Source organism: Salipiger abyssi (assembly GCF_001975705.1).
GTDB lineage: Bacteria > Pseudomonadota > Alphaproteobacteria > Rhodobacterales > Rhodobacteraceae > Salipiger > Salipiger abyssi.
The window spans coordinates 2,230,666-2,680,959 of sequence record NZ_CP015093.1; the positions used below are offsets into that span (position 1 = coordinate 2,230,666).

The 450,294-nt window shown below is 66.1% G+C and carries 423 protein-coding genes, 3 tRNA genes, 4 pseudogenes and 1 riboswitch (1 of these 431 only partly in view); of the genes and pseudogenes, 230 read left to right on the plus strand and 200 right to left on the minus strand.

Translation table 11 applies throughout. The features are described 5' to 3' along the window. Positions 1-1,266, minus strand: partial view of a sigma-54-dependent Fis family transcriptional regulator gene (locus Ga0080574_RS14400; RefSeq protein WP_076700620.1) — the 5' portion only. It extends 765 nt beyond the left edge of the window; the window shows 1,266 of its 2,031 coding nt (coding positions 1-1,266); the start codon lies at positions 1,264-1,266; its stop codon lies beyond the left edge, outside the window. 73 nt (positions 1,267-1,339) lie between these two features. Next, complete coding sequence (locus tag Ga0080574_RS14405; RefSeq protein WP_076705995.1) at positions 1,340-1,759, minus strand: hypothetical protein; 420 nt, start codon at positions 1,757-1,759, stop codon at positions 1,340-1,342. 306 nt (positions 1,760-2,065) lie between these two features. Here Ga0080574_RS14405 and Ga0080574_RS14410 point away from each other — a divergent pair, with 306 nt between their 5' ends. After that, positions 2,066-2,998, plus strand: a complete 933-nt coding sequence (locus Ga0080574_RS14410; protein WP_076700625.1) for a LysR substrate-binding domain-containing protein — start codon at positions 2,066-2,068, stop codon at positions 2,996-2,998. A gap of 62 nt (positions 2,999-3,060) precedes the next feature. After that, positions 3,061-3,354 (plus strand): ribbon-helix-helix domain-containing protein, encoded by a 294-nt coding sequence (locus tag Ga0080574_RS14415; protein WP_076700630.1) that lies wholly within the window; start codon positions 3,061-3,063, stop codon positions 3,352-3,354. Positions 3,355-3,361: 7 nt separating this feature from the next. Here the strand turns inward: Ga0080574_RS14415 and Ga0080574_RS14420 are convergent, their stop codons facing one another. Further along, a complete protein-coding gene (locus tag Ga0080574_RS14420) occupies positions 3,362-4,834 on the minus strand; it encodes an ABC transporter substrate-binding protein (RefSeq protein ID WP_198039729.1) in 1,473 nt (490 codons plus the stop codon). Positions 4,835-4,981: 147 nt separating this feature from the next. Between Ga0080574_RS14420 and panB the strand changes: the two genes are divergently transcribed. The 3 genes from panB (at position 4,982) to Ga0080574_RS14435 (ending at position 7,196) form a co-directional block, all read left to right on the plus strand. Continuing rightward, a complete protein-coding gene (gene panB / locus Ga0080574_RS14425; protein WP_076700637.1) occupies positions 4,982-5,815 on the plus strand; it encodes a 3-methyl-2-oxobutanoate hydroxymethyltransferase in 834 nt (277 codons plus the stop codon). Next, complete coding sequence (panC, locus tag Ga0080574_RS14430) at positions 5,812-6,654, plus strand: pantoate--beta-alanine ligase (RefSeq protein WP_076700640.1); 843 nt, start codon at positions 5,812-5,814, stop codon at positions 6,652-6,654. Before panB ends, panC begins: the two co-directional genes overlap by 4 nt. A gap of 71 nt (positions 6,655-6,725) precedes the next feature. Then, positions 6,726-7,196 (plus strand): c-type cytochrome, encoded by a 471-nt coding sequence (locus Ga0080574_RS14435; protein WP_076700644.1) that lies wholly within the window; start codon positions 6,726-6,728, stop codon positions 7,194-7,196. Positions 7,197-7,209: 13 nt separating this feature from the next. On the opposite strand, the gene Ga0080574_RS14440 is transcribed toward Ga0080574_RS14435, so the two are convergent. Continuing rightward, positions 7,210-8,160 carry a DUF2125 domain-containing protein gene (locus tag Ga0080574_RS14440; protein WP_076700649.1) on the minus strand — a complete coding sequence of 317 codons (951 nt, stop codon included), beginning with the start codon at positions 8,158-8,160 and terminating at the stop codon, positions 7,210-7,212. 68 nt (positions 8,161-8,228) lie between these two features. On the opposite strand from Ga0080574_RS14440, the gene Ga0080574_RS14445 reads away from it, so the two are divergent. The 4 genes from Ga0080574_RS14445 to serB all read left to right on the plus strand — a co-directional run bounded on the left by Ga0080574_RS14445 (position 8,229) and on the right by serB (position 12,984). Beyond that, positions 8,229-8,771: a gamma-glutamylcyclotransferase gene (locus Ga0080574_RS14445; RefSeq protein ID WP_076700654.1), complete on the plus strand. Its 543-nt coding sequence runs from the start codon at positions 8,229-8,231 to the stop codon at positions 8,769-8,771. 53 nt (positions 8,772-8,824) lie between these two features. Continuing rightward, positions 8,825-10,042, plus strand: a complete 1,218-nt coding sequence (locus Ga0080574_RS14450) for a biopolymer transporter ExbB (RefSeq protein WP_076700657.1) — start codon at positions 8,825-8,827, stop codon at positions 10,040-10,042. Positions 10,043-10,045: 3 nt separating this feature from the next. Next, positions 10,046-11,908, plus strand: coding sequence for a peptidoglycan -binding protein (locus tag Ga0080574_RS14455; RefSeq protein ID WP_076700661.1), 1,863 nt, complete (start codon positions 10,046-10,048; stop codon positions 11,906-11,908). Between the two features lie 212 nt (positions 11,909-12,120). After that, the gene (serB, locus tag Ga0080574_RS14460; protein WP_076700665.1) at positions 12,121-12,984 is read left to right on the plus strand and encodes a phosphoserine phosphatase SerB; all 864 of its coding nucleotides are present in this window, start codon (positions 12,121-12,123) and stop codon (positions 12,982-12,984) included. A gap of 65 nt (positions 12,985-13,049) precedes the next feature. On the opposite strand, the gene Ga0080574_RS14465 is transcribed toward serB, so the two are convergent. Further along, on the minus strand, positions 13,050-14,039 hold the full coding sequence (locus Ga0080574_RS14465) for an asparaginase (protein ID WP_076700669.1): 990 nt from the start codon (positions 14,037-14,039) through the stop codon (positions 13,050-13,052). 170 nt (positions 14,040-14,209) lie between these two features. Between Ga0080574_RS14465 and Ga0080574_RS14470 the strand changes: the two genes are divergently transcribed. Continuing rightward, positions 14,210-14,740, plus strand: a complete 531-nt coding sequence (locus tag Ga0080574_RS14470; RefSeq protein ID WP_076700673.1) for an invasion associated locus B family protein — start codon at positions 14,210-14,212, stop codon at positions 14,738-14,740. Between the two features lie 57 nt (positions 14,741-14,797). Here the strand turns inward: Ga0080574_RS14470 and arfB are convergent, their stop codons facing one another. The 6 genes from arfB to Ga0080574_RS14500 all read right to left on the minus strand — a co-directional run bounded on the left by arfB (position 14,798) and on the right by Ga0080574_RS14500 (position 20,010). Continuing rightward, a complete protein-coding gene (gene arfB, locus Ga0080574_RS14475) occupies positions 14,798-15,217 on the minus strand; it encodes an alternative ribosome rescue aminoacyl-tRNA hydrolase ArfB (protein WP_076700676.1) in 420 nt (139 codons plus the stop codon). Between the two features lie 270 nt (positions 15,218-15,487). Beyond that, positions 15,488-16,129 carry a queuosine precursor transporter gene (locus Ga0080574_RS14480; protein WP_076700681.1) on the minus strand — a complete coding sequence of 214 codons (642 nt, stop codon included), beginning with the start codon at positions 16,127-16,129 and terminating at the stop codon, positions 15,488-15,490. Between the two features lie 64 nt (positions 16,130-16,193). Beyond that, complete coding sequence (locus Ga0080574_RS14485) at positions 16,194-17,105, minus strand: esterase-like activity of phytase family protein (protein WP_076700685.1); 912 nt, start codon at positions 17,103-17,105, stop codon at positions 16,194-16,196. After that, a complete protein-coding gene (gene mepA, locus Ga0080574_RS14490) occupies positions 17,078-18,001 on the minus strand; it encodes a penicillin-insensitive murein endopeptidase (protein ID WP_076700689.1) in 924 nt (307 codons plus the stop codon). The genes Ga0080574_RS14485 and mepA overlap by 28 nt, the downstream gene beginning before the upstream one ends. Further along, entirely contained in the window at positions 17,998-19,368 is a 1,371-nt protein-coding gene (locus Ga0080574_RS14495; protein ID WP_076700693.1) for an MFS transporter, read from the minus strand. The genes mepA and Ga0080574_RS14495 overlap by 4 nt, the downstream gene beginning before the upstream one ends. A 105-nt stretch (positions 19,369-19,473) precedes the next feature. Then, positions 19,474-20,010: an acyl-CoA thioesterase gene (locus tag Ga0080574_RS14500; protein ID WP_076700697.1), complete on the minus strand. Its 537-nt coding sequence runs from the start codon at positions 20,008-20,010 to the stop codon at positions 19,474-19,476. 129 nt (positions 20,011-20,139) lie between these two features. Here Ga0080574_RS14500 and Ga0080574_RS14505 point away from each other — a divergent pair, with 129 nt between their 5' ends. The 3 genes from Ga0080574_RS14505 (at position 20,140) to yaaA (ending at position 23,401) form a co-directional block, all read left to right on the plus strand. Continuing rightward, a complete protein-coding gene (locus Ga0080574_RS14505; RefSeq protein WP_076700701.1) occupies positions 20,140-20,424 on the plus strand; it encodes a YggT family protein in 285 nt (94 codons plus the stop codon). A gap of 91 nt (positions 20,425-20,515) precedes the next feature. Next, the gene (gene recQ / locus Ga0080574_RS14510) at positions 20,516-22,570 is read left to right on the plus strand and encodes a DNA helicase RecQ (RefSeq protein WP_076700706.1); all 2,055 of its coding nucleotides are present in this window, start codon (positions 20,516-20,518) and stop codon (positions 22,568-22,570) included. A 60-nt stretch (positions 22,571-22,630) separates the two neighbouring features. Beyond that, positions 22,631-23,401: a peroxide stress protein YaaA gene (yaaA, locus tag Ga0080574_RS14515; RefSeq protein WP_076700710.1), complete on the plus strand. Its 771-nt coding sequence runs from the start codon at positions 22,631-22,633 to the stop codon at positions 23,399-23,401. Here yaaA and Ga0080574_RS14520 read toward each other — a convergent pair. Further along, positions 23,335-25,950, minus strand: coding sequence for a hybrid sensor histidine kinase/response regulator (locus Ga0080574_RS14520; RefSeq protein WP_076700715.1), 2,616 nt, complete (start codon positions 25,948-25,950; stop codon positions 23,335-23,337). The genes yaaA and Ga0080574_RS14520 overlap by 67 nt on opposite strands. A gap of 136 nt (positions 25,951-26,086) precedes the next feature. Here Ga0080574_RS14520 and Ga0080574_RS14525 point away from each other — a divergent pair, with 136 nt between their 5' ends. The 3 genes from Ga0080574_RS14525 to pbpC are packed head-to-tail and all read left to right on the plus strand — an operon-like array spanning position 26,087 to position 34,072. Further along, a complete protein-coding gene (locus tag Ga0080574_RS14525; RefSeq protein WP_076700720.1) occupies positions 26,087-31,510 on the plus strand; it encodes an alpha-2-macroglobulin family protein in 5,424 nt (1,807 codons plus the stop codon). Then, complete coding sequence (locus tag Ga0080574_RS14530; RefSeq protein WP_076700724.1) at positions 31,507-32,058, plus strand: putative glycolipid-binding domain-containing protein; 552 nt, start codon at positions 31,507-31,509, stop codon at positions 32,056-32,058. Before Ga0080574_RS14525 ends, Ga0080574_RS14530 begins: the two co-directional genes overlap by 4 nt. After that, on the plus strand, positions 32,051-34,072 hold the full coding sequence (gene pbpC, locus Ga0080574_RS14535; RefSeq protein WP_076700729.1) for a penicillin-binding protein 1C: 2,022 nt from the start codon (positions 32,051-32,053) through the stop codon (positions 34,070-34,072). The genes Ga0080574_RS14530 and pbpC overlap by 8 nt, the downstream gene beginning before the upstream one ends. A 58-nt stretch (positions 34,073-34,130) precedes the next feature. On the opposite strand, the gene Ga0080574_RS14540 is transcribed toward pbpC, so the two are convergent. Both Ga0080574_RS14540 and Ga0080574_RS14545 read right to left on the minus strand, forming a co-directional pair. Next, positions 34,131-35,309 carry an acetyl-CoA C-acyltransferase family protein gene (locus Ga0080574_RS14540; protein ID WP_076700733.1) on the minus strand — a complete coding sequence of 393 codons (1,179 nt, stop codon included), beginning with the start codon at positions 35,307-35,309 and terminating at the stop codon, positions 34,131-34,133. Positions 35,310-35,403: 94 nt separating this feature from the next. Continuing rightward, a complete protein-coding gene (locus Ga0080574_RS14545) occupies positions 35,404-36,747 on the minus strand; it encodes a mechanosensitive ion channel family protein (protein ID WP_076700738.1) in 1,344 nt (447 codons plus the stop codon). Between the two features lie 277 nt (positions 36,748-37,024). Here Ga0080574_RS14545 and leuC point away from each other — a divergent pair, with 277 nt between their 5' ends. Together leuC and leuD are read left to right on the plus strand one after the other, a co-directional pair. Continuing rightward, positions 37,025-38,449 (plus strand): 3-isopropylmalate dehydratase large subunit, encoded by a 1,425-nt coding sequence (gene leuC / locus Ga0080574_RS14550; RefSeq protein ID WP_076700742.1) that lies wholly within the window; start codon positions 37,025-37,027, stop codon positions 38,447-38,449. A gap of 10 nt (positions 38,450-38,459) precedes the next feature. Further along, complete coding sequence (gene leuD, locus Ga0080574_RS14555) at positions 38,460-39,065, plus strand: 3-isopropylmalate dehydratase small subunit (protein WP_076700747.1); 606 nt, start codon at positions 38,460-38,462, stop codon at positions 39,063-39,065. Between the two features lie 254 nt (positions 39,066-39,319). Here leuD and Ga0080574_RS14560 read toward each other — a convergent pair. Together Ga0080574_RS14560 and Ga0080574_RS14565 are read right to left on the minus strand one after the other, a co-directional pair. Then, positions 39,320-39,981: pseudogene (locus Ga0080574_RS14560) on the minus strand (3-oxoacid CoA-transferase subunit B). 26 nt (positions 39,982-40,007) lie between these two features. Beyond that, complete coding sequence (locus Ga0080574_RS14565) at positions 40,008-40,661, minus strand: CoA transferase subunit A (protein WP_076700752.1); 654 nt, start codon at positions 40,659-40,661, stop codon at positions 40,008-40,010. Between the two features lie 380 nt (positions 40,662-41,041). Here Ga0080574_RS14565 and Ga0080574_RS14570 point away from each other — a divergent pair, with 380 nt between their 5' ends. From Ga0080574_RS14570 to leuB, 3 genes and pseudogenes are all read left to right on the plus strand, one after another. Beyond that, positions 41,042-41,860, plus strand: coding sequence for a hypothetical protein (locus Ga0080574_RS14570; protein WP_198039849.1), 819 nt, complete (start codon positions 41,042-41,044; stop codon positions 41,858-41,860). A gap of 23 nt (positions 41,861-41,883) precedes the next feature. Next, positions 41,884-42,804, plus strand: a complete 921-nt coding sequence (locus Ga0080574_RS14575) for an endonuclease/exonuclease/phosphatase family protein (RefSeq protein WP_076705997.1) — start codon at positions 41,884-41,886, stop codon at positions 42,802-42,804. Positions 42,805-42,942: 138 nt separating this feature from the next. Next, positions 42,943-44,045: pseudogene (gene leuB / locus Ga0080574_RS14580) on the plus strand (3-isopropylmalate dehydrogenase). An 88-nt stretch (positions 44,046-44,133) separates the two neighbouring features. Here leuB and Ga0080574_RS14585 read toward each other — a convergent pair. Then, positions 44,134-45,744, minus strand: coding sequence for a Na/Pi cotransporter family protein (locus tag Ga0080574_RS14585; RefSeq protein WP_076700762.1), 1,611 nt, complete (start codon positions 45,742-45,744; stop codon positions 44,134-44,136). A gap of 137 nt (positions 45,745-45,881) precedes the next feature. Here Ga0080574_RS14585 and Ga0080574_RS14590 point away from each other — a divergent pair, with 137 nt between their 5' ends. The 3 genes from Ga0080574_RS14590 (at position 45,882) to Ga0080574_RS14605 (ending at position 48,480) form a co-directional block, all read left to right on the plus strand. Next, the gene (locus Ga0080574_RS14590; RefSeq protein ID WP_076705999.1) at positions 45,882-46,847 is read left to right on the plus strand and encodes a DMT family transporter; all 966 of its coding nucleotides are present in this window, start codon (positions 45,882-45,884) and stop codon (positions 46,845-46,847) included. A 45-nt stretch (positions 46,848-46,892) separates the two neighbouring features. Continuing rightward, positions 46,893-46,969: transfer RNA gene (locus Ga0080574_RS14595), tRNA-Pro, on the plus strand. Positions 46,970-47,371: 402 nt separating this feature from the next. Then, positions 47,372-48,480 (plus strand): IS3 family transposase gene (locus Ga0080574_RS14605; protein ID WP_156876303.1). Its coding sequence is split into 2 segments (ribosomal slippage): positions 47,372-47,621 and positions 47,621-48,480, totalling 1,110 coding nucleotides; the frame shifts between segments, so codons are not numbered across the junction. Positions 48,481-48,627: 147 nt separating this feature from the next. On the opposite strand, the gene Ga0080574_RS25945 is transcribed toward Ga0080574_RS14605, so the two are convergent. The 7 genes from Ga0080574_RS25945 to Ga0080574_RS14630 form a co-directional block, all read right to left on the minus strand. Beyond that, positions 48,628-49,182: a hypothetical protein gene (locus Ga0080574_RS25945; RefSeq protein WP_156876373.1), complete on the minus strand. Its 555-nt coding sequence runs from the start codon at positions 49,180-49,182 to the stop codon at positions 48,628-48,630. A gap of 185 nt (positions 49,183-49,367) precedes the next feature. Then, positions 49,368-49,811: a hypothetical protein gene (locus Ga0080574_RS25950; protein ID WP_156876374.1), complete on the minus strand. Its 444-nt coding sequence runs from the start codon at positions 49,809-49,811 to the stop codon at positions 49,368-49,370. A gap of 158 nt (positions 49,812-49,969) precedes the next feature. Next, positions 49,970-51,856: a bifunctional sugar phosphate isomerase/epimerase/4-hydroxyphenylpyruvate dioxygenase family protein gene (locus tag Ga0080574_RS14610; RefSeq protein WP_076700767.1), complete on the minus strand. Its 1,887-nt coding sequence runs from the start codon at positions 51,854-51,856 to the stop codon at positions 49,970-49,972. Positions 51,857-51,866: 10 nt separating this feature from the next. After that, on the minus strand, positions 51,867-53,141 hold the full coding sequence (locus tag Ga0080574_RS14615; RefSeq protein WP_076700772.1) for a TRAP transporter large permease: 1,275 nt from the start codon (positions 53,139-53,141) through the stop codon (positions 51,867-51,869). A 3-nt stretch (positions 53,142-53,144) separates the two neighbouring features. Next, positions 53,145-53,672 (minus strand): TRAP transporter small permease, encoded by a 528-nt coding sequence (locus Ga0080574_RS14620; protein ID WP_083716859.1) that lies wholly within the window; start codon positions 53,670-53,672, stop codon positions 53,145-53,147. A 67-nt stretch (positions 53,673-53,739) separates the two neighbouring features. After that, a complete protein-coding gene (locus Ga0080574_RS14625) occupies positions 53,740-54,750 on the minus strand; it encodes a DctP family TRAP transporter solute-binding subunit (RefSeq protein ID WP_076700781.1) in 1,011 nt (336 codons plus the stop codon). A gap of 32 nt (positions 54,751-54,782) precedes the next feature. Beyond that, a complete protein-coding gene (locus Ga0080574_RS14630; protein ID WP_237219259.1) occupies positions 54,783-55,679 on the minus strand; it encodes a shikimate dehydrogenase in 897 nt (298 codons plus the stop codon). A 137-nt stretch (positions 55,680-55,816) separates the two neighbouring features. On the opposite strand from Ga0080574_RS14630, the gene Ga0080574_RS14635 reads away from it, so the two are divergent. Next, entirely contained in the window at positions 55,817-56,479 is a 663-nt protein-coding gene (locus tag Ga0080574_RS14635; RefSeq protein WP_198039730.1) for a TetR/AcrR family transcriptional regulator, read from the plus strand. A 91-nt stretch (positions 56,480-56,570) separates the two neighbouring features. Here Ga0080574_RS14635 and Ga0080574_RS14640 read toward each other — a convergent pair whose 3' ends face one another. The 3 genes from Ga0080574_RS14640 to Ga0080574_RS14650 form a co-directional block, all read right to left on the minus strand. Further along, positions 56,571-58,109: a tripartite tricarboxylate transporter permease gene (locus Ga0080574_RS14640; protein ID WP_076700795.1), complete on the minus strand. Its 1,539-nt coding sequence runs from the start codon at positions 58,107-58,109 to the stop codon at positions 56,571-56,573. A 10-nt stretch (positions 58,110-58,119) separates the two neighbouring features. Continuing rightward, on the minus strand, positions 58,120-58,551 hold the full coding sequence (locus Ga0080574_RS14645) for a tripartite tricarboxylate transporter TctB family protein (protein WP_076700800.1): 432 nt from the start codon (positions 58,549-58,551) through the stop codon (positions 58,120-58,122). Between the two features lie 101 nt (positions 58,552-58,652). Further along, positions 58,653-59,630 carry a Bug family tripartite tricarboxylate transporter substrate binding protein gene (locus tag Ga0080574_RS14650; RefSeq protein ID WP_076700804.1) on the minus strand — a complete coding sequence of 326 codons (978 nt, stop codon included), beginning with the start codon at positions 59,628-59,630 and terminating at the stop codon, positions 58,653-58,655. Positions 59,631-59,799: 169 nt separating this feature from the next. Here Ga0080574_RS14650 and Ga0080574_RS14655 point away from each other — a divergent pair, with 169 nt between their 5' ends. From Ga0080574_RS14655 to Ga0080574_RS14665, 3 genes are read left to right on the plus strand one after another with little or no spacing between them, the layout of a single operon-like run. Beyond that, positions 59,800-60,471, plus strand: coding sequence for a response regulator transcription factor (locus Ga0080574_RS14655; protein ID WP_076700808.1), 672 nt, complete (start codon positions 59,800-59,802; stop codon positions 60,469-60,471). Next, positions 60,464-61,855: a sensor histidine kinase gene (locus Ga0080574_RS14660; RefSeq protein WP_076700813.1), complete on the plus strand. Its 1,392-nt coding sequence runs from the start codon at positions 60,464-60,466 to the stop codon at positions 61,853-61,855. Before Ga0080574_RS14655 ends, Ga0080574_RS14660 begins: the two co-directional genes overlap by 8 nt. Further along, on the plus strand, positions 61,855-62,895 hold the full coding sequence (locus Ga0080574_RS14665) for an ABC transporter substrate-binding protein (RefSeq protein WP_076700817.1): 1,041 nt from the start codon (positions 61,855-61,857) through the stop codon (positions 62,893-62,895). Before Ga0080574_RS14660 ends, Ga0080574_RS14665 begins: the two co-directional genes overlap by 1 nt. 12 nt (positions 62,896-62,907) lie before the next feature. On the opposite strand, the gene Ga0080574_RS14670 is transcribed toward Ga0080574_RS14665, so the two are convergent. Together Ga0080574_RS14670 and Ga0080574_RS14675 are read right to left on the minus strand one after the other, a co-directional pair. Then, positions 62,908-63,411, minus strand: a complete 504-nt coding sequence (locus Ga0080574_RS14670) for a cell wall hydrolase (protein ID WP_076700822.1) — start codon at positions 63,409-63,411, stop codon at positions 62,908-62,910. Positions 63,412-63,554: 143 nt separating this feature from the next. After that, complete coding sequence (locus tag Ga0080574_RS14675) at positions 63,555-64,124, minus strand: TetR/AcrR family transcriptional regulator (protein ID WP_076700827.1); 570 nt, start codon at positions 64,122-64,124, stop codon at positions 63,555-63,557. Positions 64,125-64,224: 100 nt separating this feature from the next. Here Ga0080574_RS14675 and Ga0080574_RS14680 point away from each other — a divergent pair, with 100 nt between their 5' ends. Further along, positions 64,225-65,421: an acetyl-CoA C-acyltransferase gene (locus Ga0080574_RS14680; protein ID WP_076700832.1), complete on the plus strand. Its 1,197-nt coding sequence runs from the start codon at positions 64,225-64,227 to the stop codon at positions 65,419-65,421. 30 nt (positions 65,422-65,451) lie between these two features. Here Ga0080574_RS14680 and Ga0080574_RS14685 read toward each other — a convergent pair whose 3' ends face one another. From Ga0080574_RS14685 to Ga0080574_RS14710, 6 genes are all read right to left on the minus strand, one after another. Next, positions 65,452-68,574 (minus strand): efflux RND transporter permease subunit, encoded by a 3,123-nt coding sequence (locus Ga0080574_RS14685; RefSeq protein ID WP_076700836.1) that lies wholly within the window; start codon positions 68,572-68,574, stop codon positions 65,452-65,454. Continuing rightward, complete coding sequence (locus tag Ga0080574_RS14690; protein ID WP_156876375.1) at positions 68,571-69,911, minus strand: efflux RND transporter periplasmic adaptor subunit; 1,341 nt, start codon at positions 69,909-69,911, stop codon at positions 68,571-68,573. Before Ga0080574_RS14690 ends, Ga0080574_RS14685 begins: the two co-directional genes overlap by 4 nt. Before the next feature lie 107 nt (positions 69,912-70,018). Continuing rightward, positions 70,019-70,774 carry a monofunctional biosynthetic peptidoglycan transglycosylase gene (gene mtgA / locus Ga0080574_RS14695; RefSeq protein WP_076700846.1) on the minus strand — a complete coding sequence of 252 codons (756 nt, stop codon included), beginning with the start codon at positions 70,772-70,774 and terminating at the stop codon, positions 70,019-70,021. Between the two features lie 322 nt (positions 70,775-71,096). Further along, positions 71,097-75,638: a glutamate synthase large subunit gene (gltB, locus tag Ga0080574_RS14700; protein WP_076700851.1), complete on the minus strand. Its 4,542-nt coding sequence runs from the start codon at positions 75,636-75,638 to the stop codon at positions 71,097-71,099. 83 nt (positions 75,639-75,721) lie between these two features. Then, positions 75,722-76,159, minus strand: coding sequence for a GFA family protein (locus tag Ga0080574_RS14705; protein ID WP_076700856.1), 438 nt, complete (start codon positions 76,157-76,159; stop codon positions 75,722-75,724). A gap of 114 nt (positions 76,160-76,273) precedes the next feature. Continuing rightward, a complete protein-coding gene (locus tag Ga0080574_RS14710; protein ID WP_076700861.1) occupies positions 76,274-77,710 on the minus strand; it encodes an NAD(P)-dependent oxidoreductase in 1,437 nt (478 codons plus the stop codon). Positions 77,711-77,936: 226 nt separating this feature from the next. On the opposite strand from Ga0080574_RS14710, the gene Ga0080574_RS14715 reads away from it, so the two are divergent. Continuing rightward, positions 77,937-78,740 (plus strand): undecaprenyl-diphosphate phosphatase, encoded by an 804-nt coding sequence (locus Ga0080574_RS14715; protein WP_076700866.1) that lies wholly within the window; start codon positions 77,937-77,939, stop codon positions 78,738-78,740. A gap of 259 nt (positions 78,741-78,999) precedes the next feature. Here the strand turns inward: Ga0080574_RS14715 and rlmH are convergent, their stop codons facing one another. The 4 genes from rlmH to Ga0080574_RS14735 form a co-directional block, all read right to left on the minus strand. Continuing rightward, positions 79,000-79,470 (minus strand): 23S rRNA (pseudouridine(1915)-N(3))-methyltransferase RlmH, encoded by a 471-nt coding sequence (gene rlmH, locus Ga0080574_RS14720; protein WP_076700871.1) that lies wholly within the window; start codon positions 79,468-79,470, stop codon positions 79,000-79,002. Positions 79,471-79,480: 10 nt separating this feature from the next. After that, the gene (gene rsfS, locus Ga0080574_RS14725) at positions 79,481-79,852 is read right to left on the minus strand and encodes a ribosome silencing factor (protein WP_076700875.1); all 372 of its coding nucleotides are present in this window, start codon (positions 79,850-79,852) and stop codon (positions 79,481-79,483) included. 261 nt (positions 79,853-80,113) lie between these two features. Then, positions 80,114-82,450 (minus strand): aldehyde dehydrogenase family protein, encoded by a 2,337-nt coding sequence (locus Ga0080574_RS14730; RefSeq protein ID WP_076700880.1) that lies wholly within the window; start codon positions 82,448-82,450, stop codon positions 80,114-80,116. A 136-nt stretch (positions 82,451-82,586) separates the two neighbouring features. Beyond that, complete coding sequence (locus Ga0080574_RS14735) at positions 82,587-84,758, minus strand: transglycosylase domain-containing protein (protein WP_083716862.1); 2,172 nt, start codon at positions 84,756-84,758, stop codon at positions 82,587-82,589. A gap of 256 nt (positions 84,759-85,014) precedes the next feature. Between Ga0080574_RS14735 and Ga0080574_RS14740 the strand changes: the two genes are divergently transcribed. Next, positions 85,015-85,353: a P-II family nitrogen regulator gene (locus Ga0080574_RS14740; protein WP_076706002.1), complete on the plus strand. Its 339-nt coding sequence runs from the start codon at positions 85,015-85,017 to the stop codon at positions 85,351-85,353. Between the two features lie 38 nt (positions 85,354-85,391). Continuing rightward, a complete protein-coding gene (locus tag Ga0080574_RS14745) occupies positions 85,392-86,732 on the plus strand; it encodes an ammonium transporter AmtB (RefSeq protein WP_076700885.1) in 1,341 nt (446 codons plus the stop codon). 154 nt (positions 86,733-86,886) lie between these two features. Here the strand turns inward: Ga0080574_RS14745 and Ga0080574_RS14750 are convergent, their stop codons facing one another. From Ga0080574_RS14750 to recO, 5 genes are all read right to left on the minus strand, one after another. Continuing rightward, a complete protein-coding gene (locus Ga0080574_RS14750) occupies positions 86,887-87,657 on the minus strand; it encodes an FCD domain-containing protein (RefSeq protein WP_076700889.1) in 771 nt (256 codons plus the stop codon). Positions 87,658-87,764: 107 nt separating this feature from the next. After that, complete coding sequence (locus Ga0080574_RS14755; RefSeq protein WP_076700894.1) at positions 87,765-88,223, minus strand: molybdenum cofactor biosynthesis protein MoaE; 459 nt, start codon at positions 88,221-88,223, stop codon at positions 87,765-87,767. 3 nt (positions 88,224-88,226) lie between these two features. Next, entirely contained in the window at positions 88,227-88,475 is a 249-nt protein-coding gene (gene moaD / locus Ga0080574_RS14760; protein WP_076700899.1) for a molybdopterin converting factor subunit 1, read from the minus strand. Continuing rightward, positions 88,472-89,137 (minus strand): CDP-diacylglycerol--glycerol-3-phosphate 3-phosphatidyltransferase, encoded by a 666-nt coding sequence (gene pgsA, locus Ga0080574_RS14765; RefSeq protein WP_076700902.1) that lies wholly within the window; start codon positions 89,135-89,137, stop codon positions 88,472-88,474. Before pgsA ends, moaD begins: the two co-directional genes overlap by 4 nt. Positions 89,138-89,193: 56 nt before the next feature. Continuing rightward, positions 89,194-89,922, minus strand: a complete 729-nt coding sequence (gene recO, locus Ga0080574_RS14770; RefSeq protein WP_076706003.1) for a DNA repair protein RecO — start codon at positions 89,920-89,922, stop codon at positions 89,194-89,196. A gap of 55 nt (positions 89,923-89,977) precedes the next feature. Between recO and Ga0080574_RS14775 the strand changes: the two genes are divergently transcribed. From Ga0080574_RS14775 to folD, 4 genes are all read left to right on the plus strand, one after another. Beyond that, the gene (locus Ga0080574_RS14775) at positions 89,978-90,574 is read left to right on the plus strand and encodes a Pr6Pr family membrane protein (RefSeq protein ID WP_076700907.1); all 597 of its coding nucleotides are present in this window, start codon (positions 89,978-89,980) and stop codon (positions 90,572-90,574) included. Positions 90,575-90,683: 109 nt separating this feature from the next. Next, positions 90,684-92,360 carry a formate--tetrahydrofolate ligase gene (locus Ga0080574_RS14780; RefSeq protein ID WP_076700911.1) on the plus strand — a complete coding sequence of 559 codons (1,677 nt, stop codon included), beginning with the start codon at positions 90,684-90,686 and terminating at the stop codon, positions 92,358-92,360. 129 nt (positions 92,361-92,489) lie between these two features. Then, on the plus strand, positions 92,490-92,786 hold the full coding sequence (locus tag Ga0080574_RS14785; RefSeq protein WP_076700916.1) for a chorismate mutase: 297 nt from the start codon (positions 92,490-92,492) through the stop codon (positions 92,784-92,786). Between the two features lie 11 nt (positions 92,787-92,797). Continuing rightward, positions 92,798-93,700 (plus strand): bifunctional methylenetetrahydrofolate dehydrogenase/methenyltetrahydrofolate cyclohydrolase FolD, encoded by a 903-nt coding sequence (gene folD, locus Ga0080574_RS14790; protein ID WP_076700921.1) that lies wholly within the window; start codon positions 92,798-92,800, stop codon positions 93,698-93,700. A gap of 52 nt (positions 93,701-93,752) precedes the next feature. Here folD and Ga0080574_RS14795 read toward each other — a convergent pair whose 3' ends face one another. The 3 genes from Ga0080574_RS14795 to Ga0080574_RS14805 all read right to left on the minus strand — a co-directional run bounded on the left by Ga0080574_RS14795 (position 93,753) and on the right by Ga0080574_RS14805 (position 97,379). After that, entirely contained in the window at positions 93,753-94,160 is a 408-nt protein-coding gene (locus tag Ga0080574_RS14795) for a PaaI family thioesterase (RefSeq protein WP_076700925.1), read from the minus strand. A gap of 39 nt (positions 94,161-94,199) precedes the next feature. Continuing rightward, a complete protein-coding gene (gene pdeM, locus Ga0080574_RS14800) occupies positions 94,200-94,865 on the minus strand; it encodes a ligase-associated DNA damage response endonuclease PdeM (protein ID WP_076700929.1) in 666 nt (221 codons plus the stop codon). Positions 94,866-94,955: 90 nt separating this feature from the next. Beyond that, a complete protein-coding gene (locus Ga0080574_RS14805) occupies positions 94,956-97,379 on the minus strand; it encodes a ligase-associated DNA damage response DEXH box helicase (RefSeq protein WP_076706004.1) in 2,424 nt (807 codons plus the stop codon). Between the two features lie 151 nt (positions 97,380-97,530). On the opposite strand from Ga0080574_RS14805, the gene Ga0080574_RS14810 reads away from it, so the two are divergent. Continuing rightward, positions 97,531-97,962: a CBS domain-containing protein gene (locus tag Ga0080574_RS14810; protein WP_076700933.1), complete on the plus strand. Its 432-nt coding sequence runs from the start codon at positions 97,531-97,533 to the stop codon at positions 97,960-97,962. Positions 97,963-97,968: 6 nt separating this feature from the next. Here Ga0080574_RS14810 and Ga0080574_RS14815 read toward each other — a convergent pair whose 3' ends face one another. The 3 genes from Ga0080574_RS14815 to Ga0080574_RS14825 form a co-directional block, all read right to left on the minus strand. Further along, positions 97,969-98,862, minus strand: coding sequence for an SHOCT domain-containing protein (locus tag Ga0080574_RS14815; RefSeq protein WP_076700938.1), 894 nt, complete (start codon positions 98,860-98,862; stop codon positions 97,969-97,971). Between the two features lie 125 nt (positions 98,863-98,987). Then, positions 98,988-99,839, minus strand: coding sequence for a DUF6920 family protein (locus Ga0080574_RS14820; protein ID WP_076700943.1), 852 nt, complete (start codon positions 99,837-99,839; stop codon positions 98,988-98,990). A gap of 21 nt (positions 99,840-99,860) precedes the next feature. Beyond that, entirely contained in the window at positions 99,861-100,487 is a 627-nt protein-coding gene (locus Ga0080574_RS14825; protein WP_076700948.1) for a TetR/AcrR family transcriptional regulator, read from the minus strand. A 521-nt stretch (positions 100,488-101,008) separates the two neighbouring features. Between Ga0080574_RS14825 and Ga0080574_RS14830 the strand changes: the two genes are divergently transcribed. The 4 genes from Ga0080574_RS14830 to Ga0080574_RS14845 all read left to right on the plus strand — a co-directional run bounded on the left by Ga0080574_RS14830 (position 101,009) and on the right by Ga0080574_RS14845 (position 105,254). After that, complete coding sequence (locus Ga0080574_RS14830) at positions 101,009-102,478, plus strand: DegQ family serine endoprotease (protein ID WP_076700953.1); 1,470 nt, start codon at positions 101,009-101,011, stop codon at positions 102,476-102,478. Positions 102,479-102,679: 201 nt separating this feature from the next. After that, positions 102,680-103,540, plus strand: a complete 861-nt coding sequence (gene yghU, locus Ga0080574_RS14835; protein WP_076700958.1) for a glutathione-dependent disulfide-bond oxidoreductase — start codon at positions 102,680-102,682, stop codon at positions 103,538-103,540. An 86-nt stretch (positions 103,541-103,626) separates the two neighbouring features. Then, entirely contained in the window at positions 103,627-104,121 is a 495-nt protein-coding gene (purE, locus tag Ga0080574_RS14840) for a 5-(carboxyamino)imidazole ribonucleotide mutase (protein WP_076700963.1), read from the plus strand. Positions 104,122-104,183: 62 nt separating this feature from the next. Then, positions 104,184-105,254 (plus strand): 5-(carboxyamino)imidazole ribonucleotide synthase, encoded by a 1,071-nt coding sequence (locus tag Ga0080574_RS14845; protein ID WP_076700968.1) that lies wholly within the window; start codon positions 104,184-104,186, stop codon positions 105,252-105,254. Between the two features lie 13 nt (positions 105,255-105,267). Here Ga0080574_RS14845 and Ga0080574_RS14850 read toward each other — a convergent pair whose 3' ends face one another. Further along, on the minus strand, positions 105,268-106,407 hold the full coding sequence (locus tag Ga0080574_RS14850) for an alpha-D-ribose 1-methylphosphonate 5-triphosphate diphosphatase (RefSeq protein ID WP_076700972.1): 1,140 nt from the start codon (positions 106,405-106,407) through the stop codon (positions 105,268-105,270). 164 nt (positions 106,408-106,571) lie between these two features. Here Ga0080574_RS14850 and Ga0080574_RS14855 point away from each other — a divergent pair, with 164 nt between their 5' ends. The 6 genes and pseudogenes from Ga0080574_RS14855 to Ga0080574_RS14880 all read left to right on the plus strand — a co-directional run bounded on the left by Ga0080574_RS14855 (position 106,572) and on the right by Ga0080574_RS14880 (position 113,316). Further along, positions 106,572-107,516, plus strand: a complete 945-nt coding sequence (locus tag Ga0080574_RS14855) for an ABC transporter permease (protein WP_076700977.1) — start codon at positions 106,572-106,574, stop codon at positions 107,514-107,516. Then, a complete protein-coding gene (locus Ga0080574_RS14860) occupies positions 107,513-108,328 on the plus strand; it encodes an ABC transporter permease (RefSeq protein ID WP_076700981.1) in 816 nt (271 codons plus the stop codon). The genes Ga0080574_RS14855 and Ga0080574_RS14860 overlap by 4 nt, the downstream gene beginning before the upstream one ends. After that, complete coding sequence (locus Ga0080574_RS14865; RefSeq protein WP_083716863.1) at positions 108,325-110,010, plus strand: ABC transporter ATP-binding protein; 1,686 nt, start codon at positions 108,325-108,327, stop codon at positions 110,008-110,010. The genes Ga0080574_RS14860 and Ga0080574_RS14865 overlap by 4 nt, the downstream gene beginning before the upstream one ends. After that, positions 109,985-111,430: an aldehyde dehydrogenase family protein gene (locus tag Ga0080574_RS14870; protein ID WP_076700985.1), complete on the plus strand. Its 1,446-nt coding sequence runs from the start codon at positions 109,985-109,987 to the stop codon at positions 111,428-111,430. The genes Ga0080574_RS14865 and Ga0080574_RS14870 overlap by 26 nt, the downstream gene beginning before the upstream one ends. Before the next feature lie 25 nt (positions 111,431-111,455). Continuing rightward, a pseudogene (locus Ga0080574_RS14875) lies at positions 111,456-112,195 on the plus strand (glucose 1-dehydrogenase). A gap of 117 nt (positions 112,196-112,312) precedes the next feature. After that, positions 112,313-113,316, plus strand: a pseudogene (locus Ga0080574_RS14880) (P1 family peptidase). A gap of 45 nt (positions 113,317-113,361) precedes the next feature. On the opposite strand, the gene Ga0080574_RS14885 reads toward Ga0080574_RS14880, so the two are convergent. Next, positions 113,362-114,153 (minus strand): SseB family protein, encoded by a 792-nt coding sequence (locus Ga0080574_RS14885; RefSeq protein WP_076700989.1) that lies wholly within the window; start codon positions 114,151-114,153, stop codon positions 113,362-113,364. Then, complete coding sequence (locus tag Ga0080574_RS14890) at positions 114,150-114,746, minus strand: uracil-DNA glycosylase family protein (RefSeq protein ID WP_076700993.1); 597 nt, start codon at positions 114,744-114,746, stop codon at positions 114,150-114,152. Before Ga0080574_RS14890 ends, Ga0080574_RS14885 begins: the two co-directional genes overlap by 4 nt. Positions 114,747-114,852: 106 nt before the next feature. Here Ga0080574_RS14890 and Ga0080574_RS14895 point away from each other — a divergent pair, with 106 nt between their 5' ends. From Ga0080574_RS14895 to Ga0080574_RS14910, 4 genes are all read left to right on the plus strand, one after another. Further along, positions 114,853-115,203, plus strand: coding sequence for an ArsR/SmtB family transcription factor (locus Ga0080574_RS14895; RefSeq protein ID WP_076700997.1), 351 nt, complete (start codon positions 114,853-114,855; stop codon positions 115,201-115,203). Then, positions 115,196-116,218 (plus strand): permease, encoded by a 1,023-nt coding sequence (locus Ga0080574_RS14900; RefSeq protein ID WP_076701000.1) that lies wholly within the window; start codon positions 115,196-115,198, stop codon positions 116,216-116,218. The genes Ga0080574_RS14895 and Ga0080574_RS14900 overlap by 8 nt, the downstream gene beginning before the upstream one ends. Positions 116,219-116,387: 169 nt before the next feature. After that, positions 116,388-117,047: an ABC transporter ATP-binding protein gene (locus Ga0080574_RS14905; protein ID WP_076701005.1), complete on the plus strand. Its 660-nt coding sequence runs from the start codon at positions 116,388-116,390 to the stop codon at positions 117,045-117,047. Next, positions 117,025-118,680 (plus strand): KpsE/RkpR family capsule polysaccharide export protein, encoded by a 1,656-nt coding sequence (locus Ga0080574_RS14910; RefSeq protein ID WP_076701010.1) that lies wholly within the window; start codon positions 117,025-117,027, stop codon positions 118,678-118,680. The genes Ga0080574_RS14905 and Ga0080574_RS14910 overlap by 23 nt, the downstream gene beginning before the upstream one ends. Before the next feature lie 73 nt (positions 118,681-118,753). Here Ga0080574_RS14910 and Ga0080574_RS14915 read toward each other — a convergent pair whose 3' ends face one another. The 6 genes from Ga0080574_RS14915 to Ga0080574_RS14940 form a co-directional block, all read right to left on the minus strand. Continuing rightward, entirely contained in the window at positions 118,754-119,320 is a 567-nt protein-coding gene (locus Ga0080574_RS14915; protein WP_076701014.1) for an NADPH-dependent FMN reductase, read from the minus strand. A 210-nt stretch (positions 119,321-119,530) separates the two neighbouring features. Beyond that, on the minus strand, positions 119,531-120,457 hold the full coding sequence (locus tag Ga0080574_RS14920; RefSeq protein ID WP_076701019.1) for an electron transfer flavoprotein subunit alpha/FixB family protein: 927 nt from the start codon (positions 120,455-120,457) through the stop codon (positions 119,531-119,533). Further along, complete coding sequence (locus tag Ga0080574_RS14925) at positions 120,457-121,215, minus strand: electron transfer flavoprotein subunit beta/FixA family protein (RefSeq protein ID WP_076701022.1); 759 nt, start codon at positions 121,213-121,215, stop codon at positions 120,457-120,459. The genes Ga0080574_RS14920 and Ga0080574_RS14925 overlap by 1 nt, the downstream gene beginning before the upstream one ends. 190 nt (positions 121,216-121,405) lie before the next feature. After that, positions 121,406-122,536, minus strand: a complete 1,131-nt coding sequence (locus Ga0080574_RS14930; RefSeq protein WP_076701026.1) for a M48 family metallopeptidase — start codon at positions 122,534-122,536, stop codon at positions 121,406-121,408. 3 nt (positions 122,537-122,539) lie between these two features. Beyond that, the gene (locus tag Ga0080574_RS14935) at positions 122,540-123,763 is read right to left on the minus strand and encodes a DUF898 family protein (RefSeq protein WP_076701030.1); all 1,224 of its coding nucleotides are present in this window, start codon (positions 123,761-123,763) and stop codon (positions 122,540-122,542) included. Positions 123,764-123,828: 65 nt separating this feature from the next. Then, positions 123,829-126,252, minus strand: coding sequence for a DNA topoisomerase IV subunit A (locus Ga0080574_RS14940; protein ID WP_076701033.1), 2,424 nt, complete (start codon positions 126,250-126,252; stop codon positions 123,829-123,831). A 192-nt stretch (positions 126,253-126,444) separates the two neighbouring features. On the opposite strand from Ga0080574_RS14940, the gene Ga0080574_RS14945 reads away from it, so the two are divergent. The 4 genes from Ga0080574_RS14945 to Ga0080574_RS14960 all read left to right on the plus strand — a co-directional run bounded on the left by Ga0080574_RS14945 (position 126,445) and on the right by Ga0080574_RS14960 (position 128,734). Next, complete coding sequence (locus tag Ga0080574_RS14945) at positions 126,445-126,999, plus strand: SH3 domain-containing protein (protein WP_076701039.1); 555 nt, start codon at positions 126,445-126,447, stop codon at positions 126,997-126,999. Between the two features lie 63 nt (positions 127,000-127,062). Beyond that, positions 127,063-127,896, plus strand: coding sequence for an SDR family NAD(P)-dependent oxidoreductase (locus tag Ga0080574_RS14950; protein WP_076701043.1), 834 nt, complete (start codon positions 127,063-127,065; stop codon positions 127,894-127,896). Between the two features lie 59 nt (positions 127,897-127,955). Next, the gene (locus tag Ga0080574_RS14955) at positions 127,956-128,159 is read left to right on the plus strand and encodes a twin transmembrane helix small protein (protein ID WP_076701047.1); all 204 of its coding nucleotides are present in this window, start codon (positions 127,956-127,958) and stop codon (positions 128,157-128,159) included. Positions 128,160-128,161: 2 nt separating this feature from the next. Further along, positions 128,162-128,734, plus strand: coding sequence for a cob(I)yrinic acid a,c-diamide adenosyltransferase (locus tag Ga0080574_RS14960; RefSeq protein WP_076701051.1), 573 nt, complete (start codon positions 128,162-128,164; stop codon positions 128,732-128,734). Positions 128,735-128,974: 240 nt separating this feature from the next. Here the strand turns inward: Ga0080574_RS14960 and acpS are convergent, their stop codons facing one another. Next, complete coding sequence (gene acpS / locus Ga0080574_RS14965) at positions 128,975-129,385, minus strand: holo-ACP synthase (RefSeq protein ID WP_076701056.1); 411 nt, start codon at positions 129,383-129,385, stop codon at positions 128,975-128,977. A gap of 19 nt (positions 129,386-129,404) precedes the next feature. Beyond that, entirely contained in the window at positions 129,405-130,157 is a 753-nt protein-coding gene (locus Ga0080574_RS14970; protein ID WP_076701059.1) for a pyridoxine 5'-phosphate synthase, read from the minus strand. A 195-nt stretch (positions 130,158-130,352) separates the two neighbouring features. Here Ga0080574_RS14970 and Ga0080574_RS14975 point away from each other — a divergent pair, with 195 nt between their 5' ends. Beyond that, entirely contained in the window at positions 130,353-131,510 is a 1,158-nt protein-coding gene (locus Ga0080574_RS14975; protein ID WP_076701062.1) for a muconate/chloromuconate family cycloisomerase, read from the plus strand. 562 nt (positions 131,511-132,072) lie between these two features. Here Ga0080574_RS14975 and Ga0080574_RS14980 read toward each other — a convergent pair. Together Ga0080574_RS14980 and Ga0080574_RS14985 are read right to left on the minus strand one after the other, a co-directional pair. Then, positions 132,073-132,963, minus strand: coding sequence for a LysR family transcriptional regulator (locus tag Ga0080574_RS14980; protein ID WP_076701067.1), 891 nt, complete (start codon positions 132,961-132,963; stop codon positions 132,073-132,075). A gap of 95 nt (positions 132,964-133,058) precedes the next feature. Next, entirely contained in the window at positions 133,059-133,934 is an 876-nt protein-coding gene (locus Ga0080574_RS14985) for a dioxygenase family protein (RefSeq protein ID WP_156876459.1), read from the minus strand. Positions 133,935-134,129: 195 nt separating this feature from the next. Here Ga0080574_RS14985 and Ga0080574_RS14990 point away from each other — a divergent pair, with 195 nt between their 5' ends. From Ga0080574_RS14990 to Ga0080574_RS15050, 13 genes are all read left to right on the plus strand, one after another. Then, the gene (locus tag Ga0080574_RS14990) at positions 134,130-134,501 is read left to right on the plus strand and encodes a hypothetical protein (RefSeq protein WP_076706006.1); all 372 of its coding nucleotides are present in this window, start codon (positions 134,130-134,132) and stop codon (positions 134,499-134,501) included. Beyond that, positions 134,498-135,334 (plus strand): alpha/beta fold hydrolase, encoded by an 837-nt coding sequence (locus Ga0080574_RS14995; protein WP_076701076.1) that lies wholly within the window; start codon positions 134,498-134,500, stop codon positions 135,332-135,334. Before Ga0080574_RS14990 ends, Ga0080574_RS14995 begins: the two co-directional genes overlap by 4 nt. Further along, positions 135,331-136,167 (plus strand): 3-oxoadipate:acetyl-CoA acetyltransferase, encoded by an 837-nt coding sequence (locus tag Ga0080574_RS15000; protein WP_076701080.1) that lies wholly within the window; start codon positions 135,331-135,333, stop codon positions 136,165-136,167. The genes Ga0080574_RS14995 and Ga0080574_RS15000 overlap by 4 nt, the downstream gene beginning before the upstream one ends. Positions 136,168-136,268: 101 nt before the next feature. Then, positions 136,269-137,921 carry a thiol reductant ABC exporter subunit CydD gene (gene cydD, locus Ga0080574_RS15005; protein WP_076701084.1) on the plus strand — a complete coding sequence of 551 codons (1,653 nt, stop codon included), beginning with the start codon at positions 136,269-136,271 and terminating at the stop codon, positions 137,919-137,921. Then, complete coding sequence (locus tag Ga0080574_RS15010; RefSeq protein WP_076701087.1) at positions 137,918-139,588, plus strand: amino acid ABC transporter ATP-binding/permease protein; 1,671 nt, start codon at positions 137,918-137,920, stop codon at positions 139,586-139,588. Before cydD ends, Ga0080574_RS15010 begins: the two co-directional genes overlap by 4 nt. Before the next feature lie 183 nt (positions 139,589-139,771). Next, positions 139,772-141,412 (plus strand): cytochrome ubiquinol oxidase subunit I, encoded by a 1,641-nt coding sequence (locus Ga0080574_RS15015; RefSeq protein ID WP_076701090.1) that lies wholly within the window; start codon positions 139,772-139,774, stop codon positions 141,410-141,412. A gap of 5 nt (positions 141,413-141,417) precedes the next feature. After that, a complete protein-coding gene (gene cydB / locus Ga0080574_RS15020) occupies positions 141,418-142,581 on the plus strand; it encodes a cytochrome d ubiquinol oxidase subunit II (RefSeq protein ID WP_076701095.1) in 1,164 nt (387 codons plus the stop codon). Between the two features lie 15 nt (positions 142,582-142,596). Next, a complete protein-coding gene (gene cydX / locus Ga0080574_RS15025) occupies positions 142,597-142,734 on the plus strand; it encodes a cytochrome bd-I oxidase subunit CydX (RefSeq protein ID WP_076701099.1) in 138 nt (45 codons plus the stop codon). Between the two features lie 194 nt (positions 142,735-142,928). After that, positions 142,929-144,248 (plus strand): NAD(P)/FAD-dependent oxidoreductase, encoded by a 1,320-nt coding sequence (locus tag Ga0080574_RS15030; RefSeq protein ID WP_076701103.1) that lies wholly within the window; start codon positions 142,929-142,931, stop codon positions 144,246-144,248. A gap of 12 nt (positions 144,249-144,260) precedes the next feature. Next, positions 144,261-144,614 carry a DUF5368 domain-containing protein gene (locus Ga0080574_RS15035; RefSeq protein ID WP_076701107.1) on the plus strand — a complete coding sequence of 118 codons (354 nt, stop codon included), beginning with the start codon at positions 144,261-144,263 and terminating at the stop codon, positions 144,612-144,614. A gap of 3 nt (positions 144,615-144,617) precedes the next feature. Further along, positions 144,618-145,619 carry an SLAC1 anion channel family protein gene (locus tag Ga0080574_RS15040; protein WP_076701111.1) on the plus strand — a complete coding sequence of 334 codons (1,002 nt, stop codon included), beginning with the start codon at positions 144,618-144,620 and terminating at the stop codon, positions 145,617-145,619. A 29-nt stretch (positions 145,620-145,648) separates the two neighbouring features. Further along, entirely contained in the window at positions 145,649-146,089 is a 441-nt protein-coding gene (locus tag Ga0080574_RS15045) for a DsrE family protein (RefSeq protein WP_076701115.1), read from the plus strand. 209 nt (positions 146,090-146,298) lie between these two features. Next, complete coding sequence (locus Ga0080574_RS15050) at positions 146,299-146,757, plus strand: NUDIX hydrolase (protein ID WP_076701119.1); 459 nt, start codon at positions 146,299-146,301, stop codon at positions 146,755-146,757. A 44-nt stretch (positions 146,758-146,801) separates the two neighbouring features. On the opposite strand, the gene Ga0080574_RS15055 is transcribed toward Ga0080574_RS15050, so the two are convergent. Then, positions 146,802-148,043 carry a cytochrome-c peroxidase gene (locus tag Ga0080574_RS15055; protein WP_076701124.1) on the minus strand — a complete coding sequence of 414 codons (1,242 nt, stop codon included), beginning with the start codon at positions 148,041-148,043 and terminating at the stop codon, positions 146,802-146,804. Positions 148,044-148,085: 42 nt separating this feature from the next. On the opposite strand from Ga0080574_RS15055, the gene Ga0080574_RS15060 reads away from it, so the two are divergent. Continuing rightward, complete coding sequence (locus tag Ga0080574_RS15060; protein ID WP_076706007.1) at positions 148,086-148,562, plus strand: tetratricopeptide repeat protein; 477 nt, start codon at positions 148,086-148,088, stop codon at positions 148,560-148,562. Positions 148,563-148,612: 50 nt separating this feature from the next. On the opposite strand, the gene Ga0080574_RS15065 is transcribed toward Ga0080574_RS15060, so the two are convergent. Beyond that, positions 148,613-149,119 (minus strand): flavin reductase family protein, encoded by a 507-nt coding sequence (locus Ga0080574_RS15065; RefSeq protein ID WP_076701128.1) that lies wholly within the window; start codon positions 149,117-149,119, stop codon positions 148,613-148,615. 409 nt (positions 149,120-149,528) lie between these two features. On the opposite strand from Ga0080574_RS15065, the gene Ga0080574_RS15070 reads away from it, so the two are divergent. The 5 genes from Ga0080574_RS15070 (at position 149,529) to Ga0080574_RS15090 (ending at position 159,395) form a co-directional block, all read left to right on the plus strand. Further along, positions 149,529-153,560, plus strand: a complete 4,032-nt coding sequence (locus Ga0080574_RS15070) for an Ig-like domain-containing protein (protein ID WP_083716864.1) — start codon at positions 149,529-149,531, stop codon at positions 153,558-153,560. 129 nt (positions 153,561-153,689) lie between these two features. Then, positions 153,690-154,985 (plus strand): TolC family protein, encoded by a 1,296-nt coding sequence (locus Ga0080574_RS15075; RefSeq protein WP_076701132.1) that lies wholly within the window; start codon positions 153,690-153,692, stop codon positions 154,983-154,985. Positions 154,986-155,032: 47 nt separating this feature from the next. After that, positions 155,033-157,189 (plus strand): ATP-binding cassette domain-containing protein, encoded by a 2,157-nt coding sequence (locus Ga0080574_RS15080; protein ID WP_380658788.1) that lies wholly within the window; start codon positions 155,033-155,035, stop codon positions 157,187-157,189. Between the two features lie 4 nt (positions 157,190-157,193). Next, positions 157,194-158,375, plus strand: a complete 1,182-nt coding sequence (locus Ga0080574_RS15085) for an HlyD family type I secretion periplasmic adaptor subunit (protein WP_076701136.1) — start codon at positions 157,194-157,196, stop codon at positions 158,373-158,375. Positions 158,376-158,426: 51 nt separating this feature from the next. Continuing rightward, positions 158,427-159,395, plus strand: coding sequence for a DMT family transporter (locus Ga0080574_RS15090; RefSeq protein ID WP_076706010.1), 969 nt, complete (start codon positions 158,427-158,429; stop codon positions 159,393-159,395). On the opposite strand, the gene Ga0080574_RS15095 is transcribed toward Ga0080574_RS15090, so the two are convergent. After that, positions 159,286-160,095, minus strand: a complete 810-nt coding sequence (locus Ga0080574_RS15095; protein ID WP_076701140.1) for an ABC transporter permease — start codon at positions 160,093-160,095, stop codon at positions 159,286-159,288. The two genes, Ga0080574_RS15090 and Ga0080574_RS15095, sit on opposite strands and share 110 nt — an antisense overlap. Positions 160,096-160,215: 120 nt before the next feature. On the opposite strand from Ga0080574_RS15095, the gene Ga0080574_RS15100 reads away from it, so the two are divergent. The 4 genes from Ga0080574_RS15100 to rimO all read left to right on the plus strand — a co-directional run bounded on the left by Ga0080574_RS15100 (position 160,216) and on the right by rimO (position 164,251). Further along, complete coding sequence (locus Ga0080574_RS15100) at positions 160,216-160,806, plus strand: GcrA family cell cycle regulator (RefSeq protein ID WP_076701144.1); 591 nt, start codon at positions 160,216-160,218, stop codon at positions 160,804-160,806. A gap of 154 nt (positions 160,807-160,960) precedes the next feature. After that, positions 160,961-161,566 (plus strand): GNAT family N-acetyltransferase, encoded by a 606-nt coding sequence (locus tag Ga0080574_RS15105; RefSeq protein WP_076701149.1) that lies wholly within the window; start codon positions 160,961-160,963, stop codon positions 161,564-161,566. A 75-nt stretch (positions 161,567-161,641) separates the two neighbouring features. After that, positions 161,642-162,811, plus strand: a complete 1,170-nt coding sequence (locus tag Ga0080574_RS15110) for a diaminopropionate ammonia-lyase (protein WP_076701153.1) — start codon at positions 161,642-161,644, stop codon at positions 162,809-162,811. A gap of 69 nt (positions 162,812-162,880) precedes the next feature. Beyond that, a complete protein-coding gene (gene rimO / locus Ga0080574_RS15115) occupies positions 162,881-164,251 on the plus strand; it encodes a 30S ribosomal protein S12 methylthiotransferase RimO (RefSeq protein ID WP_076706011.1) in 1,371 nt (456 codons plus the stop codon). A 410-nt stretch (positions 164,252-164,661) separates the two neighbouring features. Here the strand turns inward: rimO and Ga0080574_RS15120 are convergent, their stop codons facing one another. Then, a complete protein-coding gene (locus tag Ga0080574_RS15120; RefSeq protein ID WP_076701158.1) occupies positions 164,662-165,486 on the minus strand; it encodes an autoinducer binding domain-containing protein in 825 nt (274 codons plus the stop codon). 395 nt (positions 165,487-165,881) lie between these two features. Between Ga0080574_RS15120 and Ga0080574_RS15125 the strand changes: the two genes are divergently transcribed. After that, a complete protein-coding gene (locus Ga0080574_RS15125) occupies positions 165,882-166,472 on the plus strand; it encodes a thymidine kinase (RefSeq protein ID WP_076701162.1) in 591 nt (196 codons plus the stop codon). Positions 166,473-166,477: 5 nt separating this feature from the next. On the opposite strand, the gene Ga0080574_RS15130 is transcribed toward Ga0080574_RS15125, so the two are convergent. From Ga0080574_RS15130 to dapF, 5 genes are all read right to left on the minus strand, one after another. Further along, entirely contained in the window at positions 166,478-167,170 is a 693-nt protein-coding gene (locus Ga0080574_RS15130) for a CDP-alcohol phosphatidyltransferase family protein (RefSeq protein ID WP_076701167.1), read from the minus strand. Positions 167,171-167,302: 132 nt separating this feature from the next. Continuing rightward, on the minus strand, positions 167,303-167,923 hold the full coding sequence (locus tag Ga0080574_RS15135) for an FMN-binding negative transcriptional regulator (RefSeq protein ID WP_076701171.1): 621 nt from the start codon (positions 167,921-167,923) through the stop codon (positions 167,303-167,305). Between the two features lie 31 nt (positions 167,924-167,954). Next, complete coding sequence (locus Ga0080574_RS15140; RefSeq protein ID WP_076701175.1) at positions 167,955-168,482, minus strand: chloramphenicol phosphotransferase CPT family protein; 528 nt, start codon at positions 168,480-168,482, stop codon at positions 167,955-167,957. Then, positions 168,479-169,732 (minus strand): tRNA (N(6)-L-threonylcarbamoyladenosine(37)-C(2))-methylthiotransferase MtaB, encoded by a 1,254-nt coding sequence (mtaB, locus tag Ga0080574_RS15145; RefSeq protein ID WP_076701178.1) that lies wholly within the window; start codon positions 169,730-169,732, stop codon positions 168,479-168,481. Before mtaB ends, Ga0080574_RS15140 begins: the two co-directional genes overlap by 4 nt. Further along, positions 169,729-170,559 (minus strand): diaminopimelate epimerase, encoded by an 831-nt coding sequence (gene dapF / locus Ga0080574_RS15150; RefSeq protein WP_076701182.1) that lies wholly within the window; start codon positions 170,557-170,559, stop codon positions 169,729-169,731. The genes mtaB and dapF overlap by 4 nt, the downstream gene beginning before the upstream one ends. Positions 170,560-170,677: 118 nt before the next feature. Between dapF and Ga0080574_RS15155 the strand changes: the two genes are divergently transcribed. Beyond that, positions 170,678-170,753, plus strand: a tRNA-Lys gene (locus tag Ga0080574_RS15155). 419 nt (positions 170,754-171,172) lie between these two features. Continuing rightward, positions 171,173-171,757 carry a nucleoside 2-deoxyribosyltransferase gene (locus Ga0080574_RS15160; protein WP_076701186.1) on the plus strand — a complete coding sequence of 195 codons (585 nt, stop codon included), beginning with the start codon at positions 171,173-171,175 and terminating at the stop codon, positions 171,755-171,757. A 34-nt stretch (positions 171,758-171,791) separates the two neighbouring features. Here the strand turns inward: Ga0080574_RS15160 and Ga0080574_RS15165 are convergent, their stop codons facing one another. Then, entirely contained in the window at positions 171,792-172,136 is a 345-nt protein-coding gene (locus Ga0080574_RS15165) for an antibiotic biosynthesis monooxygenase family protein (RefSeq protein ID WP_076701190.1), read from the minus strand. Then, complete coding sequence (locus Ga0080574_RS15170) at positions 172,133-172,462, minus strand: NIPSNAP family protein (RefSeq protein ID WP_076701194.1); 330 nt, start codon at positions 172,460-172,462, stop codon at positions 172,133-172,135. The genes Ga0080574_RS15165 and Ga0080574_RS15170 overlap by 4 nt, the downstream gene beginning before the upstream one ends. A gap of 73 nt (positions 172,463-172,535) precedes the next feature. Here Ga0080574_RS15170 and Ga0080574_RS15175 point away from each other — a divergent pair, with 73 nt between their 5' ends. Next, the gene (locus Ga0080574_RS15175; protein ID WP_076701199.1) at positions 172,536-173,219 is read left to right on the plus strand and encodes an ArsR/SmtB family transcription factor; all 684 of its coding nucleotides are present in this window, start codon (positions 172,536-172,538) and stop codon (positions 173,217-173,219) included. 8 nt (positions 173,220-173,227) lie between these two features. Here Ga0080574_RS15175 and Ga0080574_RS15180 read toward each other — a convergent pair whose 3' ends face one another. The 11 genes from Ga0080574_RS15180 to Ga0080574_RS15230 all read right to left on the minus strand — a co-directional run bounded on the left by Ga0080574_RS15180 (position 173,228) and on the right by Ga0080574_RS15230 (position 185,535). Then, entirely contained in the window at positions 173,228-173,635 is a 408-nt protein-coding gene (locus Ga0080574_RS15180) for a MarR family winged helix-turn-helix transcriptional regulator (protein WP_076701203.1), read from the minus strand. Next, a complete protein-coding gene (locus tag Ga0080574_RS15185) occupies positions 173,625-174,050 on the minus strand; it encodes an SRPBCC family protein (protein ID WP_076701206.1) in 426 nt (141 codons plus the stop codon). Before Ga0080574_RS15185 ends, Ga0080574_RS15180 begins: the two co-directional genes overlap by 11 nt. A gap of 98 nt (positions 174,051-174,148) precedes the next feature. After that, positions 174,149-175,381, minus strand: coding sequence for an efflux RND transporter periplasmic adaptor subunit (locus Ga0080574_RS15190; protein WP_076701211.1), 1,233 nt, complete (start codon positions 175,379-175,381; stop codon positions 174,149-174,151). A 4-nt stretch (positions 175,382-175,385) separates the two neighbouring features. Next, positions 175,386-177,746: an ABC transporter permease gene (locus Ga0080574_RS15195; protein WP_237219260.1), complete on the minus strand. Its 2,361-nt coding sequence runs from the start codon at positions 177,744-177,746 to the stop codon at positions 175,386-175,388. After that, positions 177,743-178,450 (minus strand): ABC transporter ATP-binding protein, encoded by a 708-nt coding sequence (locus tag Ga0080574_RS15200; protein ID WP_076701220.1) that lies wholly within the window; start codon positions 178,448-178,450, stop codon positions 177,743-177,745. Before Ga0080574_RS15200 ends, Ga0080574_RS15195 begins: the two co-directional genes overlap by 4 nt. Positions 178,451-178,509: 59 nt before the next feature. Next, positions 178,510-178,734, minus strand: coding sequence for a formate dehydrogenase subunit delta (locus Ga0080574_RS15205; RefSeq protein ID WP_076701224.1), 225 nt, complete (start codon positions 178,732-178,734; stop codon positions 178,510-178,512). Next, positions 178,724-179,545 (minus strand): formate dehydrogenase accessory sulfurtransferase FdhD, encoded by an 822-nt coding sequence (gene fdhD / locus Ga0080574_RS15210; protein ID WP_076701228.1) that lies wholly within the window; start codon positions 179,543-179,545, stop codon positions 178,724-178,726. The genes Ga0080574_RS15205 and fdhD overlap by 11 nt, the downstream gene beginning before the upstream one ends. 3 nt (positions 179,546-179,548) lie before the next feature. Next, on the minus strand, positions 179,549-182,470 hold the full coding sequence (fdhF, locus tag Ga0080574_RS15215) for a formate dehydrogenase subunit alpha (RefSeq protein WP_076701233.1): 2,922 nt from the start codon (positions 182,468-182,470) through the stop codon (positions 179,549-179,551). A gap of 97 nt (positions 182,471-182,567) precedes the next feature. Next, complete coding sequence (locus Ga0080574_RS15220; RefSeq protein ID WP_076701237.1) at positions 182,568-184,088, minus strand: formate dehydrogenase beta subunit; 1,521 nt, start codon at positions 184,086-184,088, stop codon at positions 182,568-182,570. Then, positions 184,085-184,552, minus strand: coding sequence for a formate dehydrogenase subunit gamma (locus Ga0080574_RS15225; RefSeq protein WP_076701240.1), 468 nt, complete (start codon positions 184,550-184,552; stop codon positions 184,085-184,087). Before Ga0080574_RS15225 ends, Ga0080574_RS15220 begins: the two co-directional genes overlap by 4 nt. 92 nt (positions 184,553-184,644) lie before the next feature. Continuing rightward, a complete protein-coding gene (locus Ga0080574_RS15230) occupies positions 184,645-185,535 on the minus strand; it encodes a LysR family transcriptional regulator (protein ID WP_076701243.1) in 891 nt (296 codons plus the stop codon). A gap of 245 nt (positions 185,536-185,780) precedes the next feature. Here Ga0080574_RS15230 and Ga0080574_RS15235 point away from each other — a divergent pair, with 245 nt between their 5' ends. Genes Ga0080574_RS15235 through Ga0080574_RS15260 form a run of 6 tightly spaced genes read left to right on the plus strand, consistent with a single transcriptional unit; the run spans position 185,781 to position 191,756 of the window. Further along, on the plus strand, positions 185,781-188,663 hold the full coding sequence (locus tag Ga0080574_RS15235; RefSeq protein WP_076701246.1) for a monovalent cation/H+ antiporter subunit A: 2,883 nt from the start codon (positions 185,781-185,783) through the stop codon (positions 188,661-188,663). 1 nt (position 188,664) lies between these two features. Then, on the plus strand, positions 188,665-189,018 hold the full coding sequence (locus tag Ga0080574_RS15240) for a Na+/H+ antiporter subunit C (protein WP_076701249.1): 354 nt from the start codon (positions 188,665-188,667) through the stop codon (positions 189,016-189,018). Continuing rightward, entirely contained in the window at positions 189,015-190,595 is a 1,581-nt protein-coding gene (locus Ga0080574_RS15245; RefSeq protein ID WP_076701252.1) for a monovalent cation/H+ antiporter subunit D, read from the plus strand. The genes Ga0080574_RS15240 and Ga0080574_RS15245 overlap by 4 nt, the downstream gene beginning before the upstream one ends. Positions 190,596-190,598: 3 nt before the next feature. Continuing rightward, entirely contained in the window at positions 190,599-191,090 is a 492-nt protein-coding gene (locus Ga0080574_RS15250) for a Na+/H+ antiporter subunit E (protein ID WP_076701255.1), read from the plus strand. Next, a complete protein-coding gene (locus Ga0080574_RS15255) occupies positions 191,087-191,356 on the plus strand; it encodes a K+/H+ antiporter subunit F (RefSeq protein WP_076701260.1) in 270 nt (89 codons plus the stop codon). Before Ga0080574_RS15250 ends, Ga0080574_RS15255 begins: the two co-directional genes overlap by 4 nt. Before the next feature lie 10 nt (positions 191,357-191,366). Further along, complete coding sequence (locus Ga0080574_RS15260; protein WP_083716867.1) at positions 191,367-191,756, plus strand: Na+/H+ antiporter subunit G; 390 nt, start codon at positions 191,367-191,369, stop codon at positions 191,754-191,756. An 11-nt stretch (positions 191,757-191,767) separates the two neighbouring features. On the opposite strand, the gene Ga0080574_RS15265 is transcribed toward Ga0080574_RS15260, so the two are convergent. From Ga0080574_RS15265 to rpmH, 11 genes are all read right to left on the minus strand, one after another. Further along, positions 191,768-192,268: a SixA phosphatase family protein gene (locus Ga0080574_RS15265; RefSeq protein ID WP_076701263.1), complete on the minus strand. Its 501-nt coding sequence runs from the start codon at positions 192,266-192,268 to the stop codon at positions 191,768-191,770. Next, complete coding sequence (locus tag Ga0080574_RS15270; protein ID WP_076701267.1) at positions 192,265-192,948, minus strand: ferredoxin; 684 nt, start codon at positions 192,946-192,948, stop codon at positions 192,265-192,267. Before Ga0080574_RS15270 ends, Ga0080574_RS15265 begins: the two co-directional genes overlap by 4 nt. Then, positions 192,945-193,838, minus strand: coding sequence for an acetylglutamate kinase (gene argB, locus Ga0080574_RS15275; protein ID WP_076701272.1), 894 nt, complete (start codon positions 193,836-193,838; stop codon positions 192,945-192,947). Before argB ends, Ga0080574_RS15270 begins: the two co-directional genes overlap by 4 nt. A 139-nt stretch (positions 193,839-193,977) precedes the next feature. Further along, positions 193,978-194,631 carry a ribosome biogenesis GTP-binding protein YihA/YsxC gene (yihA, locus tag Ga0080574_RS15280; protein ID WP_076701277.1) on the minus strand — a complete coding sequence of 218 codons (654 nt, stop codon included), beginning with the start codon at positions 194,629-194,631 and terminating at the stop codon, positions 193,978-193,980. Then, the gene (locus tag Ga0080574_RS15285; protein ID WP_076701281.1) at positions 194,628-195,371 is read right to left on the minus strand and encodes an MOSC domain-containing protein; all 744 of its coding nucleotides are present in this window, start codon (positions 195,369-195,371) and stop codon (positions 194,628-194,630) included. Before Ga0080574_RS15285 ends, yihA begins: the two co-directional genes overlap by 4 nt. Then, the gene (gene yidC, locus Ga0080574_RS15290; RefSeq protein ID WP_076701284.1) at positions 195,368-197,200 is read right to left on the minus strand and encodes a membrane protein insertase YidC; all 1,833 of its coding nucleotides are present in this window, start codon (positions 197,198-197,200) and stop codon (positions 195,368-195,370) included. The genes Ga0080574_RS15285 and yidC overlap by 4 nt, the downstream gene beginning before the upstream one ends. 117 nt (positions 197,201-197,317) lie before the next feature. After that, positions 197,318-198,856 carry a putative bifunctional diguanylate cyclase/phosphodiesterase gene (locus Ga0080574_RS15295; RefSeq protein ID WP_076701287.1) on the minus strand — a complete coding sequence of 513 codons (1,539 nt, stop codon included), beginning with the start codon at positions 198,854-198,856 and terminating at the stop codon, positions 197,318-197,320. Between the two features lie 63 nt (positions 198,857-198,919). After that, on the minus strand, positions 198,920-199,795 hold the full coding sequence (gene ttcA / locus Ga0080574_RS15300) for a tRNA 2-thiocytidine(32) synthetase TtcA (RefSeq protein ID WP_076701292.1): 876 nt from the start codon (positions 199,793-199,795) through the stop codon (positions 198,920-198,922). 48 nt (positions 199,796-199,843) lie between these two features. Then, complete coding sequence (gene yidD, locus Ga0080574_RS15305; RefSeq protein WP_076701296.1) at positions 199,844-200,101, minus strand: membrane protein insertion efficiency factor YidD; 258 nt, start codon at positions 200,099-200,101, stop codon at positions 199,844-199,846. After that, positions 200,098-200,517: a ribonuclease P protein component gene (gene rnpA, locus Ga0080574_RS15310; protein WP_076701300.1), complete on the minus strand. Its 420-nt coding sequence runs from the start codon at positions 200,515-200,517 to the stop codon at positions 200,098-200,100. The genes yidD and rnpA overlap by 4 nt, the downstream gene beginning before the upstream one ends. Before the next feature lie 16 nt (positions 200,518-200,533). Beyond that, the gene (gene rpmH, locus Ga0080574_RS15315) at positions 200,534-200,668 is read right to left on the minus strand and encodes a 50S ribosomal protein L34 (protein ID WP_076623372.1); all 135 of its coding nucleotides are present in this window, start codon (positions 200,666-200,668) and stop codon (positions 200,534-200,536) included. 257 nt (positions 200,669-200,925) lie between these two features. On the opposite strand from rpmH, the gene Ga0080574_RS15320 reads away from it, so the two are divergent. The 4 genes from Ga0080574_RS15320 to Ga0080574_RS15335 all read left to right on the plus strand — a co-directional run bounded on the left by Ga0080574_RS15320 (position 200,926) and on the right by Ga0080574_RS15335 (position 204,644). Next, positions 200,926-201,681 (plus strand): TVP38/TMEM64 family protein, encoded by a 756-nt coding sequence (locus Ga0080574_RS15320; RefSeq protein WP_076701305.1) that lies wholly within the window; start codon positions 200,926-200,928, stop codon positions 201,679-201,681. A gap of 4 nt (positions 201,682-201,685) precedes the next feature. Further along, positions 201,686-203,104: a dihydrolipoyl dehydrogenase family protein gene (locus tag Ga0080574_RS15325; RefSeq protein ID WP_076701309.1), complete on the plus strand. Its 1,419-nt coding sequence runs from the start codon at positions 201,686-201,688 to the stop codon at positions 203,102-203,104. A gap of 17 nt (positions 203,105-203,121) precedes the next feature. Next, positions 203,122-204,504: a sensor histidine kinase gene (locus Ga0080574_RS15330; RefSeq protein WP_076701313.1), complete on the plus strand. Its 1,383-nt coding sequence runs from the start codon at positions 203,122-203,124 to the stop codon at positions 204,502-204,504. A gap of 63 nt (positions 204,505-204,567) precedes the next feature. Next, positions 204,568-204,644 (plus strand) — tRNA-Arg (locus Ga0080574_RS15335). Positions 204,645-204,871: 227 nt separating this feature from the next. On the opposite strand, the gene Ga0080574_RS15340 is transcribed toward Ga0080574_RS15335, so the two are convergent. From Ga0080574_RS15340 to Ga0080574_RS15350, 3 genes are all read right to left on the minus strand, one after another. Next, a complete protein-coding gene (locus Ga0080574_RS15340) occupies positions 204,872-207,265 on the minus strand; it encodes a calcium-binding protein (RefSeq protein ID WP_076701318.1) in 2,394 nt (797 codons plus the stop codon). Positions 207,266-207,605: 340 nt separating this feature from the next. After that, a complete protein-coding gene (locus tag Ga0080574_RS15345) occupies positions 207,606-208,952 on the minus strand; it encodes an ATP-binding protein (protein WP_076701321.1) in 1,347 nt (448 codons plus the stop codon). Beyond that, the gene (locus Ga0080574_RS15350) at positions 208,949-209,614 is read right to left on the minus strand and encodes a response regulator (protein WP_076701325.1); all 666 of its coding nucleotides are present in this window, start codon (positions 209,612-209,614) and stop codon (positions 208,949-208,951) included. The genes Ga0080574_RS15345 and Ga0080574_RS15350 overlap by 4 nt, the downstream gene beginning before the upstream one ends. A gap of 111 nt (positions 209,615-209,725) precedes the next feature. Between Ga0080574_RS15350 and Ga0080574_RS15355 the strand changes: the two genes are divergently transcribed. From Ga0080574_RS15355 to Ga0080574_RS15365, 3 genes are all read left to right on the plus strand, one after another. Beyond that, a complete protein-coding gene (locus Ga0080574_RS15355) occupies positions 209,726-210,433 on the plus strand; it encodes a L,D-transpeptidase (RefSeq protein ID WP_237219262.1) in 708 nt (235 codons plus the stop codon). Continuing rightward, positions 210,430-211,038, plus strand: coding sequence for a DsbA family protein (locus Ga0080574_RS15360; protein WP_076701333.1), 609 nt, complete (start codon positions 210,430-210,432; stop codon positions 211,036-211,038). The genes Ga0080574_RS15355 and Ga0080574_RS15360 overlap by 4 nt, the downstream gene beginning before the upstream one ends. A gap of 91 nt (positions 211,039-211,129) precedes the next feature. Beyond that, entirely contained in the window at positions 211,130-211,684 is a 555-nt protein-coding gene (locus Ga0080574_RS15365; protein WP_076701338.1) for a L,D-transpeptidase, read from the plus strand. 19 nt (positions 211,685-211,703) lie between these two features. On the opposite strand, the gene Ga0080574_RS15370 is transcribed toward Ga0080574_RS15365, so the two are convergent. Beyond that, complete coding sequence (locus Ga0080574_RS15370) at positions 211,704-212,579, minus strand: glycosyltransferase family 2 protein (RefSeq protein WP_076701342.1); 876 nt, start codon at positions 212,577-212,579, stop codon at positions 211,704-211,706. 125 nt (positions 212,580-212,704) lie between these two features. Between Ga0080574_RS15370 and Ga0080574_RS15375 the strand changes: the two genes are divergently transcribed. Continuing rightward, positions 212,705-213,451: a hypothetical protein gene (locus tag Ga0080574_RS15375; protein ID WP_076701347.1), complete on the plus strand. Its 747-nt coding sequence runs from the start codon at positions 212,705-212,707 to the stop codon at positions 213,449-213,451. Between the two features lie 323 nt (positions 213,452-213,774). Here Ga0080574_RS15375 and Ga0080574_RS15380 read toward each other — a convergent pair whose 3' ends face one another. Both Ga0080574_RS15380 and Ga0080574_RS15385 read right to left on the minus strand, forming a co-directional pair. After that, complete coding sequence (locus Ga0080574_RS15380) at positions 213,775-215,076, minus strand: DUF3422 family protein (protein WP_076701352.1); 1,302 nt, start codon at positions 215,074-215,076, stop codon at positions 213,775-213,777. A gap of 130 nt (positions 215,077-215,206) precedes the next feature. Next, on the minus strand, positions 215,207-215,614 hold the full coding sequence (locus Ga0080574_RS15385; protein ID WP_076701357.1) for a DUF6314 family protein: 408 nt from the start codon (positions 215,612-215,614) through the stop codon (positions 215,207-215,209). A 138-nt stretch (positions 215,615-215,752) separates the two neighbouring features. Between Ga0080574_RS15385 and purB the strand changes: the two genes are divergently transcribed. The 3 genes from purB to Ga0080574_RS15400 all read left to right on the plus strand — a co-directional run bounded on the left by purB (position 215,753) and on the right by Ga0080574_RS15400 (position 218,596). After that, on the plus strand, positions 215,753-217,060 hold the full coding sequence (gene purB / locus Ga0080574_RS15390) for an adenylosuccinate lyase (protein WP_076701361.1): 1,308 nt from the start codon (positions 215,753-215,755) through the stop codon (positions 217,058-217,060). Positions 217,061-217,242: 182 nt separating this feature from the next. After that, a complete protein-coding gene (locus Ga0080574_RS15395; protein ID WP_076701364.1) occupies positions 217,243-217,395 on the plus strand; it encodes an adenylosuccinate lyase in 153 nt (50 codons plus the stop codon). A gap of 148 nt (positions 217,396-217,543) precedes the next feature. Then, positions 217,544-218,596: a flagellar motor switch protein FliG gene (locus Ga0080574_RS15400; protein ID WP_076701369.1), complete on the plus strand. Its 1,053-nt coding sequence runs from the start codon at positions 217,544-217,546 to the stop codon at positions 218,594-218,596. A gap of 9 nt (positions 218,597-218,605) precedes the next feature. On the opposite strand, the gene arsJ is transcribed toward Ga0080574_RS15400, so the two are convergent. The 5 genes from arsJ to Ga0080574_RS15425 form a co-directional block, all read right to left on the minus strand. Then, a complete protein-coding gene (gene arsJ, locus Ga0080574_RS15405) occupies positions 218,606-219,874 on the minus strand; it encodes an organoarsenical effux MFS transporter ArsJ (protein WP_076701372.1) in 1,269 nt (422 codons plus the stop codon). A gap of 64 nt (positions 219,875-219,938) precedes the next feature. Continuing rightward, positions 219,939-220,937: an ArsJ-associated glyceraldehyde-3-phosphate dehydrogenase gene (locus Ga0080574_RS15410; protein ID WP_076701376.1), complete on the minus strand. Its 999-nt coding sequence runs from the start codon at positions 220,935-220,937 to the stop codon at positions 219,939-219,941. Continuing rightward, positions 220,934-221,782 carry an arsenate reductase/protein-tyrosine-phosphatase family protein gene (locus Ga0080574_RS15415; RefSeq protein ID WP_076701381.1) on the minus strand — a complete coding sequence of 283 codons (849 nt, stop codon included), beginning with the start codon at positions 221,780-221,782 and terminating at the stop codon, positions 220,934-220,936. The genes Ga0080574_RS15410 and Ga0080574_RS15415 overlap by 4 nt, the downstream gene beginning before the upstream one ends. A 106-nt stretch (positions 221,783-221,888) precedes the next feature. Further along, positions 221,889-223,280, minus strand: a complete 1,392-nt coding sequence (locus Ga0080574_RS15420) for a bifunctional enoyl-CoA hydratase/phosphate acetyltransferase (protein WP_076706013.1) — start codon at positions 223,278-223,280, stop codon at positions 221,889-221,891. Between the two features lie 175 nt (positions 223,281-223,455). Then, entirely contained in the window at positions 223,456-224,283 is an 828-nt protein-coding gene (locus Ga0080574_RS15425) for a DUF6473 family protein (protein WP_076701385.1), read from the minus strand. Between the two features lie 157 nt (positions 224,284-224,440). On the opposite strand from Ga0080574_RS15425, the gene Ga0080574_RS15430 reads away from it, so the two are divergent. Beyond that, positions 224,441-225,316: a 3-hydroxybutyryl-CoA dehydrogenase gene (locus tag Ga0080574_RS15430; RefSeq protein WP_076701390.1), complete on the plus strand. Its 876-nt coding sequence runs from the start codon at positions 224,441-224,443 to the stop codon at positions 225,314-225,316. 73 nt (positions 225,317-225,389) lie between these two features. On the opposite strand, the gene Ga0080574_RS15435 is transcribed toward Ga0080574_RS15430, so the two are convergent. From Ga0080574_RS15435 to Ga0080574_RS15460, 7 genes are read right to left on the minus strand one after another with little or no spacing between them, the layout of a single operon-like run. Next, positions 225,390-226,271 (minus strand): lysophospholipid acyltransferase family protein, encoded by an 882-nt coding sequence (locus Ga0080574_RS15435; RefSeq protein WP_076701395.1) that lies wholly within the window; start codon positions 226,269-226,271, stop codon positions 225,390-225,392. A 48-nt stretch (positions 226,272-226,319) separates the two neighbouring features. After that, on the minus strand, positions 226,320-226,598 hold the full coding sequence (locus tag Ga0080574_RS15440) for an HPr family phosphocarrier protein (RefSeq protein WP_076701400.1): 279 nt from the start codon (positions 226,596-226,598) through the stop codon (positions 226,320-226,322). 43 nt (positions 226,599-226,641) lie between these two features. Next, positions 226,642-227,040 carry a PTS sugar transporter subunit IIA gene (locus Ga0080574_RS15445; protein WP_076701404.1) on the minus strand — a complete coding sequence of 133 codons (399 nt, stop codon included), beginning with the start codon at positions 227,038-227,040 and terminating at the stop codon, positions 226,642-226,644. Continuing rightward, positions 227,037-227,963 carry an RNase adapter RapZ gene (gene rapZ / locus Ga0080574_RS15450; protein WP_237219264.1) on the minus strand — a complete coding sequence of 309 codons (927 nt, stop codon included), beginning with the start codon at positions 227,961-227,963 and terminating at the stop codon, positions 227,037-227,039. The genes Ga0080574_RS15445 and rapZ overlap by 4 nt, the downstream gene beginning before the upstream one ends. Positions 227,964-227,969: 6 nt before the next feature. Further along, positions 227,970-228,398, minus strand: a complete 429-nt coding sequence (locus Ga0080574_RS26510; RefSeq protein ID WP_237219265.1) for an HPr kinase/phosphorylase — start codon at positions 228,396-228,398, stop codon at positions 227,970-227,972. Positions 228,399-228,402: 4 nt separating this feature from the next. Next, on the minus strand, positions 228,403-230,130 hold the full coding sequence (locus tag Ga0080574_RS15455) for a sensor histidine kinase (protein ID WP_156876376.1): 1,728 nt from the start codon (positions 230,128-230,130) through the stop codon (positions 228,403-228,405). A gap of 3 nt (positions 230,131-230,133) precedes the next feature. Continuing rightward, complete coding sequence (locus tag Ga0080574_RS15460) at positions 230,134-230,835, minus strand: response regulator transcription factor (protein ID WP_076701407.1); 702 nt, start codon at positions 230,833-230,835, stop codon at positions 230,134-230,136. Between the two features lie 357 nt (positions 230,836-231,192). Between Ga0080574_RS15460 and Ga0080574_RS15465 the strand changes: the two genes are divergently transcribed. From Ga0080574_RS15465 to Ga0080574_RS15490, 6 genes are all read left to right on the plus strand, one after another. Beyond that, the gene (locus Ga0080574_RS15465) at positions 231,193-232,791 is read left to right on the plus strand and encodes a phosphoenolpyruvate carboxykinase (protein ID WP_076701411.1); all 1,599 of its coding nucleotides are present in this window, start codon (positions 231,193-231,195) and stop codon (positions 232,789-232,791) included. 148 nt (positions 232,792-232,939) lie between these two features. Further along, complete coding sequence (locus Ga0080574_RS15470; RefSeq protein WP_076701416.1) at positions 232,940-233,488, plus strand: DUF3859 domain-containing protein; 549 nt, start codon at positions 232,940-232,942, stop codon at positions 233,486-233,488. Positions 233,489-233,738: 250 nt separating this feature from the next. Beyond that, positions 233,739-234,239, plus strand: a complete 501-nt coding sequence (locus tag Ga0080574_RS15475) for a type III secretion system chaperone family protein (RefSeq protein ID WP_076701420.1) — start codon at positions 233,739-233,741, stop codon at positions 234,237-234,239. 165 nt (positions 234,240-234,404) lie between these two features. After that, positions 234,405-235,220 carry a pyrroline-5-carboxylate reductase gene (gene proC / locus Ga0080574_RS15480; RefSeq protein ID WP_076701424.1) on the plus strand — a complete coding sequence of 272 codons (816 nt, stop codon included), beginning with the start codon at positions 234,405-234,407 and terminating at the stop codon, positions 235,218-235,220. After that, positions 235,213-235,551 carry a tRNA-binding protein gene (locus Ga0080574_RS15485; RefSeq protein WP_076701428.1) on the plus strand — a complete coding sequence of 113 codons (339 nt, stop codon included), beginning with the start codon at positions 235,213-235,215 and terminating at the stop codon, positions 235,549-235,551. The genes proC and Ga0080574_RS15485 overlap by 8 nt, the downstream gene beginning before the upstream one ends. Next, positions 235,548-236,501: a 2-hydroxyacid dehydrogenase gene (locus Ga0080574_RS15490; protein WP_076701433.1), complete on the plus strand. Its 954-nt coding sequence runs from the start codon at positions 235,548-235,550 to the stop codon at positions 236,499-236,501. Before Ga0080574_RS15485 ends, Ga0080574_RS15490 begins: the two co-directional genes overlap by 4 nt. Before the next feature lie 87 nt (positions 236,502-236,588). On the opposite strand, the gene dtd is transcribed toward Ga0080574_RS15490, so the two are convergent. Both dtd and Ga0080574_RS15500 read right to left on the minus strand, forming a co-directional pair. Beyond that, entirely contained in the window at positions 236,589-237,032 is a 444-nt protein-coding gene (dtd, locus tag Ga0080574_RS15495; protein WP_076701437.1) for a D-aminoacyl-tRNA deacylase, read from the minus strand. Continuing rightward, entirely contained in the window at positions 237,029-237,928 is a 900-nt protein-coding gene (locus Ga0080574_RS15500; protein ID WP_076701441.1) for a carbohydrate kinase family protein, read from the minus strand. Before Ga0080574_RS15500 ends, dtd begins: the two co-directional genes overlap by 4 nt. Before the next feature lie 134 nt (positions 237,929-238,062). Between Ga0080574_RS15500 and Ga0080574_RS15505 the strand changes: the two genes are divergently transcribed. Beyond that, positions 238,063-238,476 carry an Hsp20/alpha crystallin family protein gene (locus tag Ga0080574_RS15505; RefSeq protein WP_076701445.1) on the plus strand — a complete coding sequence of 138 codons (414 nt, stop codon included), beginning with the start codon at positions 238,063-238,065 and terminating at the stop codon, positions 238,474-238,476. 92 nt (positions 238,477-238,568) lie between these two features. Here Ga0080574_RS15505 and Ga0080574_RS15510 read toward each other — a convergent pair whose 3' ends face one another. Further along, complete coding sequence (locus tag Ga0080574_RS15510; RefSeq protein WP_076701450.1) at positions 238,569-239,654, minus strand: TFIIB-type zinc finger domain-containing protein; 1,086 nt, start codon at positions 239,652-239,654, stop codon at positions 238,569-238,571. Between the two features lie 129 nt (positions 239,655-239,783). Here Ga0080574_RS15510 and Ga0080574_RS15515 point away from each other — a divergent pair, with 129 nt between their 5' ends. Further along, the gene (locus tag Ga0080574_RS15515; RefSeq protein ID WP_237219266.1) at positions 239,784-240,386 is read left to right on the plus strand and encodes a hypothetical protein; all 603 of its coding nucleotides are present in this window, start codon (positions 239,784-239,786) and stop codon (positions 240,384-240,386) included. Then, positions 240,373-240,660 (plus strand): cupin domain-containing protein, encoded by a 288-nt coding sequence (locus Ga0080574_RS15520; RefSeq protein WP_076701455.1) that lies wholly within the window; start codon positions 240,373-240,375, stop codon positions 240,658-240,660. Before Ga0080574_RS15515 ends, Ga0080574_RS15520 begins: the two co-directional genes overlap by 14 nt. Before the next feature lie 33 nt (positions 240,661-240,693). On the opposite strand, the gene Ga0080574_RS15525 is transcribed toward Ga0080574_RS15520, so the two are convergent. The 7 genes from Ga0080574_RS15525 to Ga0080574_RS15555 all read right to left on the minus strand — a co-directional run bounded on the left by Ga0080574_RS15525 (position 240,694) and on the right by Ga0080574_RS15555 (position 247,146). Beyond that, positions 240,694-241,827 carry an SPFH domain-containing protein gene (locus Ga0080574_RS15525; RefSeq protein WP_076701460.1) on the minus strand — a complete coding sequence of 378 codons (1,134 nt, stop codon included), beginning with the start codon at positions 241,825-241,827 and terminating at the stop codon, positions 240,694-240,696. Positions 241,828-241,845: 18 nt separating this feature from the next. Continuing rightward, the gene (locus Ga0080574_RS15530; RefSeq protein ID WP_076701464.1) at positions 241,846-242,826 is read right to left on the minus strand and encodes a DUF2927 domain-containing protein; all 981 of its coding nucleotides are present in this window, start codon (positions 242,824-242,826) and stop codon (positions 241,846-241,848) included. A 3-nt stretch (positions 242,827-242,829) separates the two neighbouring features. Further along, entirely contained in the window at positions 242,830-244,032 is a 1,203-nt protein-coding gene (locus tag Ga0080574_RS15535; RefSeq protein WP_076701468.1) for a toxic anion resistance protein, read from the minus strand. Between the two features lie 37 nt (positions 244,033-244,069). Further along, positions 244,070-244,960 carry a 5-bromo-4-chloroindolyl phosphate hydrolysis family protein gene (locus tag Ga0080574_RS15540; protein ID WP_076701472.1) on the minus strand — a complete coding sequence of 297 codons (891 nt, stop codon included), beginning with the start codon at positions 244,958-244,960 and terminating at the stop codon, positions 244,070-244,072. Positions 244,961-245,134: 174 nt separating this feature from the next. Next, entirely contained in the window at positions 245,135-245,983 is an 849-nt protein-coding gene (locus tag Ga0080574_RS15545; protein ID WP_076701476.1) for a hypothetical protein, read from the minus strand. 24 nt (positions 245,984-246,007) lie between these two features. Further along, positions 246,008-246,208: a hypothetical protein gene (locus Ga0080574_RS15550; RefSeq protein ID WP_076701481.1), complete on the minus strand. Its 201-nt coding sequence runs from the start codon at positions 246,206-246,208 to the stop codon at positions 246,008-246,010. A 113-nt stretch (positions 246,209-246,321) separates the two neighbouring features. Beyond that, on the minus strand, positions 246,322-247,146 hold the full coding sequence (locus Ga0080574_RS15555; RefSeq protein WP_076701485.1) for a pseudouridine synthase: 825 nt from the start codon (positions 247,144-247,146) through the stop codon (positions 246,322-246,324). Positions 247,147-247,224: 78 nt separating this feature from the next. On the opposite strand from Ga0080574_RS15555, the gene Ga0080574_RS15560 reads away from it, so the two are divergent. The 11 genes from Ga0080574_RS15560 to Ga0080574_RS15605 all read left to right on the plus strand — a co-directional run bounded on the left by Ga0080574_RS15560 (position 247,225) and on the right by Ga0080574_RS15605 (position 257,317). Beyond that, positions 247,225-247,686, plus strand: a complete 462-nt coding sequence (locus Ga0080574_RS15560; protein WP_076701489.1) for a nucleoside deaminase — start codon at positions 247,225-247,227, stop codon at positions 247,684-247,686. Next, complete coding sequence (locus Ga0080574_RS15565) at positions 247,680-248,219, plus strand: pseudouridine synthase (RefSeq protein ID WP_076701493.1); 540 nt, start codon at positions 247,680-247,682, stop codon at positions 248,217-248,219. The genes Ga0080574_RS15560 and Ga0080574_RS15565 overlap by 7 nt, the downstream gene beginning before the upstream one ends. 80 nt (positions 248,220-248,299) lie before the next feature. Further along, positions 248,300-249,202 (plus strand): DMT family transporter, encoded by a 903-nt coding sequence (locus Ga0080574_RS15570; protein WP_076701497.1) that lies wholly within the window; start codon positions 248,300-248,302, stop codon positions 249,200-249,202. A 142-nt stretch (positions 249,203-249,344) separates the two neighbouring features. Beyond that, complete coding sequence (locus Ga0080574_RS15575; protein ID WP_076701502.1) at positions 249,345-250,583, plus strand: Hint domain-containing protein; 1,239 nt, start codon at positions 249,345-249,347, stop codon at positions 250,581-250,583. Between the two features lie 92 nt (positions 250,584-250,675). Further along, entirely contained in the window at positions 250,676-251,464 is a 789-nt protein-coding gene (locus tag Ga0080574_RS15580; protein WP_076701507.1) for an exodeoxyribonuclease III, read from the plus strand. Positions 251,465-251,675: 211 nt separating this feature from the next. Continuing rightward, on the plus strand, positions 251,676-253,115 hold the full coding sequence (locus tag Ga0080574_RS25955; RefSeq protein WP_198039731.1) for an ankyrin repeat domain-containing protein: 1,440 nt from the start codon (positions 251,676-251,678) through the stop codon (positions 253,113-253,115). Positions 253,116-253,301: 186 nt separating this feature from the next. Continuing rightward, a complete protein-coding gene (gene cls, locus Ga0080574_RS15585; protein ID WP_076701512.1) occupies positions 253,302-254,723 on the plus strand; it encodes a cardiolipin synthase in 1,422 nt (473 codons plus the stop codon). 14 nt (positions 254,724-254,737) lie between these two features. After that, on the plus strand, positions 254,738-255,409 hold the full coding sequence (locus Ga0080574_RS15590) for an endonuclease/exonuclease/phosphatase family protein (RefSeq protein WP_076701516.1): 672 nt from the start codon (positions 254,738-254,740) through the stop codon (positions 255,407-255,409). Between the two features lie 119 nt (positions 255,410-255,528). Next, a complete protein-coding gene (gene trxA / locus Ga0080574_RS15595; protein WP_076701520.1) occupies positions 255,529-256,446 on the plus strand; it encodes a thioredoxin in 918 nt (305 codons plus the stop codon). 26 nt (positions 256,447-256,472) lie between these two features. Further along, positions 256,473-257,117: an LON peptidase substrate-binding domain-containing protein gene (locus Ga0080574_RS15600; RefSeq protein WP_076701525.1), complete on the plus strand. Its 645-nt coding sequence runs from the start codon at positions 256,473-256,475 to the stop codon at positions 257,115-257,117. After that, positions 257,114-257,317, plus strand: coding sequence for a Trm112 family protein (locus Ga0080574_RS15605; protein WP_076701529.1), 204 nt, complete (start codon positions 257,114-257,116; stop codon positions 257,315-257,317). Before Ga0080574_RS15600 ends, Ga0080574_RS15605 begins: the two co-directional genes overlap by 4 nt. Before the next feature lie 277 nt (positions 257,318-257,594). On the opposite strand, the gene Ga0080574_RS15610 is transcribed toward Ga0080574_RS15605, so the two are convergent. Further along, complete coding sequence (locus Ga0080574_RS15610) at positions 257,595-258,560, minus strand: threonine ammonia-lyase (RefSeq protein ID WP_076701534.1); 966 nt, start codon at positions 258,558-258,560, stop codon at positions 257,595-257,597. Between the two features lie 102 nt (positions 258,561-258,662). Here Ga0080574_RS15610 and Ga0080574_RS15615 point away from each other — a divergent pair, with 102 nt between their 5' ends. The 3 genes from Ga0080574_RS15615 to rpsO all read left to right on the plus strand — a co-directional run bounded on the left by Ga0080574_RS15615 (position 258,663) and on the right by rpsO (position 260,721). Next, positions 258,663-259,196 carry a DUF1643 domain-containing protein gene (locus tag Ga0080574_RS15615; RefSeq protein ID WP_076701538.1) on the plus strand — a complete coding sequence of 178 codons (534 nt, stop codon included), beginning with the start codon at positions 258,663-258,665 and terminating at the stop codon, positions 259,194-259,196. Positions 259,197-259,273: 77 nt separating this feature from the next. After that, positions 259,274-260,266 (plus strand): calcium-binding protein, encoded by a 993-nt coding sequence (locus Ga0080574_RS15620; RefSeq protein WP_076701542.1) that lies wholly within the window; start codon positions 259,274-259,276, stop codon positions 260,264-260,266. A gap of 185 nt (positions 260,267-260,451) precedes the next feature. Continuing rightward, the gene (rpsO, locus tag Ga0080574_RS15625; protein ID WP_076701546.1) at positions 260,452-260,721 is read left to right on the plus strand and encodes a 30S ribosomal protein S15; all 270 of its coding nucleotides are present in this window, start codon (positions 260,452-260,454) and stop codon (positions 260,719-260,721) included. 82 nt (positions 260,722-260,803) lie between these two features. On the opposite strand, the gene Ga0080574_RS15630 is transcribed toward rpsO, so the two are convergent. Continuing rightward, complete coding sequence (locus Ga0080574_RS15630) at positions 260,804-261,298, minus strand: DUF3280 domain-containing protein (RefSeq protein ID WP_076701549.1); 495 nt, start codon at positions 261,296-261,298, stop codon at positions 260,804-260,806. Between the two features lie 216 nt (positions 261,299-261,514). Here Ga0080574_RS15630 and Ga0080574_RS25960 point away from each other — a divergent pair, with 216 nt between their 5' ends. After that, positions 261,515-261,772 carry a DUF6525 family protein gene (locus Ga0080574_RS25960; protein WP_335743510.1) on the plus strand — a complete coding sequence of 86 codons (258 nt, stop codon included), beginning with the start codon at positions 261,515-261,517 and terminating at the stop codon, positions 261,770-261,772. 191 nt (positions 261,773-261,963) lie between these two features. After that, entirely contained in the window at positions 261,964-264,117 is a 2,154-nt protein-coding gene (pnp, locus tag Ga0080574_RS15640; protein WP_076701554.1) for a polyribonucleotide nucleotidyltransferase, read from the plus strand. A 50-nt stretch (positions 264,118-264,167) separates the two neighbouring features. On the opposite strand, the gene Ga0080574_RS15645 is transcribed toward pnp, so the two are convergent. Both Ga0080574_RS15645 and Ga0080574_RS15650 read right to left on the minus strand, forming a co-directional pair. Continuing rightward, entirely contained in the window at positions 264,168-264,992 is an 825-nt protein-coding gene (locus Ga0080574_RS15645) for a DUF2711 family protein (RefSeq protein WP_076701558.1), read from the minus strand. Positions 264,993-265,433: 441 nt separating this feature from the next. After that, positions 265,434-266,120, minus strand: a complete 687-nt coding sequence (locus Ga0080574_RS15650) for a response regulator transcription factor (RefSeq protein WP_076701562.1) — start codon at positions 266,118-266,120, stop codon at positions 265,434-265,436. Positions 266,121-266,275: 155 nt separating this feature from the next. Between Ga0080574_RS15650 and ribA the strand changes: the two genes are divergently transcribed. Beyond that, positions 266,276-267,370 (plus strand): GTP cyclohydrolase II, encoded by a 1,095-nt coding sequence (gene ribA / locus Ga0080574_RS15655; protein WP_076701566.1) that lies wholly within the window; start codon positions 266,276-266,278, stop codon positions 267,368-267,370. Between the two features lies 1 nt (position 267,371). After that, entirely contained in the window at positions 267,372-267,869 is a 498-nt protein-coding gene (locus tag Ga0080574_RS15660) for a L,D-transpeptidase family protein (protein ID WP_076701569.1), read from the plus strand. Between the two features lie 125 nt (positions 267,870-267,994). On the opposite strand, the gene Ga0080574_RS15665 is transcribed toward Ga0080574_RS15660, so the two are convergent. From Ga0080574_RS15665 to Ga0080574_RS15675, 3 genes are read right to left on the minus strand one after another with little or no spacing between them, the layout of a single operon-like run. Then, positions 267,995-268,636: a GntR family transcriptional regulator gene (locus Ga0080574_RS15665; protein ID WP_083716870.1), complete on the minus strand. Its 642-nt coding sequence runs from the start codon at positions 268,634-268,636 to the stop codon at positions 267,995-267,997. Then, positions 268,633-269,787, minus strand: a complete 1,155-nt coding sequence (gene argE / locus Ga0080574_RS15670; RefSeq protein WP_076701576.1) for an acetylornithine deacetylase — start codon at positions 269,785-269,787, stop codon at positions 268,633-268,635. Before argE ends, Ga0080574_RS15665 begins: the two co-directional genes overlap by 4 nt. 11 nt (positions 269,788-269,798) lie before the next feature. After that, on the minus strand, positions 269,799-270,995 hold the full coding sequence (locus Ga0080574_RS15675) for a M24 family metallopeptidase (protein ID WP_076701581.1): 1,197 nt from the start codon (positions 270,993-270,995) through the stop codon (positions 269,799-269,801). Between the two features lie 418 nt (positions 270,996-271,413). On the opposite strand from Ga0080574_RS15675, the gene Ga0080574_RS15680 reads away from it, so the two are divergent. The 5 genes from Ga0080574_RS15680 to Ga0080574_RS15700 all read left to right on the plus strand — a co-directional run bounded on the left by Ga0080574_RS15680 (position 271,414) and on the right by Ga0080574_RS15700 (position 278,048). Continuing rightward, entirely contained in the window at positions 271,414-272,517 is a 1,104-nt protein-coding gene (locus Ga0080574_RS15680; protein ID WP_076701585.1) for an ABC transporter ATP-binding protein, read from the plus strand. A gap of 122 nt (positions 272,518-272,639) precedes the next feature. Beyond that, positions 272,640-273,746: an extracellular solute-binding protein gene (locus tag Ga0080574_RS15685; protein ID WP_076701590.1), complete on the plus strand. Its 1,107-nt coding sequence runs from the start codon at positions 272,640-272,642 to the stop codon at positions 273,744-273,746. A gap of 111 nt (positions 273,747-273,857) precedes the next feature. Beyond that, positions 273,858-275,495 (plus strand): ABC transporter permease, encoded by a 1,638-nt coding sequence (locus Ga0080574_RS15690; protein WP_076701594.1) that lies wholly within the window; start codon positions 273,858-273,860, stop codon positions 275,493-275,495. Between the two features lie 4 nt (positions 275,496-275,499). Further along, positions 275,500-276,690: an ABC transporter permease gene (locus Ga0080574_RS15695; protein WP_076701599.1), complete on the plus strand. Its 1,191-nt coding sequence runs from the start codon at positions 275,500-275,502 to the stop codon at positions 276,688-276,690. 107 nt (positions 276,691-276,797) lie between these two features. Next, complete coding sequence (locus tag Ga0080574_RS15700; protein ID WP_076701603.1) at positions 276,798-278,048, plus strand: PAS domain-containing protein; 1,251 nt, start codon at positions 276,798-276,800, stop codon at positions 278,046-278,048. 6 nt (positions 278,049-278,054) lie between these two features. Here the strand turns inward: Ga0080574_RS15700 and Ga0080574_RS15705 are convergent, their stop codons facing one another. Then, on the minus strand, positions 278,055-278,540 hold the full coding sequence (locus Ga0080574_RS15705; RefSeq protein WP_198039732.1) for a lytic transglycosylase domain-containing protein: 486 nt from the start codon (positions 278,538-278,540) through the stop codon (positions 278,055-278,057). Between the two features lie 137 nt (positions 278,541-278,677). Between Ga0080574_RS15705 and Ga0080574_RS15710 the strand changes: the two genes are divergently transcribed. Then, positions 278,678-279,538, plus strand: a complete 861-nt coding sequence (locus Ga0080574_RS15710; protein ID WP_076701608.1) for an SDR family oxidoreductase — start codon at positions 278,678-278,680, stop codon at positions 279,536-279,538. On the opposite strand, the gene Ga0080574_RS15715 is transcribed toward Ga0080574_RS15710, so the two are convergent. Further along, complete coding sequence (locus tag Ga0080574_RS15715; RefSeq protein ID WP_076701613.1) at positions 279,535-280,032, minus strand: MarR family winged helix-turn-helix transcriptional regulator; 498 nt, start codon at positions 280,030-280,032, stop codon at positions 279,535-279,537. The genes Ga0080574_RS15710 and Ga0080574_RS15715 overlap by 4 nt on opposite strands. A 161-nt stretch (positions 280,033-280,193) precedes the next feature. Here Ga0080574_RS15715 and Ga0080574_RS15720 point away from each other — a divergent pair, with 161 nt between their 5' ends. From Ga0080574_RS15720 to Ga0080574_RS15755, 8 genes are all read left to right on the plus strand, one after another. Next, on the plus strand, positions 280,194-281,273 hold the full coding sequence (locus tag Ga0080574_RS15720) for a cupin domain-containing protein (RefSeq protein ID WP_198039733.1): 1,080 nt from the start codon (positions 280,194-280,196) through the stop codon (positions 281,271-281,273). Positions 281,274-281,275: 2 nt separating this feature from the next. Continuing rightward, the gene (locus tag Ga0080574_RS15725; protein WP_076701621.1) at positions 281,276-281,839 is read left to right on the plus strand and encodes a maleylpyruvate isomerase N-terminal domain-containing protein; all 564 of its coding nucleotides are present in this window, start codon (positions 281,276-281,278) and stop codon (positions 281,837-281,839) included. Between the two features lie 36 nt (positions 281,840-281,875). After that, a complete protein-coding gene (locus Ga0080574_RS15730; protein WP_076701625.1) occupies positions 281,876-282,571 on the plus strand; it encodes a fumarylacetoacetate hydrolase family protein in 696 nt (231 codons plus the stop codon). After that, the gene (gene maiA, locus Ga0080574_RS15735) at positions 282,568-283,215 is read left to right on the plus strand and encodes a maleylacetoacetate isomerase (protein WP_076701629.1); all 648 of its coding nucleotides are present in this window, start codon (positions 282,568-282,570) and stop codon (positions 283,213-283,215) included. Before Ga0080574_RS15730 ends, maiA begins: the two co-directional genes overlap by 4 nt. 45 nt (positions 283,216-283,260) lie before the next feature. Then, positions 283,261-284,250 (plus strand): TRAP transporter substrate-binding protein, encoded by a 990-nt coding sequence (locus tag Ga0080574_RS15740; RefSeq protein WP_076701633.1) that lies wholly within the window; start codon positions 283,261-283,263, stop codon positions 284,248-284,250. Next, positions 284,247-284,741, plus strand: coding sequence for a TRAP transporter small permease (locus tag Ga0080574_RS15745; protein WP_076701637.1), 495 nt, complete (start codon positions 284,247-284,249; stop codon positions 284,739-284,741). Before Ga0080574_RS15740 ends, Ga0080574_RS15745 begins: the two co-directional genes overlap by 4 nt. Continuing rightward, the gene (locus Ga0080574_RS15750) at positions 284,738-286,000 is read left to right on the plus strand and encodes a TRAP transporter large permease (protein WP_076701641.1); all 1,263 of its coding nucleotides are present in this window, start codon (positions 284,738-284,740) and stop codon (positions 285,998-286,000) included. The genes Ga0080574_RS15745 and Ga0080574_RS15750 overlap by 4 nt, the downstream gene beginning before the upstream one ends. 75 nt (positions 286,001-286,075) lie before the next feature. After that, positions 286,076-287,287, plus strand: a complete 1,212-nt coding sequence (locus Ga0080574_RS15755) for a 3-hydroxybenzoate 6-monooxygenase (protein WP_076701645.1) — start codon at positions 286,076-286,078, stop codon at positions 287,285-287,287. Positions 287,288-287,599: 312 nt separating this feature from the next. Here Ga0080574_RS15755 and dxs read toward each other — a convergent pair whose 3' ends face one another. The 6 genes from dxs to Ga0080574_RS15785 all read right to left on the minus strand — a co-directional run bounded on the left by dxs (position 287,600) and on the right by Ga0080574_RS15785 (position 292,917). Then, complete coding sequence (gene dxs / locus Ga0080574_RS15760) at positions 287,600-289,525, minus strand: 1-deoxy-D-xylulose-5-phosphate synthase (RefSeq protein WP_076701650.1); 1,926 nt, start codon at positions 289,523-289,525, stop codon at positions 287,600-287,602. Between the two features lie 15 nt (positions 289,526-289,540). Then, complete coding sequence (locus tag Ga0080574_RS15765) at positions 289,541-290,410, minus strand: polyprenyl synthetase family protein (RefSeq protein WP_076701654.1); 870 nt, start codon at positions 290,408-290,410, stop codon at positions 289,541-289,543. Between the two features lie 6 nt (positions 290,411-290,416). Then, positions 290,417-290,659, minus strand: coding sequence for an exodeoxyribonuclease VII small subunit (locus Ga0080574_RS15770; RefSeq protein ID WP_076701659.1), 243 nt, complete (start codon positions 290,657-290,659; stop codon positions 290,417-290,419). Next, the gene (locus Ga0080574_RS15775) at positions 290,656-291,582 is read right to left on the minus strand and encodes a histone deacetylase family protein (RefSeq protein WP_076701663.1); all 927 of its coding nucleotides are present in this window, start codon (positions 291,580-291,582) and stop codon (positions 290,656-290,658) included. The genes Ga0080574_RS15770 and Ga0080574_RS15775 overlap by 4 nt, the downstream gene beginning before the upstream one ends. 124 nt (positions 291,583-291,706) lie before the next feature. Next, positions 291,707-292,408 (minus strand): response regulator, encoded by a 702-nt coding sequence (locus Ga0080574_RS15780; RefSeq protein WP_076701667.1) that lies wholly within the window; start codon positions 292,406-292,408, stop codon positions 291,707-291,709. Further along, on the minus strand, positions 292,405-292,917 hold the full coding sequence (locus Ga0080574_RS15785) for a MarR family winged helix-turn-helix transcriptional regulator (protein ID WP_076701671.1): 513 nt from the start codon (positions 292,915-292,917) through the stop codon (positions 292,405-292,407). Before Ga0080574_RS15785 ends, Ga0080574_RS15780 begins: the two co-directional genes overlap by 4 nt. Before the next feature lie 161 nt (positions 292,918-293,078). Between Ga0080574_RS15785 and Ga0080574_RS15790 the strand changes: the two genes are divergently transcribed. The 3 genes from Ga0080574_RS15790 (at position 293,079) to Ga0080574_RS15800 (ending at position 296,016) form a co-directional block, all read left to right on the plus strand. After that, complete coding sequence (locus tag Ga0080574_RS15790; RefSeq protein ID WP_076701675.1) at positions 293,079-293,948, plus strand: branched-chain amino acid aminotransferase; 870 nt, start codon at positions 293,079-293,081, stop codon at positions 293,946-293,948. 154 nt (positions 293,949-294,102) lie between these two features. Next, complete coding sequence (locus Ga0080574_RS15795) at positions 294,103-295,587, plus strand: AMP nucleosidase (protein ID WP_076701679.1); 1,485 nt, start codon at positions 294,103-294,105, stop codon at positions 295,585-295,587. A gap of 141 nt (positions 295,588-295,728) precedes the next feature. Next, on the plus strand, positions 295,729-296,016 hold the full coding sequence (locus Ga0080574_RS15800) for an HU family DNA-binding protein (protein WP_076701683.1): 288 nt from the start codon (positions 295,729-295,731) through the stop codon (positions 296,014-296,016). Between the two features lie 74 nt (positions 296,017-296,090). On the opposite strand, the gene Ga0080574_RS15805 is transcribed toward Ga0080574_RS15800, so the two are convergent. The 4 genes from Ga0080574_RS15805 to Ga0080574_RS15820 all read right to left on the minus strand — a co-directional run bounded on the left by Ga0080574_RS15805 (position 296,091) and on the right by Ga0080574_RS15820 (position 300,300). Next, positions 296,091-296,903: a transglutaminase-like domain-containing protein gene (locus tag Ga0080574_RS15805; protein ID WP_076701687.1), complete on the minus strand. Its 813-nt coding sequence runs from the start codon at positions 296,901-296,903 to the stop codon at positions 296,091-296,093. A 222-nt stretch (positions 296,904-297,125) separates the two neighbouring features. After that, on the minus strand, positions 297,126-297,827 hold the full coding sequence (locus Ga0080574_RS15810) for a GNAT family N-acetyltransferase (RefSeq protein ID WP_076701691.1): 702 nt from the start codon (positions 297,825-297,827) through the stop codon (positions 297,126-297,128). Between the two features lie 3 nt (positions 297,828-297,830). Continuing rightward, the gene (locus Ga0080574_RS15815) at positions 297,831-299,216 is read right to left on the minus strand and encodes an aminotransferase family protein (protein WP_076701695.1); all 1,386 of its coding nucleotides are present in this window, start codon (positions 299,214-299,216) and stop codon (positions 297,831-297,833) included. 181 nt (positions 299,217-299,397) lie between these two features. Further along, positions 299,398-300,300: a zinc-ribbon domain-containing protein gene (locus Ga0080574_RS15820; protein ID WP_076701699.1), complete on the minus strand. Its 903-nt coding sequence runs from the start codon at positions 300,298-300,300 to the stop codon at positions 299,398-299,400. A 157-nt stretch (positions 300,301-300,457) separates the two neighbouring features. Between Ga0080574_RS15820 and Ga0080574_RS15825 the strand changes: the two genes are divergently transcribed. The 5 genes from Ga0080574_RS15825 (at position 300,458) to Ga0080574_RS15845 (ending at position 304,161) form a co-directional block, all read left to right on the plus strand. Beyond that, the gene (locus Ga0080574_RS15825) at positions 300,458-301,135 is read left to right on the plus strand and encodes a cell division ATP-binding protein FtsE (protein WP_076701703.1); all 678 of its coding nucleotides are present in this window, start codon (positions 300,458-300,460) and stop codon (positions 301,133-301,135) included. Further along, positions 301,132-302,037, plus strand: a complete 906-nt coding sequence (locus Ga0080574_RS15830; RefSeq protein WP_076701706.1) for a cell division protein FtsX — start codon at positions 301,132-301,134, stop codon at positions 302,035-302,037. Before Ga0080574_RS15825 ends, Ga0080574_RS15830 begins: the two co-directional genes overlap by 4 nt. Continuing rightward, on the plus strand, positions 302,037-302,771 hold the full coding sequence (locus Ga0080574_RS15835) for a lysophospholipid acyltransferase family protein (protein WP_076701710.1): 735 nt from the start codon (positions 302,037-302,039) through the stop codon (positions 302,769-302,771). The genes Ga0080574_RS15830 and Ga0080574_RS15835 overlap by 1 nt, the downstream gene beginning before the upstream one ends. Next, entirely contained in the window at positions 302,758-303,360 is a 603-nt protein-coding gene (locus Ga0080574_RS15840) for a pyridoxamine 5'-phosphate oxidase family protein (protein WP_076701714.1), read from the plus strand. Before Ga0080574_RS15835 ends, Ga0080574_RS15840 begins: the two co-directional genes overlap by 14 nt. Before the next feature lie 84 nt (positions 303,361-303,444). Further along, on the plus strand, positions 303,445-304,161 hold the full coding sequence (locus Ga0080574_RS15845) for an intradiol ring-cleavage dioxygenase (RefSeq protein WP_076701717.1): 717 nt from the start codon (positions 303,445-303,447) through the stop codon (positions 304,159-304,161). 171 nt (positions 304,162-304,332) lie between these two features. Here the strand turns inward: Ga0080574_RS15845 and lpdA are convergent, their stop codons facing one another. The 10 genes from lpdA to sucC all read right to left on the minus strand — a co-directional run bounded on the left by lpdA (position 304,333) and on the right by sucC (position 316,223). Next, entirely contained in the window at positions 304,333-305,721 is a 1,389-nt protein-coding gene (lpdA, locus tag Ga0080574_RS15850; protein WP_076701722.1) for a dihydrolipoyl dehydrogenase, read from the minus strand. A gap of 91 nt (positions 305,722-305,812) precedes the next feature. Next, positions 305,813-306,202 (minus strand): MAPEG family protein, encoded by a 390-nt coding sequence (locus tag Ga0080574_RS15855; protein ID WP_076701727.1) that lies wholly within the window; start codon positions 306,200-306,202, stop codon positions 305,813-305,815. Then, positions 306,199-307,287: a glycosyltransferase family 2 protein gene (locus Ga0080574_RS15860; protein WP_076701731.1), complete on the minus strand. Its 1,089-nt coding sequence runs from the start codon at positions 307,285-307,287 to the stop codon at positions 306,199-306,201. The genes Ga0080574_RS15855 and Ga0080574_RS15860 overlap by 4 nt, the downstream gene beginning before the upstream one ends. A gap of 192 nt (positions 307,288-307,479) precedes the next feature. Next, the gene (gene odhB, locus Ga0080574_RS15865; protein ID WP_076701736.1) at positions 307,480-309,000 is read right to left on the minus strand and encodes a 2-oxoglutarate dehydrogenase complex dihydrolipoyllysine-residue succinyltransferase; all 1,521 of its coding nucleotides are present in this window, start codon (positions 308,998-309,000) and stop codon (positions 307,480-307,482) included. A gap of 4 nt (positions 309,001-309,004) precedes the next feature. After that, complete coding sequence (locus Ga0080574_RS15870) at positions 309,005-311,977, minus strand: 2-oxoglutarate dehydrogenase E1 component (protein WP_076701741.1); 2,973 nt, start codon at positions 311,975-311,977, stop codon at positions 309,005-309,007. Then, positions 311,974-312,606 carry a hypothetical protein gene (locus Ga0080574_RS15875; protein ID WP_380658748.1) on the minus strand — a complete coding sequence of 211 codons (633 nt, stop codon included), beginning with the start codon at positions 312,604-312,606 and terminating at the stop codon, positions 311,974-311,976. Before Ga0080574_RS15875 ends, Ga0080574_RS15870 begins: the two co-directional genes overlap by 4 nt. Positions 312,607-312,808: 202 nt before the next feature. Continuing rightward, positions 312,809-313,480: a sulfotransferase family 2 domain-containing protein gene (locus tag Ga0080574_RS15880; RefSeq protein WP_076701748.1), complete on the minus strand. Its 672-nt coding sequence runs from the start codon at positions 313,478-313,480 to the stop codon at positions 312,809-312,811. Positions 313,481-313,561: 81 nt separating this feature from the next. Beyond that, complete coding sequence (gene sucD, locus Ga0080574_RS15885; protein ID WP_076701750.1) at positions 313,562-314,449, minus strand: succinate--CoA ligase subunit alpha; 888 nt, start codon at positions 314,447-314,449, stop codon at positions 313,562-313,564. A 142-nt stretch (positions 314,450-314,591) separates the two neighbouring features. Further along, on the minus strand, positions 314,592-314,942 hold the full coding sequence (locus Ga0080574_RS15890; RefSeq protein WP_076701753.1) for a hypothetical protein: 351 nt from the start codon (positions 314,940-314,942) through the stop codon (positions 314,592-314,594). Between the two features lie 87 nt (positions 314,943-315,029). Then, positions 315,030-316,223 carry an ADP-forming succinate--CoA ligase subunit beta gene (gene sucC / locus Ga0080574_RS15895; RefSeq protein ID WP_076701756.1) on the minus strand — a complete coding sequence of 398 codons (1,194 nt, stop codon included), beginning with the start codon at positions 316,221-316,223 and terminating at the stop codon, positions 315,030-315,032. 274 nt (positions 316,224-316,497) lie between these two features. Here sucC and Ga0080574_RS15900 point away from each other — a divergent pair, with 274 nt between their 5' ends. Further along, entirely contained in the window at positions 316,498-317,538 is a 1,041-nt protein-coding gene (locus Ga0080574_RS15900; protein WP_076701758.1) for a glycosyltransferase family 2 protein, read from the plus strand. A 16-nt stretch (positions 317,539-317,554) separates the two neighbouring features. Here the strand turns inward: Ga0080574_RS15900 and mdh are convergent, their stop codons facing one another. Both mdh and Ga0080574_RS15910 read right to left on the minus strand, forming a co-directional pair. After that, positions 317,555-318,517 (minus strand): malate dehydrogenase, encoded by a 963-nt coding sequence (gene mdh / locus Ga0080574_RS15905; RefSeq protein WP_076701760.1) that lies wholly within the window; start codon positions 318,515-318,517, stop codon positions 317,555-317,557. Positions 318,518-318,793: 276 nt separating this feature from the next. Next, on the minus strand, positions 318,794-319,099 hold the full coding sequence (locus Ga0080574_RS15910; RefSeq protein ID WP_076701765.1) for a hypothetical protein: 306 nt from the start codon (positions 319,097-319,099) through the stop codon (positions 318,794-318,796). A gap of 282 nt (positions 319,100-319,381) precedes the next feature. Here Ga0080574_RS15910 and Ga0080574_RS15915 point away from each other — a divergent pair, with 282 nt between their 5' ends. The 24 genes from Ga0080574_RS15915 (at position 319,382) to Ga0080574_RS16030 (ending at position 340,843) form a co-directional block, all read left to right on the plus strand. Then, complete coding sequence (locus Ga0080574_RS15915; RefSeq protein WP_076701769.1) at positions 319,382-320,233, plus strand: HpcH/HpaI aldolase/citrate lyase family protein; 852 nt, start codon at positions 319,382-319,384, stop codon at positions 320,231-320,233. A 42-nt stretch (positions 320,234-320,275) separates the two neighbouring features. Then, positions 320,276-320,821, plus strand: coding sequence for an NnrU family protein (locus Ga0080574_RS15920; protein ID WP_076701773.1), 546 nt, complete (start codon positions 320,276-320,278; stop codon positions 320,819-320,821). 4 nt (positions 320,822-320,825) lie between these two features. Continuing rightward, positions 320,826-321,029, plus strand: a complete 204-nt coding sequence (locus Ga0080574_RS15925; protein ID WP_076701777.1) for a DUF1737 domain-containing protein — start codon at positions 320,826-320,828, stop codon at positions 321,027-321,029. Next, positions 321,029-322,060 (plus strand): MaoC family dehydratase, encoded by a 1,032-nt coding sequence (locus tag Ga0080574_RS15930; protein WP_076701782.1) that lies wholly within the window; start codon positions 321,029-321,031, stop codon positions 322,058-322,060. The genes Ga0080574_RS15925 and Ga0080574_RS15930 overlap by 1 nt, the downstream gene beginning before the upstream one ends. 99 nt (positions 322,061-322,159) lie before the next feature. Further along, the gene (locus Ga0080574_RS15935; protein WP_076701786.1) at positions 322,160-322,363 is read left to right on the plus strand and encodes a hypothetical protein; all 204 of its coding nucleotides are present in this window, start codon (positions 322,160-322,162) and stop codon (positions 322,361-322,363) included. 232 nt (positions 322,364-322,595) lie between these two features. Further along, the gene (gene sdhC / locus Ga0080574_RS15940) at positions 322,596-322,991 is read left to right on the plus strand and encodes a succinate dehydrogenase, cytochrome b556 subunit (protein WP_076701791.1); all 396 of its coding nucleotides are present in this window, start codon (positions 322,596-322,598) and stop codon (positions 322,989-322,991) included. Between the two features lie 14 nt (positions 322,992-323,005). After that, positions 323,006-323,377 (plus strand): succinate dehydrogenase, hydrophobic membrane anchor protein, encoded by a 372-nt coding sequence (gene sdhD, locus Ga0080574_RS15945; RefSeq protein ID WP_076701795.1) that lies wholly within the window; start codon positions 323,006-323,008, stop codon positions 323,375-323,377. Positions 323,378-323,396: 19 nt separating this feature from the next. Further along, on the plus strand, positions 323,397-325,202 hold the full coding sequence (gene sdhA / locus Ga0080574_RS15950; protein ID WP_076701799.1) for a succinate dehydrogenase flavoprotein subunit: 1,806 nt from the start codon (positions 323,397-323,399) through the stop codon (positions 325,200-325,202). A gap of 77 nt (positions 325,203-325,279) precedes the next feature. Continuing rightward, entirely contained in the window at positions 325,280-325,648 is a 369-nt protein-coding gene (locus Ga0080574_RS15955; protein ID WP_156876379.1) for a hypothetical protein, read from the plus strand. Next, on the plus strand, positions 325,633-325,998 hold the full coding sequence (locus tag Ga0080574_RS15960) for a hypothetical protein (RefSeq protein ID WP_237219267.1): 366 nt from the start codon (positions 325,633-325,635) through the stop codon (positions 325,996-325,998). The genes Ga0080574_RS15955 and Ga0080574_RS15960 overlap by 16 nt, the downstream gene beginning before the upstream one ends. Before the next feature lie 11 nt (positions 325,999-326,009). Next, a complete protein-coding gene (locus Ga0080574_RS15965; protein ID WP_076701808.1) occupies positions 326,010-326,330 on the plus strand; it encodes a hypothetical protein in 321 nt (106 codons plus the stop codon). Next, the gene (locus Ga0080574_RS15970; protein ID WP_076701811.1) at positions 326,327-327,166 is read left to right on the plus strand and encodes a hypothetical protein; all 840 of its coding nucleotides are present in this window, start codon (positions 326,327-326,329) and stop codon (positions 327,164-327,166) included. The genes Ga0080574_RS15965 and Ga0080574_RS15970 overlap by 4 nt, the downstream gene beginning before the upstream one ends. A gap of 89 nt (positions 327,167-327,255) precedes the next feature. Further along, the gene (locus tag Ga0080574_RS15975; RefSeq protein WP_076701816.1) at positions 327,256-328,035 is read left to right on the plus strand and encodes a succinate dehydrogenase iron-sulfur subunit; all 780 of its coding nucleotides are present in this window, start codon (positions 327,256-327,258) and stop codon (positions 328,033-328,035) included. A gap of 199 nt (positions 328,036-328,234) precedes the next feature. Next, positions 328,235-330,208, plus strand: coding sequence for a calcium-binding protein (locus Ga0080574_RS15980; RefSeq protein ID WP_076701820.1), 1,974 nt, complete (start codon positions 328,235-328,237; stop codon positions 330,206-330,208). 38 nt (positions 330,209-330,246) lie between these two features. Next, on the plus strand, positions 330,247-330,516 hold the full coding sequence (locus Ga0080574_RS15985; protein WP_156876380.1) for a hypothetical protein: 270 nt from the start codon (positions 330,247-330,249) through the stop codon (positions 330,514-330,516). 72 nt (positions 330,517-330,588) lie between these two features. Further along, a complete protein-coding gene (locus tag Ga0080574_RS15990) occupies positions 330,589-330,789 on the plus strand; it encodes a hypothetical protein (RefSeq protein ID WP_076701827.1) in 201 nt (66 codons plus the stop codon). Positions 330,790-331,004: 215 nt separating this feature from the next. After that, complete coding sequence (locus Ga0080574_RS15995; protein WP_076701832.1) at positions 331,005-332,213, plus strand: type III PLP-dependent enzyme; 1,209 nt, start codon at positions 331,005-331,007, stop codon at positions 332,211-332,213. A 424-nt stretch (positions 332,214-332,637) separates the two neighbouring features. Continuing rightward, complete coding sequence (locus Ga0080574_RS16000; protein ID WP_076701835.1) at positions 332,638-333,774, plus strand: ABC transporter substrate-binding protein; 1,137 nt, start codon at positions 332,638-332,640, stop codon at positions 333,772-333,774. A 48-nt stretch (positions 333,775-333,822) separates the two neighbouring features. Further along, complete coding sequence (locus Ga0080574_RS16005) at positions 333,823-334,743, plus strand: branched-chain amino acid ABC transporter permease (protein WP_076701839.1); 921 nt, start codon at positions 333,823-333,825, stop codon at positions 334,741-334,743. Continuing rightward, entirely contained in the window at positions 334,740-335,720 is a 981-nt protein-coding gene (locus Ga0080574_RS16010; protein ID WP_076701843.1) for a branched-chain amino acid ABC transporter permease, read from the plus strand. The genes Ga0080574_RS16005 and Ga0080574_RS16010 overlap by 4 nt, the downstream gene beginning before the upstream one ends. Continuing rightward, complete coding sequence (locus Ga0080574_RS16015; protein WP_076701846.1) at positions 335,713-336,462, plus strand: ABC transporter ATP-binding protein; 750 nt, start codon at positions 335,713-335,715, stop codon at positions 336,460-336,462. Before Ga0080574_RS16010 ends, Ga0080574_RS16015 begins: the two co-directional genes overlap by 8 nt. Continuing rightward, entirely contained in the window at positions 336,459-337,145 is a 687-nt protein-coding gene (locus tag Ga0080574_RS16020; protein ID WP_076701851.1) for an ABC transporter ATP-binding protein, read from the plus strand. The genes Ga0080574_RS16015 and Ga0080574_RS16020 overlap by 4 nt, the downstream gene beginning before the upstream one ends. A 307-nt stretch (positions 337,146-337,452) precedes the next feature. Then, entirely contained in the window at positions 337,453-339,933 is a 2,481-nt protein-coding gene (locus Ga0080574_RS16025; RefSeq protein ID WP_076701854.1) for a PIG-L family deacetylase, read from the plus strand. Between the two features lie 64 nt (positions 339,934-339,997). Then, entirely contained in the window at positions 339,998-340,843 is an 846-nt protein-coding gene (locus tag Ga0080574_RS16030; protein ID WP_076701859.1) for an urea carboxylase-associated family protein, read from the plus strand. Between the two features lie 37 nt (positions 340,844-340,880). Here Ga0080574_RS16030 and deoD read toward each other — a convergent pair whose 3' ends face one another. The 3 genes from deoD to Ga0080574_RS16045 all read right to left on the minus strand — a co-directional run bounded on the left by deoD (position 340,881) and on the right by Ga0080574_RS16045 (position 344,033). Further along, positions 340,881-341,594: a purine-nucleoside phosphorylase gene (deoD, locus tag Ga0080574_RS16035; RefSeq protein WP_076701862.1), complete on the minus strand. Its 714-nt coding sequence runs from the start codon at positions 341,592-341,594 to the stop codon at positions 340,881-340,883. Beyond that, on the minus strand, positions 341,594-341,905 hold the full coding sequence (locus Ga0080574_RS16040) for an H-NS histone family protein (protein ID WP_076701867.1): 312 nt from the start codon (positions 341,903-341,905) through the stop codon (positions 341,594-341,596). Before Ga0080574_RS16040 ends, deoD begins: the two co-directional genes overlap by 1 nt. Before the next feature lie 163 nt (positions 341,906-342,068). Further along, positions 342,069-344,033, minus strand: a complete 1,965-nt coding sequence (locus Ga0080574_RS16045; RefSeq protein WP_076706019.1) for an ethylmalonyl-CoA mutase — start codon at positions 344,031-344,033, stop codon at positions 342,069-342,071. 425 nt (positions 344,034-344,458) lie between these two features. On the opposite strand from Ga0080574_RS16045, the gene ccrA reads away from it, so the two are divergent. The 6 genes from ccrA (at position 344,459) to Ga0080574_RS16075 (ending at position 349,620) form a co-directional block, all read left to right on the plus strand. Continuing rightward, positions 344,459-345,745 carry a crotonyl-CoA carboxylase/reductase gene (gene ccrA, locus Ga0080574_RS16050; RefSeq protein ID WP_076701870.1) on the plus strand — a complete coding sequence of 429 codons (1,287 nt, stop codon included), beginning with the start codon at positions 344,459-344,461 and terminating at the stop codon, positions 345,743-345,745. Positions 345,746-345,956: 211 nt separating this feature from the next. Beyond that, positions 345,957-346,157, plus strand: coding sequence for a hypothetical protein (locus Ga0080574_RS16055; RefSeq protein ID WP_236016710.1), 201 nt, complete (start codon positions 345,957-345,959; stop codon positions 346,155-346,157). Beyond that, entirely contained in the window at positions 346,099-346,833 is a 735-nt protein-coding gene (locus tag Ga0080574_RS16060) for a helix-turn-helix transcriptional regulator (RefSeq protein WP_198039734.1), read from the plus strand. Before Ga0080574_RS16055 ends, Ga0080574_RS16060 begins: the two co-directional genes overlap by 59 nt. Before the next feature lie 130 nt (positions 346,834-346,963). After that, entirely contained in the window at positions 346,964-347,602 is a 639-nt protein-coding gene (locus Ga0080574_RS16065; protein WP_076701878.1) for an acyl-homoserine-lactone synthase, read from the plus strand. 96 nt (positions 347,603-347,698) lie between these two features. After that, a complete protein-coding gene (locus Ga0080574_RS16070) occupies positions 347,699-349,234 on the plus strand; it encodes an ATP-dependent DNA helicase (protein WP_076701882.1) in 1,536 nt (511 codons plus the stop codon). Next, positions 349,231-349,620 carry a PaaI family thioesterase gene (locus tag Ga0080574_RS16075; protein WP_076701886.1) on the plus strand — a complete coding sequence of 130 codons (390 nt, stop codon included), beginning with the start codon at positions 349,231-349,233 and terminating at the stop codon, positions 349,618-349,620. The genes Ga0080574_RS16070 and Ga0080574_RS16075 overlap by 4 nt, the downstream gene beginning before the upstream one ends. A 25-nt stretch (positions 349,621-349,645) precedes the next feature. Here the strand turns inward: Ga0080574_RS16075 and Ga0080574_RS16080 are convergent, their stop codons facing one another. Together Ga0080574_RS16080 and mscL are read right to left on the minus strand one after the other, a co-directional pair. After that, positions 349,646-350,533 carry a cation diffusion facilitator family transporter gene (locus Ga0080574_RS16080; RefSeq protein WP_076706021.1) on the minus strand — a complete coding sequence of 296 codons (888 nt, stop codon included), beginning with the start codon at positions 350,531-350,533 and terminating at the stop codon, positions 349,646-349,648. A gap of 108 nt (positions 350,534-350,641) precedes the next feature. Continuing rightward, positions 350,642-351,064 carry a large conductance mechanosensitive channel protein MscL gene (gene mscL, locus Ga0080574_RS16085; RefSeq protein ID WP_076701889.1) on the minus strand — a complete coding sequence of 141 codons (423 nt, stop codon included), beginning with the start codon at positions 351,062-351,064 and terminating at the stop codon, positions 350,642-350,644. A gap of 155 nt (positions 351,065-351,219) precedes the next feature. Here mscL and Ga0080574_RS16090 point away from each other — a divergent pair, with 155 nt between their 5' ends. Next, positions 351,220-351,918: a glutathione S-transferase family protein gene (locus tag Ga0080574_RS16090; protein WP_076701893.1), complete on the plus strand. Its 699-nt coding sequence runs from the start codon at positions 351,220-351,222 to the stop codon at positions 351,916-351,918. 155 nt (positions 351,919-352,073) lie between these two features. On the opposite strand, the gene Ga0080574_RS16095 is transcribed toward Ga0080574_RS16090, so the two are convergent. Beyond that, a complete protein-coding gene (locus tag Ga0080574_RS16095) occupies positions 352,074-352,523 on the minus strand; it encodes a YtoQ family protein (protein WP_076701896.1) in 450 nt (149 codons plus the stop codon). A 150-nt stretch (positions 352,524-352,673) separates the two neighbouring features. Between Ga0080574_RS16095 and Ga0080574_RS16100 the strand changes: the two genes are divergently transcribed. The 7 genes from Ga0080574_RS16100 to Ga0080574_RS16130 all read left to right on the plus strand — a co-directional run bounded on the left by Ga0080574_RS16100 (position 352,674) and on the right by Ga0080574_RS16130 (position 359,959). Further along, positions 352,674-353,312 carry an alpha/beta hydrolase family protein gene (locus Ga0080574_RS16100; RefSeq protein ID WP_076701899.1) on the plus strand — a complete coding sequence of 213 codons (639 nt, stop codon included), beginning with the start codon at positions 352,674-352,676 and terminating at the stop codon, positions 353,310-353,312. Positions 353,313-353,442: 130 nt separating this feature from the next. Continuing rightward, a complete protein-coding gene (locus tag Ga0080574_RS16105) occupies positions 353,443-354,489 on the plus strand; it encodes a rod shape-determining protein (protein ID WP_076701903.1) in 1,047 nt (348 codons plus the stop codon). A 45-nt stretch (positions 354,490-354,534) separates the two neighbouring features. Next, on the plus strand, positions 354,535-355,443 hold the full coding sequence (mreC, locus tag Ga0080574_RS16110; RefSeq protein ID WP_076701906.1) for a rod shape-determining protein MreC: 909 nt from the start codon (positions 354,535-354,537) through the stop codon (positions 355,441-355,443). Then, positions 355,436-355,975: a rod shape-determining protein MreD gene (locus tag Ga0080574_RS16115; RefSeq protein ID WP_076701910.1), complete on the plus strand. Its 540-nt coding sequence runs from the start codon at positions 355,436-355,438 to the stop codon at positions 355,973-355,975. The genes mreC and Ga0080574_RS16115 overlap by 8 nt, the downstream gene beginning before the upstream one ends. Beyond that, the gene (gene mrdA / locus Ga0080574_RS16120) at positions 355,972-357,891 is read left to right on the plus strand and encodes a penicillin-binding protein 2 (protein WP_076701914.1); all 1,920 of its coding nucleotides are present in this window, start codon (positions 355,972-355,974) and stop codon (positions 357,889-357,891) included. Before Ga0080574_RS16115 ends, mrdA begins: the two co-directional genes overlap by 4 nt. Beyond that, positions 357,888-359,027 carry a rod shape-determining protein RodA gene (gene rodA / locus Ga0080574_RS16125; RefSeq protein WP_076701919.1) on the plus strand — a complete coding sequence of 380 codons (1,140 nt, stop codon included), beginning with the start codon at positions 357,888-357,890 and terminating at the stop codon, positions 359,025-359,027. The genes mrdA and rodA overlap by 4 nt, the downstream gene beginning before the upstream one ends. Beyond that, on the plus strand, positions 359,027-359,959 hold the full coding sequence (locus tag Ga0080574_RS16130; protein ID WP_076701923.1) for a 2-hydroxyacid dehydrogenase: 933 nt from the start codon (positions 359,027-359,029) through the stop codon (positions 359,957-359,959). Before rodA ends, Ga0080574_RS16130 begins: the two co-directional genes overlap by 1 nt. Positions 359,960-360,198: 239 nt before the next feature. Here Ga0080574_RS16130 and ald read toward each other — a convergent pair whose 3' ends face one another. Continuing rightward, positions 360,199-361,317: an alanine dehydrogenase gene (gene ald, locus Ga0080574_RS16135; RefSeq protein ID WP_076701926.1), complete on the minus strand. Its 1,119-nt coding sequence runs from the start codon at positions 361,315-361,317 to the stop codon at positions 360,199-360,201. Positions 361,318-361,452: 135 nt separating this feature from the next. Here ald and Ga0080574_RS16140 point away from each other — a divergent pair, with 135 nt between their 5' ends. Beyond that, on the plus strand, positions 361,453-361,911 hold the full coding sequence (locus Ga0080574_RS16140) for an Lrp/AsnC family transcriptional regulator (RefSeq protein ID WP_076701929.1): 459 nt from the start codon (positions 361,453-361,455) through the stop codon (positions 361,909-361,911). Between the two features lie 83 nt (positions 361,912-361,994). Continuing rightward, entirely contained in the window at positions 361,995-363,575 is a 1,581-nt protein-coding gene (locus tag Ga0080574_RS16145) for a GMC family oxidoreductase (RefSeq protein WP_076701933.1), read from the plus strand. Positions 363,576-363,765: 190 nt separating this feature from the next. Here the strand turns inward: Ga0080574_RS16145 and ccoS are convergent, their stop codons facing one another. The 5 genes from ccoS to Ga0080574_RS16170 all read right to left on the minus strand — a co-directional run bounded on the left by ccoS (position 363,766) and on the right by Ga0080574_RS16170 (position 368,988). Continuing rightward, a complete protein-coding gene (gene ccoS / locus Ga0080574_RS16150; RefSeq protein WP_076701937.1) occupies positions 363,766-363,927 on the minus strand; it encodes a cbb3-type cytochrome oxidase assembly protein CcoS in 162 nt (53 codons plus the stop codon). 4 nt (positions 363,928-363,931) lie between these two features. Beyond that, complete coding sequence (locus Ga0080574_RS16155; RefSeq protein ID WP_076701940.1) at positions 363,932-366,118, minus strand: heavy metal translocating P-type ATPase; 2,187 nt, start codon at positions 366,116-366,118, stop codon at positions 363,932-363,934. 4 nt (positions 366,119-366,122) lie between these two features. Then, positions 366,123-366,584: a FixH family protein gene (locus Ga0080574_RS16160; protein WP_076701945.1), complete on the minus strand. Its 462-nt coding sequence runs from the start codon at positions 366,582-366,584 to the stop codon at positions 366,123-366,125. After that, positions 366,584-368,017 carry a cytochrome c oxidase accessory protein CcoG gene (gene ccoG, locus Ga0080574_RS16165; protein ID WP_076701949.1) on the minus strand — a complete coding sequence of 478 codons (1,434 nt, stop codon included), beginning with the start codon at positions 368,015-368,017 and terminating at the stop codon, positions 366,584-366,586. Before ccoG ends, Ga0080574_RS16160 begins: the two co-directional genes overlap by 1 nt. A gap of 83 nt (positions 368,018-368,100) precedes the next feature. Further along, a complete protein-coding gene (locus Ga0080574_RS16170; RefSeq protein WP_076701953.1) occupies positions 368,101-368,988 on the minus strand; it encodes a LysR substrate-binding domain-containing protein in 888 nt (295 codons plus the stop codon). Between the two features lie 98 nt (positions 368,989-369,086). Between Ga0080574_RS16170 and Ga0080574_RS26740 the strand changes: the two genes are divergently transcribed. Beyond that, positions 369,087-369,221, plus strand: a complete 135-nt coding sequence (locus tag Ga0080574_RS26740) for a hypothetical protein (RefSeq protein WP_257787896.1) — start codon at positions 369,087-369,089, stop codon at positions 369,219-369,221. A gap of 218 nt (positions 369,222-369,439) precedes the next feature. Here the strand turns inward: Ga0080574_RS26740 and ccoP are convergent, their stop codons facing one another. From ccoP to ccoN, 4 genes are read right to left on the minus strand one after another with little or no spacing between them, the layout of a single operon-like run. Further along, on the minus strand, positions 369,440-370,327 hold the full coding sequence (ccoP, locus tag Ga0080574_RS16175) for a cytochrome-c oxidase, cbb3-type subunit III (RefSeq protein ID WP_076701958.1): 888 nt from the start codon (positions 370,325-370,327) through the stop codon (positions 369,440-369,442). Between the two features lie 11 nt (positions 370,328-370,338). Next, positions 370,339-370,515: a cbb3-type cytochrome c oxidase subunit 3 gene (locus Ga0080574_RS16180; protein ID WP_076701963.1), complete on the minus strand. Its 177-nt coding sequence runs from the start codon at positions 370,513-370,515 to the stop codon at positions 370,339-370,341. A 10-nt stretch (positions 370,516-370,525) separates the two neighbouring features. Then, positions 370,526-371,254, minus strand: coding sequence for a cytochrome-c oxidase, cbb3-type subunit II (ccoO, locus tag Ga0080574_RS16185; protein ID WP_076701967.1), 729 nt, complete (start codon positions 371,252-371,254; stop codon positions 370,526-370,528). Positions 371,255-371,268: 14 nt separating this feature from the next. Further along, positions 371,269-372,882: a cytochrome-c oxidase, cbb3-type subunit I gene (gene ccoN, locus Ga0080574_RS16190; RefSeq protein ID WP_076701971.1), complete on the minus strand. Its 1,614-nt coding sequence runs from the start codon at positions 372,880-372,882 to the stop codon at positions 371,269-371,271. 202 nt (positions 372,883-373,084) lie between these two features. Here ccoN and Ga0080574_RS16195 point away from each other — a divergent pair, with 202 nt between their 5' ends. Together Ga0080574_RS16195 and Ga0080574_RS16200 are read left to right on the plus strand one after the other, a co-directional pair. Further along, positions 373,085-373,924, plus strand: a complete 840-nt coding sequence (locus tag Ga0080574_RS16195) for a universal stress protein (RefSeq protein WP_076701975.1) — start codon at positions 373,085-373,087, stop codon at positions 373,922-373,924. A 116-nt stretch (positions 373,925-374,040) separates the two neighbouring features. Continuing rightward, positions 374,041-375,117: an acyltransferase family protein gene (locus Ga0080574_RS16200; protein WP_083716871.1), complete on the plus strand. Its 1,077-nt coding sequence runs from the start codon at positions 374,041-374,043 to the stop codon at positions 375,115-375,117. 27 nt (positions 375,118-375,144) lie between these two features. Here Ga0080574_RS16200 and fnrL read toward each other — a convergent pair whose 3' ends face one another. Beyond that, the gene (fnrL, locus tag Ga0080574_RS16205; protein ID WP_076701984.1) at positions 375,145-375,891 is read right to left on the minus strand and encodes a transcriptional regulator FnrL; all 747 of its coding nucleotides are present in this window, start codon (positions 375,889-375,891) and stop codon (positions 375,145-375,147) included. Between the two features lie 107 nt (positions 375,892-375,998). Between fnrL and hemN the strand changes: the two genes are divergently transcribed. Further along, entirely contained in the window at positions 375,999-377,354 is a 1,356-nt protein-coding gene (gene hemN, locus Ga0080574_RS16210) for an oxygen-independent coproporphyrinogen III oxidase (RefSeq protein WP_076701988.1), read from the plus strand. Here hemN and Ga0080574_RS16215 read toward each other — a convergent pair. Further along, positions 377,343-377,837 carry a MarR family winged helix-turn-helix transcriptional regulator gene (locus Ga0080574_RS16215; protein WP_076701993.1) on the minus strand — a complete coding sequence of 165 codons (495 nt, stop codon included), beginning with the start codon at positions 377,835-377,837 and terminating at the stop codon, positions 377,343-377,345. The two genes, hemN and Ga0080574_RS16215, sit on opposite strands and share 12 nt — an antisense overlap. A gap of 96 nt (positions 377,838-377,933) precedes the next feature. Here Ga0080574_RS16215 and Ga0080574_RS16220 point away from each other — a divergent pair, with 96 nt between their 5' ends. Then, positions 377,934-378,821 carry an EamA family transporter gene (locus tag Ga0080574_RS16220; protein ID WP_076701997.1) on the plus strand — a complete coding sequence of 296 codons (888 nt, stop codon included), beginning with the start codon at positions 377,934-377,936 and terminating at the stop codon, positions 378,819-378,821. On the opposite strand, the gene Ga0080574_RS16225 is transcribed toward Ga0080574_RS16220, so the two are convergent. The 5 genes from Ga0080574_RS16225 to Ga0080574_RS16245 form a co-directional block, all read right to left on the minus strand. Next, a complete protein-coding gene (locus Ga0080574_RS16225) occupies positions 378,818-380,410 on the minus strand; it encodes an ABC transporter ATP-binding protein (RefSeq protein ID WP_076702001.1) in 1,593 nt (530 codons plus the stop codon). The genes Ga0080574_RS16220 and Ga0080574_RS16225 overlap by 4 nt on opposite strands. Continuing rightward, a complete protein-coding gene (locus Ga0080574_RS16230) occupies positions 380,407-381,546 on the minus strand; it encodes an ABC transporter permease (RefSeq protein ID WP_076706022.1) in 1,140 nt (379 codons plus the stop codon). Before Ga0080574_RS16230 ends, Ga0080574_RS16225 begins: the two co-directional genes overlap by 4 nt. A 55-nt stretch (positions 381,547-381,601) precedes the next feature. Further along, positions 381,602-382,687 (minus strand): microcin C ABC transporter permease YejB, encoded by a 1,086-nt coding sequence (locus tag Ga0080574_RS16235; protein WP_076702005.1) that lies wholly within the window; start codon positions 382,685-382,687, stop codon positions 381,602-381,604. Positions 382,688-382,691: 4 nt separating this feature from the next. Continuing rightward, positions 382,692-384,626: an extracellular solute-binding protein gene (locus tag Ga0080574_RS16240; protein WP_076702008.1), complete on the minus strand. Its 1,935-nt coding sequence runs from the start codon at positions 384,624-384,626 to the stop codon at positions 382,692-382,694. Positions 384,627-384,842: 216 nt separating this feature from the next. Then, entirely contained in the window at positions 384,843-385,358 is a 516-nt protein-coding gene (locus tag Ga0080574_RS16245) for a c-type cytochrome (protein WP_076702011.1), read from the minus strand. 128 nt (positions 385,359-385,486) lie between these two features. On the opposite strand from Ga0080574_RS16245, the gene Ga0080574_RS16250 reads away from it, so the two are divergent. Beyond that, positions 385,487-386,320 carry a prephenate dehydratase gene (locus tag Ga0080574_RS16250; protein ID WP_076702014.1) on the plus strand — a complete coding sequence of 278 codons (834 nt, stop codon included), beginning with the start codon at positions 385,487-385,489 and terminating at the stop codon, positions 386,318-386,320. A 21-nt stretch (positions 386,321-386,341) separates the two neighbouring features. Continuing rightward, positions 386,342-386,836, plus strand: a complete 495-nt coding sequence (locus tag Ga0080574_RS16255; RefSeq protein ID WP_083716872.1) for a hypothetical protein — start codon at positions 386,342-386,344, stop codon at positions 386,834-386,836. A 52-nt stretch (positions 386,837-386,888) separates the two neighbouring features. On the opposite strand, the gene Ga0080574_RS16260 is transcribed toward Ga0080574_RS16255, so the two are convergent. Genes Ga0080574_RS16260 through Ga0080574_RS16270 form a run of 3 tightly spaced genes read right to left on the minus strand, consistent with a single transcriptional unit; the run spans position 386,889 to position 389,483 of the window. After that, entirely contained in the window at positions 386,889-387,614 is a 726-nt protein-coding gene (locus Ga0080574_RS16260; protein WP_076702020.1) for a TadE/TadG family type IV pilus assembly protein, read from the minus strand. A 10-nt stretch (positions 387,615-387,624) separates the two neighbouring features. Further along, on the minus strand, positions 387,625-388,161 hold the full coding sequence (locus tag Ga0080574_RS16265) for a TadE/TadG family type IV pilus assembly protein (RefSeq protein ID WP_076702024.1): 537 nt from the start codon (positions 388,159-388,161) through the stop codon (positions 387,625-387,627). After that, positions 388,158-389,483, minus strand: a complete 1,326-nt coding sequence (locus Ga0080574_RS16270; RefSeq protein ID WP_237219268.1) for a TadE/TadG family type IV pilus assembly protein — start codon at positions 389,481-389,483, stop codon at positions 388,158-388,160. Before Ga0080574_RS16270 ends, Ga0080574_RS16265 begins: the two co-directional genes overlap by 4 nt. A gap of 446 nt (positions 389,484-389,929) precedes the next feature. Here Ga0080574_RS16270 and Ga0080574_RS16275 point away from each other — a divergent pair, with 446 nt between their 5' ends. The 9 genes from Ga0080574_RS16275 to ribD all read left to right on the plus strand — a co-directional run bounded on the left by Ga0080574_RS16275 (position 389,930) and on the right by ribD (position 398,950). Then, positions 389,930-391,366 (plus strand): Glu/Leu/Phe/Val family dehydrogenase, encoded by a 1,437-nt coding sequence (locus Ga0080574_RS16275; protein ID WP_076702032.1) that lies wholly within the window; start codon positions 389,930-389,932, stop codon positions 391,364-391,366. Positions 391,367-391,450: 84 nt separating this feature from the next. Next, a complete protein-coding gene (locus Ga0080574_RS16280) occupies positions 391,451-391,732 on the plus strand; it encodes a hypothetical protein (protein WP_076702036.1) in 282 nt (93 codons plus the stop codon). 168 nt (positions 391,733-391,900) lie between these two features. Then, entirely contained in the window at positions 391,901-393,847 is a 1,947-nt protein-coding gene (dnaG, locus tag Ga0080574_RS16285) for a DNA primase (protein ID WP_076706023.1), read from the plus strand. Between the two features lie 142 nt (positions 393,848-393,989). After that, entirely contained in the window at positions 393,990-395,981 is a 1,992-nt protein-coding gene (rpoD, locus tag Ga0080574_RS16290) for an RNA polymerase sigma factor RpoD (protein ID WP_076702040.1), read from the plus strand. 19 nt (positions 395,982-396,000) lie between these two features. After that, positions 396,001-396,285 carry an HlyU family transcriptional regulator gene (locus tag Ga0080574_RS16295; protein ID WP_076702044.1) on the plus strand — a complete coding sequence of 95 codons (285 nt, stop codon included), beginning with the start codon at positions 396,001-396,003 and terminating at the stop codon, positions 396,283-396,285. A gap of 181 nt (positions 396,286-396,466) precedes the next feature. After that, positions 396,467-396,718, plus strand: coding sequence for a hypothetical protein (locus tag Ga0080574_RS16300; protein WP_076702047.1), 252 nt, complete (start codon positions 396,467-396,469; stop codon positions 396,716-396,718). A 65-nt stretch (positions 396,719-396,783) separates the two neighbouring features. After that, complete coding sequence (locus Ga0080574_RS16305; RefSeq protein ID WP_076702052.1) at positions 396,784-397,191, plus strand: secondary thiamine-phosphate synthase enzyme YjbQ; 408 nt, start codon at positions 396,784-396,786, stop codon at positions 397,189-397,191. A 200-nt stretch (positions 397,192-397,391) separates the two neighbouring features. Further along, positions 397,392-397,862, plus strand: a complete 471-nt coding sequence (gene nrdR / locus Ga0080574_RS16310; RefSeq protein WP_076702055.1) for a transcriptional regulator NrdR — start codon at positions 397,392-397,394, stop codon at positions 397,860-397,862. After that, on the plus strand, positions 397,859-398,950 hold the full coding sequence (gene ribD / locus Ga0080574_RS16315) for a bifunctional diaminohydroxyphosphoribosylaminopyrimidine deaminase/5-amino-6-(5-phosphoribosylamino)uracil reductase RibD (RefSeq protein WP_380658778.1): 1,092 nt from the start codon (positions 397,859-397,861) through the stop codon (positions 398,948-398,950). Before nrdR ends, ribD begins: the two co-directional genes overlap by 4 nt. Before the next feature lie 36 nt (positions 398,951-398,986). Here ribD and Ga0080574_RS16320 read toward each other — a convergent pair whose 3' ends face one another. Both Ga0080574_RS16320 and Ga0080574_RS16325 read right to left on the minus strand, forming a co-directional pair. Next, a complete protein-coding gene (locus Ga0080574_RS16320) occupies positions 398,987-399,214 on the minus strand; it encodes a DUF1150 family protein (RefSeq protein WP_076702061.1) in 228 nt (75 codons plus the stop codon). A gap of 3 nt (positions 399,215-399,217) precedes the next feature. Beyond that, positions 399,218-399,628: an Hsp20 family protein gene (locus Ga0080574_RS16325; RefSeq protein ID WP_076702065.1), complete on the minus strand. Its 411-nt coding sequence runs from the start codon at positions 399,626-399,628 to the stop codon at positions 399,218-399,220. A 158-nt stretch (positions 399,629-399,786) separates the two neighbouring features. Between Ga0080574_RS16325 and Ga0080574_RS16330 the strand changes: the two genes are divergently transcribed. Together Ga0080574_RS16330 and Ga0080574_RS16335 are read left to right on the plus strand one after the other, a co-directional pair. Continuing rightward, positions 399,787-400,011, plus strand: coding sequence for a YdcH family protein (locus Ga0080574_RS16330; RefSeq protein ID WP_076702070.1), 225 nt, complete (start codon positions 399,787-399,789; stop codon positions 400,009-400,011). 91 nt (positions 400,012-400,102) lie between these two features. Beyond that, on the plus strand, positions 400,103-400,699 hold the full coding sequence (locus Ga0080574_RS16335; RefSeq protein WP_076702074.1) for a LysE family translocator: 597 nt from the start codon (positions 400,103-400,105) through the stop codon (positions 400,697-400,699). Positions 400,700-400,735: 36 nt separating this feature from the next. On the opposite strand, the gene Ga0080574_RS16340 is transcribed toward Ga0080574_RS16335, so the two are convergent. The 4 genes from Ga0080574_RS16340 to hisS form a co-directional block, all read right to left on the minus strand. Beyond that, complete coding sequence (locus Ga0080574_RS16340) at positions 400,736-401,665, minus strand: L-lactate dehydrogenase (RefSeq protein ID WP_076702078.1); 930 nt, start codon at positions 401,663-401,665, stop codon at positions 400,736-400,738. A 340-nt stretch (positions 401,666-402,005) separates the two neighbouring features. Continuing rightward, positions 402,006-402,698, minus strand: coding sequence for an ATP phosphoribosyltransferase (gene hisG, locus Ga0080574_RS16345; protein ID WP_076702082.1), 693 nt, complete (start codon positions 402,696-402,698; stop codon positions 402,006-402,008). Then, positions 402,695-403,783, minus strand: a complete 1,089-nt coding sequence (locus Ga0080574_RS16350) for an ATP phosphoribosyltransferase regulatory subunit (protein WP_076702086.1) — start codon at positions 403,781-403,783, stop codon at positions 402,695-402,697. The genes hisG and Ga0080574_RS16350 overlap by 4 nt, the downstream gene beginning before the upstream one ends. Next, the gene (hisS, locus tag Ga0080574_RS16355) at positions 403,774-405,393 is read right to left on the minus strand and encodes a histidine--tRNA ligase (RefSeq protein WP_076702091.1); all 1,620 of its coding nucleotides are present in this window, start codon (positions 405,391-405,393) and stop codon (positions 403,774-403,776) included. Before hisS ends, Ga0080574_RS16350 begins: the two co-directional genes overlap by 10 nt. Before the next feature lie 183 nt (positions 405,394-405,576). Here hisS and Ga0080574_RS16360 point away from each other — a divergent pair, with 183 nt between their 5' ends. Beyond that, positions 405,577-405,783, plus strand: coding sequence for a SlyX family protein (locus Ga0080574_RS16360; protein WP_076702094.1), 207 nt, complete (start codon positions 405,577-405,579; stop codon positions 405,781-405,783). A 45-nt stretch (positions 405,784-405,828) separates the two neighbouring features. On the opposite strand, the gene dnaE is transcribed toward Ga0080574_RS16360, so the two are convergent. Continuing rightward, positions 405,829-409,389, minus strand: a complete 3,561-nt coding sequence (dnaE, locus tag Ga0080574_RS16365) for a DNA polymerase III subunit alpha (RefSeq protein ID WP_076702099.1) — start codon at positions 409,387-409,389, stop codon at positions 405,829-405,831. Positions 409,390-409,576: 187 nt separating this feature from the next. Between dnaE and Ga0080574_RS16370 the strand changes: the two genes are divergently transcribed. From Ga0080574_RS16370 to Ga0080574_RS16410, 9 genes are all read left to right on the plus strand, one after another. Further along, positions 409,577-410,590 carry an alpha/beta hydrolase gene (locus Ga0080574_RS16370; RefSeq protein ID WP_156876381.1) on the plus strand — a complete coding sequence of 338 codons (1,014 nt, stop codon included), beginning with the start codon at positions 409,577-409,579 and terminating at the stop codon, positions 410,588-410,590. A 190-nt stretch (positions 410,591-410,780) separates the two neighbouring features. Continuing rightward, positions 410,781-412,163 (plus strand): xanthine dehydrogenase small subunit, encoded by a 1,383-nt coding sequence (xdhA, locus tag Ga0080574_RS16375; protein ID WP_076702108.1) that lies wholly within the window; start codon positions 410,781-410,783, stop codon positions 412,161-412,163. Next, positions 412,160-414,577 carry a xanthine dehydrogenase molybdopterin binding subunit gene (xdhB, locus tag Ga0080574_RS16380; protein ID WP_076702112.1) on the plus strand — a complete coding sequence of 806 codons (2,418 nt, stop codon included), beginning with the start codon at positions 412,160-412,162 and terminating at the stop codon, positions 414,575-414,577. Before xdhA ends, xdhB begins: the two co-directional genes overlap by 4 nt. Next, positions 414,567-415,505, plus strand: coding sequence for a xanthine dehydrogenase accessory protein XdhC (xdhC, locus tag Ga0080574_RS16385; RefSeq protein ID WP_076702116.1), 939 nt, complete (start codon positions 414,567-414,569; stop codon positions 415,503-415,505). The genes xdhB and xdhC overlap by 11 nt, the downstream gene beginning before the upstream one ends. Continuing rightward, positions 415,472-416,995, plus strand: a complete 1,524-nt coding sequence (locus Ga0080574_RS16390) for an ABC transporter ATP-binding protein (protein ID WP_076702120.1) — start codon at positions 415,472-415,474, stop codon at positions 416,993-416,995. Before xdhC ends, Ga0080574_RS16390 begins: the two co-directional genes overlap by 34 nt. An 87-nt stretch (positions 416,996-417,082) precedes the next feature. Further along, positions 417,083-418,168, plus strand: coding sequence for an ABC transporter permease (locus Ga0080574_RS16395; RefSeq protein WP_076702125.1), 1,086 nt, complete (start codon positions 417,083-417,085; stop codon positions 418,166-418,168). Continuing rightward, the gene (locus Ga0080574_RS16400) at positions 418,168-419,076 is read left to right on the plus strand and encodes an ABC transporter permease (protein WP_076702129.1); all 909 of its coding nucleotides are present in this window, start codon (positions 418,168-418,170) and stop codon (positions 419,074-419,076) included. Before Ga0080574_RS16395 ends, Ga0080574_RS16400 begins: the two co-directional genes overlap by 1 nt. Positions 419,077-419,146: 70 nt before the next feature. Further along, positions 419,147-420,217, plus strand: a complete 1,071-nt coding sequence (locus Ga0080574_RS16405) for a BMP family ABC transporter substrate-binding protein (protein ID WP_076702132.1) — start codon at positions 419,147-419,149, stop codon at positions 420,215-420,217. Between the two features lie 117 nt (positions 420,218-420,334). Next, positions 420,335-420,826: a YdcF family protein gene (locus tag Ga0080574_RS16410; RefSeq protein WP_156876382.1), complete on the plus strand. Its 492-nt coding sequence runs from the start codon at positions 420,335-420,337 to the stop codon at positions 420,824-420,826. 2 nt (positions 420,827-420,828) lie between these two features. On the opposite strand, the gene Ga0080574_RS16415 is transcribed toward Ga0080574_RS16410, so the two are convergent. After that, positions 420,829-421,260: a DUF1489 family protein gene (locus Ga0080574_RS16415; protein ID WP_076702140.1), complete on the minus strand. Its 432-nt coding sequence runs from the start codon at positions 421,258-421,260 to the stop codon at positions 420,829-420,831. Positions 421,261-421,375: 115 nt separating this feature from the next. Here Ga0080574_RS16415 and Ga0080574_RS16420 point away from each other — a divergent pair, with 115 nt between their 5' ends. Then, a complete protein-coding gene (locus Ga0080574_RS16420; protein ID WP_076702143.1) occupies positions 421,376-423,661 on the plus strand; it encodes an adenosylcobalamin-dependent ribonucleoside-diphosphate reductase in 2,286 nt (761 codons plus the stop codon). A 431-nt stretch (positions 423,662-424,092) separates the two neighbouring features. Here the strand turns inward: Ga0080574_RS16420 and Ga0080574_RS16425 are convergent. Next, positions 424,093-425,201 (minus strand): IS3 family transposase gene (locus tag Ga0080574_RS16425; RefSeq protein WP_156876303.1). Its coding sequence is split into 2 segments (ribosomal slippage): positions 424,093-424,952 and positions 424,952-425,201, totalling 1,110 coding nucleotides; the frame shifts between segments, so codons are not numbered across the junction. 434 nt (positions 425,202-425,635) lie between these two features. After that, positions 425,636-428,569: a UvrD-helicase domain-containing protein gene (locus tag Ga0080574_RS16435; RefSeq protein ID WP_237219271.1), complete on the minus strand. Its 2,934-nt coding sequence runs from the start codon at positions 428,567-428,569 to the stop codon at positions 425,636-425,638. 842 nt (positions 428,570-429,411) lie between these two features. Here Ga0080574_RS16435 and Ga0080574_RS16440 point away from each other — a divergent pair. From Ga0080574_RS16440 to Ga0080574_RS16450, 3 genes are read left to right on the plus strand one after another with little or no spacing between them, the layout of a single operon-like run. Then, a complete protein-coding gene (locus Ga0080574_RS16440; RefSeq protein ID WP_076702148.1) occupies positions 429,412-430,152 on the plus strand; it encodes a hypothetical protein in 741 nt (246 codons plus the stop codon). Further along, positions 430,149-432,392 carry a TnsB C-terminal domain-containing protein gene (locus tag Ga0080574_RS16445; RefSeq protein WP_156876383.1) on the plus strand — a complete coding sequence of 748 codons (2,244 nt, stop codon included), beginning with the start codon at positions 430,149-430,151 and terminating at the stop codon, positions 432,390-432,392. Before Ga0080574_RS16440 ends, Ga0080574_RS16445 begins: the two co-directional genes overlap by 4 nt. Beyond that, positions 432,389-433,378: an ATP-binding protein gene (locus tag Ga0080574_RS16450; protein ID WP_076702155.1), complete on the plus strand. Its 990-nt coding sequence runs from the start codon at positions 432,389-432,391 to the stop codon at positions 433,376-433,378. Before Ga0080574_RS16445 ends, Ga0080574_RS16450 begins: the two co-directional genes overlap by 4 nt. A gap of 568 nt (positions 433,379-433,946) precedes the next feature. Here the strand turns inward: Ga0080574_RS16450 and Ga0080574_RS16455 are convergent. The 6 genes from Ga0080574_RS16455 to Ga0080574_RS16480 all read right to left on the minus strand — a co-directional run bounded on the left by Ga0080574_RS16455 (position 433,947) and on the right by Ga0080574_RS16480 (position 438,760). Further along, entirely contained in the window at positions 433,947-434,543 is a 597-nt protein-coding gene (locus tag Ga0080574_RS16455) for a SagB/ThcOx family dehydrogenase (RefSeq protein WP_076702159.1), read from the minus strand. Continuing rightward, a complete protein-coding gene (locus Ga0080574_RS16460; RefSeq protein WP_076702162.1) occupies positions 434,540-435,013 on the minus strand; it encodes an SRPBCC family protein in 474 nt (157 codons plus the stop codon). Before Ga0080574_RS16460 ends, Ga0080574_RS16455 begins: the two co-directional genes overlap by 4 nt. Before the next feature lie 3 nt (positions 435,014-435,016). After that, the gene (locus Ga0080574_RS16465) at positions 435,017-435,964 is read right to left on the minus strand and encodes a dihydroorotate dehydrogenase (protein ID WP_076702166.1); all 948 of its coding nucleotides are present in this window, start codon (positions 435,962-435,964) and stop codon (positions 435,017-435,019) included. Continuing rightward, positions 435,957-436,751, minus strand: coding sequence for a dihydroorotate dehydrogenase electron transfer subunit (locus tag Ga0080574_RS16470; protein WP_076702169.1), 795 nt, complete (start codon positions 436,749-436,751; stop codon positions 435,957-435,959). Before Ga0080574_RS16470 ends, Ga0080574_RS16465 begins: the two co-directional genes overlap by 8 nt. Positions 436,752-436,882: 131 nt before the next feature. Beyond that, on the minus strand, positions 436,883-437,530 hold the full coding sequence (locus tag Ga0080574_RS16475; RefSeq protein WP_076702173.1) for a GntR family transcriptional regulator: 648 nt from the start codon (positions 437,528-437,530) through the stop codon (positions 436,883-436,885). Between the two features lie 33 nt (positions 437,531-437,563). Further along, entirely contained in the window at positions 437,564-438,760 is a 1,197-nt protein-coding gene (locus tag Ga0080574_RS16480) for a M20 family metallopeptidase (protein WP_076702176.1), read from the minus strand. A 268-nt stretch (positions 438,761-439,028) separates the two neighbouring features. Between Ga0080574_RS16480 and Ga0080574_RS16485 the strand changes: the two genes are divergently transcribed. From Ga0080574_RS16485 to Ga0080574_RS16515, 7 genes are read left to right on the plus strand one after another with little or no spacing between them, the layout of a single operon-like run. Further along, complete coding sequence (locus Ga0080574_RS16485; protein WP_198039735.1) at positions 439,029-439,943, plus strand: TRAP transporter substrate-binding protein; 915 nt, start codon at positions 439,029-439,031, stop codon at positions 439,941-439,943. 34 nt (positions 439,944-439,977) lie between these two features. After that, positions 439,978-440,472 (plus strand): TRAP transporter small permease, encoded by a 495-nt coding sequence (locus Ga0080574_RS16490; RefSeq protein WP_076702183.1) that lies wholly within the window; start codon positions 439,978-439,980, stop codon positions 440,470-440,472. An 18-nt stretch (positions 440,473-440,490) separates the two neighbouring features. Next, on the plus strand, positions 440,491-441,774 hold the full coding sequence (locus Ga0080574_RS16495; protein WP_076702186.1) for a TRAP transporter large permease: 1,284 nt from the start codon (positions 440,491-440,493) through the stop codon (positions 441,772-441,774). A 7-nt stretch (positions 441,775-441,781) separates the two neighbouring features. Beyond that, a complete protein-coding gene (locus tag Ga0080574_RS16500; protein ID WP_076702190.1) occupies positions 441,782-442,648 on the plus strand; it encodes an FAD binding domain-containing protein in 867 nt (288 codons plus the stop codon). Further along, positions 442,645-443,142 (plus strand): (2Fe-2S)-binding protein, encoded by a 498-nt coding sequence (locus tag Ga0080574_RS16505; protein WP_198039736.1) that lies wholly within the window; start codon positions 442,645-442,647, stop codon positions 443,140-443,142. The genes Ga0080574_RS16500 and Ga0080574_RS16505 overlap by 4 nt, the downstream gene beginning before the upstream one ends. Beyond that, positions 443,139-445,535 (plus strand): xanthine dehydrogenase family protein molybdopterin-binding subunit, encoded by a 2,397-nt coding sequence (locus Ga0080574_RS16510; RefSeq protein WP_076702194.1) that lies wholly within the window; start codon positions 443,139-443,141, stop codon positions 445,533-445,535. The genes Ga0080574_RS16505 and Ga0080574_RS16510 overlap by 4 nt, the downstream gene beginning before the upstream one ends. Further along, on the plus strand, positions 445,532-446,521 hold the full coding sequence (locus Ga0080574_RS16515) for an asparaginase (RefSeq protein ID WP_076702197.1): 990 nt from the start codon (positions 445,532-445,534) through the stop codon (positions 446,519-446,521). Before Ga0080574_RS16510 ends, Ga0080574_RS16515 begins: the two co-directional genes overlap by 4 nt. Before the next feature lie 322 nt (positions 446,522-446,843). Here Ga0080574_RS16515 and bluB read toward each other — a convergent pair whose 3' ends face one another. The 3 genes from bluB to Ga0080574_RS16530 all read right to left on the minus strand — a co-directional run bounded on the left by bluB (position 446,844) and on the right by Ga0080574_RS16530 (position 450,244). Beyond that, on the minus strand, positions 446,844-447,536 hold the full coding sequence (gene bluB / locus Ga0080574_RS16520) for a 5,6-dimethylbenzimidazole synthase (RefSeq protein ID WP_076702201.1): 693 nt from the start codon (positions 447,534-447,536) through the stop codon (positions 446,844-446,846). A gap of 41 nt (positions 447,537-447,577) precedes the next feature. Then, positions 447,578-447,754: riboswitch (cobalamin riboswitch) on the minus strand. Between the two features lie 397 nt (positions 447,755-448,151). Continuing rightward, the gene (locus tag Ga0080574_RS16525; RefSeq protein ID WP_076706026.1) at positions 448,152-449,666 is read right to left on the minus strand and encodes a tripartite tricarboxylate transporter permease; all 1,515 of its coding nucleotides are present in this window, start codon (positions 449,664-449,666) and stop codon (positions 448,152-448,154) included. After that, entirely contained in the window at positions 449,666-450,244 is a 579-nt protein-coding gene (locus tag Ga0080574_RS16530) for a tripartite tricarboxylate transporter TctB family protein (protein WP_076702205.1), read from the minus strand. Before Ga0080574_RS16530 ends, Ga0080574_RS16525 begins: the two co-directional genes overlap by 1 nt. Positions 450,245-450,294 lie beyond the last annotated feature (50 nt).

A 450,294-nucleotide genomic window follows, 5' to 3' on the forward strand; every position in this document is an offset into this window, starting at 1 on the left:
GATCGCGGCGCAGTTCACCGTCACATAGGCGGCATCCTTGCGTGTCAGGCGGCTGTGGACCAGCCGCGCGAAAAGCTCCTTGCCGGTGCCGGTCTCGCCCTGGATCAGCACCGTGACCCCGGCGGTGGCGGCGCGTTCGGCAAGCTCGATGGATTCCAGCATCTTCGGCGCGTTGCCGATAATGACGATCTCGTCCTCCTGCACGTTCGGCCTGGGGGTGATGCGCACCGTTTCCTCCTGCCGGACGCGCGGGCTGGGGCTGGGGCTGGGCTTGAGGAACAGCGCCGCGCCGCGCAGCCGACCCTCGTACTCCAGCCGCTCGATCCCGTCCGCTTCGATTTCCGGCGGCAGCGCGGCGGCGATATCGCCGTCGCTCATGCCCGCACTTAGCGTCAGAAGCTGCTTGCCCACCGCCAGCTCCGGGCGGGGCAGGTGCAGCCGCGCGTCGAGCCCGCGCCGGTAGAGAATGCGCCCGACCTTGTCGAGCAGCAGCACGCCGTTGCCCGGTCGGCTGACATCGGAATTCAGAAACGCCTCGAGCAGCACCGTGCGCTCCTCGCGCTGCTGCTCGGCGAGCGCGATCTCGATCTCGCGCGCGGCGGCGACCACCAGCGCGATATTGTGCCGGCGAAAGATGGCGGGCGGGCCGGAGAGATCCACCACCCCGATCACCGACCGGTCGAACGGATCGAAGATCGGCACGCCGGCGCAGGTCCAGCTCTGCACGCCCTGGCAGAAGTGCTCGGCGGCGTGCACATAGGTCGGCTTGCCGGTCTTGAGCGCGGTGCCGATGCCGTTGGTGCCGATGGCGTCCTCGTTCCAGATCCCGCCGATTTCGAGATGGATCTCCTGCCCCTCGTCGAGCACCGAGTGATCGCCGATGGCGTCGATGATCACCCCGTCCTTGTCGGTCAGGATCAGGATCGCATTGGCCTCGGCCAGATGCGGGGCGAGCCGGGAAAACGCGGCGCGGGCGGCGCGGCGCAGGCAGGCGTTGCGCCGGCGCAGCCTGTGCAGATCGTCCTCGGCCTCGATCTTGCGCGAGTGCTGTTTCTTGGCATCGACGCCGAGATTCAGGCTGCGCTGCCAGGACTGCGCGATCTCGCTGCGCACCGGCGAGGCCTCGGGATCGGCCAGCGCCTGACCGCTGACGATGTCTTCCCAGGCCTGCCGGGTCTGATCCTCGCGATACTCCGCGATGGCGGGATCGGGGGACGATGAGCCCCCGGGTTTATGCTGGCGTTGGAAATAGCTTGTGCGGCCCATACGTAGCTCGGAATCCAAACCTTGCTCTGTCACGGATGTCATGGCGCCCGGGCCGGGCGGCCCGGAGGCCGTCTCAGCTCAGGCCGAGATGCTGCGCGATGCCGGCGGCAAGCTGTTTTTCGCCGAAATCGCGCGTGATCTGGGTGCCGTCGAGCTCGGCAAGCGCGCCGGAAACCTCCTCGGGCAGCGGCGAGAAGAAGCCGTTTTCGGCGGTGGCGAGCACGAAACGGGGGGCGGGAAAGCTGCCGCGAATCTCCCCCAGAAGGTGCAACTGCCGGCCGCTGCGCTTGTCCGCCAGAACCACCCGGTTGTTGAGGCTGACCTTCACATAGGGTTCCGGGTCGGAGGCATCGCGCGCGCCGCCCAGGTCATGGATGATCAAGCCCTTGGGCTGCGGCGGTTTTTGCGCCTTTTGCTGCTGCATGGCGGTGTAGCCGCCGCCGCTGATCTGATCGGCGAGCTTTCGGATGACCTGCGCATTTTCAGCGATCATGCGCTTTGCGCGCACATCCTCTGAGCGCGGTCCGTCACGCTTCGAAAAAATGTCCAATTGTCTTCCTCCCTGCCTAAAAGATTACCAGACGACAAACCTTTTGCCTATGTCATTTTGCGTGTCAGCCGGGTTGCCGGAGGCGCTGCGGGCCTTGCTGCACTGCAAAATCGGATGTTTTGCAGAGCGCCGGAGCGGCGCGGCGACGCCCCGGGCGAGGGGGCGTGCGAGGGTATTGGGCGGGCCCTCTGGCAAAGCCGATCCATGCGGCCTATTTCGTGACTCACACCGCTCTGATAAGTTTCTCAAATGGCAAACCTCACCCTGAAACAGCTTCGCTATTTCGACGCACTGGCGCTGCACAAGCATTTCGGTCGTGCCGCCTCGGCCTGCTCGATCACCCAGCCGGCGCTCTCGCTCCAGATCAAGGAGCTGGAGGCCGAGCTGGGCGTGACGCTCTTCGAGCGCGGCCCGCGCCAGGTGCGGCTGACCCATGTTGGCGAGGAATTCGCCCCCCGCGCCCGCGAGATCCTGCGCGCGCTCGACGAGCTGGGCGATCTCGCCCGCGCCTCCAAGGACCATTTCGTCGGGCGGCTGCGCATCGGTGTCATTCCCACCATCGCCCCCTACCTGCTGCCCTCGCTGATCCGGCGCCTGAGCGAGCTTTATCCCGGGCTCGACATCCATATGCGCGAGACCCTGACCAGCCGGCTGATCGCGGAGCTGTCCGAGGGCCGGCTGGATGCGGCCATCGTCGCGCTGCCGGTCTCGGAACCCTCGCTGACCGAGGTGGCGCTCTTCAACGAGGATTTCGTGCTGATCCGCCCCAGCGAGGATGCCGGCAGCCCGGTTCCCTCGCGCGAGAAGCTGCGCGAGATGCGTCTGCTGCTGCTGGAGGAGGGGCACTGCTTCCGCGATCAGGCGCTTTCGTTCTGCAAGGTGCAGTCGGCGCTCCCGCGCGAGATGCTGGACGGCAGTTCGCTGTCGACGCTGGTGCAGATGGTGGCGGCGGGGATCGGGGTGACGCTGATCCCGGAAATGGCGGTTCCGGTCGAGACCCGCGCCACCGCCGTTTCCGTCTCGCGCTTTGTCGGCGCGCAGCCGGCGCGCACCGTGGGCATGGTCTGGCGCAACAGCTCGCCATTGGCCGAGCGGCTGACCGAGATCGCCGGGGTGGTGCGCGAATGCGGGCTCATGATGGCCGCCGAGGCCGGGCGCCTGCCGGACCCGGCGCCCGGCTGATGGACAGGCGGCGGCTTTGTTCCTAAGCTGAGCGCCCGGTGGTGGAGAAGAGGGGCAGGCCCATGTGTCAGGTCTTTACGGGGCAGGATCCGCAGCGCTACGCCTCGGAGACGCGGCGGCTGCGACTGAACGGTCAGAGCACCAGCATCCGGCTGGAAAACGCCTTTTGGGCCATCCTCGACGAGATCGCCGCGCGCGAGGGCGTCAGCACGCCCGCCTTCCTGTCGACCCTGCATGCGGAGGTGCTGGAGCAGCGCGGCGAGCCGGAAAACTTCACCTCGCTGCTGCGCTGCGCCTGTCTTGCCTTTGTCGAGACGGCGCCCGACCGGGCGCAGCGCCTCATGGTCGCGCAGTAGCGCGGGGCTATTCGCTCCAGCGCACCGCGCTCAGATCGGTGGCCTGGGTCGGCTGGTTCTGCCACAGCCCTTCGAGTCGCGCATCCGCCACGGTGGGGTAGGCGAGCTGGAAGAGATAGCCGTTGACGTAATCCTCGGCGATCACGGTCTGCGCCTGTTTCAGCATCTCCGACCGCGCCGCCGGATCCGAGGTCGCCGAGAACGTGGCCATCAGCTCCTGAAGCTCCGGGTTGTCATACTGGAAATAGTAGTCGGGCCGGGCATAGATGCCGATGTCGAGCGGCTCGGTATGGCTGACGATGGTCAGGCCGAAATCCTTGCCGCGAAACACTTCTTCCAGCCACTGCGCCCATTCCAGATTGGTGATCTGCGTCTCGATGCCGATCTCGCGCAGCTGCGCCGCCACGATCTCGCCGCCGCGCCGCGCATAGGAGGGCGGCGGCAGTTTCAGCGTGGTGGTGAAGCCGTCGGGATAGCCGGCATCGGCGAGCAGCGTCCTGGCTTTTTCGGGATCGTAATCCGAGAGCCCGGTCAGATCGACGTAATCGGGATTGTGCGGCGCGAAATGCGTGCCGATGGGCGTGCCCTGGCCGAACATGGCACCGTCGATGATCGCCTGCCGGTCGATGGCATGGGCGATGGCCTCGCGCACGGGCTTCTCCGCCAGTGGGCCGTTCTTGTTGTTCATGGCGAGGATGGTCTCGCCCTCGGTCGAGCCGACCAGCACCTGAAAGCGCGGATCGGCCTCGAACATCGGCAGGTTCTCGGGCGCGGGGAAACCGGCGAAGGCGTCGATATCCTGCGCCATCATCGCCGCGAAGGCCGCCGTCGGGTCGGAGATGAAGCGGAAGGTGACATGTTCGAGCGCCGGCGCCTCGCCCCAGTACCCGGCATTGCGGCTGAGCTCGATCCGGTCGCCGCTCACCCAACGATCAAAGGCGAAGGGGCCGGTGCCCACGGGCTGCTGCGCGATGCCCTCGATGCTTTCGGGCGCCACGATCACCGCGTCGCCCCAGGCCATGTTGAAGAGGAAATTGCCGTCGGGCTCGGCGAGCTGCACCTCTACGGTCAGCGGATCGGGCGCGGTCACCTCGGAAATACCGGCGAACAGGGCCTTTTGCGCGTTCAGGCTGTCCTCGGCGCGGGCACGGTCGAGGCTGAACTTCACATCCTCCGCGTCCATCGCGCTGCCGTCGTGGAAGGTCACGCCCTCATGCAGATGAAAGGTGTAGACGGTGCCGTCCTCCGAGATCTCCCAGCTTTCCGCCAGCCCGGGCACGATGGCGCCGGTCTCGGTGAATTTCGTCAGCCCCTCGAAGACGTTGGAATAAAGCACGCTATCGATGGCGCCGGCGGCGGCGGAGGTCGGATCGAGATGCGGCGGTTCGAGCTGGAGGGCGATGGTCAGGTCGCTCTGCTGGGCGAGCGCCGCCTGTGCGGAAAGGATCAGCGCGGCGAGCGCGGGGGCGAGACGGGGCATGGGGCTCTCCATTCCGGGGGCGGGCAATTGGCCCGTGGATTGCGGAAGTGTGCCCAATTTCCCGGGCGGTTCAAGCCGATACGGGCTGGATTTGCAGGGGTTCGGCTGCTAGACCGCCCCAGCCTTGGTGCCCAGGAGGAGGATCCCATGAGCGCAACCGCGCGCAAGACCGCGCCGCTGCCGGACGACATTCGCGCCCGCAAGGGCGGCGAGCCGCTGGTCAGCCTGACCGCCTACACCACCCCCATGGCGCAGCTGATGGATGCGCATTGCGATTTCGTGCTGGTCGGCGATTCCGTTGGCATGGTGCTGCACGGGCTGGAATCGACGCTCGGCGTCACCATGGAAATGATGATCCTGCACGGGCAGGCGGTGAAGCGCGGGCTGAGCCGGGCGATGATGGTGGTCGACATGCCCTTTGCTTCCTACGAGGAGAGCCCGGCGCAGGCCTATCGCAACGCCGCCCGGCTGATGGCCGAGACCGGCGCCGGCGCGGTGAAGCTCGAAGGCGGTGTCGCCATGGCCGAGACGATTGCCTTTCTGGTGGCACGCGGCGTGCCGGTGATGGCGCATATCGGGCTGACACCGCAGTCGATCAACACGCTGGGCGGCTACAAGGTGCAGGGACGGGGCGTTGCCGCCGACCGTCTGCTCGCCGATGCGGAGGCTGTGGCCGCGGCCGGCGCCTTTGCGGTGGTGCTGGAGAAGGTGCCCGAGACGCTGGCCGACCGGGTGACCGGGGCGATCCCGATCCCCACCATCGGCATCGGCGCCTCGGCGGGTTGTGACGGCCAGATCCTCGTGGTCGACGACATGCTGGGGCTCTTCACCGCGTTCAAGCCGAAATTCGTCAAACGCTACGCGACGCTGGGAGAACAGGCCGAGGCGGCAATTGCCGATTACTCGACAGAGGTCCGCGAACGGCGCTTTCCCGCGCCCGAGCATGTCTTTGCCGATACCCTGCCGGAGTCGAAGAAATGACCGATATCCTGCGCCGGAAAGCGGCGCTGCGCGAACGTGTGTCGGGCTGGAAGCGCGCGGGCGAGGTGGTGGGCGTGGTGCCCACAATGGGCGCGCTGCATGCCGGGCATCTGAGTCTTGTCGAGGCCGCCAAAGCCGCCTGCGACCGGGTGATCGTGACGATCTTTGTCAATCCGCGCCAGTTCAATAACGCCTCGGATCTGGAGAACTATCCCCGCACCGAAGAGCAGGACGCGGAAAAGCTCGCGCCCTTCGGCGTCGACGTGATCTATGTGCCCGATCCCGACCAGATCTATCCCGAGGGCTTTGCCACCACGGTCTCTGTCGCGGGGCTGACCGAGGGGCTTTGCGGCGCCCACCGTCCCGGGCATTTCGACGGCGTGACCACGGTTGTGTCAAAGCTCTTCCTCCAGACCGGGGCCGACCGGGCCTATTTCGGCGAGAAGGATTATCAGCAATTGCAGGTGGTTACCCGCATGGCCACCGATCTCGACATTCCCGTCGAGGTGATCGGCTGCCCCACTGTGCGCGAGGCGGACGGGCTGGCGCTCAGCTCGCGCAACCTGCTGCTGCCGCCCGAGGCACGCGCGGCGGCGCCGGCGCTGAACCGCGCGATGCGGGGCATGGCCGACAAGCTCATGGCCGGCGCCGAGATCGCCACGCTGCGACCGCTCGCCAAGGCCGAGATCGTCGCGGCGGGGTTCGACGAGGTCGAATATCTGGAACTGCGCGCGGCGGAGGGGCTGGCGCCTCTGCCCAAGGCCGAGCGCCCGGCGCGGCTGCTGGCGGCGGCATGGATCGGCGGCGTGCGCCTCATCGACAATATCCCGGTGGGTTAGGCTCCTGACGCGAGCGTGAATTGATCGCGGCACGCCGCGCGCGAATACCGTGCGGGGCAGAGAGGATGGCGATGAACAGGATCGGTGTGGCGCTCGGCACGGTTGCGCTGCTTGTGGGCGGCGGATGGGCTCTTGCGCAGATGACGGCGGCGCCCGACCCGGGGCTTTTGCCCTATGAGGATGCGGCGCGGGTCGAAAACGGCGCGCGGCTCTATGCCGAGAATTGCGCCTCCTGCCACGGCGCGCAGCTCCAAGGTGAGCCGGACTGGAAAGAGCGCGACGCCGACGGCTACCTGCCCGCGCCGCCGCACGATCCGACTGGCCATACCTGGCATCACCCCGATGCGCAGCTTCTGGAAATCGTCACCCATGGCACCGAAGCGCTGGTCGGCGGGAGCTACAAATCCAACATGATCGGCTATGGCGATATCCTGAGCGAGGCCGAGATCCTCGACACACTCGCCTACATCAAGAGCACATGGCCCGAAGAGGTCGTGACCCTGCATAACGAGATCAACGCCCGCACCGCTGTCTACGAGTGATCCGCCGGCCCGCTCAGCGCAGCTTCGGCGCCGGGCCCAGCGGCAGGAAGCCCAGCCAGGTCTTGCCCTCGCGAAACTCGAAGGTCAGGTCGATCCGGTCGTCGCGCCCCGAAAGCCCGGACAGGAGGTCCGCCGCGCCCTCGATCAGCGTCAGGATCTCCGGCGGCACCCGCCCGGCGGCGCGCTCTGCCGCGATGGCCTCGTCCATGTTCTCGACCCGAAGCGACAGCTCGCCGTCCAGCCGCCCGCTGCGGTCCACATCCGCGGCGCCGGCGGCAGAGAGGCGCAGCGCGTCCTTGCCGAGCTCGGCGCGGGCGATCTCGATCCGGGTCGGGCGCGCCTCGGTATAGTCTTCCAGCCGCAGCGGCGCCTCCAGCGTCACCGTACTGTCGAGCCGCAGCCCGTCTTCGCTGCCGCCGGGCAGCGCCGCGCCGCCGGTGGCGATGCCCTCGGCATTCACTGCGATGCGATAGCGGCTGTCGGTCTCCTCCAGCCGCGAGATGGCGGCGGTGAGGCCGGAGAGCGCCAGCGGCGCCTCGCCCGAGACGTTCAGCACCTCGGCCTCGGCATTGGCGCGCAGCAGCTCGCCCCCGTCGCGCACGAGGCTCGCCCGGAGCCCCTGCGCGGTGATCTCATAGGCATTGCCGTCGTGATTTACCCGCTGGCTCTCGGGGAAGGCGACGATCACGTGATCGCGGGAATAGACCACCTGCAAGACTTGCAGAAACGGCGCCTCCCAGACGGTGTTGCTGTCGGGATCGGCCAGCAGCAAGCCGGTGAAACTGGTGTCGAGCCGGTTGGGGAAACCCTGGATCGACAGATCCTCGTAAGAGGCTTCCCAGCCCTCGGCGCGCCGGTCCTCGAACCAGGCCTCGATGGCCTGCCGCTGCGCCCAGGCCGACCAGCCCCAGTAGGCCGACCAGGCCAGTGCCGCAGCGATCACCAGAAGTGTCAGACGCTTCACCGGTAAGCCCCCCTTTAACGGTCTCTCCGGATGGTGTTTACAGCCCGGCAAAGGAAAGGACCAGAACCATGGCGCTATGGGTCTTCGGCTACGGCTCGCTCTTGTGGAATCCCGGCTTCGAGGTGGCGGAGCAGGCGCATGCCAGCCTGCCCGATTATCACCGCAGCTTCTGCATGCGCTCGATCCACCACCGCGGCAGCGAAGAGGTGCCGGGCCTCGTGCTGGCGCTCGACGAACAGCCCGGCGCGCTGTGCGAGGGGCTGGCGCTGCGCGCCGCCGAGGGCACCGAAGAGGAGACGCTGGCCTATCTGCGCGAGCGCGAGCTGGTCTCGGCGGCCTATCTGGAAAAGGTCTTGCCTGTCGATCTGCGCGACGGCCGGCGGATCGAGGCGGTGACCTATGTGATCGACGCCGATCACGTCCAGTATTGCGGCGGGCTGCCGCTGGAGGAGCAGGCGGGGATCATCGCCACCGCCGTGGGCGGGCGCGGTCCGAACACCGAATATCTCTACAATACCGCCACACATCTCGACGAATTGGGCATACCCGATGCGGAACTGCACTGGTTGCGGGATCGTGTGCGGCAACTTGTGGATAACCGCTTGGCTTGAAACACTTGCCGCAATAGGGTCGGGGCAACGCGAATAACCCGTCAGGGTCCATGATGGACAAGCCCGACCTCGAGGCAGAGCCGCATTTCAGTCAGCCCTTCCGCCAGATCGCCCTGATGCTGGTGGTGCTCGGCCTGTGCGGCGCGGGCGGGTTCCTCGCCCTGCCGAGGGTGCTGCCGGTGTTTCAGGCAAACCCCTATCTCAACGGCTTCATCCTCTTTGTCTTCGTGCTGGGCGTGCTGGCCTGTTTCTGGCAGGTGGCGCAGCTCATCCAGTCGGTGCGCTGGATCGAGCAGTTCACCTCCGACCGCGATGCCGGCGCCCGGCCGCCGCGGCTGCTGGCGCCTCTGGCCACCATGCTGCGCCGCCGCGACCGGCGCATGCAGATCACCACCACCTCGACCCGCTCGATCCTCGATTCCGTCGCCACAAGGATCGACGAGGCGCGCGAGATCACCCGCTATCTGGTCTCGCTGCTGATCTTTCTCGGCCTGCTCGGCACGTTCTACGGGCTGGCCACCACCGTGCCCGCGCTGGTCGACACGATCCGCAGCCTCGCCCCCGCCGAGGGCGAGAGCAATATGGAAACCTTTTCACGGCTGATGAGCGGGCTCGAAAGCCAGCTTGGCGGCATGGGTGTGGCCTTTGCCTCCTCGCTGCTGGGGCTCACCGGCTCGCTGATCGTCGGGCTGCTGGAGCTTTTCGCCGGCCACGGCCAGAACCGCTTTTACCGCGAGCTCGAGGAATGGCTCAGCTCGATCACCAAGCTGAGCTTTTCCGGCGATGGCGAGAGCGGCGGCGAAACCGGGCTGGTGGCGCAGGTGCTCGACCAGATGACCGACCAGATGGAGCGGCTGACGCTTATGTTCGCCCGCGCGCAGGAGGGCCAGAACGAGGTCGACGCGCGACTGGGCCAGCTTGCGGATTCGGTCGAGCGCATGACCGAACGGCTGGAGGCCACGGCGCCCTCGGCCAACTCGCTGGCACGCATCGCCGAAGGGCAGGAGCGGCTGGCCGAGGTGCTGGCCGAGCGCGAGACCGCCGAGGGGCTCGATGCCGAAAGCCGCATGCGGCTGCGCTCGATCGACGTGCAGATGCTGCGGCTGCTGGAAGAGGTCTCCGCCGGGCGGCAGGAGAGCATGGCCGAGCTGCGCACCGACCTGACCGCGCTGAACCGCACGCTGGGCAAGATCGCCAGCCAGCCGCAGCCGCAATCGGTGACCATCCGCCCGATGCGCCCGACCGGCGCCGGCGGCAAGGGCGAGACCTGATCCATGGCGCTGTCGCGGCGCACGGGGGCACGGTTCCAGGCCAATATCTGGCCCGGCTTCGTCGATGCGATGACCGGGCTGCTGCTGGTTCTGATGTTCGTTCTGACCATCTTCATGGTGATCCAGTCGGTGCTGCGCGACACGATCACCGGGCAGGAAAGCGAGCTGGGGCGGCTCTCCTCCGAGGTGGCGGAACTGGCGGAAAAGCTGGGCCTTCAGGAACGCACCAACACGCGGCTGACCAATCGGCTGGGCGAGCTGGAAACCACGCTCAGCGATGCCGAGACGCGGCTTCTGGAACAGCAAAGCATCATCGCCTCGCTCACCGCGACGCGCGACCGGCAGGCCGATGAACTGTCGGCGGCAGAGGCGCGCATCGCCTCTTTCGAGGATCAGGTCGCGGCGCTGCTGTCCGAGCGTGACGCGGCGCTGGGCGAGGTGGCGGAGCTGACCGCCACGCAGGAAGAGCTGGAAGCGGCGCGCGAGGCGCTGGTCTCGGAACGCGACGCGCTGAACCTGGCGCTGGCCTCGGCGCGGCAGGAGGTGGATGCGCAGGCAGAGGCCGCCCGCCTCGCCGCCGCCCGGCGCGAGGCGCTGGAGGCGCTGGTTGCCGATCTGCGCGCAGAGGCTGCCGAGCAGGACAGCGCCATGGGCGGGCTCTCGGCACAGGTGGACGAGCTGCAACAGGCGCTGAGCGAGGAAGAGGCGCAGCGGCTGGCCGAGGCCGAGGCGGCGGCGGCCCTGCGCAAGCGTCTGGAAAACGCCGATGCCGAGCTGACGGCGATGAGCATGGCGCTGGAAGAGCAGCGCCAGAAGGCCGAGGAGACACTGACCCTGCTCGCCGCCGCGCGCGCGGCGGAGGAGGATCTCGACGCCCGGCTGGCCGCCGCGCTGCTGCGCCAGGACGAGACCGAGCAGGCGCTGGCGGCTGCGCGTGAAGAGGCGGGCGACGCCGAGGGCTTGCAGGCGCGGCTCGCGGCAGCGCTGGAGGCGCAGGGCGTGGCGGAAAGCTCCGTCGAGGATCTGCGTGAACGGCTGGCCGCCGCCGTCGCGGCACGCGCCGCCGCAGAAGCCGAGGCGGAGGCCAGCCTCTCGGAGGCCGAGCAGCGCGCGGCGCTTCTGGCGCAGGCGCGTGCCGAGCTTGACGACACAGAACAGCGCGCCGGGGCGGCGGAACGCGAGACGGAGCTGCTCAACCAGCAGGTCGCTGCGCTGCGCAACCAGCTTGGCGACTTGCAGGCGCTGCTCGACGATGCCCGCGAGCGCGATGCCGAGGCGCAGGTGCAGCTGCAAAATCTCGGCTCCGAGCTGAACGCGGCACTGGCCCGCGTCGCCGCCGAGGAACGCCGCCGGCGCCAGCTCGAAGAGGCGGAGCGCAAGCGGCTGGAGGAACAGGCCAAGGATCTTGAGCGCTACCGCTCGGAATTCTTCGGACGGCTGCGCGACGTGATCGGAGCGCAGGAGGGCATCCGGATCGAGGGCGACCGCTTCGTCTTCTCCTCCGAGGTGCTTTTCGCGCAGGGCGAGGCGGAGCTGTCCACGGCGGGCGAGCGCGAGATCGCCAAGATCGCCGGCATCCTGCGCCGGGTGATGGACGATATCCCCGAGGGCATCGACTGGGTGCTGCGGGTCGACGGCCATACCGACAATATCCCGCTGCGTCCCGGCGCGGCCTTTGCCGATAACTGGGAGCTGAGCCAGGCGCGGGCGCTCTCGGTGGTGCGCTATCTGGTGAATTTCCTCGGCATCCCGCCCGAGCGGCTCTCGGCCAACGGCTTCGGCCAGTACCAGCCGATCAACCCCGCCGACACGCCCGAGGCGCGGGCGCAGAACCGCCGGATCGAGCTGAAACTCACCGAGCGCTGATCCGGCAGGAGGGCCACCCTACGACGCTTCGCAGGGCAGGATGCGGACAACAAGCCGCCCCTCGGACGATCCGGCTGTTTCCATTGGCCCGAAATATCCCGGGGTGCGCGAGGGGCTGGCCCCTCGCTCCCGCCCTCGCCAGGCCGCGCAGGGCTGGCCAAAGCCGCGTCCCCGTGCCAGAAGCGCCTCGCATCGGATCCGGAGGCCCTGCCATGTATATCGTTTCGCTCATCGCCCGCCCGGGCGCGCTCGACCCGGCGCTGGTCTCGGCGCTGCGCAACGCCTTGGGCGGCGGCGAGGCGGTCTGGCTGGCACGCGGCGAGGCGGCGGAATTTCCGCTGGAGACGCTGCCCGCCAATCTCGAGGAACTGCGCGGCGCCATCGCCGATCAGGCCGACCTGAACCTGCTGCCCGCCGAAGGGCGCCGCAAGAAGATGCTGCTGGCGGATATGGATTCGACCATGATCCAGCAGGAATGCATCGACGAGCTGGCCGAAGAGGCCGGCGTCGGCGCGCATGTGAAAGAGATCACCGCGCGGGCGATGAATGGCGAGCTGGATTTCGAGGGCGCGCTGACCGAGCGCGTGGCGCTGCTGAAGGATCTGCCGGAAAGCGTCATCGAAAAGGTGCTGGACGCCCGCATCACGCTGATGCCCGGCGGCAAGGTGCTGGTGGCGACGATGAAGGCGCAGGGCGCCTATACCGCGCTGGTCTCGGGCGGGTTCACCGCCTTTACCGCGCGTGTGGCGGCGCTGGTGGGCTTTGACGAGAACCGCGCCAATACGCTGCTGACCGAGGGCGGCAGGCTTTCCGGCGATGTGGCCCGTCCGATCCTCGGGCGCGAGGCCAAGATACAGGCGCTGGAAGAGATCACCGCGCGGCTGGGTCTTTCCGAGGCGGATGTGCTGGCGGTGGGCGACGGCGCCAACGATCTGGGCATGCTGGGCCGCGCGGGGTTTGGCGTGGCGCTGCACGCCAAACCCTCGGTGCAGGCGCAATGCGATCTGCGGGTGAACCACGGCGATCTGACCGCGCTGCTTTACCTCCAGGGCTATGCGCAGGGCGATTTCGCGTAGGGTGGGCAATTCTGCCCACCGCTCCCAGAGGTTAGCGCAGACCCTTGGTGGGCAGATTGCCCATCCTACAGCACCGCGCGGATCTCGCCGGTAATCAGGCCGCGCTTGTTGCGGATCTCGGGGTTCAGAAAACGCTTCACATCCGGATGTGCGGCATCCAGCACGCCCAGCTTGACCAGGATCGCGGCAAAGGCCGCCTCCGACGCGCGGGTGGCGCCATCGGCGATCTTCAGCGCCACGCCCAGCCCGCGCTGTGGCAGGATGGCGATGAAATAGCCCTCCGCCCCGGTCTTGATCGCCACCGGCTCCCTAGCTGCCCGCATCAGCAGAGTGCAGGCGCGGCCCTCGCCCGCGACCAGCTCCGGATAGGCCATCATCGCCTCCACCAGCCGCGCGGCGGCGCGGCTGAGCGTGTCGTCGCGTTTCGCCGCCCCGGCATACCAGGCCATGGCACGCGCCATGGCGTGCATGGTGGTGGCGAAATTCGGCGCCGAACAGCCGTCGATGCCGAAGCCGGGGCTGTCGCGGTCGGTCACCGTTTCGAACGCCTCTTTGACCGCCTTTTGCACCGGGTGGTCGGGATCCACATAGTCAGGCCCCGCGCCCAGATGCCGGGTCAGGGTCATAAAGCCCGCATGCTTGCCCGAACAGTTGTTGTGCACCTGACAGGGGCTCTGCCCGTCGCGGATCATCGCAAAGCGCAGTTCCTTGTCGCGCGACGGCTCCGGCCCGCAGCGCAGATCGTCGTCGGTGAGCCCGAGATCGGCGAGCCAGGCAGTCACCGCCTCGACATGGACCGGCGCGCCCTGATGCGAGGCGCAGGCCAGCGCGAGCTGCGGCACGGTCAGCCCCTGCGCCTCTGCCGCGCCGGAGGCGACCAGCGGCAGGGCCTGAATCATCTTTGCCGAGCTGCGCGGCAGGATCAGCGCATCCGGGTCGCCCCAGGCCTGCACGATCTGGCCGCGGCCGTCGCAGATGACCGCGTGACCGGCATGCAGGCTTTCCGCCAGCGGTCCGCGGTGGATTTCAACCATAAGTTCAGCGGCAGCAGCCATGGGGTGACCTCACAACTAAGCGATATCTTGCCAACGGGGGGTTTATGACTTCGTGTTTTTCAGGCTATTCTCTCGCCGTCGAGTAGAAAATGGTTGCGCCGTTGAAAGAGCCGGAACAGGTAAGGCGCTGACCGCACGCATTGAGGTAAGGACAGCTGGAGGCTGCACGTATGAAGTCATTTCTCGGTGGAGTTCTGAGCGGCGCCTTTCTGGCACTGGCGGCGACATCCGCGCTGGCCCAGGAAGAGAGCCAGAACCGGGTCAACGCGATCACCGACTGGTCCGTGTTCGAAGGCAACGACCCGCGCGAATGCTGGGCCGTGACCACCTACAAGGAAAGCGTCAACACCAAGGACGGGCGCGTCGTCTCGGTGCGGCGCGGTGACATCCTGCTGATGGTGTTCTACCGCCCCGGCGCGGATGTGACGGGGCAGGTGGCCTTTACCGGCGGCTACCCCTTTGCCAGCGGATCGACGGTGAACGTCAATATCGGCGGGTCGGAATTCGAGCTTTATACCGAGGGTGAATGGGCCTGGCCGGCGACCCCGCAGGAAGATGCCAAGATCATCACTGCGATGAAGCGCGGCGCCGACGCGGTGCTGACCGCGCGGTCCTCGCGCGGGACGCAGACCCAGGACACGTTCTCGCTGCTGGGCTTCACCGCCGCGGTCGAGGATGCGGAGAAACGCTGCTCCAACTGACGGCGCCTCTCGCGGCCTCCTGTCCGGCCGCGAGCGCCTTGGGGCTCTTGCTCCCGTTCAGTCCGGATCGACCTTGCCGCGCAGCGCCTTGACCTCGCCGCGCGCCTTCTTGCCTTCCAGCCGCCGCCGTTTCGAGCCCAGCGTCGGCTTGGTCGGGATGCGGCGCCGGGGTTTTTCCAGCGCCTTGCGAATCAGCTCGGCCAGCCGCTCGCGGGCGATTTCGCGATTGCGGGCCTGGCTGCGGGTCTCGTCGACCTGAAGCACCACCGCGCCCTCCTTGGTCCAGCGCCGCCCCGCAAGCTTGCGCAGCCGCGTCTTTGCCGGCGCGGGCAGGTTTGGAGAGCGCTCCGCCTCGAAGCGCAGCTCCACGGCGGAGGAGACCTTGTTCACGTTCTGCCCGCCCGGCCCGGAGGCGCGGATGAACTGTTCGGTGATTTCCCAGTCTTCGATCTGGATGCGGTCGGTGATCTGCAACATGGCTGCGTTATAGGGGGTTGTGCGTAAAACAGAAATGGGCCGCCCTGCCTGTCGGGCGACCCATTCGAGACGTCAAGGAGGCGTGCCGGTTAGGCAATGCCAATTCGGGTTTCCTTTACGCCAGGGGCTGCCCTAGCGTTCTGCCCTCCGAACTGTTCCGACACCTCTCTCCAATGTTTCTCTCGACACTGGATCACCTCCTTTCAGCTGTTGAAAAACGCAACTCCAGCGTGCCACGGAAGCCCGCTTTCGCAAAACGTTTTTTGCAGCTCAGGCGAAAGACCGTGCAGAAACTGCCTTCGAAACGATCAAACGGAAGGGGATCAGCGCGATGATGGCGAGCGTCAGCTTCACCAGCCAGTCGGCCACGCCCAGCGACACCCAGAGCGGCACCAGCGGGCCGGCCCCGAGCAGCGGCAGCACCTCGCCGGCCCAGCTCACATCGTTGGAGGGCTCGATAAAGCTCAGCGCGCCGGAGAAGGCGACGGTGAAAAAGATCGCGGTGTCGAGCGAGCTGCCCACCAGCGTCGAGGCCAGCGGTGCGCGCCACCAGGCGCCGTCGCGCAAGCGGTCGAAGATCGCCACGTCCATCAGCTGCGCCGTAAGGAAGGCGAGGCCGGAGCCGAGCGCGATGCGCAGGGTGACCGCCGGATAGGTGTAGCCGTCGCCTTGCAGCATGATCTGCGTGCCGATCAGCGAGCAGATGACGCCGACGACGAAGCCGGCAAAGACCACCTTGCGCGCGGCCTGCGCGCCGTAGAGGCGGTTCATCACATCGGTGACGAGGAAGGCGAGGGGATAGGTGAAGGCGCCCCAGGTCAGCCACTGGCCGAACAGGAACTGCACCAGGATATTTGAGGCCAGCACGATGCCGGCCATGGCAAGAATGCCGGGAAGATGTTTGCGCGTCATGGATCTCGACCCGTTTTGACAAGGTTGCGGGGACTTGGTCCGCCCGGACGGCGGACGGGTCCCCTTAAGGTCTGTCAGACTTTGACGCAAGCGATTCCGGTACCGTGTATTCGACGAACTGGGTGCGCTGGAGGGCGTTGAAATTGTCGTCCGCGATCATCGTGAGCCGGATATGGCCCCGCGGATCCTGCCAGACCGCCAGCCCTTCGAGGTTGTCATGGCGCAGCAGCGGGCTTTCGAACAGCGTGACCTCGCCGCTGAGCGCCGTCTCGGACATGTCGAAGCGGCGTACTCGGCTGCGGAAGCCGAAGCCGGTGAATTCGCGTTCGAGCAGGTAGAACCGCCCGTCCGGCCCGATATCGGCACCGACGGCGAGAAAGCCGCCGCGGCGCGGGATGTCGAAGGGCTGGGTCCAGATGCCGTTGTCATAGCGCCAGACCGGGAAGGGGCGGGTCAGCGCGCCGGAGCGTTCGGGCAGGGTGTAAAGCCGGCCCGCCGCGTCGATGGCGAGCGCTTCCAGCCCGGAATTGCTTTGCAGCGACTTGAAGGCGTCGGGGCGCGGAAGGCGCGCGGCCTTGTCGAGCGTGACATAGGCCCAGACCCTGCCGATCCCCTCGAAAGACACGAAACGTCGCCCGTCGGCGCGGATCGCCAGCCCCTCGGAATCGCCGCGCTGCTGGCGCTGTGTCTTGCCGTCGGTATCGAGAAGCGGCGTTATTGGGCCGGCCTCGATGCCGGTAATCTCGCCGTCGCGGCGCAGGAAACGCCCGGAAACGATGGCGGCGCGGTCGCTGATCGCGGTGAAGCGCGTGCCGTCCTCCGAAACCTCAAGCCCCGAGAACCCGCCAAAGGCGGGATCGTCCGATCTCCAGGTGAAACTGCCGGAAAACTTCGCCTCGCCGCCGCTGGCGGCGGCGGCAAGCGCGAGACATCCGGCCAGGGCGGCGCCTAGCGCGCCGCGAGCACGGAGGCGCATTGGGCCGGGAGGTCTCCCATGGTGAGTTCGCGCTTGGGCTTGGGTTTCGGCGCGTTCGGATCGGGCGGCGGCGGGTTCAGGATGTTGTTCACCCAGGCCTGCGCGTCGGCGCAGCCGTCACCGGCGGGGGGCGGGGTCTGGTTCACGCAGCCGCGCGCGCCCTTCGGGCAGGCGAGGCGCACATGGAAGTGATAATGATGCCCCCACCAGGGCCGGATCTTGCGCAGCCAGGCGCGGTCGCCGGTTTCGTCGTTGCACATCTGCACCTTCGCGCCTGGGAAGACAAAGATTCGGGCGACGCGCGGATCCTGCGCGGCGGCCTTGAGGATCTCGTGATGGGCGCGGGTCCAGTTGTTGTTGGTAAAGGCACCCGAGCTGCGCCGCATCGAAATCGACGAGATGTTCTCGCGCGTGTCGCGGCTCAGATGCAGGTCGTCGGCGGGGCGCATCCAGATATCGGCATCCAGTCCGATCTGGTGGCTGGCATGGCCCGAAGTCATCGGCCCGCCGCGCGGCTGGCTGATATCGCCCACATAGAGCCCGTTCCAGCCCGGCTGGGCGGCGGCCTTGCGCGACAGATCCTGTACGAAATCGATCAGCTCCGGGTGGCCCCAGTTGCGGTTGCGCGACAGCCGCATCGCCTGCCAGGTCGGCCCGGTTTCCGGCAGTTGCACGGCGCCGGCGAGGCAGCCCTTGGCATAGCTGCCATAAGAGGCCGCCTTTTGCGGCGAGCCGCGATTCTCGGCGCCAAAGAGTGTCTTAGCGTTCTTGGTCGAGAGCACCCCGGTGACGCGCGGCAGCTCTGCCTGCTGTTTCGGGGCGGGGGCGGGTCTCTCGCCGCCGCATCCGGTGAGAACCGTTGCGGCCAGGGCGAGGGCGGTCAGGGTGCGGATCATGCTGCTCTGTCTCCGTCTGGTTGTACCCAGCGTAGCAGAATCAGCCCCATCAGGAAAAGCAGGATCACCGGCAGAAAGCCCAGTTGGTTGCTTTGCGTCCAGAGCGTGAAAAAAGTGATCAGCGCGGGTGCGAGGAAGGCGGTGGCCTTGCCGGTCAGCGCGAAGAGGCCGAACGCCTCTGCCGCGCGGGCGCGGTCGGCGTGGCGCACCATCATCGAGCGCGAGGCGGAATAAAGCGCGCCGCCCGCGCCGCCGATGATCGCGCCGCAGATATAGAAGACGATATCGGGCAGGGCCGAGCCTTCGGGCAGGGAGATCCAGAGGATGTGGTCGCGCGACATGCCGATGATGATCACCCCCACCGCGATCAGCAGCCAGACGCAGATGGTGATCACCGGTTTCGGTCCCAGCCGCTGATCGGCGAGCCCGCCCGCCCAGGAGAGCAACGCCGCCGCGATGGCCGCGATAATGCCGAACACGCCGATCTGGGTGATCTCCCAGCCCAGCACCAGCCGCGCATAGATGCCGCCATAGGCATAGAGCGCGGCCAGCGAGTCGCGATAGAACATCGAGGCCAGCAGGAAGCTGCGATAGGACGGCCGCTCGGCCATGTCGCGCAGGCTGGCGCGTAGCCCGCGCAGGATCTGGCCGCCGCCCGGGCGCTCCTGCGGCAGCGCGCCGGGGTCGCGGTTCCACAGGAAGAACGGCACCATGAAAAGCGCGAACCAGAGCGCGATGAACGGGCCGACAAAGCGCGTGCCCTCGCGCGTCTCGGGGTCGAGGCCGAAGGCCGGGGCCAGCCCGATCAGCGTGGTGCCGTTCTCGGTCTCGGCAAAGAACAGCAGCATCACGAAGAGCGCCACCACGCCGCCCCAATAGCCGAAGGCTGAGGCGCTGCCGCTGATGCGGCCCACCTCATCGGGTGTGCCGAGGCTGGGCAGGGTGGCGTTGTTGAGATTGAAGGCGGATTCGCTGGCGGTGAAGCCGACCCAGAAGGCGATGAGCGCCATCATCAGTCCGGTGCCGTCGGGCAGCAGCCCCCAGAGCGTCGCCGCGCAGATCACAGCCAGCGCGGTAAAGCCCCAGAACCAGGGCATCTTGCGCCCCGAGGCATCGGCCCAGGCGCCGAGCAACGGCGCGGAAAAGGCGATGAACAGTCCGGAGACCGTCTGCGCCGAGGACCACAGCCCCTGCGCCTGCGCCTTGGCGGCGTCCTCGCCCATGCCGGTGCCAAGGTAATACTCGGCGGCGACGGCGGCGAAATAGGGGCTGAAGATGAAGGTCAGGCCCAGCGTCGCGTAGGGTTGCTGCGCCCAGTCGAAGAACATCCATCCCCAGATGCGACGGCGCGAAGACTGCCTGGCCATTATATCCCCTCGTGTTCCGGCGCGATAGAACAGAGGGGGGCTAGGGCTGGCAAGCCGAAATGCGTGTCGCAGGGCGACCCTGCGGCGCCCTTGCCTGCCTTTGCGTCAGCCGCGCTCCGGCGGCCAGGGGCGTTCGTCCTCGGCGCGCAGCCAGTGCTGCACCCAGATCGGAAGCTCCGGCGCGGGGGAGGCTATGCCCATGGCCACCGACACCCGGTCGGTGCCGACGATGCCGTTGCGGTCGGTGACGGCGGCGCGATAGACCGCATGGGTGGCGCAGTCTCCGTCCGCTTTCCACAGGCTCTGCTCGATATAGAGAAACCGCCGGTCCCAGCCGATCAGTCGCGAGTGCATCTCGACCCGCTCGAAGGTCTGGATGCGCCGGCGATAGCGCACCACCACGCCGGCCATGGTCAGCCGCCAGCGCTCGCGCCTCAGTGCTCCGATCAGCCCCGTGCGCATCGCCAGCGGGAACCGCCCGAGATCGAGCAGGGTCAGCGTGCGGCCGTTGTTGAGCTCGTTCCACATATCCAGATCCCAGGGCCAGCACATGTGGTGCGACACATGCACGCCGTCATGGGCAAGCGCCGGCTGCTTGCGGGTGAGCCAGATTTCCTTGGCCATGCGGATGAACGGGAACATGGGCGCCTCCTTTTGCGGCCAAGAAGCGCATGCGGCGCCGCAGCGTCAACCAAGACCTCGCGGCACTCTTGCCCTCGGCGCCCGGGATGCTTACCTGTGAGCGCGGTCAGACAAAGGAAACCGATACCGATGATGGCAGTTTACGGCCCGCTGAAGCTGGTCCTCGATGTGATCTTCTTCATTATGATTGTGCATATCATCATGAGCTGGCTCATCAATTTCAACGTGCTGAACCTGCGTCAGCCCATCGTCGGCCAGATCTGGACCGGGCTCAATCGCCTGCTGGAGCCGATCTATCAGCCGATCCGCCGCATCCTGCCCGACACGCATCCGCTGGATCTGGCGCCGCTGGTGGTGTTCATCATCGTGATCTCGCTGCGCGACTATATTCTGCCGACGCTGCTCTTCGGGTGATATTTCCGGGCCAGGCGGCCTTGTTCACCAATTCTTAGTATGAGACTGTGCGGAATAGAGCAGATTTAGCGATAATTCCGCAGGTACTCTCATGCCCCGCGATACTGTGCCCGGTGAGGCGCTGCTGAAAGAAGTCTTCGGCTTCGACGCCTTCCGTCCCGGTCAGGGCGAGATCGTCGATGCCGTGGCGCGGGGCGACAATGTGCTGGCCATCATGCCCACTGGCGGCGGCAAGTCGCTGTGCTACCAGCTTCCCGCGCTGATGCGGGGCGGGGTCACCGTGGTGATCTCGCCGCTGATTGCGCTGATGCGCGACCAGGTGCGTGCGCTGCGCGAGGCCGGGGTGGCCGCCGGGGCGCTGACCTCGGGCAATACCCAGGAAGAGACCGATGCGGTCTGGGACATGCTGTCGGAGGGCACGCTCAAGCTGCTCTATCTGGCGCCGGAGCGGCTGGCCTCGGGCGGCGCGCAGCGGATGCTGGCACAGGCGGGGGTGAGCCTCATCGCCGTGGACGAGGCGCATTGCGTCAGCCAGTGGGGTCATGACTTCCGCCCGGATTACCTGCGCATCGGCGAGCTGCGCCGCGCCCTGGGCGTGCCGCTGGCCGCCTTTACCGCCACCGCCGATCAGGAGACGCAGGGCGAGATCGTCCAGCGGCTGTTTGACGGGGAGGCGCCGCAGACCTTCCTGCGCGGTTTCGACCGGCCCAATATCCATCTCGCCTTCAAGCCCAAGGACAGCCCGCGCACGCAGATCCTGCGCTTTGCCGCCGCGCGCAAGGGCCGCTCGGGCATCGTCTATTGCGGCACCCGCGCCAAGACCGAGGGCATCGCCCAGGCGCTGCGTGAGGACGGGCACAGCGCCTGTTTCTACCACGGCGGCATGGAGGCGGAGGCCCGCCGCGCCGTCGAGGAGCGTTTCGCCAAGGAGGACGGGCTGATCGTGGTGGCGACGGTTGCCTTCGGCATGGGGGTCGACAAGCCCGATATCCGCTGGGTCGCTCATGCGGATCTGCCGAAAAGCATCGAGGCCTATTATCAGGAGATCGGCCGTGCCGGGCGCGACGGTGCCCCGGCCGAGACCATGACGCTCTACGGCGCCGACGATATCCGCCTGCGCCGCGCCCAGATCGACGAGGGCATGGCGCCGCCGGAACGCCGGTCGGCGGATCACGCAAGGCTCAACGCGCTTCTGGGGCTGGCCGAGGCGCTGGGCTGCCGGCGCCAGCAGCTCCTGCGCTATTTCGGCGAGGCCTCCGAGCCCTGCGGCAATTGCGATCTCTGCGACAAGCCGCCGGAGGTGTTCGACGGCACCGAGGCGGTGCGCAAGGCGCTGTCGGCGGCGCTGCGGACGGGCGAGAATTTCGGCGCGGGTCATCTCATCGACATTCTGATCGGCAACGAGACCGACAAGGTGCGCCAGCGCCGGCACGATCAGTTGCCCACATTCGGTGTGGGCCGCGATCTCAAAAAGGGCCAGTGGCAGGCGGTGTTCCGGCAGATGATGGGGCGCGATCTCGTGCGTCCCGATCCCGAACGCCACGGCGCGCTGGTGATGACCGACGACGCCCTGCCGATCCTGCGCGGTGAGCAGACCATCCAGCTCCGCCGCGATGTGATCGACCGCGCTGCCGAGCGCCGCCCGCAGGTCAAGACGCTGGTCAATGAAGAGGACGCGCCGCTGCTTTCGGCGCTCAAGGCCAAGCGCCGCGCGCTGGCCGAGGCGGCCTCGCTGCCCGCCTACATGATCTTCCCCGACCGCACCCTGATCGAGATGGCCGAGGGCCGGCCCGCCACGCTCGACGACATGGCGCGGATCAACGGGGTGGGGGCCAAGAAGCTCGAACGCTATGGTGCCGAGTTCCTCTCGGTGATCACCGGCGCGGAGGAGGAGATGCACCCGACCCGGCGCAAGCTGGCGGGGCGCGAGGCGGGCTCGACCTATGATGCGCTGATGACGGTGCAGGCGGATCTGGCGCGCGGTGCGGACGGGACGGAGAAACCGCTCTCCTGTTCCGCCTCGCTGCTGGCCAAGGTGGCGCAGATGCGGCCCGGCCAGCCCGACGAGATGGCGCGGCTGCTGGGCGAGCGGCGTTTCGACCGGTTCGGCGCCGCGTTTCTGGACGTTCTGAGCGAGGCGGGCTAGATCGGGCGATAGGCATTCCAAAGGCGGAATGTCATCCGGTGCAACCAAGGGGGATATGCGATGCTGGTGGTGGTGTCTCCGGCCAAGCGGCTGGACTGGTCGGAACGCGATGTCGAGATGACAGAGCCGCGCTTTGCAGACGAGGCGGTCAAGCTCGCCAAGACGGCGCGCAATCTGACGCTGGGCGAGCTGAAATCGCTGATGAAGCTGTCCGACGATCTGGCAAAGCTCAACCGCGACCGGTTCCGCGATTTCTCCGAGACGCCCGAGGCCGAGACCCTGCGCCCCGCCGCGCTGGGCTTTGCCGGCGACACCTATCAGGGGCTTGAGGCCGCCTCGCTCGATGCCGAGGAGATGGCCTGGGCGCAGGATCACCTGCGCATCCTGTCGGGGCTCTACGGTGTGCTGCGGCCGCTCGACGGCATCCAGCAATACCGGCTGGAAATGGGCTCGCGGCTGAAGACCCGGCGCGGCGGCTCGCTCTACGATTACTGGGGCGACAAGATCGCCAAGGCGCTGAACGAAGAGGCCGAGGCCGCCGGCACCGATGTGCTGGTGAATTGCGCCAGCCAGGAATATTTCGGCGCGGTGGACGAAAAGGCGCTGAAGCTGCGGGTGATCACTCCGCAATTCATGGAAGACAAGAACGGCACGCCGAAGATCGTCAGCTTCTATGCCAAGCGCGCCCGCGGCGCGATGGCGCGCTTCATCGTGCAGCGCCGGCTGACCAACCCCGATGCGCTGCGCGATTTCGACACCGGCGGTTATGCCTGGTCGGAGGCGCTCTCCACCCCCGACAAGCCGGTGTTTGTCCGCGCCGCCGACGCCTGATCGGCCAGAGCGCCCCATTTCTCCACCAGCCGCGCCAGCTCTGCCTTGCGCAGCGGTTTGCTGAGGTAATCGTCGAGCCCCGCCGCGAGGATCGCCTCGCGGTCGCTTTCCATGGCATGCGCGGTCACCGCGATGATCGGGACGCGGGCACCCTCGGGTTCCAGCGCGCGGATCTCGCGCGTGGCCTCCTTGCCGTCCATCCGGGGCATGGAGATATCCATGAAGATCAGATCCGGGCGCCGCTTGCGATAGGCCTGCACCACCTCGAAGCCGTTCGCAGCGATGCGCAGGCTGAGCGGCGTGGCGAGCCGTGCCGCCATCTTGCGAAAGACCAGCTGATTGGTGCGGTTGTCCTCGGCCAGCAGCACATCGAGCGTGCGCCCCGGCGGCGCATCCGCAGGCGCGGTGTCGGGCGGCGGTTGCGGCGCGATGTCGGACGGCGGGGGCGGCCCCTGCACCGGGGCGGCCCCGGCCTCCGGCATGGTCACGGTTTCCAGCGCGGCAAAGAGGTTGCGGCGCGGGGCCGGTTTCGGCAGGACCATATGCACATGGCGCAGGGTTTCGCGGCCACCGGGTGGCTGCGGCTCGGCGGAGAGGAGGATCACCGGCTGGCCCGCGCGCAGCCGTGTCAGCGCCCGGGCCAGATCGCCGCCCGTCATGTCGGGCAGCTCCTGCTCGGCGATCACCAGATCCGGCGGCGCGGCCATGCGGTCGAGCGCCTCGTTGCCGGTCTTGCAGTGATCGACCGCGAGGCCCAGCCGTTCGAGCTGCTGCGTCAGGATCGCGCGGTTCAGCGCGTGATCGTCCACCAGCAGCACGCGCTTCAGCCCCTCGGGCAGCGCCACCGCCTCGGGCTGTACCGGATCTTCGGCCCGGAGCGCGACGCGGAAGCCGAAGCACGAGCCCTGGCCCGGCTCTGAGTCCAGCCAGACCTCGCCGCCCATCAGCCCGACCAGCCGGCGGGTGATGGCGAGCCCCAGCCCGGTGCCCTCGAACTGGCGGTTGCGGTCATCCTCGGCCTGGTTGAACTCGCCGAAGACATGGTCGCGCTTGTCCTCGGGGATACCGACGCCGGTGTCCTCGACGGTGACATGCACGGCGGCGATGCCGTCGTCGCCGGTGGAGCCGGTCACCCGGACGAGCACATGCCCCTCGACGGTGAATTTCACCGCGTTGCCCACCAGATTGGTGAGGATCTGCCGCATGCGCCCTGGGTCGCCGACAAAATGGGTGGGCAGGAAGAGGTCGTAATCGACCAGCAGGTCGAGCCCCTTTTCGCGCGCCGCCGGCTGCAACAGCAGCATCACCTCATGCACCGCGCGTTCGAGATCGAAGGGTTCGGGCTTCAGCTCCAGCTTTTCCGCCTCGATCTTGGAATAGTCGAGAATGTCGTTGATGATCACCAGCAGCGCCTCGCCCGAGCTGCGGATCGTGTCGACATAAAGCTTCTGCTCTTCGCTGAGCTCGGACTCGCGCAGCAGATCCGCCATGCCGACCACCCCGTTCATCGGTGTGCGGATCTCGTGGCTCATATTGGCGAGGAAGGAGGATTTGGCGCGGTTCGCCGCCTCGGCGCGCTGCATCGCCTCCTGCAATTCGTGCTGGGTCTGCTTGATGTCGGAAATGTCGATGCGCAGCCCGACCCGGCCGCCATCCGAGAGCGGGCGTTCGTAAATGCGCAGCCAGCGCCCGTCGGCGAGCTGCTGCTCCAGTTCCTGCACCGCATCGCGATGCGCCGCAAGCCGCTCTTCGATCCACTCCTCCTCGCGCCCCACGGCCTCTGCATATTGGCCATGATCGAGCCCGTAGCGCAGGATATCCTCAAAACTGGCGCCGGGCTGGATGGCCGGGGCGCTCTTGTCGTAGATCCGGCGATAGGGGTCGTTGCACATCAGCAGCCGGTCCTCGGGGTCGTAGATCACGAACCCGTCGGGCAGCTCCTCGATGGCGGACCACATGCGCATCAGCTCGGTGATGTCGACGCCGAGCGAGACGATTCCGCCATCCGGCATGTGTCGTTCCTGGATCTTGATGAACTGCCCGGACCAGAGCCGGATCGTCTCCGACGGGATCGGATCCTGATCCCAGCGCGCGAGCATGCGGTCGCGCCAGGCGCGGCTGTGCTCGCCCTGAAGGTCGACGATCCCCTCCTCCACCATCATTTCCAGCACATGGCGATAGCTGGCGCCGGGGCCGATCGTGTCGAGCCCCTCGAACGGGGCGAGATAGGCGGGGTTGGCAAGCTCCATCATGCGGTCGGCGCTGAACATGGCAAAGCCGTCGCGCATGGTCTGGAGCGCCTTCCAAAGCTGACCCTCGACCAGCTCGATCTTTTCATGCGCCTGGCCGAGCTGCGATTTCACCAGCCGGTTCTCGGTGCGCACCTCGGTCATCTGCGCGCGGGTCTCGTGAATCTCGTGGCTGAGCGCGCGGGCGTGCTTGTCGAGCTTGCGATTGGCGGCAAAGAGCTCCGCCTGCTTGAGTTCAAGCAGGCGTTCCGCCGCCAGCCGCGCGCGGCGCTCCTCGGCCAGCCGTGCCGTGAGACTCATGCCCTCGTCGCCTCCTTGATCGGCGGCAGAATGGGCTGCGCTTGGTGAAGATCGCCTTAAGGCCGCACCGGGGAATCGTTGCCTTCCGGGATCACGGGGGGCACGATAAGATCGTTGTTCAGGAGGAGTTTGCAGGATGCGCCGTTTTCTGATGGCTCTGCTGGCCGGGCTTTGCACCGCCGGCGCCAGCCTCGCCCAGGATGCGATGCCAGAGCGCCGGCTCGTGGTCAGCCGCGACATGGATTTCTACGGCTCCGACCTCCAGGCGCTCTATGACAGCTCGCTTGAGGCCTGCCAAAATCTCTGCCTCAACGACCGGGATTGTGGTGCCTTCACCTACAACACCGCTGCAAGCGTCTGTTTTCCGAAATCGGGCATCACCGAGCGGCGACCCTTCGACGGCGCGGTTTCGGCACAGGTGGTTGCCGCCGATCCCGGGGTGGTCGCGCAGGCGCAGGCGCGGCGGGCCGATCTGGCGTTTCTGGGCGAGGGTGATCTCGACGAGGCCCACGCCGAGGCGGCGGCGCTGGGGATGCGCCATGCAGGCGGCAAGTGGTCGGTGCAGGCGCTGCTGGATGCGGCGCGCGATGCCGAGGCGCAGGGCAACCTCTCCGCCGCGCTGAACTGGACCGGCGCGGCGCTGGCGCAGAGCGATGCCGCCGACCTCTGGCTCGATTACGGGCGGCTGGCGCTGGCCCAGGCCACGGCGCGCAACAGCAACAACCGCTCGGCGCTCACCCGCCGCGCCGCGCTGGCGGCGATCAATGGCTATCTGCGCGCAGGCCCGGCGCCGCAGCGCGCCACGGCGATGCTGCAACTTTCCGAAGCGCTGGAAGAGGCCGGGCGCGGCAGGCTGATGATCCCGGCACTGCGGCTGGCACAAAGCTTTGGTCCGCGCGACGATATCGACCGGGCGCTCGACCGGGCCATCGCGCAATACGGCTTCCGCATCGTCGAGCATACGGTCGAGGCCGACAGCGCCGCGCCACGTATCTGTGCCGAGTTCTCCGAGCCGCTGATCCGCGCCGGGCAGGACTACACGCAATATGTCCGGCTGCCCGATCCGAAACTCGCGGTCACTTCGGATGATCGCCGCGTCTGCGTCACCGGGGTGGCGCATGGCGAGCGCTATGCGCTGACCTTCCGCGCCGGGCTGCCCTCGGCGGAGGGCGAGGCGCTGCTGCGCGATGTGCCGATCAGCGCCTATGTGCGCGACCGCTCGCCGAGCGTCAGCTTTCCGGGCCGCGCCTATGTACTGCCGAAAAGCGCCGATGCCGGGCTGCCGGTCGAGACGGTGAACCTCTCGGAGCTGGACCTGACGCTGCGCCGGGTCTCCGACCGCAACCTGATCCGCGCCATTCAGGACAGCTATTTCGGACGGCCCCTGTCGCGCTGGCAGGAGCAGCGCTTTGCCGAGGAGCTGGCCGAGGAAATCTGGACCGGCAAAGGCGAGGTGGAGAACCGGCTGAACGCCGATATCACCACGCGGCTGCCGATGGGCGAGGTGGTGGGCGATCTGCCGGCGGGGATCTATGCGCTGAGCGCCTCGGTGCCCGGTGCCGAGCGCGACGACACCTCCGGTGCGACGCAGTGGTTCGTGCTCTCCGATATCGGGCTGACCACGCTGGCCGGCAGCGACGGGCTGACGGTCTTTGCCCGCGCGCTTTCCGATGCCGCGCCGCTGGAGGGGCTGGAGGTCACGCTGCTGTCGCGCGCCAACCGCCCGCTGGGCACGGTCATCACCGACTCGCAGGGCGTGGCGCAGTTCCCCGCCGGGCTCACGCGCGGCACCGGTGGCGCCGCGCCGGCGCTGGTCACCGCCGCGCGCGGCGAAGAGGATATCGCCTTTCTCTCGCTCACCGATCCGGCCTTCGACCTTTCCGACCGGGGCGTCGAGGGGCGCGAGCCGGGCGGGCCGCTCGATGCCTTCCTGACCACCGACCGGGGCGCCTATCGCGCCGGTGAGACGATCCACGCCACCGCGCTGCTGCGCGACCGGCAGGTACAGGCGGTGGGCGATGTGCCGCTGACTGCCGTGCTGACCCGCCCGGACGGGGTGGAACATACGCGGCGTGTGTCCGCGGATGGGGTCGATGGCGGCCATGTTTTCACCCTGCCGCTGGCGCCCTCGGTGCCGCGCGGCACCTGGCGGCTGGCGCTTTTCGCCGATCCGGAGGCGCCGGCGCTGGTCAGCCAGACGTTGCTGGTCGAGGATTTCGTGCCCGAGCGCATCGACGTCGAGCTTGCGCTGCCCGACGCCCCGATCCGCCGCGATGCCCCGCCGATGCTGGATGTCGAGGCGCGCTATCTCTTCGGTGCGCCGGGCGCAGATCTGCCCATCGAGGGCGAGCTGACGCTGTCGCCGAAAACCACGCTCGACGCGCTGCCGGGCTATCGCTTCGGACGCCATGACGAGGGCGCCAACCCGCAGACCCGCAGCTTCCCGGCCGATCTGCGCACCGACGCGCAGGGCCTTGCGCAGCTCGCCCTGCCATTGCCAGACGCCGCGACCGGCCAGCCGCAGGAGGCGCGCTTGACCCTGCGCGTTGCCGAGGGCTCGGGCCGCCCGGTGGAGCGCACGATCACGCGGCCCATGGCGCCCGCCGGGCCGATGATCGGCATCCGCCCGGAATTTGACGGCATGCTGCCGGAGGGGGGCGAGGCAAGCTTTCTGCTGCAAGCGGTGGGGCCGGATCTGACGCCGGTGCCGATGGAGGTGGAATGGCGGATCAACCGTGTGACCACGCGCTACCAGTGGTATCAGCTCTACGGCAACTGGAACTGGGAGCCGGTGACCACGCGGACCACCGTGACCAGCGGCAGCGCCACGCTGGGCGCAGAGCCGCTGCGCGTGGCCGCCGGTCTCGACTGGGGTGAATACGAGCTGGTGGTGGAGCGTACGGGCGGCGGTTATGTCGGCTCTTCGGTCGGGTTCAGCGCCGGCTGGTATGCTGCCGCCGGGGCGCTCGACACGCCCGACACGCTGGAGCTGTCGCTCGACAAGCCGGCCTATGCGCCGGGCGATACCGCGCATCTGCGCATCGTGCCGCGCTATGCGGGCAAGGCGCTGGTGACGGTGCTGGCCGACCGGGTGATCGCCATGCGGGCGGTCGAGGTCGCCGAGGGCGAGAGCGTGATCGACCTGCCGGTGACAGAGGAATGGGGCGCCGGCGCCTATGTCACGGCGCAGGTGGTCCGGCCCATGGATGTGGCCGCCGGGCAGAACCCGGCGCGCAGCCTCGGGCTCGCGCATGCGGGCATCGACCCGGGGGCGCGGCAGCTCGATGTGAGCTTTGACGCGCCGGAGGAAAGCGCCCCGCGCGGGCCGCTGACCGCCGCCGTCACGGTGGAGGGCGTGGCCGAGGGCGAGACCGCCCATGTCACCGTGGCCGCCGTCGATCTGGGCATTCTTAACCTGACCGGCTTCGACAGCCCCGACCCCTCGGCGCATTATTTCGGCCAGCGCCGGCTGGGGGTGGAGATCCGCGATATCTATGGCCGGCTCATCGACGGTATGAACGGCGCCATGGGCACGATCCGCTCCGGCGGCGATGCGGGGGCCTCGCTGCGGATGCAATCGCCGCCGCCGACAGAGGAGCTGGTGGCGCTGTTCTCCGGCCCGGTGACGGTGGGCCCGGACGGGCGTGCCGAGGTCAGTTTCGACATGCCCGATTTCAATGGCACCGTGCGGCTCATGGCGGTGGCCTGGAGCGACACGGCGGTGGGGCAGGCGGAGCAAGACGTTCTGGTGCGCGACCCGGTGGTGATGACCGCCTCGCTGCCGCGCTTTCTGGCGCCCGGCGACAGTACGCGGATGCTGCTGGAGATCACCCATGCAACCAGCGCCACCGGCGAGATGGGGCTGGAGATCGGTGCGACAGGGCTGACGCTGGATGCCGGCGCCGTGCCGGCCTCGGTGACGCTGGGCGAGGGCGAGACGCAGCGGCTGAGCGTGCCGATAACCGCCGGCAATCCCGGCGATCATGCGTTGACGCTGGCACTGACCACGCCCGACGGCAAGCGCCTCACCAAGAGGCTGACACTGGGCATCCGGGCCAACGATCCCTCCGTAGGGCGCACGCGGCGTATCCTGCTCGATCCGGGCCAGAGCTTTACCCTCGATGGCGGCGCCCTGACCGGTCTGCGCCGCGACGGTGCCGAGGTGATCGTCTCCGCCGGCCCGCTGGCGCGGTTCGATGCGCCGGGGCTGCTCGCCTCGCTCGACCGTTACCCCTACGGTTGCACAGAACAGGTGACCTCGCAGGCGCTGCCGCTGCTCTATATGAGCGCGGTGACCGAGCCGCTGGGGCTCGGCGGCAAGGCGCAGATCGACAGGCGCGTCAGTCAGGCGATCACCAAGCTGCTGACCCGGCAGGCGGCGAACGGGGCGTTCGGGCTCTGGCAGGCGGGCTCGGGGGATTTCTGGCTCGATGCCTATGTCAGCGACTTTCTCACCCGTGCCCGGGCCGAGGGGCAGGAGGTGCCGGAGACCGCGCTGAACGCCGCGCTCGACAATCTCCGCAACCGCATCGCCTATGCGCCGGATTTCGAAGAGGGCGGCGAGGATATCGCCTATGCGCTGATGGTGCTGGCGCGCGAGGGGCAGGCGGCCATCGGCGATCTGCGCTACTACGCCGATCAGCGCGCCGATGCCTTCGCCACGCCGCTGGCGCAGGCGCAGCTCGGGGCTGCGCTGGCCAGCTATGGCGACCAGACGCGCGCCGACCGGATGTTTGCCAAGGCCGCCGCGCGGTTCGCCGGGCAGGGCAATGAGGGCCAGCTCTGGCGCGCCGATTACGGCTCGGCTCTGCGCGACGCGGCGGGGGTGCTGTCGCTGGCGGCGACGGCGCGCAGCGCGGCGGTGGATCGCGAGGCGCTGGTCACCCGCATCGCCGCCACGCAACGCTCGATGTCGACGCAGGAACAGGCCTGGGCACTGCTCGCGGCGCATGCGCTGGTGGACGATCCCACCGCCGCCGGCATCGCGGTGGACGGCACGCCGGTCTCCGGCCCCTTCCTGCGGCGCATCGTGGGCGAGGCGCTCGAACCGATGCAGATCGCCAATACCGGCAGCGGCCCGACCCCGCTCACGCTCACCGCACTGGGTGTGCCCGAGGGCGGCACCGAGGCGGGCGGCTATGGCTATTCCCTATCTCGGGAATATTTCTCTATGGATGGCGCGCCGCTCTCCGGCCCGGTGCAGCAGGGCGACCGGCTGGTGGCGGTGCTGACGATCCGCCCGGCAGAGGACACCAATGCCCGGCTGATGATCGACGATCCGCTGCCCGCCGGGTTCGAGATCGACAATCCCAACCTGATCCGGGCGGGCGATATCCGGGGTCTCGACTGGCTGGAGCCCGCCGAAACGCAGCATGCGGAGTTCCGCAGCGACCGGTTCCTCGCGGCGGTCGACCAGAACGGCAACGCGCCGATCCGGCTGGCCTATATCGTGCGCGCGGTCTCGCCCGGCAGCTTCCACCACCCGGCGGCGCTGGTCGAGGATATGTACCGGCCGGAATACCGCGCCACCACCGCCTCTGGCAGCATGGAGATCGAATGACCGAAACGATTGCGACGATCCGCTGGCGCGCGCTTGACCGCGACGGCGAAGACAAGTGCCGGCTGGCGCATCTCGACGGCGGCTACATGCTGGTGGGCCACGCCCGGTTCCGCGACGGCGCCGGCTGGGCGGCGCTGGACTACGTGGTGCGCATCGGGGCTGACTGGCGCACGCTCAGCGCCGATGTAACCGGCACCCATGGCGGCGGCGATCTGGCGCTGCGGCTGATCAACGACGACGGCGACTGGACGCTGAACGGCGATCCGCAGCCGGATCTCGTGGGCTGCGAGGACGTGGATTTCGCCTTTACCCCCGCCACCAACCTGATGCCGCTGCGCCGGCTGCCGGATGTCGGGCGGCTCACCACCCGGTCCGCCTGGCTGCGCCTGCCGGGGCCGGCGCTGTCGCCGCTCGATCAGAGCTATATTCGCGAGCGCGGCAATCTCGTCGCCTACAGCGCCGAGCAGACCGGCTTTGCGACGCAGCTCGCGGTGGATGCGACCGGCTTCGTGACCACATATCCGGGGCTGTGGGAGGCGGATGTCTAGGCTTCTTGCCCTTGTGCTGCTGCTCTGGTCCGTGGCGCTCGCGCGGGACGCCACAGATAACTGGATCGCGCGCACCGAGATCCCGGTGCTGATCCATGCCACCGCGTCCGAGGTGCGCGACCGCGACGGCCATTTGCTGCGCGCCTACACGGTGGAGGACGGGCTCTGGCGCATGGCGCTGTCGCTGGATCAGGTCGATCCGCTGTTTCTCGACATGCTGGTTGCCTATGAGGACAAGCGGTTCTTTGACCATGCCGGCGTCGATACCATCGCCACGGCGCGCGCTGCCTGGCAGGGGCTGCGCGCCGGGCGGATCGTGTCGGGCGCCTCGACCCTGACCATGCAGGTGGCGCGGCTGCTGGAGGACGGCAGCACCGGCGCGTGGCGCGGCAAGCTGCGGCAGGTCCGGCTGGCGCTGGCGCTGGAGCGGCGGCTGTCGAAAGCGCAGATCCTTCAGCTTTATCTGGAGCTTGCGTCCTATGGCGGCAATGTCGAAGGGCTGCGCGCCGCGTCTCTGGCCTGGCTCGGCAAGGAGCCGGCGCGGCTCATCCCCGCCGAGGCGGCGCTGCTTGTGGCATTGCCGCAGGCGCCGGAATCGCGACGCCCGGACCGGCATCCGGAGGCCGCGCGGGCGGCGCGCGACCGGGTGCTGGCGCGCATGGCGGGCGCCGGGGTGATCGACGCCGAGACCGCGCGCGTCTCGCTGCGCGACCCGGCGCCGCAGGGCCGCCGCGCCTTTCCGCTGCTCGCGCCGCATCTGGCCGACAGGGCGGTGGCGCAGGGGCCGGGGCGGCACGATCTGACGCTCGACCGGGGGCTGCAACGCCGTCTGGAGGCGCTGGCACGCACCTATATGGCCGGGCGCGACGGGCGGCTCTCCATGGCGCTGATCGTCGCCGATCACCAGAGCGGTGAGGTGTTGGCCAGCATCGGCTCGCCCGACTATTCCGCCGGTGAGGGGCAGGGCTTTGTCGACATGACGCAAGCTTTGCGCTCGCCGGGCTCGACGCTGAAGCCGCTGGTCTACGGGCTGGCCTTCGACCGCGGGCTGGCGCATCCCGAGACGCTGATCTCAGATACGCCGGTGCAGTTCGGCAGCTATGCGCCGCAGAATTTCGACGGGCGCTTCCGGGGTGAGCTGCGGGTGTCGCGAGCGCTGCAACTCTCGCTCAACATCCCCGTGGTGCGGCTGACCGAGGCGATGGGGTCGGCGCATCTGATGGCGGCGCTGGAGACGGCGGGTCTGCATCCGGAACTGCCCAAAGGCGGCGCGCCCGGGCTGGCGGTGAGCCTCGGCGGCGTGGGGCTGTCGCTCTGGGACATGGTGACGCTTTACGCGGGGCTGGCCAATGGCGGCGAGGTGCGGGCGCTGCGCTGGCGGGCGGAGGAGAGCGAGGCCGAGGGCGCGCGGCTGATGAGCCCGCGCGCCGCCTGGCAGGTGGGGCATATCCTCGCTGGGCTGGCGCCGCCGCCGCAGGCTGGCCCGCGTGGCCGCGTGGCCTACAAGACCGGCACCTCCTACGGGCATCGCGACGCCTGGGCGCTGGGGTTTGACGGGCGCTATGTGGCAGGGGTCTGGATCGGGCGGCCCGATGGCACACCGGTGCCGGGGGCGTTCGGCGGCGATCTCGCGGCGCCGCTGCTCTTCGAGGCGCTGGGGCGTGCCCGGGCCGAGCCGGTGCCGTTGCCCGCGCCGCCGCCGGACACGCTGCTGGTGGGCAATGCCGCGCTGCCGCCGCATCTGCAACGCTTCGGCGATGTCGGGGCGAAGCGGCCCGGGCTGCGCCTGACCTTTCCGCCCGAGGGCGCGAGGCTCGCCGCCGATCCGCGCGGCGTGCCGGTGAAGCTGCGCGGTGGGGTGCCGCCTTATACGCTGCTCGCCGATGGTGAGGTGGTCGCCACCCGTCTGCGCGGCGAGGCACTGCTGGCGCCGGTCTCGGGGCCGGGCTTCACGACGCTGTCGGTGATCGACGCGGCCGGGCAGGCGGGGCGGGTGTCGATCGAGTTGCGATAGGGTCAGGCGCGGCGCGCCGGGGCGCCGCTCGCCGCCCTGCCCGGATCCGCGATGTGCCTCACATCCGTTCAATCGCCAGCGCAATGCCCTGGCCGCCGCCGATGCACATGGTGATCAGCGCCTTCGTTCCGCCGGTCCGCTCCAGTTCGTACATCGCCTTGACGGTCAGGATCGCGCCGGTCGCGCCCACCGGGTGGCCGAGCGCGATGGCGCCGCCATTGGGGTTCACCTTGGCCGGGTCGAGCCCCAGTCCGGCATTCACCGCCAGCGCCTGCGCCGCAAAGGCCTCGTTCGACTCGATCACGTCGAAATCCGCAACCGAGAGCCCGGTGCGTTCCATCAAGGTCTTCACCGCCGGGATCGGGCCGATGCCCATCACCTCGGGGCGCACCCCGGAATGGGCATAGCCGAGAATGCGGGCGCGGGGTGTGAGCCCGGCGGTCTCCGCCGCCTCGGCGCGCGCCAGCACCAGCGCGGCGCCGCCGTCATTGATGCCGCTGGCATTGCCCGCCGTCACGGTGCCGTCCTTCTGGAAGGCCGGGCGCAGCCCCGCCAGCGCCTCGGGCGTGGTGGCCTTGGGGTGCTCGTCGGTATCGAAAGCCACCGTCTCGCGCCGGGCCTTGACCTCGACCGGCACGATCTGCTCCCTGAAATAGCCCTCGGCGATGGCCCTGGCCGCGCGCGTCTGGCTCTCGGCGGCGAAGGCATCCTGCGCCTCGCGGGAGATGCCGTGCTCTTTCGCAACATTCTCGGCGGTCACCCCCATATGGCCGGTGCCGAAGGGGCAGTTCAGCGTGCCGATCATCATGTCGATGGTACGGATATCGCCCATCTTCTTGCCCCAGCGCTGATCGGGCACGATGAAGGGCGAGCGCGACATGCAGTCGGCGCCGCCGGCCAGCGCGAAATCCGCATCCCCGAGCATCAGCGACTGCGCCGCCGAGACAATGGCCTGCGCGCCCGAGCCGCAGAGCCGGTTGACGTTCATCGCCGGCACCGTATCGGGTGCGCCCGCCTGCATCGCCGCCACGCGGCTGAGATACATGTCGCGCGGCTCGGTGTTGATGATATGGCCAAAGACCACATGGCCGATCTGCCCGCCCTCGACGCCGGCCCGCTCCAGCGCGGCCTTGGCCGCGACGGTGGCCAGCTCGATGGGCGGCGTGCCGGCGAGCGCCCCGCCGAACGTGCCGATGGCGGTGCGCGCGCCGCTCAGAATGACGATCTCGTCGGGCATTGCTATCTCTCCCTTGCCGTATCTCGCGGCACTATGCGGAGCCGTCCGGCTCTTGTCAGCCGCAACGTCCCGTCACATCCGCGCCGGCCTGCGCTCAGTCGAGCGCGCGGGAGGGCGCCTCGTTCAGCATCCGCACCTCGCGCTGGGGGAAGGGAATGCTGATGCCATGCTCCTGGAACGCGTCCCAGAGCGCGAGATAGACATTGCCGCGGATATTGGTGAGCCCGCCGGTGGGATCGCGGATCCAGAAGCGCAGGATGTAATCCACCGAACTGTCGCCGAAACCGACGATATGGCAGACCGGGGGCTTTTCGCTCAGCACACGGGTCACGCTCTGGGCGGCCTCGATGGCAATGCGCCGCACCTTGTGCGGATCGTCGCCATAGGCGGTGCCGAAATAGATGTCGAGCCGGACGAAATCGTTGGAATGCGACCAGTTCACCACCTGGCCGGTGATCAGGTCTTCGTTGGGGATCAGGTATTCCTTGCCGTCCCGCGTGGTGATCGAGACATAGCGCGCCCCCAGCGCGTTGATCCAGCCAAACGTGTCGCCCAGCGAGATCACGTCGCCCGGCTTGATCGACTTGTCGAGCAGGATGATGACGCCGCTCACCAGGTTCGACACGACTTTCTGGAGGCCGAAGCCGAGCCCGACACCGATGGCGCCGGACAGCACCGCGAGCCCGGTCAGGTCGACCCCCACCAGCTTGAGCGCCATGAAGAAGGCCGCGCCGTAGAGCACCACCTGGAGAAACTTGACCGCCAGCACCTGCATCGAAGGGCTGATATTCTCGTTCCGCCGGATGCTGGCGGCGCTGGCGCCGGCAAGGAAGCGCGCCATGGCGATCAGCGCGATCAGCAGCACCACCGCCTGCAAGGACAGCCAGAGCGACAGCCGCGCGCCGCCGAGGTCGATGGCAACGCTGTCGAGCAGCGCCTGCACCTCGTCGCCGAGCCCGAGGATCGAGATCGTGACCCAGGCCCAGGCACCGTAACGCAGCAATGTGCGCAGCGCCGGATTGCGGATCAGCCGGGTGGCCAGCGCGATGCCCAGCCAGGCGCTCGCGAGCTGCGCGACGATGGTCAGCAGATAGGAGCGCGACGGCCAGGTGACCTGTTGCATCACCCCGATCACATGCCAGATCAGGATGACGAAAAAGATCATCCTGAGCCGCCGTTGCAGCACGATCAGGATGCGCATGCGCCAGGTCGGCCAGCCCTCGCGGCGGCGCATCCAGTCACGCATCATGGGCGCCAGGTAATGCGCCAGCACCTGCGCGATCAGGAACACGATCAGCGCGATGCCGATCTGGTAGAAATTCCATGGCCTGAGGAAGCTGGTCAGAAAGCCTTCGGCCTGCGCGAGCAGCGCCAGGGCGGTGGCCTGAAGCGACTCGAACGGCGCCTGTCCGGAGCCCGTTGCCTCGTTGGGGTTCATTGCTCGCTGCCCTTGCTCATCTTAGACAGAGTTGCATCGGCGCGGGCGCGGGACAAGAGCCTTGCGCCGCCGGCCTCTTGATCGGAGCGGGCAGAATCTGTATCTCGCTCGCATGACTCCGGTTTTCGACCTCGGCGACCGCGCGCGACTGCGTGAACGGTTCTACGGCGCCACCTTCTCGGTGCTCGCCCGGCTATAAGCCTGTCCAAGCCCGCCCCGGCGCGGGACAGATGACCTGCGCCCAGCCCCAAGCCAATACCATTCCGGAGAGGAACCCATGTCCGGCAAGACACTCTACGACAAGATCTGGGACGCCCATGTCGTCCAGCAGGACGATGACGGCACCTGCCTTCTCTATATCGACCGGCACCTCGTGCATGAGGTGACCAGCCCGCAGGCCTTCGAGGGCCTGCGCATGGCGGGCCGCAAGGTGCGCGCGCCGCAGCGCACCATCGCCGTGCCCGACCACAACGTCTCGACCACGCCCGGCCGCAACGAGGGCGTCGAGAAGAACGAGGAAAGCCGCATCCAGCTCGCGGCGCTCGACAAGAACGCCAAGGATTTCGAACTGGTCTATTACCCGGTCGACGATATCCGTCAGGGCATCGTGCACATCATCGGCCCGGAACAGGGCTGGACCCTGCCCGGCATGACCGTGGTCTGCGGCGACAGCCACACCGCGACCCATGGTGCCTTCGGTGCGCTGGCGCATGGGATCGGCACCTCCGAGGTCGAGCATGTGCTCGCCACGCAGACGCTGATCCAGTCGAAATCCAAGAACATGAAGGTCGAGATCACCGGCAAGCTGGCACCGGGCGTGACCGGCAAGGACGTGACCCTCGCGGTCATCGCCCATACCGGCACCGGCGGCGGCACCGGCCATGTCATCGAGTATTGCGGCGAGGCGATCCGCTCGCTGTCGATGGAAGGCCGGATGACCGTCTGCAACATGGCCATCGAGGGCGGCGCCCGCGCCGGCCTGATCGCGCCGGACGAGACCACCTTCGAATACGTCAAGGGCCGCCCGCATTCGCCCAAGGGGGCGCAGTTCGAGGCCGCGCTCGCCTGGTGGAAGACGCTCTATTCCGACGATGACGCGCATTGGGACAAGGTTGTCACCATCCGCGGCGAGGACATCGCGCCGCTGGTCACCTGGGGCACCTCGCCCGAGGATGTGCTGCCGATCACCGGCACCGTGCCCGCGCCCGAGGATTTCACCGGCGGCAAGGTCGAGGCGGTCAAGCGCTCGCTGCAATATATGGGTCTCGAGGCCGGCACGCCGCTTACCGAGATCGAGATCGACACGGTGTTCATCGGCTCCTGCACCAACGGGCGGATCGAGGATCTGCGCGCCGCGGCCGAAGTGCTGAAGGGCCGCAAGATCAAGGAGGGCATCCGCGCCATGGTGGTGCCGGGCTCCGGCCTCGTGCGCGCCCAGGCGGAGGAAGAGGGGATCGCGCAGATCTTCATAGACGCCGGGTTCGAATGGCGCATGGCGGGCTGCTCCATGTGCCTGGCCATGAACCCCGACCAGCTCGCCCCGGGCGAGCGCTGCGCGGCCACCTCGAACCGCAATTTCGAGGGCCGGCAGGGCAAGGGCGGTCGCACGCATCTGGTCTCGCCGGCGATGGCGGCGGCGGCGGCGGTCACCGGCCACCTGACCGACGTGCGCGAACTGATGCAAGAGCCGGTCTCGGCCTGAGGAGAACCCAATGGAAAAGTTCGAAAAGCTGACCGGGATCGCGGCGCCCATGCCGCTGGTGAATATCGACACCGACATGATCATCCCCAAGCAGTTCCTGAAGACGATCAAACGTTCGGGTCTCGGGGTGCACGCCTTTGACGAGATGCGCTATCTCGACGACGGCTCGGAAAATCCCGATTTCGTGCTGAACAAGCCGCAATACCGCGAGGCGCAGGTGCTGGTCGCCGGCGACAATTTCGGCTGCGGCTCATCGCGTGAGCACGCGCCCTGGGCGCTGGCGGATTTCGGCATCAAGGTGGTCATCTCGACCTCCTTCGCCGACATCTTCTACAACAACTGCTTCAAGAACGGCATGCTGCCCATCGTCATGCCGCAGGAGGCGGTGGACGTGCTGATGAAGGACGCCGAAAAGGGCTCCAATGCGCGGATGACGGTAGATCTGGAAAACCAGGTGGTGACCACCTCGGATGGCGAGGCATTCGCTTTCGAGATCGACCCGTTCCGCAAGCATTGCCTGCTCGAAGGGCTCGACGATGTCGGTCTGACCATGGAAAAGGTCGGCGCCATCGACAGCTACGAGAGTGCCGTGGGGCAGAGCCGCCCCTGGGTGTGATGCCAGACGACACGCGCCGCCGGGGGATCTCCCGGCGATGCGTAACGGAAAGGCGGGGACTGCGGTCTCCGCCTTTTCTCTTTTCTGGGGTGTTGCGCCGGCTTTGCCGTCCGGCCTGCCTCCGGCGGGGATGTTTTGAGCCAATGGAAACCTCATGTGCTTCCATTGGCCCGAAATATCCCGGGGGAGTCGCGGCTTGCCGCGACGGGGGCAGCGCCCCCGCCCGGTCGGATCGCGCAGGCGATCCGATCCGCTCAGACGGTTTGCGACAGATCCATCTCGGGGATGTCGCCGGAGATCACCAGCTTTGCCTCGGTGGCGGCGACCACCTCCTCGACGCTGACGCCGGGCCGGTTTCCAGCAGGTGCAGCCCGTCGTCGCGCGGCTCCAGCACTGCGAGCTCGGTGACGATCAGGCTCACCCGACGTTGCGATGTCACCGGCAGGTCGCAGGTCTGCACGATCTTCGACTGGCCCTTGGCGGTGTGGATCATCGCCACGATGACCTTTTTCGCGCCGGTCACCAGATCCATCGCGCCGCCCATGCCGGGCACGAACTTGCCGGGGATCATCCAGTTCGCCAGATGGCCCTGCGCGTCCACCTGCAAGCCGCCCAGAACCGTCAGGTCGAGATGGCCACCGCGGATCAGCCCGAAGGAAAACGCCGAATCGATGGTCGAGGCGCCGGGTACGGCGGAGACGAAGCTGCCGCCGGCATCGGTGAGGTGGCGGTCGGTCATGCCCTCGGGCGGGCGGTGGCCCATGCCGACGGCGCCGTTTTCCGCCTGGAAGAACACCCCCATGCTCTCATCGAGATGGTCCGAGACCAGCGTCGGGATGCCGATGCCGAGATTGACCAGCGTCTTGGGGCGGATCTCCATCGCGACGCGGCGGGCGATGACCTCCTTGGGGTCCATCTTGGTAAAGTCGATCAGATCTTTCATCACGCGGCCCTCTTGATCACATGGTCCACAAGCACGCCCGGGGTCTTGACCGAATCCGGCGGGATCACCCCCACCGGTACGATTTCCTCGGGCTCGGCGATCACCACATCGGCGGCGAGCGCCATGATCGGATTGAAGTTCGTCGCGGTCAGCATGTAGGTCAGGTTGCCCACGTAATCGCAGCTGCGCGCCGCGATCAGCGCGAAATCCGCGCGCAGCGGGGTTTCCAGCAGATAGGTCTTGCCCTCGACCTCGATCGTCTGCTTGCCCTCGGCGATCAGCGTGCCGAGTCCGGTGGGGGTGAGTACGCCGCCGAGCCCCATGCCGCCGGCGCGGATGCGCTCGACCAGCGTGCCCTGCGGCACCAGCTCGACCTCGAGCTCGCCGGCGCGCATCTTTTCCTGCACATCCGGGTTCACGCCGATATGGCTGCCGATGAACTTCTTCACGCAGCCTGCCTTGACCAGCGGCCCGACGCCGCAATGCGGGCGGGCGGCGTCGTTCACGATCATGGTCAGGTCTTTCTTGCCGGCATCGGCCAGCGCGCGGACGATGCCGTCCGGCGTGCCGACGCCCATGAAGCCCGACAGCATCACGCGGGCCCCGTCGGGGATCATCTCCACGACATCCTCGAGCGAAATCGCCAAATGCATCTGCCTGTCCCTCCTGTTCACACCTGTGCGTTCGCGTCAGGTTCAACGCCTGTTTGCCGCTGGCGGCTTTGCGGCAGGTCAACCCTCGGCGCAATTTGTGGAAAGCGGGTAAAGAGACCTCACTTTTCAATATTTTGTGTTCATTTCCGTCGCATACGCAATGCCGCCGGTGCAATGATGCAAAAACGCACCGATTTCTTCACGAAAGCGCCCGAATCCCGATGTCTTTGTTATCTGAACCTTGCCGTGTCATCGGAAAGTGGGCAGAAATTGGGCAAGAATGAGGCATACCGCCGTAAAGGCGGGGTCAGGTTGAAACGGTGGCGCGGCAATGTACCGGGCCCGGCCGGACCGAGAGGGCAGGTTCAGTGATCAAGCGGATGGTGAAAGCCGGCACGCGCGCCGTATTGATGGCATTGCTCATTGCAGTGCCCGCGCTGTTTCTGCCCGGCACCTCTGCCGACACCACCCAGATGATCGCCCTGCTGGCGCTGGTCGCCGCGCTGCTGACCTTTGTCGAATATATCGGCGATTACCCCTCGATCATCGAGTTTCGCGATGCGCCGCCCTTCAACCGGCTGCGCTTTGTGGCGCTGTTCTCGACCGTGCTGGTGCTGACCCTGATCTGCCGCGGCGATCTGCATCCGACCCCGCTCAGCACCGTGCTCGAGCAGATCGGGGTGACGGTGGGCAGCCTGCTGGACTTTCCCTATTCGCCGGTGCGCCTGATGGTGCTGGTGGCGCAAGAAGACATGAGCGCGCATCAGCTCGACCTGATCCGCAGTCATGCCGGCCTGTCCTATCTGATCTCGCTCATCACCATGGCGGCGTTCTTTCTCATGGTGCGGCTGCTGCACTGGCCGATCCGCCACGGTGCCTTCAATTTCTGGGTCAACCTGCCGCTCTTCGATCCGACGGCAGGCGGCGACGTGCTGCACAGGCTCAAGCGTGACGGTCACGTTAACATTGCGTTAGGGTTTCTTCTGCCATTCCTGATCCCGGCGGTGATGAAGCTGGCCTCGGCGGTGATCGACCCGATTTCGCTGACCGAGCCGCAAAACCTGATCTGGACGATGAGTGCATGGGCGTTTCTTCCGGCGAGTCTGATCATGCGCGGCATGGCGCTGATGCGCATTGCCGAGCTGATCGAGGAAAAGCGCCGCCGCGCCTATGCGCAGGCGGATTTGCAGGTGGTCTGAGGCTCCTATTTTTGCTGGTCTTGATGGGGCTCCCCGCCGGGGCGGAGCCCTTGCGGCTGGCCACCTGGCATGCCGATCTGTCGCGCAAGGGGCCGGGGCTGCTGCTGCGCGATCTCCTGAGGGGCGAGGCCGATGCGGTGGTGGCCGAGATCGCTGCCGCCGATGCCGATATCCTGCTGCTCACCGATATCGACTACGACCACGGCGGGGCGGCGCTGAGCGCGCTGGCCGAGAGGCTGGCGCAGGCCGGGGCGGATTACCCGCATCGGTTCCAGCAGCGGCCCAATACCGGCATGGGCACGGGGCTGGATCTGGATGGCGACGGGCGGCTCGGCGGGCCGCGCGATGCGCAGGGTTACGGGCTCTTCAGCGGGCAGGGCGGCATGGCGCTGCTGTCGCGCCACCCGGTGCGGCTGCGGCGCGATTTCAGCGCGCTGCTCTGGCGTGACCTGCCGGGGAACCTGCGGGCCCCGGAGGATCCGGCGCCGGAGATCCAGCGGCTGTCCTCGTCGGGGCATTGGGTGCTGGAGATCGACACGGGATCGGGTCGGCTCACGCTGCTGGCCTGGCACGCCACCCCGCCGGTCTTTGACGGGCCGGAGGATCGCAACGGTCGTCGCAACGCCGATGAGCTGACGTTCTGGCGGCACTATCTCGACGGCGGGTTCGGGGCGCCGCCGGTGCAGCCCGTGTTGATCGGCAATGCCAATTTAGACCCGGAGCGCGGCGATGGCCGCCACGAGGCGATGCGCGCCATGCTGGGGGATGCACGGTTGCAGGATCCGCTGCCGGGTGAGGCCACGGTGGTGTGGGAGCAGACCGGTCCGATGCGGGTGAGCTATATCCTGCCCGCGGCGGAGCTGCGGGTGGCCGGGGCGAAGGTCAGGCCACCCATCGCTGGCCAGCGCCACCGGCTTGTGCATGTAACGCTGGATCTGCCCTGAGGCCGCCCCCGCGTGGTCCATGGCCATGCATCTGGCAGGTCCGGGATCTCCCCGAAGAGCGGTGTGCCCCCTGTTTTCTTGACCATTCCGAGCCCAGAGGCTACCGCATGCGGGAACTTCCGAGGAGAGGATATTCCCATGAGCAACCCTTCGCTTCTGATCCTGCCGGGCGACGGCATCGGCCCCGAGGTGATGGCCGAGGTGCGCCGGATCATCGACTGGTACGGTGACAAGCGCGGTATCGTGTTCGACGTGAGCGAGGACCTCGTTGGCGGCGCGGCCTATGACGCGCATGGCACGCCGCTGACCGACGAGACCATGGAAAAGGCGCAATCGGTCGATGCCGTGCTGCTGGGCGCCGTGGGCGGTCCGAAATACGACGTGCTGGATTTCTCGGTGAAGCCCGAGCGCGGCCTGCTGCGCCTGCGCAAGGAGATGGATCTCTACGCCAACCTGCGCCCGGCGCAGTGTTTCGACGCGCTGGCGGATTTCTCCTCGCTGAAAAAGGACGTGGTCGCCGGGCTCGACATCATGATCGTGCGCGAGCTGACAAGCGGCATCTATTTCGGCGAGCCGCGCGGCATCATCGAAGAGGGCAATGAGCGCGTCGGCATCAACACCCAGCGCTACACCGAGTCGGAGATCGACCGGGTGGCCCGCTCGGCCTTCGAGCTCGCCATGAAGCGCGGCAAGAAGCTGTGTTCGATGGAGAAGGCCAATGTCATGGAATCGGGCATTCTGTGGCGCGAGGTCGTGACCGAGGTGGGCAAGGACTACCCCGAGGTCGAGCTGAGCCACATGTATGCCGATGCCGGCGCCATGCAGCTCTGCCGGTGGCCCAAGCAGTTCGACGTGATCGTGACCGACAACCTCTTCGGCGACCTGCTGTCCGATGCCGCCGCGATGCTGACCGGCTCGCTGGGCATGCTGCCCTCGGCCTCGCTGGGGCGCCGATGGAGAACGGTCGTCCCAAGGCGATGTACGAGCCGGTGCACGGCTCGGCGCCCGATATCGCTGGGCAGAGCAAGGCCAACCCCATCGCCTGCGTGCTGAGCTTTGCCATGGCGCTGCGCTACAGCTTCGACATGGGCGCCGAGGCGGACCGTCTGGAAGATGCGGTCTCCAAGGTGCTGGCCGATGGCGTGCGCACGGCGGATCTGCTGGGCGAGGAAGGCGTGTCGCCGGTCTCGACCTCGGGCATGGGCGACGCAATCCTCGCGGCGCTGGACGCCAGCCTTTGACATAGGCGCGGTGGGGTGGGCAGAGTGCCCACCCTAAAGCCCCTGTCCGGCATCCGTAGGGTGGGCAATCTGCCCACCGCACCGGCTCTCACACCTCTCCTGCCGCGACCTGTGCCATCCGGTCCGACACCGGCACGTCCGGCGTATCGCTCGCGGCCAGCTCGCCGTAATGCACGCAGCGCGCGGCGTTATGCGCCGCCCGTTCCAGCCAGCGCATCGCGTCGGTGAGTTCGAACACGTCGCGCACCCCCACCAGCCCCGCATGTTCGCGCAGCAGGGCCGAGCGCCGCAGTCTTTGCGTGCGCCCGGCGATCAGCCGTTCCAGCCGCGCCAGCGATGCTCCGGTCAATCCGCCCCCGGTCTGTGCTCCGCGCCGCATGGCGGCGCCAAAGGCGAGAGCGGGGCGGCGCAGGCCGATATCCGTGGTCAGGCCGTGCATGTCCTCGTCTTGCGTCAGCCGCTGCGCGAGCCGGTTCAGGTGGTCGTATTGGTGCAGCAGCGCCGAATAGCGGTTCATCATATGCACCCCGTCCGCGGGGATCTGGATGCGCGCCAGATAGAGATGCAGCGCGTCCAGAGCCGAGTCGAGCCGCCGCGTGGTATCCGCCGGTATCCGCCCGCCGCCGGGCTTCAGGCTGCGCCCCAACGCGCCGAACATCTCGCGCATGATACGGCCAGCGCAGCCACGCGCCGCGTCCATCGCCGCGCTTGGATCGTCTAGCAGCCTGCGGTTCAGCGCTTCGGTGAGCGTGGCGGCGCGTCCGGGCACCAGCCGCTCGATGAGCCGCGCAAACGGTGCGGTGACCGGCAGCATGATGATCACCCCTGCGACATTGAAGATCGTGTGAAATGCCACAAGAGCGGTGGGATCCTGCGGGCCGAGCAGTCCCGCGAGCAGTGGCACGATCAGGCCCAGCAGGGCAAAGGCCACGGCGCCGGTCACGACGTTATAGGCCATATGGGCGATGGCGGTGCGGCGCATGTCGAGCGAGCCGCCCACCGTGGCGAGGATCGCGGTGAAGGTGGTGCCCACATCCATGCCGATGATCAGCGCCGCGCCCTGGCCGAGCGTGATCGCGCCGGAACTCAGCAGCACCAGCGTCGCCGCGACACCGGCGCTGGAGGACTGGATCACCACCGTCACGCCAGCACCCAGCACCAGCAGCAGCGCTCGCCCGGCCCAGCTGTCCGGCGGCAGGATATCGGGCGAGAGCCAGGCTTCGAACCCGGCAGCGCCCTCCTGCATCATGTCGAGACCGATAAAGACCAGGCTGAACCCGGCCAGCAGCCGCCCGATCCGCGCCGCGGTGCCATGCGAGAGCGTCGCTGCCAGCGCCCCGGCCAGCAGGCCGGGCAGGGCGATGGTGCCCAGCTTCAGCTTGAGCCCCAGCAGCGCGACGATCCAGCCGGTCATGGTGGTTCCGATATTGGCGCCGTAGATCACGCCGACCGCCTGGGGAAAGCTCATCAGCCCGGCGCCAACAAAGCCGATAACGGTGACCATGGTCGCGCTCGACGACTGGATCACCGCGGTGGTGGCGGCGCCCGACAGCGCGCCGGTCAGCGGTGAGGTGGTGAAGCGCGACAGAAACGCGCGCATCTGCCGGCTCGCCAGTTCGCGCAGCGCACCGGTCATCGACTGCATCCCGAAGAGGAACAGCCCGATGCCGCCCAGGATTGTCAGAATGTCCAGTTGCATGCCCGGCCTCCCGCAGAAGCCATGGCACCTGCACAAATCCACCGCAAGCCATCGCGCCGCTATCCATGGGCTCTTGTTGCGGGCGACAGGCGGTGCAAGGGTTCCGTCGGGTTTGACAATCAATGGCCGTGGACAGGATGGGACAGAATGCCAAAGGCGCGCTCTTCGCGCTGCTTTCCTTCGCGGTGTTTTCCGGCCATGACGTAGTGGTGAAGCTGCTGGGCGCGCATTACAGCCCGTTCCAGATCGTGTTTTTCTCGGTGCTGTTCAGCTTCCCGCTGGTCAGCCTCATGCTGATCCGCGACACCACGCCGGGCCATCTGCGCCCGGTCCATCCCTGGTGGACGGCGCTGCGCACCGTGGCGGCGGTGGTGACCGGGCTTTGTGCCTTCTACGCCTTCTCGAAGCTGCCGCTGGCGCAGACCTACGCGATCATCTTTGCCCAGCCGCTGCTGATCACGGTGCTGGCGATTCCGATTCTCGGTGAACGGGTGCGTCTGCGCCGCTGGATCGCGGTTCTAGTGGGGCTCGCGGGCGTGCTGGTTGTGCTGCGCCCGGGCAGCACCGATCTGACGCTGGGCCATGCGGCGGCGCTGGTGGCGGCAAGCTGCGGGGCGCTCTCCTCCATCGTGGTGCGCAAGATCGGGCAGGAGGAGCGCTCCGTCGTGCTGCTGCTCTATCCGATGCTGACCAATTTCATCCTGATGGCCTGCGCGCTGCCCTTCGTCTACCAGCCGATGCCGCTGCCGCATCTGGGCGGCGCCGGGGTGATGGCGCTGCTCGCGCTCACCGGCTCGCTTGTGCTGATCCTCGCCTATCGCGCCGGTGAGGCGGTGGTGGTGGCGCCGATGCAATATTCCCAGCTGCTCTGGGCAACGCTCTACGGTGCGCTGATCTTCGACGAATGGCCCGACCGGATGACGCTGGCCGGGGCGGTTTTGATCATCGGCTCGGGTGTCTACATCGTGCTCCGCGAGGGCCGGGGACGGGTCTCCGAGAACACCCCGGTGCTGCGCACGCGCACCCGGTTCGAGACCGGAACCTCGCTGCGCATCGGGCCGCTGCTGCGCACCATGCGAAAGCGCGAAAAGAGTGTCGAATGAGCGCTTGCCAAACCGCCGCGCCTGAGCTATTCCGCCCGCCACGGTCGGAGTGTAGCTCAGCCTGGTAGAGCACTGTCTTCGGGAGGCAGGGGCCGGAGGTTCGAATCCTCTCACTCCGACCAGTTTCACTATATCGATAGTCGGGACATTTGTCCTTTCGCGTCACGATGTGCCCTTTGGGTGCCGTTTCGCCCTGACTCGGTTTGCCCGCGGCTAGAGGGCAAACACCTTATCTGCACCCGCCGCGCGGGGGCGCCGCTTCATGAAAACATTGAGCCTAGCTAAGCTCTTGGATGGCTGATGAGGCTAAGATCCGACCAAGCGAACCTAGGGGTTTCTGCATTCTCGTGGAATTTTCTGCCCTGAGCTGACCTTCAGCACCAGATCAGGGTGCTGTATCGCAGCCACTCTACGTCGCTATGCGCTGCGGTTGCATGCCTCGGCGGGGGGCGAAGGTCCTGACCTGCTCCCCTGAAAAGTCCGCGTTTTGAAGTTAGCCTGTTCTCCAAACGAGGAGACAGACAATGCGGAAAAGCCGTTTCAGCGAAGAGCAGATCATTGGCATTTTAAAGGAGCACCAGGCCGGGATAGGTGCCAAGGAGCTGTGCCGGAAGCATGGCATCAGTGACGGCACGTTCTACAAGTGGCGCTCGAAGTATGGCGGCATGGAGGTGTCGGAGGCCAAACGGCTGAAGGCGCTGGAGGCTGAGAATGCGAAGCTCAAGAAGATGCTCGCGGAGCAGATGCTGGATGTGGCCACGCTCAAGGAGATGCTGGGAAAAAACTTCTGAAGCCCGGTGCAAGGCGACGAGCCGTGGACTGGGCCATGACAGAGAAGAACTACAACCAGCGGCGGGCCTGTGCCCTGGCCGGGATCGACCCGCGTGTGTATCGACGTGGATCAATTAGACCTGTAGACGCCGAGCTGCGGGAGAGGCTGAAGGCGATTTCCAGCGAACGGCGTCGCTTCGGCTATCGAAGGCTGCACCTGCTTCTTGGTCGCGAAGGCTGGAAGGTGAACTGGAAGAAGCTTTACCGGATCTACCGGGAAGAGGGCCTGACAGTGCGCAAGCGCGGCGGTCGCAAGCGCGCGATCGGAACGAGGGCCCCGATGGCGATCCCACAAGGGCCGAACCAGCGATGGTCCCTGGACTTCGTCTCGGACAGCCTCTCAGACGGGCGCCGGTTCCGGGTGCTGTGCGTCATCGACGACTTCAGCCGGGAATGCCTGGCGACGGTCGTGGACACTTCGCTGTCGGGGCAACGTGTCGGCCGTGAGCTCGACAGCATCGCCCGGGTGCGCGGCTATCCATGTATGGTGGTCAGTGACAACGGAACGGAGCTGACATCGAATGCCATCCTGAAATGGCAGGAGGACCGCAAGGTCGAGTGGCATTACATCGCGCCAGGAAAGCCCATGCAGAACGGCTTCGTCGAGAGCTTTAATGGCCGCCTGCGCGACGAGTGCCTGAACGAGCACCTGTTCGCCAACCTGCGCCACGCCCGGGAGCTTATCTCGGCCTGGCGCGAAGACTACAACCACCATCGCCCCCACACGAGCCTCGACGGGCTCACACCGTGGGAGTATCACCAACGGTCAGTAGAGGACCAAACCCTGAACAGAGCGAACTAAAAAACGCGGACTCTATGGGGAGCAGGTCAGTCCGCACTGCGGACAATGCGGTCATTGGTCGTAAAACCGAACCGGTGAAAAAGTTGAAGATGGCTTTGGGCAGGCAAAATGGGCCTCAGCAAGGACTGATAGCAAATTGCTCCAGCTTCATCGCACGTGCTTTGCCACTACCGGTGTGAGAGCATCCATGAACATATAGCTTCTGCCGAGCAGAGCTATTTTCCCTATATCGTCGAAAACGTTTTTCCCAAGATGTGTGATAAGCACTTCGTCAGTGGTCAGACCTCTTTGGTGGTTTTGCTCGATTGTCGACCAGTTCTGCTGCGCAAAATCCGCTGGAATTATATTGAACGCGGGATGATTGTAGCTAACAACGACATTTCCGTCGCGCATCTGTTGTGGACTCATGTCCGGATGAAACCCAATGATTTGAGATAGAACGCTACTCCCGGCGGCAGCAGCAGCGTCTTGCGGTAGACCATCAGGAACAATGCAGCATGTCGAGTTTTCGAAAACGACGAAGTCGTACTGTGCGTTCGTGTATTCGCGAAAGCGATCGGCGACTTCTTCAAGATCGGGGGTAAATCCAGGCTGCCACGAAGGGATCGGGGTTAACCGGTCGCCCGTCTGCGCGTTTGCTTTTGCGCTTAGAATTCCTGCTGACACCAGCCCTGAGAGAAATGCTCTTCGCCCAATTGCCATTTTCTGCTTTCAGAGTATCGTGGAGTGACAAGCCAAAGTTCACAATGGCGCGATGCGCCCAGTCATACAACCCTCGCGCTGCATCTGATTGTGCGATCACATTTGGCTTGGAGCGGAACTGCGGCGTTGGCGCGTGGCGCGCCGGTCTCCGGGGGCGCGGGCCGCTCCCGGCACATGCCGGACCTTCACAAGACCGGCTGGCGCTGAGGTGCTGCAGCCCGAACGCGACCGTTGGCGATGTCACGCAGCATCGCTCTACGCGTGCCGGTCTGAAACACGGGGCGTTGTGCGAAATAGCTGATAAGATTATTGTTAATCCATATTGCGAGCCTGATGCCAGCAATGACCAGCAGTGGAGTTGCGCGCACATGCCTCATATTGAGAGTCATCGAAAATGTCGCGAAGCCGCCGTATTTGGCTTCATCCTTGCCACGATCATCGTAGGCAATGGCGTTTACCTGGGCATCAAAAGTCATGGCTCTATGAGCCAGGTGAACTGGTGGGGCGTGGTGGCGATTTGGATCTCTTCTTGTGCTGCATTTTCTTGGTTGAAATATCGCTTCTTGCCTTGGTCTCGTGACCGATAGGGGGGTGAGGCTCAGGACCCATTGATTTGGTGCATCTGCCATGATGCGGGCTCCCCGCCAGCGCCGCAGCGCGGGTGGAATCGTTCACCTGTGGGAGATCGTGCGCAAGGACGCGGGGGCGACACGCAACCTGACGAAGGAGCAGGGAGCCGCGTCTCGCCACCGGCCGTCGCGGCTGTTGGGGTCGCCAACCGCTCTGTCTACGCCTTCGGTACGCTCTTGTGGCGTTCCAGCCGTTTCTGCGCGGCGATGCGGAACGGCGCGTTGGGGCCGCCAAAGCCGGTATAGCCGGGGCCGCGCTGGACGATCTCGAAGAACATGCCGCCGGCTAAGACGCGGGAATAGAGCTGGAAGAACTCCGCGCCGTTCTCCTGATCGTAGAGCACATTCGCCGCTTGCAGCCGGGCGAGGAAATCCGCGCTCAGATCGAAGCGCGCGGCGAGGTCGTCATAGTAGTTCTGCGGGATCGGCAGCGGCTCGAAGCCCTGCCGGCCAAGCGCTTCGGCGGTGGCGAAGATGTCCTCGGTGGTCAGCGCGATATGCTGCACCGAGGCGCCGAAATTCTCCGCCAGGAAGCGGCCGGCAAGGGTGCGGTGGGTCTCGGCGCCGTTGAGGGTGATGCGCAGCGCGCCGTCGGGGGCCTCGACCACCTGGCTGCGCACCAGCCCGTCCGGGTCGATCACATCGACCATGGGCGATTTTTCCATCTCGAAGAGCGCGGTGTAGAACAGCGTCCAGCTCAGCATGTCCTCATAGGACATGGTCTGTGCCAGATGATCGACGCGCATCAGCCCGGCTTCCGCGCCGTCCTGATCGACGGGGGTGAATTCCAGTTCCCAGACCTGGTCCAGCCCGCTTTCCGCGTCGATGAAATGCAGCACCGAACCGCCGAGCCCCCGGATCGCCGGGATATCCAGCTCTCCCGGCGCCACCGGCTGGCCGAAGGGCGCCGAGCCAAGGGCCGTTGCGCGCGCCACGGTGTCCTGCGCCGAGGTCACGCTCAGCCCGATATCGCAGATGCAGGTGCCGCGCGCGTTCCAGGCATGCGCGGCGTGGCCCTCGGTCTCGGCGTTGACGACGATGCGGATGTCGTTCTGCTGCCAGAGGTCGATGGCCTTGTTGCGGTGCCGCCCGGTGCGGCGGAAACCCAGCGTGGCGAGGAAGGCCGAAAGCCGGTCGACCTCGTCGCCCTGCGCGGCGAACTCGATGAAGGAAACACCCTGCGCCTTCACGCGGGCGGGGATCTCGGGCAGATCCACCGGCGTGTCGGGCTCGGCCCGGCGCACATCGTCCATTAGAGAGATTAGCGCGCGATAGCCGTCCTCGGCCACGCCGCGCGGGTTGTTGCCACGGAACTGGTCGTTGAAGATCTCGAGGCTGATCGGCCCGGCATAGCCGGTGGCCATGACCGCTTGCATAAAGCTGCGGATGTCCAGATCGCCCTCGCCGGGCATATTGCGGAAATGCCGCGACCAGTAGAGCAGATCCATGTCGATGGCCGGCGCATCGGCGAGCTGGACGAAGAAGATCTTGTCGCCCGGAATCGCGCGGATCGACTCGCTGTCGAGCCCGCGCCCCAGCGTGTGGAAACTGTCGAGGATCAGCCCGATATTCGGATGATCGGCGCGGCGCACGATCTCCCAGGCGTCGCGGTGATCGTTGACATGCCGGCCCCATGCCAGCGCCTCGTAGCCCACATAGATCCCGCGCTCCTGCGCGATGGCCCCCAGCTCGGCGAGATCGCCCGCGGCGCGGTCGATGCCGCCAAGGCTGCGCGGATGCACCGAGGAGCAGACCAGGATGCGGTCGGCTCCGAGCTCCTGCATCACGTCGAACTTGCGGCGGGCGCGGTCGAAGGCCTTGCTGCGCAGCGGCTCAGGCAGGCATTCGAAATCGCGGAAGGGCTGGAACAGGGTGATCTCCAGCCCGTGGTCGCGGATCATCCGGCCCACCTCGCGCGGGCCGCCGTCATGGGCGATGAAATCCTGCTCGAAGATCTCGATCCCGTCGTAACCCGCGCCGGCGATGGCTTCGAGCTTTTCCGGAAGCGAGCCGGAAATGGACACGGTGGCGATGGAGGTCTTCATGGCAGGTCTCCTAGTATCCCAGAACGCGCGGCAGCCAGATCACCGTTTCCGGCACGAAGGTCAGGATCACCAGCACCAGCACCTCGACGAAGAAGAACGGCATGATCGACCGGATGAGCCGCGCCATGCCCACATTCGCCACGCCTTCGGCGACGAAGAGGCAGAGGCCCAGCGGCGGGGTGATCAGCCCGATCATCAGGTTGAAGATCACAAGGATGCCGAAATGCACCGGGTCCACGCCCATCGACACGGCGATGGGATGCATGATCGGCACCAGCACCAGCATCGCCGCGATGCCTTCGAGGAACAGGCCCACCAGCAGGAACAGCACGATGACGGCGAGCAGGAAGGTGGTCTGGCTGTCGACATTGGCAAGCACCCAGTCGGTCAGCATGTTGGGCACGCGGTTATAGGTCAGCAGCCAGTTGGCGGCGGAGACGGCGGCGATGATGATCAGGATCACCGCGCTGTCCTTCATCGCGCTGGCAAAGATCCGGGGCAGGGCGCGGAGCGCAATGTTGCGATAGACGAAAACCCCGAGGATCAGCGCATAGGCCACGGCGAAGCTTGCCGCTTCGGTGGGGGTGACGACGCCGAGCAGGATCGAGCCCACCACAAAGACCGGCATCAGTAGCGGCAGGATACCGGCGAGCAGCGCCTGACCGGCGCTCTGGCCGGTGTCGTGCTCGGCGGCGGCGTCGTGATCGACCTTGACCGTCAGCATGACATAGGCCGAGAGGAACAGCGCCAGCAGAATGCCGGGGATCACGCCGGCCATGAACAGCGCCGGCACCGAGACGCCGGAGACGATCAGCGCATAGATGATCACCGGGATCGAGGGCGGAATGATCGGCCCGATCACCGAAGAGGCGGCGGTGAGGGCGGCGGCAAAGCTGCGGTCATAGCCCTTCTTCTCCATCTCGGGGATGAAGACCCGCCCGATGGCCGAGGTGTCGGCCACAGCCGAGCCCGAGAGCCCGGCAAAGATCACCGAGGCCCAGATATTGACCAGCGCCAGCCCGGCGCGCATGCGGCCCACGATGACGCTGGCAAAGCCGATGATGCGGCTGGTGATGCCGGATTCGTTCATCACCTCACCGGCCAGCACAAACAGCGGAATGGCCAGCAGCGGGAAGGAGTTGAGCCCCTTGAACATCTCGGTCGGCACGATCCGCAGGGTATAGGGCAGATCGCCCAGCCCCATGAAGACCAGCAGCGCCGCGACGATGGAGATGGCGATGGGTACGCCGGCCAGAAGTCCGACGATGAGAATGGCATAGACCATGGCTTACACCTCCGCCGGCGTCGTCAGACGCTCGACCAGTTTCAGGGCGGCGGCGACCGCCAGCAGCGCGCCACCGAAGGCGATGGCATATTGATAGGGGCCGACCCGTCCGAGCCAGACCAGCGCCTCGATCCCAGTGCTGGAGGCAAGCGCGTCGGCGGCGGATTTCAGGCCAGAGGCGGTGACATCGCCCCGGCGCATGGCAAAGACATGGCCCGCATAGGCCAGCGCCGCGCCGGTGATCACGGTGGCCACATCGGAAAACAAAAACAGGATCCGGCGCACCCGTGCAGACAGCGTGTCGACCAGCACGGTAAAGCGGATGTGGCTGTCGGTCAGATAGGCGAGTGCGAGGCCAAACATCACGCCGTAGATCGTCAGGTAGATCGGCAGCTCCTCTCCCCAGGTGACCGAACGGCCCACCGTGTAGCGGCGCAGCGAGTTGAAGAAGATCACGACGAAGACCAGCGCCATCGACGCTCCGGCTCCGAAGCCGCATACCCAACGTGCGAGCTTGATCAGTCTGTCCACGGGAGAGTTCCTTCAAAAGGTCCGGACCGGCGCGATCCGCCGGCCCGGGCAAAAGTTGGATCAGGGATTATTCCGAGGCCGCGGCCACGGCGTCCTGAAGCCGGTCGATCCACTCGGCATCGTCGCCCAGCTCTTCACGCAGGTAGGAGACCACGGCGGGCTGTGCCGCATCGGCAAAGGCCTGAAGCTCTTCTGCCGTCGGGCTGTAGACCTGCATGCCCTCGTCCTGCACCTTGGTCACGCCCTCGGCGGTGTTCCACTGCTGGATGGAGCGGCCCATATTGCCGGCCACGATGGCGGCTTTCTGGATCACTTCCTGCTGCGCCGGCTCAAGCCCCTGGAAGAACTCGTCCGAGATCAGGAGGAAGTCGGCGGCATACACATGGCCGTCAAGCGTCATGTATTGCTGAAGCTTGTGCAGCCCGTTGTTGTAGATCACGCCGACCGGGTTTTCCTGACCGTCCACGACGCCGGTGGAAAGCGCGTTGGGCAGCTCGGTCCAGGCGATGGGGGTGGGCTCGCCACCGAGCGCGCCGACCATCTCGATATAGAGCGGGATCGGCTGCACGCGGAACTTCAGCCCTTCCATATCGGCGGGGGTGCGGATCTCGCGCTCGGAATTGGTGAAGTTGCGGAAGCCGGTTTCACCGTATGCCAGCGTGCGCAGCCCGGTCTGTTCGAGGCAGTGCTCGGCCAGCGCGTCGCCGAACTCGCCGTCCAGAACTTCCCAGGCGAGCGGTGCCGAGGAGAAGGTGTAGGGGATGTCCAGCACCGAGGCCGCCGGGCAGATCTTGGACATGGCGCCGGAGACCAGCACCACCTGGGTCAGCCCGTCCTGCGCCTGGCTCACCAGCTCGTCCTCGTTGCCGAGCGCGCCGGCGGGGAACAGCTCGACCGTCAGGTCGCTTTCGCCTTCGACGATGTTCTTGAAGATCTGCGCCGCGGCGCCTTTCTTGGAGCCGGTCCAGTCATCCGGGTCCACATGGGCGACGCGCAGCGTCTGTGCGTTTGCGGCGGCGGCGAAGAGCCCCGCGCAGAGCGCCGCCGTGGCGGCAAGGGTCTTGGTTTGGAAACGCATGAAAAGTCCTCCCTCTTGCGTTCTAGCGTGTCTCAGGTTCCCGCCGGCTGGGCCGGGCGGGTATCGAAGGCGTCGAATGTCGCCCTCATGCGGTCGGGACAGGCGGGCCGCCCCGTGAAAAGCTCGAAGGCGCGCACCGCCTGGAATACCGCCATGCCGGTGCCCGGAAGCACCCGGCAGCCCTTGGCGCGCGCGGTCCTGAGCAGCTCGGTTTCGAGCGGGAAATAGACGATATCGGCGACCCACATGGCCGGGTCGATGAAAGAAGCCGGCACCGCCATGCCGGGCAGCTTGGCCATGCCCATGGGGGTGGCGTTGACGATGCCGTCGGGCCGGTCGGCGCCGCTCAGCGCTTCGGTCGAGGGGACGGCCCCCGCCACGGTGCCGGGGCGGTTGGTCATCACCTGCTCGGCGAGCTGCGCGGCGCGGGCCGCGTCGGTGTCGAGGATCGACAGCCGCCGCACGCCGCAATCGGCGAGCGCATGGGCGACGGCAACACCCGCGCCGCCGGCGCCGGCGAGCAGCACATGCTCCACAGCCTCGCCGGCCAGGCCGCGCCGGAAGCTTTCTGCAAACCCCCAGAGATCGGTATTGTGGCCGACCCGGCGCCCGTCGCGCAGCACCACGGTGTTCACGGCACCAACCGCGCGGGCATTGTCGGAAAGCTCGTCGAGCAGCCCGATGACCTCGATCTTGTAGGGGTAGGTGACGTTGAGCCCGTCGAAACCGCAGGCCTCGGCGCTTTCCAGCATCGTCTTCAGCGTGATTTCGCGGCGGGCGGGTTCGTCCATGTCGAGGATGCGATAGACTGCCCCCAGCCCCTGCGCCGCGGCTTCCTCCATATGCATGCGCGGGGTGCGCGACAGCGCGATCCCGCGGCCGATGAGACCGGCCAGCATGGGGCGTTCCGTGGCGACGGGCTGATCCAAGAGCTTCTCCTCCATAGGCGCTTCGATTCGTCGCAATAATGAACCAACCGGTTAATTCGGTCAATCCAATTGAACCCACGGGTTAAAATGTTACCATGGCCGGGCGGCGTGCGTGCCGGTCGGAGGGGAGAGCACTGTTGGACAAACCTGCCAAGCTCAGGAGCTGGAAGCAAAATCCCGAGGCGGTGCGGGCGGATATCCTGCGCGTGGCGCGCGCGGAGTTCGCCCGGACCGGCCTGTCGCGGACGCGGATCGACGACATCGCCGCCAAGACCAAAACCTCCAAGCGGATGGTCTTTTACTATTTCGGCGACAAGGAATCGCTCTATCAGGCGGTGCTGGAGGAGGCCTATGCGGAAGTACGCGCCGGCGAGGCGGAGCTCGATCTCGAAGATCTCGCGCCGGATCACGCGCTGCGCAAGCTGGTGGAATTCACCTTCGACCACCACCGCCGGAACCCGGATTTCATCCGCCTGGTCATGGTCGAGAACATTCATGACGGCAGCCATATGCGCAATATCGAGCGGCTGGCGGAGCAGAACGTCGCGGCGATCCGCGTGCTGGAGCGGATCTGCGAGGCGGGCCGGTCGAGCGGCCTGTTCCGCGAGGATATCTCGCCGCTGGCGCTGCACTGGCGGATCAGCGCGATGAGCTTTTTCAACGTCTCCAACCGCGCGACCTTTACGCTCAATTTCGGTGACAGCCTGTTCGACGAGGAGGGGCAGGCGCTGCTGCGCGAGGAGGCGGCGCGCAGCATCGTGCTCTCGGCGCTCAGGAACCCCGGCGGTGCGAGCGTCTGACGGCTCGGCTGTTTGGCGAACGGATCCAGGGGCCCGATGTGACAAAGCCCGCCGGTGTCGGCGGGCTTTGCGATTTCTCTCAGGTGCGAGGTCAGTCGCTGATGGCGCCTTCGCTGTCGCGGCGGGCATGCATCCGGGCCTTGACCCGGGCGCCGATGATCAGCGGCAGCACAAAGCCGATGATCGCGATGGCCCAGAGCGCGATGGAGAGCGGGCTGTCGACCAGCGTCCACCAGTTGCCGTTGTCGATGGTGACCGCGCGGCGCAGGTTGTTCTCCATCGCGTTGCCCAGCAGCGTGCCCAGGATGATCGGCACCAGCGGCACGTCCAGCTTGCGCAGCCCCCAGCCCATCATCCCGAAGCCGATCATCACCAGCAGGTCGAAGGTCGAGCCCGAGATGCCGTAGATGCCGACAAAGCTCACCATCGCCACGATGGGCATCAGGATGCGCGAGGGCACCATGAGCACTCGGGTGAACAGGCCGACCATCGGGATGTTCATCGCAAGCAGCATGATATTGGCGATGAACAGCGCCGCGATCAGCCCCCAAACCACGTCCGGGTTCTGGGTGAAGAGCAGCGGCCCCGGCGTGATGTTGAGCGCCAGCAGCACCGCCAGAAGCACCGCCGTCGTGCCCGATCCCGGCACGCCGAGCGCCAGCATCGGCACAAGCGCCCCGCCGGCGGCGGCGTTGTTGCCGGCCTCGGGCGCCGCGACGCCGCGGGGATCGCCGGTGCCAAAGGTGTTCTCGCGGTCCACCAGACGCTTTTCCATCGAGTAGGAGATGAAGGAGCCGAGCGAGGCGCCCGCACCGGGCAGGACGCCGGCGACAAACCCCAGCAGCGACGTGCGCAGCATCGTCGGCGTGCATTGCTTCAGCATGGAAAGCGGCGGGTAGAGCTTGCCGATGGAGATCTTCTTGCCTTCCGCATCGGAGCCGCCATGGCGGTTTTCGAGAAAGATGAACACTTCGGAAAGGGCAAAGAGCCCAACGATGGCGACGAGGAAATCGAGCCCGTCATAGAGATGCACTTCGCCGAAGGTGAAGCGCGGCACACCGGTCTGGGTATCGACGCCGATGGTGGCGAGGCCGAGGCCGAGCGCCGCCGCGAAGGCCGATTTCGCCTGATTTGTCGAGGACACGCCGCCCAGCGTCATGAAGGCCAGCGCGAAGAGGGCGAAATACTCCGCAGGACCGAAGAGCAGCGCGATCTTCACCAGCTGCGGCGCCAGCAGGATCAGCCCCCAGGTCGCGATGAAGGCGCCGATGAAGGAGGCCACTCCGGAGAGCGACAGCGCCTCTCCCGCCATGCCCTTCCTGGCCATCGGGTGGCCGTCGAGGCAGGTCATCATCGCCGGTTCGTCGCCGGGAATGTTGAGCAGGATCGACGAGATCCGCCCGCCATACATGGCGCCGTAATAGACCGAGGTCAGCAGGATCAGCGAGGGCGTCGCGCCCAGCCCCATGGTGAAGGCCAGCGGGATCAGAATCGCCACGCCGTTCGACGGGCCGAGGCCGGGCAGCGCGCCCATGATCGTGCCCAGAAAGCAGCCCAGCAGCGCCAGCAGCAGGTTCTGCCAGGTGATGGCGATGGCAAAGCCGTCGCCGAGATTTGCAAGAATATCCATGACGGCCTCCTCAGAACCCGAACGGGCCGCGAGCCAGCGACAACCCGAGCGCGAGATGGAAGATAACGTAGATGCCCACCGAGGTGCCGACGCCCACGGCGACCGCTTCGAGCGGCGCCGAGCCGAGCCGCCAGGCGAGATAGGCGGCGGCAAAGGCGGTGGCGATGACAAAGCCGGCGACGGGCAGCATCTCGGCATAGAGGATCATCACGACGACTGCGGCGCCGATCTCGGCCAGGCGGCCAAGTGCGGGCCAGGCGGGTTCGGCATCCGGGCGCAGCGCGATGACCGCGCTCGACAGGCCGAGGATGCCGGCAATGATCAGGGGGAAGGCCTTGGGACCGACGGCATCCGAGAGGAAGCTCTCCTCGATCGCAAAGGCTGCAACGACGTAGCCGAGGGCGAGCAGCATGCCGACGACACCGAAGATACGATCGCTCATGGCGGATCTCCTCTTGTCTGGGTGTCAGGTTGTCAGGGGGTCGGGAAAGACCGGGTGCCGCACGGCTGCGCGGCACCCGGCAAGTGTTCCGTGAGTGCGGATTACTTGATGATGCCGATTTCTTTGGAGATCGACTGAATGCGGGCGACGGAATCCTCGACAAAGCCCTGGAACGCGTCACCCTGAAGGTCGAGCGGGGCCAGACCGTTGGCAGCCATCACCTCTTTCCAGGCATCCGATGCGTAGAGCTCTCCGATCTTGGAGACCCAGGCGTCATAGGCCTCGTCCGACATGCCGCCCGGGGCATAGAAGCCGCGCCAGTTGGCGCCGATGGCGTCGATGCCCTGTTCGCGGGCGGTGGGGAACTCGGCGAATTCGCCGCCCAGGCGCTCGGGGGCGAGGATCGCGATGACCCGGATATCGCCGGAGTCGACAAAGCCCTTGGCTTCGGAAATGTCGCCGGTGAAGCCCTGGACGGAGCCCGCCAGAAGCTGTGTCACCGCCTCGCCGCCGCCGTCGAAGGCGATGTATTTCACCTTGCGCACGTCCTCGACGCCATAGGCGTCCGCCGCGATCAGCACCTTGAGGTGATCCCAGCCGCCCACGGCCGAACCGCCGGCAATCGAAACCGAGGTCGGGTCGGCCTTGATCTGGTCGAGCAGCTCCGGCAGCGTCTCGATCTCGCTGTCGGCGGCGACGGCGATCACGCCGTAGTCGGCGCCGACCGAGGCGAGCCAGCGCACCTGATCCATGGTGTTGCCGGGATAGGCGCCCTGAGCGAGACGGGTGGCCGTGGCCGAGGATGCGGCGACGATCAGGTCGTCATCGTCACTGCGCTTGTTGACCACTTCGGCAAAGGCCACGCCGCCACCGCCACCGGCGAGGTTCACGACCTGCATGGTCTGGTCGATCAGGCCCTGATCCTGAAGCGACTTGCCGACCTGGCGGCAGGTGAAATCCCAGCCGCCGCCCGGGTTGGCCGGTGCGATGCATTCGGGGTTCTCCTGCGCCGAGGCCGCAATGGCGGACAGCGACAGGGCGACGGCGGCAATCGCGCCGCGGGTTGCGGTAAGTTTCATGTGTTCCTCCTCAGGGTTCTGCACGGCGCACTCCCACGCGCCGGAAGACATCCCCGCAGGGCCGGACCTTGCGATCCCTTTCCTGCGGGTTGCGGATGTGTAACCGTTGTTCCTGTCACGAAGCTGTCACCGCGACAGGTTGGCGGGTGTCAGGAGGGGAACGGCCGCGATGCGCATCTTGATGGTCGAGGATGCCGAGGATCTGGCGGAGGGGGTGATCGCCCATCTCGCCCGCTCGGGCGTCGTCTGCGATCTTGCCCCCAGCATCGAGGACGCCCGCGATTGCCGCGCGGTACAGCGCTATGACGCGGTCCTTCTCGATATCAACCTGCCCGACGGTTCCGGCCTGTCGCTGCTTCGCGAGATGCGTGGCACCGGCGACCGCACGCCGGTTCTCATGCTGACGGCGCTGTCCTCGGTCGATGACCGCGTCGTCGCGCTCGACCAGGGCGCCGACGATTATCTCGGCAAACCCTTCGATCAGCGCGAGCTGGAGGCGCGGCTGCGCGCGCTGGTGCGGCGCGAGACCGACCGCAAACAGGAACGGATCACGCTGGGCGCGCTGACCTATGCGCCCAAGGATCGCAGCGCCAGCCTGAACGGGCGGCAGCTCGATCTCACCCGGCGCGAGGCGGCGCTCCTGGACATGCTGATCCGCCACCGGGGGCAATACCTGTCGAAGACGCGGCTTTACGATTCGCTCTACGGTTTTGAGGACGCCGATGTCGGCGTGAACGCGATCGAGCTTTATATCGCGCGGCTGCGCAAGAAATTCGCCGGCACCGATGTGAGCATCGCCACCCAGCGCGGCGTGGGCTACCGGATCGGGCAGGATGAGTGACGCGGGCGCCGGGCGCAGCCTCGTCTCGCGCGTGCTGGCCACAGTGTTGGCGATCCTGGTTCTGGGCGGTGTTCTGGTCGCCGGCTCGATCTGGTGGAACGGTCGTCAGGCGGCACGGCAATCCTATGACCGGCTGTTGCTCGGCGCGGCGAGCGACATCGCGGAGTCGATCCGGATACAGGAAGGCAGGCCGCTGGTGGATCTTCCGGTCTCGGCCTTCGAGCTTCTGGCGCAGGCGCCGGACGACCGGATCTATTATTCGGTGCTCGGTCCCGACGGGCGCTTCGTTACCGGTCTCGACCCCGAGCAGCGGGTCGCGCCGCCGGCGCGCGGCGGCGGCGCGATCCGTTTCTTCGATGCGCCGCTGGACGGGGAGCCGGCGCGTTTCGTTCAGCTCACCCGGCGCTTTGTCGAGCGCGACTTTTCCGGCCCCGTCGATATCGTCGTCGGCCAGACGCTGCGCGCGCGCCGGGCGATGACGCGGGAGCTGATGCTGGATGCTCTGCTGCCCATGGCGGTCGCCGGGGTCTTTCTCATGGTGATCGCGTCTCTGGTGATCCGCTCGGCGCTGCGCCCGCTGGAGGCGCTGGTCGAAGATCTCTCCGGCCGCGATCCCTACGATCTGACGCCGATGCCCGCCGACCGTCTTCCGCGCGAGTTGCAGGTGATGCTGGGGGCGATGAATCGATTCATGGGCCGGCTCGAAGGTCAGGTCGAGGCCATGCGCACCCTGATTTCGGACACTGCCCACCAGCTGCGCACGCCGGTTGCGGCGATCCGGGTGCATGCGGACACGGCTGCGTCCGAGACCGATGCCGCCACCCGCCGCCGCGCGCTGGACCGGCTGCTGACGCGCACACGCTCGCTCGGAACCCTGCTCGATCAGCTGCTCAGCCGGGCTCTGGTGGTGCATCGAACCGACAGCGTGCCCCGCGCGCCGGTCGATCTGCGTGAGATCGCGCTCGAGATCATGGAGCGCGATGACCACGCGGTTCTGAGCCCGGAGGCCGAGCTGCGGCTGGAGATCGGCGAGGATCCGGTGATGGTGCGGGCCGATGCCTTTTCACTGGGCGAGGCCGGTCGCAACCTTCTGGGAAATGCGCTCCGGCATGGCCGTCCGCCGGTCTCCATCGGTGCGACGCGACGCGGCGCCGAGGCGGTGCTTTGGGTCTGCGACAGCGGGCCGGGGCCGGATGATAGTGTGATTGCGCTTCTGGGCGAGCGCTTCAACCGCAGCACCGCCTCGCGCGAGCAAAGCACCGGGATCGGCCTGTCGATCGTCACAGCCGTCGCCACGGCCTTTGACGGGCGGGTCGAGATGACGCGGGACGAGCACGGCTTTTGCGCCAGTCTCGTCCTGCCCGCCGAGGAGGAGACGCCGTGATGCGCCCGTTTGCCCGGCTGCTGGTCTGCCTGCTAATGCTGTCGCCGCTGCCCGCCGCCGCACAGGAAGCGACCGCGCGGTTCGGCACGGGCGACATCCCCTTTCTGCTGCGCTCGACCACCGATATCGAGATCATCCGCCCGGTGATCGGGCGGTTCGCCGCGCTCAATCCCGAACTGGCGATCACCTACGAGCAATGGGGCTCGAACGCGCTGTTCGAGCTGAGCCGCGCCGATTGCCGGGCGGGCGCCTCCGGGGCCGATGCCATCCTCTCCTCGGCGGTCCAGCAGATGGTGTGGCTGGTCAATGCTGCCTGCGCGCATGCCTACCGCTCGGCGACCACGCAGGCGCTGCCGCCGACGCGGCGCTGGCGCGACGAGCTTTGGGGCGTGACGACCGAACCCGCTGTGATCGCCTACAACAAGAGCCTGCTGCCCGGCGACGAGGTGCCCCGCAGCCGTTTCGCCCTGCTCGATGCGCTGCGCGCCCGGCCCGAATTCTTCCGCAACAGGATCGCGACCTATGACATCGCCGCGTCGGGTCTGGGCTATCTTTTTGCCCATAGCGACAGTCTGGAGGCCACGACCTTCGGCGCCCTGCTTGAGGGCTTTGCCCGGGTCGATGCGGTGGCGACCTGCTGCTCCGCCGAGATCATCGCGGGCGTGGCGGAGGGGCGTTATCTGATCGCCTATAACGTCCTTGGCTCGTATGTGCTGAACGCCGATGCGGCGAATGTGGGGGTGATCCTGCCCGAGGACTACACGCTGGTCCTGTCGCGCGGATACATGATCCCCAAGACAGCCTCGCGCAAAGCCGCCGCCGCGCGGCTGCTCGATTTCATGCTGACGCCCGAGGCGCAGACGCTGCTGATGCGGGCGGGGCTGGTCTCGCGGATGGAGCCCGCGGAAACCGGCCTCGCCGCCAGTGCCCGCAGATATATCCCGCTCTCACCGGCGCTGCTCGTCGCCCGCGACCCCAATCGCCGGGAATTGTTGCTTCAGTTCTGGTCGGACACGTTCCGGCGCGCCGAAACGCCGTAAGCGGGCGGAGCGCTACCGCCCGGTCAGCCCTTCGACGGGCGGCAACGGAAACGGTTGCGTAACGGCCTCGGGCCGGCGTTTTTCATAAAACGCATTGCCGCCGGTCGAGAGTACGTAATGCATGTTGTTATAGGATGCGCGATAGGCGCTGCTGTGAAAGAACTGCGCGTCGGCGATCATCGGATGCCGCTCGCCATGCATGACCGAGAGCGCCGCCTCCCGCACCAGCGCGGTCGAGGGGCCTGTCATCTCGCGGGTCATGACGCCGGGGGCGAACTGGTTCTTTTGCGAGACGACGCCGCAGACCGTATCCGGAAAATCGTCGGACGCGACGCGGTTCATCACGACGTTGCCCACCGCGATCAGCCCGTCGCGGCTGGAGCGGTGCGATTCGAAATACATCGCGCGCTCCATGCATTCGAGCTCGTCGGGATGGTGGCGCATGCGCGCGCCGCAGGCGGCCAGCAGCACGAGCAGCGGCAGGGCGAGGGCGGCGGGGCGGTTCATCAGGGTCATGTCGCAATCTCCTTCCGCGAGGGGCAGCGCCTTGGCACTTGTGGGAAACCCTGCCGGCCTTGGCGCTGCGTTTAGTCTAGCACTAGGCTGCGGCAAGATCTTCCCGCCACGGCGGGGCGGGGAAAAACTATTGGCGAGACCGGTCAGGGTGTGTCCTCTGCATTGGCATTGGTGGTCAGGATATCTTGCGCCAGCGCCGGGTCCGAGACCGCCCGGGCGAGCACCAGCGCCCCGACAAGCCGGCTGAGCAGCCGGATCGCCGCAGCCTCGCTCGCGGGTGTGCCGGTCTCTGCCGCCGCTTCGGCGATCTGGCTCAGTGTCTTGCGCAGCCCGGCGTCGAAGGCCTCGCGCACCGGCACCTCGTGGCGCGGTGCCTCGGCGCCGAGCGTGGCGTAGGTGCAGCCAAGCCCGCGATGGCTCAGATGCGGCTTGGACAGGTACCAGCGCGCCACAGCCGCGAGCGGATCGCCCTCGGCCTCCTGCAACACGGTCTCCCAGGCCTCGGCGTTGCGGGCGAGCGCGTCCTCTGTGGCCTCGGCCAGCAGCGCTTCCTTGCTGGCGAACTGTTTGTAGAACGCGCCATTGGTCAGCCCCGCCGCCTGCATCAGCGCGGCGATGCCGACCCCGTCATAGCCATGCTCGCGGAACATCTCGCCGGCGGTGCGCACCACCCGTGTCCGGTTCTGCGCCGCGTCCTGCCGGCTCATCCGCATTGGGGCCTCCTCTGATATCCGGCTTGAATTATAACCGTAATCTTATTGTTGACAAGTTGGATTATGATCATAATTTAAATGAAGTTCAGGGAGATTCAGCATGTCAGACAGACCCAACGATCCGGTGGCCATCGTCGCCGCCAGGCGCACTCCGCTGGGCGCTTTCATGGGCGCCTTTGCACAGGTGCCGGCGACCGAGCTTGGTGCCGTGGCGATCCGCGCGGCGCTTGGCGATGCAGCGCTCGACGGGGCGGATCTGTCGGAAATCCTGATGGGTTGCGTGCTGCCTGCCGGGCTCGGGCAAGCGCCGGCGCGGCAGGCGGCGCGGGCGGCGGGGTTGCCGGACGCCACCGGCGCGACCACGATCAACAAGGTCTGCGGCTCGGGGATGAAGGCGACGATGCTGGGCCATGATCTCATCCACGCGGGCAGCGCCGGCATCGTGGTGACCGGCGGTATGGAGGCGATGTCGGGCGCGCCCTTCCTGATCCCCGAGATGCGCGGCGGGCGTAAAGCGGGCGGCACCGAGCTGCTCGACCATATGATGACGGACGGGCTGGAGGATGCCTATGAGCGCGGCCGCCCGATGGGCACCTTCGGCGAGGCCACGGCGGAATGTTACGGCTTTACCCGCGGCGATCAGGACGCCTATGCCATCGAGACGCTGGAGCGCGCCCGCGCCGCCGTCTCCGGCGGTGCCTTCGCGGCGGAATGCGCTCCGGTGGAGGTGCGTGGCCGCAAGGGAACGGTGACGGTGGCGCAGGACGAACGGCCCGGGCGCATCGACCCGGCGAAGATCCCGGGGCTGCGCGCGGCCTTTGGCGATCTGGGCACGATCACCGCCGCCAGCTCTTCGGCCAATGCCGATGGTGCGGCGGCGCTGGTTCTGGCCTCGGCCCGGGAGGCGGAGGCGCGCGGGCTGCCGGTGTTGGGACGGATCCTCGGCCACAGCACCCATTCGCAGGAGCCCGCCTGGTTCACCACGGCGCCGATCCCGGCGATCCAAAAGCTTTTGGCGCAGGTCGGGTGGACAGCCGAGGAGGTGGATCTTTTCGAGATTAACGAGGCCTTTGCGGTGGTGGCCATGGCGGCGGCACGGGAGATCGGCATTCCGCGCGAAAAGCTCAACGTCAATGGCGGCGCCTGCGCCCTCGGCCATCCGATCGGAGCGACGGGCGCGCGGATCATCGTGACGCTGATCCACGCATTGCGCGCCCGCAGCCTGCGGCGCGGGGTGGCCTGCCTCTGCATCGGCGGCGGCGAAGCAACGGCCATCGCCCTGGAGGTTACGCCGTAGGGTGGGTTTGCAACCCACCCACCCCATCGGTCACGCAGGCGCGCCCTCCACCTCGCCTTCCGTCGCCGCAAGACGCGGGCGCAGCCCGAAATCCTGAAGCACCGCAATCACCGCGGGTGTCACGAACAGCGCCAGAAAGGTCGCGGCACTGAGGCCGAAGGCGAGGCTCGCCACGATGGGGCGCAGGAACTGCGCCTGCGTGCTCGGCTCGAAGAGCAGTGGGCCGAGCCCCACCACCGTGGTCAGCGAGGTTAGAAAGATCGCGCGGAACCGGTCGCGGACCGCCTCGCGCCCGGCCTCCAGCACATCCATGCCGCGCGCGGTCCTGTCGTCGATGAAGTTCACCAGAAGGATCGAGTCGTTCACCACCACCCCGGCAAGCGTCGCGAGCCCCACAAGGCTTGGCAGCGAGATCTGAAGCCCCAGCGCCATATGTCCCCACATCACGCCCACGAGGCTGAGCGGGATTGCCGCCAGCACCGCCAGTGTGCGGACAAAGCTTTGCAGGTAGAAGGCCAGCAACAGGAACACACCGCCCGCACCAAGCGCCATATTGCGCGCCAGCGAGCTGCCGGTGGTCGCGGTATCCTCCGCCTCGCCGAGAATGCGGACGGAGATCTCAGGCCGGGTTTCGGCAAGCTTTGGCAGATAGGAGGCGCGCAGGGCCTGCATCAGCTCGCGGGCATTGGCCACGGCGGGATTGATCGTGCCCTGAACGCGCACGCTGCGCTGCCCGTCGACCCGGTTGATCGTGGCATAGCCGCGCGATTGCGTCACCGTCGCCACCGCCGAGAGCGGCACCAGCGCGCCGGAGCTGCTGCGCACCCGCAGATCGGTGATATCCGACAGCGCGATCCGGTCGCCGGCGTCAAAGCGCGCGACCACATCGACCTCGCCCAGCCCGTCGGCGAAGCTGAGCGCGCTGTCGCCGCGGAACGCGGCGCGCAGCTCGCCGGCGAGGGCCTGCGGCGCGACCCCAAGCGCGTTTGCGGCGGCGGTATCGAGCCGGACGAGATATTCCGGCTTGCCGGGCATCAGGTCGAAGGTCACATCCCGCACCCCGTCGAAATCGCGGAAAAACCGGCGCATCTCGCGCGCGGTGACGGCCAGCGCTTCCAGATCCGGACCCTGTACCAGCAGGTCGATGGGTTTGCCCCCGGCGCCGCGCTCCTTGTCGGTGATGCGGAACGCCGCCATGTCGGGCAGCCGCCCGCTGAGCATCTTCCAGCGGTCGAGAATCTCGGTCACATCGGTGCTGCGCGTGCCGGCGGGCAGCAGCTTGGCGCTGATCGTGGCCATATGCGGGCCGGTCCCCGGCGCGTCGGGGTTGCTGCCATAGGTGACGGTATAGCTCTGAACCAGCGACTGGCCCCCGGGCTGCGCGGGCGTCAGTTCGGCATTCATGATGTCCAGCGCCGAGACCACCTTGGCCACGCGCTTTTCGGTCAGCGACAGCGGCGCGCCCTCGGCCAGCAGCAGCCGCGCCTCGACCGTGTCGCTCTCGAGCTGGGGAAAGCTCTGGTATTTGATGAAGCCGCCGGAATAGGGGGCGAGCGAGATCAGCACGAGAAACACCGCGAGGCCCAGCGTCGCATAGCGAAAGCGCAGGGCCAGCCCGGCAAGCGGCACGATCACCGCGTCGCGGAACCGGGCAAAGCCGTCATTCACCGCGCGGCTGATGCGACCGGGCTCTGTCCTCCGCCCCAGCGAATGGCGCATATGCGCGGGCAGGATGAGGAAGGCTTCGATCAGGCTGACGGCGAGCACCAGCAGCAGCACGATGGGGATATATTTCAGCACCGCGCCGATATTGCCGGTCATGAAGCTCAGCGGCCCCACGATCATCGCCGTGGTCACGAAGGAGGCGAAGACCCCCGGCCCGACCTGCCGCACGCCGTTCACAGCCGCATTGTGGGGCGCTTCCCCGGCCTCGCGCCGGCGCACGATGTTTTCGGAAATCACGATGGCGTCGTCCATCAGCAGCCCCACCGCGATCAGCAGCGCCACCATGGTCATCATATTGATCGTGTAGCCCAGAAGCTGCATCGCAAAGATCGCGCCTAGGAACGAGACCGGCAGTCCCATCGCCACCCAGAAGGACAGGCGGAAGCCGAAGAACAGCCACATCACCGCCAGCACCAGCAGCAGGCCCTGCGTGCCGTTCTCGGCGATGATGCGCAGGCGGTCGCGGATATTGCTGGTGGAATCCTGCGAGATCGCCAGCGCGATATTGCCCGGCGCCTCGGCGCGTGCCTGCGCGATCTGCCGGTCGAGCGCCGCCTTGACGCGCAGTGCATCCTGCGTGGCGGTCTTGTTCACCGCGACGATGGCGGCGCGGTGGGCACCGTAATAGGCCGCCTGTGCCGGATCGGCAAAGCCCGCGCGGATCGTCGCCACATCGCCCAGCAGCAGCGTGCCGCCACCCGCGCTGCCCGCGACGGGGATGCGGGCCAGCTCGGCGGGGCTGCGTTTCTCTCCCAGAAAACGGATCGCGGCGTCGCCATCGGGCCCTTGCAGCGTGCCCGCCGGCAGATCGAGGCTGTGCTGCGACAGGACAGAGGCGATCTGCGCGATGTTCAGCCCGTGGCGGCGCAGCGCCACCGCGTCGAAGGTGACGGCGATCTCGCGATCGGAAAACCCGTTCACCTCCACATCCGAGATCTCGGGATCGGCGCGCAGCCGATCGGCAAGCGCGGAGGCATAGGCAAAGAGCACCTGCGGATCGTCCGGCCCGGTGACGGCGACGGAGGCCACCGAGGCCACGCGCTCGACCACCGTGCTCACCGGATCCTCGGCCTTGTCGGGAAAGCCGGTCACGCCGTCGATGGCGGCCTTCAGATCGTTGTGAAACCGCGTCATGTCGGCGCCTTCGACGATCTCGGCGGTGAAGATCGCGGTGTTTTCGCGCGCCAGACAGCTCAGCCGGTCGAGGTTCTCGACGCGGCGCAGCGGGGTCTCTGCCATGACGCAGATGCCGCGCTCGACCTCGGCGGGGGTGGCGCCGGGATAAGCAATACGGATCTCCACCTCAGAGGGCGCGACCAGCGGAAAGGTATCGCGTTGCAGCTTGGGCAGCGCCGCGAGGCCGAGCGCCAGCAGCGCGATCATCAGGATATTCGCCGCCGTGGGGTGGAGCGCGAAGAGCCGGATCATTTGCCGGCCTCGCCGGATTTGTTCCTGCCTTGACCGCTTCCAGCGCCGCCGCCTGCGGGCGCGCTCTGCCCCAGCGCCTCGGCGGCAAGGGCGGTCATGCGGGCGCTGTCTTCAATCGGCTTCACCTGCATGCCGGGCACCGCGACGGTCGGCGACGTGATCACCAGCCGGTCGCCGGGTTCCAGCCCGCTGTCGATCACCGCGAGATCGCCCATGGTGAAGGCGACGCTCACGGGGCGTTTCTGAAGCGTGTCGTCGGCGCCCACGACCAGCGCCGTGCCGTCCCAGACCGCATCCGCCGGTGCCACGAGCCGTTCGGTCTGCGGGCCGATCAGCAGCACCTCGACAAACATGTTGCGCCGCAGCGGCGGACGTTCCCCGGCGGCGGCCTGGCCGAGCGGATCCTCGACACGGACCACCACCGTGGCGCTTTGTGTGCCGCTGTCGATGGCGTCGCCGACCCGCACGACCCGCGCCTTCCAGGTGACATCGTGGCCGGGCGCGGTGAGGCGTACGCGGGCTTTCAGATCCGCGACCTCTGCGCCGCCGCCGGCCAGCCGCAGCAACGGGCCGATATGACCCAGCGGGAACCGCGCCGGCACTTCCGCCGCCGCGACGCCCTCGGCGGCGAGCAGGGTCTGGCCCGCGCCGACATATTGCCCCTCCGTGGCGGTCACTTCGGTAATGCGCAGATCGTAGGGCGCGCGGATCTCGGTGAAATCGAGCGCCCGCGCCACCGTGGCCTTTTGCGACAGCACAACCTCGCGTTCGGCGGTGGCCAGCCTGCGCTCGTTTTCGAGCCCGGTGACCTGCGCGCGGGCGGACAGCTCCTGCCGGCGGGCGGCATCGAGCCCGGCGCGCGCGGCGACCCCCTGTTCGGCCAGCCGCTCCTGCCGCGCCAGCTCTGCCCGGGCGAGCTCCAGATCGGCGCGCGCGATGTCGAGGCTGGCGGCGAGCGTGTCGTCCTTCACATCGGCCGCGGCGATCTGCGCATCCATCTGCGCCAGCGACAGGCGCAGATCCGAATCGTCGATCCGGAACAGTACCGTATCCGCCGCGACCAGCGCGCCCGCGGCGAGGCCGGCGTCGCTCTCGACGATATCGCCCGCGACCCGTGCCACCGCGTGCCATTCGCGCGCCGGGCTGACGGTTCCATAGCCCGACAGCCGTGGCAGCACCGGCACAGGTTGCATGGTCAGCACCCGGACGGGCAGGGAAGGGCGCTTGACGGCGGCTTCGGCGGGGGGCTGTTTCAGCGTTTCCGCATAGACGAAGGCCGCGACGCCAAGAGCGGCAGGAATGCCAAAGGCCAGCGCGCGGCCAATCAGGGAATCCAAGCCCGCCATCGTGTCGTGTCTCCAGGTCATATTTCGAGTGTTGAATGGGTGCAGAGAACAGCCTTCGCCGGAAAATGGCAATCGTCTTGTTGCCGCCCGGGCGTGGGCTATTCGAAGCAGTCGGCGCGCCCGTCGCGCTCGATGGTGGCGGCGCCGTCCCGGATCTGTGCGGCGCGGCGCTGGACATAGCCCGAGGGGCGCGAGGCCGAGCGGTCCTTGGGGTCGGGCAGGATCGCGGCGAGCCGCGCCGCCTGGATCGCGCTCAGCGCCTCTGGGCCGATGCCGAAATAGTGCCGCGAGGCGGCCTCGACGCCGAACACGCCCTCGTCGAACTCGGCGATATTGAGATAGATCTCGAGGATGCGTCGTTTCGACCAGAGCGCCTCCACCACCGGGGTGATCAGCGCCTCCAGCGCCTTGCGCGGCCAGCTGCGGCCCTGCCAGAGATAGGTGTTCTTCACGACCTGCTGGCTGATGGTGGAGGCGCCGCGATTGCCGCCCTCGGCAATGGCGGCGCGGATCGCCCGCATGTCAAAGCCCCAATGGGTGCAGAAATTGGCATCCTCCGCCGCCACGACCGAACGCAGCATCACCGGCGCGATGCGCTCGGCATCGACCCAGCGTTGATCGACCGAGGCGCCGAGCCGCCGGCCCTCGGACCACATCGTGTAGGTGGTGGGCGGGTTGATCAGCTTGTAGAGCAGTACCGCCAGCAGCAGCAGCGCCACCGCCACCATGGCCAGCCGGAAAGCCTGCCGCAGCAGCCAGCGCCCCGGACGGACCCGCCGGCGCGGCTTTGCGACAGCCTCACGCAGCTTGTCGGGTTTTGCCTGCTTCTTCGGTTTTTTCGCTGCTCGCGCCATGGGGTCAGAAATACACGGGCTGGCGGGTGGGGGGAAGCGTGCAACGCGCACAAGGCCCGGGGCATCTATGCGCTCCGGGCCCTGGCCGCCCCAGTGGCAGGGGACGATATCTGACACTCGTCATCATACGCCACGGGTCACATTTGAAACTAACACTCCGAACAATTCCTTTATGGCCACTGAATTGGGTGTCGTTGGGTAAACAATGTGGCGCAATCCGGAAAAATCACGCTGTCGGGCGGTTTTTCCGTTCAGTTGAGGCCAAACGCAAGACGCCCGGGGAAATCCCCGGGCGTCTGCGACATCTCATGAAAGCCGGTGCTTATTCCGCCGGCACGGCGAGGCTGTCCTCGATGCCCAGCGGGTGGGGGATCTTGTTCAGCATCTCCTTGGGGCAGACCTGGAGGAAGTTGACCTTCTCCAGATCCCAGTGCTGGAGGATGTCCTCGGCCTTGCGGCTCTTGGTCTCGACCAAGTGGCGCTCGATCAGGCCTTTCAGCTCCGCTTCCCAGTGCTCGCTGTTCACCGGGCAGGTGACGAGGCTTTCCATGTTCATCATGTCCGCCGCTTCGCCCTTGGGATCGTAGAGATAGGCCATGCCGCCGGTCATGCCGGCGCCGAAGTTGGCACCGATAGGCCCGAGGATCACCGCCACGCCGCCGGTCATGTATTCGCAACCGTTGGAGCCGCAGCCCTCGACCACCACCTTGGCGCCGGAGTTGCGCACCGCGAAACGCTCGCCCGCGCGGCCGGCGGCAAACAGGTAACCGTCGGTTGCGCCGTAAAGCACGGTGTTGCCGATGATCGTGTTCACCTCGGCCTTGAGCGGCGACATCATCGGCGGACGCACCACCACGGTGCCGCCGGAGAGACCCTTGCCGACATAGTCGTTGGCATCGCCCGAGACCTCGATCTTGAGGCCCGGCGCCGCGAAGGCCCCCAGCGACTGCCCGGCGGAGCCGGTCAGCTTCACATGCAGGTGGTCGGGTTGCAGTGCGTTGCGCATGCCGAACTTGCTGACGATATGCGACGAGGTTCGCGTGCCCACCGTGCGGTGCGTGTTCTGCACCGCGTAGGAAAGCTGCATCTTCTCGCCATCCTCAAGGAAGCGGTGGCCGTCGCGGACGATCTCGGCATCGAGCGTGTCGGGCACGACGTTGCGGCCCTTGTTGCGGTCGTAGACGATGTCGTCGGCGCCATCGACACGGATCAGCAGCGGGTTGAGGTCGAGATCGTCGAGATGCTCGGCCCCGCGGCTGACCTGACGCAGCAGGTCGGCCCGCCCGATCACGTCGTTCAGGCTGCGCGCGCCGATGGAGGCGAGGATCTCGCGCACCTCGGTGGCGTAGAAGGTGATCAGGTTCACCACCTTGTCCGCGCTGCCGGTGAACTTGTCGCGCAGCTCCGGATCCTGGGTGCAGACGCCCACCGGGCAGGTGTTCGACTGGCACTGACGCACCATGATGCAGCCCATCGCGATCAGCGCGGCGGTGCCGATGCCGTATTCCTCGGCGCCCAGCATCGCCGCCATGACGATGTCGCGGCCCGTACGCAGACCGCCATCGGTGCGCAGCGTCACCCGGTCGCGCAGCTTGTTCATCGCCAGCACCTGATGCGCCTCGGTCAGGCCCATCTCCCAGGGCAAGCCGGCATATTTGATCGAGGTCGCCGGAGACGCCCCGGTGCCGCCATTGTGGCCCGAGATCAGGATGACGTCGGCCTTGGCCTTGGCCACGCCCGCCGCGATGGTGCCGACGCCCGAGGAGGCCACCAGCTTCACCGTCACCTTGCAGCGCGGGTTGATCTGCTTGAGGTCGTAGATCAGCTGCGCCAGATCCTCGATCGAGTAGATATCGTGGTGCGGCGGCGGCGAGATCAGCGTCACGCCCTTGGTCGAATGCCGCAGCCGCGCGATCAGATCGGTCACCTTCATGCCGGGCAGCTGGCCGCCCTCGCCGGGCTTGGCGCCCTGGGCGACCTTGATCTCAAGCTCTTCGCAGTGGTTGAGGTATTCGGCGGTCACACCGAAACGCCCCGAGGCCACCTGCTTGATCTTGGCCGACGGGTTGTCGCCATTGGGCTCGGGCACGAAATGCGCCGGATCCTCGCCGCCCTCGCCGCTGTCGGACTTGGCGCCGATGCGGTTCATCGCGACGTTCAGCGTCTTGTGCGCCTCGGGGCTCAGTGCCCCAAGCGACATGCCCGGCGTGACAAAGCGTTTGCGGATCGAGGTGATGCTCTCCACCTCCTCGATCGGGATCGCCTTGCCCACCGGCTTGATGTCGAGCAGGTCGCGCAGATGGATCGGCGGGTTGGCCCGCATCGCCTTGGAATAGGTCTTCCACAGCTCATAGGAGGCCTTGTTGCAGGCCGCCTGCATGAGGTGCATGGTCTGCGCGCCCCAGGCATGGGTCTCGCCGGATTTGCGCGACTTGTAGAAGCCACCGATGGGCAGCACGTCGCGCCCGCCGGCAAAGCCCAGCTTGTGGATCTCTTCCGCCTTCTGCTGGATGCCGTGCACGCCGATGCCCGAGATCCGGCTCAGCATGCCGGGGAAATACTCGGCGCACATGGCGCGCGACAGGCCCACGGCCTCGAAGTTGAGACCGCCGCGATAGGAGGAGATCACCGAGATGCCCATCTTGGCCATGATCTTCAGCAGACCCTGGTCGATGGCCTCGCGGTAACGCGCCATGTTCTCGGTCAGCGTGCCGTCGAGCAGGCCGCGCTCAATGCGGTCGGCGATGCTGTCCTCGGCGAGATAGGGGTTCACGATGGTTGCGCCGCAGCCCACCAGCACCGCGAAGTAATGCGGGTCGATGCATTCCGCCGAGCGGATGCCCAGCGAGCAGAACGTCCGCAGCCCCTTCTTGGTCAGCCAGCTATGCACGGCGCTGGTGGCGAGGATCATCGGCATCGCCACCTTGTCGTCGGACTGGTGCTGATCGGTCAGCACGATATGCCCGCCGCCCGAGCGCACCGCGTCCTCCGCCTCGGCGCGGATTCGGCTCAGCGCCTCGCGCAGCGCGCCCTCGCCCTGTCCGGCGGGGAAGGTACAGTCGATCTCCACCAGCCGCGCGTTGAAATGCTGCGTCAGCTCGGCGAACTGGGCATTGGCCACGAAGGGGCTTTCCAGCACCAGGATCTCGGTCTGCGAGCTGCTCTCGTCCAGCACGTTCTTGAGGTTGCCGAACCGCGTCTTGAGCGACATCACGCGGAATTCGCGCAAGCTGTCGATCGGCGGGTTGGTCACCTGGGAGAAGTTCTGCCGGAAGAAATGGCTCAGCGGGCGGTACTTTTTCGACAGCACCGCGGAGGGCGTGTCGTCGCCCATCGAGGCCAGCGATTCCTTGCCGTCCTCGGCCATCGGCGCCAGGATCTGCTCCAGCTCTTCCATCGTGTAGCCGGCCGCGATCTGGCGCTTGCGCAGATCGGCCCCGTCAAAGAGCGGCTTTTCGGTGATGCCCGAGAGCGCCGCGTCGAGATCGGTGATCTTGCCGACCCATTCGCCGAAGGGCTGGCTGCCGGCGAGGCGGTTCTTGATCTCGGTGTCGTGGTAGAGTTTGCCCTCTTCCATATCCACGGCGATGAGCTGGCCCGGGCCGAGCGCGCCTTTTTCGCGCACCGTGCCCTCGTCGACCGGCACCATGCCCGCCTCGGAGCCGGCGATCAGCAGCCCGTCGCCGGTCACCACATAGCGCATCGGGCGCAGACCGTTGCGGTCGAGCCCGCCGCAGACCCAGCGGCCATCGGTCATCGCCAGGGCGGCAGGGCCATCCCAGGGCTCCATCACCGAGTTCACATAGGAATACATGTCGCGCCAGGCCTGCGGCAGCTCCACCGCCTGCTTCGACCAGCTCTCGGGGATCAGCATGGTCTTGGCCATCGGCGCGTTGCGCCCGGCGCGCACCAGCACCTCGAACACCGCATCCAGCGCGGCGGAATCCGACGCGCCATTGGCGATGATCGGTTTGATGTCCTCGGCCATGTCGCCGAAGGTGGAGGAGGCCATGCGGATCTCGTGGCTCTTCATCCAGTTGGTGTTGCCCTTGATCGTGTTGATCTCGCCGTTATGCGCCAGCATGCGGAAGGGCTGCGCCAGCCACCATTGCGGGAAGGTGTTGGTGGAATAGCGCTGGTGATAGATCGCAAAGGCGCTCTCGAACCGCTCGTCCTGAAGATCGGGATAGAATTCGCTGACCTGCTCGGCCAGCATCATTCCCTTGTAGATGATCGAGCGGCAGCTCAGCGACGCGATATAGAGCTCGTTGATGCCGGCGGCCTGCGCCGCTTTCTCGATGCGGCGGCGGATGACGTAAAGCTCGCGCTCAAAGGTCTCTTCGTCCACACCCTTGGCGTTCGAGATCAGGATCTGCTCGATCTCGGGGCGCGTCGCGTTGGCCTTTTCGCCGAGGCATTCGACGCTTACCGGAACGTGGCGCCAGCCATAGATATAGTGCCCCATGCGCAGCACTTCTGTCTCGACGATGGTCCGGCAGGTCTCCTGCGCGCCGAAATTGGTGCGCGGCAGAAAGACCTGGCCCACGGCCATCAGCTCGTCCTTGCGCGGCGCGTGGCCGGTGCGGTCGATCTGGTCGTAGAAGAAGGCCACGGGGATCTGCACATGGATGCCCGCGCCGTCGCCGGTCTTGCCGTCGGCATCCACCGCGCCGCGGTGCCAGATCGCCTTGAGCGCGGTGATCCCCGCCTCGACCACCTTGCGCGACGGCTTGCCGTCGATGGAGACCACAAGGCCGACGCCGCAGGAGGAATGCTCATGCTCCTCGCGGAACATGCCGTTCTCTTCCATCCATGTGCGTTTGGCCTCTTCGGCGGCGGCCCAGGCTTGATCGTAAGTGGTCATGGCATTGCACCTCCATGCAGGGCCGCATCGCGCGGCCGGTTGTCCGGGTCCGGCGCCAGGCGCCGGGAAAATCTCTCGCTGGGTCAGGCGCCGTCCGCCTGCACCCCGTATATCGTGACCGTCTCGGCACGGGTCATGCGCTCGTGATTGCCGCTCAGCGCCCAGCAGTCGGGTTTCTGGTCGACAAAGATCTCGCGCTGCATCTCCAGCCCGTCGGCGTTGTCGAGCGTGCCAATGGTCACCTCGTAATCGCCGGCGCCGTCCACGCCCTTGTCATACCGATACCAGAGCACCGAGCCGCAAGTGCCGCAGAACTCGCGGCTGGCCCAGTCCGAGGAGCGGAAGGCGCGGATATGCTCGGCCCCCTTCAGCACCATGTCGCCCTGCGGCACGGTCACCGCAAAAAGCGCCGAGCCGGCCCAGCGCTGGCACTGCTCGCAATGGCACACGCCAAAGCTGCCCAGCGATTTCGCGGTATAGCGCACCGCGCCGCACAAACATCCGCCCGTTCGTTCCGTCATGGCATCCCGCTTTCCGGAAGGCGCGGCGCTCGCCACGCGCCTGCGCTTTCATCTTTCTTCAAATACTCACCGCACCCTGTCCGCCGCAGAGGCGGCCTTGGGCAGGGGCGCTGTTCATTCGGCGGCAATCGCCGCCTGCCGGTCGAAGTCCTGGAGCACATGCTCGGCGCAGTCGCGCCCGTCGCGGATCGCCCAGACGACCAGAGATGCGCCGCGCACGATATCGCCCACCGCATAGACGCCGGGCAGGGCGGTGCGACCGGAGGTGAACTCGGCCTTCACGGTGCCCCAGCGGGTCACTTCCAGCTCGGGTGCGCCCCAGAGCGTCGGCAGCTCCTCGGGCTCGAAGCCAAGCGCCTTGATCACCAGATCGGCGGGTTCTTCGTAATCGCTGCCCTCGATGATCTCGGGCGACTGGCGGCCGGAGGCGTCGGGCAGGCCGAGGCGCATCTTTTGCGCGAGAACGGCGCTGACCGGCTCGCCCTTGAAGCCTTGCGGCGCGGTGAGCCATTCAAAGACCACACCTTCTTCCTCGGCGTTCTGCACCTCGCGCTGCGAGCCCGGCATATTGGCGCGGTCGCGGCGGTAGAGACATTTCACGCTGGTCGCGCCCTGGCGGATCGCGGTGCGCACGCAGTCCATGGCGGTGTCGCCGCCGCCGATCACCACGACCTTCTTGCCGTTCGCGTTCAGCTCGCCGCTTTCAAATTCGGGAACCTTGTCGCCAAAATTCGCGGCGCGGTTCGAGGCGGTGAGATAGTCGATGGCCTTGACGATGCCCGCCGCACCCGCGCCGGGGCCGCGCAGGTCGCGCGACTTGTAGACGCCGGTGGCGATGATCACCGCATCGTGCTGCTCGCGGATGTCCTCAAAGGGCATGTCGGCGCCGACATTGCAGTTGAAGACAAAGCGCACGCCGCCATCCTCGAGCTGCTTGATGCGGCGCATGACCACATCCTTCTCCAGCTTGAAGCCGGGGATGCCATAGGTCAGCAGCCCGCCGCCACGGTCGTAGCGGTCATAGACCGTCACCTGCACACCGGCGCGGCGCAGCATGTCCGCCGCCGCCAGCCCGCCGGGGCCGGCGCCGATGACGCCGACGCTCTCGCTGCGCTCGGCCGTGGGCGCGGCGGGGGTGACCCAGCCCTTCTCCCAGGCGGTATCGGTGATGTATTTCTCGACCGAGCCGATGGTCACGGTGCCGTGGCCGGAGGATTCGATCACGCAATTGCCCTCGCAGAGACGGTCCTGCGGGCAGATGCGGCCGCAGATCTCGGGGAAGGTATTGGTCGACTGGCTGATGTCATAGGCCTCTTGCAGGCGGCCCATGGCGGTCAGGCGCAGCCAGTCGGGGATGTTGTTGTGCAGCGGGCAGTGGCTCTGGCAATAGGGCACGCCGCATTGCGAGCAGCGGCTGGCCTGTTCCTTGGCCTTCGCGTCGGCGAATTCCGCATAGATTTCATCAAAGTCCTTGTTGCGGATCGTCGCGCCCCGCTTTTCGGGCATGTCGCGTTCGATCTTCACGAATTTGAGCATCGGCTGCTTTGCCATGTTCCTGGGTCTCCGAACAAGTCCTTGGGTCGCGTCTCCATACTGAAAGAGAAAACGAAATAAAAGTCAGAAAGTGTGACCTATATTCGCTTTCTTTTGATGTCCCGGCTGGTAGTGCGCGATGCTTTTGTGAAAATTAAGTAACGAAGCGGACCTTTTTGTTTCTTTCCCCCTGAAAAATAGGGCGTTATAGAGATCGTATGAGCCTAGCCGGAGGTTTGCGCCCATGCCAATGCTGCAACTGATCCTGCTGGCTTTGATCCAGGGGATCACCGAATTTCTGCCCATTTCTTCCTCAGGTCACCTGATATTGCTGCCGAATCTCTCCGGCATGGCGGATCAGGGGCAAGCCATCGACGTGGCGGTGCATGTGGGCACGCTGGCGGCGGTGGTGCTTTATTTCCGTGCCGATGTGAAAGTCGCGGCACTCGGCACGTTCGATCTGCTGCGCGGGCGCCGCGACACGCCCGGCGCGCGGCTGGCCTTGGGGCTGGCCATCGCGACGGTGCCGGTGGTGCTTTGCGGGCTCGCGCTGAAACTCACCGGTCTCGACGAGGCGCTGCGCTCTGTCGCGGTGATCGGCTGGACGATGCTGGGCTTCGGCATCGTGCTCTACTGGGCCGACCAGACAGGCGCGACCGACAAGGTCGAGGCGGATTGGGGCGTATGGGACGCGCTGAAGATGGGGCTCTGGCAGGCGGTGGCGCTGATCCCGGGCACCTCGCGCTCGGGCATCACCATCACCGGGGCGCGGTTCATGGGATACAACCGGCACGACGCCGCCAAGATCTCCATGCTGATGTCGATCCCGACCATTCTTGCCTCTGGCGTGCTGCTCGGGGCGGAGGTGATCTCCGAGGCGGATGCGCAGGTCGCCCGCGACGGGGCCATCGGCGCGGTTTTCGCCTTTGTCGCGGCGCTGCTGGCGCTGACGCTGATGATGCGGCTGCTGCGTTCGGTCAGCTTCACGCCTTATGTGATCTATCGCGTGATCCTTGGCGCCGGGCTGCTCTGGTACGCCTATTCCTGATCTGCCGGGCGGGTGCGGAGGAAAAGAGTTGGCCCCGGAGTGTTTTGGGACCTCCGGGGCCAAAAACGCGCCGACCGGTGCGACCGAAATAGGCCGCGGGGACAGGGTGGCAGGCACGTTAGCGCGTGTCGGTCTGGCAGCACGACGCCGCGTTGGAATCCTGCTAAATCAAGGATCTGTGACTTGGCAACCAGAGCGGGTTGACGATAGCGGAAACTCGCCGCCAACGAGGGCGGGGCGGGCGGAAACCTGCCGAGCGTCAGGCGCGGTGATAGGGGCTTCCGGCGAGGATCGAGGCGGCGCGATAGAGCTGCTCGGTCAGCATCACCCGCACCAGCATATGCGGCCAGACCATCTGCCCGAAAGACAGCGCCATATCCGCCTCGGCGCGCAGATCCGGGGCGATCCCGTCGGCCCCGCCGATGACAAAGGCCAGATCCTGCGTGCCGTCGTCGCGCCAGCGCCCGAGCCTCTGCGCAAAATCGGGCGAGGGCATCTGCCGCCCGCGCTCGTCCATCACGCAGAGCCGCGCACCGGAGGGCAGGGCGCGGCGCAGCAGGTCGGCCTCTGCCGCCATGCCACCGCCCTTGCGGTCATCGACCTCGGTCACGCGCGCGGGGCCCAGCCCCAGCGCCCGCCCCGTCCGGTCGAAGCGTTTGAGATAATCGTCGACAAGATCGCGTTCGGGGCCCGCCCGAAGGCGTCCCACGACGCAAAGATGCACCCGCACGCGACCGCTGTCAGTTCGCGGTCTGCGCGGTCTTGCCCATCGGCAACCACATCTTTTCGAGCTGGTAGAACTCGCGCACTTCCGGGCGGAAGACATGGACGATCACATCGCCCGTGTCGATCAGCACCCAGTCGCCGGTGTCCTGGCCTTCGGATTTCGAAAGCACACCCAGCTGGTGTTTCAGATCCTCGACGAGCTTTTCGGCGATCGCCACCACCTGGCGCGACGAGCGGCCCGAGCAGATCACCATCTGATCGCAGACGGAGGTCTTGCCGCGCAGGTCGATCTGCACGACATCTTCGGCCTTGTTGTCATCGAGGCTTTTGAGGACAGCGGCGAGGATCATCTCGCTGGTGACCTCGGACTGGGGCAGGCCGTTCATCGCCGCCCCCGGCTCTGCGGCACCGGCCGCATTCGCAGTAAGTGACAGGACATCGTCCTCCTTCTAGACAAGCGCCGAATGCCACCCCGGCGCCGGGCGTGCTCAAAAGATAACATCGGAAGTGTGAAATCTCAATGATTGCACATGTTCCGGAATGCGCCACGCAGCCGGATTGCGGGGCTTTCGCCCGAATCCCCAGCAGAGTCAAAGCTTTCCTGCGCGGTGGTGACGGGTGAAAAATATCTCCCGCGTCGGCGCCGGTCAGGCGCCCCAGGGAATCCACACGGTTTTGACCTCGGTCGCGGCGTCGAGAAAGGCACGCCCCTCGCCCCCGGCGCCCATCCAGTCGCGCGCCAGCCCGTTGTTCACCCAGCTGCGTTTCAGGTTGCCCGCGGCGCCCCGTTCGATCACGGCGGAAAGGTCGGTGCCGGAGAAGCTCCAGACCGCATCCACATCCATATGGCTTGCCAGCGTCGGCGCCAGCTCGGCATGGCTGCCGGTGAGGATATTGACCACGCCGCCGGGTACGTCCGAAGTGTCGAGCACCTGATAAAAATCGGTGGCGGCGAGCGGGAAGGGCTCGGAGGCGGCCAGCACCACGCGGTTGCCCATCGCAATGGCCGGCGCCATCAGCGAGACGAGGCCGAGCAGCGGCAGCTCGTCGGGGCAGAATGCCCCGATCACGCCGCAGGGCGCGCGCATCGCCAGAGCCGCGCCGCGCATTGGCACCGGCGCCACGCGCCCGTCGAGTTTGTCGGCCCAGGCGGCATAGGTGAAGAGCCGGTCGACCGCGGCCGCGACCTCCTTGGCGCCGGAGCGCCCGCCGGTCATCCGGTCGATCGTGGCGGCGAATTCCTCCGCCCGTGCCGAAAGGTTTTCGCCGATGTAATAGATCACCTGCGCGCGGTTATGCGCCGTGGCCCCGGCCCAGCCGTCCGCGCCGCGCGCGGCCTCGACCGCGTTGCGGATGTCCTTGCGGCTGGCGATGGGCGCCTGACCGATGAGCTTGCCGCGCTTGTCATAGATAGTGCGGGCATAGCCGCCATCGGGGCGGGCCTGCTTGCCGCCGATATAGAGCTTGGCGGTGCGGTCCACCGGCTGCGGCTCGGTCTCGTCGCCGGCAAAGGCGGCAACGGGTTTCAGCGGCTTCGGCTTCGCGGCGGCGCGGGTGTAGGCGCTCAGCCCCTCCCAGCCGCCCTCGCGGCCGAAACCGCTTTCGCGCAGCCCGCCAAACGGGGCGGCCGCGTCGAACATATTGCTGCCGTTGATCCAGATCACCCCGGCGGCAAGCTTGGGCGCGATGTCGAGCGCCACATTGATATTCTCCGACCAGACGCTGGCGGCGAGACCGTAGCGGGTGTTGTTGGCCATCTGCTCCGCCTCGGCGGGGGTGCGGAAGCTGGCGCTCACCAGAACCGGGCCAAAGATCTCGTCCTGCATCAGCGCCGAGGCCGGCGACAGGCCGGAGATCAGCGTCGGCGGGTAGAAACAGCCCTCGGGGCAGGCGCCGGCGCGATAGGTCTCGCCCTCGTCGTTCGCCTCGACCATGGCGGTAATGCGGGCCTTCTGCACCGGATCGACGATGGCGCCCACGTCGATGCATTTGTCGAGCGGATCGCCGACGCGCAGCTTGTCCATGCGGGCGCGCAGCTTGTCGTGAAAGCGCCCGGCAATGCCCTCCTGCACCAGCAGGCGGGAGCCCGCGCAACAGACCTGACCGCCATTGAGCCAGATCGCATCCACCAGCCCCTCGACCGCGCTGTCGAGATCGGCATCCTCGAAGACGATATAGGGCGATTTGCCGCCCAGCTCGAGCGTCAGCGCCTTGCCGCTGCCCGCCGTCGCCTCGCGGATCCTGCGGCCCACCTCGGTCGAGCCGGTAAAGGCGATCTTGTCGACATCCGAGGCGACCAGCATCTCGCCCACGGCGCCGTCGCCGGTGACGATATTGACCACACCCTTGGGCAGCCCGGCCTGACGGCAGATATCGGCGAAAAGCAGAGCGGTGAGCGAGGTCCATTCGGCGGGTTTCAGCACCACCGTGTTGCCCATGGCCAGCGCCGGGGCGATCTTCCATGCCAGCATCAGCAGCGGGAAATTCCACGGCACGATCTGGCCGCAGACGCCCAGCGGCTCGCGATCCGGCAACTCGCTCTCCATGAGCTGGGCAAAGCCCGCATGGTGATAGAAATGCCGCGCGGCAAGCGGCAGGTCGATGTCGCGGCTCTCGCGGATGGGTTTGCCGTTGTCGAGCGTCTCCAGCACCGCGAAGAGGCGGGCGTGTTTCTGCAAGAGCCGCGCCAGCGCGTAGAGATAGCGCGCCCGGCCCTTGCCTCCGAGTCGCGCCCATTTGCCCTGCGCTGCGCGGGCGGCGGCAACGGCGGCGTCGACATCGTCCTGCGTCGCCTGTGTGAGCGTCGCCAGCACCTCGCCGGTGGCGGGGTTGCGGCTCTCGAACCCGTCGCCGGGGGCGGTGAAGGCGCCGTCGATGAAATGGCCGAAGCGATCGCCCTGATCGACCAGCCAGGCCAGCGCCTCGGCGGCGCTTTCGGGGGCGGGGCCGTACTCCATGGTCTCGAAGATCTCTTTCACACTCATGGGACGTGCACTCCTCCGGGCAGGGTTTGCGGCATCTTAGAAGCCGCCCCGGCGCCCCGCAACAGCGGCATGTGGGCCCCCTCTGGTCATGCCGTCACGGAAGGTAGCGTGGGCACTCCTGCCCACCGCACCGGCCTCAGTTCCGCGGGCCGAGAAGGTCGCGCAGCACCTGCTGGATGATATTGTCGCGCTGCTGGCGCTCGCGGTCGGGCTCCTGCTGCGGCTGCTCCTGCACCACCTGCGGCTCGGGGCGCGCGGGCGCCATGGCGGGCAGCGGCGAGATCGGCATGCCCTCCTGCACGCGGATCATCGTCTCGCGCCAGATATCGGCGGGCAGCCCGCCGCCGGTCACGCCCCTGAGCGGCGAGTTGTCGTCATTGCCCATCCAGACGCCGGTGACGTAATCGGCGGTGAAGCCGATGAACCAGCCGTCGCGGCTGTCCTGGCTGGTGCCGGTCTTGCCCGCCGCCGGCCGCCCGTCGGGCAGCTGCGCGCGGCGTCCGGTCCCTTCGGAGATCACCTTTTCCAGCATCCAGGTCAGCTGGCCTGCGGCCTCGGGCTGAATCACCCGCTCGCGGATGCCGCCGCCGGTGCCCATGAGCGGCGTGTCGTCGCCCTTGAGCCGCAGCTCCTTGAGACCGTAGGGCGTCACGGCCGAACCGCCGTTGAGAAAGCCCGCATAGGCGCCCGTCATCTCCAGCAGCGAGGCCTCGGAGGTGCCGAGCGCCATGGCGGGGGTGTCGTTCAGCTCGGACTCGATGCCGAACTCATAGGCCACCTTGTGCACCAGATCGCGGCCCACGCTTTCCGAGATTTTGATCGCCGGAATGTTCAGCGAGTTCTTCAGCGCGTCGGTCAGCGTGACCCGGCCCTTGAAGTTGTTCGAGTAGTTCTTGGGGCACCACTGGCCGGAGCCGGGGATGTTCATGCAGAAGGGCTCGTCCACCACCGTGTCATAGGGGGAATAGCCCAGCTCCAGCGCGGTGGCGTAGATGAAGGGCTTGAAGGACGAGCCTGTCTGGCGCTTGGCCTGGGTGGCGCGGTTGAACACGCCCGACACGCCGGTCTTCTTGCCGCCGACCATGGCGCGCACGGCGCCGTCCGCCGACATCACCACGATGGCGGCCTGCACGACAGAGCCCGGCTTGGTCACCTTCTCGGAATAGACCTTGTTCATCGCGGCCTCGGCGGCGCGCTGAAGCTTGGGGTCGAGCGTGGTCTGGATGACGACATCCTCGGTGGTGCCGCTGGTAAAGAATTCGGGCCCGGTCGACATCACCCAGTCGGCGAAATAGCCGCCCAGCCGGCGCTCGGCCTCTTCGGACAGCGTCGCCGGGTTGGCCTGCGCGGTCTTTTCCTGCTCGGAGGTCAGATAGCCCTGCTCGCGCATCAGCCGCAGCACCGTGGCGGCGCGGGCCTGCGAGCGTTCGACGTCGTTGGTCGGCGCCAGCGAGGAGGGCGCGGTCAGCAGCCCGGCCAGCATGGCCGCCTGCTGCGGGTTCAGCTCGCCCGCGTGCTTGCTGAAATAGCGCTGAGAGGCGGCCTCTGCGCCATAGGCGCCGCCGCCCATATAGGCGCGGTTGAGGTAGATCGAGAGGATCTGGTCCTTGGTGTATTTCGCCTCCATCGCCATGGCGTAGAGCGCTTCCTTGCCCTTGCGTGCGAGCGAGGACTGGCGGCAGTCGGCGACATAGGCGGCCTCGCTTTCCCAGGCGTCGGGGTCGAACTCGGTGCCGAGGCAGAGCAGCTTTGCGGTCTGCTGGGTGATGGTCGAGCCGCCATGGCCCGAGAGCGGACCGCGCCCTTCGGAAAGGTTGATGCGGATGGCGCTGGCGACGCCGCGCGGCGAGACGCCGAAATGCCGGTAGAAGCGCTTGTCCTCGGTGGCGACCACCGCGTTCTTGAGATGCGGGCTGACGCTGTCGGCGGTCACCGCGCCGCCGAACTGGTCGCCGCGCCAGGCGAAAATCTGGCCGTTGCGGTCGATGAGTGTGACCGAGCCGCGCGCACGGCCGTCGAGCAGCGCCTCGAAAGAGGGCAGCGTGGTGTAGAAATAGCCGACACCCAGCGCGACGAGCAGCGCAACCACCGCCGTGACCCGCCAGACCACGCGCCAGATCAGGCCAAAGATCCAGCGGAACACGCCCAGGACAAAGGCCGCAACCGGGTTGCGACGCGGCGCGGCCTTGCGGCGCGGCGCGGCTTTCGCTGCCTTTTTCGGCTTTGTTTTCTTGGGCTTTTGGGCGGTTTTGTTCGGATAACGGCGCTCCGCAACCAACCGGCCCTTGCCCCGGCCTGAATCACTCATTTGGCTCTGCCCGCGTTTTCGTCTTTTGCGACAGAGTAACGGCTTTGGCCCGGGTTGTAGACCGGGAAACGGTCACATTCATGACTTTTTAGTGTGATTAATAATTAGACATATGTTCGAATTTAGATCAATTTTCGCGCATTAATGGGGTGTCGCCCGGCTGTTACAAGGGCCGTTTCTTCCAATGGAATGGCTCGGGCGGCTTCCTGCCCATGCAAAACGCAGGCAGCGGTCTGCCAAACCGAAAGGGACCAAGGTGAAACTGATCATTGCGACGATCAAGCCGTTCAAGCTGGAGGAGGTGCGCGAGGCGCTCACTGGAATCGGCGTGCGCGGCATGATGGTGACGGAAATCAAGGGTTTCGGATCACAGTCTGGACACACGGAAATCTATCGCGGCGCCGAATACGCGGTGAATTTCGTGCCGAAGATCAAACTGGAGATCGTGGTGGCCTCGTCCATGGCCGACCAGGTGGTCGAGACGATCACCAAGACCGCGCAGACCGGCAAGATCGGTGACGGCAAGATCTTTGTGCTGGACGTGCAGCAGGCCGTGCGGGTGCGCACCGGCGAAACCGACGCGGACGCGATCTGATCGCATTCAGACGCAAGTTTACAAGGGACAAACGGATCATGAAACTTCTCAAGACTCTCGCCCCGGCTGCCGCGCTGATTGCGCTGCCGACCCTGGGCCTGGCCCAGGATGACGGCCCCGCGCCGGGCGTGAACGCGTCGACCGATACGGTCTTCATCTTCAACTCGCTGCTGTTCCTGATCGGCGGCTTCCTGGTGATGTGGATGGCCGCGGGCTTTGCGATGCTCGAAGCCGGTCTCGTCCGCTCCAAGAACGTTGCCATGCAGTGCATGAAAAACGTCGTGCTGTTCTCGCTCGCGGCGATCTTCTACTACCTGATCGGCTACAACCTGATGTACCCGCTGGGCACCTGGTCGGTCGACGGTGTCATCTCCGGCGTCTGGGGCCCCGGCGTTCTCGAAGCGGTTGGCGTGACCGCCGATGCCGCCGACGATTACGGCTATGCCTCGACCGGGTCCGACTTCTTCTTCCAGCTGATGTTCTGCGCCACCACCGCCTCGATCGTCTCGGGCACCCTGGCCGAGCGTATCAAGCTGTGGCCGTTCCTGGTGTTCGTCGTCATCCTGACCTCGATCATCTACCCGCTGCAAGCCTCCTGGAAATGGGGCGGCGGTTTCCTCGACGAAGCTGGCTTCCTCGATTTCGCTGGTTCGACCGTCGTGCACTCGGTGGGTGGCTGGGCCGCTCTGACCGGCGCCATCATCCTCGGACCGCGTCTCGGACGCTATGTCGACGGCCGCGTGGTTCCCTTCCCGGGCTCCAACCTGACCCTCGCTACCCTCGGGACGTTCATCCTTTGGCTGGGCTGGTTCGGCTTCAACGGCGGCTCGCAGCTTGCCATGGGCACCGTGGGTGACGTCGCCGACGTGTCGCGGATCTTTGCCAACACCAACACCGCAGCCGCGGGTGGTTCGGTCGCCGCTCTGATCATGACCCAGATCATGTACAAGAAGCCCGACCTCACCATGGTGCTGAACGGCGCGCTGGCCGGCCTCGTGTCGATCACCGCGGAACCGCTGACCCCGACCCTGGGCGCGGCCACCATCATCGGCGCGATCGGCGGCATCATCGTGGTCTTCGCGGTCCCGATGCTCGACAAGCTGAAGATCGACGACGTTGTCGGCGCCATCCCGGTCCACCTGGTCTGCGGCATCTGGGGCACCATCGCCGTGGCCTTCACCAACTCCGACGCCTCCTTCGCGACGCAGCTCTACGGCATCGTTGTGGTCGGCATCTTCACCATCATCGCCTCGGGCGTGGTGTGGTTCGTCCTCAAGCTGGTCATGGGCGGTATCCGTGTCAGCGAAGAGGAAGAGATCACCGGTCTCGACATGGGCGAGCTGGGCATGGAGGCCTATCCGGAATTCTCCAAAGGCTGATCTCCTCCTTCCTGTCAGCCTTTTGTGACCAACTGCCCGGGCGTTCGCGCCCGGGTTTTTTTGTGCGGTAAGCCGCGGATGCAGGAAGACGCGCGCGGGGCGCGGCCTCGGTCTTTGCGATCCGGAAACGGTGGGCGACGAGCGCCGGGAGGGCTCAGCCCCGGTGCTTCACCCGCTCATAGCGCTGTTTGGCGATGTCTTCGTCATGCTCGGCCTTGCGGTCGGCGGCCAGCGCCCGCTCGACATAGCTCAGATGCGCCTCTACGGCGGCGCGGGCGGCGGCGGCATCGCGGGCCTGAAGCGCCAGATTGATCGCGCGGTGCTGGTCGAGCAGCGCCTCGCGCGTGGTGCGCTGGCGGAACATCACCGAGCGGTTGTAGAACACCCCCTCGCGCAGAAGCTGATACATCGAGCGCATCATGTGCAGCATGATCACATTATGGCTGGCCTCGATGATCGCCAGGTGAAACTCCGCATCGAGCCGCGCCTCGTCCGCCGGGTTGCGCTTGCCATGCGCCGCTTCCATCTGCGCGAAGAGCGTATCTATCACCCTGAGGTCGGTATCCGTGCCATGCAGGGCGGCGCGTTCGGCAGCCATGCCCTCCATGTCGCGGCGAAAGCTGAGATAGTCGAAGACTGCCTCGTCATGGCGGGCAAAAAGCTGCACCAGCGTATCTGAAAAGGCAGAACCCAGCGCCTCGGTGACAAAGATCCCCGCGCCGGCGCGCGAGGTGAGCAACCCGCGTGCCTGAAGATCGGCCACCGCCTCGCGCAGCGAGGGGCGCGAGACGCCGAGCCGCTCGGCCAGCTCGCGCTCTGCCGGCAGCCGCTCGCCCGGGCGCAGGATGCCGCGCAGGATCAGCTCCTCGATCTGGCGCACCACGGCCGAGGCGAGTTTCTCCGATTGCACGGGACGGAAGGGCATGAGGCGCCTCTAGCTCTGCGAAATTGGTCAGATCATATGACCGCACGGGAGGCGGGACAAGTAGGGTGGGCAATCCTGCCCACCGCTCGCCCAGCTTCCCGCGACGCCTACCACCGCCGCAGCGCCGCCTCGTCCTCGTCCTTGGCCGCGACCCAGGACTGCGCCCCGCCGGCGCTTTCCTTCTTCCAGAAGGGGGCGCGGGACTTCAGGTAATCCATCAGGTATTCCGCCGCCTCGAACGCATCCTTGCGGTGTGGCGAGGCGGTCGCCACCATCATGATGCGCTCGCCCGGCGCCAGTTTGCCATGGCGGTGGATCACCAGCACCTCGCCCAGAGACCAGCGCGCCTGCGCCTCTGCGGCGATCTTGGCCAGCGCCTTTTCGGTCATGCCGGGGTAATGCTCGATCTCCATGCCGTCGAGCCCGCCGCTGACGTCGCGCACCACGCCGGTGAAGGTCACCACCGCGCCCATGTCGTTGCGGCCAGCGGCGAATGCGTCGGCTTCGGCGCCGAAATCGAACGGCGCCTCCTGCACCACGATGCGAATGCCGGCCTCCTCGCTCATGGCTCAGCCCCCGGTCATCGGCGGAAAGAACGCCACTTCGCGGGCACCGGCCAGCGGTGCGTCGAAATCGGTCAGCTCCTGGTCGACCGCGACGCGCAGCGCCGAGAGGTCGGAAAACGCCATGGCGTAGCGCTCTTCGCGGGCGCGCAGCTCGTCGACCAGCGCCGCGACGGTCTCGGCCCCGGTGTCGAGCCTTTCCTTCGGCAGCCCGATCCGCTCGCGGACCCAGGCGAAATACAGAACGTCGATCATCGCTCCTCCCGGAGATGCGGCAGGGCCTTCACGAAATAGTCCCAGCCGGTGATCAGGGTCAGCGTCGCCGCCACCCAGAGCAGCGTCAGCCCGATATGCCCGGCCCAGGTCATGCCCTGCTCCTTCCAGATCAGGCCATGAATATCCGCAGCCTCGCGGTTCAGGATCGCGCTCACCCGCTGCGGGTCGAGGTCGATGACGCTGACCGCAAGATAATGCTCGAAGACGCCCTGTGCAAACAGCACCGCGATGGCGACCATCTGAAAGGTGGTCTTCCACTTTGCCAGCTTGGTGACCTTCAGCGTGCCCGCCACGTCGCCGAGATACTCGCGCAGCCCGCTGACAAAGACCTCGCGGAAAAGGATGAAGGTCGCCGGCAGCACCAGCCAGGGCGACATCGAGGAATAGCCCACGATCACCATCAGCGCGATCACCACCATCGCCTTGTCGGCGATCGGATCGAGCATCGCGCCGAGCTTCGATTCCAGCGACCAGGCGCGCGCGATATAGCCGTCGAACCAGTCGGTCACGGCGGCGCCGATGAACAGCAGCAGCGCGAACCAGTCGGCGAGCGGCCGGGAGAAATACAGGAACATCACCGCCACGCCGGGAGCGGCAAGCAGGCGGAGCGCGGTGAGTGTGTTTGGAAGGGTCCAGCGCATGGGGGGATTGGTAACGCTCTTTTCCGGGGGAGGGAAGAGAGCCTGAACGCGACGGCTTAACGCGCCTGCCGTTCCAGCCGCTCGACAAACAGCGCGCGGGCGGCGGGCAGGGGGCGGTCGCGCAGCTCATGCGCAAGCTTGTGTTCGAGGAAATAGCCGGTGGTGGAGAGCGCCGTGACGATCTCGGCATCCGGCGCGTTGCCCTCGCCGCGCAGCACCGGCGGCAGCGGCAGCAGCCGCGCCGCCCAGTCGCCCGCGCCGATGGCCGAAACCGCCCGCCCGCTGCGCGGCGAGACGTAATCCAGCGGCTCGTTGATCCCGGTGACCGCGCAGGCGGAGAGATCGAGCCCGAATCCCATCTCCTCCAGCAGCGCCATTTCCCAGCGCAGATAGGCCAGTGGCCAGAGTTCGCGCTCGCCCAGTAGGTCGAGGAGCTGCTCGGAACGGGCATAGAGCGCCGGATGCGCCTCGCGCTCGGGCAGGCAGAAGGCCAGCAGCGCCACCACCGCGTTGAGCCCGGCGAGCGACAGCCGGTCGCTCATCGCGGTTGCCGCGCGCGAGCGCTGCGGCTCGACCGTATAGGCGCCCATGTGATCTTCGAGCCGCGCCCGCCAGGTCACGTCGAGCTGCGCGCCCGGTTGCAGCGAGGGCGCGACCTTGCGCGAGGCGCCGCCGCGCAGCACGCCCATATGCCGCCCGTGCCCGGCGGTGAAAACCTCCAGGATGGCCGAGCTTTCGCCATGCCTGCGAGCGGAAAGAAGAATGCCGGTGTCGCGCCAGTCCATGCGCGGACTATCGGACGGCTTGCCGCCGACGGCAAGCTGCGACAGGGTATCGCCGATGACCACCCGGACCCGCCTCTTCGCCCTTGTGATCGCGCTGCTGACCCTGGCGGCGCTGGCGGTGCAATTCACGGCCACCGCGCAGGCCAATCCACACTACACCCCGCCCGAGACGCTGTGGCGGCTGCTGCGCTATTTCACCATCCTCACCAATGCGCTGGTCGCCGGCACCTTCCTGTGGATGGCGGCGCGGGGCCGGATGGCCGGCGCCGCATGGCTCGGCGGTCTGGCGCTGTGGATCGGCATTGTGGGCGTGGTCTATCACCTGCTGCTGGCCAAACCGCTCACCGGGCTCGACGCACTGGCCGATCTCGGGTTGCACATGGTGACACCGGTGCTGACCGTGCTGTTCTGGATCTTTGCGGCTCCCAAGCACGGGCTGCGCCTCGGCACTGCGCTGGCCTGGATGCTTTGGCCGCTGGCCTATGTCGGTTACGCGCTGCTGCGCGGCCAGATCGAAGGCATCTACCCCTATTTCTTTGTCGATCCGACTGCGGTCGGCTGGCCCGGCGTGCTGCGCTGGTCGGGTCTGCTTTGTGCGGGGTTCGTCTCGGCAGGTGCTGTGCAGGTCGGGATTGCGCGGCTGCTGCGTTAGGGGGCGTGTCTGCCGCGCGGCGGAAAAAGGCCCGATTTGCATCTGTTGTCTCGCGCAAGCTTGCGGCATGGTCTCGGCGGAACGAACGGACTGAAGCAGGAGGTGCCCCGTGGCTGTCAAACCGGATATCGAGATCGCCCGCGAAGCCAGCAAACGGCCCATTCAGGAGATCGGCGCCAAGCTGGATATCGGCCCGGACCACCTGCTGCCCTATGGTCACGACAAGGCGAAGGTCGACCAGCGCTTTATCTCCGGCCTCTCCGACCGCCCGAATGGCCGGCTGATCCTGGTGACCGCGATCAACCCGACCCCGGCGGGCGAAGGCAAGACGACCACCACGGTCGGGCTCGGCGACGGGCTGTCGCGCATCGGCAAGAAGGCGGCGATCTGCATCCGCGAGGCCTCGCTCGGCCCGAATTTCGGCATGAAGGGCGGGGCCGCGGGTGGCGGCCATGCGCAGATCGTGCCGATGGAAGAGATGAACCTGCATTTCACCGGCGATTTCCACGCCATCACCAGCGCCCACAACCTGCTGGCGGCGATGATCGACAACCATATCTACTGGGGCAACGAGCAGGAGATCGACCTGCGCCGCGTGGTCTGGCGCCGGGTGCTCGACATGAACGACCGCGCCCTGCGCGATACCGTGACCTCGCTGGGCGGGGTCAGCAACGGCTTCCCGCGCGAGACCGGTTTCGACATCACCGTCGCCTCCGAGGTCATGGCGATCCTCTGCCTGGCCGAGGATCTGGCCGATCTGGAGCGCCGGCTGGGCGACATGATCGTCGCCTACAGGCGGGATCACTCGCCGGTCTTTGCCCGCGACATCGGCGCCGACGGGGCGATGACGGTGCTGCTCAAGGACGCGATGATGCCCAACCTCGTGCAGACGCTGGAGCATACGCCGGCCTTTGTGCATGGCGGGCCCTTCGCCAATATCGCCCATGGCTGCAACTCGGTCATCGCCACCAAGACGGCGCTGAAACTGGCCGATTACGTGGTGACCGAGGCAGGCTTCGGCGCCGATCTGGGGGCGGAGAAGTTCTTTGACATCAAGTGCCGCAAGGCCGGGCTTTCGCCCGATTGCGTGGTGCTGGTGGCAACGGTGCGGGCGCTCAAGATGAACGGCGGTGTCGGCAAGGACGATCTCGGCGCCGAGAATGTTGAGGCGGTCACCAGGGGCTGCGCCAATCTCGGGCGCCATATCCACAACCTCAAGGGCTTTGGCGTGCCGGTGGTGGTGGCGATCAACCATTTCACCGGCGATACCGAGGCCGAGATCGCGGCGGTGCAGGACTATGTGGCGGGGCAGGGCGCCGAGGCGCATCTCTGCACCCACTGGGCCAAGGGCTCGGCGGGCACCGAGGCGCTGGCCACCCGCGTCGCCGAGATCGCCGATGGCGGTGCCGCGCAGTTCGCGCCGCTCTATCCCGACGAGATGCCGCTCTGGCAGAAGATCGAGACCGTCGCCGAGCGGATCTATCACGCCCATGAGGCGACCGCCGACACCCGCATCCGCGAGCAGCTACACCAGTGGGAGGCGCAGGGCTATGGTCACCTGCCGGTCTGCATGGCCAAGACGCAATATTCCTTTTCCACCGATCCCAATCTGCGCGGCGCGCCCGAGGGCCATGTGGTGCCGGTGCGCGAGGTCCGGCTCTCGGCCGGGGCGGGATTCGTCGTGGCGATCTGCGGCGAGATCATGACCATGCCGGGCCTGCCCCGGCATCCCGCCGCCGAAAAGATCCGCCTCAATGCGGCGGGCGATATCGAGGGTCTGTTCTGATCGGTGCCACCGAAACGCTCATCGGAACGCATTTCCACGCTGCAAGGTCGCAAACGGCGCTCTCGGGGCGTTGAACATTGATACACCGGCGGGCATGAGAGCCTGAGCGGTCAGGTAAGGAGACACAGAATGCGCAACCCTGCGGATCTGGGTGACATGGCGGCGCTGCGCGCCGAAATCGACGCGACCGACAAGGCTCTGAGTGCGCTTCTGGGGCACCGCGCGCGGCTGATCTCGCGGGCGGCAGAGCTCAAGGCGGAGAACGGCTGGCCGGCGCGCATCGCCGACCGGGTGGACGAGGTGATCGCCAATGCGATGGCCCATGCCGAGGCCGAAGGCTACGACCCGGCGCTGGCGGAATCGCTCTGGCGGGAGCTGGTGGAATGGTCGATCCGGCGCGAAGAGACCGCGCTCGGGCGGGAATGAAGGAGAGGTCCATGACGGCCACGATCATCGACGGCAAGGCCTTCGCGGCCAATGTGCGGGAAAAGGTGGCGTCCCATGTGGCGCGGCTGAAGGAAGAGAACGGCATCACGCCGGGTCTTGCGGTGGTGCTGGTGGGCGAGGACCCCGCGAGCCAGGTCTATGTCCGCAACAAGGGCAAGCAGACCGTGGAATGCGGCATGCAGAGCTTTGAGCACAAGCTGCCGGCCGACACCCCCGAGGCCGACCTACTGGCGCTTGTCGCGCAGCTCAATGCCGATCCTGCGGTGCATGGCATCCTGGTGCAGCTGCCGCTGCCCGATCACATGAACGCGGATGCGGTGATCAATGCCATCGACCCGGCCAAGGATGTGGACGGGTTCCACATCTCCAATGTGGGCCTGCTGGGGACGGGGCAGAAGAGCATGGTGCCCTGCACTCCGCTCGGCTGTCTGATGATGCTGCGCGATGTGCATGGCTCGCTTTCCGGCATGAACGCGGTGGTGATCGGGCGCAGCAACATCGTCGGCAAGCCGATGGCGCAGCTCCTGCTGGGCGAAAGCTGCACGGTGACCATCGCGCATTCGCGGACGAAGGATCTCGCCGATGTGGTGCGCCGCGCCGATATCGTGGTGGCGGCGGTGGGCCGTCCGCAGATGGTGCCGGGCGACTGGATCAAGCCGGGCGCCACGGTGATCGACGTGGGCATCAACCGCATCGACGCGCCCGAGAAGGGCGAAGGCAAGACCCGTCTGGTGGGCGATTGCGACTACGACAGCTGCGCCGAGGTGGCCGGCGCGATCACCCCGGTGCCGGGTGGGGTGGGGCCGATGACCATCGCCTGCCTGCTGGCCAATACGGTCACCGCCTGCTGCCGCGCCAACGGTCTCGCCGAGCCCGAAGGTCTCACCGCCTGAGCACAGCGGTGGGCAGGATTGCCCACCCTACCGCCCCTTGTTGGCACAGGCATTATACGGGAACGGTGGTGCCGGTGAGCAGGGCGGCATGGGTCTCCCTGCCGTCCTTCACCGCGTAGACATCGGCGCTGACGATCACCAGCCGCCGCCCCGGCTTGATCACCCGCCCGCGGGCGATCAGCGTCTCTCCCACGGCGGGCGCCAGCAGGTGTACCTTCATCTCCGAGGTCACGACCTCCTTGTCCTCCGGCATCACCGAGAGCGCCGCATATCCCGCCGCGCTGTCGCCGATGGCAAAGGCCAGCGCCGCATGGGCATAGCCCAGCTGCTGTTGCAGATCGGGGCGGATCGCCGCCTCGATGCTGACGGCGCCGGGCGCGACCGAGACCAGCCGCGCGCCCAGCGTCATCATCATGTTCTGACGGGCGAAACTGGCCCTTATCCGTGTGTCGAGATCCATGACACGCACTCGATCACGGGCGCGTGGCGCTGGCAAGCCTCAGCCGCGCGGCATCGGGATCGCAACCGGCTGCGGCCCGGTCAGGATCGCCCGCGCCTCCGGCGCCATCAGCGCCCTCAGCGCCGCGTGATCGCTGCGCAGCCCGCCGGTATAGGCGCCATAGGCGGGCAGGATCAGCCGCGCGTGATCGACCAGGAAACAGGGCCGTGACAGGCTGCGCCCGCGCAGCCGCAGCCGCGCCTTGGGATGGTAATGCCCCGAGACCTCGCCCTCTGCCCCCGGCACCGCGATATGGCGGAACACCAGCGCTCCGAGCACCATCTCGGCGCGATGCGTGCCGCCCAGATCCACCGGGCCGGGATCGTGATTGCCCTCGATCCAGACCCAGTCGCGCCCCGCCATCAGCCGCGCGATCCACAGCCGCTCCTCCTCGGGCAGCGCCTCGGCGATGCCCTCCGCGTCGAAACTGTCGCCGAGGCAGATCACCCGGCGCGCGCCCGTCGCCACCAGATCCGCCTCCAGCCGCAGCAGCGTCTCGCGCGTCTCATAGGGCGGCAGCGCCGCGCCGCCCACCGCCGAAAGCCGCGCCGATTTGCCGAAATGCAGATCCGACACCACCAGCAACGCCTGCTCTGGCCAGTAAAGCCCGCCAGACCCCAGCGCCACCAGCTCTGCCCGCCGAAATCCGAATGCCAGCCCCGTCATCTGCTCCGACCCGGCTCTTTCATCTTTCCGATAAATACTCACGTCGCTCCACCCGCCAAAGGGCACAGCGCCGGGCAAATATCACACCGCTCAGCCATGCCCCGCCCCGATCTGCGCCAGCCCCGATTCGTCCAGAAGCGCCGTGATCTCCTCCTGTATCAGCCGCTCATCCGCCGAGCCCGCGATGGGCACCCGCCCGGGCTCCAGGAACAGCGGCGCCGAGAGCGGCGAGACGCGCTCCAGCCGGACGAGGTCGATCCGCTCGCCCACCCGCTGGCACATCTCGCGGATGCGGGCGAAATCCACCAGCCCGCGCATCGCCTCTTCGCGGGTGATCCGCAAGAGCAGATGGCGTGGGTCGTATTTCACCAGCGTGTCGTAAAGGATATCCGACGACATGGTGGCCTGCCGACCGCTCTTGCGCTGCCCGGCGGTGTTGCGCTCGATCAGCCCGGCGATGGTGGCCGAGGCGCGGAAGGTGCGCTTCATCACCGCGTTGCCCGCCAGCCAGGTCTCCAGCCCCGCCTCCAGCCGCTCCAGATCGAAGAGCGGCGCCGGGTCGGTCACCGCGTCGAGCCCCCAGATCAGCACGGCGTAATCGGAGGAGACAAAGCCCATCGGCGCCAGCCCCTCCTCCTCCATGCGCTTGGTCAGCAAGAGCCCCAGCGTCTGCATCGCGTTGCGCCCGGCAAAACCGTAGACCACGAGCTGCTCGCGCCCGTCATGCGGAAAGCTTTCGATCAGCAGCCGCCCGGGCTCGGGCAGGCGCGAGACCTCGCGCTGGAGCCGCAGCCAATCGGCGGTATGCGGCGGCAGCTCCGGCCAGGTCTGCTGCTGGAACATCTCGACGATGCGCGCGGAAAGCTGGGTGGAGGTGGAGAATTTGGAGCCCATGAAGGTAGCGATCTTTGGCTTGCGGGCGGCGTCGCGGGTGACCTCGACCACCAGCTCACGCAGCCCCTCATAGCGCACGATCTGCCCGCCGATCAGGAAGGTGTCGCCTCTGGTGAGCGAGGCGGCAAAACCCTCCTCGATCTCGCCCAGCGGGGCGCCGCCGCGGCCGCGCCATTTCACCTTGAGCGTATCGGTGTCCTGGATCGTGCCGAGATTCTGCCGGATGCGCGTCGCCGAGCGCGGGTCGCGCAGCTGCCAGAGCCCGTCCGGGCGCTGCAAGAGGCGTTGCCAGCGGTCATAGGCGCGCAGCGCATAACCCCCGGTGGCGCAGAAATCGAGACAGGCGTCGAACTCCTCCCGCGTCAGATCGGCATAGGCGCCCGCCGTGATCATCTCGGCATAAAGCGCGTCCGCCTCGAACGGCCCGGCGCAGGCGGCAATGAGAATATGCTGGCAGAGCACGTCGCGCGGCCCGCGCCCGCGCGTTTCGCCATCGAGATCGCGGTCGCGCACCGCCTCCAATGCGGCACGGCATTCCACCACCTCAAAGCGGTTGGCGGGCACCAGCAGCGCCTTTGACGGTGCGTTGTAGCGGTGATTGGCCCGCCCGATCCGCTGCACCAGCCGCTTGACGTTTTTCGGCGCGCCGATCTGGATCACCAGATCCACGTCGCCCCAGTTGATGCCCAGATCCAGCGAGCCGGTGCAGACGATCGCACGCAGATCGCCGCGCACCATCGCCGCCTCGACCTTTTCGCGCTGGCCGCGATCCAGCGAGCCGTGATGGATGCCGATGGGCAGCGCGTCCTCGTTGGCGAGCCAGAGCTTGTGGAAAAAGATCTCGGCCTGGGCGCGGGTGTTGTGAAAGATGAGCGTGGTTCTGTGGCGCTTGACCTCTTCCAGCACGGCGGGAATGGCATAGGCCGCGCCGCCGCCGGACCAGGGCGGCGCCTCTTCGGTGACCAGCATGGAGATATCGGGCTCCGGCCCCGGATCGGCCTGAAGGATCTCGCAAGGATCGGGGTGGCGCGCCAGCAGCGTGGCGATGGCCTGCGGATCCTCGACCGTGGCCGAAAGCCCCACCCGTCGCAGCCCGGGGCACATGGATTGCAGCCGCGCCAGCGCCAGCATGAGCTGGTCGCCGCGCTTGCTTTCGGCCAGCGCGTGGATCTCGTCGACCACCACCCGTTGCAGCCCGGCAAACATGCGCGGCGCGTCTTCGTAGGAGGTGAGCAGCGCCAGCGATTCCGGCGTGGTCAGCAGGATCTGCGGCGGGTCGGCACGCTGGCGCTTCTTGCGGCTCGACGGCGTGTCGCCGGTGCGGTCCTCGACCCGGATCGGCAGCCCGGCCTCCTCGATGGGGATCAGCAGGTTGCGCCGGATATCGGCGGCCAGCGCCTTCAGCGGCGAGATATAGAGTGTGTGCAGCCCGTCGCGCGGCGCCTCCGCGAGCTCCGTCAGCGTCGGCAGGAACCCCGCCAGCGTCTTGCCGCCGCCGGTGGGCGCGATGAGCAGCAGGCAGGGGGCATCGGCGCGGTCCAGCATGTCGCGCTGATGCGGGTGGATCTGCCAGCCGCGCCGGTCGAACCAGCCCTGAAGGGAAGCGGGAAGCTCTGTCATGCCCCGATAGATAGGACGGCGGGAACAAAAGCGAAACATGCTTCTTTGCTATCTCGCCTGGTGAAGTCGGGAATCCCGGACTGCCGCGATCCGGGCGCGCGGCTATGATGAAGCTCTGACATTTCAGACCTCATTTTTCTAGGAGACCATTATGACCATCACGTCGATAGAGCAGTTTTTGCAGGGGCGGCAACTGTCCGCCATTGGCCCCGAAGACAGCGTCGAGGCCGCGTGCAGCCTCATGGCGCGGCGCAATATCGGCGCGCTCGCCGTTCTGCGCGACGGCAGGCTTGTCGGTATCGTCAGCGAACGGGATGTGCTGCGCCGCTGCGTGTCGGCCCGGCGCCCGGTGTCCGAGACGCGGGTGGAAGAGATCATGACGACCGATCCCGTCACCGTGCGGCGTCGCGACAGTCTGGCCGAGGCGCAGACGCGCATGAGTGAGGGCGGCTTTCGTCACCTGCCCGTGGTCACCGCCGAGGGTGTGCCCGTGGGCATGGTTTCGATGCGTGATATCCCGACGGAGTACCGGCTGATGGTGGAGCGCTTCCGCGACAGCCGCCGCAGCGTGCTGGTGGGCTGACGCAGCTCAGAGGCGGGAAAGCAGTTCCTGCTTTTTCGCCTCGAATTCCGCATCGGTGAGAATGCCGCCCTCGCGAAGATCGGCGAGTTTGCGGATCAGCGCGATGATCGCGTCGGAATCCGTTTCCGTCGTCTTTGCCTGCGGCGCTGCGGGCTCCGGCTCCTTTGCATGGGGCTCTGCGGCGGGCGGTTCGGGCGCGGCCACGGGCTGCGGCTCCGGATCGGCTGGGGCGGGGGCAGGTGCCGCCGGCGCGGCCTGCTGCGGCGCGGGCGTTTCGGGTGCGGGCTCTGCCGCACCCAGATCGACCTTCGGCAGATCGGCGAGCCGGACCAGCCCGTACTGGCTGACGAAGGTCAGGGACTGATCGCCGCTTTGCTGCTGCGACACGCCAGAGATCCGGTGATCGCCGGTGTCGAAGATCTCCATCCGACCGGCGATGTCTATGGCCAGCCGGTGGGTTTCGGGAAAGAAGGCGTAGCGCAGATTGTTCTGCGCGCCGGTGGAGGAGGGCATGCCCAGCTCTGCGGGCCAGGCGGAGGCCCCGGCGCCGCCGGGCAGGAACAGGCTGCTGTCGCCGCCGCTCGATTGCGACTGGCTCTGCATCCCCGTGGCCGCAGGCCTGTGGATCAGCGGCGGGTGGTTGGCCAGCACGCCCGCGAGTTCCGAGCACAACGCATCGACTCGTGCCTTCAGCGCATTGTCGAACATATTGCCGACCATGGTCATGCCGCCCTGCGACCACTGCCCCATGCCGCCGAGATCCGGGTGATCGAACTGCGCCTGCGTGCCGTTCCCGGCGACCAGCGCAAAGAGCAGGGTCTCCACCGCGCCGGTCGACACGCCGTGGCGCGCGGCGATCTCGGAAACGAGCTTGGTGCCTTCGGGGGTGAGGCCGGGCATGGGACTGGTCCAATCGACAAGGGATATATGCCGGGCTTACCATCTATGCGCCCAGGCGACCATAGCGTTCTGCGGCGCGGTCGATGAGAGAGGCTATGCCTCGCGGTCCCGTCGCGCCCGGCGCCTTATTCGAAAGCGATCTCGGTCACCTCGCCCTGCCAGAACGGAAAGGTTTCGCCGCCCGCCGCGCGCGCGGTGATGAAACCGTGCGGGATCATCATCCCCTGAACCTCCCGATAGTCGCCGCGCCAGGAATATTCGCCGGACCCGTGATAGGGCGTGTTCAGATCCCCGTCCTCTTCGGCCAGGAAGCTCTCCAGGCTGCCATCCTCGCGGAATTGCGCGACCATCGAGGCTTCGAGCCCGAAACCCGATACCGTGGCGCGGGCGTGGTGCGCGTCGACGGGTTCCCAGCTGACCGGGCCGCCGGGCAGCAGCGCCATGGGGAAGAGCGGGCTTTCCAGCAGCCAGCGACGCAGCGAGATACGGTTCAGCACCTCGCTTTCGCGCTCGTCCACCACGGTGAGGGTGGAGGCGATCTTTGCCCGCATCACCATCTTGCCTTCGGCGAAGTAATCATAGGGCCGGGCCCAGAGCACTTTCATCATCGGCGTGGTGGCATCGAACATCAGCGCGGGTGTCGCCACGGCGATGTTCTGCGAGGCGCGGGTCGGCTCGAACGCCTCCATCAGCGGGCGCCGGAAGTCGCCGCGCTCGGCCATATGAACGAAGCTGTGGGGCGAGGACAGTTCGGGCACGGCAAAGCGCAGATAGCGCTGAACCGGCGCCGGCAGGTCGGCGAAGGCGTCGGCCTTGACCGCAACGGGGCCGTAATCTTTGGCGATCTGGCGGACCGAGGCGACACGACCGGCGATCTCGCGCTCGGTGAGCAGGGTCGAGATGCCGATCCAGATGGCGAGGCCGAGCACGGGCAGGGCGATGAGGGCGGCGGCAATGGTCAGGGGACGGCGGGTCATGACGGTGTCTTTCGGTTGATCTCAGGAAAGTGGGCGCCGGGTGGCGCTGATAAAGCCCATAAGCATGTCGACGGTCGCCATGGCGGCGGCGCGGGCGCCGGCCTGGTCGGCGACCGGCGCGCGGTCCTGCAAGACCAGCGAGGCCGCGCCATGGACCGCCGACCAGAGTGTGAAGGCCGTCTGCGCATCGTCTTCGGCGGGCAGATAGCCCTCGGCCTGACAGCCGCGTACGGCGGCGCGCAGGGCGGCGAGGCACGCGGCGCCGGCATCGGTGGCGAATGGGCTTTCGTCTGTGACGACAAGAGGCGGAGGGGAGAACATCAGCCGGTAGAGACCGGACCGTTCGAAGGCAAAGCGCAGATAGGCATGGCCGCCCTCGCGCAGCCGGGCAAAGGCATCGCCGTCATGATGCGCGGCGAGGGCGAGCTTTTCCTCGAGCATCATGCGGAATCCGGCGTCGTGGACGGCGCGCAGCAGTGCGTCCTTGTTGGCGAAATGGGTGTAGAGCGCGGGCGCCCGGCATCCGACCGCCGTCGCCACCTCGGAAAGCGTGATCGCCGTTGCCGCCTTTTCGTCGAGCAGACGGATGGTTTCCGCGATGGCGCGGGTGCGAATGTCTATCTGCTGGGTCTTGCGGGGACGGGCCATGGGGATACTCTGAATTAATTTAATGACATTAAATTAATAAAATTAAATTAAATAGTCAAGCGCTGTTCTTGTGCCGCCGTGACGCTTTCCGGTCCGGACGGCGGTGCGCTCTCGGCGTGGAGGCGTATCCGTAATGACTTGATGTGAATGGTATTCTTCCGAAGATGCGCCCGGGCAGGCCATTCGGACGGAGCGCAAAACCCATGGTCGGGGTCGGCACGACCGCGTTGCATTGCCCGCCTGATCCCTGTTTTTCCACACATGATTCTCGCTATCAGCGCTGTTTCGGGACGCCGATTGCGGGGCTGTTTTCTGATCGGAGCAGCGACCCGGTCCAACGCGATCCGACAGCCCGAAGGGCCGCTCTCGGAGCTTCACCGGCGTTTCACATGGGCTTGATCCTTTGCAACCTTTTCTTTGGTGGCGCCCGGCGCGTCCTATGTTAGCCTTATTACAGAGGAGGCTGAGGAAGCTGCACGCGCCCTCACGCGCGGCCCTCCGCCGCAAAGAAGGAGACCCAGGTGAAACCCCAAGCACTTGCTGTGACACGCGACAACGCCACGCCGCTCCGGTTGTTCTGGCTTGCGACGCTGTCGATGTTCCTGATCGTATCCCAGGCGCTGATGGCGCAGGCCCGCGGCGTGCCCGAGAGCTTTGCCGATCTGGCCGAGCGCATCAGCCCCTCGGTGGTGAACATCACCACCTCGACCATGGTGGCCGGGCGCACCGGACCGCAGGGCATCGTGCCCGAAGGCTCGCCCTTCGAGGATTTCTTCCGCGAATTCCAGGATCGCAACGGCCCGCAGGGCGACCGTCCTCGCCGCTCCTCGGCGCTGGGCTCGGGCTTCGTGATTTCCGAAGACGGCTATATCGTCACCAACAACCACGTCATCGACGGCGCCGACGAGATCGAGATCGAGTTCTTCGAGGGCTTCACCCTGCCCGCGACACTGGTCGGCACCGACCGCAACACCGATATCGCCCTGCTCAAGGTCGAAGCGGAAGAGCCGCTGAAATTCGTCAATTTCGGCAATAGCGACGAGGCCCGCGTCGGCGACTGGGTGATGGCGATGGGCAACCCGCTGGGCCAGGGCTTTTCGGTCTCGGCCGGCATCGTTTCCGCCCGCAACCGGGCGCTCTCGGGCACCTATGACGATTACATCCAGACCGATGCCGCCATCAACCGTGGCAACTCGGGCGGGCCGCTCTTCAACATGAACGGCGATGTGATCGGCGTGAACACCGCGATCCTGTCGCCCAATGGCGGTTCCATCGGCATCGGCTTCTCCATGGCCTCCAACGTGGTGACCAAGGTGGTCGACCAGCTCAAGCAATATGGCGAGACCCGCCGCGGCTGGCTGGGCGTGCGCATTCAGGACGTGACCGACGATGTCGCCGAAGCGCTGGGCCTCGCCTCGGCTAAGGGCGCGCTGGTCTCCGACGTGCCCGAGGGCCCGGCGATGGAAGCCGGCATGGAAGCGGGCGACGTGATCGTGAGCTTCGACGGGCGCGAGATCGAGGACACCCGCCAGCTCGTCCGCATCGTCGGCAACACCGAAGTTGGCAAGGCCGTCCGCGTTGTGGTGAACCGCAACGGCAAGACCGAGACGCTGCTGGTGACGCTGGGCCGCCGCGAAGAGGCGGAGCGCACCTATCCCGCTTCGCAGGAGGTGACCCCGGAAGAGCCCTCGCAAATGGAGCTGCTCGGCCTCACGCTGAGCCCGCTGACGCAGGAGCTGCGCGACGAGATGGACCTGCCGGTGAGCGCCAAGGGCCTTGCCGTGACGGCGGTGGACGAGACCTCGGAGGCCTTCGAGAAGGGGCTGCGTGCCGGTGACGTGATCACCGAGGCGGGCCAGGTCCAGGTTCTGACGGTCGCGGATCTGGAAGGCCAGATCGAAGAGGCCGAGGCCGCCGGGCGCAAGTCGCTGCTCTTGCTGGTGCGCCGGGGCGGCGATCCGCGCTTCGTGGCGCTGTCGCTGGAGCCGTAAGCGGCCCGACACACCGGATGAAAAGGGGGCGGGCCTGCGGGGCCGCCCTTTTTCTTTGCGCTTGGGGGCAGGCCATGGACCTCCGGTCTGTCTGTGCGCCTGGCAACAGCCGATTTGCGCAAATCGGCATATCGCGGTGTCTGGCAATCCGGGAATCCGGAGTTAGGTTCATCGGGCGAACAGAAATAGGGAAACGCAGCCATGAGCGAAGATTACACCCCGCCCCGGGTCTGGACCTGGGAGCAGGAGAGCGGCGGCCAGTTCGCCTCGATCAACCGGCCCATCGCGGGGCCCACCCATGACAAGGAGCTGCCGGTCGGCAAGCATCCGTTCCAGCTCTACAGCCTCGCCACGCCCAACGGGCAGAAGGTGACCATCCTCTTCGAAGAGCTGCTGGCGGCGGGCTATACCGGGGCGGAATACGACGCCTGGCTGATCCGTATCGGCGATGGCGATCAGTTCGGTTCGGGCTTTGTCGGGATCAACCCGAACTCCAAGATCCCGGCGCTGCTGGACCGCTCGGGCACGGCGCCGGTGCGGGTGTTCGAATCCGGCGCCATCCTGCTGCATCTGGCGGAGAAGTTCGGCGCCTTCCTCGGCAAACCCGAAGACCGGCCGGAGATGCTCTCCTGGCTGTTCTGGCAGATGGGCAGCGCGCCCTATGTCGGTGGCGGCTTCGGGCATTTCTACGCCTATGCGCCCTACAAGATGCAATATCCCATCGACCGCTTCACGATGGAGACCAAGCGCCAGCTCGACGTGCTCGACCGCAATCTGGCCGAGCGCCGCTATATGACCGGCGACGATTACACCATCGCCGATATCGCCATCTGGTGCTGGTACGGCAATATGGCGCTGGGCCGTTCCTACGAGGCGGGCGAGTTCCTCGATGTGGAAAGCTACAAGAACCTCCAGCGCTGGGCGAAAGAGATCGACGCGCGCCCCGCGGTGGCCCGGGGCCGCATGGTGAACCGGGTGGTCGGAGAGCCTTCCGAGCAACTGCACGAGCGTCACGACGCCTCGGATTTCGACACCAACACCCAGGACAAGCTGGCAGGCTGAGCGCCGCCTGCCCTGGCCGCCCCTGCCGATGGACAAGGGGCGGCCAGCCGCTATAGTGCGTGTTTCGTGACAAGCGGGGGCATGCGATGGCGGAAGAGACGGTCAAGGTCGGCATCATCATGGGCAGCCAGTCGGACTGGCCCACCATGGAAGAAGCGGCGAACATTCTGGACGAGCTGGGCGTGGCCTATGAGGTCAGGATCGTCTCGGCGCACCGCACGCCCGACCGGCTCTGGAGCTATGGCAAGGAGGCTGCCGGGCGCGGTCTTCAGGTGATCATCGCCGGCGCCGGCGGGGCCGCGCATCTGCCGGGCATGATGGCTTCGAAAACCCGCGTGCCGGTGATCGGCGTGCCGGTGCAGACCCGGGCGCTTTCCGGCGTCGACAGCCTCTATTCCATCGTGCAGATGCCGCGCGGCTTTCCCGTCGGCACCATGGCCATAGGCGGGGCCGGGGCGGCCAATGCCGGGCTGATGGCGGCGGGCATCCTCGCGCTTCAGGATTCCGCGCTCGCCGACCGGCTCGATGCCTGGCGCGCGGCGCTCTCCGACTCCATCCCCGACGAGCCGCAGCGCGACTGAGCGCTTGCGGCGGGCGCCGTTTCGCGACAGAACCGCCGCAGATACGTGACCGGAGGCAGATCATGACCGACCAACTCCCTCAGGGCGCCACCATCGGCATTCTCGGCGGTGGCCAGCTCGGCCGCATGCTGTCGGTCGCGGCCAGCCGTCTGGGCCTGCGCTGCCATGTCTACGAGCCGGGCATGGCGCCGCCCGCCGGTCATGTGGCGGATCGGGTCACCACCGCCTCCTATGACGACAAGGCCGCGCTCGAGGCCTTTGCCGCCTCGGTCGATGTGATCACCTACGAGTTCGAGAACATCCCCACGGACGCGCTCGACACGCTTCAGGCGCTCTGCCCGATCCGCCCGGGGCGCGAGGCGCTGCGGGTCAGCCAGGACCGGCTGACGGAAAAGACCTTTCTCACCGATCTCGGCCTCACCACCGCGCCTTTCGCCGATATCACCGACGCGAAAAGCCTGACCCAGGCGCTGGAGATCATCGGCACCCCGGCGATCCTCAAGACCCGCCGTTTCGGCTATGACGGCAAGGGGCAGGTGCGCATCCAGAGCTCCGACGAGGCGGCTGCCGCGCTGGCGGAGATGCGCGGTGCGCCGGCGATCCTCGAAGGCTTTGTGACCTTCACGCACGAGGTCTCGGTCATCGCCGCGCGTAGCGCCGACGGCGCCGTCGCCTGCTACGATCCCGGCGAGAATATCCACCGCGAGGGCATCCTGCGCACCACCACCGTGCCCGCGCGGCTCAGCACGGCGCAGCGCACCGATGCGGTGCTGCTGGCGGCCAAGATCCTGAATGCGCTGAACTATGTGGGCGTCATGGGGGTGGAGCTCTTCGTGACGCCGCAGGGCCTGCTGGTGAACGAGATCGCGCCGCGTGTGCACAATTCCGGCCACTGGACGCAGAACGGCTGCACCATCGACCAGTTCGAGCAGCATATCCGCGCCGTCGCCAACTGGCCGCTGGGCGATGGCAGCCGCTATGCCGATGTGCAGATGGAGAACCTGATCGGCGACGATCTCGACAAGCTGCCCGAGCTTGCGGGCGAGGCGGATACGGCAATCCATCTCTACGGCAAGGAGGCGGTGAAGCCGGGCCGCAAGATGGGCCATGTGAACCGGATCGTGCGCGGCTGAGGCGTCGCGCGCTCTAGATCAGCCGTTCGGCGATCCCGCCCGACAGCCAGGCCATCTCTCCGCCCGCCATGGTCATCACGATCCGCCGGGTCTCGCGCTCCATCACCACCAGATCGGCGCGCAGCCCGGGCTCCAGCCGCCCCCGGTCCTCCAGCCCCAGCAGCCGCGCCGGCCCCTCCGACACCAGCCGCCAGGCCGCGACCTCGTCGAGCAGGCCCAGCTCGACGCAGCGCCAGGCGGCGCGGGCCGGGGCAGGGTAGTGGTAATCCGAGGCCAGCGCGTCGCAGAGCCCCGCCGCGATCAGCTCGGACGCGGCGATATTGCCGGCATGGCTCGCCCCCCGCACCACGTTGGGCGCGCCCAGCACCACCGAATCGCCGCCCTCTCTCGCTGCCCGTGCCGCCTCCAGCGTCTCCGGAAACTCCGACACATGGGCGCCCCGCCCGCGCCAGAGCGCGCGGGTGTCCGCATTGCGGTCGTCATGGCTGCCCATGCGCACGCCCCGCGCCGCCAGCCGTGCGCAGAGCGCATCCAGCGCTTCGGGCACCTCGTCGCTGCGCGCATGCAGCGCCTGCATCAGCGCCAGATGCGCCTCGGGCGAGCGCCCGGATTTCAGCGCCTGCCCGGTCAGGCGCGGCGGCTTGCGCCCCTCGGCGAGCCGGACATGCGGCAGGTGGTCGTTGAACACCACATAGCCGATCCCCCAGCGCGCCATCGCCGCCTCCGCCGCGTCGAAACTGTCGAGGAAATGCGTCTCCAGCCGCAATTGCAGCCGCAGGTCGATCGGTACCGTGGGCGCCACCTCGGCGACCGAGGCAAAGACCTCCTCGGCAAATTCCGGCCCGCGCATGCCGCCTTCCCAGGACCAGAACTGCGCCAGCATCGCCGTGGTGATGCCATTGGCCGCAAGCTCCGCCGCGCAGGCCGCCACCCCGGACGCCCTCTCCCGCAGCGCCCCGCGGCGCGGTGCCATGTGCCGCTCGAACCCGTCGCCATGGGCGTCGACGATGCCGGGCAGAATGTCATAGCCCGTCAGATCCACCCGCCGCACGCCCAACTCATCGACAATCTTGCCGCCCGCGATGGCGAGCGGCGCCGCGTCCCAGCCACCGGGCCGCAGCACGCGGGCGTTTTCGAAACACAAAGCGATCATGTGGGGGCTCTTGCAGACAGGGAGGGGGCGGCGATCGGGTGCATGGAGAGCGGGATACGGGCTTCGGCGATCCGGCGAAAGCCGCAAAACGCCGTCCCACCGCCGTGGTGCCTGCGCCGGCGATCCCGCTGGACCCGCGCCGCGCTGCCGCATAGGCTCGCCCCATGCTCTCTTATGCGCTGAAACGACTGGCCATTCTCGCTGTCAGCCTCGCGGTTGCCTCGCTGGTCATCTTTCTGGTGGTCGAGGTCGCGCCGGGCGATCCGGCGAGCTATATGCTAGGCATCAATGCGCGCCCCGATACGGTGGCGGCGCTGCGCACGGAGCTCGGGCTCGACCTGCCGAAATGGGAGCGTTACCTGGCGTGGATCGGCGGCATGCTCCAGGGCGATTTCGGCACCTCCTATACCTATCGCGCGCCGGTGGCGCAGATGGTGACGGAACGGCTCTGGGTGTCGCTGCCGCTGGCGCTCTACGCGCTGACGCTCGCGACGCTGATCGCCTTCCCGGCGGGGATCTATGCCGCCGCACGGCGCGGGCGGGCGGGCGATATCGGCGTGATGGGGGCGACGCAGCTCGGCATCGCGGTGCCGAATTTCTGGTTCGCCATGCTGCTGGTGCTGCTCTTTGCGCTGAAACTGCGCTGGTTCAGCGCCGGCGGCTTTCCCGGCTGGGAGGCGCCGCTGGCCGCGCTCAAGGCGCTGACCCTGCCGGCGGTGGCACTGGCGCTGCCGCAGGCGGCGATCCTGGCGCGGGTCATGCGCTCCTCGCTGATCGATATCCTGCACGAGGATTTCATCCGCACCGCGCGGGCCAAGGGGCTGTCGCGCCGCCAGGCGCTCTGGCGCCACGGGGTGCGCAACGCGCTGATCCCGGTGCTGACGATCCTCGGTCTGCAATTCTCCTTCCTGCTCGCCGGCGCGATCATCATCGAACAGGTGTTCTTTCTGCCGGGGCTCGGGCGGCTGATCTTTCAGGCCATCACCCAGCGCGACCTGATCGTGGTGGAATCGGTGGTGATGCTGCTGGTCTTTGCGGTGATCTCGGTGAATTTCCTCACAGATCTCGCCTATGCCGCCGCCGACCCCCGGCTGAGGGCGGCGCGATGAGCCGCAACCTGATCCTCGGCACGCTGCTCACCGCGCTCTTCGCGGGCGCGGCGCTGCTCTCCTTCCTCTGGACCCCTTACGACACCGGCGCGCTGGTGATCGCCGAGCGGCTGCAACCGCCCTCGGCGGCGCATTGGCTGGGCACCGATCATTTCGGTCGCGATATCCTGTCGATGATCATGGTCGGCGCGCGCACCTCCATCGCCGTGGCGCTGGTGGCGGTGGGCATCGGCATGGGGGCAGGGGTGCCGCTGGGCCTGGCGGCGGCGGCGCGCAGGGGCGGCTGGCTCGACGAGGTCATCATGCGCGGCAACGACCTGATCTTCGCTTTCCCGAGCCTTGTCATCGCGATCCTGATCACCGCGATCTTCGGCCCCGGCGCCACCAACGCGATCATCGCCATCGGCATTTTCAACATCCCCGTCTTCGCCCGTCTGGCGCGCGGTGCGGCGCTGCCGCTCTGGAAGCGCGAATTCGTCATGGCGGCGCGGGTGGCGGGCAAATCCGCGCCGCGCATCAGCGCCGAGCATATCCTGCCGAATATCGCCAACCTGCTGATCGTGCAGGGCACCATCCAGTTCTCGCTGGGCATCCTCGCCGAGGCGGGGCTCTCCTATGTGGGTCTCGGCGCGCAGCCGCCGCTGCCCTCCTGGGGGCGGATGCTGGCCGATGCGCAGACCATGGTGGCGCTGGCGCCGCATGTGGCGATCCTGCCGGGGCTCGCCATCGTGCTCATGGTGCTGGGGCTGAACCTTCTGGGCGACGGGCTGCGCGACCGGCTTGATCCCCGCCTGCGGGTGGTGCGCGCATGAGTGTTTCCATTGGCTCCAAATATCCCGGGGAGTCGCGGCAGGGCCGCGACGGGGCAGCGCCCCACCTGCTCGAAATCGACCGCCTGTCGCTGCATATCCATGGCAGGCAGATCCTCAACGATATCTCGCTGGAGATCGCGCCGGGCGAGATCGTCGCGCTGACCGGCGAGAGCGGCTCGGGCAAGTCGATGACCGCGCTCGCCACCATCGGGCTCCTGCCGCCTGCCGCCGAGACCCGGGGCGCGCTGCGGCTGGCCGGGGCCGATCTGCTGGGCCTATCCGAAGCGCGGCTTTGCGCGCTGCGCGGGCGCGAGATCGGCATGATCTTTCAGGAGCCGATGACCGCGCTCAACCCGGTGATGCGGATCGGCGATCAGGTGGCCGAGACCATCCTTGTGCACAAGGCAATGCCACGCGCCGCCGCCCGTGCCCGCGCGGCGGAGGTGCTGGCGCGGGTCGGGTTGCTGGCAGAGCGGGTGCCGCCCTCGCGCTTTCCGCATGAGCTCTCGGGCGGGCAGCGTCAGCGGGTGGTGATCGCCATGGCCATCGCCTTGCGCCCGCGCCTGCTGATCGCCGACGAGCCGACCACGGCGCTCGATGTGACGACGCAGGCGCAGATTCTCGATCTGCTGCGCGATCTGGTGCGCGAGGAGGGCATGGGGCTGATGATGATCACCCATGATCTCGCGGTGGTCTCGGAAATGGCCGACCGGATCGCGGTGATGAAAGCGGGACGGATTGTGGAACAGGGAGAGACGCGGGCGCTGTTCCGGGAGATGCGTCACCCCTATACCCGCCAGCTTTTTGAGGCCTCGCGGCACCGGGCCGATCTGCCCGGAGCGCGGGCGGAGGCGCCGCTGTTGCGCGTGGATGAGGTCACGCGCCGCTATCCCGGGCGGCGGGCGCTCTTCGCCCCGGCACCGGGGCTCATCGCGGTGAACGGCGTCAGTTTCGAGATCCGGCGCGGCGAGCGCGTCGGGCTTGTGGGCGAGTCGGGCTGCGGGAAATCCACGCTGGCCCGCGCGATCCTCGGGCTGGAACCGGTGCAGGCGGGGGAGATCACGCTCGACGGCATGCCGGTCTATTCGCGGGGTCGCCCGGACCCGGCGGTGCGCCGCCGCGTGCAGGTGGTGTTTCAGGATCCCTATGGCTCCTTCAATCCGCGCCACAAGGTGGGCCGGCTGATCGCCGAGCCGTTTCACCTGCTGCCCGATCCGCCAAAGGGCGCCGCCCGCGAACACGCCATCGCCGAGGCGCTCACCGCCGTCGGGCTGCAACCCGAGCACGCGGAGAGCTATATCCACGCCTTTTCCGGCGGCCAGCGCCAGCGCATCGCCATCGCGCGGGCGCTGATCATCCGGCCCGAGCTGGTGATCTTCGACGAGGCGGTCTCGGCGCTGGATGTGCGGGTGCGGGCGCAGATCCTCGATCTGATCGCCGGCCTCTCGCGGCAATACGGGCTGACCTATCTCTTCATCTCGCACGATCTGAGCGTGGTGCGCGGCATCACCGACCGGGTGCTTGTCATGCGCGCGGGCGAGATTGTCGAGCAGGGGCCGACCGAGGCGGTGTTTGACAGACCCGGGCATTTCTATACCAAATCCCTATTGGCCGCGGCGCCGAGCCTGCCGCAGCCACCGGGAGGAGGAGAGAGCGATGCTGGACAGCCTGAGGCGCGATAGCGCCCGGATGCTGATCGGCGGGGTATGGCGCGACAGCGCCGAGACGCTGCCGCTGAGCGACCCGTCGACGGGAGAGGAGATCGGACGCATCGCGCGCGCCACGGCGGCGGATGTCGATGACGCTGTGGCCGCGGCGCGGGCGGCGCTGGAGGGCGATTGGGGACGGATGAGCGCGCTGGAGCGCGGGCGCCTCCTGACGCGGCTTTCCGGTCTGGTGCTGGAGCATGCCGAGGCGCTGGCGGAACTCGAAGCGATGGATGTGGGCAAGCCGCTGAGCCAGGCCCGCGCCGATGCGCTGGCGCTGGCGCGCTATTGCGAGTTCTATGGCGGGGCGGCGGACAAGGTGCATGGCACGACGATCCCCTATCTCGACGGCTACACCGTTTACACGCTGCGCGAGCCGCATGGGGTGACCGGCCATATCGTGCCCTGGAACTATCCGATGCAGATCATCGGGCGCTCGGTCGGCGCGGCGCTGACCATGGGCAATGCCTGCGTGCTGAAACCCGCCGAAGACGCCTGCCTCACGGCGCTGGCCTTTGCCGAGCTGGCGCAGGAGGCGGGCCTGCCCGCCGGTGCGCTGAACGTGGTGCCGGGGCTCGGTGCCGAGGCCGGCGCGGCGCTGGCGGGGCACAGGGGCATCGACCATGTGAGCTTTACCGGCTCGGTCGGCACCGGCGCGGCGGTGCAGCAGGCGGCGGGCGCCAATGTGGTGCCGGTAACGCTGGAGCTGGGGGGCAAGTCGCCGCAACTGGTGTTCGCCGATGCCGATCTCGACGAGGCGCTGCCGTTTCTGGTCAATGCCGGCTTGCAGAATGCCGGGCAGACCTGCTCTGCCTCCTCGCGCATTCTGGTTCAGCGCGCGTTGCTGGACGAGGTCTGCGCGCGCATGGCCGAGGCCTATGCGGCCAAGCGGGTCGGCCCGGCGATGGCGGATCCCGATGTCGGCCCGCTGATCAGCGCGGCGCAGAAGGCGCGGGTCGAGGAGTTTCTGGCGACCGGCGCCGACCTGCCGCTGCTGGCGCGGGCAGCGCTGGCGGAGGATCTGCCGGAGGGCGGGCATTACGTGCAGCCCTGCCTCTTCGGTCCGGTGCCGCCGGAGCATGTGCTGGCGCAGGACGAGGTGTTCGGCCCGGTGCAGGTGATCGTGCCCTTCGAGACCGAGGAGGAGGCCCTGCGCATCGCCAACGGCACCGATTACGGGCTGGTGGCCAGCGTCTGGACCCGTGACGGCGCGCGGCAGATGCGGCTGGCGAAGAAACTGCGCGCGGGGCAGGTATTTCTCAACAATTACGGCGCCGGAGGCGGGGTGGAGCTGCCCTTTGGCGGCGTCGGGAAATCCGGCCACGGGCGCGAGAAGGGGTTCGAGGCGCTCTACGGGTTTTCGGTGCTGAAGACGGTGGCGGCGCGGCACGGTTAGGCAGGGATCGAGGGAGGAGAACGACATGAGATTGCAGGGAAAATGCGCCATCGTGACCGGCGGCGGATCGGGTTTCGGCGAGGGCATCGCCATGCGCTTTGCCGCCGAGGGCGCGCGGGTCATGGTGGCCGATATCAATGCAGAAGCCGCCGCGCGCGTGGCGGAGGCTTGCGGCGGCATCGCGCAGCCGGTGGATGTTTCGGACGGCGACAGCGTGACGGCCATGGCCGGCCACGCGCTGGAGGCGCTGGGGCAGGTGGATATTCTGGTCAACAATGCCGGGGTGACGCATCTGCCGGCACCGATGGAGGAGATCGGCGAGGCGGATTTCGACCGGGTCATCGCGGTGAACTGCAAATCGGTCTATCTGACGGCGCGTGCGCTGGTTGGGCACATGAAGGCGCGGGGGCCGGCGCGATCCTCAATGTGGCCTCCACCGCCGGTGTCTCGCCGCGCCCGCGGCTCAGCTGGTACAACGCCTCGAAGGGCTGGATGAACACCGCGACCAGGGCCATGGCGGTGGAGCTGGCGCCTGCCGGCGTGCGGGTGAATGCGATCAACCCGGTGGCGGGTGAGACGCCGCTGCTGGCGAGCTTCTTGGGCGAGGACACGCCGGAGATGCGGGCGAAATTCCTCTCGACCATTCCGCTGGGCCGGTTCTCGACGCCGCAGGACATGGCCAATGCGGCGCTCTATCTCTGTTCCGACGAGGCGTCGATGGTGACGGGCGTCTGCATGGAGGTGGATGGCGGGCGCTGTATCTGAAGGCACCGCCTGTGGCACGGTCGCAAAGGGGCGTATTTGCAAAGAGAAGACGCGCAGAGGCTTGCGCGGGGGCGGCGCGCGTCGGACAAAAGGGGGAGAGCCGACAGGAGGAATGTCATGCGCCCCGGACCCCGCAACCTGATCACCGATGTGCCCGGCCTGAAGGTCGGCAATGCCGAGGATGTGGCGCTGAAATCCGGGGTGAGCGTGGTGACGGCGGAGGCGCCGTTCACGGCGTCTGTGGCGGTGATGGGCGGTGCGCCCGGCACACGCGAGACCGACCTTCTGGCGCCGGACAAGACCGCGCCGGGGGTGGATGCGCTGGTGCTCTCGGGCGGAAGCGCCTTTGGCCTCGCCGCGGCGCAGGGCGTGATGGATGCGCTGCACGAGGCCGGGCGCGGGTTCGAGGTGCTCTCGGCACGGGTGCCGATCGTGCCTGCGGCGATCATCTTCGACCTGCTCAACGGCGGTGAAAAGGACTGGGGGGTGAACCCCTATCCGGCGCTGGGCCGCACGGCGCTGGCGGCTGCGGGCGGGGCTTTGCGCTGGGCGCGTCGGGGGCGGGCTGCGGCGCGCAGACGGCGATGCACAAGGGCGGGCTCGGCTCGGCTAGCCTGATGCTGGAGGATGGCATCACCGTGGGCGCACTGGTGGCGGTGAACCCGATGGGGAGTGTCACCACGCCCTCGGGGCGGCATTTCTGGGCGGCGCCCTTCGAGATCGGCGATGAGTTCGGCGGGATGGGGGCGGATCCGGCGGGGTTTGCCGCGCTGCCGGAGAGCCGCAAGCTTTCGGCCATGGCAGGGATCGGCAACACCACGATTGCGGTGGTGGCGACCGACGCGGCGCTGGACAAAGCGCAATGCCACCGCATGGCGGTGGCGGCGCATGACGGCATCGGGCGGGCCATCGTGCCGGCGCATTCGCCGATGGACGGCGATCTGGTCTTTGCCGCCGCGACGGGGACGCAGGATCTGGTGGCGCCGTCGGTACAGCTCTCGGCCATCGGCCATGCGGCGAGCGTCTGCCTGGCGCGGGCGATCGCGCGGGCGGTGTGGGAGGCGAGGCCCGCGCCGGGCGATACGCTGCCGACGCTGCGCGAGGAGCTGGGGCGTCTGTGATGTCTTGTGGTTTGGAAACCCAGCTTCCTAAGAGGGCGTTGCGTCCTAGCGCAGGATCGGCGGGCTGTCCGGGTCGGAGCCGGGGGCGATGCGTTCCACCCGCTCGGGTTCGGCGATCTCGGGCAGATCGAAGCGCAGCCCGACCCGGGTGAGCGAGGCGGCCAGCGGATCGCTGTCGCGGATGAAGAGCACGTCGAGCGCACCGGCCTCGATGCCGGAAAAGACCAGCGCCTCGTTCACCGCGCGAGCCAGCGCGCCCTCGGCGCCGGGCACGGTGCCGGCAAAGGCCAGCAGGTGGCTGCGCACCCCGTCGGAATAGGCGACGCCGGCCAGCCAGGCGCAGCGGGCAAAGCCGGCGGCGGTGGCAAGCTTGGTGTCGAGCGCGGTGACCAGAACCTCCGGCAGGCCGGCGGGCGGCAGGACCTCTTCGATCTGCGCCTCGGCCTCCTGCGGGCCATGACCCAGCGTCTCGGCCAGCCAGTCCACCGCCTGCTCGGGGAGCAGGATCGCCGAGGGCGCGACCTCGAGATTGACCGCCAGACCGATGCCCTGACCGGCCAGCATGTTGACCGCCGCACGACCGGACAGCGCCGCATAGGGCGCGGGCCCGCCGACGAATTGCGACAGCCGGTCCTCGCGGTCGAAGACCAGCACGAAGCTGGCATCGGCCAGCTCGAAGATCTCGGGCTCCACCTGATCGCCCTCGGCCTCCTTGGTCAGCAGCACAAAGAGCTCGGAATCGGCGAGCCTCTCGTAAAAGCGCAGCCGGGCGGCATCGTCCTCGGGGGCGGCCTCCATGGCGGCATGGGCGATATCGAATGGGGTGTTTTCGGTCATTCCAGGGCCTCGCGGACGCGGGTGCGCAGGACGGGCAGCAGCTCGTCCCCGAACCACGGGTTGCGTTTCAGCCATGCCGTATTGCGCCAGGACGGATGGGGCAAGGGAATTGCACCCGGAAGGCTGTCGCGCCAGTTCCGCACCGTCTCGGTGACACCGGTCCTGACGCCCATGTGATAGCGCTGCGCATAGCCGCCGACATAGATCCGCAGCCGCACCTCGCCAAGCGCCGCAAAGAGCGCATCGTGCCAGGTGTCGCGGCAGATCGGCGGCGGCGGCAGGTCGGCGCCCTTGGCATCGTAGCCGGGAAAGCAGAAGGCCATGGGCACGATGGCAACGCGGCTCTTGTCCCAGAACGTGGCCTCGTCGATCCCCAGCCATTCGCGCAGGCGCTTGCCCGACGGGTCGTCGAAAGGCCGGCCGCTCTCATGCACGCGCAGCCCGGGCGCCTGCCCGGCGATCAGCAGCCGCGCGCCGGGAGCGAACCAGACCACCGGGCGCGGCGCGTGGCGGGTTTTGGTCGCGGCGAAGCGGTCGGCGCAGAGCGTGCAGGCGGCGAGCTTTTGCGAGAGATCGGCAATCGGGGCGGTCATAGCCAAGAGCTAAGCGTGACGGAGGCGGGATGCCAGAGGCGGGATCATTTCGAAAATCATCGAAATAAAACTTGCCAGAGGCATTCATTTCGATAATGCTAGAAATATGAAACATGAGTCTCCCCCTGCCCCGCTCCCCGACATGGCGCTTGAACTCGCCGCGTCGAAATTCGCCGCCCTCGGTTCCGAGCAGCGGCTCAGCGTGCTCAAGGCGCTGGTGCGCTCCGGCCCCGAGGGGCTGAGCATCGGCGCGCTTGGCACGCGCACCGGCGTCACCGGCTCCACGCTCACCCACCATCTGCGCATTCTCACCCAGGCCGGTCTGGTGCAGCAGAGCCGGCAGGGCCGCAGCACCATCTGCGCTGCCGCGGCCTATGACGAGGTGCGGGCGCTGTCGGAATTCCTTCTCACCCAATGCTGCGCCGATTGCGCCGCGCCGGAGCACGATCATGGCTGACACCACAACCCTCACCCGGCGCCTGCCGAAGATCGACAAGGCCTGGGCGGCGAGCGCCCTCATCCTGCTGGCGGTCGCACTGGCCGAGCGCGCACAGTTCTGGCCAACGGTGGCTTTCACGGCAGAGGCGCTCTGGGGCACGGCGCCCTTCATCCTCTTCGCGGTGCTGGCGGTAGCCTATGTCAAGGCGGCGGGGGCCGAAACGCTGCTGTCGCGCGCCTTCGAGGGGCGCGAGACGCGGATGATCGTCTTTGCCGCGCTCCTGGGCGGGCTCTCGCCCTTCTGTTCCTGTCAGGTGATCCCGTTCATCGCCGCGCTACTCGCGGTGGGGGCGCCGCTGAGCGCGGTCATGGCCTTCTGGCTCGCCTCGCCGCTGATGGATCCGGCGATGTTCCTGATCACCTCGGGCACGCTGGGCTGGGATTTTGCTGTGGGCAAGACCGTGGCGGCCGTGGGAATCGGTCTGCTCGGCGGCGTCGGCACCATGGCGCTCAAGAACAGCCCGGTCTTTGCCGATCCGCTGCGCGAGAAACCCCAGATCGGCGGTTGCTGCGGCGTGAAGAAACCCTTTCAGGGCAAGCCGGTCTGGCGCTTCTGGCAGGAGCGCGCGCGGCGCGAGACCTTCCGCGACGAGGCGCTCACCAATCTGGTCTTTTTGCTGAAATGGCTGCTGCTGGCCTATCTGCTCGAAGCGGTGATGCTGCGCCATCTGCCCGCCGACGCGATTGCCGGTCTGCTGGGTGGCGAAGGGCTTTGGCCGATCCTGCTGGGGGCTTTCGTTGGCGCGCCGGCCTATCTCAACGGCTATGCGGCAGTGCCGCTGGTGGACGCGCTGCTGCAACAGGGCATGGCACCGGGCGCCGCGATGAGCTTTGTCGTCGCCGGCGGGGTGAGCTGCATTCCCGCCGCCGTCGCGGTCTGGGCGCTGGTCAGGCCCCGGGTCTTTGCCGCCTATATCGGCTATGCGGTCACTGGCGCGGTGATCGCCGGGCTCGCCTGGGGCGCGCTGGCCTGATCCCGTCGCGCCCCGCATAGCTGCCTGGCACAGAGCAATCGTCCGCCCGATGTGACGGACGATTGTTCTTTGTTTCCAATTTGGGCCATAATGTCACCAAATTCCTCACCTAAGACATGTTTAAGGCGCTTCTGCTATGAGCGGAGCGAACCAGAGCCGGGGCAGGGTGATGTTAGAGTTCGACATGGTCAGCAAGTCCTTCTGGACGGGCACACAGCGCAAGGTGATCCTTGACCGTGTCTCGTTTCAGGTGGAGCTTGGTCAGTCGCTGGGCATTCTCGCGCCGAACGGCACCGGCAAGACGACGCTGATCCGCATGATGGCCGGGCTGGAAAAGCCCGACGAGGGCGAGATCCGGCGCGGCTGCCGGGTGTCCTTTCCGCTGGGCTTCATGGGCGGCGTCGTGTCGAAGATCTCGGCGCGCGAAAACGCCCGCTTCATCGCCCGCATGTACGGCATCGACCCGGACTATGTGGAAAGCTTCTGCCGCTGGCTCTGCGGGCTTGGCGAATATTTCGACCAGCCCATCGGCACCTATTCCAGCGGCATGCGGTCGCGGTTCACCTTTTCCCTGATGCTGGCACTGGATTTCGACATCTATCTGATCGACGAGGGGATGCCGAATTCTACCGATGCCGAATTCAACAAGAAGGCCGGTGATATTCTCGCCGAACGGCTGCGCACCACGACGATCATTATCGTCTCGCACCAGCCGCCGATCCTCGAGAAATTCGCGCGCAAGGCGGCTGTCCTGATGGATGGCAAGTTGCATATGTTCGAAACCTTGGAAGAAGCGAAACAGCTCTATGACTACGAAACCCAAGGCTAAAAAGTTCCGAGTCCGCCGCAGCGCCGCGATGGAGGCCCCCTCTGCCGAGGAGACCGCGTCGCAACCCGCCGCCGAGGCACCTTCGGGGCCGAAGCCCGAGGCGGCACCGCGCGCCGGCGAGGTGAGCTCTGCCGCGCAGGTTTCCGGCGAAACCGATATGGATGCGATCCGGCGCGAGGGGCTGACCGGGCGCCAGCTGCGCATGGCGCGGCGGGTGGCGCAAAAGCACGGGCTTGCACCGACCTCCGATTTCGACGCGGTGCGCCTGCTGCGCGCCCGCGGTATCGACCCGTTCCAGCGCACCAATATGCTCGAACTCGTGGTGCCCGATTCCGGCGGCGCCGGCGGCGGTGCGAAACCGCCCGCGAACGGCCCGGCGGCACAACCGCCCGCGCCGCGCCCCGATCCCAAGGTTCAGCTGCCGCAGACTGTGCCCGCCGGCGGCAAGCCGCAGCTGCCCTCGACGCAGATGGCCAACCCGGCAGAGCGCCGCGCCGCCGAGATCATGAAGATCCAGAGGGAGCTGGCCTCGCGGCGCCGCAAGAAGCTGATGCTGCTGCTGACGCGGCTGGCCTTCTTCGTCTTCCTGCCGACGATCATCGCGGGCTATTACTTCTATGTCGTCGCGACGCCGATGTATTCCACCAAGTCGGAATTCCTGATTCTCAAGGCCGAGAGCACCGCCGGCGGCATGGGCAGCCTGTTCTCCGGCACGCAATTCGCCACGAACCAGGACGCCATCGCGGTGCAGAGCTATCTCCTGTCCAAGGACGCGATGCTGCGGCTCGACGAGGACGAGGGCTTCAAGGCGCATTACGAGCAGGCATGGATCGACCCGATCCAGCGGCTCGACGACGGCGCCTCCAACGAAGAGGCCTACAAACTCTACAAGCGCAATATCGAGATCGGCTACGACCCGACCGAGGGCGTCGTGAAGATGGAGATCATGGCCGCCGATCCGGAGACCGCCGCGCGCTTCAGTAAGGCGCTGATCGGCTATGCCGAGGACCGCGTCGACAACCTGTCGCTGCGCAAGCGCTCGAACGCGGTGACCGATGCCGAGGACGGGCTGGAAGAGGCCGAACAGGCCCGCTACGACGCGCAGGAACGGCTTGTCCGGCTGCAACAGGAAGGCGCGGTGATCGACCCCGAAGGCCGGATCGCGGCGCTGCGCGGGCAGATCAACAATGTCGAGATCCAGCTTCAGGAAAAGCGGCTCGGGCTTCAGGCGCTGCTCGACAATGCCCGGCCCAACCAGGCCAAGGTCGATGGCGCCCAAGGCGATGTGCGGCGGCTGGAAAACCTTCTGACAGAGCTGAATTCCGAGATGACCACCGCCACCACGGGAGAGAATTCGCTGGCCGAGATCGCGGTGCAGATCAAGCTGGCCGAGGCCGATCTCGCCACCCGCGACCTGATGCTGCAAACCGCGCTGGAGCGGCTCGAACAGGCGCGGCGCGATGCCGACAGCCAGGCCCGCTACCTGACCACCTCGGTGGTGCCGGTCGCGTCCGAGGATCCGAGCTATCCGCGCAAGTTCGAGAACACGATCCTGTCCTTCCTGATCTTCTCGGGGATCTACCTGATGGTCTCGCTCACCGCCTCGATCCTGCGCGAACAGGTCTCGAGCTGAGCCCAGTACGGCGCGCATGAAAAAACGCCCGGCCAGAGCGGCCGGGCGTTTCGCGTTTCGGATAGCGCTCGGCTCAGCCGCGCGCGGGTTGCAGCGCCTCGGCCCAGTCGGTCAGCTCGGCCAGCATGCCTTTCATGCCGTCGATCACCGGCTGTTCCGGGCGCAGCACGCCGTCTTCGCCGATGAAGTTGAAGACGAAGGGCAGCGGCACCGATTGCGGCAGCGGCATCATGTTGAGGTTGGAAATCAGCATGCGGATTTCCTGCATGGCGCGCATCCCGCCCGAGACACCGCCCCAGCTGACTACGGCGGCCGGCTTGCGGTTCCATTCCAGCGACAGGCATTGCAGTGCGTTGACCAGCGCGGCGGAGGGGAAATAATCGTATTCCGGCGTCAGGAAGATGAAGGCATCCGCATCCGCGGCGACGGCGGCCCAGCGTTTGGTGTGATCGTGCTCATAGGCCTGCGCGCGCGGGTGGTTCGGCTCGTCGAGCAGCGGCAGGTCGATTTCCTTGAGATCGACCAGCTCGACCTCGAAATCGCTGTATTCCTTTGCCACGTCCTCGGCCCATTTGCCGACGATGGGGCCGATGCGGCCCGGACGGGTGCTGCCGATGATGATTTTCAGTTTCAGTGCCATGGGGCGTGTCCTTCGAATGGGAATGAATATGCTGGTCGCATAGCTATGCAAATGCTGCGCCGCGGCAACAGCCGCGTTCGCACAGACGTCGTGCAGCGTTGCACGTCCGTCCGGCAAAATGCACAAGGCCCGCCGTCTGGCGGGCCTTGTCTGTGAGGTCTCCCTCCGCTGCCGCGACTCTGGGCGCCGGCGCGGAGGTCATGCCCGGTTTCAGAGCTTTTCGGTCAGCTCCGGCACCGCCTGGAACAGGTCGGCCACGAGGCCGTAATCGGCGACCTGGAAGATCGGTGCCTCTTCGTCCTTGTTGATCGCGACGATGACCTTGCTGTCCTTCATCCCCGCAAGGTGCTGAATCGCCCCGGAAATCCCGCACGCGATATACAGATCCGGCGCCACAACCTTGCCCGTCTGGCCGACCTGCCAGTCGTTCGGCGCAAAGCCCGAATCCACCGCCGCCCGCGACGCGCCCACGGCGGCGCCCAGCTTGTCCGCCAGCGCCTCGATGATCGCGAAATCCTCTTCCGAGCCCACGCCGCGCCCGCCGGAAACCACGATCCCCGCCGAGGTCAGCTCGGGCCGGTCGCTCTCGGCCAGCTTGTCCTCGATCCATTCCGAAAGCCCCGGGTTTGCGCCCGCCGCAACGTCCTCGATGGGGGCAGACCCGCCGGTCGCCGCCGCGTCGAAGGTCGAGGTCCGGAAGGTGATAACCTTTTTTTCATCCTTCGATTTTACCGTCTGCATGGCATTGCCCGCATAGACCGGCCGTTCGAACGTATCCACATCAACCACAGAGGTGACATCCGTCAGAACCATCACATCGAGAAGCGCCGCAACACGCGGCAGGATGTTCTTGGCATCGGTCGTCGCCGGCGCCACGATATGGCTGTAATCGCCCGCAAGCGACACGACCAGCGCCGCAACCGGCTCTGCCAGGCGGTGGCCGTAAAGCGCATCCTCCGCCACCAGAACCTTGGCCACACCCTCAATGGTCGCGGCCTCTGCCGCCGCGTCCTTCGCCTGCGCGCCCACCGCCAGAACGGTGACCTCGCCAAGCGCCGTAGCCGCGCTCACCGCCTTTGCGGTGGCGTCCATCGCCAGCGCGCCGTCATTGATCTCTGCCAGAAGAAGAACCGCCATCACACCGCCCCCGCGTCTTTCAGTTTCGCAATCAGCTCATCGACCGAGCCGACCATCTCGCCCGCCTTGCGCGCCGCAGGCTCCGCCGTGCCGACGATCTCAAGCCGCGGGGCGACGTCGACGCCGTAATCGCCGGGCGTCTTCTCCTCGAGCGGCTTTTTCTTCGCCTTCATGATGTTGGGCAGCGAGGCATAGCGCGGCTCGTTGAGCCGCAGGTCGGTGGTGACGATGGCGGGCAGGCCGACCTTGATGGTCTGCAAGCCGCCATCGACCTCGCGCGCCACCACGGCGCTGTCGCCGTCGATCTCCAGCGTGTTGGCATTGGTGGCCTGCGCCAGACCCGCCAGCGCCGCCAGCATCTGGCCGGTGGCATTCAGATCGTTGTCGATCGCCTGCTTGCCGCAGATCACCAGCCCTGGCTGCTCTTCCTCGACGATCTTCGCCAGGATCTTGGCCACCGCCAGCGGCTCGATATCCTCGTGCACATCCTCGGCGGCGACCACCAGGATCGCCCGGTCCGCGCCCATGGCGAGCCCGGTGCGCAGCGTCTCCTGCGCCTGTTTCACCCCGATGGACACGACGATCACCTCATCGGCCTTGCCGGCCTCCTTCAGCCGGATCGCCTCTTCCACCGCGATCTCGTCGAACGGGTTCATCGACATCTTCACATTCGCCAGATCGACACCCGATCCGTCCGCTTTCACACGGACCTTCACGTTGTAGTCGATCACGCGTTTCACAGGCACCAGGACCTTCATGCGGTTCTCTCCCTTGTGTGTGTCGCGCCTCGGCACGACTCCTGAAATTTGCTCTCCCACGGGGTGATATCGAACTGGACGCAAGGGAAACAGGCCTAAAACGACCTCCTGGCGCCAAATGGACGCGGCGTTCCTTGTGCAAATGTCCAATTGCCGCGCCGCAAAGACAGCCGGCAAACGCCCGCCCGTCTCAGTCGCGCCCGTCGCAGATTGCTTTCAGCGCCTGCCACTCGGCGGCGTCGAGCACCGGGCGGTCGGGCAGCCCCTCGGGGGTGGCGGCCCGCGCGGCGGCGATGCGCGCGGAGAGCTGCGGATGCGAGGCGAAATGCGCCATCGGTCCCTCGCGGTCGCCGAATTCCGAGCGGAAGGTTTCGAACATATCGCCGAGGGCAGAGGGCGGCAGGCCGGCGGCGAGCAGCGCCTCATGGGCATAGGCATCCGCCTCGGCCTCGGCGCTCTGGCTGTAGCTTGCGTTGATCAGTCGCTCGGCCAGAAACACCATCGCCGCCCCGCCGGTGAAATCGCCGAAGACAAGCCCCAAGAGCCCCACCGAACCCGCCGTGCGCAGCGCGTGGCGGGTGGGGTCGCGATGCACCACATGGCCGATCTCATGCGCCAGCACGGCGGCGACCATGTCCGGCCCGTCGGCCTTGTCGAGCAGCCCGCGCACCACCACGACCTGTCCGCCGGGCGCGGCGAAAGCGTTCATCATCCGGTGGTCGATCACGCTGACCTCGAGCGGATAGTCGAGATCCTGCCCCTCGGTCAGCCGCGCGACCATCCGGTCGAGCGCGGCCTGCCCGTCGGGCGCGTCGCAATCCAGCGCACCGACCTCGGTGGCGCCGAGAAACCGCTCCATCTGCGCCTTGACGCTGCGCCCGAAGGCGATCTCCTTCTCCAGCGGTAGGAGGCCGGCCAGCGTGTCGGCCAGCGCCGGCAGGATGACGAAGAGCATCAGCGCCACCGCCGCCAGCGCGCCGCCGAGCCGCAGCGCGATGCGCCGCCCGGTGCCGGTGCGCAGATCCTTGCGGTTGAGGCGCGGACGGGTGCGGCGCAGCCAGGCGACCATCTCGGGGTCTTCGACCACCAGCCGCGCCGGGTCGCGCAGCGATTCGTCCTCGGTCTCGCGGTGCCGTGCCAGCACGATCTGGCGGTCATCGGCATGATCGCCGAGCGCGCGCAGGTCGGGCAGCGGCCAGACCAGCGGTTCGGGCAGCGCCTCGCCGGTGATCACCAGCGCCTGAAGGTCGCGCGACAGCTCCACATGCACCGCGTGCCGTGCCGCCGAGCGCCCGTCATAGAGATGCGCGTCGCCCTTCATGGCTCAGATCGCCCCGCCGATATCGAGCGCATCGGCAAAGCCCTCGGCATCGGCGCCCTGATCGGCGGCGCGCTGGTGGATCTCGGCGAGCGCGGGAAGGTTGATGACGGTGATCGTCTGCACATAGTGCTTGAGGATCGGCTGGGTGATCGCCGCCAGCGCCCCGGCCTGCGCGGCGGTCAGCGTCAGCAGGTAGCCGGCGACGGTGATGATCACCGGCGGGATCATGCCCGGCTGGAACTGGCCGTTCATGGCTTCGAAATCGATGCCCGAAAGCGTCATGGCGACAATGCCACCAAAGATCCCGGTGGCGACCGAGAGGCAGATCCCCAGCACGATGGTGCCGAGGATATAGGTCAGGATGACCGTCTTGGTGCTGGGATGGGCGTGAAAGGCCACCTTGCCACTCAGCATCTTGTTCTGCGCCAGATAGGCAAAGCTCTGCACCCGGTAGGAGATCACGCCGATGGCGAACCAGACCACGCCCACCGGAATCGCGAGGGCGCTGAGCACCCCGAGCAGCGGGCCCGACTGCGCAGCGAGCGCGGCGGCCAGCACGCCGAGCGCGATCAGCGCGAGCCCGACAAAGATATGCTTCATCTTGCCGTATAGCGCCGTCCAGCGGCCCTGCTGGTCGAAACGCGCGTCGCCGAACCAGGTGCGGTCGGTCATGTATTTTTCCAGCCGGAAGGTCATCAGCGGCGTCAGAAGCCCCAGCGAGGCCAGTGTCAGCAGCCAGTAGCCGATAGCGCGAAAGGCGTAGCCCCAGGCATCCTTGTCCATGCCGAAGCGGATGCCGCGCCAGCGGGTGCGGGCGAGCTTGTAGCGGCGGGCGCGGTAGATGGCGAAGAAAATGAAAGGCATCAGCGCCAGCGCGGAGACAGAGAATCCGGCGGTCTGCGCCAGCGCCTGTTGGGGCGTCTGCGGCGCGGCAAAGATCGTCAGGCCGAAATAGAACAGCACGATCTGGATGAGCCCGAGATAGACCGCGAGGAACACCACCGCCATCAGGAAGCCGAGGAATTTCTCAAGCCCCGTGCCGGTATATTCGAAGCGCGAGCCGTCGAGCCGCGAGGAGGACCAGATATAGCGGCGAATGCGGGTCTTGGCCCAGAACCGGTAGATGCCGAGCGTTAACAGCGTCAGCAGCCCGGTGCGCAGCGCCAGCCAGAACAGCGCCTTGCCGTCGCCGGTATAGTCTCCATGGGCATAATTGCCGTCACTCATGGCTCAAATCGCCTTGTCGAAACCTGTTGCGGGCGCAGCCTAACAGAGCCTGCGCCCGGGCGATATCAGGTAAAGCTGTTATCCCGCGGGAAGCCGCGCGGCGCCATCCGGCCCGAGCTGGCGCGCTTGCCGATCCACTCGTCCAGCACGGTTTCGGTGCGGGTGCGGCCTGCCGGGTCGTGCCAGGAAAGCCCGTCGGCCAGCGTGAAGGTGGTGGCGTCGGAAAGGCCGCCATCCTTGTATTTCTGCAACCGCACGCCCTTGCCCCGGCCCATCTCGGGCAGCTCGTCGGCCATGAAGACCAGCACCTTGCGGTTCTCGCCGACCACGGCCACCGCATCGCCTTTGACCGGTTTGCAGATCTTGGCCTTCACCCCGTCCTTGACGTTGAGCACCTGTTTGCCGGAGCGGGTCTGCGCCAGAACGTCGTTTTCCGGCACAACAAAGCCGTCGCCCGCCGAGGATGCCAGCAGCAGCCGCCGGTCGGGCACATGGATGAAGAGATCGACGATCTCCACATCGTTGGGCAGGTCGACCATGATGCGCAGCGGTTCGCCCATGCCGCGCCCGCCGGGCAGGTTGGCGGCAGAGACCGTGTAGAACCGCCCGTTGCTGCCGAAGACCAGCAGCCGGTCGGTGGTCTCGGCGTGGAAGATGAAGCGCGGGCCGTCGCCATCCTTGAACTTCAGCTCACGATCCAGCGCGATATGTCCGGTCATGGCGCGGATCCAGCCCATCTGGGAGCAGACCACGGTGATCGGCTCGCGCTCGATCATCGCCTCGAGCGGCACCTCTTCGGCCTCGCCGGCCTCGGCAAAGGAGGTCAGCCGGGCGCCGCGGTCGAGATCCTTGGCGAATTTCTTGCGCACCTCGCGCAGCTCTTCGGAGATGCGCTTCCATTGCAGGTCGTCGCTGTCGAGCAGGTCTTCGAGCCCGGCGCGCTCTTCCATCAGCTTGTCGCGCTCGTTGACCAGTTCCAGCTCTTCAAGGCGGCGCAAGCTGCGCAGGCGCATATTGAGGATTGCCTCGGCCTGCACGTCCGAGAGCCCCTCGGAACGGCCGATGAAGCGGTGCGGGATCTGCGCCGGGCCGCCCTCGTCGGCCAGTACGCCGCGCGCCACCGCCTCGGGATCGGGTTGCAGCTCCAGCGACTTGACGTCGATGCCGGTCAGCGGCGAGCGGTAATCGCTTTCATCCGTGGCGCGCGCAATGGTGGCCTGGTGCGGTTTCGACCAGTCCTCGTACATCAGCGCGGCCTTGGGGTCGTCGTCGTAGCGGATGATGTCGATCACACGGTCGAGATTCAGGAAGGCGACGATCAGGCCTTCGAGCACCTCCAGCCGGTTGTCGATCTTGGCCATGCGGTGGCGCGCCCGCCGGATCAGCACATCGCGGCGGAAATCGAGGAAGGCGCGCAGCACCTCTTTCAGCGAACAGACCTTGGGGGTCACCCCGTCGATCAGCACGTTCATGTTGAGCGAGAAGCGGATTTCCAGATCGCTGTTCTTGAACAGCAGGTTCATCAGCAGATCGGGGTCGATATTCTTGGATTTCGGCTCCAGCACCATGCGAATGTCGTCGGCGCTCTCGTCGCGGATATCGGCGAGGATCGGCACTTTCTTGGTCTGGATCAGCTCGGCCAGACGCTCGACCAGCTTGGATTTCTGTACCTGATAGGGGATCTCGGTCACCACGACCTGCCACTGGCCGCGGCCCAGATCCTCGACCTCCCATTTCGCCCGCAGCCTGATGGAGCCGCGTCCGGTGCGATAGGCCTCGGCGATATTGTCGCGCGGCTCGACGATCACCCCGCCGGTGGGGAAATCGGGGCCGGGCACATAGTTCAGCAGCGTCTCATCGCGGGCGTCGGGGGTCTTGATCAGATGCAGGCAGGCGTCGATCAGCTCGCCGATATTATGCGGCGGGATATTGGTCGCCATGCCCACCGCGATGCCGCTGGAACCGTTCGCCAGCAGGTTGGGATAGGAGGCGGGCAGCACCGAGGGCTCTTCCAGCCGGCCATCGTAGTTCGGGCGATAATCGACGGCGTTCTCGTCGAGCCCGTCGAGCAGCGCCTCGGCCATGATGGTCATGCGCGCCTCGGTGTAGCGCGAGGCCGCCGGGTTGTCGCCGTCGATATTGCCGAAGTTGCCCTGACCGTCGACCAGCGGGTAGCGGATGGTGAAATCCTGCGCCAGCCGCGCCATGGCGTCATAGATCGCCGCGTCCCCGTGCGGGTGGAAGTCCCCCATGGTGTCGCCGGAGATTTTTGCTGATTTCAGGAAGCCGCCGCTGGAACTAAGTCGCAGCCTGCGCATTGCATATAGGATACGTCGATGCACGGGCTTCAGGCCGTCCCGCGCGTCCGGAAGGGCGCGGTTCATGATCGTCGACAGCGCATAGGTCAGGTAGCGCTCGCCAATGGCTCGGCGCAGCGGCTCGGCCACATCACGGGGGTTCATATTGGGGTCATCGACGATATCGCTCATAGATGCTGTGATATCTTCGCAGCCGCCGCCGGTAAAGCGATCCCGGCATGCGCGAGAGAAATTTTCCGCTTTTCGCTTCGGCAAGATCGGAGAATCGGATAGAGCTTACTCTACGCCACGTTGTCTTCCCGTGGCTGGACGATTGATTTTAGAGACAGTGTTACTGCGTGCGGTCGGGGGGCCGGGTTTGTCATGACGCGATTCATTCTTTTGACGTTCGGATTTCTCGGCTGGGCCTGGTATGAAATGTCCGGAGGGGCCGCCTATCAGGCTGGTACGTCCGCCAATGCGGAAGCGGTTGCCGAAGCGGTGCAGGTGCCCGAAGTCGCGCGGGCCGAGACTGGCGCCGCCGATCTGACGTCTGTCTTGCAGGCCCGGGCCGTCCCTGCCGAGATCCCGACACCGAAGCTCGACGTGACGCTCGCCGCCGCCGCTGCGGAAACGCCGGCGAAGATCGCGCCCGCGCCCGCCCCGGCGGTGACCGTCGCTGCCGTCGACGTCCGGAGCGACGCCGCTCCCGCCGCCCCCGAGCTCCAGATCCTCCCGGATCTGCGCGAGGTCACCGGCAATCGCGTCAATATGCGCAACGGGCCGGGCACCGGGTATTCCGTGGTCTCACAGCTTCGGCGCGGTGAGACGGTCGAGGTGATTTCCGATCCCGGTCAGGGCTGGGTCCGGCTCAAGGTGGTCGAGACCGAGCGTGTCGGCTGGATGTCCGACGATTTCCTGCGCATCGTTCTGAACTGAGCGCCGCTTGCGCTGCCCCGGGCTTTGGCCTAGGCCGCCAGCGACGGGCAGGGAAGGGCGCGCATGACCGGAAAATCCGTTCTTATCACCGGTTGTTCCTCGGGGATCGGCTATGACGCCGCGCACGGGCTTCGCGCACGCGGCTGGCGTGTCTTTGCCGCCTGCCGCCAGGAGGCCGACTGCGAGAGGCTGCGCGGTGAGGGGTTTGAGAGCCCGCAGCTCGACTATGCCGACGAGGACAGCATGCGCCGCGCGCTGGACCAGGTGCTGGAGGCCACCGGCGGCACACTGGATGCGCTCTACAACAATGGCGCCTTTGCGGTGCCCGGCGCGCTGGAGGATCTGCCCACAGGTGCGCTGCGCGAGATCTACGAGGCCAATCTCTTCGGCTGGCACACGCTGACACGGGCGGTGATCCCGGTGATGCGGGCGCAGGGGCATGGGCGCATCGTCAACTGCTCTTCGGTGCTGGGCCTGGTGCCGATGCCCTGGCGCGGCGCCTATGTCTCGACGAAATTCGCTCTCGAGGGCCTCACCGACGTGCTGCGGATCGAGATGCGCGACACGCCGATCAAGGTCATTCTTGTGGAGCCCGGTCCGATCACCTCGCGCATCCGCGCGAATTCGGTGCCGCATTTCGAAAAATGGGTGGACTGGCAGGCCTCGCCGCGACGGACGCAATACGAGGGCTCGCTGCTCAAGCGGCTTTATGCGGCGCCGTCGAAAGATACGTTCGAGTTGCCGCCCTCGGCGGTGACGCGCAAGCTGATCCATGCGCTCGAACATCGCAACCCGCGCCCGCGCTACTACGTGACCTTTCCCACCCATCTGATGGGCCGGCTGCGGCGTCTGCTGCCGACCCGGGCGCTGGATGCGCTGATCGACCGCGCCAGATAACCGGTTCGCTTTTTCGCGCCGAGCCGCTATGTCACGGACAAAGCCCGGAGGGAGACCCGATGCGAGACGATCCTTTGTTCATGGTGATGGCCGCGGCGATGCTGGTCGTGGTGGCGATCCTGCTTTTCGGCATCGGCAGCTTTGCCAAGGGCGGCGAGTTCAACAAGAAATACGCGAACAAGGCGATGCGCTGGCGCATCATCGCGCAATTCGTCGCGGTGGTGCTGATCGTGCTGTTCGTTCTGATCCGCAGAGGAGGCTGAGCATGGTCGTTCTGAACAAGATCTATACCCGCACCGGCGACAAGGGCGAGACCGCGCTGGTCAATGGCACCCGCGTGCCGAAATTCGCGCCCCGGGTCGAGGCCTATGGCACGGTGGACGAGCTGAACTCGGTGCTGGGGGTGACCCGGCTGCATGCCGAGGGCGATCTGGACGCGGCGCTGGCGCGGATCCAGAACGACCTCTTCGATCTCGGCGCCGATCTGGGCCGGCCCGAGATGGAGAAGGATGCCGAGGCGGGCTATCCGGTGCTTCGCATCGTCGCTGCGCAGGTCGACCGGCTGGAGGCGGAGATCGACGCGATGAACGCCAAGCTGGAGCCGCTGCGCAGCTTCGTGCTGCCGGGCGGATCGGCGGCGGCGGCGCATCTGCACCAGTGCCGCACCGTGGCGCGCCGCGCCGAGCGCCGCGCGGTGGAGCTGGCCTCGGTCGAAGAGACCAACGAGCACGCGGTGAAATATCTCAACCGTCTGAGCGACTGGTTCTTCGTCGCCTCGCGGATCTGCAACGACGACGGCAAGGCCGATGTTTTGTGGGTTCCGGGTGCGAACCGCTGAAAGCGGCGGGGCGTCCAGCGGACGGCCCGGCCCCCGGAAGCGCCGCGAGGCGCCGGCCCGAGAGGGCGGGGGCGAACCGCTGAAAGCGGCGGGGCGTCCAGTGGACGGCCCGGCCCCGAAACCTGGGCTCCGGCTTTTCCTTGCGAAAGATGTCCGGGGCGCGGAACAAGGCGAAGCCGCCGCGCCATTCCAAGGGCTGACGGTGGCGCAGCTTGCCCCTGTCTGATGTGGTGAGGACGCTCAGCCCGCCCCAGCCACCGGTCGCGCCTCGATCACCACGAAGGCCTGCGCCCAGGGGTGATCGTCGGTCAGCGTCACATGGATGATCGCCTCGTGTCCCTCCGGGGTCATCGCGTCGAGCCGCTCTTTCGCCCAGCCGGTCACATGCATCACCGGCTGGCCGCTGCGCAGGTTGGTGACCGCCATGTCCTTCCAGGCGATGCCCATGCGCAGCCCGGTTCCCAGCGCCTTGGAGCAGGCCTCCTTCGCGGCCCACCGCTTGGCATAGGTGCCGGCCACATCGGCGCGGCGCTCGGCCTTGCGCTGCTCGGTCTCGGTGAAAACCCGATTGCGGAACCGGTCTCCGAACCGGTCGAGCGTGCGCTCGATCCGCTCGATATTCGCCAGATCTGTGCCGATGCCGAGGATCATGCCGCCGGGGCGCGCCGCGTCACGCCCGTGCCTCGTCCATCAGGCGGCGCATCTCGGCGATGGCGGGACCGAGGCCCAGAAAGATCGCCTCGCCAATGAGGAAATGGCCGATATTCAGCTCCATCACCTCGGGGAAGGCCGCCACCGGTTTCACCGTCTCGTAGGTCAGCCCGTGGCCCGCATGCACCTCCAGTCCCAGCGAATGGGCAAAGGCGGTCATCTCGCGCAGGCGCTCCAGCTCAGCATCGCGCTCGGCGAGATTGCCCTCGGCGTGGAAATCGCAATAGGCGCCGGTATGCAGCTCGACCACCTGCGCGCCGATCCGGGCAGAGGCTTCGACCTGCCGTTTGTCGGCGCCGATGAACAGCGACACCCGGCAGCCCGCCGCGCGCAGCGGCTCGACGAAATGTCCCAGCCGGTTCTCGTCCTGCGCCACGTCGAGTCCGCCCTCGGTGGTGCGCTCCTCGCGCTTTTCCGGCACGATGCAGACCGCATGCGGCTTGTGGCGCAGGGCGATGGCTTGCATCTCGTCGGTGGCAGCCATCTCCAGGTTCAGCGGCAGGGTCAGCCCGGCCATCAGCCCGTCGATATCGGCATCCGAGATATGGCGGCGGTCTTCGCGCAGATGCGCGGTGATGCCGTCGGCGCCGGCCTCCTGCGCCAGTTGCGCCGCGCGCAGCGGATCGGGATAGGCGCTGCCGCGCGCATTCCGCACGGTGGCGACGTGGTCGATATTGACGCCCAGCCGCAGGCGTCCGGCAAAATCACTCATTGCATCCTCGTGAGGCATCGCGTTTGGCGCGGAGACTAGACCGCAAAACCGGGCTAGGAAACCGCTTTTCACGGTCAGCCCGCGCTGCGGCCGGCTGCAAGGAACGGTATCATACCAGACCCGGGCGGTATTAGACTTGGCCGCGCAAAGCCCTGAAAATCGTTGCAACACGTCCTCCACGCAAAAGGCACCGCAATGACCAAGATCGACCGGATCGAGACCACGCTCATCGACCTCCCGACCATTCGCGGGCATGTGCTGTCGATGACCACGATGATGGTGCAATCCATCGTTCTGGTGCGGGTCCGCTTCTCCGACGGGTCGGTGGGGCTGGGCGAGGGCACCTCCATCGGCGGCATGAGCTATGGTGCCGAGAGCCCGGAAAGCATCAAGCTGGCCATCGACACCTATATCGCGCCGGTTCTGGAGGGGCTCGACGGCGACCAGATCAATGCGGCCATCGACGCGATGCAGCGTGCGGTCAAGGGCAACCCGATTGCCCGCTGCGCGGTCGAGACGGCGCTCTGGGACGGGCTGGCCAGGCGGCTGGGCGTTTCGGTGGCGCAGCTCTTCGGCGGGCCGGTGCGCCGGGCGATGCCGGTGGCCTGGACGCTGGCCTCGGGCAAATCCGAGACCGATATCGAAGAGGCGCAGGCGATGCTGGAAAGCCGCCGGCACAACATCTTCAAGCTGAAGATCGGCAAGCGCGCGGTGAGGGACGACATCGCCCATGTGGCGGCGATCTGCGACGCGGTGGGCGACCGCTCGTCGATCCGGGTGGATGTCAATCAGGCCTGGTCGCTGAGCGAGGCGCGCTGGGGGCTGAAGGGCTTGCAGGAGATCGGCGTGGATCTGGTCGAGCAGCCCATCGGCGCGCGTTATCGCAAGCAGCTTAAAGCGCTGACCGATGGGTACGAGATCGCGGTGATGGCCGACGAGGCCCTTCAGGGCCCCGAGGACGCGATGGCCTATGCCGCCGGGCGCTCGTCGGATGTCTTTGCGGTGAAGATCGCGCAGTCCGGCGGGCTGAAACGCGGCTCCGAGGTGGCCTCCATCGCGCAGGCGGCGGGGATCGGGCTCTACGCCGGCACGATGCTGGAGGCCGGCGTGGGCACGGCGGCGGCGTTGCAGCTTTTCTCGACCTTCCCCGAGCTCGACTGGGGCACCGAGCTCTTCGGTCCGCTGCTGATGAAGCAGGACATCCTGGCCGAGCCCATCCGCTATGAGGATTTCTCGGTGCATCTGCCGGAGGGCCCGGGGCTGGGTGCGGAGCTGGACGAGGACCGCATCGCCCAGTTCCGCCGCGACCGCAGCGCGCAGGTGGCTGGGGTGGCGGTGCCCGGCGGGGTGTGAGGCCTACTGTTTAATTGGTTGGAGTGTTCAGCTTGAAAATCGTGTGTCAGGTCTTGTTGAAATGGCGGCCTCGAGTCCCAAGCTGAAGTTGACATTTTTCTCGATCGTGCAACTCATGATCCATGGAAATCCAGGCGATCTTCGAAAAGAGCTTTTCTGGTCCTCCGGGAGATGCGGTGTGGATTGTAGAAAGCGCCTCCAACCGAAATTGGTTCGCGTCGGCGAAGCGCAATCTTGCTCCGAACAGCGCAATTTTTTCATTGGAGCGGTATCGTTCGGTCGATCGTGCGCTTTGTCACGTAGTTTGGGGCATCAAAGACCATTTCCCCAGGTGGCAAAGCATACACGTCCTCGGTCTGCCGCCCGCGCTTTTGATTCCCGCTGAGATGGAGCAAGAAGGTCGCTGGGTTCGGCGACCCGACGGGCTTGTTTTACATCGCGAATAACAATCTGTTCCGTCCCGCTTTGCTGAATTTCAGTCTGACGATGCCTCTCGAGTCCTACCCGGGGAATTTCTATCGAGATGCTAGCGCCGTATGCGGCACCCATCCGGATCTCGCTCTCAAAACGCCTTTCGCGCCACGCTCTGTGCGATTTGCACGAAGGTCTTCACATGCGGGCCCTGTTCGTCGAGCCGGTAGTTGAGCGACAGGGAGGTCTCGCCGATCTGCGGGGCGATCTCGCGGAAGCGCACGCCGTTGCGGGCGCCGGAGGCGACCGAGGCCGGCACGATGCAGACGCCTTCGCCGATGGCCACCAGGCTGAGCGCGGTGAGCAGATCCATGGTGAAGAGCTTCTTGCCCACCTCCAGCCCGTGCGCGGCGCAGCTCTCCAGCACCAGATCGGCATAGGAGGGGCGGGGGAATTCCGGGTAGAGGATGAAGCTCTGCCCGCGCAGCTCGTCGATGGTGACGCGGCCCTGCTTTTCGGTCTCCATCGTGTCCGGCATGGCGGCGACCAGCGGCTCGACGCCCAGGTGGATCGTGCGGAACTCGGCATCCTTCAGCGCCGGGCGGGCAAAGGCCACGTCGATTTCGCGGCTGACGAGGCGGCGCTGGAGCTGGGCATTGTTCATCGGCGTCAGCGTCAGGTTCACATCGGGCCGGTTGGCGCGGAAGGATTTGACGATATTGGGCAGGATGCCGAAGGTCGAGGAGCCCACGAAACCGATGCGCAGCCGGCCCTCGGCGCCTTCGCCGAGCCGGCGCACCTCGAGCTGCATGTCCTCGAAATCGCGCACCAGCCCCCGGCCGCGTTCCAGCAGACGCTCGCCGGCCTGGGTCAGGCTCACCGCGCGGCGTCCCCGGTTGAAGAGCACCGCGCCCAGCTCGTCCTCGATCTGCTTGATCTGGCGCGACAGCGGTGGCTGCGCCATGCCCAGCCGTTCGGCGGCGCGGCCGAAATGCAGCTCTTCGGCCACGGCGATGAAATAGGTCAGTTGCTTGAGATTCATGATCGGCGCTCCCCGCCGCCATTCTCGCGTGCGGGCGGCAAAAGAAAAACCCCCGCCGAAGCGGGGGTTTCGCGCCGAATGTCGCAGGGATACGCTTATTCGGCGGCGATCCGGTCCTCGGCGGCGGCGCGCTTGAGGACGAAATCGAATTGCACATGCAGCTCGGTGTCGAGCTCGGGACCGGCCTTTTTGAACTCGGCCACGAGGCTGTCCTTCACCGCAAAGACGCTGTCGTCGTCGAGCCAGGCGGAGGAGCTGTCATAGACCTGGCTGATGAGCGGGCGATAGCCGTCCTTGGACAGGATGAAATGCATGTGGCCGGGGCGGTTGGGGTGGTGACCCATGTAGCGCAGCAGCTCGCCGGCGGTTTCGTTGTCGGGGATCGGATAGGGCACCGGGCGCACCGCGCGGAAGGCGTAGTGGCCGTTCTCGTCGGTCTCGAACCGGCCGCGCAGGTTGTAGTCGGGCTGATCGGGGTCGTGGTTTTCGTAGAGCCCGTTGGGCGCGTCCTCCCAGACATCCATGATCACGCCAGCCAGCGGCTTGCCATCGGCATCGCGGACATGGCCTTCGAAATAGGCGGTCTCCTGATCGTCGAAATTCTTCAGCACGGTCGAGGCGCCCTTGGGCAGAACCGGCGGGTTCTCGCGGTAGAACGGCCCCAGCACGGTGGATTCGCTCTCGCTGCCGCTGACCGGGTTCGACAGCATGTCGACCAGCACCTCGACGCCGAGGATGTCGCCCAGCAGGATGAACTCCTGACGCTTGTCGTCGCAGATCTGCCCGGCGCGGGCGAGGTAGTCACAGGCGGCGAGGAACTCGTGGTGCTGGAGCTTCACGTCCTTGCAGAAGGCGTGCAGGTGCTTGATCAGCGCGGTCATTATCTCGCGCTGACGGGCGTCGATCTCGCCGTTCCGGCCCAGCGACGCGGTGACCACGTCGGTGACGTTTTCCAGGGTGATTGCCATGATGATCTCCTCCCGAGATGACATATTCAAATCATGGCGGACAGTCGCGCTTTGCGGGGCGCAATCCAATATCCGCGAAGGTATTGCGCAATACTCTTCTGCATCCGCCCGCTTGGGTATCGGCTGATACTCGTGCCGTCATTGCTGTGACCAAGCGGCGCGCGCATGGTCCGCGCGACGCAAGGCATGGGAGGCGAAATGCTGCAAGAGATCCAAGCGATGCCCGCCGGGCTGGCGGCGCGCCCGCATCTGCTGCGCCTGGGGCGGCTGGTGTCGGAGACGGTGCTGCTCAAGGTCGGCGATATCGAGCACTATCTGGTCTTCGACAAGGGCGCGCTGGCCGAGATCGTGCCGGGCCCGTCGAAGAAGATCCCCTACCGCGTGGCGCTGGTCACCGACCGCGAGGCGCTGGAGAAATTCTGGCAGCCGATCCCCGAGCCGGGCTTTCACGATATCTTCGGGCTGGTGAAGATCGGCCGCGCCGAGATTCTCGGCGACATCCTGTTTCTGGTGAAGAACCTGCGCTTCTTCAAAGAGCTTCTGGCATTGCCGCGGGAGGGCCGGGCATGAGCATCGAACCGATCATTGGCCGCTATCTGACCGTCGAGGTCGCAGGCCGCGCGCAACGCATCTATTTCGAGGAGGCCGGGCAGGGCCGCCCGGTGCTCTGCCTGCACACGGCGGGCGCCCATACCGGTCAGTGGCGGCATCTGATGAACGATGCCGAGGTGACCGGCGCCAACCGCCTGATCGCCTTCGACATGCCCTGGCACAGCAAATCGCTGCCGCCCGAGGGCTTCCAGACCGAGGAATACCTGCTCACCACAGACGCCTATATCGAGACCATCCTGGCGGTGATGGATGGGCTGGGGCTGGAAAAGCCGGTGCTGGCGGGCTGTTCGATGGGCGGGCGCATCGCGCTTCAGCTCGCGGCGCTGCATCCCGAGCGCTTTGCCGGCTTCATCGCCATCGAGGCCAGCGACTTCCAGCCCGCCTGGTACGATATCGACTGGTTCCACCGTCCCGACGCCCATGGCGGCGAGATGGGCGCGGCGCTGGTCTCGGCCAATATCTCGCCCTACGCACCGGAGGCGGAGCGCTGGAATACGCTGTGGATGTTCATGCAGTCGGGGCCGGGCGTGTTCCGGGGCGATTTGAGCTTTTACACCAGGGATGACAGCCTGATCCCGCGTCTGGGGCAGATCGACACTGCCAAAACGCCCGTGCATATCATCGCCGGCGCCTACGATCTCACCTGCACGCCCGAGGATGCAAAACGCACGGCGGATGCGATCCCCGGTGCGACGCTTGCGATCATGGACGAGCTGGGTCATTTTCCGATGAGCGAGCATCCGCAGGGCTTCCGCCCGTATTTCCTGGATGCGCTATCGAGGATGTCATGAGCGAAACCCCCTGTATCATCTGCGTGGCGATCACCGGATCGCTGCCCACCAAGGCGGACAACCCCGCCGTGCCGATCACCGTCGAGGAGCAGGTCGCATCGACCCGCGAGGCCTTTGAGGCGGGGGCGACCGTCGCCCATTGCCATGTGCGCGACGACGAGGGCAAGCCGACCTCGGATCCCGAGCGGTTCGCGCAGCTGAAAGCAGGGATCGAGGCGGCATGCCCCGGCATGATCGTGCAGCTTTCCACCGGCGGGCGCTCCGGCGCCGGGCAGGCGCGCGGCGGCATGCTGCCGCTCGCCCCCGACATGGCCTCGCTCTCGGTGGGCTCGAACAACTTTCCGACGCGGGTCTACGAGAACCCGCCGGATCTGGTCGAATGGCTGGCCTCCGAGATGAAAACCTATGGGGTGAAGCCCGAGATCGAGGCGTTCGATCTCTCGCATATCTATCAGGCCAAGGCGATGGCCGAGCGGGGCGCGCTCGAAGGCACGCCCTATGTGCAGTTCGTCATGGGCGTGAAGAACGCCATGCCCGCCGACAAGCGGGTGTTCGACATCTATGTCGAGACGGTGAAGCTGCTTTTCGGCGCCGACGCGCCCTGGTGCGCGGCGGGGATCGGGCGGCATCAGATCGAGGTCAACGAGTGGGCGGCGGCGGCCGGCGGCCATCTGCGCACCGGGCTCGAGGACAATATCCGGCTCGACCGCGACACGCTGGCCCCTTCCAACGCGGCGCTGGTGACGCGGGCGGCGGAGGTGGCGAAACGCCATGGCCGCCCCATCGCGACGCCGGAACAGGCGCGGCGCATGCTGGGGCTCCGCGCCGCCTGATCGCGGCCCCGAAGGGCGGCGCTGTGACGCGGGCAGGCCGTTTGCCTCGGCCCCATGCCGGGTCTAAGACAGGCCGATAGCGGAACTTTTCGGGGCATCTCTTGGCCAAACGCACGTCACCGGACCGGCTGTTGCCGAAACAGGCTCAGGGCACGTTGCGCCGCGCCGCGCTGCTCTCGGCGCTGGCCGCCGCGCTCTGGCCCTTGCAGGCGCTGGCGCTGGCCTGGGGCATTGGCGGCTGGGTGACAGAGGCCGCGCCGCAGGCGAGTCTAGCCGCCGCCGGGGCTTTTGCGGTCATCGGGATTGTCCGCGCGGTCGCCGACCGTATCGCCGCGCGGCTGGCCTTTCACGCCGCCGATGGCGTCATCCACGATTTGCGGCAGGCGCTGCTGACCCGCGAGGCGCGGCGTCCGGGGGCGGCGGCCTCCTCCGCCGCGCTGGCGGCGATGCTGACCGAAAAACTGGCCATTCTCGGGCCGTGGATCACCCGTTACCGCCCGGCCATGGCACGCACCAAACTGGTGCCGCTGCTGATCCTGGCGCTGGCCTTTTACGTGTCCTGGGCGGTCGGGGTGATTTTTCTCGTCGCCGGGCCGCTGATCCCGGTCTTCATGGCGCTGGTGGGCATGGCCGCGAAAGAGGCAAGCGCCCGCCAGATGGTCGAGATCGGCGATATGAACACGCTGCTGATCGACCGCATCGCCGCGCTGCCCGATATCCTGCTGCTGAACGCGGGCGATGCGTCGCGCGCCGCCTTCGAGGCGCGCGCCGAGGGGCTGCGCGAGCGCACCATGGCGGTGCTGCGGGTGGCGTTCCTGTCGTCGACGGTGCTGGAGCTGTTTTCGGCCATCGGCGTGGCGCTGGTGGCGGTCTATGTCGGCTTTTCGCTGCTGGGCGAGGTGAATTTCGGCACCTGGGGCACCGGCCTGACGCTGGCAGAGGGGGTGTTTCTGCTGCTGCTGGCGCCGGAGTATTTCCAGCCTTTGCGCGACCTCGCTGCCGCCTGGCACGATAAGGCCGCCGCCGAGGCGGTGGCCGACGAGCTGGATGCGCTGGAAGCGGACGAGACGACGCCGGTGCTGGGGCAGGGCGCCCGCGCCGAGCCGCTGGCCGGACCGGCTTCCGTCGCGCTGAGCAGTGTCGCGGTGCGGCGCGGAGACCAGTTGCTCGCGCTGCCGGATCTCGACGTGGCGCCGGGCGAGAGCGTCGCGCTCTCCGGCCCCAGCGGCACCGGCAAATCCACCGCGCTCGATCTGATCGCCGGGCTGCTGACGCCGGAAGAGGGTCAGGTGACGGTGGCCGGTCAGGCGCTGGCTTGCGAGATCGCCGATGCCTGGCGCGCGCGTGTCGCCTATGTGCCGCAGAGCGTGCATGTGCCCGACATGACCCTGCGCCGCTTTCTCGATCCGCATGACCTTAGCGCCGACATGGACGCGGCGCTGCGCAAGGCCCGTGCCGAGGGCATCGTCGCGGCGCTGCCAGAGGGGCTGGAGACCGTTCTGGGCGAGACCGGCGCCGGCGTTTCGGGCGGCGAGGCGCGGCGGCTGCTGCTGGCCCGCGCTTTCCTGACCGGGGCCGACGTGATCCTTGCCGACGAGCCGACCGCCGATCTCGACGCCGCCAATGGCGGGGCGATCATCGACGCGCTGGCGGCGCTCGCTGCCGAGGGTCGCACGGTGATCGTGGCCACCCACGACCCTGCGCTCTCTGGTGCGATGGGGCGGGTTGTGACGGTCGGGGAGGGCGCGGCATGAGGCGGCTCTGGCAGGTTCTGCGGCTGCTCTGGAAGGCCGAGCCCTGGGCGATGTGGCGCGGCGCGGCGCTGGCCGTGGCGGTGCTGATCATGGGCGCGGCGCTGCTCGGGCTCTCGGGTTGGTTCATCACCGCCACCGGCATCGCCGGGCTCGCGGGGATCGGCATCGCCTTCGATGTGTTTCGCCCCTCCGCCGGCGTGCGCTTTCTGGCGCTGGGCCGGGCGGCGGCGCGCTATGGCGAGCGGCTGCTGACCCACGATGCCACGCTGCGGGCGCTGGCGCGGCTGCGGGTGACGCTGCTGGCGCGGCTGGAGCGCTTCTCCATGCCCGAGCTGCGGCGGCTGCGCGGGGCGGCGGCGCTGACCCGGATCACGGCGGATGTGGATGCGCTCGACGGCGTGGTGCTGCGGCTGGCGCTGCCGGTGGCGGCGGCGCTGATCACCCATGGCGCGGCCTTCGTGGCGCTCTGGGCGCTGACCTCGCATGCGGTCGCGGCCTCTGTTGCGCTGGGCTATCTGCTGGGCGGCGGCGTGGTGCTCTGGCGGGTGGGGCGCGCGACGCTGGCGCCCTCCAGCCAGGCCGAAGAGGCGATGCAGACCCTGCGCCAGCGCGCCATCGGGATGTTCCGGGGCCGGCGCGAAGCGATCCTTCAGGGCGCGCTGCCGCGCTGGCGGGGGGCGCTGGACGACACCGAGGCCGAGGCGCGCGGCGCCATGGACCGGCTCGATGCCATCGACACCGGCGCCGGCATGATCCTCGCGGTGATCGTCGCGCTGGTGACGGCGGCGGCCTTTGCGCTCGCGGGCTGGCTGGTGGCCGATAGCGGGCTCGACCCGGCGCGGGCGGCGATCGGGGTCTTTGTCTCCATCGCGCTGGCCGAGACGCTCTTGCCGCTGCGCCGGGGCATGGCCGAGATCGGCCGCATGCGCGACGCCGCCGAGCGGGTCATGGCCGACCCCGCGCCGCACCGCCTGCCGAAACGCAGCGGCCCGGCAGAGCCGGCGCAGCCCGGCGCGGCGCTGGAGGTGCGGCACCTGTCGCTCGCCCGCCCGGGCTGGTCGCGGCTGTTGCTGCACGATCTGTCCTTTGGCGTGATGCCCGGGGAGATGCTGGCGATCCGCGGCGAAAGCGGTGCGGGCAAGAGCACGCTCTTCGACGTGCTGGCGGGGCTGGAGACCGCCACGGCGGGCGAGGCCTTGCTCCTCGGCAAACCGCTGCCCGACTGGGAGACGCCGGCGCTGCGCGATGCGCTCACGCTGGTGCCGCAGCGCGCGGCGCTGCTCTCGGGCAGCATTCTGGAAAACCTCGCGCTCGCCGACCCGGATCTGACCGAGGACAAGGCGCTTGCGGTGCTGCGCGCCGTGGCGCTCGACGAGGCGGTTTCCGCGCGTGGCGGGCTGGGGTCACAACTCGGTGAGGGCGGTGCCGGATTGTCGGGCGGGCAGGCCCGCAGGCTGGTCCTGGCGCGGGCACTGCTGCGCCGCCCGGCGGTGCTGTTGCTGGATGAGCCGACCGAGGGGCTCGACGGTCCGACGGCCCGCCAAGTGCTTACAGGCGTTCGGGAATTTCTGCCGGAAGCGGGGATCGTCACGGCCTCTCACCGGGCGGCTGAACTGGACGCGGCAGACCGGGTGCTGACCCTCGAAAGCTACATTCCGAAAAACTGATATTTTTGATCCAGATCAAATCATGACCCTTTGAGTCGGGTGTAGCAAACCCTCAAATTTGACTCTGTGAAATAGGTTTATTGCGCAGGGACAAACATGAATCTGTGGTGCATGTTTAATTCGTAATCCTGAGACAGTGATCTGCGAAGCTGACAGGGGCCACCTAAACCGAGGAGACGAAAAATGGAGCTCGATATCGTCGAGCTGTCGCGCCTGCAATTTGCGATGACGGCGATGTATCACTTCCTGTTCGTGCCGCTGACACTGGGTCTGTCGATCCTCGTGGCGATCATGGAGACGGTCTATGTGATGACCAACCGTCCCATCTGGCGGCAGATGACGAAATTCTGGGGCACGCTGTTCGGCATCAACTTTGTGCTGGGTGTCGCGACAGGGATCACCATGGAATTCCAGTTCGGCATGAACTGGAGCTATTACAGCCACTATGTCGGGGATATCTTCGGCGCGCCGCTGGCGATCGAGGGTCTGATGGCATTCTTCCTGGAGGCGACCTTTGTGGGCCTGTTCTTCTTCGGCTGGGATAAGCTGTCGAAAGTGGCGCATATGATCGTGACCTGGCTGGTCGCCATCGGTTCGAACTTCTCGGCGCTGTGGATTCTGATCGCCAATGGCTGGATGCAGAACCCGGTCGGCGCGCAATTCAATCCCGACACCATGCGGATGGAGATGACCTCCTTCTTCGAGGTGCTCTTCAACGAGGTGGCGCAGGCGAAATTCGTGCACACGGTCTCCGCCGGTTATGTCACCGCGGCGGTCTTTGTGCTGGGGGTTTCGGCCTGGTACATGCTCAAGGGCCGGCATGTGGAGCTGGCGCGCCGCTCCATCGCGATCGCGTCGAGCTTTGGCCTTGCTGCCGCGCTGTCGGTCGTGGTGCTGGGCGACGAGTCCGGCTATTCCGCCTCGCACACCCAGAAGATGAAGCTCGCCGCCATCGAGGCGATGTGGGAAACCCATGACGCGCCGGCGCCCTTCACCCTGGTCGGCTTCCCCGACAAGGAGGCGCGCGAGACGCACTACGCGCTTGAGATCCCCTGGGTGATGGGGCTGATCGGCACCCGCTCGCTGACCCAGGAAATCCCGGGCATCGAGCAGCTGGTGAGCGAGGCCGAGGACAAGGTGCGTTCGGGCATCGTCGCCTATGACGCGCTGATGACCATTCGCGAGCAGCGCGACGCCACCCCGCCAGAGGTGCGCGAGACCTTCGAGGCGCATTCGGCGGATCTGGGCTTTGCCTTCCTGCTGAAACGCTATGTCGACGACCCGCGCGAGGCCACCGATGCGCAGATCGTGCAGGCCTCCGAAGACACCATCCCGGGCGTTGCGCCGCTGTTCTGGGCGTTCCGGATCATGGTCGGGCTGGGCTTCGGCTTCATCGCGGTGATGCTCTATTTCTTCGTGATGTCGAATTTCCGCACCATGCAGTTCCCGCGCTGGGCGCTGCGCACGGCGGTGTTCATCATCCCGGCGCCCTGGATCGCGGCGGAGCTTGGCTGGTTCGTGGCCGAGTTCGGACGCCAGCCCTGGACGGTGGACGGCGTGCTGCCGACGGCGCTTTCGGTCAGCCATCTCAGCATCGGCGATCTGCTGGTGACGCTGGCGGGCTTCGTGATCTTCTACACGGTGCTGTTCGTCATCGAGATGAGCCTGATGGTCAAATACATCCGCAAGGGCCCGTACATGGATGTCGAGGAAACCGACCAGTGGCTGGAGCGCCACGAGCACCGGCTGCGCACCCATGATGGCAAAGGGCCCTTTGCCGATCCTTCTGATCCGAGCACCTCTGGTGCGACACCGGCGGAGTAAGTCACATGATCCTGCATGAATTTCTGAGTTTCGAGTTTCTGCGCGTGGTCTGGTGGGTCCTGCTGGGCGTGCTGCTGATCGGCTTCGCGCTCACCGACGGGTTCGACATGGGCGTCGGCGCGCTGCTGCCCTTCGTCGGCAAGACCGATGTGGAGCGGCGCGTGGTGATCAACACCATCGGCCCGGTCTGGGAAGGCAACCAGGTGTGGTTCATCCTGGGCGGCGGCGCGATCTTTGCCGCCTGGCCACCGCTCTACGCGGTGAGCTTCTCGGGCTTTTACCTGGCGATGTTCGCCGTGCTCGCGGCGCTGATCCTGCGGCCCGTCGGGTTCAAGTACCGCTCCAAGCGCGACAGCCAGCGCTGGCGCAACAACTGGGACTGGGCGCTGTTTGTCGGCGGCGCGGCCCCGGCGCTGCTCTTTGGTGTGGCGGTGGGCAATGTGCTGCTGGGCGTGCCGTTCCATCTGACCGAAGATCTGATGCCGATGTATGACGGCACCTTCTACGGCAAGTTCCTTGGCCTGCTGCGGCCTTTCGCGATCCTCTCGGGCGTGGTGTCGCTGTCGATGCTTCTGATGCATGGCGCCGCCTGGCTGACGCTGAAGACCGAAGGCATGGTGCAGATCCGTGCCCGCAATATCGGCACGGTTGCCGGCATCGTCGCCGCCGCGACCTACGCGCTGGCGGGTGTCTGGCTGGCCTTCGGTGTGGACGGCTTTGCCATGGTCGGCGAGGTGGTCACCGACGGACCGTCGAACCCGCTTTACAACGAAGTCTCGCGCGGGGGATCGTGGCTGGCCGCCTATGGCGAGCGGCCCTGGATCGCCATCGCGCCGCTGATGGGTTTTGCCGGCATTGCCATGGCGGTGCGCGGGCTGCGCGAGGGCCATGAGGTCTCGACCCTGCTGTGGTCGAAACTGGCCATCACCGGCATCATCGCCAGCGTCGGCCTGACCATGTTCCCCTTCGTGCTGCCCTCGACCGTCGATCCCACCAGCTCGCTGTCCGTGTGGGATGCCACCTCCTCGCATCTGACTCTGTTCGTGATGCTGGTGGCGGCGGTGATCTTCATGCCGCTGATCATGCTCTACACGGCCTGGGTCTACAAAGTGCTCTGGGGCAAGGTCACCGAAGAGGAAGTGACCGGCAGCTCTGACAGCGTCTACTGAGAAAGGAGACAGAACATGTGGTATTTTGCCTGGCTTCTCGGCCTGCCGCTGGCCGCGCTCTTCGCGGTTCTGAACGCGATGTGGCTGGAACTGCGGGTCGATGCCTGCCTCGCCGACGAGGGCGAGTGCCCGGTCGGCAAGCACAAGCGCTGAGGCGCCGAATTCCGCTGTCACTTCGTCCCTGACAGCGGGAGCAGGGGCGGGGCGGACCACGCGTGCGGTCCGCCCCGGCTCCGGTAAGAAAACTCCAGCAAGAAAAACAAGCAAACGACACTCGACATTTGATCTGAGTCATCGTGACGCCAAAACAGATATTCTAAAAACACGATATGTCGAGGAGGGTAACAATGACCGACATGAGAAATTTCAGTCCGAGCCGCCGTGGCTTTCTCGGGCTGGCTGCCGGTGCAGGGGTGCTGGCTGCCGCGGGTGCGGGACGGGAGGCGCAGGCGCAGGTTGCCACCAGCGCCCATATCGTCATTCTGGGGGCCGGTGCCGCCGGCACCGCGCTCGCCAACCGGCTGGTGCGCCGCCTTGACGGTGCCCGCATCACCATCGTGGATGGCCGCCGGGAGCACTGGTATCAGCCGGGCTTTTCGCTGATTGCCGCCGGGCTCAAGGCGCCGGGCTATTCCGTGAGCCAGACCACCGACTGGCTGCCGTCCGGCGTGGAGCTGAAACAGGATTTCGCCGCCAATATCGACCCCGAGGCCAAGACCGTCGCGCTACAGGGCGGTGAGGTGCTGAACTACGACTACCTCGTGGTCGCCACCGGCCTGACGCTGGACCATGCCGCCATCGAGGGCTTCGATCTCGATCTGGTGGGCAAGGACGGCATCGGCGCGCTTTATGCGGGGCCGGACTACGCCGCGAAAACCTGGCAGGCGGCGCAGGCCTATACCGAGACCGGCGGCGTGGGGCTTTTCACCCGACCGATCACCGAGATGAAATGCGCCGGCGCGCCGCTCAAGCACACCTTCCTGATCGACGACATCGCCCGCAAGGCCGGTGGCCGCTCGAAGATGGATGTGCACTACATGGCGCAGAACGACACGCTCTTCGGCGTGCCGATCGTGTCGGAAAAGGTGCGGATGCTGTTCGGTCAGCGCCAGATCACACCGGAATATTCGCATGTGCTGAAGGCGATGGATCCCGGCGCCAAGCGCGCCACCTTCGCCACGCCGCAGGGCGATGTGGAGATGGATTACGACTATATCCACGTTATCCCGCCGCAGCGCGCGCCGCAGGTCATCCGCGACAGCGGGCTGAGCTGGGCCGACAAATGGGTCGGTGAGGGCTGGATGGAGGTCGACATGGCCAATCTCCGTCACCTCCGCTACCCGGAGGTCTTTGCGGTGGGCGACATCGCCGGTGTGCCCAAGGGCAAGACCGCCGCCTCGGTCAAATGGCAGGTGCCGGTGGTCGAGGATCACCTCGTGGCGCAGATCGCGGGCACGACCGCCGACAGCGCCTATGACGGCTATACCTCCTGCCCGCTGATCACCCGCGTGGGCCGCGCCATGCTGGTCGAGTTCGACTATCACAACAACCTCGTGCCCAGCTTCCCCGGCGTGATCGCGCCGCTTGAGGAGCTGTGGGTCAGCTGGCTGATGAAGGAGATCGCGCTCAAAGCGACCTACAACGCCATGCTGCGCGGCCGGGCCTGAGGAGGAGAGATCATGCAAGAGCTTACTTTCGGCACCCTTATCGCCGTCTTCGAGGAAATCTTCGGTCAGGCCCTGTTCTGGGCCATGGTCGTGGTCGCGGGGCTGATCACGCTGGCCTATCTCTACGTGCTGATCCGCGACCGCGCGGTGAGCTGGCGCAAGTTCCTCTGGGCGCAGCTTTCCATGCCCGTGGGCGCGGTGCTGGCCGTCTGGTTCGTGCTGTTCGAGACCCGGTCGAGCCTCGCCGATATCGGCGGGCCCATCGACGTGATCCTGCTGCTGGCCATCGCGGTTGCCGGGGCCATCGGCCTCGCGATCCTGGTCTACACGCTCGAATCCCTGTTCCTGCGCAAATCCGAGGACTGAGCCATGTCCGACGTCACCCCCCAGGCCTCCGCCGCTCCGGTTGCCGACGCGCCGCATGGCCGGCTCGCGCATTTCCCGGTCACCTTCTTTGCGTCGGTGATGGGGCTTGCGGGGCTGGCGCTGGCGCTGCACCGGGCTGAACTCAGCTTTGGCTGGCCGCAATGGCTCGGTCAGGTCGCGCTCTGGGCGGCCATCGCCGATTTCCTGGTGGTCTCCGTATTCTTCGCGCTCAAGGCGCTGCGGGTGCCAAAGGCCTTCGCGGCGGAGTGGAACCATCCGGTGAGGATCGCCTTCTTTCCGGCGATCACGATCTCGGTGCTGCTCATCGCCACCGCCCTGCGCCCGGTCGCCGGGGACGCGGCGCGGGTGGTCTGGCTGGCCGGGATGCTGGGGCAGGGGGCGCTGACCCTCGCGGTGCTGTCGGGCTGGATCGGGCACCGCCCGTTCCAGCACATCCATATCTCGCCCGCCTGGTTCATCCCGGCGGTGGGCAATATCGTCGTGCCGGTGGCCGGCGTCGCTCTGGGCTTTACCGAGATCTCCTGGCTGTTCTTCTCCGCCGGGCTGGTTTTCTGGGTCGTGCTGCTGACGCTGGTGATGAACCGGCTGATCTTTCACGATCCGCTGCCGGGCCGGCTGCTGCCGACGCTGGTGATCCTCATCGCGCCGCCCGCCGTCGCCTTTCTGAGCTGGCTGCAACTCAATGGCGGCGTACTCGACGGGTTTGCCCGGGTGCTCTTCTACACGTCGCTGGTGTTTCTGGGCCTCGTTGCGACCCAGGCGCCGAAAATCCTCAAGCTGCCCTTCGCCATGTCCTGGTGGGCGCTGAGCTTTCCGGTCGCCGCGCTGACGATTTCGACCCTGCGCTATGCCGAGCTGGCACAGCTGCCGGCGCTGACCGCGCTGGGCGCGGTGTTCCTGGCGCTGCTGGTGGGGATCGTGGGCTATCTGATCGCGCGCACCGGCCTCGCCATCCTGCGCGGCGAAATCTGCCAACCCGAGTAATCTTCCGGACAGACAGAAAGGACGATCCGATGACCCGTTTCCTCACTGCCGCCCTCGTGGCCGCCACCTGCCTCGCGGCCCCGGCGGCCCGCGCCGACAGCGCTGAAAAGCTGGTGACCGTGCTGACCTCGCCCGAGCCGCAGACCCAGCTCATGGCCATGGTGCTGGCCTTTCAGGCCGCCAAGCAGGGCGCCGTGCCGCATATCCTGCTCTGCGGTCCCGCCGCCGATATCGCGCTGAAAGAGGCGCCCGAAAGCGCCACCGCGCCGCAGCCGCCCAAGGGCATGAGCCCGCAGGGGCTGATGCAGACGATCATGGCCGAGCCCGGCGCCCGGGTCGAGGTCTGCGCGATCTACCTGCCCGGCAAGGGCGCGGAAGCCACCGCGCTGCTCGACGGGGTGGGTGTGGCGCAGCCGCCGGCCATGGCTGCGGCGATCATCGGCGACGACACCCAGGTCGTCAGCTACTGAGCGATTCACGTCCGGCTGCCCCAAACAGCCGGACGGGGACGGGCCCGGACGATCCCTCCTGTCCGGGCCCATTTTTCATTTTCCGCCCCATGGCCCCAAACGCGCACGGGTTTTTCGGCGCGCGAGAACGCTTTTTTAACCAAATTGTCATAGAGGATTTACGGTCCATCTATATCAAAGAACGATAATTCCGAGCGGTGCGTATTTTCATGGCCACGATTGGCGAACAGATCGCCGCCCTGCCCATGCATTGGGACAAGAAGGGCAATCTCCAGGTCTTGATGGTGACCTCGCGCGATACCGGGCGCTGGGTGATGCCCAAGGGCTGGGAGATGGACGGCAAGAAACCCTGGCACGCCGCCGAGATCGAGGCGCTGGAGGAGGCCGGGGCCAAGGGCTATGTCAGCCGCGAAGAACTCGGCACCTATCGCTATGACAAGCTGCTCGACAACGGCACCGCGCTGCCCTGTCTGGTGCGGGTCTACCCGATGATCGTCGACAAGCTCCTGCGCAACTGGAAGGAACGGCACCAGCGCAAGCGGAAATGGTTCTCGCCCAAGGCGGCGGCCAAGCGCGTGCACGAGCCCGAACTGACCGAGCTTTTGCTGATGCTGGCCAAGAAACCCAAGAAACAGCCGGTGATCCAAGAGATGCTGCGCGCCTGCTGAGGCGCCGGGGCGGTGGGCAGGATTGCCCACCCTACGTTGTGGGCTCAGTCTACGGGCAGCCCGCTCGGCACGCGGTCGGGCCGCCCGAGCGGGCGGTCTGCCGCGCTGGCCCCGGTAAGGGCTTTGAGAAAGGCCTCGATCTCGCCCACCTCGGTATCGCTCAGAGGCACTCGCCGCACCTCCACCGTTTCGAGCTGCCGGGCGGTCTCCAGCCGGTCTTCGAGCAGGACGAAATCGTAATCCTCCAGCGACGCGACGCGGGGAAGATGCGCAAGCTGCGGCTGCCAGCGCCGCCGCGCGTCCACCGGATCGGCCATGTGACGGATCATGCCGCGCAGGGTCGGGTAAGCGCCGTTATGGCCATAGGGCGCGGTGAGCGCCACGTTGCGCAGCGGCGGGGTGCGGAAACGATAGGCGTCTTGCGGCTCGTCGGTCACGCTCATGCGCCCGACATCGCGGGGAATCGGATCGTGTTTGCGGATGCGCCCCGGGCCGAACCCGGGCAGCCCCATGGCGTGAAAGGACTGATCGCTGAACAGCGGCCCGGAATGGCATGCGGCGCAGCCCGCCGCGCCGAAAAACAGCTTTCGTCCGCGTTCGGCATCCTCCGGTAGCGGCGTGCCATCGCGGAGATAGGCGTCGTAGGGGCTGTCATAGCTCTGCCACTCGGTGCCGATGAACGCCGCCAGGGCGTTGGCGATCTGCACCACGGTGATCTCATCGGGCCGGTCGATTTCGGGAAACGCCGCGACGATCCGCTCCGCATACTCCGGGATCGCCGCCACCCGCGCGGCGAGAAGCGGCCAGCCCTGCCAGACCGCGCCGGCCACCGCATCGGCCACCGGGTTCTCGCCGGCATTCCCCGCCATTTCGAACTCGGCGGTCATCGGGAACAGCGCCTGCGCGGCCAGCGGCGAGCTCAGCCCCTCGGGCAGATGTTGGCCTGCCGGTGTGGAAAAACCGCTGGGAAAGCGCGCGTCGCGCTCGACCCGTCCGTCATGGAACAGCACCGACACTTCGCGATGCCCGAGATTCCACAGCCCCGGCGCGTTGCGCGGAATGCGTTTGGCGATGTCTCCGGGGCGGCGCTCCGGTCCGAGCCCGCTGCCGCCTTCGCCGATGCCGAGGCTCAGCCGGTCGGTGCCATCGAGGTCGTGATGGTGGCAGGTGGCGCAGGAGATGTTGCGGTTGCCACTCAGGATCTTGTCGTAAAACAGCAGCTGACCGATGCGGGCTTGCGCCGGATCGAAGGGCAGGAAATCATCCGCCCCGATGGGCTGGGCCATGGCTGCCCCGCCCGCCATCAGAAACACCAGGCCCGCCAGCGCATGCGTTATCTTTGCACCGCCCTTTTCGTCTTTCTTGCGACGCCGCTTGTGGCCGGGCGCATCGACGAGGCGCGCGCGTTGCTGGCAGAGGGCCTCATCGACGAGGCGCTGGCCGTGCTCGACCCCGCCGCGCGTTCCGGCAATGCCGATGCCGAAGAGATGATCGGCAGGATCTACAGCCTGGGGCTGGGCGGCACGACGGACGAGGTGCGCGCCTTTGAATGGCATCAGCGCGCCGCGCTCAAGGGCCATGCCGGGGCGCAGATGTCGCTCGGCTGGTGTTATGAACTCGGCATGGGACTGCCGGTGCCGGATCCAGCCCGCGCCTTTCTCTGGTACAGCCTCGCGGAGATCGGCGGCCATCCCGACGCGGCGGAGGCGGTTGAGGCGCTGCGCGCGACACTGTCGCCGGAAGAGATCGAAAAGGCTCATGCGATGATCGCCGATTACAAGGGTTGGCTTTATCCCTATCGCTGAGTCTGCGAGCCCGGGCGCGCCCGGGCAAGCGCCGAATTCAGATACAGGGATCAGGATCCGCCCGCAAAGCCGCCATAGCGCCCGCCGCAAAAAATCAGCGGATCGCCCGGCAGGGTCGCGACGCGATGCACCTTTCCGATCAGGATCGTGTGGTCGCCGCCGTCATGCTCGGCCACCTTTTCGCATTCGAACCGCGCCACGCAGTCCTCGATCAGCGGCACGCCCTCGGGCGAGCGCTGCCATTCTGCCAGATCGAAGGAGTCGCCGGAGCGCGCGAAACCGCGGCAGATCGCTTCCTGCTCGCTGCTCAGGATGTGGATCGCGAAATGTTGCGCGGCGACGAAGAACGGATAGCGCCCGGAACTCTTGGCCGGCGACCAGAGCACCAGCGGCGGGTCCAGCGAGAGGCTGGCAAAGCTGTTCGCGGCGATGCCCAGCGGGCCGTCCTGCGTGGCGCAGGTGATCACGGTCACGCCGGTGACGAAGCGCCCCAGCGCATCGCGAAAAGCGCGCGGATCGGTCTCAGCGGGATCGAAGCTTTGGGGTGTCTCGCTCATGCCATTGCTCCGGGCTGCGGTCGCTGCATGCTGCCTCTCCTTGCTGCGCTTTCGGCGCCATCCTTGCGCAAGCGTCGGGAAGGGTCCAGATCGGTCGTGACCCGAACGGCCTTCGGAGCGGTATTTTGAGCCGATCCGACACGTTTGCACTTCGTCGGACCCGGGGTCTTTTCGGTTCGCGCATTGGATGTGTTGGAAAAGATGTAATTTATCAGCATCTTATTTGTCACCTCACGCAACCCGACTGAATTGTTGATTTTTCACAACAACGTGACGCAGACGACATGTTTGTGCGTTTCGGGCGGTTTTGCGACTGGCGACTGTGGCGAAATTAAGGTAGCTGGATACCAGAACAAAAGCGTCGCCGGAAAAAAACAAACAGGCGATCCGAGGTAGAGTGGGTGTTATTATGAACGTGATCGATTTCGCGATCCGTACCCGTGCGGGTGCGGTTTCGAAGGGGAGTGTCGGTGGCGATGGGCAAGGTGTCCTGATCGACGCGACGAACGGCAACGAGGTTTCCCTCAATCTTCATCAGTCGGATGTCGCGCGCTACGAGCGTGCGGGCAACGACTTAGTGCTGACACTGTCCGACGGGCGCGAGCTCGTGCTCGAAGGCTATTTCGGGGCTGGTACCCCTGCCCAGCTCTATCTCAGCGCCGATGGCATTTTGCAGGAGGTGACGTTGTCCGAAAGCGCCGGCGAGTCGCTTGCCGTGCAATACGGACACACCGAGACCTTGGGGAAGTGGAGCCCTTCCGAAGATCTGATCTTTTTTGATCGTCCGGCGCTCATGGTCGACAACTATGAGGAGGAAGAGGTCAGCATGCTCGGGGCCGGGCTGCTCGGATCGAGCTTGCTGGGGCCGATCGGCGCCGGCGCGGCGCTGCTCGGTGGCGCGGCGATACTGGGCAGCGGCTCTGGCGGCAGCGGTGGATCTGGCGGGGGAAATGCCTCGGCGCCGGCGGTTCCCACCGTCGATGATGCCGATATCCCGATCATCGTGGGCGGCACCGAGGATCCTCGCATCGACATTACCGGCACGGGCGAGCCCGGCTCCACCGTGGTGGTCACCATCGGCGCCGTCGAGGAAACGACCGTTATCGAGGATAACGGCGCCTGGGGCGTTGAGTTCGATGGCGAGGATTTCCCTGATGATGGCAGCTATGAGGATGTCACGGTGGTCGTCGAGGACGAAGACGGCACCGTCACCGATCTGACCGGTCCGCCGGTCACCATCGACCTGACCCCGCCGCCGCTTGAGATCACCGAAGGCACAGCGGGAACGGGCGATATCGTCAATGCCGGGGACCAGGCCGACGGCGTCACCGTCGCGGGCACGTCCGAGCCCGGCGCCACGGTCGAGATCGCGCTTGGCGAGCATGTCGCCAGCAGCGTTGCCGACGAGGCGGGGGGCTGGCAGATCACGTTCGATAGCAGCGTCGTGGCCGAGGGCGAATATCTCGCCGATATCGTCGTGACCGCCACCGATGCCTTTGGAAACAGCACGGCGCTTGGCGATGCGCTGGATATCGACACGGTCGCACCGCCGCTGAGCATCGACCCGGTGGGCGGCGACGATCTGGTGAACGGGGCCGAGGCCGCCGAGGGCTTTGCCATCACCGGCAGCGCGGAGGCCGGCGCGCCGGTTGTGGTCACCTATGACGGCGAGAGCTATGAGACCGTGGCAGGCGAGGACGGGCGCTGGGCGGTCATGGTGAGCGCCGCCGATGTCGTGGCGGGCGAATACAGCGCCGGGATCGAGGCCAGCACCCTGGACCGTGCCGGCAATGTCACGACCACCGCCAGCACGTTTTCCGTGGACACCGAAACCTCGGTGGCCTTCAGCGCGGCGGCTCTCACCGGAGACGATCTCATCAATGCCGAGGAACTGGCGGACGGCGTGCTCCTGACCGGCAGCGCCGAGCCGGGTGCCACCGTCATGGTCACGGTTGCCGGGCTCAGCCAGGAGGCGAGTGTCGCCGCGGATGGTCGCTGGAGCGTCACCTTCAACGGGCTCGAAGCGGGCAGCTACGAGACCGTTGCAACCGTCAGCGCGACCGATGCCGCCGGCAATACCGCCAGCGCCGAGCACGCCTTTGCCGTCGATACCGAGATCTCGGTAACGCTGGACGACGGCATCGGGGGGGACGGCACGGTGAATGCCGCCGAGGCCGCCGAAGGCGTGGTGCTGACGGGCAGCGCCGATGCCGGGGCGTCGGTGCATATCGAGATCGACGGGACCGGCTACGAGACCGTCGCCGACGCCGCGGGCCAGTGGCGCCTTGCGCTTTCTGCCGCGGACATTGCGTCGGGGAGCTATGACAGCGCGGTGACGGTCACCGCAACCGATGCGGCGGGCAACAGCTCTGTCGTGACCGGCAGCTTTGCCGTGGATACCGAAACCTCCGTCGCTTTTGCGGCGGACCCGGTCGAGGGAGACGGCATCGTCAACGCAGTGGAACGTGCCGATGGCGTCTCGCTTTCCGGCGTGGCCGAGCCCGGCGCCGGGGTCGAGGTCACCCTTGGCACCGTCACCCGCGCGGCGACGGTCGCCGCCGATGGCGGCTGGACCGTGGATTTCGCGGCGGCGGATATCCCCGAAGGAGAGGCGGTGCTGCCCGTCAGCGCGATCGCAACCGACGCGGCAGGCAACACTGCCAGCGCCAGCGGCGAGATCGCCGTGGACACGCTGGTGCGGGATTTCGCCCTGACATCCGAGCTTGGCGGCGCCGATGGGATCATCAGCGCTTCCGAGGCGGCCGAAGGGCTCACCCTCACCGGCAGCACCGAGCCGGGTGCGAGCGTCCAGGTCACCCTCGGGGGCATCGCGCGCGCGGCGACGGTTGCCGCCGATGGCAGCTGGACCGTGAGCTATGGCGCCGACGCGCTGCCCTCGGGCGAGCAGACGGTCACGCTGACCGCCGTGTCCACCGATGCGGCGGGCAATAGCGAGACGCTGACCCGGGAGATCGGGATCGACACCGATGCCGGCCTGCTGACCATCGACCCGGCGCCGCTCGAAGGCGACGACATCGTCAACGCCGCCGAGGCGTCGGATGGCGTGGTTGTCACGGGCACTTCCACACCCGGCCAGGCGGTCGCGGTGACACTGGGCGATGCGGCGATGACGGTGACGACCGATGCCGATGGTGTCTGGAGCGCGGCCTTCGCCGCCGCCGAGATTCCCGCCGGGACCTATACTGCCGATATCACCGCGACGATCACCGACGCGGCGGGCAACACGTTGACTCGCAGCGACGGCGTCGGGATCGACACCGAGGTGGTGAATTTCGGGCTCTCTGACGATCCGATCGAGACCGACGATGTGGTCAATGCCGCAGAGGCCGCCGATGGCGTCACCCTGACCGGGACCACCGAACCCGGCAGCAGCGTGACCGTGACCTTCGAGGGCACCGAACGCGCCGCGACGGTGGATGCGGCGGGCAACTGGAGCGCCAGCTTCACCGCCGCCGAGATCCCGGCGGGCCAGTACGATGCGGTGGCCGAGGTTTCGACCACCGATGCTGCGGGCAACACCGCCAGCGCCAGCGCGCGTTTTGCGGTCGACACCTATGTGGACGGGCTGGCTGTCTCCGACACGCCCATTGCCGGCGACGATATCGTCAATGCCGAAGAGGCGCGCAGCGGTTTTGGGCTGACCGGCACGGTCGAGCCCGGGTCGACGGTCACACTCACGGTCGGGGGCGTGGAGATCGCGGCCAGCGTCGATACCGGCGGCAACTGGACGGCGGATATCCCCGCGACCGCCATCCCGGCGGAGGCGACCGAGCTGTCGATGCTGATCGAAGCGGTGGACGCGGCGGGCAACACCACGTCGATCACCGAAACCGTGGCGATGGATACGCTGGCACCCGATACACCGGATGTGGAGAGCTACACCCGGGACCATACCGGCCTGCGCGGCATCACGCTGGCGAGCGGCGAAGGCGATGTGGAGATCGACACCGTGGTCGATGAGGACGGCGCGGAGATCGCGGATGTGGCGTTCAGCTCTTACCAGATTTCGGGGCTGGGCGAGACCGCCTATTCCTTCAACGAGGTGGTGCCGGACGGCTCGCATCTCGTGGTGAGCGCGACCGACGCGGCAGGCAACCGCTCGGGCACCTATCTGGTGGTGGACGATACGACCACCTCCGAGGTGGCCATGTCCAACCCGCTGGCTCAGGCGCTCTCGCAGTTCAATATCGAGACGATCGACCTGCAATTCGCCGAGGAAAGCGCGCTGACGATCACCGAGTCGCAACTGGCGGCCTTGTCGTCGAATGGCGACACGCTGATCGTCGAGGGCGGGTCGGATGACAGTGTGACGATTGTCGGTGCTCAGGCTCAGGGCAATGACGGAGAGGGCTACAACCTCTTCTCCCTCGGCGACACCGATCTGAGAATTGATGAGGACATCACCAACGTGGTGATTTGAGGGTACGAGTAGGTGTACGAGTAAACGTCCGGAGGCTCGGTTTACCCGGGCCTCCGGATCCCGAAATAACGATAAAACGCGCCGTTTACGGGGGCACGCATGGGGCAGACACACAGGCGGAGCCTGGTCATGATCGCCGTTCTGGCGATGGTGCCGGGCTGCATGAGAGACACGGGAGAGGGCGTCGTTTCGCGGTTCATGGGCATGGAGCCCACCGCGCTGGCGCCCAGGGACAGCACGGCGACGCCGGCCAGCGCGGAGCTGGAAGAGGTCTCGCCGATCATCGCGCAGCTTCAGGCGCGGCGCAGCGCCATCGCATCGGGAACGCCTTATGAGCGGGTCGCCGAGGCGGTGATGCAAAGCGACGCGCGCGTGGCCGAGGCCGAGTTGCGTGTGGCGCAGCTGCGCGCGCAAGCGGCCCGGAAGAACTGGCTGCCAAGGATCGGTCCGGATATTTCGCTCAATTCGCTGGGCGGTTTCGCGGCGTCGCTGGTGATCGACCAGGTGCTTTTCGACAACGGCCGCAAGATCGCCGAGCGCGACAAGGCCAAGGCCGATGTCGAGCTGGCCGCCGTGGCGCTGGTCGAGGACGGAAACAGCCGGGTCTTTGAGGCTCTGACGCTGTATCTCGCCGCCGAGGAGGGGCGTGACAGCGCCGCGCATTTCGCCGAGGCGCATCGCGAGATGACCCGCTTTGAATGGGTGATGAGCGAACGGGTCCGGGGCGGCGTGTCGGACATGTCGGACCTCAACGTGCTGCGCCAGAAACTTGCCTCCATCCAGGCGCAGCAGGGCCGAGCGGAAGAGCGCAGCCGCACCGCGCTGGCGGAGCTCAACGCCATGTCGGCGCGCCCGCTTGATGCGCTGCGGGGGCTCGGCGGCCTGCATGCGGCGCCGGAGGCGCCGCCGCTCGCGGTGCTGCGGGCCGAGGCCGAGCGCGAGGCGACGCTTGCGGAGGCGCGCATTGCCCGGGCCAGCCACCTTCCGGGTCTTTCGGCAAATGGCCGGCTGTCGGACGATGGCGGTCTGAGCGGCGGGCTTGGTGTGACCACGGATTCGCTCTTCGGTCTCGGCACCATGGCCGAGTTGAACGCCATCGAGGCCGGCAAGGAAACCGCCGAGCGCCGCGTCGCCCAGGCCGCCGAGGCGGCGGCGCGCGAGATCGCCAGCCAGAGCGGCCAGCTCGAGGCCTATCGCCGTCAGCTTTCCGAGGCACGGTTGCTGACCGCTCAGGCAAGGCAAAACCTGGATCTTTTCCAGCGACAATACGAGGGCGGGCAGCGCCAGGTGATGGATGTGGTGGGCGTCTACGAGACCTATGCCGGCGCGCTCGAAACCGAGATTGACCTGCGTTATCGCGCTGCCCGTGCCGAGCTCGCGCTGGCGCGTCTTCAGGGCGCGCTTGCCGAGGGGGCGCGGATTTGACCGCGCAGCCGGCTCCGGTGGCTGCGGGCATCGCCCGAACGCCCGTGCTGCGGGCGGTGCCGCGCCCGGTGCCGGCCAACAGCGCGGGGGACGCGCCGCGCCACTCCGACCGTGCCCATGCGCGTTGCGATCTGATCCGTGTTCTGGCGGGGCTGAAAGGCGTCGAGGCGCGCGCGTCCGATATCCTTGAGGCGCTGTCGCGCAACCAGAGCACCGATGGAGGCCTTGGCGCCGAGGCCCTGCGCGCCGGTCTCGACGCCGCCGGGCTCTTGCCCGAGGCCCGTAGCCCGGCAAGCCTGACCCCGGATCTCTGGCCGGCGCTGGCCTTGATGCGCAGCGGGCAGGCGGTGCTGGTGCTGGCGCAGGAGGCGGGCGGGCTCACCGTGTACGACCCCAGCGCCAAAGGCCGCCGCGCCGAGGTGGCGCTGGGCGACTTCGCCCCGGTCTTCGCTGGCACGATCCTGCGGGCCGAAGCGCCGATCTCCGCGCTCTCCGAGACGCACGCCGGCGCTGAAATGAGGGCGCACTGGTTCTGGGGCCAGTTCCGGCGCTTCACGCGGCCTTTTGCCGAGGTGGCGCTGGGTTCCTTCGTGGCCAATCTGCTGGCGGTGTCGGTGGCGCTGTTTTCGCTTCAGGTCTACGACCGGGTGATCCCGCACCAGTCGGAAAGCACGCTCTGGGTGCTGGCGGCGGGCGCCGTGATGGCGCTGTTGCTGGAGGCGTTTCTCAAGGTGGCGCGCTCGCAGCTGCTCGACGGGGCGGGGCGGCAGATCGAGATGACCACCCAGACGCTGCTGATGTCGCGACTGCTGGGCATGCGCTCGGACATCCCAGGGCGGTCGCCGGCGCAGCTCTTCTCCTCGATGCGCGAATTCGGCTCGGTGCGCGAGTTTTTCACCGCTTCCACCGTGGGTGCGCTGGCGGATATTCCCTTTGTCTTCGTCTTCCTGCTGCTGGTCTGGTCGATTGCCGGACCCGTCGTCGGTGTGCTGATCCTCGGCGGGCTTCTGATGGTTCTGCCCGGCTTTGCGATGCAGCGCCGGATGATCCGGCTCACGCGCGAGATGCAGGGCGCCTCGGCGCGGCAGTCACGGCTGTTGCAGGAGGTCGTGACCGAGCTCGACACGATCAAGGCACAGCGCGCCGAAGACCGGTTCCGCCGGCTCTGGGAGGAGCTGACGGCGGTGCAGGCGCTGAAAAGCTCCGAGCAGCGGCGGCTCTCGGCGATACTGACCTTCTGGTCTCAGGGGGTGCAGCAAGGCACCTATGTGACGGCGGTGATCTGCGGCACCTATCTGGTCTTTGCCGGTGAGTTCACCGTGGGCTCGATCATCGCCACCGGCATCCTGACCTCACGCACGCTGGCGCCGCTGACCCAGCTCTCCGGCATCCTCGCGCGCTGGGGCAATGTCAAAGGCGCGCTCGACGGGCTGGACGGCATTGCCGACGTCGCGCAGGATCGGGCCGAGGCGCGGACCTATCTGCGCCGCGAGCATCTGCGTGGCCAGTTCGAGCTGCGCGATGTCAGCTTCCGCTACGATCCCGAGGGCGCGGCCGTGGTCGATCTGCCAAGCCTGGTCCTCCAGCCGGGACAGACGCTGGCGGTGCTGGGCGCCAACGGGTCGGGCAAATCGACCCTGCTCAAGCTGCTTTCGGGGCTCTATGCGCCCACGACGGGAAAGCTGCTGATCGACGGCACCGAGATGGCACAGATCGAGCCGCGCGACCTGCGCCGCTGCATCGGCTATCTGGGGCAGGACGTCCGGCTGTTCCACGGCACGCTGCGCGACAACCTGAACCTGTCGCTGCTGGAACGCGACGATGCGCGACTTTACGAGGCGCTGGATTTCGCCGGGCTCGGCCCGCATGTGAAGGCGCATCCAAAGGGGCTGGATCTGGAGATCCGTGACGGCGGCGAGGGGCTTTCCGTCGGCCAGCGTCAGAGCATCGGCTGGGCGCGGCTGTGGTTGCAGGATCCCGATATCTGCCTGCTGGACGAGCCCACCGCCGCGCTCGACCAGACGCTGGAAAAGACGCTGGTGTCACGCCTGGAAAGCTGGCTGGCGCACCGCACCGCCGTGATCGCCACCCACCGCGTGCCGATCCTGTCGCTGGCCTCCCGCACCATGGTTCTGGCGCAGGGCCGCGTCGCCGTGGACGGGCCGCGCGACCAGGTGCTCGGCCATCTGCGCAAGGAGACCTGAGACGATGGCGAGCAGCTCCACCAATCTTTCCGCCCAGCTCTTTCGCGATCTGAAGGGGCCGTCGCTGACGGTCTGGCTCTGCGCCATTTCGGTCTGGGCCTTCATCCTCTGGGCCGGCTTTGCCTGGGTCGATGAGATCGTCCGGGCGGATGGTCAGATCATTTCCTCCTCGCGTCCGCAGATCATCCAGAACCTTGAGGGCGGCATCCTGTCGGAGCTGCTGGTCAAGGAGGGCGACGAGGTGCGGCGCGGCGATGTGCTGGCGCGGTTGCACGGCACGCAGTTCCGGTCCTCGGTGGATGATTTGCAGGATCAGATTACCGCCCTTGAGACGCGCCGCCTGCGTCTCGAGGCCGAACTGGCGGGGGCGTCGGATTTCGATGCCCCCGCATCTTTGGCCGAGCGGAGCCCCGAGATCGTGCAGTCCGAGCGGGCGCTGCTCGCGGCGCGTCAGGCGGATTATCTCAAGCGCGCTGCGGGCGCGAAGCGGGTCATGGACCAGGCCTATAACGAGCTGAAACTGCTGGAGGATCTTCTTGCGAGCAAGGTGGTGGCGCTGATCGAGGTGACCCGCGCACGCAAGGCCTTTGCCGACGCCAAGGTGCGCCATGATGAAATCGTCACCCAGACCGAGCTGACCCGCGCGCAGGACTATTCCGATACGCTGAAAGAGCTGGCGACCCTGCGCCAGACACTCAAGTCCAGCCAGGATCAGCTCAGCCGCACGGTGCTGGTGGCGCCGATGCATGGGGTGGTGAACGGGCTGAACGTGACCACGATCGGCGGTGTGGTGCGGCCGGGCGAGGAGATCATGCAGATCATTCCGCTCGACGAGCAGCTGTTCGTCGAAGCGCAGGTGGCGCCCGAGAACATCGCCAATATCCGCCCCGGTCAGGAGGCGACGATCAAGCTCACCGCCTATGACTACACGATCTACGGCACGCTGAAGGGCCGGGTCGACGTGATCTCGGCGGACACGTTCGAGGACGAGCGCCGCCCCGAGCTCGGGCCGCATTACAAGGTGACGGTGCGGGTCGACATGTCGGCGCTTAGCGACCGGCAGGCGCGGATCGAGATCCGCCCGGGCATGATGGCGCAGGCCGAGCTGCACACCGGCGAAAAGACCGTGCTGCAATATCTGCTGAAACCGCTCTACAAGACCCGCGAGGCGCTTCGCGAACCCTGACGCACGGTCTTGCCAATCCGCGCGGCGCAGCGCAAAGCGGTAGACATGGATATGCGCCCCAACCCGCCGCTCGCCGCGGTGCTCACGCTTTGTGCCTCCGCCCTCGTGGCAGGGACGACACTGTTTGCCAAAATGCTCGGCACCGACACGCTGGGCGCGCCATTGCATCCGCTCCAGGTGAGCCAGGGGCGGTTTATCTTTGCGCTGATGGCATTTTCGACCGCCGCGCTGGTGCTGCGCCCGCGGTTCACCCGCCCGGCCTGGTCCACCCATGTGCTGCGGGTGCTTTGCGGCTGGGGCGGGGTCAGCTTCATGTTCGCCGCCGCCGCCTTCATCCCGCTGGCCGATGCCACCGCCATCAGCTTTCTGAACCCGGTGGTGGGCATGTTGCTGGCGGTTCCGTTTCTCGGCGAAAAGGTCGGGAGGGTGCGTATCTCGGCTGCCGTGATCGCGCTTGTGGGGGCGATGGTGCTGCTGCGCCCGACGCCGCAGGCGTTTCAGCCCGCCGCACTGCTGGCGCTGGGGGCGGCGCTCTGCCTCGGGGCGGAGGTGGTGGTGATCAAGCGGCTGAGCGGGCGCGAGGGGGCGTTCCAGATCCTGCTGATCAACAATTTCATCGGCGCCTGCATTGCCAGCCTCGCGGCGCTGGCGGTCTGGCAGATGCCGACACCGTCGCAATGGGCGGCGCTTGCGGGGCTCGGGCTGCTCATGGCCTCGGCGCAGACCTGTTTCCTCCAGGCGATCCGGCGCGCCGATGCCAGCTTCGTGGCGCCGTTCTGGTACGCCGCGCTGATCTTTGCGGCGCTTTACGACTTCCTGCTGTTCGCCGAGGTGCCGGATGCGGTCTCGGCCCTCGGCGCGCTGATCATCGTGAGCGGCGCCGGGCTGCTGGCCTGGCGCGAGGCGCGGCTCAGGCCTTCAGCCGCCAGCCCGTCCGGATCAGCGCCCACGCCGCAAGCAGCACCGCCGCTGTCGCCGCCAGCGCCACCGCAAAGCCAAAGCCCGGAGCCGCGTCGCTGACGCCGAGCATGCCGTAGCGCGCGCCGTCGATCAGGTAGAAGACCGGGTTGAAGTGGGTCACCTCGTAGAGCCCGGGCGGCAGCGCCTGCACCGAGTAGAAGGTGCCCGAGAGGAAGGCGAGCGGGGTGACGAGGAAATTGGTGATCGCCGCCATCTGGTCGAACTTGTTGGCCCAGAGCCCCGCCAGCATGCCGAGCGCCGACAGGAAGGCAGCGCCGAGCGTGGCGAAGACCAGCAGCACCAGCGGGTGCGCCGGCGCCAGCCCGGTGGTCAGCCAGATCCCCAGCGCGATCGCCACGGCCACGAAGAGCCCGCGCGCCACGCCGCCGGCGAGATAGCCCAGCACCAGCTCGAACGGCGCCAGCGGTGGCATCAGCGTATCGACGATATTGCCCTGCACCTTCGAGATCACGATGGAGGAGGAGGTGTTGGCAAAGGCGTTCTGGATCACCGTCATCATAAGGATGCCCGGCGCGATGAAGCTGGTGAAGGGCACGCCCATCACGTCGCCCCGGCGCGGGCCGATGGCGATGGTAAAGATCACCATGAACAGCCCCGCCGTCACCAGCGGTGCCAGCAGCGTCTGGGTCCAGACATTGGTGAAACGCCGCACCTCGCGCCGGCACAGCGTGTAGAGCCCCAGCCAGTTGACGCGGCCAAAGCGGCGTTCGCCGGGATCGGTATGGGGGATATCGGTCATTCGCGGCCCTTTCCTCTGCGGCCTTGGCTTGTAACTCGGATGACGATGACTACAATAGGGCCAACCGCGGAATTTCCAGGCGGCCCCGGTCGTGGGCCGCTTTTTCAATAAGGATACATCATGTCCTGGACCGATGAGCGCGTCGAGCTGCTTAAGAAGATGTGGGCGGAAGGTCAGTCCGCCAGCCAGATCGCCAAGGAACTGGGCGGTGTCACGCGCAATGCCGTGATCGGCAAGGTGCATCGTCTGGGCCTGTCGAACCGTACCGGCGCCGGCGCACCGGCGGCGGCCCCTGCCAAGGAGGCGAAGGCCCCCAAGGAGGTCAAGCCCAAGGCGGCACCGAAACCGGCTGAGCCCGAGCCCGAAGCCAAGCCGCGCGAACCCGCCGTGCCGGCTGCCGCCGAGACGCGGTCCGCGCCGCCGGCCACGCGCAAGCAGATCATCCCCGCCGGCCAGCCGCTGCCGCCGCAGCCTTCGGCGAACGAGATCAGCCCCGAGGCGCTCGCCAAGGTCAGCGAGGTCGAGAAGAAGGCCAAGAAGCTGACGCTGATGGAGCTGACCGAGCGCACCTGCAAATGGCCGGTGGGCGACCCGGCGACCGAGGATTTCTGGTTCTGCGGTCTGCCGGTGCAGCAGGGCAAACCCTATTGCGACGCGCATGTGGGCGTGGCCTTCCAGCCGATGTCCTCGCGCCGCGACCGCCGCCGCTGAGCGCGGGGCAACGCAGGCTTTCAGCACTGTAAGGGGACGGGCCGTCATGGCGCGTCCCTTTGTCTTTCTGCGGCTCCGTGGCGACCGGGCGCGGATTGGCATGGCGTGCGGGGCGGGATAGCCTACGGGCGGACCCTCTGAGGCGCAGGACGAAATGACCCGCATCCGCCCGGTCAGGCCGGAAGACATCGACGCGCTCTACGCGATCTCGCTTGCCACCGGTTTCGAGGGGGGCGATGCCTCGCATCTCTACGACGATCCGGCTCTGATGGGGCATATCTACTCCGCGCCCTATGCCGCGCTCTGCCCGGAGCTGGCGCTTGTGGTGGAGGATGACGCGGGCGTCGCGGGGTTTGTGGTGGGCACCGCCGATACGCTTGGCTGGCAGGAGCGGCTGGAGCGCGACTGGTGGCCGGCATTGCGCCGGCGCTATCCCGACCCGGCGGAGTTCCCGGCGCCAGAGCGCACGCCGGACCAGCGGCGGGCCTTCATGATCCATCACCCGGAGGCGCCGCCCGTCACCGTGACAGACCATTACCCCGCGCACCTGCATATGAACCTGCTGCCCCGTCTTCAGGGCGCCGGGCTCGGCACGCGGCTCTTCGCCGACTGGCGGCGTCTGGCCGAGGCGCAGCGGGCCGGCGGTGTTCATGTCGGGGTCAATCGCGCGAACGCCCGCGCGCTGGGTTTCTGGCGCAAGATGGGGTTCAGGGATCTGGGTTACGCGGAGGGGCGCACCCTCTGGATGGGGCGCGAATGAGCGGGTGCCAGCACGATTGAAGCGCGCGGCGATTTCTGAAACGGTGACGCGATCCGGCGCCGCAGGGAGATCGGCATGACATCCAGCTACGAGTTCGTTGCCAATCCTCTTGCGAAGCCCGATGGCGTTTGGACGCCCGCGCAAGACGACATTCTCTCCGACCCTGCCTTTGCCGCCGCTTATGACGCGATCTCGCACTGGCCCGGCTATGCGCCCACGCCGCTGCACGCGCTCGCCGATGTCGCGACGGAATTCGGCGTCGCCACCGTGCGCTACAAGGACGAAAGCGCGCGCTTCGGGCTCGGCAGTTTCAAGGCGCTCGGCGGTGCATACGCCGTGGCGCGGCTGCTGCGCCGGGAGCTTTCGGCGCGGCTGGGGCGCGAGATCCCGATGCAGGAGATCATCGACCGCACCCATCCGGACGCGGCGGAAATCACCGTCTGCTGCGCCACCGACGGCAATCACGGGCGCTCGGTCGCCTGGGGCGCGCAGCGCTTTGGTGCGCGCTGTGTCATCTTTACCCATGAGACGGTTTCCGAAGGCCGCCGTGAGGCCATCGCACAATACGGCGCCGAGGTCCGGCGCACGCAAGGCAACTACGACGCCAGCCTGCGCGAGGCGCAGGAGACCGCCGATGTCGAGGGCTGGTTCGTCGTCTCCGACACTTCCTATCCCGGCTATACCGACGTGCCGCGCGACGTGATGCAAGGCTACGAGATCATGGCGGCGGAGGCCTTCGACGCCTTGCCCGAGGCGCCGACCCATATCTTTGTGCAGACCGGCGTGGGCGGCATGGCGGCGGCGGTCGCGGCCTCTGCCAAGCGGCGTTACGGCGCGGTGCGGCCCCGGCTGGTGCTGGCCGATCCGCTGAAGGCCGATTGCTGGCTGAAGAGCTTTCGCGCCGGGGCGCCGGTGGCCGACGAGGGCGCGCTCGACACGATGATGGCGGGTCTGGCCTGCGGCGAGGTCTCGCTTTTGGCATGGGAGATCCTCAAGGACCATTGCGACGCGGCGGTGGGTGTGCCCGAGGAGGCGGTGCCGCGCTGGATGCGGCGCCTCGCGGCGGGCACGCCGCCGGTGGTTGCTGGCGAATCCGCCGTGGCCGGGCTTGCGGCGGCGGAGGCCTGCTGCGGCAACGCCAACTGGCGGACGGCGCTCGGGATCAGCGGCACATCGCGGATCCTGGTCTTTGGCAGCGAGGGCGCCACCGACGAAGCACTTTACCGCCAGATCATGGGCGGCTGAGCCGCAGGGCGGGCGGCATTCGCGAGAATATCGAAACGGGTGCTTCCCCGCACCCGCGCGCTCCATTATATGCCCGCCATGCAGAATCCTCCCGAGTTGCGCCCCGATCTGGCGCGCGCCCGCCTTTCCGAGACCAAACGCGACGGCCAGCCGACCATCGGCATGGTCTCGCTGGGCTGCCCCAAGGCGCTGGTCGACAGCGAGCGCATCCTCACCCGGCTGCGCGCCGAGGGCTATGGCATCTCGCCCGATTACAGCGGCGCCGACGCGGTGATCGTGAACACCTGCGGCTTTCTCGACAGCGCCAAGGCGGAAAGCCTTGAGGCCATCGGCGAGGCGCTGAACGAGAATGGCCGGGTGATCGTCACCGGCTGTCTGGGCGCCGAGCCCGACTATATCACCGGCGTGCATCCCAAGGTGCTGGCCGTCACCGGCCCGCATCAATACGAGCAGGTGCTGGACGCGGTGCATGGCGCGGTGCCGCCCGCGCCCGACCCCTTCGTCGATCTGCTGCCGTCGAGCGGGGTCAAGCTGACGCCGCGCCATTACAGCTATCTCAAGATCTCCGAAGGCTGCAATCACGCCTGCAAGTTCTGCATCATCCCCGACATGCGCGGCAAGCTCGCATCAAGGCCCGCAAAGGCAGTGCTGCGCGAGGCGGAAAAGCTGGTCGAGGCCGGGGTGAAAGAGCTGCTGGTGATCAGCCAGGACACCAGTGCCTATGGCACCGACTGGAAGGACCGCGCCGACAAGTTCCCGATCCTGCCGCTGGCGCGCGAACTGGGCAGCCTCGGCGCCTGGGTGCGGATGCATTACGTCTATCCCTATCCGCATGTGCGCGACCTGGTGCCGATGATGGCCGAGGGGCTGGTTCTGCCCTATCTGGATATCCCGTTCCAGCATGCCCATCCCGACACGCTGCGCCGCATGGCGCGGCCGGCGGCGGCGGCCAGGACACTGGACGAGATCGCCGCCTGGCGCGCCGCCTGTCCCGAGATCGTGCTGCGCTCGACCTTCATCGTCGGCTATCCCGGCGAGACCGAGGCGGAATTCCAGACTCTGCTCGACTGGCTCGACGAGGCGCAGCTCGACCGGGTGGGTTGCTTTCAATACGAGAATGTCGCCGGTGCCCGCTCGAACGCGCTGCCCGATCATGTGGCGCCCGAGCTCAAGCAGGAGCGCTGGGAGCGCTTCATGGAAAAGGCGCAGGAGATTTCCGAGGCCAAGCTCGCCGCCAAGGTCGGCAAGCGGCTGGAGGTGATCGTGGATCTGGTCGAGGACGACGCCGCCACCTGCCGGACCATGGCCGATGCGCCCGAGATCGACGGCAATCTCTTTATCGACGAGGGTCACGAGGCGCTGAGCCCCGGCGATATCGTCACCGTCGAGGTGGACGAGGCGGGAGAATACGACCTTTGGGGGCGTTTGATCCACGGCTGAGCGCGCGACGACGTCGCGACCGATTCTTTACCGCCGAGTCAAAAAAAGCGACGTGACTGCGTCGTGCCCTGTCGATTCTTGCAGTTTCGCCGCGCGGGAAAGGCCTAAATCGAGGCGTGCGTGTTTTTGGCTGCTCATCGCTAACGGACAAAAATCTAAATTTGTGTTAAAATAGTGGCGTTCGGTCGGGCCAGCAGGGAAGAGCCATTACCGGTTCGCATGATCCGGCCGCGCCGGGGGAAAGCCGTTTTGCGGTTGTGCCGAGAGGCGGTTTTCCCGCTGCGTGTCCTTGTTTCATCCTTTCGGGGGGAAGTGGTTTTACGAAGCTTTTCAGATCCTTGAGAATGCTCCTCTGAGAAGGGGAGCATTCTTTTTGTGTGGTGCCGGAGTGGCGAAGCGTGCGCTCCAGCTTAGAGCACGACGGTGCGCAGCATGGCACCGCCATCGTCCATCTCGATCAGGGTCTGCGCCTCGCCGTCGCCGGGGCGGTTGAGCGGATCCGGCAGTACGCCGAGCGACATGGCCAGCGCCGCCAGTTCCGCGCGCGAGGTCATGCCGGTGTTCTGCGACAGGGCGTGCATCCTCTGCCGCACCGCCGAGATCGAGACGCCCAGCCGGTCGGCGATCTGCTTGTCCTGAAGCCCGTCTCCGAGCAGCTCGAGCAGTTCAAGCTGTTTCGGCGTGATGCGGTTGCGTTGGGCGAATTCACGGCCGAAATGGTAGAGATAGCGCTGATGCCCGGTCAGGGCGGCGGTGGTCAGCGTCCAGCCATGGGCGTTGATGATAGTCAGCATGTCGCGGCGGGAATGATCGCCGGAAAAGCTGATGAGCGCGCTTTGCGGCGGCGCATTGCAGCGCAGCGGGATCGAATAGCCGGCGCGGATGCCGCGCCGTGCGGCCTCGCGCAGGATCTCGAGGCGCTGCTTGGGCACCTGCTTGTATTCGTCGGCGAATTCGAGCCCGATCGCGAGGGGGGTGAGATTGTTCATCGCGTGGCTGCGAAAATACGACCAGCGCAGCATTTCAGGATCTTCGTAGTAGCGATTGACCCAGGAGGCGTCGTAAGAGGTGCGGATGAAACGGGTCTTTTTCCAGCCGTGCCAGGAGCTTGCCGAGATAAAGTCGACGTATGGGAGCTGAAGCTCGCGACCCAGCGTGACAAGCAGGCGCCAGACCTGGCGCGAGGTCTCAGTGGTTTCGAGCCGCAGCAAGAACCGCTGCAAGAGCTCGGGCACATGCCCTTCCGCCGCAGTCAGGGGGCGGGTCTGGGGGGATTTTCCAGGCGGTTTCATGTTCGGGATGGCGCGACGGGCGGTCCGCTCCGCGGGCACGGACGCTTGCCGCCGGGATGCCTCCGCAACGTTTTGTCCGGTCTTTTCAAATAACGACTAAGAAACGACATCCCAAATGCTGCCTGCGTATTGGACCCGGCCAAAAACGGCGGGAAGCTTTGCTATCATGTCCCATTAGCCAAGCCTGAGGCAAATGTTATTCCGCCGCGGGTGGTGGGGCTCTGCGTCGCGAGATGCGCTGCGAGGCCGGCGAGGTGGCCCGAGCAGGATATCTTTTGCCCGCTTCGCAGGCCGCGCCGGCTTGCGTGTCCGCGCCGCCTGCGGCATGGAACGGCGCCATGGCCAAGCTCTATTTTCACTACTCGACAATGAATGCGGGCAAGTCGACGCTGCTCTTGCAGGCGGCTCATAACTATGGCGAGCGCGGAATGGAGGTCTATCTGCTGACCGCGCGGCTCGACACGCGGGCCGGCGAAGGCCGGATCGGCTCACGCATCGGACTGGGGCGCGAGGCGGATACCTTCACGGCGGAGGACGATCTCTTTGCCCGGATCGAGGCGCAGGCCTCGGGTCGGAATCTCGCCTGCATCTTTGTCGATGAGGCGCAGTTCCTGACCGAGCCTCAGGTCTGGCAGCTGGCGCGCGTGGCCGACGATCTGAACATTCCGGTCATGGCCTACGGGCTGCGTGTGGATTTTCGCGGGCAGCTTTTCCCCGGCTCGGCGGTGTTGCTGGCGCTGGCCGATACGCTGCGCGAGGTGCGCACGATCTGCCATTGCGGGCGCAAGGCGACGATGGTGATCCGCCAGGACGCGCAGGGCCGGGCGGTGATGGATGGCGATCAGGTGCAGATCGGCGGCAACGAGACCTATGTCTCGCTCTGCCGCCGGCACTGGCGCGAGGCGATGGGCGAGCGGGCGCCGGAATAGGGCGATCAGCCGCGCCGGGGCAGGATCTGTTGCGCGATGCCGGCAAAGATCAGATAGACCGACGTCGCCACCAGCCCCCAATGCGCCCAGCTTTCAGGGTGGAAATCCACCCAGGCCGCCCAGCCGGCGAAAAACGTCCAGGCCAGCGCGACGGGCAGAGACACCACGCGCCAGCGCTCGGTGCGCACCGGGTGGATGAATTTCAGCGGCAGGAACATCGCAACCGCCAGCAGCGCGACGAGCGACAGGATCACCCAGAAATTCGGCTGAATCGCAAAGAGCACCAGCACCAGCATGTTCCAGCAGCCCGGGAAGCCGTGAAAGGAATTGTCCTCGGTCTTCATCCGGCTGTCGGCGAAATAGAGCGCGCTGGCAAAGGTGATGAGGATGATCGCCAGCCAGCCGGTCCAGCCCGGCAGTAGCCCGGAATGAAACAGCGCGAAGGCCGGGATGAACACATAGGTCAGGTAGTCGATGATCAGGTCGAGCACCACGCCGTCGAAGCGCGGCGCGTTGGTCTTGACGTCGTATTTCCGCGCCAGTGGCCCGTCGAGCCCGTCGACAAAGAAGGCGACCACCAGCCAGAGGAACATCACCGACCATTGCCCCTGCGCGGCGGCCAGCAGCGCGAGCATGGCAAAGACCGCTCCGGTGGCGGTGAAAAGGTGAACGAGCAGAGCTTGCGAGGCGCGTGTCATCAGCGTGTCATGCCGTATCCGGACGCTGACCGCAAACCGAACCTGCGGATTTGCGGCAGATCCGGCAAGCATGTCCCGCCCCGGGCTTGATCCGGGGCCTCAGCGACGATGTCCAAGGCAGGAGGCCCCGGATCAGGTCCGGGGCGGGCTCCGCATGAGCGCGGCGAGCGCGGTCAGCTCCTGGCCGAAGCCGGTCTCCAGCGCCGCGCCGGCGGCCCGGCGCGCCTCGTCGGGCTTGTTCTGGCTCAGCTTCCAGGTGCTGTCGATCTGCTCGATTTCCAGCCGGAAGGGCAGGATCATGCGCATCAGCTTGCCCTTGGCCTCGTCCGAGAGCTTGTCCATCGTCCAGGGCGCCTTGGGCAGCCGGGCCTCATAGGCGGCGGATTGCGCCGCCAGCAGCGGTTCCAGCGCCTCCTGCGGCAGCGGCACCAGCCGCCCGGTCAGATGCACCGCGACATAGTTCCAGGTCGGCACCTGATCGGGGCCCATCCCGTACCAGTCCGGCGAGACATAGCCGTCCGGCCCACCGACCGCGAGCCGCGCCGGCAGCGCCTCGCGTGCCGCGCGGGTGATCGGGTTGGAGCGCACCAGATGCAGATCCGCGTGGCTGCCATCCTCGGAGAGCAGAAACGGCACATGGCTCAGCAGCGGCGCGCCCTCGGTCGAGACGGCCAGCGTGCCAAAGGCCCGCTCACGGACCAGCCGCAGGCTCTCGGCCTCTTCGGTGCGGCGGAAGATCGGGTTGGGATGCATTTCGACCTCTCGGTTGTCGGGAGAGCTGGAACTAGCTGGAAAAGAACATCGAGCGAGCTTGAACCGGTCGAGCCATCGCCGCAAGGATCCGGTCTGCATTCTCCTTGGGCGGCGCCCTGCCGTCGAGTTCGAGATCGTAGCGCAGTCCGGCATGGATGCGCGCCGCGTCCTCGACGGCACTGCCCTGACGGCGGTCACCGCGCGCAACCTCGCGCCGCGCCAGCTCCTCCGGTGGTGTGAAAACGCCGACGAAGAGCAGGTCGTGGCCCGCCAGAAGATCCTGCAACCTGCCATGCCATCCCGACGTGTCGAGGATATGCTCGACGATCATGTCGCAGCCGCTCTCGGCAAAGCCTGCAAAGCTGCGGTGCAGCCCCTCGAACACCGCGTCCCGGATCTTCGTCCAGTCCCCGCGCGCGGCAGGCGGTAAGGCACCACCGTCGCGCAACGTGTCGAAGGAGAGCCGCAGGAAGGGGAAAGGCGCGCGGGTTTGCAGGGCCTTGGCGAGAGTTGTCTTGCCGCTGCTCGAAGCCCCGTGCAGCAGGACGATCCGGCTCATGCCACCAGTCGCTGGCCGTTCTGGCCGGTGATCGTGGCCGTCACGATGCTGCCCTCGGTCTGGGGCGCGGTCAGCGTCACCTCGGTGAACTGCTCGGTGCGGCCCATATCCGGCGCTTCCATGAGGATGCGGTGGCTCTTGCCCTGCTGTGCCGCCAGATGCCGCGCCACGGCGGCCTCTCCGGCGGCACGCAGCCGGGCGGCGCGCGCCTTGATCGTTGCACCGTCCACCTTGTTGGGGATCTTCGCGGCGGGGGTGCCGGGGCGCGAGGAATAGGGGAAGACATGCAGCCAGGTCAGGTCGCACTCCTCGACCAGCTTCAGCGAATTGTCGAAATGCGCCTCGGTCTCGGTCGGGAAGCCCGCGATGATATCAGCGCCGAAGGTCATCTCGGGGCGCAGCCGCCGTGCCTCCTCGCAGAAGCGGATGGCGTCGTCGCGCAGATGCCGGCGCTTCATGCGCTTCAGGATCAGGTCGTCGCCATGTTGCAGGCTGAGATGCAGATGCGGCATCAGGCGCGACTCGGTGGCGATGGCCATCATCAGATTCTCGTCCGCCTCGATGCTGTCGATCGACGAGATCCGCAGGCGCGGCACATCGGTCAGCTTCAGGATGCGCATGACGAGATCGCCCAGCCTCGGCGTGCCCGGGAGGTCGGCGCCCCAGGAGGTCAGATCGACCCCGGTCAGTACCACCTCGTTATAGCCCTGCTGAACCAGCCGCTTGATCTGGTCCACCACGACGCCCGCAGGCACAGAGCGCGAATTGCCCCGGCCATAGGGGATGATGCAGAAGGTACAGCGGTGGTCGCAGCCGTTCTGCACCTGCACATAGGCGCGGCTACGGGTGCCGAACCCGTCGATCAGATGCTCCGCCGTCTCGGTCACCGACATGATGTCGTTGACCTGCACGCGCTCGGTCTCGCCGATAAAGCCGTTCGACAGCCCCGCCCAGGTGTCCGGCGCCATCTTTTCGCTGTTGCCGATGACCGCGTCGACCTCGTCCATCTGCGCAAAGCTGTCGGGGTCGATCTGCGCCGCGCAGCCGGTGACGATGACGCGGGCCTCGGGGTTTTCCCGCCGCAGCCGCCGGATCTCCTGCCGCGCCTTGCGCACCGCCTCCGCCGTCACCGCGCAGGTGTTGATCACAACCGCGTCGCCGACGCCGGCCTCTTCGGCCAGCGCCTTCATCGCCTCGGTCTCGTAGGCGTTGAGCCGGCAGCCCAGCGTGGTGAATTTCGGCGCGCTCATTCTACCGCCTCCAGCCAGGCGCGCGAGAACACGCCGTCGAAGACATGCGCCGTGCCGCCGGTCATCCAGACACCATCCTCGCTCCAGTCGATCTGCAATGTGCCGCCATCAAGCTCGACGGTCACCTTGCGTCCCGTGAGCCCCCTGCGTGCAGCGGCCACGGCGGTGGCGCAGGACGATGAGCCCGAGGCCAGGGTCACGCCCACGCCGCGCTCCCAGACGCGCATGCGCAGGTGGTCCGGGCCGATGAGGCTCGCGACCTGCACATTGGTGCGTTCGGGGTAAAGCGGGTGATGTTCGTGCCCCGGCCCGAAGGCGTCCAGATCCACCGCCTCGGCATCCTCGACAAAGAAGGTGCAATGCGGGTTGCCCATGCCGGTGGCGGTCGGGGCGCCCTCGATGGGCAGCTCCAGCGTGTCCATCTCGCGGGCGAGCGGAATCTCGTCCCAGCGCAGTTGCGGCTGGCCCATATTCACCGACGTCAGCCCGTTACCCGCGTCCTCGGCGAGCAGCGTGCCGCGCTCGGTGACCAGTTCCAGCCGCGCGCGCCCGGTCTCATCCATCAGGAACCGCGCGATACAGCGGGTGGCATTGCCGCAGGCGCCGGCGGTGGAGCCGTCGGCATTGTAGAAGGTGAGTCGCGCATCGCCTTCGCCGCGCTCGATCAGGGCAAGCTGATCGAAGCCCACCCCGCGATGCCGGTCAGCGATGGCGCGGGCCAGGGCTGGGGTGACCTCGATGTTCCGGGCACGCCCGTCCAGCACGACAAAGTCGTTGCCGAGCCCATGCATTTTCATGAAGGGCAGTGTATCCGGGGCGTGTTCCATGGGCGGGCATATACGCCCGTTGCGAGAGCCTTTCCAGAGTTCGTGACGATTGGGTGAAGAAAAGCGTAAATCGGGGGTTGACCCTGCCCCGTGCTCTTTCTAGAAGCGCCCGCACAGTGGGCCGTTAGCTCAGTTGGTAGAGCAACTGACTTTTAATCAGTGGGTCGCAGGTTCGAATCCTGCACGGCTCACCACTGAACTATCTGTTTTTCTTTCCCTTTCGGAACGATGTCGGATGTGGCGAACCGCTTAGGAGGGCTCGCCAGATCTCATTCTCCGTTCGGCCGCGATGCCGGCTTTTCGAAGGCTGAGACGGCCAATCCCTCCCGTACCGCCGCGGCGTCCTGTGCCGGTCACGACCGGAATCCGGTGTGTTGTCGCGAGTCGCATCGCACAGGCCTCCCGAAACCCGTGAGACGATCCGCTGCTATTCTGGCGCCGCATGGAGGCGTTAAGCGCAGAGACTTCGTGCGGCCGGCGCCACTTTGCCGTGAGCGGGCCGGTCGTCTGGCGGATTCGCGCGAAGCGCTGCGTGCAGTCCGGGCGGTCCTCGACTAAGCACTGGGGCAACGCCGCGCAACATGGTGAAACACCCGATCGCAAAGGACCGACCATGACGAAAATCTATCTCGCCGGCCCCGATGTTTTCGCCCCAGATCCGCAGGCGCTCGGCATGCGCAAGAAGGCGCTTTGCGCGCAGCACGGGCTCGACGGGGTCTTTCCGATGGGGCTGGTGGCGCTCGACACATCGCGTGCCAAGCGGGATCAGGGGCTGCAAATCTTCGACGTGATGGAGCGCGCCCTGTCGGATTGCGACGCGATGATCGTCAACCTGACGCCGTTTCACGGCCCCAGCGTCGATGTGGGCACGGCGGTGGAGATCGGCTTCATGCGGGCGCAGAACAAGCCGATCTTTGCCTATTCCAACTCGGACGACCATTTCGCCGACCGCGTGTCGCGCTTCTGGCAGGGGGACGTGACGCGACGGGAGAACGGGGCCTTGCAGGGCGCGGACGGGATGGAGATCGAGGCGTTCGACATGTGCGACAACCTGATGGTGCATGGCAGCGTCGAGCGCTCGACCGGCGTGCTTGTCACGCGGGATGTGCCGCCGGGGGCCGTCTATGACGATCTAACCGCCTTCGAGGCCTGCGTGGCGCAGGCGGCGGCTTGGCTGGCGGAGCGCGCCGGCGGCTGAGCGACGGGTGCCAGCCACAGGCGCGGGGGCGGCGTCAGGAATGCGCCGCCTTGCTGTCCTCCGGCGCTTCGGCGCGGTCGAACATGCCGTAATCGCGTATAACGCTCGCGATCCGGATGCGGTAATCGTCGAAGATCCCCTGTCGCCCCTGCGACTGCGCGCTGCGATGGGCGCTGACCCTTCGCCAGTGCGCAAGTGCCGCCTCATCCTCGAAGAAGGACAGCGACAGAAGCTTGTTGGGGTTGCTCAGGCTCTGGAACCGCTCGACCGAGATGAAGCCCTCGATCTCCTCCAGAATCGGCCGCAGCCCGGCTGCGAGGTCGAGATAGTCCGCCCCGCGCCCCTCTGCCGGCTCGACCTCGAAAATCACCACGATCATTGCAGCGCTCCGGGGCCGTGCGGCGCAGAGGCGAGCTTGAGGAAGGTCCGGTCCTCGCGCAGCAGGAATTTCTCCTTCATGGCGAATTCGTAGCTTTCCCGGCCCAGAGGATCGGCGGCGAGCCGTGCGCGATAGGCCTCGTAGTCCGCGAGGCTCTCCAGATTGTAGATGCCGTAGGCCAGCGTGCTGGAGCCCTCATGCGGCGCGTAATAGCCGATCAGATCGGCGCCGCAGCGCGGGATCGCCTGGCCCCAGTTGCGGGCATATTGCTCGAACTGGGCCTTCTTGGTGGGGTCGATATGGTAGCGGATCACGCAGGTCAGCATGGCTGTCTCCTTGAGGTTTCTGTCCCCGGACTAGCAGATTGTCAGAGGTCTATGCTTCGATTAGGGTCGAACTATGAAAGAAGGTCCCGATATCGCCCGTATCGCCGCGCTGATTGGCGATCCCGCCCGCGCCAATATGCTGACCGCGCTGATGAGCGGCAAGGCGCTGACCGTCAGCGAGCTGGCGGAGGAGGCGGGAATCACCATCCAGACGGCCAGCTCGCACCTGTCGAAACTCGACCAGGGCGGGTTGCTGCGCCCGCGCAAGCAGGGGCGGCACAAGTATTTCTCGCTGGCCAGCGATCAGGTGGCGCATGTGCTTGAGGGGCTGATGGGGCTGGCCGCCGGGGCGGGGCATTTGCGCCGGCGCACCGGGCCGAAAGACGCCGAGCTGCGGCAGGCGCGGGTGTGCTACAACCATCTGGCGGGCGACATGGGCACGCAGATGTTCGACAGCCTGATTGCGGGCGGTCATCTGAGGCTCGACGGCGAGGATCTCAGCCTGACCGAGACGGGGGCCGGGCTGGTGACCGATCTCGGAATCGACCTCGGCGCGCTGCAAAAGGGGCAGGCGGCGCTCTGCCGGGAATGCCTCGACTGGAGCGAGCGCCGCTCGCATCTGGCGGGAAGCTTGGGCCGCGCGCTGCTGAGCCGGTTCGAAGACCTGTCCTGGGCGCGGCGTGACCAGAAAACCCGCGTGGTTACCTTTTCACCCAGCGGTTTCCGGGCGTTCGAGCGGCTCTTCGGTTCCGGCTGAGCATCCGCTCACTCCGGGCGCAGACGGTCGAAACAGGCGCGGTCATACTCTTCGACGAGGGGCAGGGCGCGGGTCAGCAGCGCCTCGCCCTCCGCTGTCAGCGCCACCGGCTTGGCGCGTTGATCGGACTGCGCCGGCAGCCGCCGGATCAGCCCGTCCGTCTCCAGCCGTTTCGAGATCTGCGAGACATGCATCCGGTCGAGCCCGACAAGATCGACCACCGCCTGTTGCGTCACCTCGCGACCGTCCTGCGCCAGCCAGCCGAACACCGCGAGAATCGCGAATTGCGGCTGGGTCAGCCCGAGCGGCCGCAGCACGGCGTTGAGCCCGCGCTGCCATGCCATGAAGTCGCGCCACAGGATGAAACCGGGGCTGTCATGCGGCCCGGCATAGCGCGATGGCCAGTCAGCGGTCACGGGCGACGCCCTCTTCGCTGACGCGCTTCAGCCCCGCGAGCGTGTCCGGCAGGGTCCGGTCGATCCCGGCGCCGATCAGCCGCCGGAACAGGAAGGCGAGCGGGCCGGAGAATTGCACCCAATGCGTGGCGCGTGTTTGCCTGCCATTGCCGGTCAGCTCGTGGCCGAAGGTCATGCGGCAGAGCGGCAGCGTCCCCTCGATGGTGAAAGAGCGGTTCGGCGTCACATCGGTGACCCGGATCTTTGCCTTGGGGCCTTCGCGCGGTTGCAGCCAGCCCGTGGCGCCGGTGCGCAGTTCCGGCAGGCCGACCGCTTTGGTCTCGCCGTCCCAGACCGGCCAGAGCTCCGGGTCCGCGTAGAGCGCAAAGACCGTCGTTGCAGGCGCCTCAATCTCGACCGTGTGTTCTATACGCATGCGAGTCGTCCATAAATGATAAATGCATTTACTAAATGGCGAATCCCGCACGCTAACGCAAGCGGTCATCGACGCAGGGGGGCACCCCGGGACGCGCCTCAATCCACCTCGCGTGCGGCGATGCGTGCGCCGTCGGTCAGCCCGGCCGCCGGGTAGAGCACCACGCTGTCATTCTCCGAAAGCCCGGAGAGAAGCTGTGCCGCGCTGCCATTGCCCGGCCCCAGCGTCACCGGGGTCTGCACCGCGCGACCGTTCTCCGCCCGGAACACCGCCCAGCCCGCACCGTCGCGGAACAGCGCGCTTTGCGGCACGCGCAGGGTGTCGGCCTCTTCCCAGACCACGATCCGTGTCACCACGCGATAGCCATGGCCCAGCGTCGCGCGCGCCTCTTCCGGGCCGGAGAACCGCACGGTCACGTCGACCCGCTGCTCCTCGACCCCCAGCGCCGAGACCTTGGTCTCGCCCAGCGGCGCGATGCGGGTGACCTCGCCCGCCAGCGCCGTCTCGCCGCCCCAGTCGTCGATCATCACCCGGTCGCCGAGGCTCACCTGCACCGCATCCGAAGAGATCAGATCGACGATCACCTCAAGATCGCCCGTCACGTCGCCCACCTCCAGCACCGCCGTGCCCGCCGGCAGGATGGTCTCGCTCTGTTGCAGCACCTGGAGGATGCGGCCCGAGACCGGCGAGACCAGCGGGATATCCGAGGCGTGATCGCCCGCCACCGCCGCTGCCAGGCCGATATCGTCGAAGCTGATGAGCTGGGCGCGGGCATTGGCAAGCTCCGCCTCGCGCATCGACACCGCCGCGCGTGCCGTCTCCAGCCGCGCCGTGGCCGCCCGCGCCTCGGAGCGCGAGCGGTCGAGCGCGGCGGTGCTCACCGTGCCGCTGCGGGCCAGCGTCTCGTCGCGCTCGTATTGCGATTGCGACAGTTCGGCATCGGCGGCGGCGACATTGACCTCGGCCTCCGCCACCTTGAGCGCCGCGCGCGCCGCATCGACCGCCGCCGAGGCCTGCTCGCGGGTGCGGATATCCAGCGCGTCGGGGTTGGTGGGGCGCATATGCGCCACCGCCTGGCCCTGGGTGACCGCATCGCCGGCCACCGCCCGCACGCGCAGCAGCCGGCCCGCGACGGGGGTGGAGACCACATAGACATCGTGCACCTGCGTGCGGCCTTCCTCGTCGATGGTGACGGTCAGCGGGCCGCGTGTGACCGCGCCCAGATCGACCAGCGTGGCGCGCGGCCAGAAGGCGGCCACCAGCGCGCCGCCCAGCAGCAACGCGAGCAGGGTCCACAGGATCAGGCGGGTGCGGTTGCGGGTGTCTGCCATATCGTCAATCCCGTGTCTTGAGCGCCGTGACCAGATCGGCCCGGTCGACATCGCGTTTTACCAGAAGCCCGGAAATCGCCGCCCCCGCGAGCACCACCAGCGCGGCATTGCCGAAGGTGGCGGGCTGGAAGACCACCGTAACGGTGTAAAGCTCCGAGGAATAGGCGGCTGCGAGGATATGCGCAAAGCCCGCGCCGAGTGCCGCGCCGAAGGGCAGGGCGAGCAGCGTCACCAGCCCCAGCTCGCCCAGCAGCACATAGGCCGCCTCGCCGCGCGAAAAGCCGATCACCCGCAGCGAGGCGAGATCGCGGGACCGCTCGGCCAGCGCGATGCGGGCGGCGTTGTAGACGATGCCGAAGGTGATGATGAAGGCCACCGCCGACATGATGAAGCGCGACCAGCCCGCGCCCTCGTTCATCATCCGCTCGAAGGCCTCGCGGCTGTCCTGCTTGAGCGCCACACCCGCCACCGTGGGCAGCCCCTTGAGCCAGACATAGACCTTGTCCGCCCGCGCCTCGTCGAGCCGCAGTGCCGCGCCGGTGATGCGCCCCGGTTCCCCCAGCGCCGCGTTGATGCCGTCGAGCGCCATATAGGCGGGCGCGCCCATCACCGTGTCCGAGATCCCCATCACCGGCAGCTCCAGCACCGGCTGCGCGCCCTCGCGCACCTCGGCTGTCAGGGTCTGGCCGGTCTCCAGCTTCAGCTTGGCGGCAAGCGCGCTGCTCAGGACAAGCCCCTCGCGGCGCATGTGGATCGGCTCCAGATCCGGGGTCAGGGCACGGTTCAGGACGGGGCTTTCCGGCAGGCCGGTGATGCTGCCGCGATGGGTCTGCCGCCCGTTGCGCAGGATCACCGCCACGTCGCGCCGGCCCTCCACCCGCTCGATGCCGGGATGGCTGGCCAGCTCGAACAGCACCTTGTCCGAGACCGCATGGGTGAAGGTCACGGCGGCCTCCGAGCGGTCCATCACCTCGAAATTCAGCGCGATGGCGTGGTTGAAACTGCTCTGGATGGTGATCATCCCCACCGAGAGCGCCATGCCGAAGGTGATGCCGACGATGGCCCCCGCCATGCGGAACGGCGTGCGGGTGAAGCGGCGCAGCACCATGCGGCTGGGCTGGTCGAGCCAGCTTGTCAGCCCGCGCCAGCGCCCGGCGCGGGAATAATCGGCAGGGGCGGGCGGGCGCATCGCCTCTGCCGGGTCGAGCGCAAAGATACGCCGCAGCACGATGGCGCCGCCCGCCGTGGCTGCCAGCACGCTGACCGCGATGCCGATGGCAAAGGAGGCCGGATCGAGCCGGAAGACGAGGAAGGGAAACTTGAAGAAATTCAGGTAGAGCTGCACCATGGCGCGCCCCGCCAGAATACCGAAAAGACAGCCCATCAGCGCGCCCAGAAGGGCGATGGCCAGCACCAGCTTCAGGTAATGCCCGCCGATTTCGCCCGACCGGTAACCGAAGGCCTTAAGGAGCCCGATCTCTTCGCGCTCGGCCTGTACCATGCGGGCGATCACGATGTTCAGCAGAAAGGCCGCCACGGCCATGAAGATCGGCGGGATCGAGGCGGCGCTGTCGCGCAGCCCGTCGATTTCCTCAGACACGAAGCGGTTGGAGAACATGTCCTCGCGCCCATAGGCGCCGGTGGAGCCGTAAGGTTCCAGCACCCGGTCCACCGCATCTGTCACCGGCTGCGCGCCGGCGCCGCGCGCCAGCCCGATCAGCAGCTCGTTGAAGGCGCCGTCCATGTCGAAGGCCGCCGCCATCGCGGCGGGCGACAGCCATAGCACGCCGAAGCGGGCGTCGTCGGGGATGCCCTCGCCGGGGGCGGCGCTGTAGAGGAATTCCGGCGCGCGGGCGAGCCCGGTGATGCGGAAGCTGTGCCGCGCGCCGTTCATCGTGGCCTCCAGCGTATCGCCGGGGCGAAGCCCATGGGCGGCGGCGAAACTGTCGAGCAGCACCGCCTCCTCGGGCTTGCCGCGCTCGAAGAGCCGCCCCGCCTCCAGCCGGATCGCGTTCAGCGCCGGATCGCCGTCATAGGGCAGGGAGAGCGCCTGCGCCTGCACCGGCACCGCGCGGTCGGGCAGGTCGATAAGCGCCGCGCCGCTGACCCGCCCCTCGACCGCCTGCACCCCGGGCAGCGCGGCGATCCGGTGCAAGAGGTGATCGGGCGCCCGCACCACCGAGGCGGCAAGATCGGCCAGCCGGTAGCGCTCGTAATAGCTGCGGCGGGTTTCGTCGAGCGAGGTCACCAGCCCCGACATCATCACCTGCATCATGACGCCAAGCGCCATGACCACGGCAATCGCCAGCGCCTGGCCCTTCATCCGCCACAGGTCGCGGGTGAGTTTGCGGTCGAGCGGGCTCACCACTCGATCTCCTCGGCGGGCAGCTTGTGGCTGTTGCGCTCCTGGGACCGGATCGCGCCATCGGCAAAGCGGATCACCCGGTCGGCCATGGCGGCGGTGGCGGCGGCATGGGTGACGATCAGCACCGTGGTGCCCAGCGTCTGGTTGAGATGTTGCAGCACCCCCAGCACCTCGCGCCCGGTGGTGCTGTCGAGCGCGCCGGTGGGCTCGTCGCAGAGCAGGACATCGGGCTTTTTCGCCACCGCGCGGGCAATGGCGACGCGCTGCTGTTCGCCGCCCGACATCTGGCTCGGGAAATGCCCCAGCCGCTCCTCCAGCCCCACCAGCGCCAGCGCCTCGGCGGGGGTCATCGGATCTCGGGCAATCTCGGTCACCAGCTCGACATTCTCCTCCGCGGTGAGCGAGGGCATAAGGTTGTAGAACTGGAAGATGAAGCCCAGATGATCGCGCCGGTAGCGGGTGAGCTGCCGGTCGGTCATCGCCGTCAACTCGCGGTCACGGAACCAGGCGCGCCCTGTGCTGGGCCGGTCGAGCCCGCCGAGGATATTGAGCAGGGTGGATTTGCCGCTGCCCGAGGGGCCGAGCAGCACCACGATCTCGCCGGCGGGCAGATCGAGATCGACCCCGCGCAGCGCATGCACTGCCGAGGCGCCCTCGCCATAGGTGCGTGTCAGACCTTCCGCCCGATAGGCGCTCTCTGCCATGGACCTCCCTCCATGGCCGAAACCCTAAAGCGTTTTTGCGCCGCGTGTCTTGCGCAGGATCAAGCTTTTTCGGAGGGCGCGTGGATATGCGCCGCCGCAGCCGCGGCCAGCGGATGCAGACCTTCGCCGCCCTGCGCCACGTAATCGAGATACTGTGCCCGCATGCGCGGTTCCCAGAAATCGTTGATATGCGCGGCCACATCCTCGGCGCCGGTCTCGCCGGGCTGGGTGGCAAAGAAGGTAGCGATCTGGTTGGCCATCATGACCATCTTTTCAGGCGACATGCGTCTCTCCATCGACGATCCGCTCGGGCGCGGCGTAAAGGTCGAACCCGCCGGAGCGGGCAAAGGCGGCAAGCGTGAGCCCCGCCTCCTCGGCCATCCGCAGCGCCAGCGCGGTCGGGGCCGAAACGGCGATCAGGATCGGGCAGCGCGCCAGAACGGTTTTCTGCACCATGTCGACCGAGACCCGGCTGGTCAGCACAAAGGCGCCCTCGGCCGGGTCCATGTCCTGCCGCGCCAGCGCGCCGATCAGCTTGTCGAGCGCGTTGTGCCGCCCGACATCCTCGCGCGCCAGAACGATGCCCTTACCGGGCCGCAGGAACCCCGCCGCATGTACCGCGCGGGTCTGGTCGTGCAGCGGCTGGTGGGCGCGCAGCGCGTCGGTCGCGCGGGCCACCTCGGCGCGGGTGAGGCTCGGCCCGCCCTCGGGCAGCGGCGGCAGGGCGCGCAGCGCCTGATCGAGCGAGTCGATGCCGCAGAGCCCGCAGCCGGTCGGCCCCAGCAGGCTGCGCTGCCGTTCCTTGAGTGCGGCGCCGCGATCCTCATGCAGCCAGAACCGCGCCTCGATGCCCTGCGGATGGGTCACCGCCTCGAACTCGGCCACCTCGCGCGGATGACCGATGATGCCCTCGCTCAGCGCGAAGCCATAGGCGAAATCGGCGATGTCGCCGGGGGTGGCCATCATCACCGCCTGGGTGGTGGCGTCGAAGACCAGCGCCACCGGCACCTCTTCGGGCAGCGAGCGCACGACAGAGCGCGTGCCTTCGCGATGCACGGCGAGGCCGGGGCGGCTGTGGCTCTGGCGCGGCGCCATGGCTTACTCCGCCGCCGGCAGGATGCGCCGCGCGCGCTCGGCCTGCGCCGCATAATCCTCCTGCCAGTCCGACGGCCCGTTGGAGGGCGCGACCTGTACCGCCGTCACCTTGTATTCCGGGCAGTTGGTGGCCCAGTCCGAGAAATCGGTGGTGACCACATTGGCCTGCGTGTCCGGGTGGTGGAAGGTGGTATAGACCACGCCGGGCGACACCCGGTCGGTGATCTTGGCGCGCAGCGTCGTCTCGCCCGAGCGGCTGGCGAGCTTCACCCAGTCGCCCTCCTTCAGCCCGCGGTTCTCGGCATCGTGCGGGTGGATCTCCAGCAGATCCTGCTCGTGCCAGACGCTGTTCGCGGTGCGCCGTGTCTGCGCGCCGACATTGTACTGCGACAGGATGCGCCCGGTGGTCAGCAGCAGCGGGAAGCGCGGGCCGGTCTTTTCATCCGTCGCCACGTATTCGGTGACGATGAACCGCCCCTTGCCGCGCACGAACCCGTCCACATGCATGAGCGGCGTGCCCTCGGGATGTTCCTCGTTGCAGGGCCACTGTACCGAGCCCTTCTCCTCCAGCAGATCGTAGGTCACGCCGGCAAAGCTCGGGGTGGTGGCCGCGATCTCGGCCATGATCTGTTCGGGATGGGTATAGGCCCAGCCGGCGCCCATGGCATTGGCCAGAAGCTGGGTGACTTCCCAATCCTCATAGCTGTTCTTCGGCGCCATGACCTTGCGCACGCGGTTGATGCGGCGCTCGGCATTGGTGAAGGTGCCGTTCTTCTCCAGAAAGGACGAGCCGGGCAGGAAGACATGCGCATAGTTCGCCGTCTCGTTGAGGAAGAGGTCATGCACGATGACACAGTCCATCGCCGCCAGCCCCGCCGCCACATGCTTGGTGTCCGGGTCCGATTGCAGGATGTCCTCACCCTGGCAGTAGAGCCCCCGGAACGTGCCGTCCACGGCGGCATCCAGCATGTTCGGGATGCGCAGCCCCGGTTCCGGGTCGATCGGCACGCCCCAGGCGTCTTCAAAGACCTTGCGCACCTCGGGCAGCTTGACATGGCGATAGCCCGGCAGCTCGTGCGGGAAGGAGCCCATGTCGCAGGAGCCCTGCACGTTGTTCTGCCCGCGCAGCGGGTTCACCCCCACGCCGTCGCGACCGATATTGCCGGTCATCATGGCGAGGTTGGCAAGCCCCATGACGGTGGTCGAGCCCTGACTGTGCTCGGTCACGCCCAGCCCGTAATAGATCGCCCCGTTGCCGCCCTGCGCATAAAGCCGCGCCGCCGCGCGCAGTTCCTGTGCGTTCACGCCGGTGAGCAGCGCCGTGCTTTCGGGCGCGTGGCGCTTTTCGGAGACGAACTCCGCATAGGCCATGAACTCGTCCCAGTCGCAGCGCTCGCGGATGAAGGCCTCGTCATAGAGCTTCTCGGTCACGATCACATGCGCCAGCGCGGTCACCACGGCGACATTGGTGCCCGGCGTCAGCGCCAGGTGATGCGACGCCGCGATATGCGCCGATTTCACCAGGTCGATGCGGCGCGGGTCGATGACGATGAGCTTGGCGCCCTGACGCAGCCGTTTCTTCAGCCGCGAGGCAAAGACCGGGTGGCCGTCGGTCGGGTTGGCGCCGATCACCACCGCCACGTCCACCTGCTCGACGGAGTCGAAATCCTGCGTGCCGGCGGAGGTGCCATAGGTCTGGCCCAGCCCGTAGCCGGTGGGCGAATGGCAGACCCGGGCGCAGGTATCGGTGTTGTTGTTCATGAACACCGCGCGGGTGAGCTTCTGCACCAGATAGGTTTCCTCATTGGTGCAGCGGCTGGAGGTGATCACGCCGACGCTCTTGCGCCCGTGTTTCTCCTGGATGCCCTTGAGCCGGTTTGCCGCAAAGGACAGCGCCTCCTCCCAGCTCACCTCGCGCCACGGATCCTCGATGCGGTCGCGGATCATCGGGTTGAGGATGCGGTCGGGATGCTCGGCATAGCCATAGGCAAAGCGGCCCTTGACGCAGCTATGCCCCCGGTTCGCCTTGCCGTGTTTCCACGGCGTCATGCGCACCAGCTCGTCGCCGTTCAGCTCCGCCTTGAAGGAACAGCCGACGCCGCAATAGGCGCAGGTGGTCACCAGCTCGCGATCCGGCGTGCCCAGCTCGGCGACGCTCTTCTCCTGAAGTGTTGCGGTCGGGCAGGCCTGCACGCAGGCGCCGCAGCTCACGCAGTCGGAGGTCAGGAAATCGTCGCCGGCCATGCCTGCCGAGACGCGGCTCTCGAACCCGCGGCCCTCGATGGTCAGTGCAAAGGTGCCCTGCACCTCCTCGCAGGCCCGCACGCAGCGCGAGCAGACGATGCATTTGCTGGGATCGTAGGTGAAATAGGGGTTGCTCTCATCCTTCGCGATATAGCGCGGATTGGCCTCGCCCTCGGGCATCCGCAGCCGCGCCTCGGATTGCGAGCGCGCGCCGCTGCCGGACGGGTCGAAATGGTTGTCGCCCGGCGTGTAGCGCACGTCGCGCAGCCCCACCATGCCGGCCATGTCCTGCAATTCGCAATCGCCATTGGCGGCGCAGGTCAGGCAGTCCAGCGGGTGGTCGGAGACGTAAAGCTCCATCACCCCCTTGCGGATCTTCTTTACCTTCGAGGATTGCGTGTGCACCACCATGCCCGCATGCACCGGCGTGGTGCAGGAGGCCGGCGTGCCGCGCCGCCCCTCGATCTCGACCACGCAGAGCCGGCAGGAGCCGAAGGCATCAAGACTGTCGGTGGCGCAGAGCTTCGGCACCGCGATGCCCGCCTCCGCCGCCGCGCGCATCACCGAGGTGCCGGCGGGCACAGTCACGTCGATGCCGTCGATGGTCAGATGCACGGGCTTGCCGCTTTTCGCGGGCGTGCCCATATCCCGGTCGTCCCAGGGAATGATGAAATCTTTCATCTTTCGTCCTCCCGCAGTTTCCATTGGCTCAAAATATCCCGGGGGTCCGGGGGCAGAGCCCCCGGCGAGTCGTCTCGCGTCAGCGAGGCGAAACCGCTCATTCCGCCGCTTCCTTCACCGCGCCGAACTCTTCGGGGAAGAGCCGCAGCGCCGACATCACCGGGTAGGGCGTGAAGCCGCCAAGCGCGCAGAGCGAGCCGTCCTGCATGGTCTCGCAGAGATCGGTCAGCAGCGGGATCGCCGCCGCGTCGCCCGCCGCGATCCGGTCCAGCGTCTCGACGCCGCGCACCGCGCCGATCCGGCACGGCGTGCATTTGCCGCAGCTCTCCACCGCGCAGAATTCCATGGCAAAGCGCGCCATCCCCAGCATGTCGGCGCTGTCGTCGAAGACCACCAGCCCGGCATGGCCGATAAGCGCGCCCTGGCCGTCGAATTCCTCATAGCCGAACGGCGTGTCGAACTGGTCGGGGCTCAGATAGGCGCCCAGCGGGCCGCCCACCTGCACCGCCTTGACCGCGCGGCCCGAGGCGGTGCCGCCGCCCAGATCCTCGACAATCGCGCCCAGCTTCATGCCGAAGGCGGTCTCGAACAGCCCGCCATGGCGCACATTGCCGGCGATCTGCAACGGGATCGTGCCTTTCGAGCGGCCCAGCCCGAAATTCGCGTAATGCTCGGCGCCCTTCTCGAAAATCACCGGCACGGTGGCCAGCGAGATCACGTTGTTCACCACGGTGGGCTTGCCGAAGGCGCCTTCCAGCGCCGGCAGCGGCGGCTTGGCGCGCACCACACCGCGCTTGCCCTCGAGCGAGTTCAGCAGCGAGGTCTCCTCGCCGCAGACATAGGCGCCCGCGCCGACGCGGACCTCCATGTCATAGGCCTTGCCCGAGCCGAGCACATCCGTCCCCAGAACCCCGGCGTCGCGGGCGATCTCGACGGCGCGGCTCAGCACCGCGATGGCATCGGGATACTCCGAGCGCAGATAGACATAGCCCATGGTCGCGCCGACGCCGATGCCGGCGATGGCCATGCCCTCGATCAGGCAGAACGGGTCGCCCTCGATGATCATGCGGTCGGCAAAAGTGCCGCTGTCGCCCTCGTCGGCGTTGCAGACGATGTATTTGCGGTCCGCATGCGCCATGCGCACCGTGTCCCACTTGATCCCCGTCGGGAAGCCCGCACCGCCGCGCCCGCGCAGGCCCGAGAGTTTGACCTCGTCGGTGATCTGCTCGCCGCTCATGGTGAGCGCCCGGCGCAGCCCGGCGAGGCCGCCATTGGCCTCGTACTCCGGCAGCGACAGCGGATCGGTGAGACCGCAGCGGGCAAAGGTGAGGCGCGTCTGGCGCTTCATCCAGTCGAGCTCTTCGGTGAGACCCAGCGCCTTGGGATGGGTGTCCTCGAAGAGCGCCGGCACATCGGCGGGGCTCATCGGGCCAAAGGCCATGCGGCCCTCGGGCGTTTCCACCTCGACCAGCGGCTCCAGCCAGATCATGCCGCGCGTGCCGTTGCGGGCGATCTCGATCTCCACACCGCGTTTTTCGGCCTCGGCACGGATCGCCTCGGCGACCTCATCCGCACCCAACGCCTTGGCGGCGCTGTCCATGGGCACCCAGATCTTCATGCCGCGCCCTCCAGTTCCGCCGCCAGCCGCGCCGCGTCCGCCCGGCCGATCAGCTTGCCGTCAACCATTGCCGCCGGTGCGCAGGCGCAGAGCCCCAGGCAATAGACCGGCTCGACCGTGACCGACCCGTCCGGTGTGGTGCCGCCCCAGTCGAGCCCGAGCTTGTCCAGCACCGCCTGGCTGAGCGCATTGGCGCCCATCGACTGGCAGGCCTCGGCCCGGCAGATCTTGACCACATGCCGCCCGGCGGGGGCCTTGCGGAAATCGTGGTAGAAGGACATCACCCCGTGCACCTCGGCGCGCGTCAGGTTGAGCGCCTCGGCGATCAGCGGCAGCGCCATCTCGGGCACATGGTCAAAGGCGTGCTGGATCGCGTGCAGGATCGGCAGCAGCGGCCCTTCGCGGTGCAGCTCGGCGTCGATCAGGGCGCGGACCTCGTCCGGCGTGGGGTTTGAGTGGCGCATGCGGGCTTCTCTCCCAGAAATGTGCCCCTTTGTGCCAGACCCATGATTGTCGATTCAATATCGTTGTTCCGTCAAACGATAGAGAACTTCAATCAAACTTTCTCCACCGTCAGCCCCTCCGCCTCGCTCAAAAGCGCTTGCAGCACGGGGGTATAGGGCTCCTGATGCGGGGCGATGAGGCCCACGGCGGGCGCCGCGCCGCTTTCGGCCAGGGGCACCACCGCCAGCGGCTTGCCCTCGCAGAGAAACCGGGCCAGGTGGTCGGGCAGGATCGTCACCCAGTCGCCGTGCAGAACATTGGCCGCCAGCATCACCGTAGAGTTCGATTCGATGAGCGCGGCGGGGCCGACGCCGGCTTCGGTGAAATGCCGGTTGATGATCCGGCGGTTCTGCATGTCCGGCGTCAGCAGGCAGAGCCGCGCCTCCCCCAGCGCGCCCCAGCCGATGGCCTCGCCCTCGGCAAAGGGGTGATCGGGGCGGCAGACCAGCGTGTAGGATTCGCGGTAGAGCAGCCGCGTGGTCACCCGGCCCAGGGGCTCGTTGTCGAGATAGGAGATGCCGGCGTCGATCTCGAGATCGTCGAGCATCGACAGGATCTCGGCGGAGGCGCGCGACAGCACGGTAAAGCTCACATTCGGGTGCCTTGCGGCAAAGCCGGTGACCAGCCGCGAGGCCCAGGTCAGCGCCGTGGGGATGACCGCGAGCCGCAGATGCCCCGCCAGCCCCTCGCGCGAGGCGCGCATTTCCTCGCGCAGCCGCCGCGTGTCGCCGACGATCTGCCGTGCCCGGATCAGCGCGCGCTGGCCTTCCGGCGTCAGCCCGCCAAAGCGCGAGCCGCGGCTCACCAGCTTGACGCCGAGCTGTTCTTCGAGCTGGCGGATGCCGGTCGACAGGGTGGGCTGGGTGATGCCGAGGCTTTCGGCGGCGCGGCCGAAATGCCGTTCCCGTGCCAGCGCGATAAGCATTTCCAGTTTTGCGATCATGATTTTCTATCGAAAATGGTCCTGACGATCTGTAACAGGAAAGTCACATCCGGGCCAATGCGCTGACATGTTAATAGGGGGCAAAACGAGACAGCGCCGTGATCGCTAACGAAGGACGGTTTTCCGGGAGCGAATATTGAATAATCTTTCAGAATACATAGTAACTCCTTAACAAGACGATACCGGGACAACTTCCGCCCCTCGGCCCCCGGTCAGGCGCAGGCGGACAAGACGAAGGAACAGGGATGGTGTCAGGCAGCGGACTTCTGCCCGTAATGGTCTTATTGCCCTTTATCGGTGCGCTGGTGCCGGGGCTGATGATCCGGGCGGGGCGCAACGCATGCGCCACCTTCACCGCGGTTCCGACCGTTCTCGCTCTCGTGTTCCTTGGCGTGATGGCGCCCGGCGTGCTGGACGGCGGCACCGTCACCGCAAAGTTCGACTGGCTGCCGGCGCTGGGGCTGAACGCCAATTTCATGCTCGACGGGCTGGGGCTGCTCTTTGCCGGCATGATCCTCGGCATGGGGCTGCTGATCACGCTTTACGCGCGGTTCTACCTCTCGGGCGACGATCCGATGGGGCAGTTCTATACTTATCTTCTGCTCTTCCAAGGCGCGATGCTGGGCATTGTCGTCTCGGATAACATCCTGCTTTTGCTGGTTTTCTGGGAGCTGACCTCGCTGTCGTCCTTCCTGCTCATCGGCTATTGGAAGCACCTGCCCGAGGGCCGTCAGGGCGCCCGCATGGCGCTGACCGTGACCGGGGCAGGGGGGCTTGCGATGATCGCGGGCATGCTGATTCTCGGCAATATCGCCGGCAGCTACGATCTCAGCGTGATCCTTCAGCATGGCGAAGAGATCCGCGCCTCGGAATATTATCTGCCGGCGCTGATCCTGATCCTGCTCGGCGCCTTCACCAAATCGGCGCAGTTCCCGTTCCATTTCTGGCTACCGCACGCCATGGCCGCGCCGACGCCGGTGTCGGCCTATCTGCACTCGGCCACGATGGTGAAGGCCGGCATCTTCCTGATGGCGCGCATGTGGCCGGTGCTGGCGGGGACAGAGGAATGGTTCTACATCGTCTCGACCGTGGGATTGATCACCATGGTGATCGGCGCGCTGATCGCGCTCTTCAAGGACGATCTGAAGGCGCTGCTGGCCTTCTCGACCGTGAGCCATCTCGGGCTGCTGACCATGCTGCTGGGGCTCGGCTCCAAGATGGCCGCGGTGGTGGCGGTGTTCCATATCCTCAACCACCTGACCTTCAAGGCGGCGCTCTTCATGAGCGCGGGCATCGTCGATCACGAGACCCATACCCGCGACATCAAGCGGCTGGGCGGGCTGGCGAGCCTCATGCCGGTGACCGCGCTGATCGCCGTGGTGGCGGCGCTGTCGATGGCGGGGATCCCGCCGCTCAACGGCTTCATGTCCAAGGAGATGATGCTGGAAGAGGTCGCTCACACCCATTGGTGGGGCGGCGAATGGCCGATCATCATCCTGGCGACGCTGGGCGCGCTTCTGTCGGTGGCCTATTCCTTCCGCTTCATCGGGCACACCTTCTTTGGCCCGGTGCGCGACGACTATCCGCACCATCCGCACGATCCGCCGGTGGGCATGCTGCTGGCGCCGGGCTTCCTCGCGGTGCTGGTGGTGCTGATCGGCCTCGCGCCCATGGTCTTTGCCGCGCCCATCGTCGAGGCGGCGGGGCTGGCGGTGACCGGTTCCGAACCGCATGTGCATCTCAAGCTCTGGCACGGCGTGACCCCGGCGCTCTTCATGTCGATGGTCGCCGTGGCCGGCGGCGCGGTGCTGCTTTGGCTGCACCGTCCGCTCGACCGGATCTGGCTGGCGACGCCGCGCCCCGAGGCCAAGGTGATGTTCGACACGCTGGTGCGCCGCATCGCGCTGGGCTCGCGCTTTATCACCGAAGTGGCGCATAACGGCTCTATCAGCCGCTATCTGGCGATCTTCACCGTCTCGACCATCGCGCTCGGCTATGCCGCCTTCCAGGGTGGCGGGCTGCCGGCGCCGACCCGGGCACCGCTGCCGGTGCCGCCGCTGGTCGCCGTGGGCTTCGTGCTGCTGATGGTGGCGACGGCGGCGACGGTCACCATGCATCGCAACCGTTTCCGCGCGCTGATCCTGACCAGCGTGGTGGGGCTGATGGTCTCCTTCGGCTTCGTCTATCTCTCGGCGCCCGACCTGGCGCTGACGCAGATCTCGGTCGACACGGTCACCGTCATGCTGATGCTGCTGGCGCTGCACTTCCTGCCCAAGGAGACGCCGCGCGAAAGCCCGATTGCCCTGCATATCCGCGACGGCGCCATCGCCATCGCGGCGGGTGTCGCTGTGGCGGCGCTGGCCTATGCCTTCCTGCTGCGCGATATCAGCACGATCTCGGATTATCACCTCGCCAATTCCTACAAGGGCGGCGGCGGCACCAATGTGGTCAACGTGATCCTCGTCGATTTCCGGGGTTACGACACCTATGGCGAGATCATCGTGCTGGGCATCGCCGGGCTGACGCTCTACGCGCTGATGGAGGCGCTGCTCGACGGGCCCGCCTCGCGCCGGCTGCGCAACTGGACCTTCCCGCCCGACCGGTCGCGCGATAGGCACCCTCTGATGATGGTGGTCGCCACCCGCGTGATGATGCCCATCGCGGCGCTGGTCGGTGTCTATATCTTCCTGCGCGGCCACAACCTGCCGGGCGGCGGGTTCGTCGCGGGCCTCGTGATCTCCATCGCGCTGCTGATGCAGTACATGGCCTCGGGCTTTGGCTGGACGCAGGAGCGCAAGCGCTTCGAGTATCACGCGATGATCGGCTGGGGCGTGGTGGTGGCCGGGCTGACCGGTGCCGGCGCCTGGCTCGCGGGCGAGCCCTTCCTGACCAGTGCCTTCGGGTATTTCCAGATCTGGCCCTTCGAGGAGTTTGAGCTGGCCACCGCGGCGCTGTTCGATCTCGGCGTGTTCCTGACGGTGCTGGGGGCGGTGATGCTGATGCTCTACAGCTTGTCGCGGCTGGCGCGCTACGCGGGCGAGACGGTCAATATCGAGCCCATGGATTACGACCCCTCGCGGCGCGCCGATGCGCCCGAGGCGGCAGACGGCAAGAAGGACGAGGGCTGAGATGGAACTGGTCGTGGCAACCTCTCTGGGCGGGCTGACCGCTGCCGGGATCTACCTGATCCTGCGGCTCCGTGCCTTTCCGGTCATCCTGGGGCTGACGCTGCTCTCCTACGCGGTGAACGTCTTTGTCTTCGCCACCGGGCGGCTGACCGTCGGCCTGCCGCCGGTGCTGAGCGACGGCGCGAGCGCCTATACCGACCCGCTGCCGCAGGCGCTGGTGCTGACCGCGATCGTGATCTCCTTCGGGATGACGGCGGTGCTGGTGCTGATCGCGCTCGGCGCCTTTCTCGAAGCGGGCGATGACCGGGTGAACATCGAAGACGAGACCAAGACGACCGGGGAGAACGACGCGTGAACCACTGGATCATCGCCCCCGTCGTGCTGCCGGCCATGCTGGCGCCGCTCATCGCCTATGTGATGCGCCACGACATCACCCTGCAACGGGCCACCTCGATCCTGGGCGCGGTGCTGCTGGTGGCGGTGGCCACCGGGCTTTTCGTGCTGTCGGCGGATGGCAGCGTGCATGTCTACCGGCTGGGCGACTGGCCGGCGCCCTTCGGCATCGTGCTGGTGCTCGACCGGCTTTCGGCGCTGCTCATCCTGCTGACCTCGGTGCTGGGGCTGATCGTGCTGATCCACGCCTCGGCCAGCGGCTGGGACAGGCGCGGGCGGCATTTCCATGCGCTGATGATGTTCCAGCTCATGGGGATCTGCGGCGCCTTCCTGACCGGCGACGCCTTCAACCTCTTCGTGCTGTTCGAGATCCTGCTCATCGCCTCCTATGGCCTGACGATCCACTCGGGCGGCAAGGCGCGGCTGCAATCGGGGCTGCAATACGTGATCATGAACCTCGCGGGCTCGACCCTGTTCCTGATCGCGCTCGGCACGCTCTACGCCACCACCGGCACGCTCAACATCGCCGATCTGTCGGTGAAGGTGCGCGAGATCCCGGTGGAGGACGCGGCGCTGGTGCGGGTGGCGGCGATGCTGCTGATGATCGTCTTCGCGGTGAAGGCGGCGCTCTTCCCGGTGCAGTTCTGGCTGCCCGGCACCTATGCCAACGCGCCCGCGCCGGTGGCGGCGCTGTTTGCGATCATGACCAAGGTCGGCGCCTATGCGATCCTGCGCATGCACACCATCGTCTTCGGCCCGGATGCCGCCGCCATCGGCACGCTGTCGCAGGACTGGCTGATGCCCGCCGCGCTGATCACCATCGCCATCGGCGGGTTCGGCGTGATGGGCGCGCGGCGGCTGATGCCGCTCATCGCCTTCGCCGTGCTGGGCTCCACCGGCACGCTGATGCTGGCGGTCTCGGCCTTCACCCCCTACGCGGCGCAGGCGGCGCTCTACTACCTGCTGCATTCGACCTTTGCCGCCGCGGCGCTGTTCCTCTTTGCCGATCTGCTGCTGACCAAGCGCGAAAGCGGCGATCTGCTCAGGGCGGCGCCGGCGACGGTGCAGAACGGTCTGCTGGCCTCGCTGTTCTTTGTGGGCGCCATCGGCATCGCCGGCATGCCGCCGCTGAGCGGATTCCTCGGCAAGCTGCTGGTGCTCGATGCGCTGCGCAGCGCCGATTACACCTGGCTGGTCTGGACCGTGGTGCTGGCGGGCTCGCTGCTGACCATCGTCGGCTTTGTCCGCGCCGGCAGCCTGCTCTTCTGGAAATCCACCTCGCCGGCGCTTGCCGGACCGATGGAGCCCGAATCCGAGGAAGAGGCGCCGCCGCCCGAGGCCAGGCTGGGGCCCATGCTGGTGGCGCCGACCATGGCGATGCTGATCATGCTGGCGCTGCTCACGGTCTTTGCCGGGCCGGTCTCGCGCCATATGGAGGCGACGGCGGGGCAGCTCTTCGATCCGGGCGCCTATATCGACGCGGTGCTGGTGGATCAGCCCGATACCAAGGATCTGTCCGCGCATGGGGAGGAGCATTAAGCCATGCTGAAACGCATCTTCCCGCACCCGCTGCTGAGCGTCACGCTGACCGTCGTCTGGCTGATGCTGGTCAACAAGGTCACGCTGGGCAACCTTGCGCTCGGCGTGGTACTGGGCATCGTGATCCCGATCATGACCGCGCCTTACTGGCCCAACCGCCCGGCGGTGCGTGCCCCGCTGATGGCGGCGGAATACGCGCTGATCGTGCTCTGGGACATCGTCGTCGCCAATATGGTCGTGGCGGGCATCGTGCTTTTCAAGCGCAACGCCGACATCCATTCGCAATGGGTGGTGGTGCCGCTGGAGCTGACCTCTCCCGAGGCGATCACCGTGCTGGCGGGCACCATCACCATGACCCCCGGCACCGTTTCGGCGACGCTCTCGGCGGATGGCGGCGCGCTGCTGGTGCATTGCCTGCACACCGACGATCCCGATGGCATCCGCGATGACATCAAGACCCGCTACGAGCGGCGGCTGAAGGAGATTTTCCGATGATCACCTACGCCCTGATCTTTGCCTTTGCCTGCTACGGTTTCGGCCTGCTGGCGACGCTCTGGCGGCTGCTGACCGGGCCGACCGCCGCCGACCGGATCCTCGCGCTCGACACCATGGTGATCAACTTCATCGCGCTGCTGATCCTCTACGGGGTCTGGCGCGGCACCGCGATCTATTTCGAAGCCTCGATGCTGATCGCCATGGTCGGTTTCGTCTCCACCGTCGCCTTCTGCCGCTTTATCCTGCGCGGCGACATCATCGAGTGAGGAGGACGCAATGGACCAGGACATGACCCTACTCGCCGAGCTGCTGGTCTCGGCCTTCCTGATCGTCGGCGGCATCTTTGGCTTTGTCGGCTCGTTTGGCCTGCTCAAGCTCAAGCACACGATGCAGCGGCTGCACGCGCCCACCAAGGCGACGACGCTGGGTGTGGGCGGCGCGCTCATCGGCTCGATGCTCTATTTCCTGATGATCGAGAGCTCGGTCTCGTTCCACGAGCTGCTGATCACGCTGTTCCTGTTCATCACCGCGCCGATCACCGCGAATTTCGTCGCCAAGACCTTCATGCAGGGCGATGTGGTGGAAAGGGAACTGCCCGATACCGGGCGCGCCTTCGGCTGGGCGGTCTATGACGACCCGCCCTCGGAGAAGACCGAAGAGGGCTGACAGGCGGGGCCTCAGGCTTCGCGTTCGGCCAGCAATTCGCGCGGGATGACAAAGGCGCGGATCTGCCCTGTGCCTTCGGCGATCTCCGACCAGTCGGATATGTCGAATTCGGCCACCGTTGTGGCGCCGGTCGGGTAATCGGCAAAGCGCGGATGCTGGGGCCGCGTCGCGGCGATGTCATGGGCGAAGGCGGCGATGCCCGGATTATGGCCGACCATGATCACCGTGTCGCCGGTGGCCTCGCCGAGACATTTCATCATCGCCACCGGTCCCGCGTGATAGAGACGGTCTTCGTAGCGGGTGGGCGCCTCGACACCCAGCAGCGCCAGCGTTTCGCGGGTGCGCGCGGCGCTGGAGCAAAGCGCCTGATCGGGGAGGAGCTTTTCCGCCCGCAGCCAGTCGCCGAGCGCTTCGGCGCTGCGCCGGCCGCGCTTGTTCAGGGGGCGCTGGTGATCCACGGTGCCCGACGGCCAGTCGGATTTGGCATGGCGCATGAGTATCAGCCGTTTCATGCCTGTCCTCCCTCTTTGCCGGACCAGTTTTTCACGAAGGCGGCCATGTGAAAAGCCGCCTGTGCGTCCTGTCTGTGCAGGTTCTGCGAAAGCGGGCAGGCGCGGCGGGCAAGGCAGCCCCTGTCGCGGCACTCGGCGCCCGCATCGCTGTGCAGATGGCGCTGGCAGGCCGCCACGTCATAGGGCGCGCCTGCCCGCAGTGCACCGACCGGGCAGGTGGTGGTGCAGGGCTGGTGTTCGCAGCTTGGGCAGGGGGCTTCGGGCGGTTCTGGCAGGGGCAGGCGCTGCGGCAGCGCGAGGGCGCCGCGATAGCTGATGAGCAGGCCGGCTGTATCGTGCACGAGCAGTCCGAGCGGCGAGGGAAAGGCCCGGCCCGAGCGTTGGGCCCAATGCAGGAAAGGCGGCCAGGGCGGTCCGTCGGAGGGAAAACGCGCCGTGCCCCGCCATGCGACCGCCAGCGCGCCGATTTCGCGTTTCGACCAGCGGTCGAGCGGATGGGCCGCACCGTCCGCGGCCTCGGGGGAGGCGGCGAAAAGCGGCCAGAAGCGGGGCTCGTCAGGCCCCAGCAGGATCAATGTGCCGGTGTCCGGCGGGGCGCCGTCCGCGGGACCCGGGTGAAAGGCGCCGCGCAAAGCCAGCCCGCGCGCCCGCGCGGCGGCGGCGAGCGCCTCCAAGCTCACACGCGGTCCCGCACCGGGGGCAGATCGGCGGAACGGATGAGCGAGCCCGCGCCATGCTCGGTGAAGAGCTCCAGCAGGCAGGCATTGGGCACCCGCCCGTCGAGAATCACCACCGCGCGCACGCCTTCCTCGATGGCTTTCAGCGCGGTCTCGGTCTTGGGGATCATGCCGCCGGCGATCGTGCCGTCGCCGATCATCGAGCGCACATCGTCCGGCGTCATCGCTGTAACCACCTCGCCGGCGGCATTCTTGACGCCGGTGACATCGGTGAGCAGCAGCAGCCGGTCGGCCTTCAGCGCGCCGGCGATGGCGCCGGCGGCGGTGTCACCGTTGACATTATAGGTTTCGGTCACCTCGGTGCCGGTGGCGACCGGGGCGACCACGGGAATGATACCGGCGGCGAAGAGATCGCGCAGCACCTGCACGTTCATCTCTATGGGCCGGCCGACAAAGCCGAGCTCGGGATCGTCGGGTTCGCAGACGATGAGGTCGTCATCCTTGCCCGAGAGCCCGACGGCCCGCCCGCCCTCATCCATGATCGCCTGCACGATGCGCTTGTTGACGAGCCCGGTCAGCACCATCTCGACCACCTCGACGGTGGCCTTGTCGGTGACGCGCTTGCCACGCACGAAGCGGCTTTCGATATTGAGCCGTTTCAGCATGTCGTTGATCATCGGGCCGCCGCCATGCACCACGACCGGGTTCACGCCGACCTGCCGCATCAGCACGATGTCGCGGGCAAATTCCGCCATGGCCTCGTCGTCGCCCATGGCGTTGCCGCCGAATTTTACCACCACAACGGCGCCGGTATAGCGCTGCATGTAGGGCAGGGCTTCGTTGAGGGTGCGGGCGGTGGCGATCCAGTCTCGGTTCATCTTCTGCTGCTTCATCTCTGGAGGCATCCTTCCGATGCGGTCGGGGTTGCCCTTCTGTCTTCCGGATGCCCGCGTGGGACGCAAGATTTTTCGTACGAAAAATCTCCGTGGCGCTGAGGTGGGGCCCGGAAAAATCTTCGTACGAAGATTTTTCTCAGGCAAGCCCGGCGATGATGGATCGCAACGTCGCGATGCCGTCGCCCTTTTCCGAGCTGGTCTGCACGATCTCGGGATAGGCGGCGGGGTGTTTGGCAAGCTGCCCGCGCACCTGCGCCAGGATTTTCTCGCGCTCCGAGGCTTTGACTTTGTCAGCCTTGGTCAGCACCGTCTGAAAGGTCACTGCCGCGCGGTCGAGCAGGGTCATGATCTCGTCATCCACCGGTTTCACCCCGTGCCGCATGTCGATCAGCACAAAGGCGCGGCGCAGCGAGACGCGGCCCGAGAGATACTGCTTGAGCAGCCGCTGCCATTTCTCCACCACCGCCACCGGCGCATTGGCAAAGCCATAGCCCGGAAGATCGACCAGGTAATGACTGTCGGCGAGCGTAAAGAAGTTGATCTCCTGCGTGCGGCCCGGCGTGTTCGAGGCCCGCGCCAGCCCTTTGCGCCCGGTCAGTGCGTTGATCAGGCTCGACTTGCCGACATTCGAGCGCCCGGCAAAGCAGACCTCGGCGCGGTCGTCCGGCGGCAGCCCGTCCATGGCGACGACGCCCTTGAGGAAATCGACCTCGCCGGCAAAGAGCTTCCGCGCCGCCTCGCGCGTGGCGTCGTCGGGCTCTTCGGCAAGCGGGAAGGGAAGGGTACTCATAGCAGTTCCACCGTATCGTCGAGGGCGACCGTCCCGCTTTCTACCACCTCTGCCTTCACCGAGAAATCCCGGTGTCCGAAGCTGTCGAGCGTGGGCAGGATCTGCGCGTCGCGCTCGCCGGTTTCGGGATTGGCATGGATCGCGAGGCAGCGCGTTGTGCGGGCGAGGAGTTTCAGCACCGCGCCGCCGAGCCGGACTTCGCGCCCGATCCAGTCGTTCTCCGCCCAGGCCGGCGCGCCGTCGATCCAGAGATTGCCGCGCCAGCGCTCGATGGCGAGCGGGTGGCCGATCTTTTCCTCCACCGCCCGGTGCGAGGCGCGGTTGCAGAGTGTCAGGTGGCCGCGTTCGCTGTCGGTGAAACCGCGCGAAGCGCCGCGGACCAGCCGGACCGGCTGCGGTCGGTTCTGAGGCGTGAAACCGTCGAGCCAGGCAAGCAGCCGCGCACCGTCTTCGTCGGGGCGAACGGTCAGATCCGCGCGCGCCGGGTGGTGCAGGGTGAGGGTTTCGCTCGCCTCGTCGAGCTCTGCCGAGATCGCTGCCAGTGCCGGCGATCCCGCCACGCGGGTGAAGTTGCGGCAGGCCGCCCAGGCGCTGCCATCGGCCTCCGACACCTCATGCGCCACTGCCCAGAGCCGGTCATAGGGCATGGTCTGCCCGGCAAGCAGAGCCACGGAGGCGAGCGCCTCGCGCCCGTGGCTCTTGATCGGGTGGCGGAAGATGCCGGTGACGCGCACCGTCATTTCTTGTCGGACTTGGCGGCGTCGGCCTGTTTCGCCTTGCGCTTGAAGCTCGACTTGATGTTGCCGAACACGTCCGGCTTGTAGCCCTGGCTGCGCATGATCAGATATTGCTGGGTGAAGGTGATGGTGTTGTTGGTGATCCAGTACAGCACCAGCCCGCTGGCAAAACCGCCCAGCATGAACATGAAGACCCAGGGCATCCAGGCAAAGACCATCGCCTGCGTCGCGTCGGTGGGCGCCGGGTTCAGCTTTTGCTGCAGGTACATCGAGATGCCCAGCAGCAGCGGCAGGATGCCGATGAAGACCAGCGCCAGCGTGGTGCCCGGCTCGGGGGCGGCCCAGGGCAGCGCGCCGAACAGGTTGAAGAGCGAGGTCGGGTCCGGGGTCGAGAGATCCTGGAACGGGCCGAACCACGGCGCCTGGCGCAGCTCGAAGGCGACGAAGATCACCTTGTAGAGCGAGAAGAAGATCGGGATCTGCAACAGGATCGGCAGGCAGCCCGAGGCCGGGTTGACCTTTTCGCGCTTGTAGAGCGCCATCATTTCCTGCTGCATCTTCTGGCGGTCGTCGCCGGCGCGCTCCTTGAGTTTCTCCATCTCCGGCTGAAGCTCTTTCATCTTGGCCATGGAGACGTAGGATTTGAAGGCCAGCGGGAAGAGCAGCGCCTTGAGGATCAGCGTCAGCGCGATGATCGACCAGCCCATATTGCCGATCAGCTGGTGCAGGTGATGCAGCAGCCAGAAGATCGGCTTGGTCAGGAAAAAGAACCAGCCCCAGTCGATGGAATCGATGAAGCGGTCGACGCCCTGATCCTCGTATTCGCGGATGGTTTCCCATTCCTTGGCGCCTGCGAAGAGCTGGGTTGTGACCTCCTGGCTGTCGCCGGGGGCGAGGCTCATCGTCGGCAGCACGGCCTCGGTCTGGTAGATGTCGCGGCCGTCATCGTATTTTGCCACCTGCTTGAAGGCGCTGCCCGGGGCGGGGATGAGCGTGGTCATCCAGTAATGGTCGGTGAAACCGATCCAACCATTCTCGGCGACCTGCGAGACCTCGGCGCGCGCGCCCTCGCTCTGCATCATATCGAGATCGGGCATATCGGAATAGTCGATCTCATTGAGTTTGCCGTCGGCCATGGCAACGACGCCCTCGTGCAGCACGAAGAATTTCTTGCGGTCGACCGGTTCGCCATGGCGGGCGAGGATGCCGTAGGGCGCGGCGGACACGCTGCCGCTGCCGGCATTTTCCACCGATTGCGTCACGGTGAACATGAAATCCTCGTCCACCGCCAGGGTGCGGCGGAAGATCAGCCCGGCGGGGCTGTCCCAGCGCAGGGTGACGGGGCTGTCGGCGCTCAGCGTCTCGCCGGATTCGACCCGCCATTCGGTATTGGCGCCCGGCACGTCCGAGAGGCCCAGACCGGCGCCGGGGGCCCAGCCGTAAAGCGCGTAATAGGCGTGGCCGCTGCCCACCGGTTCCAGAACCTGCACATTGCCGGAGGACGGATCGGGGGTGACGGTGTAATCCTTGAGCTTCAGCTCGTCGATGCGCCCGCCCATGAGCGAGATCGAGCCCGAGAGCCGCGCGGTGTCTATCGGCAGGCGCGGGGCGTCGGCGGCCTGCGCCTGCGCCGGGGCGGTGCCGGTTTCGGCGGTTGCACCGGGGGCTGTGCCGGGCGTCGCGGCGGTATCGCCTGCGACGGGTGCCGTTGCGGCGGGCTCGGGCTGCTCCACGGCCGTGTCTTCGGGGGGCGGGAACAGCAGGAACCAGATGAGGATCACCACAAAGCTCAGCCCTGTTGCGATGAGCAGGTTCTTGTTCTGATCGTCCATGCGAGACTGCCGCCCTGTCCTTGGAAAGTCACCGCCGGGTTCAACAGGCGGAACCTGCAAAGGTCAAGCCGATTCCGGGCAATCGCGGGGTTTTGTGACCTTTTGGAGCAGCGGCCCTCAGCCGGTGCCGCGCCCGATATTCTGCGCCGCGGCGATCCGTTCTGCATGGGCGCGCGCCCAGTCGGCGAGCCGGTCGGCGGGCATCGGGCGGGCGATGCCGAACCCCTGCACATGGTCGCAGCCGAGCTGCGAGAGCAACGCGTGTTCGGCGACGCTCTCGACCCCCTCGGCCACGGTTTCCAGACCCAGACGGTCGGCGAGGCCGAGCACGGCGGCGAGCATCCGGCGCTGCTCCTCGTCGCGGTCGACTCGGGTGACGAAGCTGCGGTCGATCTTCAGCCGGTTCACGGTAAAGCGGCGCAGCGCGGTGATCGAGGCATGGCCGGTGCCGAAATCGTCGAGGTCGATCTGGCAGCCAAGCTGCGACAGCCCCACGATATTGCGCGCCACGACCCCCTCGGGCGATTCCGCGATCACCGTCTCCAGCACCTCGACCCCGAGGCGCGAGGCGGGCATGGCGAAGCGGTCGAGCTCCCATTTGATGCGTTCGATGAGCTGCGGGCTGCGCAGCTCGACATCGGAGAAATTCGCGCTCACCCGGGGGATTTCGACCCCGGCCTCGTCCCAGCCGCGCAGCGCTGTGAGACTGTATTGCAGCACCACCTCGCTCAGCCGGTCCATCTGGCCGGCATCCTCCAGCGCGTCGAGGAATTCTGCCGGGGGGACGATGCCGCGCTCGGGATGCAGCCAGCGCGCCAGCGCCTCGACGCCGCTGATCTGCCCGGTGGAGGTGCAGAGCTGCGGCTGGAACCAGGGCTGGATCTGCCCCTTGGCCAGCGCGCGCTCAACCTCGCTGAGCAGGGTTTTGCGTGCCTTGCGTTCGGCGCGCATGCTCTCTGACCAGGCGCGAATCGCCGAGGGGCCGTTGGCCAGCGCCTCCGACAGCGCGGCCTGCGCCGCCTCGAGCAGCCGGGCGCCGCCGGACTGGCCGCGCAGCCGGGTCGAGCCGCAAAACCCGATGGCGGCAGAGAGGTAATGCGTGCCGGTTTCGGTCTGGGCCGGTTCCTCCAGCCCGCGCTGCATGCGGTTGGCGAGCGTCAGCAGCGCCTCCAGATCGAGGCGCAGCGAGGGGCCGAGCAGCACCATGAAGCGCGCGTCGCCCACCCGCACCGCCCGATCGTTGCGGCGGATGACAGCGCGCAGGCGGGCAAGCATCACGTCGCGCAGCACCTGCGCGGAATCGTCCCCGGCGCGGCGTGCGACACTGTCGAGCCCCTCCGCCTCCACCAGGAAACAGGCGGTGGCCAGATTGGCGTCGTGCGCCTGGGTCATGACCTGTTCGGCCAGATCCTGCGCGGCTGCGGTATCGACCAGATCGGGCAGCGGGCCGCCGGGATCGCGCACGCCGGCGCCATCGGAAAACAGCGCATAGGCGGCGGGCAGGCCGAGCGCGACGGCTATCAGCGCCATTTCGCCCCCCAGCCAGAACCCCGCCAGAGACAGCGCCGGCAGGAAGGCCAGCATATGCGGGCCGTGGATCCATTTTGACATGGACGCGCGGTGCCGGATCAGCCCTGCGGTCAGCCGAGATTTCATCGCCCCGCCCCTTTGCATTGTTGCGGACGGGAACAGGACTAGAACAAGGATGTAACCCGAGACTTAACGCAGGTCCGGAATGTCGGATTTTTCCGGCGCCTCGCCTCGCATCAGCCCGGCGAAATCGAAGAGTTTCGGGTCGAGCATATGCGAGGGCCGGATGTTCATCAGCGAGCGGAACATCACCTGCCGCCGCCCGGGGCTGTTCTTTTCCCACTGATCGAGAATCTGCTTGACCTGCTGGCGCTGGAGCCCGTCCTGGCTGCCGCAGAGATCGCAGGGAATGATCGGGTAATTCATCGCGCGGGCGAATTTCTCGCAATCCACCTCGGCCACATGTGCCAGCGGGCGATAGACGAAGAGATCGCCCTCCTCGTTCACCAGCTTCGGCGGCATGGTCGCCAGCCGTCCGCCGTGAAACAGGTTCATGAAGAAGGTCTCGAGAATGTCGTCGCGGTGATGGCCCAGCACCACCGCCGAGCAGCCCTCTTCGCGGGCGATGCGGTAGAGATTGCCGCGCCGCAGCCGCGAGCAGAGCGCGCAAAAGGTGCGGCCCTGCGGCACCTTGTCGACGACGATGGAATAGGTGTCCTGATACTCGATCCGGTGCGGCACCTGCATCTTTTCGAGGAACTCCGGCAGCACCGTCGCGGGAAAGCCCGGCTGGCCCTGATCGAGATTGCAGGCCAGCAGATCCACCGGCAGCATGCCCCGCCATTTCAGCTCGTGCAGGATGGCGAGCAGCGTATAGCTGTCCTTGCCGCCGGACAGGCAGACCAGCCATTTCGGCGTGCTGCCGTCCTCGCGCCGCTCGACCATGCCGTAATGCTCCACCGCCTCGCGCACGTTCTGCACGATGCGCTTGCGCAGCTTCTTGAACTCGGTGCTTTTGGGAGCGCCGTAGAACAGCGGGTGGATATCGTCGGCAGTGTCGAACATGAGGTCAGCTCTTAGCGCGGGGCGGGGGCGTTGGAAAGCGGCACGCCGCTACCCGTCGCCGCCATGCCGGTGGCGATGCGGCGCGGCCTCGGGCACGTTGTCGATGCCATGGCCGCCCCAAGGGTGGCAGCGCAGGATGCGGCGGGCGGCGAGCCAGCTTCCCTTGAACGCGCCGTGTTTCTCCAGTGCTTCCAGCGCATAGGCCGAGCAGGTGGGCTGGTAGCGGCAGCCATGGCCGACCCAGGGCGAAAACACCAAGCGATAGAAGCGCACGGGCAGGGCGGCGATATGGGCGAGCGGGCTCATGCCGTCTCGCCGTGGAGCTTGCGCAGGGCACGCTCGAAATCGCGTTGCAGCAGATCGAAGGGGCGCGCGGCGGTGGCGTCGCGAAAGCCGATCAGCACGTAATCCCAGCCGGGTCGTCCGAGCCCCGGCAGCGACAGCCGCGCCACCTCGCGCAGACGCCGCTTGGCGCGGTTGCGGGCGACGGCGTTGCCGACCTTCTTGGAGCAGGTAAAGCCGACGCGGATCGCCGGATCGTCATCGCCCCGCTGCCGGGCCTGCACAAGCATGGAGCCCGCGGGCTGACGGCGCGCGCGGGCGGCGGCGAGAAATTCGCCGCGTTTCGTCAGCGTGGAAAGCCTGATCGGGTCACGACAAAAGACCGCCCCGGACTCTTCCGAAACGGCCCCTGTGTCGGTCGATGCGTCCCGCTCCGCCATGGGCAGAGCGCGCGGCTCAGGCGCTGAGCTGCTTGCGGCCGCGGGCGCGGCGCGCGTTCAGGACCTTGCGGCCCGCTTTGGTCGCCATGCGGGCGCGGAAGCCGTGACGGCGCTTGCGAACCAGGTTCGACGGCTGAAAGGTGCGTTTCATCGCGCTCTACTCCGTTTCTCGGTCACCCGGGACGGATTCGCCGGGCGGTATCATTCGAAGCCCGTGCTATAGGGAGGCGCCGGACGCATGTCAAACCTCTATCGCGCGAAAGCTGCAACATTTCGCGCCGGGTGGCGTGGCGCAATTGTTACAACGCCTCACGCTCCGCCCGCAATTGCTGCCCTGCCGGGTCACTCCGGATCAAGGCGGCGTGAAGGGGCTGTTGCGGCGCGTGCCGTTCCCGCATCTTCCATGACATGACAGAGACCCGAACCGATACCGAGACCGCCATGGCCGCCCCGCCGAAACGCAGCCTTGCCCGCCACCTGCCGCTGGTGGCGATCCTTGTCGCTGCGGCGCTGGGGTTCCTGACGCTGCGCGATTACCTGAGCTTCGACACGCTTGCCGAGAACCGCGAGGCGCTGCTGGCGCTGCGCGACAGCCACTACGCGCTGATCGCCGGCGGGTTCGTGCTGGCCTATGTGGTCATCGTGGCGTTTTCGCTGCCCGGCGCGGCGGTGGCCTCGGTCACCGGCGGGTTCCTTTTCGGGCTGGCGGCGGGCACGGTCTTCAACGTGGTTGCCGCCACGCTAGGCGCGATGCTGATCTTTCTCGCCGCGCGCGCAGGCCTTGGCCGGGCGCTGGCGGCGCGGATGGAAGCCTCGGAGGGCACGCTGGGCAAGATCAAGGCGGGGCTGCGCGAGCATGAAGTGAGCGTGTTGTTCCTGCTGCGGCTGGTGCCGGCGGTGCCGTTCTTCGTCGCCAACCTGCTGCCGGCGCTGGTGGGGGTGCGGTTCTGGAATTTCGTCTGGACCACGGCGCTGGGCATCGTCCCCGGCGCGCTGGTCTTCACCTCCATCGGCGTCGGTGTCGGCGAGGTGTTCGACCGGGGCGAGAAACCGGATCTGAGCCTGCTCTGGGCACCGCATGTGCTGGGCCCGCTGCTGGGGCTCGCGGCGCTGGCGGCGCTGCCGATGGTGATCCGCGCGCTGCGCGGCAAGAAGGAGCTTTGAGCCGATGCAGCGTATGAAGACGGACTTTCTGGTGATCGGCGCCGGCTCCGGCGGGCTCTCGGTGGCCGCCGGGGCGGCGCAGATGGGCGCAAAGGTGGTGTTGCTGGAGCCCGGCGAGATGGGCGGCGACTGCCTGAATTACGGCTGCGTGCCGTCGAAGGCGCTGATCGCCAGCGCCAGCCGCGCCCACCGCATGGCGCATGCGGAGGCTTTCGGTGTCGCCGATGTCGCGCCGCAGGTGGATTACGCCGCCGCCCAGGCGCATGTGGCCGAGACCATCGCGCGGATCGCGCCGATGGACAGTCAGGAGCGCTTCGAAGGCTTCGGGGTGACGGTGATCCGCGAGGCCGGGCGCTTTGTCTCGCCGACGGAGGTGCAGGCCGGCGCGCATGTCATCGCCGCCCGGCGCATCGTGATCGCCACCGGTTCCTCGCCCTTCGTGCCGCCCATACCCGGGCTCTCGGACGTGCCGTATCTGACCAACGAAACCCTCTGGCAGCTGCGTGAGCGGCCCGGGCATCTGCTGGTGATCGGCGGCGGCCCGATCGGGCTGGAAATGGCGCAGGCGCATCGGCGGCTGGGCAGCGAGGTCACGGTGATCGAGGCGCAGCGGGCGCTGGGGCGCGAAGATCCGGAGCTCGCCGCCATCGTGCTGGAGGAGCTGCGCGCCGAGGGGGTGACGATCCTTGAGGACACCCAGGCCCGCACCGTGCGCGGGCAGGGCGGTGCCATCGAAGTGGAAACGGCGGATGGCGCCGTGCATCGCGGCACGCATCTGCTGGTGGCCGTCGGGCGGCGGCCGAATATCGACGGGCTGGGGCTCGACGCCGCCGGCATCGAGACCGCGCAGGCGGGGATTGCCGTCGACGAGGGGCTGCGGACGACGAATCGCCGGGTCTATGCCATCGGCGACGTCTCGGGCGGGCCGCAATTCACCCATGTGGCGGGCTATCACGCCGGCCTCGTGGTGCGGAATGCGCTCTTCGGTCTGCCGGTGAAGGTCAAGCCGCAGATCCTGCCGCGTGCCACCTATACCGCACCGGAACTGGCGCAGGTCGGGCTGACCGAGACCGAGGCGCGCCGGATCCATGGCGATAGGCTCGAGGTCATCCGGCTGCCCTATCAGCACAATGACCGCGCCATCGCCATGCGTCAGAGCGCCGGGCTGCTCAAGGTGATGGTGGTCAAGGGCCGCCCGGTGGGCGCCTCCATGGCGGGGGCGCAGGCGGGCGAGCTGATCGGGCTCTGGGCGCTGGCGCTCTCGGCAAGGCTCAAGATGAGCGATATCGCCGGGATGGTTGTGCCTTACCCCACAATTGGGGAACTTAACAAACGCCTCGCGGGAACCTATTTCTCTCCACGTCTGTTCGAAAACGAAACAGTGAAAAAAGTTGTAGGACTGGTGCAGCGCTGGCTGCCCTGACGGGACAAAGACCCTCTATGCTCAATTCGCTCTCCGGCCGTTTCCTGATCCTCACGACCGTGTTCGTGATGCTGGCCGAAGTGCTGATCTTCGTGCCCTCGGTGGCGCGCTTCCGCGAAGACTATCTCTTCGACCGGCTGGAGCGTGCGCAGATCGCCTCGCTGGCGCTGCTTGCCGACGACATGATCGACCCGGATCTGGAGCGCGAGCTGCTGGCCAATGCCGAGGTCTATAACGTCGCGCTGCAACGCAATGCCACGCGCGAGCTGATGCTGTCCTCGCCGATGCCGGGCGCTGTCTCGCAAAGCTACGATCTGCGCAAGGCCGGACCGCTGATCCTGATGCGCGACGCCATCGCCCGGCTGGTCGATCCGGCGCCGCGGCTGATCCGGGTGATCGGCTACCCCTCGCGCGAGGCGGGGCAGCTGATCGAGGTCACCATGGACAGCATGCCGCTGCGAGATGCGATGCTGGAATACGGGCTGCGAATCCTGCTGCTCTCGGCGGTGATCTCGGTGATCACCGCGCTGCTGCTCTTCCTCGCGGTGCGCCGGCTGCTGGTGAAGCCGATCAAGGGCGTGGTGGCCGAGATGCGGCGCTTTTCCGAGGCGCCGGAGGACGCACGGCGCATCATCCGCCCCTCCGCCGGCGTGCTGGAGCTGCGCGAGGCCGAGGAGGCGCTGAAATCGCTCGAAACCCAGCTCTCCGCCTCGCTGCGGCAAAAGGAGCGGCTGGCGCAGCTCGGCGGCGCGGTGGCGCGGGTGAGCCACGATCTGCGCAATATCCTGACCTCGGCGCAGCTTTTCACCGACCGGATCGAGATGTCGGAGGATCCTTCGGTCAAGCGCATGGCGCCCAAGCTGGTGGGCTCGATCACCCGCGCCGTGTCGCTCTGCGAGAACACGCTGGCCTTCGGCAAGGCCGAGGAGCCGGCACCGGTGCTCACGCAGTTCAACCTCGCCGAGCTGGTCAACGAGGTGCTGGAGGCGGAGCGGCTGGCCATCGACGACCACGATCTGAGCCTATCCGAGGACATTCCCGGCTCCTTGCAGATGCGCGGCGATCCCGAGCAGATCTACCGTGTGATCAGCAACCTGGTGCGCAACGCCCGGCAGGCGATCACCGGCTCGGGCGAGCCGGGCGAGATCAGCGTTGCGGCGCGTGTCGAAGACGATGCCTGGGTGATCGAGGTCACCGATACCGGCCCCGGCCTGCCGCCCAAGGCGCGCGATCATCTGTTCCAGCCGTTCCAGGGCGGTGTGCGCAAGGGCGGCGCGGGGCTGGGGCTGGCCATCGTCGCCGAGCTGGTGCGAAACCACGGCGGCACGCTGCGCCTTGCGCGGTCGGACGACGCCGGAACCTGTTTCGAAATCCGCCTGCCGATGGGAGATGTGGGCTGAGACGAAATTCTTTCAGAAAGGCCCTTGCATTGCCCGGCGCTGGAGGCTAGATCCCACCTCCACGGACCGATAGCTCAGCTGGATAGAGTACTTGACTACGAATCAAGGGGTCGGGGGTTCGAATCCTCCTCGGTCCGCCAGAATTCAAAGGCTCGATGCATAGCGCATCGGGCCTTTTTCTTTTCCGGTCAGTGGATTGGTGGGGTGGCGAGGGTTTCCGGCTGCCCCTGCACAAGCGAAGCCCGCGACGTTTTCCCCGGCTGACAAGCCGGCTCAGAGTGTCCCGCTGCTCATCCCCGATGTGTCGCGGCGGCCCGGGCCGGTGTGGCCCGCTTCGCATGGCAGGCGCGATGCCGCGCGCCGGATCCTAGACCAGCAGATCGTATTCCGTTCCGCCCAGCATGACGTTGATCTCGTCCTGCGCGGCGCCGTCCACCAGCGCCCACAGGATCTGTCCCGTGGGCCTGTAGATGACAAAAGCCTCCGCCACCCCGTCTGTCCCGGCGCCGGCGGTTTCCGCGAAATTTATCTGGAGATTGGACCGCACGGCGGCTCTGCCGAGGATGAGCACATCCCCATCCTCCGCGGCGTAATCCTGAATCCAGTCGGTCCCGTGCCCGTAAAGGCCGATATGAAAGAATCTGTCTGCGCCCGCGCCGCCACTGAGGCGGTCGAACCCGTAGCCGCCATTGAGGAAATCATCTCCGGCATTGCCGAAGAGCGCGTCGCCCCAGGCGCCGCCGCTGAGGCTGTCGTTTCCGGTCTGGCCCGCCAGCGTGTCGGCCCCGTAACCGCCTTGAATCAGATCGGCGTCTTCCATCCCGTAAAGGGAATCGTTGCCGTATCCGCCAAGAAGCGTGTCATTGCCCTCACCGCCGAAAATCGTATCGCTGCGATCATTGGTGGGGTCGTTCCCATCAGAGCCATGCAGCCAATCGTTGCCGGCGGCGCCATGCAGTTCGTCGGCGCCGGTTCCGCCAAGCGCCTGATCGTCGCCCTCGCCCATATAGAGACGGTCGTCAAACGGCGTGCCGAGCACCCGGTCATTGCCACCGCCCGCGCCGAAGACCTGCCCGGTGGTCGGGTTGTTGATCGACAGATCGCGGTATTCTTCCGCAGGGCCCGAAAAGAAGTTGCTGACGATGCTGCCATAGCGGACGTAGTGGCCGTTGAAGATGAATTCGTCGAAGTTGAGCAATGTCAGGTCCGCCGCGCCGTAGCGCAGATGCAGCGTGCCGTCGGGGTTCAGCGTGAAGACATCGGCAAACACCAGATCCGCGGGCCGTTCGAACTCGGCATACATCCGGTCGAACAGATCCAGATGCACGATATCGTGGCCTGTGCCGCCATCGCCATAGCCGGTTTCCTGCCCGAAGCGCAGCAGGTCGTCACCGCCGCCGCCAAGCAGGGTATCGTTGCCATCGCCGCCGTCCAGTACATCGTTTTCGTCCGATCCGGTTACATGGTCATCGCCCGCACCGGCCAGCACGAAACCGGCGGATGTGAGTGCAATCCGGTCGTCGCCGGCGGTTCCCGAATGTTGTTCCGGCAGATCCATCGTCGCGATCTCGCGCTGTCGAGTCTGTCCGAGCACGGCCTCTCGCCACACGATCAGCGCGCCGTCCTGCACACTTGTACCGCCGATTCCGAGGGTTCGGCTCTGGTCCGTGTCCGGAAACAGAAGCGTTCTGCCATATTGCCAGCCATCGGCGTCGAAGACCGCAACACCGGCCCCTTCCTGCAAGGTGTTCTCGCCCGTCTGATAATAACCGTGATCGCGCACCATCGCGTAGAGGCCACCGCCCAACGGCGCCGCCTCGAAGCCGGGCGTGCTGCCCTCCGTGATGAAGGCTTCGAGCCGAATCGGGTCGGAAAGCTCGGTGACATCGCCGGTCTGCATATAGCGGACATAGCTCCCGCCGGTCGTGTAAGGGCTGGGGGTATAGGTCTGCCAGAAGAACGCGACGTCGCCCTCATCCGAATAGAAGGTCATGCCCCGTCCACCGATCCCGGCCTCGACGGGACGCTCCGTCAAGTCCCCCTCTGCCGAAAGGGTCGCCATCTCGATACCCGTGACACCGTCGTTCCAAGTGACCAGAATATCGCCATTTGCGGCTGCGGTCAGGTCGATGAGGCCCGGCGCGCGATCCTGCGCCAGCATTTGCCGCGCTCCCACCGGGTTGCCCGAGGCATCATAGGCCTGAAGGACGATGTGATTCACGCCGTCGATCACCGCGCTGCCACCCACGACAATGGTGCCGTCCGGGCGGGTGGCCACGTCCCATGTCGGGCGATACCAGGAGACGGAAAAAACGTCGGGATCGGCGCGCACCCGCGCCGTGCCGGGATCGAGGGGCATGCGCCCGTCGGCGCCGGGATTGGTAAAAACCATCGGCGCCGTCGCAGGGCTGCCATCGGCGGCCAAGAGCTGGACCGCCAGGCGCGGCGCGAAGGATTCGTCATCGGCGGACATGACCGCCGCCACGATCCAGCCGCCACCGGTCAGTTCGCTGATCTCGAAGGCATCCGGGGTCGTTGCCATGCCATCCAGGATGCTGAAGGCAGGGCCCGGCGTGCCGTCGGATGCAAGCCGCTGCGCGGTCACCTCGGCGCTGCTCTGCGAGGGGAAATCGCCCGAGAGATCCGTAACGCGGATATCGAGGATCCCGCCGCCATCCGCCGGTGTGAGGGCGTATCGGTAGGGCAGGCCGTCGGTTTCTGCGGTGGTGAACGTCGTGGCGGGCGAAGACCAATAGGACATGGAAAGCTCTTCTTTGCGACACAAAAGGTCAGGAAAATACAAAATGCCCAAAAGTCAGGCACCGGATGGTGTCGAAGCATGCTCTTCGAAAACCGCAGATGGATCAAGTCTCCGGGGATTTCCGCAAGGGCCGCCGGGCAGGGCGGCATGGCATGAGCGGGGGGACGTCGACCCGTCACAAAGCGTTTCGGGCGCTGTCGCTGCACGTTCGGTCGCCGGCATGCGGTTATTTGCGCGGCGGGCGTGCACACTCGTTGGAGGCCCGCGAGGTGCTCGGGGTTGAAATGACGGGCGACGGTCCGCGACCGTCGTGTAAGCGCGCGTGTGAGCGGCCCGGGGGTCAGTCCGGCAGGCGTACCGAGACCAGATGCCGTCCCTCCGCATCGCGGCCTCCGAGATCCAGCGCGCCGTTCAGCCGCGCGACCGCGCTCGCCACGATGGAGAGGCCGAGCCCGCTGCCCGAGCCTGACGGCCCGCGCACAAAGCGCTCGGTCATGCGCGCGCGCTGATCCTCGGGGATGCCGGGGCCGTCATCGGCGATGCCGATATGCAGCGCGCCCTCCGCGTGCCGCGCAGTGACGCGCACGCTGCCGCCGTTGGGGGAGGCGATGATCGCGTTTTCGATCAGATTGCGCAGCGTCGCATGCAGCAGGAAGGGGCTGGTGCGGACGGTGCCGGGCAGCGGCGCGAGGTCGCTGTCGAGCGCGATCTCGCGGGCGCGGGCGAGGGGGGCGAGCTCTGCCATTGTCTCGCCGATCAGCGCGGCGGGGTCGGCGGCGGTCTGCTCCGGTGTCTCGCGGTCGATCTCGGCAAGCTCCAGCAGTTGGCGCACCAGCCGGTCGGTGCGGTCGACAGAGGTTTCGATGGCGCGCAGGGCGGCGGCGCGGGTCTCGGCATCGGGGGCCATGCGCAGCACCTGCGCCTGGGTGCGCATGCCCGCGAGCGGCGTCTTCAGCTCATGCGCGGCATAGGTGGTGAAATCGCGCTCGGTGTCGCGGGCGGCGGCGACCCTGGCAAAGAGCGTGTCGAGCGCGCGGCGCACAGGCCTTATCTCGCGCGGAGCCGGACCCTGGGGCAGGGGGCTCAGATCCGAGGGGGAGCGTGCCCGCAGCGTGGCGGCGAGCCGGTCGAGCGGCGCCAGCCCGCGCGCGACGCTGATCCAGATGAGCCCGCCCAGAAGCGGCAGGATGATTGCGGCCGGCAGCAGCAGCCCCTCGATCACGTCGCGCACCAGCCGGTCGCGCACGGCGATGCTGTCGCCGACCATCACCCGCACGCCAAGCGCCGGGTTGACCACGGTAAAGACCCGCCAGGGCTCGCCCTCGACATCGGATTGCGAATAGCCCGCACCCTCGGCGGCGGTGAGCCGGGCCTGCGGCGCGCCGTCCGAGCGGCCCACCAGCGCGTCATCGTCGAGCGACCAGATCTGACAGGAGAGCTGCCGGGTGTAGCCGCCCGCCGGCGGCATCGGCACCTGCATCGTCTCGCCACCGGCATGGGCGACCTCGATCCGGTGATCGGAAATCAGCGAGGAGACCATGGTCGCGGCCTCGGCCAGCCGCGCGTCGAGCACCCGCTCGACCTCGGCGCGGGTGGAGGTCTCGATCCACAGCACCGCCGAAAGCCAGATCGCGCCGGTGGCCAGCGCCAGGATCAGGAACAGCCGCAGCCGGATCGAGATGGTCATGACCCCTCCGCCGCGACGCGGTAGCCGAGCCCGCGCACCGTTTCCACAAAGCCGCGCCCGAGCTTGGCGCGCAGCTTGTGCACATGCACCTCGACCGTGTTGCTCTCGACCTCCTCCTGCCAGCCGTATAGCCTCTCTTCGAGTGCGGCGCGCGACAGAACCCGGCCGGGATGCTCCATCAGCGCGTGCAGGATGGCGAATTCGTGCCGGGAAAAGCGTAGCGCGGCGCCGTCGCGGCTGCCGGTATGCGTGGCCGGGTCGATCTCCAGCCCGTTCCAGTGCAGCGCGCCGCTGGCACGGCCTTCGCCCCGGCGCAGCATGGCGCGCAGCCGGGCCGCGAGCTCGTCGAGATCGAAGGGCTTGCCGAGGTAGTCGTCCGCCCCGGCATCGAGCCCGCGCACCCGGTCGCGCACCTGATCGCGGGCGGTGAGCAGCAGCACCGGCAGGGCGGAGCCGCGCGCCCTGAGCTCGCCCAGCAGGTCGAGCCCGAGCCCGTCGGGCAGCATGATGTCGAGCACCATGCCCTCGAAGTCCGAGGTCTCCAGCGCGGCGCGGGCATCGGCGAGCGTGGCCACACGGTCGGCGGTGAAGCCCGACAGGCGCAGCCCCACGCTCAGCCCGTCGGCCAGCACCTCGTCATCCTCCACGATCAATATGCGCATCCCGGTTTCCTTGACGTCGCCGTTGCCCGGACAACCTTAAGGCTGTCTTAAGCTCTGCCGTCCAGCCCGTTCCCCATGACTTTCCCGCGAGCCCGTGCCACCATGCCTCCCATGTCCATTCAGATCCCCTTCCGCCCGCTCATCGCGCTGACCGCGCTTGCCTTTCTTGCCGCCTGCGCCATGCCGCCAAGCGACGTGCCCGGCCAGATCGGGGCCGAGACACGGGCGATGTATGCCGCCGTCGAGGATGACGGTCGCGAGATCCCGGCGGTGCCGGACAAGTACCTCTCGGAAGCCGGCAAGCGCCAGCTCGTGCCCTATTACGCGCCCTATCCGGCGGGAACCATCGTGGTCGATCCGGGCGGGCGGCATCTCTACCACATTCAGGGCGACGAGACCGCGATGCGCTATCTCGTGGCGGTGGGCGCGGCGGGCTACGGCTTTGCCGGCGAGGCGACGATCCCGTTCCAGCGCGACTGGCCTTACTGGACGCCCACGAAGAATATGCTGAAACGCGACCCCGAGACCTATGGGCCGGTGCGCAACGGTCTGCCCGGCGGGCTCGACAACCCGCTGGGCGCGCGGGCGCTCTATCTCTACCGCAATGGCCGCGACACGCTTTACCGCATTCATGGCACCTCCAGCCCCTGGACCATCGGCCACGCGACCTCCTCGGGATGCATCCGGCTTTTCAATCAGGACATCATCCATCTCGCCGAGCAGGTGGAGCCGGGCGCCAAGGTGGTGGTGCTGCGCAAGGAAGAGGCGGGCAAATGGACCAGCCCGCCCGAAGAAGGCACCGACGGGGAAGACGTATGAGGCTGACCCGCAGAGAGAGCCTTGCGCTGGGCGCCGGTGCCGGTCTGATCGGCCTGCTGCCGCGCGGCGCCGCGGCGCAGGAGCTGACGGTCGAGGCGGTGCTGCGCGACCCCGACGCGCCGGTTCTCGGCAATCCGGAGGGCGATGTGACGGTGGTGGAGTATTTCGACTACCAGTGTCCGTATTGCAAAGCCATGCATCCGGTGCTGAAGGACGTGCTGGCCGAGGACGGCAATCTCCGTCTGGTGATGAAGGACTGGCCGATCTTCGGCGCGCCCTCCGTCCGGGCGAGCCAGTTGGCGCTGGGTGCGCATGGCCTCGGCGCCTATGAGGCGGCGATGGAGGCCTTGATGACCACGCAGGGAAGGCTGAGCCAGCGCCAGGTCGATGCGGTGGTGTCCGGGGTCGTGCCGGCGAAAGAGGCGCTGCGCGCCTATCGGCGCAACCGCAAGACCTGGGACGGGCTGATGGAGCGCAACGCCTATCAGGCGATTGCGCTGGGCTTTCGCGGCACGCCGGGTTTTGCCGTCGAGACGGTGATCTATGACGGCGCGCTCGACCGCGAGATGCTGAAAGCCGCCATCGCCGAGGTGCGGCGGGGATAGGCGCTGTCTGCCTTAAGGTTGGTTTAAGGCAGGGCTGCTCTGGGGGAGGCTGCGGCATCCTCATGCCGTGGCAGAACAAAGGAGCAGACAGATGAGCCATACCCTTACGCGCCGTGGCGCGCTGGTACTCGGCGCCGCGGCGGCCGGAACGCTCGCCGCCCCCGCCATTGCCTCCGAAGGCATCACCCGGCGCAATATCTCCAGCTTTTCCATGCAGGACTGGCGCGATCATTTCGACACGCTCGGCGTGGCCAGCATCGTCGCCGACACCACCTCGCGCGCGCTGCATTTCTGGTCGGGCGACGGCAGCGATTACCGCATCTATCCCACCTCGGTGCCGCTGACCGAGGAGCTGACCAAGCGCGGCTACACAGAGATCGTGCGCAAGAAGGTCGGGCCCTCCTGGACGCCGACGCAATCGCAGCTCGAACGTTACCCCGACTGGAAGCCGATCCCGCCGGGCCCCGACAATCCGCTCGGCACCCATGCGATGTATCTGAGCTGGCCCGCCTATATCATCCACGGCACCCACGATACCCGCAAGATCGGGCGGCGCAGCTCGGACGGCTGTATCGGGCTCTATAACGAAAAGATCGCCGAGCTGTTTCAGCTCTGCCCCATCGGCACGCAGGTGCGGGTGATCTGATCGCACCAGAAACCGGCTGTCAGAACAGGCCGAAAAAGCGCTCTGGCAGCCGGTATTGCAGATCGTAATCCGGGCGGTCGAATTGCCAGAAGCCGGTGTCGCCGCGCGGCTTCCAACTGCGTTGCATGCGCTTACGCACCCAGTCCAGATCAAAGCCCTCCTGCATCTCGAGCCCGGCGAATGCCTCGAAGACCGCGCGGTCCTCGCCGCGCGCCTCGGCGAACCAGTGCCGACCGATGGCGGCTTCCTTGACCCCGACGCCGACCTCTTCGGTGACCTGGTTGCGCCGGTTCATCGTCTCCGTATAGGTCGCGAAATCGCAGTATTTCAGGTGGAAGAGATAGAGCGGATCCGGGGTGAAGAGCTTTGAGGCCTGGGTGAAATGCCCGCCGCGCGCGATCTTGGTGCCAAGCGAGACGACGCAGGGCTTGGAGTAATGCGGCGCAAGTCGCAGATGCCGGCGCGGGCCGAGGATCGTGTCGCCAAGCGCCTCGGCCTCCAGGTCGATGCGGTGGATCACCTCAAGACCCAGCGGCGTCAGCACCCGGCGCAGCGGCTTGTCCGCCAGCCAGTCGAGCAGCGATACGCCCTCGGCGGGATCGAGCGCCACCAGCTCGTCGACATCGCCGACGATGACGTGATTGTAGTAGCTGCGCAGCCCGGCCACGAGATTGTTCAGCAGCCGCCAGCGCTTCATGTCGAAATTCGCATGCGGATCGCCTGGAATGCCGATGATATTGCAGCCTTCGGCCAGCCGGGTCATCTCTTCGCCCCGGCCATGGTTGACGACATAGCAGTTCTCGCGCCCGAGCAGGCGACCGTAATAGCCGACCCACGCCTTGAGGAAAAAGGCGTCGTCCCGAACCATCGTCACCGCGGCGGCCACCGATTGCATCTGCTCCTGCCCCTCTTGCCGTGGGTTTGCGCCAGCGTAGCCGCTTGCCGGGCGAAAGAGAATCGCCAATCGCGCGGGTGCGCGTTATCCTTGTCTGCAAACCACCGAAAAAGGGGCGGGGCAGAGTGATTTCGCAGGCGTTTTCCGAAACCGGCTGGCAATTCGCGCCGACGGGGCGGCCTGTCACCCGCTATCAGGTGTTCGGCGAGCGCTCCTCGGGGACGAATTTCGTCAAGCGGCTGATCGGGCGCAACACCGTGCTGGCGCCGACCGAAGAGCTTGGCTGGAAACACGCGCTGCCGCATATGACCGCGATCCCGGCGGATCTGGCGGCGATCTGCGTTGTGCGGCATGCGGGCGACTGGGCGCGCTCGATGCATGCCAAGCCCTGGCATTGCCCACCGGAGATGCAGCGGCTGCCGTTTTCCGAGTTTATCCGCGCCGAATGGGCGACGATTGCCGACCGGGCGCGCTATTTCCCGCAGGTCAAGGCGCTGGGCGGGGTGGGCGCGCCGCTGCAACTCGACCGCGACCCGCTGACCGGTGCGCCCTATGCCGATCTTTTCGCGCTGCGCCGGGCCAAGCTTCAGGGGCTGCTGAGTTTCTTCAACCGGGGCTGCGCGGTGGTGTTCTGCCGGCTGGAGGCGGTGCAGGCTGCGCCGGAGGTGTTCCTTGCCGAGCTTCAGGCGGAATTCAGTCTGCCACCCGCGCCGCAGCCCTATCGGCCTGTCGTGAAGCGGCTGGGGGCGAAGTTCCTGGCATCCGTGGAGGATCGCCCCGAGACGCCGTTGCGGCTGTCGGAGGGGGATATGGTGTTTCTGCGGGACCGGCTCGATTTGGAGCAGGAGGCGGCGCTCGGGTATCGGTACTAAGGGCATTGATCCCCATACCTGAGGCCCGGAACAAGGCGCGTAGCGCCGCCTCTCACACATCGCAAAGCGATGTGTTGCCGGCAGGCGTTTGCAAGCAAACGCCGAGAGGCGGGCCCAGCGTCATGCCGAAGGCATTCCTATGGCATGACCCGTCCGGGCGGGCTGCCGCTTTGGTGACGCCAGCGCTTAGCTTCTAGGTTCTTCGGATCTGGCCGGGATAAATCAAGGGATTCAATGGGGAGAGCGTCAGCCCACGGGCCGCCGCCGGGCCCGGCTTCCGTTGCGCTTAAGTCACTTCACCGCAGGCGTCCCGGGGACTGCAATCAGTGCCCCGGCCCGTCCTTTGCAACCGATTTGCGGATCCGCCGGATCCCCAGCCAGACCGCCAGCGCCACGGGCAGCACCGTCAGCGCTGTCAGCAGGCCCTTGCTGATCCCCACGGCACCCGCCACCGGGTAGAGCAGATAGCCCACCAGCGACACCGCGTAATAGCTGATCGCCACCACCGAGAGCCCCTCGACCGTGTGTTGCAGGCGCAATTGCAGATCGGCGCGGCGGTCCATGCTCTCCAGCAGCTCCTGATTCTGCGCCGAGCGCTTCACCTCGACCCGTGTACGCAGCAGATCGCCCGCCCGCATCGCCCGCGCCGACATCGCCTCCAGCCGCTTTTCGGTGCTCTTCACCGTGCGCATGGCGGGCTCGAAACGCCGCGCCATGAATTCGCGGAAGGTCTGGCGCCCCTCGAACCGCTCTTCGCGCAGCACCGCGATGCGCTGGCTGACCAGCGCCTCATAGGCGCCCGTCGCCGAGAGCCGGAAGGCGGTCTGCGCCGCCAGCGTCTCGAGCTCGGAGGAGACCCGCAGCAGCGCCTGCAAGGTCTCTTCCTCGGGCGCCTCGCCATGGGTCATGTCGGTCATCAGCCGGGTCAGTTCCTCGTCGATCTCGGTCATCCGCGCGGCGATGGCGCGCACTCGGGTAAAGCCCAGCATCGACAGCGCCTTGTAGGTCTCGATCTCGCAGAGCCGCTGCACCACCCGCCCGACGCGACGCTCGCCGGTGCCGGCGGTGGGGAACACCGCAAAGCGCAGATGCCCGCCCTGGTCGATGCGGAAATCGCCCGCCACCACCAGCGCGTCGTCGAGCACCCGGCTCACCGCCATGCTGTCGGCGACCAGCCAGTCATTGGCCAGCGCGTTGGTCTCTGCCGGATCCTGCGGCCGTTCGCAGACCCGGATCATCGCCGAGGTCACCCGCACGCCGGGCGCACTGGCCAGCCAGTCCTCGGGGAAGACGTCGAAATCCGCCGGATCGAAGGGGCGCTCGCCGAGACCGTTCAGGAACACCGTGTAGGTGACGAACTCGGTATGCTGCTCCCATTTCAGCACATGCGGGCCGATGGCGGCGGAGAAATGCGTGGCGCCGGGCTGCGGGTGCTGGGTGCCGTAGCGGTCGAGCAGCGCTTTGAGATGCGCCACATCCTGCGCCCGGTCGCGCGAGGCGGCATCCTGCGCCTTCTTGATCGCCAGATAGACCGCGCGGCAGGGCGCGCGCAGCGCCGGAAACGGGCGGGCGTGCAGCTCGTTGGCGAGCTGATAGCGCAGCGGGTGGTCCTCTATCGGCGGCATCGGGGCGGTCCTGCAGTGGCTCGTGTCGCGGCAACCTACAAATGCGTGCCTCAAAGTAAAGAAATTTCTTAAGTCGTTTCAGTGTGTTACGGGGATGCAATGGTATACAAACCGGCAAGCCCCGGAAATGTCAGGGCTTTGGCGCCGCCGCCCCGACATAGCGCGACAGCATGACGTAATCCTTTCGCGGCCCCGAGACATGCCAGCGGGTTGTCCAGACCGGCCATGCGCCGAAATCGTAGAACACCGCATAGGTATCCGGCGGGCAGCGATGCTCGGCCTGACCGCCCTCTGCCGGCACCTGGTGAAAGAACCGCCCGTCCTCGAAATACACCCGCAACGCCCTGTCCCAGAGATAGCGCCGCTCGCTGTGATAGCGGGCCTGCGGCATCACCAGCGTGCCGCGCTCGATATAGAGCGCGCCCATACCTTTCGGGACCCAGAGCGCGGTGCCTTCGAACCGTGCGATACCTCCGTCGTGATGGCGGATCTGGCGTTCGAGCTCCCATTCTCCGAAAAACGCGTCGAGATTAGCCACTGGCCGCCTCGCTTTCCCATTTAAACCAAACCGGGGGCCGCACCCTCGTGCGGAGGCGGCGGCGCCCCTCGAACCCTTGCCGCCTCGCTCCGCACGCCCTATGACGCGCGCGACGCCCATGCAAGCCGAGGACTGCCGATGATCCCCCGTTACGCCCGCCCCGAGATGACCGCGATCTGGGACCCCGCCACCAAATTCCGCATCTGGTACGAGATCGAGGCGCATGCCTGCGACGCGCAGGCGGCCCTCGGCGTGATCCCGAAAGCGAATGCCGAGGCCGTGTGGAAGGCCAAGGACGTGGAGTTCGACGTCGCCCGCATCGACGAGATCGAAGCGGTCACCAAGCACGATGTCATCGCCTTCCTGACCCATCTCGCCGAGCATGTGGGCAGCGAGGAGGCACGCTTTGTGCATCAGGGCATGACCAGCTCGGACGTGCTCGACACCTGCCTGAACGTGCAGCTCGTGCGCGCAGCCGACATCCTGCTGGAGGGCGTGGACAAGCTGCTCGCCGCGCTGAAGAAACGCGCCTACGAGCACAAGGACACCGTGCGCGTGGGCCGCTCGCACGGCATCCACGCGGAGCCCACCACGATGGGGCTCACCTTCGCGCGCTTCTACGCCGAGATGGACCGCAACCGGAACCGCCTGGAAAAGGCCCGCTACGAGATCGCCACCGGCGCGATTTCCGGCGCGGTCGGCACCTTTGCCAATATCGACCCGGCGGTCGAGGAGCATGTCTGCGAAAAGCTCGGCCTGCGCCCCGAGCCGATCAGCACGCAGGTGATCCCGCGCGACCGCCACGCGATGTTCTTTGCCACGCTGGGCGTGATCGCCTCGTCGATCGAGAACGTCGCGATCGAGATCCGCCACATGCAGCGCACCGAGGTGCTGGAAGGGGCCGAGTTCTTCTCCATGGGCCAGAAGGGCTCCTCGGCGATGCCGCACAAGAAGAACCCGGTGCTGACCGAGAACCTCACCGGCCTTGCCCGGCTGGTGCGCATGACGGTGATCCCGGCGCTGGAGAACGTGGCGCTCTGGCACGAGCGCGATATCTCGCATTCCTCCGTGGAGCGCGGCATCGGCCCGGATGCGACGATCACCCTCGATTTCGCCCTGAACCGCCTAGCGGGCGTCGTCGACAAGATGATCATCTATCCGCAGAACATGCTCGACAATATGAACAAGTTCCCCGGGCTGGTGATGTCGCAGCGGGTGCTGCTGGCGCTGACACAGGCCGGCGTATCGCGCGAGGATGCCTATGCCATGGTGCAGCGCAATGCGCTCAAGGTCTGGGAAGAGCGGCTCGATTTCCGCGAACTGCTGCTGGCCGACGAAGAGGTGGTCAAGGCGCTCGGTGTCGACGGCATCAACGAGAAATTCGACATGGGCTATCACACCAAGCATGTGGACACGATCTTCAAGCGGGTCTTTGGCGAGGGCTGAGTGCTTGCCAGCCCGCAGCGCAGGTGGCGCCGGCGGGCAGGCATATTTGTGAAAGAGAAGACGCAGGGGCGTGGCGCGGAATTTGGCGCTCACGCCTCTGTGACCTTCGCGTTTTACGGGAATCTTTTTGCCGTTGCGTCAATCCATGCTAGTTTTGGCATATTCCAGCAGGAGGACGCAGAATGACGATCAAGACGCTACTGACCGCCGCCGCCCTCGCGGTTGCACCGGCCCTGGCCCTCGCCTGCCCGGCGAAACAGGAGGCGAAGATGAGCTGCTCCGACGGGATGGTCTACGATTCCGCCAGCAACAGCTGTCAGGTCGTATCGGGCTGAAAACCGCTAAGATTTGCCTGGAGGAGGTGGCCCGCAAAGGCCGCCTTTTTCGTTTTTGGTGGGGATTTCGGCCATGATTTCGGTCGGGAGTGAGGCTTCGTTAACCCGGGCGCGGTAGCTCTGGGGCACCAGAACGGAGCGGTTCCCGATGTCGAATCTGTCCCCGATTGCCACCTTGCCGGGCCCGGTTGCGCCGCGCCCGCCGCTCACACGCCGGGCCAAGGCGGCGATCATCGTGCAATTCCTGCTCAACGAGAACGCCGATGTGCCGCTCTCGTCGCTGCCCGACGATTTGCAGGCGGAGCTGACCCAGCAGCTCGGGCGCATGCGTTATGTCGACCGCGAGACGCTGAACGCGGTGATCGAGGAATTCTCCGAGGAGCTGTCCTCGGTCGGCCTGTCCTTTCCCGGCGACATAGCGGGCGCGCTTTCCGCGCTCGACGGCAAGATCAGCCACCGCACCGCCGCGCGGCTGCGCAAGGAGGCAGGCGTGCGCCAGACCGGCGATCCCTGGGAGCGGATCAACAAGCTCGACGAGGAGCGGATCGAACAGCTGGTGCTGGGCGAGGCGACGGAGGTGGCGGCGGTGATGATGTCGAAGATCGACACAGCCAAGGCCGCGCGCGTGCTGGCGCGGCTGCCCGGCGACCGGGCACGGCGGATCTCCTATGCGATCTCGATGACCGCCGGTGTCAGCCCCGAGGCAGTGGACCGGATCGGGCTGAGCCTTGCCGCACAGCTCGACGCCGAGCCGCTCAAGGCCTTCGAGAAAAAGCCCGACGAGCGGGTGGGTGCGATTCTCAACTACGCCGCCAGCGCCAAGCGCGACGAGGTGCTGGAGGGGCTGGAGGAGACGGATAGCGAGTTTGCCGAGGCGGTGCGCAAGGCGATCTTTACCTTCGCCAATATTCCCGACCGGCTGAAAAAGGCGGATGTGCCCAAGATCACCCGCGACGTGCCAGCGGATGTGCTGACCCAGGCCATCGCGGCGGCGCAGTCGGAGGTGGATCTGGCGGCGGCGGAATTCCTGCTCGAGAACATGTCGAAGCGCATGGCGGGCAGCCTGCGCGAGGATGCGGCGGGCATGAGCGTGGGCGCCAAGAAGGGCGAGGCGGCGATGAATCAGGTGGTCTCGGCGATCCGCGATCTGGTCACCACCGGCGAGATCGAGCTGCGCGATCCCGATGACGAGGAGGAGTGATCTCGCGTGTCAGGCGGGCCGTGCGGCGGGCTCTGCGCGCAAATGGCCCGCGCCCCAGGCGCTGAGCGCCACCATCGCCGCGGCCGTGCCGAGGCAGAGCGGCAGGCCTCCCAGCTGGTAGCTCGCTCCGGACAGCACTGTGCCCATCAGCCGCCCCGCCGCGTTCGCCATGTAGTAGAAGCCCACATCCATCGTCACCCGCCTGTCCTCGGTGAAGGCGAGGATCAGGTAGGAATGCAGCGCCGAGTTCACCGCGAAGATCGCGCCGAAGACCAGCAGCCCGGCCACAAGCAGGGCGGTCAGCCAGGGCGCGGGGCTGCCCGCGGCGAGGGTGAGCAGTGCCAGGGCCAGCGGCACCACGCTCAGCGCCAGCGCCCAGGTTTTGGCATCGGCGACGATGGCAGCCGCGCCGCGCGCTCTTGCGTGCAGCAGTTTCGGCGCGGCCGCTTGCACCGCACCGTAAAGGATGATCCAGACCGCCATGAAGCTGCCGATGACGAAAAACGCCATGCGGTTGCCCGCCTCGGAGCCGTCCGACAGCACCGCGTAGAAATAGATCGGGATGCCGACCACGAACCACACGTCGCGCGCGCCAAAGAGAAACACCCGCGAGAGGCTCAGCCAGTTGACGTTGCGGTTCTTGGAAAAGACCTCGCGGAATGCCGCGTCCTTGCGCCCGGTTGGCAGGCCGGAGGGCATGCGCAGCACGACCGCGATCAGGATCGCCGCCAGCACCGCCGCCATGCCCAGCACCGAAGGCACGAAGCCGGCGAGCCCCAGCAGCGCCGCGCCGAGCAAAAAGCCCAGCCCCTTCACCGCGTTCTTGGAGCCGGTCAGCAGCGCCACCCAGCGGAAAAGCCCGTCGCCGCCCTTGGGCGCCAAGAGCTTCACCGCCGATTTCGAGGACATCTTGGCGAGATCCTTGGCCACGCCGGACGCGCCCTGCACCAGCATCACATAGGCCACCGAGGCGCCGATGGCCCAGGACGGATCCAGCCGCGCCAGCGCCAGCAGCGCCACGACCTGAAGCGTCAGCCCGGCATAGAGCGTCGCGGTCAGCCCGAACCGCGCCGCGATCCAGCCCGCCGAGAGGTTGGTGACCACGCCGGCGATCTCGTAGAGCACGAAGAGATAGGCGAGCTGCACCGGCGAAAAACCGAGCGTGTGGAAATGCAGCAGCACCAGCATGCGCAGCGCGCCGTCGGTGAGCATGAAGGCCCAGTAGGCGGCGGTCACCGCCACATAGGCGGCAAGCCCGCTGGCTCGGTCGGTCGGCATGTCGGGCGGTCCTTTGGGTGGCGGCGTTGGGGGGAGTATTTTTCAGAAAGATGAAAGGGGTATGTCAGAGCGAGGCGCCGACCATCCGCGCCACATCGGCGAGCCGGTTGGCATAGCCCCATTCATTGTCATACCAGGCGTAGAGCTTGAGCTGGGTGCCGTCGGTGACCATGGTGGAAGGCGCGTCGATGATGCTGGAGCGCGGGTCGTTCACATAATCGCAGCTCACCAGCGGGCGCTCCTCATAGCCGAGAATGCCCCTGAGCGGGCCTTCGGCGGCCTGTTTGAAGAGCGCATTGACCTCTTCGGCGGTCGTGGCGCGTTCGAGCTCGAAGACGCAATCGGTCAGCGAGGCGTTGAGCAGCGGCACCCGCACCGCGTGGCCGTTCAGCTTGCCCGTGAGCTCGGGGTAGATCAGCGTAATCGCGCTGGCGCTGCCGGTGGTGGTGGGGATCAGCGAATTCAGCGCCGAACGGGCGCGGCGCAGATCCTTGGCGGGCCGGTCGACGATGGTCTGGGTGTTGGTCACGTCGTGGATCGTGGTGATCATGCCGTGTTTGATGCCGAGATTCTCGTGCACCACCTTGACCACCGGGGCGAGGCAGTTGGTGGTGCAGCTCGCCGCCGTCACGATGTGATGTTGTGCCGGGTCGTATGCGTCGTTGTTGACGCCATAGACGATATTGGCGGTGGGGCCGTCTTTGACCGGGGCCGAGACCACGACCTTCTTCACGCCGGCGGCGAAATAGGGGGCGAGCCTGGCCTCGGTCTTGAAGACGCCGGTGCAGTCGATCACCACGTCGATCCCGTCGAGCGGCAGATCCTCGATGCGTTTTTCGCCATGCACGGGCAGGCAGGTGCCGTCGATGGTGACGCTGTCCGCATCGTGGGAGAACGCGGCGGGCCAGCGCCCGTGCACCGTGTCGAATTCCAGCAGATGCGCATGCATCGCGGCATCGCCCACCGCGTCGTTGATCCAGGCGATCTCCGCGCCGCTTTCGAGCAGCGGGCGGAGCGCGAGCTTGCCCATGCGGCCAAGCCCGTTCAGAGCGTAGGTGGTCATTGCGTGTGGTCCTCGGTGTCGGGATGGCCGATACGGTCGACGGCGTGTTGCAGGGAAATCCGGTCGAGCGTGCCGAGCGGCAGGGCGGTGAAGGCCGTGAGCCGGTGTTTCAGCATGCCGAAGACCTGCTGGAAGGCGAGGCGTTTTTCCGCGTCGGTGCCGGTCGCTTTCACCGGATCGGGCAGCCCCCAATGGGCGCTGATCGGCTGGCCAGCCCAGGCGGGGCAATCCTCATTCGCGGCGCGGTCGCAGACGGTGAAGACAAAATCCATCTTCGGCGCGTCCGCGGCCCAGAATTCCGAAACATGCTTGGCGCGCAGCGTGGCCGTCGGCAGACCCTTGTCTTCCAGCATCGCCAGGGCGATGGGGTTCAGCTCGGAGTAGGGCTGTGTGCCGGCGGAATAGGCCTCGAACCGATCGCCGGCGAGATTGCGCAGCAGGGCCTCGGCCAGGATCGAGCGGGCGGAATTGCCGGTGCAGATGAACAGCACATTGTACTTGCGGGGGGCCATGGCGGGGTTTCCTTGCATGGGGGCGGAGGGCTGCGGCGGGCAGAGATCGGGGCGCCCGTGGCAACAATCGTCGAAGAGAAACCCGATCAGCCCGCGCATCGCGCCGACATCGGCGCGGTAAAGCAGCGACCGGCCGTCACGGGTCTGGGTGATCAGCCCGGCCTCGCGCAGCGCGGAGAGGTAGACCGAGGCGGTGCTGGCCTTCAGCCCCAGTGCCGCGCCGATCTCGCCTGCCGGCACCGCATCGGGATAGCGGCGCAGGAGCAGGCGGAATAGGTCCATCCGCTGCGGGTGACTGAGGGTGCTGAGCTGAGTGAAGCGATTCGTTTCCACATTTCATGAAATAATGAAATATAGATTGGACGGCAATGATATTCTGTGCGGTTCCGGGCGGGAAAGAGAGGGGAGGGTGGGCAAGGATCGCCCACCCAATGCGGGATCAGCCGGTGATGCCGTTGATCCGGGCGTGATGCAGCGCCGCGACGGCGCAGGAGGCGAGGCGGCTCATGTCGTCATCGGCCCGGCTGTTGAGGATCACCGGCACCCGCGCGCCCATCACCACGCCCGCGGCTTCGGCGTGCGAGATGTAGGTGAGCTGCTTGGCCAGCATATTGCCCGCATCGAGATTGGGCGCCACGAGGATGTCGGCATGGCCGGCCACCGCCGAGGTGATGCCCTTGGTGCGCGCGGCGGCGATGTCGACCGCGTTGTCCATGGCCAGCGGCCCCTCCACCAGCCCGCCGATGATCTGGCCGCGATCGGCCATTTTCGACAGGAGCGCCGCGTCGATCGAGGAGGGGATGTCGGGGTTGACCGTCTCGGTCGCGGAAAGCACGCCGACCTTGGGCTGTTCCATGCCCAGCGAGATCGCCAGGTCGATGGCGTTCTGGGTGATATCGACCTTGGTCTTGAGATCGGGGGCGATGTTGATGGCGGCATCGGTCACCAGCAGCGGATGCGGATAGCCCGGCACGTCCATCACGAAGATATGGGTGAAGCGGCGGCCCATGCGCAGCCCGGTCTGCTTGTCGAGGATCGGGCGCAGCAGCATGTCGGTGTGCAGATGGCCCTTCATGATCGCCTGCGCGCGGCCCTCATGCACCAGCTCGACCGCCCGCCGCGCGGCGTTGCGCTCCAGCGGTTCCTCGACGATCTCGATCCCGTCGAGCGAGGCGCCCATGGCGCGGGCGACCTCGGCGATCTTGTCGGGCGCGCCGATCAGGATCGGCTCGATCAGCGTATGGGCGCGGGCCTTGAGCGCGCCGCCGAGGGCGTTCGGCTCGTCGGGGCAGACCACGGCGGTTTTCAGCGCCGGCAGCGGTTCGGCCTTTTTCAGGAATTTCTCGAAATGCCGGTGACGCTGTACGATCAGGCCGGGCAGGTCGTGGCTGTCGTATTCGACCTTGCGGCGCGGGGCGAGCACCTCGGCCACGCCGGAGAGCACCAGCGCATCGTCTGCGACCCGGCGCACTTCGGTGGCGAGTGTCACGGTGGTGTCCTGCTCGTTCTTGCCGGTCACGGTCACCCGCATGACGATCTCGTCATCGGCGAAGATCCGGGCGTGGAACACCCAGCTCTGCGCGCGGTAGAGCGTGCCGGCGCCGGGCAGCACATTGCCCAGCACCGCCCCCACCAGCGCCGCGATGAAGGAGCCGGGGGCCATCGCCTCGGGGCGGCCGTCGCCATCGCCATCCTCATCGAAGATATGCAGCGGGTTGTGATTTCCCGAGACATTGGCATAGGCCAGCAGGTCGTCGGCGGTGACCAGCCGGCGCAGCTCGGCGCTGTCGCCTTCCTTGAGTTCGTCGAAGGTGCGGTTTTCGATATGCATACGGGTCTCCATTTCCGCGCCTGTGATGACGCGGCTGAACTGTCCCGTCCAGCTATACGCCGCCTCTGTGCGTATTCCATGACCCTGGCCTGCGTCGGCTCGCCGCAGCGCGGCATCGCCGGGCGCGCGGTGCCCTCTTTCCGGCAAAGCGCTGAAAAACCGGGCGGTCTCCGGATCAGGCCAGAAGCTCGCAGAGCTGGGGCAGCAGGATTTCGGCGGCCTCTTCATGCGCCGCGGGGCCGAGCAGCTCTGCCGCGGCGTCGGCCTCGAAATCGCTGAAGACCATGCCGGTGCTGCTGCGCATGCGCGCGCTCTCAGAAAGTGGTGCCTCGATCAGCCCGGCGGCGCGCGGGCGCAGCGCCTCAAGCATGGTGCGGTCGATGAAGAGCGGATCGCGGTCGAGATCCATGACCGGTTTTTCCGATGGCGCATGTTCGGAGAAATAGAGCAGCAGCACTCGCCCGCGCAGCATGGTGAGCAGGTGCTTCATTCGGGCGACCCATGCCAGCCGCAGCTCTTCGACGACTTCGGCAAAGCGCTCGGGGGCGAGCGCTTGCAGCCGTCCGAGCATGTGGCGGTTGAAATGGAACTCGGTGAAATCGACCTCTGGGTATAGCGCCTGCAACCGGTCCGAGGCACGCAGAAAGCGGTCGTTGCGGCGCGGATGCACGCTGTAATAGCGGTTCGACATGTTCTGCGCGCCCATGATCTGGAGCACGCAGAGATCGGCGCGTTCGGCCAGATGCAGCACCGCCGGGTCGTGCAGGTAGAGGTCGAGCCCGGCATTGATTACGCCGAAATTCACGCAGGGCTGGCCCAGCCCGGCCTCGAGCAGCGCCGGAAACGGCGTTTCGATAAAGCGCCCATAGGTCTCTGTCCCGCCGAGAAAGCCGATATAGGGCCCGTCGAGCGACCGGCGCGGCCCCCGGAACAGCACACGCGAACGGCCATAGCGGCACGGAAAATAGTCCAGCGCGCCATGCGCTGTTACGGCAACGGTCATCACACCCACCTTTGTTCATTCTCACCCGGGAGGCAGACTCGGGCAAAGGTCTTGCCATTTCGCTAATGCGAAAAAGCCCGACAAATCCGTAGCGTCCGCCTTGCGGCGGGTGGCGGCGCGTGCCTATGCTTGGCGCGAAATATCAGGGATATGGGCGATGGATATCAGCAGGATCGGTGTTGTGGGCGCGGGGCAGATGGGCAACGGGATCGCTCATGTCATGGCGCTGGCCGGCTATGAGGTGCGGCTTTCGGATGTCAGCCAGGACGCGCTGGATAAGGCCGTGGATTTGATCGCCCGCAATCTCGACCGGCAGGTCAGCCGCGGCAAGGTGAGCGATGCCGACCGCGATGCCGCGCTGGCCAGAATCGTGACCACGCTGGATATGGCGGATGTCGGTCAGACCGATCTGGTGATCGAGGCTGCGACCGAGCAGGAAAGCGTCAAGCAGAAGATCTTTGACAGCCTGGCGCCGCATCTGCTGCCGAACACGATACTGACCTCCAACACCTCGTCGATCTCGATCACCCGGCTCGCCTCGCGCACCGACCGGCCAGAGAAATTTCTCGGCTTCCACTTCATGAACCCGGTGCCGCTGATGCAGCTGGTCGAGCTGATCCGGGGCATTGCCACCGATCAGGAAACCTACGAGACCTGCATGGGCGTGGTCGAACGGTTGGGCAAGACCGCTGCCAGCGCCGAGGATTTCCCCGCCTTCATCGTCAACCGGATCCTGGTGCCGATGATCAACGAGGCGGTCTATACGCTTTACGAAGGCGTCGGCAATGTGCGCTCCATCGACATGGCGATGAAACTCGGCGCGAACCATCCGATGGGGCCGCTGGAACTGGCGGATTTCATCGGGCTCGACACCTGCCTTGCGATCATGAACGTGCTGCATGACGGGCTGGCCGATACCAAATACCGCCCCTGTCCGCTGCTGACGAAATATGTCGAGGCCGGCTGGCTGGGCCGCAAGACCAAGCGCGGCTTTTACGACTACCGTGGCGAGGAGCCGGTGCCGACGCGCTGATCGCGACGTGACCCAAGATTTTTCGTACGAAAAATCTTGGGTCCAGAAAATTCGAAGAATTTTCTGTGGCGGGTCAGGTTTCCTGGCGCAGGCTGAGCGTGGCCTCGCGCAGCCAGGCGACGAATTCGCGCTGCTTTCCGGACCATGCCTTCACCGCCTCGGGGGTGACGGGCTCGCCCACCACGGGCCGTTGCGGGCGGCCACAGGCATGCATGACCTCGTGGATCAGCAGGCCCTGCCGGACGGTCGGCGACAGCTTGTTGGCGACCTGATAGGCGCGGCTGTTCTGACCGGGGAAATAGATCGGCACCACGGTTGCGCCCGAGCGCTGGATCATCTTGGCGGTGAACGGGTTCCAGATCGCCTCGACCGCCGGGCCGAGCAGGGTTTTCGACGCCGCCACAACGCCCGATGGGAACAGCGCGATCACGCCGCCCTTCTTCAGATGATCCATCGCCTTGGCGCGCATCTCCAGGCTTTCCTCGCGGGCATTGGCCTCATGCGGGAAGGGCACCGGGATCATGAATTGCTCGATCTCCTTCACGCCGGTCAGAAGCGAGCGGGTCAGGATCTTGTAATCGGTGCGCACGCGTCCGATCAGCTCGGCCAGGATCATCCCGTCGACCAGCCCGTGCGGGTGGTTGGCGACCACGATCAGCGGGCCTTTCTCGGGGATGCGGCGGATCTGCTCCTCTGGGGTCTGAAGCTCGATCTTCATATGCCCCAGCGCCTGCTGCCAGAAGGCCTGCCCGTCGGGCACGCCAGCGCGCTCGAAGCGGCGCACGAGACGGATCAGCGGCAGCTTGCCCGTGGCCCATTCCATGGCGCGAATGGTGTTCGCCTTCCACGGGTTGGTGAAGGTGTTGGCATAGCTCAGCTTGCGTTTGTCATAGGGAGCGGGTTGCGGCCGTGTCACTTTGCCCTGTCCGGCAGTGGCCTGATAACTCTCAACCATGTGCCCGCTCTGTCCCGTTTTGCCAACATCCGGACCGGGGCCCGGCACCTAATCCTTTTCGCCGAAACGGTTGGCGACCAATGCTTCCAGCGCATCGGCCAGCGCAAGCGCGTCCGGCCCCGAGGTTTCAACCTGAATAGAGGTTCCTTTGGAGGCTGCCAACATCAAAAGCCCCATGATGCTGTCGCCGCCCGCGCAGAGCCCGTCTTTTGTGACTTCGGCGCGCGCGTCGAACCCCTCGACCACCTCGACCAGCTTGGCGGAGGCACGGGCATGCAACCCCTTTTCATTCACGATCTTCAGCACGCGTTGCACGGTTTCGGTCATGGAGTTCTGTCTTCCCTTGCGGCGCCACCGGCGTCTTTCTCACTCAGTGGGGATCGGGCTTGACGTTCATGCTGTCAATATATTTCCGACCCGCTTCCAGCGCGCCTTTTACCGCATCGGGCACCTGCTGCTGCCGGCTTTTCGCCAGTTTGATCAGCATCGGCAGGTTCATGCCATAGAGGATACGGCGATTTTCCGGCTGGCAGGCGAGCAGCGACAGGTTCGACGGCGAGCCGCCATAGAGGTCGGTCACCAGAACCACACCGTCGCCGGTATCCACCGTATCGGCCGCATTGCAGATCTCGGCCTGTTTGCCGCCGCGGTCGTGATCCGCCTCGATCGACACGGCCACGATTCCGGGCTGCGCGCCCACAACATGCTCCACCGCCGCGAGATATTCCCGCGCCAGTCCGCCATGGGCCACGATCACGATGCCGATCACCCCTGCCTTCCTCCGCTCGCTTCGCCTTGCCCGGACCGGGCGCCAAGGCCGCGTCGTTCCAGCTCGCGGTGTCTAGTTGACACCTGCCAGCCATGCTCTGCAAGGGCACCAGTGACCATTTCCGCCACGGCAACCGAGCGGTGTTGCCCGCCGGTACATCCAAAGCCGAAGGACAGATGCGCCTTGCCTTCTTCCTTGCACGCGGGCAGCACGAAAAGCGCCAGATCCGTGAGCTTTGCGATGAAGGGTGCAAAGCGTGCGTCGCGGGCGATATGATCCGTCACCGCGGCGTCGAGCCCGGTGAGCGCGCGCAGCTCCGGCTGCCAGTGCGGGTTGTCGAGAAACCGACAGTCGAACACCCAGTCGAGCCCCTGCGGCACGCCGCGCTTGTAGGAAAAGCTGTGCAGCGAGACCGCCAGCCGCTGGCCGGTCTGATCGGTGAAAGCGCCTTCCATCTGCGCGCGCAGATCGTGCGGCGACAGCTCGCTTGTGTCGATCAGGATATCGGCAGCGGTGCGCGCGTCCTCCAGCAGCTCCAGCTCGCGGGCGATGCCCTGCGTATAGCTCTCGTCGGGCGCCATCGGATGGCGCCGGCGGGTCTCGGAATAGCGCCGGGCGAGCACAGACGGAGCGCAGTCGAGATAGAGCAGCTGCGCCTCGAGCGTTGGCTCCGCGCTCAGTTTCCGGTGCAGGTCGATCAGGCGCTGGACCGAGAAATCGCGGTTGCGGATGTCGATCCCCAGCGCCACCGGGCGCGCCAGAGCGCCGCCCTCAAGCAACAGGCGGGGGATCAGGCTCAGCGGGATATTGTCGATTGCCTCATAGCCGAAATCCTCGAGCGCATTGATCGCCGTGGATCTGCCCGCGCCGGAGGGCCCGGTGACCAGGACGACCCGCTGGCTTCCTGTCGGCTGATCCTGCATTGCGCTCTATTCCCTCCTGCCCTCCTTTAGATATTGCACGAGGGCTGCGGGAAAATAGGGATGCGCGGCTTTGTGAAGCAAGGGGATTCTTTGCCCTTGCAGCATGATTTCGCGGCGCTGCGGCAATCGCTCCGTCTCGGGCCTGTCGAGATCGAGCATCGCAGCCAGCCGGACGGGGCCGCTGGCGCTTGCAGCCAGCAGGCCGAGACCGCGCGCCTCGATCATGCCGTGCAGCGTTTCCGGGGCCGAGAGCCAGAGCGCGCCGTCGCATGCCGTGACAATGACCTGATCGTCTGCCACGAGCTGCGCGCCGCGCGCCATCATCTCCAGTGCCAGCCCGGATTTGCCGCTGCCCGAGGCGCCCCGGATGAGCAGGCCGTTGCCGGCGACCGCGACGGCGGTGGCATGCAGGGGAGGGGGCGTGTCGGAGCGCACCGGATCAGATCGGCAGGCCCACGACAAAGCGCGCGCCCAGCGGTTCCGAGGTCACATCGGCCTCGGTCGGGCGGATGTTCTCGGCCCAGATCACGCCGCCATGCGCCTCGACGATCTGCTTGGAGATCGCGAGCCCAAGGCCCGAGTTGTTGCCGAAATCGGTCTCGGGGCGCTGCGAATAGAACCGTTTGAAGATCTTTTGCAGCGCCTCCTCGGGGATGCCGGGGCCGGTATCCTCGACCACCACCAGCACGCGATTGTCGCGCCGCCGCGCCCAGACGCGGATCGCGTCGCCATCCTCGCAAAAGCTGATCGCATTGGTGATGAGGTTGACAAAGACCTGCGCCAGCCGCGGTTCCAGCCCGTTGATCCGGATCGGGTTGCCGGGCAGGTCGGTGATAAACTCCACCCCCTTGCGACGCGCATCCTCGCCCAGGAACTGGGTGAGATTGCCGAGCATCTCCAGCAGGTCGAATTCCTGCTCTTCCTCTTTCACCAGTTCGGAATCCAGCCGCGAGGCATTGGAGATATCGCTGACCAGCCGGTCGAGACGGCGCACATCATGCTCGATCACATCGAGCAGCTTGTCGCGATGCTCATCCTTTTTCACGATCCTCAGCGAGCCGATGGCCGAGCGCAGGCTGGCCAGCGGGTTCTTGATCTCGTGCGCGACGTCAGCGGCGAACTGTTCGTTGCCGTCGATGCGGTCGTAAAGCGCCGCGACCATGCCGCGCAGCGCGCCGGAGAGGCGGCCGATCTCGTCGGGCCGGGCGGTCAGGTCGGGGATGCGGATGCGGCGCGAGCCGTTCTTGTTCGTGTTGCGGTCGCGGCCGATCTCGGCGGCGTCGGCCAGATCCGAGATCGGGTTGGCGATGGTTGAGGCCAGCACCAGGCTGAGCCCGATGGAGACCAGCGTGGCGATTACGAACATCTGCAACACCCGCTCGCGTTCGGCGCTGACGGCGGCGTCGATTTCCGCCGAGGTTGTGATCATCGCCACGGTGCCGGCGATCGTATCCCCCTGACGGATCGGCGAGAGCGCGGTGAACAGGGTTTCGCCGGCGCTGCCGGTGCCCGCTTCTACGCGCGTCGCTGCCGGATCGCCGGATTCGATCATCCGGCGCAGCCGGTCTTCCAGCGACAGTTCGGGCTGCTGCTCGAAATAGGAGAACATGCCGGCGACGCCGCGCCAGATACTGTCGAGGAAATCGGAAATCAGGGTGCGATGGTCCTCGCCGCGCGGATCCACCGGGGTCGGCCCGGGCAGGCTGCCCGAGGTTTCGCCGACGAGGAAATTGCCGGTATCGAAGACCAGAAGCTCGACCCCCTGCCGCAGGTCGAGCCCATCGAGCGTGGCCGAAAGATCAAAGCCCGGCGCGCTGCCAAGCGCGACCGGAGGGGCATCGGGGAGCTGTGCCTCGAACACGTCGGCGATCAGCTCGATCTCGGAGTTGAGCGCATTGGCGCGTTGCAGCACCAGCGTGTCGCGTGAGGAGTTCAGCCAGAGAATACCCGCCACCAGCACGTTCAACGCAATGAGGTTGAACGTGATGATCTTGCGGGTCAGCGGCGAGCGGTTGAGCGAAAACAGGCTGCGCCGCGCGCGGCTGTCGCGCAGCTCTTTTTCCACCGTGCTGTCGGGGGCGACCCAGTCGTCGCCCAGCACAACATCGGCGTCCTGCCGTTCGCCAGGCTGATCGTCGCGCATCGAGATCCTTTCGGCGAGGGCCATCGCTTACTCTTCGTTGTAACGATACCCGATCCCATAGAGGGTTTCGATGGCGGAAAAATCCGCATCGACGGTGCGCATCTTCTTCCGCAGACGTTTGATATGGCTGTCGATGGTGCGATCGTCGACATAGACCTGATCGTCATAGGCCACGTCCATCAGCTGGTCGCGCGACTTGACGAAGCCGGGGCGCTGCGCGAGCGCCTGGAGCAGCAGGAATTCGGTCACGGTCAGCGACACGTCCTGCCCCTTCCAGCTCACCGCGTGGCGCAGCGGATCCATGACCAGCGAGCCGCGGGTCATCAGCTTGGTTTCCTCGGTGTCGCCCACCACATCGCCGGCCACCGCCTCCTGGCGGCGCAGAAGCGCGCGGATGCGTTCCACCAGAAGCCGTTGCGAAAACGGCTTTTTCACGTAATCGTCGGCCCCCATGCGCAGGCCGAGCACCTCGTCGATCTCGTCATCCTTGGAGGTCAGGAAGATCACCGGCATCTTGGATTTCTGCCGCACCCGTTGCAGAAGATCCATCCCGTCCATGCGCGGCATCTTGATGTCGAAGACGGCCATATCGGGCATCTTCTTGCTGAATGCGTCCAGCGCGGACTGGCCATCATTATAGGTTTCGACCTCAAAGCCCTCTGCCTCCAGAGTCATCGATACCGATGTCAGGATGTTCCTGTCATCGTCCACAAGGGCGATTTTCGACATGGCACTGGTTCCTTATTCTGCTCTTCTTGCCCGTTTTTTGCCACGACTATGCGTGAATTTGGGCTTTACAACAATCCCAAACTGCGAATCAGGCAAGCGTCCAGCCCCGATTGCAGCGGAAATGTGGTAACGAATGGCTAAAATGCCTCAGTTGGTGCCGGGCCGTTCGGCGGGGTTTCGCGGGTGCTAACGCTAAACCGAACTTGGTTGCGCTAACTCGCAAGATGCCTCCTGTTCCTAACGTCAGCCCTCGTGCTAAAGGGACCGGTGCCGGTGGCGGGCGCTTCCGGTGAACGACTTCTTTTTTCGTTCTTACTGACGACCGCCGCGTCATGCGCGGCTACAGGAGCTTGGCAGATGACATTTGGACGGGTAAACCCGCAATTCCGGCTGGAAGATCAGGGGATCGAAGGGCTGGGCAATGTCTATTACAATCTTATGGAGCCGGCGCTGATCGAGGCCGCCCTGAAACGCGGCGAAGGCACGCTGGGCAAGGGCGGCGCCTTTTACGTTTCCACCGGCAAGTTCACCGGTCGTTCGCCCCAGGACAAGCACGTGGTCAAGACCGACACGGTGGCCGACAAGATCTGGTGGGAAAACAACCGCGAGATGTCGCCCGAGGGGTTCGACCGTCTCTATGAAGACATGATCGAGCACATGAAGGGGCGCGACTTTTTCGTCGAGGACCTGACCGGCGGCGCCGACCCGGCCTATTCGATCAAGGTGCGCATGGTCACCGAGCTGGCCTGGCACGGTCTCTTCATCCGCCACATGCTGCGCCGCCCCGAACGCGACGCGCTGGACGATTTCATCGCCGATTTCACCGTGATCAACTGCCCGAGCTTCAAGGCCGACCCGGAAAAGCACGGCTGCCGCTCGGATACGGTCATCGCGCTGAACTTCGACAAGAAGACGATCCTGATCGCCAACACCGAATATGCCGGCGAGAACAAGAAATCGGTCTTCACGCTGCTGAACTACCTGCTGCCGCTCAAGGGCATCATGGCGATGCACTGCTCGGCCAACCACGCGCCGAACAACCCGGTGGACACAGCCGTGTTCTTCGGCCTGTCGGGCACCGGCAAGACCACGCTTTCGGCCGACCCCGAGCGCGTGCTGATCGGCGATGACGAACACGGCTGGTCGGATCGCGGCACCTTCAACTTCGAAGGCGGCTGCTATGCCAAGACCATCAACCTGAGCGCCGAGGCCGAGCCCGAAATCTACGCCACGACCTCGAAATTCGGCACCGTGATCGAGAACATGGTCTTCGATCCCGAGACCTTCGAGCTCGATTTCGACGACGACAGTCTGACCGCCAACATGCGCTGCGCCTACCCGCTGGAATATATCTCCAACGCGTCGGCGACCGCGCTGGGTGGCCATCCGAAGAACATCATCATGCTGACCTGCGACGCCTTTGGGGTGTTGCCGCCGATCGCGCGGCTGACCCCGGCGCAGGCGATGTATCACTTCCTGTCGGGCTTCACCTCGAAGGTTGCAGGGACCGAGCGTGGCGTGACCGAACCGCAGCCGACCTTCTCGACCTGCTTCGGCGCGCCCTTCATGCCGCTGCGCCCCGAGGTCTATGGTAACCTGCTGCGTGACAAGATCGCCAAGCACGGCGCGACCTGCTGGCTGGTCAACACCGGCTGGACCGGCGGCGCCTACGGCACCGGCCACCGCATGCCGATCAAGGCGACCCGTGCGCTGCTGCACGCGGCGCTGAACGGCTCGCTGGCGAAGGTCGATTTCCGCAAGGATCCGAACTTTGGCTTCGAAGTGCCGGTGTCGGTCGAGGGCGTGCCGGAGCTGCTGCTCGATCCGCGCCGCACCTGGTCGGACAAGGAGGCGTTCGACGCGCAGGCGGCGAAGCTGGTGAAGATGTTTGCCGACAATTTCGAGCAATACGTGCCCTATATCGACGAGGATGTGAAAGCCGCCGCCATCGGCTGATCCGCTCTCGCAGCCTGTATCTTCCAGACGCCCGCCGGAGACGGCGGGCGTTTTCATGCGCATCGCGCGGCATTGGCGGGCGCGCCTCTTCCCCCGAGGAGGTGTCTGCGCTATCCGGGCCGCGAGTTGTCCCGTCTCGGAGCCGCCGATGTCCCGCCTCTTCGCCCTCGCCGTCTCCGCTCTTGCGGTCCTGCCGGCGCCGGTTGCGGCGCAGACCGCGCCCTCCTATGCGCACGATCCGCTGGTCCTGCTGGATCACGGGGTGATCTGTCAGGTCACAAAGCGGGGCGCGCGGCCGGCGCCCGACACGCTGATGGGCGAGATCAACCTCATCGACCAGAGCCGCGAGATGGATGTGACCACACGGGTGGTGCCGGCGAAGGCGGGGATCAGCTTCGGCATCAAGTTCACCCTGCGCCCCGGGGCCGGCGCGCGGGATATGAATGTGATCGTGACACATCCGCCGATGGGGCCTGAAGGCATCACCCGCGAAAGCTGGACGGCGCCGATTGCCGAGGGACGCAGCAGCCTCAACCTTTTCACCTTCGAGTTTCCCTACGAGATGGTGCCGGGGGAGTGGATCATGGCGCTGGAGGCGGATGGCGAGCGCCTGCTGGAGCAGCGCTTCGAGGTGGTGTCGGAGCTGGCGGCGCCGGCGGTGCTCTCGGTCTGCTACGGGCAGGATTTCGTGTCCTGACCGGGGGTCCGAAGCAGCGCTGCCTTTAATCCCCCGACTTGCCCACATATCCACAGCCGCCATCTTGGGCGCGGCAGTCAGTCATCCACAACTTATTGCGTCGGTCGCAAATATTTCGCTTTACAGAAGCTGCCCCCCACATGCACGATATGTAGCTAGGGGAGGGAAACAACTCCCAGCCCCTAGAGCAGTCAGCTAGCGCTTGGGGCGCAGCCATTTCCCCGGCGCTACGAGCAGAAAGAGGTGGCGCATGGCACTGTCCGAAGAGTTTCTGAGCGACGAGATTCACCCCATCGACATCGTCGAAACGCTCGCCGAACATCACGAATGGGATTTCGACCGCGTTGCCGAGGACCAGATCGCCATGGCGGTGGAAGGGCAGTGGCGCACCTATTCGATCACGCTCGCCTGGTCGCCCTATGACGAGACCCTGCGCCTGATCTGCACCTTCGAGATGGAGCCGCCGGAGCAGACCCTGCCCGAGCTCTATGCCGGGCTGAACGCGGCCAACGATCAATGCTGGGCGGGTTCGTTCAGCTACTGGGCCGAGCACAAGCTGATGGTCTACCGCTACGGTCTGGTGCTCGCGGGCGGGCAGAGCGCCAGCCCCGAGCAGATCGACACGATGATTTCCGCGGCGGTGCTGTCGTCGGAACGCTATTACCCGGCGTTCCAGCTCATCGCCTGGGCGGGCAAACCCGCCTCCGAAGCGATCCAGATCGCCATCGCCGAGGCCTACGGCCGGGCCTGACCTACACGCTGGCCCCAAGATTTTTCGTACGAAAAATCTTGGGGTGGTCCCCGGCGGCAAGACAATCGCTCCGGCTGCGACCGTTGCCGCATCCCGCAACGTCTCCACGCTTGAATCCCGACGCGCGGCGCGACAGATTGGCGCCGACGTTAGGAGACAGACATCATGCAGAATGGGGATATCGCGCGCCGGGGGCTCGTGCTTCTGGGCTGTGGCAAGATGGGCTCGGCCATGCTCGAAGGCTGGCTGAAACGCGGGTTGCCCGCAACATCGGTCTGGGTCTTGGATCCGCACCCGTCCGACTGGCTCAAGGCGCAGGGCGTTCGGCTGAACGAGCAGCTGCCCGCCGATCCGGCCATCGTGCTGGTGGCGGTCAAGCCGCAGATGATGACCGAAGCACTGCCCTCGCTGGTGCCGCTCGGCAATGGCGGCACGCTGTTCCTGTCGGTGGCGGCGGGCATTCTCATCGACAGCTATGAGCGCATGCTGGGCGCCGAGACGCCGGTGATCCGCGCCATGCCCAACACTCCCGCTGCCGTGGGGCAGGGCATCACCGCGATTGTCGGCAACGCCCACGCTTCCGCCGCGCAGATGGCGCAGGCCGAAGAGCTGCTCTCCGCCGTGGGCGGGGTCGTGCGGCTCGAGACCGAGGCGCAGATGGATGCGGTGACCGGCGTCAGCGGCTCGGGGCCGGCCTATGTGTTCCACATGATCGAATGCCTCGCCGCGGCGGGCGAGGCGCAGGGGCTGGCGCCGGAGCTGGCGATGACGCTGGCCAGGGCGACGGTCGCGGGGGCAGGGGCGCTGGCCATGCAGGCCGATGAGGACCCGAGCCAGCTGCGCCGCAATGTGACCTCGCCCAATGGCACGACGCAGGCCGGGCTGGAGGTGCTGATGGACGCCGAGACCGGCCTGCCGCCGCTGATCAAGGCGACGGTGGCCGCCGCCGCGGACCGCTCGCGGGAGCTGGCCAATGGCTGAAGCAAGCTTCGATGACTTCCTGAAAGTCGATATCCGCGTGGGCCGGGTGATCCGGGCCGAGCCCTTTCCGGAGGCGCGCAAGCCCGCGATCAAGCTCTGGATCGATTTTGGCCCCGAGATCGGGGAAAAGAAATGCTCGGCGCAGATCACCGTGCATTACGATCCGGAAACACTGGTCGGGCGGCAGGTCATGGCGGTGGTGAACTTCCCGCCGCGCCAGATCGGGCCGTTCATGTCGGAATGCCTGACGCTCGGGTTCATGGACGAGGCCGGCGCGGTGGTGCTGGCCGGCCCCGATCAGGAGGTGCCCCTCGGGGCGCGGCTGCATTGACCCGCATCCTCATCGCCCGCAACCTGCCCGAGAGCGTGGTCGCCGAGGCGCGCGGCCTCTTCGACGTGACCTATCGCGACCGGCCCGATCCGCTCAGCCGCGACGAGATGCTGGAGGCGCTCGCCGGGTATGACGGGGCGCTGGTGACGCTGGGCGATGCCTTCGGTGCCGATGTCTTTTCCGAGGCGGGCACGCCGCGCGCCAAAATCCTCGCCAATTTCGGGGTCGGCTACAATCACATCGACGTGGCGGCGGCAAAGGCGGCGGGGCTGATGGTGACCAACACCCCCGGCGCAGTGACCGATGCCACCGCCGACATCGCCATGACGCTGATGCTGATGAGCTGCCGCCGCGCCGGCGAGGGCGAGCGGCTGGTGCGCTCGGGCGGCTGGCAGGGCTGGCACCCGGTGCAGATGCTGGGGCTGCATATGAGCGGCAAGCGCGTCGGCATTCTGGGCATGGGAAGGATCGGCCAGGCCATCGCGCGGCGCTGCCATTTCGGCTTTGGCATGGAGGTCGCCTATGCCAGCCGGTCGGAAAAGACGCTCGACTTCCCCGCCACCCGTTGCGCTTCGCCGGAGGCGCTGGCGGCGGCGGTGGATGTGCTGGTGGTCTCGGTGCCCGCCAGCCCCGAGACCCATCACCTGGTGAGCGCGGGCGTGCTGGCGGCGATGCAGCCCACGGCGCATCTGATCAATATCGCGCGGGGCGATATCGTCGACGAGGCGGCGCTGATCGCGGCGCTGGAGGCGGGCGTCATCGCTGGCGCGGGGCTGGATGTCTACGAGCACGAGCCGCGCGTGCCCGAAGCGCTGCTGGCGCTGGAAAATGCCGTGCTGCTGCCGCATCTGGGCACGGCAGCGCTGGAGGTGCGCGAGGATATGGGCCGCATGGCGGTGGCGAACCTGCGGGCGTTCTTCGCCGGAGAGCCGGTGCCGAACCCGGTGTGAGGTGTGGTGGGTTGGAAACCCACCCTACGGGGGAGCGTTGCCGTGATGCGGCTCACTCGTAGGGTGGGCAATTTGCCCACCACCCCGTCACCCATCGCTGTCCATCCAGATCGTCACTGGCCCGTCATTGATCAGTGCCACCTGCATATCGGCGCCGAAGCGGCCGGTGGCGACCGGCACGCCCTCGACCTGAAGCCGCGCGGCGAAATGCTCGTAGAGCCGCTCCCCGAGCTCGGGCGCGGCGGCTGCCGAAAATCCGGGGCGGTTGCCGCTGCGTGTGTCGGCGGACAGGGTGAACTGGCTCACCACCAGCGCGGCGCCGCCGATATCGCGGACCGAGCGGTTCATCCGCCCCTCATCGTCCTTGAAGATGCGCAGCTTGGCGACCTTCGCCGCCAGCTTCTCCGCCTGTGCCTCGCCATCGCCCTGCATGGCGCAGACGAGCACCAGAAGCCCCGGCCCGACCTCGCCCAGCACGGCGCCGCCCACACTCACCCGCGCCTCCGAGACGCGCTGGATCAGGACCCTCACAGCTCGGATTCCCAGGGCGGGTTGGCGCCGGCGCGGCTGACCGTTACCGCCGCCGCCCGCGCGCCCAGCGTCACGCAGGGGCGCAGCGCGTCGAGCGATGCGGCACGCAGCGCGGCGCGGCTCAGCAGCCCCTCGCGCGCCAGCCCGGCCAGAAGCCCCGCGTTGAACGTATCGCCGGCGCCGACCGTATCGACCACCTCGGCCTTCTCCGCCGGCACCTCCATCGAGCCCGCGCCGGTCAGCGCCAGCACACCCTCGGCGCCGCGCGTTTCCAGCACCAGCGCCGTGCCGCCGGCGATCAACTCGGCAGGCGTTGTGCCGAGCCACGCCATGTCCTCGTCGGAGATCTTCACCACATCCGCCCGCGCCAGCATGTGCGACAGCCTTGCCCGGTAGCGCGCCTCGTCAGTGATGAAGCCCGGGCGGATATTCGGGTCGATCATCACCAGCCTGTCGCCCGCCCGCGCGCAGAGCGCCGCATAGGCCTCGGCGGCGGGCTCGGCGACGAGGCTGATACCGCCGAAAAACAGCGCATCGACGTCGTCGCCCAGCTCCGGCAGATCGGCCTCGCCCAGCATCCGCCCGGCGGTGGCCTCGTCATAGAAGGCATATTGCGCGTGACCGTCGGTGAGCGTGACAAAGGCCAGCGTCGTGGGCCGCGCCGATCGTGGGCAAAGCGTGAAATCGACCCGCGAGGCGGTGAGCGCCCCGGCCAGCGCATCGCCGAAGAGATCGGTGGAGAGCCCGCCGAAATAGCCCGCCGGCGCGCCCAACCGCCCCAGCGCGATGGCGGTGTTGAACACCGCGCCGCCCGGCACCGGCGCAAAGGCCGCCTCGCCGGTGGTGGCGGTGCGCGGCAGCATGTCGATCAGCGATTCTCCGCAGCATAGGATCATGGTGTTTCCCCGTTTTTGTTACCGCAAACTGCCCCGGGAATTCCGCCGGCACAAGGCCGCGATTTGCGCAGGATCATGGCGCCGTGCGGCAGGTTGCGGGATAATCCCAAGCGTAAGGAAAGGAGGTGTCTGTCATGGTTGAAACCACACAAACAGGCCTCTGGCCGCATCTCTACGCACCGTTGAAGGGCCTGAGCACAAAGCTCTCGGAATGGCTCTCGCCAGCTTCCGATGCCTCGTCGAACGACAACGCTTACCGGATCTCGGTGGAGTTGCCCGGCGTGCCCGAGGACGCGGTCGAGTTGACGGTGGATGACGGCGTTCTGACGGTGATCGGCGAGAAATCCGAAACCCGCGAGGACACGGGCGACACCTGGTATTTCTCGGAACGGGAATACGGCGCGTTTCGCCGCTCGTTCCGCCTGCCGGGCGATGCCGATGCCGGTCGCGCCGAGGCCCAGATGAAGGACGGCGTGCTTCAGGTCACGGTGCCGCGCAAGGCGCCGGAGACCGGCAAGGCCAAAAGGATCGCGGTGACCAGAGGATAGGCTGAGGCGGTGATCCCCGTCCCGCCTTCCCCGAGGTCTGTTCTCGGGTTGCCGTGGAAGGGTGGGCAGCGATGCCCGCCCTTCATTCGTGTCTAATGGCTCTGTGCCGCGACATAGCCCACGACCCCCGCCACGATGAGTCCGAGCAGCACCGCAAAGGCGATCTTCCAGGCCGACCAGGGCCGCTCGCCCTGCACCCGCCCGGTGGTGCCGTTGACGACAAAGCGGTAGGTCTCGCCCCGATATTTGTAGGCCGCCATCCAGACCGGCAGCAGGATATGCTTGAAGGTCACGTTCGATACGGCGGTGTCGATGCGGTGGATGCGCTGGCGGTCGCCGCCGATGTCGAATTTCACGTCGCGCTCGATCTGCCGGTCCATCAGGGCGCGGGCCTCCTGATAGCCCTCGTCGAGATCGACCTGATAGCCCTCGGCGCGGAATCCGGCGAGGAATTCCGGCTGATAGGGCTCCATCCGGCTCAGATCCCAGGGCTCCAGCGCGTCGGTGAAGCGCTTGGGCAGAGAGCGCGAGGCCAGCACCAGCACATCGTCGAAGAACCGCGCCACCCGGCCGGAGGCGGCGCGCCAGCGTACCTTGGCCACCCGCACGGTCTGCATCTTGCCGTCGCGCATCACCTGCCGGGTCTCGTAATAGACCGTGCCGCGCTCGCCCCGGTAATCCGAGGCGGTCTGCGCGTCGAAGGTCCAGTAGGGCACATAGATGCCCTGCATCTTGCGGCCCTTGCGGGCATACTCCTGCAAGCCGTTCGGCGCGAACCAGAGCCGCCCCAGCCATTGCGTCATCGCCTCGCGCGCCGCCGCCTCGTCGAGCGCGAAGGGCAGCAGCCCGCGCGGCTTGATCTGCCGGTGCGTGCCGGTATCGGTGACCACGGGCGTGGCACAGAACGGGCATTCGGTGGCGTGGCTGTCGGGATCGAACTCCACCTCCGCCCCGCAATTGGGGCATTGGGTGACGCGCAGATCCTCCATCTCCTGCAAGGGCAGGAGATTGTCGAGCGCGGCGCGGAAATCGAGCTCGCGGATGCCCTTCTTCCAGGGGCCGGTCTCGCCGATCTCCTTCACGTCGCCGCAATGGTCGCAGACAAGCTGGCCCTCGGTGGGATCGTAGCGGTAATCGGCGCCGCATTGTTCGCAGGGAAAACGGTGTTCTTCGGTCATCCTCGCCCCCGGTGGTTCGGCAGCGCGACCCTAGGGCGGATGACGGGGGGATGGAACCCGGTTTTCCTTTGCCGCGGTGCTGAGTAGGGTGGCGCCGACAGAGACGGCGACACGGCGAATGAGGGGCGTGTGAGACAGCGGATTTGGACGATTTTCCTGGTGGCGGGGCTGGGCCTTGGCGCGGCGCCGGCGTGGGCGGAGAATGCCAGCTACCGGTTCGAGTGGCAGGGCTCCGGCGGCTATGCCATGCGCGGCGCGCTGTCCTTCGATGCGGCGCTGCTGGGGCGCGAGGAGGTGCGGGCGAGCGACCTGACCTGTTTCGTGATCGAGGGCTATCGCGACAACGAGCCCATCGGTCGCTGGGCGCTTGGCATGCTGAACGAAGAGACCACCTGGTCGCTGAGCTTCCGCCCCTCGGGGCCGGAATTCACCGTGTTCGGGCAGGGCCACCCGATGCCGCAGGCCTGGAACATGGATGGCGCCGGCACCGATTGCGGGCCGGGGGGCTTTGGCTTCAATATCGGCAATGCGGCGCAGGATCTGTGCCTCGACGGGCGGCTGGTCATCGGCTCTCAGGTGGACCCGTCGCGGCCTTTCCCGGCGGTGCGCGACGACGATGTGCCGTTCCCGCGCGACGGCTGCATGGGCCCGATGCTGATGAGCAAGCTGCCGGAGCGTGTGGTTCCCGCGTCTTTCGAAATCGAAAAGGACTCTGACCATGGCCAGAACTGAAGCCGTCGCCACCGCGCTGCTGTCGGATGACAAGACCCGCACCACGCGCTTCGATTTCGCCCCCGGCGCGGAAACCGGCTGGCATGTGCACGCGCATGATTACGTGATCGTCGCGGTGACCGATCTGACCATGCGGCTGGAGCTGCCGGGCGGCGAGACCCGCGATGTGTTCACCCCGGCGGGGCAGGCCTATCGCCGCGACAAGGGCACCGAGCACAATGTCATCAACGTGGGCGACGCGCCGATGAGCTTTGTCGAGGTGGAAATCCTCTGAGCGGGCGGAGGGCGGGCAGGCCGTCCGCGCCCGTCACGCGCCCGGGGGCGGCGGCGGCATGACGGTGAAGAGCTGCGCCAGCTCGGTCACATCCTCGGCGCGCTGCCAGCCGTCCTGGCCCTGGGTCCAGACATAGGTTTCGCGGGTCAGCCCGCCCTCGGTCACCATGCGACCCAGCCGCGCCTTGGAGAATGGGCCACTGGTCTGGCCGTTCTCGGCGATGTGCCAGACATGTTCGACCGGCGGCGGGGGAGGCGGCGGCGGGGCCGATGCGGCGGGTTGTGACGCCGCCGCCGGGCGGGCGCCCCAGGGGCCGGCCTGCGCGCCGCTCATCTGCGCGCCCATCGACATGCCGAGCCCGGCGCCGAACCCGGTGCCCATGGCTTGACCGGCGGCAGAGCCCTCGGCCCCCAGCGCCTCGGCGGCCTGGAACTTGGTATAGGCATCCAGATTGCCGATCACCCCCATCGAGGTGCGCTTGTCCATCGCCTTTTCCACCGCGTCGGGGAGCGAGATGTTCTCGATATAAAGCTCGGGCAAGGTCAGCCCGTATTCCGCGATGGTGGCGGAGATCCCTTCGGCCAGCATCTTGCCCAGATCGGCGGTGTTGGCCGCCATGTCGAGCACCGGAATGCCCGAGCCGGCAATCAGCCGCGAGAATTCCTGCACGATGATATTGCGGATCTGAAAGCTGATCTCGTCGGAGGTGAACTCGCCATCGGTGCCGACGATCTCGGTGAGGAACTTCGCCGCGTCGGCGACGCGCACCGAATAGGTGCCGAAGGCGCGCAGCCGCACCGGGCCGAATTCCGGATCGCGGCAGATGATCGGGTTCTTGGTGCCCCATTTCAGCCCGTTGAACCGCGTCGTGTTGACGAAATAGATCTCGGATTTGAAGGGCGAGCGGAAGCCGTGATCCCAGTGCTGGAGCGAGGTCATGATCGGCATGTTGTTGGTCTCGAGCATGTAGAGACCGGGCGTGAACACATCCGCCAGCTGCCCCTCATGCACGAACACCGCCGACTGCCCCTCGCGCACGGTCAGCTTGGCGCCGTATTTGATCTCGTGCCCCTCGCGCTCGAAACGCCAGACCATCGTGTCGCGGGTGTCGTCCACCCAGTGGATCACGTCGATGAACTGGCCCGAGAGGAAATCCAGAATGCCCATGGGTTACTCCTTTGAAAGTCAGCTCGGCCCGAGACCGCCCGCGAGCTGTGCCGCCAGGTCCTTGACGATGGGGCGCGCGGTGTCGGCGTCCATGCCCGGCTTCAGCCGGGGATCGTAGAGGATTTTCAGCAGCATCTCGTCATGGGTGGTGAGCAGGGCGAACTCGTCGTCGTCGTTGAAGATCGAGGGCCGCGCCTCGGGCCAGTCGTTACCCAGGCCCAGGCCCTGCGCCACTTCTTCGTGGATGCAGGAGCGGCGCAGCAGGTCGGGATGTTCCGAGCGGATCACCGCGATGGCCTCGCCATAGGCATAGCCGCCCGGATTTTCGGAAAAGGCGATGACCAGGCAGTGGATCGAGCGCGGCAGGTTTTCGAAGACCTCCAGCGCCGAGGGGCTCACATCGGGCACAAGCTGGCGGATGCGCGGGGCGATCTGCGCCTTGTCGTCCTCGGACATGAAAAGCACGTGGAAATTCGCCGCGCCGGTGGTCATCGAGATCGGATGCCCGGTCACCCGGTTCAGCCGGTTCACATATTGAATCAGCATGTTGCGGTCCTGCACGCGCTGATCCTCGGGCACCAGCGCGCCGAACTCGGCGGAGACGCGCACCGGCTTGGTCCATTTCTTCACCCGCCCCAGCTCTCCGCGCGAGGGGCGCAGACCGGCGCCGCGCTCGTATTCCTCGGCCAGCGCGATGCGTTCGAAATTCCGCGCCAGCATCGTGTCGGTAAAGGGCGTGTCCGGGCCGCCGCCATCGGTGCGCAGCAGGCCCTGCGTCAGCAGATCCGCCTGCACCCGGGCGTAATAGACCTCAAGATCGTGGCTCGCCAGCGACGGCTCGCGCGGCGCCTCCGATTCCGGATCGGCAGGGCGCAGTTCAGAGGGGCGCGCATGCGGCGGCACTTCGGTCTTGCGGGGGGCAAGCGTCGAGGATTCGCAGGCCGCGAGACCTGCGAGCAGCAAAATGGCGAGCGCCGCGCGGCGCAAGCCCCCGCGCATGGCTCAGGCGCCCGCCGGCACGGAGGTGCCGGCATTGTCGCCCACGCCGTCGCCGCGCGCCTTGGCGGCGGCCAGCGTGTCGCGCAGCTCGTGTTCCATCTTCTTCAGCTCTTCCTCGGCCTTGGCGCGGCGCGCCTTGCCCTCGTCGGCGATCTGGAGCGATTCCTGGATGGTGCCGATCAGGTCGGCATTGGCCTGCTTGACCGCCTCGATATCGAAGACGCCGCGCTCCATCTCCTCGCGGATCACCTTGTTGCTGTCGCGCAGGTTCTTGGCATTGGCGGTCAGCAGCTCGTTGGTGAGGTCGTTGGCGTCGCGCACCGCCGCTGCCGCCTCGGCGGAGCGCTGGATGGTGACCGCCTGCGCCAGCTGGGTTTCCCAGAGCGGCACGGTGTTGACCAGGGTCGAATTGATCTTGGTGACCAGCGACTTGTCGTTCTCCTGCACCAGCCGGATCGACGGCAGCGACTGCATGGTCACCTGGCGGGTGAGCTTGAGATCGTGCACCCGGCGTTCGAGATCGTCGCGGGCGGCGCGCAGGTCGCGCAGCTCCTGCGCCTTCATCACCTGATCGTTCTCGGCGGCGGCCTGCACCTCGGCCTCCTTGGCGGGGATGAGGGTGCCGTCCAGCTCCTTCAGCTTTTCCTCGCCGGCGGCGATATAGAGCGCCAGCTCGTCGTAGAATTGCAGCGTCTTGTCATAGAGCAGGTCGAGCGACTTGATGTCTTTCAGCAGGGTATGCTCGTGCCTGAGCAGGTTGTCGGTGATCTTGTCGATCTGGCCCTGCACCTCTTCGTAACGCGCGGTGAACTTGGCGAAGGGGGCGGCGCGACCGATCAGCTTTTCCCACCAGCTGCGATCGCGGCGCACGTCGAGCTCGGAGACCGAAAAGCCCCGGATCGTGGTGACGATGCCGCGCAGGCTGTCGCCCGCCGGGCCGACATCCTTGTTGCGCACCCCGTCGAGCATCGCCTGGGAGATCTCCTGCAACTCGGACTGCGCGGCCGAGCCGAAGGAGACGATGGAGTTGGTATCGCCCATGTCGATCTCTTCCATGCGCGAGCGGATCTCTTCGTCGACCTCGGGCGCGGCATCGGAGAGCGGCACCACCGCGTCCGCCTGTGACGGCTCCGGCAGGACCACCGCGTTCACCTCGTCAACCATCGCCAGCGCCTTTTCGGCCTCGGCTTTCACATTCTCAGACATCCGATCTTCCCCACATGCTTTATTGCGGCGCTCCGGCTTAACTCAGCCGGACGCCTTCCCGTTGCAGACGATCCCGCAAAACCTCGATTTCGACGGTCAGGTCGGCGTTGTTATCGAGCAGGAGTTTTTCATTTTTCTGACCGAACCCCTCTTCGAGATCGGTCAGCAGCATCATGAAATCGCTTTTCGCTGCGCGATCCTGCGTGCGGCTGTAAATATCGGCGAATTTCACCGCCGCGTCGCGGGCGCCCATCAGGTAGACGCCGAGATATTTGCGCGCCGAGGTCAGGTCGCGCGGATCTTCCTCGACGGTGCGGATGAGCTGTGAGACCTTGTGGTGAAAGCGCTCGACGCGGGCCTCGACCTGACGGTCGCCGGCGCGTTTCACCGCCTCGTCCATGGCGACGAGATAGGATTCGGCCTCGTCCACAACGCGGGCGACGCGATCCTGCTGGAAGGTGTCGATGCCCTCCATCCCCTTGTTTTTCATCGGGTCGATGCCGAAGGCGCCGAGATGCAGCACAACCGCCGAGAGCCCGTAAAGCGCGGGGGCGATAACGCCCGGCTCGGCCTTGAACGCGGCGACGGCAACGCCGACGCCGGCCAGCGCGGCGGCAAAGATCTTGCGCGGGATCGCGGGGCGGCGCGCAACACGGCGCTCTTCATAGGCGGCCTGCGCCCGCAACCCGTCGCGCAGCAGCCAGGCGCCAAGCAGCAGCGCCCCGGCGCCGGCGAGCCCGGTGACAAGCCCCACCGCGCCGTCATTGAGCGAGGTCGCGGCCAGCACGATCGGCGGCACGAAAAGCACGTTCGATCGCGCGCCCACCGGATCCACCTTTGCGCCCGAGTAGTGGCTCGGACGAATCGGTTCATCGGGTGCGTTTTCCGCTGCGTCGGGGCTGTATTTTCCGCCAAATCTCTGGGCCATCTCAGAGCCCACCCAGCCAGCCGGACGTGACTCCGAAAAGGAGCACGATCAGAAGTACATAGGCCACCTTCTGCAGGGCCGTGCCAGACATGCCGCCTCCGGGATTTTCTCGTTTCGGAGAAAACTTAGGGGGAAAGGGCCGAACTTGCTAGGGGGAAAGACCGCCGTTTTGGCTCAGGCCACCAGGTCGATGCGCATGCGGTGCCAGAGCAGGTCTGCCTCAAGCTCGAACGCATCGCGACCGGAGCTGGTGACCGATTTTCTTGCCCGTTCTTCAAAGGCTTGTCCCAAAACTGCGATGCGCGCAAGATAGCGGCGGCGGGCGCGATGGCGATCTCCCGCCTCCCAGGCGGCAATCAGGCGAGCGTTTTCCTGCCGAAGCAGCTCGACAAATTTCACCACCGGCTTGCGCAGCTGCTTGATATCGGGGTTTTCGGCGCAAAGCGCGGCGATCAGCCCCATGGCACCGGTCTTGAGGGCCTCGATCTGGCGGGTCAGGTCGCGGTCGCCGAGCGCGGCAACGTCCTGCACCATGCCATCAAGCGTGGCGTCAATCCGCTCCAGAACCGCGTCGGAGGCGTGCGAGGTAAACTTGCGCGGCTCGTCGGAAACGGCGGCGATGTCGCCCTTGTCCTTCATCGGGTCGATGCCGAAGGCGGCAAGGCTCAGCGCCGAGGCGAGTGCACCAAACCCCACCGGCAGCAGCAGCGAATAGAAATGGTGCCCGGCGAGGATCGTCACCATGATGCCGATCAGCACCGCGCCGAGGATCTTGCGCGGGATGCGCGGAGCGCGGGCGATCTCGGCGCTGTCATAGGTGTTTTGCAGCTTCTGGCCACGGTGGATGAGCCGCAGCGCCATGAGAAAGAGCGACAGTTGCAGCACGGCGGCAAAGGCCGAGGTGGCGCTGCCCTGAAACAGCAGCAGGATCATTGGAAACGCCGCGAGGAAGAGCACGGCCAGACCGGAATCGAGCGGCCCCATGCCATCGTCGCGATATGATCCATAGTCGATATTGGCCATGACCTCAGGCTCCTTTCGCGCCGCTCAGAGAAGGTAGCTCAGGGCGAAGATCAGCACCCAGAGCGCGGCGAAGGCGAGCTTGGCCCTCGGGTTGCCGCTCTGCCGGATGCGGCTGGCGGCGCTGGACAGCGCCTCATAGGTGTCATGCGCGACCATCCGCAGGTTCCCGAGAACCAGCAGGGTCGTGGCGGTCAGAATGAGCAGGGCCAGGATCGTCGTCATCATGCGAAGATCTTGACCGGAAATCCGGGCGAAAAAGCGGCGGCTTTCGTGAATTGGCCGCCCAATTTTCGTCAAAGTAAATGAAGGCTTAGCACCGCTTGTTGCGCGCTACGCGATCAGCCTTTGCCAGAGGCACCGCGCGGTTTGCGCCGGCGTGTCGGCTGCGGCCGGTCGGGCTTGGCGCCGTCGAGACCGAGCTGGTCGCGGATCACCCGGCCGCGCAGTTCCTGCACCTCGCCGGGCTTCAGCTGGCCGAGCTGGAAGGGGCCGTAGGAGACCCGGATCAGCCGGTTCACGGTCAGCCCGATATCTGCCATGGCGCGGCGGATCTCGCGGTTCTTGCCCTCGCGCAGCCCGATGGTCAGCCAGGCATTCGCCCCCTGCTGCCGGTCGAGCGCCACCTGCATCGGCTGGAAGGCCTGACCGTCGATCACCAGACCGCTGCGCAGCGGTGCCAGCATCTCCTCCGTGGGCCGCCCGTTGACCCGCACGCGGTATTTCCGCAGCCAGCCGGTCACCGGCAGCTCCAGCTTGCGCTTGATGCCGCCGTCATTGGTCAGCAGCAGCAGCCCCTCGGAATTGAGGTCGAGCCGCCCGACGCTCATCACCCGGGGCAGGTCGTCGGGCAGATCGTCATAGATCGTGCGGCGGCCCTGCTCGTCCTTCGTCGTCGTCACCAGCCCCGGCGGCTTGTGATAGAGCCACATGCGCGGCGCCTGCGGTGCCTCCAAAGGCTTGCCGTCTATGGTGATTTTGTCCTTTTCGGTGACGTTCAGCGCGGCGCGGGTGATGGTCTCGCCATTCACCGTCACGCGGCCCGTCTCGATCATGCGCTCCGCCTCGCGACGGCTGGCGACGCCGGCGCGGGCCAGCACCTTGGCGATGCGGTCGCCGGGCGGGGTCTTGGGGTCTTTGGTCGGGCGGGCAGGGGGCTTTGTCATGTCTCTCGCCATACTGCAAAGCGGTGCCCGGGGGAAGCCGCCTCGCCAAAGCCGCGCGGCTCGGCTATCACCGCGCGTATGAGTTTTCGCAGTCACATGGATCAGGCGCTGTCAGAGGCCCGCGCCGCCGCCGCGCGCGGCGAGGTGCCGGTGGGTGCGGTGGTCGTTTCCCCCTCGGGGACGGTGGTCGCTGCCGCCGGCAACCGGACGCGCGAGCTCAACGATCCCACCGCCCATGCCGAGGTTCTCGCCCTGCGCGCCGCCTGCGCGGCGGCGGGATCGGAGCGGCTGCCGGGGCACGATCTCTACGTGACGCTGGAGCCTTGCCCGATGTGCGCGGCGGCGATTTCCTTTGCCCGCATCGCGCGGCTCTACTACGGCGCGGGCGATCCGAAATCCGGCGGCGTGGCACAGGGCGCGCGGGTGTTTTCGCATCCGCAATGCCATCACGCGCCGGAGGTTTATGACGGGATTGCGGCAAAAGAGGCGGAAACGCTGCTGAAGAGCTTCTTTGCAGAGAGGCGCGAGTCGGGATGCTGATTCTCTTCAACAAGCCCTTTGGCGTGCTGTCGCAGTTCACCGACAAGGGCACCGCCGACAGCCCGCGTGCCACGCTGTCGGATTATATCGACGTGCCGAAGGTCTATCCCGCCGGACGGCTCGACCGCGACAGCGAGGGGCTTTTGCTGCTCACCGATGATGGGCGCTTGCAGGCCCGCATCGCGCATCCGAAATTCAAGAAGCCCAAGACCTATCTGGTGCAGGTCGAGGGCGACCCTCAGGAGGCGCAGCTCGCGCAGCTCCGCGTCGGCGTGACGCTGAAGGACGGGCCGACCCGGCCCGCCAAGGTGCGCCGCCTGCCCGCGCCCGATCTCTGGCCGCGCGTGCCGCCGGTGCGGTTCCGCAAGACCGTGCCCGATGCCTGGCTGGAGGTGACGATCACCGAGGGCCGCAACCGCCAGGTACGGCGCATGGTGGCGCATGTGGGCCTGCCCTGCCTGCGGCTGGTGCGCTGGTCGGTGGGCGACTGGACGGTCGCCGGGCTGGCACCCGGAGAATGGCGCGCGCTCTGATTGCGCGTGCGCGGCGGCTTCCCGGGCGTCTGCTCCATCTATCTGGTCTTTCCGGAAAAATCGCGCCATAGCGTGACGGCATGGACCTCTGGATCATCGTCACCATCGCCGCCGCCTTTTTTCAGACCCTGCGCTTCATGGTGCAGAAGGTGCTGAGCATGGGCGGTCTCAGCGCCACCGGCAGCACGTTTGCGCGTTTTGCCTATGCGTTTCCACCGGCGCTGCTGATCACCGGACTCTATATCGCGCTGACCGGACAAAGCGTGCCGGCGCTCGGCCCGCTCTTCTGGGCTTATGCGCTGACCGGCGGCACCGGGCAGATCCTGGCGACGATTTGCGTGGTGGCGCTGTTCCGGCAGCGCAACTTCGCGGTGGGCATCACCTTCAAGAAGACCGAAGTTATCCAGACGGCGCTGGTCGGTCTGGTGCTGCTGGGCGAGGGGCTGTCGCCGGTGGGCTGGTGGGCAATCCTCATCGGTCTGGTGGGTGTGCTGCTGCTGTCGGACATGCCGGGGGTGAGCGGCCACTGGCTGCGCCGGCTGGGCAACCGGGCGGTGGCGCTGGGGCTTGCCTCGGGTCTTTTCTTTGCCTTCTCGGCGGTGGGCTATCGCGGCGCATCGTTGCAGCTCGAGGTCAGCGACCCGTTCCTGCGCGCCTCGGTCACGCTGTGCTGCGTGGTGCTGTCGCAGTTCCTTGCCATGGCGCTCTGGATGCGCCTTGCCGAGCCCGGGCAGATCACCGCCGTCTGGCGGGCGCGCAAGGTGGCGATCTGGGTGGGGCTCACCTCGATGGCGGGCAGCCTGTGCTGGTTCACCGCCTTCACCCTGCAAAACGCCGCCTATGTGCAGGCGCTGGGGCAGGTGGAGCTGGTCTTTTCGCTGATCGCCTCGGTGATGTTCTTCAAGGAGCGCGTCACCCGCCGGGAACTGGCGGGGATCGGCTTTCTGGCGCTGTCGATTCTGGTGCTGGTCCTGGCGCTCTAGCCGCCGCGGCTTTTTCGTCGCACCGGGCGCCGCCCTACCGGCCGTGCCCTGTTCACGATTCGAAAAATGCGGTATGCGAAGGGAAACAACGCATTAAGATTTTGTCGCCTATATCGGGACGGCAGGCAGAGCGGGCAGGGCAATGGCAACAATTTCGGGCTCCAGCGGCAACGACTGGATCGACGGCACGTCGGGCGACGACTCCATCTCCGGCGGCGATGGCAGGGACACCATTGTCGGCTACGAAGGCGCCGACACCATCGATGGCGGTATCGGCGACGACAGCATCGAGGCAGGCGACGGCAACGATGTCGTCGATACCGGCGAGGGCAATGACACCGTCTCGGGCGGCGCCGACAACGACTCGATCTCGGGTGGCGATGGGGCCGACAGCCTGCACGGCGATACCGGCGACGATACCGTGGAGGGCGGCGCCGGCAACGACACGATCTATGGCGACGACGGCCATGACGTCCTGCGCGACGGCGATGGCGACGATCTGGTCTATAGCGGCGCCGGCGATGACCGCATCGAGATGGGTGCAGGAACGGACACCGTCTATGGCCATGGCGGCGCCGACGTCTTTGTCATCTCCGCCGATAGCGGCACCAATTATATCGAGGATTACAGCGCGGCCGACGGCGATATTCTCGCGATCAATTATCCCGGCATCACCACCTATGACGAGCTGGCGCCCTATCTCAGCGACGATGGCAACTATGGTACGCTGGTCTCGCTTCCCGACGGGTCGGTGACACAGGTCAGGTGGCTGAACTACGCGTCGCTGTCGTCGTCGAACTTCAGCTTCGAATCCGGCGCGGTCTGCCTGTTAAGGGGCACTCTGATCGAGACCGAGGAAGGCCCCCGGCGGGTCGAGACGCTGCGCCCGGGCGACCGGCTGCTGACCCTCGATCACGGCATGCAACCGCTGCTGTTCAGTTCCTCTTCCACCTACCGGTTTCGCGACGGCCCGCACCGGATGAAACCTGTCCGCCTGCGTAAGCACGCGCTGGGTCCGGGCTTTCCCGAGCGCGAGTTGCGGGTGTCACCGCAGCACCGGATCGCCATCCCGCAGGACAATCCGCGCCTTCTGGTCTCTGCCCGGAAACTGGCGGGCGTCGCTGGAGTGACCGATCGTCCCGGTTGCCGGCTGGCGCATTACTTCCACCTGCTCCTGGGCGCGCATGAGCTGATCCGCGCCAATGGCGCCTGGGTCGAGACGCTGCTGGTGACCGATTACACCATCCGCCTGGCCGGAATTCCCGCCGAATTGCAGGGCATGGCCCGCGTGCCGGCGCGTCGCCTGGTCTCGGGGTCCGAGGCAGAGGCAGAGGTTGCGGCGCTCTATGCGCCGCCGCTGGCCATGGCGGGCAACGGCTGAGCGGCCTTCCTGTGATGGCATGACGGCGCATAAGCCGGGTTGCGCCCGTGCCGCGCCGGTGCGAGTTTCTCCGCGCGATCAAGGAGAGAGACATGCCCTTCACATTGGCCACCTGGAATATCAACTCCGTCCGCCTGCGCGAGGCTCTGGTGGCCAAGCTGCTCGCCGAAGAGACGCCCGACGTGCTCTGCCTGCAGGAATGCAAGAGCCCGGTCGACAAGATCCCGATGGAGCAGTTCCGCGAGCTCGGCTATGGCCATATCGTGGCGCGCGGGCAGAAGGGGTACAACGGTGTGGCGATCCTGTCGAAACAGCCGCTGCGCGATTTGGGCGACAAGGATTTCGCCGGGCTCGGCCACGCCCGCCACATCGCCGCCGAGCTGGAAAACGGCGTGACGATCCATAATTTCTACGTGCCCGCGGGCGGCGATGTGCCCGACCGCGAGAAAAACGAGAAATTCGGCCAGAAGCTCGACTACCTCGCCGAGATGCGCGACTGGTTCGCCAGTGAGCGGCCCGGCAAGGCGATCCTGGTGGGCGATCTCAACATTGCCCCGCGCGAGGACGATGTGTGGTCGCACAAGCAGCTGCTCAAGGTGGTCTCGCACACCCCGGTCGAGGTCGAGGCGCTGGGCGCCACGCAGGAGGCCGGTGGCTGGGTCGATATCACCCGCAAGGACATTCCCGAGGGGCAGCTTTATTCCTGGTGGTCCTACCGCGCCCGCGACTGGGACGCGGCGGACAAGGGCCGGCGGCTCGATCACATCTGGGCGACACCGGATATCGCGGGCGCCGGCCACGACAGCCGCATCCTGCGCGCCGCGCGCGGCTGGGAAAAACCCTCCGATCATGCGCCGGTGTTTGCGACCTTCGATCTGTGAACCGGGCGAAGGCGTAGGGGGAATGGTGAGCGGAATGTTGTTGTCAGGTTCCTGACAATATGGTCGGAGCGCGCGCTATGCGGGACCAAGTGTGAGTTCGCTGCGGTTGTTCGAGTGGCTGCTCTTGGACTTTACGTATTGACTAGATCCGTGAACTTGCAGACCTAGTGCGACACGCACAAATTGTTAACGCCCGCTTGGGCGGCGCATGATGAACAACCTTGAACTACTTGCCTTGTTTCAAGCGGAAGAAGACGCTCTTCAAAAAGCCTTCCATAGCCACGGTCTGACCAAGGACAGCACTTACCAGAAACGGCTGGAAACACTCCCGAGATTGCTGCGAGATGTTTTAACGTACCCAGATGAGGTGCTCTGCGCGAAGATCGCAGATCACCTTGCGGCCGGCGTCAATGTAGATGAGACGCCCTCCGACTATGGGGTTACCGCATTCCGTCTCTGCTTCGGTAGCGGCAAAATGGCTTCGATGCGCTCGCTTTTGAGAGCGGGTGCAAAAACGGGATGGACATCGAATCAAATCTCTTTGGCTCTTGGTCAGGTTCCGAAATCTCCTAAAACGGGGAAAGCTGATCCATTCTGCTTTGCATGCCGTGTTGGAAATCTGGCGGCAGCTCAAGAGTATCTTCCTAGGTTTGATACCGGCAGGCAGAAGAACCCGGATGCAGTCATAGCTGCAGTCAAAGCTCGTGCGACTGTGGTTGTAAAGTGGTTGATGGATTTAGGTTTCGATCCGAATGCGGTTGATGAGGCCGAGTGCGAAGCTTTGGAGTGCGCTGTCGATAATGATGATGTCGCTACGGCGGACGCTCTGCTCAGGGCAGGAGCCGCCCCATTCGGAACATCCAACAAGTCGTACACTTCGCCTGTGAAAAAAGCGACATCCAACGCGATGCGCCAACTGTTTGTCAGATATGGCGTAAACCCAGCTTTTTTCGAATACGGACCATCCTTGGTAAGCCCAAACTTCAGGAGACTTCCAGAAGTCACACTGAAAAAATCCGACTTTGAAGCGCATCGAACCAATCGACCTGGTTGTTCGAACCCCGAACCGTTTTTACCCACCTTTTGGAGCGAACGGATGCGTGACGGCCGATACTCAATTCTCGAACCTCTTGGCTATTCCCCAGACCGCAGCAAGCCTGTCTGGTCATTTTCTCGCTATGGGCGCACTGTTACCATGCTTCCAGATGGTCGACTGGTATTCGTGGCCGGTGAACACGAAGATCATTATGATTCCGATTTTTGCATCTATGCCGACGTTACTGTTTTGGGGGCTGACGGGACGGTGGAGCATTTCATCTACCCAAAAGATGTGTTTCCCCCGACCGATTTTCACACAGCAACTCTAGTTGGAGACCAAATCTGGTTGATTGGATGCCTTGGTTATCCGGAACAACGCAAAGACAATCAAACTCAGGTCCTTCGACTGAGTACCTTGGATTTTTCCGTCATGCCAGTAGAGATCAGCGGTGAGTCGCCTGGCTGGATTCACAGACATCGGTCTATACTTACTGCAGACGGAATCCTTGTGATCGGCGGTAAAGTCGCACCTGATTATCTGGATAACCATACAACGTGGTTGCTAAATCTTCAAACGTTGGCGTGGCAAGAGGCTTCCGCTAGCAGCACTTAGAAGCGGTCGCAGCATCCGCCAATCGGCTCGAAGGAGACCTTCGCCACATCGCAAGGAATTGATTGCCGCAATCGCTCGCGTATCGGAGGCCGTCTTGTGAAGGATGTTTTCCGCCTTCCCGGATCGCGAGCCACTGGAACCCAAGCCCCCTGTCAGGGTTGGGCAAAGCCCTGTACAAGCGAGCCCATGATCTTTTCCGACCTGCGCATCCTCTGGTCCGTCGCCATTGCCATCCTGCTGCCGCTCGCCGTGGGCGTCGCCGTCTGGCGGGTGCTGCGGCATGCCCGCACGCCGCAGGGCTCGGTGGCCTGGGTGGTTTTCCTGCTCTCCTCGCCCTGGTTCGCGCTGCCCGCCTATCTGTTCTTCGGCCACCACAAGCTGCACGGCTACACCAAGCAGCGCCGGGCCAGCCACGAGGCGATGAAGCGACTGGAATCCTACGCGCAGGCGGTGCGTCCGCGCGAGCAGCGGCCCGAGTACCGGCTGTTCGAGCGGCTCGCCGGGCTGCCGGTGGTGGGCGGCAACGCACTTGAGCTGCTGATCGACGGCGACGCGGTGTTTCCGGCGATCTTCGCAGCCATCGACCGGGCGGAAGACTATGTGCTGGTGCAGTATTACACCATCGTCGACGACGAGACGGGCGGGGCGCTCGCCGATCACCTGATCGCCGCCGCCGGGCGCGGGGTCACGGTGCGGGTGATTTATGACGGCGTGGGCAGCTATGGGCTTTCGGCGGAATGGAGGGCGCGGCTGAGCGAGGCCGGGGTCGAGGTGCTCGACCCGCGCAGCGCCCGCGGGCCGACTTCGCGCTTGCAGGTGAATTTCCGCAACCACCGCAAGACGGTGATCGTGGACGGGCGCGAGGGCTTTCTCGGCGGGCTCAACATGTCCGACACCTATCGCGGGCTGAATCCGAAATTCGGCGCCTGGCGCGACACCCATCTGAAGCTTGCTGGCCCCGCCGTGGCGCAGCTCCAGCTCGCCTATATCGAGGACTGGCACTGGGCCACCGGCGAGGCGATGGGGCCGTCACTGTTCTGGACGCCGGCGCCGCGCGACGATGGCGCGGATGCGGTGATCGTGCCCTGCGGTCCGGTCGATACGCTCGACACCGGGGCACTGTTCTATTTCGCCGCGATCTCGGACGCGCGGGAGCGGGTCTGGATCGCCTCGCCCTATTTTGTGCCCGACGGCGACATTCTCTCGGCGCTGAAAACAGCGGCGCTGCGGGGCTGTGACGTGCGTGTGCTGATCCCCGACAGCCGCGACCACTGGCCGACCTGGCTGGCGGCCTTTGCCTATTTCGACGAGGTGCGCGATGCCGGCGTCAAGATCTATCGCTACAAGCCGGGCTTCATGCATCAGAAGGTGGTGCTGACCGACGACCGGTTGGTGGGCATCGGCACCGCCAATCTCGACAACCGCTCGTTCCGGCTGAATTTCGAGACCATGGCGGCGGTGTTCGATCATGACTTCGCCGGTGAGGTCGCAGCGATGCTGGAAGAGGATTTCGCCGCCGCCGAGCCGATGACCCGGACGCTCGGCCAGCGGCCGCTCTGGCTGCGCGCCGGGGCGCTGGTGTCGCGGCTGATGGCGCCGGTGCTGTGAGGGAGAATACGCGGTTGAAAATCGCAAGCTACAATATTCGCAAGGCGGTGGGGCTCGACCGGCGCCGCGACCCGGCGCGGATCCTGAAGGTTCTGAACGGCATCGGCGCCGATGTGGTGATGTTGCAGGAGGCCGATCTGCGGCTCGGCGCGCGTCCGGCGGCGATCCCGCGCTTCCTGATCTCGCAGGAGACCGATTACGAGGTGGTCGATCTGGCGGTGAACGACGTCAGCCTCGGCTGGCACGGCAATGCGGTGCTGATGCGCCGGGGGCTTGAAGTGCAAAGTGTGAAGCGGCTCGACCTGCCCGGGCTGGAGCCGCGCGGCGCGGTGCTGGTGGAGGTCGGGGGCATGACGCTGGTCGGTGCGCATCTGGGACTGATGCGCCGCTACCGGCTGTTGCAGATGACCGCGATCCGCGAAGAGCTCAGCGGGCGCGAGGCGCGCGCCTTCATCGCCGGCGATTTCAACGAATGGTCCGATATCCGCGGCTACGAGCCCTGGGAGCGGGATTTCCGGCTGGTCCTGCCCGGGCGCAGCTATCACGCCGCGCGGCCCTTCGTGGCGCTCGACGGCTTTGCCTATGGCACCGGGCTGGCGCTTGAGGGCATGGGGGTCGAACGCTCCGGCCCGGCGCGGGTCGCCTCCGATCACCTGCCGATCTGGGCCGAGCTCGGGCCGGGCTGAGCGGGCGCGCGCCGCGCGAAAGGCGGCGGCGATCCTCATGCCGCAGGGCGCGGCCCTTGCAAGATCCGGGGTCATGGGCCATTTCTCTGGGCAAAGTGACCGCAGCAGCGGAGGACAGGATGCTGGAACTGGGTGGCAATACGCAGGCGCCGACGGGCGATCTGATCAAAGAGGTGTCCGAGGCCAATTTCATGGCCGAGGTGGTGGAGAAGTCGCAGGAGGTCCCGGTCATCGTCGACTTCTGGGCGCCGTGGTGCGGCCCCTGCAAGCAGCTCGGCCCGGCGCTGGAAGAGGCGGTCAAGGCCGCCAAGGGCGCCGTGGTCATGGCCAAGGTCAATGTCGACGAGAACCAGATGATCGCGGGCCAGCTGCGCATCCAGTCGATCCCGACGGTCTATGCCTTCTGGCAGGGCCAGCCGGTCGACGGCTTCCAGGGCGCGCTGCCGGGCTCCGAACTCAAGGCCTTCATCGACCGCGTCGTGCAGGCGGCGGGCGGCGAGGCCGGCGGCGGCGGGCTCGACGATGCCATCGAGGCGGCCGAGGAGATGCTGGAGCAGGGCGCGGCCACCGACGCGGCGCAGACCTTTGCCGCGATCTTGGGCGAAGAGCCCGAGAACGCACGCGCCTACGGCGGCTTTGTGCGGGCGCATATCGCCATGGAGGATCTCGACCAGGCGGAGGCGATCCTGAACGGCGCCCCCATCGCGATCTCCAAAAGCCCCGAGCTGGAAGCCGCGCATGCGCAGCTTGAACTCGCCAAGCAGGCCGCCGATGCCGGCCCGGTGGGCGATCTCATGGCCAAGGTCGAGGCCGATCCCGACGATCATCAGGCCCGTTTCGATCTGGCGCAGGCGCTTTATGCCGGCGGCGATGCCGAGGGTGCGGTGGCGCAGCTTCTGGAGCTGTTCCGGCGCGACCGCGAGTGGAACGACGGCGCCGCCAAGGCGCAGCTCTTCACCATTTTCGAGGCGCTGAAGCCGAATGATCCGGTGGTGCTGAACGGGCGGCGCAAGCTCAGCTCGATGATATTTGCCTGACGCGTGTGGCGGGCTAGCTCGTGGGCATGTCCAGACGTTTTGACCTGCCGGGCACGATCCCGATCTTTCCGCTTCCGGGCGCGCTGCTGCTGCCGCGCGCCCGCCTGCCGTTGCACATTTTCGAGCCGCGCTATCTGGCGATGCTCGACGACGCGCTGAAGAGCGAGACGCGGCTTATCGGCATGATCCAGCCCGACAGCATGGCCGAGCGCGATGGCGGCACCGGTCTGCACCGCATCGGCTGTGCCGGGCGCGTCACGCAGTTCTCGGAAACCGAGGACGGGCGCTACATGATCACCCTCACCGGCCTGTCGCGCTTTCGGGTGCTGAAGGAGGTCGAGGGCTTCACCCCCTATCGCCGTTGCGAGGTCAGCTGGGAGGGGTTCGAGCGCGACCAGTCCGGCACCGAGAGCGATGACTGTTTCGACCGGGCGGGCTTCCTGAAGCTGCTCGACCGCTATTTCGACGCGCGCGGGCTCTCCGCCGACTGGGACACGCTGAAAGAGGCGGAGGACGAGCTGCTGATCAACTCGCTCTCGATGCTTCTGGAATTCGAGGTCGAGGACAAGCAGGCGCTGCTCGAGGCGCCATCGCTACAGACCCGGCGCGAGACGCTGGTGACATTGATCGAATACGCCCTGCGGGGCGGCGGAGAGGATATCATACAATGACAGAGACCGTGACGCCGCCCCCGGCGCCTGCGTTCGACCGGCGGATGCTGGAAGCGCTGATCTGCCCGGCGAGCCAGAGCACGCTCGAATACGATGCCGAGCGGCAGGAACTGGTGAGCCGCGCCGCCGAGCTCGCCTATCCGATCCGCGACGGCATCCCGGTGATGCTGGTCGACGAGGCGCGTCGGCTCGACGATTGACGGCGCATGGTGGGCAGATTGCCCGCCCTAAGATGCTACGCTGGCACGAGCCGCGCCATCGCCGGCCCGTGGGGTGGCGATCTTCCCTCTGAAGCTCTCGATTTATCCCTGCCAAATCCGAAAGACCTCGACACGCTGCGCTGCTGTTACCAAATCGCCAGCCCGAGGGGACGGGCCGGCGATGGCGCGGCGGCCTGCGGCCTTGTTCCGCGCTTGGGACATTGTTCCACTGTCCGGCGGGAAATCTGCTCACCGACCTAGACGCCCGCGCCGATCCTCACATCGCCAGCGCCCGGGCAAACACCGCCGGATCGACATTGCCGCCGGATACCGTGCAGATCACCGCGTCCCCCGCGATCTCGTCGGGACGGAAGAGCGCCGAGGCCAGCGCCACCGCGCCGCCGGGCTCGGCGACGATCTTGAGATGGCGGAACGCCGCCTGCATCGCCCGCAACGCCTCTTCCTCGGTGACGGCAAGGCCGGGCCCACAAAGACGGTGCATGATCGGAAAGGTCAGATCGCCCGGCTGCGGCGTGACGATCGCATCGCAGATATTGCCCGAAAGCTGCGCATTGCGCTCGATCGCGCCGGAGGCCAGCGAGCGGCGCACATCGTCAAAGCCTTCGGGCTCTGCCGGACGCACCCGCAGTCCCGGCGCCCTGGCCTCCAGCGCCAGCGCGATGCCGGAGGTCAGCCCGCCGCCGCCGCAACAGACGATCACATCCGCCTCGGTCACGCCCGCCTCGGCGGCCTGCTCGGCGATCTCCAGCCCGCAGGTGCCCTGACCGGCGATCACCAGCGGCTCGTCGAAGGGCTTGATCAGCGTCAGCCCGCGCTCGGCGGCGAGCTTTGCGCCGAGCGCGTCGCGATCCTCGGTGGCGCGATCATAGGGCACGACCTCGGCGCCGAGCCCTCTGGTGCCCGCGACCTTCGCCGCCGGCGCGTCGGAGGGCATGATGATCACCGCGGGAATGCCATGCGCGCGGGCGGCGGCGGCAACGCCCTGCGCGTGGTTGCCCGAGGAGAACGCGATCACGCCGCGCGCGCGGATCTCCGGATCGAGCGCCGAGATCGCCGACCAGCCGCCGCGGAACTTGAAGCTGCCGGTATGTTGCAGGCATTCCGCCTTCACCAGCACACGCCGCCCGGCGATCTCGTCGAGAAAGGGCGAGGAGAGCAGCGGCGTACGCCGGGCGTGGCCGGCCAGCCGCGCGGCGGCGGCTTCGATGCGGGTGATGTCCATGAGGTATCCTGTCGGCTGTCGTTGGCGGCAAGGTGCGCCCGGGGCCGGGGGGCTGTCAACGGGGCTTGCGGCCCGGCGCGACGCGGGGCAGGGTCTCGCGCCATGATCGAGCGGAACCATGAGGCAGAAGGCGTGGTGTCGCGGGCGTTTTACTCGCCCTGCGAGCGCTATCGCTACGGGCTGGAGCGACGCTGGGGCGAGGGGCCGTCGCTGCTCTATATCATGCTGAACCCCTCGACCGCCGACGAGCTGCGCAACGACCCCACCATCGAGCGCTGCCAGCGCCGGGCAGTACAACTGGGCTTTGGCGCCATGCGCATCGCCAATCTCTTTGCCTGGCGCGCCACGCGGCCCGAGGATCTGCGCCGCGCCGCCGCCCCGGTGGGGTCTGAGAACGATGCGCTGCTGCGCGACTGGCAGGGCACGGCGGAGATGACGCTGGCCGCCTGGGGCGTGCATGGCGCGCATCTCGGGCGCGGGCCGGAGATGGCGGCGGCGCTGGGCGGGGCGCTGCATCATCTGGGGCTGACCCGCGAGGGGCACCCACGCCACCCGCTCTATGTCTCTTATAAGGTGATGCCGGCGCCCTGGCCTTTGGAAGAGCGCTATGGCGGGGCGGCGTTTCCGGCCTGTTAACCTCGCTCTGCGATATCCGTTGAACGGTGTCCGGGGATCGGGGAAGATACCCGGCGCCTGTTTTGCGAGGATGGCGGATGCTCTGGCTTGCCGGTTTGATGGGGATGATGGTGCTGGGGTCGGTGGCGATCATCGGCACGCAGGATCCGTCCGCAGATCATTCCGGCGATGACGAGGGCAGCGCCGATCCCGAGGATACCGTTGAGCGCCCTGCCGAAAAGGAGGCTGAGGGCGCGACGGGGCTGGCCCCGAATGGCGGGTTGATCGCCTCCGGCGGCGATGGCGACGACACACTGACCGGCACGCCCGAGACCGATCTTCTCGGTGGCGGGGCCGGCGACGATCTGGTCGACGGGCTCGGCGCCGATGACGAGCTGGTGGGCGGGCCCGGCGCCGATACAGTGATCGGCGGTCCGGGCAATGATACGTTGCATGGCGATGCGGGCACCGATCTGCTTATGGGTATGGCGGGCAATGATGCGCTGTTCGCCCATGACGGTGGCGGCACGCTCGACGGCGGCGAGGATGCGGACGAATTGCAGGGCGGGCTCTCCGGCGATCTGCTTCTGGGCGGCAGCGGCAACGATGCGCTGCACGGGCGCGAGGGGGCGGATACGCTGATCGGCGGGCCCGGCGCCGACACGCTCTTCGGCGGCTGGGACGCTGATCTGCTGTCCGGTGTCGAGCGGGATGGCGACGGCATCGACCGCGACGATGTGGATTTTCTCAATGGCGGCGATGGCGACGACACGCTCGAGATCGGCGCCGGCGATGTCGCCACCGGCGGCGAAGGGGCCGACAGCTTTGTCCTCGGGCGCTGGATCACTCAGGGCGAGGCGCCGATCCTGACGGATTTCGACCGGGCCGAGGATCGGATGCTGGTCTTTTACGACGACAGCGGCGGCGCCGCGCCGCCGGAGCTGGCGTTGCGCCCCAGTGCCGAGACACCGGGCATGATCGAGCTCCTGCTCGACGGCGCGCCGCTGGCGATCATGCCCGATGCCGATGCGCCGGCGCTCGACAGCATCGTATTGCTGGGCGAAAGCTCGGCTGCCGCGCTGGGCGCCTGATCCCGCGGCGCACCGCCATCTGCGGCGAAGGGGCAGGGCCCCGCCGCCCCGGAATTTTCTTTTCATCTGCGTGGAATCGCCCTATACGCCCGCATCCGCCCCGCGAGGGGGCGGGTTTCTCCATGGGCCCTGCTGGACGACATCCCGGCTTGCGCCATCCACACCAACCTTTGAAGGAGACCCCGATGTCGATCACCGTCGAAGAAAAAAACAAGCTGATGAAGGAATACGCCACCAAGGAAGGCGACACCGGTTCGCCCGAGGTGCAGGTGGCCATTCTGACCAGCCGTATTTCCACCCTGACCGAGCACTTCAAGACCCACAAGAAGGACAACCACTCGCGTCGTGGCCTTCTGAAGCTGGTGGCTCAGCGCCGCAAGCTGCTGGACTACCTGAAGGGCAAGGACGAGGGCCGTTACCTCGACCTCATCAAGCGTCTGGGCATCCGCCGCTAAAGGCACCGGTGGGCAGATTGCCCACCCTACGATTCCGAACGCCCGTTCCGAGAGGAGCGGGCGTTTTGCGTTGCCGCGGGTCTTAGGGCGGGCCGGTGAGCAGCCGCTCGTCGATCAGGAAATCCATGCCACGGCGCCAGGCGATATCGGTATTGCCGCGAATATCGGTCTGATAGAGCGCAACCACCTCGCCGGTCTCGGCATTGCGCTCGCGCAGGATCACCGTCTGCACCAGAACCGAGAGTTTCTGCACTGCGCCGGAAAACGACCGGGCGGCGCCGATCTTGCGCGCCATCGCCGCCTCGCAATGGTTGCAGGTGAAAACCTCGCCATGTTTGTCGAGATCCGCCGCAAGCGGCGCGGTGTCGAGCAGCGCATAGCGCCCGCTCTCCGCCAGGCGCTGGCGCAGATGCGTGGTGAGCATCGCGATGCGCGCATGCTCGGCCTCGTTCTTTTCGCCGAATTCGACCTCCTGGCTGAAATTGATGAAGCTGAGATCGAACACCGCCACCGGCAGCGGATCGGCGCGCAGCGGCAGCGCCATGAGGCAGAAGAGGCAAAGCAGACGGGTAAACATGGCGGGTCTCCGGAAGGACGGGCGACAGCAGCAGTGTAGCAGGCAGGGCGCCTTACGTCGGCACAGCCATTCGTCGGTGGTGCCGGGGTGAAACCTCTTGGCAGCGGCAGCGGAAATGGCATATTTGGTACGATATAACATACCAAGACAGGAGATGCCCTTGCCCAGCCTCCCACAATCCACGCCGTCGCCCCGCATCCGACCGGAGCCGCTCCGGTGAGCCGGCGGCAGGGCACCAATTGCGGCGCCACCCGGCTCCGGCGCCGCCACCGTCCGGGCGATCCGATGCGGCGCTTCGATGCGCTGCCGGCGCCGTTGCGGCGCTGGCTGGCCGAGGCCGCGCGCCCCTGGTCGCCGGCCTCCAGCCTCGCCATCTGGCGCAAGGTGCGCGCCCGGGGCGGCACGGTCGAGGAGGCGCTGGCGCGGCTCGACCGCGCGGAGCGGGCGCTGCTGGCGCGCGATACCGCCGATTGACGCCCCGTTCCGCCCTGTCACGAGGGTTTTTCTTTTCATTTTGGGGGAAACACTGTATGGCCGCGCCATCTGAGACGTGACGCCCTTGGCCCCCGGGCGCGTGCAGGAGGATAGGGGGCGGCGGCAATGGGGCCGCCATGAAAACGGGAGACCCGGGAGGGCCCGGGAGTGCTCCCTCACAGGATACGAAAATGTTCAATATTTCGAAGAAAAGCATGCAGTGGGGGGAGGAAACCCTCACTCTGGAAACGGGCAAGGTTGCCCGTCAGGCCGACGGATCGGTGATCGCCACTCTGGGCGAAACCTCTGTCATGGCCAACGTGACTTTTGCAAAAGAGCCGAAGCCCGGTCAGGATTTCTTTCCGCTGACCGTGCATTATCAGGAAAAATACTATGCCGCGGGCAAGGTGCCCGGCGGCTTCTTCAAGCGCGAGGCGCGTCCGACCGAGAAGGAAACGCTGACCGCGCGCCTGATCGACCGTCCGATCCGCCCGCTCTTCGTTCCCGGCTTCAAGCATGAAGTGCTGGTGATGTGCACCGTGCTGAGCCACGATCTGGTCAACGATCCCGACATCGTCGCGATGATCGCCGCCTCCGCCGCGCTGACCATCTCGGGCGTGCCCTTCATGGGCCCGATCGCCGGTGCCCGCGTCGGTTTCGAGGATGGCGAGTATGTGCTGAACCCGACCGTCGACGACATGCAAGGGCTGCGCAACAACCCCGAGCAGCGTCTCGACCTCGTGGTCGCCGGCACCAAAGACGCCGTGATGATGGTGGAATCGGAAGCCTACGAGCTGACCGAAGACGAGATGCTCGGCGCCGTGACCTTTGCGCATGAGCAGATCCAGCCGGTCATCGACCTGATCATCTCGCTGGCCGAATCGGCCGCGAAAGAGCCCTTCGACTTCCAGCCGCCGGATTACTCGGCGCTGTACGAAGTGGTCAAAGGCCTCGGCGAAGACAAGATGCGCGCCGCCTATGCGATCACCGACAAGCAGGAGCGCGTCGCCGCCGTTTCCGCCGCCAAGGAAGAGATCAAGTCCCAGCTCAGCGAAGAGCAGCTGGAAGACGCCAATCTCGGCTCGGCGCTGAAAAAGCTGGAATCGACGGTGCTGCGCGCCGATGTGGTGAAGAACAAGCGCCGCATCGACGGCCGCGCGCTGGATCAGGTGCGCCCGATCGTGTCGGAAACCGGCGTGCTGCCGCGGACCCACGGTTCGTCGCTCTTCACCCGTGGCGAGACCCAGGCGATGGTCGTGACCACGCTGGGCACCGGCGACGACGAGCAGATCATCGACGCGCTGCACGGCAATTTCCGCTCGAACTTCCTGCTGCATTACAACTTCCCGCCGTATTCGGTTGGTGAAGTGGGCCGCGTCGGCTCCCCGGGCCGCCGCGAGATCGGCCACGGCAAGCTGGCATGGCGCGCGCTTCAGGCGGTGCTGCCGGCGGCGACCGATTTCCCCTACACGATCCGTGTGGTGTCGGAGATCACCGAGTCGAACGGCTCCTCCTCGATGGCCTCCGTCTGCGGCGGCTCGCTGTCGATGATGGATGCCGGCGTGCCGCTCAAGGCGCCGGTGGCCGGTGTGGCCATGGGCCTCGTGCTCGAAGACGATGGCGACTGGGCCGTGCTGACCGACATCCTCGGCGACGAGGATCACCTCGGCGACATGGACTTCAAGGTCGCGGGCACCGAGAACGGCATCACCTCGCTTCAGATGGACATCAAGGTTGCGGGCATCACGCCCGAGATCATGAAGCAGGCGCTGGCACAGGCCAAGGAAGGCCGGATGCACATCCTCGGCGAGATGTCCAAGGCGCTGACCGAAGCGGCGGAATTCTCCGTGCACGCGCCGCGCATCGAGATGATGCAGATCCCCACCGACAAGATCCGCGAAGTGATCGGCTCGGGCGGCAAGGTTATCCGCGAGATCGTCGAAGTGTCGGGCGCCAAGGTCGACATCAACGACGAGGGCCTGATCAAGATCGCCTCGCCCAACGGCGAAGCCATCCAGAAGGCCTATGACATGATCCACTCGATCGTGGCCGAGCCGGAAGAGGGCAAGGTCTACAAGGGCAAGGTCGTGAAGATCGTCGATTTCGGCGCCTTCGTGAACTTCTTCGGCAAGCGCGACGGTCTGGTGCACGTGTCCCAGATCGAGAACCGCCGCCTGAACCATCCCTCGGACGTGCTGAAGGAAGGCCAGGAGGTCTATGTGAAGCTGCTCGGCTTTGACGACCGTGGCAAGGTGCGTCTGGCGATGAAGATGGTCGACCAGGAAACCGGCGAAGAGCTGCCGCCGGAAGCGAAAAAGAAAAAGGAAGAAGACGCCGCTGAGTAAGGCGCTCTTCCGAGAAACGCGAAACGCCCCGGCTCAGTGCCGGGGCGTTTTCAGTTCCGGAAGAGCGGCGGCGCTGCGCTCTCCGGTTCGAAGACGACCGAAGTGGTCTCGGGTGTGGCCCAGAAGCCTTCGAAATAGTCGGCGGGATCGGCTGCGCTACGCCGCGCGTCGGTCATCGCGAGAAGCCCTGCGACATCGTCATACGCCCAGCTCAGCATGACCCCGGGGGCGGTGACAGCGCAGAGCTTTTCGCCGGGCAGCGAAGTGGCGGGATTGTCCTGCGACAGGCTGCTGACAGGACAGCTTCGTGACATGTCGCGCCACTCGTTCCAGAGCGTCGCCTGCGTCTCACCCAGCGCAGCGAGATAGTGCCCAAGCGCCGGTTCGAGCATGGCGGGCAGCACGTCTTCCTCGGGGCGGTAAAGCCCGGCGTTGTCGCAATAGGCCTCAATTCGGGCGGCGAGATCCATATCGGCCTCGGGGATCTCTCCGGCAATGATCTGAAGCCAGACGGTGCGGGCAAAGCGATCGAACTCGCCCTCCATGCCGACCGCTTTCGCGACCGCCTGCCAGCGCACGGGCCGTCCGGTCTGCTTGATAATGTCCTCGAACCCGTCCGGGGCGGGATTGACCCGGGCCAGAAGCCCTCCTTCTTCGATCTGCGTCATCAGCTCTACGGGATTGAGTGTCGTGTGCATCGGCCCATAGGCGGCGGTATCGGGCGCGTAGCCGGGTACAAGGAAAAACGGATTCAGGACCACGAAAACATGGTCGTAGTCGTATTTCCACCAATCGAGGACCGGAACATTGAAATACGGGTGCTGGAGTCGGCGCGGAACGTCCGCGAGGAGGTCTTCGGAGAAATCTGACTGCATTGGGCAGCTTCTAGAGTATCCCTCCGAGCGTTTGCAACTTGCCTTGGGTCAATATTGCATGTGCGGTCACGGCGTCGGAATTACCCGTTTCTTAATCTTTTCCTGATGAACTTGCGGCGCAATACGACGCTGCGGCATCACTCACGGAGCCGAGCAGTCCGGCGGGCCTCGGTTGGGGATGACCGGGGCCCTTGTTTTTGCACGACTTCGCGCTGGGGAAGCGTGCCGGTGCAGGCCTGAATAGGCCACAAAAAAAGGCCGGGCAAAAAGCCCGGCCAGGTCCAACAGGGAGGTGCATGCGATAACCCGCACATGCAACGGGAACTCTTGGCGTCGGTAATATTATACCAGATGGATACTACTTTGATCTGCGTCAAGCGGGAAGTAGGACCTTTTGATACTCGGCAGAATTGTGCCGGCTGTGCGCAAATCGGCACATTTTCAGGCGACGAGCCGATATCCCCCCGATTCCGTGACGAGAATGCGGGCATTTGACGGATCGGGCTCGATTTTCTGGCGCAGGCGGTAGATATGCGTCTCGAGCGTGTGGGTGGTCACCCCGGCATTGTAGCCCCAGACCTCATGCAGCAGCACGTCGCGCGCCACCACGCCCTCGGTGGCGCGGTAGAGGAACTTGAGGATATTGGTTTCCTTCTCGGTGAGGCGGATCTTGCGATCGTCCTCGGTCACCAGCAGCTTCATCGACGGGCGGAACGTGTAGGGGCCGACGGTAAAGACCGCGTCTTCGGATTGCTCGTGCTGGCGCAGCTGGGCGCGGATCCGGGCGAGCAACACCGGGAACTTGAAGGGCTTGGTGACGTAATCGTTGGCGCCGGCGTCGAGCCCGAGGATCGTGTCGGCATCGGTGTCATGGCCGGTCAGCATGATGATCGGCGCCTTGACGCCCTGCTTGCGCATCAGCCGGCAGAGCTCGCGCCCGTCCGTGTCGGGCAGGCCCACATCGAGAATGATCAGCTCGTAATTCTGTTCTTTCACCCGCGACATGGCCGAGGCGCCGTTCTCGGCCTCGAAGACCTCGAAATCCTCGGTCATCACCAGTTGCTCGGCCAGCGCCTCGCGCAGGTCGTCATCGTCGTCCACCAGAAGGATGTTCTTGATCTGAGGCATCTTTATCTCTCCGTGTCGTCTTGCCCTCACATGGAAACACCGTTGCGTGTGGACAAGATTTGCTGCACCAGTTTCACGCCCTCGTGTTGAACGGAGGCTTTTGTTACAAGGCACAAGCTGATTTATTTCAGCGCTGCCGTTTGGAAAGAGCCCGGATGCCCCTTGCGCCCAACCTGATGGAGATCCTTGCCCGTGCCCGCGCCGATCTGCGCATGGGCGTGCCGGTGGTGCTGTCGGGCGAGGGCGGGCAGGGCGCGCTGGTGCTCGCCGCCGAGACCGCGACGGAGGACCGGCTGGCGCTGCTGCGCGCGGCGGAGGGCGATCTCGATCTGGTGCTGACCGCGCGGCGGGCGGCGACGCTGAAGGCACGGGTTTATGACGGCGATCTGGCGCGTGTGGCGCTGCCGCGCGATGCCGATCTTGGCTGGGTGCGCAATATCGCCGACCCGGCGGACGATCTGTCGATGCCGATGAAGGGCCCGCTGAAGGAGCGGCGCGGCGGCGATGTGGCGCTGCACCGGCTGGCCATCGGGCTGGCGAAATCGGCGCGGCTGCTGCCGGCGGCGCTTGTGCTGCCGCTGGAGGCGCCGATGGGCGTCGCCATGCGCGAGAACCTGACGCTGGTCGACGGGGTTGCGGCGGCGCCCTCGATGCTTCTCTTGTCCAATCTCGATCATGTGGTCTCGGCCCGGGTGCCGCTGGAGACGACCGAGAACGCACGCCTGCACATCTACCGCCCGGCGGACGGCTCCGAGGAACATTACGCCGTCGAGGTGGGCCGCCCGGACCGTCACAAGCCGGTGCTGGCGCGGCTGCATTCGGCCTGTTTCACCGGCGATGTGCTGGGCTCGCTGAAATGCGATTGCGGCCCACAACTGCATGCGGCGCTGGCGCGGATGGGCGAGGAGGGCGCGGGCGTGCTGCTCTATCTCAACCAGGAAGGGCGGGGGATCGGGCTCGCCAACAAGATGCGCGCCTATGCGTTGCAGGATCAGGGCTTTGACACGGTGCAGGCCAATCACCGGCTGGGCTTCGAGGACGATGAGCGGGATTTCCGGCTGGGGGCCGAGATCCTGCGGCGGATGGGGTTCAATGCGGTGCGGCTGCTGACCAACAACCCCAACAAGCTCGCGATGATGGAGCGTTCGGGCATTGCTGTGGCTGAGCGGGTCCCGCTGAAGGTGGGAAAGACCGCGTTCAACGCGCATTACCTCGCCACCAAGGCGGCGAAATCGGGGCATCTGCTGTAGCATGGAGATGGTTCTGACGCCTCTTGGGTTGCGGTTTGCCGGGCGGGTCTGGCCCTGCTCCATCGGGCGCGGCGGCATCCGTGCCGACAAGCGCGAGGGCGACGGGGCGACGCCGGTGGGTGTGCACCGCATCGTCGGCACGCTCTACCGCCCCGACCGGGTGGCGCGGCCCGCGCCCTGGGCCGTGCCGATCCTGCCGGGCGATCTCTGGTCGGATGCTTCTGGCGATCCGGCCTATAACACGCTGGTGCGAGCGCCCTATGCGCCCAGCCACGAGTGCATGCGCCGCGCCGATCCGCTCTATGACATCGTGCTGCTGACCGACTGGAACTGGCCCGACGCCGTGCCGGGGCGCGGCTCGGCGATCTTCCTGCACCAGTGGCGGAGGCCGGGCTTTCCGACAGAGGGCTGCATCGCGTTCCGCCGCGATCACCTGCGCCAGATCGCGGCGCTTGCGGCGCCGGGGACGCGGCTTGTGGTGCCGGGGTCGCTGGGGTGAGCCACTGGCCGTTGACCTCGCCAGCGGCGAAACGGTAGCCGGGCATAGCGGCAGCCCTCGCCCTTGTTCCGGGCCAGGGGCGCGGGACTTGAGGTGGCTATGGGGGCTGGTTCTGGAGTTCGCCGCTAGCCGCTCATTCGACGCACGCTCATCGAGATATGGGCACGGCGGATGAGGGCGGCGGCTTGAGTGTCGCCGGCACGCAGCGCCGTCTGTGTCTCGCGCAGCTCGCTGAGAAAGATTGCGCATTCGTCGGCCAGATCCATATGCGGGATGGATTTCAGCCAGATCCGCGCGGTGCGGAAATAGAGCCGTTCGGTCATCTCGCGCAGCGCCGCGTTGCCGGTGAGCGAGAGGCCGAAGCTGTGATATTCCATATTGAGCTGGGCAAAGCCGCGCGGCTCCGGCGCGGCCAGCAGCGCCTCGCCCCGGGTGACGAAGCCCGCGATCTCATCCAGCATCTCCGGCGTCACCGGCAGCGGGTCGAGCGTGCCGGCGAGCTGCGCCAGCTCCAGCCGCAGCGCATAGACCTGCGCCATCTCGCCGATCTCGACATCGGTCACCAGCGTGCCGACGCCGTGGCGACTTTCGACCAGCCCCTCGTCCTCGAGCCGCGCCAGCACCCGGCGCAGCGGTGTGCGCGAGGTGCCGAATTCCTGTGCCAGCGCGGTTTCCGACAGAAGCGTGCCCGGCGGATAATCGAGCAGGCAGATGCGGGCGCGCAGTTCCGCGTGCAGACGCTGGAACCGCCGCGCCGCGCCGCTCACGCGGCGATGCTCCGCGCCACGCCCTCCAGCATGGTCAGGCATTGCGAGAGCTGATCGCGCGAGACGTATTCGTCGGGCTTGTGCGCCTCCTTGATCGAGCCGGGGCCGCAGACCACGACCGACATGCCCATCTCCTGGAAGAGTCCCGCCTCGGTGCCGAAGGGCACCACGTCGCAGGCATCGTTGCCGGTGAGCTGCGCCACCAGATCGCGGGCGGCGTTCTCGGGCAGCGGTTCCAGCCCGGCGACCTCGCCGATCACCTGGGTTTCGATGCGGGCGGCGGGGTTCACCTTGCGCATGGCGGGCAGCAGTTCGGTCTCGACATAGGCGTGCAGCGCCTCCTTGACGAAACCGGCGTCAGAGGCCTGCACCGGGCGCATTTCCCAGTCGACCTCGGCAAAGCCGGGGATCACGTTATGCGCGACACCGCCATAGAGCCGCCCGACATTGACCGTGGTCCAGGGCGGATCGAAGCGCGAATTCGCCGGCACGCGGGTTTTCAGCTGCTCGGCCAGCGCCATCAGCCGGGTGACATAGCGCACCGCGTATTCCACCGCGTTCACCCCGCGCTCGGGCGCCGAGCCGTGGCCCTCCAGCCCGTGAAAGCGGCAGGTATATTCGCAGCAGCCCTTGTGGCCCTCGATGATGCGCATGTCCGTGGGCTCGCCGACAATGGCCATACGGGGCGCGTAGCCGCGCTTTTCCAGCTCGGGCACCAGCGCGCGCGCGCCCATGCAGCCCACTTCCTCGTCATGGGTGAAGCACAGATGCACCGGACGCTTCAGCGGGGTTTCGGCCAGCGGGTCGGCCATGGCGACGGCGGCGGCGATGAAGCCCTTCATGTCGCAGGCGCCGCGCCCGTGCAGCCGGTCGTTGCGCTCGGTGAGCTGGAACGGGTTGGAATGCCAGACCTGATCGGTGACCGGCACCACGTCGGAATGGCCCGACAGCACCACGCCGCCCGGCACGTCCGGGCCGATGGTGGCGAACATGTTGGCCTTGGCGCCGCTGGCGTCGGCAAACAGCTCCACCCGAGCGCCGTGATGTTCAAGCCGGTTGGCCATCCACGCCATCATGTCGAGATTGCTGTCGCTCGACACGGTGGGGAAGGAGATGAGTTCGGCCAGAAGGGCTTCGGTCTCTTTCAGCATAGATGTGTCCTTTAAGGTTTGACGAACATCTGGCGCGGGCGGTCGCAGAAGCATTCCGCCGGGCCGTTCTCGGTGATCAGGATGGATTCGGTGATTTCCAGCCCCCAGTCGGACATCCAGAGGCCGGGCATGAAGTGAAAGGTCATGCCGGGTTGCAGCACGGTTTCGTCCTCGGAGCGGATCGAGATCGTGCGCTCGCCCCAGTCCGGCGGGTAGGAGAGACCGATCGGATAGCCGCAGCGTGCGCCGCGTTCGATGCCGGCGCGCTCCAGCGGCGCGGCCAGCGCATCGGCGATGTCGCAGGCGCGATTGCCGGCGCGGGCGGCTTCCAGCCCGGCCTCCAGCCCCTCGACCAGCGCCGCCTCGGCGCTGCGGAAGATCTCCGGCGGCTCGCCGAGAAAGATCGTGCGGCAGAACGGCGTGTGATAGCGGCGGTAGCAGCCGGCGATCTCGAAAAACGTGGCCTCGCCCTTGTTGAAGGGGCGCCCGTCCCAGGTCAGATGCGGGGCGGCGGCATCGGAGCCCGAGGGCAGCAGCGGCACGATGGAGGCGTAATCGCCCCAGTCGTCGCCCACGCCGAGGATCGCGTCGCGCTGGATCTCGGCCACAACCTGGTGTTTCGGCACGCCCGGCTCGACCCGCTCCAGCAGACCGTCGACGATCTTTTCGGAGATCTTTGCCGCCTTGCGCATAAAGGCGATCTCTTCGGCGGATTTGATGCCGCGCTGCCAGTTCACCAGCGCGGTGGCGTCGATCAGCGTGGCATCGGGCAGGGCGGCAGCCAGCGCCTGATAGGCCTTGGCGGAGAAATAGTAATTCTCCATCTCGACGCCGAGCCGTGCGCCCTCCAGCCCCATGCCGATGAGCCGCTGGGCGAGATCCTCCATCGGGTGGCGCTCGGTCGACTGAACGTAGTTGTCGGCATAGCCGATCACCCGGTCGTCGCCCATCCAGACGGTGCGGATGGCGCCGTTGGTGTCCTGATTGCGGCCCCACCAGACCGGATCGGCGTCGGGAAACACCAGTACGCCCTGATGGACATAGAAGGACCAGCCGTCATAGGCGGTGATCCACGCCATATTGGCGGGGTCGGTGACCAGCAGCACTTCGATCCCGGCGCGTTCCATGGCGGCACGGGTCAGCGCCAGGCGGCGCTCGTATTCCGTTTCGCTGAACGGCAGGTCTTTCTGGAATCGGTGCTGGCGCATAGCGAGTCTCCGGTCGTGTCTTCGCCCCAGCTAGCCACTTGTGCACAACTGGGGCTGTCAAAAACCGACATTCGGCGTCGCTTGCGGAGCTAAGTGCTGAAAAACGTCGCCTCTGCTGATTAGTTGTGCACCCCTGAGGTTAAAACCCGGTATTTTTCACGATTCTGCCGCCGAAAACCCTGTAAAATTCGCGTTGACGTAGCGTCGCATCTCAGAAAAGGCGCAGACCATTTTCCTGATTGGGCTGCGCTGAATGGCGCTTTCGTCTGTAAAGTGCCGTTTTTGTGCCCGGGTTTCCCGTGTTGGGGGCGATAGCGTTCGTATTGCCTCTAGGCTGTTGCAACACGTTGGCTGACGGGGTTTAGTCTGGTCGCAAGACAGCGGGGACAATCCGCGAGACATTAACGGGGAGCCGGATTTGCCAGATACCGGGACAAGCGACGCATTCGTTGCCTTTGAGCGCGTTCAGAAAAGCTATGACGGCGAGACACTCGTCGTTAAGGATCTGAACCTTACCATGCCCAAGGGCGAGTTCCTGACCATGCTGGGGCCGTCCGGATCGGGCAAGACCACCTGCCTCATGATGCTTGCGGGGTTCGAGACCGCGACCCATGGCGAGATCAAGCTCGACGGGGTCAGCATCAACAACATCCCGCCCCACAAGCGCGGCATCGGGATGGTCTTTCAGAATTACGCGCTGTTCCCCCACATGACGATCGCCGAGAACCTTTCGTTCCCGCTTGAGGTGCGCAAGATCGGCAAGTCCGACCGCGAGGCCAAGGTCAAGCGGGCGCTGGATATGGTCGAGATGGGCGATTTCGGCGGTCGCCGCCCGGCGCAGCTCTCGGGCGGTCAGCAGCAGCGGGTCGCTCTGGCCCGTGCGCTGGTCTTCGAGCCCGAGCTGGTGCTGATGGACGAACCGCTCGGCGCGCTCGACAAGCAGCTGCGCGAGAAGATGCAGTTCGAAATCACCGATCTGGCGCACAAGCTGGGCATCACCGTGGTTTACGTGACGCACGACCAGACCGAGGCGCTGACCATGTCTGACCGCGTCGCCGTGTTCAACGACGGTCGCATTCAGCAGCTCGCGCCGCCGGATGAGCTTTACGAGGCGCCGCAGAACAGCTTCGTGGCGCAGTTCATCGGCGAGAACAACACGCTTGAGGGCGTGATCACCGAGATCAAGGGCAACACCTGCACCGTCAAGCTGGACGGTGGCGAGATGATCGATGCGCAGCCGGTGAACGTCACCAAGGTGGGTGAACGCACCCGTGTCTCGATCCGGCCCGAACGGGTCGAGGTCAATAAGGATCGCCTCCAGGAGGGTGCCCATACGCTCAAGGCCAAGGTGCTCGAGTTCATCTATATGGGTGACATCTTCCGCACACGTCTGAGTGTTGCCGGCAATGACGAGTTCGTCATCAAGACGCGGAACGCCCCCGACCAGGTGCGGCTGAAGCCGGGCGAAGAGATCGAGATCGGCTGGCTTCCCGAGGATTGCCGGGCGCTCGACGCGTTTTAGGTTAATGCGTGTACCGGTGGCGCAGGATCGTTGCCGATCCGCGCCACGGCACACGCAACGGAGCCGGCGCCGACACCCGGGGCCCGGTCTCTAACGACAACGGGTTGAAAAGGGAGTAACCAATGAAACTGACCAAAACCCTTCTGGCATCGACGGCGCTCACCGTTGCCGCCGGCGCGGTCTCCGCTCAGGAAATGGCCGACAGCATGACGCTCGTGTCCTGGGGCGGTGCCTATCAGCACAGCCAGGACGAGGCTTATGCCAAGCCCTATCTGGAAGAGCATCCCGAAGTCAGCATCTCCTGGGATGAGAGCTCGAACGAGGCCGTGGCCAAGCTGCGCGCCATGAACGAAGCGGGCAACATCACCTGGGATCTCGTCGACGTCGTGGCCTCCGACGCCATGCGCCTGTGCGACGAAGGCCTGGCGATGGAATACGACCCCGACGAGCTGCTGGCAGAGGCGCCCGACGGCACTTCCGCCGAGGACGATTTCGGCGACATGATCGTGTCCGACTGCTTCATTCCGCAGATCGTCTACTCGACCACCGTGGGCTATCGCACCGACCTCGTGGGTGACACCCCGCCGACCGAGATCTGCGCGCTGTTCGATCTGGAAACCTATCCGGGCAAGCGGTCGCTTGAGAAGCGCCCGATCAACAACATGGAATGGGCGCTCTACTGCGACGGCGTTGCCAAGGACGAGATCTACGACGTTCTGGAAACCCCGGAAGGTCAGGACCAGGCACTCGCCAAGCTCGACACCATCAAGGACCAGGTGGTCTGGTGGTCGGCCGGCGCCGACACGCCGCAGCTTCTGGCCGACGGCGAAGTCGTGATGGGCTCCACCTATAACGGTCGCCTGTTCTCGGTGATCGAAGAGCAGGACCAGCCGGTGGGCATGCTCTGGGACATGCAGGTGTTCGACCTCGACGGCTGGATCATCCCGACCGGTCTCTCGGACGAGGCGCTGGCCCGCGTGAAGGACTTCGTCTACTTCGCCACCGACACCCAGCGTCTGGCGGATCAGGCCAAGTACATCTCCTACGGCCCGGCACGTCAGTCCTCGGCGCCGCTGGTTGGCGATCATGAAGAGCTTGGCATCGCCATGGCTCCGCACATGCCGACCGATCCGGAGAACGCTTCGAACACGCTGCTCTACAACTACGAGTTCTGGGCCGACTATCGCGACGACATCGACGCGAAATTCCAGGCCTGGCTGGCTCAATAATAACTTCCGGGGGCGGGCTTCGGCCCGCCCCTTCGGCTTTCGGGACGGGCGGCTGCGCCCGACCCACGACGATCCGAAGAGATCGTGGTCCAAACAACCAACGGGGACACCATGACCGACGCAACCGGAGATGGCAGCAAGTCCGGGCCGATGCTGGCCGCAGACGGCAGGCCGCTGAAGAAAAGCCTGGCCCGCGCCCTGCGCATGCAAAAGATGCGCGCGCTGATGCTGATCGCACCGCTGCTGCTCTTCGTGCTGATCACCTTCATCGCGCCGATCGCGGACATGCTGTTCCGCTCGGTCGAGAACCAGATCGTGTCGGACACGCTGCCCAAGACCACCGCGGCGCTCGCCGACTGGGACGGCGAAGAGCTGCCCTCTGACGCGGCGTTCGAAGCCGCCTATTACGACATTTTCCTTGCTGCCGAGCGCAAGGAGCACACCCGGCTCGGCACGCGCCTGAACTACGAGCAGACCGGTGCCTCCTCGCTTTTCCGCAAATCGGGCCGCGGGCTCGACGACATCGGCGAGGTTTATCAGGATCAGTTCGAAGACCTGAACGGCGACTGGGACGAGGCGCTGCCCTGGGCCGAACTCATGGGGGATCCCGACTGGCTTTCCGAACAGCAGGGCTGGGACGAAGAGGGCCGCCAGCCCGGGTTCGAGCTGCGCGACGATATTGCCGACCTGCTGCCCACCGCGTCACGCGAATACGCGATCTTCGCGGAATTCCAGCAGCGCGAAGAGAACAACAACCTGCTCGACGAAGAGCCCTGGTCGGCGGTGCATACCGCGCTTTATCAGGATCTTGTCGCAGGCGATATGAGCGGCTATTCCGGCCCGCGCGCCGAGATGCTTCAGGCCGCCGATGCGCTGGTCGACAGCCCGGATTTCGAGACGATTTCCTTCCGCGACGGGTTCGAAGAGATCGACGAGGACTGGCTCCAGCCTGATATCTGGCGCACCATCAAGCTTTACAGCCCCGACTATACCTCGGGCTACTTTCTGAACTCCATCGACATGCAGCTCACGCCGGACGGCGCCGAGGCTCGGCCTGACAACGAGCGCATCTATATGCTGCTGTTCCAGCGCACGCTGTTCATGTCGCTGGTGATCACCTTCAGCTGCATCCTGCTGGGATATCCGGTCGCCTACATCCTGTCGAACCTGCCGATGCGCTCGGCCAACCTGCTGATGATCCTGGTGCTGCTGCCGTTCTGGACCTCGCTGCTGGTGCGGACCTCGGCCTGGAAGGTCATGTTGCAGCAGCAGGGCGTTATCAACGATGTGCTGGTCTGGCTGGGGCTGGTGGCCGATGATGCGCGGCTGACCATGATCAACAACCAGTTCGGCACGATCGTGGCGATGACCCACATCCTGCTGCCCTTCATGATCCTGCCGATGTATTCGGTGATGTCGACGATCCCGACGTCCTATGTGCGCGCCTCGAAGTCGCTGGGCGCCACCAACTGGACGACCTTCTGGCGGGTGTATTTCCCGCAATCGGTGCCGGGCATCGGCGCGGGCTCGATCCTCGTCTTCATCCTGTCCATCGGCTACTACATCACCCCCGAGATCGTCGGCGGCACCACCGGGACGTTTATCTCGAACCGGATCGCCTATCACATCTCGTCCTCGCTCAACTGGGGGCTCGCGGCGGCGCTCGGGTCGATCCTGCTGGCGGTGGTTCTGATCCTATACTGGGCCTACGACAAGATCGTCGGCATCGACAACGTGAAGCTGGGGTAAGGCCATGAACGAAGTGATCCTCACACCCGTGGGCGAAAAGCCCCTCTCCTTCACCCTTCCGGTGCTGGCCGCCGCAGGTGCCTTCGCAGGCATCTTCGTCGGCGCCGCCAACGGCTCGGTGGTGCTGGGCATCCTGGCCGGCGCGATCATCATGGCGGCGATCGGCTTTGTGGCGGTGACGCTGCTCGGCGAGGGCAGCGAAAAAGCCACCCGCTGGGGGCTGGTCGCGCTGTTCGCCATCGCCGGCTACCTGCTGGGCGCACTGCCCGGCGCGGTGGTCGGGCTGCTCTTCGGCTGGTTCTTCGGCTGGTTTGCCTACTGGGTCGGCTTCGGTCGCTACCGGGCCAAGCTGGTGCCCTACCTCACCCCCGGGCAGGTGCTGTGGCACTATTCCTTCCGGGTGATCTGCGGCGCGATTTTCGTGTTCCTGATCACGCCGATCCTGGTGGTGATGCCGCTCAGCTTCAACGCCGAGAACTTCTTTACCTTCACCCCCGAGATGCTGCGTTTCGATCCCGACGGCTATTCGCTGCGCCATTACCGCGACTTCCTAACCAACCCGGAATGGACCCGTGCGGTGAAGAACTCGCTGCTGATCGCGCCTGTGGCTACGATCATCTCGGTGAGCCTCGGCACGCTGGCGGCCATCGGCCTGTCGCAGAGCCATGTGCCGGGCAAGCGCGCCATCATGGCGATCCTGATCTCGCCGATGATCGTGCCGCTGATCATTTCGGCCACGGGGATGTATTTCTTCTACTCCAAGATCGGCATCGTCGGCACTTATTGGGGCGTCGTTCTGGCGCACGCGGTGCTGGGCATTCCCTTCGTCATCATCACCGTGACCGCGACGCTGGTGGGCTTCGACCGCTCGCTGACCCGGGCGGCGGCGAATATGGGGGCGGATCCGATCACCACCTTCTTCCGGGTGCAGATGCCGCTCATTCTGCCCGGCGTGATCTCGGGCGGGCTCTTCGCCTTCATCACCTCTTTCGACGAGGTGGTCGTGGTGCTGTTCATCGGCTCCGCCGAATTGCAGACGCTGCCCTGGCAGATGTTCACCGGCCTGCGCGAGCAGATCTCGCCGACGATCCTCGCCGCGGCGACGATCCTGGTCGGCATCTCGATCCTGTTGCTCGCCTCGGTCGAGATGCTGCGCCGTCGCTCCGAGCGGCTGCGCGGCCTGAGCCCGGGCTGACATAATCCTCGACGCGGGCCGAGAAACCCGCCCGCGTTGAGGATTTGGAAAGGGTGCAGGGTGCATGGTCGGGGCGAACGCCGCTCCCGGCACAGCACGAGGCCCCGATGTCGCAACACGATTCTCACCTTCTCTCGCCGACCCGCAGCAGCGCGGTCGGCGAGGTGCCGTTTGATGCCTCCAACCTGTTTTACTCCCGCACCGACGAGCGCGGGGTCATCATCGAGGGCAACTCGGTCTTCCGGCGCATCTCGGGCTATGGCTGGACAGAGCTGAAGGGCGCGCCACACAAGCTTGTCCGCCATCCCGACATGCCCAAGGGGGTGTTTCACCTCTATTGGGAGCGGCTGAAAAGCGGCAAGCAGGTGGCCGCCTATGTCAAGAACCGTGCCAAGGACGGGCGCCATTACTGGGTTCTCGCGGTGGCCTGGCCGATCCCCGGCGGCTATCTCTCGGTGCGCGTCAAGCCGAACACGGAGCTCTTCGCCAATGTGCGCGAGATCTATGCGGAGCTGCGCCGCGCCGAGAACGAGGAGGGGGTATCGCCGGCCAAAAGCGCCGAGGCCCTGCTCGCCCGGCTCGCCGAGCATGGGTTCGAGCATTACGACGCCTTCATGTCCGCCGCCCTCTCGCTGGAGCTGGAGGAGCGCGCCCGGCGCATCGGCTCCACGCTGGATCAGCGCCAGCAGCGTTTCCTGACCATGGTTCAGACCATCGTTCAGATCCGGCAGGAAACCGACGATATGACCGAGATCATAAAGGCGATCCGCACCGTGCCGATGAACATGCGTATCCTCGCCTCGCGGCTGGAAAACGCCGGCGGCCCGATCAGCGCGATCTCGGTCAACTACGGCTCCATGCTCGACGAGATGGCGAGCTGGGTGCGCGATTTCGTCGATGGCAAGGACAGCACCTATATGCGCATGCGCGAGACGATCCAGAAGGGGCAGTTCCTCGTCTGTGCCGGGATCATGCAAAGCGAGATGTCGGCGCTGTTCGAGGACGATATCAAGGGCGCGCAGGACAGCAGCGCGCTGACGCAGGATCGTGAGACCCTTCAGAAAGAGGCGGAAACTTTCAACAAGCTCGCTGCCGATGCGCTGAAAGTGCTCGAGACGGAGGCGACAAGGCTCGGGCGCAGCGTGCTCGACATGAAGCGCTATGTCACCGGCCTCAGCTCGACCCGGATGATGTGCAAGATCGAAAGCGCGGCGCTCAACGGCTCGGGAGATTCGCTCTCGGGGATCGTCGATCAGCTCGACGCCGGGCAGGACGAGATCGAGGCGCGGCTCGCAAAGATTGTCGAGCTGAACACGGTGATCCAGTCCAACACCGCGATGCTGCGCGCGATGACCTGAGCCGGGTCAGGCGGCGCGCAGCCCGGTCTCGACCAGCATGCCCCGGCGCTTGGCCTCGTAGTAATAGCCACGCGCGTACCAGCCGATGGCCGCGTCATGGCTGCCGTCCGACAGCAGCCAGGCACCGCGCAGGTACTTCACGGCGTATTTCAGGTTGGTATCCGCATCCAGCAGCTCGGAGGCGCTGCCGCGAAAGCCCATTGTCCGGGCGGTCTGGGGCAGGATTTGCAGCAGACCGTAATAGGGGCCGTTGCGGGCGGCGGGGTTATGGGTGCTCTCGCGGATCGCCAGACGATGCACCAGTTTCCGGGGCACCTTGTAGTGATCGGCCCATCTGTTGATCTTGCCCCGCAGCTCCGGCGTCTCGTTGGGATAGAGCGGCGGGTCGAAACGGCCCGATGTGGCGATCTCGGGGTCGTTGCGGCGGGCGCCGCAGCCTGCAAGCGCGCCGAGGCACAAAACCAGGCTCGCGCGTCGGGTGTATCGGATCATCGGAGGTCTCTCGCTGGCACCTGTTTCTGCAATAGCGCAACGCCGCCCGCCTGCCTATCCCGGCACGACCGCATGCGCGCTTCCCCGCTCAGCGCCAGCCGCTTGCAAATCCCGCCGCCGCCGCCCAGTTTGGCGCCATGACACAGACGCTTCTCTCCCTCGGTCACGGCTATTCCGCCCAGGCGCTCGCAAAACGGCTTTTGCCGCAGGGCTGGACCATTCTCGGTACCACGCGTGACCCGGAAAAGGCCGGCAAACTGCGCGAACAGGGGATCGAGCCGGTCCTTTGGGAGCGCGCGCAGGTCGAGGCGGCGCTGGAGCGGGCGAGCCAACTGCTGATCTCCGCCGGGCCGGACGCCGAGGGCGACCCGTCGCTGCGGCTCTGCGGCGATGCCGTCGCACGGCGGGCTCCGGCGCTGGACTGGGCGGGATATCTTTCCACCACAGGGGTTTACGGCGATCAAGACGGCGGCTGGGTCGATGAGGAGACACCTCTGACCCCGGGCACGGCGCGGGGCAGGGCGCGCGCGGAGGCAGAGGCGGCGTGGCAGGCGATCCCCGACCTGCCGTTGCACCTCTTCCGCCTCGCGGGGATCTACGGCCCCGGGCGCGGCCCCTTCGCCAAGGTGCGGCGCGGCACCGCGCGGCGCATCGTCAAGCCGGGGCAGGTGTTCTCCCGCATCCATGTCGACGATATCGCCCAGGTGCTCGAGGCCTCCATCGCGCATCCCGCCCCCGGCACCGCCTACAACCTCTGCGACGACGATCCCGCGCCGCCGCAGGATGTGCTGCTCCACGCCGCCGAGCTGCTGGGCGTCGCGCCACCGCCGGTGGAAGATTTCGACACCGCCGAGATGAGCCCGATGGCGCGCAGCTTTTATGCCGAGAACAAGCGCGTCTCGAATCGCCGCATAAAGGAGGCGCTGGGGGTGGAGCTGCTCTATCCCGACTATCGCGCGGGGCTACAGGCGCTGCTGGACGAAGAGGGGCCGGCCTAGGGCGCTTCGTCCGGTTCGTCGCAGGGGGGCTTTCCGGTCAGCAGCCGTAGCGGCGCCCGGCTCAGCCCGTTATTGGCATCGGCCATCTTGCGCAGCAGGCCGAGCAGCGTCTCGCGCTCCTCTGCGTTCAGATCCTTGAGGATCACCTCTTGCGTGCGCTCGATCGCGGGCAGGGCATCGCGCACCAGTTTCCGTCCCGCCTCTGTCACCCGCAGCCGCCGCGCGCGGCGGTCGGTGGCGCTGACCTTGCGCTCCAGCAGGCCGCGCGCTTCCAGCCGATTCACCACGCCGCCAAGCGTCACCCGGTCATAGGCGACGAGCCCGGCCAGCGTGGCCTGGTCGATGTCGGGATACTCGGCCAGCATGCTCAGCGCCGCGAATTGAACCGGAGTCAGCTCGATTCCCTCCGCCGCCGCCTCGCTGGCGAAGGCCGAAACCGAGATCTGGTGAAGGCGGCGGATCAGGTGTCCGGGCAGATCATAAACATGCGCCATAAGTCGTCCCTATCCGAACCCGCAGGGCCGGACAAGCGAGGGCGCCGGGCAACGCGGGGAAGTGGTGTAAATATAAGAAGTGTACTTATCATTATTGACAGAGGCAACATGATACGCATACTACCTATTAAAGAATGCGAGTCATCCTAAGGGAGGAACCGATGGACGCCGACGCCATGCAGCCTGTCGACAGCCCGGAGCTGCGCCAGCTTTACGCCGATTTCAAAGCCCAGCATCTCAACCCGCTCTGGACCCAGACCGGCGATCTGATGCCGCGCCATCCGCGCCCCAAGGCGGTGGCGCATGTGTGGAAATGGTCCGATCTCTACCCGCTGGCGCAGGCCTCGGGCGATCTGGTGCCGGTGGGCCGTGGCGGCGAACGCCGCGCCATCGGCCTCGCCAACCCCGGACTCGGCGGCGAGGCCTATATCTCGCCGACGCTCTGGTGCGCGATTCAGTACCTTGGCCCGAAAGAGACCGCGCCCGAACACCGCCATTCGCAGAACGCCTTCCGCTTCGTCGTCGAGGGCGAGGGGGTCTGGACCGTGGTCAACGGCGATCCGGTGCGCATGTCGCGCGGCGATTTCCTGCTGACGCCGGGCTGGAACTTCCACGGCCACCACAATGAGCTGGATGCGCCCATGGCTTGGATCGACGGGCTGGATATCCCGTTCTCCTATCAGATGGATGTGGGCTTTTTCGAGTTCGGCTCCGACCGGGTCACCGATTACGCCACGCCCAACTATTCGCGCGGCGAGCGGCTCTGGTGTCATCCGGGTCTGCGCCCGCTGTCGCAGCTTCAGAACACCGTTTCCTCGCCCATCGGCGCCTATCGCTGGGAATACACCGATGCGGCGCTCACCCAGCAGCTTCTGCTGGAGGAGGAGGGGCACCCCGCCACGATCGAACAGGGCCACGCAGCGATCCGCTATGTGAACCCGACCACCGGCGGCGACGTGATGCCGACCATCCGGGCCGAGTTCCACCGCCTGCGCGCGGGCACCGAAACGTCGCTGCGGCGCGAGGTGGGGTCAACGGTTTTCCAGGTCTTCGAGGGCAAGGGCGCCATCGTCATGGGCGGCACCGAGCACAAGGTCGAGAAGGGCGATATCTTCGTCATCCCTTCCTGGGTGCCGTGGTCGCTTCAGGCGGAGACCGCCTTCGACCTGTTCCGCTTCTCGGATGCGCCGATCATGGAGCGGCTGCATTTCGACCGCACGCAGATCGAAGACGCGGGGTAAGCATGAGCACGCTCGACGAGGCGCGGGACGCCCTGCGCCAGCGTCAGGGCCTTGGCGCGCGTTACGACGCGCCCGAGGCGCCGGCGCAGGATCTCGCGCTTGCCCGCAGCGGCACCGCCTATTTCGCCCGCAAGCTCAACGAGCTGGACGATGCGGCGCTCTATGCGCCGTCGCAGGTGGCGGGCAAAACGCGGGCGCATGTGATCTGTGCGGTCTCCTACCAAGCGCGGGCGATCTCGCGTCAGGCCGAAGCCGCCGCCGCCGGCGCAGAGATCCCGCCGCTGCGCGATCCCGAATGGGACGCGCTCGAGGATCTCGACCTTGGCGCGACGCTGCCGCCGCGCGCGCTGCGCCATCTCTTCGACCATTCCGCCGTGCATCTCGATGTGGTCTGGCGCGATCTGCCCGGCGCTGGCTGGGATCTGGAGGGCGCCGGGGCCGATGGAACGCCGCGCCCTCTGCGCGCAACGGCGATGGAACGCGCCCGGATGCTCTGGCAGAGTGCGCTTGATCTGGGCAACGGCGCGCGGGTGCGCGACCTGCCGCCCGTTCTGCGCCCGGAATGATCCGGATAAACATCTGAATTCAAAAGGAAACGACGCATGACCAACCTCTTCCCCTCTCCCGCTTGGCCCACCGTACCGGTCAAGGGAGAAAGCGCCGAATACCCCGTTCATCGCATCTTTTGCGTTGGCCGCAACTACGCCGCCCACGCCGCCGAGATGGGTGTCGAGGTCGACCGCGAGGCGCCGTTCTACTTCACCAAATCGGCGCTGATGGCGCAGGCGACCGACACCACGATCCCCTATCCGCCGGGCACCGAGAACTTCCATTACGAGATGGAACTGGTGATCGTCATCGGCGCACCGGTCTTCAAGGCCGACACCGCTGAGGCGGCCAAGGCGATCTACGGCTATGCCTGCGGCCTCGACATGACCCGCCGCGACCTGCAACTCGCCGCCCGCGCCAAGCAGCGCCCCTGGGATCTGGGCAAGGATGTGGAGCAATCCGCCGTCTTCGCGCCGATCACCAAAGCCGCCGATTTCGACGCGCTCGGCCCGCAAAAGATCCATCTCGAAGTGAATGGCGAGACCAAGCAGGAGGCCACGCTGAACGATCTGATCTGGAAGGTGGACGAGATCGTCTCGCACCTCTCCGGCTTTTACCACCTGCAACCGGGCGACGTGATCATGACGGGCACGCCGGCGGGTGTGGGCGCGGTTGTGGCGGGTGACGTGATCACCGGCGGCGTCGACGGGCTGGACCCGATCAAGCTGACCATCGGGGCGGCGGAATGATCCACTTCCACGGCTATTTCCGGTCTTCCAGCGCCTATCGCTGCCGTATCGCCTTCAATCTGAAGGGGATCGAGTACGATTTCACCTCGGTGCATCTGCGCAAGGATGGCGGGCAGCAGAAGACGCCCGAATTCCGCGCGCTGAACCCGCAGGCGCTGGTCCCGGCGCTGGAGGAGGGGGATTTCCGCCTCACCCAGTCGCTGGCGATCATCGAATGGCTGGACGAGACCAAGCCGGGTGCAAAGCTGATGCCCGAGGATCCGGACCTGCGCGCGCTGGTCCGGGCCTTTTCCCAGGTCATCGCCTGCGATGTGCATCCGCTGCAAAACCTGCGCGTGCTCGATTACCTCAAGGCGGAGTTCAACGCCGATCAGGACGCGCTGGATGCCTGGTGCGGGCGCTGGATCGCCGACGGGCTCAACGCCTGCGAGGCGCTGCTGGCGGGCCGTCCGCAAAGCACCTTCTGCTTTGGCGAGACGCCCTCGCTGGCCGATATCTGCCTGGTGCCGCAGGTGTTTTCCGCCGCGCGGTTCAAGGTCGACATCTCGGGGCTGAGCAACGTCAACCGCATCACAGAGGCCTGTAACGCGCTGCCGGCTTTTGCCGATGCGCATCCCAAGACCCAACCCGACAGCGAGGCCTGATTTCAGGCCACGCTGTTTTACCGTCACGAAGAAGGGGGAGCTTCCATGATCTTCGCGAAATTCACCAAATCCGCGCTTGTCGGCGCGCTGATGGCCACCGTGGCCGCTGGCGCGGCCCAGGCGCGCGAGCTGCGTATGGGGCTGATCACGCCCCCCAGCCACGTCTGGACCAAGGTCGCCAACCGCATCGCCGAGAAGCTGCCCGAGGCCACCGATGGCGAGCTGACCGTCGCGGTATTCCCGGCCGGCCAGCTCGGCTCTGAGCAGGAGATGTTCCAGCAGCTCTCCGCCGGGCTTCTGGATGCCGGTCTGATGACTGCCGCCATCACCAGCCTGCGCGCGCCCTCGATGCAGGGCTGGTTCACGCCGCATCTCTTTGCCGACGTGACCGAGGCGCAGGCCGCCGCCGATCTGCCCGCCGCGCAGAAGATGCTGGACGAGCTGCAACGCGCAAACCTGCACGGCATGGGCTATACCTTTGCCGGCATGCGCCACATCCTGATGCAGGACGCGCCCGCCGCCTCGGTCGAGGATCTGGCGGACAAGAAGATCCGCATCGTGCCCTTCCCGGCGATGAAAGTCTGGTGGGGCGAGGTCGGCGCGGTGCCGACCCCGGTGAACCTCACGCAGGTCTATCAGGCGCTGCAAACCGGCCTGCTCGACGGCATCGACATCGACCTCGACGCGCTTGTCGGGCTCAAGTTCGACGAGGTGGCCAAGGGGCTGACGATCACCAACCACATGGCATTCCCCTCGGTGATGATGGTGTCGAACCCGACCTGGATGAGCCTCAGCGACGAGCAGAAGGCCGCCTTCCAGGAGGTCGTGGACGAGGCGCTGGCCTGGGGCTCGGAGAGCCAGGTGACGGCGGAGGAAAGCAACCTCGCCTCGCTTGAGGGCAAGCTGGAGATCCTGCATCTCGAAGACGGCGAGAGCGCCTTTGCCGCTGCCGACGAGGCGGTGCAGGCGAGCTTTGCGCAATACCCGATCATCGCCGAGTTCCAGAGCGAAGTGAAAGCGGAGCAGGGCGAGTGAGTTACCTTCCCGCTCTTTCGGGCGGGCTGGTCCGGCTGGAACGCTGGGCCAGCCGGGCCCTTGTCATCCTCTTCGTGGGGCTGATCGTGACCAATGTGGCGATGCGCTATCTCGCCGGCAAACCCATCGTCTATGCCGAGGAGCTGGCGGCGATCCTGCTGGTCTGGCTGACGCTGGTGGCGGTCTCGATCTCGATCCGCGACAAGGCGCAGATCGGCGTGACGCTGCTGGTCGACAGGCTGCCCCGCGTGGCGCAGCCCTGGATCGACGCGCTGGTCTGGGCGCTGATCGCGGGCATGCTGGCGATCCTGCTGAACGCGGGCATCGGCTGGGTGCGCTCGCCCGCCGTCGAGTTCGAGCAGATCATCACCACCGGCTGGCCCAAGGCGCCGTTCTTTTACATTTTCCCGATCTTCTGCGCCACCGCGCTCATCCATGTGCTGGGCCATCTGGCGGAGTCCATCGGCAAGCTGACGGGGAGGCTGGCGTGACCGGCGGTGTCTTTCTCGGGCTGATGCTCATCGGCATGCCCATCGCCTTCGTGCTGATCGGGGCCACGCTCGCCTTCGTGGCGTTTTCGGGCAATGTGGCGATCCTTTCGGCGATCCCGCAGATCGCCTTCGGCTCGGTCGAGAATTTCGACCTGCTGGCCATTCCGCTCTTTGTGTTGCTGGGCGAGATCATGAACGAAAGCGGGCTGACGCGGCGGATCATTCTCGCCGTGCGGGTCTGGCTGACGCGGGTGCCGCACAATCTGGTCATCGTGAACCTGATCTCGAACCTGGCGCTGGCGGCGATCATGGGCTCGGCCACCGCGCAGATGGCGGTGATGAGCCGCGTCGTGGTGCCCGAGATGGAGCGCGACGGCTACAAGCGCGGCTACGCGGCGGGGCTGACCGCTTCGGCGGGGCTGCTGGGGCCGATCATCCCGCCCTCCATGGTGTTCATCATCTATGGCGTGATCGCGCAGGTCTCGATTGCCGAGATGTTCACGGCGGGTATCATGCCGGGGCTGATGCTCTTTGTCTTCATGGTGTCGATCGCCATGTGGCAGGCCGGGCGCAATCACAATCCGCTGGCGGCGGGGGCGGGGCTGCCCGACATCCCGCGCTGGAAGGCGACGCTGCCGGGGCTCGCGACCTTGCTGATCCCGCTGACCATCGTGGGCGGCATCTCGGCCGGCATCTTCACCCCCACCGAAAGTGCGGCGGCGGCCATCGTGGTGGCGCTGATCTTCGGCGGGCTGATCTTCCGCGAGCTGTCGCTGAGATCCATCCCCGCGATCATCGACCGCACCGTGATCAATTCGGCCATCGTGCTGTTCCTGATCATGGCGGCCAAGATCTTTGGCTGGGTGCTGACCTATAATCAGATCCCGCAGGCGGTGGCGGCCTTCATCACCTCGCTGTCGGACGATCCCATCATCTTCATGCTGCTGATCATGGTGGCGCTGACCGCCGTGGGCATGTTCCTCGACGGGATCGCGGCGCTGATCATCCTGACGCCGATCCTGCTGCCGGTGGCAACGATGCAATACGGCATCGACCCGATCCAGTTCGGCGTGATGATGAGCCTCACGCTGGTGCTGGGGCTGCTGACCCCGCCGGTGGGCACCGGGCTTTATATCGCAGCGGCGCTGTCCAAGGTGCCGATCCTCACCCTGTCGCGGCTGGTCGTGCCCTATGTGCTGGCAACCGTGCTGGTCATCCTGTCCGTGATCTTCATCCCCTGGATGGTCCATCCGTTCTAGGGCGGACCACCTGAAATCCCCCCACCCAAGAGACTCCGGCCCGGACCCGTCCTGGCCGAACAGAGGAGATTTGCCATGACCCAAGACCTTCCCATCCTGATCGCCGGCGGCGGCATCGGCGGGCTTGCCACCGCCATCGGCCTCGCGCAAAAGGGCTTCCGCTCGCTGGTGCTGGAGCGCGCGCCCGAGCTGGGCGAGATCGGCGCCGGCATCCAGCTTGGCCCCAACGCCTTTCACGCCTTCGATTATCTCGGCGTGGGCGACGAGGCGCGCGAGCTGGCGGTCTATATCGACAATCTGCGCCTGATGGATGCCATCGCCGGCACCGAGATCACCCGCATCCCGCTGGACGAGACCTTCCGTGCCCGGTTCAAGAACCCCTATGCGGTGATCCACCGGGGCGATCTGCACAGCGTCTTCCTGCGCGCCTGCGAGGCGCATCCGCTGGTCGAGCTGCGCACCTCCGCCGAGGTCGCCGATTACGAGCAGGACGGCAGCACCGCGACCGCGATCCTCGCCGACGGAGAGCGGGTCACCGGCCATATGCTGGTGGGCGCGGACGGGCTCTGGTCGAACATCCGCAAGCGCCTCGTGGGCGACGGCGCGCCGCGCGTCTCCGGCCACACCACCTATCGCTCGGTGATCCCCACCGAGGACATGCCCGAGGATCTGCGCTGGAACGCGGCGACGCTTTGGGCCGGGCCGAAATGCCACATCGTGCATTACCCGCTCAAGGGCTGGAAGCAGTTCAACCTCGTGGTGACCTATCACAACGACGCACCCTCGCCCGAGGCGGGTGTCAGTGTCACCCATGAGGAGGTGAAGCTGGGCTTCGAGCATGTGGCGCCGGTGGCCCGCCAGATCATCGACCGGGGACAGAACTGGAAGCGCTGGGTGCTTTGCGACCGCGATCCGGTGTCGAATTGGGTCGACGGGCGCGTGGTGCTCTTGGGCGATGCGGCGCACCCGATGCTGCAATATTTCGCGCAGGGCGCCTGTATGGCGATGGAGGACGCGGTGGCGCTCGCCCATTGCATGGAATCCTATGACGATCTTAGCACGGCGTTCAGCACCTATCAGGATCTGCGCGAGCTGCGCACCGCGCGGGTGCAGCTGCAATCGCGCGAGATCGGCCAGCATGTCTATCACCCCGCCGGCGCCCATGCAGAGCTGCGCAACGCGGTGATGAGCGCGAAATCGCCGGAGAACTGGTACGATATCGTCGACTGGCTCTATGGCTCCACCGGGCTGGAAGGCGCGGTTTCGGCGGAGACGCACAAGCGCTGAGCGTTGTGGCCTGGAGGGGGCGGGCAATCTTGCCCGTCCAAAGCCTTTTCGCAGGCTCAACGCGAGCCGGGCCCAGCGGCGGCCCGTGGGCTGACGCGCTGACTGAGGAATCCCTTGATTTATCCTAGCCAGATCCGAATGACCTCGAAGCTGTGCGATGAAGTCACCAAAGCGGCAGCCCGCCCGAACGGGCAGCCGCTGGGCCCGGCGGCCTGCGGCCTTGTTCCGGGTCAGAGGCGCGGGGACTGACTGCGGTCTGAAAAACGTTGCCCGTACAGTGGCAAAGATACCGAAAGTGAACGGAAGAGCCGCTCACGCCTGACGGCTGAGCATCTCCACCCCCAGCACCGTCAGCACCTTTTCCTCGATATGCTTCGCGTCGAGCCCGGCGCTTTCATACATATCGTCGGGGCTGGCGTGGTCGATGAACGTATCGGGCAGCACCATGGAGCGGAATTTCAGCCCGCGGTCGAACACCCCCTCGTCCGACAGCAATTGCGCCACATGGCTGCCGAAGCCGCCCACGGCGCCTTCCTCGATGGTGATCAGCGCCTCATGCTCCGCGGCCAGCCGCAGGATCAGCTCGCGGTCGAGCGGCTTGGCAAAGCGGGCATCCGCAACGCTGGGCGAAATCCCCCGCGCTTCGAGCTTTTCGCAGGCCTTCATCACTTCGGAGAGCCGCGTGCCGAAGCTGAGCAGCGCCACGCGCTTGCCCTCCCGGATCATCCGGCCCTTGCCGATCTCCAGCAGCTCGCCCTTTTCCGGCATCTCGACGCCCGATCCCTCGCCGCGCGGATAGCGGAAGGCGATGGGGCCGTCGTCATGCGCGGCGGCGGTGGCGACCATGTGCTTGAGCTCCGCCTCATCGGCGGCGGCCATCACCACCATGCCCGGCAGGTTCGCCATATAGGCGATGTCGAAGGCGCCCGCATGGGTGGCGCCGTCTGCCCCCACCAGCCCGGCGCGGTCGATGGCGAAGCGCACCGGCAGGCGCTGGATCGCAACGTCATGCACGACCTGGTCGTAGCCGCGTTGCAGGAAGGTGGAATACATCGCGCAGAAGGGCCGCATCCCGCCCGCCGCGAGCCCGGCGGAGAAGGTCACCCCGTGCTGCTCGGCAATGGCCACGTCGAACACCCGCGAGGGGTAGCGCTCGGCCATGAGGTCGAGCCCGGTGCCGTCGGGCATGGCGGCGGTCACCGCGCAGATCCGCGGATCCTCGGCGGCAAGCCGCGTCAGCTCACGGGCAAAGACCTTGGTGTAGGAGGGCGCGTTGGAGGGCGCTTTCTTCTGCTCGCCGGTGGCCACGTCGAACTTGGCGCGGGCATGGCCCTTGTCGGCGGCGCCCTCGGCGGGGGCATAGCCCTTGCCCTTGGTGGTCAGCATATGCAGCAGGATCGGCCCGCTGGCGCGCGCCTTGACCGTGCGCAGCACCGGCAAGAGCTGGTGCAAATCGTGCCCGTCGAGCGGCCCGATATAGGAAAAGCCCATCTCTTCGAAGAGCGTGCCACCCACGGCCATGCCCTTGAGCATTTCCTTGGCGCGCTTGGCGCCTTCGCGGAAGGGCTCGGGCAGCAGCGACACGGCGCCCTTGGCGGCGGCTTTCAGATCCTGAAACGGCGCCTCGGCATAGAGCCGCGAGAGATAGGAGGACATCGCACCGGTGGGCGGCGCGATGGACATCTCGTTATCGTTCAGGATGACGATCAGGCGCTTTTTCAGGTGGCCGGCATTGTTCATCGCCTCATAGGCCATGCCCGCCGACATCGCGCCATCGCCGATCACGGCAATCGCATCGCCCGCGCCGGTGTCGCAGACCCCGCCGAGATCGCGCGCCACGGCAAAGCCGAGCGCGGCGGAAATCGAGGTGGAGCTGTGGCCGGCGCCGAACGGATCGAAGGGGCTTTCGCTGCGCTTGGTAAAGCCCGAGAGCCCGTCTTTCTGGCGGATGGTCCGGATACGCTCGCGGCGCCCGGTGAGGATCTTGTGCGGATAGGCCTGATGGCTCACATCCCAGATGATCTTGTCGCGCGGCGTGTCGAACACCGCGTGCAGCGCCACGGTCAGCTCGACCACCCCAAGCCCGGCGCCGAGATGGCCGCCGGTTTCCGACACCGCCGAAATGGTCTCCGCCCGCAGCTCATGGGCGAGCTGATCCAGCTCGGCATCCGAGAAGCGTTTGAGATCGGCGGGAGTGGCGACCTTGTCGAGCAGCGGTGTTTGGGGCTTGTGAGGCATGGCGTCCCTTGGCACTCAGTTCCGGCGGGAGATAACGAAACGGGCGGCCTCCCGCAAGGTATCGGCCCGTTTACCATAGGGAGATAGGGCGTCGCAGGCCTCTGTCACAAGGGTTTGTGCACGCGCCTTTGCGCCGTCGAGCCCGAGCAGCGACACAAAGGTCGCCTTGCCGCGATCCGCATCCTTGCCGACCGCCTTGCCGACCGTCGCCGCGTCGCCCTCGACATCGAGAATGTCGTCGGCGATCTGGAAGGCGAGCCCGAGGCCCTGCGCATAGGCGGTGAGTGGTGCCAGATCGGCCTCAGCCAGCCGCGCGCCGGCCTCTGCCGACCACAGGATCAGCGCGCCGGTCTTGCCGGCCTGAAGGGCGGTGATCTCGTCCAGCGTGAGCGGCGTGGCGGTGCTTTCGGCGGCCATGTCCAGCGCCTGTCCCAGCACCATGCCGCGCGCCCCCGCCGCCCGCGCAAGGCTCAGCGTCAGATCGGCGCGCACCTCGGCGCGCTCATGGCAGCGCGGGTCCCCCAGCATCTCGAAACCGAGCGCCTGGAGCGCGTCGCCCGCCAGCACGGCGGTCGCCTCGTCCCATTTGCGATGCACCGTCGGCAGGCCCCGGCGCAGCGCGTCGTCGTCCATGCAGGGCAGATCGTCATGCACGAGGCTGTAGGCGTGGATCGCCTCGATGGCACAGGCGGGCCAGAGCGCCTGCGCCTGCGGTACCTCGTGCAGCCGGGCGCTTTCCAGCACCAGCCAGCCGCGCAGACCCTTGCCGCCGGTCACCGCGTAGCGCATCGCATGGGTCACCGGCAGATCGGCGAAACCGCTCAGCACCATGTCGAAATGGTCGGCCACGGCGCCTGCGCCGGCCTCCAGAGACTCGCTGAACATGGGGTGTCAGAGCCCTTCGGCGGCTTTCAGACCGGCGGGCTGGCCCTCGGCGTCTAGGGTGATCTGGGCGACCTTCTCCTCGGCGTCCTTGAGCTTTTTCTCGCAATGCGCCTTGAGCTTGGCGCCGCGCGTATAGAGGTCGATGGACTGATCCAGCGGCACCTCGCCGCGTTCGAGCTGGTTCACCACCTGTTCCAGCTCGGCCATGGCCTGCTCGAAACTCATCTCCTCGACCGGCGTGTCGCTCATTTTCCTGCCTCGATCAGTTCTTCCACATGCGCCTTGGCCGACGCGGCCAGCGCGGAAAGATCATAGCCGCCTTCCAGCAGGGAGACCACCCGCCCGCGCGCATGTTCCGCCGCGATCCGGCAGAGCTCGTGCGTGAGCCAGCGGAAATCCTCCGTCGACCAGGCGAGCTGCGCCAGCGGGTCGTCGCGATGCGCGTCGAAGCCGGCGGACATCACGATCAGGTTGGGCTTGAACGCGGCGAGCCGTGGAAAGGCGTCGCGCCGATAGGCGGCGCGCATCTCGTCGCCGCCGCTGCCCGGGGGCAGGGGGATGTTCAGCACATTGTCATGGCCGCCGCGCTCGGTGGCGGCGCCGCTGCCCGGCCAGAGCGGAAATTGCTGCGACGAGATCAGCAGCGCGCGCGGCTCGTCCCAAAGCAGATCCTGCGTGCCGTTGCCGTGATGCACGTCGAAATCCACCACCGCCACGCGTTCGATTCCGTGATGGTCGAGCGCGTATGTCGCCGCGAGCGCCGCGTTGCCGAACAGACAGAACCCCATGGGTTTCTCGCGCTCCGCATGGTGGCCGGGCGGGCGCGTGGCGCAGAAGGCATTCGCCACCTCGCGCGAGATCACCGCATCGACGGCGCGAATCGCCGCCCCCGCCGCGCGCCGCGCCGCCCGCATCGAGCCGGGCGACATCCAGGTGTCTTCGTCGAGCGGATGCTCGCCCGCTTCGGGCTCGGCAGCCTTGATGCGGTCGATATAGCGCTGCGGATGGACACGGGCGAGATCGGCATCGCTGGCCGGCGGTGCCGCCAGTCGCAAGAGATCGAGCGGGGCCAGCGCGTGCAGCACATGGTCGAGCCGGGCGACCTGCTCGGGATGGCCCGCCGGCGTGACGTGATCCAGGCAATCGGCGTGGGTGATCAGCGCGGTTGTCATGACGGAGCCTCCCCGACCTCAATCCACGACAGGATTCCGCGAATGCCGCGCCCGGGCAAGCCGCGATTTGCGGAGATTTGAGCCGCATTGCCCGGATCGCGCGGATCGGCCGAAAAAGCGGCGCTCAGTCGGGGGCGAGCATATATCCCGCGCCGCGCACGGTTTGCAGATAGCGCGGCTGTTTCGGATCGCTCTCGATCTTGCGGCGCAGCCGGGTGATCTGCACATCGACCGCACGCTCCTGCGCCTGGCCCTTGTCGCGGCCCAGCTCCTCCACCAGCTTGCCCCGGCTCAGCGCCTCGCCCGGGCGGGCGGAGAAAATCCGCATGAGCTGGCTTTCGGTGGCGGTGAGCCGCACCATGTCCTCGCCCTTCCACATCTCGCCGCGTTCGATGTCGTAGCGGATCGGGCCGAGGCTCAGCAGCTTGGGCGCGGCCTCGTCGGCGGTGGTCTCGGGCATGCGCCGCAGGATGGCGTTGATGCGCAGCAGCAGCTCCTTGGGCTCGAAGGGCTTGGAGAGGTAGTCGTCAGCCCCCGCCTCGAGCCCGGCGATGCGGTCTTCGGTCTCACCCTTGGCGGTGAGCAGCATGATCGGCGTGGTGCTGGTCTGGCGGATCGCGCGGGTGAGGCTGATGCCGTCCTCTCCCGGCATCATCACATCGAGCACGATCATGTCGAATTCCAGCCCGTCGAGCAGGCGCCTGGCATGGGCCGCGTCGCGGGCGGCACTGACCAGGAAACCGTGCCGCATCAGGAATTTCTGAAGCAGGCCGCGAATGCGCTCGTCATCGTCGACGATCAGCAGGTGTGCGTCGGGATCGCTCATCCGCGCACCTCCCGCAGGCCCGAGTAATGCCGGCGCATGTCGGGATCCATCATCGCTTCGAGCACCTGGCGGAAGCCCGCCACCGCCTCGGGGCCGACCTGGCGATAGGCGGCACGCATGCGGGCACGCTGGGCATCGGACAACTTGTGTTCCAGCTCCTTGCCCGCCTCGGTGAGATAGAGATGCCGTTCGCGCTTGTCGGCGCGGCCGATCCGGCTTTCGACCAGCCCGTCGCCGATCAGCGTGCGCAGCACCCGGTTGAGCGATTGTTTCGTGACGCCGAGGATCGACAGAAGGTTATTGACCGTCGTGCCCGGTGCGCAGTTGATGAAATGGATTGCGCGGTGATGCGCGCGCCCGTAATCCATGCTTTGCAGGATCCGGTCGGGATCTGCGGTAAATCCCCGATAGGCAAAGAACATTGCCTCGATCCCCTGCCGCAGCTGCTCGTCCGTCAGATACAGCAGCGACTCGCCGCCATGCCCCTGCGTGCCAGGCCCGTCTGCCATTGTCTTGCCTCTCGCCTCCCGTCTTTTGCGGCATTTTAAGTCAGTCTTGTTGACATTCCAAGGGCGAACTGTTAGCGAGTCGCAGTTTTTACGCAACATTATGTCCGAACCGGACGTAAGGCGCGCAACAAAAGCAAAAAGCACCTAGAAGGAGACTGAAAATGGAAGGGGCTTATGACGACCGCGACGGCAAGATCTGGCTGGATGGCAAGCTGGTGGAGTGGCGGGACGCTAAGGTACATGTCCTGACCCACGCGCTGCATTACGCCAGCTCGGTCTTTGAGGGTGAGCGCGCCTATAACGGCAAGATCTTCCTTGGCCACGAGCATTCCGAGCGGCTGCATTTCTCGGCGGGCGAGCTGGATTTCGAGATCCCCTTCACCGCCGAGCAGATCGACGCGGCCAAGGACGAGGTGCTCAAGGTCAACGGCTTCACCGATGCCTATGTGCGCGCGTTTGCCTGGCGCGGTGCCGGCCCGGATATGGGCGTCGCCTCGGCGCGCAACCCGGTGCGCCTCGCGATCGCGGCCTGGGAATGGGGCAACTATTACGGCGACGCCAAGATGAAGGGTGCCAAGCTCGACATCGCCAAGTGGAAGCGCCCGAGCCCCGAGACCATCCCGGTCCATGCGAAGGCGGCGGGTCTCTATATGATCTGCACCATGTCCAAGCACGCGGCCGAGGCCAAGGGCTGCTCGGACGCGCTGTTCATGGACTACCGCGGCTATGTGGCCGAGGCGACGGGCGCCAACATCTTCTTCGTCAAGGATGGCGAGGTTCATACCCCGCTGGCCGATTGCTTCCTCAACGGCCTGACCCGTCAGACGGTGATCGGGCTGCTCAAGGACAAGGGCCTGACCGTGCATGAACGCCACATCATGCCCGAAGAGATGGAAGGCTTCGAGCAGTGCTGGCTGACCGGCACCGCCGCCGAGGTCACCCCGGTGGGGCAGATCGGCGATTACAATTTCGAGGTCGGCGCGATCACCCGCGACATCGCCGAGACCTACGAAAAACACGTCCGCAGCTAGGCGGGCAGGGCAGGGTGGGCCATCGGTCCGCCCTGTCTCTTCCGGCAACCGCCCCGGCTTTCCGGCGCTTTCCGGGCCCTGCCGTCGCGGTGCCGCTTGAACGCCCCCGCCCTTGGTGTCACGCTGTGAAAAACGGCACGCGCGAGGGGCAGAAATGCAGGACAGTCAGGCACCGCTGGAAATCGTTTCTCCCGACGTCCCCGATCCGGAGCTGTTCTCCGATGCGGGCGCCGCCGTCGACCGGCTGTGCGAGCTCTACGATCTCTCGGTTGGCTTCCTGCATGACCGTTTCCTCGATGCCATGGCCAGCGGTCACCCCGGCGTCCGCATCCGCGCCTTCTATCCGGAGGTGCGGATCACCACCGCGACCCATGCCCAGGTCGACAGCCGGCTGAGCTTTGGCCACGTCCCTGCGCCCGGAACCCATGCCACCAGCATCACCCGGCCCGACCTCTTCCGGCATTATCTCAAGCAGCAGATCGGGCTCCTGCTTACCAATCACGGCGTGCCGGTGCAGATCGGGCTGTCTTCCACGCCGATGCCGGTGCATTTCGCCGTCGCCAATTACCCCGATCTCTCGGTGCCGCAGGAGGGCGCGGGCCGCTTCATCCTGCGCGACGTGTTCGACGTGCCGGATCTGAGCGTCACCAATGACGACATCGTCAACGGCGTCGCCAAACCCGCCGCCGACGGCACCGGGCCGCTCGCCCCCTTCACCGCGCAGCGGGTGGATTATTCGCTCGCCCGGCTGGCGCATTACACCGCCACCGATCCGGCGCATTTCCAGAACCACGTTCTCTTCACCAACTACCAGTTCTATGTCAGTGAGTTCGAGGCCTATGCCCGCGAGCGGCTGGCCGATCCCGACAGCGGCTATGTGAGCTTTGTCTCCACCGGCAATGTCGAGATCACCGACCCGGAGGCCGAGATCCCGCTCAGCCCCAAGATGCCGCAGATGCCCACCTACCATCTGAAACGCGCCAACGGCTCGGGGATCACGCTGGTCAATATCGGCGTCGGCCCCTCCAACGCCAAGACCGCCACCGACCATATCGCGGTGCTGCGCCCGCATGCCTGGCTGATGGTCGGCCATTGCGCCGGCCTGCGCAGCTCGCAGAGCCTTGGCGATTTCGTGCTCGCGCATGCCTATCTGCGCGAGGACAAGGTGCTCGACGACGACCTGCCGGTCTGGGTGCCGATCCCGGCGCTGGCCGAGATCCAGGTGGCGCTGGAGACCGCCGTGGCCGAGGAGACCCAGCTCGACGGCTACGATCTCAAGCGGATCATGCGCACCGGCACCGTGGCCAGCGTCGACAACCGCAACTGGGAGCTGCGCGACCAGTCCGGCCCGGTGCAGCGCCTGTCGCAATCCCGCGCCGTGGCGCTCGACATGGAGAGCGCCACCATCGCCGCCAACGGCTTCCGTTTCCGCGTGCCCTACGGGACGCTGCTCTGTGTGAGCGATAAACCGCTGCACGGAGAGCTCAAACTGCCCGGCATGGCGAGCGATTTCTACAAGACTCAGGTTGCGCGCCATCTGATGATCGGTATACGCGCCATGGAACGATTGAGGGGGATGCCGCTGGAACGGCTGCACAGCCGGAAGTTGCGTAGCTTCGAGGAAACAGCTTTTCTCTGACGTAGCGGAAAACGGCCCAAACCGACACAAAATGCGCAGTTTTCACTTGCAAACCTCCCCTAATCGTTGTGATTGAACTCCATATGATGTTATATTCCCGCGATGAGGCCCAATCCTTCGGGCAGTTAAGGAGACCATGAAATGGCGAAACCGATGACCAAGACCCAGCTGGTGGCTGCTCTGGCCGAAGAGATGGGCGCCGACAAAAAGACCGCGACCACCGCGCTGGACGCGATCACCGATATCATCACCAAGGAAGTGGCCGCCGGCGGCGCCGTGACCCTGCCCGGTGTCGGCAAGATCTACTGCCGCGAGCGCCCCGAGCGCATGGTGCGCAACCCCGCCACCGGCGAGCAGTTCAAGAAAGAGGCCGACAAGCAGGTCAAGATGACCATTGCCAAGGCTCTCAAGGACAGCGTGAACGGCTAATTTGCCTCCGCTGCCTGCAAGCACCAAGGGTCGCTCCGGCGGCCCTTTTTTCTTGTCCGTTTCCTGCCCGGATGTCAGGCGGTCTCTTCGGTCCAGACTTCGAACCCGGTAAGGGTGTTCTGCCCGAAGCTGTGGATCAGCGGCACATCCGCCGCGTCGCGCCCGCGCGCCACCAGCACCCGCCCGATGCGCGGCATCGAGGCATTGTTGCGCGGATCGAAAACCCACCAGGCGCCGCCCAGATAGACCTCCATCCAGGCCGAGAAATCCCCCGGCGGATAGGGCGGCGGCACGCCGATATCGCCCAGATAGCCGGTGCAGTAGCGCGCCGGGATGTTCATGCAGCGGCAGAGCGTGACGGCGAGATGGGTGAAATCGCGACAGACCCCGCGCCCCTCGGCATAGGTCTGCGAGGCGGTGCGGGTGGCGCGCGCATGCTCATAGCCGAAGGTGACATGCCGATGGGCGAAATCGCAGATCGCCTGCACCCGCCGGCTGCCCGAGGGCACCGCCTCGAAGAGCCGCCAGGCCTCGTCCGAGAGCAGGTCGGTGTCGCAATAGCGGCTGCCCAGCAGATAGGTCAGCGTGTCCTCCGGCAGCGCCTCCACCGGGGTCTGCGGCAGGTCGGGCGGCACCGGATCGGGCGCGCCCGTATCGTGCAGCACGCCGGAACTGCCGATGCTGAAGGCGCCGGCGGGGGCCACCAGCTTGGTGCACCAGTTGCCGAACCCGTCGCGATAGGCGGTCAGCGGCACCGACGGCGTGGTGACGACATAATCGGGGCGTTCGAGATCGCCGGCGCGCGAGTAATGCGCGCTGAGCAGGGCGATCATCGGCGTGGGCTGCGGCAGGTCGAGATGAAAGCGGCAGCCGAATTTGATGCGCATGACGCGTGGCCCTCCGGTTGGGGCGCTGGCGGCACCCGCCGCGCGCCCGTCCTCTCCCTCATAGGCCATGGCGCGGCATTTGTCGAAACATGGCTGCGGATCGGCGCCGGGTTTCGCGCATCGCAAAGCGGGCGGGCAAAAACTGCCCAGCGGCTCGGCACCTGCGCTTTCATCTTTCCGGAAAATACTCCCGCCGGAGGCGTCCCGGCCTTTCCGCCGCGCTCAGCCCAGGCTGGCGAGCGCCGCCTTCTGCCGCCCGTCTTCGGTGAAGTTCGCGGGCGCGAGCCAGGCCTCCAGCCGGGCTTTCACCTCGGGCCATTCCCGGTCGACGATCGAGAACCATGCGGTGTCGCGGTTGCGGCCCTTGACGATTACCGCCTGCCGGAAGGTGCCCTCGTATTTGAACCCCAGCCGCTGCGCCGCCCGACGCGACGGCGTGTTGAGCGCGTCGCATTTCCATTCGTAGCGGCGATACCCCAGCGTGTCGAAGGCGCGCGCCATCATCAGATACATGGCCTCGGTGGCGGCGGCGCTCTTCTGGAGCTTTGGCGCGTAGTGGATATTACCCACCTCGATCACCCCGTTGGCCGGGTCGATGCGCAGGTAGGAGCAAAAGCCCAGCGGCGTGCCGTCAGGATCGCAGATGGCGAAAAAGAGCGGATCCTCGCTCTGCGCCGCCTCTGCCGCCCAGCTCTCGGCCTCGGCGAGATCGGCAAAGGGGCCGCGCGGCAGATAGGTCCAGTTGCGCCCGTCGGTATCCTCGGCAAAGGCCTCGTAGAGCCCTGCCGCATGGGTGGGGCTCAGCGGTTCCAGCCGCACATAGCGCCCGTCGAGCGGTTCATGCGGCGGGCGGGGGCGCGGAAAAGACCCGTCGACCGGAAGGCCGACGGGCTGACCGAGATCGTTCATCCTGTTCTGGGACATGGGTCAGGCAAAGACTTTCGTAAGGCTCTGGTCCACCGCGTCGACGATCTGGTCGATATCGTCCTTCGTCGCGATCAGCGCAGGCGCAAAGCAGAGCGTGTTGTTGAGGCCGGGCACCGAGCGGTTGGTGGCCCCGATGATGACACCCGCGGCGTTGCAGCCCGCGACCACGGCGCCCACCTCTTTCTCCGAGACGGGCTCCTTGGTGGCGCGGTCGGCAACCAGTTCGGCACCGAGGAACAGACCCTTGCCGCGCACATCGCCGATCACGGCGTGCTTGTCCTTCAGCTCGGACAGGCGGTCGATCATGTAGTCCCCCATGGCAGTGGTGTTGTCGAGCAGCCCTTCATCTTCGATGATCCGCATGTTTTCAAGCGCCGCCGCCGGGCCGGCGGTGCAGCCGCCAAAGGTCGAAATGTCGCGGAAGTAGTTCATCGGATCGCTGGCATCGTCCTTGAAGAGATCGAAGACGCGCTCGGAGGTGACGCAGCAGGCGATGGCGGCATAGCCCGAGGCCACGCCCTTGGCCATGGTCACGAAATCCGGCTCGATGCCGTAATGCTGGTAGCCGAACCAGGTGCCGGTGCGACCGACGCCGCAGACCACCTCGTCGATATGCAGCAGCACGTCGTATTTGCGGCAGATCTCCTGCACCCGCTCCCAGTAGCCCGGGGGCGGCACGATCACGCCGCCGCCCGCCGTCACCGGCTCCAGGCAGATCGCCCCCACCGTGTCGGGCCCTTCGCGCAGGATCACCTCCTCGATGGCGTCAGCGGCGCGCTTGCCATAGGCCTCGCCCGTCAGATCCCACTGCGCGCGGTATTCCAGGCAATGCGGCACCTCGACAAAGCCGGGCGCGAAGGGGCCGTATTGCGCGTTGCGCTCCAGCTGCCCGCCCGCCGAGAGCGCGCCGATGGTGGTGCCGTGATAGTCGCGCTCGCGGTAGAGGATCTTGTGCTTCTTACCGCCATAGCGCTTGTGGGCGATCTGGCGGACCATCTTGAAGGCCTTCTCGTTCGCCTCGGAGCCGGAGTTGGTGTAATAGACCCGGCTCATGCCCGGCATCTTCTCGATCAGCTTCTCGGCAAAGAGCGCGCCGGGCACCGAGCCCAGGGCGCCGGCGAAATAGTTGAGCTTCAGCAGCTGTTCCGAGATCGCATCGACGATGGTCTTGCGGCCATAGCCCACATTCACTGTCCAGACCGCGCCGGACACGGCGTCGAGCGCCTCGCGCCCGTGCTGGTCCCAGACGCGCATGCCCTTGCCCTCGACGATAATGCGCGGGTCGGTGGTCTCGAACGCCTTGTGCTGCACCAGATGGTGCCAGACATGGGCCTTGTCCGCCTCGACAACGTGGCTGAGATCGTTTTGCGTGAGCGTGCCGTCCATCTTGATATCTCCCGGAAAAGCCTCTCCGGCGCGCGGGCCGGTCTGCGCGGGATGTTAGCACACGTATGGATGCCGGGCGCAACTCCCCAGCTATATGCCTGCGCGGCTTTTGCGCAGGGCTGCGGGGAAAACCGGCGCCGGGACAGCGCGGGGAGTCTGAAACGTCCGTGCGGGTGGCGGGTTATTCGCCGCCCGCGTCGGAGCCCGTCCCGTCGAACATCTGCATCAGTGCCGTCACCTGCCCGTCGAGCCAGAGCCGCAGCCCGTCGACCTGCGCGGCATAGGCGTCGAGCGCCGGCGCGATGCCGGGCATCATCTCGGAGAGCTTGGGGGTGGCGAGATAGAGCGCCACCGCGATGATGGCGAGCGCCAGAACCAGCCGGAAGCCGCTGGCGAAACCGCCACGCTTTGCGTCGTCTTCTTCCTCGATGGCGGCGCGGCCCTGCGGGGTTTCCATGCTGCGCCGCTCGGAGGAGGCGCGCAGGGTCTGGTTGATCTCTTCGATATCGGGCAGCAGTTCGCGGCGAGAACCGGCAGCGGCCGCCGCGGCGGCGGCTTCCGGCGCTTCGGGGGGCGTTTCTTCGGTCTCTTCCTCTTCGCCGCGCATCCGAGACATGCGCTCACGCGCCTCGCGGGAGCGGCGGGACGCCTCGTCTTCGGCGGGTTCGGAGAGGCCGAGCTCGGGCTGGCTTTCCAGCGAGCCGGCCTCTGCGGCGCGGCGGGCTGCCTCGCGCTGCGCCTCCTCGCGCAGCACCTCGGCCACGGACGGGTCGAGCCCGCGCGGGCGCGCGGCGGGCTGGGGCTCTGGCGCCTCTTCGGGCTCGGGCTCAGGTTCCGTTTCGGGGGCAGGCTGGGGCGCGGCCTCGGCGTCGGGAGGCAGGTCTGGCTCCGGTTCAGGCTCTGGCGCCCAGTGCTCGTCGGGCAGGGCACGGCCCAGCTCATCGGCCAGATCGGCGTCGTCGTCGGGATGGGCCTGAAACCATGTATGGCCGCAATTCGAGCACTGCACATCACGCCCGCCCTCGGGGATGACGTTGGCGGGCACTTCGTATTGAGCGCCACAATTCGGGCAAATCAGCCGCATCTGGCCCCATCTTCCTGCATGTGTTCGGGCGGTCCTTCTTGCAGGACAATAGGTTACCGCGATTGGCGGGGAAAGCCCATTTTCGGGCAGAGCGGCGGATTGCATATGCGGCGCGGCTCATGCACAACAGGGGCTGATTTCCCTGGGGTGCGCGCGCGTGATCGAGCTCGAAAATGTGGCCTATAGCTATGGCGGCGGGGAGCTTCTGTCCGATCTGTCGCTGCAACTGGGGGCGGGGTCGTTCCATTTCCTCACAGGCCCGTCCGGCGCGGGCAAGACGACACTGCTCAAGCTCTGCTACGGCGCGCTGCGCCCGACCTCGGGGCAGGTGCGGCTCTTCGGCAGCGATGTGACCCATATGGACCGCGACGCGATTGCGCTGTCGCGCCGCCGCGTCGGGGTGGTGCATCAGGATTGCCAGTTTCTCGATCACCTGCCGGTTGCCGAGAACGTGGCGCTGCCGCTGGCCGTCTCGGGGCAGGCGGTGCCGGGGCAGGACGAGAACCTGCGCGAGCTTCTCGCCTGGGTCGGGCTGACCGGGCGCGCCATGGCGCTGCCGCCGGAACTCTCGGGGGGCGAACGCCAGCGCGCGGCGCTGGCCCGCGCGGTGATCATGTCGCCCGAGGTGGTGCTGGCCGACGAGCCCACCGGCAATGTCGACTGGGAGATGTCGCAGCGGCTGCTGACGCTGCTGGTGGAGCTGAACCGCATGGGCAAGACCATCCTTATCGCCACCCATGACCTGCAACTGATCCGCGCCGCCAAGGCGCAGGTGCAGGCGCGGGTGCTGCGGATCTCCAACCGCCGGCTCCAGACTGCGGGGGCGGATCTTTGAAGCTCTCGCCCGCCACCTTCCGCGCGCTTGCACGGCGCGACAAGGCCGCCGACCGGGTGGTGCCGCCCACCGGCTTTACCGCGCGGCTGACGCTCTTTGTGGCGGCGGCGATGGCCTTTCTCGCGGTCTTCGCACTGGCGCTGTCGCTGGCCGCCGGGCGGCTCGCGGCCAACTGGGGCGACGAGCTGGCCCGCGCCTCCACCGTGCGGATCTCGGCCCCCGAGGGGCAGATGGCGGCGCAGACCGCCGCCGCGCTGCGGCTTCTGGAACAGACCACCGGTGTCGCCTCTGCCCGTGCGCTGAGCGAGGCCGAGCAGCAGGCGCTGCTCGAGCCCTGGTTCGGCCCGGATCTGCCGGTGGCCTCGCTGCCGGTGCCGCAGCTCATCGAGGTGATCGAGACCGATGCGGGCTACGATCCGGCGGGGCTGCGGCTGCGCTTGCAGGCCGAGGTGCCGGGCGCCGTGCTCGACGATCACGCGCGCTGGCGCAAGCCGCTGGTGGCGGCGGCGGCGCGGCTGAACATGCTGGGCTGGGTTTCGGCGCTGCTGATCGCCGCCACGGTGGGCGCGATGGTGACGCTGGCGGCCAATGCGGCGCTGGCGGCGAATGCGCAGGTCATCGCGGTGCTGCGGCTGGTGGGCGCCACCGATATCTACATCGCCCGCGCCTTTGTGCGCCGCTTTACCCTGCGCGCGCTTACCGGGGCTGCGGCGGGTACGGCGCTGGGCATCGTCGCGGTGCTACTGATGCCCGCCGGGGGCGAGACCGCCGGTTTCCTCACCGGGCTGGGCTTTCGCGGCTGGCACTGGCTGATTCCGCTGCTGGTGCCGCCGCTGGCGGCGGCGGTGGCCTTTATCGCCACGGCGGTGGCCGCGCGCCGCGTATTGGGAGGGTTGAGCTGATGGGCTATGCGATCCGGTGGCTGCGGTCGCTGATCTTTGTCGGGCAGATGTACGCCGCGATGGCGATCATTGGCATCCTGTTCTTCCCCTGGGCGCTGGTGTCGCGCCGGGGCGCGCGGATTGCTTGCGTCTTCTGGTGCCGCTGGTCGCGCTGGACCGCAGGCTGGATGGTCGGGCTGAAATCCGAGATCCGCGGCACGCCGCCGACAGATCAGGTGATCATCGCCTCCAAACATCAGAGCTTTTTCGACATCATCCTGATCTTCAGCGCCGTTCCGGCGGCGAAATTCATCATGAAGCGCGAGCTGCTCTGGATGCCGGTCTTCGGTCAGTATGCGCTGCGGATCGGCTGCGTGCCGGTGGATCGCGGCAAGCGCGGCGCCGCCATCTCCAAGATGCTGCGTGACGTCGAGCGTGGCGCGGCGGAGCCCGGGCAGCTCATCATCTATCCGCAGGGCACCCGCGTCGCACCGGGCGTCCACAAGCCCTACAAGGTTGGCGCGGCGCTGCTCTACGAGCAGACGGGCCAGCCCTGCGTGCCGGCGGCCACCAATGTCGGCGTGTTCTGGCCGCGCAAGGGCATCTACCGCAAGCCCGGCATCGCGGTGATGGAGTTTCTGCCGGTCATCGAGCCGGGTCTGTCCAAGACCGAATTCCTGAAACGGCTTGAACGCGAGGTGGAGACGGCGAGCGACGCGCTTTACGAGGAGGCGACAGGCCATGCGGCGGATTGAGGTTATCGCGGAGCTGGAAACGCTCTATGGCACGCCCGGCGGCGCCTCGCTGCGCAAGGTCGCACAGCGCATGACCCCGGCCTACCGGCGCTGGATCGCCGCCTCGCGCTTCTGCGTGGTCTCGACCGTGGGGCCGGAGGGCACGGACGGCACGCCGCGCGGCGATGACGGTCCGGTGGTGCTGGAGCTCGATCCCGGCACGCTGGCGCTGCCCGACTGGCGCGGCAACAACCGGCTCGATTCGCTGCGCAATATCGTGCGGGACGGGCGCATTTCGCTGATGTTCATGGTGCCGGGCGACACGCTTGTCGTGCGGGTGAACGGCACCGCCTGGCTCACCGACGATGCGGCGCTGCGCGCCCGGTTCGAGCACAAGGGCAAGCTGCCGGCCACGGTCGCGGTGATCGAGATCGCCGAGCTCTACGCACAATGCCCCAAGGCGCTGCTGCGCTCGGGGATCTGGGGGCGCGACGACAGCGCCGAGACGCCGAGCATGGGCGAGATCCTTGCCGAGATGACCAGCGGCGAGATCGAGGCCGGCGCCTGGGACCGCAGCTATCCCGAGCGGGCGAAGACGACGCTCTGGTAACCCGCGAAAACGTGAAAAGGGTTTGGGACGGGCCTTTGCCGTCGTCGCGTTACACTCGGGACAACCACAGTTCCGGAGTGACCCATGTCCGCAGATCGTCTCGAGACAACCCGCCGTGCCCTGCTTGCGGGCTTCGCCGCGTCCCCCATCGCCGCCTTCGGCATCGGGGTGTTTTCCAGCGCCGCGCGTGCCGAGGCACAATCCGCCGGGCTGATCACACCCAATGTCTGCATGGTCATGCCCGAGGTGACCGAGGGGCCCTATTACCTGGGTGAGGGGCTGGTGCGCAGCGATATTGCAGAGGATCGCGACGGCGTGCCGATGCGGCTGCGCATGCAGGTGGTGACGGCGTCCTGCGAGCCGGTGCCGGGCGCGCGGGTGGATGTCTGGCATTGTGACGCGGAAGGGAACTACTCGGGCTATGCGCGGCAGGGCAGCGACCGGCGCGCCGACACGCGGGGCGAGACCTTTCTGCGCGGCACGCAGATGACCGGGGGTGACGGGGTGGTGCACTTCGCGACCATCTATCCCGGCTGGTATCGCGGGCGCTCGACCCATATCCACTACAAGGTTTATCTCGACGATCGCTCGGTGCTGACCAGCCAGATCTTCTTTCCCGACGCGCTGAGCCAGGTGCTGTTCCGCACGCGCCCGCCCTATAATGCGCGGGGCGAGAGCGACACGAGGAACAGCGACGATTGGATCGCGCGACGTGCCGGCGAGGGGGCCTATGCAGCGGTGCGCGAAGAGCCCGGCGGGTATGACGCCGCGCTGGTGGTGGGGATCGACGCGAAGATGTGAGCGGCCTTTGCGCGAAGGCGGGTTGGAAACCGACCCTACGGGTGACGCGCGGTTGCGGTTGCAGGGCGGCAATTTCCTTCGAAGGAAATTGCAAAAGCCTTCGAAGGCTTTTGACGCGAAAGGCCCCCGCGGTTGCGCGGGGGCCTTTGCCTTGTCTCGGGGTCTTGGGGCTCAGACGTGGATCGGGCCGTCGCCGCAGGCCAGCGCCGCCTCGCGCACCGCTTCGGAATAGGTCGGGTGGGCGTGGCAGGTCAGCGCGAGATCCTCGGCGGAGGCGCCGAATTCCATCGCCACGCAGACCTCGTGGATCAGATCGCCGGCGCCCGGGCCGATGATATGCGCGCCGAGGATGCGGTCGGTTTCCTTGTCGGCGAGGATCTTGACGAAGCCTTCGCTGGCGAACATCGCCTTGGCGCGGGCATTGCCCATGAACGGGAACTTGCCCACCTTGTAGGCCTTGCCATCGTTCTTCAGCTCCTGCTCGGTGGCGCCGACCGAAGCAACCTCGGGCCAGGTGTAGATCACGCTGGGGATGACGCCGTAATTCACATGGCCGTGCTTGCCGGCAATCACCTCGGCGCAGGCCATGCCCTCGTCCTCGGCCTTATGCGCCAGCATCGGCCCGTCGATGGCGTCGCCGATGGCGTAGATGCCCTTCACATTGGTCTGCCAGTGGCCGTCGGTCTTGATCTGGCCGCGCTCGCTTACCGCGACGCCGAGCGTGTCGAGCCCCAGACCGTCGGTGAAGGGGCGGCGGCCGGTGGCGACCAGCACCACATCGGCCTCGACCTCATGCTCGCTGTCGTCCTTGCGCAGCTTGTAGGTGACCTTGGCCTTGGTCTTGGAGGCCTCGACCTTCTGCACCGCCGCGCCGAGGGTGAATTCCAGCCCCTGCTTGGTCAGCATCTTCTGGAAGCTGCGCTGCACCTCGGTGTCCATGCTGGGGGTGATCACGTCGAGGAACTCGATTACCGAGACCTCGGAGCCGAGGCGTTTGTAGACCGAGCCCAGTTCCAGCCCGATCACGCCGGCACCGATGACGACCATCTTCTTCGGCACTTTCGGCAGCTCCAGCGCTCCGGTGGAGCTGACCACGACCTTCTCGTCGATCTCGACGCCGGGCAGCGAGCTGGGCTCGGAGCCGCTGGCGACGATGATGTTCTTGGTTTCGTAGGTGTCGTCGCCGACCACCACCTTGCCGGCTTCGGGGATGCTGGCCCAGCCCTTGATCCAGTCGATCTTGTTCTTCTTGAAGAGGAACTCGATGCCCTTGGTGTTCTGGCCGATCACGTCGTCCTTGTAGGAGAGCATCTGTTTCCAGTCGACCGACGGCGCCTTGCCCTTCAGCCCCATGCTGGCGAAGTTGTGTTCGGCCTCGTGCAGCTGGTGGGAGGCATGCAGCAGCGCCTTCGACGGGATGCAGCCCACGTTGAGGCAGGTGCCGCCGAGGGTGTCACGGCCCTCGACGCAGGCGGTCTTGAGACCCAGCTGCGCGCAGCGGATGGCGGCGACATAGCCGCCCGGGCCCGCGCCGATCACGATGACGTCGTATTGTGCCATGGGATGTCCTTTCCTCTTTTGTTCGGGGAGGGGCCAGCCCCTCTGCGGCTGCGCCGCATTCACCCCGGGATATTTGGTGCCAATGGAAACGCTAGAAAAGCGCGGCGATCAGCAGAATTGTTGTTGCGAGCGGGCCAATGGCCCAGATGAGCGAGCGCCAGGGCGTCCAGGCGAAGAGATAGGCGGGCACATAGAGCACCCGGGCGATCAGGTAGATCAGCGCGCAGAGCACGGTGATCGCGCTGGTCTTGTCGGTATAGGTGACAAGCAGCGTGGCGATGGCGAAGAGCAGCAGCCCCTCGAAATGGTTGTTCATCGCCCGCTGGGCGCGGCCCGCATGGCCTGTGAGCGTGCGCGGCGCGTCGCGCGGCGAGGCGGCATAGTCGCGGCCCACCTGTTTCTGCGCCAGCACGGAGAAGAGCGCCATCTGGCCGATCTGCAACAGCGCGGCGAGGGCGAGGGCGGTGAGTTCGGGGGTCATCTGGCGCCACCCCTCCCGGGCTTGACCCGGGACCTCTCGCTCGGGTCATGGGGGTGACCCCGGAGCGCGGCCGGGCTGCGTGCCGCCTGTCGCGAGCGAGAGGTGCCGTGGTCCAGAGGAGGCGGAGCTTTTCCGCGGGTCCGTGCGGCGATGTTCTCGGCGGTGAGAAACTGCGCGCGATCTTGCCGGAAACGATCCTGACAGGCATGCTCCGCCCGCGCGATTTCCGGAACGGCGCGCCATTTCGCCAGCCGCTTCTTGAGTGCGGGCAGATAGGCGGCCATCTCGGGCGCTGCCGTTTCATTGATGTTTGCCATCCGATGCCAGTGGCTGCCGATGTGATACTTGGTATCTCCCTGCTTGCCCTGACCGTCGCCGCGGTGGTTCTTCATCATGAACGTATCCTCGGAGCGTACCCCATAGTGGAAAATCTGGGCCGTCTTCGCGCGCGTGGCGACGTCGTGCGGTCTGAAACGTGCCGATTTCGGCTGATACAGTGTGCCGTTGCGGAGCTCTTCGCCATCGGGTGATAGCACCAAGGGATCGGAGACCAGCGGATCGCGCGGATTGTGATCCGTCGCGCGACCGAAACTTGCCACCTTGAAGAGGCATTTGGATTTCGCCTTGCCCGGTTCCGGTGCGGTTTCGGCGCGCACATTGCACTCGATGACGAGATCGCCGGGATGCCATTCGGACAAGCCATTGTCGCCGAAGAGCCGCCAGGGGATCGGTACGACGTCGGCGTCGCGGGTTCGGGCGAGCAGGGCGGAGAGCCCGTGCGGAACGTAGAGAAACTCGTCCGAGTCGATGTGCAGGATATGGCTGAGGCCCTCGTCGCGGGCCAGACGCAGCACGATGTCCATGCCCCTGTTCTGCGGCGACCCGCCTGGCGGAACCGATTGCCGGATATGCCTGACGAGGCCATGCTCGGCAAGCAAATCGAGCAAAATGTCGGATTCGTCGGTGCAGTCATTGGTCACGATCACGATCTGCTCGAAACCCAGCGCGACATGATAGGCCAGCCATTCGAGCAGGAAGATCCCCTCGTTGCGCATGCAGGTGGCGAGTGCGATCCGGTGTGCCATCACGACCCGCCCGGTCGACCGCGCATAGACCGCACGTCCCCGGAAGGACGACGCCGATGGGCAAGGGGCAAAACAAACGGGGCTTGCATGAACATCGACCTGTGAACGGACTGTCTGGCTATCGGTATCGTACCGAGGAAGTTTGACCGTGCAGCCGCGTCCGCTCCGGAGCGGCTGCACGTTAGGCGATCTTTACAGATCCATCAGCAGCCGGCGCGGATCCTCCAGCGCTTCCTTGACGCGCACGAGGAAGGTCACGGCGCCCTTGCCGTCGACGATGCGGTGATCGTAGGAGAGCGCCAGATACATCATCGGGCGGATCTTGATCTCGCCATTGATGACCATCGGGCGGTCCTGGATCTTGTGCATGCCGAGGATGCCCGATTGCGGCGGGTTCAGGATCGGCGAGGACATCAGCGAGCCGTAGACGCCGCCGTTCGAGATCGTGAAGGTGCCGCCCTGCATCTCGGCCATGGAGAGCTTGCCGTCGCGGGCGCGCTTGCCCTTCTCGGCGATCTCCGCCTCAATCTCGGCAAAGCTCTTGGCGTCGACATCGCGCAGCACCGGAACGACCAGACCCTGCGGGGTGCCGGCGGCGATGCCCATATGCACGAAGTTCTTGTAGACCACGTCGGTGCCGTCGATCTCGGCGTTGACCTCGGGCACTTCCTTCAGCGCGTGGCAGCAGGCCTTGGTGAAGAAGGACATGAAGCCCAGACGCACGCCGTGCTTCTTCTCGAAGAGATCCTTGTACTGGTTCCGCAGCGCCATCACCTCGGTCATGTCCACCTCGTTATAGGTGGTGAGCATGGCGGCGGTGTTCTGCGCGTCCTTGAGGCGGCGCGCGATGGTCTGGCGCAGCCGGGTCATCTTGACGCGCTCTTCGCGGGCAGCATCCTCGGCCGGGCTCGGCGCGCGCTGCGCCTGGGCCGGAGCCGCCGCCGGGGCGGGGGCCGATTTCGCGGCGGAGATGGCGGCGGAGACATCCTCTTTCATGATGCGGCCGTCCTTGCCGGTGCCGGTGACCTGCTTGGGGTCGAGACCGGCTTCGGCCATGGCCTTCTTGGCCGACGGCGCATCCTCGACATCCTTGCCGCCGGAGGAGGCGGGGGCTTCGGCAGGAGCCTTGCTTTCCGCAGGCGCGGAGGCCGCGGCGCCGGCGCCGCCCGACATCACCGCCAGCTTGCCGCCGGCCTCGACCGTGGCGCCTTCCTCGGCGAGGATCTCGGTCAGCACACCGGAGGCGGGGGCGGGCACTTCGACCGACACCTTGTCGGTTTCCAGCTCGCAGAGCATCTCGTCCTGCTGCACCGCGTCGCCGACCTTCTTGAACCAGGTCGAGACGGTGGCCTCGGTCACCGATTCACCCAAGGTCGGCACCATCACGTCGACCGGGGTCGCGTCGTCAGACGACGGCTTGGCCTCGGGTTTGGTGGCGGAGGGGCGTTCCTCGACGGTGGTCGAGCCGGCTTCGCCCGCCGGAGCGATATTGGCCAGCAGGGCGTCGACGCCCACCGTGTCGCCTTCCTGTGCGACGATGTCTTCCAGGACACCTTCGACGGGAGAGGGAACCTCGACGGTCACCTTGTCGGTTTCCAGTTCGCACAGCATCTCGTCCACGTCGACACTGTCGCCCGGCTTCTTGAACCAGGTGGCAACGGTTGCCTCGGTCACGGATTCCCCGAGCGTGGGGACGCGCACTTCGGTCGTCATTGTCTTAATTCCCTTCGATGGTCAGCGCTTCGTTCACAAGCGCCTCTTGTTGTGCCTTGTGCTGGCTGGCCAGACCCGTCGCGGGCGAGGCCGAGGTGGCGCGACCGACATAGACCGGCCGCTTGTGGGTGGCGTCGATACGCCCCAGCACCCATTCGATATTGGGCTCGATGAAGGTCCAGGCACCCTGGTTCTTGGGCTCTTCCTGGCACCAGATCATCTCGGCGCCCTTGAAGCGTTCCAGCTCCTTGACCAGCGACAGCGCCGGGAAGGGGTAGAACTGCTCGATCCGCAGCAGATAGACGTCGTCGAGCCCGCGCGCGTCGCGCTCTTCCAGCAGGTCGTAATAGACCTTGCCGGAACACATCACCACGCGCTTGATCTCGGCATCCGGCTTCAGATTGGTCTCCGAATGCCCCTTCTCGGCGTCGTCCCACAGCACCCGGTGGAAGCTCGACCCGGTGGTGAAGGCCTCCGCATCCGAGACCGCCAGCTTGTGACGCAGCAGCGATTTCGGCGTCATCATGATCAGCGGCTTGCGGTAGGAGCGGTGCAGCTGCCGGCGCAGGATGTGGAAGTAGTTCGCCGGGGTCGAGCAGTTGGCGACGATCCAGTTGTCCTGACCGCACATTTGCAGGAAGCGCTCCAGACGGGCGGAGGAGTGCTCCGGCCCCTGGCCTTCGAAACCGTGCGGCAGCAGGCAGACGAGGCCCGACATGCGCAGCCACTTGCTTTCGCCCGAGGAGACGAACTGGTCGAACATGATCTGCGCGCCGTTGGCGAAATCGCCGAACTGCGCTTCCCAGAGTACCAGCGCGTTGGGCTCGGCCAGCGAATAGCCGTATTCAAAGCCGCAGACCGCGTATTCCGAAAGCGCCGAGTCGATCACCTCATAGCGGGCCTGACCCTCGCGGATATTGTTCAGCGGGTAGTAGCGGTCTTCGTTTTCCTGGTTGATCAGGCCGGAATGGCGCTGCGAGAAGGTGCCGCGCGTGCTGTCCTGGCCGGCCAGACGCACCGGATACCCCTCGGTCAGCAGCGAGCCGAAGGCGATGCTCTCGGCGGTCGCCCAGTCGAAGCCGTGACCGCTCTCGAACATCTTCTTGCGGTGATCGAGGAAGCGGCCCACGGTCTTGTGCAGCGGGAAGCCCTCGGGAACGGTGGTGAGGCCGGTGCCGATCTCTGCCAGCGTCTCGGGTTTGATCGCGGTTTCGCCGCGCTGGTAATTGCCCTCTTTCTGCTTGTCGAGATGCGACCAGCGCCCGTCCAGCCAATCGGCCTTGTTCGGCTTGTAGGTCTTGCCGGCTTCGAACTCTTCGTTGAGATGCGCTTGGAAGGCGGCCTTCATGTCCTCGATTTCGCCCTCGGGGATCAGACCGTCCTTGACCAGCCGCTCGGTATAGAGCGTCAGCGTGGTCTTGTGGCTCTTGATCTGCTTGTACATCACCGGGTTGGTGAACATGGGCTCGTCGCCCTCGTTGTGACCGAAGCGGCGGTAGCAGAACATGTCGATGACCACGTCCTTGCCGAATTTCTGGCGGAACTCGGTGGCCACCTTGGCGGCATGCACCACGGCCTCCGGGTCGTCGCCATTGACGTGGAAGATCGGCGCCTCGACCACCAGCGCGTTGTCGGTGGGGTAGGGGGAGGAGCGCGAGAAATGCGGCGCGGTGGTAAAGCCGATCTGGTTGTTCACCACGATATGGATCGTGCCGCCGGTGCGATGGCCGCGCAGGCCCGAAAGCGCAAAGCACTCGGCCACGACGCCCTGGCCGGCAAAGGCCGCATCGCCGTGCAGCAGGATCGACAGCACCGCGCGGCGCTCGGTGTCGCCGAGCTGGTCCTGCTTCGCGCGGACCTTGCCGAGCACAACCGGGTTCACCGCCTCAAGGTGCGAGGGGTTCGCGGTGAGCGACAGGTGGACGGTGTTGCCGTCGAACTCGCGGTCCGAGGAGGCGCCGAGGTGATATTTCACGTCGCCCGAGCCGTCCACGTCGTCAGGCTTGAAGCTGCCGCCCTGGAACTCGTTGAAGATCGCGCGGTAGGGCTTGTTCATCACGTTGGCCAGCACCGAGAGGCGGCCACGGTGGGGCATGCCGACCACGACCTCTTTCAGGCCGAGATTGCCGCCGCGCTTGATGATCTGCTCCATCGCCGGGATCAGCGATTCACCGCCATCAAGACCGAAGCGCTTGGTGCCCATGTATTTCACATGGAGGAATTTCTCGAAGCCCTCGGCCTCCACCATCTTGTTGAGGATCGCCTTGCGGCCCTCGCGGGTGAACTTCACCTCCTTGCCGTAGCCTTCGATCCGCTCCTTGAGCCAGGCCGATTGCTCGGGGTCAGAGATGTGCATGTATTGCAGCGCGAAGGTGCCGCAATAGGTGCGCTTGAGCACGCCCATGATCTCGCGCATCGAGGCGATCTGGAGCCCCAGCACGTTGTCGATGAAGATCGGCCGGTCCATGTCGGCCTCGGTGAAGCCGTAGGCCTTGGGGTCGAGCTCGGGATGCGCGTCGCGGCCATGCAGGCCCAGCGGGTCGAGATCGGCGGCGAGGTGGCCGCGGATCCGGTGGGCGCGGATGATCATCAGCGCGCGGATCGAGTCGAGCACGGCGCGTTTCACCTGGTCGTCGGTGAGGCTCACGCCCTTTTCGGCGGCCTTGTCTGCGATCTTCTTGCCGGCGCCTTTCGCCTCGGCGGGCGCGACGGGCAGCGGCCACTCGCCGGTGATCGCGGCGGTCAGGTCGTCATTCGGGCTCGGCGGCCAGTCGGCGCGCTCCCACGAGGCGCCCTGCGCCTCCTTCTTCACGCTGGTCTCGTCATCGCCCAGGGCGTTGAAGAACTCGGCCCAGGCCGCATCGACCGCGTTCGGGTCGTTGGCGTAGCGGGCGTACATCTGTTCGAGATATTCCGCGTTCGCCCCCTGCATGAAGCTTGAGGCATGAAACTGGTCGTTCGGGCTTTGGTCCGTCATGGCGTCCTCTGATCTTCTCCGGCCGGAGTGTCTGCGTAACCAGCGTAATCGAACAGCCATCCGTAGATCTTTTTAATGCTGTTCGCGGTTTTGTTATCGTAATAATCGGCCACGGCGAGGCCGCAGCGCATATTGCCTGTGCGTTTCGTGACCGGCAGCCGGTCGCGCTCGAAGGGCAGGTCGAGCGTATCGCACACGGTCTTTAGATCGTCTTCCATCGCTTCTTGACGCACCAGCAGCTGGGGCACGAACTGCCCCCTGTCAAACACGACGACATCGCTCGACCGCCACTTTTGTGTGCGCACGGCCTTGCGGAAGGCGGCGACATGGGCGTCGGGATCGTCGGGCAGGGAGGTGCCGCGCGTCTCGTTGCGGAAATAGAATTGCGACACCGCGAGATCGAACGGATTCCGGACCGTCGCGATCTTGCGGTAGGAGCGCCAGGCGTCTTCGCCGATCTGCGTGCGGACGTCGCTGGCGGGCATGTGGTTGTACCACACGAGGTCGAGCGCGTTGCGCTCCGCTTCGGGAATGCGGCGCCGCCCCACGATATAGTGCGGCGTCACAAGGGCATGCGTCTTCTCGACCGGCGGGCCGTCATTGGCCGCACAGAGCGATTGCAGGAACATTTCGACGGATGTTCCCGCGGTCTTCCGCGTTTTCAGGAAGACGAACCGCTTATCGTGGCACACCAGGACCATGGGTCGCGCTACACCCTTCCCGATACGGTTGCGGCCATGCGATCGGCACAAACCCTGTGTGCGGCGCCGGCGGCCTGGAGAAACTCTGTGGGGCGTTGATCTTGCATCGGTTCGACTCGCTGGGCTGGATCTAAACGGACTTTGCATGATCGGTTTCGGCGGGGACGCCGGCATAGCCGAAGCGTTCGTAATCCTCGGCATAGACGTCTTGTATCTGGGCGACCAGATCGGGCGCAAGGAACGCGGCGGGCGCAGGCTTGTCGCCTCCGGCCTTGGCGCGGACATTCTGCGGGGTAATGGTCCGAGGACCGGTCTCGGCGCCCTCGAGCGCGTCGAGATATCCCACGATCCGGTCCAGCCCGTCCTCGAGACGAAAGACCTTTGCATCTGGCGGGACGATTTTGGACTGCGGAACGAGATGGTTGTCGTCGAAGTAGTTTCCGGCCTTCAGACCCGGCAGGCGCAGGCGGAACCAATCCTCGAAACTGCGGTCGGCGGGGATCGTCTTTAGCGCTTCACGCTGGAAGTGATAGGCGCTTTTCAGGCGTGCCAGCGGGTCGCGCACAACGGCAAAGGACGTCTCGATCCAGTCGCGGGGCACCAGCTGATAAAGATCGCGCCAGCGAATGTGCTGGGGCGAGGTCCGGGTCCAGCGCTTGGCCTCGGGGAGCGCTCCGAAGGTGCCGTTGAAAAAGCCCAACTGCCCGAAGCGTGCGACAAGATAATGGTCCACAGATGAGCCTCCCGCCTTGGGGACGTGCGCATAGTAGTGAAGGCGGTTGTCGATCCGAAAAAGCGGCATGGATCACCAGTTCTTTTGGAGGCTCGCAAGACCCCGGAATTGGGGGGCTGCCCCGCCCTGCCGGCGGAGCAGCCAGAGGATTTATCCTTTGGAGATCGCCGCCATGACGGCCTCGCCGAGCGTGGCGGGGCTGTCGGCAACGACGATACCGGCGGATTTCATCGCTTCGATTTTCGACTCCGCGTCGCCCTTACCACCGGCGACGATGGCGCCGGCATGGCCCATGCGGCGGCCCGGAGGGGCGGTGCGGCCTGCGATGAACCCGGCGGTCGGCTTCCAGCGGCCCTTTTTCTTCTGCTCGGCGAGGAACTCGGCTGCTTCCTCTTCAGCGGAACCGCCGATTTCACCGATCATGATGATGGATTCGGTCTCGTCATCGTCGAGGAACATGTCGAGCACGTCGATATGCTCGGTGCCCTTGATCGGGTCACCGCCGATGCCGACGGCCGAGGACTGGCCGAGGCCCAGATCGGTGGTCTGCTTCACGGCCTCATAGGTCAGCGTGCCCGAGCGGGACACGACGCCCACCTTGCCGCGCTTGTGGATGTGGCCGGGCATGATGCCGATCTTGCAGGCGTCGGGCGTGATGACACCGGGGCAGTTCGGGCCGATCAGGCGGCAGGGGCTGTCGATCAGCGCGCGCTTCACCTTCATCATGTCGAGCACCGGGATACCCTCGGTGATGCAGACGATGAGCGGGATCTCGGCGTCGATGGCTTCGAGGATCGAATCCGCGGCGAAGGGCGGCGGGACGTAGATCACCGAGGCGTTGGCTTCGGTCACATGCACGGCCTCGTGGACCGAGTTGAAGACCGGCAGGCCGAGATGCTCGGTGCCGCCTTTGCCGGGGGTCACGCCGCCGACCATCTTGGTGCCGTAGGCGATGGCCTGTTCGGAATGGAAGGTGCCCTGCGAGCCGGTGAAGCCCTGACAGATGACTTTGGTATTTGCGTCTACGAGGACTGCCATTTTTGGCGTTCTCCTTATTGGGCCGCAGTGTTGCGGCGCACGTTTCGTACCGGCGCGGCGAAACGCTTGCCGGTGACATGAAAAGACAGCGCACCGCCCGTGCGGGCGCGCTGCCGTGCAAATCTTGCGAAGAGTCGTGAGGTTACTTGCCGTCCCGCCCGGACAGCTCGTCCAGCGCGCGCGCGGCCAGAAGCGCCACGCCGCCCAGAATAAGCGACCGCCCGACCGAGTCCGTCACATTCGACGGAGCAAAGGCCTGCGCGCCATCCCTGCCGTGCTGCGCCGCGCGGCGCAAGCGGCTGCGACGGGGCGCATTGCCCATCTGCCGGGGCTCCGGCACCTTGCCGATGCGCGGCTTGGAGACCAGAAGCGCCGTCCCGATGGCCAGCAGGCCGCCCGCATAGACGAAGGGAGCGAAGCGCGCCCTCCGCGTCGCGGGCAAGGTGGTCCGGGCGATTTCGGGCAGGTTCGTGCGGCCGGGCAGCTTCGACATGGCGGTATCCTCCGTTTCCGGAAGAACCCACCAGGCACGCGCGAGGTTCCGCGCAAGCGTCGATATGCTGGATCAGCCGCATTCGCCTCAGCCCTTAACGGCTTTCACGATCTTCTGCGCACCGTCGGCGAGGTCGTCGGCGGCGATCACGTCCAGACCGGACTCGTTGATGATCTTCTTGCCGAGATCCACGTTGGTGCCTTCGAGACGCACGACCAGCGGAACCTGGAGGCCGACCTCTTTCACCGCGGCGATCACGCCCTCGGCGATGACGTCGCAGCGCATGATGCCGCCGAAGATGTTCACCAGGATGCCTTTGACGTTGTCGTCCGAGGTGATGATCTTGAACGCCTCGGTCACCTTCTCCTTGGTCGCGCCGCCGCCCACGTCGAGGAAGTTGGCCGGTTCCGCACCGTAGAGCTTGATGATGTCCATGGTCGCCATGGCCAGACCCGCGCCGTTCACCATGCAGCCGATCTCACCGTCGAGCGCGATGTAGTTCAGGTCGTGCTGGGAGGCGGCGAGTTCCTTGGGGTCTTCCTCGGTCTCGTCGCGCAGGCCGACGATATCGGGGTGACGGTAGAGCGCGTTGCTGTCGAACCCGGCCTTGCAGTCGAGGCATTTCAGGTTGCCGTCGGTGGTCAGGATCAGCGGGTTGATCTCCAGCATCTCCATGTCTTTCTCGACGAACATCCGGTAGAGATTGCCGAGCAGGTTCTGACACTGGCGGACGGTCTTGCCTTCCAGCCCCAGCGCGAATGCGACGCGGCGACCGTGGAAGCCCTGATAGCCGACAGCGGGATCGATGGAGAAGGACAGGATCTTTTCCGGAGTGGAGTCGGCGACCTCTTCGATGTCCATGCCGCCCTCGGTCGAGCAGACGATCGAGATGCGCGAGGTGACGCGGTCGACCAGCAGCGCGAGGTAGAATTCGGATTCGATGTCCGAGCCGTCCTCGATATAGATGCGGTTGACCTGCTTGCCGGCGGGGCCGGTCTGGTGGGTCACCAGCGTGTGGCCGAGCATGCGGTTGGTTTCCTCGGCGGCCTCTTCGACCGATTTGGTCAGGCGCACGCCGCCCTTCTCGCCGGCGTCATGCTCCTTGAACGAGCCCTTGCCGCGGCCACCCGCATGGATCTGAGCCTTCACCACCCAGAGCGGGCCGTCGAGCTCGCCCGCCGCGGTCTTGGCGTCGTTGGCGGTCAGAACGACACGGCCGTCCGAGACCGGGCAGCCATAGTCGCGCAGAAGCGCCTTCGCCTGATATTCATGGATGTTCATGAAAGAATCTTCCCGTCTTGCTGCGATTTCGTTGCCGGTATACCCATGCATAGCGGCCTGCGTTAAACGAAATATCGTCAGGTCCCTCGAATTGCGAGGAATTTCTGCGATTTGTGATCACGCTTTTTGGGGCTGTGATCACAAACAAAAATTCTGTTTGCCCGATGTTAGCGATGTGATGGGAGAATCAGCGTTTTTATGCCGATTTGCCTTTGCGATTGTCGCCCGGCGGGGCCGGCGGTAACGAGGGGAAACAGCGCGCGGAGGGGCAAAAATGCGAAATCTGGAGAGAGTCGGGCCGGATCGCCACGATCCCGAAGCGCTGCCGGTGGTGGTGCTGGCCCATAACGAGGCCAATATCCTGCCGGACTTTCTCGACCATTACCGGCGCATCTGCCGCCCGAGCTTTCTCATCGTCGACGACCGGTCGAGCGACGGCACCGCCGAGTTTCTCGCCGACCAGCCCGATGTCACCGTGTTCCGCCCGCTGCCGCATTCGCATTTCAAGACCGACAAGGCGGAATGGCGCGGCGAGATCATGGATGCGCTCTGTGCCGGGCGCTGGAGTCTGGTGCCCGATCTCGACGAGCATTTCGTGCCGCCGGTCGCGCTTGATACCCTGATCCCGCAGATCGAGGCGGAGGGTGCCGAGGTCGTGCTGACCATCATGATCGACATGTATGACGACCGCCCGCTCGCCGATCACGTCTATCCCGACCCGCGCGGCCTGTCGCTGGCTGAAAGCTTTCCGTTCTTCGACACCCAGGACGATTTTCCGCAGGGCTATATCATGCGTCCGGTGACCCCGAAGGTGCTGGCGCTAAACCCGTCGCCGCCGAAAATCTTCAACGGTGGCGCGCGGCACCGGATCTTTTACCCCAAGCCCAAGGGGGCGGGGCCTGTGGCGCAATGGGTGGTGCGCCACCGCTTCGGGCTGGATCGTCCGATCAACGCGCGCGCCTCCTGGCTGGATCGCCGGGTGTCGCGCAAGCTGTTCAGCGGCTCGCTCAACTGCACCAAGCTGGGGCTGCTGAAGTGGAAGACGGGGATGCGTTTCGCCGGCGGGCCGCACAAGGCGGACACAGCGCTGCGCTGTTCCGAGGCGATAGCCGCCTTCCTGCATTACCCGCTGACGCGCGGCCGCAAGGGGGTGGAATATATCGCGCAGCGCGGCCAGCACGCCGATGACAGCGAGCATTACAAGCGGCTTCTGGAGGGAGGGGCGCTGGAGCGCTCGCCGGTCTTTGCGGGCTCGAAGCGGTATTCCGGGCCGGGCGATCTCGCCGGGCTGATCCGGGGAGTGCCGGGGCGCTGACGCCCCGGCGAAAGGCTTAGGCGAGCGAGCTGTCGATGCCTTTGCAGGCCTCGACCAGGCCCTTCACGGCGTTGACCGAGGTGTCGAACATCTCTTGCTCTTCCTTGTTGAGCTTGATGTTGACGATCTTCTCGATGCCGCCGGCGCCGATCACGGTGGGCACGCCCACATACATGTCGGAGACGCCGAGGTCGCCGTCGCAATAGGCGGCGCAGGGCAGAACGCGCTTCTGGTCTTTCAGATAGGCTTCGGCCATTTCGATGGCCGAGGTGGCCGGCGCGTAGAAGGCCGAGCCGGTCTTCAGCAGGCCGACGATCTCGGCGCCGCCGTCACGGGTGCGCTGCACGATGGCGTCGAGCTTCTCCTGGGTGGTCCAGCCCATCGCGATCAGGTCGGGCAGCGGGATGCCGGCGACGGTCGAGTAACGGACGGAGGGCACCATGGTGTCGCCGTGGCCGCCCAGAACGAAGGCTGTGACGTCTTTCATCGACACGTTGAACTCGGTGGCGAGGAAGTGACGGAAGCGCGCCGAGTCGAGCACGCCGGCCATGCCGCAGACCTTGTTCGCGGGCAGGCCCGAGAATTTTTGCAGCGCCCAGACCATCGCGTCGAGCGGGTTGGTGATGCAAATGACAAAGGCATCCGGAGCGTTGTCGCGGATGCCTTCACCGACGGATTTCATCACCTTGAGGTTGATGCCGAGCAGGTCGTCGCGGCTCATGCCGGGCTTGCGCGGTACGCCCGCGGTCACGATGCAGACATCTGCGCCGGCGATGTCGGCGTAATCCTGCGTGCCCTTGAGCGTCGCATCGAAACCTTCCGAGGGGCCGGATTCCGCGATGTCGAGCGATTTGCCCTCGGGGGTGCCTTCGGCGATGTCGAAGAGGACGACGTCACCCAGTTCCTTCAGGGCTGCGAGGTGGGCGAGCGTGCCGCCGATCTGTCCCGCGCCGATCAGGGCGATCTTGGGTCTTGCCATGGATCTAATCTCCGCTCCATTTGTCAATTCCGAGGTTTGCCTAAGGGTTTGGCCGGGCGCGCGCAAGAGCGCTGCGCGGCGGCAATCCCGGGCGGAGCGGGAGAGGCCCCGGAAATGGTTGCGCAAAAGGTAGCGAAATCTGCGGCTTAGGGTGGCGTTTCGCGGTATGCTTTTGAATACCGTTTTAACGAGACGCGCGTTTGGGACGCATCCTGGGGCATTTTTCGGGCAGCCGGGCGGGGCGGCGGACGATTCTCGCGCCGCCCTGACGAGGTGTCACGCGTCGCTTTCGGGGGCCTGCAAGACCTCGTTCAGCGCCTCGAAGGCCTGGCCGCTGGCAATGAGGCAGGTGAGGCCGGTGACCGAGGTGACGGTGATCGTCCAGCTTCCGGTTTCGGCGGAGGCGAAGACCTCCATCACATTGTTGTTGCTGCCGAGCCCGATGCTGCGCCGGGTTTCGCCATAGCTTTCCGCCAGTTTCGCCACCACCTGATCGCGCGGCGCGCAGGCGTTCTGCTGGGCGCCGGCAGCGGTCGCCCCGAATGCGATAAGGCCCGTCAGCGCGGCCAGTATCCGTTTCATCGCTCTGCCCTTTCGGCTGTCGCATGCGGCGCTTTCGCCCGCTGCGTGATGCCCTCTGCCTGATGCCGGCCCGAATGGGGCCTTGCGGTTTCCGCCCTGCGCCAACAGGCTGCGCAGAAAAGCCCAAGGAATGGTTAACGGGGCGGGCGTTCCGGCTCGGCCGTGCTGCCGGCCTCCGTCTTTCGTCGCTTTTTTCTGCGATGCGGCGACTCCGCTCTTGCACTTTTCGCAAAAAAATGGCCTCTACCGCGCAACTTTATTTCTTCGACAGGGAGAATACTCATGGACCTCACGCTGCGCCCCTACCGTTCGGTGCTCTATATCCCCGGCTCCAAGGACCGGGCTTTGGACAAGGCGCGCGGGCTGCCCGTGGATGCCATCATCTTCGATCTCGAGGACGCGGTTTCGCCCGGCGAAAAGCCCGCCGCGCGCGAGACGCTGGCCGCCGCGCTGGCGCAGGGCGGCTATGGCAAGCGCAGCAAGATCGTGCGGATCAACGGGCTTGAGACCGAATGGGGCGAGGCCGACGCCAAGGCCGCCAATGACATGGATTGCGACGCGGTGCTGCTGCCCAAGGTGGAAAGCCCCGAGCAGCTCGACGCGCTGGCCAGGCTCACCGACAAGCCGCTATGGGCGATGATGGAAACGCCCAAGGGCATGCTGAACGCCGCCGCCATCGGCGCGCATCCGCAGCTCATGGGCATGGTGATGGGCACCAACGATCTGGCCAAGGAGCTGAACTCGCGCTTCCGCGCCGACCGGCTGCCGATGATGGCCTCGCTGGGGCTGTGCCTGCTGGCGGCCAAGGCCACCGGCTGCGTGATCGTCGACGGGGTCTATAATGCCTTCAAGGACGATGCGGGGCTGAAGGCGGAATGCGATCAGGGCCGCGACATGGGGTTCGATGGCAAGACGCTCATCCACCCCGCACAGGTCGAGATCGCCAACGCCGCCTTTGCGCCGACCGAGGCCGAGGTCGAACTGGCGAAACGCCAGATCGCGGCCTTTGAAGAGGCGGAGAAGGCCGGGCAGGGCGTTGCCGTGGTCGATGGCAAGATTGTCGAGAACCTGCATGTGGCCACGGCGCAGAGCGTCCTTGCCAAAGCGGAAGCCATTGCCGCGCTGGGCGAATAACCGCAGGGTGGCCGGAACGAATCCCGATCACAGGAGAGCCCCATGATCCTTCTCGTTCTCGGTGTCGCGCTCTGGTGGGCGGCGCATCTCTTCAAGCGCCTGGCCCCGGCGCAGCGTGCGGCGCTGGGAGACAAGGGCCGCGGCCTCATCGCGCTGCTGCTGGTGGTAGCGGTGCTGCTGATGATCTTCGGCTACCGCATGGCCGATGGCGCGATGTTCTGGGGCCGCCACCCGGCAACGGTGGGGATCAACAACCTGCTGATGCTGGCGGCGCTCTATTTCACCTCGCCCGGCCCGAAGAAAGGCGCGCTGTTCTACCGTATGCGTCACCCGATGCTGACGGGCGTTCTGCTCTGGGCCGTGGCGCATCTGCTGGTCAATGGCGATGTGCCGAGCTTTGTGCTCTTTGGCGGGCTGGGCGCCTGGACGCTGGTCGAGATGGCCGTGATCAACCGCGCCGAACCGGGCTGGACGCCCCCCGCAAAGGGCGCGATCCGCAAGGACATCATCTTTGCCGCCGCCAGCGTGGTCCTGCTGCTTGTCATCGGCTGGATCCACACCTGGCTCGGCTACCCAACCTTTGGATAAGACCATGAAACTCTACCGCTTTCTCTCCGAAGACGACACTTCGGCCTTTTGCCACAAGGTGACCGCCGCCCTGAACAAGGGCTGGGAGCTGCATGGCGACCCGACCTATGCCTTCGACGCCGCCAATGGCGTGATGCGCTGCGGCCAGGCCGTGGTGAAGGAGGTCGACGGCACCTACACCCCCGACACGAAACTGGGAGAGCATTGATGGCAAAGACCAATCCGGGCCGTTTCTTCGAGGATTACCGCGTCGGTCAGGTGATCGACCATGCGGTGCCGCGCACCGTCACTTCGGGCGAGCGGGCGCTCTATCACGCGCTCTACCCGGCGCGGCATGCGCTCTATTCCTCCGACGAGTTCGCCCGCGCCTGCGGGTTGCCGGAAAGCCCGATCGACGATCTGGCGGCCTTCCATGTGGTGTTCGGCAAGACCGTGCCCGATATCTCGCTGAACGCGGTGGCCAATCTGGGCTATGCCGAGGGGCGCTGGCTGACGCCGGTCTATGCGGGCGACACGTTGCGGTCGTCCTCCGAGGTGATCGGGCTCAAGCAGAATTCCAACGGCAAGAGCGGTGTGGTCTATGTGCGCACCACCGGCAGCAACCAGCGCGGCGAGACCGTGATGGAGTATTGCCGCTGGGTGATGGTGCGCAAGAACGATCCCGATGCGCCGGCGCCCGAGACGGTGATCCCCGATCTCAAGAAAGTGCTGACGCCGGAGGATCTGGCGGTGCCACAGGGGCTGAATTTCGACAATTACGATTTCACCCTCGCGGGCGAGCCGCATCGCTGGGGTGATTATCAGGTGGGCGAGACCATCGACCATGTGGACGGGGTGACCATCGAAGAGGCCGAGCACATGATGGCGACGCGGCTCTGGCAGAACACGTCCAAGGTGCATTTCGACGCCACGATCCGGCCCGACGGGCAGCGGCTGATCTATGGCGGCCATGTGATCTCGATGGCCCGGGCGCTGAGCTTCAACGGGCTGGGAAATGCCCAGATGATCGTGGGGCTCAATGCCGGTGCGCACGCCAATCCCTGTTTCTCCGGCGACACGGTGAAGGCCTGGACCGAGGTGCTCGACAAGGCCGACACGCCGGCGCCGGGGGTGGGCGCGGTGCGGCTGCGGCTGGTGGCGACCAAGGGAGGGGCGCCGTTCGAGCTCAAGGGCGAGGACGGGAAATACCTGCCTAACGTCTTGCTGGATCTCGATTATTGGGCGCTTATGCCGCAGTGAGGCACGCGAGGCCGTTAACGATTTCGTCGCAATCGTGTCGCGGCCTCGCTACACTTTACCTCGGGGAGAGATTCGTTCCTGAAGAGGTGAGGGACCGCCATGTCTGCAAACAGCCTTCCGCACGGATCCGAAGACGTTCTGGCTCTGCCTGCCGGACAGATCCCCGACACGATCAGCGCGCTGGTCAGGAAACGCGAATTCAGCAGCCTTGTCTGCCGCATCCATCGCGAGATCCGCTCGCCCGATCCGGCGCTGCGTGCCAAGGGGACCGAGGCGCTGCAACGGCTCGGCTTTCCCGAGTGATTCAATCTGTCCGTGCGGGCTTTCGCGCGGACAGAATCAGACTTTCCAACATCTTCCGCGGCGCAGAATGTTAGCGTGCGAATTGTGATCACAGTTTTTGGCGTGTGATCACATAATCTGCTTATTTTTTCAAAAAGCGATCAAAAAAGGCGCCTGCTGCGCATGCACTCTGGTGACAGAGGGGCGGGAAACCCGCTAGAACCCTGCCACGAGGGAACCGAAAGGACACGCCATGGCCGAAGAGACCCGGATCGAGCGCCCGCTCTCCCCCTTCATGATCGGGCCGTATTATCGACCGCAGCTCACCTCGATGAGCTCCATCCTCACCCGCATCACCGGAAACGCCCTGATCGTCGGCACGCTGCTGATGGTCTGGTGGTTCCTGGCACTCGCCGCGGGGCCGGAATACTTTGAAACCGCCGAATGGTGGATCACCTCCTGGGTGGGCAACCTGATCATGTTCGGGTCGCTCTGGGCCATCTGGTACCACTACCTTGCCGGGCTGCGGCACCTGGTCTTCGACTCGGGCAAGGGGCTCGACATCAAGACCGCCGAAAAACTCGGCTGGGCCTGCATTTACGGCTCCGTGGCGCTGACCGTCGCGACCGTGATCATCTTCTGGATCTGAGGGAGGCATAAAGCATGCGTTACCTGACCGACCGCAAACGCGCCGTTGGCAAGGGCTCGGCCCATAGCGGCGCCGAACATCACTGGTACATGATGGTGAGCTCCGTTGCGCTCGCCTTTCTGGTTCCCACCTTCCTCATCATCTTCGGCCGGGCGCTGGGCTCGGGCTACGAGAACGCGCTGGCCACGTTCGAGAGGCCCTTTCCGGCGATCCTCGCGGGGCTCACGCTCTTCGTCGGCATGCAACATTTCCACAAGGGCGCCCGCGTGATGCTCGAGGATTACACCAGCGGTTCCACCCGGAAGCTGCTGATCATGCTGGTTGTGGGCCTGTCCTATGCGCTCACCGCTGCCGGAATTTTCGGCATCGCCAAGATCGCCCTCTGAGACAGAAAGACCCGGAAAAATGGCTGCATACGAATACGAGACGCATGATTATGACGTCGTGGTGGTCGGGGCAGGGGGCGCAGGCCTCCGCGCCACGCTCGGCATGGCGGAGCAGGGGCTGCGCACCGCCTGCGTGACCAAGGTCTTCCCGACGCGTTCGCACACCGTCGCCGCACAGGGCGGCATCGCGGCGTCGCTGTCGAACATGGGCCCGGACAACTGGCAGTGGCACATGTACGACACCGTCAAGGGCTCGGACTGGCTCGGCGACACCGACGCGATGGAATATCTCGCCCGTTCGGCACCCGCCGCCGTCTACGAGCTGGAGCATTACGGCGTGCCCTTCTCGCGCACCGAAGAGGGCAAGATCTATCAGCGCCCGTTTGGCGGCCACACCACCGAATTCGGCGAAGGCCCGCCCGTGCAGCGCACCTGCGCCGCGGCCGACCGCACCGGCCACGCCATCCTGCACACGCTCTATGGCCAGTCGCTGAAGAACAACGCCGAGTTCTATGTCGAATATTTCGCCATCGACCTGATCATGTCCGATGACGGCGTGTGTCAGGGCGTGGTCTGCTGGAAGCTCGACGACGGCACCTTTCACGTCTTCAACGCCAAGATGGTCGTTCTGGCCACCGGCGGCTATGGCCGCGCCTATTTCTCGGCGACCTCGGCGCATACCTGCACCGGCGACGGCGGCGGCATGGTGGCGCGCGCGGGCCTCGCGCTTCAGGACATGGAATTCGTCCAGTTCCACCCGACCGGCATCTACGGCTCGGGCTGCCTGATCACCGAAGGCGCGCGCGGCGAGGGCGGCTATCTGACGAACTCCGAGGGCGAGCGTTTCATGGAGCGTTACGCGCCGACCTATAAAGACCTCGCGCCGCGCGACTACGTTTCGCGCTCCATGACCATGGAGATCCGCGAGGGCCGTGGCGTGGGCGAACATGGCGACCACATCCACCTGAACCTCTCGCACCTGCCCGCCGAAGCGCTGGCGGAGCGTCTCCCGGGCATCTCCGAGTCGGCCAAGATCTTTGCCGGCGTGGATGTCACCAAGGAGCCGATCCCGGTTCTGCCGACGGTGCACTACAACATGGGCGGCATTCCCACCAACTACTGGGGCGAGGTGCTTAACCCGACCGCCGACGATCCCAACGCCGTCGTGCCGGGCCTGATGGCCGTGGGCGAAGCGGGCTGTGCCTCGGTGCACGGTGCCAACCGTCTTGGCTCCAACTCGCTGATCGACCTCGTGGTCTTTGGCCGCGCCGCCGCGATCCGCGCCGGCAAGGTCGTGGACAAGGAGGCGGGCAAGCACGCGCTCAACCAGTCGTCCGTCGACAAGGCCTTCGACCGCTTCGATGGGCTGCGCAATGCCGATGGCGGCACGCCGACCGCCGAGCTGCGGCTCGAGATGCAGCGCACCATGCAGGAAGACGCGGCGGTGTTCCGCACCGACAAGACGCTGAAGGAAGGCGTCGAGAAAATGACCGCGATCGCCGGCAAGCTGGGCGATCTCAAGGTCAGCGACCGGTCGCTGATCTGGAACTCGGATCTGATGGAGACGCTGGAGCTGACCAACCTCATGCCCAACGCGCTCGCCACCATCGTCGGCGCCGAGGCGCGCAAGGAATCCCGTGGCGCACATGCGCACGAGGACTATCCCGAGCGCGACGACGACAATTGGCGTGTTCACACGATCAGCCGCGTCGAGGGCGAGCAGGTCACGCTCAGCCAGCGTCCTGTGGTGCTCGATCCGCTGACCCAGGAAGACGAGGGCGGCATCAGCCTCGCCAAGATCGCGCCGAAGGCCCGTACCTTCTGATGCGTTACGCGCTTGCCCTTCTGCCGTTACTGTCTCTGGTCGCTTGTACGCAAAAAGCCGATCCGGTGACGCAATGTATGTTCCAGGTCGATGCACCTGGAACATACGAATACCCGGCAGGGGTGGCCAACCCGGTGATCACGCCGGGGCAGGGCGGTACGCAGGCCGGTGCCGATGCGCTGATGTCCTGCGTCGCCGCCAAGGTGGGAGAGGCGCCCAGCGTTTCCGGCGCCACCGGCGGGATCCCGGAAGAGACCGACATCCGGCGCGCCGAGAACGGCACAACCGTCAAGCGATACACCTACGGCACGCCCCCGTCTGCGGCGGCCCGTCAGCGCGAGGCGGGCGAAATGTCCACCGCGCCCGTGGCTGAGGCTGGATACGGCCAATGCCCTCCCGGGGCGTCCAGCATGTACAGGGGGACGCTTTATTGCCTGGGGCAGTGATCTTCTCTGCCGGACGGGCGGCCTGTGCCGGGGCCTTTCTGGCCCTGACCGGCTGCGCGGTGCTTCAGCCCGCACCGGACCGGGGCGATCTGGCGCGCGAGACTGCGCGCGCCGCCGTGGCGCCGGTTCTGATGGAGAAGGCGCCGGGCGTGCCGGTGGAGCGTGCGGTGGACTGCACACTCGAATATGCGACTCGGGGGCAGATCGAGGCGCTGGCGCAGAATTCAGCGCTGGGTCAGCCCGGCTTGAACGACGATATCGTGACCGATATCCTTTACACACAAGGCACTCGTGACTGCATGCGTGGCGGTTTGATCTACGAAGTGCTTAACTTCCAACTGTTCCCATAGGAGCCCCCGCTTTGCGCAAGGCCCTCCTCCTCACCGTGCTTCTCACCGCCTGCTCGCCGCAGAGCCAGGACGAGATCGCGCGCGCGGCGGCGCGGTCTACCGTGTCGAAGGTGGTGACAGAGCGCTTTCCGGGGGTGCCCGTTGAGCCGGCCATCGGCTGTATCATCGACAACGCGACTGCGACGCAGATCTATGCGCTGGCCGGCGACAGCCTGACCGGCCCGACGCAGAGCACTGTGCAGATCGTCAGCGAGATCGTGTCGAAGCCCGAGACGCTCACCTGCCTCGCTGCCGAGGGGCTGCCGGCGCTGATGCAGGGGAGGGCGCTATGACCGCGCTCCCGCTCTTCGGCAGTTCGCAGCGTGTGCAGCCCTGGACCGGTCCGTCGCGCTTGGTGCTGCATTGCGGGTTCCGCAAGACCGGCACGACCTTCATTCAGGATGTGCTGCGCGACAATGCGGCGAAGCTGCCCGAGGGCTTTGCCGCCAGCCCGCGCGAGACGCTGACCCGAGGCTGGCGCCGCGCGGTCGCCGACGATATCCGCAAGCGCAATCGCGCCACAGCGCGCGAGCTTCAGCGCGAGGCGCAGCTGCTGCGCGCCGCCATCGCGGCGATGCCGGCGAAAACAGCGCTGATTTCCGACGAGAATCTCTTTGGCACCGATGTGGTCGCGCCGGACGGGGCGACGATCTTCGAACTGGCTGCGCATTACATTCCGATGCTCGAAACGGCGCTGGCCGGCGCGCCGCTGGAACTGGTCTTCTATACCCGCGACATGGGCAAATGGCTGCGCAGCGCCTGGGGGCAGGCGGTCAAGCGCAAGGGCGAAACCGCGGATTTCGACACATGGGCTGCCCGCCAGCCGGCGCTCGACTGGGAGAGCGGAATCGCGACGATCCGCGCCGCTGTGACCTCGCCGGTCACGGTTTACGCCATGGAGGACGATCTGGCCGGAGAGGCCCCCCTCATGGGGCGCGCGCTCTTCCGCCATGCCGGGCTCGACGATGCCACCGTCGCCACGTTCGATCTGCCCGATGCCTCCAACACCGCGCTGCCCGCCGGCGCGATGGATCTCATGCGCAAGCTCAACGGTCTGGGGCTTTCCCCCAAGGACCGGCGGGCGGTGTCGCAACTCGTCGAGGACAATCCGGAGGTGTTCCGGAGATGACCTTTCAGATCTTCACTTGGTCCGGCGCTCTGGCTGGACCGGACCTTGCCACCCCATAGACTCACCCGAAAGGACAGCAGAGGCTCGCCATGGTTCAGTTTACGCTTCCGAAGAATTCCAAGATCCGCACCGGCAAGACCTGGCCGAAGCCCGAGGGCGCGACCAATGTCCGGGCGTTCAAGATCTATCGCTGGAATCCCGATACCGGTGAAAACCCGCGCGTCGATACCTACTATCTCGACATGGACAAGTGCGGGCCGATGGTTCTGGACGCGCTGATCAAGATCAAGAACGAGGTCGACCCGACCCTGACCTTCCGCCGCTCCTGCCGCGAAGGCATCTGCGGCTCCTGCGCGATGAATATCGACGGGATCAACACGCTTGCCTGTATCTACGGGCTCGACGAGATCAAGGGCGACGTGAAGATCTACCCGCTGCCGCATATGCCGGTGGTCAAGGACCTGATCCCCGACCTCACGCATTTCTACGCCCAGCATGCCAGCATCATGCCCTGGCTGGAGACCAAGACCAACCGCCCCGAGAAAGAGTGGAAGCAGTCCATCGAGGACCGCAAGAAACTCGACGGCCTCTATGAATGTGTGATGTGCGCGTCGTGCTCGACCGCCTGCCCGAGCTACTGGTGGAACTCTGACCGCTATCTAGGCCCGGCGGCGCTGCTGCACGCCTATCGCTGGATCATCGACAGCCGCGACGAGGCGACGGGCGAGCGTCTGGACGGGCTGGAAGACCCGTTCAAGCTCTATCGCTGCCACACGATCATGAACTGCACCAAGACCTGCCCGAAAGGTCTGAACCCGGCGAAGGCCATCGCCGAGATCAAGAAGATGATGCTGAACCGCGTCGTCTGATCCGGCTTGCGAGTATTGCGGAACGCCGCGCCATGCATTGGCGCGGCGTTTTTCTTTTCACGGGCATTGTTGCGGTCCCGCGTCTTTGGAATGCCAATTGAGGGGAGCGCAGACACGGCGGGAGGCGGCGGACGGTTTGACATATGCCCCGTCCGGCGTAAGCATGGCGCGGACTAATTAGGTATCAAAGGGTATTTTCATGGCGGATATCACGGGAACAGATGGCAATGACAACGGCACAGACGCGCCGGCGCTGATCGGCACGCAAGAAGACGACGTTCTCAACGGGTTCGCAGGCGACGACTTGCTTCAGGGCCTCGGGGGCGACGACTTTCTCAGCCCCGGTGCCGGAGCGGATACGGTGCAGGCCGGGGACGGCGACGATCAAGTTTTTGTCTGGTTCGCGGATGGCCGCGGCTATGATCTCGACGGTGGCGAGGGTTTCGACCGGTTGATCCTGCAACCTGTCGGCCCGGACGAATATCCGCCTACCTTCTATTTCGAAGAGGCGGCTCTCAGCGGCTTCGAACAGATCGACCTGAACGGCAACCGGATCCGTCTGGCTCCGAGCCAGCTTGAGGGGATCACCCGCATCACCGGGTTCGGTCCCGAAGCCGAGCTTCGGATCGCTGGGGAAGGGACCACCGATCTCCGCAACATCATGATCGGCGAGGATGGCAGCGGGACCGGTCGGATCAACATGCTCCGGTTGCCGTCCGGAAGCGAGCCCGGTGTCCGCTATGCGACATGGGATGCCACAGGCGCTGCATCGGCTTGGCATATGTCGCATGGGGAAAACAACAGTTATCGCGTCCACATGATCGGAGGCGCGGGAGACGACACGCTCTCCGCCGCCCAGGGCGACACGGTCGATGGCGGCGCGGGCGATGATCGGATCTTGTCGATTGGCCACAGCAGCTATGTCGCTGACAGGCCCTACAGCGTGATTTCCGGCGGTGACGGGACGGATGTTTTCGTCGGCGCCCGATTCTATTCCTACGATAACGGTCAAAATGGTTTCTGGTACTACTACGACCACTCGCGGACCGTGTTCGATGGTGTCGAGGTTCTCGAAGGCGGCGGAACCTTCACACGCGCGGCCATTAACGATTTCAGCAGTTTCCGTTTCCTCGATACGCTGCGCATCACGACGCCGGGCGAGCTCGATCTGAACGACCGTATCGAAAGTATCGCGCCGCGCTATGCATGGGACGGAGAGCTTTCCTACAAGTTGGTGATCCGCTTTGTGGGCAACGCGGCGATTGGCGCCAACGACTTCGCTCTGACCGATCACTGGGTGCCGATCCGGATCGAGATGGGACGCGGCGCTGACACAATCGAGACGGGCATCGGCCGTGATACGGTCATAAGCGGCGCGGGCAATGATACGATCCGGTCCGGTGACGGGCAGGATCGGATTTATGCCGGAGAAGGTGACGATTTCATCCTGACCTGGACGACAGAAAACGACCGCGCCGACTGGGTCAGAGGCGATTCCGGCGACGATTCCATCGAGACCGGCGCGGGCAACGATCTGGTCAATGGCGGCGTCGGTGACGACACGATTGACGGGGGCACCGGTTTCGACACGCTTGACGGCGGTGCCGGGAACGATGTGTTGACAGGGGGCACATCGCCCGACGACATCGCGGATCTGCTGATCGGCCGTGCGGGCGACGACCTGCTGCGCGGAGGGGCGGGGAACGACCAGCTGATGGGCGGCGACCACAACGACACGCTCGAAGGCGAAGGCGGCTCAGACACGCTGGAAGGCGGCTATGGTGACGATCTGATTGCGGGCGGAGCGCTGTCCGATGTGATCATCGACGGCTTTGGGATGGATTTCATCAATGGCGGGTTCGGTTCTGACCGGATCAACCTGCTGGACGATGGCAGTGCCGATCGCATTTTCCACGCCGGTGTCGCGGGCCATGGTAGCGACTGGATCCGGGGCTTCGCGGAAGAGGACGCGCTGGTCGCCGCCGATGGGCTCGATGCGTCGGATTTTATCGTTCAGCGGGCCAATACTGCCGGCGCTGGGCTTGATGCGGTCGACGAGCTCTTCGTCAGCTACGCGCCGACCGGTCAGATCCTTTGGGCATTGGTGGATGGCGACGCTCTGACCAGCCTGACGCTGCGGATCGACGAAGTGGACTACGATCTGCTGGCATGAGGCGGTGTCTGCTGCGGCGAAAGTGACCATGCGGAACCATGCAAAAGATGCATTTCGCATTTGCAGCATCGTGGGGTGTGCTGCGCCGCAGCAAGGGCTATGTCACCCGGCAAGGGGAGGATACGGAGCAATACCGAAAGGCCAACCCGATGCAAAATCAACCCGAATCCAAAATCGCCGCGCAGGAAGCGCTTGCCGTTCTTGAGCAGGCCTATGCCTATTACCAGCCCGAGCCGGTGCTGGTGCATACTGCCGTGCGCGAGATCGAAGAAGACACCGACGGCTTTGCCTATTACCGCGCGGCCTGAGCCGCTGGACCCGCCGGCGCGGCGGGCTAGTCTACGCGTCATGAGAGCAGATATCCCGAAACGGAGCCGGCAATGATCTTTGCTGTCGGCTTCGTTGCCTTTTTCATCGGTCTGATGATCTACAACGCCCGGCATCGTGGCCGGCGCCAGTGCCGCTGGCGCGCTTATCGGCAGGGCGAGGGCTCCACGCGCTGGACCTGCGTTCATTGCGGCGCCCGGGTCGAGGGCGAGGCGGGAAAACCGCCGACGGTGTGCCTGCGCGACCACAGCTGAGCGGCCCGGAAAATTTTTGCGATTCTCGCGAAATTTCCCCCTTGATCGAATCCGGCTCTGGCCTCATATGCCCGCTCAAGACGCCAACGCACGCGCCTCTGTCGAGGTGGGCAATTCCACACCCACGCGGTTACGTAGCGACGGTAACGTCTCCCTTGGAACTGAGCGGTCTGTGCCGGGAAACCGGAATGGCCGGGTCTGATTGGAGATGACCAATGAACGCATACGTGACCGGGCTCGCTGCCCGTCAATCCACCGTCTTTGCCCCCCAATTCGCCGAAGCTGCCCCCGAGCAGCACCTGTCGCGTGCCGAGGCCTATATCCGCGCGCATGATTTCGCGCGTCCGACCCTGGTGATCGACACCCAGGCGGTGGCCCGTCAATACGCCGCGCTGGCGCAGGGGCTGGGCCGTGCCCGCATCCACTATGCGGTCAAAGCCAACCCGGCACCGGAAATCCTGCGCCTGCTGGCCCGTCTTGGCTCGAACTTCGATGCCGCCTCGCGCACCGAGATCGCCATGTGCCTCGCCGCCGGCGCCACGGCCGACCGCATTTCCTTTGGCAACACCGTCAAGAAAGTGTCCGACATCGCCTGGGCGCATGCGCAGGGCGTGAGCCTTTTTGCCGCCGATGCCGAGGAAGAGCTGGAAAAGCTGGCCGAGCACGCGCCGGGCGCCCGCGTCTATATCCGCGTGATCGTTGAGAACTGCGAAGCCGACTGGCCGCTGACCCGCAAGTTCGGTTGCGCTCGCGACAAGGCGCTGGAACTGATTGCGATGTCGAAGGCGCTGGGGCTCGACCCGGTGGGTCTGTCCTTCCATGTCGGCTCGCAGACCCGCAGCGCGCAGATGTGGGCGCCGGTTCTGGATCAGGTCGCGGCCATCTGGCGCGCCGCTGGCGAGGCCGGTCATGAGCTGTCGCTACTCAACATCGGCGGCGGTTTCCCGGCCTTCTATGGCGAGGCGATCGAGGCGCCGATGAACTATGCCGCCGACGTGATGGGGCTGGTGCATGAGCGCTTTGGCGACGTCGCCGAGATCATGGCGGAGCCGGGCCGGGGCCTGGTCGCCGAGGCCGGCGCGATTGCCGCCGAAGTGCTTCTGGTGTCGAAAAAATCCGACAACGACCTGCACCGCTGGGTCTATCTCGACATCGGCAAGTTCTCGGGCCTTGCCGAAACCATGGAAGAGGCGATCCGCTACCAGTTCCTGACCGACCGCGACGGCGACGATCTCGGCGCCTGCATCCTTGCCGGCCCGTCCTGCGACAGCGCCGATGTGCTTTACGAAAAGCGCCCGGTCGAGCTGCCGCTGGGTCTGAAAGCCGGCGACCGCATCATCATCCGCTGCTGCGGCGCCTATACCTCGACCTACGCTTCGGTCGGTTTCAACGGCTTCCCGCCGCTGGATGTCGTGGCGATCTGAGGTCTAACGCATTCCTCACGGACCAAAGGCCGGCCCCCATCGGGGTCGGCCTTTTTTCGTCTTTGAACATCAATCCCCGCACCCTTGGCACGGAATCAAGCCGAAGGCGCCGGGCCCAGCGGCGGCCCGTTCGGGCGGGCTGCCGCTTTGGTGGCGCAAGCGCATAGCTGAGAGGTCCTTCGGATCTGGCGGCGATAAACTAAGGGATTCCACGCGTGCTGCGTCAGCCCACGGGCCGCAGCTGGGCCCGGCTTTCGTTGCGCCTATGCGACCGTTGGCAAGTCGTAGGGGGCGCAATCTCTACATCGTGCCACCGAGCCACAGCCCAACCGCATGGACATCCCCGGCAATTCCGGTAACCGTAGCGCCGTCGCCGGGCGCAGATCCGGCAGGGGATACCAGGGATAAGACAGGGAGTTCCGCAATGTCCGTGAAAACGCTTCTCGCCGCCGCGAGCCTGGTGGCGATGGCCGCCACCGCGCAGGCCGAGGTCAAGGTCGGTCTGATCACCACGCTTTCGGGCGGCGGCGCGAGCCTCGGGATCGACACGCGCGACGGGTTCCTGCTGGCGATGGACGCGGCGGGGCGCGACGATGTGGAGGTGATCGTCGAGGACGACCAGCGCAAGCCGGACGTTGCCGTGCAGATCGCCGACAAGATGATCCAGTCCGACAAGGTCGACATCCTGACCGGCATCGTCTGGTCGAACCTCGCCATGGCCGTGGTGCCCGCCGCCACCGCGCAGGGCAAATTCTACCTCTCGACCAATGCCGCCCCCGCGCAACTCGCCGGCAAGGGCTGCAACCCGAATTACTTCTCGGTCTCCTATCAGAACGACAACCTGCACGAGGCCGCCGGCGCCTATGCCAAATCCGAAGGCTACACCAAGCCCTTCATCATGGCGCCCAACTATCCCGCCGGCCATGACAGCCTGAACGGGTTCAAGCGCTTCTACGGCGGCGAGCTGGCGGGCGAGGTCTTTACCCAGCTCGGCCAGACCGATTACGCCGCCGAGCTGGCGCAGATCCGGGCCAGCGGTGCCGACAGCATCTTTTTCTTCCTGCCCGGCGGCATGGGGATCTCCTTCCTCAAGCAATATGCCGACAGCGGCATCGAGCTGCCGGTGATGGGCCCGGCCTTCTCCTTCGATCAGGCGATCCTTCAGGCGGTGGGCGACGCGGCACTCGGCGTCAAGAACGGCTCCAACTGGTCCAAGGATCTCGACGTGCCGGCCAACGCCACCTTCGTCAGCGCGTTCGAGGAGAAATACGGCCGGCTGCCCTCGCTCTACGCCGCCTATGGCTATGACACCGCGAACCTGATGCTCTCGGCGCTGGACGAGGCCGAGCCCTCGGATGCCGATGGCTTCCGCGCGGCGCTGAAGGCCGCCGATTTCGACAGCGTGCGCGGCAAGTTCTCCTTCGATACCAACAATCACCCGGTCCAGGACATCTATATCCGCGAGGTGATCAAGGAGGGCGACATCTACACCAACAAGATCGTCGCCACCGCGATCGAGGACCGGTCGAGCGCCTATGTCGCCGATTGTGCGATGCAGTAAACCCGGCAGGGGCCGCCTCCGCGGCCCCGCCCGAGACGAGCGCCTGCAATGTCCCCGATCCTGCTTGCTGAACAGGTCCTGAACGGCCTGCAATCCGGTGTCATGCTGTTTCTCATGGCCGCCGGGCTGACGCTGATTTTCGGCGTCATGGGGCTGATCAACCTCGCGCACGGTTCACTTTACATGGTGGGGGCCTTTGCCGCCGCCACGGTCGCGGGGCTCACTGGCTCCTTCCTGCTGGCGCTGGTCGCGGCGCTGGCTGCCGCCGCAGCCGCAGGCGCGCTGGTCGAGCTGCTGGTGATCCGCAGGCTGTATGCCAAGGACCATCTCGACCAGGTGCTGGCCACTTTCGCGCTGATCCTGATCTTTTCCGAAGGCACGCGCTGGCTTTTCGGCTCCTTCCCGCTCTATCTCGACATCCCCGAGGCGCTCTCGGGCACCGTGACCCTGCCCGGTGGCATCGCCTATCCCGCCTATCGGCTGGCGCTGATCGGGGTGGGGATCGCCGTGGCGCTGGGGCTCTGGTGGCTGAACGCCCGCACCCGGCTCGGCATCCGTATCCGCGCCGGCGAGAACGACCGCGAGATGATCGCGGCGCTGGGGGTGGATATCGGCAAGCTCTACACGCTGGTCTTTGCGCTCGGCGCGGCGCTGGCAGGGCTGGCGGGCGCGCTGGTGGGGGCGGTCCAGTCGGTGCAGGTCGGCATGGGCGAGCCGGTGCTGATCCTCGCCTTCGTGGTGATCGTGATCGGCGGCATCGGCTCGATCAAGGGCGCGCTGATCGGCGCGCTGCTGGTGGGGCTCACCGATACGCTGGGCGGCGTGCTGCTGCCCGAGCTCTTCAAGCTCTTCACCGATCCGGCCAGCGCCGCCGCCAGCGGTTCGGCCTTTGCCTCCATGGCGATCTATATCCTGATGGCGGCGGTGCTGATCTGGCGGCCCACCGGATTGTTCGGGGCGCGGGCATGAGCCGGGAGGGCTGGCTCAACGCCGCGCTGCTCTTGGCGCTGGTGGTCGTGCCGGGCTGGGCGCTCTGGGCGGACGAGCCCTTTACCATCACGCTGGCCACCCGCGCGGTGATCTTTGCGCTGGCGGCGGTGGGGCTGAACATCGCGCTGGGGATGGGCGGGCTGGTGAGCCTTGGCCATGCGGTGTTTTTCGGCATCGGCGGCTATGCGATGGGGATCCTTGCGAGCCATGCGCAGACCTATACCGCGCTGATGGAGTGGCCCTTTGTGATCGAGGGCACAAAATCCATGCCGGTGATCTGGCTTGTCGCGGTGGCGGCCTCTTCCTGCGCTGCGCTTGTCATCGGGTTGTTGAGTCTGCGCACCTCAGGGGTCTATTTCATCATGATCACGCTGGCCTTTGGTCAGATGATGTATTTCTTTGCGATCTCCTGGCCCGCCTATGGCGGCGAGGATGGGCTGTCGATCTATGTGCGCAACGGCTTTCCCGGTCTGAACACGCTGGTTCCGATCCAGTTCTACGGGATCTGCCTCGCCTGGCTCTGCATCGCGCTCTTGTTTTACGCCCGGTTGATGCGTTCGCCCTTCGGGCTGGCGCTGAACGCGGCGCGGCAGGTGCCGGCGCGGGTGCGGGCGGTGGGGCTCGACCCGAGGCGGCTGCAACTGGTGGCGCTGGTGATCTCGGGCGGGATCACCGGGCTTGCCGGGGCGCTCTTTGCCGATCTCAACCGCTTTGTGAGCCCCTCCATGCTGAGCTGGCAGATGTCCGGCGAGATCATGGTGTTCGTCATCATCGGCGGCGTGGCGCGGCTCTTCGGCCCGGTGGCGGGGGCGGGGTTTTACGTGCTGCTGGAGCATCTTCTGGGTGGGGTCAGCGAGTTCTGGCAGATCTTCCTCGGGCTTTTCCTGCTGGCCGTGGTGCTCTTCGGCAAGGGCGGTCTGGTGGGGATGATCGCGGGGAGGCGGCGCGATGGCTGAGCCGGTTCTGGCCACCCATGGGCTAAGCAAGTCCTTCGGTGCGCTTCAGGCGAGCGACGGGATTTCCATCGACCTGCGCCCGGGCGAGATCCACGCCATCATCGGCCCGAACGGCGCGGGGAAATCCACGCTGATCGCGCAGATCTGCGGCGCGCTGGTCCCCGATGCCGGGCGGGTCGAGTTCCTCGGGCGCGACGTGACACGCGCGAGCACCGAGGCGCGGGCGGCGCGCGGGCTGGCGCGGACCTTCCAGACCTCGGCGCTGGCGATGGAGGATACGGTTCTGCAAAACGCGCTGCTCGGCGCGCTGGGGGCCAGCGGGCGGCCATGGCGGTTCCTTGCGCGGGCGGATCGGGATGCGAGCCTGCGCACCCGTGCCGAGGCGGCGCTGGAGGCGGTGGGGCTCGCCGATCTGGCGGAGCTGCGCACCGCCGAGCTGAGCCATGGCCAGCGCCGGCAGCTTGAGGTGGCGGTCGCGTTGACGCTGGAGCCCAAGGCCTTTGTCATGGACGAGCCGATGGCGGGGCTGGGGCAGGAGGGGTCCAAACGTCTGACCGGCTTTCTCGACGGGCTGCGGGCGCAGGCGCCGATCCTGCTGGTGGAGCACGACATGGACGCGGTCTTTGCGCTGGCCGACCGGATCAGCGTGCTGGTCTATGGAAAGGTAATTGCCACCGGCAGCGTCGAGGAGATCCGCCGCGATCCTCAGGTGCGCGACGCTTATCTGGGAGAAGAGGCATGAGCCTCCTGTCGCTGCACCGGGTCACCGCGTCCTACGGCGCGAGTCAGGCGCTTTTCGGCGTCGATCTGGAGATCGCGCCGGGGCAGGCGGTGGCGATGATGGGCCGCAACGGCATGGGCAAGACCACCACCGTGCACTGCATCTGCCGGATGCTGCCGGCGCAGGGGACGCTGGTCTTTGACGGCCACGACCTGAGCCGCCTGCCGAGCCATCGCGCCGCGCGGCTGGGCATCGGGCTGGTGCCCGAGGGGCGGCGCTGTTTCCGCGACCTGACGGTGAGCGAAAACCTCATCGCCGCCGCGCGCACCGGCCATTGGGATGCGGCACGGGTGGAGGCGCTGTTTCCGCGTCTGGGCGAGCGGCGGCGCCAGCGCGCCGCCTCGCTCTCGGGGGGCGAGCAGCAGATGCTGGCCATCGGGCGGGCGCTGATGACCAATCCGCGCCTGCTGATCCTCGACGAGGCGACCGAGGGGCTGGCGCCCACCGTGCGGCAGGAGATCTGGGCCGCCATCGCGGCGCTCAAGGCCGAGAGCGGCATGGCGATGCTGGTGATCGACAAATCGCTGAAGGAGCTGCGCGGCGCCTGCGACCGGGCGGTGATCCTCGAACGCGGGCGCAGTGTCTGGAGCGGCGCCATGGCGGATCTCAGCGCCGAGATCGGCGAGACCTATCTCGGGTTGTAGGCCGCCGTCGCCGTAAAGCGATTCGCCCGGTGTCAAAGGTGCAGACGGATACAAATTCGGGGCTTTTGCGTCTTTGTCGCCGCTTTCGCGCCGGGGCCACTTTGGCCGGCGGTTGGCCCACAAAGCTAACGCTTTGTCTTCTAAGTGTTCTTTCCCGCACAGGCGGTCACCTTATGTGTTTCCAACTTGGAAACGCATAGTTTTCGGCAAGTTTTTGCCGCATTTCCTCTAAAGTCGCGCCACCGCAGTCCGACCGGCGGACAGGTGCGTGCCTGCGCGCTCTGTTCCCGGCGTAACAGGAGCCGCCATGCCTCCCTTCGATCCGAGCGCCGCCCTTGGCGACATGGAAGATATCACCGGTGCGTTCGAGATCGAGGTGGTCGCCCGCTTCGACGACATCCTCGCGGGCTACTGGCAGCGGGTGATCGACTTTGGCAGCGGGCCCGGCACCGACAATATCCTTCTGGCGCAGGTCGAGAATACCTCGGATATGGTCTTTGCGATCTATCAGGACGGAGAAAGCCACCGGGTGACTGCGTCGGACGTCATTGTCGAGGGCGAGGTGGCGACCTGGAATATCGGGGTGGAGCCGGACGGGCTGATGTGGATCGCCAAGAACGGCGAGCGGCTGGCAGAGGCGCCGGGCGTGGTGCCCGCCGATACCGGTCGCCTCAACGAGCTTCTGGGCGAGTCGAACTGGGCCGACGATGCGCCGCTCGAAGGCGCGGTGCTGGGTATCGACGTGACCAACGAGGGCGAGACGGCGGATGACGGTTTCCTGAACGCGCCCGAGAATGTCGCTGGCGCGTTCAGGGTGGATGCGGCGGTGCGGTTTGACGACGTGGAGGGCCGCGCCTGGCAGGGCGTGTTCGACTTCGCCGACAGCGCCGGCACCAGCAGTATCGCGCTGACCCAGGACGGTGCCAGCAACGACATGACCTTTGTGATCGTGCAGGACGGCGAGACCCACAGCATCACCGCCGAGGACGCGATCACCGAGGGCGAGATGGCGCATTGGGCGGTGGGTGTAGATCCCGACGGCACGATGTGGATGGAGAGGGATGGCGAGCGGCTTGCCGAGGGGCAGGGGGTGGTTCCCGCCGATGTCGCGCGCGACGATCTGAGCGTGGGCGATGCCACCGAAGCCGGCGGTGCGGCCATCGACGGGGTGGTGCTGGATCTGACCGTGACGCAGGACGGCACGCCGATGCCGCCGGAGGAGCCCGAAGAGCCCGTCGATCCGGAAGAGCCGGTTGACCCGGAAGGGCCGGTGGATCCGGTGCCGCCCGAAGAGCCCACGGTTTCCGATCCGCCCACCGAGCCGGGCGAGCCAGTCGCGGAGGACGAGATCCCTCAGATCGACGGGGCGTTCCGGATCGACGTCACCGTGCGCTTCGACGACCTTCAGGGCGCCTATTGGCAGCGGGTGGTGGATTTCGGCGACGGCCCCAACAGCAACAACATCATCCTCGGTCAGATCGAGAACACCGGCGACATGATGCTGGAGATCTGGGCCGAGGGCGAGGCGCATCGCGTGGTGGCAGAGGGTGCCATCGTGCAAGGCGAGACCGCCGAATGGAGCGCCGGGGTCGATCCGGACGGGCTGATGTGGATCGAGAAGGACGGCGCGCGGCTGGCGGAGGCCGAAGGCGTGGTGCCAGAGGATGTCGACCGCGAAAACCTGCTGGTCGGGGAATCGAACTGGCCGGAGGACGACGCGCTGGTGGGCGAGATCTCGGGCATCGAGGTCACCGCGCTCAGCGAGCCCTCCGATCCGGGAGCGGGCGATCCGACCGACCCGACCGACCCCGTCGATCCGGTGGACCCGACAGATCCCACCGACCCAACGGATCCGACCGACCCGACGGATCCGGGCGATCCGACACCTCCCGTGACCGGCGCCGGCGACATGATCTTTGTGGCGCATCAGGATGACGACCTGCTGTTCATGAACCCCACAATCAGCGATCTCATCGACGGCGACGCCCCGGTGACGACGGTTTACCTGACCGCTGGCGATGCCGGCATGGGCGAGGAATACTGGAGCGAGCGCGAGGCCGGCGAAAAGGACGCCTATGGCGAGATGGCGGGCGCCAATGACTGGGTCGATGAGACGGTCTCGATCTCGGTCGGCGGCGTCGATCATGAGATCGCCAGTTCCTATCTGGCCAGCGATCCCGATGTTCGGCTTTATTTCCTGCGCCTGCCCGACGGCTTTCAGGGCACCGGCTCCGAGACCTATGACGGTGAAAGCCTGGAGAAGCTCTGGGACGGGCGCATCGATACGATGACCGCCGTCGACGGCAGCGCCACCTATAGCAGCGAAGAGCTGACCGGCGTGCTCACCCAGCTCATGGAGCGGCACACACCCGATCAGATCCACATTCAGGACCATACCAGCGAACACACGGATCTTGAGCATTCCGACCATGTGCACGCCTCGGAATTCTCTGCCCAGGCGGCGGCGGAGTACAGCGGCGAACTGACGGTGACCAGCTACTACGGCTATGCCACCTGGGGCTTCGAGGAGAATGTCGAGGGCGCCGAGCACGAGGAGATGCGCGACATCTTCCTGCAATATGCCGCGCATGACACGCAGGTCTGGGCGAGCGAGGGCATGCTGATCGATTCCTACGAGGAATGGCTGCAACGGGAATATGTGCTCGACCAGTACACTCATGACGGCACGGCGCTGGCCGCTCTGACAACCATGCCGCTGGAAGAGGCGGACGCTGCAAAGCAGATGCTCGACGAGGAAGAAGCGGACGTCGAGACAATTGTGGTCTGACCTGCGCCCCTTGCGGCGGTCGGACGGATCGGCTTCAGTCGGGCTCTCGAAAGGAGTGCCCGAGATGAGCCAAGCGCCCGCCGATGCCGATGCCCGCCGCGCGATTGCCCCGGTGATCTGCTACCCGCCGCAAACCCTGCCGCAGCCGGACATAGCGCTCTATGCTGCGGCGCTCGACCGGGCGGAGACAGTCTCTGTGGCGGTTGCCGCTCCGCGCGAGGCCTGCCATTTCCGCGTGAAGGCGGGCCAGTTCTTTCGCATCGTCAGCGTCGAGGGGCCGCAGGTCGGGGATCTCAACCTCTGGCAGGACGGCGATCTCTCCGAGCGGTTCTATTCCGGTAAGACCCGTGCGCTGCACGGCACCCATGTGAGCACCGGGCAGCGGCTGTGGTCTGCCTTCCCGCATCTGCGCCCGATGGCCACCATCGTCGAGGATACGCTCGACTGGTACGGGATCGACGCCTATGGCGGCGCGGTGCATGACGTGATCGGCACCCGTTGCGATCCCTATACTGGCAATCTGCTATCGGGCACGCAATACCACCATTGCTGCCATTCCAATCTGATCCGGGCGCTCTCCGATGCCACCGGCATGACGCCGCAAGAGGCCGAGCCACATGTGCATGATGTGCTGAATGTCTTCATGTGCACCGGCTTTACCCGCGATACCGGCCAGTATTTCATGAAGGCGAGCCCAGTGCGCCCGGGCGATCATCTGACGTTTTTCGCCGAGATCGACCTGCTGGGCGCGCTCAGCGCCTGTCCCGGCGGCGATTGTTCTTCGGAACACAGCTCCGATACCGCGCAATGCTATCCGCTGCGGGTGGAAATCCTTCAGCCGAAAGCGGGGGCGCTGGCCGGCTGGCAGTCTCCGGCGCGCAATGGCTATGACGGCAGCCATGGACGATAGGCGCGGCGTGCGCGCCTATCGGTAAGATCCTGTGCCGCTATTCGGCGGGGGCGAAGGCGGCTTCGAGTGCGATCTGCACCATGTCGCCGAAAGAGCTTTCCCGGTCCTCTGAAGAGAGCGACTTGTGGGACAGCAAATGATCGGATACGGTCAACACAGCGAGTGCCCGCGCGCCATGCCGCGCGGCAAGATTGTAGAGTTCCGCTGTTTCCATCTCAACGCCGAGTATGCCGTGCCGTGTCATGATCTCATTGAGGTCTGGGCGTTCATCGTAGAATACGTCTGCGGAATAGATTCCGCCGACATGGTATTTTGTTTTTAGTGTTCTGGCTGATGAAACGGCTGCCGCCAGCAATTCGTAATTCGCACACGGAGAGAAGTTCAGTTCTCTGAATATTCCGGAAGATGGGGTAGAGAGCGACGAGGCCGTCATTGCCACAATGACGTCGCGCAATTCCACGCTCTCCTGCATGGCGCCGCAAGAGCCGATGCGGATCAACGTATTTACGCCATAATCGCGTATAAGCTCATTCGCATATATGGATAGGCTGGGCATTCCCATTCCCGAGCCATGGATGGTGACCCTGTGGCCCTGCCATGTGCCGGTGAAGCCAAGCATGCCGCGAACCCGGTTCACGCAAACCGGATCCTTCAGGAAGGTTTGCGCGGCCCATTCCGCCCGTAGCGGATCGCCGGGCAGAAGTACCGTTTCGGCAATCTGCCCGGGCTCCGCACCGATATGAATCGTCATTACAGGGCCAGGTCTTCCAGCGATTTACCCGAGTCGAGCGCGCTGACCACCCAGTTGGGTTTGCGGCCACGTCCCGTCCATGTCTGCGAAGGATCGGAGGGGTTGGCGTATTTCGGCGCGCCTTTGGAGCCCTTGGTGCCACCTGCCGAAAGGATCTCGTCGAGCGAGAAACCGAATTCCTTTGCGGCTTGTTCGGCGGCGCGTTTGGCTTCGGCGCGGCGCCGTGTGTCGATGGTCTTCAGGGCTTTCTCGACATCGTTCTTTAGCTGTTTCAGTTCGTCTTTCGAAAGGGCTTCGAGGTCGATATTCATGCTCGTCTCCGTTTTTTGTAGTGGGAGCTTCTTTTACAAGTGCAGGTTAATAACAAGACCACGTTTTGTGTCATGTCACATTTTCTTTAACGAAATGCGAAAAGCCGCTCACCTTTTGGGCGAACGGCTTTATTCATATTCTATTTTTATGCTGTGTCTGCGGTTATTCTGCGGCGACGGCCTCCGCATCGACCAGGGTCACGATATCCCTCATGATGGTGTTCAGCGCAAAGTCTTTCGGGGTGTAGACCTTGGCCACGCCCATCGCTTTCAGCCGCTTTGCATCCTCGTCCGGAATGATGCCGCCGACCACCACGGGAATATGCGAGAGCCCCTCTTCGCGCATCCGCTCCATCAGATCCTCGACGAGCGGGATATGGCTGCCCGAAAGGATCGAAAGCCCGACCACATGGGCGCCGGTCTTGGCGGCCTCGACGATTTGCTCCGGTGTCAGGCGGATGCCCTCATAGTCGATTTCCATGCCGCAATCGCGGGCGCGGAAAGCGATCTGTTCGGCGCCATTGGAATGGCCGTCGAGTCCCGGCTTGCCGACCAGAAAGCGCAGGCGCCGGCCGAGACGATCGCTGACCGCGTCCACCGCCTCGCGGATATCCTCCAGCCCCTCGGTCTTGTTGCTGACCGCTTTCGAAACGCCGGTGGGGCCGCGATATTCTCCGTGCACCGCGCGCATTTGCGAGGCCCATTCGCCGGTGGTCACCCCGGCTTTCGCCGCCGCGATAGAGGCGGGCATCACATTGCGCCCGTCTTTCGCCGCGGTACGCAGCGCCTCCAGCGCGGCTTTCACCGCCGCCTCGTCGCGCTCGGCGCGCCAGGCGTTCAGCCGGTCGATCTGCTCCTGCTCCACCGCCGGATCGACCACCATGATGCCGCCGTCTTCACCCATCAGCGGAGAAGGCTCGCCCTCGGTCCATTTGTTGACGCCGACGACGATGGTCTCCTCGCGTTCGATGCGGTTCAGCCGCTCGGCATTGGCATCGACCAGGCGGCTTTTCATATAGTCGATGGCGCCGATGGCCCCGCCCATGGAGTCGATATTGGCCAGCTCCGCCCGGGCGCCGTCTTTCAGCGCCTCGACCTTGCCGTCGACCACCGGGTTGCCGTCGAAGAGATCGCCATATTCCAGCAAGTCGGTCTCATAGGCCAGGATCTGCTGCATCCGCATCGACCATTGCTGGTCCCAGGGGCGGGGCAGGCCGAGCGCCTCGTTCCAGGCGGGAAGCTGCACCGCGCGGGCGCGGGCCTTTTTCGAGAGTGTCACCGCCAGCATCTCGATCAGGATGCGGTAGACGTTGTTTTCCGGCTGCTGTTCGGTGAGGCCCAGCGAGTTCACCTGCACGCCATAGCGGAAGCGGCGGAATTTCGGATCCTCCACGCCATAGCGCTCCATCAGGATCTCGTCCCAGAGATCGACGAAGGCGCGCATCTTGCACATCTCGGTGACAAAACGGATGCCGGCATTCACAAAGAACGAGATCCGCCCGCAGAGTGCCGGGAAATCCTCGTCGGCGACGCGGGGTTTCAGCTCGTCCAGCACCGCGATGCCGGTGGCCAGCGCAAAGGCCAGCTCCTGCTCGGGCGTCGCGCCGGCCTCTTGCAGGTGATAGGAACACACGTTCATCGGGTTCCATTTCGGCACATTGGTATAGCAATACTCTGCCACGTCGCCGATCATCTTCAGCGATGGTTTCGGCGGGCAGATATAGGTGCCGCGCGACAGGTATTCCTTGATCAGGTCATTCTGCACCGTGCCTTGCAGCTTCGCGACATCCGCGCCCTGCTCCTCGGCCACCGCGATATAGAGCGCCAGCAGCCAGGGGGCGGTGGCGTTGATCGTCATCGAGGTGTTCATCTGTTCCAGCGGGATCTCGTCAAAGAGCGTCCGCATATCGCCCAGATGGCAGACCGGCACGCCGACCTTGCCCACTTCGCCACGCGCGAGGATGTGGTCGCTGTCATAGCCCGTCTGTGTCGGCAGGTCGAAGGCCACCGAAAGCCCGGTCTGCCCGCGCGCCAGGTTGCTGCGATAGAGCGCGTTCGAGGCTTTCGCGGTCGAATGCCCGGCATAGGTGCGGATCAGCCAGGGGCGGTCTTTTTGAACGTCCGTCATGTCGGTCTCCATCGGCAATCAGAATCAAATGGGTAAGCTTGTTGCGTTCGGGGTTGGATATGCGAAATATTATGTCTCGTCAATTCGCCGCGCTGCGGCGTTGCCGGGGCCGTTGCGTCACAGAGCGGCGCGCCGCCGCCGGTGCCGGGCCGGAGCTGCGATAAATCTAGCTGGATTGCGCGGCATCTGCCTATTCTGAACAGAATTCCGATCGGATCCGGCCCGGTCTGCGCCTCGGCAACCGGCATGGTGCCCGTGGTTTCTGCATCTGCTCGGTCATAAAATTACAAAATGCACCTTAGTCGTTGTTGCATTGTTGCGCGGCGATCTTTATCCAATCTTGTCGAAGCCCAGCGATTCTGCGCTGCGGCGCGAGGCATTCGCATAACAGGACCAGCACTGGTCACATCAGGAAGGAGGCCCCGATGGCTTTGGACACGCAAACCGGGATCGCGCCTTACGAGGCGCCGGAGAAAGACCTCTACGAGATCGGCGAAATGCCGCCCCTCGGCTATGTACCCAAGAAGATGTACGCTTGGGCGATCCGCCGCGAGCGTCACGGCGAGCCGGACAAGAGTTTCCAGAAGGAAGTTGTCGACACCTGGCAGATCGACAGCCACGAGGTTCTCGTGCTCGTGATGGCGGCGGGCGTGAACTATAACGGCGTCTGGGCCGGTCTGGGCGTGCCGATCTCGCCCTTCGACGTGCACAAGCAGGAATATCACATCGCCGGCTCCGATGCCTCGGGCATCGTCTGGGCGGTGGGCGACAAGGTGAAGACCTGGAAGGTCGGCGACGAGGTCGTGATCCACTGCAACCAGGACGACGGTGACGACGAGGAGTGCAACGGCGGCGACCCGATGTTCTCGCCCACCCAGCGGATCTGGGGCTACGAGACCGGCGACGGCTCGTTCGCGCAGTTCGCCCGCGTGCAGGCCCAGCAGCTCATGCCGCGCCCCAAGCACCTGACCTGGGAAGAGAGCGCCTGCTACACGCTGACCCTGGCCACCGCCTACCGGATGCTCTTCGGGCACCACCCGCATGAGCTCAAGCCCGGGCAGAACGTGCTGGTCTGGGGGGCTTCGGGCGGGCTCGGCTCCTATGCGATCCAGCTCATCAACACCGCCGGCGCCAACGCGATCGGGGTGATCTCGGAAGAGGACAAGCGCGATTTCGTGCTGGGGCTGGGCGCCAAGGGCGTGATCAACCGGAAGGACTTCAAGTGCTGGGGGCAGCTGCCCACGGTCAACACGCCGGAATACAATGAGTGGATGAAAGAGGCCCGCAAGTTCGGCAAGGCGATCTGGGACATCACCGGCAAGGGCGTGAATGTCGACATGGTCTTCGAGCACCCGGGGGAGGCGACCTTCCCGGTCTCCACGCTGGTCTGCAAGAAGGGCGGCATGGTGGTGATCTGCGCCGGCACCACCGGGTTCAACTGCACCTTCGACGTGCGCTACATGTGGATGCACCAGAAGCGTCTTCAGGGCTCGCATTTTGCGCATCTCAAGCAGGCTGCCAGCGCCAACCGGCTGATGGTCGAGCGGCGGCTCGATCCCTGCATGTCCGAGGTGTTCGAGTGGGATCAGATCCCCGATGCGCACATGAAGATGCTTCGGAACCAGCACAAGCCCGGCAACATGTCGGTGCTGGTGCAGTCGCCCAAAACCGGGCTGCGCACCTTCGAAGAGGCACTGGCCGCGCGCGGCTGATCCGCCTGCCACGAAACGGCCATGATTGAGCCCGCGAATCGGCCCTCCGGTTCGCGGGCTTTTGTGTCAAAAACGGGGCAGCCTAAGTGTGATCAATGACTTCCATATTTTTGCCTCACTATTTCTGGGGAGTTGGAATTCGTGAATGTTGGCGCCTCTTGGGCACGTCTAAAGTGGATTTACTGATTGTTAATAATCCGCAGGAAGGCTTATGATGCGACATGATTGGATCATCGACGTATTGACCGACCTGAAGACGTTTGCGCGCGCCAACTCCATGGACGCGCTGGCCGAGCAGTTGGATGAAGCTCAGCTCGTCGCACAGATCGAGATCGCGTCGAGCGCCGAAGGGAATGAACTTGGGCTTTGCGGCGGAAATGCCCGAAACAGGCGGGCTTCTGGAACGGCTTGAAGAGGCGCAGCGGCTGGACGATCTCCAGACCGCAATCGAAGACCTGAGAGACCGCTACAGAGTTGATCACCTTGTATATCACTGGGTCAGCGCGAACGGAACGCAATACGGCTGCGGCACTTACGATCCGGTCTGGGTGCAGCGCTATCTCGAAAAGGGGTATCTGCGCATCGACCCGGTGGTCGTCGGCTGTTACCAGCACTTCCACCCGGTGGACTGGAAGCGCCTCGACTGGTCGTCGAAAGCGGCCCGCGCGTTCCAGAAGGATGCCATCGCGCATGGCGTAGGGAATCAGGGCTACTCGATTCCCATCCGGGGTCCGAACGGCCAATTTGCCGTCTTCAGCGTCAGTCACAACTGTGATGACGAAGATTGGGAAGAATTCACTGAGACCAATCGTCGCGACCTTATTTTGGTCGCACACTACTTCAATCAGAAGGCTCTGGAGCTCGAACCAGGCCGCACGCCCGAGCCCGCGCAGCCCCTGAGTCCGCGCGAAGTGGAGGCGATGACGCTGCTTGCGGTCGGCTATAGTCGTGCGCAAGTGGCTGAAACTCTTAATATTTCTGAACATACGCTGCGCGTGTACATCGAAAGCGCCCGCTACAAGCTGGGCGCGATGAACACGACGCATGCGGTTGCACGCGCCTTGTCGCGAGGTCTCATCGTCGTCTGAACGCTGCCACGAAATCGGGCATTTTTGTGGCAGGAAAATGTTTCAGGCGTGACCGAATTGCGGCTAAATTTTGCAACCTTAGCGAAAGTCGAGCAGCTTTCACTCCATCGGACCAAAAAGGAGTGAAGCTATGATCCGTTTTATCTACGCAGACCAACTGAATGCCTTCCCGCTGCTCAAGCGCACCATGTTCCTGGATCGCGCCGATCAGTTCAAAACCCGGCTCGGCTGGGACGTGCAGGTCGACGCCAATGGCGAGGAGCGCGACGAGTACGATGCGCTCAACCCGCTCTATGTCATCTGGGAACGTCCCGATGGCTGTCACGGCGGCTCCATGCGGCTGCTGCCCACCGTCGGGCGCTGCATGGTGAACGAGCATTTCCTGCATCTCACCGACGGCGTGCGCATCCAGAGCCCGCTGATCTGGGAATGCACCCGCTTCTGCCTCGCGCGCGAGACCGATCCCGGCACCGCCGCCGCGCTGATGCTTGCCGGTGGCGAGGTCATGCAGGGCTTTGGCGTCGAGCATTACGTCGGGGTCTTCGATGCCCGCATGGTGCGCATCTACAAGCGCATCGGTTCCTCGCCCGAGGTGCTCGGCAGCGAGGGTGAGGGCCGCGAGCGCATCAGTGTGGGCCTGTGGGAGTTCAACCCCGAAGCCCAGGCCCGGGTCGCGCAGAGCGCCGGCATTCCGCCGATGCAGTCGCGCGCCTGGTTCGATGCCTCCTTCGGGGCCATGCCGCAAAAGGTCTCTGCTGCGGCGGCATAACGTCAGATGTGGCGGGGGCGCTGCCCCCGCCCATATCGCTCGGGCAGGGGCATTGCGCGCTGGCGTCCCCCTGCCCGGAGCATTAGGGTCCGCCGCATGGATCTGCCCGCCCTCACATTTTCCGAAGATCAGGCCGAAGCCTGGGACCGCGTCTCGGCGATGTTGCGCGATGCGGGTGTCGATCTCGACGAGGGGCTCTGCCTGCCCGCCAAGGAGGGCAAGGGGCAGGTCATGGCGCTGATGGGCAAGGCCGGCTCGGGCAAGACGCTGCTGCTGTCGGAGCTGTGCAAGGCGCTCGACGCCGCCGGCGCCGAGATCGTCACAGGCGATTACGAAAGCCGCAAGCGCAAGGAAAAGCGCAATTTCGCGGTGCTGGCGCCGACCAACAAGGCCGCGAGCGTGCTGCGGCTGCGCGGCGTGCCGGCGACGACGATCCACCGCATCCTCTATACCCCGGTCTATGACCCGGAATATGAGCGCATCGCCGAATGGCTGATGGGCAATGACGAAAAGCCCGAGATCGAGGCGCTGACCGAAGAGGCGCTCGACCGCGCCTTCGCCGCTTATCAGGCGCACAAATCCGTGCCCGCCGCGCTTGCCGCCGCCGGGTTGCGCGGCAGCGATTTCATCACCGGCTGGAAGCGCCGCGAAGAGCCGCTCGATATCGGGTTCGTCGACGAGGCCTCGATGCTCGACGACCGCCAGTTCGAGGATTTGCAGGAGATCTTTCCCAATCTCGTGCTGTTCGGCGATCCGGCGCAGCTCGCTCCGGTGAACCAGTCCGGCAAGATGGTGTTCGACGGTGTGAAGGACAGCCAGAAGCTCGAACTGCACCGCATCCACCGGCAGGAGGCCGACAACCCGATCCTCGATCTGGCGCATGCGCTGGCCGATCCCGCGCTGGAGTTCCAGGATTTCGAGCGCATGGTCGAGGACAAGGCCCGGCAGGACGACCGCGTCGTCTGGGGCCAGCGGGTCGAGGTGGATCTCATGGCGCGCTCTCCGGTGCTGGTCTGGCGCAACGCCACGCGCATCCGGCTGATCAACGCCTTTCGAGCCGTGCATGACGCCCCCGAGACCGAGCTGCTGCCCGGCGAGCCGCTCATCTGCGACGGTATCGAGCTGCCGCTGAAACATCGCAAGAAACGGCTGGATCTGGAGGCGCGCGGCCTGATCAAGGGCGCGCAGGTGATCTATCTCGGCCCGGGCCGCAAGCCGGGCTTTTCGCGGCTGCATGTGATGGGCGCACCCGATCCGCAGGTCTCCGCCGCCTCCATCGTGAAAATCGAGAAGCCCGACGAGGAAGAGCCCTTCATCCCCTTCGCCGCCCGCATGGGCGCGACCTTTCTGCATGGCGCGGCGGTGACAATCCACAAGGCGCAGGGCTCGCAATGGGAGGCGGTGCAGGTCTTTGCGCCGGATCTGTTTGTCGCGGCGCGGATGGGGCGGATGGAGGCCGGCCAGCCGCTCTGGAAACGGCTCGCCTATGTGGCGATCACCCGGGCGTCGGAGCGTCTGCACTGGGTGGTGCGCAACCGCCTGGCGCGCCCGACCGGGCCGCTGCGCATTGACGATCTCAAGGCGCCGGCGGCACCGCTGGAACTGGAACAGGAAGAGCCTGGACTGATATGAGCGACTACAACGAACCGCCGAGCGCCTTTGCGCTGCATCTGGGCTATGATCTGGTCGAGTGGCGCGAGGGCTATGCGCGCTATGAGATGCCGATCATCGAGGCCATCGCCAATCGTCAGGGGCTGCCGCATGGCGGGGTGCATGCGACGCTGCTCGACTCGGCCATGGGGCTCTCGGGCTGCTGGACGGGCGATCCGGACCGGCGCGTCATGGCGCTGACCCTGTCGCTGAACGTGCAGTATATCGGCCGGCCTGCGGGCACGCGGCTGATCTGCGAGGGGCGCAAGACCGGCGGCGGGCGCAGTACCTTCTTTGCCGAGGGGGTGCTGACCGACGATACCGGCCTGCTGCTCGCCAAGGGCACGGGAGTGTTTCGGTATCGTTGAGGGTGTGGTGGGCTGGAAAACCGCCCTACAGCACGACGATGCCGCTATGCTTGGCCTTGTGCTCGGGCTCCACATGGATGGTCACGCGGCTGCCCTCGAAGGCGCCATGCAGCGCCGCCTCGATCCGGTCGCAGATCTCATGCGCGGCATCCACGCTCATCTCGCCCGGCACCACCAGGTGAAACTCGACAAAAAGCGCGCGGCCCGCGCGACGTGAGCGCAGGTCATGCGCCTCGACCGCGCCCTCGGCATTGGCCGAAATCAGTGCGCGCATCTGCTCGATCTCGTCTTCCGGCGCGGCCTCGTCCATCAGCCCGCCGACCGAGCCGCGCACCACCTGCCAGCCCGACCAGAGGATATTGAGCGCCACCAGCGCCGCGAGCGCCGGGTCGAGCCACCACCAGCCGGTCAGCACCGCCAGCACCACCCCGGCGGTCACGCCCACGGACGAGACCACATCGGTCATCAGGTGCCGCCCGTCTGCGGCGAGCGCCGGCGAGCGCAGCTCGCGCCCGGCACGCAGCAGCACCCAGCACCAGATCCCGTTCAGCACGCTGGCGGTCAGGTTGATGCCAAGCCCCAGCCACGGCTCGGAGATCACACGAGGGTTTTCCCAGGCGTTCCAGGCCTCGCGCAGAATCAGGATGGCGGCGACGACGATCAGCACGCCTTCGAGCACCGCGCTGAAATACTCCGCCTTGTGATGCCCGTAGGGATGATCGGCATCGGCGGGCTGGGCCGCGATGCGCAGCGCAATCAGCGCGGCAAGCGCGGTGGCGACATTGACGATGCTTTCCAGCGCGTCCGAGAGCAGCGCGACAGAGCCCGTCAGCCACCAGGCCAGCGTCTTGATCGCGAGAACCGCGAGCCCCACGGCAACGCTGCCATAGGCGATGTTCATGGCTCGGCTCATGCGCCTCTCTCCGCGTTTGCGGGCCTGATAGCGAAGCCGCCGGGCCGGCGCAACCGATGCGGTTGCCGGCAGGAGCAGGCCCGCCACTGAGGGCGGGCCCGGCATAGATCACTTCTTCAGCGAGTCCCGGATCTCGATCAGGATATCGAGTTCCGAGGGGCCGGTCGGCACCTCGGGGGCGACATCGTCGGGCTTTTCCGCCGCCGCCTTGATCCGGTTCACGGTCTTGACCAGCATGAAGACGACAAAGGCGATGATCACGAAATTGATGATCGCCATGATGAAGCTGCCAATGGCAAAGACCGGCGCACCGGCCTCTTTCGCGGCGTCGAGCGAGGCGTATTCGCCGCCGTCCAGCGCATAGAACCAGCCCGAAAAGTCGATGCCGCCGGTGAAAAGCGCGATGAGCGGGTTGATGATGTCGCCGACCAGCGAAGTGACGATGGCGGTAAAGGCCGCGCCCACGATAATGCCGACAGCCATGTCCATGACATTGCCCTTGGCGATAAAGTCTCTGAATTCCTGGATCATTCCAACTGTCCCACTACTATGAAATCGCGAGCGCCGTTTGCGCTTGCCCCGACCTTGTGCAAGGTATCACGAAACTCCCATGACACAGCAGGCCGTTCAGCCGAAAGGGAAATGTGCGGCCGTCTCCTCCTCCTCCGATATGACATGGACCCGCAATGACCGATTTGTCCGCATTTCCGATCACCAAACGCTGGCCGGCGGCGCATCCCGACCGCATCCAGCTCTATTCCTTCCCCACCCCCAACGGCGTGAAGGTCTCGACCGCGCTGGAAGAGATGGGGCTCGACTACGAGCCGCATAAGGTGAGCCTCGCCGATGTCGACGTGAAAAGCCCCGAATTCACCTCGCTCAATCCCAATGGCAAGATCCCCGCGATCATCGACCCGAACGGGCCGGGCGGGGCGCCGATCGGGCTCTTCGAGAGCGGCGCGATTCTGGTCTATCTGGCCGAGAAGACCGGCAATTTCATCGGCGAGTCGGCGCGCGAGCGCTATGAGATCCTGCAATGGGTGATGTTCCAGATGGGCGGGCCGGGGCCGATGTTCGGCCAGCTCGGCTTCTTCTGGAAATTCGCCGGCGCCAAGGTCGAGGATCCGCTCCCGCGCGAACGCTATGTCGGCGAGGCGCGGCGTCTGCTCGGCGTGATCGAAACCGCGCTCGAGGGGCGCAACTGGATCGCGGGGCCCTATTCCATCGCCGATATGGCGCTGGGCCCCTGGCTCAACGCCTTCGATTTCTACGATGCCAAGGAGGCGGTCGGCTGGGAGGAGCACCCGCGCTGCGTCGCCTATCTCGACCGCTTCCTCGCCCGACCGGCGGTGCAGGCGGCGCTGAATATCCCGCCGCGCGACTGAGCGGCGCTGCAATGCCCGCCGGGGGCAGGACGCCTCCGGCGGGAGTATTTTGCGAAAGATGAAGGCCGGGCGCACCTGCTACTTTCATCTTTCCGGCAAATACTCGGGGGAGCGCGCCCCGGCGCGCGAGGGGCAACGCCCCCGATGGCCCAGCCTCAGCCGGGCAGGGTGCCGGTCAACACGTAGCGGAAGATCTCCACCACCTCCTCGGGTTCGCGCGCCACGGCGAGGGCGGCGGCATCGACCTCCTTCAGCGCGTGATCGTGCTCCGGCGGTTGCAGGATGATCAGCGACTTCCCCAGCGCGGCGGCATAGCCCGCGTCGAAGGCGGCGTTCCACTGCTTGTATTTGTCGCCGAAGCGCACCACCACCACATCGGCATCGGCGATGCCCTTGCGGGTGCGGATGGCGTTCATCTGCGCGCCTTTGCGGTCGTGCCAGAACTTGTTCTCCTCGGCGCCGAGGATCGCGACGCCGCAATCGTCGCTGGCGGCGTGATCGGTCACCGGGGCGGAAAAGGTCAGATCGAGCCCTTGCGCGCCTTCGATGATCCGGTCGCGCCAGTCGGTGTGGATTTCTCCGGACAGATAGACATTGAGCCCCATGGGCGGCCTCCCTCGTTGCGTTTCCCATGAGGTATGCGAGCCGGTCGCGGAAACAAGGCATCGCGTTGGGCATCGCGCCGGGAAGACTCCCCTTGCGAGACCGGAGCGGCTAGACTTCCCGTCATTGATTTCAGCGAAGGAGATTTTCCGATGGCCAAATTGCCCGTGATGAGCGCGGCGGAGCTGATCCGCGATGCCTATGCCAACGATCTCGGCGACCGCGTCCATACCGCCATAGATATTCGCGGCGTGCAGGCGTTCTACCTCAAGGACGGCACGCTGGTGATCCCCGGCACCAACGAGCTGTCGGACTGGTTCGATTTCAACCTGCAATTCGGCGGCAGGCCGATGGACGGGCACGGGTTCGAGGTGGTGCCGGGCGACAGCGGCGCGCTCTGGCATGGCGGGTTTCTGGAACACGCGCAGATCGTCTATACCTTCGCCAAGGGGCTGCGGCCGAAATTCATCGTCGGCCACAGCCTGGGCGCGGCTTCGGCGCAGATCGTCGGGGCCTCGCTGTCGACACCCACCATCGCCTTTGCCTCGCCGAAAACCTGCAAATCGCGCGGGCGCATGGCGGGGGAGGGCTGGGTGGTGAATATCTGCCGCATCGACGATACGGTCTGCCACGCGCCGCCGGCTTTCCTGGGCTTCCGAAATGTCGGCAGCCTCTACTGGCTGACCCCGGACGAGGCGAACCCGGGCGAGGATCACAAGATCGGCAACTACATGGAGCTGCTGAAGCTCAAACGCGTGCAGGAACGGGTGCCCACCGCCTGGCCGGCCTGAGCAAAGGCGGTTTCACGCTGATTTGCGCGGTCCTGCCCCTTTCGCGTACGCAAAAGCGGTCCTATAAGGGCCCCGGCTTGGGCTCGGGGAGAGTCGCGGGCCCATCCTAGTATTCGGGGCAGGACGCAGCATGTTTGGACTGGACAGACTCATGGGCGCCTTTTCGGCGGACATGGCCATCGACCTTGGGACGGCGAACACGCTGGTCTATGTCAAGGGACGGGGGGTGATCCTGTCTGAACCGTCGGTCGTCGCCTATCACGTCAAGGACGGCGTCAAGAAGGTGCTGGCCGTGGGCGAGGACGCCAAGCTGATGCTGGGCCGGACGCCGGGCAGCATCGAGGCCATCCGGCCGATGCGCGAGGGGGTGATCGCCGATTTCGACACCGCCGAGGAGATGATCAAGCACTTCATCCGCAAGGTGCACAAGCGCTCGACCTTCTCGAAACCCAAGATCATCGTCTGTGTCCCGCACGGCGCCACGCCGGTGGAGAAACGCGCGATCCGCCAGTCGGTTCTGAGCGCCGGGGCCCGCAAGGCAGGCCTTATCGCCGAGCCCATCGCAGCCGCCATCGGCGCCGGCATGCCGATCACCGATCCCACCGGCAACATGGTCGTGGATATCGGCGGCGGCACCACCGAGGTGGCCGTGCTGTCGCTGGGCGATATCGTCTATGCCCGCTCGATCCGCGTCGGCGGCGACCGCATGGACGAACATATCGTAAACTATCTGCGCCGCCAGCAGAACCTGCTGGTGGGCGAATCCACCGCCGAGCGCATCAAGACCTCCATCGGCACCGCGCGCATGCCCGATGACGGGCGCGGCAGCTCGATGCAGATCCGCGGTCGCGACCTGCTGAACGGCGTGCCCAAGGAAACCGAGATCAGCCAGGCGCAGGTCGCCGAGGCGCTCTCCGAACCGGTGCAGCAGATCTGCGAGGCGGTGATGACCGCGCTCGAAGCCACGCCGCCGGATCTCGCCGCCGACATCGTCGACCGGGGCGTGATGCTTACCGGGGGCGGTGCGCTGCTGGGCGATCTCGATCTGGCGCTGCGCGAGCAGACCGGGCTGGCGGTTTCCATCGCCGACGAGAGCCTCAACTGCGTGGCGCTCGGCACCGGCAAGGCGCTGGAATACGAAAAGCAGCTGCGCCACGCCATCGACTACGATTCGTGATCGGCATTTTGTGACGGCGGCCCCAAGCCTGCTATAAGGGGTTGAATGGCCAAGCACGGGACCAATTCCGAGGATTATGCCGGCCCGCTGAAGCGTCTGCTTCTGGCGGTTCTGCTGTTGTGCCTCGTGGGGCTCTTCATCTTCTGGCGCATCGACAGCCCGCGGGTCGAGCGCTTTCGGGCGCAGATCGTCGATGCGGTGATCCCCGGCTTCGACTGGGCCATGGCGCCCGTGACCGGCGCGGTGGGCATCCTGCGCGATTTCCAGAGCTACCAGCGCATCTACGACCAGAACCAGGAGCTGCGGCGCGAGCTGCGGCAGATGACCGCCTGGAAAGAGGCGGCGCTGCAACTGGAGCAGGAAAACGCCCGGCTGCGCGATCTCAACAATGTGCGTCTCGATCCGCGCCTTACCTATATCACCGGCGTGGTGCTGGCCGACAGCGGCTCGCCCTTCCGGCAGTCGGCGCTGATCAACGTGGGCTCGCGCGACGGCATCGTCGACGGCTGGGCGACCATGGACGGGATCGGGCTGGTGGGGCGGATCTCGGGCGTGGGGCCGAACACCTCCCGGGTGATCCTGCTGACCGATGCCACCAGCCGCATTCCCGCGATCATCCAGCCCTCCGGCCAGCGCGCGCTGGTCACCGGTGACAATTCCGCCGCGCCCCCCATCGACTTTCTCGAAGACGCCGATCAGGTCCGCCCCGGCGACCGCATCGTGACCTCCGGCGATGGCGAGGTGTTCCCGCCGGGCCTGCTCATCGGGCAGGTGGCCGAGGATCCGGGCGGGCGGCTGCGGGTGCGGCTGGCCGCCGATTACGAGCGGCTGGAATTCCTGCGCGTGCTGCGCGATCACGGCGCGCGCCGGGTGAGCGCGCCCTCGGCGCTGATCCTGCCGGAAATCGCGCCGGGCAGCGACAGCGCCGGCGGGGCGGAGCAGCCCGATGGCTGAGGCCCGTCCCGCGCGCATCTGGATCATGCGCGGCGCCTTTGTCGGGCTTTCGCTGCTGGTGATGTTCTACCACCTGCTGCCGCTCGACATGATGCCGCCGCGCTATGCCGGGCCCGACCTGCTGGTCGCTCTGTGTTTCGCCTGGGCGCTGCGGCGGCCCGATTACGTGCCGGCGCTTTCCGTCGCCGGGGTGATGCTGCTGGCCGATATCCTGTTCCAGCGCCCGCCGGGGCTCTGGGCGGCGCTGGTGCTGCTGGCCACCGAGCTGCTGAAATCGCGCGACCGGCGCGACCGCGAGTCGACCTTTGCCATGGAATGGATCGCCGTCGCCACAGTGCTGCTGGCGATCACGATTGCGTACCGGCTGGTGCTGGGCCTCTTGATCGTGCCCTCGGGAACGTCTTTCCTTGCGCTCATGCGATATGCGGTGACCGTGCTGTGCTACCCGCTGGTGGTCATCGTCTCGCAATATCTGCTCGGGGTCCGCCGCATGGCACCGGGCGATTTCGATCATGCCGGGAGAAGCCTGTGAGACGCACGCCCCGCGACAGCGCCGAGAGCAATCGCAAGATCACCCGCCGCGGGCTGATGCTGGGCGGTGCGCAGCTCGCCTTTGGCGGCGCGCTGGCGCTGCGCATGCGCTATATGCAGGTCGATCAGGCCGACGAGTTCCGCCTTCTGGCGGAGGAAAACCGCGTCAATATCCACCTCATCCCGCCCGCGCGCGGGCGCATTTTCGACCGTGAGGGGCGGGTCATTGCCGAAAACGAGCAGACCTATCGCATCACCATGCGGCGCGAGGATGCCGGCGATGTGGAGGATGTGATCGGGCGGCTCTCGGCGCTGGTGGAACTCGACCGCGACGAGGTGGAGCGCGCGCTCGAGGAGATGCGCACCTCGCCGCCCTTCCTTCAGGTGACGGTCGCCGACCGGGTGAGCTGGGAGGCGATCAGCCGCGTTGCGGTGAACGCCCCGGCGCTGCCCGGCGTGACACCCGAGGTCGGGCTCAGCCGGGTCTATCCGCAGCACGAGACCTTTGCCCATGTGGTGGGCTATGTCGGCCCGGTCTCGGAGCGCGATCTGGAACGCTATGAGGACCCCGAGCCGGTGTTGCGCATCCCGCGTTTCCAGATCGGCAAGGTGGGGATCGAGGCGAAATTCGAGGATCAGCTGCGCGGCTCCGCCGGCGCCAAGCGGGTCGAGGTCAACGCCGTGGGCCGGGTCATGCGCGAGCTCGACCGCCGCGAGGGCGAGGCCGGCGGCGATCTCCAGCTCACGCTGGACAGCGCGCTTCAGGATTACATCAAGGCGCGGCTGGGCGAGGAGAGCGCCAGCGCCGTGGTGATGGATCTGGAGCATGGCGACATCCTCGCCATCGCCTCGGCGCCCTCCTACGACCCCAACAAGTTCGTCCGTGGCATCTCGGTGAAGGATTACGGCGAGCTGCGTGACAACAATCACCGCCCGCTAGCCTCCAAGACCGTGCAGGACGCCTATCCGCCCGGCTCGACCTTCAAGATCGTCACCGCGCTTGCGGCGCTCGATGCGGGGCTCATCACCCCCGACGAGACGGTCTATTGCCCCGGCTACATGGAGGTCGGCTCGCGCCGCTTTCATTGCTGGAAACGGGCGGGGCACGGCCATGTGAACCTCGAAAACAGCCTGCGCGACAGCTGCGACGTCTATTACTACGATCTGGCGCTCAAGGTCGGCATCGAGAACATCGCCGCCATGGGCCGCAAGCTGGGGCTGGGCGCCGCGCCTGAGGTGCCGATGTCGGCGGTCACCGCAGGGCTGATGCCCGACAAGGACTGGAAGCGGCGCGAGCGCGGCGCGGAATGGCTGATCGGCGACACGGTGAACGCCTCGATCGGGCAGGGCTTCGTGCTGACCTCGCCCTTGCAGCAGGCGATCATGGTGGCCCGCGTTGCCACCGGCCGCGCGGTGACGCCGCGCCTCGTGCGCAGCGTCAACGGTATCGAGACGCCTTCGGGCGGCGGCGAGGCGCTGGATCTCTCGCCCAGCCACCTGCGCTATATCCGCAAGGCGATGTTCGCGGTCTCCAACAGCCGACGCGGCACCGCCTATCGCTCGCGCATCATCGCCGACAATATGCGCATGGCCGGCAAGACCGGCACCAGCCAGGTGCTGAACCGTGTGGTGCGCAACCAGGATGTGCCGTGGGAAGAGCGCGACCACGCGCTGTTCGTCAATTTCGCCCCCTATGACGCGCCGCGCATCGCCGTGTCGATCGTGGTGGAGCATGGCGGCGGCGGCTCGTCTGTTGCCGCGCCCATCGCCCGCGACATCACGCTTCAGGCGCTCTACGGTGGCGACCCGCCGCTTGACGCCTATCCCACCGCCGACCGTGGCCGCATCAAGGCCCAGCAGGAGCGGCTCGAACGCGAACGCCGGGAGCGCGCCGCCGAGCTGGGGAGACGCGCGTGAGCTATCTCGAATACACGGTCAAGACGGTCCCTTCGGGCTGGCGCAAGATCCTCTATCTCAACTGGCCGCTGGTGATCCTGCTCAGCGCCGTGGCGGGCGTCGGCTTTCTCATGCTCTATTCGGTGGCAGGCGGCTCTCTCAGCCCCTGGGCGGAGCCGCAGATGAAGCGCTATGCGCTCGGGCTCGCGGCGATGTTCGTGGTGGCGATGGTGCCGATCTGGCTCTGGCGCAACCTCTCGGCGCTGATCTACCTGGCCGCGCTGCTGATGCTGGTGGCGGTGGAGCTTTTCGGGTCGGTGGGCATGGGCGCGCAGCGCTGGATCGACATCGGCTTCATGCGGCTCCAGCCCTCCGAGGTGATGAAGATCGCGCTCGTCATGGCGCTGGCCGCCTATTACGACTGGCTGCCGATGAAGCGCGTGTCGCGCCCGATCTGGGTGATGGCGCCGCTGGTGCTGATCTTGATGCCGACCTTTCTGGTGCTCACCCAGCCCGATCTCGGCACCGCCATCCTGCTGATGACGGCGGGCGGGCTGATGATGTTTCTCGCCGGCGTGCACTGGGCCTATTTCGCGGTGGTGATCGCAGCCGGTGCGGGCGCGGTCTATACCGTTTTCCTGTCGCGCGGCACCGACTGGCAGCTGCTCAAGGAATACCAGTTCAAGCGGATCGACACCTTCCTCGACCCCTCCACCGATCCGCTCGGTGCGGGGTATCACATCACCCAGGCCAAGATCGCCATGGGCTCCGGCGGCTGGACCGGGCGCGGCTTTATGCAGGGCACACAGTCGCGGCTGAATTTCCTGCCCGAGAAACATACCGACTTCATCTTCAACACGCTGGCCGAGGAGTTCGGCTTTGTCGGCGGCGTCTCGCTGCTGGCGCTTTACGTGCTGATCCTGCTGTTCTGCATCGTCGCCGCCATGCAGAACCGCGACCGCTATTCCTCGCTGCTGATCCTGGGGGTCGGGCTGACCTTCTTCCTGTTCTTCGCGGTGAACATGTCGATGGTGATGGGGCTGGCGCCGGTGGTCGGCGTGCCGCTGCCGCTGGTCAGCTATGGCGGCTCGGCGATGCTGGTGCTGATGATCGCCTTCGGCCTAGTCCAGAGCGCACAGATCCACAGGGCACGTTGATGATCGAGATCCTTTTTTCCGCCGGCCCCGAGAGCTGGGCCGAATACGAGGCGCCGCTGCGCGAAGCGCTGGACGGGCACGGGCTGTCCTATCGGCTGAGCTGCGATGCGGCGCCCGAGAGCGTCGATTACATCGTCTACGCGCCGAGTTCCGGGCTCAGGGATTTCACGCCCTACACGCGGCTCAGGGCGGTGCTGAGCCTCTGGGCCGGGGTCGAGACCATCACCGGCAACGAGACGCTGCGCGTGCCGCTGGCGCGGATGGTCGACGAAGAGGGGCTGACCGCCGGCATGGTGGAATATGTCGCGGGCCATGTGCTGCGTCACCATCTCGGCATCGATGCCTATATCGTCAATCCCGGGCATGAGTGGGCGCCGGTCGTGCCGCCTCTGGCGCCGGAACGCCCGGTCACCGTGCTGGGGCTCGGTGCGCTGGGCAGCGCCTGTGCGAAGGCGCTGGCGGGGTTGGGCTTTCCGGTCACCGGCTGGTCGCGCAGCCCCAAGGATGTGGCCGGCGTCACCTGCCTGCATGGCGAGGAGGGGCTGAAGACGGCGCTGGCGCATGCGCAGATCCTCGTGCTGCTGCTGCCGAACACGCCCGCGACGAAGAACATACTGAACGCCGGGACGCTGGCACGGCTGCCGCGCGGTGCCGCCATCGTCAATCCCGGCCGCGGGCCGCTGATCGACGACGCGGCGCTGATCGCGGCGCTGGACAGCGGCCAGGTGGGGCATGCGACGCTGGACGTGTTCCGCATCGAGCCTTTGCCCGCCGAGCACCCGTTCTGGGCGCATCCCGGCGTGACGGTCACGCCGCATATCGCCGCCGAGACCCGCGTGTCGAGCGCCGCCCGCGTGGTCGCCGAGAACATCCGCCGCGGCGAGGCGGGCGAGCCGCTGCTGCATCTGGTGGATCGCGACGCCGGATATTGAGGCTGCGGGTTCTCTGTCTCGAAATTAACCTCAATCACCACGCCATCCGGCCCGGAATCAAGCCGAAGGCGCCGGGCCCAGCGGCGGCCCGTCCCGGCGGGCTGCCGCTTTGGTGACGTTTGCGCGTAGCTTCGAGATTCCTCGGACCTGGCCTGGATAAAGTAAGAGATTCAACGGGCAGCGCGGCACCCCACGGGCCACCGCCGGGCCCGGCTTCCGTTGCGCCTTTTGCGCTGCTGTCAGATCTCTAGCGCCTCGACCGGCGTGATCGCCTCGCGCGACAGCGCCGCGCCCACGGCGGCATTGGTCAGCCGGCCCGCATGCACGTTCAGCCCGGCCAGAAGATGCGGATCCTCGGCGCAGGCCGTGCGCCAGCCCTTGTCCGCCAGCGCCAGCACAAAGGGCAGGGTGGCATTGCCGAGCGCGATGGTCGAGCTGCGCGGCACGGCGCCGGGCATGTTGGCGACGCAGTAATGCTGGATGCCGTCCACCTCATAGACCGGATCGCCATGGGTGGTGGCGCGCGAGGTCTCGAAGCAGCCGCCCTGGTCGATGGCCACATCCACCAGCACCGCGCCGGGTTTCATATCCGCCAGCATTGCGCGCGACACCAGCTTGGGCGCCGCCGCGCCGGGGATCAGCACCGCGCCGATCACCATATCCGCCTGCGCCAGCAGCTCACTCAGCGCGCCTTCGGTCGAGTAGCGGTTGCGGAACACGCCGCCAAACACGTCGTCGAGATAGCGCAGGCGCGGCAGCGCGCGATCGAGCACGGTCACATCGGCGCCCATCCCGGCGGCGATCCGCGCCGCATGGGTGCCGACATTGCCGCCGCCGATCACCAGCACATTGGCCGGGCCGACGCCGGGCACGCCGCCCATCAGCACGCCGCGCCCGCCGTTGGGCTTTTGCAGCGCCCAGGCGCCCATCTGCGGCGCCAGCCGGCCGGCGACCTCCGACATCGGCGCCAGCAGCGGCAGTCCGCCATGCGCGTCGGTCACCGTCTCATAGGCGATGCAGGTCGCGCCCGAGGCGAGCAGGTCGTCGGTCTGCTCGGGATCGGGGGCGAGGTGCAGATAGGTGAAGAGCAACTGATCCGCGCGCAGCATGGCGCGCTCGGCGGGCTGCGGCTCTTTCACCTTCACGATCATGTCGCTTTCGGCAAAGACCTCGGCCGCGCCAGGTGCCAGACGGGCGCCGGCGGTGAGATAGGCGGCATCGTCAAAGCCCGCGCCCAGCCCGGCGCCGCTCTGCACCAGCACGTCGTGGCCATGAGCCACGGCCTCGCGCGCGGCATTGGGTGTCAGCCCGACACGGTGTTCCTGCGGTTTGACTTCGGTGGGGCATCCGATCTTCATTTGCGACTCCTCCCGTCTGCGTTCTCCGGAATCTTGCCAAGCGTCGCTTGCAATTTCCCAGCGGATTTGGTGCGTTGAAATCCGCAGTCCTCGCAGAATCTTCGACAATCTGCCCAATCCTTGAAAGAAACCGCCATGGAGCTTGATGATATCGACCGCCGCATCCTGCGGGTGCTCCAGAAGCAGGGGCGGATGTCCAATGCCGAGCTGTCCGAGCAGGTGCATCTCTCGCCTTCCGCCTGCCACCGCCGGGTGCAGCGGCTCGAGACAGAGGGCTACATCCGCGGCTATGTGGCGCTGCTAGACGCGCGCAAGATGAACATGCCCACCACGGTCTTTGTCGAGATCACCCTCAGCGCCCAGGCCGACGAGGTGCTGGAGGCGTTCGAAAAGGCGGTGGCGCGGGTGCCGGACGTGCTGGAATGCCACCTGATGGCGGGCAGCGCCGATTACATCCTGAAGGTCGTGGCAGAGGATACCGAGGATTTCGCCCGCATCCACCGCCAGTACCTGACCCGCCTGCCGGGTGTGGCGCAGATGCAGTCGAGCTTTGCCCTGCGCACCGTCTTCAAGACCACCGCCCTGCCGGTCTGAGCGCGGTTGCGCCATGCAAAAATCTCTGGGATATCAAGTATCAGGCAATTGAACCCCCGGTTGCCGGCGCAGGAGGAGGGGCCATGTCCTGGGATCACGTCATCATCGGCGCGGGCAGCGCGGGCTGTGTGTTGGCCAAGCGGCTGTCGGAGGCCGGGCGGCGCGTGCTGCTGCTGGAGGCGGGCGGGCGTGACAATTATCATTGGATCCACATCCCGATGGGTTATCTCTACTGCATCGGCAACCCGCGCACCGACTGGTGCTACCGCACCGCCGAAGAGCCGGGGCTGAACGGGCGTTCGCTGCTCTATCCGCGCGGCAAGGTGCTGGGCGGCTGCTCCTCGATCAACGGCATGCTCTACCTGCGCGGCCAGGCGGCGGATTACGACGGCTGGCGACAGATGGGGCTGCCGGGCTGGGGCTGGGACGATGTGCTGCCCTATTTCCGCAAATCCGAGGATTACGTCGAGGGTGCCAGCGAGATGCATGGCGCCGGCGGCGAATGGCGCGTGGAGAACCAGCGGCTGCACTGGCAGGTGCTGGATGACTGGATGGAGGCCGCGCATGAGGCGGGGCTGCCGAAGGTCAGTGATTTCAACACCGGCGACAATGAGGGCGTGGGCTATTTCCGGGTGAACCAGCGCAATGGCTGGCGGATGAACACCGCCAAGGCCTTCCTGCGCACCACCGAGAGCGTCACGCTGCGGATCGAGACCCATGCGCATGTGACCGGGCTGCTCTGGGAGGGCCGCAAGGTCGTGGGGGTGGCCTATGAGCAGGGCGGGCAGGCGCGCGAGGCACGTTGCGGCGGCGACGTGATCCTCTCGGCGGGGGCGGTGAACTCGCCGCATCTGTTGCAGCTCGCAGGGGTTGGCCCGGCGGATCTGCTGCGCGGGCACGGGATCGAGGTGAAGCATGACGCCCCGGGCGTGGGCGGCAATCTTCAGGACCATTTGCAACTGCGCTGCGCCTGGAAGCTCACCGGCGCGAAGACGCTGAACACGCTGGCCAATTCGCTCTGGGGCAAGGCGGCGATCGGGCTGGAATATCTGGCGCGCCGCGCCGGGCCGATGTCGATGGCGCCCTCGCAGCTCGGGGCCTTCGCAAAATCGCGGCCCGATCTGGCGACGCCGGATCTGGAATATCACGTGCAGCCGCTGTCGCTCGACGCGTTCGGCGAACCGCTGCACAGCTTCCCGGCGGTGACCGCCAGCGTCTGCAACCTGCGGCCCGAGAGCCGGGGCAGGGTGACGCTGGCCTCCTCCGATCCGAAAGCGCCGCCGGTGATCGCGCCGAATTACCTCGCGACCGAGGGCGACCGGCGCGTGGCGGTGGACAGCATCCGCCTGACGCGTCGGATTATTGCGCAGGGCCCGATGGCGAAATACGCCCCCGAAGAGATCAAGCCGGGGCTGACTTATGAGAGCGACGCGGATCTGGTGCGGGCGGCGGGGGAGGTCGGCACGACGATCTTCCACCCGGTGGGCACGGTGTGCATGGGCGCGCGCGATGAGGCGCCGCTCGATGCGGAGTGCCGGATGAAGGGGATCGGCGGGCTGCGGGTGGTGGATGCCAGCGTGATGCCGGCGATCACCAGCGGCAACACCAACGCGCCGACGATCATGATCGCCGAGAAGGCGGCGGATATGATCCTGCGGGGGTAAGGAGCCTGCGGGGGGCGGTGGGCAGGATTGCCCACCCTACCGATGTCCCGGCGCCCGGATCGCGGAGAGGGCGCGACGCCTCCGGCGGGCGTATTTTGCCAAGAGAAGAAGATCAGGGCGCGCCTTTGCCCTTCTTCTCTTTCCAAATACGCAAAATACGACCGGTGACGCTGGCGCGCCCTGTCGACGCTCAGTCCTGTTTCGGCGCGTCGTCGTACTGGCCCGAGAGGATGCGCTGGGCGTTGCCTTCGGGGTCGTCATATTGCTTGGTGCGCACGGTGATGACGAAGAACAGCAGGCCCATGCCGCCGAGGAACAGCGAGATCGGGATCAGGTAGAGCAGGATATTCATCGGATCACCTCAGCCGCAGCGCGTTCAGCGATACTGTAATCGACGAGGCGGACATGGCCAATGCGGCGATCAGTGGCGAACACAATCCCGCGATGGCCAGCGGCACGGCGATGACATTGTACCATGTGGCGATGCCGAAATTCTCGCGGATGCGTTTGGTGGCACGGGTGGCGGTGGCGATCGCGTCAGGGACCGGGGCCAGAGAATTGCCGAGCAGCACGATATCGGAGGCGACCCGGGCGGCGTCGAGCGCCGAGGCGGGGGAGATCGAGACATGCGCGCCGGCCAGCGCCGCGGTGTCGTTGAGCCCGTCGCCCACCATCAGCACCTTGCGGCCCTCGTCGGAGAGCGCCTTGACGCGCGCCGCCTTGTCCTGCGGCAGCGCTTCGGCGATCCAGTGCGGGATGCCCAGCCGGCTGGCCAGCGTTTCCACCGCGCGGGTGGTGTCGCCCGACATCAGGATGACGCGGTGGCCGGCTTCGATCAGCCCGCGCACCGCCTCTTCGGCGCCGTCGCGCAGGCTGTCGGTGAAGGTGAAGACCTGCGCCGGCCCGTCGCCCACGCGCAGCCAGGCGGAGGTCACATCGGACTGCCCGCCGCCGACCCAGGCGGCGCGCCCGAGCCGCACCTGCTGGCCGCGCCAGAGGCCCTGGGTGCCGTGGCCGGGCACCTCTGCGATATCGCTCAGCGTGGCGGGGGCGATGCCGGCCTCGCGCAGGGCTGTCGTCAGCGAGGCCGAGAGCGGATGCGCGGAGCCCGCGGCCAGTGCCAGCGCAATCTCCAGATCGTTGCGGGTGAAATCGCCGGTATTGGTGACCTGCGGCGCGCCGGCGGTGAGCGTGCCGGTCTTGTCGAAAACCACCGTATCGACCTCCGAGAGCCGCTCCAGCGCGGTGCCGTCCTTGATCAGCAGGCCCTTTTTGAAGAGCCGTCCCGAGGCGGCGGTGGTCACCGCGGGCACGGCCAGCCCCAGCGCGCAGGGGCAGGTGATGATCAGCACGGCGGCGGCGATGTTGAGCGCGACGCGGAAATCCTGCGTGTAGAGGAACCAGCCGATGAACGCCAAGGCGGAGAGGATATGCACGCCCGGTGCATAGAGCTTGGCCGCCTTGTCGGCGAGGGGCGTGTAATTGGCGCGGCCAGATTCCGCCACGGCCACCAGATCGGCCATGCGGTGCAGCGAGGTCTCGCGCCCCACGGCGGTGGCGCGCACCACCAGCGGACCGGTGAGGTTGACCTCGCCGGCGCTCACGCTTGTGCCGGGTGCGGCATAGACGGGCAGGGTCTCGCCGGTGAGCAGCGAGCGGTCGAGCTCGGACTGGCCTTCGGTGATTTGCCCGTCCACCGGCATCCGCCCGCCCGGGCGCACGCGCAGCAGATCGCCCACCGCCAGATCGGCGACGGAGACCTGTTCCTCGCCGTCCTGAGTGACCCGCCAGGCGCGGGGCACTTCCAGCGCCGCCAGCTCCTCGGCGGCGGAGCGCGCGATGGAGCGGGTGCGGTGGTCGAGATAACGCCCGGTCAGCAGGAAGAAGGTGAGCGCGATGGCGGCGTCGAAATAGGCATGCTCGCCGGAAAGCGAGGTCTCCCAGAGCGAGGTGACCACCGCGAGCAGGATCGCCAGCGAGATCGGCACGTCCATGTTCAGGCGCCCGGCCTTCAGCGCGCCCCAGGCGTTGCGGAAAAAGATCTGCCCGGAAAAGGCGATGGTCGGCAGGGTGATCGCCGCCGAGATCCAGTGGAACATGTCGCGGGTCGGCCCTTCGGCACCGGACCAGACGGAGATCGACAGCAGCATGACATTCATCATCGCAAAACCCGCAACCGCCAGCCGCATCAGCAGATCGCGCCCCGCCTTGTCGGTCTGCGTGGCCGAGAGCGCGCCGGTGTCGAGCTCATGCGCTTCATAGCCGGCGCCGGCGACCACGGGGATGAGATCCTCGGCGCCGAGGCCGGGATCGGCCTCGATGCTGACCCGCTTCATGGTGAGGTTGACCCGGGCGCTGTGCACCCCCGGCACCTTGCTCAGCGCCGTCTCCACCGCGCGCATGCAGTTGGCGCAGTGGATCGTCGGCAGCGACAGCACCACATGCGCGTCCGAGGGCGCCTGCGCGGCGGCGAGCGCCTCGGCGGCCGGGGCGGCGGAGCAGGCGGGGCAGGCCGAGGCCGGCGGGCGCATCGCGGCGGTCATGGGCTCATTCCTTGACGTAGAGTTCCAGGCGCTGCTCGAAGCGGGTGCCGTCGAAGGCCTCGGCGCTCAGCCAGACATTCCAGTAGCCGGGCGCCAGATGATCCTCGGCCACATAGGCGCGTCCGTCAAAGGTGAAATCCGGCGTGCGGTCGTCCTTGACGTTGGTGGTGCGCCCGATCTTGGCGGAGAGCGTTTTCGGCTGCACCGGATAGCCCTTCTCGTCGGTGATGGCGAGCACCACATGGCCCTCGTCATGGCTGGTCTCGACCGTCCAGCCGAGCGCCTCCTGCGCCTCGCGGCGGGCGTCGAACGTCTGGCTGGCGACATAGGAGTTGTCGACCTCGAGCCCGGGGAAGGTGGCGACGGCATTATAGGCCAGCGCGATATTCACCCCGATGATCACGCCGAAGGCGCCCACGAAGATCGCCAGTACATGCCAGCCGGTGAGCCTGCGTTCCTTGGTCATCAGTTGTCCCGTCCGTTAAAGACCGTATCGTTTTCCGCCCGTGTGCCGTTGGTCAGATCCTCGACCCAGAGGCTGAAGGCGGTGCGCTCGTCCTGCGCCTCCTCGGTGCCGTTGGGCGCGGTGACATAGACCCGCTGAAGGTAGGTTTCGTTGGCGGGCACGTCGACGGTGGTGTCGTCCTCGCCCTCGAGCGACAGGGTCAGGTTGTCGTTGCCGGTGAGCGACAGCTCGAAGGGCCGCGCCTCGCCGTGCTTGTTGAGCAGGCGCACATCGTAGGTGTTGCGCACCGAGCCGTCGGAAAGCACCACGAAGGTCGGGTTGCGCACCGGGGCGACGGTCATCTCGATCTCCGGGCGCATGAACAGCGCAAAGACCAGGCCGATGCCCACCAGCGACCACAGCGCGGTGTAGAGGATGACGCGCGGGCGGAAGACGTGCTTCCAGACCGCGCGCGGCGTGTGGCCCTCGCGCTCGCGGGTTTCGTCGGAGAGCGCCAGATAGTCGATGAGCCCGCGCGGCTTGCCGATCTTTGCCATGACGTCGTCGCAGGCGTCGATGCAGAGCGCACAGGTGATGCAGGCCAGCTGCTGGCCGTCGCGGATATCGATTCCCATGGGGCAGACATTGACGCAGGCGCGGCAGTCGATGCAATCGCCGAGGTTCTCGGCGCCGGCGCCCTTGCGGTGCTTGCCGCGCGGCTCGCCACGCCAGTCGCGATAGCCGACGGTGAGCGTGTCCTCATCCATCATCGCGGCCTGAATGCGCGGCCAGGGGCAGGCATAGATGCAGATCTGCTCACGGGCGAAGCCGCCGAAGGCGAATGTGGTGCCGGCTAGGATCAGCATGGTGGTATAGGCGACCGGGTGGGCGTTGCCGGTGACCAGATCGACCGCGAGCGTGGGCGCGTCGGTGAAATAGAACACCCAGGCGCCGCCGGTGGCCAGCGCGATCAGGAACCAGGCCACCCATTTGGTGACGCGCAGCCGGGCCTTGCGGAAATCCCATTTCTTCTGCCGGTGCAGGCGCAGCCGGGCGTTGCGGTCGCCTTCGATCCAGCGCTCGACCAGAATGAAGAGATCGGTCCAGACGGTCTGCGGACAGGCATAGCCGCACCAGACCCGCCCCAGCGCCGAGGTGAAGAGGAAAAGCCCGAGCCCCGCCATCACCAGCAGACCCGCGACAAAGTAGAACTCGTGCGGCCAGATCTCGATCATGAAGAAGAAGAAGCGCCGCCCGGCGAGATCGAGCAGCACCGCCTGATCGGGCAGTTCCGGGCCGCGATCCCAGCGCAGCCACGGCGTGACATAGTAGATGCCCAGCATCACCGCCATCAGCACCCATTTGAGATTGCGGAACTTTCCGCTCACGCGCCGGGGAAAGATCGGCTCGCGTGATTCGTAAAGGGAGGGGGCGGGAGTCTCGGTATCAGCCACGGGGAATCGCTCCGGTGTCAGGTTGCCTGGTTGCGGTCCTTTTCGCGCCGCCGCGCGGCTGCAACATTGACCTGCATCAATAATTATATCCCCGATGAAGCTTTTGCAGCCTCGCGACGCAGCCACGTTACGAAGTGACGCAGGGGCGGACGGGCGACCCCGGGCCGGGTGACGAGCCAGTAGCCTTTCTTGCGCCGGTCCTCGAAGAGGATGCGCAGCCGCCCGGCGGCAAGATCGGGCTCGGCAAAGAGCCGGGCGGTGATCGCCACGCCCTGACCCTGCCGCGCCGCTTCGAGCATCAGGTTGCCGGGCAGGGCGGTGAGGCCGAGGCTGCGGTCGTGCTCGACGCCGTTCTCGGCAAGCCAGTCCGTCGCCTCGTTGGTGCCGAGCTCCTGCAACCATGGGAAGGGCCGGAGGTCGGCCGGGGTCTCGATCTCGCAATCGCCGACCAGCGAGGTGGCGGCGACCACGGCGATGGGCGAGCTGACGAGAAGGTGGCTTTCTAGCCCGGGCCACTCGCCATTGCCGTAGCGGATCGCCACGTCGAGCCCGCCCGGTTCCAGCGTGCGGACCGCGGCGGAGGGGTCGATGGTCAGGCTGATCTCGGGGTGATGCGCGCGAAAGCCCGGCAGGCGCGGCATCAGCCATGTGGCGGCAAAGCCGGGCGTGGCCGAGATCTCCAGCGGGCGGTCGGTATCGCGCCCGGTCAGCTCCTGCGTCGCCACGAAAATCGCGCCGAAGCCCTCGGCCAGCGCGGTGGCGAGCCGCTCGCCCTCATGGGTGAGGCGCATCTTGCGGCTGCTGCGGTCGAGCAGCGGCACACCGAGATGGGTTTCGAGATTGCGGATCTGCTGGCTGATCGCGGCGTGAGAGACATTCAGCGCGCTGCCCGCCTCGGAAACCGAGCCGGTATCGGCATAGGCGGCAAAGGCGCGCAGGGCGGAGAGCGGCGGCAGGCTGGACCAGTCCATGTTACCTCAGCTTACATGTTGGCATTATTCCTGACTCGCCTGAAATGGCCCGATGGTCAATATTCATTGCAGGAACACGAACAGGATGGAGAGAAACGATGCTTGGTATCTACGCTCAGACTTTCATGACGGCGACGCGGATGGAACCCGGAGAGCGCCGCTGGACCCCGCCCGCGCAGGGGGCGATCGACGATCCGCGTGCCAAACCGCGCCGGGGCTGGCTGCGCCGCTGAGAGCGCTTAGCCCGGGGTTTGAAGGGCTCACGTTTTGGTGTGCCGGGGTGGGGGTGCCTTGATCTGCCGCAAAGCCGCGCCCTAAGCTCGCGCATCCCTCGAAAGGCCGCTCCGCGAGGAGCAATAAAAAACGCCGGTGCCCCTGGAAACGCGCGAACAGGATGGGGCACCGGCGCCGGCCTCCGGGCCTTGCGGCCCGAAGGTGTTCTGTGAGGGGCTTACTCTTCCGAAGCTTCGCCCCCGCCTAGACCGTGGACATAGGTCACCACGGCACGGATTTCCGCCTCGCTCAGCTCTGCGCCGCCCATCGGGGGCATGACGCCGAAGCGGGCATTGGTCACGGTCTCGTGGATCGTGTCGTAATCGCCGCCATAGAGCCAGATCGCGTCGGTCAGGTCCGGCGCGCCCTGCCAGCGGTCGCCGGTGCCGTCTTCCATGTGGCAGGAGGCGCAGTTGATGTCGAACACCTCTGCACCGGCCTCGACCAGCTCCGGCTCGGGCGGGGTTTCGCCCGAGAGCGTCATGACGAAGTTGGCCACCTGCGCGATCTCTTCCTCGCTCAGCAGCTCGTCGCGGCCGAAGGCGGGCATCTCGCTATAGCGCGCGTCGGGGTCGTCCTCGTTCCGGATGCCGTGCGACACGGTGTAGTGGATGTCCTCCATGGTGCCGCCCCAGAGCCAATCGTCATCCAGCAGGTTGGGATAGCCGGTGGCCCCCGCAGCGCCCGAGCCGTGGCATTGCGCGCACCAGGTGCGGAACACGGCGGCGCCGGCATTCAGCGCGTAGGTGTTGAGCTCCGGGTCGCCGGTGATCGAGGTCAGCTCGACCGAGGCGAGCTGCTCGTTGATCGGCGCCAGCTCGGCCTCGTGGTCCTGGATGGCCTGTTCCACGTTGCCGCGGGTCGACCAGCCCAGCAGGCCGGCGGTTGCGGTGCGCACGCCGGGCCAGGCCGGGTAGGCGATGGAATAGCCGATGCCCCAGACGATGCAGGCGTAGAAGATCATCAGCCACCATTTCGGCAGCGGCTTGTTGTATTCCTGAATGCCGTCCCAGGAATGGCCCGTCGTCTCGTAGTCGAGATCGTCTTGCTTTTTGTTGTCACTCATGTCCCGTCTCCTCAATCCTGGGCGGGTTTGTCTTCGTGCCGGAACGGAATGTTGGCGACGTCCGAGTGCGTCTTGCGGCTGCCCGGGCGGAAGGCCCAGACAATCACGCCGACGAAGAAGACGAACATGGCCAGCAGACCCCAGCTGTCTGCGAAATGCCGGAGGGCGTTATAGGTTTCGTGTCCCATTCAGTCCTCCTCAGCGGCTTGCGTCGGGCTCGAAGGTCGAGAAATCGACCAGCGTGCCCAGCATTTGCAGATAGGCGATCAGCGCATCCAGCTCCGAGATACCCGGCTGGCCGTCGAAGTTGCGCACGTTGACGGCATCGCCGTAGCGCTCGAACAGCCCGTCGACATCGCCGAACGGATCGGTCTGCACCAGGAAGTCCTCGTGCCCGGCCTCGATCATCTCGTCGGTATAGGGCACGCCGAGGAACTTGTGCGTCGACATGAGATCCTGGATGTGCTCGCCGTCGATCAGCTTGGCTTCGAGGAACCCGTATTTCGGCATCACCGATTCCGGCACCACCGATTGCGGGTTGCGCAGGTGATCCACGTGCCATTCGTCCGAGTAGCGGCCGCCGACGCGGGCGAGGTCGGGCCCCGTCCGCTTCGAGCCCCACTGGAACGGGTGGTCGTATTGCGACTCTGCCGCCAGCGAGTAGTGGCCGTAACGCTCCACCTCGTCGCGCATCGGGCGGATCATCTGGCTATGGCAGACATAGCAGCCCTCGCGGATGTAGATGTCGCGCCCCGCCAGTTCGAGCGGCGTGTAGGGGCGCATGCCCTCCACGTCCTCGATGGTGTTCTCGAGATAGAACAGGGGCACGATCTGCACCAGGCCACCGATGGTCACCACGAGGAAGGCAAAGATCGCCAGCAGCGTGATGTTCTTCTCGAGGATACCGTGTTTGTCGAGAATTCCCATAATCTCGGCCCTCCTTATTCGGCCGGGGTGGCATGAGCCGCGGCGGCGCTGGCTTCGACAGCCGGGGCCCGCTTCACGGTCATCCAGAGGTTGTAGCACATGATCAGCGCGCCGGTGATGTAGAGACCGCCGCCGAGGGCACGGACCACATACATCGGGAACTTGGCGGAGACCGTGTCGGCAAAGCTGTTCACCAGGAAGCCGTTGGCGTCGACTTCACGCCACATCAGGCCTTCCATGATGCCGGTCACCCACATGGACGCCGCGTAGAGCACGATGCCGATGGTGGCGAGCCAGAAGTGCCAGGAGACGAGGCTCAGGCTGTACAGGCGTTCGCGGTTCCACAGTTTCGGCGTCAGGAAGTAGAGCGCGCCGAATGTGATCATGCCGTTCCAGCCGAGTGCGCCGGAGTGGACGTGACCGATGGTCCAGTCGGTGTAGTGCGACAGCGAGTTCACCGCGCGGATCGACATCATCGGGCCTTCGAAGGTGGACATGCCGTAGAAGCCCACCGAGATCACCAGCATCCGCATGATCGGGTCGGTGCGCAGCTTGTCCCAGGCGCCCGAGAGGGTCATCAGGCCGTTGATCATGCCGCCCCAGGAGGGCATCCACAGGATCACCGAGAACACCATGCCGAGGGTCGAGGCCCAGTCGGGCAGGGCGGTGTAGTGCAGGTGGTGCGGGCCGGCCCAGATATAGATGAAGATCAGCGCCCAGAAGTGCACGATCGACAGCTTGTAGGAGAATACCGGGCGCTCGGCCTGCTTCGGGACGAAGTAATACATCATGCCGAGGAAGCCGGCGGTCAGGAAGAAGCCCACGGCGTTATGGCCGTACCACCACTGCGTCATGGCATCCTGCACGCCCGAGAACACCTGCACCGATTTGGAGCCCCAGATCGAGACCGGGATCGACAGGTTGTTGAAGACGTGCAGCATGGCCACGGTGATGATGAAGGAGAGGTAGAACCAGTTGGCCACGTAGATGTGGGGCTCTTTCCGCTTCACGATGGTGCCGACGAAGACCGCGAGATAGACCAGCCAGACGATGGTGAGCCAGAGGTCGATATACCATTCGGGCTCGGCATATTCCTTGGACTGGGTGGAGCCCAGCAGATAGCCGGTCGCGGCCAGGACGATGAAGAGGTTGTATCCCCAGAACACGAACCAGGCCAGGTTGCCGCCCCAGAGCCGCGCCGCGCTGGTGCGCTGCACCACGTAGAACGAGGTCGCGATCAGCGCGTTGCCGCCAAAGGCGAAGATCACCGCCGAGGTGTGCAGCGGGCGCAGGCGGCCGAAATTCATGTAGCCATGCGCCCAGTCGAAATTCAGTGCCGGAAAGGCAAGCTGCGTGGCGATGAAGGTGCCCGCGAGAAAGCCCACGACGCCCCAGAAGGCGGTTGCGATTACGCCGGCGCGCACCACGCCGTCGAGATAGGATTTTTCCGCGACCGCAGCGGGCACGGGTTCATCGGTGCGGCGCAGGGTCCACAGGAAAAGCCCCGACGCCACCAAAAAGATGATGATGGCGTGAACCATGTAAGCCACATCTCGTGCGTAATTGGCCGCGATCAGCGCAAATACCGCGATCACGCCCAGCACGATGAGCTTGATATAGTTGATCATTTTTCGTCCCTTCGTCTTACCCGTACGATTCGCGTGCCGTTCGGGCGGTTTTAGACTGACCGGTTAATGGGCATAAGCCTGCCCTTACTCCTTGATCTGTATCAAGGCTTTCCTTCGGGGCCATTGACCATTGTCAAAGTGCGTCCATTCGCGCAGGCGTATGAAGGACAGGACAGGCCAATAACCTGAGGAGACGAAGACCATGGGCTACAAAACGATTTTGACGGTGGTGACCGACGAAGCGCTGGCCCAGCCGACGATAGACCATGCCGCCGCGGTCGCCGAAGGTTGGGACGCACATCTCGATGTGCTTTGCTTCGGCGTCGACCGGACACAGACAGGGTACTATTACGCTGGCGCCAACGCCATGATTCTACAGGAAACCATTACGCGGGCCACGGCGGATGCGGAGAAACTCGCAAGCGCTGTTCGCGAGGCTCTGGGTCGCACCGAGTGCCGCTGGTCGGTCGAGGAAGGGGTCGCGCAGCTTGCCGATATCGGTCGCCATGTGGCCGGACGGGCGCGTTTTGCCGATCTGGTGGTCCTGCCGAAACCCTATGGCGCGGATCACGGTGTCGAGCTGGAGCCGGTGACCGAGGGCGCGCTCTTCGAAGGGCAGACACCGGTGCTGATCGTGCCAGAGGGTGTGGCACCGAAATCCGCGCCCTCGCGGATCGTGATCGGCTGGAACGAAAGCAACGAGGCGCTGCGCTCGGTGCGGGCGGCCCTGCCGCTGCTGCAAAGCGCCGACAACGTGCATCTGGCGGTGATCGACCCGCCGCAGCACGGGCCAAACCGCTCGGATCCGGGCGGCGCGTTGTCGCAATATCTCGCCCGCCACGGCGTGAAGGCCGAGATCGACGTGCTGTCGAAAACCATGCCGCGGGTCTCCGACGTGCTGCGCCGCCATGTGCAGGATGTCGATGCCGATATGGTGGTGATGGGCGCCTATGGCCATTCGCGGTTCCGCGAGGCCATTCTGGGCGGCGCCACGCGCAATATGCTGGAACAGGCGGAAGTGCCGGTGTTCCTGGCGCATTGACGCGGCGATCCGCTGAAATTTGAGCATGCACTTGCGAAAGTGCCCGGGGCAGAGCCGCATGGCTCTGCCTTTTGTTGTATTGTCCCTCCCCTGGCCACAAGCTGAGTCTCAAAAGCATGTATGCGGGGCTCGCTATGACTGTATTGGCCAATTTACAGTTTCTGCGTGTCGTCGCGGCGCTGCTGGTTGTTGCGCATCACGCCTCGCGCTCCATGCTGGAGGCCTTTCCTGCGCTGGAGCCGATCACCTTGGGCGTGGCCGGCGTCGATATCTTCTTCATCCTCTCGGGCGTCGTCATCACATTGTCGCATGAGCACAAGAGCGAAAGCCGGGGAGCGTTCCTGCGTGCCCGGATCATCCGTATCGTGCCGATGTACTGGCTGGCGACGCTGATGCTGAGCCTTATGCTCCTGGTCGGGCTCGAACCTCTCGGCCGGGCTCAGGCCGATCTGACGCTGGGCGAGATCGCCACATCGCTGTTGTTCATTCCGCACAACACCGCCTCAGGCGCGAGCGGCCCGCTCCTGCTGGTCGGCTGGACGCTGAATTACGAGATGTTCTTCTACCTGCTGTTCGGGCTGTTCATCGCGCTGCCGCCCAGAGGGCGCGTTTCCGCGACCCTCTTCGCGATCCTTCTTCTTGTGCTTGTCGGTGTGCTCGGGCTTGCGGGCGGCAAGATCGCGACGACCTATACCGATCTGATCCTGTTGGAATTCGCCGCAGGTATGCTGCTTGGGCACTATTGGGCGAACCGGCGCGCCGGCGATCGGGACAGACTGATCGGAAGCATGTTTCTTGCGCTGTCGCTGGCCGGGTTCGCGCTCTCGACGACCAGTCAGGCCATGGGTCTTCCCGAGCCGCATCGCGTGGTGATTTGGGGCATTCCCGGACTATTCGCGGTGATCGGTGCGATGTTCCTCGAAGCCGGCGGTGTTGCGGTCAGGAACCGAAACCTGCTGTTGCTGGGCGCCGCAAGCTATGTCCTTTACCTCTTCCACCAGTTCGTCCTGCAAACGCTCCAGAAGGGGCTCGCCGCGGCGTCGGTGAGCCTGGCGACCCCGGCGGGGGCGCTGCTCTATCTCGGCCTTGCGGTCGCGATCTCTTGCCTGATCGCAGTCGGCATCCATAGGAAAATAGAGCAGCCGGTGACACGCTTCCTGAAAGGCGGTCGAACGAAAGCGGTCTCCGCCTGACAGGCGGGCGACGCGCCATCGCCGGTATCAGGCGAACATGCCGCCGTCCGAATCGTCGCCGGCCTCGTCGAGCAGACGCGCCATGTCGGGAATGGTGACGTGGCGCTTGCCTTCGAGTTCGATCACCCCGTCCTTTTTCAGCGCCGAGATCTGGCGGCTGACCGTTTCCAGCGTCAGGCCGAGGTAGTCGGCCATCGCCTCGCGGGTCAGCGGCAGATCGAAGACCAGCGTGCCCGTGGCGGTCCGCATATTGATCGAAGCATCGCGGCGCGCGATGATCGAGAGCAGCGAGGCGATCTTTTCGCGCGCGGTCTTGCGCCCGAGCACCAGCATCCATTCGCGCGCGGCATCCAGCTCGTCGAGCGTCATCTCGAGCAGGCGCTGTGCGATATGCGGGGTCTGGCGCATCATCTCTTCGAAGGGCGATTTGCGGAAGCAGCACATCACGAGATCGGTGGTGGCGACCACATCGTAAGCGGCGGAGGCGCGCCCCGGGCGGCCGACGAAATCGCTGGGCAGCAGAAGGCCCACCATCTGCGTGCGCCCGTCCTCCATGGTCTGAGTGAGCGTCGCGATCCCCGACACAACCGAGCCTACGAAATCCATCCGGTCGCCGGACCAGATCACCGTCTGTCCGGCCTCGAACTTGCGATAATACTTGATCTCTTCCAGCCGCTCCAGCTCGTCGGATTCGCAGCGCGCGCAGACGGCCCGGTGCCGGATCGGGCACTCGGCACAGTCTTGCGAGACGGTGAGGGAGCGTTCATTCAGCATAGTGTGTTCACAGTCCTGTTAGCGGGTCACCCAAATCACCGGCTCTGTGGCGGTACTCTTGATCTGGGTCAATGTTCCAACCCTCGCGCTTTCTTAAGTGTAGGCGCATGATCACGCGAAAACAACTCTCCCGCCTGGGGCTCTTCGACGCGAAAGTCCCCCGGTACACGAGCTATCCGACGGCGCCGCATTTCTCGAATGCAGTGGCACCGGGCGATTTTGCCTCATGGATCGAAGCGGTGCCGGAGGGCGGCACGGTTTCGCTTTATCTGCATGTGCCGTTCTGTCGCAGGTTGTGCTGGTTCTGCGCCTGCCGGACGCAGGGCACCGCAACGCTGGGGCCGGTCGAATCTTATGTGCAGACGCTGCTGTCCGAGCTCGATCTGCTCAAGGCGCATCTGCCGCGCGACGTGAAACTGTCTCGGCTGCATTGGGGCGGGGGCACGCCGACGCTGCTGTCGCCCGGGCTGATGCAGGCACTGATCGACAAGGTGGCCGAGGTGGCGCCCTTTGCCGAGGATGCGGAATTCTCGGTCGAGATCGACCCCAACGAGATCGACGGCGAGCGGCTCGACGTGCTGGCCGCCGGCGGCATGAACCGCGCCTCCATCGGGGTGCAGGATTTCGACGAGCAGATCCAGGCCACGATCGGACGGCCGCAGGGCTATGACGTGACCCGCCGGGCGGTGGAGATGATCCGCGAGCGCGGCGTCGCCAGCCTCAACGCCGATATCCTCTACGGTCTGCCGCATCAGACCCGCGCAAAAATCACCGAGACGGTGCAAAAGCTGCTCTCCTTCGCGCCCGACCGGGTGGCGCTTTACGGCTATGCGCATGTGCCCTGGATGGCCAAGCGCCAGCAGATGATTCCCTCCGACGCGCTGCCCACCCCGGCGGAGCGGCTGGACCTGTTCGACACGGCGCGGCGGCTCTTTGCCTGGGACGGTTATGCCGAGATCGGCATCGACCATTTCGCCACCCCCGATGACGGGCTCGCCATCGCGCAGAAGACCGGCAAGCTGCGGCGCAATTTCCAGGGCTATACCGATGACACCTCCGAGGTGCTGATCGGGCTGGGTGCCTCGTCGATCTCGAAATTCCCGCAGGGCTACGCGCAGAACGCGCCGGCGACCTCGGTCTATACCGCTTCGGTGCGCGAGGGGCGCTTTGCCACGTCGCGCGGCCACGCCTTCGGCGGCGACGACCGGCTGCGCGCGCGGATGATCGAAATGCTGATGTGCGATTTCCGCATCCGCTCGGAAGAGCTGGAGCAGGATTACGGCGTGTCGCCCGCGGCGCTGAAGGCGATGTTCTCCCGCGCCAACGAGCAGTTCGAAGGGCTGCTGGAGATCACCGAGGACGGGCTTTTCATCCCGCCCGAGGCGCGTCCGCTGACCCGGATGATCGCGCGGAGCTTCGACGCTTACGATCTCTCCAAGGCCGGGCACAGCTCAGCTATCTGAGCCCTCGAAGGCCGCAAGCCATGTGCCGAGGAGCGCGTCCAGTGTGGCGCGCTCTTCGTCGTTCAGCGCGGCGACAAGCCGGTGCTGGTTGGCGACGTGATCGGTCACCGCCGCGTCGATATCGGCCTGTCCGCGTTCGGTCAGCTGCACCACGAAACCGCGCCCGTCCTCGGGGTTGGGCACGCGCCGCACCTGGCCCGCCGCCTCCAGCCGGTCGAGCCGGTTGGTCATCGTGCCCGAGGTCACCATGGTCGTGGCCAGCAGATCCTTGACCGTCAGCGCATGGGGCGGGCCGGCGCGGCGCAGCGTGGCCAAGACGTCGAACCCGGCGGGGCTGAGCCCGTGGGTCGCGAAGCACTCCGCATGCGCCTGCGCCAGATGCCGCGCCAGCCGCCCGAGCCGCCCGATCATGCCCATCGGCCCGACATCGAGATCGGGGCGTTCGCGGTTCCATTGTGCCTTGATTTTGTCGACCTGATCCATGTGCAGGGTCTGCGAAAATATTGTCTTGACGTCAAGGTATTCCTCATTATCTTGACGTCAAGATTTATATCTCGACATCAAGATAGTGAGGCTCCCATGTCCCGCCCAACCGATATCGCGCTGACCGCGCTGGCTCCGATTGTTTGGGGCAGTTCCTATTTCGTCAGCACCGAGTTCCTGCCGGGCGCGCCGCCGCTGACGGTGGCGGCGCTGCGGGCGCTGCCGGCGGGGCTGCTGCTGCTCGCGGTGACGCGGCAATTGCCCGGGCGCGATTGGCTCGGACGGGTGGCGGTGCTGGGGCTGCTGAACTTTGCGCTGTTCTGGAGCGCGCTGTTCATCGCCGCCTACCGCCTGCCGGGCGGTGTGGCCGCGACGCTGGGCGCGGTGCAGCCGCTGGTCGTGCTGCTGCTCGCGGCGCTCTGGCTGGGCACGCCGCTGCGGCTGGCCTCGGTGCTGGCCGCCCTAGCGGGGCTGTTCGGGGTGGGGATGCTGATCCTCGGCCCCGAGGCGCGGCTCGATCCGGTGGGGATCTCGGCGGCGCTGCTGGGGGCGCTGTCGATGGCGGCGGGAACGGTGCTCAGCCGCCGCTGGCAGCCGCCGGTGCCGCCGCTGAGCTTTGCCGCCTGGCAACTTACGGCGGGCGGTGTGCTGCTGGTGCCGCTGGCGCTGGTCATCGACCCGCGCCTGCCGCAGATGGATGCCGCCGCCCTGGGCGGGCTGCTCTGGCTGGGCCTCGTGGGCGGCGCGCTGACCTATTGGGCGTTTTTCCGGGGCATCGCCAAGCTCGGCCCCGCCGCCGTTGCGGGGCTCGGCTTTCTCAGCCCGCTCTCGGCGGTGGTTCTGGGCTGGGCCGTGCTGGGGCAGGGGCTGTCGCCGCTCCAGGCGGCGGGGGCGGTCCTGGTGCTTGGCTCGGTCTGGCTCGGGCAGAAAGCGGCGGCGCCGGGGCCCAAGAAATTTCGTACGAAATTTCTTGGGCGGGCCTAACCGGCCAGATCGAAGGCCGCGGCGAAGAGCTTGCGCGTATAGTCGGTTTCGGGATTGGCGAAGACGGTTTCCGCATCGCCCATCTCGACCACATCGCCCTGGTTCATCACGATGATCTTGTGACTCATGGCGCGCACCACTTTCAGGTCGTGGCTGATGAACAGATAGGCGAGATCGTATTTGCGCTGAAGCTCGCGCAGCAGCGTCACGATCTGCACCTGCACCGTCATGTCCAGCGCCGAGGTCGGCTCGTCCAGCACCAGCAGCCGCGGCCGCAGCACCATGGCCCGCGCGATGGCGATGCGCTGGCGCTGGCCGCCGGAGAATTCATGCGGATAGCGGTGCTTGGTCGCCGGGTCGAGCCCGACCTCGCGCATCACCTCCTCCACCGCCTGCGCCTTGGGCTTGCCGTCGGGCGAGCCGTGCACGCCCAGCCCCTCGGCGATGATCTGCTCGCAGGTCATGCGGGGCGAGAGCGAGCCGAACGGGTCCTGAAACACGATCTGCATCTCCGAGCGCAGCCGCCGCAGCTCCCGCGTCGACCAGCCGCGCACATCCTGCCCGCGATAGGTGATGCCGCCCTCGGACTGGATGAGCCGCATCACCGCCAGCGCCAGCGTGGTCTTGCCGGACCCGGACTCGCCGACGATGCCCACCGTTTCGCCCGCATGCACCGCGAAACTCGCGTCGTTCACCGCCTTCACATGGCCCACGGTCTTTTTCAGAAAGCCTTTCTGGATCGGGAACCAGATCTTGAGGTGATCGGTGCGGGCGATCTCCTCGGCGCCGGGCGTCACCGGATCGGGCTGGCCGGTGCTTTCGGCCGAGATCAGCATGCGCGTGTAGTCGTGCTGGGGGTTGCCGAATATCTCGGCGGTCTTGCCCTGTTCGACGATCTCGCCATTCTTCATCACGCAGACCCGGTCGGCGAATTTGCGCACGATGTTCAGATCGTGGGTGATGAAGAGCAGGCTCATGTCGCCCGATTGCTTGAGCTCGGCCAGCAGGTCGAGGATCTGCGCCTGAATGGTCACGTCGAGCGCCGTGGTGGGCTCGTCGGCGATCAGCAGGTCCGGCCCGTTGGCCAGCGCCATGGCGATCATCACCCGCTGCCGCTGCCCGCCCGAGAGCTGGTGCGGATAGGCATTGAGCCGCGTCTCCGGATTGCGGATGCCCACCCGGCTCAGCAGGTCGAGGATCCGCACCCGCGCCGCCTCGCCGGTCAGCCCCTGATGCAGCGCCAGGCTTTCGCCGAGCTGCTTTTCCAGCGTGTGCAGCGGGTTGAGCGAGGTCATCGGCTCCTGAAAGATGAAGCTGATATCGTTGCCGCGCATGTCGCGCAGCAGCTTGTCGGGCGCGCCGACCATCTCATGGTCCTTGTAGCGCACAGATCCGGTGACCTTTGCTGCGTCGCCGAGCAGCGACACGGTGGAGAGCGCCGTGACCGACTTGCCCGAGCCGCTTTCGCCCACCAGCGCAACCGTCTCGCCCTTTTGCACGTCGAAGCTCACGCCCTTCACGGCGCGGATCTCGCGGCCGTCCTGATGGAAGGTGACGGCGAGATCTTTCACCTCAAGCAGCGGGCTCATGAAAAGGTCTTTCTCGGGTCGAAGGCATCGCGCACGCCTTCGAAGATGAAGACCAGCAGGGAGAGCATCAGCGCGAAGACGGTGAAGGCGGTGAAGGCGAGCCAGGGCGCCTGGAGGTTCTGCTTGGCCTGAAGCGTCAGTTCGCCCAGCGACGGCGCCGAGGAGGGCAGGCCGAAGCCGAGGAAATCGAGCCCGGCGAGCGTCGAGATCGTGCCGGTGACGATGAAGGGCAGCATGGTCAGCGTGGCCACCATCGCGTTGGGCAGCATGTGGCGGAACATGATCGTCATGTTCGACACGCCGAGCGCCTTGGCCGCGCGCACATATTCAAGATTGCGCGCGCGCAGGAACTCGGCCCGCACCACCCCCACCAGTGCCGTCCAGCCGAAGAGCACGGTCAGGATCACCAGCAGCCAGAAACTTCGCCCGAGGATCGCAAAGAGGATGATGATCACGTAGAGGGACGGCGTCGCCGACCAGATCTCGATCACCCGCTGAAAAATCAGGTCGAGCCAGCCGCCGAAATAGCCCTGAAGCGCCCCCGCGACGATGCCGATGATCGATGCGAAGACCGTCACGATCAGGGTGAACAGGATCGACAGGCGGAAGCCGTAGATCACCCGCGCGGTGACGTCGCGCTTGGTGTCGTCGGTGCCGAGCCAGTTCTGCGCGTTGGGGGGCAGGGGGGCGGCGCCGGGCCGGTCCACGGGGGTGTTGAAGCTGTAGGGGATCGGCGGCCAGATCATCCAGCCCGCCTGCACATCCGCGCCGAGATCGTCGCCGGCATCGACCGCGGCGATCAGCTCGTCGGGCGTGTCGAAACAATCCACCAGCCCGCCGGTCTTGATCAGGCATTGCACCTCGGGGTCGCGATAGACCGCCTCGGTACGGAAATCGCCACCAAAGGCGGTCTCCGGATAGAACTGGAAGATCGGCATGCGCAGCTCGCCGCGATAGCTGACGAGGATCGGTTTGTCATTGGCGAGGAACTCGGCAAAGAGCGAGCCGATAAACAGGATCAGGAAGATCACCAGCGACCAGAAGGCGCGGCCGTTCTTGCGGAAGTTGCGCCAGCGGCGCTTGTTCAGCGGCGAGAGCGCAAAGCGCCCGGGCCTTGGCTGCGGTTCGACCGCCATGCCGGGCTCGGGCTGGGGGCGGATGCCGCCCACGGTGTCGGGCTCGTAACTCACCTCAGCCCTCGCGTTTCTCGAAGTCGATGCGCGGATCGACCAGCACATACATCAGGTCGGAGATGATCCCCACCACCAGCCCGATCAGGCCAAAGATGAAGAGCGTGCCGAAGACCACCGGATAATCCCGCGCCACCGCCGCCTCGAAGCCGAGCCGGCCCAGCCCGTCGAGCGAAAAGATCGTCTCGATGATCAGCGAGCCGGAGAAGAACACGCCGATGAACACCGCCGGAAAGCCCGCGATGACGATCAGCATGGCGTTGCGGAAGACATGCCCATAAAGCACCCGCCGCTCGGTCAGCCCCTTGGCGCGGGCGGTCATGACGTAGTGCTTCTTGATCTCGTCGAGAAAGCTGTTCTTGGTCAGCAGCGTCAGCGTGGCAAAGGCCGAGATCGTCGAGGCCAGCACCGGCAGGGTGATATGCCAGAAGTAATCGCCGATCTTTGCCGGCCAGCTCAGCGTCTCCCAGTTGTCCGAGGTCAGCCCCCGCAGCGGAAAGATCTGCCAGTAGGAACCGCCGGCAAAGAGCACCAGCAGCAGGATGGCAAAGAGGAAGCCGGGGATCGCATAGGCCACGATGATCGCGCCGCTCGTCCAGGTGTCGAAGGCCGAGCCGTCCTTTACCGCCTTGCGGATGCCCAGCGGGATCGAGACGATATAGGCGATCACCGTCGACCAGAGACCCAGCGTGATCGACACCGGCATTTTCTCCAGCACCAGATCGGTGACCGAGATCGAGCGGAAATAGCTCTCGCCGAAATCCAGCCGCATGTAGTTCCACATCATATTCAGGAAGCGCTCCAGCGGCGGCTTGTCGAGCCCGAACTGCCGTTCGAGATCCTCGATGAACTCCTTGGGCAGCCCGCGTGCGCCGACATAATCGCTGTCGGAGCCGAAGGTCTGCTCGCCGGTGTCGTTGCTGCCGCCGGAAAACCCGGAGAACACGTCGCCATCGCCCTGCATCTGGGCCAGAACCTGCTCGACTGGGCCGCCGGGCACGAACTGGACGAGGGCGAAATTGATGATCATGATCCCCAGCAGCGTGGGGATGATGAGCAGCAGTCGTCTTAGGATATAGGCGCCCAACGGGTTACCTCAGCACGCCAGCGGCTTTGAGAGCCTCGTGTTTTTCCTGATTGAGCCACCAGAAATCCAGATAGCCCACCGCATAGGGAGGCAGCGTCTCGGGGTGCTCGTACATGTCATACGACGCGATCCAGGTCTCGGCGACATAGCCCGCGGGTACGATCACCCGGTGCCAGCGCAGCGCCCGGTCGAGCGCGCGCAGGGCGACGATCTCGTCCTCGCGGGTCTCGGTCATGAGCGCCGCCTCAATGATCGCATCGACCATCGGGCTTTGCAGTGAGGCGGGGTTGTAAGAGGACACCACCGCCGCGTCGGAGCCGAACATCTGCTTCAGCCCGGTGCCCGCCGCCAGGAAGGTGTTGTAGCGGAAGAAGACAATGTCGAAGTCTTTGTCATAGTACCGCTGCGCGTATTGCGCAGAATCGACCTTGTCGATCTCGATGGTGACGCCGAAGGTCGTGAGTGTGCCGACATAGGTGGTGGCCATCGCCTCCACCGTGTCCGAGGTGCCCGAGGACAGCATCAGCTTCAGTGTCAGCGGCTCGCCCTCGGCATTGCGCAGCTTGCCGTCGTCGCCGACCTCCCAGCCGGCGGAGGCCAGAAGGCGCAGCGCCCGGCGCATATTGCGGCGGTCTGCCGGTGTGTCCGGATCCGAGGTATGGGCCATGACGGCCTCTTCCTCGAAGATCTCGGGCGGGATCACGTCGCCGAGCGATTCCAGAAACGCCTTTTCGGCGCCTTCCGGGACGCCCTTGGCCTCGATCTCAGTGCCCTCGACAAAGGAATTGCGCTGGGTGGTCAGGCCGTATTGCAGCGACTCGCGGGTCCACTCGAAGTTGAAGGCCAGTGCCAGCGCCTCGCGCACGGTCTTGTCGTCCATCGGCGCGCGCAGCGTGTTGAAGACAAAGCCGGTATTGGTGGGCGGCGCGCCGTCGGGCAGGGATTCGCGCTTGATCGTGCCGTTCTCGACCGCCGGGAAATCGTAGCCGGTGGCCCAGCGTTTGGTGCTGCCTTCGGGGCGGAAGGTGTAGATGCCTGCCTTGAACGCCTCGAACTCGGCGGCGTCGTCGGCGAAATACTCGATCCGGACGCGATCGAAATTGTGCCGGCCCTTGTTGATCGGCAGATGCCAGCCCCAGTAGTCGGGGTTACGCTCATAAACCACGTAACGGTTGATCTCGTAATCGCCCACCAGCCACGGACCGGTGGCCATCGGCGACAGCAGGCTCGGCTCGTCGAGCCTCTCGCCGGTCTCTTCGTACCAGGCTTGCGAGAACACCGGTGTGCCGCCGACTTGGCTGATCAGCGAGCGGCGCGAGATGCCGTCGACAAAACTGTACTTGATGGTCAGATCGTCGATCACTTCGACGCCGGCGACGCGTTCCTTGACGCCGCGCGCATAGCTGCGGATGCCCTGTTCGAGAAACAGGTTGTGGGTGAAAAGCGCGTCCTGCGCGGTCACCTTCTCGCCATTGGAAAAGCGCGCCTCGGGGCGGATGTGAAACACGCACCATTCCTGCGACGCGGGGTATTCCACGCTTTCGGCCAGCAGGCAGTAGGCATCGGTGATCGAATCCGCCGGCAGCCCGCCCTCGAAGGGCATGTCGCCGAACATGGCCTCGGCGACGACGTTGGAATTGCCTTCGGCGCGGCCCTTGCTGGCCCAGCGGTTGAAACCGTCGAAAGTGCCGCGTGCGCTGAGCGAGATTTCCCCACCCTTCGGCGCATCGGGATTCACATAGTCGAAATGGGTAAAATCGGCGGCATATTTCAGATCGTTGTAGAAGGAGTAGCCGTGGCTGCGGATCATCTCCTGCGCGACATCGGTGGCGGCCCAGCCGGTGCGCGGCAGACCTCCGAAACCGGTCGCCATCGCGCCGCCCCCGATCAGGCCCATGGCCTGGCGTCTGGTGAGAAGGCTTGCCGGGTCTTTGGTCATCGTGCTCTCTCCTGTTGCGGGCCTTGGAACGGGCGCCTGTCTGCGTCTCTTGTCACTTAGGCTAGGATGACGGGCAGCGGATGTTCAAGTTTCGAAAACGTGATCTTTGCGGATGCCAGCCGTGCGATACGAAGAACCGCCGCTCCCTGCGGAGGCGGCGGTTCGAAAAGCGGCGTCATGCACCTGCGGCAGATCGCGCCGGTGCGAAAGCCCGGCTCAGCCGCCCAGGCTTTCCAGATAGGCGATCAGGTTCACGCGGTCCTCGGGCTTGTTGAGGCCGGCAAAGCTCATGATCGTGCCCGGCGCGGCACTGCGGGGGCTTTCCAGGAAGTGGAAGAGGTTTTCCGGCGTCCAGGTCTCGCCCACCTGCTCCAGCGCGCCGGAATAGGCAAAGCCGTCCACCGCGTCGATCGGGCGTCCGACGACGCCGTCGAGATGCGGGCCGGTGGCGTTGCTGCCGTCGATCTTGTGGCAGGCGCGGCATTTGCCGAAGACGCGCTCACCCTTGGAGGCGTCGGCGGAGGCCATCAGCGTGGCGAAATCCATCGGCTCTTCCTCGGCGGCGCCGGCATCGCCGTCATCGGTCTCGATCACGTAAGACGCCACCTGTTCGCCGCCGTGACCGCCACCCATGCTGAACAGCGTATCACCGACCCAGCTGCCCAGCAGATAGATCAGCAGGGCGCCGCACACGCCGCCCACGGCTTTGGTAATCGTCATCGTGTCAAGCATTTGTCGCGTACCCCAAAGATATCCCTCGCGCGGGTGTCTACGGCTTCCCTTGCCGTCTGGCAAGGTATAGAAGCCGCGACCAAACGCGCAAGGGCTCTTGCGTCGAAAAAATTTGAACGGACCCGACCATGAAGAACCGCATCGCCTTTCAGGGAGAACTCGGCGCCTATTCGCATCAGGCCTGCCGCGACGCCCGTCCCGACATGGAGGCGCTGCCCTGCCACACCTTCGAGGACGTGATCGGCGCGGTGCGCGAGGGGGAGGCACGGCTGGCGATGCTGCCGGTGGAGAACACCACCTATGGCCGGGTCGCCGACATCCACCGGCTGCTGCCGGAAAGCGGGCTGCGCATCGTCGACGAGGCCTTTGTGCGGGTGCATATCAGCCTGATGGCGCTGCCCGGCGTCGCGCTGGAAGAGCTGGAGGTCGTGCGCGCGCATCTGGTGCTGATTCCGCAGGCGGCGGGCTTTCTCTCGCAATACGGCATTCGCGGCGAGGCCGCCGCCGACAGCGCAGGTGCCGCGGCGGAGCTGGCGGCGGAACAATCCCGCGAGGTGGGGGTGCTGGCCTCGGACCTCGCGGCGGAGATCTACGGGCTCAATATCCTCGCCCGCCATATCGAGGATCATTCGCACAACACCACGCGTTTCCTGATCATGGAGCCCGAGGCGGATCTGTCGCGCCGGGGCGAGCATGGCATGATGACCACCTTCGTGTTTCAGGTGCGCAACATCCCGGCGGCGCTCTACAAGGCGATGGGCGGTTTCGCCACCAACGGGGTGAACATGACCAAGCTCGAAAGCTACATGGTCGGCGGCTCGTTCACCGCGACGCAGTTCTATGCCGATATCGAAGGGCATCCCGAGGATCCGCCGGTGAAGCGGGCGCTCGAGGAGCTCGATTATTTCACCGAAAAACTGGAGATCCTCGGCGTCTATCCCCGCGATCCGCGGCGGGACTGACGCATGAGGGCAGGGGGGCGCATGACGGATGGCGAGATCATCGCGAGGGTAAAGGCGACGGGGCCGCGCCGGGCAATCGGTGTCGGCGCGCTGGGGGCGCTGGGGCTGCTGCTGCTCTGGCTCGCGGTGACCGAACCGCCCTCGGGGCTGCACTGGCAGCTCTTCCTGGTGCTGCTGGGCGCGGGCGCGCTCTGGATGGCGCAGCTCATGTGGCGCGCGACCGGGCACACGCTGCTGCTCACCGAGGAGATGCTCTGCGACAGCACCGGCGCGGTTCTGGCGCGGGTCGAGGAGATCGAGAAGGTCGACCGCTCGATGTTCGCGATGAAGCCGTCGAACGGGTTTCTGGTGCGGCTGCGGACCCCGGCGCCGCGCGCCTGGCAGCCCGGGCTGTGGTGGCGGCTGGGCCGGCGCCTTGCGGTGGGCGGTGTGACCGCCGGGCGCGACACCAAGCCGATGGCCGATGCGCTGGCGCTTTTAGTGGCACGGCGCGACGGGGCGCTGCCGCTGGACTAAAAAGCCCGGCCGCGCAGGGCGCGACCGGGCCTGGATCGTCGGTGGGCTGCGCTCACCAGTCGTAGTAGTAGCCGTATCCATCGTTCGGTTCGATGTTGTTCGAGCCGTCCTCGTTGTTGCAGTCGGTGGCGTTCTCGGCGTTGTTGTTGCACAGCGAGTCGCCCGGCGCATCCTGGTCGCCATTGCCCCAGCCGTTGTTCTCGCCGGCCCACAGCACCTGCGGCGCATAGCGCGGATGGGTGAAGCTGTAGGTGCGGATGACCATCGGATCGAGCCCGACATTGAAGACCGGGAAATAATCCTCCCAGGTTTCGACCAGAATGATCTGGCCCGAGTCCATCATGACCGGCAGATGCGGCAGGTAATCGTCCAGGTCCTGCGTGCGGAGTTCTACCGCATCGCCGCGTGCCGCAGACCATTCCACGGAATAAGTATTGTTGCTTTCACGATAGCTCACGACGGTAAGCCGCATGTCGAGCGGGTAGCTGGTCGCGCCCGCGACATACTCGACCGGGTTCCTCGTCAGCAGGCCGAGAAGCCGGAAAGCGTTGTCGACATAACCCGAGTCGATCGCATCGGTTTCGCGCGAGAGCATGTCACCGATGGCGTAATTGGCCTTTTGATCGACCGAGTGCTGACGGAACGCGTCGAACAGGACCCACGATGCCGCGAAGAGCACGAACAGGATCGGGATCATGATCATGACTTCGACGGTGATATAGCCCTCGGAGTCGCGCGTGAAGCGGCGCAGGCGGGGGATGATCTTGGTTTTCAGCATCTCACTACCCTCACTGCGGTTCGTGGACGAAGGTGCCGGTCGACACCAGTGCGGTATAGCCCTGCGCATCGGTTTGCAGCGTGCTGCCCAGATACGAGGTGGGGCTGATGGGCCGGTACTTGTAGCAGGCGCGCAGCAGCATCATCTCATGCTCGCGCCCGGCTTCGAAGGTGCGCTGCGGCGTGACCTCCAGAGCGGTGTCGATACAGTCGACGGTGGCCGGCGGCTGGACCCAGGCGCGCATGTCCAGCCCGACCATTTCCAGTTGCAGCTTGTTCATGCAGTCGGGCAGTGCGTTGGCGCGGTCGCAGATGCTCTGCTTGAGCTGTTCCGGGGTATAGGCCGTACCGGTGCCGAGCTTGACCTCGCGAATGGTCTGGTCGAGCGCGCGCTCCAGCTGCGTTTGGCGGATGGTCAGCGCACCCATTTCGATTGTCGAAAGCGCGATGCCGACCATGAGCGGGGTCCAGAGGGCGAAGGGAACAACCACGGAGCCCTCTTCGCCGTTACGGAAACGGCGCAGGGTGTTTTTGATGAAGCCGATCATTGCGTGAGCCTCAGCTGGTTTAGCGTATGGGCGATGGTCGAGAACGCATCTGAAATCTCGACGCCTTCGACGCGGAAGAAGTGGGCCGGCGAAGAGGCGCAGTTGCGCATCACGTTGGCGCCATGGTCGCTGACCTCGAAGCCGATCGACCAGATGAGGATGCCCTGATCCTTGGCGGCGGTGCAGATATTGCTCAACAGCCGGTCGCCGGTGGTGGCATCGTATTTCTGGTAGTAGAAGCTGCTGCGCTCCCAATAGCTCACATAGCGGTCGAGATAGTACCAGAGGTTGTACCGCTCCCACTGGGCGTATTCGCCTTCGGAGTTGTAGGCCCAGTTCTGGATCCGGTTCGAGCGGTCGTGCTGACCGTCGGTCATCAGGACCACGGTCTTGAGCACTTCATCGTCGTCGTAATCGACCGGGCGCCCCTCGAACACCGCGTCGACGGTGCCGTTCTGGATCATGCCGCTGGCAATCGGGCGGGTCGACGGGTCGAGCAGGGCGGTGGCCCATTTCATGCCCATGAAGATCGAGGTGCCGGCGCGCGGCTGGAAACGGCTGATCTGGCGCTTGATCGCATCGGCATCCTGGCTCCAGGCGCGGATGCGCTCGTAGTCGTAGCGCGGGCAGACCGTGTCGGTGCGGGTGTTGCGGCCGTCATAGTTCCACTGGAAGTGCTGCATCTGGTCGTAGGTGCGCGAGAAATCCAGCGCGGCAGAGCTGAAGACGCTGTCCGGCATCTCGATGCAGTGGGAATAGCCGTGCTTCCAGTTCACATTGAGATAGCTCAGGAGCTCCGGGCCGGCATTGACGTGTTCGGAATAGGGCACCAGCGAGATCGAGACGAGATCCTCGGAGCCGTCATTGACCAGCGTGTCGACGAATTCCGACGCGGCGTCTTTGAGCTCTTCCATCTTGTTGCCGTCGTCCATCGAGCCCGAAATATCGAGCACCATGGAAATCTCGACCTTGTTGATACGCTCGGAGGCTTCGGACAGCCCGTAAGACTGAAGCGTGTCGGCGCCGATCAGATACATGAAGTTCGAGGGCATCGTCGAATAGCCCTCGGCGGTGACGGTGCGATAGTTCAGGCCCTCGTTCACGTTGACCGAGACCAGCGCATCCCCCAGCGCCATCTTTTCCATGTAGTCTTCGACAACGCCTTCGGCATCGAGCTGGTTGTCGAGGTCGGCCGCGGCAAGCACCGCGCGGTCGAGCGTGTTCTGAACCTTGTTGCGTTGCAGCTCGGCGTGAATCATGTCGATGCCGACACCGCCGAAGACGATCATCAGCAGCGCCAGGGCCACGGCCATGAAGGTCATGCTTCCCTCGTCTTCTCCCGAGAAGCGGCGGAGACGGCTCGTCAGGGCCGAAACGGCGGTCGCTGTCCGTGGGAAATGAGCGCTCTTTTCGATAGAACGTTTTTGTTTCATCCCGATTCCTTCCGTTCCGGGCGACCCCGGAGTATGCCCCCACAGACACACATTTTGATGCCGCGATATTTGCTCTCCCAAGATGGCCAAATTAGGGCGCATTTGATGGGAAATTCGGGAATTTCCTTCATTTCTCATCAACAGATCGGATGGCGTCGCGGCTCTGTTGCGGGGCCTGCAACAATCCCCTGGTCGAGGGTTAACGGAGTGCTGTCGTCGCAGGGCAAATCAGGCGAAAAAGGGATTTGCCGCGGAAATGGGCGGCTCTAAGGTTAAAAGGTGAGTCCGGAAGATATGACCCATAACGGGCAACCGGACGAAAGGGAGGAAAGACCATGAGCGCTGCACCGGCGAATGAGCCGACGTTCCGTCAGAGCGTCGATCTGATGTTCAACCGGGCGGCGGCCCTGATGGATCTGCCCCCCGGGCTGGAAGAGAAGATCCGGGTCTGCAACGGCACCTATACGGTGCGCTTCGGCGTGCGGCTGCGCGGCCAGATCCAGACCTTCACCGGCTACCGCGCGGTGCATTCCGAACATATGGAGCCGGTCAAGGGCGGCATCCGCTATGCCTCGGCGGTCGATCAGGACGAGGTCGAGGCGCTGGCCGCGCTGATGACCTATAAATGCGCGCTGGTGGAGGCGCCCTTCGGCGGCTCCAAGGGCGGGCTCTGCATCGACCCGCGCGAATACGACGAGTACGAGCTGGAGCAGATCACCCGGCGCTTTGCCTATGAGCTGATCAAGCGCGACCTGATCCATCCCAGCCAGAACGTGCCGGCGCCCGACATGGGCACGGGCGAGCGCGAGATGGCCTGGATGTCGGATCAATACGCCCGCATGAACACCACCGATATCAATGCCCGCGCCTGCGTCACCGGCAAGCCGCTGAACGCGGGCGGCATCGCGGGGCGGGTCGAGGCGACGGGGCGCGGGGTGCAATACGCGCTGCGCGAGTTCTTCCGTCACCCCGAGGATGTGCTCGCCGCCGGCATGACCGGCGGGCTCGAGGGCAAGAGGATCATCGTGCAGGGGCTCGGCAATGTGGGCTACCACGCCGCCAAGTTCCTCTCGGAGGAGGATGGCGCGCTGATCACCGGGATCATCGAACGCGACGGCGCGCTCTACGATCCCAAGGGGCTGAACGTGGAAAAGGTGCGCGACTGGCTGATCCGCCATGGCGGGCTTGCGGGCTATCCCGATGCCAATAGCTTCGCCGATGGCGCGGCGATGATGGAGAGCGATTGCGACATTCTGATCCCGGCGGCGCTGGAGGGCGTGGTCAACCTCACCAATGCCCACAACATTCAGGCGAACCTGATCCTGGAGGCGGCGAACGGGCCGATCACCGCCGGCGCCGACGATATCCTGCGCTCACGCGGGGTGGTGATCATCCCCGATCTCTACGCCAATGCCGGCGGTGTGACGGTGAGCTATTTCGAATGGGTCAAGAACCTCTCGCATATCCGCTTCGGTCGCATGCAGCGGCGTCAGGAGGAGGCGCGCCACCAGCTCGTCCTCGACGAGCTGGAGCGTCTCGATACCGCGATGGGCGATGCCTGGAACCTCTCGCCGAGCTTCAAGCAGAAATACCTGCGCGGCGCCGACGAGCTGGAGCTGGTGCGCTCGGGGCTCGATGACACGATGCGCATCGCGTATCAGTCGATGCGCGAGGTCTGGCATGGGCGCAACGATGTCACCGATCTGCGCACCGCCGGCTTCATCGTCGCCATCGAGCGCGTCGCAAAGAGCTATCGCGCCAAGGGGCTGTGACTGTCGCCCTGTCGCCCTGCGTGACATTGGCTGCGCGGGGCGGTAGGGCAGGGCGGAAAACGCGATGAAGACGGAGCGAAAGCGATGCTGAGAGCGGGATTGATCCTGGCGGTGGCCATGGCGTCGGCCGGGCCGGTTGTGGCGCAGAGCAAGACAGAGCAATGCGAGTCCAGTGCAGACATCGTCATGACCGCGGTGCAGGCGCGCAAGGATGGCGAGTCGAAAGCCAAGGCGCGCCGCGCGCTGCGCGAGGCGCTCGACCGCACTGCCGGCGACATGCTGGCCGAATGGATCTGGGGCCTGCCCGAAGAACAGCTGACCGAAGAGGTCGGCGCGGCCTGGGAGGCGCAGTGTCTTGCACAATAGCCGCAACCGCGCGGCGCGCCTGCGGCGCACAGGATTTGTGCGCGCAGGTGGCGGGCTGACGCCTCTGCCGGGCGGGGATGCATGTGGCACCGGCATGCCGTGCGTATTTCTCAAGAGAAGAAACACGGGCTTCTGGACTCGGGGGCCGCGCGGCCCGATATTCAGTCCATGAGTCTGCCCCCCGGTTTCCTGGATGAACTGCGCAGCCGCACGAGCCTGACACAGGTCGTGGGGCGCAAGGTGCTGTGGGACAACCGCAAGTCGAACCAGGCCAAGGGCGACATGTGGGCGCCGTGCCCGTTCCATCAGGAAAAGAGCGCCTCGTTCCATGTCGACGACCGCAAGGGCTTTTACTACTGCTTCGGCTGCCAGGCGAAGGGCGACGCCATCTCCTTTGTGAAGGAGACGGAGAATGTCGACTTCATGGAGGCGGTCGAGATCCTCGCGCGCGAGGCCGGGATGACCATGCCCGCCCGCGACCCGCAGGCGGCGAAAAAGGCCGACCGACGCGAGCAGCTGGCGGCGGTGATGGAGCAGGCGACGCGCTGGTTCCGCATGCAGCTGCGCAGCGGCGCGGCCTCGGAGGCGCGGGCCTATCTCGAACGGCGCGGGCTGACCGGGCCGGTGCAGGACCGGTTCGAGCTGGGCTTTGCGCCGGAGGGCTGGCAGAATCTCTGGGATCACCTGCGCGGGCAGGGGGTGGCGGAGGATCTGATCCTCGGCGCCGGGCTGGCCAAGCCCTCGGATCGCGGCAAGGCGCCTTATGACGTGTTCCGCAACCGCATCATGTTCCCGATCCGCGACGCGCGCGGCCGCGCCATCGCCTTTGGCGGGCGCGCCATGGATCCGCGCGACAATGCGAAATACCTCAACTCGCCCGAGACCGAGCTCTTCGACAAGGGCCGCAACCTCTATAATCACGCGCCGGCGCGCGAGGCGGCGGGCAAGGGCGCGCCGCTGATCGTGGCCGAGGGCTATATGGATGTGATCGCGCTCAGCGAGGCGGGGTTCGGCGCCTCGGTGGCGCCTCTGGGTACGGCGGTGACCGAGACGCAGCTGCAACTGCTCTGGCGGATCTCTGACGAGCCCATCGTGGCGCTCGATGGCGACAAGGCCGGGTTGCGCGCCGCCTACAGGGTGGTCGACCTCGCGCTGCCGCTCCTGCAGGCGGGCAAATCTCTGCGGTTCGCGCTGATGCCCGAGGGCAAGGATCCGGACGACCTGCTGCGCGCCGAAGGGGCGGGGGCGGTGAAGACGGTCCTCGACGCGGCGCTGCCCATGGTGCAGCTGCTCTGGCGGCGCGAGACGGAAGGCAAGGTGTTCGACAGCCCCGAGCGCAAGGCGGCGCTCGATGCGCAGCTGCGCGAGGCGCTGCGGCGCATTCAGGATCCCGGCCTGCGGCGCCATTACGGCGACGAGATCAAGGAGCTGCGCTGGCAGCTCTTCCGCCCGCAGCGCCCGGCGCGCGGCAAGGGCTTTGGCAAGCGCGCCTGGAACGCGCCGCCGCCGCCCACTTCCAGCGCCAAGAGCTCGCTGCTGGTGGCCGCCGGCGAGGCGGCGGAGCTGGAGCTGCGCGAGGCGGTGATCCTCGCGGTGCTGCTCTGCACGCCGGAGCTGATCCCGGAATTCGAGCATCAGCTCGACGCGCTGCGCTGCGCCGATCCGCAGCGCGCGGCGCTGCGCGACGTGCTGCTGGGCCATTCCGGCGGCACGCCGGAGGCGTTGCGCGCCACCGCAGAGGAGAGAATCGGCGCCGAGGCCCTTGAATCCCTGCTCTCGGCACGCCATGTCGCCATCGTTCCCTGCCTGCGCCAGCCCGGAGACACGACACTCGCCCGGCTGACCGTGGCCGAGGAGCTGGCGAAGATCGCCGCGCAGACCGGGCTCGATGCCGAGATTGCCGAGGCCGAGGAGGATCTGGCAGATCTGGCCGACGAGGCGCTGACCTGGCGGCTCGCGCAGGCGGCACAGGCCCGCAATCAGGCGGTGCTGCGCAAGGACGAGGACGAGATGGACTACGATTTCGCGCCCAACGGGGCGCGGATCGACAAGGACGAACGCAGCGCTTTCGAGGCGCTCATGCAACAGATTCGCTTTTCCAAGCACGGGAACTAGCTGTGCAGGTAGGGAAAACTGGAGGAAAACGGGGTAAACGGGTGGCCGAATCAGTTGATTCGCCGCATGATTCGCGGAACCGAATCACTTCACCCGCGCGACCGCCGGCCCATCGGGCCGCCTCCCTTTGACGGAGCACTTCATGGCAGCCAAAGATAACGACGACGCCAAGCCCGAGACTCAGGACGACGCGCACAGCCTCGACATGAGCCAGGCGGCGGTCAAAAAGATGATCGCCGAGGCGCGCGAGCGTGGCTACATCACCTATGACCAGCTGAACCAGGTTCTGCCGCCCGATCAGGTCTCTTCCGACCAGATCGAGGATGTGATGTCGATGCTCTCGGAAATGGGCATCCAGGTCACCGAGGACGACGAGGAGAGCGACTCCGAGGACGATGCCAACAAGGGTTCGACCGAGCTGGTCGACGCCTCCAAGGGCCGCGATGTCGCGCTCTCCTCTGGCGGTGCCGAAAAGCTCGACCGCACCGACGATCCGGTGCGCATGTATCTGCGCGAGATGGGCTCGGTCGAGCTGCTGAGCCGCGAGGGCGAGATTGCCATCGCCAAGCGCATCGAGGCCGGTCGCAACACGATGATCCTCGGGCTCTGCGAAAGCCCGCTGACCTTCCAGGCGATCACCATCTGGCGCGAGGAACTTCTCTCCGAAGAGATCCTGTTGCGCGACGTGATCGACCTCGAGACCACCTTCGGCAACCAGATGGACGAGGATGGCGATCTTCAGGAGGCGGTTGTCGATGCCGGCGCCGCGACCTCGGAAAAGCCCAAGAAAGAAGAGCCCGAGCTCGATGCCGACGGCAACCCCATCGCCCGCGAGGACGATGAGGACGACGACGAGCAGGCCAACATGTCGCTGGCCGCGATGGAGACCGCGCTGAAGCCGCGCGTGCTGGAGACGCTCGACCGCATCGCCCGCGATTACGAAGAGCTGGCCGAGATGCAGGATGCCCGCATCAGCGCGACGCTGAACGAGGACGGCACTTTCTCGGAAGGCGACGAGGCGCGCTATCAGAAGCTGCGCTCGGAAATCGTCGAGCTGGTGAACGGCCTGCACCTGCACAATAACCGCATCGAGGCGCTGATCGACCAGCTTTACGGCATCAACCGTCGCATCATGTCGATCGACTCGAGCATGGTGAAACTGGCCGATCAGGCGCGCATCAACCGCCGCGAATTCGTCGACGAGTACCGCAACCACGAGCTCGATCCCAACTGGATGGAGCGCATGGCCGAAAAGCCGGGCCGTGGCTGGCAGATGTTCATCGAGCGCTTTACCGACAAGGTCGAGGACCTGCGCGCCGACATGGCGCAGGTCGGGCAGTATGTCGGTCTCGACATCAGCGAATTCCGCCGCATCGTGAACCAGGTGCAGAAGGGCGAGAAAGAGGCCCGTCAGGCGAAAAAGGAAATGGTCGAGGCCAACCTGCGTCTGGTGATCTCCATCGCCAAGAAATACACCAACCGCGGCCTCCAGTTCCTGGATCTCATCCAGGAGGGCAACATCGGCCTGATGAAGGCGGTCGACAAGTTCGAATACCGCCGCGGCTACAAGTTCTCGACCTATGCCACCTGGTGGATCCGGCAGGCGATCACCCGCTCCATCGCGGATCAGGCGCGCACCATCCGTATTCCGGTGCACATGATCGAGACGATCAACAAGCTGGTCCGCACCGGCCGCCAGATGCTGCACGAGATCGGTCGCGAGCCGACGCCGGAAGAGCTGGCCGAAAAGCTCCAGATGCCGCTGGAGAAGGTCCGCAAGGTGATGAAGATCGCCAAGGAGCCGATCTCGCTCGAAACGCCCATCGGCGACGAGGAAGACAGCCAGCTCGGCGATTTCATCGAGGACAAGAACGCGATCCTGCCGCTGGATTCCGCCATTCAGGAGAACCTGAAGGAAACCACGACGCGGGTGCTCTCCTCGCTCACCCCGCGTGAGGAGCGGGTTCTGCGGATGCGCTTCGGCATTGGCATGAACACCGACCACACGCTCGAAGAGGTGGGCCAGCAGTTCTCGGTGACCCGCGAGCGGATCCGTCAGATCGAGGCCAAGGCGCTGCGCAAGCTCAAGCATCCGAGCCGCTCGCGCAAGCTGCGGTCGTTCCTGGATCAGTGATCGCGTTGGGCTGCTGAGCATGTCGTTCTGGAAAAAACTCTTCGGCGGCGGCGCGGATGACGGCGCGGCGGCGCCGCAGGCCGAGGCGGTGGAATACAAAGGCTTCCACATCGTGCCGGAGCCGATGGCCGCCGACGGGCAGTTCCGCGTCGCCGCGACGATCTCGGGCGAGGTGGATGGCGAGGAGAAGACCCACAAGCTGATCCGCGCCGATGTGCTGCGCGATCACGACGACGCGGTCGAGGCGTCGCTGCGCAAGGCGAAACAGATGATCGACGAGCAGGGCGCGCGGCTGTTCGGCTGAGCGCGCCTCTGACGTAAACAGAAACGCCGTCCCGGTTCGGGGCGGCGTTTTTTGTTTGCCTGCGGGTAAAAATTGCGGCGCGGGCGTCGGGGCCGGGCGGCGCGCGCGTATCGCTGAAAGGCGCTCACGGAACATTCACGTGCAGTGTGGCGTTCTGTCTGCAAGCCGAAAGGAGATCTCAATGACCCGCCTTATCGTTCTGACCGCTGCCGCAACCTGCGTTTCCGTTGCCGCCTATGCCGCGACAGAGGCGCTGATGACCAATGAGCCGGAGGTGATCGTGATCGAGGTGGCGCCCGAGGAACTTGCCGATTGCGAGGAAACGCTCCGTCAGGTCGGCCAGATGCCCGCCGTGACCGATTCCGGCTCGCCCATGCTCATCGACAGGGCCTCTGATCTGCCCAGCGTGGCCTGCGAGGCAGTCGAGGCCTGATCCCGCACCGTGCGCTCTGGCGATGTGCGACGCGAGCCGCTATCCAGAACCAAACGGGAGCGGCGATGCAGACGACTTTCATGATTTCGACGACCGAGCCGGGGCTCTACGAATTCACCCGCGACGTGGCTGGCTGGGTCGAGGGTACGGGGCTGCTGACGCTCTTTGTTCGCCATACCTCGGCCTCGCTGCTCATTCAGGAAAACGCCGATCCCGAGGTTCAGAGCGATCTCACCGCCTATTTCCACCGGCTGGTGCCGCCCTCGGACGATCCGTCCATGTCCTATCTCACCCATACCTATGAGGGGCCCGACGACATGCCCGCTCATATCAAGGCGGCACTGTTGCCGGTGTCGCTCTCGATCCCCGTAAGCGGCGGGCGGCTGGCACTCGGCACCTGGCAGGGGATCTATCTCTTCGAGCACCGCCGCGCGCCGCATCGCCGTCAGGTTGTGGCGCATCTGAGCGGGTAGGCGGCGCGACAAGACTGGTCTGCGTTTCCGAAGCGACGAATATTCACAAGGCGCAGCGATTTTTCCTATTGTCATTTCCCCTTATCTTGTTGCCTAATTTCTCCTCTACCCAATGTCTGGCGGCTCCCCTATAGTGGCTGTGGATAAGTGGGGACAAAGCCCACGACCGAGGCAGAGAAGAACAGATTAGGGGAACGGCCATGCGCTGCCCGTTTTGCGGACATATCGATACGCAAGTGAAGGACTCCCGACCGGCCGAGGAGCATGTCTCGATCCGGCGGCGGCGGTTCTGCCCGGCCTGCGGAGGCAGGTTTACCACCTATGAGCGCGTGCAGCTTCGCGATCTGGTGGTGATCAAGACCAACGGACGGCGCGAGGATTTCGACCGCGACAAGCTCGAACGCTCGATCCGCATCGCCTTGCAGAAACGGCCCATAGAGCCCGAGCGCGTGGACCAGATGATCAGCGGCATCGTGCGGCGGCTCGAAAGCCTCGGCGAGACCGATATCCCCTCCAAGCAGATCGGCGAGATCGTGATGGAGACCCTGGCCCGGATCGACACCGTGGCCTATGTGCGCTTTGCCAGCGTCTACAAGAATTTCCAGGCCGCCGACGATTTCGACAAATTCGTCAGCGAATTGCGTCCAGAGACCGCCCCGGCGGAGAAGTGAGCGACGACACCCGCCACATGGCCCATGCCCTGAGGCTGGGCCGGCGACGGATGGGCCAGTGCTGGCCCAACCCGGCTGTGGGCTGCGTGATCGTCAAGGACGGGCATGTGGTGGGGCGCGGCGCCACCGCACAAGGCGGGCGCCCGCATGCGGAACCGCTGGCACTTTCGCAGGCCGGCGATGCGGCGCGCGGCGCCACCGCCTATGTCACGCTGGAGCCCTGCGCCCATCACGGCAAGACCCCGCCCTGCGTCGAGGCGCTTGTGCGTGCCGGTATCGCGCGCGTCGTGGCACCGCTGGCCGACAACGATCCGAGAGTGTCGGGCAAGGGGTTCGAGCATCTGCGCCGGCACGGCGTCGAGGTGACCACCGGCGTGCTGGCCGAAGAGGCGGCGCGCGATCATGCCGGCTTCTTTCTGCGTGTCGATCAGGGGCGCCCGCTGGTCACGCTGAAGCTCGCCAACAGTTTCGACGGGCGCATCGCCACCGCCACCGGCGAAAGCCAGTGGATCACCGGGCCCGAGGCGCGCCGCGTCGTGCACGGCCTGCGCGCGTCGCATGACGCGGTGATGGTGGGGGCGGGCACCGCGCGCGCCGACGATCCGGCGCTGACGGTGCGCGGCTGGGGAGAGGTCCGGCAGCCGGTGCGGGTGGTGGTCTCGCGCCTCATCGACGTGCCGCTGATGAGCAAGCTCGCCAGCACCGCGCGCGACGTGCCGGTGTGGCTGGTGCATGGCTCGGACGCCGCGTCGCAGACCCGCCGCGCCTGGGAAAGTTGCGGCGCACTCCTCCTGCCCTGCGAGGTGTCGGGCGGGCGCATCGACCCGCAGGCGCTGCTCGCGGCGCTTGGTGCGCAGGGGCTCACACGGGTGTTCTGCGAGGGTGGGGGGCAGCTCGCCGCCTCGCTGCTTGCCGCCGATCTGGTGGATGAGCTGGTGGGCTTCACCGCCGGCATCGCGCTGGGGGCCGAGGGCCGCCCGGGCATCGGCGCCATGGGCGTCGACCGTCTGGCGGAGGCGCCGCGTTTCGTGCTGGAGGAGGTGCGGGCCACCGGCGCGGATGTCATGCATCGCTGGCGCCGGGGCTGAGCGCGAGCGCCCGGCGCGGGGCCGGGCGATGCGGGATTAGTGGACCGTCACCGGGGCAAAGTCGTTCTGCCGCGCCAGCACGAAGGCGAGCTTGCGGTCCTTGACCAGCGCCAGCCGTTCGCCATCGGAATTGTGCACGGCATAGAGCGTCTCCAGCCCGCCGAGCTGGCTCTGCATTTCCTCGGGCAGATCCACGGCGGCGACGGGGCGGACATAGACGATGCGGTCTTCGCCCGGGAGTTTGAATTCGAACTTGGTATTCATGGCTTACCCCTTTCTGATCTGGATCGTCTGAACCACCGTCTCGGGACGCGACAGCGTGAGATCCACGTGCAGCAGGCCGTTCTCCATCACAGCCTCCCCCACTTCCACGCCATCGGCCAAGACGAAACTGCGCTGGAACTGCCGCGCCGCGATGCCGCGATGCAAAAAGATGCGTTCCGCGCCATCCTCGCGCTGCCGCCCGCGGATCACCAGCTGGCGGTCCTCGACGGTAATCGACAGGTCATTTTCCGAGAAACCGGCCACGGCGAGGGTGATCCGGTAGGAATCGTCCGCGGTCTGTTCGATATTGAAAGGCGGGTAGCCTTCGCTCGACTTGGCAGTACGTTCGAGCAGGCGCTCGAGCTGCTCGAAGCCGAGCATATGCGGGTAGGAACCCAGGGTCATTTTGCTCATCGACATGTCCTTAACAGAAAGCGACCGTCCATGCCGGGCCCCGAATTTCGGCAACCCGACCACATGAATATGGGAAGCGTGCGGATTATGCGCAAGGGCTTTGCCAAAACGTGGGGAGTTGCTATTTTAAACGCCTGCACTGCAAGGAGATCCCCCGCATGGACGCGCCGCAAGATATCTCGATGAAGACCGAGGAGGTGTTGCGGGTCGAGCTGGAGGTGTTCAGACGCGAACACCGCGATCTCGACGATGCGATTGCCGCCCTGCACGAGCGCGGCGTGGCCGATCAGCTGACCTTGCAGCGGCTGAAGAAGAAGAAGCTGTTTCTCAAGGACAAAATCGCCCTGATCGAGGACCGGCTGACACCCGATATCATCGCCTGACCGTCCTGCCTGCGCGAATGCGCAGGAAACGGATCGCGCAGGCCGCCGCCATTGGCCGACAAGCTCCCCATGTCCGGATGAGGGAGGTCGCATGGCCGAGGTGGTTCTGTCGCTGATCGTGTTTCTGTTGCCGCTGGCCTACAGCCCGGGGCCGGCCAATATGGTGTTTGCCGCAACCGGCGCGCGCTTTGGCTCGCGCGCCACGATTCCGATGAGCCTTGGCTATCATCTGGCCACCTGGGCGGTCACTCTCGCCATCGGGCTGGGCTTTGCCGGCGCTGTCGGGCAGATGCCGCTGCTGCTCAAGGCGCTGAGATGGGCGGGCGCGCTCTATGTGCTCTATCTCGCCTGGCGCCTCGCCCGCGCCGGGGCGTCTTCGTCCAAGGCCATCTCGGGCCTGTCGGGGATGCGTGACGGTGCGCTCCTGCTGCTGCTGAACCCCAAGGCCTATGTGATCATCGCGCTGATGTTCGCGCAGTTCCTTGGCCGCGCGCCGCTCGGTCCGGTCGCAGAGGTGGTGCTGATCACCACGGTCTTCACCCTGAACAACCTGCTGGCCTTCATCTGCTGGACGGTGGTCGGCGACCGGATCGCGGCGCTGTTTCGCAGCGAGCGGGCGGCGCGGCGGCTGAACGCGGGGTTTGCACTCGTTCTCGCCGGCGTTGCCCTGTGGATGCTGCTCGGCTGAGGCCCCGTGGGGTGGGCAATCCGCCCATTGCCGCGCTTAACCAAGCGCCTCCGCCGTTTCCTTCAGCATCTCCGCCGAGCGCCGCAGCGCCGTCGCCTCGTCGGAGGCAAGCTCCGGCATCAGCGTCGCCAGCACGCCGGCGCGGCCCACGACGCGCGGCAGGCTGAGCGCCACGTCGCGTACCCCCTCAACCTCCGGCGTCGCCATCGAGACCGACAGCACCGCGCGCTGATCGTCGCGCACCGCCTGCACGATCCGCGCGAGCCCGGCACCGATGCCGTACCAGGTCGCGCCCTTGCCCTCGATGATGCGATAGGCGGCGCGGCGCACACCCTCGTCGATGCGCGCGCGCACCTCGCCGGTGATCGCGGCGCCCACCTGCACCGCAAAGTGCTCCACCGGTTCCGATCCGGCCCGCGCCGCCGCCCAGGCCAGCACTTCCGAATCGCCGTGTTCGCCCAGCACATAGGCATGCACCGATTGCGGCGCCACGCCGAGATGCCCGCCGAGCAGGCTGCGGAACCGCGCGGTGTCGAGAATCGTGCCCGAGCCGATCACCCGTTCCGGCGGCAATCCCGAGGCGTGCAGCGCCACGTCGGTCATCACATCCACCGGGTTCGAGGCGACCAGCAGCATCGCCTCGGGCGCGGCGCGCTGCACGCCGTCGATCACCTGCGCAAAGACATCGGCATTGCGCGACAGCAGGCTCAGCCGGTCCTCGCCGGGTTTCTGCGCGACACCGGCGGCGAGGATCACCAGATCGGTGCCCTCCAGCGCGTCGTAGTCGCCGGCAGAGATGCGGCAGGGATGGGCAAAGGGCACGGCATGGGCAATGTCCTCCGCCTGCGCGGTGGCAAGCGCGAGATTGCGGTCGACCAGCACCACCTCGCTGGCGCCGCCGCGCAGCGCCAGCGCATAGCCCGCCGCCGATCCGACCATTCCCGCGCCGACAATTCCGACCTTCATGGCAGTTCTCCCGTGTCCGGTGCTTGGGGTCAGCCTTGCACGGGGGAGGGGAGATGAACAGGGGGAAGGGGCGGTGGGGCGGAAACCCATCCTGCGGTGGAGCATTGCCCGGCGCGGAACAAGGCGAAGCCGCCGCGCCATCGCCGGCCCGCCCCCCGGGCTGGCGATTTGGTAACGTCTGCGCTTCGTGTTGAGGTCATTCGGACTTGGCAGGGATAAATCGAGAGGTCCTTCAGTCAGATCGCCAACCCCCGGGCCGGCGATGGCGCGGCTCCCGTCATGCTCGACCGCAGGGTGGGGTTCCAACCCACCGTCACCCGTCCAAAGCGCGGAGCTCTGCTCAGACTCCCAGCGTCTCGGTGAGCCCGCGCAGCACCTGCCGGTCGCCATCCTCCAGCCGCGCCGCGCGGCTGCGGAACAGCGTCGCCTGGCTGCGCAGCACCGGCTCTTCCTCCAGCACCTTGAGATGGTTCGCGCGCAGCGTCTCGCCGGTCGAGGTGATGTCGGCGATGGCCTCGGCGGTGAGGTTCTTCACCGTGCCCTCGGTGGCGCCCTGGCTGTCCACCAACTGGTAATCCGCCACGCCGCCCCGGCGCAGGTAATCGCGCACCAGCCGGTGGTATTTCGTGGCGATCCGCATCCGGAACCCGTGCGCGGCGCGGAACGCCGCCGCCGCCGCGTCGAGATCGTCGAGCGTGGTGACATCGACCCAGCAGGCGGGCACCGCGACGATCAGATCCGCCTGGCCGAAGCCCAGCTCCGCCAGCGGCTCGACCTTCTGGTCCCACTGCACCAGCTTCTCGTGAATGAGATCGGTGCCGGTCACCCCCAGATGCAGCCGTCCCGCCGCTAGCTCACGCGGGATCTCGCCCGCCGAGAGCAGCACCAGATCGACCCCGCCGACGCCCTCGACGGCGCCGGAATATTCCCGCTCCGAGCCGGTCCGGCTGAGGCGCACGCCGCGCGCGCCGAACCAGTCGAAGGTCTTTTCCATCAGCCGTCCCTTGGAGGGCACGCCCAGCTTGATGCTCATGCCCCACCCTCCAGTTGCAGCAGCAGGCCGGGGCGGATCACCCCGCCCACCGCCGGCGCGGCGCGGCCCTGTCCCAGCCGCGCGGTCAGCGCGTCATAGCGCCCGCCCGTGGCGATGGGCGGCAGATCCGGGCGCTGCGGCGCCAGGAAACCGAAGACGAAGCCGTCGTAATATTCCATCGAGGTGCGCCCGTAGCTCGCCTCGAATTCCAGCGCCTCCACGTCGATGCCGCGCGCCGCCAGCGCGTCGCAGCGCCGCGCGAAGCGCTCGACCGCCGGCAGCAGCCCGGGCAGGTCGACAGCGATGTCGTGCAGATGCTCCAGCGCATAGGGGCAGGTCTCGCGCACCGCCAGCAGCGTGTCGATCAGCTGCACCTGGCTGTCGCAGAGCGGCCCCTCGGCGGCATCGGCGCGCAGCGCTTCGATGCGCGCGGCGATCTCCGCCTCCGAGCGCATGCCGATCATCGGCCCGGCCCCGGCCATGGCATCCTGCGCCTCCAAGAGCGCCTTGCGCGCGGGTGGCGGCGGGGTGCGGCCGGAATAGCGGTCGAGCAGGGCGCGGAACCGGCGCGGGCGCCAGATATGCCGCATCAGCGCGTCCCGGCGCCGCTCGGATGTCTTCAACCCCGCCACGGCGGCGGTGAGAATCCCGATATCGCCAGTCACCGCGCGCAGCCCAAAGGGCGCCAGCGTCTCGGCAAAGAGCGCGAACACCTCGGCATCCGCCTGCGCCGGCGCCTCATCCGCAAAGAGCTCGTACCCCACCTGGAAATATTCCGAGGCGCGCTCGGGGTGCTCTTCCTGCCGCCGGAACACCTCTCCGCAATAGGTGTAGCGCGAGGGCGCGGCGCCGCTCTGCATATGCATCTGTACCACCGGCACGGTGAAATCCGGGCGCAGCATCACCTCGCCGCGCGCCGGATCCTGGGTGACATAGGCGCGGGCGCGGATATCCTCGCCATAGAGATCGAGCAGGGTCTCGGCGGGTTGCAGGATGGCGCAATCCACGTTTTTGGCGCCGGCCTCGACAAAGCGGGCACGCAGCCGCACCGCCTCGGCGCGTTCCTCTGCGATGCTCACGCCCATTGGCTCAGGATCTCTTTGACCTTGGCGACCAGCTCGCCGCGCGGCACCTCGTACTGGCTGGGCCGCTCCTTCCATTCCTCGAGCGTCGCCTCCTGCGCCAGCTTGGCGCCGAGGATCAGGTCCTTGATCTGCACCACGCCATTGGCCTTCTCGTCGCCGCCCTCGATCACCGCGACGGGCGAGTTGCGCTTGTCGGCATATTTGAGCTGGTTGCCGAAATTCTTCGGATTGCCGAGATAGACCTCGGCGCGGATGCCGGCATTGCGCAGCTCGGCCACCATGGTCTGGTAATCGGCCATACGGTCGCGGTCCATGACCGTCACCACCACCGGCCCCTGCACGCTGCCGCCGATGCGGCCCTTCTCGCGCAGCGCGGCAAGCAGCCGGTCGACGCCGATGGAAACGCCGGTCGCCGGCACCGCCTGACCGGTGAAGCGCTTGACCAGATCGTCATAACGCCCGCCGCCGGCGACCGAGCCGAACTGCCGCTTGCGGCCCTTCTCGTCGAGGATCTCGAAGGTCAGCTCTGCCTCAAAGACCGGCCCGGTGTAATAGCCGAGGCCGCGTACGACCGAGGGATCTAGCCGAATGCGATCTGCGAAGTACCCTTGTGCCGCGAGTAGATTCTCGATTTGTCGAAGTTCATCGACACCTTCTTGTCCGACTTTCGAATCTTCCACCAGTTCAGAAAGATAGTCGAGCACAGCGCCGTTCCATACCTCGTATTCAAGCGCGTCGAGAGAATTTCCGGCAGGTTCGAATGAGCCTTCACTTGGTTTTTGAGCAGCGTCTTCAAAGACTTTTATGGAAAGTCCAAAAGACTCGCCTGCGATTTCATTGAGTTTTTGGGTAATATTCTCGCTAGCATTGACGAATCGCATGATAATTTCTGCTTGGTCAGCGCTCAGGTTTGCGCCGCTAGTAAAATCACCACTATTGTCTTGTCGCCCTTTTCCGAGCAGGGCTGCAACGCCATCCTTACCCAGGCGATCCAACTTATCAATCGCTCGGAGAACAATTCCACGCTCATGTGCCTTGTCTTGACCATCAAGGCCAGCCGCTTCGAGAATTCCGTTCAACACCTTGCGGTTGTTGACCCGCACCAGATAATCGCCGCGCGGAATGCCGACCACTTCCAGCGTGTCCGCCAGCATCGCGCAGATCTCGGCATCGGCGGCCACTGAGCCGGTGCCCACCGTATCGGCGTCGCATTGATAGAACTGCCGGAACCGTCCGGGCCCGGGCTTTTCGTTGCGCCAGACCGGCCCCATGGCATAGCGCCGATAGGGCGTCGGCAGATCGTTGCGGTGCTGGGCATAGACCCGCGCCAGCGGCGCGGTGAGGTCATAGCGCAGCGCCACCCAGCCCTCGTCCTCGTCCTGCCAGGCAAAGACCCCCTCGTTCGGGCGGTCCACATCGGGCAGGAACTTGCCGAGCGCCTCGACCGTCTCCACCGCGCTCGATTCCAGCGCCTCGAAGCCGTAGCGATGATAGACCCCGGCGATGGCGCGCAGCATCTCGGCGCGCTCGCTCACTTCCGATCCGAAATAATCGCGGAATCCCTTCGGCGTCTGCGCCTTGGGGCGGGGGGCTTTTTTCACTTTGGCCATGGCGGGCTCCGGGCTCCTCCAGATTGCGCGCCTCCCTTAGCCCCTCAGGCGCAAAGGAGCAAGCGAGCGCCGCGCTCCGGGCTTTCATCTTTCCGCAAATACTCCAAACGGTCCCGCCGTGGACATCCCGCGCCGCGCCGCCTATCTCTCGCGCACAAGACCCCCGCCCAGAGGAGCCTGCCCATGCCCGCCGATACCGCCGCTCTCGAGGAACGCATCGCGCATCTGCAGCGCGTGGTCGAGGATCTCTCCGATACCGTCGCACGTCAGGATCAGGAGATCGCGCTGCTCACCCGCCGCGTGGCGCTGCTCATGGAGCGCGAGGCGGCGCGGCAGGACGAGGGCACCGGCGGGGTGGTGATGGGCGACGAGCGCCCGCCGCATTACTGAGCGCGACGCTCCGAGGAGGCGCCGCAAGGGGCCGAGGAGGCCGGCTCAGAAATCCTCCACCGCCAGCACTCCGTCGAGCGATTTCACCGCCCCCTTGATCTCCGGCGTCACCGGGAACTCCTGCTTGAGATCCATCTCCACCTCGCCCGGCAGCCCCGCCGCCGTCAGGCACAGCCGGATCGGCCCGCGCCCGGCCTTGGGCATCTGCTCGGAGGCGCGGCTCAGCACCGAGGCGACCTGCGCCACCGTGCCCGGCTCCTCGATGAAGATCCGCAGCCCCGAGGCGCCGGCATCGGCGACCACATGCTCGACCGGCCCGAAACTGCGCGCCAGAAGCTTGAGCTGATCGGATTCCAGCGTCGCCTCGACGGTCACCACCACCTTGGCGCCGGTCTCCAGCATGTCGCGGGATTTCTCCAGCGTCTCGGAAAAGATCGTCACCTCATAGGCGCCGGTCGGATCGGAAAGCTGGGCAAAGGCAAAGCGGTTGCCGCGCGCCGATTTGCGCTCCTGCCGCCCGGCCACCACGCCCGCCAGCTTGGCGATGCAGGCGCCGCCGCGGGCCCTCTCCTCGACATCGTCCAGCGTCATCACGTCGCGCCGTTTCAGCGCCGGCATGTAATCGTCGAGCGGATGGCCCGAAAGGTAGAAGCCGATGGCCTTGAATTCCTCGCTCAGCCGCTCTGCCGGCAGCCAGTCGGGCACCGGCGACAGGCGCGGCTCGGGCAGATCGTCGCCGGCCTCACCAAAGAGCGAGACCTGCGCGCTGCCCTTCTGCTCATGCACCGCCGCCGAATAGGCGACCAGCGCATCGAGACTCTCGAAGACCCGCCGCCGGTTGCGGTCGAGCTGGTCGAAGGCGCCGGCGCGGGCCAGCATCTCCAGCGGCCGCTTGCCGACCCGCTTCAGGTCCACCCGCCGGGCGAAATCGTAGAGATTGACGAAAGGTTTCTCACGCCCGCCCCGGACTTGATCCAGGGCCTCGCCGTTTGATGCCGTGACGCCCGCATCCGGATCCTGCCGCCCGGCCACCACCAGCTGCATCGCCTCGACGCCGACATTCTTCAGTGCCCCCAGCGCATAGACCAGCTTCTGGTCGGCCACGTCGAACATCGCCTGGCTGCGGTTCACGCAGGGCGGCGTATAGCCCAGCTTCAGCCCCTTCTTCAGCTCGTAGAAATAGGTCGCGAGCTTGTCGGTGAGATGGATATCGCAGTTCATCACCCCGGCCATGAACTCCACCGGGTGGTTGGCCTTGAGCCACGCCGTCTGGTAGCTCACCACCGCATAGGCGGCGGCGTGGGATTTGTTGAAGCCGTAATTGGCGAATTTCTCCAGCAGGTCGAAGACCTCGGTCGCCTTCTTCTTCTCGACGCCGTTCTCCGCCGCGCCCTTTTCGAATTTCGGCCGCTCGGCGTCCATGGCCTCCTTGATCTTCTTGCCCATGGCGCGGCGCAGCAGGTCGGCGCCGCCGAGGCTGTATCCCGCCATTTCCTGGGCGATCTGCATCACCTGTTCCTGATAGACGATGATGCCCTGGGTCTCGGCAAGGATATGGTCGATCGACGGGTGCACCGAGGTGATCTCGCGCAGGCCGTTCTTGACCTCGCAATAGACCGGGATGTTTTCCATCGGGCCCGGACGGTAAAGCGCCACGAGCGCCACGATATCCTCGATACAGGTGGGCTTCATGCGCTTGAGCGCATCCATCATGCCGGTACTTTCCACCTGGAACACCGCGACGGTCTTGGCATCGGCGTAGAGCTTGTAGGTCTTCTCATCGTCCAGCGGGATGAGGTTCATCTGGTTCTCGCCGCCCTCGGCGGGCTGGTAAAGCTCCGTGCCGTCGGCGGCCACATGGATGGGCCGCCCGTCCTTGAGGATCAGGTTCACCGCGTTCTGGATCACCGTCAGCGTCTTGAGGCCGAGGAAGTCGAACTTCACCAGCCCTGCCTGTTCCACCCATTTCATGTTGAACTGGGTGGCCGGCATGTCCGAGCGCGGATCCTGATAGAGCGGCACCAGCTCGTCTGTCGGGCGGTCGGCGATCACCACCCCGGCGGCGTGGGTCGAGGCGTTGCGGAGAAGCCCCTCCACCTGCTGGCCATAGGTCAGCAGCCGGTCGACCACCTCCTCGTTGCGCGCCTCCTCGCGCAGGCGCGGCTCGTCCTGAAGCGCCTTCTCGATGGAGACGGGTTTCACCCCCTCCACCGGGATCATCTTCGACAGCCGGTCGACCTGGCCATAGGGCATCTGCAACACCCGGCCCACATCGCGCACCGCCGCCTTCGACAGCAGCGCGCCGAAGGTGATGATCTGCGCCACCTTGTCATGACCGTATTTCTGCTGAACGTAGCGGATCACCTCTTCGCGGCGGTCCATGCAGAAGTCGATGTCGAAGTCGGGCATCGAGACCCGTTCGGGGTTGAGGAAGCGCTCGAAGAGCAGCGAATAGCGCAGCGGGTCGAGGTCGGTGATGGTAAGCGCATAGGCCACCAGAGAGCCGGCGCCCGAGCCCCGGCCCGGCCCGACGGGGATATCGTGCTCCTTGGCCCATTTGATGAAGTCTGCCACGATCAGAAAGTAGCCGGGAAAGCCCATGCCCTCGATGATGCCCAGTTCGAAATCGAGCCGCTTCTGGTAGTCCTCGGGGCTGACCGCGTGCGGGATCACCGCCAGGCGCTTTTGCAGGCCCTCATTGGCCTGGCGCCGCAGCTCCTCGACCTCGTCATCGGCGAATTTCGGCAGGATCGGGGCGCGCTTGTAGGTCATGAAGGCGCAGCGCTTGGCGATCTCGACGGTGTTCTCGATCGCCTCGGGCAGATCGGCAAACAGCGTCGCCATCTCCTGCGGGGTCTTGAGGTAATGCTGCGCGGTCAGCCGGCGGCGCGGTTCCTGCTGGTCGACATAGGCGCCCTCGGAGATGCAGATCAGCGCGTCATGCGCCTCGTACATGTCGGATTTCGGGAAATACACATCGTTGGTGGCAACCAGCGGCAGCCCCATCTCATAGGCCATCTCCACATGGCCGCGCTCGGTCAGCCGTTCCGCCTCGGGCAGCCCGTCCTCGCCGGGATGGCGTTGCAGCTCGACATAGAGCCGGTCGTCATAGATCTGGTGCAGCCTCGTCATCAGCGTCTGCGCCGCGGCGCGGTGGTTTTCCCGCAAGAGCCGCCCGACCGGCCCGTCCGGGCCGCCGGAAAGGCAGATCAGCCCGGCGCCGTATTGTTCCAGCTCCTCCAGCGTCACATGCTCCTGCTGGCCGTCATGGCGCAGATAGAGGCAGGAATTGAGCTTCATCAGGTTTTCATAGCCGCGCTCGTTCTGCGCCAGAAGCACGACGGGGGCGGGCGGCCTGGGCCGTTCGCCCGGAACCGGCTGCACATATTGCAGATCGACCTGACAGCCGATGATCGGCTGCACCCCCGCGCCGCTGGCGGTCACGGAAAACTCCAGCGCCGAGAACAGGTTGTTGGTGTCGGTCACCGCCACGGCGGGCATGCCCATGGTCTCGCAGAGCCCCGGCAGCTTTTTCAGCCGGACGGCGCCTTCGAGCAGGGAATATTCGGTGTGGACGCGGAGGTGAATGAATCGGGGATCTGCCATGCAGACACATTATGGTGCGGGCGCGACGGGCGAAAGCCTCCTGTTGCGGCGGAGCGGGCGGCGCCAAGCACCGGGCAAAATCCATGTTTCAGAAACAATGCTGCCCAATTTTGACCGATTTCGCGCTCCACAAACGGCAGCTGAGGCAATAGAGCGACCGTGCGAGGCGTGCGCGGCGGGATCCGAGATGAACCATGTTGCGAACAACCGGCCAATGTCGGGCGAGACGATGGGAGCGGATGCGGGCAATGCCCCCTCCGCCGCCGAGGATGCGTTCGGCTTCGATATCGATACGCGCCCGCCGCGCTCGCGCCTTCTGTCGCTGCTCAAGTCCGGACGTCACAATGTGCTGCTGCTCGCGTCGCGGGTGGCACCTGCCATCACAGCGGCGCTGCTGGCGCGGCGCTATCTCAAATCCAGCAATTTCGTTGGCCCGGTGCAGCGCCGCACGCGGCGCGGTGTCAGCTTTCTTCAGGCGGCGCCCGATGTGGCGGTGATCCGTCACCAGCCGCAAGGCGTGCGACGCGGGCGCGTGCTGCTGGTGCATGGTCATGACGGCAGTGTCCGGCAATTCGCTCGGCTTGCGCGGACATTGCGCAATGCCGGCGCCGAGGTCGATGCGCTGATCCTGCCCGGTCATCTCGATCCGGTGCGCAGGATGTGCAGCATGGCCACGGTCACCCGCGCGATCCGGCATTGTGCCGAGACACTGGGCCCCTATGACGGCATGCTTGGCCATTGCGTCAGCGCCAACGGTCTGCTGTTCGCGCTGGACGAGGGGATCACCAGCCCCCGGGTCGTCTTCGTTTCCACACCCATCGAGTTGCACAAGCTGATCCGGCTGGGCGGCACGCAATACGGCATCGCCAATGGCTGTCTCGACCGGTTCGTGCAGGCGGTCAGCCGTCTGGGGGCGCCCTATCCGGTCGATCTGCCCTGGCAGCCGCTAGCGGCGCGGCGTGGCGAAAAGCTCCTGGCGGTGCATGCGCGGCACGATTACGCCGCTCCGGTCAAGGATCTCGACGCGCTGGGCCGGATCTGGCCGGATGCGCAGGTCGATATTTTCGAGCAGGGCGATCACAATTCGATCCTGAACATGAACGCGCCGATCACGGCGATCACGGAGTTCCTGAGCGCGGGGTTCTCCGGGCCCGACGGCGACGACTGCGCCGACCCGCAGGGCGTGCAGGACTCGTCCTGATTGCGTGCCACAGGGGGCTGCCCGGTTTGGCGGCGCAGAGGGCCGTGCTGCCTCGGAAATAAGCATTTTCTTCTTGCCAAGCCCGAAACCCGCCCCCTAGCGTAGTACGGCACAGGGATAGTCCGCGCGCTTTCTACGCCGCATCGGGGGCGCGCAGCAAAAGGACGGGTAAGGCGGCAGGTCTGTATATATGGATATCTCCTTTCTTCTGAACGGGGAAAGAGTCGAGCTGCGCGGGGTCTCGCCGACGCGCACGGCGCTCGACTGGCTGCGCGAAGAGCGCGGGCTGACAGGAACGAAAGAGGGCTGCAACGAGGGCGATTGCGGCGCCTGCACCGTGATGGTGAGCGATGCGCGCGGCAGCCGCGCGGTCAATGCCTGCATCCTCTTCCTGCCGCAGCTCCACGGCAAGGCACTGCGCACGGTCGAGGGGATCTCGGGCCCGGGCGGCGAGATGCACCCGGTGCAGGAGGCCATGGTCAGCCATCACGGCTCGCAATGCGGCTTCTGCACGCCGGGCTTCGTGGTCTCGATGGCCAATGCCCATCTCAGGGGCGATACCGACTATGACGACGCGCTGTCGGGCAATCTCTGCCGCTGCACCGGCTACGCGCCCATCGTGCGCGCCGCCGAGGCCGCCGCAGAGGCGCCGGTGCCGGGCTGGATGGACGAGGGCGCGCTGCCCGAGGTCGCCGGGACGGTCTCGTCGCGGGACATGACCGCGCATGTGCCCGACAGCGCTGACGAGCTGGCCGAGCTCGCCGCGCGCCACCCCAACGCCACGCTGGTGGCGGGGGCGACGGATGTGGGGCTCTGGGTCACCAAGCAGCTGCGCGATCTGCCGGAGGTGATCTTTCTCAACCGCTGTCGCGATCTTCAGGAGATCGAGGTCACCGACGAGGCGATCCGCATCGGCGCGGGCGTGACCATGGACCGCGTGCTCGACCTGATGCGCGTGCATTTCCCGAGCTATGCCGAGATGCTGCGCCGCTACGGCTCCGGCCAGGTACGGGCGGCGGCGACCATCGGCGGGAATATCGCCAACGGTTCGCCCATCGGGGACAACCCGCCGGTGCTGATCGCGCTGGGGGCAAGGCTGCATCTGCGCTACCGCGACACAAGGCGCGAAATGGCGATGGAGCATTTCTTTCTCGATTACGGCAAGCAGGACCGCTACCCCGGCGAATTCGTCGAGACGATCGAGATCCCGCGCCAGCCCGACCGGCTGCGGGTCTACAAGCTGTCGAAACGCTTCGATCAGGATATTTCGGCGGTCTGCGGCGCCTTCAATATCCAGGTGGAGGACGGCACGGTCACCGGCGCGCGCATCGCCTTCGGCGGCATGGCGGGCATTCCGAAACGTGCCGAGGCGGTGGAGGCCGCGCTTGTCGGCAAGCCCTGGAATGACGAGGCGGTGGTCGCCGCCTGGGACGGCTGGGAGGCGGATTTCCAGCCGATGTCCGACATGCGGGCAAGTTCCGAGTACCGCCTGCTGGCGGCGCGCAACATGCTCACCCGCTATCTGCTCGAAGATCTCGGTGCCGCCACCAATGTGCGCGAGGTGCGGCCATGAGCGTCACCAAACCCCTGCCGCATGACGCGGCGCCGCTGCATGTGACCGGCAAGGCGCGCTATATCGACGATATCCCGGTGCCGCCGGGCTGCCTGCATCTGGCCTTTGGCCTCTCGGAGATCGCGGCGGGCCATATCGCCGAAATCGACCTTTCCGATGTGCGCCGCGCGCCGGGCGTGGTGGGCGTCTGGCAGGCGGAGGATCTGCCCTCGGATTGCGACTGCTCGCCCTCGCTGCATGACGAGCCGCTGCTGTCGGACGGCACGCTGCATTATGTCGGCCAGCCGGTGTTTCTGGTCGCCGCGACCAGCCATCTCGCCGCGCGCAAGGCGGTGCGCAAGGCGCATATCACCTACGAGGCACGCGAGCCGGTCTTCAGCGTCGATGCGGCGCTCGCCGCCGATACCCGTTTCGAGGACGGCCCGCGCATCTGGGAAAAGGGCGATTCGGTGCAGGCGCTGGAGGCGGCGCCGAATGTGATCGAGGGCTCGCTCGAGATGGGCGGGCAGGAGCATTTCTATCTCGAAGGGCAGGCGGCGCTGGCGCTGGCGCAGGAAAACGGCGATCTGCTGGTGCACAGCTCGACCCAGCACCCGACCGAGATCCAGCACAAGGTGGCTCATGCGCTGCACCTGCCGATGCACGCCGTGCGGGTCGAGACCCGGCGCATGGGCGGCGGTTTCGGCGGCAAGGAGAGCCAGGGCAATGCGCTGGCCATCGCCTGCGCGGTGGTTGCCTCGGCAACCGGGCGGCCGGCCAAGATGCGCTATGATCGCGACGACGACATGGTGATCACCGGCAAGCGCCATGATTTCCGCATTGATTACAGCGCCGGGTTCGATGACGAGGGCAAGCTGCTGGCGGTGGATTTCTTGCAATATGCCCGCTGCGGCTGGGCGCAGGATCTGTCCATTCCGGTGGCCGACCGCGCCATGCTGCACGCGGACAACGCCTATGACATCCCGGCGCTGCGGGTCGAAAGCCACCGGCTCAAGACCAATATGCAGAGCGCCACCGCCTATCGTGGCTTCGGCGGGCCGCAGGGCATGCTGGGGATCGAGCGGGTGCTCGACCATGTGGCTCATGCGCTGGGCCGCGATCCGCTGGACATACGGCGGGCCAATTACTACGCCGATTACGACGACACCCGCCCCGGGCTCGACCCGGGGCCTCCCCCCGAGCCACCCGCGACTCTCCCCGACGAGAGCGGTGATACCGATCTCACCTCGCGCGGCGCGCCCGGCCCGGTGGGCCATGCCCCTGCCGCACCCGCCGGGGTGCAGACCACCCATTACGGCCAGCCGGTCGAGGATTTCATCCTGAACGCGCTGACTGACAAGCTGGCGGAAAGCTGTGGCTACGCCGAACGTCGGGCGCGTGTGGCGCAGTGGAACGAGGAGACCCCGCTGCTCAAGCGCGGGCTCGCGCTGACCCCGGTGAAATTCGGCATCTCCTTCACGCTCACCCATCTCAACCAGGCCGGCGCGCTGGTGCATGTCTATCAGGACGGCTCGGTCGCGATGAACCATGGCGGCACCGAGATGGGGCAGGGGCTGTTCCAGAAGGTGGCGCAGGTCGCCGCCGCGCGCTTCGGCATTCCGCTCGACATGGTGCGCATCACCGCCACCGACACCGCGAAAGTGCCCAATACCTCGGCCACGGCGGCCTCCTCGGGCTCCGATCTGAACGGCATGGCGGTGCAGGTCGCCTGCGATACCATCCGCGACCGCATGGCCGAACATCTCGCCACGCTCTATCAGGCTGACGCGGCAGAGGTGCTTTTCGCCGATGGATATGTGCATGTGGGGGAGGAGTCTCTCAGCTTCGCCGAGGCGGCCAAGCTTTGTTACGAGGGCCGTGTGAGCCTGTCGTCGACCGGGTTCTACAAGACGCCCAAGGTGGAGTGGGACCGGATCCGGGGGCAGGGGCGACCGTTCTATTACTTCGCCTATGGTGCCGCCTGCACCGAGGTGGTGCTCGACACGCTCACTGGCGAATACCGCATCCTGCGCACCGATATCCTGCATGACGCAGGATCGTCGCTGAACCCGGCGCTGGATATCGGCCAGATCGAGGGCGGCTATGTGCAGGGCGCCGGCTGGCTGACCACCGAAGAGCTGGTCTGGGACGACAAGGGCCGGCTGCGCACGCATGCGCCTTCGACCTACAAGATTCCCGCCTGTTCCGACCGGCCCGAGATCTTCAACGTGGCGCTCTGGGACGGGCGCAATGTCGAGGAGACGGTCTATCGCTCCAAGGCGGTGGGGGAGCCGCCTTTCATGCTGGGGATCTCGGCGTTTCTGGCGCTGTCGGACGCGATTGGCGCCTGCGGCGAGGCCTATCCGGCGCTCGACGCGCCGGCCACGCCCGAGCGGGTGCTGATGGCGATCCGGAAGGCGCAGGATGGCGTTTGAGCTCGACGCGTTGCGCGCGGCGGTGGCCGCTCATGGCCGCGTGGCGCGGGTCGTGGTGGCCGGTGTCGCGGGTTCGGCCCCGCGCGAGGTGGGCGCGGCGATGCTGGTCTGGGAGGGCGGGCAATCGGGCACCATCGGCGGCGGCGCGCTGGAGCTGATGGCGGCGGAGGCGGCGTTCATGCATGAGGGGCTGAGCCGGCACCCGCTGGGCCCCTCGCTGGGCCAGTGCTGCGGCGGCGCGGTGACGCTTCTGACCGAGATCTACGATGCCGAGGCCATGGCCGCGCTGGAGGGCCGCGAGGTCATCGCGCGCGGCCCCGGCGAGGCGCCCCTGGCGGTGACGCGGCTGCTCGACCGGGCGCGGGCGCGCGGAGAGAGGCCGGAACCGCAACTGGTGCAGGGCTGGATGGTCGAGCCGGTGGCGCGGCCTGTCCGGCAGCTCTGGGTCTGGGGCGCGGGCCATGTCGGGCGCGCCATCGTGTCCACGCTGGCGCCGTTGCCGGGGCTGGGCATCACCTGGGTCGACACCGCCCCCAAGCGCTTTCCGGCGGAGGCGCCTGAGGGGGTGACAGTGTTGCCCGCCGCCGATCCGGCGCTTCTGCTGCGCCACGCCCCGCAAGAGGCGGAACATCTGATCCTGACCTATAGCCACGAGCTCGATTTCGCGCTCTGCCACGGGCTGCTGAGCCACGGCTTCGGCTTTGCCGGGCTGATCGGGTCGGATACGAAATGGGCGCGGTTCCGGTCGCGACTTCGGGCGCTTGGCCATGGCGATGCGCAGATTTCGCGCATATGCTGCCCGATTGGGCAGAAATCCCTGGGCAAACATCCGCAGGCCATTGCCATCGGCGTCGCGGCGCATCTACTCGACAGGACAACGGGGGACGAACAGGCGTGGCAGACACACTTCTCAGCATCCGGGGGCTGACCAAGGCCTATCCGGGCGTCGTGGCCAATGACGACGTCTCCTTCGATATCATGAAAAGCGAGATCCACGCGCTGCTGGGCGAGAATGGCGCCGGCAAGTCGACGCTGGTGAAGATGATTTTCGGCCTGGTGAAGCCCGACAAAGGCGAGATGGTGCTCGACGGCACCGCCTATGCGCCGGGAAAGCCTTCGGATGCGCGGCTGTCGGGCGTGGCCATGGTGTTCCAGCATTTCTCTCTGTTTGACGCGCTGGACGTGGCCGAGAACGTGGCGCTGGGCATGGAGACGCCGCCGCCGATGCGCGATCTGGCGCGGCAGATCCGCGAGGTTTCCGAGAATTACGGCCTGCCGCTCGATCCCTTCCGCGTGGTGGGTACGCTCTCGGCGGGCGAGCGTCAGCGGGTCGAGATCATCCGCTGCCTGTTGCAGAACCCGCGCCTGCTGATCATGGACGAGCCGACCTCGGTGTTGACGCCGCAGGAGGTGGAGATCCTGTTCCAGACACTGAACCAGCTGAAATCCGAGGGCACCTCGATCCTCTATATCTCGCACAAGCTGGAGGAGATCCGCACGCTTTGCGACGAGGCGACGATCCTGCGGCTGGGCAAGAATGTCGGCACCTGCACCCCGCGCGAGGTCACGGCGCGTCAGATGGCCGAGATGATGGTGGGAGCGAGCTTTGCCACGCCCGAGCCCAAGGCGGGCGAGAAGGGTGAGGTGCTGCTGAAATGCGATCACCTTTCGATGGCCGCGCCGGGCGCTTTCGGCACGCCGCTGCGCGAGATCTCGCTCGAGGTGCGCGCCGGCGAAGTGCTGGGCATCGGCGGTGTCGCGGGCAACGGGCAGGACGAGCTGCTGATGGCGCTCTCGGGCGAACGATTGTCGCCAAAGGGCACGATCTGGTTCAAGGGCACCGATGTCAGCCGCGACGGCCCGATACGGCGCCGCGATGCGGGGCTGCTCTCGGGGCCGGAGGAACGGCTTGGCCATGCGGCGGCGCCCAACATGAGCCTCACCGAAAATGCCGTGCTGACGGCGGCGCGGCGCAAGCGGCTGGTCAATAACGGTCTTATCGACTGGGGCAGGGCAAAGGGTTTTGCCGAGGAGGTGATCGCCCGGTTCGATGTCCGCACCCCGGGGCCGGGCGTGGCCGCGCGGGCGCTCTCGGGCGGCAATCTTCAGAAATATGTGGTGGGGCGCGAGATCCTTCAGGCGCCGGATGTCTTTGTGGTGAACCAGCCGACCTGGGGTGTGGACGCGGCGGCGGCGGCGGCGATCCGGCAGGCGCTGCTTGATCTTGCCGCCAAGGGCGCGGCGATCATCTGCATTAGCCAGGATCTCGACGAGTTGATGGAAATCTCCGACCGTTTCGGAGCTCTGAACGAGGGACGGCTGTCGCCGACGCGCCCCCTGGCGGAACTGGATATCGAAAAGATCGGCCTGATGATGGGCGGCGCGCATGATATGGAGGTAGCCCATGCGGATGGCTGAGGCGCGTTTGCCAAGAAATTTCGTTCGAAATTTCTTTGTCGCGAAGATTTTTCGTACGAAAAACCTTCGGTTCCCGGGGGCCGCGCAATGATCCGGCTGGAAAAGCGTCCCAACCCGTCGCGGCTCTGGACCGGGCTGACGCCGATCCTGGCGGTGCTGCTGACCATGGTGGTGGGCGGCGTCATGTTCGCGCTTCTGGGCAAGCCGCCGCTGGAGGCGATCCGCACGATTTTCTGGGATCCGCTGTTTCACCCGCAATTCGCTGGTTATTCGCGCCCGCAGCTTCTGGTCAAGGCAGGGCCACTGATCCTGATCGCCATTGGCCTGTCGGTGGGCTTTCGCGCGGGCATCTGGAATATCGGCGCCGAGGGGCAGTATATCATGGGCGCGGTCTGCGGTGCCGCCGTGGGGCTGGCCTTCTACCCCGCCGAGACGGTGCTGCTCTTCCCGCTGATGGTGATCGCCGGCGCGCTGGGCGGCTGGGCTTGGGCGATGATCCCGGCCGTCCTCAAGACCCGCTTCGGCACCAACGAGATCCTCGTCTCGCTGATGCTGGTCTATGTGGCCGAGAACATCCTCGCCTCCGCCTCCGCCGGCTGGCTGCGCAATCCCGAGGGCATGGGCTTTCCCGGCTCGCGCAATTTCAAGCAATGGGCTGCGGTCTATAATGACGAGCTGGTGAGCAATACGGGCATGCATTGGGGCGTGGTCGCCGCCTTCATCGCGGTGATTGCCGCCTATGTGCTGATGGCGCGGCACATCCAGGGCTTCAATATCCGGCTGACCGGCGAGGCGCCGCGCGCGGCGAAATTTTCCGGCGTGAGCCCGGCGCGGATCATCTTTCTCTGTCTCGGCATCTCCGGCGCGCTGGCGGGCATGGCGGGGCTTTTCGAGGTCACCGGGCCGGCGGGCCAGATCAGCATCGATTTCGGGTCGGGCTATGGTTTCACCGCGATCATCGTGGCCTTTCTGGGCCGGCTGAACCCGTTCGGCATCCTGCTCGCCGGGCTGCTCATGGCGCTGACCTATATCGGCGGAGAGCTTGCGCAGCTCATGCTGGGCCTGCCCGGCGCCTCGATCCAGCTTTTCCAGGGGATGCTCTTGTTCTTCCTGCTGGCGACCGATGTCTTTACCAATTACCGCATCCGGCTGACCGGACGGGAGGTGGCGTGATGGATCCCGTTCTGCTTGTCGCCTCGATCATGGTCTCGGCCACGCCGATCCTGCTGGCCGCCATCGGCGAGATGGTGGTGGAGAAATCCGGCGTGCTGAACCTCGGTGTCGAGGGCATGATGATCACCGGCGCCGTGATGGGCTTTGCCATCGCCGTCACCACCGGCTCGCCGGTGCTGGGCTTTCTCGGCGCCGCCGTAGCCTCCGCCGTGCTGTCGCTGAGCTTCGGCCTGCTGACGCAATATCTGCTCTCGAACCAGGTGGCGACGGGGCTTGGGCTGACGCTGGTGGGGCTGGGGCTCTCGGCGCTGATCGGCTCGAATTACGAGGGCCAGAGGGCGCCGAGCCTCGCCAAGCTCGACATTCCCGGGCTGGGCGACATCCCGGTGCTGGGCCCGATGGTCTTTGCCCATGATTTCGTGGTCTATCTCAGCCTCGCGCTGGTCGCCGCCGTCTGGGCCTTCCTGAAATACACCCGTGCGGGCCTTATCCTGCGCGCGGTGGGCGAGGATCACGAGAGCGCCCATGCGCTGGGTTACAAGGTGGTGCGGGTGCGGATGCTGGCCATTGCCTTTGGCGGCGCCTGCGCGGGGCTGGGCGGCGCCTATGTGAGCCTCGTGCGGGTGCCGCAATGGACGGAAGGCATGACCGCCGGCGCCGGCTGGATCGCGCTGGCCATCGTGGTGTTTGCATCCTGGCGCCCGCTGGGTGTGCTGATCGGGGCCTATCTCTTTGGCGGGGTCACGGTCATCCAGCTCAACCTCCAGGCGGCGGGCACCACGGTGCCGGTGGAGCTCTTGTCCATGTCGCCATACCTGATAACGATCATCGTGCTGGTGATCATCTCGGCCCGGGGCGCGCAGGGTGCGCCCGGATCTCTGGGCCGGCCGTTCCACGCCGCGTCCTGACGGGGCGGGGCATGGACCTATGACCTCAAACAGTTAAAAACAGTACTGAAAGACAGGGAGACCGAGAGAAATGAAACGCAGAACCCTTCTGGCCTCGGCCGCCGCGCTGAGCCTCGCCGCGGGCGCCGCTTTTGCCCAGGACGTGCCGAAGATCGGCTTTGTCTATGTGGGTCCGGTGAACGATGGCGGCTGGTCGCAGCACCACCACGAATCCGCGATGAAGATGAAGGAGCATTTCGGCGACGCGATCGAGCTCATCGAGCAGGAATCGGTGCCCGAGGGCGCGGATGCCGAGCGCGTGCTGACCCAGATGGCGCTGTCGGGCGCCGATCTTATCTTTACCACCTCCTTCGGCTACATGGATCCGACGATCAATGTCGCGGCCAAGTTCCCGGATGTGAAATTCGAGCACGCCACCGGCTACAAGACCGCCGAGAACGTCTCGGTCTATTCGGCGCGCTTCTACGAGGGCCGGGCGATCACCGGCTATCTGGCCGGCGCGATGACCGAGACCAACAAGATCGGCTATATCGCCTCCTTTCCGATCCCCGAGGTGATCCGGGGCATCAACTCCTCCTATATCCACGCCAAGCAGGCGAACCCGGATGTGGAGATCGCGGTGGTCTGGATCTCGACCTGGTTCGATCCGGCGAAAGAGGCCGACGCCACGCAGGCGCTGCTCGATCAGGGTGCCGATGTGGTGCTGGCGCATACGGATTCCACCGCGCCGCTGGCGGTGCTGGAAAAGGCCGGCGCCTACGGCTTCGGTCAGGCCGCCGACATGGCCGAATACAAGCCCGAGCCGCGCATCTCCTCGATCATCGACGACTGGGCGCCCTATTATATCGAGCGCGTGCAGGCGGTGATCGACGGTGACTGGGAGAGCGTGAACACCTGGGACGGCATCGGCGAAGGCATGGTCGGCATCGGTGAGTTCACCGGCCCGATCCCCGACGATGTCGTGGCCACGGTGACGCAGATGAAGGAAGACATCGCTTCGGGCGACTATCACCCCTTCACCGGCCCGCTCAACAAGCAGGACGGCTCGGCCTGGCTGGCCGAGGGCGAGGTGGCCGACGATGGCACGCTGGCGGGCATGGATTTCTATGTCGAAGGCGTCACGGGCAGCATTCCAAACTGAGCTTTTCGGGAGCGATGAGATTGGCACCGCCGGCGCGATCCGCCCGGCGGTGTCTTGTTTTGCGGTGGCGGGATGCCTCCGGCGGGAGGTATTTGGAGAAAGATGAAGGGGCGGGGCATGAGCTTGCGGCCGGTGGCGCTGGTGTTGGGGGCGGCGGTGCGCGAGGACGGGCGCGCCTCGCCGGCGCTGGCGCGGCGGGTGGCGCGGGCGGTGCAGCTCTGGCAGGCGGGAGAGGTGCGGGCCATTATCGGCTGCGGCGGGGTGGGGCGCTTTCCACCCGCCGAGGCGGCAGTGATCGCCGGGCTGTGCCGGCAGGCCGGTCTGCCTGCGGAGGCGGTGCTGGAGGAGGCGCGCTCGGTCGATACCGAGCAGAACATCCTGCTGGCGCTGCCTCTGCTGGAGGCGCTGGAGACGCGGGAGGTGGTGCTGGTCACCGATCTCTATCACCTGCCGCGAGCGCTGCTGGTGGCACGCCGGGCCGGGCTGAGCGCGCGCGGGGCCGCGACGCCCGTGCGGGGCGCGAGGCCGCTGCCGCAGCTCAGGGCGGCGCTGCGCGAGATGCCGGCGTTTCTGTGCTATCTGCTGCGCGGGGCAGGGCGGCGTCGGTGAGGTTAGAGAACGCCGATCTCGGCCAGCGCCCCGGCGAGCTCCGGCGGCAGCTCGTCCTCGCTCTGGCGGTTTTCCGGCAGGTCGGGCGGCGCGTCGGCGGGGGCGAGGTAACGCCAGCCCTGGAACGGACGGCGCGGCGCGGCGGCGACACGGATCAGCCCCGGCGCCAGCACGATGGCGCAGCGCGCGGTGCCGTCGCTGCCGGTCACCCGGTCGAGCCGCAGGATCGGCTGGCGGCATTGCACCATGCCCTGGATCACCCAGTAGATGCTGCCGCCGGCGAGGATCTCGGCCTCGCGCCGGGGAAACATCCGCGTGACATGGCGCGGCAGCCCGTCCTCGTATCGCCCCGCCTGGGCGGCCTGCCAGGCGGCGAGGGACTCGACGCTTTCCGTGCCGACGCTGAGTTTTATCAGATGTGTGATCTTATCCACAGAGTCGCCCCCAAGCTGTCATGATATTGTAGTCCCGCGCGGGGCAGCTTCAAGGCGTTGTGCAGGGCTCGCCCTTTGCGCTACCTTTGGTGCTCTGCCGGATAAGGGAATCGCCATGAGCCGTTTCGCCGCCCCCATCGCCGAACAGATCTGGGACATGAAGTACCGCTTCAAGCAGGCGGATGGCGCGCCCATCGACGGCACGGTCGAGGACAGCTGGCGCCGCATCGCCCGCGCTCTGGCCTCGGCGGAGAAACGGCCCCAGGACTGGGAAGAGACCTTCTTTGCCGCGCTGGAGGATTTCAAATACCTCCCCGCCGGGCGGATCACCGCCGGCGCCGGCACCGCGCGCTCGGTGACGCTGTTCAACTGCTTTGTCATGGGCACGATCCCCGACAGCATGGCCGGCATCTTCGACATGCTGAAAGAAGCCGCGCTGACCATGCAGCAGGGCGGCGGCATCGGCTATGATTTCTCCACCATCCGGCCCAAGGGAGCCACGGTGCACGGGGTGGCGGCGGATGCCTCCGGCCCGCTGTCCTTCATGGATGTCTGGGACGCCATGTGCCGCACCATCATGTCCGCCGGCTCGCGCCGGGGTGCGATGATGGCCACCATGCGCTGCGATCACCCGGATATCGAGGATTTCATCGGTGCCAAGGCCGACAGCGCGCGGCTGCGCATGTTCAACCTTTCGGTGCTGGTGAGCGACGCCTTCATGGAGGCGGTGAAGGCCGGCGGCTCCTGGGATCTGGCATTCGACGGCAAGGTCTATCGCACCGTCGAGGCGCGCGACCTGTGGAACCGCATCATGCGCGCGACCTACGATTACGCCGAGCCGGGGGTGATCTTTATCGACCGGATCAACCAGGCCAACAACCTCAACTATATCGAGGAGATCGCGGCCACCAACCCCTGCGGCGAGCAGCCGCTGCCGCCCTATGGCGCCTGCCTGCTGGGGTCGATCAACCTCGCCCGCCTGGTGAGCGCGCCCTTCGAGCCCGGCGCCCATATCGACGAGGAGGCGCTGGACGGGCTGGTCGCCACCGCCGTGCGGATGATGGACAATGTGGTCGACGCCTCGCGCTTCCCGCTGCCCGCGCAGCAGGAGGAGGCCCGGAACAAACGCCGTATCGGGCTGGGGGTGACGGGGCTCGCCGATGCGCTGCTGATGAAGGGGCTGCGCTATGGCTCGGAGGAGGCCGCCGCGCAAACCGAACGCTGGCTGCACCGCATCGCCCGCGCGGCCTATCTGGCCTCGGTCGAGCTTGCCAAGGAGAAAGGCGCCTTCCCGCTCTTCGATGCGGAGAAATACCTCGCCTCGGGCAATATGATGCAGATGGACGAGGATGTACGCGCCGCAATCCGCACGCACGGCATCCGCAACGCGCTGCTGACCTCTATCGCGCCCACCGGCACGATCTCGCTCTATGCCGGCAACGTGTCGAGCGGCATCGAGCCGGTCTTTGCCTATGCCTATACCCGCAAGGTGCTGCAAAAGGACGGCACGCGCACCGAGGAAGAGGTGGTGGATTACGCGGTGCAGATGTGGCGCGACCTGAAGGGCGACGCGGACCTGCCGGAGCATTTCGTCAATGCCCAGACGCTCGATCCGCAGGATCATGTGCGCATGCAGGCGGCGGCGCAGAAATGGATCGACAGCTCGATCTCCAAGACGATCAACTGCCCGGAGGACATCTCCTTCGAGGCATTCAAGGACGTCTACATGATGGCCTACGAGACCGGCTGCAAGGGCTGCACCACCTATCGGCCCAACGAGGTGACCGGCTCGGTGCTGACGGTGAGCGAGACCGCCGACGTGGCCCCCGGTGAGGCCCCGGAACAGGTCCGGGGCACGCAGGAGGGCGCCGAGGTGGTCTATATGTCCGAACCGCTGGACCGGCCGCAGGCGCTTGAGGGGCAGACCTACAAGCTGAAATGGCCCGACAGCGAGCATGCGATCTATCTGACGATCAACGATATCGTGGTCGGCGGACACCGGCGGCCCTTCGAGGTGTTCATCAACTCCAAGAACATGGAGCATTACGCCTGGACGGTGGCACTCACCCGGATGATCTCGGCGGTGTTCCGGCGCGGCGGCGATGTGAGCTTTGTGGTCGAGGAACTGAAGGCGGTGTTCGACCCGCGCGGCGGCGCCTGGGTGAAGGGCAAGTACATCCCGTCGATCCTGGCCGCCATCGGCGGCGTGATCGAGCGGCACATGATCGCCATCGGCTTTCTGGAAGGCGAGGGGATGGGGCTGAAATCCGACCCTCAGGCAAAGGTCGTGGGCCTCGACGCCCCGCGCGGCAAGGCCTGTCCGTCCTGCGGCCAGTACAGCATGATGATGGTCGAAGGCTGCATGACCTGCTCGAACTGCGGTCATTCGAAGTGTGGGTGAGCGGCGAGCTGCCATATAGTTGTGGCTGAAAGCAATTCTTGGCCACTTTCGGTAGGAAATTGGCCACTTTGAAAGCACAAAATGCCCACCGGCGTGAAAGCCGGTGGGCATTCGTGTATTTTGCCATTGTGGAATGGCTTCATGCCTCACTGACCATTGCGCGGCTTTCGCGCATCGAGAAGGACTAAGAACTCTCTGCGAACGCTTTGTGAATGGCTAACCCATGGAACGGTTTGGGTCATTGGCGATAGTAGGGATCAACAGAAGCGTAGAATGAACACGATGTGCCGCAGAAGAAGGTGCTTGCCGTGGTTCTTCTGCTGATATGATCGAGTTTCGCGTCCGATCAGGCGTAGGAGTCTTGGGCCAAGCAGTTTCGGAGGTGGCAACCTGAAGGCAATGTGACCTGCTCCCCATAGAGTCCGCGTTTTTTAGTTCGCTCTGTTCAGGGTTTGGTCCTCTACTGACCGTTGGTGATACTCCCACGGTGTGAGCCCGTCGAGGCTCGTGTGGGGGCGATGGTGGTTGTAGTCTTCGCGCCAGGCCGAGATAAGCTCCCGGGCGTGGCGCAGGTTGGCGAACAGGTGCTCGTTCAGGCACTCGTCGCGCAGGCGGCCATTAAAGCTCTCGACGAAGCCGTTCTGCATGGGCTTTCCTGGCGCGATGTAATGCCACTCGACCTTGCGGTCCTCCTGCCATTTCAGGATGGCATTCGATGTCAGCTCCGTTCCGTTGTCACTGACCACCATACATGGATAGCCGCGCACCCGGGCGATGCTGTCGAGCTCACGGCCGACACGTTGCCCCGACAGCGAAGTGTCCACGACCGTCGCCAGGCATTCCCGGCTGAAGTCGTCGATGACGCACAGCACCCGGAACCGGCGCCCGTCTGAGAGGCTGTCCGAGACGAAGTCCAGGGACCATCGCTGGTTCGGCCCTTGTGGGATCGCCATCGGGGCCCTCGTTCCGATCGCGCGCTTGCGACCGCCGCGCTTGCGCACTGTCAGGCCCTCTTCCCGGTAGATCCGGTAAAGCTTCTTCCAGTTCACCTTCCAGCCTTCGCGACCAAGAAGCAGGTGCAGCCTTCGATAGCCGAAGCGACGCCGTTCGCTGGAAATCGCCTTCAGCCTCTCCCGCAGCTCGGCGTCTACAGGTCTAATTGATCCACGTCGATACACACGCGGGTCGATCCCGGCCAGGGCACAGGCCCGCCGCTGGTTGTAGTTCTTCTCTGTCATGGCCCAGTCCACGGCTCGTCGCCTTGCACCGGGCTTCAGAAGTTTTTTCCCAGCATCTCCTTGAGCGTGGCCACATCCAGCATCTGCTCCGCGAGCATCTTCTTGAGCTTCGCATTCTCAGCCTCCAGCGCCTTCAGCCGTTTGGCCTCCGACACCTCCATGCCGCCATACTTCGAGCGCCACTTGTAGAACGTGCCGTCACTGATGCCATGCTTCCGGCACAGCTCCTTGGCACCTATCCCGGCCTGGTGCTCCTTTAAAATGCCAATGATCTGCTCTTCGCTGAAACGGCTTTTCCGCATTGTCTGTCTCCTCGTTTGGAGAACAGGCTAACTTCAAAACGCGGACTTTTCAGGGGAGCAGGTCACACCCAACGCGTTATCACGCGCCCCGTACGAGCTACCGAAAATTCTTGCCCTGATTTCTGAAATCGATCCGTCATTGACTTCCGACTATCGTTATCTGCGCTTGATCGATTTGCTGGAGCGGTGTTAACGGCGACCTGGTCTTTCGTTTGAAAGTTCAACTCGCATCAAATGGCACGCAATTTGGCGCCTGGCATTGTACTTCCTCCCGCTAAATCGCGGCTTACTGCCAAGCCGCGAACGACCGCTCTCCGCCCATGTCGTTGCTACCTTGGCCCTTGAAACGCGTATGATCGCTATCTTCGGCCTGGCTTGTCCAATTGGCGCTGCCGCTTTCCGGCACCTATTTAGCCACCTGTTCGCTTGCCTGCTTAACGACCTAACTTCGACTTTCCTGCGCAATCAGGGAAACGTACGCAGCCCAGGAAAGCCCCGTATCTTCCCCTCCGTTCCACGAGCCAGCCGTCGGTGCATTCCGGGCAAGGTGCTTGGACGGCTCCGCACTCTCCGCAATTCTTCTCGCCTTTCGGTTCCTTGCGAACCGGAAGCCCGGTGCCGCAAGCGGGACAGGCGGGCATGCGATTGCCGCAGTGCTTGATGTGCTCGCAACGGTACCAGCCTGGGCCATCAACGCCGGGCATGAACAGCAGGCGGCCACCACATTGCCCGCATGTATGGGTGCGCTCCTGGGCCTCGCTTGGGCTGGCTACGTCATAGATGGGATCTTTCAGCAGTTCCGTGACGAAGGCTGAAGGGCGCGCTTCGGACGCCAGGATCGTGACCGTTCGGCGTGCCCGGGTCATGGCGACATACATCACGCGGCGCTCTTCAGCGTTGGCGAAGGGTTCCGCTTCGGGCGAGACAAGGGCGAGAAGAGGGTCGTCGACGATCATCGATGGAAAGCCCATGCGTGCGCTATCGGCGCCGAGCAGGACAACGTGGTCGGCCTCCAGGCCCTTTGAGGCATGGATAGTCTTGAAGGTGATCGTCAGGTTCGGATGCCGTCGACGAAGGCTGCGCATGTCGGGCTCGATAAAGCGGTAGCGGCCCAGCAAGAGCACCGTTGCCTTGCGACCAAGAGGAGCAGGCTCTGCCGCCAGAGCTTTCAGGCTGTCGTCCAGCACCTGGTCGCCGGTCTCGCGCCGAGTCCAGGCAATCCGGATTACGGGATGCTCTGCCTCGCCGGCAGGAACAACCATCTTGGTGATCTGCGCCGGGTTGCACAGCACGAAGCGCCGGGCAGCCAGGGCGATCTTGTCGACCGACCGGAACGTCCGTCCGAGGTCGACCGTGCGGTGGACACCGGTGTGGCCAGCGAAGACGCCGCCGAACTCGCGACCGAAGTTGCGCATGATGTGGATGTCGGAGCCGGCAAAACGGTAGATGGACTGCCAATCGTCGCCGACGGCAAATATCCTCGTCTCCGCATGCTGGTTTTTGAGCGCCTGGATTAGCCGCGCCCGGCCGGTCGAGATGTCCTGGAATTCGTCGACAAGGATATGGCGGAACGGGCTCACGTAACGCCCGCTTTCCACCAGCGCGGTCGCGCGGTTCACCATGTCCTCGAAATCGATGCGCTCGCCCAGCCTGTCCTGATATTCGCGGTATACCGCCCCGAAGATCTTGAGAAAGGCATCGCCGCGTTTGCCCATCTTCAGGGTCGCGGCCTTCGTCTCGCAATCGCCCAGGTGATAGCCGCCGTTCTTGAAGTGCCGCAGGAAGGTCGCGATCAGTGACGTGAAGCCGTCGACGACACCAAGGGATGTCACGCTGTCGTAGATCTCGAGGGCAGGGCGCGGGCGGAGCGTGACATGCGGCGCGACCTTCTCTGCCAGCGCTTCGAGCAACCGGCCTTCCTCGTTCTCCCAGCTATAGGTCTCGATCAGGGTCGTGCCGTGTTCAGCATGGACCTGGCGTTTCCAGGCCATGCCCTCTAGGTAGGCGTCGCGATCGATGAAGGGGGCGGTGGTCAGCTCCTCCGTACCGTCCGGCTGTGTTGCCTTGCGGACGCCGAAATGCTCGAGATAGACCCCGCTCTCGGTGAGCCGGAAGTCCGGTGTGTAGGCGCGCCTGCCGGTCCCGGTCAGCTCGTGCTCGTAGGTCGGCTCGTACTTGTAGGCGATGCCATTCAGGTACAGCCAGTTGGCGATCGTCAGCTCCTCGAAGCTGGCGACGGTGTCGCCCTTCAGGCTTCGCAGGTTCCGGCTTTCAACCTCGGAATACCACTTGTGGGCGGAGTCGTAGTCCCATGCATTGGGGATATCGTCGAAGAAGCCGGCGAACCAACCCACCACGGTTCCGGCGATGTCGGCCATCCGGCTCACGATGTTCCGCAGGATGTCCTTGATCAACTGGAGGAAGGCCTTGTCGTCGGTCGCCGTCGGTGCGAGGGGCGGTTTTTCGCCCTCGACCGTACCGATGATCTCGTAGGCCAGGGCGTGGAAGGTGCGCGCCATGATCGGCACGCCGCACCGCGCCTCGATGCGATCGGACATTTCGGTGGCGGCATCCTTGGCGAAGGCCAGGAGCAGAAGCTCATGCGGCTGCCGGATACCGGCCTTCACCAGATAGGCAGCCTTGGCGGTGATGACCGAAGTCTTGCCCGAGCCGGCACCGGCGAGGACGAGCGTTGCATCTTCGTCGACCACGACGGCCAGCCGCTGCTCCGGCGTCAGCGGCATGGACTCGACGGTTTCGAAGAACTCTTTCCAGTCCGCCAGCTGCTGGTCGGTAAAGGCTGCGATTGCCGCATCGCGGAGTTGCTCTGGATTGCGGGCGAACTCCATGATCGGAGACAGGCGCGCCATCGTCTCCTCGCCCAGGGCTGCTGGGTTGAGCTTCTTCAGGACGTGGGCGTCGAGGTCGGCGGCATGGCTGGCGACTGGGTCTACAAGGCAGGCGGCGGGATATCTCGTCGGTGCCTTCAATCCCTCGATTGCCGTCATCAGGGCCGCAATCGCGTCGTCTTCCTTGGAAAGCTGGGCAAGATTGTAGCCTGACCAGGCTGTTTCGACAGCTTGTGCGAAGGCTCTGGCGGGTGCCTCCTGGACCCCGGGCAGCAGGACGCAGGACTGGTTTCCGAGATCCAGGGTGAGGCGGGCGGAGACACGGCCACGCTGTACCACGGGACTTGCCGCGATCTCCGAGAGGTGGATCCAGGCATGAGCGCCGCCGGACGCCGCAATGGTGTCGTCCTGGAGTGCCAGCTCTCGCGGGTGCTTGCGGAAGGGGTCAGACAGGAAGGCGGGCAGTGGGCGCGATACAAGTTTCATCGAAATCCAGAGGTCGAGTTCCATCTCCGACATACCAGACGCTCCCCAGGTGGGAAGCCTTCGCGTCCAGGTGGCATTGACTGGTTCCGAGTACTTGTCGCGTGGAATGCGGTACGTCACGTCGGCGACATACCTTTGTTCTCAAGCGTGCAGTGTCCGGATGCGGTGGTAGCGCGCTACAGGGCGCGGGCCCCAAGGTCCCGGCCACCTTTCTCTATGAGGCTGGATGTCGAGGTTTGCGATTTGGCTGGTTTGTCCCCGCCAAGGGAGCAAACTCGCCGATCTCCAAACCGTCGAAACAGCGAATCCCATCGACACGCCCCTAGCCGCCGAGGCCTGGGCAGCGGTGCAGAAGCGGCGACCGGTACCCGCAGTGCAGCTCTGAGGCGATCTGGTGGGAACCTCGTTGCCTCAGGGGATGATCACTCCAAGACGCGTGGCAACTTTCTTCTCGTGATGTCCTGCTCATCACCTTGCGAGAACATGTCCGCCTTCGTCGCGCTGGCCCCGGGAGCGTGACGCCGATGGCCCTTGAAGTGGTCATCTGAAGAAAATTCAGAGAATATTTTTTCGCATTTTCAGGGGATTGACTCATTTCTGGCCAGAGCCTTCAAGGCCGGGCGCATTTTTCTGTTTTGGATTTTCAGCGGATTCGCGGACCTTCCCCTTGTGCAAGGTCGGCGGTCCATGAGGGCCACGTCCTGCGCAAAAGAAAACGCGCACCCTCGGGTGCGCGCCTGGAAGTTGGGGCAAAGATCGCCCGTGTATCACTTGCCAAGCTAGAGGCCGAAAATGGTCCGGGCAAGCGCGGTCTGAGCTCCAGGATGAAAATATGACTACTCCGGAAACGCCTCGTTTCCGGGAACGGAGACGGCATGTCGAATTACGAAGACTGGTTGCAGGACCAACCGGCACCCAAGAAGAAACAGCCAGCCTTGGTGGTGGCACCGATCCACGGGGTGCTTCCCTATGCTGGTGCTCTCAATCCGCTGACCCGCAGCGACACGGCCAAGCGGGTGTCGGTTGCGATCGCAACGCCGATGACGGGCGGCATCCGGCAGGTCTACCACTATGATGGCGAGTCCGAATACGCCGTCACCTTGGATGCCCTTCGCAGCCCCGAACTCTATGGGCTGGAAGTGCAGCTTGCGCCTGTTTACTACTATTGCCGTCGCCAGAGGGGAGTGTACCCCCATCATTTCGATTTGCGGCTCACCTTCAAGGATGGGTACCGGCGCGCGGTTTTCGTGCGCAACGCGACGAGCTTGGCGAAGCGCGAAACCCAGGACGAAATCGACGACATCTTCGCCGCGGTCACCGAGGACTTTGCTGACGACTGCATGGTCGTCTGCACCGATGACTACACGCGCGCCTATCGCGACAACCTTCGCCGTATCTGGGACTATCTGCAGGTGTCGGACGATGACGCGGATGATCTCGTCGAGGATGCCGCACGCAATACCAGCTATTGGTATCTGAGCGACCTGATCGCGAATTGCGACATGGAGCCGTGGCGCTGCTACCAGGCGGCGATGCGGCTCATCGGCCAGAATGTGCTCTGGGCGGACATGCACGGCGTCATTGACTATCCCTCGCGGGTCGCGCTGAACGCATGACTTCGCAGCCGCTCTACAACATCCCCAAAGGATCCATCCTGAAGCTGGATGGTCGCGAACTGATGGTGTCGGTTCGCGAGGAGAGCGGCTATGCGGTGGAGTGCAAGGAAACCGGCGAGTGTTTCACGCTGCCGCTTGAGCGGGTTGAGACTGCAATCCGACACCGGGATTGCGAGGTGATCAAGCCGGCCGACGTCGAAAGGCGGAAGGCCCTGCTCAAGCATACCGACGGCCTCGAGTGCGTTGAGCAGCTTTCGGAAAAAGACCAGCGGATTGTCCAGGCGCGCCTCGCCCTTGTTATCGCTCAGAACGAGCTGCGCGCCGAGGGCGTGAAGCTCACCCAGCGCAGCATGAACAAGAGCGGTACACATCGCCGTCTGCTTCTGACCCGCGCGGAACAGATCGCGCCTGGGCACAATTTTCTCGGGACACGCCGCGGCGGGAAGCTCGCAAGCGGCTTTGATGTTCCGCAAGGGCGGACCCTGACCAACTACCGCGACGTCTACCATCGCTTCGATCAGAACCCAGTTGTCTTGGCGGATCGTGATCGCATGAAGGGGCGCCGGGAGCCAAGGCTCTGCAAATGGCAAGAGCGGTTCATCGACTACGTCCTCAACCGTTGGCATGATCCTAAGCAGCCAAAATTGGCATCAGTTTACAAGCTGGCGACAAAAGTCTTCCACCGCTCTCCCCAAGAGATGGCGCAAGACATCAACTTTCCCTCGATCACGACGATCCGCACGCGTGCGAAGGCGATTTCTGGTGTCGTGACCGTGATCGGCCGCGGAGGAGCGCGGCACGGGACCAACACCAAGGGAGCTGGTTCTACCGATGTGCGCGCCCTGGGATTCGGTGAGAAGTTCGAAACAGATCAATATCTATTGTCGATTTTCACCTCCGGCGATGGTGTCGTACGTGCTGAGATTATCGATCCCAAGGAAGCTCCGCAGGAGCTTGCGGACAATGAGATCCGACGCTGCTGGCTCCATGTGATCCTTGATATCGCGACCCGCGAGGTGCTGGGTTGGGTCATGTCTGAAACGGCCGATGCCGATCACAGCAAGGCTCTGCTGCGCATGGCGACCCGGGACAAGACCAAGGAGAAGGTGCGATACGGCTGCAAACAGGATCCCGTGCCGCCCGTCCGCTTGGGGCTTGCGCTAGCGGACAATGGCACGGCCACCCGGAATGCAGACGTGTATGCGGGGCAGCTCGGAATGGGCATGGCCGTGATGACGGCGCGCGCGCACCAGCCCATGGATAAGCAGACGGTCGAGCGGCTTTTCGGCACGACGCAATGGGACGTGCTGAACTTCCGGCCAGGGTACACCGGTAGCCGTCCTGGCGAACTGACCGGCTACGAGCCCAAGCCCTCGGCCGAAATCAGTCATGACGACCTCTATGGCACCCTCACGCGATATTTTATCGATGAGTATCCCTTCCGGCCGCATCGCGGCACCGGGATGTACGGTGCGACCCCTCGTCAGAAGCAGGAAGAGGCCCTTCAGCTTTACGGCCCGATGGAACCGCCGTCGCAGCGCGACCGGTGTCTGCATTTGGGAGCAAAGGTTCAGGCAACCACGACGTCAGAAGGGGTCAGGGCGTTCAATATCCCGTTCAACTCTACGGAACTCCAACGCTTCGCAGCGGGGCGCCCGAAGCGGGTCACCGTTCACCTCGATCCCGACGACCTGCGGAAGGTCCATGTCACTGCCGAGGGGGAAGACGCCGTGATTGAAGCCCGCCTTAGCATGACCGTCTTCAAGGACCAGACGCTCGAAGAAGCCATCGAGATCATGGGGACTGCGACGAAGTCCAATCCGATCTTGCGGGAACTCCATGATCGACACCTGAGCGAAGCGATGAAGCGCCGTGCGCTTGAATCCGGCTTCTTCCCGGATTCCCGCGATCCGTCGAGCTACCAGACGCTCGCACAGCTCGAGGCTCGCGCGAGCAAACTGCTTCAGGTCGAAACGCGACCCGCCGCCTACATCGGCGCGACTGCTGCACCCGGGCATCTCATGAGCAGGGGCCGCACGTCGGGTGTGGTGCCGGCACGCCCAGCCGGTACGGCTCCGTTTAAACCGCCATCCGCTTCGACGCCTCCCAGGGCGAGTACATCGTCGCCGCGGTTCGCTGGACAGGCGGATGGGCCCCCAGAGACGGGGGCAACTTCGGCGCCAGACCCTGACGACATCAAGGCCATGACCTTCGGCCCCATCAAGGATAGCAAACTGTGACCAACCCCTTCATCATTCCCTCGTTGGCAAACCTGAATGCGGACCTGGCGCAGCGTCATTTCCCGCTCGCCAGGGGCGAGGAACTTCAGCAGACCTTCGCGCAGCTCTTCAGTCGCCACTTGGGGCGTCTGCGGTCCGGGAAGGGCTTCGAGGCACGTAGCCTCCTTGTGACGGGGCTGTCTGGTTCTGGCAAGACCGCCGAGATCTCGGACATGCTGAACCGCTTCAACGGGACCGCCGTTCTCTTGCCAGACGGCAAGGACGCGCGGTTTGCAAGCTGCGTGCTTGAGGCGAAAGGGTCCTGGAAGGACCTTGGCCGCAAGACGCTTCACGCCTTGGGCTATCCGATTACGAACAAGACGCGCCGGACCCAGTTTGAGATCTGGGATCTGGTCATCAAGCAGGCCAAGCTCCAGGGCGTCATCGGGATCTACTACGACGAGGCGCAGCATATCATGCGCGGAAAGTCGGATGCCGAGGTTCTGAGCGTCCTGGATGCGTTCAAGACGCTCATGAAGTCACACGACTGGCCGCTCATGTTGATCCTTTCGGGTGTTCCGGAACTGGGAGACTACGTGCAGCGCGAGCCACAGCTCGATCGGCTGATGACTAGGATCGAGTTCCAGGAAATCGATCTGAGCAGTGCGCCCGGGCATCCAGCGCAGGACTACGAAACCCTCAATGAAATCGTCGGGAGCTACGCCATCAGCGCGGGGCTCGATGTCGATGCGCGTCTACCGACGGGAGATTTCCTGCACCGCCTTGCGACTGCCGGCGCATTCCGGTGGGGATTGGTCATCGACATGGTCGTCGATGCTGTAGCGCTTGCCGTTGCCAGGAGGGAAGGGGTGGTTGAGCGGTCGGATTTCGTGGCGGCCTGGTGCGAGAAAACCGGAATGAACCAGCTGGCGACACTATTCACCCATGAAAGCTACGAGAGGATGTTCCGGAGGGACAAGCCGTTCCGGGCCGCCATCGGCACCTGATCTTCCAGGACAATTCAGTCTTTGAGAAACCCGCGCTTCGGCGCGGGTTTTTTCATGCCTAGACGCTGCAGCCCGTATGCCCACATGAGCTAAGGCCCTGATACTGCGCATGTTTTTGGTTTGCGCGCATGCTTATGCTTTCAATCAGGAAGCCGCGTCCGGCAAGTTGTTGAAAACCTTTATGAATTCCTGACGCCGAATCGGAAGTGATTGATTTTGCGCACTCATCTGCTTTCTCTGACTCATATTTGTGGTGTGGCGTGCCGCGCGACATGACCTAACCGTCTCACAAGGTCATTTTGAATGAGAAGATAAAGAAACGGCCTCGGGGAGTACCCGAGGCCGTTTGCATGTCTGGCTGTGGCGACGCCTAGGGGTTTTTGCGGGGGGCAGCACGTTAAGGAGAACAGCCGACCTCCGTGCATGACGCAGAATCGCACTCAAGGTCGTCACGAAGGGCGGAAAAGTAGGCTAACTTTAAACCGCGGACTTTTCAGGCGTGCAGGTCACTGATTACCAGAAGCTACATAGTCGGCGGTGCTACAGGACGAGCGAACGCTCCTGATCGTCACGGCTTACGCTTTCTGCCAAAGCATATATGCATCAAAGGCGTTATTGGCAGCTGCAACACCTCCGCCGTTTTGTCGTCGTCGAAACCGGCAACAAGGACGGACCCCAATTCCATTTCTACCGCCTGAAGCGACAGGTTCTGGGCAATCGCGCCGCTCTCGATATAGGCATAGCGCTTGCCGCGGTGGCCGAACGGGGGTTGATCGGAGAAGGCCGCGTTGAGCTTGTCCAGATCAGCGCACAGGGTGACGATCAGCGGCGCCGCTTCCAGCCATGGCTGATCGTCGAGCGCCGCCTGCCGCAGGTCTCGGCGTAGGTCTTGGGCGGTTTTGAGAGCGGTATCGCCGGTTTGCGCGTCCACGTCGTAGACGCCGATGGCCATCCCCTCCACCCGCCCGACCGTCAGTAACAGCCGGATCGGATAGAGCGCATGCGCGGAGGGGGCGGCGCGTTTGCCGGCAGTGTCACGCAGCCCCTGCGCGGTGTCGATGAGGCGGTCGACCGCCACGCGGGGTAGCGGGCTGTCGGCGAATTCCCGCACTGAGCGCCGTCGCGCGAGGAGGCCGGAGAAACTGCCTTGGGTCTCGGGGGTCATGTCTGCGCCTCCGTTGCAATGTCGGTCGTTTCTTGTTCCAGAGCCGCGGTCAGGTTCTGGAAAAATGTATCCGACAGTTTCTGTACGGTCGATTGCAGCATCCTGTTGCCCAGTTGCGCGATCTTGCCGCCGATCCGGGCCTGCACATGATAAGTCAGACGGGTGCCGGTGTCCTCGGGCAGGAGGTCCAGCCGAGCCTCGCCTCGTGCAAAGCCGGCGACGCCGCCCTTGCCTTCGCCCTCAAGCAGATACTGTTGGAGCGGCGAGATTTCCTCGATCCGGACGGTGCCGTGAAACCGGGCCTTGATCGGGCCGATCCGCAGGATGACGGAGGCGACAAAGCTGCCGTCCTCCTGTTTTTCCACGCGGTCGCATCCCGGAATGCTGCGTGCCAGGATGTCCTCGGAATTCAGCGCCTGCCAGACCTCTGTCGGGGTGGCGTTCAGGTGATATGTGCCGTCGAAATCCATCGCTCAGGCGACCCTGCGGCTTTGCGGGCGTTCGAAATCCGCATCGTGTGCGGCCCCGACAAGCTGCTCCACGTCGTCGATGCCGTTTTGCGCCATCCAGGCTTCAAGTTCCCGAAGCGCACGAGGGAGCGCCATCGGGTCGACATAGGACACCGTTCCGAAGGCCACGGCAGAGGCGCCCGCAGCCATGAATTCGATCACGTCGCGATAGGTGGCCACGCCGCCCATGCCGAAGATCGGCAGGCTGATCGCGCGGTAAAGCGTCCAGACCATATAGACCGCCATCGGTTTGATCGCGGGCCCCGAGAGCGCGCCGACCCCGTTGCCGATCATCGGTTTCAGCGTGTCGGCGTCGATGCACATGGCGCGCGGCGCGTTGACCAGCGCCACAGCGTCGGCGCCGGCCGCCTCGATCGCCTGTGCGACCGGAACGAGCGAAGAATAGTCCGGTGCCAGCTTCGCGATGAGCGGCAGGTCGGTCTGCTCGCGCGCGCGAGAGACGAGCCTGTAGGCGGCGTCGGGATCGTATCCGAAATCGAGCCCGCCTTGCTTCAGATTGGGGCAGGACAGGTTGAGCTCCAGCCCGGCGAATGCGTCAAGGTCTGTGCAGCGCCGCACCACCTCGGCATATTCGTCCTCGGTCCGCCCGATCACGCTCTGGATCACCGGCAGGTTGAGCGCCTTGAGGCGCGGGGCGTCTTCCGTCTCGAACTGGTCCCAAGGGATCGAGGGAATGCCAACCGAGCTGTGCAGCCCGGCCGGCACTTCCAGCACGCGCTGCGGCGGGTTTCCGGGCCACTGATGCGGGCGGATCGTCTTGGGGACCAGTGCGCCCATGGTTTCGACCGGGAAAAACTGACTGAAGCGGCCGTGGTGGCCATAGGTTCCCGAGCCGACGGTCAGCGGGTTCTTCATCTCGATGCCGGCGATGGTGATGCTGAGGTCAGGCATTGGCAACCTCCCAGGTGTTGAAGACCGGACCGTGATGGCAAACCTCGCGATAGCCGCGGCTTTCTCCGTCGCGGTCGAGGTTCACTTCGATGATGCAGCCGTGGCAGTCGCCGAAGCCGCAGGCCATATGCTGTTCCATTGCCGATTGCGCCGGGATGCCGTGCGCGCGTGCAAGCTTGTCGACCTGCCGGATCAGCCGGTTGGAGCCGCAGACATACATCGCGTCGAATGCGGTGCTTTCCGCCATGCGCAACAGGTGGTCGGTGACCAGCGCCACATCGTCCGGCGTGTCGTCGGCATGGGTAAAGACCTGCCCGCCGTGGCTGGCAAAGATCTCGGCTCCGACAAGGTTGTCTCGGCTGCGTGCGCTGAGGAACGCATGGGATGTGACGCCGCGCGCGGCGGCGAGATCGGCCAGCATGGGCAGCGCGGCGATGCCGATACCGCGACCGACCAGTGCAATGGTCTTTGCGTCTTCGGGCAGCTCGAAGCCCTTGCCGAGAGGGCCGATCAGATCGCAGAGCGCCCCCGGTTGCAGCGTTTCCTTCATCAGCCGGGTGCCGTTTCCGAGGATCTTGTAGGCGACCTGAAGGCGCGTCTTCTCGGGGTTCACCCGATAGACGCTGAACGGGCGGCGCAAAAACGGGGCGAGGCTGTCGCGAATGCGGATGTTGACGAACTGGCCCGGCTCCAGCGCTGCGGCGACAGAGGGCGCCTCGACCTCCAGTAGCCAGTATTCCCCCGTCAGATGTGTGTTCGACACCACGGGCGCATCGGTCTGTTCCATGCAGTCCTCTTTGTATTTATTGAAATTGGATACAAATATACATAAATCCATAAGCCGCGCAACGCATGAAATGAAAAAACCCGGCGCCCTGGGGCGCCGGGTTTGGAAATCACGCGGAAAATTCTGCGCGGTCAGGCGAGTTTGGCGATGGTCTCCACGTTCTGGCGCACATGGGCGCGCACCTTCCGCTCAAGGTCTTCGGGATCGCCTGCCTTCACCGCATCCACCAGGCTTTGATGCTCAAGGCCTGTGATTTCCAGCTCCTTCGATTCTGCGTAGTAGCTGCGGAAATAGGGGCGCAGCATGAGCCGGAGGCGCTGGCTCTGCTGGATCAGCAGCGGCCGCTTGCTACAGGCCGTGAGGTAGTTGTGGAAATCGTCATGCGCCGCGATCCACGCCGTCAGATCCTGGCTCACATTCTGCATCCGCCAGTGCAGGTGTTCGAGTTCGCTGATCTCGGTCGCGCTCATACGTGGCAGCGCCAACCGCGCCGCCAGCGCCTCGAGCACGGCGCGCATTTCAATGATCTCCACCACCTCTTCCGAGGAATACTGCGCCACCGAGGCACCGCGGTTGGCAATGATCGTGACGGCGCCGTCGCCCTCAAGCTGACGCAGGGCGTCGCGCACCGGCATCCGGCTGATGCCGAGGTTTTCGGCGAGCGCTTCGGTCGGCACGCGCATGCCCGGTTCCAGCTCACCCGAAAGGATGGCATCGAGTATGTAGTGATAGGCGCGCTCTACGGGCGACATTTTATTGTTGATAAATCGCTGTGTCATGCCTTCCCGCCTTTCACAGTCCGGCCTCCTTCTCTATCCGCGGGCATCTTGACCGGCCTCGCGCGTCTCGCCCACGCATTCGCAAATCAGTTCATAGTAGACCTTTGCGATGCCGACGAGGTCCTCCACCAGAACATTTTCCTCGTCAGAGTGGAATTGTGCAACCTCGCCGGGCCCGAGCATGACCGCAGCCGCCCCCTCGCGCGCAAAGAAACCGGCGTCGAGGGCGAAATTGCAGGCGAAGCTTTCCGCCTTGCGGTAGCCGGAGCGGTCAAAGGCCGCGCGCAGTTTGGCAAAGAACGGGCCGGTCTCGTCCAACTCGTTGGGATACATGATCGGCCCCGGCTCGAAACTCAGTGACCACGGCGCGTCGATCCCGATCCGCGATGTCAGCGCCTCAAAGGCCTGTTCCGGCACCTCGCCGGGAAGGACGCGGCGATCGTAGGTGATGGTTGCGGTGTCGGGCACGGTGTGCGTGGCATTGGGCAGGGTCTTCAGCGCGGTCGGCGTGAGCGTTGCCGGGCCAAAGGTCGGATGATCCGCGACGTCAAGATCGAAGTCCTCCAGCGCCTCCAGAACCCGGCGCGCGCCGGAAAGCGCATTGATACCGTTCCAGGGGGCGGAGGAGTGCGATGCCTTGCCGTGTACCTGTATGTCGAAATCGACGCGGCCCTTGTTGCCGGTGGCGATGCGCCCGTCGGTGCCGATGCAGATCACCGCGTAGTCGGGCGTTCTGGCGATATCGGCCATGGCGGCGCGCACCGCATCGTGACGCCCGGTCTCGCCCGCAGTGGTCAGCACCACGGTGAGCCTCCCGTCGAGCCTGTCCTCCGCGATGGCCTGGGCCAGGGCGCCCAGCACTGCGGTGAGCGCGGTCTTTTGCTCGGCCACGCCGCGACCGCGTACCGCGGGGCCGCGGTCGGTCTCGATGGTGCGTGGCGCGAACGGGTCGGTCATCCGGTTCGCGGGGTGGGTCATCGCATAGGCCACGAACAACAGCGACGCCCTGCCGTCGACGGGGCCGGCCTCGGCGATGAGGTTGCCATGCGCATCGAAGCGGATCTCGGCCCCGACCTCGCGAAAGCGCGGCGCGGCGCAGTCGCGGATGAAGGCATGCACGGCCGGATCCGTCTCTTGCAGGTCGGTCTGCTCGCTCGGGAACTGAACGAATTCATGCAGCAGCGGGACGAGCTTCTCTGCCGTCAGATGGCTGTGTGCTTGTTTTTTCATCAATTTATGGGCCTCCAGATATTTTTCGATTTCGTCGCTTGCATCTCATATTGGATACAATAATACTTGAATACACTTTAGCAAATCAAGATGCGCGCCCTCTGGCAAGTCAAAAACCCACTGGCGCGACAACAACCGGGAGAAGCGAATGAGTATTGGAAACCTGATCAGAGCCGGTGCGGTCGCACTTGCCGCATCGACGCTCGTCGCGGGGGCGGCCTCGGCGCAGCAAACCGTTCTGCGGCTGAGCCACACCACCGCCGAAACCATGGAGCAGGGCTCTCACTCTTGGGCGGTGATTTTCAAGGAGATGGTCGAGGGGCAGACCGGCGGTGACATCGAGGTGCGCATTCTGGGCGCCAATGCCGCCGGTGCGGAGCGTGAACAGATCGAAAAGGCGCAGGCCGGCATCAACCAGATCACGCTCAACAGCGAAATCCTGATGCCGAGCTTTTTCCCGCAGGCACGGGTTCTCGGCATTCCTTTCCTGTTCAAATCCGATGCGGTCGCCTGGGAGGTTCTGGACGGGCCGTTCGGGCAGCAGTTTGCACAGGCCTGGCGCGATGCAACCGGCTTGCGCATGCTGGGTATTTTCAATGCCGGGTTCCGCAGCTTCTTCAACAGCGATCATCCGGTGCATAGCCCGGCCGACCTTGCCGGCCTGAAGATCCGCACCGGCGAAAACGACGCGCATATTGCCATGGTGCGCGAGCTTAGCGGCAGCCCGGTGCCGATTTCCTGGTCGGAAGTCTACACATCGCTACAACAAGGCGTGGTCGACGGCATGGAAAACCCGCCCGGCCTTGCCTACGCGATGAAGTTCCACGAGCATCTGAAATATCTGACGCTCGACCGGCACCTCTTCAGCATTCACGCCGCGATGATCAACGAAGCGACCTATCAGTCGCTCAGCGACGACCAGAAGGCCATCGTGAACGAGGCGGCGAAGACGGCGACTTTGGTGGCGCGGGCCACCGTGCTGCTGGATGAACGCCACGCTTTGGGTGATCTGGAGGAGGCCGGCATCGAAATCTACGATCCGACGCCCGCGGAATACGCGCAGTTTCGCGAGCTGGGTCGTCCCGCCGTCGAAGCCATGGTTCGGGCCGAGATCGGCGACGACTGGGTCGATGCCCTGATGGCGGCGATTGCCGAGGCAGAAGCTGCGGTCGGTCAGCCCTGAGCCCCGTCCCGCATCCAGAAAAGGAGGCCCCGGAATGTTCCGAAAGTTCGATGCTGGCGTTCTGCTGCTGACAAAGGCCGCCGTCGTGGCGCTGCTCTTCGTCATGTTTGGCGCCACGCTTGCCGGGGTCTTCTTCCGCTACGTGCTCGACGACGCGCTGACCTGGTCGGAGGAGGTCGCACGCTACAGTATGGTGTGGCTTTCGTTTCTGGGCGGCGGCCTCGTGTTCCGTGAGGGCGGCCATGTGGCGGTAGACCTGCTGCTCGCCCATTTGCCTTCCCGCCGTCTGCGTCTTGCCGTCACGCTGCTTGCCCAGGTCTTGGTGATGGCCGTGCTTGCCGTCGTTCTCTGGCAGGGAGTGATCCTGATGGCGCGCGGTCAGTACATGACCACGGCGGCGCTGCGCCTGCCGATGTATGTGCCCTATGCCGCGCTGCCGGTCGGCGCCGGGTTGATGATCTACCATTTGCTGGTGACAGGGCGCGGCCTGATTGCCTCCGATACCGATGATGCCAATGCTCCGGGCTGATCCGAGGACCCATCTGTAATGCTCGCAACGACTCTTTTCCTGTCCATGCTAATGCTGCTTCTCATGGGCGTTCCGATCGCCTTCGCAGTGGCCGGCGCGGCCTTGCTTGCCATGGTGCTGCTGCTGCCTTCGATGCCGCTGGTGCTCGTGCCGATGAGCATGTTCAACGGCATGGACTCCTTTCCGATGATGGCGATCCCCTTCTTCGTGCTGGCCGGCGAGCTGATGAATCGCGGCGGCATCTCCATGCAGCTTGTGCGGTTTTCCCAGTCGCTGGTCGGGCATGTGCGGGGCGGGCTCGGCCACACCAATGTTGTGGCCAATGCCATCATGTCCTCGATCTCCGGCTCGGCGCTGGCGAATATCGCCGCCGTGGGTCGGGTGATGATCCCGGCCATGCGGGAAGAGGGCTATGACCGCTCCTTCGCGGCCAGCATCACCATCGGTGCCTCGCTGCTGGGACCGATCATTCCGCCGAGTATCACCATGGTGATATTTGCCGTGACCGCCAATCAATCTGTAGGGGCTTTGTTTCTGGCCGGCATCCTGCCCGGCGTGATCATTTGCACGGGCATGATGGGGCTGGTCTACGTCCGCTCGCGGCGTCGGCGCTACGGGACGATCACCCCTTTTTCGCTCCGCCGTGTCGGTCGGGAGTTCCGCCGCTCGTTTCTGGCGCTGCTGATGCCGGTGATCATCCTCGGCGGCATCTTTGGCGGCATCATGACCCCCACCGAGGCCGCGGCAGTCGCTGCCTTCTATGCCCTGGTGGTCAGTATGCTGATCTATCGCTCGATCAGCTTGGCAGACATCTGGCAGGTGGCGCTTTCCACCACCAAGACAACGAGTTTCATCATGCTGGTGATCGGCGCCGCACGGGTCTTTTCGGACGTCATGCTGTCTGAAGGCGTGCCGGGGCAGATCGCCGGTGCAATGCTGAGCCTTTCGGAGAATCCCGTTATCCTGCTGCTGCTCATCAACCTGCTGCTGTTGATCGTCGGATTCGTCATGGACACCACCGCCGCGATCATCATCCTGGTGCCGGTGCTGATGCCCGTGGCCATCCAACTTGGCATCGATCCGGTCAGCTTCGGTGTGCTGATGAGCATCAACCTTGTCATCGGCATGGCCACCCCGCCGGTCGGCGTGGCGCTGTTTCTGGGCAGCGAGGTCTCGGGCCTGCGGGTCGAGCAACTGGCCGGTCCCGTGGCGCTTGTCATCCTTGTTCATATCGCCACGCTTCTGCTGGTGAGCTTTGTGCCCGCCGTCAGCCTGTGGCTGCCCGAGATCTTCGGATACTGAGAAGACCATGAAACCATATCCTTTCGAGTACACCCGCGTCTCCTCGCTGGAGCAAGCGGTCACCCTTCTGCATCGGGAGGAGGAGCCGCGCATCATCGCCGGTGGTCAGAGCCTGATGCCGATCCTCGCCATGCGCCTCGCGGCCCCCTCGCGGCTGATCGACATCGGCGCGTTGTCGGCCCTGCGCGGCATCGAGCGGCGCGGTGAGGTGCTTCGCATCGGCGCGCTTGTCCGGCACGCGGAGGTCATGGCGAGTGCCGAGGTGGCCGAGGCAGTGCCGCTTCTCGCCCGTGCAATTACCCATGTCGCCCATCCGGCGGTGCGCAACCGCGGCACCTTCGGCGGCAGTGTCTGCCTGGCCGATCCGGCGGCGGAGCTTCCGGCGGTGTGCACCGCGCTTGGCGCGACGTTCGAGGTTTTTGGCCGCGACGGCCTGCGGACCATTCCGGCCCGCGAATTCTTTCTCGACATTTACGAAACCGCGCTCGCGCCGGACGAGATTCTGGTCGCCGCCCAACTGCCCGTCGCATGCCCAAAGGAGCGCTTCGGCTTTGAAGAAATCGCCCGCAGACACGGCGATTTCGCCATCGTGGGATTGGCGGTGCGGGCGCGGATAGAGGACGCAGCCTTTGCCGATCTCGATCTGTGCTTCTTCGGCGCCTCGCCGCGTCCGGTGCTCGCGCGGAATGCGGCACGGGCCCTGATCGGGCGGGAATTCACCGCCGAAGCGGAGCTGGCGGCCATCGCCGCGCTGGCCGAGGATCTCGATCCGCAGGAGGACGCCCAGGCCGACGCGGCGATGCGGCTGCACCTGGCCGGGGTTTTGCTGAAACGGCGGCTGGCCGAGGTCGCAGGCAAGGAGGCCGAAAAATGAGCGAACCGATGCAACGCGTTGCCTTGAAGGTGAACGGCGAACACCACGTCGTGACCGTACCCACCCGCAAGCATCTGGCCGACATCCTGCGCGAGGATCTGGGTTTTACCGGCGTGCATGTGGGGTGTGAGCACGGGGTCTGTGGCGCCTGCACCATCCGCATCGACGGGGCCATCGCGCGCGGCTGTCTCATTCTCGGGGGACAGTCGGAGGGGGCTGAAATCGAGACGATCGAATACCTGTCCTCGCAGCCGGGCACCCGTGACCTGGTCGAGGCCTTCGTTTCCGAAAACGCCTTGCAGTGCGGCTTTTGCACGCCCGGGATGGTGATCTCGGCCGCCGCCTTGCTGGCGGAAACCGCCGATCCCACGCGGGAGGAGGTCCGCGCCTATCTTTCCGGCAATTACTGCCGCTGCACCGGATATCAGGCCATCGTCGATGCGGTGATGAAGACAGCCGCCGGACGCCGGGCCGAAAAGGGAGAGGTTGCATGAGCAAGCAGATCCTGCGCGACCCGATTGGCAAATCGGTCCCCCGCGAGCGCGCCCGCCGCTTCGTGACCGGTCGGGGCCGGTACACCGACGACACCGCAGCCCTGCGCGGGTTACACGCGGCCTTTGTACGCTCGCCCGTGGCCCGGGGCGATATACTGGAGATCGACTGCCAGGCGGCGCGAGATATGGACGGGGTGGTTGCGGTGCTGACGCATGCCGAAATTGCCGGCCTGTACCAGCCCTGGCGTGCGGGCAATACGCTGCTGCCTGAGATGAAGGCGCCGGAGCAGCATGCATTGCCGCCGGCGCGTGTGAACTATGTCGGCGAGCCGGTGGCGATGGTGGTTGCCACCAGTCGCGCCCTTGCCGAAGACGCGGCAGAGCAGGTCTTCGCCGACATCGACCCGCTTGACGCCGTCGCGGATATCGAGACCGCGCTCGCCCCGGATGCGCCATTGATCCACGAAGATTGCGGCAGCAATCTTTGCGTCATCCTGACCTCGGGCAATGGCGACTATGGCACGCCTTTCAAAGACGCGGATCTGGTGATCGAGGACACGGTGGACTTCGGCCGTCATACCGCCTGTCCGCTTGAGACGCGCTCAATGCTCGCGGAATACGACCCCAGCAGCGAGGTGCTGACCCTGCGCATCTCGCACCAGTGCCCGCATCAGTTGCAGGCGGAACTGGCGAAGATCCTCGGGCTTGGCCAGCATCGGCTGCGGGTGATTTCCGAAGATGTCGGCGGCGCCTATGGGCTCAAACAGCAGCTCTATCAGGAGGACGTTCTGGTCTGCCTTGCCGCGATACAAACCGGTCGCCCGGTGCGCTTTGTCGCCGACCGGCTGGAATCGTTCGCCAGCGACAATCATGCGCGCGAACATCGCGTGTCGGCCCGCATCGCGGTGACGAAGGATGGCCGGATCACGGGGTTCGAACTGGACGACCTCTTCCCCATCGGGGCTTATCCACAATACCCGCGCACATCGCTGGGCGAGGGCAATCATGTACTGCGCATGTCGGCGGCGGGCTATGACATTGCCGATTTCCGCTCGCGGCTAAGGCTGCTGTTCCAGAACAAGGCGTTGATCGGACATTACCGCTCGGTCGGGCACCCGGTCGCCTGCGCAATCACCGAGCATATGGTCGATCGCGCGGCAGCGGCGCTGGGGCTTGCCCCCGAAACGATCCGGCTGCGGAACTTTCTTTCCGATGACAGCTACCCGCGCAAGACGCCGACCGGCGTGCATCTGCACTACCTGTCGCAGCATGCCTGCCTCGACCGCCTGCTTGCGGATATGGATATCACTGCGCTGCGGAGCGAGCAGGCGGAGCTGCGAAAGCAGGGCATTTACCGCGGCATCGGCATCGCCAGTTTCGTTGAGCTGACCGGAACCGGCAACGGCTTTTACGGTCCCGGTGGCATCGACGTGAGCGGCCAGGACGGCTGTACGCTCAAGATGGAGCCTTCGGGCCACGTGCGCTGCATGCCAAGCGTCACCGATCAGGGGCAGGGCACCGATACCGGCATCGCGCAGATCGTCGCGTCGGTGCTGGGTGTGGAGGTGGCGGATATCCGCGTGCTGAGCGGCGACAGCGAGATCACGCCGCATGGCGGCGGGGCCTGGGCCTCTCGCGGGATATCCACCGGGGGTGAGGCCGCCTGGCAGGCCGCGCAAACCTTGCGGGAGCAACTGCTCATGGTTGCGGGCCACCTGCATCAGCGCGACCCGGAAACGCTGGACCTGAGCAAAGGCCATGTCGTCGATGCGGCAGGCGCACAGATTTCGACGACAGCCGAGGTCGCCCACATCTGCTACTTCCGCCACGATCTGCTGCCCGATGACATGCCAACCGAACTGATGGTCACCCGACACTCGGTTCCCAGGGTGCAACTGTTTCAGGCCACCAATGGCATCCAGGCCGCTTACGTCGAGGTCGACACCGACACCGGGTTCACCCGGCTGCTGGGGCATTGGGTGGCGCATGATGGCGGTACACTCATCAATCCCAAGCTGGTCGAGGAACAAATCCGCGGCGGTGTGGTGCAGGGGCTGGGCGCAGCCCTGCTGGAAGAGATCCGCTACGATGAGGACGGGCAGCTGCTGACCGCGACAATGGCGGATTACCTGGTGCCGATGGCCTCCGATGTGCCGGATATCCAGGTCTCGCATGTGACCTCTGGCACCGCCGAGGGCGTGCTCGGGGCCAAGGGCGTGGGGGAGGCCGGCGTTGCGGGGGCATCCGGAGCGGTCCTGAATGCGGTGAACGATGCGCTTGGGCCTTTGGGAGCGACGGTTCGACGGCTGCCGATTGCGCCGCGCACCGTGCTTGCTGCGCTCGGGGGCGCGGCGCCATTGACGGCTGCGAAGACGTCGGGGAGTGGCAGGTGAATAAGACCGTTGTTCTGATCGCGACCGGAGGCACCATTGCGTCTACGGAGGACGCCGCGGAGGGGGCCGTTAATGCGAACCTGTCCGGTCACGATTTGCTCGCCCGCCTGCACAGCAGACCGGAGGGCATTTCGGTTCGGGAGGAGGCATTTGGCGCCCTGGGCAGCTATGCGCTCGATCTCGGTATGGCCCATCGCCTGTGCCGACGCATTGCCGCGATACTTGAAAACCCGGAAGTGGTTGGCGTCGTGGTCACCCACGGCACAGACACCATGGAAGAGAGCGCCTATCTCTCCGACATTCTCGTGACGTCCGAAAAGCCGGTCGTTTTCACCGGTGCACAGAGACATGCAGGTGAACCGGACACCGACGGCCCGAGAAACATCGCCGATGCCATTCGCTGTGCGGCAAGCGATGCCCTGCGTGGCATCGGCACCGTTGTGCTGTTCGAAGGCGATATCCATGCGGCCCGCGAGGTGAGCAAGACCCACACGTCGCGCGTCGATGCGTTCCGGTCGGCCGGGCTCGGCAAGCTGGGGGAGGTCGATGGCGGTGAGGTCTATCTCTATCGCCGCCCGACCCAGCGGGTACATGTTGCCACAAAACGGCTGGAAAGCCGCGTCGAGCTGATGCTGCTGGGTCTTGGGAGCTCTCCCGAATATCTTGATTTCTGTCTTCAGAGCGGGGTCAAGGCCGTGGTCCTCGCCGCTTTCGGCCGTGGAAATGCGCCCCGCGGCTTTGCAGATGCGGTGCGCCGGCTGAGCACGCACAATATCCCCGTCATCGTGGCGTCGCGCTGTCCCGAAGGGCGCACGTTGCCGGTATACGGGCGAGATTCGGGCGGCTGTTCCCTCGCCGCTGCGGGCGCATATTTCTCCGGGAGCCTGTCGCCCATCAAGGCACGCCTGCTGATGAGCGCTCTTCTGGGGGCTGGCCTGACGGCAGCCGAGTTGACTGCAAAAATTCGCGGAGCAGGGGCAAGCTAGGTGTCTTATCCTGGATGCGTGTCAGGGCGGCCCCCGTTGGGCTGCGACGCGCGATGTCGTTGCATAGCGGCTGACATGAGATGTGGTTTCGCAAGAGGTTGTTCGCAGCGGCGTCCCGGGGGGAGGCCTTTGAGCGCGAAGTGTCGTCTTGATCGGTCGAATAGCGGACCAGATCGGTGTCGCGTGCATTCGATGACGGGTGTGCAAAGGCCGCAGGCCCCTTCGGTCAGAAGGGGCTGGATGGAGTTTTCTGCCTGGCTCTTGGTCTCGTTTGTGCCGGGGCGCATGTGGCGTGGCGGATCGCGTCAACGCTTGCCTGCGGCTACGTTGCGGGCCAGCCGTTTTCATGAATCACGCTTTCGAGTTCCAGCCTCTTGCGCCAGCCGCGGGCTTCGAGCTCCGGCGTCGTGTAGAGTTCATCGACATATCCGGCACAAAGGTAAGCAACGATTTCAACGTGATCCGGGATGCCCAGCAGGCCGCGAAGATCCTCCGGTCGAAAGATCGAAACCCAGCCGATCCCCACGCCTTCCGCACGGGCGGCCAGCCAGAGGTTCTGGACGGCGCAGACCGTCGAATAGAGATCCATGTCGCTGTTATGGGTCCGGCCCAGTACGACCTTCCCGCCACGGGTCCGGTCGCAGGTCACGCAGATGTTTAGCGGAGAGGTCAGGATGCCTTCGAGCTTCAGCGACCGGTAAAGCGCCTTGCGGTCTCCGTCGAACAGTTCTTCCGCCTCGGCATTGGCGCGGAGAAAGGCGGCATGCACGCAGGCGCGCAGCTCCGGGTCGCGGATCAGCAGGAAATCCCATGGCTGCATGAAGCCGACCGACGGCGCGGCATGCGCGGCCGCGAGAATGCGCCAAAGGGCGTCGGGATCGACCGGATCGGGCCGGAACTCGTTCCGAACGTCGCGGCGGGCATTGATGATATCGTAAAGCGCCTGACGTTCCTGTTCGTCAAACCGGCGGGCGGGCTGCGGAAGCACAGTTCTGGCGGACGGATCGGGGGGCATATCGGGCCTCGCATATTTCAAAGCGCCACGGGCTCCACCCCGAGGCGCAATGACACCAGGCCGGTCTTCTGGCTCCGGATCCTCTCGTCCTGGCGCCTTCCCGGGCGTTGCCCAGTGGCTTCTGCCAAACGATCCCCGATACAGCGGCGGGCCCGCGCCGGATTTGCACCGGCTTCCCGATTCTCCCCCAAGGGGGCACCTGATGATGTCCTTATCTCGCGACTGTGCGCGGCACGCAAACGGACATTCAATCTCGAACGGTATGCAGATAGCTCGGGGCCGGGTGTGGCAGCGCCCGGTGCTCAGCGCGACTGACCACTATCGGTCGGAAAGAGCGGCGATGCCGCACCCTGAAACCATACCGACCGCCGCAGAGCGATCAGTCAGCTTCGAGCCCACTTACGACCTTGGTTCCGCCAAGTGGATGGCCCCGACGCTCAGCCGTGCTCTGACCTGCGTGGCAATCGGTCGTGAACTCTCTTGTGGCAGGCGCATGTCGATAACCACAAAGGCCGGTGCTGACCCTGTTTGTGAAAAACGGCACGGCCGAGCCGTGCCGTAAATCAGCCCTGTTCGGCCACCCTTGGAAGCCGGATTCAGGTGCGCAGCGCGCGCCTAGAGTTGATCCCCGGTCTCTTTCGATACCCGGGATTTCAGCAGTGTGAACAGCGGGGTCTGGGACAGGAGGATCACGATGCAGACCAGCAGCAGCGTCAGCGACAGCGGGCTGGTCAAGATGCCCGCGAAGAAGGCGCCGAGGTCTTCGCGCTCGGAGATGATCGCCCGGCGCCAGTTGTCGTCGAGCAGCCGCGACAGGATCACACCCAGGATCACCGGCCCCAGCGGATAGCCGTAATGCCGCATGAAATAACCGAAGACGCCAAAGCCCAGCATCCAGTAGACATCTGTGACCGAGTTGTTGACCGCATAGGCGCCCACCACCGACAGCAGCATGATGAGCGGGATCAGCACCGCGCGCGGCATCTCGACGATCTTGGTGAAGAGTTTGATGCCGGTCAGGCCGCAGATCAGGATAAAGACATTGGCGGTCAGCAGCGCGCCGACGATGAACCAGAACATCTGCGGTTGATCGACCATGAGCATCGGGCCGGGGTTCAGCCCGTGGATGAAAAGCGCCCCGATCATGATCGCGGTCACCGCGTCGCCGGGGATGCCCAGCGTCATCATCGGCACGAAGGCCCCGCCCACCGCGGCATTGTTCGCCGTCTCGGGCGCCACCAGCCCTTCCATGGCACCGGTGCCGAAGGGGCGTGTCGGCTTTTTCGTCACGCGCTTGGCGTGGTCGTAGGCCATGAGCGCCGCGATGTCGCCGCCGGTGCCGGGTAGGGCGCCGATGATGACGCCGATCGACGAGGTTTGCAGCGACAGCGGCAGATATTTCCGCACGGTGGACCAGGACGGTATGATGCGGTCGATCTTCTGACGCATCGCGTCGGCGCCGACATGGTGGAGTTGCAGCAGCGCTTCGGAGATGCCGAACATGCCGATCATCACCGCGATGAAGGAGATGCCGCCCTCCATGATCTGAAAATCGAAGGTGAAGCGTTCGGCAAAGGTCAGCGGGTCGCGGCCCACCGCGCCGATGGCGATGCCGAGCGCGCCGGCGAAGATGCCCTTGAGCAGGCTGCCGGCGGAAAGCGAGCCCACCAGCAGGATGCCCAGCACCGCGAGCAGCATGTAGTCACGCGGCTGGAAGGTCAGCGCGAACTCGGCGACAAAGGGCGCCGCCAGCGCCAGAACGGCAATCCCCACGAGCCCGCCGAAGAAGGACATGACGGTGGTGACGCCGATGGCCTCGCCGGCCTCGCCGCGCTGTGCCATGGGATAGCCGTCCATGGCCGTGGCGATGGCCGAGGGCGCGCCGGGAATGTTCAGCAAGATCGCCGTGCGCGAGCCGCCATAGACGCCGCCCATGTAGATGCCGACCATCAGCGAGATCGCCGGGTAGACATCCCAGGAAAAGGTGAAAGAGATCAGGATCGACACCGCCATGGTGACCGACAGGCCAGGGATCGCGCCGATATAGACACCGAGGAAGGTGCCCAGCCCCACCAGAAGAAAAAGCTGCGGCTGCGTGAAGACGGTGAGAAGTGCGAGCAGGGTATCCATCATTGCGCCCCCCATTCGGTGCCGATGTTGCGGATGAATTGCAGCAGTTCGGCCTCCGGCACGATGCCGGCGGGCATCAGCACGGTGAAGACGATCCGGAAGACCACCCAGATCAGCAGCAGACTGCCGAGCGAGACCGCCAGGGTGAAGCCCCAGCCGCGGCCCGAGAGATACTTGATCGCCAGGACCAGAAAGAGCGCGGCGGTCGGCAGGAAGCCCAGGGGCACCAGCAGCAGACCGAAACAGACCAGCAGCCCGCCGAAGAGGATCACCTTGAACGGCAGGATGTCGCGCGTCAGGCTCTCCGTCGACACTTTCGGCAGCCGCGCGGTGCGTAGCACGACGAACAGCGCCGAGACCGCCATTGCCGCCGTGGTCGCCATGGGGACGGCCCCCGCCGAGGACAGCGCCTCGAAGCCGGCAATGCCGTAGGCCTCCCACAGCAGGTAGAGGCTCGCCGCGAGCAGGAACAGCGCAAAGGCCAGCTCTCCGGGCCGCCGCTCTGCCTCATAGCCGCCGGGCGTGGCGTCGGATGTGCCGTCATGGTGATCGGCGTCACCGCGGTAGTCGATTTTCATGGGGACCTCCTCTGGCAGAGCCTTCGCTGGGGGCGGCGCTCCGTTCCGCC

Bases quoted from the DNA above. Each gene is read 5' to 3' on its own strand.
- Ga0080574_RS15205 (WP_076701224.1), bottom strand. From the start codon at position 178,734: ATGTCGCCTGAAAAGATGGTCATGATGGCCAACCAGATCGCTACCTTC.
- Ga0080574_RS14570 (WP_198039849.1), top strand. From the start codon at position 41,042: ATGGTGAAAGCCGGCACGCGCGCCGTATTGATGGCATTGCTCATTGCA.
- Ga0080574_RS15440 (WP_076701400.1), bottom strand. From the start codon at position 226,598: ATGACCGAAACCGTGCAACGCGTGCTGAAGATCGTGAATGAAAAGGGG.
- rsfS (WP_076700875.1), bottom strand. From the start codon at position 79,852: ATGAACGGCCTGCCCCAGTCCGAGGTCACCAGCGAGATGATCCTCGCC.
- yghU (WP_076700958.1), top strand. From the start codon at position 102,680: ATGAGCGAAGATTACACCCCGCCCCGGGTCTGGACCTGGGAGCAGGAG.
- Ga0080574_RS14850 (WP_076700972.1), bottom strand. From the start codon at position 106,407: ATGATCGCTTTGTGTTTCGAAAACGCCCGCGTGCTGCGGCCCGGTGGC.
- Ga0080574_RS15740 (WP_076701633.1), top strand. From the start codon at position 283,261: ATGATCTTCGCGAAATTCACCAAATCCGCGCTTGTCGGCGCGCTGATG.
- pbpC (WP_076700729.1), top strand. From the start codon at position 32,051: ATGTCTAGGCTTCTTGCCCTTGTGCTGCTGCTCTGGTCCGTGGCGCTC.
- dxs (WP_076701650.1), bottom strand. From the start codon at position 289,525: ATGCCTCACAAGCCCCAAACACCGCTGCTCGACAAGGTCGCCACTCCC.
- Ga0080574_RS15915 (WP_076701769.1), top strand. From the start codon at position 319,382: ATGGACCTCACGCTGCGCCCCTACCGTTCGGTGCTCTATATCCCCGGC.
- Ga0080574_RS16395 (WP_076702125.1), top strand. From the start codon at position 417,083: ATGATCCGGCTGGAAAAGCGTCCCAACCCGTCGCGGCTCTGGACCGGG.
- Ga0080574_RS16460 (WP_076702162.1), bottom strand. From the start codon at position 435,013: ATGGATTTCGACGGCACATATCACCTGAACGCCACCCCGACAGAGGTC.
- Ga0080574_RS15475 (WP_076701420.1), top strand. From the start codon at position 233,739: ATGGCACTGTCCGAAGAGTTTCTGAGCGACGAGATTCACCCCATCGAC.
- Ga0080574_RS15845 (WP_076701717.1), top strand. From the start codon at position 303,445: ATGTCCGCAGATCGTCTCGAGACAACCCGCCGTGCCCTGCTTGCGGGC.
- recQ (WP_076700706.1), top strand. From the start codon at position 20,516: ATGCCCCGCGATACTGTGCCCGGTGAGGCGCTGCTGAAAGAAGTCTTC.
- Ga0080574_RS16160 (WP_076701945.1), bottom strand. From the start codon at position 366,584: ATGACCAAGGAACGCAGGCTCACCGGCTGGCATGTACTGGCGATCTTC.
- argE (WP_076701576.1), bottom strand. From the start codon at position 269,787: ATGCTGAAAGAGACCGAAGCCCTTCTGGCCGAACTCATCTCCTTCCCC.
- Ga0080574_RS14675 (WP_076700827.1), bottom strand. From the start codon at position 64,124: ATGCGGATGAGCCGGCAGGACGCGGCGCAGAACCGGACACGGGTGGTG.
- Ga0080574_RS14975 (WP_076701062.1), top strand. From the start codon at position 130,353: ATGACCAAGATCGACCGGATCGAGACCACGCTCATCGACCTCCCGACC.
- Ga0080574_RS15350 (WP_076701325.1), bottom strand. From the start codon at position 209,614: ATGCGCATATTGATCGTGGAGGATGACGAGGTGCTGGCCGACGGGCTG.
- Ga0080574_RS15720 (WP_198039733.1), top strand. From the start codon at position 280,194: ATGGACGCCGACGCCATGCAGCCTGTCGACAGCCCGGAGCTGCGCCAG.
- Ga0080574_RS15075 (WP_076701132.1), top strand. From the start codon at position 153,690: ATGATCGCCGTTCTGGCGATGGTGCCGGGCTGCATGAGAGACACGGGA.
- Ga0080574_RS14685 (WP_076700836.1), bottom strand. From the start codon at position 68,574: ATGATCCGGCTCTTCGCGCTCCACCCCACGGCGGCGAATATCCTGATG.
- yidC (WP_076701284.1), bottom strand. From the start codon at position 197,200: ATGGACGATCAGAACAAGAACCTGCTCATCGCAACAGGGCTGAGCTTT.
- Ga0080574_RS14660 (WP_076700813.1), top strand. From the start codon at position 60,464: ATGAGTGACGCGGGCGCCGGGCGCAGCCTCGTCTCGCGCGTGCTGGCC.
- Ga0080574_RS15345 (WP_076701321.1), bottom strand. From the start codon at position 208,952: ATGACCATCTCGATCCGGCTGCGGCTGTTCCTGATCCTGGCGCTGGCC.
- pgsA (WP_076700902.1), bottom strand. From the start codon at position 89,137: ATGCGCTGGACCCTTCCAAACACACTCACCGCGCTCCGCCTGCTTGCC.
- Ga0080574_RS15365 (WP_076701338.1), top strand. From the start codon at position 211,130: ATGAGCCATACCCTTACGCGCCGTGGCGCGCTGGTACTCGGCGCCGCG.
- Ga0080574_RS15770 (WP_076701659.1), bottom strand. From the start codon at position 290,659: ATGAGCGACACGCCGGTCGAGGAGATGAGTTTCGAGCAGGCCATGGCC.
- Ga0080574_RS14710 (WP_076700861.1), bottom strand. From the start codon at position 77,710: ATGGCAAAGCAGCCGATGCTCAAATTCGTGAAGATCGAACGCGACATG.
- Ga0080574_RS15785 (WP_076701671.1), bottom strand. From the start codon at position 292,917: ATGGCAGACGGGCCTGGCACGCAGGGGCATGGCGGCGAGTCGCTGCTG.
- mscL (WP_076701889.1), bottom strand. From the start codon at position 351,064: ATGATCCAGGAATTCAGAGACTTTATCGCCAAGGGCAATGTCATGGAC.
- Ga0080574_RS16180 (WP_076701963.1), bottom strand. From the start codon at position 370,515: ATGGGACACGAAACCTATAACGCCCTCCGGCATTTCGCAGACAGCTGG.
- Ga0080574_RS14455 (WP_076700661.1), top strand. From the start codon at position 10,046: ATGGCGCTGTCGCGGCGCACGGGGGCACGGTTCCAGGCCAATATCTGG.
- rpsO (WP_076701546.1), top strand. From the start codon at position 260,452: ATGTCGATCACCGTCGAAGAAAAAAACAAGCTGATGAAGGAATACGCC.
- Ga0080574_RS14610 (WP_076700767.1), bottom strand. From the start codon at position 51,856: ATGAAGACCTCCATCGCCACCGTGTCCATTTCCGGCTCGCTTCCGGAA.
- recO (WP_076706003.1), bottom strand. From the start codon at position 89,922: ATGGACTGGCGCGACACCGGCATTCTTCTTTCCGCTCGCAGGCATGGC.
- ccoO (WP_076701967.1), bottom strand. From the start codon at position 371,254: ATGGGAATTCTCGACAAACACGGTATCCTCGAGAAGAACATCACGCTG.
- Ga0080574_RS15265 (WP_076701263.1), bottom strand. From the start codon at position 192,268: ATGAAACGGCTGATACTCATGCGCCATGCCAAATCCGACTGGCCGTCG.
- folD (WP_076700921.1), top strand. From the start codon at position 92,798: ATGACGGCCACGATCATCGACGGCAAGGCCTTCGCGGCCAATGTGCGG.
- Ga0080574_RS16495 (WP_076702186.1), top strand. From the start codon at position 440,491: ATGCTCGCAACGACTCTTTTCCTGTCCATGCTAATGCTGCTTCTCATG.
- fdhD (WP_076701228.1), bottom strand. From the start codon at position 179,545: ATGGCGCCGCGCCAGAGCCACAGCCGCCCCGGCCTCGCCGTGCATCGC.
- Ga0080574_RS15645 (WP_076701558.1), bottom strand. From the start codon at position 264,992: ATGCAGTCAGATTTCTCCGAAGACCTCCTCGCGGACGTTCCGCGCCGA.
- Ga0080574_RS15285 (WP_076701281.1), bottom strand. From the start codon at position 195,371: ATGACGGTGCGCGTCACCGGCATCTTCCGCCACCCGATCAAGAGCCAC.
- Ga0080574_RS15355 (WP_237219262.1), top strand. From the start codon at position 209,726: ATGTCCATTCAGATCCCCTTCCGCCCGCTCATCGCGCTGACCGCGCTT.
- deoD (WP_076701862.1), bottom strand. From the start codon at position 341,594: ATGACGATTCATATCGGTGCGGAGCCCGGGCAGATTGCCGAAACGGTA.
- Ga0080574_RS14890 (WP_076700993.1), bottom strand. From the start codon at position 114,746: ATGACCGCCCCGATTGCCGATCTCTCGCAAAAGCTCGCCGCCTGCACG.
- Ga0080574_RS15500 (WP_076701441.1), bottom strand. From the start codon at position 237,928: ATGATCCTATGCTGCGGAGAATCGCTGATCGACATGCTGCCGCGCACC.
- Ga0080574_RS15135 (WP_076701171.1), bottom strand. From the start codon at position 167,923: ATGCATCCCAACCCGATCTTCCGCCGCACCGAAGAGGCCGAGAGCCTG.
- Ga0080574_RS14450 (WP_076700657.1), top strand. From the start codon at position 8,825: ATGGACAAGCCCGACCTCGAGGCAGAGCCGCATTTCAGTCAGCCCTTC.
- Ga0080574_RS14955 (WP_076701047.1), top strand. From the start codon at position 127,956: ATGCGAGACGATCCTTTGTTCATGGTGATGGCCGCGGCGATGCTGGTC.
- Ga0080574_RS14870 (WP_076700985.1), top strand. From the start codon at position 109,985: ATGCTGGACAGCCTGAGGCGCGATAGCGCCCGGATGCTGATCGGCGGG.
- xdhC (WP_076702116.1), top strand. From the start codon at position 414,567: ATGGCGTTTGAGCTCGACGCGTTGCGCGCGGCGGTGGCCGCTCATGGC.
- Ga0080574_RS16005 (WP_076701839.1), top strand. From the start codon at position 333,823: ATGTCCCCGATCCTGCTTGCTGAACAGGTCCTGAACGGCCTGCAATCC.
- Ga0080574_RS15510 (WP_076701450.1), bottom strand. From the start codon at position 239,654: ATGACCGAAGAACACCGTTTTCCCTGCGAACAATGCGGCGCCGATTAC.
- Ga0080574_RS14545 (WP_076700738.1), bottom strand. From the start codon at position 36,747: ATGAACCCCAACGAGGCAACGGGCTCCGGACAGGCGCCGTTCGAGTCG.
- Ga0080574_RS15225 (WP_076701240.1), bottom strand. From the start codon at position 184,552: ATGCGCCACTCAAACCCCACGCCGGACGAGGTCCGCGCCCTGATCGAC.
- purB (WP_076701361.1), top strand. From the start codon at position 215,753: ATGATCCCCCGTTACGCCCGCCCCGAGATGACCGCGATCTGGGACCCC.
- Ga0080574_RS15705 (WP_198039732.1), bottom strand. From the start codon at position 278,540: ATGATCCGATACACCCGACGCGCGAGCCTGGTTTTGTGCCTCGGCGCG.
- Ga0080574_RS16475 (WP_076702173.1), bottom strand. From the start codon at position 437,530: ATGACACAGCGATTTATCAACAATAAAATGTCGCCCGTAGAGCGCGCC.
- Ga0080574_RS14920 (WP_076701019.1), bottom strand. From the start codon at position 120,457: ATGGCGGTTCTTCTTCTGGCAGAGATCAATGACGGCGCGCTGGCGATG.
- panB (WP_076700637.1), top strand. From the start codon at position 4,982: ATGAGCGCAACCGCGCGCAAGACCGCGCCGCTGCCGGACGACATTCGC.
- Ga0080574_RS15935 (WP_076701786.1), top strand. From the start codon at position 322,160: ATGTCTGCAAACAGCCTTCCGCACGGATCCGAAGACGTTCTGGCTCTG.
- Ga0080574_RS16505 (WP_198039736.1), top strand. From the start codon at position 442,645: ATGAGCGAACCGATGCAACGCGTTGCCTTGAAGGTGAACGGCGAACAC.
- Ga0080574_RS14485 (WP_076700685.1), bottom strand. From the start codon at position 17,105: ATGCGCCTCCGTGCTCGCGGCGCGCTAGGCGCCGCCCTGGCCGGATGT.
- Ga0080574_RS15695 (WP_076701599.1), top strand. From the start codon at position 275,500: ATGAACGAAGTGATCCTCACACCCGTGGGCGAAAAGCCCCTCTCCTTC.
- rimO (WP_076706011.1), top strand. From the start codon at position 162,881: ATGCCCGCCATGCAGAATCCTCCCGAGTTGCGCCCCGATCTGGCGCGC.
- Ga0080574_RS15690 (WP_076701594.1), top strand. From the start codon at position 273,858: ATGACCGACGCAACCGGAGATGGCAGCAAGTCCGGGCCGATGCTGGCC.
- Ga0080574_RS16065 (WP_076701878.1), top strand. From the start codon at position 346,964: ATGATCCGTTTTATCTACGCAGACCAACTGAATGCCTTCCCGCTGCTC.
- Ga0080574_RS15160 (WP_076701186.1), top strand. From the start codon at position 171,173: ATGACGAAAATCTATCTCGCCGGCCCCGATGTTTTCGCCCCAGATCCG.
- Ga0080574_RS14755 (WP_076700894.1), bottom strand. From the start codon at position 88,223: ATGAGCGAGGAGGCCGGCATTCGCATCGTGGTGCAGGAGGCGCCGTTC.
- Ga0080574_RS14885 (WP_076700989.1), bottom strand. From the start codon at position 114,153: ATGACCGAAAACACCCCATTCGATATCGCCCATGCCGCCATGGAGGCC.
- Ga0080574_RS16500 (WP_076702190.1), top strand. From the start codon at position 441,782: ATGAAACCATATCCTTTCGAGTACACCCGCGTCTCCTCGCTGGAGCAA.
- Ga0080574_RS15780 (WP_076701667.1), bottom strand. From the start codon at position 292,408: ATGAGCGATCCCGACGCACACCTGCTGATCGTCGACGATGACGAGCGC.
- Ga0080574_RS15060 (WP_076706007.1), top strand. From the start codon at position 148,086: ATGCGTTATCTTTGCACCGCCCTTTTCGTCTTTCTTGCGACGCCGCTT.
- Ga0080574_RS15035 (WP_076701107.1), top strand. From the start codon at position 144,261: ATGCAAGAGCTTACTTTCGGCACCCTTATCGCCGTCTTCGAGGAAATC.
- Ga0080574_RS14480 (WP_076700681.1), bottom strand. From the start codon at position 16,129: ATGACGCGCAAACATCTTCCCGGCATTCTTGCCATGGCCGGCATCGTG.
- Ga0080574_RS15010 (WP_076701087.1), top strand. From the start codon at position 137,918: ATGAGGCGGCTCTGGCAGGTTCTGCGGCTGCTCTGGAAGGCCGAGCCC.
- mdh (WP_076701760.1), bottom strand. From the start codon at position 318,517: ATGGCAAGACCCAAGATCGCCCTGATCGGCGCGGGACAGATCGGCGGC.
- Ga0080574_RS14405 (WP_076705995.1), bottom strand. From the start codon at position 1,759: ATGATCGCTGAAAATGCGCAGGTCATCCGAAAGCTCGCCGATCAGATC.
- Ga0080574_RS15870 (WP_076701741.1), bottom strand. From the start codon at position 311,977: ATGACGGACCAAAGCCCGAACGACCAGTTTCATGCCTCAAGCTTCATG.
- Ga0080574_RS14980 (WP_076701067.1), bottom strand. From the start codon at position 132,963: ATGAATCTCAAGCAACTGACCTATTTCATCGCCGTGGCCGAAGAGCTG.
- Ga0080574_RS16330 (WP_076702070.1), top strand. From the start codon at position 399,787: ATGGACGCGCCGCAAGATATCTCGATGAAGACCGAGGAGGTGTTGCGG.
- serB (WP_076700665.1), top strand. From the start codon at position 12,121: ATGTATATCGTTTCGCTCATCGCCCGCCCGGGCGCGCTCGACCCGGCG.
- Ga0080574_RS15030 (WP_076701103.1), top strand. From the start codon at position 142,929: ATGACCGACATGAGAAATTTCAGTCCGAGCCGCCGTGGCTTTCTCGGG.
- Ga0080574_RS15675 (WP_076701581.1), bottom strand. From the start codon at position 270,995: ATGCGCCAGCACCGATTCCAGAAAGACCTGCCGTTCAGCGAAACGGAA.
- arfB (WP_076700676.1), bottom strand. From the start codon at position 15,217: ATGTTGCAGATCACCGACCGCATCCAGATCGAAGACTGGGAAATCACC.
- Ga0080574_RS16080 (WP_076706021.1), bottom strand. From the start codon at position 350,533: ATGAGCCGAGCCATGAACATCGCCTATGGCAGCGTTGCCGTGGGGCTC.
- ccoP (WP_076701958.1), bottom strand. From the start codon at position 370,327: ATGAGTGACAACAAAAAGCAAGACGATCTCGACTACGAGACGACGGGC.
- Ga0080574_RS15370 (WP_076701342.1), bottom strand. From the start codon at position 212,579: ATGCAATCGGTGGCCGCCGCGGTGACGATGGTTCGGGACGACGCCTTT.
- sucC (WP_076701756.1), bottom strand. From the start codon at position 316,223: ATGAACATCCATGAATATCAGGCGAAGGCGCTTCTGCGCGACTATGGC.
- Ga0080574_RS14940 (WP_076701033.1), bottom strand. From the start codon at position 126,252: ATGAGCGATATCGTCGATGACCCCAATATGAACCCCCGTGATGTGGCC.
- trxA (WP_076701520.1), top strand. From the start codon at position 255,529: ATGCTGGAACTGGGTGGCAATACGCAGGCGCCGACGGGCGATCTGATC.
- Ga0080574_RS14945 (WP_076701039.1), top strand. From the start codon at position 126,445: ATGACGCGATTCATTCTTTTGACGTTCGGATTTCTCGGCTGGGCCTGG.
- rapZ (WP_237219264.1), bottom strand. From the start codon at position 227,963: ATGCAGGATCAGCCGACAGGAAGCCAGCGGGTCGTCCTGGTCACCGGG.
- Ga0080574_RS14530 (WP_076700724.1), top strand. From the start codon at position 31,507: ATGACCGAAACGATTGCGACGATCCGCTGGCGCGCGCTTGACCGCGAC.
- mreC (WP_076701906.1), top strand. From the start codon at position 354,535: ATGGCCAAGCACGGGACCAATTCCGAGGATTATGCCGGCCCGCTGAAG.
- purE (WP_076700963.1), top strand. From the start codon at position 103,627: ATGGCGGAAGAGACGGTCAAGGTCGGCATCATCATGGGCAGCCAGTCG.
- Ga0080574_RS15900 (WP_076701758.1), top strand. From the start codon at position 316,498: ATGCGAAATCTGGAGAGAGTCGGGCCGGATCGCCACGATCCCGAAGCG.
- Ga0080574_RS16225 (WP_076702001.1), bottom strand. From the start codon at position 380,410: ATGAGCCCGCTGCTTGAGGTGAAAGATCTCGCCGTCACCTTCCATCAG.
- Ga0080574_RS15015 (WP_076701090.1), top strand. From the start codon at position 139,772: ATGGAGCTCGATATCGTCGAGCTGTCGCGCCTGCAATTTGCGATGACG.
- Ga0080574_RS15045 (WP_076701115.1), top strand. From the start codon at position 145,649: ATGACCCGTTTCCTCACTGCCGCCCTCGTGGCCGCCACCTGCCTCGCG.
- Ga0080574_RS14705 (WP_076700856.1), bottom strand. From the start codon at position 76,159: ATGACGGAACGAACGGGCGGATGTTTGTGCGGCGCGGTGCGCTATACC.
- hisS (WP_076702091.1), bottom strand. From the start codon at position 405,393: ATGGCCAAAGTGAAAAAAGCCCCCCGCCCCAAGGCGCAGACGCCGAAG.
- Ga0080574_RS16340 (WP_076702078.1), bottom strand. From the start codon at position 401,665: ATGAAGGTCGGAATTGTCGGCGCGGGAATGGTCGGATCGGCGGCGGGC.
- Ga0080574_RS15255 (WP_076701260.1), top strand. From the start codon at position 191,087: ATGATCACCTACGCCCTGATCTTTGCCTTTGCCTGCTACGGTTTCGGC.
- Ga0080574_RS16040 (WP_076701867.1), bottom strand. From the start codon at position 341,905: ATGAATATCGACCTCGAAGCCCTTTCGAAAGACGAACTGAAACAGCTA.
- Ga0080574_RS15200 (WP_076701220.1), bottom strand. From the start codon at position 178,450: ATGGCAGAGAGCGCCTATCGGGCGGAAGGTCTGACACGCACCTATGGC.
- Ga0080574_RS16105 (WP_076701903.1), top strand. From the start codon at position 353,443: ATGTTTGGACTGGACAGACTCATGGGCGCCTTTTCGGCGGACATGGCC.
- hemN (WP_076701988.1), top strand. From the start codon at position 375,999: ATGATCACGCGAAAACAACTCTCCCGCCTGGGGCTCTTCGACGCGAAA.
- Ga0080574_RS25945 (WP_156876373.1), bottom strand. From the start codon at position 49,182: ATGGCAATTGGGCGAAGAGCATTTCTCTCAGGGCTGGTGTCAGCAGGA.
- Ga0080574_RS15875 (WP_380658748.1), bottom strand. From the start codon at position 312,606: ATGTTCCTGCAATCGCTCTGTGCGGCCAATGACGGCCCGCCGGTCGAG.
- Ga0080574_RS14505 (WP_076700701.1), top strand. From the start codon at position 20,140: ATGATGGCAGTTTACGGCCCGCTGAAGCTGGTCCTCGATGTGATCTTC.
- Ga0080574_RS14910 (WP_076701010.1), top strand. From the start codon at position 117,025: ATGACTACGAAACCCAAGGCTAAAAAGTTCCGAGTCCGCCGCAGCGCC.
- Ga0080574_RS14935 (WP_076701030.1), bottom strand. From the start codon at position 123,763: ATGAGTGACGGCAATTATGCCCATGGAGACTATACCGGCGACGGCAAG.
- Ga0080574_RS15995 (WP_076701832.1), top strand. From the start codon at position 331,005: ATGAACGCATACGTGACCGGGCTCGCTGCCCGTCAATCCACCGTCTTT.
- proC (WP_076701424.1), top strand. From the start codon at position 234,405: ATGCAGAATGGGGATATCGCGCGCCGGGGGCTCGTGCTTCTGGGCTGT.
- Ga0080574_RS15920 (WP_076701773.1), top strand. From the start codon at position 320,276: ATGATCCTTCTCGTTCTCGGTGTCGCGCTCTGGTGGGCGGCGCATCTC.
- Ga0080574_RS14745 (WP_076700885.1), top strand. From the start codon at position 85,392: ATGAAACTTCTCAAGACTCTCGCCCCGGCTGCCGCGCTGATTGCGCTG.
- Ga0080574_RS15535 (WP_076701468.1), bottom strand. From the start codon at position 244,032: ATGTCTGAGAATGTGAAAGCCGAGGCCGAAAAGGCGCTGGCGATGGTT.
- rpmH (WP_076623372.1), bottom strand. From the start codon at position 200,668: ATGAAACGCACCTTTCAGCCGTCGAACCTGGTTCGCAAGCGCCGTCAC.
- Ga0080574_RS16020 (WP_076701851.1), top strand. From the start codon at position 336,459: ATGAGCCTCCTGTCGCTGCACCGGGTCACCGCGTCCTACGGCGCGAGT.
- Ga0080574_RS16325 (WP_076702065.1), bottom strand. From the start codon at position 399,628: ATGAGCAAAATGACCCTGGGTTCCTACCCGCATATGCTCGGCTTCGAG.
- Ga0080574_RS15765 (WP_076701654.1), bottom strand. From the start codon at position 290,410: ATGTTCAGCGAGTCTCTGGAGGCCGGCGCAGGCGCCGTGGCCGACCAT.
- Ga0080574_RS14665 (WP_076700817.1), top strand. From the start codon at position 61,855: ATGCGCCCGTTTGCCCGGCTGCTGGTCTGCCTGCTAATGCTGTCGCCG.
- Ga0080574_RS14540 (WP_076700733.1), bottom strand. From the start codon at position 35,309: ATGCCCGACGAGATCGTCATTCTGAGCGGCGCGCGCACCGCCATCGGC.
- Ga0080574_RS16015 (WP_076701846.1), top strand. From the start codon at position 335,713: ATGGCTGAGCCGGTTCTGGCCACCCATGGGCTAAGCAAGTCCTTCGGT.
- Ga0080574_RS15840 (WP_076701714.1), top strand. From the start codon at position 302,758: ATGCGGCGGATTGAGGTTATCGCGGAGCTGGAAACGCTCTATGGCACG.
- Ga0080574_RS14990 (WP_076706006.1), top strand. From the start codon at position 134,130: ATGCTGCAAGAGATCCAAGCGATGCCCGCCGGGCTGGCGGCGCGCCCG.
- Ga0080574_RS16250 (WP_076702014.1), top strand. From the start codon at position 385,487: ATGAAGAACCGCATCGCCTTTCAGGGAGAACTCGGCGCCTATTCGCAT.
- Ga0080574_RS16510 (WP_076702194.1), top strand. From the start codon at position 443,139: ATGAGCAAGCAGATCCTGCGCGACCCGATTGGCAAATCGGTCCCCCGC.
- xdhB (WP_076702112.1), top strand. From the start codon at position 412,160: ATGAGCGTCACCAAACCCCTGCCGCATGACGCGGCGCCGCTGCATGTG.
- Ga0080574_RS15250 (WP_076701255.1), top strand. From the start codon at position 190,599: ATGCTGAAACGCATCTTCCCGCACCCGCTGCTGAGCGTCACGCTGACC.
- Ga0080574_RS15710 (WP_076701608.1), top strand. From the start codon at position 278,678: ATGACACAGACGCTTCTCTCCCTCGGTCACGGCTATTCCGCCCAGGCG.
- Ga0080574_RS14625 (WP_076700781.1), bottom strand. From the start codon at position 54,750: ATGCGTTTCCAAACCAAGACCCTTGCCGCCACGGCGGCGCTCTGCGCG.
- Ga0080574_RS16025 (WP_076701854.1), top strand. From the start codon at position 337,453: ATGCCTCCCTTCGATCCGAGCGCCGCCCTTGGCGACATGGAAGATATC.
- Ga0080574_RS15505 (WP_076701445.1), top strand. From the start codon at position 238,063: ATGGTTGAAACCACACAAACAGGCCTCTGGCCGCATCTCTACGCACCG.
- Ga0080574_RS15605 (WP_076701529.1), top strand. From the start codon at position 257,114: ATGACAGAGACCGTGACGCCGCCCCCGGCGCCTGCGTTCGACCGGCGG.
- Ga0080574_RS15340 (WP_076701318.1), bottom strand. From the start codon at position 207,265: ATGTCCTATTGGTCTTCGCCCGCCACGACGTTCACCACCGCAGAAACC.
- Ga0080574_RS16320 (WP_076702061.1), bottom strand. From the start codon at position 399,214: ATGAATACCAAGTTCGAATTCAAACTCCCGGGCGAAGACCGCATCGTC.
- Ga0080574_RS15400 (WP_076701369.1), top strand. From the start codon at position 217,544: ATGTCGAATCTGTCCCCGATTGCCACCTTGCCGGGCCCGGTTGCGCCG.
- hisG (WP_076702082.1), bottom strand. From the start codon at position 402,698: ATGAGCATCAAGCTGGGCGTGCCCTCCAAGGGACGGCTGATGGAAAAG.
- odhB (WP_076701736.1), bottom strand. From the start codon at position 309,000: ATGACGACCGAAGTGCGCGTCCCCACGCTCGGGGAATCCGTGACCGAG.
- Ga0080574_RS15105 (WP_076701149.1), top strand. From the start codon at position 160,961: ATGACCCGCATCCGCCCGGTCAGGCCGGAAGACATCGACGCGCTCTAC.
- Ga0080574_RS15715 (WP_076701613.1), bottom strand. From the start codon at position 280,032: ATGGCGCATGTTTATGATCTGCCCGGACACCTGATCCGCCGCCTTCAC.
- yaaA (WP_076700710.1), top strand. From the start codon at position 22,631: ATGCTGGTGGTGGTGTCTCCGGCCAAGCGGCTGGACTGGTCGGAACGC.
- Ga0080574_RS15395 (WP_076701364.1), top strand. From the start codon at position 217,243: ATGACGATCAAGACGCTACTGACCGCCGCCGCCCTCGCGGTTGCACCG.
- Ga0080574_RS14470 (WP_076700673.1), top strand. From the start codon at position 14,210: ATGAAGTCATTTCTCGGTGGAGTTCTGAGCGGCGCCTTTCTGGCACTG.
- gltB (WP_076700851.1), bottom strand. From the start codon at position 75,638: ATGACCACTTACGATCAAGCCTGGGCCGCCGCCGAAGAGGCCAAACGC.
- Ga0080574_RS15575 (WP_076701502.1), top strand. From the start codon at position 249,345: ATGGCAACAATTTCGGGCTCCAGCGGCAACGACTGGATCGACGGCACG.
- Ga0080574_RS15630 (WP_076701549.1), bottom strand. From the start codon at position 261,298: ATGTTTACCCGTCTGCTTTGCCTCTTCTGCCTCATGGCGCTGCCGCTG.
- Ga0080574_RS16070 (WP_076701882.1), top strand. From the start codon at position 347,699: ATGGATCTGCCCGCCCTCACATTTTCCGAAGATCAGGCCGAAGCCTGG.
- Ga0080574_RS16470 (WP_076702169.1), bottom strand. From the start codon at position 436,751: ATGGAACAGACCGATGCGCCCGTGGTGTCGAACACACATCTGACGGGG.
- mepA (WP_076700689.1), bottom strand. From the start codon at position 18,001: ATGATCCGCACCCTGACCGCCCTCGCCCTGGCCGCAACGGTTCTCACC.
- Ga0080574_RS15095 (WP_076701140.1), bottom strand. From the start codon at position 160,095: ATGACCGATATCCCCCATACCGATCCCGGCGAACGCCGCTTTGGCCGC.
- mtaB (WP_076701178.1), bottom strand. From the start codon at position 169,732: ATGAGCGCGCCGAAATTCACCACGCTGGGCTGCCGGCTCAACGCCTAC.
- Ga0080574_RS14655 (WP_076700808.1), top strand. From the start codon at position 59,800: ATGCGCATCTTGATGGTCGAGGATGCCGAGGATCTGGCGGAGGGGGTG.
- Ga0080574_RS14930 (WP_076701026.1), bottom strand. From the start codon at position 122,536: ATGAAGGGCGACGCGCATCTCTATGACGGGCGCTCGGCGGCACGGCAC.
- Ga0080574_RS14995 (WP_076701076.1), top strand. From the start codon at position 134,498: ATGAGCATCGAACCGATCATTGGCCGCTATCTGACCGTCGAGGTCGCA.
- Ga0080574_RS15175 (WP_076701199.1), top strand. From the start codon at position 172,536: ATGAAAGAAGGTCCCGATATCGCCCGTATCGCCGCGCTGATTGGCGAT.
- Ga0080574_RS14525 (WP_076700720.1), top strand. From the start codon at position 26,087: ATGCGCCGTTTTCTGATGGCTCTGCTGGCCGGGCTTTGCACCGCCGGC.
- Ga0080574_RS14810 (WP_076700933.1), top strand. From the start codon at position 97,531: ATGACCATCACGTCGATAGAGCAGTTTTTGCAGGGGCGGCAACTGTCC.
- Ga0080574_RS15910 (WP_076701765.1), bottom strand. From the start codon at position 319,099: ATGAAACGGATACTGGCCGCGCTGACGGGCCTTATCGCATTCGGGGCG.
- Ga0080574_RS14500 (WP_076700697.1), bottom strand. From the start codon at position 20,010: ATGTTCCCGTTCATCCGCATGGCCAAGGAAATCTGGCTCACCCGCAAG.
- lpdA (WP_076701722.1), bottom strand. From the start codon at position 305,721: ATGGCACAATACGACGTCATCGTGATCGGCGCGGGCCCGGGCGGCTAT.
- Ga0080574_RS16490 (WP_076702183.1), top strand. From the start codon at position 439,978: ATGTTCCGAAAGTTCGATGCTGGCGTTCTGCTGCTGACAAAGGCCGCC.
- Ga0080574_RS16405 (WP_076702132.1), top strand. From the start codon at position 419,147: ATGAAACGCAGAACCCTTCTGGCCTCGGCCGCCGCGCTGAGCCTCGCC.
- Ga0080574_RS14805 (WP_076706004.1), bottom strand. From the start codon at position 97,379: ATGACAGAGCTTCCCGCTTCCCTTCAGGGCTGGTTCGACCGGCGCGGC.
- fdhF (WP_076701233.1), bottom strand. From the start codon at position 182,470: ATGAAAGATTTCATCATTCCCTGGGACGACCGGGATATGGGCACGCCC.
- Ga0080574_RS25955 (WP_198039731.1), top strand. From the start codon at position 251,676: ATGAACAACCTTGAACTACTTGCCTTGTTTCAAGCGGAAGAAGACGCT.
- Ga0080574_RS25950 (WP_156876374.1), bottom strand. From the start codon at position 49,811: ATGGCAGATGCACCAAATCAATGGGTCCTGAGCCTCACCCCCCTATCG.
- rnpA (WP_076701300.1), bottom strand. From the start codon at position 200,517: ATGGCGGAGCGGGACGCATCGACCGACACAGGGGCCGTTTCGGAAGAG.
- ald (WP_076701926.1), bottom strand. From the start codon at position 361,317: ATGAAGATCGGATGCCCCACCGAAGTCAAACCGCAGGAACACCGTGTC.
- Ga0080574_RS15560 (WP_076701489.1), top strand. From the start codon at position 247,225: ATGAGTTTTCGCAGTCACATGGATCAGGCGCTGTCAGAGGCCCGCGCC.
- Ga0080574_RS16140 (WP_076701929.1), top strand. From the start codon at position 361,453: ATGGAGCTTGATGATATCGACCGCCGCATCCTGCGGGTGCTCCAGAAG.
- Ga0080574_RS14970 (WP_076701059.1), bottom strand. From the start codon at position 130,157: ATGAGTGATTTTGCCGGACGCCTGCGGCTGGGCGTCAATATCGACCAC.
- Ga0080574_RS15070 (WP_083716864.1), top strand. From the start codon at position 149,529: ATGAACGTGATCGATTTCGCGATCCGTACCCGTGCGGGTGCGGTTTCG.
- Ga0080574_RS16260 (WP_076702020.1), bottom strand. From the start codon at position 387,614: ATGCTGAAAACCAAGATCATCCCCCGCCTGCGCCGCTTCACGCGCGAC.
- Ga0080574_RS15725 (WP_076701621.1), top strand. From the start codon at position 281,276: ATGAGCACGCTCGACGAGGCGCGGGACGCCCTGCGCCAGCGTCAGGGC.
- Ga0080574_RS14650 (WP_076700804.1), bottom strand. From the start codon at position 59,630: ATGAAACTTACCGCAACCCGCGGCGCGATTGCCGCCGTCGCCCTGTCG.
- Ga0080574_RS15420 (WP_076706013.1), bottom strand. From the start codon at position 223,280: ATGCATATCGAAAACCGCACCTTCGACGAACTCAAGGAAGGCGACAGC.
- Ga0080574_RS16480 (WP_076702176.1), bottom strand. From the start codon at position 438,760: ATGAAAAAACAAGCACACAGCCATCTGACGGCAGAGAAGCTCGTCCCG.
- Ga0080574_RS14680 (WP_076700832.1), top strand. From the start codon at position 64,225: ATGTCAGACAGACCCAACGATCCGGTGGCCATCGTCGCCGCCAGGCGC.
- arsJ (WP_076701372.1), bottom strand. From the start codon at position 219,874: ATGCCGACCGACCGAGCCAGCGGGCTTGCCGCCTATGTGGCGGTGACC.
- Ga0080574_RS16525 (WP_076706026.1), bottom strand. From the start codon at position 449,666: ATGGATACCCTGCTCGCACTTCTCACCGTCTTCACGCAGCCGCAGCTT.
- Ga0080574_RS15000 (WP_076701080.1), top strand. From the start codon at position 135,331: ATGAGCGAAACCCCCTGTATCATCTGCGTGGCGATCACCGGATCGCTG.
- Ga0080574_RS15220 (WP_076701237.1), bottom strand. From the start codon at position 184,088: ATGAAGATCTGGGTGCCCATGGACAGCGCCGCCAAGGCGTTGGGTGCG.
- Ga0080574_RS15650 (WP_076701562.1), bottom strand. From the start codon at position 266,120: ATGCCTCAGATCAAGAACATCCTTCTGGTGGACGACGATGACGACCTG.
- Ga0080574_RS16280 (WP_076702036.1), top strand. From the start codon at position 391,451: ATGCTGAGAGCGGGATTGATCCTGGCGGTGGCCATGGCGTCGGCCGGG.
- Ga0080574_RS15190 (WP_076701211.1), bottom strand. From the start codon at position 175,381: ATGGCAGACACCCGCAACCGCACCCGCCTGATCCTGTGGACCCTGCTC.
- Ga0080574_RS15570 (WP_076701497.1), top strand. From the start codon at position 248,300: ATGGACCTCTGGATCATCGTCACCATCGCCGCCGCCTTTTTTCAGACC.
- Ga0080574_RS14925 (WP_076701022.1), bottom strand. From the start codon at position 121,215: ATGAAGGTCCTGGTGCCTGTGAAACGCGTGATCGACTACAACGTGAAG.
- Ga0080574_RS15090 (WP_076706010.1), top strand. From the start codon at position 158,427: ATGCGCCCCAACCCGCCGCTCGCCGCGGTGCTCACGCTTTGTGCCTCC.
- bluB (WP_076702201.1), bottom strand. From the start codon at position 447,536: ATGCCCCCCGATCCGTCCGCCAGAACTGTGCTTCCGCAGCCCGCCCGC.
- Ga0080574_RS15990 (WP_076701827.1), top strand. From the start codon at position 330,589: ATGATCTTTGCTGTCGGCTTCGTTGCCTTTTTCATCGGTCTGATGATC.
- Ga0080574_RS16200 (WP_083716871.1), top strand. From the start codon at position 374,041: ATGTATGCGGGGCTCGCTATGACTGTATTGGCCAATTTACAGTTTCTG.
- ribA (WP_076701566.1), top strand. From the start codon at position 266,276: ATGCCCCTTGCGCCCAACCTGATGGAGATCCTTGCCCGTGCCCGCGCC.
- Ga0080574_RS15820 (WP_076701699.1), bottom strand. From the start codon at position 300,300: ATGCGGCTGATTTGCCCGAATTGTGGCGCTCAATACGAAGTGCCCGCC.
- Ga0080574_RS16275 (WP_076702032.1), top strand. From the start codon at position 389,930: ATGAGCGCTGCACCGGCGAATGAGCCGACGTTCCGTCAGAGCGTCGAT.
- Ga0080574_RS15975 (WP_076701816.1), top strand. From the start codon at position 327,256: ATGGTTCAGTTTACGCTTCCGAAGAATTCCAAGATCCGCACCGGCAAG.
- mtgA (WP_076700846.1), bottom strand. From the start codon at position 70,774: ATGGCGCGAGCAGCGAAAAAACCGAAGAAGCAGGCAAAACCCGACAAG.
- Ga0080574_RS16055 (WP_236016710.1), top strand. From the start codon at position 345,957: ATGATGCGACATGATTGGATCATCGACGTATTGACCGACCTGAAGACG.
- pdeM (WP_076700929.1), bottom strand. From the start codon at position 94,865: ATGACGGGGCTGGCATTCGGATTTCGGCGGGCAGAGCTGGTGGCGCTG.
- leuD (WP_076700747.1), top strand. From the start codon at position 38,460: ATGGAAAAGTTCGAAAAGCTGACCGGGATCGCGGCGCCCATGCCGCTG.
- Ga0080574_RS15525 (WP_076701460.1), bottom strand. From the start codon at position 241,827: ATGGGCATTCTGGATTTCCTCTCGGGCCAGTTCATCGACGTGATCCAC.
- Ga0080574_RS15380 (WP_076701352.1), bottom strand. From the start codon at position 215,076: ATGCCGCCGATAGAGGACCACCCGCTGCGCTATCAGCTCGCCAACGAG.
- Ga0080574_RS15600 (WP_076701525.1), top strand. From the start codon at position 256,473: ATGTCCAGACGTTTTGACCTGCCGGGCACGATCCCGATCTTTCCGCTT.
- Ga0080574_RS16530 (WP_076702205.1), bottom strand. From the start codon at position 450,244: ATGAAAATCGACTACCGCGGTGACGCCGATCACCATGACGGCACATCC.
- Ga0080574_RS16400 (WP_076702129.1), top strand. From the start codon at position 418,168: ATGGATCCCGTTCTGCTTGTCGCCTCGATCATGGTCTCGGCCACGCCG.
- sucD (WP_076701750.1), bottom strand. From the start codon at position 314,449: ATGGCAGTCCTCGTAGACGCAAATACCAAAGTCATCTGTCAGGGCTTC.
- Ga0080574_RS15545 (WP_076701476.1), bottom strand. From the start codon at position 245,983: ATGGCCAATATCGACTATGGATCATATCGCGACGATGGCATGGGGCCG.
- Ga0080574_RS15855 (WP_076701727.1), bottom strand. From the start codon at position 306,202: ATGACCCCCGAACTCACCGCCCTCGCCCTCGCCGCGCTGTTGCAGATC.
- Ga0080574_RS15730 (WP_076701625.1), top strand. From the start codon at position 281,876: ATGACCAACCTCTTCCCCTCTCCCGCTTGGCCCACCGTACCGGTCAAG.
- Ga0080574_RS16230 (WP_076706022.1), bottom strand. From the start codon at position 381,546: ATGGCGGTCGAACCGCAGCCAAGGCCCGGGCGCTTTGCGCTCTCGCCG.
- dapF (WP_076701182.1), bottom strand. From the start codon at position 170,559: ATGGAACACGCCCCGGATACACTGCCCTTCATGAAAATGCATGGGCTC.
- Ga0080574_RS15455 (WP_156876376.1), bottom strand. From the start codon at position 230,130: ATGGCCCTCGCCGAAAGGATCTCGATGCGCGACGATCAGCCTGGCGAA.
- Ga0080574_RS15790 (WP_076701675.1), top strand. From the start codon at position 293,079: ATGGAAGGGGCTTATGACGACCGCGACGGCAAGATCTGGCTGGATGGC.
- Ga0080574_RS15880 (WP_076701748.1), bottom strand. From the start codon at position 313,480: ATGCCGCTTTTTCGGATCGACAACCGCCTTCACTACTATGCGCACGTC.
- Ga0080574_RS16305 (WP_076702052.1), top strand. From the start codon at position 396,784: ATGCAGACGACTTTCATGATTTCGACGACCGAGCCGGGGCTCTACGAA.
- Ga0080574_RS26740 (WP_257787896.1), top strand. From the start codon at position 369,087: ATGCTTGGTATCTACGCTCAGACTTTCATGACGGCGACGCGGATGGAA.
- Ga0080574_RS15580 (WP_076701507.1), top strand. From the start codon at position 250,676: ATGCCCTTCACATTGGCCACCTGGAATATCAACTCCGTCCGCCTGCGC.
- Ga0080574_RS15360 (WP_076701333.1), top strand. From the start codon at position 210,430: ATGAGGCTGACCCGCAGAGAGAGCCTTGCGCTGGGCGCCGGTGCCGGT.
- Ga0080574_RS16445 (WP_156876383.1), top strand. From the start codon at position 430,149: ATGACTTCGCAGCCGCTCTACAACATCCCCAAAGGATCCATCCTGAAG.
- Ga0080574_RS15050 (WP_076701119.1), top strand. From the start codon at position 146,299: ATGGCCACGATTGGCGAACAGATCGCCGCCCTGCCCATGCATTGGGAC.
- Ga0080574_RS15660 (WP_076701569.1), top strand. From the start codon at position 267,372: ATGGAGATGGTTCTGACGCCTCTTGGGTTGCGGTTTGCCGGGCGGGTC.
- Ga0080574_RS16335 (WP_076702074.1), top strand. From the start codon at position 400,103: ATGGCCGAGGTGGTTCTGTCGCTGATCGTGTTTCTGTTGCCGCTGGCC.
- Ga0080574_RS16455 (WP_076702159.1), bottom strand. From the start codon at position 434,543: ATGACCCCCGAGACCCAAGGCAGTTTCTCCGGCCTCCTCGCGCGACGG.
- Ga0080574_RS15835 (WP_076701710.1), top strand. From the start codon at position 302,037: ATGGGCTATGCGATCCGGTGGCTGCGGTCGCTGATCTTTGTCGGGCAG.
- fnrL (WP_076701984.1), bottom strand. From the start codon at position 375,891: ATGCTGAATGAACGCTCCCTCACCGTCTCGCAAGACTGTGCCGAGTGC.
- Ga0080574_RS15235 (WP_076701246.1), top strand. From the start codon at position 185,781: ATGGTGTCAGGCAGCGGACTTCTGCCCGTAATGGTCTTATTGCCCTTT.
- Ga0080574_RS16090 (WP_076701893.1), top strand. From the start codon at position 351,220: ATGACCGATTTGTCCGCATTTCCGATCACCAAACGCTGGCCGGCGGCG.
- Ga0080574_RS15700 (WP_076701603.1), top strand. From the start codon at position 276,798: ATGTCGCAACACGATTCTCACCTTCTCTCGCCGACCCGCAGCAGCGCG.
- Ga0080574_RS15800 (WP_076701683.1), top strand. From the start codon at position 295,729: ATGGCGAAACCGATGACCAAGACCCAGCTGGTGGCTGCTCTGGCCGAA.
- Ga0080574_RS16010 (WP_076701843.1), top strand. From the start codon at position 334,740: ATGAGCCGGGAGGGCTGGCTCAACGCCGCGCTGCTCTTGGCGCTGGTG.
- Ga0080574_RS15165 (WP_076701190.1), bottom strand. From the start codon at position 172,136: ATGATCGTGGTGATTTTCGAGGTCGAGCCGGCAGAGGGGCGCGGGGCG.
- Ga0080574_RS14585 (WP_076700762.1), bottom strand. From the start codon at position 45,744: ATGCAACTGGACATTCTGACAATCCTGGGCGGCATCGGGCTGTTCCTC.
- Ga0080574_RS15620 (WP_076701542.1), top strand. From the start codon at position 259,274: ATGCTCTGGCTTGCCGGTTTGATGGGGATGATGGTGCTGGGGTCGGTG.
- Ga0080574_RS15925 (WP_076701777.1), top strand. From the start codon at position 320,826: ATGAAACTCTACCGCTTTCTCTCCGAAGACGACACTTCGGCCTTTTGC.
- Ga0080574_RS15065 (WP_076701128.1), bottom strand. From the start codon at position 149,119: ATGAGCGAGACACCCCAAAGCTTCGATCCCGCTGAGACCGATCCGCGC.
- Ga0080574_RS14520 (WP_076700715.1), bottom strand. From the start codon at position 25,950: ATGAGTCTCACGGCACGGCTGGCCGAGGAGCGCCGCGCGCGGCTGGCG.
- sdhA (WP_076701799.1), top strand. From the start codon at position 323,397: ATGGCTGCATACGAATACGAGACGCATGATTATGACGTCGTGGTGGTC.
- Ga0080574_RS14435 (WP_076700644.1), top strand. From the start codon at position 6,726: ATGAACAGGATCGGTGTGGCGCTCGGCACGGTTGCGCTGCTTGTGGGC.
- nrdR (WP_076702055.1), top strand. From the start codon at position 397,392: ATGCGCTGCCCGTTTTGCGGACATATCGATACGCAAGTGAAGGACTCC.
- Ga0080574_RS16420 (WP_076702143.1), top strand. From the start codon at position 421,376: ATGAGCCGTTTCGCCGCCCCCATCGCCGAACAGATCTGGGACATGAAG.
- cydX (WP_076701099.1), top strand. From the start codon at position 142,597: ATGTGGTATTTTGCCTGGCTTCTCGGCCTGCCGCTGGCCGCGCTCTTC.
- ccoN (WP_076701971.1), bottom strand. From the start codon at position 372,882: ATGATCAACTATATCAAGCTCATCGTGCTGGGCGTGATCGCGGTATTT.
- Ga0080574_RS16255 (WP_083716872.1), top strand. From the start codon at position 386,342: ATGACGGATGGCGAGATCATCGCGAGGGTAAAGGCGACGGGGCCGCGC.
- cydB (WP_076701095.1), top strand. From the start codon at position 141,418: ATGATCCTGCATGAATTTCTGAGTTTCGAGTTTCTGCGCGTGGTCTGG.
- Ga0080574_RS14615 (WP_076700772.1), bottom strand. From the start codon at position 53,141: ATGGTCTATGCCATTCTCATCGTCGGACTTCTGGCCGGCGTACCCATC.
- Ga0080574_RS14640 (WP_076700795.1), bottom strand. From the start codon at position 58,109: ATGGATATTCTTGCAAATCTCGGCGACGGCTTTGCCATCGCCATCACC.
- ttcA (WP_076701292.1), bottom strand. From the start codon at position 199,795: ATGTTCGACACTGCCGACGATATCCACCCGCTGTTCTACGGCGCTCCC.
- Ga0080574_RS16095 (WP_076701896.1), bottom strand. From the start codon at position 352,523: ATGGGGCTCAATGTCTATCTGTCCGGAGAAATCCACACCGACTGGCGC.
- Ga0080574_RS14575 (WP_076705997.1), top strand. From the start codon at position 41,884: ATGGGGCTCCCCGCCGGGGCGGAGCCCTTGCGGCTGGCCACCTGGCAT.
- moaD (WP_076700899.1), bottom strand. From the start codon at position 88,475: ATGATCGACGTTCTGTATTTCGCCTGGGTCCGCGAGCGGATCGGGCTG.
- Ga0080574_RS15930 (WP_076701782.1), top strand. From the start codon at position 321,029: ATGGCAAAGACCAATCCGGGCCGTTTCTTCGAGGATTACCGCGTCGGT.
- Ga0080574_RS15040 (WP_076701111.1), top strand. From the start codon at position 144,618: ATGTCCGACGTCACCCCCCAGGCCTCCGCCGCTCCGGTTGCCGACGCG.
- Ga0080574_RS16155 (WP_076701940.1), bottom strand. From the start codon at position 366,118: ATGACCGCCGCGATGCGCCCGCCGGCCTCGGCCTGCCCCGCCTGCTCC.
- Ga0080574_RS15610 (WP_076701534.1), bottom strand. From the start codon at position 258,560: ATGGACATCACCCGCATCGAAGCCGCCGCCGCGCGGCTGGCCGGCCAC.
- Ga0080574_RS16370 (WP_156876381.1), top strand. From the start codon at position 409,577: ATGAACCATGTTGCGAACAACCGGCCAATGTCGGGCGAGACGATGGGA.
- Ga0080574_RS15240 (WP_076701249.1), top strand. From the start codon at position 188,665: ATGGAACTGGTCGTGGCAACCTCTCTGGGCGGGCTGACCGCTGCCGGG.
- yidD (WP_076701296.1), bottom strand. From the start codon at position 200,101: ATGAGCCCGCTCGCCCATATCGCCGCCCTGCCCGTGCGCTTCTATCGC.
- Ga0080574_RS16295 (WP_076702044.1), top strand. From the start codon at position 396,001: ATGTCGTTCTGGAAAAAACTCTTCGGCGGCGGCGCGGATGACGGCGCG.
- Ga0080574_RS15130 (WP_076701167.1), bottom strand. From the start codon at position 167,170: ATGACACGCGCCTCGCAAGCTCTGCTCGTTCACCTTTTCACCGCCACC.
- cls (WP_076701512.1), top strand. From the start codon at position 253,302: ATGATCTTTTCCGACCTGCGCATCCTCTGGTCCGTCGCCATTGCCATC.
- Ga0080574_RS16435 (WP_237219271.1), bottom strand. From the start codon at position 428,569: ATGTCGGAGATGGAACTCGACCTCTGGATTTCGATGAAACTTGTATCG.
- Ga0080574_RS16300 (WP_076702047.1), top strand. From the start codon at position 396,467: ATGACCCGCCTTATCGTTCTGACCGCTGCCGCAACCTGCGTTTCCGTT.
- sdhC (WP_076701791.1), top strand. From the start codon at position 322,596: ATGGCCGAAGAGACCCGGATCGAGCGCCCGCTCTCCCCCTTCATGATC.
- Ga0080574_RS15430 (WP_076701390.1), top strand. From the start codon at position 224,441: ATGGATATCAGCAGGATCGGTGTTGTGGGCGCGGGGCAGATGGGCAAC.
- Ga0080574_RS15890 (WP_076701753.1), bottom strand. From the start codon at position 314,942: ATGTCGAAGCTGCCCGGCCGCACGAACCTGCCCGAAATCGCCCGGACC.
- Ga0080574_RS16215 (WP_076701993.1), bottom strand. From the start codon at position 377,837: ATGGATCAGGTCGACAAAATCAAGGCACAATGGAACCGCGAACGCCCC.
- Ga0080574_RS14750 (WP_076700889.1), bottom strand. From the start codon at position 87,657: ATGCCCTTCCGTCCCGTGCAATCGGAGAAACTCGCCTCGGCCGTGGTG.
- Ga0080574_RS14825 (WP_076700948.1), bottom strand. From the start codon at position 100,487: ATGGCCCGTCCCCGCAAGACCCAGCAGATAGACATTCGCACCCGCGCC.
- Ga0080574_RS15330 (WP_076701313.1), top strand. From the start codon at position 203,122: ATGCTCAATTCGCTCTCCGGCCGTTTCCTGATCCTCACGACCGTGTTC.
- Ga0080574_RS15795 (WP_076701679.1), top strand. From the start codon at position 294,103: ATGCAGGACAGTCAGGCACCGCTGGAAATCGTTTCTCCCGACGTCCCC.
- Ga0080574_RS14860 (WP_076700981.1), top strand. From the start codon at position 107,513: ATGAGCCGCAACCTGATCCTCGGCACGCTGCTCACCGCGCTCTTCGCG.
- Ga0080574_RS15530 (WP_076701464.1), bottom strand. From the start codon at position 242,826: ATGCGCGGGGGCTTGCGCCGCGCGGCGCTCGCCATTTTGCTGCTCGCA.
- Ga0080574_RS15805 (WP_076701687.1), bottom strand. From the start codon at position 296,903: ATGCGCATCAAATTCGGCTGCCGCTTTCATCTCGACCTGCCGCAGCCC.
- Ga0080574_RS15460 (WP_076701407.1), bottom strand. From the start codon at position 230,835: ATGTCGAAAATCGCCCTTGTGGACGATGACAGGAACATCCTGACATCG.
- xdhA (WP_076702108.1), top strand. From the start codon at position 410,781: ATGGATATCTCCTTTCTTCTGAACGGGGAAAGAGTCGAGCTGCGCGGG.
- Ga0080574_RS14420 (WP_198039729.1), bottom strand. From the start codon at position 4,834: ATGCCCCGTCTCGCCCCCGCGCTCGCCGCGCTGATCCTTTCCGCACAG.
- Ga0080574_RS14495 (WP_076700693.1), bottom strand. From the start codon at position 19,368: ATGGCCAGGCAGTCTTCGCGCCGTCGCATCTGGGGATGGATGTTCTTC.
- Ga0080574_RS14845 (WP_076700968.1), top strand. From the start codon at position 104,184: ATGACCGACCAACTCCCTCAGGGCGCCACCATCGGCATTCTCGGCGGT.
- Ga0080574_RS15985 (WP_156876380.1), top strand. From the start codon at position 330,247: ATGCAAAAGATGCATTTCGCATTTGCAGCATCGTGGGGTGTGCTGCGC.
- Ga0080574_RS14900 (WP_076701000.1), top strand. From the start codon at position 115,196: ATGGCTGACACCACAACCCTCACCCGGCGCCTGCCGAAGATCGACAAG.
- Ga0080574_RS15615 (WP_076701538.1), top strand. From the start codon at position 258,663: ATGATCGAGCGGAACCATGAGGCAGAAGGCGTGGTGTCGCGGGCGTTT.
- Ga0080574_RS16115 (WP_076701910.1), top strand. From the start codon at position 355,436: ATGGCTGAGGCCCGTCCCGCGCGCATCTGGATCATGCGCGGCGCCTTT.
- Ga0080574_RS16170 (WP_076701953.1), bottom strand. From the start codon at position 368,988: ATGGACTGGTCCAGCCTGCCGCCGCTCTCCGCCCTGCGCGCCTTTGCC.
- Ga0080574_RS14865 (WP_083716863.1), top strand. From the start codon at position 108,325: ATGAGTGTTTCCATTGGCTCCAAATATCCCGGGGAGTCGCGGCAGGGC.
- Ga0080574_RS15565 (WP_076701493.1), top strand. From the start codon at position 247,680: ATGCTGATTCTCTTCAACAAGCCCTTTGGCGTGCTGTCGCAGTTCACC.
- Ga0080574_RS14775 (WP_076700907.1), top strand. From the start codon at position 89,978: ATGACCACCCGGACCCGCCTCTTCGCCCTTGTGATCGCGCTGCTGACC.
- Ga0080574_RS15485 (WP_076701428.1), top strand. From the start codon at position 235,213: ATGGCTGAAGCAAGCTTCGATGACTTCCTGAAAGTCGATATCCGCGTG.
- Ga0080574_RS14465 (WP_076700669.1), bottom strand. From the start codon at position 14,039: ATGGCTGCTGCCGCTGAACTTATGGTTGAAATCCACCGCGGACCGCTG.
- Ga0080574_RS15100 (WP_076701144.1), top strand. From the start codon at position 160,216: ATGTCCTGGACCGATGAGCGCGTCGAGCTGCTTAAGAAGATGTGGGCG.
- Ga0080574_RS15295 (WP_076701287.1), bottom strand. From the start codon at position 198,856: ATGAAATCTCGGCTGACCGCAGGGCTGATCCGGCACCGCGCGTCCATG.
- Ga0080574_RS15435 (WP_076701395.1), bottom strand. From the start codon at position 226,271: ATGGTTGAGAGTTATCAGGCCACTGCCGGACAGGGCAAAGTGACACGG.
- Ga0080574_RS14820 (WP_076700943.1), bottom strand. From the start codon at position 99,839: ATGACCCGCCGTCCCCTGACCATTGCCGCCGCCCTCATCGCCCTGCCC.
- Ga0080574_RS15775 (WP_076701663.1), bottom strand. From the start codon at position 291,582: ATGACAACCGCGCTGATCACCCACGCCGATTGCCTGGATCACGTCACG.
- Ga0080574_RS15815 (WP_076701695.1), bottom strand. From the start codon at position 299,216: ATGGACGGCACGCTCACGCAAAACGATCTCAGCCACGTTGTCGAGGCG.
- Ga0080574_RS16465 (WP_076702166.1), bottom strand. From the start codon at position 435,964: ATGCCTGACCTCAGCATCACCATCGCCGGCATCGAGATGAAGAACCCG.
- Ga0080574_RS15230 (WP_076701243.1), bottom strand. From the start codon at position 185,535: ATGATCGCAAAACTGGAAATGCTTATCGCGCTGGCACGGGAACGGCAT.
- Ga0080574_RS14670 (WP_076700822.1), bottom strand. From the start codon at position 63,411: ATGACCCTGATGAACCGCCCCGCCGCCCTCGCCCTGCCGCTGCTCGTG.
- Ga0080574_RS16240 (WP_076702008.1), bottom strand. From the start codon at position 384,626: ATGACCAAAGACCCGGCAAGCCTTCTCACCAGACGCCAGGCCATGGGC.
- Ga0080574_RS15470 (WP_076701416.1), top strand. From the start codon at position 232,940: ATGTCCCGCCTCTTCGCCCTCGCCGTCTCCGCTCTTGCGGTCCTGCCG.
- Ga0080574_RS14960 (WP_076701051.1), top strand. From the start codon at position 128,162: ATGGTCGTTCTGAACAAGATCTATACCCGCACCGGCGACAAGGGCGAG.
- argB (WP_076701272.1), bottom strand. From the start codon at position 193,838: ATGAAGCAGCAGAAGATGAACCGAGACTGGATCGCCACCGCCCGCACC.
- Ga0080574_RS16350 (WP_076702086.1), bottom strand. From the start codon at position 403,783: ATGGGCGTGAGCATCGCAGAGGAACGCGCCGAGGCGGTGCGGCTGCGT.
- Ga0080574_RS15085 (WP_076701136.1), top strand. From the start codon at position 157,194: ATGGCGAGCAGCTCCACCAATCTTTCCGCCCAGCTCTTTCGCGATCTG.
- dnaG (WP_076706023.1), top strand. From the start codon at position 391,901: ATGAGTCTGCCCCCCGGTTTCCTGGATGAACTGCGCAGCCGCACGAGC.
- Ga0080574_RS16000 (WP_076701835.1), top strand. From the start codon at position 332,638: ATGTCCGTGAAAACGCTTCTCGCCGCCGCGAGCCTGGTGGCGATGGCC.
- yihA (WP_076701277.1), bottom strand. From the start codon at position 194,631: ATGAGTACCCTTCCCTTCCCGCTTGCCGAAGAGCCCGACGACGCCACG.
- Ga0080574_RS15110 (WP_076701153.1), top strand. From the start codon at position 161,642: ATGACATCCAGCTACGAGTTCGTTGCCAATCCTCTTGCGAAGCCCGAT.
- Ga0080574_RS16045 (WP_076706019.1), bottom strand. From the start codon at position 344,033: ATGACGGACGTTCAAAAAGACCGCCCCTGGCTGATCCGCACCTATGCC.
- Ga0080574_RS16245 (WP_076702011.1), bottom strand. From the start codon at position 385,358: ATGCTTGACACGATGACGATTACCAAAGCCGTGGGCGGCGTGTGCGGC.
- Ga0080574_RS15550 (WP_076701481.1), bottom strand. From the start codon at position 246,208: ATGATGACGACGATCCTGGCCCTGCTCATTCTGACCGCCACGACCCTG.
- Ga0080574_RS16265 (WP_076702024.1), bottom strand. From the start codon at position 388,161: ATGATCGGCTTCATCAAAAACACCCTGCGCCGTTTCCGTAACGGCGAA.
- Ga0080574_RS14735 (WP_083716862.1), bottom strand. From the start codon at position 84,758: ATGAGTGATTCAGGCCGGGGCAAGGGCCGGTTGGTTGCGGAGCGCCGT.
- Ga0080574_RS14815 (WP_076700938.1), bottom strand. From the start codon at position 98,862: ATGCCCGGCCTCACCCCCGAAGGCACCAAGCTCGTTTCCGAGATCGCC.
- Ga0080574_RS16270 (WP_237219268.1), bottom strand. From the start codon at position 389,483: ATGACCTTCATGGCCGTGGCCCTGGCGCTGCTGATGATCGTCTTCGGC.
- Ga0080574_RS16410 (WP_156876382.1), top strand. From the start codon at position 420,335: ATGAGCTTGCGGCCGGTGGCGCTGGTGTTGGGGGCGGCGGTGCGCGAG.
- Ga0080574_RS15860 (WP_076701731.1), bottom strand. From the start codon at position 307,287: ATGGCACACCGGATCGCACTCGCCACCTGCATGCGCAACGAGGGGATC.
- sdhD (WP_076701795.1), top strand. From the start codon at position 323,006: ATGCGTTACCTGACCGACCGCAAACGCGCCGTTGGCAAGGGCTCGGCC.
- Ga0080574_RS14950 (WP_076701043.1), top strand. From the start codon at position 127,063: ATGACCGGAAAATCCGTTCTTATCACCGGTTGTTCCTCGGGGATCGGC.
- maiA (WP_076701629.1), top strand. From the start codon at position 282,568: ATGATCCACTTCCACGGCTATTTCCGGTCTTCCAGCGCCTATCGCTGC.
- Ga0080574_RS15810 (WP_076701691.1), bottom strand. From the start codon at position 297,827: ATGTCCCAGAACAGGATGAACGATCTCGGTCAGCCCGTCGGCCTTCCG.
- Ga0080574_RS14590 (WP_076705999.1), top strand. From the start codon at position 45,882: ATGGGACAGAATGCCAAAGGCGCGCTCTTCGCGCTGCTTTCCTTCGCG.
- leuC (WP_076700742.1), top strand. From the start codon at position 37,025: ATGTCCGGCAAGACACTCTACGACAAGATCTGGGACGCCCATGTCGTC.
- Ga0080574_RS15970 (WP_076701811.1), top strand. From the start codon at position 326,327: ATGACCGCGCTCCCGCTCTTCGGCAGTTCGCAGCGTGTGCAGCCCTGG.
- Ga0080574_RS15140 (WP_076701175.1), bottom strand. From the start codon at position 168,482: ATGAGCCGGATCGTCCTGCTGCACGGGGCTTCGAGCAGCGGCAAGACA.
- Ga0080574_RS15540 (WP_076701472.1), bottom strand. From the start codon at position 244,960: ATGGCCCAGAGATTTGGCGGAAAATACAGCCCCGACGCAGCGGAAAAC.
- Ga0080574_RS15465 (WP_076701411.1), top strand. From the start codon at position 231,193: ATGACATTTGGACGGGTAAACCCGCAATTCCGGCTGGAAGATCAGGGG.
- acpS (WP_076701056.1), bottom strand. From the start codon at position 129,385: ATGATCCTCGGCATCGGCACAGATCTGGCGAATATCGAGCGGATCGAG.
- Ga0080574_RS14905 (WP_076701005.1), top strand. From the start codon at position 116,388: ATGTTAGAGTTCGACATGGTCAGCAAGTCCTTCTGGACGGGCACACAG.
- Ga0080574_RS16060 (WP_198039734.1), top strand. From the start codon at position 346,099: ATGAACTTGGGCTTTGCGGCGGAAATGCCCGAAACAGGCGGGCTTCTG.
- ccrA (WP_076701870.1), top strand. From the start codon at position 344,459: ATGGCTTTGGACACGCAAACCGGGATCGCGCCTTACGAGGCGCCGGAG.
- Ga0080574_RS16100 (WP_076701899.1), top strand. From the start codon at position 352,674: ATGGCCAAATTGCCCGTGATGAGCGCGGCGGAGCTGATCCGCGATGCC.
- Ga0080574_RS14410 (WP_076700625.1), top strand. From the start codon at position 2,066: ATGGCAAACCTCACCCTGAAACAGCTTCGCTATTTCGACGCACTGGCG.
- dnaE (WP_076702099.1), bottom strand. From the start codon at position 409,389: ATGGCAGATCCCCGATTCATTCACCTCCGCGTCCACACCGAATATTCC.
- Ga0080574_RS14565 (WP_076700752.1), bottom strand. From the start codon at position 40,661: ATGCATTTGGCGATTTCGCTCGAGGATGTCGTGGAGATGATCCCCGAC.
- Ga0080574_RS16030 (WP_076701859.1), top strand. From the start codon at position 339,998: ATGAGCCAAGCGCCCGCCGATGCCGATGCCCGCCGCGCGATTGCCCCG.
- Ga0080574_RS14645 (WP_076700800.1), bottom strand. From the start codon at position 58,551: ATGAGCGATCGTATCTTCGGTGTCGTCGGCATGCTGCTCGCCCTCGGC.
- Ga0080574_RS14730 (WP_076700880.1), bottom strand. From the start codon at position 82,450: ATGAGTGTGAAAGAGATCTTCGAGACCATGGAGTACGGCCCCGCCCCC.
- Ga0080574_RS16440 (WP_076702148.1), top strand. From the start codon at position 429,412: ATGTCGAATTACGAAGACTGGTTGCAGGACCAACCGGCACCCAAGAAG.
- Ga0080574_RS15410 (WP_076701376.1), bottom strand. From the start codon at position 220,937: ATGACCACCTACGCTCTGAACGGGCTTGGCCGCATGGGCAAGCTCGCG.
- Ga0080574_RS15055 (WP_076701124.1), bottom strand. From the start codon at position 148,043: ATGGCCCAGCCCATCGGGGCGGATGATTTCCTGCCCTTCGATCCGGCG.
- Ga0080574_RS15125 (WP_076701162.1), top strand. From the start codon at position 165,882: ATGGCCAAGCTCTATTTTCACTACTCGACAATGAATGCGGGCAAGTCG.
- Ga0080574_RS15685 (WP_076701590.1), top strand. From the start codon at position 272,640: ATGAAACTGACCAAAACCCTTCTGGCATCGACGGCGCTCACCGTTGCC.
- Ga0080574_RS14715 (WP_076700866.1), top strand. From the start codon at position 77,937: ATGCCAATGCTGCAACTGATCCTGCTGGCTTTGATCCAGGGGATCACC.
- Ga0080574_RS15320 (WP_076701305.1), top strand. From the start codon at position 200,926: ATGACAGAGACCCGAACCGATACCGAGACCGCCATGGCCGCCCCGCCG.
- Ga0080574_RS16130 (WP_076701923.1), top strand. From the start codon at position 359,027: ATGATCGAGATCCTTTTTTCCGCCGGCCCCGAGAGCTGGGCCGAATAC.
- Ga0080574_RS15425 (WP_076701385.1), bottom strand. From the start codon at position 224,283: ATGACCGTTGCCGTAACAGCGCATGGCGCGCTGGACTATTTTCCGTGC.
- Ga0080574_RS14795 (WP_076700925.1), bottom strand. From the start codon at position 94,160: ATGGATCTCGACACACGGATAAGGGCCAGTTTCGCCCGTCAGAACATG.
- pnp (WP_076701554.1), top strand. From the start codon at position 261,964: ATGTTCAATATTTCGAAGAAAAGCATGCAGTGGGGGGAGGAAACCCTC.
- Ga0080574_RS15185 (WP_076701206.1), bottom strand. From the start codon at position 174,050: ATGCGTATAGAACACACGGTCGAGATTGAGGCGCCTGCAACGACGGTC.
- Ga0080574_RS15325 (WP_076701309.1), top strand. From the start codon at position 201,686: ATGCAGCGTATGAAGACGGACTTTCTGGTGATCGGCGCCGGCTCCGGC.
- Ga0080574_RS14855 (WP_076700977.1), top strand. From the start codon at position 106,572: ATGCTCTCTTATGCGCTGAAACGACTGGCCATTCTCGCTGTCAGCCTC.
- Ga0080574_RS16485 (WP_198039735.1), top strand. From the start codon at position 439,029: ATGGAGCAGGGCTCTCACTCTTGGGCGGTGATTTTCAAGGAGATGGTC.
- Ga0080574_RS16360 (WP_076702094.1), top strand. From the start codon at position 405,577: ATGCCCGCCGATACCGCCGCTCTCGAGGAACGCATCGCGCATCTGCAG.
- Ga0080574_RS15170 (WP_076701194.1), bottom strand. From the start codon at position 172,462: ATGCTGACCTGCGTGATCCGCTACCATATCGACCCCACCAAGAAGGCC.
- Ga0080574_RS15955 (WP_156876379.1), top strand. From the start codon at position 325,280: ATGTTCCAGGTCGATGCACCTGGAACATACGAATACCCGGCAGGGGTG.
- Ga0080574_RS14785 (WP_076700916.1), top strand. From the start codon at position 92,490: ATGCGCAACCCTGCGGATCTGGGTGACATGGCGGCGCTGCGCGCCGAA.
- ccoS (WP_076701937.1), bottom strand. From the start codon at position 363,927: ATGAATATCCTGCTCTACCTGATCCCGATCTCGCTGTTCCTCGGCGGC.
- Ga0080574_RS15520 (WP_076701455.1), top strand. From the start codon at position 240,373: ATGGCCAGAACTGAAGCCGTCGCCACCGCGCTGCTGTCGGATGACAAG.
- Ga0080574_RS16075 (WP_076701886.1), top strand. From the start codon at position 349,231: ATGAGCGACTACAACGAACCGCCGAGCGCCTTTGCGCTGCATCTGGGC.
- Ga0080574_RS14445 (WP_076700654.1), top strand. From the start codon at position 8,229: ATGGCGCTATGGGTCTTCGGCTACGGCTCGCTCTTGTGGAATCCCGGC.
- panC (WP_076700640.1), top strand. From the start codon at position 5,812: ATGACCGATATCCTGCGCCGGAAAGCGGCGCTGCGCGAACGTGTGTCG.
- Ga0080574_RS15555 (WP_076701485.1), bottom strand. From the start codon at position 247,146: ATGACAAAGCCCCCTGCCCGCCCGACCAAAGACCCCAAGACCCCGCCC.
- Ga0080574_RS14895 (WP_076700997.1), top strand. From the start codon at position 114,853: ATGAAACATGAGTCTCCCCCTGCCCCGCTCCCCGACATGGCGCTTGAA.
- Ga0080574_RS14415 (WP_076700630.1), top strand. From the start codon at position 3,061: ATGTGTCAGGTCTTTACGGGGCAGGATCCGCAGCGCTACGCCTCGGAG.
- Ga0080574_RS15980 (WP_076701820.1), top strand. From the start codon at position 328,235: ATGGCGGATATCACGGGAACAGATGGCAATGACAACGGCACAGACGCG.
- Ga0080574_RS15755 (WP_076701645.1), top strand. From the start codon at position 286,076: ATGACCCAAGACCTTCCCATCCTGATCGCCGGCGGCGGCATCGGCGGG.
- Ga0080574_RS15260 (WP_083716867.1), top strand. From the start codon at position 191,367: ATGGACCAGGACATGACCCTACTCGCCGAGCTGCTGGTCTCGGCCTTC.
- Ga0080574_RS16220 (WP_076701997.1), top strand. From the start codon at position 377,934: ATGTCCCGCCCAACCGATATCGCGCTGACCGCGCTGGCTCCGATTGTT.
- Ga0080574_RS16145 (WP_076701933.1), top strand. From the start codon at position 361,995: ATGTCCTGGGATCACGTCATCATCGGCGCGGGCAGCGCGGGCTGTGTG.
- Ga0080574_RS16195 (WP_076701975.1), top strand. From the start codon at position 373,085: ATGGGCTACAAAACGATTTTGACGGTGGTGACCGACGAAGCGCTGGCC.
- Ga0080574_RS14915 (WP_076701014.1), bottom strand. From the start codon at position 119,320: ATGGCACTGAAACTGAAAATCATCATCGGCAGCACCCGTCCGGGCCGC.
- rpoD (WP_076702040.1), top strand. From the start codon at position 393,990: ATGGCAGCCAAAGATAACGACGACGCCAAGCCCGAGACTCAGGACGAC.